This window comes from Demequina flava (assembly GCF_000975035.1).
GTDB lineage: Bacteria > Actinomycetota > Actinomycetes > Actinomycetales > Demequinaceae > Demequina > Demequina flava.
Genome location: NZ_BBRA01000001.1, coordinates 1,466,838 through 1,816,682 on the forward strand (window position 1 = coordinate 1,466,838; position 349,845 = coordinate 1,816,682).

325 protein-coding genes, 6 tRNA genes and 2 pseudogenes are annotated in these 349,845 nt (G+C 65.1%); 220 read left to right on the forward strand and 113 right to left on the reverse strand.

Features of this window, described 5'->3' with window-relative positions; genetic code table 11:
- Positions 1-1,296: pseudogene (locus tag AOP74_RS06880) on the reverse strand (hypothetical protein); the annotation flags it as partial.
- Between the two features lie 319 nt (positions 1,297-1,615).
- Positions 1,616-3,364: a hypothetical protein gene (locus tag AOP74_RS06885; RefSeq protein ID WP_061961560.1), complete on the reverse strand. Its 1,749-nt coding sequence runs from the start codon at positions 3,362-3,364 to the stop codon at positions 1,616-1,618.
- A gap of 269 nt (positions 3,365-3,633) precedes the next feature.
- Here AOP74_RS06885 and AOP74_RS06890 point away from each other — a divergent pair, with 269 nt between their 5' ends.
- Both AOP74_RS06890 and AOP74_RS06895 read left to right on the forward strand, forming a co-directional pair.
- Positions 3,634-6,495 carry an FAD-binding and (Fe-S)-binding domain-containing protein gene (locus AOP74_RS06890; RefSeq protein ID WP_061961561.1) on the forward strand — a complete coding sequence of 954 codons (2,862 nt, stop codon included), beginning with the start codon at positions 3,634-3,636 and terminating at the stop codon, positions 6,493-6,495.
- A gap of 27 nt (positions 6,496-6,522) precedes the next feature.
- On the forward strand, positions 6,523-7,023 hold the full coding sequence (locus AOP74_RS06895; protein WP_061961562.1) for a CAP domain-containing protein: 501 nt from the start codon (positions 6,523-6,525) through the stop codon (positions 7,021-7,023).
- 13 nt (positions 7,024-7,036) lie between these two features.
- Here the strand turns inward: AOP74_RS06895 and metX are convergent, their stop codons facing one another.
- Positions 7,037-8,233, reverse strand: coding sequence for a homoserine O-acetyltransferase MetX (gene metX / locus AOP74_RS06900; RefSeq protein WP_201774301.1), 1,197 nt, complete (start codon positions 8,231-8,233; stop codon positions 7,037-7,039).
- 190 nt (positions 8,234-8,423) lie between these two features.
- On the opposite strand from metX, the gene AOP74_RS06905 reads away from it, so the two are divergent.
- Positions 8,424-9,896: a C40 family peptidase gene (locus AOP74_RS06905; protein ID WP_061961563.1), complete on the forward strand. Its 1,473-nt coding sequence runs from the start codon at positions 8,424-8,426 to the stop codon at positions 9,894-9,896.
- Between the two features lie 81 nt (positions 9,897-9,977).
- Here the strand turns inward: AOP74_RS06905 and AOP74_RS06910 are convergent, their stop codons facing one another.
- On the reverse strand, positions 9,978-10,502 hold the full coding sequence (locus AOP74_RS06910) for an inorganic diphosphatase (protein ID WP_061961564.1): 525 nt from the start codon (positions 10,500-10,502) through the stop codon (positions 9,978-9,980).
- A gap of 47 nt (positions 10,503-10,549) precedes the next feature.
- Here AOP74_RS06910 and dacB point away from each other — a divergent pair, with 47 nt between their 5' ends.
- The 21 genes from dacB to AOP74_RS07015 all read left to right on the forward strand — a co-directional run bounded on the left by dacB (position 10,550) and on the right by AOP74_RS07015 (position 31,425).
- Positions 10,550-11,989, forward strand: a complete 1,440-nt coding sequence (dacB, locus tag AOP74_RS06915; protein WP_082096075.1) for a D-alanyl-D-alanine carboxypeptidase/D-alanyl-D-alanine endopeptidase — start codon at positions 10,550-10,552, stop codon at positions 11,987-11,989.
- 27 nt (positions 11,990-12,016) lie between these two features.
- Entirely contained in the window at positions 12,017-13,018 is a 1,002-nt protein-coding gene (gene tilS / locus AOP74_RS06920) for a tRNA lysidine(34) synthetase TilS (RefSeq protein ID WP_061961566.1), read from the forward strand.
- A 64-nt stretch (positions 13,019-13,082) separates the two neighbouring features.
- On the forward strand, positions 13,083-13,622 hold the full coding sequence (hpt, locus tag AOP74_RS06925) for a hypoxanthine phosphoribosyltransferase (protein WP_061961941.1): 540 nt from the start codon (positions 13,083-13,085) through the stop codon (positions 13,620-13,622).
- 244 nt (positions 13,623-13,866) lie between these two features.
- Complete coding sequence (locus AOP74_RS12055; RefSeq protein ID WP_082096078.1) at positions 13,867-14,715, forward strand: endonuclease domain-containing protein; 849 nt, start codon at positions 13,867-13,869, stop codon at positions 14,713-14,715.
- A gap of 200 nt (positions 14,716-14,915) precedes the next feature.
- Complete coding sequence (gene ftsH, locus AOP74_RS06935; protein WP_082096081.1) at positions 14,916-17,060, forward strand: ATP-dependent zinc metalloprotease FtsH; 2,145 nt, start codon at positions 14,916-14,918, stop codon at positions 17,058-17,060.
- Between the two features lie 23 nt (positions 17,061-17,083).
- Entirely contained in the window at positions 17,084-17,680 is a 597-nt protein-coding gene (gene folE / locus AOP74_RS06940; protein WP_236683790.1) for a GTP cyclohydrolase I FolE, read from the forward strand.
- Positions 17,681-17,686: 6 nt separating this feature from the next.
- On the forward strand, positions 17,687-18,541 hold the full coding sequence (gene folP / locus AOP74_RS06945; RefSeq protein WP_236683743.1) for a dihydropteroate synthase: 855 nt from the start codon (positions 17,687-17,689) through the stop codon (positions 18,539-18,541).
- A complete protein-coding gene (folK, locus tag AOP74_RS06950; RefSeq protein WP_082096084.1) occupies positions 18,538-19,560 on the forward strand; it encodes a 2-amino-4-hydroxy-6-hydroxymethyldihydropteridine diphosphokinase in 1,023 nt (340 codons plus the stop codon). Before folP ends, folK begins: the two co-directional genes overlap by 4 nt.
- 9 nt (positions 19,561-19,569) lie before the next feature.
- Complete coding sequence (locus AOP74_RS06955) at positions 19,570-20,037, forward strand: DUF3180 domain-containing protein (protein ID WP_061961570.1); 468 nt, start codon at positions 19,570-19,572, stop codon at positions 20,035-20,037.
- Between the two features lie 31 nt (positions 20,038-20,068).
- Positions 20,069-20,548: a PH domain-containing protein gene (locus AOP74_RS06960; RefSeq protein WP_061961571.1), complete on the forward strand. Its 480-nt coding sequence runs from the start codon at positions 20,069-20,071 to the stop codon at positions 20,546-20,548.
- The gene (locus AOP74_RS06965; RefSeq protein ID WP_061961572.1) at positions 20,545-22,248 is read left to right on the forward strand and encodes a PH domain-containing protein; all 1,704 of its coding nucleotides are present in this window, start codon (positions 20,545-20,547) and stop codon (positions 22,246-22,248) included. The genes AOP74_RS06960 and AOP74_RS06965 overlap by 4 nt, the downstream gene beginning before the upstream one ends.
- Complete coding sequence (locus AOP74_RS06970) at positions 22,245-23,129, forward strand: Rossmann-like and DUF2520 domain-containing protein (protein ID WP_061961573.1); 885 nt, start codon at positions 22,245-22,247, stop codon at positions 23,127-23,129. Before AOP74_RS06965 ends, AOP74_RS06970 begins: the two co-directional genes overlap by 4 nt.
- Positions 23,126-23,992, forward strand: a complete 867-nt coding sequence (gene panC, locus AOP74_RS06975) for a pantoate--beta-alanine ligase (protein ID WP_061961574.1) — start codon at positions 23,126-23,128, stop codon at positions 23,990-23,992. The genes AOP74_RS06970 and panC overlap by 4 nt, the downstream gene beginning before the upstream one ends.
- Complete coding sequence (gene panD, locus AOP74_RS06980; RefSeq protein ID WP_236683744.1) at positions 23,989-24,450, forward strand: aspartate 1-decarboxylase; 462 nt, start codon at positions 23,989-23,991, stop codon at positions 24,448-24,450. Before panC ends, panD begins: the two co-directional genes overlap by 4 nt.
- A 25-nt stretch (positions 24,451-24,475) precedes the next feature.
- On the forward strand, positions 24,476-26,170 hold the full coding sequence (locus tag AOP74_RS06985) for an L-aspartate oxidase (RefSeq protein ID WP_061961575.1): 1,695 nt from the start codon (positions 24,476-24,478) through the stop codon (positions 26,168-26,170).
- Positions 26,171-26,228: 58 nt separating this feature from the next.
- The gene (nadC, locus tag AOP74_RS06990) at positions 26,229-27,131 is read left to right on the forward strand and encodes a carboxylating nicotinate-nucleotide diphosphorylase (protein WP_061961944.1); all 903 of its coding nucleotides are present in this window, start codon (positions 26,229-26,231) and stop codon (positions 27,129-27,131) included.
- Positions 27,132-27,241: 110 nt separating this feature from the next.
- Complete coding sequence (lysS, locus tag AOP74_RS06995; protein ID WP_082096194.1) at positions 27,242-28,705, forward strand: lysine--tRNA ligase; 1,464 nt, start codon at positions 27,242-27,244, stop codon at positions 28,703-28,705.
- On the forward strand, positions 28,705-28,968 hold the full coding sequence (locus AOP74_RS07000) for a hypothetical protein (protein ID WP_061961577.1): 264 nt from the start codon (positions 28,705-28,707) through the stop codon (positions 28,966-28,968). Before lysS ends, AOP74_RS07000 begins: the two co-directional genes overlap by 1 nt.
- 132 nt (positions 28,969-29,100) lie before the next feature.
- Complete coding sequence (locus AOP74_RS07005) at positions 29,101-29,412, forward strand: histone-like nucleoid-structuring protein Lsr2 (RefSeq protein ID WP_061961578.1); 312 nt, start codon at positions 29,101-29,103, stop codon at positions 29,410-29,412.
- A 134-nt stretch (positions 29,413-29,546) separates the two neighbouring features.
- Entirely contained in the window at positions 29,547-30,620 is a 1,074-nt protein-coding gene (locus tag AOP74_RS07010) for a lactonase family protein (protein WP_061961579.1), read from the forward strand.
- 61 nt (positions 30,621-30,681) lie between these two features.
- Positions 30,682-31,425, forward strand: coding sequence for a phosphoglyceromutase (locus tag AOP74_RS07015; RefSeq protein ID WP_061961580.1), 744 nt, complete (start codon positions 30,682-30,684; stop codon positions 31,423-31,425).
- Between the two features lie 86 nt (positions 31,426-31,511).
- Here the strand turns inward: AOP74_RS07015 and phoU are convergent, their stop codons facing one another.
- Positions 31,512-32,171: a phosphate signaling complex protein PhoU gene (gene phoU / locus AOP74_RS07020; protein WP_061961581.1), complete on the reverse strand. Its 660-nt coding sequence runs from the start codon at positions 32,169-32,171 to the stop codon at positions 31,512-31,514.
- Positions 32,172-32,315: 144 nt separating this feature from the next.
- Here phoU and AOP74_RS07025 point away from each other — a divergent pair, with 144 nt between their 5' ends.
- From AOP74_RS07025 to pstB (AOP74_RS07050), 6 genes are all read left to right on the forward strand, one after another.
- The gene (locus AOP74_RS07025; RefSeq protein ID WP_082096087.1) at positions 32,316-33,440 is read left to right on the forward strand and encodes a sensor histidine kinase; all 1,125 of its coding nucleotides are present in this window, start codon (positions 32,316-32,318) and stop codon (positions 33,438-33,440) included.
- A complete protein-coding gene (locus AOP74_RS07030; RefSeq protein WP_061961583.1) occupies positions 33,437-34,132 on the forward strand; it encodes a response regulator in 696 nt (231 codons plus the stop codon). The genes AOP74_RS07025 and AOP74_RS07030 overlap by 4 nt, the downstream gene beginning before the upstream one ends.
- Before the next feature lie 159 nt (positions 34,133-34,291).
- Complete coding sequence (locus AOP74_RS07035) at positions 34,292-35,398, forward strand: phosphate ABC transporter substrate-binding protein PstS (protein ID WP_061961584.1); 1,107 nt, start codon at positions 34,292-34,294, stop codon at positions 35,396-35,398.
- An 85-nt stretch (positions 35,399-35,483) separates the two neighbouring features.
- Positions 35,484-36,491, forward strand: coding sequence for a phosphate ABC transporter permease subunit PstC (gene pstC, locus AOP74_RS07040; protein ID WP_439645058.1), 1,008 nt, complete (start codon positions 35,484-35,486; stop codon positions 36,489-36,491).
- Positions 36,491-37,447 carry a phosphate ABC transporter permease PstA gene (pstA, locus tag AOP74_RS07045; protein WP_061961585.1) on the forward strand — a complete coding sequence of 319 codons (957 nt, stop codon included), beginning with the start codon at positions 36,491-36,493 and terminating at the stop codon, positions 37,445-37,447. Before pstC (AOP74_RS07040) ends, pstA (AOP74_RS07045) begins: the two co-directional genes overlap by 1 nt.
- 23 nt (positions 37,448-37,470) lie before the next feature.
- The gene (gene pstB / locus AOP74_RS07050; protein ID WP_061961586.1) at positions 37,471-38,250 is read left to right on the forward strand and encodes a phosphate ABC transporter ATP-binding protein PstB; all 780 of its coding nucleotides are present in this window, start codon (positions 37,471-37,473) and stop codon (positions 38,248-38,250) included.
- A gap of 81 nt (positions 38,251-38,331) precedes the next feature.
- On the opposite strand, the gene AOP74_RS07055 is transcribed toward pstB (AOP74_RS07050), so the two are convergent.
- A complete protein-coding gene (locus AOP74_RS07055; RefSeq protein WP_061961587.1) occupies positions 38,332-38,802 on the reverse strand; it encodes a hypothetical protein in 471 nt (156 codons plus the stop codon).
- Positions 38,803-38,963: 161 nt separating this feature from the next.
- On the opposite strand from AOP74_RS07055, the gene AOP74_RS07060 reads away from it, so the two are divergent.
- From AOP74_RS07060 to rlmB, 5 genes are read left to right on the forward strand one after another with little or no spacing between them, the layout of a single operon-like run.
- A complete protein-coding gene (locus AOP74_RS07060; RefSeq protein ID WP_061961588.1) occupies positions 38,964-39,446 on the forward strand; it encodes a CarD family transcriptional regulator in 483 nt (160 codons plus the stop codon).
- Positions 39,443-40,105 (forward strand): 2-C-methyl-D-erythritol 4-phosphate cytidylyltransferase, encoded by a 663-nt coding sequence (ispD, locus tag AOP74_RS07065; RefSeq protein ID WP_061961589.1) that lies wholly within the window; start codon positions 39,443-39,445, stop codon positions 40,103-40,105. Before AOP74_RS07060 ends, ispD begins: the two co-directional genes overlap by 4 nt.
- Positions 40,102-40,581, forward strand: coding sequence for a 2-C-methyl-D-erythritol 2,4-cyclodiphosphate synthase (gene ispF / locus AOP74_RS07070; RefSeq protein ID WP_061961590.1), 480 nt, complete (start codon positions 40,102-40,104; stop codon positions 40,579-40,581). Before ispD ends, ispF begins: the two co-directional genes overlap by 4 nt.
- A 10-nt stretch (positions 40,582-40,591) precedes the next feature.
- On the forward strand, positions 40,592-42,007 hold the full coding sequence (gene cysS, locus AOP74_RS07075) for a cysteine--tRNA ligase (protein ID WP_061961591.1): 1,416 nt from the start codon (positions 40,592-40,594) through the stop codon (positions 42,005-42,007).
- Between the two features lie 54 nt (positions 42,008-42,061).
- On the forward strand, positions 42,062-43,024 hold the full coding sequence (rlmB, locus tag AOP74_RS07080; RefSeq protein ID WP_061961592.1) for a 23S rRNA (guanosine(2251)-2'-O)-methyltransferase RlmB: 963 nt from the start codon (positions 42,062-42,064) through the stop codon (positions 43,022-43,024).
- A 51-nt stretch (positions 43,025-43,075) separates the two neighbouring features.
- On the opposite strand, the gene AOP74_RS07085 is transcribed toward rlmB, so the two are convergent.
- Together AOP74_RS07085 and AOP74_RS07090 are read right to left on the reverse strand one after the other, a co-directional pair.
- Positions 43,076-44,380 (reverse strand): DUF4032 domain-containing protein, encoded by a 1,305-nt coding sequence (locus AOP74_RS07085; RefSeq protein WP_082096088.1) that lies wholly within the window; start codon positions 44,378-44,380, stop codon positions 43,076-43,078.
- Positions 44,381-44,487: 107 nt separating this feature from the next.
- Positions 44,488-45,639, reverse strand: a complete 1,152-nt coding sequence (locus AOP74_RS07090; protein ID WP_061961593.1) for an ABC transporter ATP-binding protein — start codon at positions 45,637-45,639, stop codon at positions 44,488-44,490.
- Between the two features lie 163 nt (positions 45,640-45,802).
- Between AOP74_RS07090 and AOP74_RS07095 the strand changes: the two genes are divergently transcribed.
- The 7 genes from AOP74_RS07095 (at position 45,803) to AOP74_RS07125 (ending at position 51,179) form a co-directional block, all read left to right on the forward strand.
- Positions 45,803-47,410 (forward strand): serine/threonine-protein kinase, encoded by a 1,608-nt coding sequence (locus AOP74_RS07095; protein ID WP_061961594.1) that lies wholly within the window; start codon positions 45,803-45,805, stop codon positions 47,408-47,410.
- Between the two features lie 116 nt (positions 47,411-47,526).
- A complete protein-coding gene (locus AOP74_RS07100; RefSeq protein ID WP_061961595.1) occupies positions 47,527-48,039 on the forward strand; it encodes a MauE/DoxX family redox-associated membrane protein in 513 nt (170 codons plus the stop codon).
- Between the two features lie 21 nt (positions 48,040-48,060).
- Positions 48,061-48,873 (forward strand): thioredoxin domain-containing protein, encoded by an 813-nt coding sequence (locus AOP74_RS07105; protein ID WP_061961596.1) that lies wholly within the window; start codon positions 48,061-48,063, stop codon positions 48,871-48,873.
- A gap of 139 nt (positions 48,874-49,012) precedes the next feature.
- A tRNA-Thr gene (locus AOP74_RS07110) sits at positions 49,013-49,085 on the forward strand.
- Between the two features lie 342 nt (positions 49,086-49,427).
- On the forward strand, positions 49,428-49,823 hold the full coding sequence (locus AOP74_RS07115) for a hypothetical protein (RefSeq protein ID WP_061961597.1): 396 nt from the start codon (positions 49,428-49,430) through the stop codon (positions 49,821-49,823).
- Positions 49,824-49,836: 13 nt separating this feature from the next.
- Entirely contained in the window at positions 49,837-50,388 is a 552-nt protein-coding gene (locus tag AOP74_RS07120) for a signal peptidase I (protein WP_061961598.1), read from the forward strand.
- Positions 50,385-51,179 carry a hypothetical protein gene (locus tag AOP74_RS07125; protein WP_061961599.1) on the forward strand — a complete coding sequence of 265 codons (795 nt, stop codon included), beginning with the start codon at positions 50,385-50,387 and terminating at the stop codon, positions 51,177-51,179. Before AOP74_RS07120 ends, AOP74_RS07125 begins: the two co-directional genes overlap by 4 nt.
- 4 nt (positions 51,180-51,183) lie before the next feature.
- Here the strand turns inward: AOP74_RS07125 and AOP74_RS07130 are convergent, their stop codons facing one another.
- Positions 51,184-51,855 carry a uracil-DNA glycosylase gene (locus AOP74_RS07130; protein ID WP_061961600.1) on the reverse strand — a complete coding sequence of 224 codons (672 nt, stop codon included), beginning with the start codon at positions 51,853-51,855 and terminating at the stop codon, positions 51,184-51,186.
- A gap of 156 nt (positions 51,856-52,011) precedes the next feature.
- Here AOP74_RS07130 and AOP74_RS07135 point away from each other — a divergent pair, with 156 nt between their 5' ends.
- The 3 genes from AOP74_RS07135 to groL all read left to right on the forward strand — a co-directional run bounded on the left by AOP74_RS07135 (position 52,012) and on the right by groL (position 54,835).
- Entirely contained in the window at positions 52,012-52,272 is a 261-nt protein-coding gene (locus AOP74_RS07135) for a DUF3263 domain-containing protein (protein WP_439645054.1), read from the forward strand.
- A 10-nt stretch (positions 52,273-52,282) separates the two neighbouring features.
- Positions 52,283-52,915 carry a LytR C-terminal domain-containing protein gene (locus AOP74_RS07140; protein WP_061961602.1) on the forward strand — a complete coding sequence of 211 codons (633 nt, stop codon included), beginning with the start codon at positions 52,283-52,285 and terminating at the stop codon, positions 52,913-52,915.
- A 294-nt stretch (positions 52,916-53,209) separates the two neighbouring features.
- Positions 53,210-54,835, forward strand: coding sequence for a chaperonin GroEL (groL, locus tag AOP74_RS07145; protein WP_061961603.1), 1,626 nt, complete (start codon positions 53,210-53,212; stop codon positions 54,833-54,835).
- Positions 54,836-54,976: 141 nt separating this feature from the next.
- On the opposite strand, the gene AOP74_RS07150 is transcribed toward groL, so the two are convergent.
- The 3 genes from AOP74_RS07150 to AOP74_RS07160 all read right to left on the reverse strand — a co-directional run bounded on the left by AOP74_RS07150 (position 54,977) and on the right by AOP74_RS07160 (position 56,392).
- Positions 54,977-55,252: a DUF4031 domain-containing protein gene (locus AOP74_RS07150; RefSeq protein WP_061961604.1), complete on the reverse strand. Its 276-nt coding sequence runs from the start codon at positions 55,250-55,252 to the stop codon at positions 54,977-54,979.
- A 24-nt stretch (positions 55,253-55,276) separates the two neighbouring features.
- Entirely contained in the window at positions 55,277-55,570 is a 294-nt protein-coding gene (locus AOP74_RS07155) for a WXG100 family type VII secretion target (protein WP_061961605.1), read from the reverse strand.
- 132 nt (positions 55,571-55,702) lie between these two features.
- Positions 55,703-56,392: an HD domain-containing protein gene (locus AOP74_RS07160; RefSeq protein ID WP_061961606.1), complete on the reverse strand. Its 690-nt coding sequence runs from the start codon at positions 56,390-56,392 to the stop codon at positions 55,703-55,705.
- Positions 56,393-56,560: 168 nt separating this feature from the next.
- On the opposite strand from AOP74_RS07160, the gene AOP74_RS07165 reads away from it, so the two are divergent.
- From AOP74_RS07165 to AOP74_RS07175, 3 genes are read left to right on the forward strand one after another with little or no spacing between them, the layout of a single operon-like run.
- Positions 56,561-56,944, forward strand: coding sequence for a cold-shock protein (locus AOP74_RS07165; RefSeq protein ID WP_061961607.1), 384 nt, complete (start codon positions 56,561-56,563; stop codon positions 56,942-56,944).
- Between the two features lie 4 nt (positions 56,945-56,948).
- Entirely contained in the window at positions 56,949-57,944 is a 996-nt protein-coding gene (locus tag AOP74_RS07170) for a DUF3027 domain-containing protein (protein WP_082096089.1), read from the forward strand.
- On the forward strand, positions 57,910-59,160 hold the full coding sequence (locus AOP74_RS07175) for an MFS transporter (protein ID WP_061961608.1): 1,251 nt from the start codon (positions 57,910-57,912) through the stop codon (positions 59,158-59,160). Before AOP74_RS07170 ends, AOP74_RS07175 begins: the two co-directional genes overlap by 35 nt.
- 24 nt (positions 59,161-59,184) lie before the next feature.
- Here the strand turns inward: AOP74_RS07175 and AOP74_RS07180 are convergent, their stop codons facing one another.
- Together AOP74_RS07180 and serC are read right to left on the reverse strand one after the other, a co-directional pair.
- A complete protein-coding gene (locus tag AOP74_RS07180) occupies positions 59,185-60,192 on the reverse strand; it encodes a CAP domain-containing protein (protein ID WP_061961609.1) in 1,008 nt (335 codons plus the stop codon).
- A complete protein-coding gene (gene serC / locus AOP74_RS07185) occupies positions 60,189-61,313 on the reverse strand; it encodes a phosphoserine transaminase (RefSeq protein ID WP_061961610.1) in 1,125 nt (374 codons plus the stop codon). The genes AOP74_RS07180 and serC overlap by 4 nt, the downstream gene beginning before the upstream one ends.
- A gap of 41 nt (positions 61,314-61,354) precedes the next feature.
- On the opposite strand from serC, the gene manA reads away from it, so the two are divergent.
- The 6 genes from manA (at position 61,355) to AOP74_RS07215 (ending at position 66,840) form a co-directional block, all read left to right on the forward strand.
- Positions 61,355-62,524 carry a mannose-6-phosphate isomerase, class I gene (manA, locus tag AOP74_RS07190; protein WP_061961611.1) on the forward strand — a complete coding sequence of 390 codons (1,170 nt, stop codon included), beginning with the start codon at positions 61,355-61,357 and terminating at the stop codon, positions 62,522-62,524.
- A gap of 9 nt (positions 62,525-62,533) precedes the next feature.
- Complete coding sequence (locus tag AOP74_RS07195) at positions 62,534-63,865, forward strand: UDP-glucose dehydrogenase family protein (protein ID WP_061961612.1); 1,332 nt, start codon at positions 62,534-62,536, stop codon at positions 63,863-63,865.
- The gene (locus AOP74_RS07200; RefSeq protein WP_061961613.1) at positions 63,862-64,560 is read left to right on the forward strand and encodes a metal-dependent transcriptional regulator; all 699 of its coding nucleotides are present in this window, start codon (positions 63,862-63,864) and stop codon (positions 64,558-64,560) included. The genes AOP74_RS07195 and AOP74_RS07200 overlap by 4 nt, the downstream gene beginning before the upstream one ends.
- 158 nt (positions 64,561-64,718) lie before the next feature.
- Positions 64,719-65,426, forward strand: coding sequence for a C40 family peptidase (locus AOP74_RS07205; protein WP_236683745.1), 708 nt, complete (start codon positions 64,719-64,721; stop codon positions 65,424-65,426).
- Positions 65,427-65,636: 210 nt separating this feature from the next.
- Complete coding sequence (locus AOP74_RS07210) at positions 65,637-66,620, forward strand: aldo/keto reductase (protein WP_061961614.1); 984 nt, start codon at positions 65,637-65,639, stop codon at positions 66,618-66,620.
- A gap of 147 nt (positions 66,621-66,767) precedes the next feature.
- A tRNA-Arg gene (locus AOP74_RS07215) sits at positions 66,768-66,840 on the forward strand.
- Positions 66,841-66,856: 16 nt separating this feature from the next.
- Here AOP74_RS07215 and AOP74_RS07220 read toward each other — a convergent pair.
- On the reverse strand, positions 66,857-67,474 hold the full coding sequence (locus tag AOP74_RS07220; protein WP_061961615.1) for a TetR/AcrR family transcriptional regulator: 618 nt from the start codon (positions 67,472-67,474) through the stop codon (positions 66,857-66,859).
- Positions 67,475-67,587: 113 nt separating this feature from the next.
- Between AOP74_RS07220 and AOP74_RS07225 the strand changes: the two genes are divergently transcribed.
- The 3 genes from AOP74_RS07225 to AOP74_RS07235 all read left to right on the forward strand — a co-directional run bounded on the left by AOP74_RS07225 (position 67,588) and on the right by AOP74_RS07235 (position 77,312).
- Positions 67,588-70,053 (forward strand): glycoside hydrolase family 3 C-terminal domain-containing protein, encoded by a 2,466-nt coding sequence (locus AOP74_RS07225; protein ID WP_082096092.1) that lies wholly within the window; start codon positions 67,588-67,590, stop codon positions 70,051-70,053.
- A gap of 3 nt (positions 70,054-70,056) precedes the next feature.
- A complete protein-coding gene (locus AOP74_RS07230) occupies positions 70,057-72,795 on the forward strand; it encodes a glycoside hydrolase family 3 protein (protein ID WP_061961616.1) in 2,739 nt (912 codons plus the stop codon).
- Between the two features lie 230 nt (positions 72,796-73,025).
- Positions 73,026-77,312 (forward strand): PDDEXK-like endonuclease domain-containing protein, encoded by a 4,287-nt coding sequence (locus AOP74_RS07235; protein WP_152649211.1) that lies wholly within the window; start codon positions 73,026-73,028, stop codon positions 77,310-77,312.
- A gap of 51 nt (positions 77,313-77,363) precedes the next feature.
- On the opposite strand, the gene AOP74_RS07240 is transcribed toward AOP74_RS07235, so the two are convergent.
- Together AOP74_RS07240 and AOP74_RS07245 are read right to left on the reverse strand one after the other, a co-directional pair.
- Positions 77,364-77,582, reverse strand: a complete 219-nt coding sequence (locus tag AOP74_RS07240; protein WP_061961618.1) for an FmdB family zinc ribbon protein — start codon at positions 77,580-77,582, stop codon at positions 77,364-77,366.
- A gap of 9 nt (positions 77,583-77,591) precedes the next feature.
- On the reverse strand, positions 77,592-78,215 hold the full coding sequence (locus tag AOP74_RS07245) for a 5-formyltetrahydrofolate cyclo-ligase (protein ID WP_236683746.1): 624 nt from the start codon (positions 78,213-78,215) through the stop codon (positions 77,592-77,594).
- Between the two features lie 110 nt (positions 78,216-78,325).
- Here AOP74_RS07245 and AOP74_RS07250 point away from each other — a divergent pair, with 110 nt between their 5' ends.
- Genes AOP74_RS07250 through AOP74_RS07260 form a run of 3 tightly spaced genes read left to right on the forward strand, consistent with a single transcriptional unit; the run spans position 78,326 to position 81,230 of the window.
- Positions 78,326-79,528, forward strand: coding sequence for a molybdopterin molybdotransferase MoeA (locus AOP74_RS07250; RefSeq protein ID WP_160297468.1), 1,203 nt, complete (start codon positions 78,326-78,328; stop codon positions 79,526-79,528).
- Positions 79,529-79,531: 3 nt separating this feature from the next.
- Positions 79,532-80,107, forward strand: a complete 576-nt coding sequence (locus AOP74_RS07255) for a GNAT family N-acetyltransferase (RefSeq protein ID WP_061961621.1) — start codon at positions 79,532-79,534, stop codon at positions 80,105-80,107.
- Between the two features lie 52 nt (positions 80,108-80,159).
- Positions 80,160-81,230 (forward strand): hypothetical protein, encoded by a 1,071-nt coding sequence (locus AOP74_RS07260; protein WP_061961622.1) that lies wholly within the window; start codon positions 80,160-80,162, stop codon positions 81,228-81,230.
- Here AOP74_RS07260 and AOP74_RS07265 read toward each other — a convergent pair.
- The 4 genes from AOP74_RS07265 to AOP74_RS07280 all read right to left on the reverse strand — a co-directional run bounded on the left by AOP74_RS07265 (position 81,227) and on the right by AOP74_RS07280 (position 85,931).
- Entirely contained in the window at positions 81,227-82,516 is a 1,290-nt protein-coding gene (locus tag AOP74_RS07265) for a glycosyltransferase family 4 protein (protein ID WP_236683747.1), read from the reverse strand. The genes AOP74_RS07260 and AOP74_RS07265 overlap by 4 nt on opposite strands.
- 3 nt (positions 82,517-82,519) lie before the next feature.
- Positions 82,520-84,721 carry a glycoside hydrolase domain-containing protein gene (locus AOP74_RS07270; protein WP_061961623.1) on the reverse strand — a complete coding sequence of 734 codons (2,202 nt, stop codon included), beginning with the start codon at positions 84,719-84,721 and terminating at the stop codon, positions 82,520-82,522.
- A gap of 192 nt (positions 84,722-84,913) precedes the next feature.
- Positions 84,914-85,543, reverse strand: a complete 630-nt coding sequence (locus tag AOP74_RS07275) for an HdeD family acid-resistance protein (protein ID WP_061961624.1) — start codon at positions 85,541-85,543, stop codon at positions 84,914-84,916.
- 112 nt (positions 85,544-85,655) lie between these two features.
- Positions 85,656-85,931 (reverse strand): hypothetical protein, encoded by a 276-nt coding sequence (locus AOP74_RS07280; RefSeq protein WP_152649212.1) that lies wholly within the window; start codon positions 85,929-85,931, stop codon positions 85,656-85,658.
- 148 nt (positions 85,932-86,079) lie between these two features.
- Here AOP74_RS07280 and AOP74_RS07285 point away from each other — a divergent pair.
- Positions 86,080-86,155 (forward strand) — tRNA-Ala (locus tag AOP74_RS07285).
- A 57-nt stretch (positions 86,156-86,212) separates the two neighbouring features.
- On the opposite strand, the gene AOP74_RS07290 is transcribed toward AOP74_RS07285, so the two are convergent.
- The 4 genes from AOP74_RS07290 to AOP74_RS07305 all read right to left on the reverse strand — a co-directional run bounded on the left by AOP74_RS07290 (position 86,213) and on the right by AOP74_RS07305 (position 93,229).
- Positions 86,213-86,569 (reverse strand): GntR family transcriptional regulator, encoded by a 357-nt coding sequence (locus AOP74_RS07290; RefSeq protein ID WP_061961626.1) that lies wholly within the window; start codon positions 86,567-86,569, stop codon positions 86,213-86,215.
- Positions 86,570-86,636: 67 nt separating this feature from the next.
- Positions 86,637-90,632: a serine hydrolase gene (locus AOP74_RS07295; RefSeq protein ID WP_061961627.1), complete on the reverse strand. Its 3,996-nt coding sequence runs from the start codon at positions 90,630-90,632 to the stop codon at positions 86,637-86,639.
- Between the two features lie 231 nt (positions 90,633-90,863).
- A complete protein-coding gene (locus tag AOP74_RS07300) occupies positions 90,864-91,532 on the reverse strand; it encodes a TetR/AcrR family transcriptional regulator (protein WP_082096094.1) in 669 nt (222 codons plus the stop codon).
- An 11-nt stretch (positions 91,533-91,543) separates the two neighbouring features.
- On the reverse strand, positions 91,544-93,229 hold the full coding sequence (locus AOP74_RS07305) for a serine hydrolase (RefSeq protein WP_061961629.1): 1,686 nt from the start codon (positions 93,227-93,229) through the stop codon (positions 91,544-91,546).
- 105 nt (positions 93,230-93,334) lie between these two features.
- On the opposite strand from AOP74_RS07305, the gene AOP74_RS07310 reads away from it, so the two are divergent.
- Together AOP74_RS07310 and AOP74_RS07315 are read left to right on the forward strand one after the other, a co-directional pair.
- A complete protein-coding gene (locus AOP74_RS07310; protein WP_061961630.1) occupies positions 93,335-94,126 on the forward strand; it encodes a transglutaminase-like domain-containing protein in 792 nt (263 codons plus the stop codon).
- 160 nt (positions 94,127-94,286) lie between these two features.
- Entirely contained in the window at positions 94,287-95,276 is a 990-nt protein-coding gene (locus AOP74_RS07315; protein WP_152649213.1) for an FKBP-type peptidyl-prolyl cis-trans isomerase, read from the forward strand.
- Positions 95,277-95,413: 137 nt separating this feature from the next.
- On the opposite strand, the gene AOP74_RS07320 is transcribed toward AOP74_RS07315, so the two are convergent.
- Together AOP74_RS07320 and ocd are read right to left on the reverse strand one after the other, a co-directional pair.
- Positions 95,414-96,649 (reverse strand): AI-2E family transporter, encoded by a 1,236-nt coding sequence (locus AOP74_RS07320; RefSeq protein ID WP_061961632.1) that lies wholly within the window; start codon positions 96,647-96,649, stop codon positions 95,414-95,416.
- An 82-nt stretch (positions 96,650-96,731) separates the two neighbouring features.
- The gene (gene ocd, locus AOP74_RS07325) at positions 96,732-97,796 is read right to left on the reverse strand and encodes an ornithine cyclodeaminase (protein WP_061961633.1); all 1,065 of its coding nucleotides are present in this window, start codon (positions 97,794-97,796) and stop codon (positions 96,732-96,734) included.
- 149 nt (positions 97,797-97,945) lie between these two features.
- Here ocd and AOP74_RS07330 point away from each other — a divergent pair, with 149 nt between their 5' ends.
- The gene (locus AOP74_RS07330) at positions 97,946-98,383 is read left to right on the forward strand and encodes an Lrp/AsnC family transcriptional regulator (protein ID WP_061961634.1); all 438 of its coding nucleotides are present in this window, start codon (positions 97,946-97,948) and stop codon (positions 98,381-98,383) included.
- Positions 98,384-98,438: 55 nt separating this feature from the next.
- Here the strand turns inward: AOP74_RS07330 and AOP74_RS07335 are convergent, their stop codons facing one another.
- Positions 98,439-98,972, reverse strand: a complete 534-nt coding sequence (locus AOP74_RS07335) for a DUF4395 domain-containing protein (RefSeq protein ID WP_061961635.1) — start codon at positions 98,970-98,972, stop codon at positions 98,439-98,441.
- A gap of 75 nt (positions 98,973-99,047) precedes the next feature.
- Here AOP74_RS07335 and AOP74_RS12485 point away from each other — a divergent pair, with 75 nt between their 5' ends.
- On the forward strand, positions 99,048-99,167 hold the full coding sequence (locus AOP74_RS12485) for a DUF8730 family Cys-rich protein (protein ID WP_500778253.1): 120 nt from the start codon (positions 99,048-99,050) through the stop codon (positions 99,165-99,167).
- Positions 99,167-99,535, forward strand: coding sequence for a rhodanese-like domain-containing protein (locus AOP74_RS07340; RefSeq protein WP_061961636.1), 369 nt, complete (start codon positions 99,167-99,169; stop codon positions 99,533-99,535). The genes AOP74_RS12485 and AOP74_RS07340 overlap by 1 nt, the downstream gene beginning before the upstream one ends.
- Here AOP74_RS07340 and AOP74_RS07345 read toward each other — a convergent pair.
- The gene (locus AOP74_RS07345) at positions 99,532-101,046 is read right to left on the reverse strand and encodes a dolichyl-phosphate-mannose--protein mannosyltransferase (protein WP_061961637.1); all 1,515 of its coding nucleotides are present in this window, start codon (positions 101,044-101,046) and stop codon (positions 99,532-99,534) included. The genes AOP74_RS07340 and AOP74_RS07345 overlap by 4 nt on opposite strands.
- Positions 101,047-101,106: 60 nt before the next feature.
- Between AOP74_RS07345 and rsmI the strand changes: the two genes are divergently transcribed.
- The 3 genes from rsmI (at position 101,107) to AOP74_RS07360 (ending at position 104,764) form a co-directional block, all read left to right on the forward strand.
- Positions 101,107-101,952 carry a 16S rRNA (cytidine(1402)-2'-O)-methyltransferase gene (gene rsmI, locus AOP74_RS07350; protein WP_061961948.1) on the forward strand — a complete coding sequence of 282 codons (846 nt, stop codon included), beginning with the start codon at positions 101,107-101,109 and terminating at the stop codon, positions 101,950-101,952.
- A 68-nt stretch (positions 101,953-102,020) separates the two neighbouring features.
- On the forward strand, positions 102,021-102,794 hold the full coding sequence (locus AOP74_RS07355; RefSeq protein WP_061961638.1) for a M15 family metallopeptidase: 774 nt from the start codon (positions 102,021-102,023) through the stop codon (positions 102,792-102,794).
- A gap of 107 nt (positions 102,795-102,901) precedes the next feature.
- The gene (locus AOP74_RS07360; protein WP_061961639.1) at positions 102,902-104,764 is read left to right on the forward strand and encodes a collagen-binding domain-containing protein; all 1,863 of its coding nucleotides are present in this window, start codon (positions 102,902-102,904) and stop codon (positions 104,762-104,764) included.
- Here AOP74_RS07360 and AOP74_RS07365 read toward each other — a convergent pair.
- Positions 104,761-106,965: a helix-turn-helix transcriptional regulator gene (locus AOP74_RS07365; RefSeq protein WP_061961640.1), complete on the reverse strand. Its 2,205-nt coding sequence runs from the start codon at positions 106,963-106,965 to the stop codon at positions 104,761-104,763. The two genes, AOP74_RS07360 and AOP74_RS07365, sit on opposite strands and share 4 nt — an antisense overlap.
- 368 nt (positions 106,966-107,333) lie before the next feature.
- Here AOP74_RS07365 and metG point away from each other — a divergent pair, with 368 nt between their 5' ends.
- The 5 genes from metG (at position 107,334) to AOP74_RS07390 (ending at position 112,744) form a co-directional block, all read left to right on the forward strand.
- Positions 107,334-109,130 carry a methionine--tRNA ligase gene (metG, locus tag AOP74_RS07370; protein ID WP_061961641.1) on the forward strand — a complete coding sequence of 599 codons (1,797 nt, stop codon included), beginning with the start codon at positions 107,334-107,336 and terminating at the stop codon, positions 109,128-109,130.
- The gene (locus AOP74_RS07375) at positions 109,127-109,963 is read left to right on the forward strand and encodes a TatD family hydrolase (protein ID WP_061961642.1); all 837 of its coding nucleotides are present in this window, start codon (positions 109,127-109,129) and stop codon (positions 109,961-109,963) included. Before metG ends, AOP74_RS07375 begins: the two co-directional genes overlap by 4 nt.
- A gap of 157 nt (positions 109,964-110,120) precedes the next feature.
- Positions 110,121-110,927 (forward strand): aggregation-promoting factor C-terminal-like domain-containing protein, encoded by an 807-nt coding sequence (locus AOP74_RS12350; RefSeq protein WP_061961643.1) that lies wholly within the window; start codon positions 110,121-110,123, stop codon positions 110,925-110,927.
- Between the two features lie 4 nt (positions 110,928-110,931).
- The gene (gene rsmA / locus AOP74_RS07385; protein WP_061961644.1) at positions 110,932-111,783 is read left to right on the forward strand and encodes a 16S rRNA (adenine(1518)-N(6)/adenine(1519)-N(6))-dimethyltransferase RsmA; all 852 of its coding nucleotides are present in this window, start codon (positions 110,932-110,934) and stop codon (positions 111,781-111,783) included.
- A gap of 34 nt (positions 111,784-111,817) precedes the next feature.
- The gene (locus AOP74_RS07390; RefSeq protein WP_061961645.1) at positions 111,818-112,744 is read left to right on the forward strand and encodes a 4-(cytidine 5'-diphospho)-2-C-methyl-D-erythritol kinase; all 927 of its coding nucleotides are present in this window, start codon (positions 111,818-111,820) and stop codon (positions 112,742-112,744) included.
- Positions 112,745-112,813: 69 nt separating this feature from the next.
- On the opposite strand, the gene mscL is transcribed toward AOP74_RS07390, so the two are convergent.
- Positions 112,814-113,194, reverse strand: coding sequence for a large conductance mechanosensitive channel protein MscL (mscL, locus tag AOP74_RS07395; protein ID WP_061961646.1), 381 nt, complete (start codon positions 113,192-113,194; stop codon positions 112,814-112,816).
- 371 nt (positions 113,195-113,565) lie between these two features.
- Between mscL and AOP74_RS07400 the strand changes: the two genes are divergently transcribed.
- From AOP74_RS07400 to AOP74_RS07420, 5 genes are all read left to right on the forward strand, one after another.
- On the forward strand, positions 113,566-114,582 hold the full coding sequence (locus AOP74_RS07400) for an aldo/keto reductase (RefSeq protein ID WP_061961647.1): 1,017 nt from the start codon (positions 113,566-113,568) through the stop codon (positions 114,580-114,582).
- The gene (locus AOP74_RS07405; protein WP_061961648.1) at positions 114,579-115,883 is read left to right on the forward strand and encodes an L-fuconate dehydratase; all 1,305 of its coding nucleotides are present in this window, start codon (positions 114,579-114,581) and stop codon (positions 115,881-115,883) included. Before AOP74_RS07400 ends, AOP74_RS07405 begins: the two co-directional genes overlap by 4 nt.
- The gene (locus AOP74_RS07410) at positions 115,880-116,779 is read left to right on the forward strand and encodes an amidohydrolase family protein (RefSeq protein WP_061961649.1); all 900 of its coding nucleotides are present in this window, start codon (positions 115,880-115,882) and stop codon (positions 116,777-116,779) included. The genes AOP74_RS07405 and AOP74_RS07410 overlap by 4 nt, the downstream gene beginning before the upstream one ends.
- A 76-nt stretch (positions 116,780-116,855) precedes the next feature.
- Positions 116,856-117,179: an L-rhamnose mutarotase gene (locus AOP74_RS07415; protein WP_061961650.1), complete on the forward strand. Its 324-nt coding sequence runs from the start codon at positions 116,856-116,858 to the stop codon at positions 117,177-117,179.
- 43 nt (positions 117,180-117,222) lie between these two features.
- A complete protein-coding gene (locus AOP74_RS07420) occupies positions 117,223-118,239 on the forward strand; it encodes a LacI family DNA-binding transcriptional regulator (protein ID WP_061961651.1) in 1,017 nt (338 codons plus the stop codon).
- A gap of 126 nt (positions 118,240-118,365) precedes the next feature.
- Here the strand turns inward: AOP74_RS07420 and AOP74_RS07425 are convergent, their stop codons facing one another.
- Positions 118,366-118,965, reverse strand: coding sequence for a TetR/AcrR family transcriptional regulator (locus AOP74_RS07425; protein WP_061961949.1), 600 nt, complete (start codon positions 118,963-118,965; stop codon positions 118,366-118,368).
- 96 nt (positions 118,966-119,061) lie between these two features.
- Here AOP74_RS07425 and AOP74_RS07430 point away from each other — a divergent pair.
- The 6 genes from AOP74_RS07430 (at position 119,062) to AOP74_RS07455 (ending at position 124,052) form a co-directional block, all read left to right on the forward strand.
- A tRNA-Gln gene (locus tag AOP74_RS07430) sits at positions 119,062-119,136 on the forward strand.
- Between the two features lie 251 nt (positions 119,137-119,387).
- On the forward strand, positions 119,388-120,236 hold the full coding sequence (locus AOP74_RS07435) for a fumarylacetoacetate hydrolase family protein (protein WP_061961951.1): 849 nt from the start codon (positions 119,388-119,390) through the stop codon (positions 120,234-120,236).
- 2 nt (positions 120,237-120,238) lie between these two features.
- Positions 120,239-120,994, forward strand: a complete 756-nt coding sequence (locus tag AOP74_RS07440) for an SDR family NAD(P)-dependent oxidoreductase (RefSeq protein ID WP_061961950.1) — start codon at positions 120,239-120,241, stop codon at positions 120,992-120,994.
- A gap of 9 nt (positions 120,995-121,003) precedes the next feature.
- Positions 121,004-122,242, forward strand: a complete 1,239-nt coding sequence (locus AOP74_RS07445; protein WP_152649214.1) for an alpha-hydroxy acid oxidase — start codon at positions 121,004-121,006, stop codon at positions 122,240-122,242.
- Positions 122,243-122,270: 28 nt separating this feature from the next.
- Positions 122,271-123,008, forward strand: a complete 738-nt coding sequence (locus AOP74_RS07450) for an IclR family transcriptional regulator (protein WP_160297469.1) — start codon at positions 122,271-122,273, stop codon at positions 123,006-123,008.
- A 96-nt stretch (positions 123,009-123,104) separates the two neighbouring features.
- Positions 123,105-124,052 carry an aldo/keto reductase gene (locus tag AOP74_RS07455; protein WP_061961653.1) on the forward strand — a complete coding sequence of 316 codons (948 nt, stop codon included), beginning with the start codon at positions 123,105-123,107 and terminating at the stop codon, positions 124,050-124,052.
- 79 nt (positions 124,053-124,131) lie between these two features.
- On the opposite strand, the gene AOP74_RS07460 is transcribed toward AOP74_RS07455, so the two are convergent.
- Complete coding sequence (locus AOP74_RS07460; RefSeq protein ID WP_082096098.1) at positions 124,132-124,878, reverse strand: FadR/GntR family transcriptional regulator; 747 nt, start codon at positions 124,876-124,878, stop codon at positions 124,132-124,134.
- Positions 124,879-124,923: 45 nt separating this feature from the next.
- On the reverse strand, positions 124,924-126,060 hold the full coding sequence (locus AOP74_RS07465) for a mandelate racemase/muconate lactonizing enzyme family protein (protein WP_061961655.1): 1,137 nt from the start codon (positions 126,058-126,060) through the stop codon (positions 124,924-124,926).
- A gap of 251 nt (positions 126,061-126,311) precedes the next feature.
- Between AOP74_RS07465 and AOP74_RS07470 the strand changes: the two genes are divergently transcribed.
- The 5 genes from AOP74_RS07470 (at position 126,312) to AOP74_RS07490 (ending at position 132,322) form a co-directional block, all read left to right on the forward strand.
- Positions 126,312-127,652 carry an ABC transporter substrate-binding protein gene (locus AOP74_RS07470; protein WP_236683748.1) on the forward strand — a complete coding sequence of 447 codons (1,341 nt, stop codon included), beginning with the start codon at positions 126,312-126,314 and terminating at the stop codon, positions 127,650-127,652.
- 12 nt (positions 127,653-127,664) lie between these two features.
- Positions 127,665-128,618, forward strand: a complete 954-nt coding sequence (locus AOP74_RS07475) for a carbohydrate ABC transporter permease (RefSeq protein WP_236683749.1) — start codon at positions 127,665-127,667, stop codon at positions 128,616-128,618.
- Complete coding sequence (locus AOP74_RS07480) at positions 128,605-129,537, forward strand: carbohydrate ABC transporter permease (RefSeq protein ID WP_236683750.1); 933 nt, start codon at positions 128,605-128,607, stop codon at positions 129,535-129,537. Before AOP74_RS07475 ends, AOP74_RS07480 begins: the two co-directional genes overlap by 14 nt.
- A 245-nt stretch (positions 129,538-129,782) precedes the next feature.
- Positions 129,783-131,345, forward strand: a complete 1,563-nt coding sequence (gene glmU, locus AOP74_RS07485; protein ID WP_082096104.1) for a bifunctional UDP-N-acetylglucosamine diphosphorylase/glucosamine-1-phosphate N-acetyltransferase GlmU — start codon at positions 129,783-129,785, stop codon at positions 131,343-131,345.
- Complete coding sequence (locus tag AOP74_RS07490) at positions 131,342-132,322, forward strand: ribose-phosphate diphosphokinase (protein WP_061961658.1); 981 nt, start codon at positions 131,342-131,344, stop codon at positions 132,320-132,322. The genes glmU and AOP74_RS07490 overlap by 4 nt, the downstream gene beginning before the upstream one ends.
- Before the next feature lie 98 nt (positions 132,323-132,420).
- On the opposite strand, the gene AOP74_RS07495 is transcribed toward AOP74_RS07490, so the two are convergent.
- A complete protein-coding gene (locus AOP74_RS07495; RefSeq protein WP_061961659.1) occupies positions 132,421-133,134 on the reverse strand; it encodes a phosphatase PAP2 family protein in 714 nt (237 codons plus the stop codon).
- A gap of 3 nt (positions 133,135-133,137) precedes the next feature.
- The gene (locus tag AOP74_RS07500) at positions 133,138-133,929 is read right to left on the reverse strand and encodes a DUF1206 domain-containing protein (RefSeq protein ID WP_160297470.1); all 792 of its coding nucleotides are present in this window, start codon (positions 133,927-133,929) and stop codon (positions 133,138-133,140) included.
- 240 nt (positions 133,930-134,169) lie between these two features.
- Between AOP74_RS07500 and AOP74_RS07505 the strand changes: the two genes are divergently transcribed.
- From AOP74_RS07505 to AOP74_RS07520, 4 genes are all read left to right on the forward strand, one after another.
- A complete protein-coding gene (locus tag AOP74_RS07505) occupies positions 134,170-134,796 on the forward strand; it encodes a 50S ribosomal protein L25/general stress protein Ctc (RefSeq protein WP_061961661.1) in 627 nt (208 codons plus the stop codon).
- A gap of 103 nt (positions 134,797-134,899) precedes the next feature.
- Positions 134,900-135,466 carry an aminoacyl-tRNA hydrolase gene (gene pth / locus AOP74_RS07510; RefSeq protein WP_061961955.1) on the forward strand — a complete coding sequence of 189 codons (567 nt, stop codon included), beginning with the start codon at positions 134,900-134,902 and terminating at the stop codon, positions 135,464-135,466.
- A 145-nt stretch (positions 135,467-135,611) separates the two neighbouring features.
- Positions 135,612-136,349: an HAD family hydrolase gene (locus AOP74_RS07515; protein WP_061961662.1), complete on the forward strand. Its 738-nt coding sequence runs from the start codon at positions 135,612-135,614 to the stop codon at positions 136,347-136,349.
- Entirely contained in the window at positions 136,349-138,904 is a 2,556-nt protein-coding gene (locus AOP74_RS07520) for a glycoside hydrolase family 65 protein (RefSeq protein ID WP_061961663.1), read from the forward strand. The genes AOP74_RS07515 and AOP74_RS07520 overlap by 1 nt, the downstream gene beginning before the upstream one ends.
- A 67-nt stretch (positions 138,905-138,971) precedes the next feature.
- Here AOP74_RS07520 and AOP74_RS07525 read toward each other — a convergent pair whose 3' ends face one another.
- The 7 genes from AOP74_RS07525 to AOP74_RS07555 form a co-directional block, all read right to left on the reverse strand.
- On the reverse strand, positions 138,972-139,706 hold the full coding sequence (locus tag AOP74_RS07525) for an amino acid ABC transporter ATP-binding protein (RefSeq protein ID WP_061961664.1): 735 nt from the start codon (positions 139,704-139,706) through the stop codon (positions 138,972-138,974).
- Positions 139,703-140,566 carry an amino acid ABC transporter permease gene (locus AOP74_RS07530; protein ID WP_061961665.1) on the reverse strand — a complete coding sequence of 288 codons (864 nt, stop codon included), beginning with the start codon at positions 140,564-140,566 and terminating at the stop codon, positions 139,703-139,705. Before AOP74_RS07530 ends, AOP74_RS07525 begins: the two co-directional genes overlap by 4 nt.
- A gap of 121 nt (positions 140,567-140,687) precedes the next feature.
- Positions 140,688-141,581, reverse strand: a complete 894-nt coding sequence (locus tag AOP74_RS07535) for an ABC transporter substrate-binding protein (RefSeq protein WP_061961666.1) — start codon at positions 141,579-141,581, stop codon at positions 140,688-140,690.
- 76 nt (positions 141,582-141,657) lie between these two features.
- Positions 141,658-142,095 carry a cupin domain-containing protein gene (locus AOP74_RS07540; protein WP_061961667.1) on the reverse strand — a complete coding sequence of 146 codons (438 nt, stop codon included), beginning with the start codon at positions 142,093-142,095 and terminating at the stop codon, positions 141,658-141,660.
- Complete coding sequence (locus tag AOP74_RS07545) at positions 142,092-143,402, reverse strand: amidohydrolase family protein (RefSeq protein ID WP_061961668.1); 1,311 nt, start codon at positions 143,400-143,402, stop codon at positions 142,092-142,094. The genes AOP74_RS07540 and AOP74_RS07545 overlap by 4 nt, the downstream gene beginning before the upstream one ends.
- Positions 143,399-144,958 carry an adenosylhomocysteinase gene (locus AOP74_RS07550; RefSeq protein WP_061961669.1) on the reverse strand — a complete coding sequence of 520 codons (1,560 nt, stop codon included), beginning with the start codon at positions 144,956-144,958 and terminating at the stop codon, positions 143,399-143,401. Before AOP74_RS07550 ends, AOP74_RS07545 begins: the two co-directional genes overlap by 4 nt.
- 10 nt (positions 144,959-144,968) lie before the next feature.
- Positions 144,969-146,507, reverse strand: coding sequence for an HNH endonuclease (locus AOP74_RS07555; protein ID WP_061961670.1), 1,539 nt, complete (start codon positions 146,505-146,507; stop codon positions 144,969-144,971).
- 208 nt (positions 146,508-146,715) lie between these two features.
- On the opposite strand from AOP74_RS07555, the gene mfd reads away from it, so the two are divergent.
- From mfd to eno, 4 genes are all read left to right on the forward strand, one after another.
- On the forward strand, positions 146,716-150,207 hold the full coding sequence (gene mfd, locus AOP74_RS07560; protein ID WP_061961671.1) for a transcription-repair coupling factor: 3,492 nt from the start codon (positions 146,716-146,718) through the stop codon (positions 150,205-150,207).
- A gap of 5 nt (positions 150,208-150,212) precedes the next feature.
- Complete coding sequence (locus AOP74_RS07565) at positions 150,213-150,836, forward strand: hypothetical protein (protein WP_061961672.1); 624 nt, start codon at positions 150,213-150,215, stop codon at positions 150,834-150,836.
- A complete protein-coding gene (locus tag AOP74_RS07570; protein ID WP_236683752.1) occupies positions 150,829-151,518 on the forward strand; it encodes a nucleoside triphosphate pyrophosphohydrolase in 690 nt (229 codons plus the stop codon). Before AOP74_RS07565 ends, AOP74_RS07570 begins: the two co-directional genes overlap by 8 nt.
- A 78-nt stretch (positions 151,519-151,596) precedes the next feature.
- On the forward strand, positions 151,597-152,880 hold the full coding sequence (gene eno / locus AOP74_RS07575; protein ID WP_061961674.1) for a phosphopyruvate hydratase: 1,284 nt from the start codon (positions 151,597-151,599) through the stop codon (positions 152,878-152,880).
- Between the two features lie 261 nt (positions 152,881-153,141).
- Here the strand turns inward: eno and AOP74_RS12355 are convergent, their stop codons facing one another.
- Complete coding sequence (locus tag AOP74_RS12355; RefSeq protein ID WP_236683753.1) at positions 153,142-153,417, reverse strand: hypothetical protein; 276 nt, start codon at positions 153,415-153,417, stop codon at positions 153,142-153,144.
- Between AOP74_RS12355 and AOP74_RS07585 the strand changes: the two genes are divergently transcribed.
- From AOP74_RS07585 to AOP74_RS07615, 7 genes are all read left to right on the forward strand, one after another.
- On the forward strand, positions 153,401-153,874 hold the full coding sequence (locus tag AOP74_RS07585; RefSeq protein ID WP_061961676.1) for an FtsB family cell division protein: 474 nt from the start codon (positions 153,401-153,403) through the stop codon (positions 153,872-153,874). The two genes, AOP74_RS12355 and AOP74_RS07585, sit on opposite strands and share 17 nt — an antisense overlap.
- The gene (locus AOP74_RS07590; RefSeq protein ID WP_061961677.1) at positions 153,871-154,386 is read left to right on the forward strand and encodes a DUF501 domain-containing protein; all 516 of its coding nucleotides are present in this window, start codon (positions 153,871-153,873) and stop codon (positions 154,384-154,386) included. Before AOP74_RS07585 ends, AOP74_RS07590 begins: the two co-directional genes overlap by 4 nt.
- The gene (locus AOP74_RS07595) at positions 154,383-155,339 is read left to right on the forward strand and encodes a Ppx/GppA phosphatase family protein (protein ID WP_061961678.1); all 957 of its coding nucleotides are present in this window, start codon (positions 154,383-154,385) and stop codon (positions 155,337-155,339) included. The genes AOP74_RS07590 and AOP74_RS07595 overlap by 4 nt, the downstream gene beginning before the upstream one ends.
- A gap of 11 nt (positions 155,340-155,350) precedes the next feature.
- Positions 155,351-155,424 (forward strand) — tRNA-Leu (locus tag AOP74_RS07600).
- A gap of 201 nt (positions 155,425-155,625) precedes the next feature.
- Complete coding sequence (locus tag AOP74_RS07605; protein WP_061961679.1) at positions 155,626-156,441, forward strand: Bax inhibitor-1/YccA family protein; 816 nt, start codon at positions 155,626-155,628, stop codon at positions 156,439-156,441.
- A 108-nt stretch (positions 156,442-156,549) separates the two neighbouring features.
- Positions 156,550-157,536 carry an acetylxylan esterase gene (locus AOP74_RS07610; RefSeq protein ID WP_061961956.1) on the forward strand — a complete coding sequence of 329 codons (987 nt, stop codon included), beginning with the start codon at positions 156,550-156,552 and terminating at the stop codon, positions 157,534-157,536.
- A gap of 24 nt (positions 157,537-157,560) precedes the next feature.
- Positions 157,561-158,931 carry a low temperature requirement protein A gene (locus AOP74_RS07615; RefSeq protein ID WP_061961680.1) on the forward strand — a complete coding sequence of 457 codons (1,371 nt, stop codon included), beginning with the start codon at positions 157,561-157,563 and terminating at the stop codon, positions 158,929-158,931.
- 50 nt (positions 158,932-158,981) lie between these two features.
- Here the strand turns inward: AOP74_RS07615 and msrA are convergent, their stop codons facing one another.
- Positions 158,982-159,635, reverse strand: coding sequence for a peptide-methionine (S)-S-oxide reductase MsrA (gene msrA / locus AOP74_RS07620; RefSeq protein WP_061961681.1), 654 nt, complete (start codon positions 159,633-159,635; stop codon positions 158,982-158,984).
- Positions 159,636-159,762: 127 nt separating this feature from the next.
- Here msrA and AOP74_RS07625 point away from each other — a divergent pair, with 127 nt between their 5' ends.
- The 3 genes from AOP74_RS07625 (at position 159,763) to AOP74_RS07635 (ending at position 163,448) form a co-directional block, all read left to right on the forward strand.
- Complete coding sequence (locus tag AOP74_RS07625) at positions 159,763-161,214, forward strand: AI-2E family transporter (RefSeq protein WP_061961682.1); 1,452 nt, start codon at positions 159,763-159,765, stop codon at positions 161,212-161,214.
- Positions 161,215-161,218: 4 nt separating this feature from the next.
- The gene (locus tag AOP74_RS07630) at positions 161,219-162,364 is read left to right on the forward strand and encodes a methyltransferase domain-containing protein (protein WP_061961683.1); all 1,146 of its coding nucleotides are present in this window, start codon (positions 161,219-161,221) and stop codon (positions 162,362-162,364) included.
- A 73-nt stretch (positions 162,365-162,437) separates the two neighbouring features.
- Positions 162,438-163,448, forward strand: a complete 1,011-nt coding sequence (locus tag AOP74_RS07635) for a polysaccharide deacetylase family protein (RefSeq protein ID WP_082096113.1) — start codon at positions 162,438-162,440, stop codon at positions 163,446-163,448.
- A 76-nt stretch (positions 163,449-163,524) separates the two neighbouring features.
- Here AOP74_RS07635 and greA read toward each other — a convergent pair whose 3' ends face one another.
- Together greA and AOP74_RS07645 are read right to left on the reverse strand one after the other, a co-directional pair.
- Positions 163,525-164,007, reverse strand: coding sequence for a transcription elongation factor GreA (gene greA / locus AOP74_RS07640; protein ID WP_061961685.1), 483 nt, complete (start codon positions 164,005-164,007; stop codon positions 163,525-163,527).
- An 82-nt stretch (positions 164,008-164,089) separates the two neighbouring features.
- The gene (locus AOP74_RS07645; RefSeq protein ID WP_061961686.1) at positions 164,090-164,494 is read right to left on the reverse strand and encodes a DUF4307 domain-containing protein; all 405 of its coding nucleotides are present in this window, start codon (positions 164,492-164,494) and stop codon (positions 164,090-164,092) included.
- 36 nt (positions 164,495-164,530) lie between these two features.
- Between AOP74_RS07645 and AOP74_RS07650 the strand changes: the two genes are divergently transcribed.
- The gene (locus tag AOP74_RS07650; RefSeq protein ID WP_061961687.1) at positions 164,531-164,803 is read left to right on the forward strand and encodes a hypothetical protein; all 273 of its coding nucleotides are present in this window, start codon (positions 164,531-164,533) and stop codon (positions 164,801-164,803) included.
- Here the strand turns inward: AOP74_RS07650 and trhA are convergent.
- A complete protein-coding gene (gene trhA / locus AOP74_RS07655; RefSeq protein ID WP_061961688.1) occupies positions 164,741-165,394 on the reverse strand; it encodes a PAQR family membrane homeostasis protein TrhA in 654 nt (217 codons plus the stop codon). The two genes, AOP74_RS07650 and trhA, sit on opposite strands and share 63 nt — an antisense overlap.
- Positions 165,395-165,469: 75 nt before the next feature.
- Here trhA and AOP74_RS07660 point away from each other — a divergent pair, with 75 nt between their 5' ends.
- Together AOP74_RS07660 and phoH2 are read left to right on the forward strand one after the other, a co-directional pair.
- Positions 165,470-166,234 (forward strand): isoprenyl transferase, encoded by a 765-nt coding sequence (locus tag AOP74_RS07660; RefSeq protein ID WP_061961689.1) that lies wholly within the window; start codon positions 165,470-165,472, stop codon positions 166,232-166,234.
- A 350-nt stretch (positions 166,235-166,584) separates the two neighbouring features.
- A complete protein-coding gene (gene phoH2 / locus AOP74_RS07665; RefSeq protein WP_061961957.1) occupies positions 166,585-167,904 on the forward strand; it encodes an RNA 5'-3' helicase PhoH2 in 1,320 nt (439 codons plus the stop codon).
- A gap of 86 nt (positions 167,905-167,990) precedes the next feature.
- Here phoH2 and AOP74_RS07670 read toward each other — a convergent pair whose 3' ends face one another.
- The 7 genes from AOP74_RS07670 to AOP74_RS07700 all read right to left on the reverse strand — a co-directional run bounded on the left by AOP74_RS07670 (position 167,991) and on the right by AOP74_RS07700 (position 174,899).
- Positions 167,991-168,830, reverse strand: coding sequence for a siderophore-interacting protein (locus AOP74_RS07670; RefSeq protein ID WP_061961690.1), 840 nt, complete (start codon positions 168,828-168,830; stop codon positions 167,991-167,993).
- Positions 168,831-168,936: 106 nt separating this feature from the next.
- Positions 168,937-170,055 (reverse strand): ABC transporter substrate-binding protein, encoded by a 1,119-nt coding sequence (locus tag AOP74_RS07675; protein WP_061961691.1) that lies wholly within the window; start codon positions 170,053-170,055, stop codon positions 168,937-168,939.
- Positions 170,056-170,088: 33 nt separating this feature from the next.
- Entirely contained in the window at positions 170,089-170,574 is a 486-nt protein-coding gene (locus tag AOP74_RS07680) for a hypothetical protein (RefSeq protein ID WP_061961692.1), read from the reverse strand.
- Complete coding sequence (locus tag AOP74_RS07685; RefSeq protein WP_061961693.1) at positions 170,571-171,365, reverse strand: ABC transporter ATP-binding protein; 795 nt, start codon at positions 171,363-171,365, stop codon at positions 170,571-170,573. The genes AOP74_RS07680 and AOP74_RS07685 overlap by 4 nt, the downstream gene beginning before the upstream one ends.
- Complete coding sequence (locus tag AOP74_RS07690) at positions 171,362-172,399, reverse strand: FecCD family ABC transporter permease (protein WP_061961694.1); 1,038 nt, start codon at positions 172,397-172,399, stop codon at positions 171,362-171,364. The genes AOP74_RS07685 and AOP74_RS07690 overlap by 4 nt, the downstream gene beginning before the upstream one ends.
- The gene (locus tag AOP74_RS07695) at positions 172,396-173,388 is read right to left on the reverse strand and encodes a FecCD family ABC transporter permease (RefSeq protein WP_061961695.1); all 993 of its coding nucleotides are present in this window, start codon (positions 173,386-173,388) and stop codon (positions 172,396-172,398) included. The genes AOP74_RS07690 and AOP74_RS07695 overlap by 4 nt, the downstream gene beginning before the upstream one ends.
- Before the next feature lie 203 nt (positions 173,389-173,591).
- Complete coding sequence (locus AOP74_RS07700; protein WP_061961696.1) at positions 173,592-174,899, reverse strand: glutamyl-tRNA reductase; 1,308 nt, start codon at positions 174,897-174,899, stop codon at positions 173,592-173,594.
- 52 nt (positions 174,900-174,951) lie between these two features.
- On the opposite strand from AOP74_RS07700, the gene hemE reads away from it, so the two are divergent.
- The 4 genes from hemE (at position 174,952) to AOP74_RS07720 (ending at position 179,335) form a co-directional block, all read left to right on the forward strand.
- Complete coding sequence (gene hemE, locus AOP74_RS07705; protein WP_061961697.1) at positions 174,952-176,043, forward strand: uroporphyrinogen decarboxylase; 1,092 nt, start codon at positions 174,952-174,954, stop codon at positions 176,041-176,043.
- A complete protein-coding gene (locus AOP74_RS07710; RefSeq protein WP_061961698.1) occupies positions 176,036-177,322 on the forward strand; it encodes a protoporphyrinogen/coproporphyrinogen oxidase in 1,287 nt (428 codons plus the stop codon). Before hemE ends, AOP74_RS07710 begins: the two co-directional genes overlap by 8 nt.
- Positions 177,323-177,461: 139 nt before the next feature.
- Positions 177,462-178,136 (forward strand): hydrogen peroxide-dependent heme synthase, encoded by a 675-nt coding sequence (gene hemQ / locus AOP74_RS07715; RefSeq protein ID WP_061961699.1) that lies wholly within the window; start codon positions 177,462-177,464, stop codon positions 178,134-178,136.
- The gene (locus AOP74_RS07720; protein ID WP_236683754.1) at positions 178,133-179,335 is read left to right on the forward strand and encodes a ferrochelatase; all 1,203 of its coding nucleotides are present in this window, start codon (positions 178,133-178,135) and stop codon (positions 179,333-179,335) included. The genes hemQ and AOP74_RS07720 overlap by 4 nt, the downstream gene beginning before the upstream one ends.
- Positions 179,336-179,389: 54 nt before the next feature.
- Here the strand turns inward: AOP74_RS07720 and AOP74_RS07725 are convergent, their stop codons facing one another.
- Both AOP74_RS07725 and AOP74_RS07730 read right to left on the reverse strand, forming a co-directional pair.
- Entirely contained in the window at positions 179,390-180,739 is a 1,350-nt protein-coding gene (locus tag AOP74_RS07725) for an LCP family protein (protein ID WP_061961701.1), read from the reverse strand.
- Positions 180,740-180,853: 114 nt separating this feature from the next.
- Entirely contained in the window at positions 180,854-181,963 is a 1,110-nt protein-coding gene (locus AOP74_RS07730) for an LCP family protein (protein WP_061961702.1), read from the reverse strand.
- Between the two features lie 118 nt (positions 181,964-182,081).
- On the opposite strand from AOP74_RS07730, the gene AOP74_RS07735 reads away from it, so the two are divergent.
- The 4 genes from AOP74_RS07735 (at position 182,082) to AOP74_RS07750 (ending at position 187,926) form a co-directional block, all read left to right on the forward strand.
- Entirely contained in the window at positions 182,082-183,068 is a 987-nt protein-coding gene (locus tag AOP74_RS07735; protein ID WP_061961958.1) for a glycosyltransferase family 2 protein, read from the forward strand.
- Between the two features lie 89 nt (positions 183,069-183,157).
- Positions 183,158-183,478, forward strand: coding sequence for a WhiB family transcriptional regulator (locus tag AOP74_RS07740; RefSeq protein WP_061961703.1), 321 nt, complete (start codon positions 183,158-183,160; stop codon positions 183,476-183,478).
- 24 nt (positions 183,479-183,502) lie between these two features.
- Positions 183,503-186,616 carry a glycosyltransferase gene (locus tag AOP74_RS07745; RefSeq protein ID WP_061961704.1) on the forward strand — a complete coding sequence of 1,038 codons (3,114 nt, stop codon included), beginning with the start codon at positions 183,503-183,505 and terminating at the stop codon, positions 186,614-186,616.
- A complete protein-coding gene (locus tag AOP74_RS07750) occupies positions 186,613-187,926 on the forward strand; it encodes a DUF5719 family protein (protein ID WP_061961705.1) in 1,314 nt (437 codons plus the stop codon). Before AOP74_RS07745 ends, AOP74_RS07750 begins: the two co-directional genes overlap by 4 nt.
- Before the next feature lie 10 nt (positions 187,927-187,936).
- Here AOP74_RS07750 and AOP74_RS07755 read toward each other — a convergent pair whose 3' ends face one another.
- Positions 187,937-188,341 carry a metallopeptidase family protein gene (locus AOP74_RS07755; RefSeq protein WP_061961706.1) on the reverse strand — a complete coding sequence of 135 codons (405 nt, stop codon included), beginning with the start codon at positions 188,339-188,341 and terminating at the stop codon, positions 187,937-187,939.
- Positions 188,342-188,415: 74 nt separating this feature from the next.
- On the opposite strand from AOP74_RS07755, the gene AOP74_RS07760 reads away from it, so the two are divergent.
- Genes AOP74_RS07760 through ahcY form a run of 4 tightly spaced genes read left to right on the forward strand, consistent with a single transcriptional unit; the run spans position 188,416 to position 192,590 of the window.
- On the forward strand, positions 188,416-188,781 hold the full coding sequence (locus AOP74_RS07760) for a DUF3499 domain-containing protein (RefSeq protein WP_061961707.1): 366 nt from the start codon (positions 188,416-188,418) through the stop codon (positions 188,779-188,781).
- A gap of 17 nt (positions 188,782-188,798) precedes the next feature.
- Entirely contained in the window at positions 188,799-190,217 is a 1,419-nt protein-coding gene (locus AOP74_RS07765; RefSeq protein WP_061961708.1) for a phosphomannomutase/phosphoglucomutase, read from the forward strand.
- A 1-nt stretch (position 190,218) separates the two neighbouring features.
- On the forward strand, positions 190,219-191,148 hold the full coding sequence (locus AOP74_RS07770; RefSeq protein ID WP_061961709.1) for a cation diffusion facilitator family transporter: 930 nt from the start codon (positions 190,219-190,221) through the stop codon (positions 191,146-191,148).
- Positions 191,145-192,590, forward strand: coding sequence for an adenosylhomocysteinase (gene ahcY, locus AOP74_RS07775; protein ID WP_061961710.1), 1,446 nt, complete (start codon positions 191,145-191,147; stop codon positions 192,588-192,590). Before AOP74_RS07770 ends, ahcY begins: the two co-directional genes overlap by 4 nt.
- Positions 192,591-192,672: 82 nt before the next feature.
- Here the strand turns inward: ahcY and AOP74_RS07780 are convergent, their stop codons facing one another.
- Entirely contained in the window at positions 192,673-193,497 is an 825-nt protein-coding gene (locus tag AOP74_RS07780) for an RDD family protein (RefSeq protein ID WP_061961711.1), read from the reverse strand.
- A 37-nt stretch (positions 193,498-193,534) separates the two neighbouring features.
- Between AOP74_RS07780 and AOP74_RS07785 the strand changes: the two genes are divergently transcribed.
- On the forward strand, positions 193,535-194,530 hold the full coding sequence (locus AOP74_RS07785) for a stage II sporulation protein M (protein WP_061961712.1): 996 nt from the start codon (positions 193,535-193,537) through the stop codon (positions 194,528-194,530).
- Between the two features lie 19 nt (positions 194,531-194,549).
- Here the strand turns inward: AOP74_RS07785 and AOP74_RS07790 are convergent, their stop codons facing one another.
- The 5 genes from AOP74_RS07790 to AOP74_RS07810 are packed head-to-tail and all read right to left on the reverse strand — an operon-like array spanning position 194,550 to position 199,909.
- The gene (locus AOP74_RS07790) at positions 194,550-195,842 is read right to left on the reverse strand and encodes a DUF58 domain-containing protein (RefSeq protein WP_061961713.1); all 1,293 of its coding nucleotides are present in this window, start codon (positions 195,840-195,842) and stop codon (positions 194,550-194,552) included.
- Positions 195,843-195,845: 3 nt separating this feature from the next.
- A complete protein-coding gene (locus AOP74_RS07795) occupies positions 195,846-196,913 on the reverse strand; it encodes an AAA family ATPase (protein WP_061961714.1) in 1,068 nt (355 codons plus the stop codon).
- A complete protein-coding gene (locus tag AOP74_RS07800; RefSeq protein ID WP_082096116.1) occupies positions 196,910-198,136 on the reverse strand; it encodes a DUF4350 domain-containing protein in 1,227 nt (408 codons plus the stop codon). The genes AOP74_RS07795 and AOP74_RS07800 overlap by 4 nt, the downstream gene beginning before the upstream one ends.
- The gene (locus AOP74_RS07805) at positions 198,133-198,798 is read right to left on the reverse strand and encodes a DUF4129 domain-containing protein (RefSeq protein ID WP_152649217.1); all 666 of its coding nucleotides are present in this window, start codon (positions 198,796-198,798) and stop codon (positions 198,133-198,135) included. Before AOP74_RS07805 ends, AOP74_RS07800 begins: the two co-directional genes overlap by 4 nt.
- Positions 198,764-199,909 (reverse strand): hypothetical protein, encoded by a 1,146-nt coding sequence (locus tag AOP74_RS07810; protein WP_061961717.1) that lies wholly within the window; start codon positions 199,907-199,909, stop codon positions 198,764-198,766. The genes AOP74_RS07805 and AOP74_RS07810 overlap by 35 nt, the downstream gene beginning before the upstream one ends.
- A 99-nt stretch (positions 199,910-200,008) precedes the next feature.
- Here AOP74_RS07810 and mtrA point away from each other — a divergent pair, with 99 nt between their 5' ends.
- The 6 genes from mtrA (at position 200,009) to secA (ending at position 208,675) form a co-directional block, all read left to right on the forward strand.
- On the forward strand, positions 200,009-200,692 hold the full coding sequence (mtrA, locus tag AOP74_RS07815; protein WP_061961718.1) for an MtrAB system response regulator MtrA: 684 nt from the start codon (positions 200,009-200,011) through the stop codon (positions 200,690-200,692).
- Positions 200,689-202,374 (forward strand): MtrAB system histidine kinase MtrB, encoded by a 1,686-nt coding sequence (mtrB, locus tag AOP74_RS07820; protein ID WP_061961719.1) that lies wholly within the window; start codon positions 200,689-200,691, stop codon positions 202,372-202,374. Before mtrA ends, mtrB begins: the two co-directional genes overlap by 4 nt.
- A gap of 8 nt (positions 202,375-202,382) precedes the next feature.
- Positions 202,383-204,086 carry an LpqB family beta-propeller domain-containing protein gene (locus AOP74_RS07825; RefSeq protein ID WP_061961720.1) on the forward strand — a complete coding sequence of 568 codons (1,704 nt, stop codon included), beginning with the start codon at positions 202,383-202,385 and terminating at the stop codon, positions 204,084-204,086.
- 107 nt (positions 204,087-204,193) lie between these two features.
- Positions 204,194-204,865 carry a ComF family protein gene (locus AOP74_RS07830; RefSeq protein WP_061961721.1) on the forward strand — a complete coding sequence of 224 codons (672 nt, stop codon included), beginning with the start codon at positions 204,194-204,196 and terminating at the stop codon, positions 204,863-204,865.
- Between the two features lie 177 nt (positions 204,866-205,042).
- A complete protein-coding gene (gene hpf, locus AOP74_RS07835) occupies positions 205,043-205,720 on the forward strand; it encodes a ribosome hibernation-promoting factor, HPF/YfiA family (protein ID WP_061961722.1) in 678 nt (225 codons plus the stop codon).
- A gap of 141 nt (positions 205,721-205,861) precedes the next feature.
- Positions 205,862-208,675: a preprotein translocase subunit SecA gene (gene secA, locus AOP74_RS07840; protein ID WP_061961723.1), complete on the forward strand. Its 2,814-nt coding sequence runs from the start codon at positions 205,862-205,864 to the stop codon at positions 208,673-208,675.
- A gap of 3 nt (positions 208,676-208,678) precedes the next feature.
- Here secA and AOP74_RS07845 read toward each other — a convergent pair whose 3' ends face one another.
- Positions 208,679-209,053 (reverse strand): Rv3235 family protein, encoded by a 375-nt coding sequence (locus AOP74_RS07845; RefSeq protein ID WP_061961724.1) that lies wholly within the window; start codon positions 209,051-209,053, stop codon positions 208,679-208,681.
- Entirely contained in the window at positions 209,050-209,721 is a 672-nt protein-coding gene (locus tag AOP74_RS07850; RefSeq protein WP_236683755.1) for a LysM peptidoglycan-binding domain-containing protein, read from the reverse strand. The genes AOP74_RS07845 and AOP74_RS07850 overlap by 4 nt, the downstream gene beginning before the upstream one ends.
- Before the next feature lie 166 nt (positions 209,722-209,887).
- Here AOP74_RS07850 and AOP74_RS07855 point away from each other — a divergent pair, with 166 nt between their 5' ends.
- Positions 209,888-210,403 (forward strand): hypothetical protein, encoded by a 516-nt coding sequence (locus AOP74_RS07855; protein WP_152649218.1) that lies wholly within the window; start codon positions 209,888-209,890, stop codon positions 210,401-210,403.
- 3 nt (positions 210,404-210,406) lie between these two features.
- Here the strand turns inward: AOP74_RS07855 and AOP74_RS07860 are convergent, their stop codons facing one another.
- Positions 210,407-210,613: a helix-turn-helix domain-containing protein gene (locus AOP74_RS07860; RefSeq protein ID WP_061961727.1), complete on the reverse strand. Its 207-nt coding sequence runs from the start codon at positions 210,611-210,613 to the stop codon at positions 210,407-210,409.
- 110 nt (positions 210,614-210,723) lie between these two features.
- Here AOP74_RS07860 and AOP74_RS07865 point away from each other — a divergent pair, with 110 nt between their 5' ends.
- The 3 genes from AOP74_RS07865 to AOP74_RS07875 are packed head-to-tail and all read left to right on the forward strand — an operon-like array spanning position 210,724 to position 213,035.
- A complete protein-coding gene (locus AOP74_RS07865) occupies positions 210,724-211,344 on the forward strand; it encodes an SAF domain-containing protein (RefSeq protein ID WP_061961728.1) in 621 nt (206 codons plus the stop codon).
- Between the two features lies 1 nt (position 211,345).
- The gene (locus AOP74_RS07870) at positions 211,346-212,590 is read left to right on the forward strand and encodes a CpaE/TadZ family protein (RefSeq protein WP_061961729.1); all 1,245 of its coding nucleotides are present in this window, start codon (positions 211,346-211,348) and stop codon (positions 212,588-212,590) included.
- Between the two features lie 4 nt (positions 212,591-212,594).
- A complete protein-coding gene (locus AOP74_RS07875) occupies positions 212,595-213,035 on the forward strand; it encodes a DUF6912 family protein (RefSeq protein ID WP_061961730.1) in 441 nt (146 codons plus the stop codon).
- Here AOP74_RS07875 and hisN read toward each other — a convergent pair.
- The 4 genes from hisN to AOP74_RS07895 are packed head-to-tail and all read right to left on the reverse strand — an operon-like array spanning position 213,019 to position 216,670.
- Positions 213,019-213,816 carry a histidinol-phosphatase gene (gene hisN / locus AOP74_RS07880; RefSeq protein ID WP_061961731.1) on the reverse strand — a complete coding sequence of 266 codons (798 nt, stop codon included), beginning with the start codon at positions 213,814-213,816 and terminating at the stop codon, positions 213,019-213,021. The two genes, AOP74_RS07875 and hisN, sit on opposite strands and share 17 nt — an antisense overlap.
- Positions 213,817-213,825: 9 nt before the next feature.
- Positions 213,826-214,848 carry a ribosome small subunit-dependent GTPase A gene (gene rsgA, locus AOP74_RS07885; protein ID WP_061961732.1) on the reverse strand — a complete coding sequence of 341 codons (1,023 nt, stop codon included), beginning with the start codon at positions 214,846-214,848 and terminating at the stop codon, positions 213,826-213,828.
- Complete coding sequence (aroA, locus tag AOP74_RS07890) at positions 214,845-216,161, reverse strand: 3-phosphoshikimate 1-carboxyvinyltransferase (protein ID WP_061961733.1); 1,317 nt, start codon at positions 216,159-216,161, stop codon at positions 214,845-214,847. The genes rsgA and aroA overlap by 4 nt, the downstream gene beginning before the upstream one ends.
- A complete protein-coding gene (locus AOP74_RS07895) occupies positions 216,158-216,670 on the reverse strand; it encodes a hypothetical protein (RefSeq protein ID WP_061961734.1) in 513 nt (170 codons plus the stop codon). Before AOP74_RS07895 ends, aroA begins: the two co-directional genes overlap by 4 nt.
- A gap of 82 nt (positions 216,671-216,752) precedes the next feature.
- Here AOP74_RS07895 and AOP74_RS07900 point away from each other — a divergent pair, with 82 nt between their 5' ends.
- On the forward strand, positions 216,753-217,412 hold the full coding sequence (locus AOP74_RS07900; protein ID WP_082096119.1) for a sigma-70 family RNA polymerase sigma factor: 660 nt from the start codon (positions 216,753-216,755) through the stop codon (positions 217,410-217,412).
- A gap of 1 nt (position 217,413) precedes the next feature.
- Positions 217,414-217,656, forward strand: coding sequence for a mycothiol system anti-sigma-R factor (rsrA, locus tag AOP74_RS07905; protein ID WP_061961735.1), 243 nt, complete (start codon positions 217,414-217,416; stop codon positions 217,654-217,656).
- A 100-nt stretch (positions 217,657-217,756) separates the two neighbouring features.
- Here rsrA and AOP74_RS12460 read toward each other — a convergent pair whose 3' ends face one another.
- A complete protein-coding gene (locus AOP74_RS12460; protein ID WP_439644680.1) occupies positions 217,757-217,831 on the reverse strand; it encodes a 50S ribosomal protein bL37 in 75 nt (24 codons plus the stop codon).
- A gap of 125 nt (positions 217,832-217,956) precedes the next feature.
- Here AOP74_RS12460 and AOP74_RS07910 point away from each other — a divergent pair, with 125 nt between their 5' ends.
- The 6 genes from AOP74_RS07910 (at position 217,957) to AOP74_RS07935 (ending at position 223,862) form a co-directional block, all read left to right on the forward strand.
- Positions 217,957-219,045 carry a type IV pilus twitching motility protein PilT gene (locus AOP74_RS07910; RefSeq protein ID WP_061961736.1) on the forward strand — a complete coding sequence of 363 codons (1,089 nt, stop codon included), beginning with the start codon at positions 217,957-217,959 and terminating at the stop codon, positions 219,043-219,045.
- Positions 219,046-219,322: 277 nt separating this feature from the next.
- A complete protein-coding gene (locus AOP74_RS07915) occupies positions 219,323-220,336 on the forward strand; it encodes a PstS family phosphate ABC transporter substrate-binding protein (protein WP_061961737.1) in 1,014 nt (337 codons plus the stop codon).
- Between the two features lie 68 nt (positions 220,337-220,404).
- Positions 220,405-221,337: a phosphate ABC transporter permease subunit PstC gene (gene pstC, locus AOP74_RS07920; RefSeq protein ID WP_236683757.1), complete on the forward strand. Its 933-nt coding sequence runs from the start codon at positions 220,405-220,407 to the stop codon at positions 221,335-221,337.
- The gene (gene pstA, locus AOP74_RS07925; protein ID WP_061961738.1) at positions 221,337-222,242 is read left to right on the forward strand and encodes a phosphate ABC transporter permease PstA; all 906 of its coding nucleotides are present in this window, start codon (positions 221,337-221,339) and stop codon (positions 222,240-222,242) included. Before pstC (AOP74_RS07920) ends, pstA (AOP74_RS07925) begins: the two co-directional genes overlap by 1 nt.
- Before the next feature lie 106 nt (positions 222,243-222,348).
- Positions 222,349-223,128, forward strand: a complete 780-nt coding sequence (gene pstB / locus AOP74_RS07930) for a phosphate ABC transporter ATP-binding protein PstB (protein WP_201774321.1) — start codon at positions 222,349-222,351, stop codon at positions 223,126-223,128.
- A 17-nt stretch (positions 223,129-223,145) separates the two neighbouring features.
- Positions 223,146-223,862, forward strand: a complete 717-nt coding sequence (locus tag AOP74_RS07935) for a winged helix-turn-helix domain-containing protein (RefSeq protein WP_160297471.1) — start codon at positions 223,146-223,148, stop codon at positions 223,860-223,862.
- Positions 223,863-223,867: 5 nt separating this feature from the next.
- Here the strand turns inward: AOP74_RS07935 and AOP74_RS07940 are convergent, their stop codons facing one another.
- The 4 genes from AOP74_RS07940 to AOP74_RS07955 form a co-directional block, all read right to left on the reverse strand.
- Complete coding sequence (locus AOP74_RS07940) at positions 223,868-224,479, reverse strand: GDSL-type esterase/lipase family protein (protein WP_061961741.1); 612 nt, start codon at positions 224,477-224,479, stop codon at positions 223,868-223,870.
- Positions 224,476-228,327 carry a multifunctional oxoglutarate decarboxylase/oxoglutarate dehydrogenase thiamine pyrophosphate-binding subunit/dihydrolipoyllysine-residue succinyltransferase subunit gene (locus AOP74_RS07945; RefSeq protein ID WP_082096198.1) on the reverse strand — a complete coding sequence of 1,284 codons (3,852 nt, stop codon included), beginning with the start codon at positions 228,325-228,327 and terminating at the stop codon, positions 224,476-224,478. Before AOP74_RS07945 ends, AOP74_RS07940 begins: the two co-directional genes overlap by 4 nt.
- A 191-nt stretch (positions 228,328-228,518) precedes the next feature.
- Positions 228,519-229,334 (reverse strand): ABC transporter permease, encoded by an 816-nt coding sequence (locus AOP74_RS07950; RefSeq protein ID WP_061961742.1) that lies wholly within the window; start codon positions 229,332-229,334, stop codon positions 228,519-228,521.
- Positions 229,331-230,233 (reverse strand): ATP-binding cassette domain-containing protein, encoded by a 903-nt coding sequence (locus AOP74_RS07955; protein ID WP_061961743.1) that lies wholly within the window; start codon positions 230,231-230,233, stop codon positions 229,331-229,333. The genes AOP74_RS07950 and AOP74_RS07955 overlap by 4 nt, the downstream gene beginning before the upstream one ends.
- 121 nt (positions 230,234-230,354) lie before the next feature.
- Here AOP74_RS07955 and AOP74_RS07960 point away from each other — a divergent pair, with 121 nt between their 5' ends.
- The 4 genes from AOP74_RS07960 to ald all read left to right on the forward strand — a co-directional run bounded on the left by AOP74_RS07960 (position 230,355) and on the right by ald (position 235,131).
- Positions 230,355-231,626: a hemolysin family protein gene (locus AOP74_RS07960; protein WP_369345495.1), complete on the forward strand. Its 1,272-nt coding sequence runs from the start codon at positions 230,355-230,357 to the stop codon at positions 231,624-231,626.
- A complete protein-coding gene (locus tag AOP74_RS07965) occupies positions 231,623-232,684 on the forward strand; it encodes a hemolysin family protein (protein ID WP_236683759.1) in 1,062 nt (353 codons plus the stop codon). Before AOP74_RS07960 ends, AOP74_RS07965 begins: the two co-directional genes overlap by 4 nt.
- 156 nt (positions 232,685-232,840) lie before the next feature.
- Entirely contained in the window at positions 232,841-233,680 is an 840-nt protein-coding gene (locus AOP74_RS07970) for a M15 family metallopeptidase (protein WP_061961745.1), read from the forward strand.
- A 356-nt stretch (positions 233,681-234,036) separates the two neighbouring features.
- A complete protein-coding gene (gene ald, locus AOP74_RS07975; protein ID WP_061961746.1) occupies positions 234,037-235,131 on the forward strand; it encodes an alanine dehydrogenase in 1,095 nt (364 codons plus the stop codon).
- Here the strand turns inward: ald and AOP74_RS07980 are convergent.
- Positions 235,055-236,002 carry a patatin-like phospholipase family protein gene (locus AOP74_RS07980; protein WP_160297472.1) on the reverse strand — a complete coding sequence of 316 codons (948 nt, stop codon included), beginning with the start codon at positions 236,000-236,002 and terminating at the stop codon, positions 235,055-235,057. The genes ald and AOP74_RS07980 overlap by 77 nt on opposite strands.
- On the opposite strand from AOP74_RS07980, the gene AOP74_RS12060 reads away from it, so the two are divergent.
- From AOP74_RS12060 to AOP74_RS07995, 3 genes are all read left to right on the forward strand, one after another.
- Positions 236,001-236,345 (forward strand): flagellar basal body-associated FliL family protein, encoded by a 345-nt coding sequence (locus AOP74_RS12060; protein ID WP_061961748.1) that lies wholly within the window; start codon positions 236,001-236,003, stop codon positions 236,343-236,345. The genes AOP74_RS07980 and AOP74_RS12060 overlap by 2 nt on opposite strands.
- A 71-nt stretch (positions 236,346-236,416) precedes the next feature.
- A complete protein-coding gene (locus AOP74_RS07990; protein WP_061961749.1) occupies positions 236,417-237,286 on the forward strand; it encodes an aldo/keto reductase in 870 nt (289 codons plus the stop codon).
- Between the two features lie 32 nt (positions 237,287-237,318).
- Positions 237,319-237,564, forward strand: a complete 246-nt coding sequence (locus AOP74_RS07995) for a hypothetical protein (RefSeq protein ID WP_152649220.1) — start codon at positions 237,319-237,321, stop codon at positions 237,562-237,564.
- A 94-nt stretch (positions 237,565-237,658) separates the two neighbouring features.
- Here AOP74_RS07995 and AOP74_RS08000 read toward each other — a convergent pair.
- Both AOP74_RS08000 and AOP74_RS08005 read right to left on the reverse strand, forming a co-directional pair.
- A tRNA-Arg gene (locus tag AOP74_RS08000) sits at positions 237,659-237,731 on the reverse strand.
- A 91-nt stretch (positions 237,732-237,822) separates the two neighbouring features.
- A complete protein-coding gene (locus AOP74_RS08005; protein WP_061961751.1) occupies positions 237,823-238,794 on the reverse strand; it encodes a LacI family DNA-binding transcriptional regulator in 972 nt (323 codons plus the stop codon).
- Positions 238,795-239,012: 218 nt separating this feature from the next.
- Between AOP74_RS08005 and eda the strand changes: the two genes are divergently transcribed.
- The 9 genes from eda to AOP74_RS08050 all read left to right on the forward strand — a co-directional run bounded on the left by eda (position 239,013) and on the right by AOP74_RS08050 (position 248,104).
- The gene (gene eda / locus AOP74_RS08010) at positions 239,013-239,702 is read left to right on the forward strand and encodes a bifunctional 4-hydroxy-2-oxoglutarate aldolase/2-dehydro-3-deoxy-phosphogluconate aldolase (protein WP_369345496.1); all 690 of its coding nucleotides are present in this window, start codon (positions 239,013-239,015) and stop codon (positions 239,700-239,702) included.
- Position 239,703: 1 nt separating this feature from the next.
- Positions 239,704-240,807: a sugar kinase gene (locus AOP74_RS08015; protein ID WP_061961752.1), complete on the forward strand. Its 1,104-nt coding sequence runs from the start codon at positions 239,704-239,706 to the stop codon at positions 240,805-240,807.
- A gap of 626 nt (positions 240,808-241,433) precedes the next feature.
- Positions 241,434-242,426 carry a LacI family DNA-binding transcriptional regulator gene (locus tag AOP74_RS08020; protein ID WP_061961753.1) on the forward strand — a complete coding sequence of 331 codons (993 nt, stop codon included), beginning with the start codon at positions 241,434-241,436 and terminating at the stop codon, positions 242,424-242,426.
- A 341-nt stretch (positions 242,427-242,767) separates the two neighbouring features.
- Complete coding sequence (locus AOP74_RS08025) at positions 242,768-244,312, forward strand: sugar ABC transporter ATP-binding protein (protein ID WP_152649221.1); 1,545 nt, start codon at positions 242,768-242,770, stop codon at positions 244,310-244,312.
- Positions 244,309-245,331 (forward strand): ABC transporter permease, encoded by a 1,023-nt coding sequence (locus tag AOP74_RS08030; RefSeq protein ID WP_082096126.1) that lies wholly within the window; start codon positions 244,309-244,311, stop codon positions 245,329-245,331. Before AOP74_RS08025 ends, AOP74_RS08030 begins: the two co-directional genes overlap by 4 nt.
- 56 nt (positions 245,332-245,387) lie before the next feature.
- Positions 245,388-246,401: an ABC transporter substrate-binding protein gene (locus AOP74_RS08035; protein WP_061961755.1), complete on the forward strand. Its 1,014-nt coding sequence runs from the start codon at positions 245,388-245,390 to the stop codon at positions 246,399-246,401.
- 149 nt (positions 246,402-246,550) lie between these two features.
- Complete coding sequence (locus AOP74_RS08040) at positions 246,551-246,874, forward strand: hypothetical protein (protein ID WP_061961756.1); 324 nt, start codon at positions 246,551-246,553, stop codon at positions 246,872-246,874.
- 4 nt (positions 246,875-246,878) lie between these two features.
- Positions 246,879-247,634: an MBL fold metallo-hydrolase gene (locus tag AOP74_RS08045; protein WP_061961757.1), complete on the forward strand. Its 756-nt coding sequence runs from the start codon at positions 246,879-246,881 to the stop codon at positions 247,632-247,634.
- A 95-nt stretch (positions 247,635-247,729) separates the two neighbouring features.
- Positions 247,730-248,104 carry an MmcQ/YjbR family DNA-binding protein gene (locus AOP74_RS08050; RefSeq protein WP_061961758.1) on the forward strand — a complete coding sequence of 125 codons (375 nt, stop codon included), beginning with the start codon at positions 247,730-247,732 and terminating at the stop codon, positions 248,102-248,104.
- Here the strand turns inward: AOP74_RS08050 and AOP74_RS08055 are convergent.
- Positions 248,101-249,123, reverse strand: coding sequence for a LacI family DNA-binding transcriptional regulator (locus AOP74_RS08055; protein ID WP_061961759.1), 1,023 nt, complete (start codon positions 249,121-249,123; stop codon positions 248,101-248,103). The genes AOP74_RS08050 and AOP74_RS08055 overlap by 4 nt on opposite strands.
- Before the next feature lie 209 nt (positions 249,124-249,332).
- Here AOP74_RS08055 and AOP74_RS08060 point away from each other — a divergent pair, with 209 nt between their 5' ends.
- The 9 genes from AOP74_RS08060 to AOP74_RS08100 all read left to right on the forward strand — a co-directional run bounded on the left by AOP74_RS08060 (position 249,333) and on the right by AOP74_RS08100 (position 259,602).
- Entirely contained in the window at positions 249,333-250,679 is a 1,347-nt protein-coding gene (locus AOP74_RS08060; protein ID WP_201774302.1) for an ABC transporter substrate-binding protein, read from the forward strand.
- Positions 250,676-251,584, forward strand: a complete 909-nt coding sequence (locus AOP74_RS08065) for a carbohydrate ABC transporter permease (RefSeq protein ID WP_061961761.1) — start codon at positions 250,676-250,678, stop codon at positions 251,582-251,584. The genes AOP74_RS08060 and AOP74_RS08065 overlap by 4 nt, the downstream gene beginning before the upstream one ends.
- The gene (locus AOP74_RS08070) at positions 251,577-252,473 is read left to right on the forward strand and encodes a carbohydrate ABC transporter permease (RefSeq protein WP_236683760.1); all 897 of its coding nucleotides are present in this window, start codon (positions 251,577-251,579) and stop codon (positions 252,471-252,473) included. Before AOP74_RS08065 ends, AOP74_RS08070 begins: the two co-directional genes overlap by 8 nt.
- A gap of 53 nt (positions 252,474-252,526) precedes the next feature.
- Complete coding sequence (locus AOP74_RS08075; RefSeq protein WP_236683761.1) at positions 252,527-254,512, forward strand: right-handed parallel beta-helix repeat-containing protein; 1,986 nt, start codon at positions 252,527-252,529, stop codon at positions 254,510-254,512.
- 116 nt (positions 254,513-254,628) lie between these two features.
- Complete coding sequence (locus AOP74_RS08080) at positions 254,629-255,876, forward strand: AGE family epimerase/isomerase (RefSeq protein ID WP_061961762.1); 1,248 nt, start codon at positions 254,629-254,631, stop codon at positions 255,874-255,876.
- Between the two features lie 56 nt (positions 255,877-255,932).
- Complete coding sequence (argS, locus tag AOP74_RS08085; protein ID WP_174435644.1) at positions 255,933-257,609, forward strand: arginine--tRNA ligase; 1,677 nt, start codon at positions 255,933-255,935, stop codon at positions 257,607-257,609.
- Positions 257,610-257,615: 6 nt separating this feature from the next.
- Positions 257,616-258,956 carry a diaminopimelate decarboxylase gene (gene lysA, locus AOP74_RS08090; protein WP_061961764.1) on the forward strand — a complete coding sequence of 447 codons (1,341 nt, stop codon included), beginning with the start codon at positions 257,616-257,618 and terminating at the stop codon, positions 258,954-258,956.
- 108 nt (positions 258,957-259,064) lie between these two features.
- Complete coding sequence (locus AOP74_RS08095; RefSeq protein WP_061961765.1) at positions 259,065-259,280, forward strand: hypothetical protein; 216 nt, start codon at positions 259,065-259,067, stop codon at positions 259,278-259,280.
- 88 nt (positions 259,281-259,368) lie between these two features.
- Complete coding sequence (locus tag AOP74_RS08100; RefSeq protein ID WP_061961766.1) at positions 259,369-259,602, forward strand: hypothetical protein; 234 nt, start codon at positions 259,369-259,371, stop codon at positions 259,600-259,602.
- Between the two features lie 93 nt (positions 259,603-259,695).
- Here the strand turns inward: AOP74_RS08100 and AOP74_RS08105 are convergent, their stop codons facing one another.
- Positions 259,696-260,250 carry an arsenate reductase/protein-tyrosine-phosphatase family protein gene (locus AOP74_RS08105; RefSeq protein ID WP_082096130.1) on the reverse strand — a complete coding sequence of 185 codons (555 nt, stop codon included), beginning with the start codon at positions 260,248-260,250 and terminating at the stop codon, positions 259,696-259,698.
- 47 nt (positions 260,251-260,297) lie between these two features.
- Positions 260,298-261,149 carry a DUF817 domain-containing protein gene (locus tag AOP74_RS08110; RefSeq protein ID WP_236683762.1) on the reverse strand — a complete coding sequence of 284 codons (852 nt, stop codon included), beginning with the start codon at positions 261,147-261,149 and terminating at the stop codon, positions 260,298-260,300.
- 66 nt (positions 261,150-261,215) lie between these two features.
- Here AOP74_RS08110 and AOP74_RS08115 point away from each other — a divergent pair, with 66 nt between their 5' ends.
- The 7 genes from AOP74_RS08115 (at position 261,216) to AOP74_RS08145 (ending at position 269,768) form a co-directional block, all read left to right on the forward strand.
- The gene (locus AOP74_RS08115; protein ID WP_061961768.1) at positions 261,216-262,502 is read left to right on the forward strand and encodes a homoserine dehydrogenase; all 1,287 of its coding nucleotides are present in this window, start codon (positions 261,216-261,218) and stop codon (positions 262,500-262,502) included.
- Positions 262,502-263,560, forward strand: a complete 1,059-nt coding sequence (gene thrC, locus AOP74_RS08120; RefSeq protein ID WP_061961769.1) for a threonine synthase — start codon at positions 262,502-262,504, stop codon at positions 263,558-263,560. Before AOP74_RS08115 ends, thrC begins: the two co-directional genes overlap by 1 nt.
- A 26-nt stretch (positions 263,561-263,586) precedes the next feature.
- On the forward strand, positions 263,587-264,489 hold the full coding sequence (thrB, locus tag AOP74_RS08125) for a homoserine kinase (RefSeq protein WP_369345497.1): 903 nt from the start codon (positions 263,587-263,589) through the stop codon (positions 264,487-264,489).
- A gap of 92 nt (positions 264,490-264,581) precedes the next feature.
- On the forward strand, positions 264,582-265,271 hold the full coding sequence (locus AOP74_RS08130; protein WP_061961771.1) for a ThuA domain-containing protein: 690 nt from the start codon (positions 264,582-264,584) through the stop codon (positions 265,269-265,271).
- Positions 265,268-265,861 (forward strand): GNAT family N-acetyltransferase, encoded by a 594-nt coding sequence (locus AOP74_RS08135; RefSeq protein ID WP_061961772.1) that lies wholly within the window; start codon positions 265,268-265,270, stop codon positions 265,859-265,861. The genes AOP74_RS08130 and AOP74_RS08135 overlap by 4 nt, the downstream gene beginning before the upstream one ends.
- A gap of 122 nt (positions 265,862-265,983) precedes the next feature.
- Positions 265,984-267,768, forward strand: a complete 1,785-nt coding sequence (locus AOP74_RS08140) for an ABC transporter ATP-binding protein (RefSeq protein WP_082096134.1) — start codon at positions 265,984-265,986, stop codon at positions 267,766-267,768.
- Complete coding sequence (locus tag AOP74_RS08145; RefSeq protein ID WP_082096135.1) at positions 267,768-269,768, forward strand: ABC transporter ATP-binding protein; 2,001 nt, start codon at positions 267,768-267,770, stop codon at positions 269,766-269,768. The genes AOP74_RS08140 and AOP74_RS08145 overlap by 1 nt, the downstream gene beginning before the upstream one ends.
- 185 nt (positions 269,769-269,953) lie before the next feature.
- Here AOP74_RS08145 and AOP74_RS08150 read toward each other — a convergent pair whose 3' ends face one another.
- Positions 269,954-271,003, reverse strand: a complete 1,050-nt coding sequence (locus tag AOP74_RS08150) for an ABC transporter permease (protein WP_061961773.1) — start codon at positions 271,001-271,003, stop codon at positions 269,954-269,956.
- Positions 271,000-272,520: a sugar ABC transporter ATP-binding protein gene (locus AOP74_RS08155; RefSeq protein ID WP_236683763.1), complete on the reverse strand. Its 1,521-nt coding sequence runs from the start codon at positions 272,518-272,520 to the stop codon at positions 271,000-271,002. Before AOP74_RS08155 ends, AOP74_RS08150 begins: the two co-directional genes overlap by 4 nt.
- A 318-nt stretch (positions 272,521-272,838) precedes the next feature.
- Here AOP74_RS08155 and AOP74_RS08160 point away from each other — a divergent pair, with 318 nt between their 5' ends.
- The 3 genes from AOP74_RS08160 (at position 272,839) to AOP74_RS08170 (ending at position 276,221) form a co-directional block, all read left to right on the forward strand.
- Positions 272,839-273,921: a substrate-binding domain-containing protein gene (locus tag AOP74_RS08160; protein ID WP_061961774.1), complete on the forward strand. Its 1,083-nt coding sequence runs from the start codon at positions 272,839-272,841 to the stop codon at positions 273,919-273,921.
- 85 nt (positions 273,922-274,006) lie between these two features.
- A complete protein-coding gene (locus AOP74_RS08165) occupies positions 274,007-275,179 on the forward strand; it encodes a Gfo/Idh/MocA family protein (protein WP_236683764.1) in 1,173 nt (390 codons plus the stop codon).
- A gap of 40 nt (positions 275,180-275,219) precedes the next feature.
- Entirely contained in the window at positions 275,220-276,221 is a 1,002-nt protein-coding gene (locus AOP74_RS08170; RefSeq protein WP_061961775.1) for a sugar phosphate isomerase/epimerase family protein, read from the forward strand.
- A gap of 158 nt (positions 276,222-276,379) precedes the next feature.
- Here AOP74_RS08170 and AOP74_RS08175 read toward each other — a convergent pair whose 3' ends face one another.
- The 5 genes from AOP74_RS08175 to AOP74_RS08190 all read right to left on the reverse strand — a co-directional run bounded on the left by AOP74_RS08175 (position 276,380) and on the right by AOP74_RS08190 (position 279,003).
- Positions 276,380-277,573 (reverse strand): ROK family transcriptional regulator, encoded by a 1,194-nt coding sequence (locus tag AOP74_RS08175; protein WP_061961776.1) that lies wholly within the window; start codon positions 277,571-277,573, stop codon positions 276,380-276,382.
- A gap of 88 nt (positions 277,574-277,661) precedes the next feature.
- Positions 277,662-277,997, reverse strand: coding sequence for a hypothetical protein (locus tag AOP74_RS08180; RefSeq protein ID WP_061961777.1), 336 nt, complete (start codon positions 277,995-277,997; stop codon positions 277,662-277,664).
- On the reverse strand, positions 277,994-278,128 hold the full coding sequence (locus tag AOP74_RS12390) for a hypothetical protein (protein WP_269078711.1): 135 nt from the start codon (positions 278,126-278,128) through the stop codon (positions 277,994-277,996). The genes AOP74_RS08180 and AOP74_RS12390 overlap by 4 nt, the downstream gene beginning before the upstream one ends.
- A 73-nt stretch (positions 278,129-278,201) precedes the next feature.
- Positions 278,202-278,558, reverse strand: coding sequence for an SHOCT domain-containing protein (locus tag AOP74_RS08185; protein WP_061961778.1), 357 nt, complete (start codon positions 278,556-278,558; stop codon positions 278,202-278,204).
- 1 nt (position 278,559) lies between these two features.
- Positions 278,560-279,003, reverse strand: a complete 444-nt coding sequence (locus AOP74_RS08190) for a DUF6325 family protein (protein WP_061961779.1) — start codon at positions 279,001-279,003, stop codon at positions 278,560-278,562.
- Between the two features lie 326 nt (positions 279,004-279,329).
- Here AOP74_RS08190 and AOP74_RS12465 point away from each other — a divergent pair.
- The 3 genes and pseudogenes from AOP74_RS12465 to rho all read left to right on the forward strand — a co-directional run.
- A pseudogene (locus tag AOP74_RS12465) lies at positions 279,330-279,578 on the forward strand (hypothetical protein); the annotation flags it as partial.
- 46 nt (positions 279,579-279,624) lie between these two features.
- Entirely contained in the window at positions 279,625-280,935 is a 1,311-nt protein-coding gene (locus AOP74_RS12360) for an MFS transporter (protein WP_061961781.1), read from the forward strand.
- 249 nt (positions 280,936-281,184) lie between these two features.
- Positions 281,185-283,167: a transcription termination factor Rho gene (rho, locus tag AOP74_RS08205; protein WP_061961782.1), complete on the forward strand. Its 1,983-nt coding sequence runs from the start codon at positions 281,185-281,187 to the stop codon at positions 283,165-283,167.
- 232 nt (positions 283,168-283,399) lie between these two features.
- Here the strand turns inward: rho and AOP74_RS08210 are convergent, their stop codons facing one another.
- A complete protein-coding gene (locus AOP74_RS08210; RefSeq protein WP_152649222.1) occupies positions 283,400-284,332 on the reverse strand; it encodes a DUF559 domain-containing protein in 933 nt (310 codons plus the stop codon).
- A gap of 336 nt (positions 284,333-284,668) precedes the next feature.
- On the opposite strand from AOP74_RS08210, the gene rpmE reads away from it, so the two are divergent.
- The 19 genes from rpmE to AOP74_RS08305 all read left to right on the forward strand — a co-directional run bounded on the left by rpmE (position 284,669) and on the right by AOP74_RS08305 (position 300,280).
- A complete protein-coding gene (gene rpmE, locus AOP74_RS08215; RefSeq protein ID WP_061961784.1) occupies positions 284,669-284,878 on the forward strand; it encodes a 50S ribosomal protein L31 in 210 nt (69 codons plus the stop codon).
- Positions 284,879-284,902: 24 nt separating this feature from the next.
- The gene (gene prfA, locus AOP74_RS08220) at positions 284,903-285,988 is read left to right on the forward strand and encodes a peptide chain release factor 1 (RefSeq protein ID WP_061961785.1); all 1,086 of its coding nucleotides are present in this window, start codon (positions 284,903-284,905) and stop codon (positions 285,986-285,988) included.
- Between the two features lie 2 nt (positions 285,989-285,990).
- Entirely contained in the window at positions 285,991-286,890 is a 900-nt protein-coding gene (gene prmC / locus AOP74_RS08225; protein WP_061961786.1) for a peptide chain release factor N(5)-glutamine methyltransferase, read from the forward strand.
- A 12-nt stretch (positions 286,891-286,902) separates the two neighbouring features.
- Complete coding sequence (locus tag AOP74_RS08230) at positions 286,903-287,568, forward strand: L-threonylcarbamoyladenylate synthase (RefSeq protein ID WP_061961787.1); 666 nt, start codon at positions 286,903-286,905, stop codon at positions 287,566-287,568.
- On the forward strand, positions 287,565-288,791 hold the full coding sequence (locus AOP74_RS08235) for an MraY family glycosyltransferase (RefSeq protein ID WP_082096139.1): 1,227 nt from the start codon (positions 287,565-287,567) through the stop codon (positions 288,789-288,791). Before AOP74_RS08230 ends, AOP74_RS08235 begins: the two co-directional genes overlap by 4 nt.
- Positions 288,788-289,198, forward strand: a complete 411-nt coding sequence (locus AOP74_RS08240) for a Cg1360 family ATP-synthase-associated protein (protein ID WP_061961788.1) — start codon at positions 288,788-288,790, stop codon at positions 289,196-289,198. The genes AOP74_RS08235 and AOP74_RS08240 overlap by 4 nt, the downstream gene beginning before the upstream one ends.
- Positions 289,199-289,290: 92 nt before the next feature.
- Positions 289,291-290,157 carry a F0F1 ATP synthase subunit A gene (atpB, locus tag AOP74_RS08245; protein WP_369345498.1) on the forward strand — a complete coding sequence of 289 codons (867 nt, stop codon included), beginning with the start codon at positions 289,291-289,293 and terminating at the stop codon, positions 290,155-290,157.
- A 64-nt stretch (positions 290,158-290,221) separates the two neighbouring features.
- The gene (gene atpE, locus AOP74_RS08250) at positions 290,222-290,452 is read left to right on the forward strand and encodes an ATP synthase F0 subunit C (protein ID WP_061961789.1); all 231 of its coding nucleotides are present in this window, start codon (positions 290,222-290,224) and stop codon (positions 290,450-290,452) included.
- 3 nt (positions 290,453-290,455) lie between these two features.
- Entirely contained in the window at positions 290,456-291,019 is a 564-nt protein-coding gene (locus AOP74_RS08255; protein ID WP_061961790.1) for a F0F1 ATP synthase subunit B, read from the forward strand.
- A gap of 5 nt (positions 291,020-291,024) precedes the next feature.
- Positions 291,025-291,837, forward strand: a complete 813-nt coding sequence (locus AOP74_RS08260; RefSeq protein WP_061961791.1) for a F0F1 ATP synthase subunit delta — start codon at positions 291,025-291,027, stop codon at positions 291,835-291,837.
- Between the two features lie 42 nt (positions 291,838-291,879).
- Complete coding sequence (atpA, locus tag AOP74_RS08265; RefSeq protein WP_061961792.1) at positions 291,880-293,514, forward strand: F0F1 ATP synthase subunit alpha; 1,635 nt, start codon at positions 291,880-291,882, stop codon at positions 293,512-293,514.
- A 6-nt stretch (positions 293,515-293,520) separates the two neighbouring features.
- Positions 293,521-294,414 (forward strand): F0F1 ATP synthase subunit gamma, encoded by an 894-nt coding sequence (locus AOP74_RS08270; protein ID WP_061961793.1) that lies wholly within the window; start codon positions 293,521-293,523, stop codon positions 294,412-294,414.
- A gap of 15 nt (positions 294,415-294,429) precedes the next feature.
- Positions 294,430-295,929, forward strand: coding sequence for a F0F1 ATP synthase subunit beta (gene atpD / locus AOP74_RS08275; RefSeq protein ID WP_061961794.1), 1,500 nt, complete (start codon positions 294,430-294,432; stop codon positions 295,927-295,929).
- 2 nt (positions 295,930-295,931) lie between these two features.
- The gene (locus tag AOP74_RS08280; protein WP_061961795.1) at positions 295,932-296,198 is read left to right on the forward strand and encodes a F0F1 ATP synthase subunit epsilon; all 267 of its coding nucleotides are present in this window, start codon (positions 295,932-295,934) and stop codon (positions 296,196-296,198) included.
- 3 nt (positions 296,199-296,201) lie between these two features.
- Positions 296,202-296,897, forward strand: a complete 696-nt coding sequence (gene nucS, locus AOP74_RS08285; protein WP_061961796.1) for an endonuclease NucS — start codon at positions 296,202-296,204, stop codon at positions 296,895-296,897.
- Positions 296,898-296,941: 44 nt separating this feature from the next.
- A complete protein-coding gene (locus tag AOP74_RS08290; RefSeq protein ID WP_061961797.1) occupies positions 296,942-298,402 on the forward strand; it encodes a glycoside hydrolase family 1 protein in 1,461 nt (486 codons plus the stop codon).
- An 86-nt stretch (positions 298,403-298,488) separates the two neighbouring features.
- The gene (locus AOP74_RS08295) at positions 298,489-298,797 is read left to right on the forward strand and encodes an Rv1322 family protein (protein WP_061961798.1); all 309 of its coding nucleotides are present in this window, start codon (positions 298,489-298,491) and stop codon (positions 298,795-298,797) included.
- Between the two features lie 32 nt (positions 298,798-298,829).
- Complete coding sequence (locus AOP74_RS08300; protein ID WP_061961971.1) at positions 298,830-299,522, forward strand: alpha/beta hydrolase; 693 nt, start codon at positions 298,830-298,832, stop codon at positions 299,520-299,522.
- Positions 299,523-299,542: 20 nt separating this feature from the next.
- The gene (locus AOP74_RS08305; RefSeq protein WP_061961799.1) at positions 299,543-300,280 is read left to right on the forward strand and encodes an alpha/beta fold hydrolase; all 738 of its coding nucleotides are present in this window, start codon (positions 299,543-299,545) and stop codon (positions 300,278-300,280) included.
- Positions 300,281-300,298: 18 nt separating this feature from the next.
- Here the strand turns inward: AOP74_RS08305 and AOP74_RS08310 are convergent, their stop codons facing one another.
- Positions 300,299-300,712, reverse strand: coding sequence for a hypothetical protein (locus tag AOP74_RS08310; RefSeq protein ID WP_061961800.1), 414 nt, complete (start codon positions 300,710-300,712; stop codon positions 300,299-300,301).
- Between the two features lie 12 nt (positions 300,713-300,724).
- Complete coding sequence (locus tag AOP74_RS08315) at positions 300,725-303,415, reverse strand: SPFH domain-containing protein (protein ID WP_061961801.1); 2,691 nt, start codon at positions 303,413-303,415, stop codon at positions 300,725-300,727.
- A gap of 143 nt (positions 303,416-303,558) precedes the next feature.
- Between AOP74_RS08315 and AOP74_RS08320 the strand changes: the two genes are divergently transcribed.
- Genes AOP74_RS08320 through AOP74_RS08330 form a run of 3 tightly spaced genes read left to right on the forward strand, consistent with a single transcriptional unit; the run spans position 303,559 to position 306,464 of the window.
- Complete coding sequence (locus AOP74_RS08320; RefSeq protein ID WP_152649223.1) at positions 303,559-304,509, forward strand: hypothetical protein; 951 nt, start codon at positions 303,559-303,561, stop codon at positions 304,507-304,509.
- Positions 304,506-305,489, forward strand: a complete 984-nt coding sequence (locus AOP74_RS08325) for a DUF8094 domain-containing protein (RefSeq protein ID WP_061961803.1) — start codon at positions 304,506-304,508, stop codon at positions 305,487-305,489. Before AOP74_RS08320 ends, AOP74_RS08325 begins: the two co-directional genes overlap by 4 nt.
- Positions 305,490-305,516: 27 nt before the next feature.
- Positions 305,517-306,464, forward strand: a complete 948-nt coding sequence (locus AOP74_RS08330) for a tetratricopeptide repeat protein (protein ID WP_061961804.1) — start codon at positions 305,517-305,519, stop codon at positions 306,462-306,464.
- A gap of 75 nt (positions 306,465-306,539) precedes the next feature.
- Here AOP74_RS08330 and glgB read toward each other — a convergent pair whose 3' ends face one another.
- The 12 genes from glgB to AOP74_RS08390 form a co-directional block, all read right to left on the reverse strand.
- Entirely contained in the window at positions 306,540-308,711 is a 2,172-nt protein-coding gene (glgB, locus tag AOP74_RS08335) for a 1,4-alpha-glucan branching protein GlgB (protein WP_061961805.1), read from the reverse strand.
- A gap of 44 nt (positions 308,712-308,755) precedes the next feature.
- Complete coding sequence (locus AOP74_RS08340; protein ID WP_061961806.1) at positions 308,756-310,753, reverse strand: alpha-1,4-glucan--maltose-1-phosphate maltosyltransferase; 1,998 nt, start codon at positions 310,751-310,753, stop codon at positions 308,756-308,758.
- 140 nt (positions 310,754-310,893) lie between these two features.
- A complete protein-coding gene (locus AOP74_RS08345; protein ID WP_152649224.1) occupies positions 310,894-311,910 on the reverse strand; it encodes a LacI family DNA-binding transcriptional regulator in 1,017 nt (338 codons plus the stop codon).
- Between the two features lie 79 nt (positions 311,911-311,989).
- Positions 311,990-314,125 (reverse strand): glycogen debranching protein GlgX, encoded by a 2,136-nt coding sequence (gene glgX, locus AOP74_RS08350; protein WP_082096140.1) that lies wholly within the window; start codon positions 314,123-314,125, stop codon positions 311,990-311,992.
- 81 nt (positions 314,126-314,206) lie between these two features.
- Positions 314,207-314,842, reverse strand: coding sequence for a DUF5701 family protein (locus AOP74_RS08355; RefSeq protein WP_061961808.1), 636 nt, complete (start codon positions 314,840-314,842; stop codon positions 314,207-314,209).
- A 109-nt stretch (positions 314,843-314,951) separates the two neighbouring features.
- A complete protein-coding gene (locus AOP74_RS08360; protein ID WP_061961809.1) occupies positions 314,952-315,473 on the reverse strand; it encodes a hypothetical protein in 522 nt (173 codons plus the stop codon).
- Between the two features lie 614 nt (positions 315,474-316,087).
- On the reverse strand, positions 316,088-316,726 hold the full coding sequence (locus AOP74_RS08365; protein ID WP_152649225.1) for a hypothetical protein: 639 nt from the start codon (positions 316,724-316,726) through the stop codon (positions 316,088-316,090).
- Positions 316,727-316,734: 8 nt separating this feature from the next.
- On the reverse strand, positions 316,735-317,037 hold the full coding sequence (locus AOP74_RS08370; RefSeq protein ID WP_152649226.1) for a hypothetical protein: 303 nt from the start codon (positions 317,035-317,037) through the stop codon (positions 316,735-316,737).
- A gap of 250 nt (positions 317,038-317,287) precedes the next feature.
- Entirely contained in the window at positions 317,288-318,418 is a 1,131-nt protein-coding gene (locus tag AOP74_RS08375) for a hypothetical protein (protein ID WP_061961812.1), read from the reverse strand.
- Positions 318,415-319,068 carry an ABC transporter ATP-binding protein gene (locus tag AOP74_RS08380; RefSeq protein ID WP_061961813.1) on the reverse strand — a complete coding sequence of 218 codons (654 nt, stop codon included), beginning with the start codon at positions 319,066-319,068 and terminating at the stop codon, positions 318,415-318,417. Before AOP74_RS08380 ends, AOP74_RS08375 begins: the two co-directional genes overlap by 4 nt.
- A complete protein-coding gene (locus tag AOP74_RS08385) occupies positions 319,059-320,087 on the reverse strand; it encodes a peptidoglycan-binding domain-containing protein (RefSeq protein WP_061961814.1) in 1,029 nt (342 codons plus the stop codon). Before AOP74_RS08385 ends, AOP74_RS08380 begins: the two co-directional genes overlap by 10 nt.
- Positions 320,088-320,102: 15 nt before the next feature.
- A complete protein-coding gene (locus AOP74_RS08390) occupies positions 320,103-320,324 on the reverse strand; it encodes a hypothetical protein (RefSeq protein ID WP_061961815.1) in 222 nt (73 codons plus the stop codon).
- A gap of 440 nt (positions 320,325-320,764) precedes the next feature.
- On the opposite strand from AOP74_RS08390, the gene AOP74_RS08395 reads away from it, so the two are divergent.
- The 3 genes from AOP74_RS08395 to AOP74_RS08405 are packed head-to-tail and all read left to right on the forward strand — an operon-like array spanning position 320,765 to position 323,470.
- Positions 320,765-321,553 (forward strand): electron transfer flavoprotein subunit beta/FixA family protein, encoded by a 789-nt coding sequence (locus AOP74_RS08395; RefSeq protein ID WP_061961816.1) that lies wholly within the window; start codon positions 320,765-320,767, stop codon positions 321,551-321,553.
- Complete coding sequence (locus AOP74_RS08400; RefSeq protein WP_061961817.1) at positions 321,550-322,500, forward strand: electron transfer flavoprotein subunit alpha/FixB family protein; 951 nt, start codon at positions 321,550-321,552, stop codon at positions 322,498-322,500. The genes AOP74_RS08395 and AOP74_RS08400 overlap by 4 nt, the downstream gene beginning before the upstream one ends.
- A gap of 10 nt (positions 322,501-322,510) precedes the next feature.
- Complete coding sequence (locus tag AOP74_RS08405; RefSeq protein WP_061961818.1) at positions 322,511-323,470, forward strand: formylglycine-generating enzyme family protein; 960 nt, start codon at positions 322,511-322,513, stop codon at positions 323,468-323,470.
- Positions 323,471-323,484: 14 nt separating this feature from the next.
- Here AOP74_RS08405 and AOP74_RS08410 read toward each other — a convergent pair whose 3' ends face one another.
- A complete protein-coding gene (locus AOP74_RS08410) occupies positions 323,485-324,309 on the reverse strand; it encodes an SDR family NAD(P)-dependent oxidoreductase (RefSeq protein ID WP_061961819.1) in 825 nt (274 codons plus the stop codon).
- 148 nt (positions 324,310-324,457) lie between these two features.
- Here AOP74_RS08410 and AOP74_RS08415 point away from each other — a divergent pair, with 148 nt between their 5' ends.
- A complete protein-coding gene (locus tag AOP74_RS08415) occupies positions 324,458-327,178 on the forward strand; it encodes an ExeM/NucH family extracellular endonuclease (protein WP_061961820.1) in 2,721 nt (906 codons plus the stop codon).
- Positions 327,179-327,242: 64 nt separating this feature from the next.
- On the opposite strand, the gene AOP74_RS08420 is transcribed toward AOP74_RS08415, so the two are convergent.
- A complete protein-coding gene (locus tag AOP74_RS08420; protein ID WP_061961821.1) occupies positions 327,243-327,659 on the reverse strand; it encodes a hypothetical protein in 417 nt (138 codons plus the stop codon).
- A 38-nt stretch (positions 327,660-327,697) separates the two neighbouring features.
- Between AOP74_RS08420 and AOP74_RS08425 the strand changes: the two genes are divergently transcribed.
- Both AOP74_RS08425 and AOP74_RS08430 read left to right on the forward strand, forming a co-directional pair.
- Entirely contained in the window at positions 327,698-328,873 is a 1,176-nt protein-coding gene (locus AOP74_RS08425; protein ID WP_061961822.1) for a cysteine desulfurase family protein, read from the forward strand.
- 25 nt (positions 328,874-328,898) lie between these two features.
- Complete coding sequence (locus AOP74_RS08430) at positions 328,899-329,492, forward strand: NAD-dependent epimerase/dehydratase family protein (RefSeq protein ID WP_061961823.1); 594 nt, start codon at positions 328,899-328,901, stop codon at positions 329,490-329,492.
- Here the strand turns inward: AOP74_RS08430 and AOP74_RS08435 are convergent.
- The gene (locus AOP74_RS08435) at positions 329,479-330,525 is read right to left on the reverse strand and encodes a S8 family serine peptidase (RefSeq protein WP_201774303.1); all 1,047 of its coding nucleotides are present in this window, start codon (positions 330,523-330,525) and stop codon (positions 329,479-329,481) included. The genes AOP74_RS08430 and AOP74_RS08435 overlap by 14 nt on opposite strands.
- A 57-nt stretch (positions 330,526-330,582) precedes the next feature.
- On the opposite strand from AOP74_RS08435, the gene AOP74_RS08440 reads away from it, so the two are divergent.
- The 10 genes from AOP74_RS08440 to AOP74_RS08485 all read left to right on the forward strand — a co-directional run bounded on the left by AOP74_RS08440 (position 330,583) and on the right by AOP74_RS08485 (position 341,275).
- Complete coding sequence (locus AOP74_RS08440; protein WP_082096141.1) at positions 330,583-331,290, forward strand: tyrosine-protein phosphatase; 708 nt, start codon at positions 330,583-330,585, stop codon at positions 331,288-331,290.
- A gap of 70 nt (positions 331,291-331,360) precedes the next feature.
- Positions 331,361-332,446 carry a tRNA 2-thiouridine(34) synthase MnmA gene (gene mnmA / locus AOP74_RS08445; protein WP_061961825.1) on the forward strand — a complete coding sequence of 362 codons (1,086 nt, stop codon included), beginning with the start codon at positions 331,361-331,363 and terminating at the stop codon, positions 332,444-332,446.
- Between the two features lie 289 nt (positions 332,447-332,735).
- Complete coding sequence (locus AOP74_RS08450; protein ID WP_236683765.1) at positions 332,736-334,091, forward strand: ABC transporter substrate-binding protein; 1,356 nt, start codon at positions 332,736-332,738, stop codon at positions 334,089-334,091.
- A gap of 95 nt (positions 334,092-334,186) precedes the next feature.
- Positions 334,187-335,137 (forward strand): carbohydrate ABC transporter permease, encoded by a 951-nt coding sequence (locus AOP74_RS08455; RefSeq protein ID WP_061961826.1) that lies wholly within the window; start codon positions 334,187-334,189, stop codon positions 335,135-335,137.
- 3 nt (positions 335,138-335,140) lie between these two features.
- Positions 335,141-335,995: a carbohydrate ABC transporter permease gene (locus tag AOP74_RS08460; protein WP_061961827.1), complete on the forward strand. Its 855-nt coding sequence runs from the start codon at positions 335,141-335,143 to the stop codon at positions 335,993-335,995.
- Between the two features lie 103 nt (positions 335,996-336,098).
- Positions 336,099-337,103 (forward strand): LacI family DNA-binding transcriptional regulator, encoded by a 1,005-nt coding sequence (locus AOP74_RS08465; RefSeq protein WP_061961828.1) that lies wholly within the window; start codon positions 336,099-336,101, stop codon positions 337,101-337,103.
- A 205-nt stretch (positions 337,104-337,308) separates the two neighbouring features.
- A complete protein-coding gene (gene mgrA, locus AOP74_RS08470) occupies positions 337,309-338,349 on the forward strand; it encodes an L-glyceraldehyde 3-phosphate reductase (RefSeq protein ID WP_061961829.1) in 1,041 nt (346 codons plus the stop codon).
- A 169-nt stretch (positions 338,350-338,518) separates the two neighbouring features.
- The gene (locus AOP74_RS08475; RefSeq protein ID WP_061961830.1) at positions 338,519-339,364 is read left to right on the forward strand and encodes a PhzF family phenazine biosynthesis protein; all 846 of its coding nucleotides are present in this window, start codon (positions 338,519-338,521) and stop codon (positions 339,362-339,364) included.
- 45 nt (positions 339,365-339,409) lie between these two features.
- Complete coding sequence (locus tag AOP74_RS08480; RefSeq protein WP_236683766.1) at positions 339,410-340,369, forward strand: diacylglycerol/lipid kinase family protein; 960 nt, start codon at positions 339,410-339,412, stop codon at positions 340,367-340,369.
- Positions 340,370-340,438: 69 nt separating this feature from the next.
- Positions 340,439-341,275, forward strand: a complete 837-nt coding sequence (locus tag AOP74_RS08485) for an aldo/keto reductase (protein ID WP_061961831.1) — start codon at positions 340,439-340,441, stop codon at positions 341,273-341,275.
- A 98-nt stretch (positions 341,276-341,373) separates the two neighbouring features.
- On the opposite strand, the gene AOP74_RS08490 is transcribed toward AOP74_RS08485, so the two are convergent.
- From AOP74_RS08490 to AOP74_RS08505, 4 genes are all read right to left on the reverse strand, one after another.
- Complete coding sequence (locus AOP74_RS08490) at positions 341,374-342,195, reverse strand: SDR family NAD(P)-dependent oxidoreductase (protein WP_061961832.1); 822 nt, start codon at positions 342,193-342,195, stop codon at positions 341,374-341,376.
- 128 nt (positions 342,196-342,323) lie between these two features.
- Complete coding sequence (gene pgi / locus AOP74_RS08495) at positions 342,324-344,003, reverse strand: glucose-6-phosphate isomerase (protein ID WP_061961976.1); 1,680 nt, start codon at positions 344,001-344,003, stop codon at positions 342,324-342,326.
- A gap of 50 nt (positions 344,004-344,053) precedes the next feature.
- Positions 344,054-344,377 (reverse strand): hypothetical protein, encoded by a 324-nt coding sequence (locus tag AOP74_RS08500; RefSeq protein WP_061961833.1) that lies wholly within the window; start codon positions 344,375-344,377, stop codon positions 344,054-344,056.
- 78 nt (positions 344,378-344,455) lie between these two features.
- Positions 344,456-344,734: a hypothetical protein gene (locus tag AOP74_RS08505; protein WP_061961834.1), complete on the reverse strand. Its 279-nt coding sequence runs from the start codon at positions 344,732-344,734 to the stop codon at positions 344,456-344,458.
- 84 nt (positions 344,735-344,818) lie between these two features.
- On the opposite strand from AOP74_RS08505, the gene AOP74_RS08510 reads away from it, so the two are divergent.
- Positions 344,819-345,364 carry a YdeI/OmpD-associated family protein gene (locus AOP74_RS08510; RefSeq protein ID WP_061961977.1) on the forward strand — a complete coding sequence of 182 codons (546 nt, stop codon included), beginning with the start codon at positions 344,819-344,821 and terminating at the stop codon, positions 345,362-345,364.
- 12 nt (positions 345,365-345,376) lie between these two features.
- Here the strand turns inward: AOP74_RS08510 and AOP74_RS08515 are convergent, their stop codons facing one another.
- Together AOP74_RS08515 and AOP74_RS08520 are read right to left on the reverse strand one after the other, a co-directional pair.
- Positions 345,377-346,336 (reverse strand): serine/threonine dehydratase, encoded by a 960-nt coding sequence (locus tag AOP74_RS08515; protein WP_061961835.1) that lies wholly within the window; start codon positions 346,334-346,336, stop codon positions 345,377-345,379.
- 14 nt (positions 346,337-346,350) lie between these two features.
- Positions 346,351-347,265 (reverse strand): M15 family metallopeptidase, encoded by a 915-nt coding sequence (locus AOP74_RS08520; RefSeq protein ID WP_061961836.1) that lies wholly within the window; start codon positions 347,263-347,265, stop codon positions 346,351-346,353.
- Between the two features lie 90 nt (positions 347,266-347,355).
- On the opposite strand from AOP74_RS08520, the gene ligA reads away from it, so the two are divergent.
- Entirely contained in the window at positions 347,356-349,449 is a 2,094-nt protein-coding gene (ligA, locus tag AOP74_RS08525; RefSeq protein WP_061961837.1) for an NAD-dependent DNA ligase LigA, read from the forward strand.
- Positions 349,450-349,845 lie beyond the last annotated feature (396 nt).

Consider the following 349,845-nt stretch of genomic DNA (forward strand, 5'->3'; position numbering starts at 1 on the left):
CTTCTTCTTGCAGATCTCGATGGTGCCTTCACAGTCGATCTTGTCGTCGTCATCGTCGTTTCCGTAGCGGAAAGCGCTGACGGGTTCGGCAGTGTCGGTTGAGCCGTGGTCGGACGTCACGACACACTCAAACTTGGGCTCCTCGCATCCGTTGTCGTAGAACGCTTGGTCCCAGTTGCGGCCGTCGAATGAGACGGAGTCGTTCTCGCTGTAGTTGACTGTCAACGGCGGGATCTTGTCGTAGTCTCGGTCGCCATCGAAGTCGATGTACCAGCGACCGTTGTTCTTCTTGAGTTCCCATTCGAGTGTGGACTGCTTGTAGTCGCCGTCCTTCTTCTTGCAGATCTCGATGGTGCCTTCACAGTCGATCTTGTCGTCGTCATCGTCGTTTCCGTAGCGGAAAGCGCTGACGGGTTCGGCAGTGTCGGTTGAGCCGTGGTCGGACGTCACGACACACTCAAACTTGGGCTCCTCGACCTTCACCTTGCAGATGATCCAGTGCGAGACGTCAGCGTTCTTCTTGCCGTCGCGATCCGGCGTCTGGTAAAGCACACCGGTTTCGGGGTTGGTGTAAAGGACGTAGCCGTTCCCACCCTTCACTGCCAGGATGAGGTACTCGTAGTCTTCCGGCGCAGGCTTGAGGAGGATTGAGTCTTTCTCCGCTGAAGGTGTGCTCTTCACGATGTCGCCGTGGCCGGTGGACCGGTCCTTGTCGTAGCAATAGAGCTCGAGGTCCGGGTACAGGTCTTCAAGGTCCCCCACCTGCACATTCCCTGAGTGGGTCGTGCCACTTCCCAATGGGTACGCGGGTGCTTCGACCTTCAGAGTCTGCGTCTCAGGTGCAGATGAGCGCTGAAGCGCGAGCTCATCCTCGCCATCGTCCTCCGTCGCGGGAACTTCGTCCTTCTGCTCGGGGGCTGGGGCCTCGGTGGTCTCCTCGACCTTGGGCGCCGGGTCGTTCTTCTCTTCCTTCGCGGGAGCCTCGTCCTTCTCGGGGGCTTCCTCCGCAGTAGTTTCTGCGACCTTAGGCTCGGGAGCCTTGGTGGTCTCTTCGACGACGGGTTCGAGCGCGTCCTCCTGAGCCGGGACAGACTTGGCTTCGTCGGCTGGCGGATCGCCGCCGTCCCCCCCGCCTTCGTCATTTTCGGCGAGCCCCTCAGCCTCGACCTCCTTGTAGAGGGACTGGAGAACCCTCATGCCGGAGTAATCTGCGGCGGTAGCGGGAACGGCCCATCCAACGATGGAAAGGGCGACCGCTGCGAACACCGCGATGATCTTGGTCTTGAGTTGCATCATTGCCTCCTCGTCGAGGCTGGTACCCCCATTGGCACCCCTCAGCGCCTCGACACACAACTCACGCTAGTGAGGTTTCTCACACTCGCAACGGGACGATGTGACAGAAGTGACAGAAGTAAACCAATGAGACGAGAGTGGTGAAAATCACACTCGCAGTTGCAGAACTGTGACCTTTGGTTATGGTATTCGCGGAATTGAGAGTAGTTGACGGGCGTTACGGGTCCCTCATCAGACATACAGAAACGCTCGGTCCCCACAGCAACGTTGCTGTGGGGACCGAGCGTTCTCGGTGCCGTGTGGGGCGGCGTTGGACGTGAAATCAGCCCGTGTACGTCACCTCGCCGCGCACGGGAACAGCGGCGGGCGCAGCGCCCGTCACGACGACGGGACCAGCGCTGAGGACGCGACTTGCCGTCACGACTTCGTCGTCGGCTTCCGGAGCGTTCGCGCAGTCAGCGGTCGCCTCGGGGTAAGCGGCTGTCACCGTGATCTCAGGGTTCACTTCAATCAGCACATCGCCGTCGCGAGTCCAGCCCCAGTTGTCGTCAGCGACCGCGGTCCACTCGTCACCGATGAGAGCCCAGCCCGGCCAGCCCGCGGGGTTGCTCTCTGAGTCCAGGGACGCGCCAGGCCAGAGCAGTTCGCCGGCCATTGTGGGCAGGTCGATGGTGAGTGGCTCGATCGGTGTGACGCCATCGGGGTAGAACTCTTCATCGGCATCAGGCAGGAACGTAATGCTCGGCAGTGCGGAGTCGTCGACCAGGCCGTTTGGGTCGTTCACCGTCACGTCGTACGTGAAATAGGGCACGTCCCCCAGGCACAGGTTCCCGATGAGGGTTCCGTCAAGGCTTGCCTCCTCGAAGATGCGTGTGGGGCAGTCCTCGCCGGTGTCCGTCTGCGTCCATTCAGACTGAACTTCTTCCGCGAACTCGTAGCCGTCGGCAGGCGTGGCGGTGGCCGTCGCGACGCCGTCGACCACATTCGTGGACCACTCGACCCCGGGGAACACGGGGGCCTGAACCGCGATGTTGTCGGGGCCGCACGGGTCCTCAAACGTGGGAGCGGGGGGCGTGACGACGCAAGTTTGCTCCGTGTCGTAGGCCGTCCATGAAGTCACCGCGTCCGCGGGGAAGGTGAACCCTTCCTGTGGCGCGACCTCAATCGTGTAGGCGCCTCCGAACACGGCGGACTGTGCCCAGTCAATGCCTTCGGCATTGGCGTCGAACTGCCAGGCGCCGTCTCCCGCGAGGCAGCCCTCTGCCCATGTGGGGGTTGGCGCCACGACAGTTTCGAGGCAGTTGTCGCCGTCGAGGTCCTCGCCGGAGGAGGCCTTGGCCTCGCCTCGCTCAAGCGACTCGTCGTCGCCCCACGTGATCTTGGCGTCGACGTCTTCGCGGGGCGTCTTGATCTCAGCCTGATCCCCGGCGGGCGCAGTGTCCTCGCCGACGGTGTTCCACTCGTCGCCGTCTTGGTACTTGAGGACAAACGGCACGTCCTGGTCGCTCGCATTTGCCACGACCCACGTGTTGCTGGAGTCGGGCTCACACGCAGGGATATAGGTCAGTGTGAGCTCGACCTCAGCGGGCTCTTCGGTGGCGGTGCCACAAGTGGGGCCACCGGTGTAGTGGAAGTACCACGCGGTGGTGATGCCGCCGTCTTCGCCGTGCGTGAGAGTGTCGTCCGCGAGTACCGCGTTGATGTCGGATGCGCGCCCCTCGTACTTATCAACCTGGTACCAGGTGCACTGCGTGAGCGTCCCAACCTGGGTGTGCGTGCCTTCGCCCACGAGCGCTTGCGGCCACATCGCCGTCTCGTGATCGTCGGCGCATGCCGGGGAGCCGTATGCGTCGTAGTTCACCCAAGGCGTTGCCGTCGGGGACGTCCATACGTCCGTGCCCTCCGCGGCATCGAACGTGGGGCATCCGGGCGCCGGGATCTCCCACGTCACCCACTGTGTTGTGTCCTCGTCGGACTGATCGTTGCCCGCGTGGGCCGCCGGTGCGGCCAACCCCACGAGCGCGAGTGCGGCGGCGCATGCGAGCGCAGCCGCGCGTGTGCGCAGTTTCATTGGTTCCTCCCACCCGAGGCTGGGCATCCCAGCGACGCCCCCTCAGCGCCTCGGCCGCCCCTGACGCTAGTGACATTTCTCACATCGTCAACTTGATTGAGTGGCAAATGTTGCCAATGTGACAGTACGGTGATGATGTGACAAAAGTCACACCAAGGCGGACGAGTTATCCACAGCGATCTCAAAAGTGACGGCGATCCGAGCCGGCGCGGCATCCTTCTCGCAGCACCGCGACAGGTCCACACGACCTGTCTCCAACAAGTGGAACAATGACGGACGTGACGATCGCGCCTGAGACCACCGACCTTGCCGCACACTTGCGCGCTGCCGTGGCTGGCGATGTCGACGACTCGCCCCGCCGCCGCGCGGAGTACTCGACGGACGCATCGAACTACCGGGTACCGCCCCAGGTAGTTGTCTTCCCGCGCGACTCCGACGACCTCATTGCAGCTCTCGCTGCCGCGAGCCAGGCCGATGCTCCCATCACCATGCGAGGTGGCGGAACCTCGGTAGCCGGCAACAGCATCGGCCCGTCTGTCGTGATTGACACGAGTCGGTACATGAACCGCGTCCTCGACATCGACGCAGAAGCCCGTACGGCCCGCGTCCAGCCCGGCCTTGTGCTCTCCGAGCTCCAGAAGGTTGCGGCGCCCCACGGCTTGCGTTTTGGCCCGGACCCGTCGACCACGACGCGCGCGACGCTGGGCGGACTGATCGGCAACAACGCTTGCGGCCCGCACGCGGTCGCCTATGGCAAGACCGCGGACAACGTCATTGCACTCGACGCCGTCACCGGAAACGGCACGCGCATCGACGCGACGCGCAAGGGCACCGCAGCAATCGACGGGCTCGACGACCTCATCCGCGCCAACCTCGCCCTGATTCGCCAGGAGTTCGGTCGCTTTGACCGGCAGGTGTCGGGCTACTCGATGCAGCACCTCTTGCCAGAACTTGGCGGCGACCTTGCGAAGTTCCTTGTCGGTACCGAGGGAACGCTCGCGACCACCCTAGAAGCGACTGTGAACCTGGTGCCGATCGCGCCGGTGCGCATCACGGTCGCGTTTGGCTATCCAGATATGCCTTCCGCGGCCGATGCCGTGATGCCGATCATGGCCCATGGGCCTCACGCGGTGGAGGGGTTGGACGCCCGCCTGGTCGAGCGCATTCGTGCGGCGAAGGGCGACTCGGCCATTCCCGACTTGCCGCCCGGGGCCGGCTGGCTCTTTGTGGAGGTCGGGGCGGACACGGAGGATGAGGCGCAGGAGATTCTCGCCAAGATTTCGGCCGATGCTGGGACTGGGTCGGTCACCGTCGTCGCCGATCCTCGTGAGGCCGCGCAGTTGTGGGCCATTCGTGCCGACGGAGCGGGGCTCGCGGGACGCAGCGTCGATAACAAGGAGTGCTGGCCGGGTTGGGAAGACGCGGCAGTGCCGCCCGAGCGCCTGGGACAGTATCTGCGCGACTTTGACGTCCTCATGGACAGCCATGGCGTGACCGGGCAGCCGTTCGGGCACTTTGGTGACGGGTGCATTCACGTGCGCCTCGACATTCCCCTGCAGGACGACGGGCGACCGATGCGCGCATTCATGGAGGACGCGGCCGCGCTCGTCACGAGCCACGGCGGGTCGCTCTCCGGCGAGCACGGCGACGGGCGTGCCCGCGGCGAGCTGCTCCACCATATGTACTCCCAGGAGGCGATCGATCTCTTTGGGCAGGTCAAGGCGCTCTTTGATCCAGGCGACGCGCTCAATCCGGGCATCATCGTGGATCCCGCGCCGCTTGACGCGGACCTGCGCCGTCCCGCCGCACCGGCGGTCCCTGCGACCGACGGTTTCGCGTTCCTGCACGACCACGGCGACATGACCGAGGCGCTGCACCGCTGCACCGGCGTCGGCAAGTGCCGCGCGGACGCGATTGGCACGGGCACCGGATTCATGTGCCCGTCCTACGCCGCGACCAAGGACGAGAAGGACGTCACGCGCGGACGCGCCCGGGTGCTGCAGGAGGCGATCAACGGGCAACTCATTGGCGGAATTGCCGCTCCGGAAGTGCGCGAGAGTCTCGATCTGTGCCTGAGCTGCAAGGCGTGCTCGACCGACTGCCCCTCCGGGATCGACATGGCCGCGTACAAGGCGGAAGCGCTTCACCGCACCTACAAAGGCAAAGTTCGGCCCGTTGCTCACTACAGCATCGGCTGGTTGCCCCGTTGGCTCAAGGTGGTCGGCATTGCCCCCCGCGTAGTCAACGCGCTCCTGAAGCCAGCCTGGATACAGCGCATCGCTGTATCGGTGGCAGGCATGGACACTCGCCGGCACCTCCCGACATTCTCTGCGACCCCGTTCCGCCGGTCCAAGGCCGCGAAGTCGCACCGTGAATCCGACGTCACCAACGTGGAGCGCCGTGTGGTGCTGTGGGCGGACTCGTTCACCGACGGGCTCGACTCCGAGATCCCCGAGGCGATCATCGCGGTCCTCGAGGACGCAGGCTTCGAGGTCGTGGTTCCCGAACAGTCGGCGTGTTGCGGCGTGACGTGGATCTCGACCGGCCAGCTGGATGCGGCGCGCAAGCACCTCGACTCGCTGCTGGGCGTGCTGGGGCCGGTCGCGGTCAACGGCATTCCGATCATTGGCATCGAGCCCTCGTGCACAGCGGTGCTACGGAGTGACCTCGTGGAGCTGCTTCCCGAGGACCCGCGAGCCCGTGCGGTCGCGGCCGGGACATTCACGTTGGCGGAGGTGCTCGCCGGGAAGGCGCAGGTCAAGCCGCGCAAGGACTGGGAAGTGCCGCGCCTCGACGACGTCACGGCGGTTGTCCAGCCGCACTGCCACCAGTACTCCGTGACCGGTTTTGGCGCCGATCGCGAGCTTCTCGCTGCCGCTGGCGCCACCGTCACCGAGACCTCCGGCTGCTGCGGTCTCGCCGGCAACTGGGGCACCGAGAAGGGGCACTACGACACGTCGGTTGCCGTCGCGGAGAACTCGTTGCTGCCCGCGCTGCGCAACGCCCCGGAAGGCAGCATCTACATCGCGGATGGCGTGAGTTGCCGTACTCAGGCAGAGGACTTGGCCGGGGAACGCGGGCTGCACCTCGCGCAGTTGCTAGCCCAGCGCATCGGGCCGATGCGCGACTGACCCAGTCGCAGACCGTACCCTGGGTGCGTGCTTGCCAAACGCATCGTCCCTGTCCTCGCTCTCGCCGTCGCCCTGAGCGGCTGCACCGTCAGTTCGTCGACGGTTCAATTGCCGCCGGCGGGGGAGTTTGAGGACGAGGTCTTCGCCGCGGTCAACGCCCTGCGCCTGGAGTCGGGCGTGGACAGGCTCGACGGATCCTCGTGCCTGGACGAGTACGCGGTGGCACGAGCGGCGCTCCTGCCCGGAGCAGTCGATGTGCCGCGCCAGGACCTGCCCGCCGACTGTGGCGACTACGACTACGCAGGCGAAAACGTGTCGCGCTCCGACCAGCTGCCCGCCGAGGTCGTCGAGACCTGGGCCGGCAACGAGGGGCAGTACCCCAACCTCATCGACCCCGCCTTCGAGGTCGCGGGCGTGGGGTGTGTGCCGGTGGCGGCGCGAGACAACACCGAAATCGCCGAGGGCGACGACGAGGTGGGCGGCATGGCCTGCTCGATGATCTTTATGGGTTACGCGCCGGACGCGTAGCCGTTCTCTGGCGTTACAGCCGGCTCTCGAACTCTGCCATGAAGGCGTTGAGCTGACCGGACTCGACCAGGAAGCCGTCGTGACCCACGGGGGAGTGGACGACCTTCACGCCGAGCGAGCCTGACATCGCCGCGTCGAGGCGCTGCGAGTTCTTCAGCGGGTAGAGCCGGTCCGAGTCCACGGCGACCACCAATGCGGGGTCCGTGTACTGCGCCAAGGCTGTCTCGACACCGCCGCGGTCCCGGCCCACGTCGTGGGACTGGATTGCCTGCGCGAGACGCATGTAAGTGTTCGCATCGAAGCGGCGCGCGAGTTTGCGTGCGTGGTGCTGGAGGTAACTCTGGATGGCGAACATGCCGCCCTTGCCCAGCGGGTCTCCGCCCTCTTGGTACTTGCGACCAAAACGCTCCTGAAGTTCGCTCTCGGAGCGGTACGTGGTGTGCGCGATCATGCGCGCGACTCCCATGCCGACGTGGGGACCGTCGTCATCGGCCGCACCGTAGTAGTCGCCGTCGCGGAACTTGGGGTCGGCGGCGATGGCTGCGAGTTGGGCCGTTGACCAGGCGATCTGGTCTGCGCTCGTGGCGGCGGTGGACCCGACGGGGGCGATCGCTCCGACGCGACCTGGCGCCATCACGGTCCACTCGATTGCGCGCATACCGCCCATGGACGGACCTGCGATGAGCCGCCAGCGGTCAATTCCCAAGTGGTCCGCGAGGCGGATCTCCGCATTGACCATGTCGCGCATCGTCACGTACGGGAAGCGGGAGCCCCACGGCTCGCCATCTTCTGGGTGGGCCGATGCCGGTCCGGTGGTTCCCTGGCATCCGCCTACGACGTTCGCCGAGACGATGTAGTGGCGGGCCGGGTCGATCGGCTTGCCCGGGCCCACCATCGCGTTCCACCAGCCGCCGGTGTGGTGGCCGGGCTCGGCGGGGCCAAAGACGTGACTGTCGCCGGTAAGTGCGTGTGCGATGTACACGGCGTTGTCGCGAGCGGCATTGAGCTCGCCCCAGGTCTCGTATGCCACGCGCACGTCCGGGAGGACTCCCATGGGGTCCGCCTCAAGCGGCAAGTCGCCGAGGTCAAAGAACAGCCTGCGACCGGGGTGATCCCCCTCGCGCCATGCAGCTGATGCGGGAATGGGCGCGCCAGGGCCAGGGCCTTGATCGGCAGCCCACGCGTCAGATTCGATGCCGTCGTCATCCATACCGAGCACCACACTAGGGCACGTTTTAGTATCGCGACACGCCGTGGCTCGCCAGCAATGCGTGTGAACAGTGTCACTTGGGGGTAGCGCAGATGCGGTGCTCGTGTTTATCATTTGACAGATGAGTCGCATGTGACACATGTGACAAAACGATGTCTGGGCGGCAACGTCCGCGATGAGAGCGAGACCGATGGCTTCTGCACTTGATGTGCGCACGCGCGCTGCGCGCATTGCCGCACCCGTAATAGTGATTGCCCTCGCTGTAGCTGCTCTGACTGCGTTCCCCACCCAGTCGGCGCGTGCCGCGGACTATCCCGGTGAGGACGAGATCTCCGCCGCCCGAGCCGCCGCGAACGATGCTGCAATGTCGGTCGCTCAGCTCGACGCCGCCGTGGCGAGCCTCGAAGACGCGTTGGCAGAAGCAGAAGTCGCCGCACTCATTGCCGCTGAGGACTACCTCGTGGCGCAAGAGGCAGCCGCGACTGCACAAGAAGAGTGGACGGCCGCCGAGGCGACAGCAAAGGCAGCTGAAGAGGAACTGGCGATTGCTCGTCGGGGCCTGGCCGGCGCCGCCATGTCGTCTTACCGCAACGCCGGCTCCATGAGTGAGCTCGAAGCCATCACGCAGTCCGACGGCTTCAATGATGTTGTCGCACGCCACGAAGCGATCGACCGTGCCAGTGCCGAGGCCGACGTGACCGTCCAGGAAGTGCGGGCAGCCGAGCTCGTTGCCGAGACCATGCGCGCCCGCGCGGAGGCCGCTGCCGACAAGGCCGCCGCCGCTGAACAGCTGGCCGAAGAGGCACTAGGTAAGGCCGAGTCCTCCCGCGCGGCCGCTGACCAAGCTGTGTCCGATGCCGCCGTGGCCCGTGGCGCGGCCATCACCCGCCTCGCCGAGATGCGCGGCGTGACTGAGCAGCTCGAGCAGGAGCGCCAGAACGGGCTCGCCGCCGAGCGCGAGGCCCAGGCCCAGGCCGCATTCGAGGCCGAGCAGGCGCAACTCGAGGCCGAGCGCGCGGAGCAGGAGTCCTCGAGCGGCGCCAGCGAGACCTCGAACACGACATCGACTCCTAAGCCGTCCACATCAGCCACGTCGACGCCCAAGCCTTCCGAGACGTCGACATCGCGCCCCACGCAGACGTCCGACCCTGAGCCCACGGAGACGTCGGAGCCAGAGCCTACGGAGACGTCCACGCCGGACCCTGAGCCCACCGAGACTCAGACCTCGGAGCCCAAGCCCACCCAGACCTCCAAGCCGGAGCCGGAGCCCGACAACGCGTGGAACTCGAGTGCCTCACAGGGCGCATCGGCTGCGGCGTGGGCGCAGACCAAGATCGGCGCCGCCTACCAGTGGGGCGGCAATGGCCCGGCGTACGACTGCTCCGGTCTGACCAGTGCCGCGTGGGGTCAAGCAGGCCACTACATCTCGCGGACCTCGCGGTCGCAGTACCAGAACGTGTCGCTAATTCCGTACTCGCAGATCCGCCCGGGCGACCTGGTGTTCTGGGGCTCGGGTAAGGACTCCTCACGGATCTACCACGTCGCGATCTACATCGGCGCAGGCCGCGTGATGGAGGCGACCGTTCCCGGCAAAACCGCCACGACGCGCTCGATGTACAACTGGGCCGTGGGCGACATGATGCCGTACGTCGGCCGCCCGTAACTTCAGACTCAACGCAAAGAGCCCCCGCACCTCATGTCAGGTGCGGGGGCTCTTCTGCGTCGACGTCGACGCTTGAGCGAATTAGTGGTTCTGCGGCGGCACCAGCGGGTTCATGTGAGCGAAGGGCGTGCCCTTGGCGCGCTCGAAGGAACCGCGGATCTCTTCCTCGGCCTCGTCGCGCGACACCCAGTGGGCGCCCTCGACGGACTTGCCGGGCTCGAGGTCCTTGTAGACCTCGAAGAAGTGCTGCACCTCAAGACGGTGGAAGTCGGAGACGTCGTCGAGCTCGCGGCGCCACGTCTGACGCTGGTCGCCCACGGGCACGCACAGCACCTTGTCATCGCCGCCGGCCTCGTCGCGCATGCGGAACATGCCGAGCGCGCGGCAACGGATCTGGCAGCCGGGGAACGTGGGTTCTTCGAGCAGCACGAGAGCGTCCAGCGGGTCGCCGTCCTCGCCGAGCGTGCCGTCAATGAAGCCGTAGTCATCGGGGTAACGCGTCGAGGTGAAGAGCATGCGGTCGAGCATGATGCGACCAGTGTGGTGGTCCACTTCGTACTTGTTTCGTGAACCCTTGGGGATCTCGATGGTGACGTCGAATTCCATAGCATTCCTAGCGTCGTTGATCAGTGTGCTGGGTACTAGTGTGGCCCATGAAGAAGGGTTCACGTGTGCGCGGAAGAATAACAGCCTCGATTGTCGTTCCGGTAGTCGTGGTCGCGGGAGTAGGCGGCTATGCCGTGGCAGACGCCTACGACGTGGTCCCTGGGTGGATCACGAACCAGCCCGTCCCGGTTGAGCCAGCCCCGTTCAAGACTGCCCAAGCTGTCACGACCGAGGCGCCCCGAGCATCGGCCGTATCCGAAATGAACGAGACCGCGCCGCTACCGGCAGCATCGGCCCTTCAATCCCTCGCGCAAGACCTTCGTGACGATGACCGCACCGGCGAGTCCACCAACGTGTCAGTGATTGATCTGCTGACTGGCGAGACCCTCGTAGACCTCGATGCGGCTGACCCTCAGGTTCCGGCGTCGACGACCAAGTTGCTGACTGGCGTTGCCGCCGTCGCGGGCCTGGGACCGGAGTTCACCATGACGACGTCGGTGGCGTGGGACGCGTCGAGCCGCACGCTCACCCTGATTGCCGGGGGAGACATGATGCTTGCGGCCGATGCTGGCCACGGCGGGACTGAGGACACACCTAACGGGTGGGCCGGCATGGCGGATCTGGCCGATGCCGTGGTTGCGGGGGTCGGTGCAGACACCTTGGAGTCGGGTCCGGTGCGCGTGACGGTGGACGATTCCGAGTTTGAGGCTCCAGCCGTCAACCCTGAGTGGCCGCAGTACGCCCTCGACCTTGGCTACGTTGCGGCGGCCAGCGGGCTCGCGGTGAACGTGGCGCGGATGACCGATGAGCACTTCGCGCCACGATTCGAAGACCCGTCGCTCGCGGCCGGTGACGTCTTCGTCGAACGGCTCGCCGAGCGCGGCGTGGAATCTGGCGATGCGACCCGAGCGAAGGTGGGGTCGGGCGCGGACGTGGTTGCCAGTGTCGAGAGCGCTCCGCTCGATCAGGTGGTGACGCTGCTGGAACAGGAGTCGGACAACACGGTCTCCGAGATCGTGTCGCTGGTGCATGCCGGCGAGATGGGCAAGCCCACGACTGCTGAGGGTGCTGCTGAGGCAACGACCGAACAGTTGGCGGGGCTCGGCGTCGATGTGACCGGGCTTGAGCTGTACGACGGGGCGGGGTTCTCTGAGAACAACCGCATCTCGCCGCTCCATCTGACCGAGACCGTCCGTGGCGCGTTTGCGAACGAAGCCACTGCTGAGGTCTTGGACTGGCTCCCCATCGCCGCGCTCGAAGGCACCCTGGACGGCAGGTTCCACGACACCGACGCCGCGGGTCAGATGCGGGCCAAGACCGGATCGCTGACGGGCGTGACGACGCTGGCCGGCGCGGTCCAGACAGCGGACGGTCGCTGGCTCGCATACGCCACCTTGCTGGACGGGATGCCCTACGGGCAGGCGCAGCCCAAGGCGGCTTTGGACGAATTTCTCATTGCTTTGGCACAATGTGGCTGTGAAGGTTGACGTGGCGCCCGGTGCGCGAGGCTGTGCATGACGGGCCCACACCCCTCTGTCGCCGCGGTGCGCAACGCGGTGCGGGAGTCCCTCGACGTCTGTGACATCGGCACCCGTATTTGGGTCGCCTGCTCTGGAGGACCTGACTCGCTCGCGCTCGCGGCCGCAGCCGGGTTCGCGGGCCGCAAAGACGGGTACCTCACCGGCGCGATCATCGTCGACCACGGCCTGCAGCCAAACTCCGCTGAAATCGCCGAGCGCGCGGCCGCACAGGTACGGCGTGCGGGCGTCCACACCGTCTTCATCGAGCGCGTCACAGTGGGTCGCGAAGGGGGCCTTGAGTCCGCCGCGCGGACCGCCCGATATCACGCACTTAACGCACGCATCGATGCCGAGGGTGGCCTCAACCCGCAACTGTTGACCGGGCACACCATGGACGACCAGGCGGAGACCGTCCTGTTGGCGCTGGCGCGCGGATCAGGCGCCCGCGCACTGTCGGGAATCCCGGCGCGGCGCGGACGCATCGTGCGCCCCTTGCTGTCTCTGCGGCGCAAGGACACCCTGGCCGCGTGTCAGGCATTGGGCTTGGACCCCTGGCACGATCCCACCAACACTGTGACCGACGGGCCCCGCCGCTCGGCGCTGCGCACGCAGGTCATGCCACAGTTGGTCGATGTCCTGGGCCCTGGCGTGGTCTCCGGCTTGGCGCGCTCGGCAGCGCTGTTGCAGGCGGACGCGGACGAACTCGATCGGCAGACGCGCTTCGCGATCGGTACGCCCGGGGCCGGCGAGAAGCAGTGGACATGCGACTCCCTCGCCGCAATGCCGGACGCGATCCGCTCGCGGATGATCAAGATGATGGCCGAAGCTCAAGGCGCCGGCCCTCTCACCGCGGCCCACGTGAGCGCGATCGATCAGCTCGTGATTGGCTACCGAGGACAGGGTGCCGTCTCGCTCCCGGGAGGCTACGAAGCCCGCCGCGAATATGGCAGGCTTGTCATCTCGCACCCCACTCAACGTTCACACGACCGGCCCTGAAGCATCGGCCCTGGTAAATACCATTACCCCGCCTGGAGGCAACACCGTGGAAGCCCAGTTCGATATGGACGACTTCACCAAGGTCATCGTCAGCGAGAACGACATCTCGCGCAAACTTGATGACATGGCCGAGCAGATTCGTCGTGACTACGCCGGTCGCGAGGTGCTGCTTGTGGGTGTGCTCAAGGGGGCCGTGATGGTGATGGCGGACCTCGCCCGCCGTTTGCCGCCGTCGTACCAAATGGACTGGATGGCGGTGTCGTCGTACGGCTCGGGCACCAAGTCCTCGGGCGTCGTGCGCATCTTGAAGGACCTCGACACCGACCTTACTGGTCGTGACGTGCTGATCGTCGAGGACATCATCGACTCCGGCATCACGCTCCACTGGCTGCTTGGAAACCTGCGTTCGCGCGGTGCCAAGTCGGTTGAGGTGGCCGCGCTCCTGCGTAAGCCTGAGGCCGTGCAGGTCGACGTTGATGTGAAGTACATCGGCTTCGACATCCCCTCCGACTTCGTGGTCGGCTACGGCCTCGACTACGCGGAGAAGTACCGCACGCTACCGTTCGTGGCCATCCTCAAGCCCCAAGTCTACGGCGGCGAGTAGTCGCTTCCCGGCGGCGGGCGCTAACCGCTCTACCGACCCCCTCCGATCGGTTTGACACAAGTGTGTGACGGCTGAGGCGCACGCGACTGGTGTGACGCACCACGCGCCACATCAGGCAATCCCTTCACACCGTTGTGTCAAAGCAACTGGATGGAGGCGTCCCCATCGCGGCTCTGAGGGGCGCTCGTCCACAACTGCCCGGCAGGATCACCCGTAGCCCCGTGCTTGCGTCCACCGTGGGCGTATGGACCCGGTTGCTGCGCTCCGTGGCTTCGGCGGAGTTGCACACCGCGCGACGCTCGAACAGCGTGGCGTTGCGGGGTCGGAACTCGCCCGTGCGCTTCAGGACCACAGGATCGAACGCCCCCATCGTGGACTATTCGTTCTCCCCGGCACTTCAGCAGAGCAAGCTCTGGCCTGCTACTTCCGTGCGCGGTTGACATGCGTGAGTGCCGCCGCCGCGTGGTCGCTTCCTCTCTTGGAGGCACCCGAGCACGTGCATCTCGAGGTCAACTCCGCTCGCGGCGGAAGGTATGCGCGCTCCGCTGTAAGGGAGGCGACCGTTGTTCACCGGTTCAGTAACCATGAGCCAGGTCCTTGGCGGGTGCCCGTACTCCGGGCGATCGACGTTGCGAGTCGATGCCTGGACCAGGTGAGCCAACTGGCGTTGGTTGACGCGGCGCTTGAGCGAGGACAGATCCAAGGCGGTGATCTGGAGCGACTTTCGATCACTCCCGCACGGACCGCCGCGTTCATTCGGGCGCAGGCAGATCCGCGAGCGGGTTCTATCGCGGAAACGTTCACAAGAACTTGCCTGCGGGATGCTGGCTTCGCTGTGCAATCTCAGGTGACGTTTCCGCGGGTGGGCCGCGTCGACTTTCTCGTCGAGGGCCGCGTCGTAGTGGAGTGCGATGGGCGGCAATACCACTCCGGTGAACGTCAGTTCCAGACGGACCGGGATAGGGATCGAGCGCTGTTGGCGCAGGGCGTTCCGGTGGTGAGGTTTACGTTTGCGGATGCTGTCTATCGCCCGGAGAAGGTCGTCGCTGAGGTGCGCAAAGTGCTCGCGGCGCTTGAGGGCGGTCGTAATTGAGCAGAACCCGATCGTTTTGACACAAGGATGTGACACGTGTGCGCTGTCGATACCAGTGGTGCGTAACACGCGCCCCAGGGGTCCCGTGCGTCACATGGTTGTGTCAAACCGATGGGGAGAGAGCCGGGAGGGGAGCAGTGCGCACGCCTTCAGCGAACGTGGGCCTCGTGCGCGCGACACTCGCGTAGGCTTCTAGCACCATGAAGAAAGCCTTCAGCCTGCGCCGAATCGTCCCACTGGTCCTGCTTGCAGTCCTGCTCGGATGGTTGATTTCCGGTCTATTCGCTCCCAGCGTTGAGCGCATCGACACCTCACAGGGCCTCGCGGTCCTCGACACCGGCTTGGTTGAACAAGCCAAGATCGTCGATGGCGATCAACGTGTCGAACTCGTCCTCAGCGAGGACTGGGTCGATGAGCTCCCCGAGGATGCCCCCGAAGAGTGGGCTGACTATCCCGCCCGCGTCGAGTTCTTCTACGTCGCACCGCAGGGCGAGGAAGTCGTCGACGCCATCTCCGCGGCAGACCCCGAGCAGGGGTACAACTCCGAGGTGCCGCAGACGTCCATCTGGACGACGATGCTCTTCACGTTCCTGCCGATTCTGCTGCTGGTGGGTCTGTTCTGGTTCCTGATGTCGTCCATGCAGGGCGGCGGCGGAAAGATGATGCAGTTCGGCAAGTCGAAGGCGTCGCTGGTGACGCCGGACACCCCGACTGTGAAGTTCGACGACGTAGCCGGTGTTGACGAGGCCGTTGACGAGCTCCGTGAGATTCAGGAGTTCCTCGAGACTCCGGACAAGTTCCAGGCCGTGGGCGCCAAGATTCCCAAGGGCGTACTGCTGTACGGCCCTCCCGGAACCGGTAAGACGCTGCTTGCCCGCGCCGTCGCTGGCGAGGCCGGCGTGCCGTTCTTCCACATCTCGGGATCCGACTTTGTTGAGATGTTCGTGGGTGTGGGCGCCAGCCGTGTGCGCGACCTCTTCGAGCAGGCCAAGAAGAATGCCCCCGCGATCATCTTTGTCGATGAGATCGACGCAGTGGGTCGCCACCGCGGCGCTGGTATGGGTGGCGGTCACGATGAGCGCGAGCAGACGCTGAACCAGATGCTCGTCGAGATGGACGGCTTCGGTGGCACCACCAACGTCATCATCATCGCCGCGACCAACCGTCCCGACATCCTTGACCCCGCGCTGCTGCGTCCTGGCCGCTTTGACCGCCAGGTTGGCGTGGACGGGCCAGACCTCAAGGGCCGCCTGAAGGTCCTCGAAGTGCACTCCAAGGGCAAGCCAATGGCGCCCGACGTCGACCTTGAAGAGTTCGCCCGTCGCACTCCCGGATTCACCGGTGCTGACCTCGCGAACGTCCTCAACGAGGCTGCGCTGCTCACTGCACGCAAGGACGCTCAACTCATCGGTCACCACGAACTTGATGAGGCGATTGACCGCGTCATTGCAGGTCCGCAAAAGCGCACGCGCGTCATGAATGACCACGACAAGACGGTCACCGCCTATCACGAGGGTGGTCACGCACTGGTGGCCGCGGCGATGAACTTCACCGACCCTGTGACGAAGGTGACGATCCTTCCTCGCGGCCGTGCGCTCGGCTACACGATGGTGATGCCGCAAGAGGACCGCTACTCCAAGACGCGTAACCAGTTGCTCGACAACCTCGCGTACGCGATGGGCGGCCGTGTTGCTGAGGAGCTCGTTTTCGGCGATCCCTCCACGGGTGCCAGCAACGACATCCAGCAGGCGACCGAGACCGCTCGCCAGATGGTGACCGAGTACGGCATGTCCACGGACATCGGCTCGGTGCGCCTGGCGAACAGCTCTGGCGAGGTATTCATGGGCCGCGACATGGGCCACGGGCGCGACTACTCGGAGTCTTCGGCTGCGATCGTTGACGCCGAGGTGCGCGGCCTCATGGACCGCGCGATGGAGGAGGCCACGAAGGCTCTCCAGGCCAACCGCGGCATCCTCGATGAGCTCGCCAAGGAACTCCTTGAAAAGGAGACGCTGGGCGAGAAAGCCCTCGCGGAGATCTTCGCGAAGGTCAAGCGCATCCCGAAGCGCAAGCACTGGGTATCCGGTGACTGGGCTCCCAAGTCCGCGCCTCGCAAGAAGCCCGTGACGGCTCCCGCGCCTCCCAAGGAAGAGCCACAGGACCTGATCGGTACTGAGGATGCTCCGGCGCCAGAGGGAGTGACGGAGAGCACGGTTTCACCAGCATCGGCCGATTCGGTTCCTTCGGAAACGCCCGATCCCGCGACCGCCGGACCGGACGCCGCATCGGACCTCCCCACCGAGCCGACGGCCGGTGACACGCCCGACGAAGGCGACAAGAAGTGACCGACCACGGCGCCCACGACCCGATCGACGCGGAACCCGTTTCCGCATCGGCCCCTGGCGTGGACCATGTTCGCGCTCGTGACGCGGTGCGTGAACTCCTCATCGCGATCGGGGAGGACCCTGACCGCGACGGGCTGAAGGACACCCCAGCTCGCGTGGCCCGTGCCTACGAGGAGTTCTTCGGCGGGCTCCAGCTGGATCCCGCGGACATCCTGAGCACCGTGTTTGAGCTCGGCCACGAGGAGATGATCCTCGTCAAGGACATCGAGCTGTACTCCATGTGCGAGCACCACCTGGTGCCCTTCCACGGCGTGGCGCACGTGGCGTACATCCCAGGCGAAGACGGCCGCATTACGGGACTCAGTAAGTTGGCTCGCTTGGTGGACATGTACGCCCGCCGGCCGCAGGTTCAGGAGCGCCTCACGACGCAGGTCGCCGACGCCCTTGTGGAACACATTGGCGCCCGCGGCGTGATCGTCGTGGTCGAGGCCGAACACCTGTGCATGTCGATGCGTGGTGTGCGCAAGCCCGGCTCACGGACCGTCACGTCAGCTGTCCGCGGCATCATGCGCGACGCCGCCACCCGCGCGGAGGCCATGAGCCTCATCGTCGGAAAGTAGGCTGCCGTGACGCTCGTCATGGGCATACTCAACGTGACCCCCGATTCCTTTAGCGACGGCGGGAACTGGGATTCGGCCGATGCCGCGATCGCCCAGGGCATCCAGCTCGCCAAGGATGGGGCTCGCCTCGTGGACGTGGGCGGGGAATCGACCCGGCCCGGGGCAGAGCGTGTCTCGCCTGAGGTGGAACTCGAGCGCGTGGTTCCGGTGGTTACGGCACTGTCCCAAGAAGGCATTGCCGTATCCGTCGACACGATGCGCGCGGCCACGGCACGCGCCGCGGTTGAGGCTGGGGCCTTGCTGGTCAACGATGTCTCCGGCGGGCTCGCAGACCCCGACATGGCTCCCACCATCGCTGGCTTGGATTGTGACTACGTCGCGATGCATTGGCGCGCGCACTCCACCCGCATGGATGCGCTGGACACCTACGACGACGTGGTCGCTGAGGTGCGCGATGAACTCGCAGCCCGCATCGAGGAACTCACGGTGGCCGGCGTCGCAGAGGACCGGATCATTCTTGACCCCGGCCTGGGCTTTTCGAAGGTTGCGGAGAGTAACTGGCCGCTCCTGGCGGACATCACGGGGTGGGCTGGAGACGCGCGCGTTCTCATCGGTGCCTCGCGCAAGCGCTTCCTGGGTGTGGCCATTACGCCCGATGAGTTTGAGCGCTTTGGTGACGACCTTCCCGCACCGGCGCCCTCGCCTCAGGAGCGCGACCACGCGACCACTGCGATCACGGCGATGTGTGCCCGAGAGGGCGTCTGGGGAGTGAGGGTCCACGATGCCCGTGCCGCCTCCGACGCAATCGCGGTCGTGGCTACTTGGCAGAACGCCCTGAACACGCAAGACTCAGGGTCATGACAGTGCACACGCGCCCGTATCTCAAGGACGGCATCGAACTCGACCAGGTTGCGGTCAAAGGCATCCGCGTCACTGGACACCACGGTGTGTTCGATCGTGAACGCGAATCCGGTCAGCTCTTCTTCGCCGACGTTGTCGTCCACGTGAACACCCGAACCGCGGGCGCTGGTGATGATCTCGCCCGCACCGTGAACTATTCAGACCTGGCAGATGCCACTGCCGACGTGCTCGCAGGCGAGCCGGTCAAACTCATCGAGGCCGTCGCAGAACGCATCGCGAGGGTTGCGCTCGAGTTCGACGGCGTCCAGTGCGTCGATGTCACGGTTCACAAGCCGCAAGCACCGTTGCACGTCGAGTTCCACGACGTGTCCGTATGCATCCGCCGCGACCTGCGCGATGGCGCGCTGTGGGCGGACAAGCGGATCGGCTCATCGGCAGGTGCATCCGACGACCCTTTTGACCCGGGCGCCGGCCCCGTGAGGGACGTGCTTGATCAGCGTCCCGCGCAGCCGGTGCCTGCCCTGATCGCGCTCGGAGGCAACCTCGGCGACGTCGAGCCCACCTTGCGCCAGGCCGTTTCCGATCTTCACCGAGTCAATGGGGTTGAGGTGCGTGCAGCATCGGCCCTGGTCCGCTCCACCCCGGAAGCGGGCCGCGAACAGCCCGACTACCTCAACGCCGTCGTTCGTCTGCACACGTCGCTTGCGCCTCGCGAACTGCTCGCCGCATGCCAGGGCATCGAGATGGTGCACGGTCGCGATCGTTCGGACCCCTCGGGCAACCGAACTCTTGACCTCGACATCGTCGAGTACAACGGTGTGGTGGCCTCGGCCCCAGATCTCACGCTGCCGCACCCTCGCGCGCATGTGCGCCCCTTTGTGCTGCTGCCATGGAGCTCGATGGAGGCAGACGCCACGCTCGCGCCCCACGGCTCGGTGGTGGACCTCGCCCGCGAGGCGGGTACGGATCGCGTGACACTCGTGCACGACCGCTGGCCCCAGCCTCCGTCGGCCACCTAGGAGCCTTCAGTGTCACCCCTGACCTGGCAGCGGCTCACTGTCGTGGGGCTAGTGTCACTTGCGCTGACCTGGCTCCTGGTGCGCATGGTCGATACGTCCGGAACTACACCACCAGTGGTGCCGTGGAGCGCTTGGCTGGTGTCGCTTGTGGCGGCCGCATGCGTGTTGTGGTTCGCGTGGCAGGTGCGCCAGTTTCTGAAGGGCAAGCGCCCCGACCTCTCGCCGCTGCGTGCCGTCCGCACCGCCATCTTCGCGCAGGCCGCGGGTTACGTGGGCGCTGTCCTTGTGGGCGGCTATGGCGGGTACGCCCTGGGCCTCCTGGACGCCTGGTCGCACGGCCCGCGCCGTGAGGTCATCATCTCCGCACTGATCGCCGCGGCTGCCGCAGCCGTGCTCATGATCGCCGGCTGGATCGGCGAGTTGTGGTGCCGTCACAGTGATGACGACGAGGACCGCTCGGAGACAAGTCCCGCTTAGAAGCTCTGCGGCCACCTGGCACACTGGTGCCATGACTTCGATCCCTGCTGATGACGCTGCCTGGACGTACGTGTCGCGCAAGCTCATCAACGCGCGGCTCATCAGCCTCGGTATTGGCTTGGCCGTCCCTGCGGTGGTGCTCCTTGTCGTGGGTGTGTTCACGTCTCCGTGGGTCTTTGCCGGCCTTGTGGCGATTGTCATTCCCGCGGTGTGGGGGAGCTGGGTCGTCGTCCGCCAGGTCACGGCCCACGCGTGGATGGAGCGTGACGAGGACCTCGTCATTAAGCGTGGCCGGATGTGGCGCGCGACGACGGTGGTTCCCTATGGCCGCATGCAATACGTCGAGGTGGAGTCGGGTCCGCTCGACCGTGCTTTCGGGATCGCAAAGGTCCAGCTTCACACCGCTTCTCCGGGGTCCGATGCCGCCATTAATGGCGTGCCGCGCGACGAGGCCGAACGCCTGCGCGACCGCCTGGCATCGCGCGGCGAGGCGCAACTGGCGGGCCTGTGAGCACGCAGTCCCCGCCGATCGTCTACCGCGCTCCGCGGGAGTGGACGCGCCTGCACCCGGTCTCACCGCTGTTGGGTGGCTGGGCCGTCTTCGGTGTGGTCGGCTCAATCTTTTTGTACAACTACGCACCTCAGTGGACCGGTGTGGACCCAGAACTCCAGGAGGGCGCTCACTGGTTGATGGGGTCGATCATCTGGGTCCTGATCCTCGCCGCCGTCATCGTGGCGATCGCGATCGGAATTGGCTTCCTGCAATGGCGCGTCAACCAGTACCGACTGTCTGACGACTCGATCGAGCAGCGCAAGGGCATCATCTTCAGGCAGCACAAGCAGGCTCGCCTTGACCGCGTCCAAGCGGTTGACGTGGTGCAGCCGCTGATGGCGCGGATCTTTGGGTTCGCGTCGCTCAAGGTCGAGGTCGCTGGAGGCGAGAACTCCGGCGTCTCGCTCGACTTTGTGCGCCTGGGTGACGCGGAGGCTATGCGCAACGAGCTGCTCGCCCTGGCCGCGGGGATGAAGCGCGCGAAGGCGGAAGGTCGCGAGGCCACCGTCGATGCGGTGGTGGCGGGGGCCGATGCCGTGGCTGAGGTGGACACCGACGGAAACGTTGGCGCGGTGCCCGCCCACGGATCGTTGCGGGACGTCGTGTCGCGGCCGGTCGGCGTGACGGAGACTCAGGCAGCGCCCGAGCGTGAGGTCTATCGCGTACCGCTCAAGCGACTGCTGATGTCGATCGTGTTGTCGTGGCCCTTTGTATGGATCATGTCCATTCCCCTCTTCGCCGGTGCGGGCGTGTTCTTCCTTAACCTTGATGTGGGCCGGGTGATCGCTTCATTCGGAACCAGTCTCTTCACCATGGTCCCCGCGCTGTTGGCCCTGTTCGGGTTCTTCTGGAACGAGCTGTCGCGAGGCTTCGGCTTCATCGCCGCGCTGTCCGAGGACGGCATCCGCCTGCGCCACGGCATGCTCGAGACCCGCCGGCAGACGGTCCCCCCAGGGCGCGTCCAGGCCGTTCAACTCCAGCAGTCGCTGCTGTGGCGGAAGAAGGACTGGTGGCGCGTCACGATCAACGTCGCCGGCTATCAGGATGACCAAGAAGCAGTGTCGACTCTCCTCCCGGTGGGTTCGCGCCAAGACGCCTTGACCGCGCTGTGGCTCGTGTTGCCCGATCTTGGCGACCCCGATCCGGCCGGCACCGTGTCGCGTGCGTTGTCAGGCACGGGTGCGGACGGCGGCTTCACCCCCTCGACGCGCCGCGCGCGGCTCTTTGACCCATGGCAGTGGAAGCACCGCGGAGTGCGGGCGACCGAGCGGGCACTTCTCATCCGCAGTGGTGCCTTGGTGCGATACGTCTACGTTGTGCCGCACGAGCGCACCCAGTCGCTCTCGCTCGAAGAGGGGCCGCTGCAGCGCAAGCGCGGCGTGGCCGACGTGCACATCCACTCCACGAACGGGCCGGTGAAACCCATCGCCAGGCATCTCGATACGGCCGATGCCGAGGCCCTGTTGGCCGCGCAGGCCCAGCGGGCAGCGGAGGGGCGCAAGCACCAAACGCCCGAGCAGTGGATGAGCGCCGTGGGCCTTGCCGCGGACGGCACGGAAGATGCCACTCCCGAGGCGGCTGCGGATCCGGTCACCGAAACGAGCCCTGCACCCAGCACCACAACACCGAGCCCCGCCACACCAAGCGAGCCCGCATGACACCCCCGGGACGTTTGAAGGTCGGCGTGATCGGCGCCGGCCGGGTGGGAGCTGTGCTGGCAGCCGCGCTACGAGCCGCCGAGCACGAGATCGTTGGCGCCACAGGCGTATCGGAAGATTCGCTGACACGCATCGACGCCCTGCTTCCAGGGGTTCCAGTGCTTGAGCCGCAAGAGGTCGTCGAGCGCGCAGACGTTGTCCTGCTCACGGTGCCGGACGATTCGATCGCTGCCGTCGCAGCCGGCCTCGCGGCCCTCGGCGTGTGGCGTCCGGGCCAGATCGCCATCCACGCGTCTGGTAGGTGGGGGACGGAGGCGCTCGCGGATGCGTCCGCGAAAGGCGTCATGACGCTCGCGATCCATCCCGCCATGACCTTTACGGGCACGTCGCTCGACCTGACACGCATGACCGGCGCGGCCTTCGCGGTCAGCGCCGCCGCCCCGGTGCTGCCGATCGCTCAGGCCCTCGTTGTGGAAATGGGCGGCGAGCCGTTCGTTCTCGACGATGCCGACCGCCCGGCCTATCACGCGGCGCTCGTCCATGGCGCGAACCACGTGGTGACGGCCGTGAGCCAGGCGGCGGGCCAGCTTGCGCGCCTCGACATCGAGCGCCCGGACCGGGTCCTGGGGCCGCTCGTCCACGCCTCCATTGACGGTGCGCTCGGGGACGCTCCTGGGGCCGTGACCACGCTGACCGGGCCCGTCGTTCGCGGCGACGCCGGCACCATCGCCGCGCACCTGGCTGCCCTGGCAGACCAACCCGAGATCCTGCAGGCCTACCGAGCCATGGCCCGCACAACGGCAGATTTGGCGCTCAGTGGCGGCCGCATCGGCCCTGCTGCCTACGCCGACGTCATCGCGACGCTTGGGGTGGACCCATGATCATCGCCCGCACAGCCGCTGAGATGGACGCGGTGCCGCGCGGCTCCCGCCGCGCCGTCGTCATGACCATGGGCGCCCTTCACGAGGGGCACCTCGCCCTGGTGCGACGGGCGCAAGAGCTCGCCGACCAGGTCGTCGTGACTGTCTTTGTGAACCCGCTGCAGTTCGACGAGCCCGAGGACTTTGAGCGCTATCCACGCGACCTTGACGCCGATTGCGCGCTGTTGGAGCCGCTTGGCGTCGATGTGGTGTTCGCCCCGTCGGAGTCCGAGATGTACCCCGGCGGCGAGCCCACCGTGTCCGTGTCCGCGGGTGTCGTTGGGCGTGTGCTTGAAGGCGCCGCGCGCCCGGGCCACTTCGATGGCGTGGTGACGGTCGTGGCCAAGCTCCTGCACCTCACCGAGCCTGACGTCGCAGTCTTTGGCGCCAAGGATGCCCAGCAGGTCATCGCGGTGCGCGCGCTGGTGCGCGACTTGAACTTCCCCGTGGAGATCGCAACGGCCGCGACTGTCCGTGACGACGACGGGCTTGCGCGGTCCTCGCGCAACGTCTTCTTGTCGCAGGCCGAGCGCGAACGCTCCTTGGTTCTGTCGCGCACGCTCTTTGAGGCACAGACATGGGCCGATGCCGGGGCCAGCGTGGACGAGGTCGTCGCCCAAGGACGGGCGGCGTTGGAATACGCGGACGGCGTGGACGTTGACTACTTCGCTGCACTCGATCCCGCGGACGCCACCGAGGCGACAGGCGACTACCGTGGAGAAGTGGTGATCGCGGTGGCAGCCCGAGTAGGCCGCACCCGCCTCATCGATAACGTGACCACGCGCATCGGCCCTCCCGATGCCGCGGAAGGAGAAACGCCGTGACCTCGTTGCAACGGCCCATGATGATGTCGAAGATCCACCGGGCGACCGTGACCCAGGCGGATCTGCACTACGTGGGTTCCATCACGATCGACGCGACTCTTCTGGAGCACGCGGACATCCTGCCGGGCCAGCAGGTCGACATCGTGGATGTCACCAATGGCGCGCGCCTGACGACCTACGCCATCCCGGGTGAGCCTGGCAGCGGACAGATCTGTATCAACGGCGCGGCAGCGCACCTGGTGAACCCGGGTGACCTTGTCATCATCATCGGGTACGGCATGCTCGCTGACGACGAGGCGCGAAAGTTTGAACCGCACGTCGTGTTCGTCGACGGTGACAACAAGATTCTGCAGGAGTGCGACGACCCCGGCTCCGTGCCCGATGGCTACGGCCTTGAGCGCTCTGGAGTCCCCGTTCACGATTTCCACGACAAGGGTTGGGACGCATTCAAGTCCTGATGCCCGGTCCCGCTAGGTTGGCTCCATGACTTCCTTCGTGAGGCGCCTTGCTGCCCCCGAGCCCGGATGGACTATCAGCGCTGACGTGATTGTCGTTGGCTCAGGGATTGCGGGACTGACCGCCGCGCTGGAACTGCGCAGCAAGGTTGACCGCGTGCTCGTGGTGACCAAGGGCATCTTGAGCTCGGGATCGACCGTGTGGGCGCAGGGCGGGATTGCCGCAGCCCTTGACCCCGAGGACACGCCTCAACAGCATTTCGACGACACCCTCACCGCCGGCGCGGGGCTGTGCTCGGAAGCATCCGTCCGGGCGCTCGTGACCGAAGGACCGGACCGAGTCCGCGACCTCGTAGGTCGCGGCGCGAACTTCGACACCGGCCCCGACGGCGGGATCACCTTGACGCGAGAGGGTGGCCATCACCGCGACCGCATCGCGCACGCTGGCGGCGACGCGACGGGCGCGGAGATCTCCCGTGCCTTAATCGCCCAGCTTGAGGCGGTTCGCAACGACCCCGGCATCGAGGTCATAGAGCACGCGATGGTCGTCGATCTCCTGACTGCTGCGCCCAACGCGGATGGACAGCCCGGACCGGTATGCGGCGTCACGCTGCACATCATCGGCGAAGGTTCGCGAGACGGTGTGGGCGCTGCCGTGGCGAAGTCGGTGATCATGGCAACCGGCGGCATCGGCCAGGTGTTCCGAGCGTCGACCAACCCCACGTCTTCGACTGGTGACGGGCTCGCGTCTGCGCTCCGTGCCGGAGCTGCTGTCGCGGACCTCGAGTTCGTCCAGTTCCACCCCACCGTGCTGTGGCAGGGCGCCGCCGCCCGCGGCCAGCAGACCCTCATCTCGGAGGCTGTGCGCGGCGAAGGTGCGTACCTTCTCAACAGCGATGGCAAGCGCTTCATGGTGGACCGCCACCCCATGGCTGAGCTCGCCCCGCGGGACGTCGTCAGTCGGGGGATTGTGGCGATGATGGATGAGGAAGACTCCGACAGCGCCTTCCTTGACTGCCGCCACCTGGGCGGCTCATACCTGCGTGAGCGCTTCCCGACCATCTGGGAACGCTTAGAGGAGCAGGGCGTCGACATGGCCCACGATCTGATCCCCGTCGCCCCCGCTCAGCACTATCACTCGGGCGGGATCCTGACGGACCTTCGTGGTCGCTCGACCCAGCCGGGCCTCTACGCCGTTGGCGAGGCCGCCTGCACCGGTGTGCACGGAGCCAACCGACTCGCATCCAACTCGCTCCTCGAAGGCTTGGTGTTCGCACATCGTGCGGCCAAGGACGCGGCGGCAACCGTCGCCGAGGGCACCGTGCGCCAGCACGACCCCGTCGAGCGCCCTGGACCATCCGCGCTCCTGCCCGCCACCGGCCGCGCGCAGGTGCAGAAGATCGCGCAGCGCGGTGCGGGCCCCATCCGCGAGAAAGCGGGCCTCACGCGCGCTGCGGAACGCCTCGCGGGCATCCGCAAGCGCTACCACCACGAGGAGGCTCCCTCAGGAGAGCCCCAGATCGCCGAGTGGGAAAGCACGAACGTCTTGGCCACGGCATCGGTCCTAGTGGAAAGCGCCCTCGAGCGTGAGGAAACGCGCGGCGGACACGTTCGCGAAGACTTCCCCGACACCGACGATGCGCGCTGGAAGGTGCGGGTGGCCGCGCACCTGGATGGCGACGGTCGGCTCGAGCTCCTCCACGCTCCCCTAGACCTGGGATAGTGCGCGGGGCGGCAGGGTGGTCCGCCAAGCGCGGACTCGTTCTACGCTAGATCCCGTGATGCATCCTGAGGATCTTGATCAGCGCCGCCCCCTGTCCGCGTCGTGGCTCGCCGGAGCCGTCGCGCAAGCCTTGGAAGAGGACCTCGGGCCAGAGCCCGGCCGCGACGTGACGACGCAATCCACCATCGGGGCCGATGCCAGGGTCACCGGCCGTATCGCCATGCGTGAGGCTGGGGTCATCGCGGGCCTGCCGGTGATCGCGGAGACGCTCACCCAAGTGGCGGACCACCTCAATCTGGCGCGCCCGGTTGTGACCTTGCTCGCCGCTGACGGTGACTCGTGCGAACCCGGCACGACGGTCGCCGAAATCGCCGGCCCCGGTCACGTGGTGCTGATCGCGGAACGCACCATGCTCAACTTCTTGTCCCGAGCATCGGGCGTTGCCACCCACACGCGGGCGTGGACCCATGCGCTCGACGGAACCACAGCATCGGTCCTCGACACCCGCAAGACCACCCCCGGACTGCGCGAACTAGAGAAGTACGCGGTGCGCTGCGGCGGGGGAGTGAACAAGCGCATCGGGCTGTACGACTGCGCGATGGTGAAGGACAACCACATTGCCGCCGCTGGCTCGGTCACGGGAGCAATCGAGGCGATTGGGGCTCGCTTCCCCGAGGTCCCCGTCCAGGTGGAGGTCGAGTCGCCGGAGCAAGCGTGGGAGGCCATCGACGCCGGCGCGCGCTTCCTCATGATCGACAACATGCCGCCCGTAGCCATGACAGACCTCGTCGCCGCCATTCGCGATTCCGAGAGCGAGACGGGCCGCGTCCGGCTGGAGGCAACCGGCGGGCTCACCCTCGACAACGCCCGCGAGGTCGCCATGACCGGCGTGGACTACATGTCGGTGGGTGCGCTGACGCACTCGAGCCCCATTATCGACCTGGGGCTCGACCTCGACTGAGCGCGCGCCGCGGCGCCACGTAGGACGTGACGTGAGGGCGGGAGCGCCCAGGTAACCTAGAAGGCGTGACTGACCAGACCCCCACGCCCGAGCAGGACATCCCCGAGCAGATGAAGGTGCGCCGCGAGAAGCGCGACCGCCTCATCGCGGCGGGCGGCCAGGCTTACCCGGTCGCTGTCGCACGCACCCACGAGATTGCCGATGTGAAGGCGGAGTACGACCGCCTCGAGACCGGCGAAGAGACGCAGGACGTCGTCGCCGTGGCCGGTCGCGTGGTGTTCATTCGCAACACAGGCAAGCTGTGCTTTGCGGCGATCCAGGACGGTGCCGGCGAGCGCCTTCAGATCATGCTGTCGCTGGCCGAGGTTGGCGAGGACTCGCTCGCGGCGTTCAAGGCCGATGTCGACTTGGGCGATCACCTCTTTGCCAAGGGCCGCGCGATTAAGTCGCGCCGTGGTGAAGTGTCCGTGTTTGCCTCGGACTGGGAAATCGCCGCCAAGGCTCTGCGCCCCCTTCCCGTGCTGCACAAGGAACTGTCCGAGGAATCACGCGTGCGCCAGCGCTATGTGGACTTGATTGCGCGCCCGGTCGCACGCGACACCGTCCGCAACCGCGCCCACGTGATGCGTTCGCTTCGCGAGTCGCTCCATTCCCGCGGATTCATCGAAATCGAAACGCCCATGTTGCAGACGCAACACGGCGGCGCGGCTGCACGCCCGTTTGTGACGCACATGAATGCGTATGACATCGACCTCTACATGCGCATCGCGCCCGAACTTTTCTTGAAGCGGGCCGTTGTCGGTGGCGTGGAAAAGGTATTCGAGATCAACCGAAATTTCCGCAATGAGGGCGCGGATTCCTCGCACTCGCCGGAGTTCTCGATGCTTGAAGCCTATGAGGCTTACGGCGACTACAACACGATGGCAGCGCTGACGCAGGACCTGATCCAAGGTGCTGCGACTGACGTTTTTGGTTCGACAACCGTGACCCTGGCTGACGGCGAGGAGTACGACCTCGGCGGCGACTGGGATGAGCTCACGATGTATGGGTCGCTGTCGGAGGCCATGGGCGAGGACGTCACCCCGCAGACCAGCGTCGAGCAACTGCTGGCGTGGTGCGACAAGGTGGACCTGTCCGTTGACCCCAAGCGCGTCAACCACGGCAAACTCGTCGAGGAACTGTGGGAGCACTACGTGGGCAACGACCTCACCGCCCCCACCTTTGTGCGCGACTTTCCCGTGGAGACCAGCCCGCTCACGCGCGACCACCGCAGCATCGACGGCATCGTTGAAAAATGGGACCTCTACGTCCGTGGCTTCGAGCTCGCCACCGCGTATTCGGAGCTCGTTGACCCTGTTATCCAGCGCGAACGCTTCGAGCAGCAGGCGCGCATGGCTGCGCAGGGCGATGATGAAGCGATGCCGCTCGACGAGGACTTCCTCACTGCCATGGAGTACGCGATGCCGCCTGCAGGCGGCATGGGCATGGGCATGGACCGCCTGCTCATGGCGCTGACGGGCCTCGGAATCCGCGAAACCATCACGTTCCCCCTCGTGAAGCCAAGCGAGGACTAATGGAGCTCTGGCAGCAAGTCGCCATTGGCGTGATTCCCTCGATCGGCGTCGCGCTGATCTTCTGGTTCGCCATGCGAGCAGTGGTGCGCGCGGACCGCAACGAGCGTGCCGCGTTGGCACAGATCGATGCTGAGGAAGCGGCTGCGACCACCGCGGATGTGGACGCTCAGCGGGCGCCGAGCAACGCCTCGGCCACCGACGCTGAAGCCGGCGGCGGGACTGCCGCGAGCGAAACCACCCCACACGCGTCCTCAGGGGCCTGAAGGGAAACCCTTTCTCGTGGAATCGGGCTCCGATTCTTCAAGGCTGAACGTTTCACCCCCCATTTGTGCCCGCATTGACTATTGAATCCCGGCGTGTGATTCTTAGGATACCCCGAGAGATAAGGAAACCCGATGGCACAGAAGGTTCAGGTTGTTCTCGTCGATGATATTGATGGCGGCGATGCTTCGCACACCATTAATTTCGCGCTTGACGGCACCAGCTACGAGATTGACGTGAATGATGCGCACGCGGCTGAACTGCGCGAGGCATTCCAGCCGTGGATTGCTGTGGCGCGCAAGACGTCGACGCGTCGAGGCGCCAGCCGCGGTCGCCGTGAGGACACGGCAAAGATCCGTGAGTGGGCCAAGAAGAACGGTTTTGACGTATCCGAGCGTGGCCGAATTTCCGCCAAGGTGCGTGAGGCCTACAACCAGGCCAACTAATTGACGCGTCGCGTTTACTGAACGCTTCGTGAGTTTCACCGTAGAAGCGACGGCTCCGGGCCTTAAGGGTTCGGGGCCGTCGTCGTACGCGCGGCTCCCTCGGTGCCCGCGCCCGTGACCTGCAGGAGAAGAAGATGAACGACACCGTGTGGTGGGGGACTTACCCGGAAGCTGGCTTGGGGACGCCGACTGGAGTGGGCGAGGGGCTGTGGCGACAGAACCCGGCCGATGCCTCACTTGCCTTAGAACTGCCGGCGCCTTCGTTCATGGTGGGTCATCCAAGCCTGCCGCTGCTCTACGCGGTCTCAGAAGAGGACGCGTCTGCCGTCCACGTGATCGACGTCGCCCATCCGGATGCGCCCCAGGTGTTGCAGTCGCTCGTGACCGGTGGCTCGTCCGCGTGCCACGTTCTGATGGCGCCCGATTCCCGCACGCTCTACATCAGCCACTACGGCTCTGGTGATCTCGCGGTGGTGCGCTTGAGCGAGGATGGCAGGCTCCTCGGTGACGGCTCCGCCCAGCGCTTCGCACACACGGGCTCCGGTCCCAATGCCGATCGGCAGGAGGCGCCTCACGCGCACTTTGCGGGCTTTGGCCCCGGCGGACACCACGTGCTGGTCGCTGACCTCGGCACCGACGAGTTGCGTCGCTACGCAATCCGCGCAGATGGCCTGCTGGACGACCACGGAATCGCCGCCACGCTTCCTGGCGGGTCCGGCCCCCGCCACTTCGTCGTCAAGGGCGAGCACCTGTATGTCGCGTGCGAGCTGACGTCGCGGGTCGCAACACTGCGATGGGACGCTTCCAGCGGCACCGCAGAGACCATCGCCGACCAGCCCGCCACGACCGTCACGCCGACGTCAGCGGACGCGAACTTCCCGTCGCACATCGTGTTGCACGACGACCTGCTGTTGGTGGGTGTGCGGGGCGCCGACGTCATCGCGCTCCACGACCTCAGTCCCGAGGGGCACGCCAACTACCGCGGTGCGGTTGATGCCGGCCACTGGCCACGCCACTTTGCGATCATTGACGACCGGTTACACGTGGGCGCCGAACGCGGCCACGAGGTCCGTACTGTGCCGCTCCCGGATGTCTTGGCGCTGGCTCCCGAAGCAGAGGTGGGCGAGGTCGCTGAACTGACGTACGCATCGGCCCCCATGCCGAGCCCGGCATTCGTCATCGCCCACCCGAATGTGACGACTGGCTGAACTCCAGCATCGGCCCCAAAGTCCCACGCGGTCGCCACCGGAACGGCGATAGGCTGAAGGCATGACCTACACACTGATCCTGCTCCGCCACGGCGAGAGCGAGTGGAACGCGAAGAACCTGTTCACCGGCTGGGTGGACGTCGAACTCAACGAGAAGGGTTGGGGCGAGGCCAAGCGCGGCGGCGAACTGCTGAAGGCTGAGGGCGTGCTGCCCGACGTCCTTCACACCTCGCTGCTGCGTCGCGCCATCATGACGGCGAACCTCGCGCTGGACGCCGCCGACCGTCACTGGATTCCCGTCAAGCGCGACTGGCGCCTCAACGAGCGCCACTACGGCGACCTCCAGGGTAAGAACAAGGCCGAGACCCTCGAGCAGTTCGGCGAGGAGCAGTTCATGACCTGGCGTCGCTCGTACGACGTGCCGCCGCCGGTCATCTCTGAGGGCAACGAGTACGGCCAGGCCGGCGACCCGCGCTACGCAGGCGAGCCTGTCCCGGAGACCGAGTGCCTCAAGGACGTCCTCGAGCGCGCGCTGCCGTACTGGGAGGGCGAGATTGTGCCCGACCTCAAGGCCGGCAAGACCGTCATGGTCGCCGCGCACGGCAACTCGCTGCGTGCGATCATCAAGCACCTCGACGGCATCGCCGACGACGACATCGTGGGTGTCAACGTGCCCACCGGTATCCCGCTGGTGTACGAACTGGACGAGGAGACTCTCAAGCCCGTGAAGGCTGGCGGAACGTACCTCGATGCAGACGCCGCAGCGGCCGCGATTCAGGCCGTCGCGAACCAGGGCAAGAAGTAAGGCTTAACGCTCGTAGTACAGCAAAGGCGCCCATCTCCTGAGTGGAGATGGGCGCCTTTGTCGTAGGGCCGATGCCGGGGTTGGGCTTAGAAGTGAGCCCGCGATCCCGTGTGGTCACCGGTCACCAAGTACACGATCTGGCGCGAGACGGCCACAGCGTGGTCGCCGAAGCGCTCGAAGAAGCGAGCCAGAAGCGCGATGTCCAGCGTCTCCTGGACGGAGCCGGTATAGCCGGACTCCAACAGGGTCTGGTACGACTTCGCGTGAAGCTGGTCGAGTTCATCGTCGTCGGACACGATGCCGGCGGCCGTGTTGAGGTCGCGGCTCTCAAGGAGTGCCACGGTCTCGTTGGCGGCGCGCTTGGCGGCCTCGGTCATCCCGCGGATGATCTCGACGTGCTCCGCGGGGATGGCGCTCCCGGGGTAGGCACGGCGTGCGGCCTCCGCGATGTGCTGAGCGAGGTCACCCATGCGCTCGAGCGACGAGGAAATGCGCAGCGACGAGATGATCGTGCGCAGGTCAAGGCCCACGGGCTGCTGCTGGGCGATGAGGAGCACGCAGCGCTCGTCGACGGTGGCTTCGAGTTCGTCGAGCTTGACGTCGTCGGCAATGACCTTCTGGGCCAGTTCGACGTTCTGCTCGAGCAGGGCCTCCGAGGCGCGGGTGATCGCGGACTCGACGTGGCGGCTCATAGTGATCAGATCGCCGGCCAATTCCGACATCTCTGCAGTGAAAAGCGTACGCATGACTCTCCTTAGGCGGTATGCATCGTCCCTAGTGTGGCACCGCTCGCGGGCCAGTACGAAAGAAAGTGCTTCCGAACCAGTAAACATCGCGTGACCAATGGGAAACATTGGGTGAACTCGTCCTCGCCTCGTTACTGTGACCACATGACCCCCGAGATGTGGCTCGCCGCAGCCATTGGTGTCGTGGTGGGTGCAACCGTCATGGCGCTCGTGTTGGCGCTCGCTAAGCGCCGCGCAAACGACGACGGTGGCGGCACCGTGATCCCTCATCGCACGCGAGAGGTGCTGTCCGCGTTGCAGTCGGGCAGCATCATTGTGCGTCGCGATCGCCGCGCAGCGTTCTCAAACCACACGGCATCGGCCCTTGGCGTCACCCGCCCGGACGGTGCCCTCCACCCCGGTGTCGCCGATCTTGCGGAGGCCGCATGGGCCGCGGAGCAGGTCGTCGAAGACGAGGTCGAAGTCAGTCGCGGCGTGCTCGGAGTGTCCACCATCGTTCACGTCCGTGTTACTCCGCTCAACGGCGACCTGGCGCTGGCGATTGCGAACGACAACACGGAAATGCGCGCCGCAGAGCAAACCCGCCGTGAGTTCGCCGTGAACGTGTCCCACGAGCTCAAGACCCCGGTGGGGGCGTTGTCGCTCTTGGCCGAGACTATCGAGGGCAACGCCGACGACACGGAGATGGTCGAGGACTTCGCCAAGAAGATCCGCAGGGAAGCGCGGCGTTTGACCAAGCTGGTCCAGGAGATCATCGAAATCTCGCGCATTCAGGGCGGCGAATCGGTCATCGACCATGAGGTTGTGCCGCTGGCTGAGGTCGTCGAAGAAGTGGTCGAGGGCGCACAAATCTCCGCCGAGGCCCGGAAGGTGACGGTGGTCGCTGATATTTCAGCTGCGCCGACCGTCATGGGTGACCACGACCTTCTTGTGATGGCCTTGCGAAACCTCGTCGACAACGCCATCAACTACTCCGATCTCGGATCGCACGTGACCGTGACGCTCTCGCGAGAACCAGACACGGACGTCGCAGTCCTCAAAGTGATCGACGCGGGAATCGGTATCTCGAAAGAGAACCAGGAACGCATCTTCGAGCGGTTCTTCCGTGCAGACCCGGCACGGTCGCGCGAAACCGGTGGAACGGGTCTGGGCCTGTCCATCGTCAAGCACGTTGTCCTGCAGCACTCCGGAGTCGTGGAGGTGTGGTCAAAGCCCACCGTCGGCTCCACCTTTACTGTTCGTCTCACCATCCACCAGGAGGAGCAATGACCGAGGCGAGAATTCTCGTCGTTGAAGACGAGGAGTCGTACCGCGACTCCCTGAAGTACCTGCTGCGACGCGAGGGATTCGACGTCCTGCTCGCAGAAAACGGCCAGCAGGGGCTCGACGCGTTCATCCGCGACGGAGCGGATGTGGTGCTCCTTGACCTCATGCTTCCGCGCATGTCCGGCACCGAGGTGTTCCGCGAGATCCGTGAGCGCTCTAACGTGCCGATCATCATGGTGACGGCCAAGGACGACCAGGTGGACAAGATCATCGGCCTCGAACTGGGAGCCGACGACTACGTCACCAAGCCGTACAGCGCTCGAGAGCTCGTGGCCCGTGTCCGCGCGGTGTTGCGTCGCCACGGCGCGGCGTCAACGGACATTCCCGATGAGCCTGAGCGCCTGACCGTGGCCGGCATCACGATGGACCCCGAGCGCTTGTCAGTGGCCCGCGGGGACGACGTCCAGAACCTCCCGCCCAAGGAGTTTGCGCTGCTGTACCTGTTGGCTCAGAACTCTGGCCGCGTGCTGCCTCGCCAGGTGATCATCGACCGCGTGTGGGGTGCTGACTACTTCGGCGACACCAAGACGCTTGATGTCCACATCAAGCGTTTGCGTGGGCGTATCGAGGCGGATCCGTCGCACCCGGTGCTCATTCAGACCGTGCGCGGAGTGGGCTACACCTTCGAGGATTAGACGCTTGTGTTGCGGGAGCGGCTCCGCTCCTGTTCACCGATTGTTCACCTGAAGTTCAGTTTTGCGATCGTATCGCGTTACCTTGGATTCCTACCTTGGTATAGCCACGGCAGCGCGCCGCGGTGGACAGTGCCGCATCGACACCTGAGGACTGATTCTGTGACGTTCAAGATCCGCGTGGGGGCCACGGCCACCGCTGCGACGGTCGCCGTGTTGCTTGCGGCCTGTACGCCAACGAACGAGGCCGCTCTAGAGGCGTCGCAAGTGGAGTCAGACCTCGCGGGAAACCTGCAGGGTGCCGGCTCTTCCGCCCAGGAGGCGGGAATGGATGCGTGGCGCGCAGCCTTCCAGAGCAACAACCCGGACGTGAACGTCGGTTACGACCCGGTCGGTTCGGGCGGCGGTATCGAACAGTTCCTCTCGGGTGCTGTTCCTTTCGCCGGTTCCGATGGGCTGCTGAGCGACGAAGAGTATGAGATCGCAGCGGACCGATGCGCTGGTGACGGCGGCGCGTACCACCTCCCGATGTACATTTCCCCGGTCGCCGTCATCTTCAACATTCCCGGCGTCGAGTCGCTGAACATGGACGCGATCACCATCGCCGAGATCTTCAACGGTGACATTTCCTCGTGGGACGACGAGGCCATCGCCGCTCAAAACGAGGGCGTGGACCTTCCCGCACAGACCATCACTGTGGTCCCACGCTCAGACAGTTCGGGCACCACCGAGAACTTCACGGACTACCTCGAGCAGGCAGCAGGCGATGCCTGGCCGCACGAGGCTTCGAAGGAGTTCCCTGCGACAGACGCCCAGCGTGTGGGTGGGGACGGTACTTCCGCGCAGATCGACCAGATTCGCTCCAGCGAGTACTCGGTGGGCTATGCGGACGCCTCGCGTTCGGGTGGCCTCGGAACTGCCGCGCTGAAGGTCGGCGACGAGTACGTCCCGTTCTCGCCTGAGGCCGCAGCGAACATCGTGGCTGCCTCGCCCGTCATGGACAACGCGAATGGTGAGAACGACCTGGCTTATGCCATTGACCGCACCACGACCGATGCATCGGCCTACCCGCTGACGCTGGTGAGTTATCACATCGTGTGCTCCGAATACACCGACCCCAACGAGCGTGAACTGCTCACTGAGTTCGAAAAGTTTGTGGCCTCAGCGGACGGTCAGAATGTCGCGGCGGCGGCCGCCGGTTCAGCCCCGTTGACTGCTGAGCTGTCCGACCGCATCACCGCCATCGTCGACGAGATTGCGTCGAACTAGTGACGCGCATGCCACGCCCCGCGACGCTCGCGGCCGATAAGGTGGGCGCAGCCGCCAGTCCAGTGATCACAGACCTAAGGGAGACCTGACCGTGACCACGACCCCGTCGTCCACCGGCTCTCAGCCGGCAGGCAACGACTACGGTACGCATCCAGGTGCGCGCGCCAACGGCATCTTCAAGGGCATGTCGACCGGTGCTGGTGTCCTCATCCTCGTCACGCTCGCAGCGGTAGCCACGTTCCTCCTGGTTGAGGCCTGGCCCGCGTTCATTGCGTCGCCCGAGGACTTGGGCCAAGAAGTGTCCTTCATCAAGCCGGAGGACGGTCAGTCGCTGATGGAGATCATCGGCTACCTGATCTACGGCACGGTGCTGATGTCGCTCATCGCACTGGTCATCGCGACGCCCATCTCCATCGGGATCGCACTGTTTATCTCGCACTATGCGCCGCGCCGGCTCGCGCAGACGCTCGGGTACCTGATCGACCTGCTGGCCGCCGTGCCTTCGGTGGTCTACGGCTTGTGGGGAGTGGCCGTCCTGGTGCCGTTCCTCAACCCGTTCTACCAATTCTTGGCGGACTACCTCGGTTTCATCCCACTGTTTGCGGCACCGGAGTCCGGCGAGATCTTCACCGGTCGCGTCGCGATGTCTGCCGGAATCGTGCTGGCCATCATGATCCTTCCGATCATCACGGCAGTCACGCGCGAGGTCTTCCTGCAGACTCCGGTCTTGCACGAAGAGGCCGCCCTCGCCATGGGAGCCACGCGGTGGGAAATGGTCAAGATGTCCGTGTTCCCCTTCGCCCGTTCCGGCATGGTCGGAGCGACGATGCTGGGCTTGGGTCGCGCGCTCGGAGAGACTATGGCGGTGCTCATGATCATCAGCCCCGGGCTCACCCTCTCGCCGTACATCCTGCAGCCCAACCAGCACAACACCGTGGCCGGTTACATCGCGCTGCAGTTCCCCGAAGCGAACGCCATGGGTGTGTCTTCCCTTGTGGCGATGGGCCTCGCGCTGTTCGTGATCACGCTGGTGGTCAACATGCTGGCGCGGTGGGTTGTCTCGCGTCGTAGCGAATTCTCGGGAGCGAACTGATGGCTACCACCACGACGACTCCATTCGGGGAGATCTCCCCCTCGCGCCGGGCAAAGGACCGCGCGATGACCACCGCGATGTATGTCGCGTTCTTGCTCGCGATCATCCCGCTGGTGTGGCTTCTCCTGACCGTTGTCGTCAACGGCATCGACCGGTTCTTCATCTCGGACACGTACCCAGACAGTGGATTCAACTTTGAGTTCCTGAACCAGTCCATGCGCGGCATCTACGGTGCTGAAGCTCCGTTCGGCGGCATCGCGCACGCAATGGTCGGCTCGCTCATGATGACGCTCGCGGCCACCATCATCTCGGTGCCGGTGGGTCTTCTCACCGCGATCTACCTTGTGGAATACGGGCACGGCGCAGTCAAGAAGGGCATCCGCTTCTTCGTTGACGTCATGACGGGCATCCCTTCGATCGTGGCCGGTCTGTTCGCCTACTCGCTGTTCGCAGTGCTCATGGGGCCAGGCACCAAGCTGGGCATCGTGGGCGCTGTCGCGCTGTCGATCCTGATGATTCCTGTGGTGGTGCGCTCCAGCGAAGAGATGCTGCAGCTGGTTCCCAACGAGCTGCGCGAGGCGTCCTACGCACTTGGCGTGCCGAAGTGGCTTACGATCACCAAGGTCGTGCTGCGCACCTCCATCGCAGGAATCACGACGGGTGTGACGCTCGCCATCGCGCGCGTGATCGGCGAGACCGCACCGCTGCTCGTGGCCGTCGGCGTCGCGGACTCCATGAACTGGAATCTCTTTGACGGCCGCATGATGTCGCTGCCCGTCTACATCATCACCGAGTACGAAAAGGGCGAGCTCCCCTGCACCACGGACACCTGTGTTGCTGACATCGCGGAGTACCGTGCTTGGGCCGCCGCGCTTGTCCTGATCGTGATCGTTATGGGCCTCAACCTTGTGGCTCGACTTGTTGCCAGATATTTCTCCCCGAAGAGCGGCCGCTAGCCGCGCCAGATCGGAGCCATGCAGTGTCAAAGCGCATCGACATCAACAACTTGAACGTCTACTACAGCCAGTTCCTGGCTGTGGAGGACGTCTCGCTGTCGATCGAGCCCAAGGCCGTCACCGCCTTTATCGGTCCGTCCGGTTGCGGTAAGTCGACCTTCCTTCGCACCCTGAACCGGATGCATGAGGTCATTCCCGGCGGCCGCGTGGAGGGTGAGGTCCTCATCGACGGCGTCGACCTTTACGGCAAGGACGTCGACCCCGTCACGGTGCGCCGCCACGTCGGGATGGTCTTCCAGCGTCCTAACCCGTTCCCGACCATGTCGATCGCGGAAAACGTGCTGGCGGGCTACCGCTTGAACAACAAGCGAGTTTCCAACTCCGACGCGGACGACCTCGTGGAGTCCTCGCTGCGCGGTGCCAACCTGTGGGACGAGGTCAAGGACCGCCTCAATAAACCTGGCTCATCGCTCTCTGGTGGTCAGCAGCAGCGCCTGTGCATTGCGCGTGCGATCGCCATCAAGCCGGACATCCTGCTGATGGACGAGCCTTGCTCGGCACTGGACCCCATTTCGACGCTGGCCATCGAGGACCTTATTACGGACCTCAAGGACCAGTACACGATCGTCATCGTGACGCACAACATGCAGCAGGCCGCGCGTGTCTCGGACACCACCGCGTTCTTCAACATCGCGGGCACCGGCAAGCCCGGCAAGCTCATCGAAATGAATGACACCACGACGATGTTCTCGACGCCGTCGGAAAAGGCCACTGAGGACTACATCTCGGGCCGCTTCGGCTAAACGCGCAGTAGCGCTGAACAGCAAAAATCCCCCTGGATCACGTCAGTGAACCAGGGGGATTTCGCTATGTAAAGACTGTGTTTAGCCGATCTCGTCGATCAAGTGGGTGTACTCCGGCAGCGTGCCATCGAGGACTGGAACGTCAGTGATGTAGGTGCCGGCGCCCTGGTCCTGGAAGACCGTCTCGACAACCAGTCCGGGCTGGACGGTCGAGGTGCCGGACACCTCAACATCGCCCTCTTCAGGACCAAGCTTGACGCTTTCGCCAGCGGGCACCTCAACGTCGGTGGTGGTCATCGCGTCGAAGGTGACAGTGACGACTGCATCCTCGGCAGAACCGTTGTGGAGCGTGCCAATCAGGGTCGCGGGGCTGTCGAGCGCTTCGGTGATGACGATGAGGTTCAGCGCCTCCACGTCACCCACGATCAGCTGCGTGCCGTCGGACGCTGCGTAGTTCTCCTGAGTCGTGATCGGGTTGACGTAGGAGCACCCTGCAAGGGCGATGGCGGCCACGGAGGCCGCGGCAATGCGGGCGGGAACGGTGTGCTTCACTGCGCTTCGAGCCTTTCGCGAGAACGGGGGTCGGGACCAGGATACTGGTCTGACGCGAATGGGCGGAACAGCGCGTCGTTACGCCCTCAATAACAATGCCCCTGTTAATGGGAATGAGCCGATGGTAGAATCGTCTCCGACACGAAGGAGCTCACTCCACCATGAACTTTGCCGTCGGCGAGACCGTCGTCTACCCGCACCACGGTGCGGCGAAGATCCAGGACATCAAGAAGCGCACCATTAAGGGCGAGGAGAAGACGTACCTCAAGCTTAAGGTCGCGCAGGGTGACCTGACCATTGAAGTCCCCGCAGAGAACGTCGACTTGGTCGGCGTCAGGGACGTCGTCGACAAGGAAGGCCTGGAAAAGGTCTTCGATGTCTTGCGTGAGCCATATGTGGAGGAGCCCACCAACTGGTCGCGTCGCTACAAGGCCAACGTCGAGAAGCTCGCTTCCGGTGACGTGATCCGCGTGGCTGAGGTTGTCCGCGACCTGTCGCGTCGCGACACCGACAAGGGCCTGTCCGCGGGTGAGAAGCGCATGCTGCACAAGGCACGCCAGATCCTCGTGAGCGAACTCGCTCTCGCCGAAAAGTGCGACGAGGATACCGCTGAAGCCCGCTTGGACGAGGTCCTCGCTTCGTGACCATCGCGGCGGTCGTGACCGCCGCGGGTTCGGGAACCCGCCTGGGGGCAAGCGTCCCTAAGGCGCTCGTCCCTGTTCAGGGGCGTCCGCTGGTGGCGTGGGCCGTCGAGACCGTCAGCCATATCGCTGACACCGTGATCGTGACGGCTCCGCGCACCCACGTGGAGGCTTTCCGCGAAGCTGTGCCATCGGCGCTAGTTGTCGTCGGTGGCGGTGAACGGCAGGAGTCCGTCGCCGCCGGTCTGGCGGCGGTCCCGGACTCCACCGAGATCGTCCTGATCCACGACGCCGCTCGTGCTTTCCAGCCCGCCCACGTCATGACCGCAGCCATCCAAGCGATCCGCGACGGCGCTGACGGTGCCGTACCCGTGGTGCCGGTCGTCGATACCTTGGTCCAAGCATCGGCCGATGGAACACTAGGCGCCACCGCTAACCGTGACGCGCTACGAGCGGTCCAAACCCCCCAAGTATTCACCCTGGCGGTGGCCCGTGCCGCCCATGCCAGTGGCATCACCGGGGCAACGGACGATGCCCAACTTGCCAGAGCCGCTGGCCTGCGAGTTGTTGAGGTCGACGGCGATGAGCGTGGCTTTAAGGTCACTCGGCCTTTGGACCTCGCGGTCGCCCTGCACATCGCGAGCCAAATGGAGGACAGATGATTCCGCGCACAGGTATTGGTGTCGACGTGCATGCCTTCGGCGGCGAAGGGACGCTCGCGCTTGCAGGTCTTGAGTGGCCAGGTGAAGCGCCGCTGTCGGGGCACTCTGACGGCGATGTCGCCGCGCACGCCGCGTGCGATGCGTTGCTAAGCGCGACGGGACTAGGTGACCTGGGCTCCAACTTTGGTACCGACCGTCCCGAGTGGGCCGGCGCAGCAGGAACGGCCCTGCTGGCTGAGACCGTGTACCGGGTCCGCGCTGCAGGGTTTGAGATCGGTAACATCGCGATTCAGGTGCTCGGCAATCGTCCCAAGCTGTCCCCACGCCGTGGCGAGGCGGAGTCCGTTTTGTCGGAAGCCGCCGGTGCCCCTGTCACGGTGTCCGCCACCACCACCGACGGACTGGGACTCACCGGTCGCGGCGAGGGAGTGGCCGCCATCGCAACGGCGCTGGTCGTGCCCGCACAAGACCGGTAGCCTGACACGCGTGACTCTGCACCTGTTTGACACCGCCACCCGCACCGAGCGCGCGTTCACGCCGCTTGAGCCCGGGAAGGTCGGAATCTACCTGTGTGGGCCTACCGTTCAGAGTTCACCCCATGTTGGCCACCTTCGTAGCGCCGTCGCCTTTGACGTGCTGCACCGCTGGCTTGAGCGCACCGGCCTTGAGGTCACCATGGTGCGCAATGTCACCGACATTGACGACAAGACTTTGGCCAAGGCGGCCGATGCTGGGGTTCCGTGGTGGGCGTGGGCCCTCCGTCACGAGCGTGAATTTCAGGCGGCGTATGCGGCCGTGGGCGTCTTGCCACCGGCAGCTGAGCCGCGCGCGACCGGGCACATCCCGGAGATTGAAGCGCTCATTGAGCGGCTCATTGAGCGTGGTCACGCGTATGAGCTGGGTGGCTCTGTTTACTTCGATGTCCGGTCGTTCGCAGAATACGGGGCGCTCACCCGCCAGGCTCTCGACGACCTGACGCCAGCCCCCGATGCTCCCGCTGACGATAAGCGCGACCCCCGTGACTTCGCCCTGTGGAAGGCCGCCAAGGAAGGCGAACCTGCCACCGCATCGTGGGACTCACCATGGGGACGAGGCCGTCCGGGCTGGCACATCGAGTGCTCGGCCATGGCGCGACGCTTCCTCGGTGATGCCTTTGACATTCACGGTGGAGGGCTGGACCTGCGCTTCCCGCACCACGAGAACGAGCAAGCCCAGTCCCACGGAGCCGGCTACGACTTCGCCAACGTGTGGATGCACTCCGCATGGGTGACGCAGTCCGGCGCCAAGATGTCGAAGTCGCTGGGTAACGGGCTGCTGGTGTCCGATGTTTTGTCGCGCTATCCGGCGGCAGCGCTGCGCCTCGCGCTCGCACAGGTGCACTACCGGTCAATGCTCGAGTACTCCGAGAAGACCATGGAGGACGCCACCGCTACGTGGGGACGCCTCGCGGGCTTTGTGCAGCGTGCTTCCGATCGGGTGGGCGCGCTGACCGTTGAACAGGTGCGCGCATCCGAGCTTCCCGAGGGCTTCGTCGAGGCCATGGAAGACGATCTCTCCGTGCCCCGTGCGCTCGCGATTGTTCACGAGACGGTGCGCTCGGGTAATGCTGCGCTGACCTCAGAGGACGACGACGCCGTTACCTCCGCGCTCCTGACAGTCCGCGCCATGCTCGATGTGCTGGGCCTCGACCCAGCCTCGGAGTGCTGGGCACGCGGAGACACCGGCGGTTCTGCGGCCATGACCGCACTGGACTCACTCGTGCGCTCCGACATTGACGCACGCGCGGCCGCTCGCGCCGCGAAGGACTGGGCGACAGCGGACGAGATCCGCGATCGCCTCGGCAAGGCCGGGATCGTGATTGAAGACGGCGCTGACGGCGCCCGCTGGTCCCTCCAGGACTGAGCACAAGTCCACCCGTGACACTGCGTCCTAGGCGCAGGCGACTACCCTTGTCTCATGGCAGGAAATTCTCAGCGCCGCGGCGCCACGCGTAAGCCCACCTCAAAGAAGGGGGCGACCACCGGCACCGGCGGTCACGGACGGCGCGCGCTCGAAGGCAAGGGCCCCACGCCCAAGGCGGACGAGCGCCCCAACCACAAGGCGTACAAGGCCAAGAAGCGAGCCGAGGCGGACGCCGCAAAACGTCCCCAGCAGCGCCGTTCGGGACCTCAGGACCGCACCTCGACGTCGCACGAGCTCGTCATTGGCCGTAACAGCGTCCTCGAGGCATTGCGCTCCGGACTCCACGGCCAGACCCTGCACGTCTACAACCGCATTGACGCCGACGACCGCATCACGGAGATCGTCTCGCTCGCGGTGCAGGAGTCCATCGAGGTGCGTGAGGTAGCCAAGGGTGCGCTCGACGCCCTCGCCGGAGGCAGCCCGCACCAGGGCGTCGCCCTCGAGGTGCCGCCTTACAAGTACGCGGCGCCAGAAGACCTTCTCGAGTCCGGTGGACGTACGCTCATCGTCGCTCTCGATGGCATCCAGGACCCACGCAACCTCGGTGCGGTGATGCGCTCCGCTGCGGCATTCAGTGCGACCGGAGTGCTCGTACCTGAGCGCCGTGCAGCGGGTGTCACCGTTGCGGCGTGGAAGGTCTCGGCTGGAGCTGCAGCACGTCTGACGGTCGCTCGCGCCACGAACCTGGTCCGCGCACTCGAGGCGTACAAGAAGGCGGGCATTTTCGTGATTGGCCTCGACGCCAACGCGGACACGATGATTGGCGAGTCGGAACTTATCGACGGGCCCCTCGTGATCGTTGCGGGTGCCGAGGGTGCTGGCCTGTCGCGCCTGGTGCGAGAAACCTGCGACCAGATCGTGTCGATCCCCATCGCCGGTGACACGGAGTCGCTCAACGCCTCCGTCGCCGCGTCGATCGCGCTGTATGAGGCGAAGCAGGCCGCGGAGCGCTCGTAGCCCGTTCGGCGCGCGGTCACACCCCGTCCTCCGCGGGACGGGGCTCTGCCGCTAGTCCTTCGGAGCGGGCTTGGTAGTACGCGGAAACGACTGCCACGCACGGATGGCGCGGGTCTCCGTTGGAGCCTCCGACTCCGCGTCCGGTAGTGCGCCAATCTCCTGACCCAGCACGGCCTCCTCATCGGGGCGCGCGGGTAGCACGTTCTTGACGTAGGACGCGGCCGCCTCGGGCATGGTGACGTTGGGCTTCTTCTTCGCGAGGAACCAGCGGTGGTCAAGGACCTCGTGGTACACCTGCGCCGGCTCGAGCTTGCGACGGAAGTCGCGGGGAACGGCACGCACGGTCGGCTCGAAGTTGCGGTCTAGCCACTCGTGCGCGGCAAGAACTTCGTCGTCTTCGCGCGCGGTGACGACCCGGAACTCATCGAGGTCGTTCAGCAAACGACGGGCCTGATTCTCTTGGACGTCCAGACCGGTGAGGCGCAACAGGCGGCGCGAGTGGTGGCCGGCGTCGACGACCTTGGGGCGGATCGAGAGTTCTCGGCCGTCTTCCGTTTGGGTCATATCGAGTTCGGCCACATCGAACCCGAGTTCGTTGAGCGCCTTGACGCGTTCCGCCAGGTGATAGCGGACGTTGTCCGTGAAGGTCTCCTTGCCCGTGAGCATCGCCCACAGTTCCTTGTAGCGTTCCTCGATGCGGTCGCCCAAGAGGAGCGGATCGACACTGTCGTCCAGTTCCTCCGCGGCTTGGAGGTCGAACATCTCGCCAATGATGTTGGTGCGGGCCAGGTCGATGTCGTAGCGGCGTTGACCCTCGGTGAGGTGCGCGTGGATATCTCCGGTTTCCGCGTCAACCAAATAGGCGGAGAACGCCTCGGCATCGCGGCGGAACAGGGCGTTGGAAAGCGAAACGTCGCCCCAATAGAAGCCCAGCAGGTGCAGGCGCACCAAGAGGACGGCCAGCGCATCGATGAGCCTGTCCATGGTGTCGTCTCGCAGCGCCTGGCTAAACAGCGCGCGGTAGGGGAGCGAGAACTGGAGGTGCTCGGTCACAAGAGCCGCCGGCAGCGGCTCGCCGACCGCATCGACACGACCGTCAACCACCGCAAACGGCACCACACACGGGGCACCCATCTTCCCAAGTTCCTTCAGCATCGTGAACTCGCGCTGCGCCATGGGACCCACGGTCTCTTTGACCGCGAGCACACGCCCACTGAATCGCACAAACCGCACCACGTGGCGCGAGATTCCTCGGGGGAGAGCGGCGAGGGTGTCCTCCGGCCATGTTTCCAGGGGGATCGACCACGGGAGGTCGAGGAGTTCAGGGCTGACCGCTCCGGTGATCTTCAAGGGCATAGTGCCATCGTAGGCGCGCTGGCTGGGGACGGGGGTCGAAGAGTGCCCGGGCACAAAAAACGAGCGGCAGCCCGGTTGCCCGGACCGCCGCTCGTCAGTGTGAAGAGTTACAGTGCCTTGTCGGTGTGCACTGCGGCCGACAGGCGGTCGCCAGAGGCCGACGAGAACACGTGCTGCTCGCCCTCGCGGATCTTGACCCACACGGTGTCACCCTTCTTGGGGACGTCGCGGGGGTCGATGCGCACGATGACCTCGGAGTCGCCAGCATCGAAGTGGATGTCAGCGGCGCCGGGAGCGTCGGAGGGAATCGAGCCGTAGACGTATGCGTCGGAGCCGAGCTCCTCGACAACGTCGACCTGGATCGCGATGGCGCCATCAGTGTTGGGCGACACGCGGTCGAGCGACTCGGGGCGGTAGCCCACGACGACGCGGTTGTTGTCCTCAGCCTTGAGGCCGGCAATGGCCTCGCGGTTCAGCGCAACCTGGCTGGTGCCGATCTGGGCGAAGTCGCCGTTGACCGCGTAGGTACCGATGTTCATGGCGGGAGAGCCGATGAACCCGGCGACGAACACGTTCGCGGGAGCGTCGTACATGTCGCGCGGGGTGCCAACCTGCTGGAGCAGACCGTCCTTGAGGACCGCGATGCGGTCACCCATGGTCAGTGCCTCAACCTGGTCGTGCGTGACGTACACGGTGGTGGTGCCCAGGCGGCGCTGCAGTGCGGCGATCTGGGTACGGGTCTGGACACGCAGCTTGGCGTCAAGGTTCGACAGCGGCTCATCCATGAGGAACACCTGGGGCTGACGCACGATGGCGCGACCCATGGCGACACGCTGACGCTGACCACCGGAGAGTGCCTTGGGCTTGCGGTCCAGGTACTCGGTGAGGTCAAGAATCTTCGCGGCGGCTTCAACGCGCTCGCGGATGTCTGACTTGTCGACCTTGGCGATCTTCAGGGCGAAGCCCATGTTGTCGGCCACTGACATGTGGGGGTACAGCGCGTAAGACTGGAACACCATTGCGATGTCGCGGTCCTTGGGCTGAACGTGCGTGACGTCGCGGTCGCCAACCCAGATGGAGCCGGCGTCGATGTCCTCGAGTCCTGCGAGCATGCGCAGGGAGGTCGACTTTCCGCAACCGGAGGGGCCGACGAGGACGAGGAATTCGCCGTCAGCGATGTCGAGTTCAAGCGAGTCAACTGCTGGGCGTTCGGTGCCCGGGTAGATTCGCGAAGCCTTGTCGTAAGTAACAGTGGCCATGAGAGGTCCCTTCACTGGCAGGTACGTGCCAGACGATCCGTGGTGAAGAGTGCCGGTGTGGTGTCCACAATGACACTGATCTCCCCAAGGTCTGGAGTGATCGACCACATCTTCTCATATCAGAAGGTCCTCATCCAACCTCCCTGGCTGTACCGTGAGTGCCATGGCTTCAGTGGTGCGCGACGTGGGCGAGGAGATCGGCGGCTACCGCATTGTCGACCAATTGGGGCGCGGCGGTTCTGGTGCGGTCTACAAGGTCCTCGACGGGGCGGGCTCGGAGGCTGCCCTTAAGCTGGTGGACTCGAGTGCGGACGCCGTCGCGGTGGAGCGTCTGGCCCGTGAAGTGCGAGCGCTCCAGTCCATCGCACACCCCGCTATTCCGGCAATTCTCGACGCAGAGCTCGACGGTGACGAGACCTTCGTGGTCTTCGAGTACATCCCCGGAGTGAGCCTGTGGGATCACATTCAAGATCACGGTCCGATGCGGGGGGACGAGTTGGCAGCGTTTGCCGACCGGACAGCATCGGCCCTTGAAGCGGTGCACGCGACCGGTGCAGTTCACCGTGACGTGACCCCCTCCAACATCATGATTTCCCCGGACGGTCCGGTGCTCATTGACTTTGGGCTGGCCCACAAGACCACTGACAACCGTCTGACGCGCGACGGCCTGGTGTCCGGCACCGCGGGGTATGTCGCGCCCGAGGTCATCGACGGGCAAGAGCCCGGTGCCGATGCCGACCGTTGGGCGTGGGCCGCCTCCGTTGCTTTCGCGATGACCGGCAAGGCTCCGTTCGGGTCTGGCACGGGCGCGATTTCTCGCACCTTGGAAACCACCGTGGTGCTGCCCGACGTTCCAGGGGCCGATGCTGTGAGGGCTGCGTTGGGGCGAAAGGTCGACGCTCGGCCCGGGCCGCGTGACGTGGTGGCCGCGCTTCGCGGCGCGACCGTGGTTCTTCCGGTCGCCGATGAGGTGCCTCCGACTGCGGTGGAAGCGGTGGCGGCGACATCGGTGATGGGGGCGACGAGCCCGGAGACGTTTGATGCCGCGGCGTTCGGCACCGAGGCTGACGACGACGGTGTCGAAGACATGGTCGTTCCCGCGTCGAGCGCTGTCGACACCGGAGCCGGTTCTCCCGCCGACGACTACGACAAGGCCGAGCCCTCAGGTGAGATCTTGCCCCGGGCTCCACGGCGCAAACTCATGATTGCCGCGATCACGGTGGCCACAGCATCGGCCGCTGCCCTTGCCCCTTTTATTGCGTTCGCCGCGATTGCAGTGACCATGATCGTGGCCCGGGCCGTGCAGCGCCGAGCGCTCGCGCTGGCCGGTGCACGGGCGCGCAAGGGGCAACGCCGCGGCGATGCCGCGCTCCACACCCTTGGCCTGCCGTGGCACCTGCTGCGTGCGGCGGGGGAGCAGTTGCCCTCGATTCTGTTGGCGGCGGCGGTCGCTCTGGGCGTGACGACTCTTGGGTGGTGGCTCGTCGACTCGCAACTCGTTGCAGGCACCAGTCCGGACGCCCAGGTGTGGGCTCAGGGCGCGGTGTTGATGGTCGGCGGAATCGCTGCTGCCGCGACCATGTGGTGGGGGCCGTGGAGCGAGTTGTCGCGCGAAGGAGCACACCGCCTGGCTGCTGGCATCGCGCCATCGCGAGGACCCATCGTCGCGTGGGTTGTGGTGTCATTCCTGTTGGTCGCGGTGGTGTGCCTTTCGGTGTACCTGCTGACCGAGCCCTGGTGGTGGCCGGCCCCGGGTGCTCCGCTTGATTAGCGCATCGACCCTGATATCCACAGTGATTGATGGGAACACCGGCGCCAGCATGTACGTTGGGGCATCAACGGCGCGCTCGCGGGAGGCGCCGCAACGTGGGTGAGGGAGTGCGATCGATGACGTTTGCGGACAGGTTCCGTGCCGTCCAGCCCTGGCTATCTTTGCTGGTGCGACTGGCTATGGCGGGGATTCTCATCTTCGCTGCGATCCCCAAACTGCAGGACATCCCGCAGTCCATCATCGCGGTGCGCGCATACCGTCTCCTGCCAGAGGAGATCGTGCCGTTTGTTGGCACCATGCTTCCCTTCGCCGAGTTGGCGCTCGCTCTGTGGCTCCTGATGGGCCTGTGGACGCGCTGGGCCGCAGGAGCATGGTTGCTGATGATGGCCGGCTTCACGTTTGGCGTCATTTGGGCCTGGTCACAGGGCCTGTCGATTGACTGCGGCTGCTTTGGCGGCGGCGGTGATGTTGAAGAAGGCGCTACGAACTATCCGATGCACTTGCTAGAGCGAGCAGGATTCATAGCCCTGGGGCTGTTCCTGTTCATCTGGCCCCGTTCCCGTTTCTCCCTGGACTCGTGGCTGGCCCCAGCGCCGGTTGCGGATGAGCCAGTCGAGATCGATAACTGACCCTGAGGTAAAGGAATCCCCATGGCCAAGAAGAAGCCACAACCAAGCAACAGCAAGGCCGCACAGGCTCGGGCAAACGCCCAGGCCCAGGTGAAGGCTGAGGAGCGCCGCACCGGCGTGATCATCGCGGCCGTGTCCGCCGTTGTCATCCTCATCTTCGGTGGAGTCGTGTGGTTCATCATTCAGTCGGGTCAGGTGCCTGGTCTGGACTCTGAAGACCTCGCAAAGCCCGCCGCTTCCGATGTCACTGGCGGCATCCCGGTCGGCACAAGCGGCGTCGTGGGAGAGGACCTGCCTGAGGACCAGCCGCGCTTGGACATCTACCTCGACTACATGTGCCCCATCTGTGGCCAGTTTGAGGACGTTAACGCGGAAGACCTCGACGCGATGCGCGAAGCAGGCGAGGTTGAGGTGTACTACCACCCCATCTCTATCCTGGACCGCTTCTCCAACGGCACCGAGTACTCGAGCCGCGCGGCCAACGCCGTCGCGACCGTCGCCGAGGAGGCGCCTAGCGCGTTCCTCGACTTCTCGAACGCCTTGTTCGAGAGCCAGCCCGCCGAGGGCACCGAAGGTCTGAGCGACGAGCAGATCTCGCAGATCGCCGTGGCCGCCGGTGTTCCTGAGGATGTTGCCGCGCAGATCGAGAACGGTGACTACCGCAAGTGGGTTATTGCCGCAACGGACCAGTCCTCGCAGGATGGTGTGCCCGGCACGCCGACGCTGCGTATCGCCGAGCCCGGTCAGAGCTTTGACGAGGGCAAGGTGCTTGAGCAGTCCGAGGTTCCTTACTTCGAGCCCGGTCAGCTGCGCACGTACATCGAGAGCTTCTAACCCTCTTCCCACACACGTGGCCCCTGGCGCATCAGCGCCGGGGGCCACGTGCGTGTGTGGGGTGCCCAGGTGGCCTGGCGGTTCCTCACCGCTGCGCGACATCGGTATCCTGGTTCACCACGGCGCCTGAGCGCCGTGTGCTGGCATGGCGCAATTGGTAGCGCACCGTACTTGTAATACGGGGGTTACGGGTTCGAGTCCCGTTGCCAGCTCTCCTCTCACTGCCGCAACCTGAGGCGGCATCGGCTTACGCCCGCGGTACCGCGGGCACCGGGCGCTGACGTTACCAAAACGTTACGAGAAGTTGTCGACGTTCAGGAACGCAGAACTAAGGCCCGGCGTTGCTGAGATGTAGGTCACGCCACGCCGGCTGTAATAAATCTCACAAAGACCGCGTCATAGTCCCCCTCGTTGGGCGTCTCAATGTGAGCCAGGCCACACTTCGCGATGCGAAATGGCCGTGACCAACCCCGCGCAGGCGTGCTCCATACTCGAGCGCGCCTGCGCACCCGAAACAACGACGTAGTCGTTAACAGAACATAAGGAAGATCAAGATGGCTGAAAACAAGATCAACGCCCGCAAGTACGCAGCCGTGGCGCTCGGCATCGTCGGCATCGCTGGCCTGTCGCTGGCTTCTGCCGCGCAGCTGACCGTCAACGAGGACTCGCCGCTGGTCGGCGTGAGCGACTCGACGGACTGCGACGACGCGGTCTTCGTTGCATACGAGACGAGCTTCGGCGCAGGCGGCTTCACGGTCGACAGCATCGAGGTGAGTGGTATCGCTTCTGCCTGTGCAGGCGAGGAGATCAACGTGTACGTGCTGAATGACGTCGACACGCAGATTGGTACAGCAACCGGCATCGCCGATGCCACTGGCGCCGTGTCCTTGACGCCAGCCGCAACGATCGACGCCGAGGCCGTGTACGAAGCCGCAGTCTCGATCAACTAAGACTCACGCACCCATGGCAAGCACGCTCGAGACGCAGGAGACCGGAGGCCCCACGGCCGTCCGGCGCTCTCGCGTGCTCAAAAGCGTGCTTGCCTGGGTGGTCGTCCTTACGCTCGCCTACTTCATCTGGCCCACGAGTCTCGGCGGCGGCACAACCGCCATCGTGGTCAACGGCCACTCGATGGAGCCCACGTATTACACCGGTGACGTGGTTGTGGCCCGCGCCGATGAGCCCGAGATCGGCGACGTGGTGATCTACACCACCGAGGACTTGGGCGACGCAAAGATCATCCACCGCATCATTGGTGGTGACGGCGTCAACGGATGGGAAATCCAGGGCGACAACAACGACTTCGTCGACCCGTTCCATCCCACCAACGAGGACGTGCTCGGCGTCGCGAAGTTCCACATCGACTCGGTCGGAACCTGGGCCACGGTGCTGCGGAGCCCGTCCGTGTGGGCAAGCTTCCTCCTGCTCGCGCTCGGCCTCGTCATGTGGCCCTCGCGTCGGTGCCCGGACCTGGAGTCAGCAGAACACCCTACGGATGCCGAGGACCGCGCATGACGCGCCTCATGTCGCTCCGCGTCGTGTTGGCCGTTGCGGCGTTCGTCGTGGCGCTGATAACGATTGGGCAGATCTCGCTTGCCTCCGCAGCCCAATTGGACGTCAATCAGTCAGGTGTCTCGACGTTCACCGCGAACGCGTGCACCGATCAAGTGATCGGGATTACGGCGTCTCAGAGCTCGTCGTCACAGACGCAATTGCAGGTCACGGGAGTGCCTACTGAATGCACAGGCACTCTGGGCACGATTGTCGTCGTGGACGCGGCCGGCACCGCGCTTGCTCAGGCTACGTGGACCAAGACTGCGGGCACCAACACAGTTTCGACGTCGTCGTTCGACACCTCACTCGTGAGCTCGGTTCTACTCCTCGCGGACGGCTGGTGGATTGACACGACGTGGACTGCGCCTGCGACTTCTGCCCCCGTGTACTGCACCAGTATCGACGCCCAGGGCCTGCCCACGGGTGCTGAATGCTCGGTGACCGAGGTTGACGACGTCGACTGGGGTAACCCTGGCACACGTCGTGGCTGGGCAAAATACGACGTTGACACAACCTCTGAGAACGCGATCTTCGTGATCGACCTGGCCGAGACGCCGTTCCCTGATTGGACTCCGACCGCCGCGCGCACTAATGGCGACTGGATCGCCGCCCCCGGATACTCGTGTGATGAATGGCCGATCGTGCGGCTTTACGCGAATCCGAACAAGGGGGGCGTGTCCACTGAGGTGTACATCGAAGTGGTGGAGAAGCAAGTCGCGATCGGGACAGCCAACAGGATCTGCCCCAACTAGGAACTTACGCACTTGTGCCCCAGGACAGCGGCTCGCCGCCTTGAGCGATGAGTTCCGCATTCACACGCGAGAACGGCCGCGAACCAAAGAACCCGCGCCGTGCACTCAGCGGACTCGGGTGCGGACTTGCGATCACTGGAACGTCGCCCAGTAGCGGCGCCAGCCGTTGAGCATCTTTGCCCCATAAGACCGCGACCAGCGGACCGCCGCGCGCAGCGAGGGTGCGGATCGCGTGGTCAGTGACCTGCTCCCAACCCATCCCGCGGTGAGACCCGGCGTCGCCCTCGCCCACGGTCAAAACCCGGTTGAGCAGCATGACCCCCTGCGCTTGCCAGGCGCTGAGGTCTCCCGAAGCCAACGCTTCACCGGTGTCGTCACGCAGCTCGCGAGCAATATTCGTCAGTGACCGCGGCATCGGCCGGTCTGTGGCGACCGAAAAGCTCAAGCCCACTGCATCCCCGGGCGTTGGGTACGGATCCTGTCCGACTATCAGCACGCGCACATCGTCCACCGGCGTCTCGAAGGCGCGCATTACCGCATCTGGATGCGGGAGCCACGGCCGTCCAGCCTGAGTCTCGAGGTCAAGGCGGGCCTCGATTGCGGTCAGCGTCCCTGCTACCGGTTCCAGGGCATCGGCCCATGACGTGTGACAGTGGTCGCGCCAAGTTTTGCTCATCTCGCCCACTGTAGTGAGGGCCGATGCTGTGGTCGCGGCCCGTAGGTCTCAGGCGGTGCGGCTGAATGACATCGCTGTAGTTCCCGATTACGCTGGGGCACACAGGCCGGACGGCACGTGACAACAGCGGAGGTGACTATGGAGAGTGCGACGCACATGCGCGAGCTCACCGACCGCGACCGTGCCATCCTGCGCTTTGAACGTCAATGGTGGTCTCTCGCGGGGGCCAAAGAGGATGCCATCCGCACGCAATTCTCTCTGAGCGCCACGCAGTACTACCAGGTGCTCGGGTCGTTGCTGGATCAGCAAGCTGCCTTGGAGTTTGACCCCATGCTGGTGAAGCGGCTGCGCCGGATGCGCGCGGCAAGGCAACAAGGCCGTTCAACGCGCGCATGGAATGCGCCGCACGCAGGTTAGGGTGTGACCCGTGGCGAAGGATGCGCAAGTGTATGAGCCGGACGAGTTCGACGAACTCGCCGCACAGACGGGACCCGTCGGCGTGCATCGCGCGCCCCGCCCGTGGTGGAGCAAAGTCCTGCCGCCGCTGTTCGCATTCCTGATCGCTGGCGCAGTCGCCTACCTGATCGCGTTCCTGCTGTGGAACAGCGGCAGTGGAGATGATGACGCGTCGCCGACTGCGACCGTCACGGCATCGCCTGAGCCCAGCGAGAGTGTCTCCCCATCGGCCACGCCGTCGGTGACTCCTTCCGAGAGCGCGTCGCCGCCTCCCTCGCCGAGCCCCACACCAACTGAGACGGAAGAGCCCGAGCCCGTCATCCTTTACGACGCTCAGGTCCACGTCCGCAATGGTTCGGGCATTCAGGGCCTGGCAGGTGGAGAGGCCGCAGAGCTCGAAGCGGCTGGCTACACGAACCTTGCCGCGAACAACATCTCGTCGACGTTGATCCCCGGTGGCGTGAACACCGTGACGTACTCGGACGACTCCTTCGCCGACACCGCACAGGATGTCGCGGACGTCCTTGGCATTGATGCAGTCGAGGGCGGCGGCACCCCGGGCGGCGCTGAGATCGAAGTGCTGCTCGCCTCCGACCCGGGCTAACCCCACGCTTACTCCACGCATCGCGCCATTTGTGAGGGCCGATGCTGGGGTTCAGACATCCGCATGGCCGGCGGCAAGTGCGCCCGCGGCGAACATGAGTGAACATCACGCAACATCGGTTTGCACTCGGCAGGGGAGAGTGCCAGAATCTCATTAGCACTCCCTATCCGAGAGTGCTAAAAAGTTCGGCTTCGCAGTCGAGGTGACCGGTCGTTTCGTGACGTGAACGATTCGATCGGCGCCGTCCGTCGCGGGCGGCTCGAAGCCACCATCATCGAAAGAGGAACTATACCCATGGCAAAGCAGATTGCCTTCGATGAGGAGGCCCGTCGCGGCATGGAGCGGGGCATGAATGCTCTCGCTGACGCCGTCAAGGTCACCCTCGGCCCCAAGGGCCGCAACGTCGTGCTCGAAAAGAAGTGGGGCGCACCCACGATCACCAACGATGGTGTTTCCATCGCCAAGGAGATCGAGCTCTCCGAGCCTTACGAGAAGATCGGCGCAGAGCTGGTCAAGGAAGTTGCCAAGAAGACGGATGACGTCGCTGGCGACGGCACCACCACCGCAACCGTTCTGGCCCAGGCACTCGTGCGTGAGGGCCTGCGCAACGTCTCGGCTGGCGCCAACCCGATCGCTCTGAAGAAGGGCATCGAGAAGGCTGTCGCAGTCGTCACCGAGCAGCTCCTCGCCTCCGCCAAGGAGATCGAGACCAAGGAGCAGATCGCTGCTACCGCAGGCATCTCCGCTGGCGACCCCGCCATCGGTGAGCTCATCGCCGAGGCGATGGACAAGGTCGGCAAGGAAGGCGTCATCACCGTCGAGGAGGCTTACCAGTTCGGTCTGGAGCTGGAGCTCACCGAGGGTATGCGCTTCGACAAGGGCTACCTGAACCCCTACTTCGTCACCGACGCTGAGCGCCAGGAAGCAGTCCTCGAGGACTCCTACGTGCTCCTCGTTGAGTCGAAGATCTCCTCGCTCAAGGACCTCCTGCCCCTGCTTGAGAAGATCATGCAGGCTGGCAAGCCTCTGACGATCGTTGCCGAGGACGTGGACGGCGAAGCCCTCGCGGCTCTCGTGGTCAACAAGCTGCGCGGCAACCTCAAGGTTGTGGCAGTCAAGGCTCCCGGCTTTGGCGACCGTCGCAAGGCGATGCTGCAGGACATGGCCGTCCTCACCGGTGGCCAGGTCATCTCCGAGGCTGTTGGCCTGTCGCTCGAGACCGCTGGTCTCGAACTGCTCGGCCAGGCTCGCAAGGTCGTCGTCACCAAGGACGAGACCACCATCGTTGATGGCGCTGGAACCGAGGACCAGGTCGAGGGTCGCGTGAACCAGATTCGCGCCGAGATCGAGAACTCGGACTCGGACTACGACCGCGAGAAGCTCCAGGAGCGCCTCGCCAAGCTCGCAGGTGGCGTTGCCGTCATTAAGGCGGGCGCGGCCACCGAGGTCGAGCTCAAGGAGCGCAAGCACCGCATCGAGGACGCAGTCCGCAACGCGAAGGCTGCTGTGGAAGAGGGAATCGTCGCCGGTGGTGGCGTGGCTCTCATCCAGGCCGGCACCGCTGGTCTGCCCTCGCTCGAGCTCGTTGGTGACGAGGCCACTGGCGCTCGCATCGTCGAGTTCGCGATCACCGCGCCGCTGCGCCAGATCGCCGTCAACGCTGGCCTCGAAGGCGGCGTTGTCGTGGAGAAGGTCAAGGGTCTGCCTGTCGGTCACGGCCTCAACGCCGCAACTGGCGAGTACGAGGACCTGCTGGCCGCTGGCGTCAACGACCCGGTGAAGGTCACGCGCTCCGCGCTGCAGAACGCTGCGTCCATCGCGGGTCTGTTCCTGACGACCGAGGTCGTCGTCGCGGACATTCCCGAGCCCGAGCCGGCTATGCCGGCCGGTGGCGGCGACATGGGCGGCATGGGCTTCTAAGTCCACGCCGCGCGTCACCGCACGCGCTAGCTACACACGAAGGCCCCCAGGAATTTCCTGGGGGCCTTCGTGCATGTCCGGTGAAGGGCCGATGCTGGCTGGCGGTGGTCGGTATTGCTCGCCAAGCCGTGTGTGCGAGGACTACGAGGCGGCGTGGCGCTGCGCGCTCGTCACTCGCAACCCAGAAGCACGCAGCCGCATGACCAGTTCCCGGCCGTCGACCAGCACAGCGCCCTGAGCGATCAGCGCCGGGTGCATATCCTCCGGCACGTCGTAGTGGTCGAGGTCGAACGCGCGCTCAGGCAAACCTGCGGTCCGGGCGAAGGCGTGTAGCTCGTCAAGGCTGAGATCCGAGACCATGTGTCCCCACACCCGGCCATGTCGCGGCCACAGAGGCGGGTCGATCAGGATCGTCATCTGGCGAGGATACGTCAGCGCGCGCTAACTACCGCTAAACAGGCGCGCGGCCGCGTCCTCTGCACCGGCGTAGTGTTCGGCGGCCTGATTGAGGGCAGTCGACAGCGACTCGAGCGCAATTTCGACCTGCGCCTGCGCAGCGCGCCATTGGTCGAGTACTCCCGCGAAGGCCGTTGCGGCACCGCCTTGCCACGTCCCTTCGAGGGATGTGAGGTGAACCATCATGGCGGTGACTTCGGTGCGAATGACGTCGCCTGAGGCGTGTGCCTGGGTTGCGGCGGTGGCGACCTGGTTCGCGTCGACGTTGTACTGCGTCATCGTTGTCTCCCAACGTGAGTAGAGGTGAAGTGCACCTCGACGCTAGAAGGGGTGACCGCAGCATCGGCCCGTCGGGAAAGGAACTGGGGAGAAACGACCGGAACACGTGCCCTGGGGACAGGGCTGCGGGCCTTATGCGGCCTGAACTGCCGCGATGTCGCGCTTGAGGCGGGTGAGTTCTGCGGTTACGTTCTCGCGTGCTTGGCGCTCCCAGCCGCGGGCCAACGGCGACACATAGATGTGGTCGCGGGCCATGAGCCGCTCAAGGATGCGCTGACGAGTCTCCAGGTACTCGAGGTCGCCGACGTGCGCATACTCGTCGCGCACTTGGCGAATGTAGGTGCGATAACGCTGAGGCTCGGTTGCCAGGATCGCGAGGTCCGCATCCGAGAGCACCGCAGCGTCTGAATCGGAGCCTACGGGGCTGTGGCGTTCGAGGCCCTGGACGAGCGCGACGACAGTCTCGACGGCTTTCTCCGGTACTCGCAGGCGCGTCAGCTCTTCGCGCGCATACTCTGCGCTTGCTGCTTCATTCTCGCCCGGGTGGCGGACGGAGGCCGCACGCTCGGCAGCATCGAAGATTGCTCCGTGGTACCAGGCTGCGAGTCGGACGAGGTGAGGGCGAGCCGCCTCTTGCTGGAGCTCGTCGACGCGCTGCAAAAGGTCAATCAAGTGACTGATGCTGTGAAAACGGCGGTCGGGAGCTGTCCAACGCTCAATGAGATGGTCGGCGGCACCAGCGATGAGCACGGGCTCGACACTTGCACCTGCGGCTACTGCACTGCGCTGAAAGGCAGGCACCAGCCACTGGGGAACCGGCACGTCGCCACCTCACTTCGGGGACCTAGGGAAGTCGTGCTTCTTCCAGTGTCCTCCCTTAGCGGCCGTGGAGGCAAACTGCCGTGATCAGGCTCGCCGAACGTGTCAGGGCAGGCGGTTAGACTGGAGGGGCGTCGAACAAGCGACGCACTGAGATTCAGCGAGGTAGATGTGCCCACCGGTCGTGTGAAGTTCTTTGACACAGACAAGGGTTTCGGCTTCATCGCCGGCGATGACGGCGCCGAAGTCTTCCTTCACGCCTCGGCGTTGCCCGAAGGCGTGACGTCGCCCCGCAATGGCGCGCGCGTCGAGTACTCGGTTGCCGACGGCCGCCGTGGTCCTTCCGCCCTCTCCGTCACCCTGCTTGACCCGGTCAAGACCGTGTCGCAGGGGCTGCGCAAGAAGCCCGACGAGATGACGGTCATCGTCGAAGACCTCATCAAGATGCTCGACGGTGTCTCAAACTCGCTACGCAAGGGGCACTACCCCGACGCCGCGCGCGGACAGAAGGTCGCTTCTGTGCTGCGCGCCGTCGCCGATCAACTGGAGGCGTAAGCCCATGCCGATGGATGCTGTGCTGGACAAGGCCGTCGACGTCGCGCGTCAGACCGCGATCGAGGTAGCCGATGGCGAGGAGTGGGTTGGCGACCACCTCGGGACGGTTCGCATTGAAGACCGCCTGATCACTCACCAGTTCGCGTGCACGATGCCCGGCTACCGCGGATGGGTTTGGGCCGTAACTGTGTCGCGTGCTCCCCGGGGTCGCGAAGCCGCAATCTGCGAGGCGCACTTGGTGCCTGCCGATGACGCGCTGCTTGCGCCGGCGTGGATTCCTTGGGCCGACCGCATCCGCCCGGGCGACCTCGAGCCGTCGATGGTCATGCCCAAGATCGAGGAAGACCCGCGTCTTGAGCCCGGTTACGAAGCTCATGGTGAGGACGAGGACGCTGCTGAGATTTGGGAACTGGGTTTGGGCCGCGAGCGTGTGCTCGCGCCGCTCGGGCGGGACTCCGCCGCTAAGCGGTGGTACCGCGGCTCGCACGGCCCCAGTGCCTCGAGCGCCGTGGCCTCGACGTCGCCGTGCTCAACCTGCGCTTTTTTTGTGCCGCTGACCGGGTCCATGCGCACCACCTTCGGGGCATGCGCAAACGAGTGGTCGCCATCGGACGGCACTGTCGTTTCCGTTGACCACGGATGTGGAGCACACTCCCAGACTGATGTGGAGCGCCAAAGCACTCGCTGGCCGGATACCGAGCCCGTCTTCGACACCGACGCCGTGACGTCAATGGACATGGCCACGCCTGACCCTGTCGAGGAGCCCGAGCCCGAGCCCGCAGCGCAGGCTGAGTCCACGCCCGAGCCCGAGGACAAGGCGGGCTCCCCTGAGGAGCCCGAGGCAGCTGAGGCGAAGGATGCGCCGGCAGAGGAGACCCAGGCGCCTAAGGGCGAGGAGGCTCCCGAAGCAGTCAAGGCCGGCGCCGGCCCGCAGGGCGACCATATCGAGCCTCCCGTGGTGGCCGATGCCGCAGCCTCAGCTGAGGATCACGCTGGCTGACACCGGTCGCGATGTGCCCACACGCAAGCAACGAGTGTGGGTGATCGCGCGCGGGACGTACATCCCTGCCTTCCTCGCGGAGATCGGCCTGGGTGCCATGCTTCCGCTGTTTGCACTTTCCGTGGTCGCACTCGACCATTCCGCGGCCTGGGCGGCCGCTGTCGTCATGCTCTACTCGGTCGGTCGGATGATCGGCTCGTCCATGGGTGGCCGCCTCACCACAAGCCTTGGGTGTGCTCGCGCAGCGATGGTGGGTCTCGCGGGTCTCGCCGCAGGCGCAATCGTGTGCTGGCTGTCGACGGACTTCGTCGCGCTCGTGGCCGGTGTCATGCTGGCCGGCGCGGGCCACGCCGCCTATCACGTCGCCCGTCAGGGACAGCTCTCCGAAACCGTTCCGACTCACTATCGCGCTAGGGCCCTCACCTCACTTGCTGGCACGTGGAGGATCTCGCACTTCATAGGGCCGCTGATCGGTGCGGGCGTCATCGCAGTGTGGGGTCTGTCGGCTGCGTATGCGTTCGCGGCCCTGACGGTCGTGGTCGGCATGGCAGCACTGTGGGCATCGCCGGGCTGGCATTCACGGGCGAGCGCCGAACCCCGGCCACACGCCTCCATCAAGGACGTCGTCCGCGCCAACACGCGTGTGCTCGCGACTCTCGGCATGGCAGTCATGCTGACAGGGGCTGTGCGCACCGTCCGGGTCGCGGCTATCCCGTTGTGGGCCGAGCACGTCGGTGCCTCGGATTCGACCGTGTCCTTAATCTTCGCGCTGTCGGCGGGCGTGGACATGCTGCTGTTCTACCCGGCGGGCATTGTCGCGGACCGGTGGGGACGTGCATGGACCGCCGTGCCCTCGACCATGCTCATCGCGCTTGGACTGATCGCCCTGCCGTTCACGGAGACGGTCGCGGGCGTCGCTGTCGCCGCCATGGTGCTGGGTCTGGGCAACGGGTGGGGGTCGGGCATCCTGATGACGCTCGGCAACGACGTGGCACCGAAGGTGGGGCGCGACGCATTCATCGGCGTGTGGATGATCCTTCAAGACCTAGGCGGCGTGATTGGTCCCGCCGCAGTGAGCGCCCTCGTGGCGGTCTCATTGCCGTGGAGCCTGTGGATTATTGGCGGAGTAGGCGTGGCGACCTCTGGGGCGCTAGCGGCGTGGATTCCGCCGCGGCCCGTTGAGGAAGCCGGTAAGTCAACGTCGAGTACGCCGTAGCCCGCCAAGGTGCGGGCGACGCGCCTACTGGAAGTTAGCGGTCGAGTACCAGGTGGTGCCGTCGTCCGTGGAGGCCATCCCTGCGCCCATGACTGAATATGCAGGGTTGAGCATATTCATGCAGTGTCCGTAAGACTTCACCCATCCCGAGTGCGCAGTGGCCGCGGCAGCCCCCTGGGACTGGCCAGCGGAGCTGTAACTCACTGCGACATTTTCACCGCCCGCGGGGCGCGACGGGTTGTGGGCAAGGGCGTCAATGGTCGCGTCTGTCGCGGAGTCCTTCGCGGCCATCGACTGCGACCAGGACTGCGCGGCGCTCGCGAGAGAGCCGGACCACGACAACCCCCGGATTCCCAGACGGGCGCGCTCTGCATTGGCGGCGGACAGGAGCCCTTGGGCGCTCGAGGCGCCTGTGGATACGGACGGGGAGGCGCAAAAATCGGCTGGGGTCTGCTTCGCGGGCGCCGGCGCGGGCTTGCTCGGCGTGTCAGTGCCGCCCGACGACGTCCCGCCGGACTGGGCAGACCCGCCCGACGACCCCGAACCGCTTCCCGAAGAAGAAGGAGAGCCTGTAGAGCCGCCGTGACTACCAGAGACTTCGGGCGCTGGCGCGACCGGCTCGGGTGAGGGCTCCGGCGGCAGCGACACCGTGACATCTGGAGTCTTGGCCGCGAAATCGACGGAACCCGTCTGTGCTTCAAGAGGCTCAATGACGGGGGCTTGCGAGGGCCTAACGGAACCGCCTGCGGACTCGCCTTGGGCGGCACTCCCGGAGGCGCTGCCCGCCTGATCCCCATCGCCGCTCCCTGGAGACGATGGCTCCGGCTGAACCCCAGCATCGGCCGGACTCACAACACCGGCCTGCTCAAGGCTCAAGCCTTGCGCGGCGGCGGGCGAAGGCGAAGCGTCTGTCCACCACAGACCCGCAGCGGCGCCGGTCGTGGCGACCACTGCAACCGGGATGGCGGCTAACAGGAGAATTACGAGCGGGGTGCGGCGAGTGGCTGCGGGCTTCTCCTGCGATCCGGTCATGTGGCCAGGTTCTCCATCACGTAGTCGATGCTGCGGGTCAGTGCTGTGACGTCATCGGGATCCACGGCGGGGAACAGTCCCACCCGAATCTGGTTCCGTCCAAGCTTGCGATATGGATCAATATCGACCACGCCTTGAGCCCGCAGTGCGGACGTGATGGCGCTGGCATCGATGGACTCGTCCACATCGATGGTGGCGACAACGCGCGAGCGGTACTCGGTTTCAGTCACGAAGGCCTGAACGCGTGGTGACTGCGCGGCCCATTCGTAGATGCGGCGCGAAGACTCGTCGGTGCGGCTCGTGACGAAATCCATGCCGCCGCCGTCGAGCATCCACTCGAGCTGGGCGCGCATCATCACCAGAGGCGCTAGCGCCGGGGTGTTGTAGGTCTGGTCCTTGCGTGAGTTGTCGACGGCAGTCTGCAGGTTGAGCGTCGCTGGGATGTAGCGGCCGGAGCTCGTGACGCGCGCGATGCGGTCGATGGCTGCGTGGGAGACGAGCGCGAACCAGATGCCACCGTCGGCGCCGAAGCTCTTCTGTGGCGCAAAGTAATAGACGTCCGTCTCGCGGGGGTCCAGGAAGAGGCCACCTGCGGCGGACGTGCCATCGACCACCGTGAGCGCCTCTTGGATTCCCTGGGGACGGCGAACGGGCGCCATGGCACCCGTCGAGGTCTCGTTGTGGGGCCACGCGTAGACGTCGACTCCATCGCGGGCCTCGGGCAGTGCGACGGATCCGGCCGACGCTTCACGCACCTCCGATTCCTCGAGGTGAGGAGCACTTGCGGTTACCTGGGCAAACTTGGAGCCGAACTCTCCGAAGGTGCAGTGCTGAGCCTTGGACTCGACGAGCGAAAATGCTGCTGCGTCCCAGAAGGACGTGGACCCGCCGTTGCCGAGAATGACCTCGTAGCCATCCGGGAGTGAGTAGAGCTCGGCAACCATGCGTCGCACGTCGCCCACGAGCGACCGCACAGGCATCTGACGGTGTGACGTGCCAAGGATGTGCGGCTGCGCGTCCACAACTGCCTGGACCTGGGCGTCGCGCACCTTGGACGGACCGGAACCGAAACGGCCGTCGCGGGGCAAAAGTTCAGCGGGAATCGTGAGATCGCTCGACATGGGTTCAGCGTACTGGGAGCGCACCTGGCAGACTTGCGCCTGTGCATCTGATCAGCCCCGTCCTTCGCGACTACGCGTGGGGGACCCACGAGGACATCCCGCAGCTGCTGGGAGTCAAGCCCCCAGGCGGTCCGGTCGCTGAGGCTTGGTGGGGTGCGCACACGTCAGCCCCGTCGGGCTCGGTGGGACGCGAATCCGTTGCCTTGGACGAGCTGATCGCTCGTGATGAAGAGGCAATGCTCGGTCATGAAGCGTCGAAGCGGTGGGGCGCTCGGCTCCCGTATCTGCTGAAGATCCTTGCGATCGACAAGCCGTTGTCGCTGCAAGTCCACCCCACACTCGCGCAGGCCCGTCACGGTTTTGCGCTCGAGCAGCGGGGGACAGGCGGCCTGCCGCATCAGTTCGTCGACCCGTTCCATAAGCCGGAGATGGTCGTCGCGGTGACGCCGATGGTGGTCCTCGCGGGAGTGCGCGAGGTCGCGGACACTGCCGCAGACTTGCGAGCGCTCGGTACCAGCCGCGCCGCTGGACTCGCATCAGCACTGGAGAACGAGGGCGAGGTCCGGGACTTCATTCGCGGCGCGCTCACTGGGGGCGTGGACGATGAAACTCTTACAGCGCTCGCGGAATTAGGGGGCGCGGCAGAGCCGGGAAGCTCGTTGGCTGCTGCGGCAAACGCCCTGAGCCACTTCCCAGGTGACCCGGGAGCAATTGTCGCTCTGGGAATGAACTGCGTGCAGTTGGCGCCCGGCGACGCCGTTTTTGTTGGCGCCGGTGTGCTCCACTCGTACCAATCGGGCATGGGCCTTGAAATCATGGCCAACTCCGACAACGTGGTGCGCGCAGGGCTCACGCCCAAGCAGGTCAACGTTCCACTCCTGTTGAAACTGCTCGACCCTAAGCCTTGTGCTCCGCAGGTGCCGGTAGTGCGTGCCGATGGTGCCGCGCGGCATCTGGTGACCACTGCGGAGGAGTTTGCGCTCACGATTGTCAACGACGGCAAGGTGGCGGTCGCACCCGCGCCTCGGATCGTCCTGTGCTTTCGGGGAACCGCCACGCTTCAGGTCGGTGAGCACACGCTCCACCTGGAGCGCGGGCAGGCGGCGTTCGTGCCACATTCCGATGGTGATCTGACGGTTGCGGCCGACGGGGGCGCCGTGATCGCGCGCACCCCGATGGAAGGTGAACGGCCGTTAACGCACCCGCACTAGGGTGGCGATATGAGCGAACGCATTGCCGTTTTCGGCACCGGATACTTGGGCGCTACCCATGCTGCGGGCATGGCCGAACTTGGCCATGAGGTCATTGGCGTCGATATCGACCCAGACAAGATCGCACGCCTGTCGCGCGGCGAGGTGCCGTTCTATGAGCCGCACCTTCCCGAACTGCTGCGCAAGCACGTCGACTCCGGTCGCCTTCGCTTCACCACCGACGTGGAGACGGCTGCTGAGTTCGCCGATGTCTTCTTCATTGGAGTTGGCACACCCCAGGTGAGCGGCGGGTACGCCGCAGACGTCTCGCAGGTGGAGTCCGTCATCGAGACGCTTGGACCCCTGCTGACCCGCCCGGCGGTCATTCTTGGCAAGTCCACTGTCCCCGTCGGTACCGCCGAGCGTCTCGCGCAGCGCGTGCGCGATGTCGCACCAGCGGGCTCCGACGTCGACCTGGGTTGGAACCCCGAGTTCTTGCGCGAGGGATTCGCGGTGAAGGACACGCTTCAGCCAGACCGCTTGGTCCTGGGAGTCGACCGCGCGCGCCCTGGCCGCATCGAGGAAGTCGCTCGCCGTGTCTACGCCGCCATGCTCGAGCGCGACACGCCTTTCCTCGTCACTGACTATGCGACGTCGGAACTGGTGAAGGTGAGTGCCAACGCGTTCCTTGCCACCAAGATCTCTTTCATTAACGCCATCGCAGAGGTATGCGAAGCCACGGGCGCGGATGTGCGGGACCTGGCCGATGCCATCGGTCACGATGAGCGCATCGGCCGGAAGTTCCTGGGAGCAGGGCTGGGCTTTGGTGGCGGGTGCCTTCCGAAGGACATCCGCGCGTTCCAGGCGCGCGCCAACGAACTGGGCGTCGACCAGGCACTCGCATTCCTGCGTGAGGTCGACGGCGTGAACCTGCGCCGGCGTGAGCACGCTGTGACGCTCGCGGAGCGCTTGGTGGGAGGCCTGGACGGCGTGCGCATCGCGGTCCTCGGCGCGGCTTTCAAGCCCGATAGCGACGACATTCGGGATTCGCCGGCGCTTGACGTGGCCGGGACGCTTCACCTGCGGGGTGCCGAGGTAGTCGTTCACGACCCCGAGGCGAACGAGAACGCTGCGAAGATTTGGCCCACGTTGAATTACGTCGACGACCCGCTCGAGGCGTGCCGCAAGGCGGAACTCGTCATCGTGGCAACGGAGTGGAAGCAGTTCCGCGCGCTGAACCCGTCAGACCTCAAGAGTATTGTGGCGACACCGCGCGTGATCGATGGGCGTAACTGCCTTCCATCCCAAGAGTGGATCGACGCGGGCTGGGAGTATCGAGGAATGGGGCGTCTAGCCGGATGAGTGACCTGATCGACACCACGGAGATGTATCTGCGGACCATCTACGAGTTGATTGAAGACGGTGTGGTGCCCATGCGGGCACGTATCGCTGAGCAACTCGACCACTCCGGGCCAACGGTGTCGCAAACGGTCGCACGCATGGAGCGCGACGGCCTCGTCGTCCTTGCTCCCGACCGTCACCTGGAACTCACGGACCATGGCCGCGAGCTCGCGATGCGGGTCATGCGCAAGCACCGCCTGGCCGAGCTGCTCCTGACAGATGTCATTGGTCTCGACCTCCCCTATGTGCACGACGAAGCCTGCCGGTGGGAGCACGTCATGAGCGACCGCGTTGAGCGGCGCTTGGTCGAGATGCTCGGAGACCCGACCCGGTCGCCCTATGGCAACCCCATCCCGGGTTTGGATGAGCTCGGCATGCGTGTCGCACCGACAGCAGAAGGCGAAATTTCGCTCGAAACGGCCGCACACCAAAATTTGGGACAAATATTACTTACGAGGATCGGCGAGGGTCCGCAGGCCGCCGAGGGGTTCCTCGATGAAGCCGTGCGATTTGGACTCGTGCCAGGAGCGACGGTTGCGGTCGAGGAGGGGTCCCAGGGGGTGACTGTCACCGTCGCCGGGGACACCTTGGAGCTCACTGATGTGGCCGCGAGGCACATCTTTGGAGTTTCCGACTTGGCGAATCGTCACGATTAGGTAACATGGTTCACTAGTAACCAGAGGAATTGACCTCGTCAGGTCCCTGTTGGATGGCACTCGGAGTTCCCTCCGGGACAGCAGGAAGGCCAGGAACAACGACGCGCCATGAGATTTACGACGCGCGGAAGGAACACAGCATCTTGAGGTATGGATACATGCGCGCTAAGACGCGTGCCGTGGCAGCTACAGCTGGCGCCGCACTTGTCGTAGTGCCCCTCACGGGAGCCGCTGCGGCCGCTCTCGTCACACAGGACGTCACCACTACTCCCGCCAACAACTCGGCCACCGCCGAGCTGCTCGAGGAGACCGCCGCCGCGGCAGACATCGCGGCCACCGTGACCGCCGCGGATGATGCTGACTACAGCGTTGACACCCCGGATGTGGAGTACTCGGCTAACCCCGAGCCCGTCGTCACCCCTGACCCCGTAGAGACCACGTCGAACTCGACGTCGACCTCCACCTCGTCAGAGTCGACTTCCACGTCGAACTCGACGCGCACCGTGTCGAACTCGGCATCGGTGTCGGCAGCGATCTCCGGATCCGCCGTTATCGCTGAGGCTTCCAAGTACGTAGGCGTGCCCTACGTCTCGGGTGGCTCGTCGCCGTCCGGCTTCGACTGCTCGGGCTTTACCTCGTACGTCTACGGCCAGCTCGGCATTTCGCTGCCCCGCTCGTCCGGTGCGTACTACAACGTCGGCACCGTCGTGTCGAGCCCGCAGCCTGGCGACATCATCGTCACGCCGGGTCACGTCGGCATCTACGCCGGACCGAACCTGCAGATTGACGCGCCGCGCCCCGGCAAGTCGATCCAGTTCCGTTCGATCTGGCAGTCGAACCCCACGTACGTTCGCGTGACCGGCTAAGCGCCACTCACGTTTCACCGCGGCCGCCGCTCCCCTCGGGGAGCGGCGGCCGTTGTCGTTTCCAGGGGCTGCCAGCCTAGGTTCGATGTTCCTAGCCGGGCCGATGCTCGGTCAAGCCGGGCAGCCGAGGCGCAGCCTGGCGTCGGGATCCCTCACGGGCGGCTGCGAAACGATTCGAAGTTGAAGCGCGGCGACGGTTAGAGTGAACTCATGCGTAGCAACGATGTGAGCCGTCTGGGCCGTTCCGTATCCGCTATTGGCCAGGGGTGTTGGCAGCTCGGGGGTGACTGGGCCGAGGTCGGAGACGACACCGCCCAGGAGGTCCTCCACGCCGCGGCGGACTCTGGCGTCACGTTCTTTGACACGGCCGATGTGTACGGCACCGGTCGCTCCGAGCGGGCCGTTGGCGCGTTCTTGGCGGACCGCAAGGACGCCGGCATCATGGTGGCGACCAAAATGGGCCGCCTCGCCGATCCCCACGTGCCCGAGGCCTACAACCTCGACAACTACCGTCGCTGGACTGACAGCTCGCGCGAGAACCTCGGCGTTGAGACTCTCGACCTGGTGCAGTTGCACTGCCCGCCCACCGCGGCCTTCGACATTCCGCAGATGTACGACGACCTGCGCACGCTCGTGGCCGAGGGGCGCATCGCGAAGTGGGGCGTGTCCGTCGAGACGACCGACGAGGCCATGCGTGCGCTCGAGGAGCCTGACCTGGCGACCATCCAGATCATCCTTAACGTCTTCCGTCGCAAGCCCCTGGACCGTGTCCTGCCCGCTGCCAATGCGGCAGGCGTCGGCATTATTGCCCGCGTGCCCCTGGCATCGGGCCTGTTGTCCGGAAAGTACGACGAGCACACGACGTTTGCGCCCGAGGACCACCGCACGTGGAACCGTGACGGTTCCAAAATGGAGATTGGCGAGACCTTCGCAGGTGTTCCGTTCGAGGTTGGCGTTGAGGCTGCCCGCGAGGTCGCCGCAGTGACTCCCGAGGGTTGGACTACGGCTCAGCTCTCGCTGGCGTGGATCATCGCCGTGGGCGCCGCCACCGTGATCCCTGGCGCGTCGCGCCCGCAGCAGGCGCGCGACAACGCCGCAGCCGGATCTCTCCCGGGTCTCGACGAGGCCACGCTGGCCGAACTCAAGCGCATCTACGACGAGCGGATTGCGCAGCACGTCGCTCACCGTTGGTGATCTCCAGAGACGACTGAAGAAGTGCCTGGTGCGAGGTTTCCCCCTCTCCTCGCTCAGGCCTCCCGGGGCTCCGTGTGCGCGCGTGCGGTCGATGGCGGCGTATGAGCGCATACGGAGCCAATGCGGGTACCCTTATCGGTGCCCCCAGCGCCTGTAGCTCAGGGGATAGAGCACCGCTCTCCTAAAGCGGGTGTCGGCAGTTCGAATCTGCCCAGGCGCACCGACTCTCCGGTGGACTACTGATCGAGCCGGAACGCCTCGCGCAGCATTGCGCGCACATGCCCAGGGATGTCCAGCTCGCCTGGGTGGAGCCCGTTGTAGAGCTGCATCCCGTCCCAGGTGGCGATGATGAGCGCAGCGCGCTCGTCGGGGTCCATCGGGTCAACCGGCGCGTCGCCCTCACTCGCCTGGCGGCGGATCGTGAAGGCGATCAAGGTCTTGAGAAGCTCGTGTCGTTGCTGCATGGACTCGCGGGCGGGATGCCCGTCTGTCGCGGCCTCCGCAGACAGGAGGGATAGCAGCTGCATGAGCCCAGGTGCGTCTTCATTGCGTCGCGCGGTGTCGACGATCGCGTCGGCGACAAACTCGACGGTGATTTCGCCGGGCAGCTCCTGGGGCATGCTGCGCTTGTCGTGCCACTCGATCACGGCCAGCAGCAGCGCAGTCTTATTGCCGAAGTGGTGCAGCAGCGTTGAGTGGTCGACGCCGGCCTCGCGCGCGATGGCCCGCAGGGACGTGCCGTGGAAGCCCGTGACGGCGAACGCCTCGGCCGCGCTTTCGACGATGGATTGCTTTGTGGCGCGCCCCGTCGCATAGCCGCTGCTGCGCGGTGAATCTACTGTGTCCTCCGCCATCCGGCCCTCCCGGTTGTGGTCTCGATCACAAAATTTCCACCAAGTGGTGGAGGTCTGTTATCGTCGTCTGACATTTCCACCACCCGGTGGAACTTGAGCCTAGGGTACGGCTGATGGACACCGCAGACAACCGACGACGCTTGACCAGCGAGATGACGCTGACGCAAAAGGCGTCACTGATGTCGGGCGCGAACTTCTGGAACACGGAGTCGCTCGATCAGCCGCGCGTGCCCTCGATCATGCTCACCGATGGGCCTCACGGTCTGCGCAAGCAGGGCGGCGCCGCCGACCACCTCGGACTGAATGCCTCCCTGCCTGCGACGTGCTTTCCCACCGCCGCGGGCATTGCCAACACGTGGGACCTCACACTCGCGCAGCGCATCGGCGAGGCCCTCGGTGCCGAGGCCGCCGCAGAAGAGGTGGGCGTCCTCCTCGGACCCGGTCTCAACATCAAGCGCAACCCGCTCGCGGGCCGCAACTTCGAGTACTTCTCCGAGGACCCCTACCTCTCTGGAGCGCTCGCGGCGGCGATGATTCGCGGTATCCAGTCGCAGGGCGTGGGAGCCAGCGCCAAGCACTTCGCGGTGAACGCTCAGGAGACGCATCGCATGTCGATTGACGAGGTCGTCGATGAGCGCGCGCTTCACGAGATTCACCTCGAGGGCTTCCGCATCGCCGTGATAGAGGGCGAGCCCTGGACTGTCATGAGCTCGTACAACAAGGTCAACGGCACCTATGCGAACGAGCACCGCGAACTCCTCGATGACATCCTGCGTCAGCAGTGGGGATTCGATGGCCTGGTGGTCACCGATTGGGGCGGCAACAACGACCGCCTTGCGGGGCTCGTCGCCGGCAATGCGCTCGAGATGCCGTCGGCCGATGGAGTGACGGATCAGGAGATCGTCGCCGCGATCGAGGCCGGCGACCTCAACGAGTCTGTGCTCGACCAGCGCGTTGATGAGGTCTTGACCCTCGCCGCCCGAGTCGGCGCGACGAGCCCGATGGCAGACGCCGCGCAACGGGCCATGCACGACCGCCACCACGAACTCGCCGTCGAAGCCGCCCGCCGCAGCGCAGTCCTCTTGCGCAACGACAACGCCGCCTTGCCGCTCGGCGTCGAGTCCGGTCGCATCGCGGTCATCGGCGACTTTGCCGAGACGCCCCGCTACCAAGGCGCAGGCAGCTCGCTCGTGAAGCCCACCCGCGTCGACAGCCCCCTTGAGTCGCTGCGCGCGACGGACCTCGACATTGTTGGCTTCGAGCCCGGCTTCAGCCGCCGCGACGGCAGGTCGACGACGAAGCGCCGCCGCGCGCTTGATCTGGCTCGCAAGGCCGACACCGTGCTCGTCTTTCTCGGGCTCGACGAGTCCGCGGAGGCCGAGGGCGTGGATCGCGCGCACATGCGCCTGGCCGCCAACCAGCTCGACCTTGTCAACGACCTCCTCGCCCTCAACACTCGGATCGTTGTCGTGCTCGCCGGCGGCGCGCCCGTCGAGCTGCCCTTCGCAGATGACGTTGACGCAATCCTTCACGGTTACCTGGGCGGGCAGGGTGGCGGACGCGCGATCGCCGATCTGCTTACAGGTGCGGCGAACCCCGGCGGAAGACTCGCCGAGTCCTACCCGCTGACCTACGACGACGTCCCGTCCGCGGCTCACTTCGCAGAGTTTGAGGCGACGGCAGAGCACCGCGAGTCGATCTACGTGGGCTACCGGTACTACGACAAGGTCGGCGCACCCGTGCGCTACCCGTTCGGCCACGGGCTGAGTTACACCCAATTCGAGTACAGCGACTTCCGGGCCGATGCTCGGGTTGCTGCGATCAAGGTCCGCAACAGTGGATACCTGGCTGGGACTGAGGTGGTCCAGTTGTACGTCGAGGCGCCAGACAAGGCCGAGGGTGAGATTCGCGCGGCGCGCGAGCTCGCGGGCTTCGCCACGGTCACGCTCGAGCAGGGGGAGAGCGCCACCGTCGAGATTCCGTTGCGCGAGCACGCCTTCAGCGTCTACGACACGCAAGAGCGCCAGTGGCGCACGGTGGGCGGGACGTACACCGTGCTGGCCGGGGCCTCCTCGCGCGACATCCTCCTGGCCGCGGCCCTACACATCGATGGCCAGCCTTTGCCCCAGGTGGAGCGCGCCCTCGCTCCCTACGCCACGGGCCACGTTGCAGACGTCACCCCCGGCCAGTTTGGGGACCTGCTGGGCCGCCCCCTGCCGCCCCGCGATTGGTCGCGCAGCGAACCACTCACGCGCGCCAGCATCATCGCCCAGTGCCAAGGCCGCGGCGGCTTTGCCTCCGTCCTGCACGGCGGGGTCACAGCATCGGCCCGGGTCCTCATGGCGCTTGGGCGCGTCAATGCCGCCAACAACACGCACTTCGTGCTCGATCTGCCGTTCCGTTCGGTCGCACGCATGAGTGCCGGTCGCATGGATGACGCGATGCTCGATGGTCTTCTCACCATGGTCGATGGCTCGTTCTGGCGAGGCTCCCGCGACCTGCTTTCTTCATGGCGTGCCCACCGACGGCGTGCACGCACCGTTCACCACCATCACCACCCAGTACCAAAGGAGGGCTGACCGATGGCATCCCGTAAGGAAATCAAGGCAGACGCCGTTGAATCGGCCGCTGCCGCACGCGAGGCGAAGAAGGCTCGCAAGGCCGAACTGGCTGCCATGGAGCCCGAGGCGCGCAAGGCCGCCAAGGCTTCTGACAAGGCCGCGGCGAAGGACGCCAAGAAGCAGGTCAAGGCAGACCGCAAGGAAGCACGAGCATCGATGACCCGCGCCGAGCGCCGCGAGGACAAGCGCCGCGCCCGCATCAACCGCAAGGTGGCGCACCGTCGTCGCCGCGCAATCGGCTGGGGTATCACCGGCGCCGCAGTGATCGGCATCGTCGCGCTCGCCGCACCGTATGCCGGCGATGTCATGCGGCTCACGTCCCTTCGCCTCGACACCGACACCGAGGCCGGCGTGGCAGCACGTGAGGACGCCGCCGTGGTCGCGGAGAGCGTGTCTGACGAGGGAATTGTGTTGCTCAAGAACGACGGCGCCCTGCCGCTGGCTGAGCCGTCTTTGAACGTCTTCAGTTTCGCGTCCTTCAACGTGAAGCTCGGCGGCGGTGGCTCGGGCGGATCGAACACCGGCGAGGCCCCAGGGCTCTACGACGCCCTCGAAGACCAGGGCATCGCTTACAACACGGAACTGAAGTCCACGATGGAGGACGCTGGCGCGGAGGAGAGCAGCGGTTCGTCGAACGCGTTCGTGCAGATAGCCGGCGCGTTCTTGGGCGGATCCGAGGACGAGCCCGCCCCGGACTACCTCACTGACGACGTCATGGCACAGGCCAAGGAATACGGCGACACCGCGCTCGTAGTGATCGGCAGTGCAGGAACTGAAGGGTCAGACATGACCGCCGAGGACCTGCGCCTGTCCGACAATCAGCGCGCGCTGTTCGACACCGTGACGGACACGTTTGGCGACGTCATCGTGGTCGTCAACGCAGGCAACCAGCTCGAACTCGGCTTCATCGATGAGTACGAGGAGATCACCGGAGCCGTCTGGATCGGAACCCCTGGACCGCGTGGCAACGTGTCACTGGCCAAGGTTCTCGACGGGGACGTGAACCCCTCGGGTCACCTCACGGACACCTATGCGTACGACGTCTCCTCGGCGCCTGCGACCGAGACCTTCGGCGACTTCACGTACGACAACGTCAACCGCGGCTTCCTCAACTACAACGAGGGCATCTACGTGGGCTACCGCTACTACGAGACCCGTTACGTCGATGATGAAGCCGGTTACAACGCGGCCGTGCAGTACCCCTTCGGATATGGATTGAGCTACACGGACTTCACATGGGAAGCCGCTGAGCCCGTCATCACCGAGGACAGCGTGTCCGTCGATGTCACCGTGACCAATGACGGTGACGTGGCCGGCAAGGACGTGGTCCAGGTCTACTACTCGGCTCCCTACACGCCCGGTGGCATCGAGAAGTCCGCGATTGAGCTCGCGGGATACGCCAAGACCGGAAGCCTGGAACCAGGGGCCTCCGAGACCGTGACCGTCGAGTACGACGTGCGCGACATGGCGTCGTGGGACTCCAGCCAGGGCGCTTACGCTCTGGACGCCGGAGACTACGAGATCTCGGTCAGCACGGACGTGCACTCGCCCGTGACACAGTCAAGCCACACCGTGGACGCAACCGTGGTTTACGCCACCGATGCCGACACCGGAACCACTTACGAGAACCGCTTCGAGTACGCCGAAGGTGACCTCACCTACCTGTCGCGCAACGACTGGTCCGGCACGTACCCGACGATGGACGGCGCTGACTTCACGGCATCGGACGAGGTCCTGGCCCGCATGGACCCGGAGTTTGAGCCCACCGCGGGCGAGGGTCCCACGACCGAGGCGGACAACGGGCTCGTGCTCGCCGACCTCAAGGGCCTCGACTTCGAAGACCCGCAGTGGGACGCCTTCCTCGACCAGATGACGATTGACGAGCAGATCGAGATCTTCTCGACTGGCGCCTACCTGACCCCCGAGATCGAGCGTCTGGGCATTCCGTCGATCGTCATGCTCGACAGTCCCGCAGGACTGAACTCGCTGTTCAGCCCGCTCGAGGCCGCCGCGTACCCCACGGAGATCGTCATCGCATCGACGTGGAACGACGACCTCGCATTCGCTGTGGGTGAGTCGGTGGGCACCGAGGCCAACGCTTACGGCGTGCAGGGCTGGTACGCCCCCGGCATGAACCTGCACCGTTCGCCTTATGGCGGCCGCGACTTCGAGTACTACTCGGAGGACCCGGTCATCTCCGGTCGCATGGCAGCAGGCATGGTCAACGGCGCCGAGTCCAAGGACGTCCTGACGTTCATCAAGCACTTCGCGCTTAACGAGCAGGAAGTCAACGCCCGCACCGGTCTCAACGTGTTCGCCTCTGAGCAGGCCATGCGTGAGCTGTACTTCAAGCCCTTCGAGATCGCCGTGAAGGACTCGAACCCGACCGGCGCAATGAGCTCCTTCATCAACATTGGTGGCTCGTGGGCCGGCGGTAACGAGCAGCTCCTGCAGGAACTGCTACGCGGCGAGTGGGGCTTCGAGGGCGTCGTCTCGACGGACGCCGTGCTGGGTGGCTGGATGGACCCCGCGCTCGCGGCCCGTTACGGCAACGACCTGATGCTGGCGCCCTTCGCGAGCGGCTCGGTCAAGAACACCAAGGCCGCGTACGACGAGGACCCAGTCGGAATGGCCATCGGCCTGCGCGACCGCGTCCACTCAGCGCTCTACGCGGTGACGCTCACGGACGCAGTGAACTAGCAATACCGGCCGATGCTGGGGTGGGTTCCGTACGGAAGCCACCCCAGCATCGGCCCGTCCCGGGTTTCTCGATCCGGGAGTTGACGCGGCGCCATACGGTGCCCCACAATTCGTAGCGGTGCGTGTCGGCTGTACAAGTCGGCGCGCACTGTTGTCGTTTCAGGGGGCCGCGGGCGGGCGTCACGGCGTGGTGGGACCGTCTGAGTGTCGGGCATGGGTACCGTAGGACAGTGGTGGACTACATCGGGCGTTCCCTAGTGGCGGACGCGCTTCAAGAGTGGCGAGAGCAGCTTCAGGCTCGCGCCACCGTGTCCCCGTTGCGGGACGTCGTTGCGACGCAATCTGACCTCATCGATTTGAGGCACTCGCACCCCTCCGGACTCGCGCAGTTGTTTGCGGCGAGGCCCACCGCGCTGACATCGCTCGTGCGCGACGACTCGATCAGCCACGACGCCCTCGTCAAGGGCCGCGCCATCATCACCGAGGCCGAACGCGTCAAGGCCGCCACCGGGGCATGGACCGCCGCCATGGCCGTGGGAACCGCGTGCTGGCGCGAGGCCAACCGCGATGTCGAGATGCCCGTTCTCCTGCGTGCCGTCGAACTGGACCGCTATCGCGAACGCGACCTGCACATCACGCTTCGCGATGAGATCTGGGTGAACCCCGTGATCGTGTCCCTGTTGCGCGAGCGCGCCGCCCAGGAAGGCTGGGACGCCGCTCCCGTGCTTCCCAAGATCACCCCGGGTCGCGACTTTGATCCTCGCCCGCTGTGGGACGCGATCGGCGAGCGCAAGGACCTCTTGGGTGAGACGCTTGAGATCCGCAACCGGCTCATCTTGGGCGCATACGACGATCCCGAGCAGCGACTCCTCGACGACCTGGACGACCTCGATGCGGTCATCTCCGCCTCGCCCATCTTGGCCGCGGCAGCGGGCGACCGGGATGCGCTCGCGACTCTCGGCGAGCCGCTGCCGGCCTTTCCCCGTGGTGACCGTGACCCGTTCGGTGAGCGCGGCGTAGGCAATCTCGACGACGGCACATTCGCCGCACTGGATTTGATCGCGACAGGCCGGGATGTGTTCCTTCAGGCTCCCCCTGGGGCCGATGCTGTGGGCATTGCGGCGGCAATCGGTGCCGATGGTGCGGCCTCAGGCCGCACCGTGGCGATCGTGGGTGGTCAGGACGAGGCGCTCAAGGCCGTCGGCCGCCGCATGGCGGACCTGGGTGCGGGCGACATTGTCGTGGACGGCACTGAGGCGGCGTGGAACATGCGAGCGCGCTCGCGGCTGCTCGAGGCCATCACGATGGGCACTCCGCAAGTGGATGACCAGGCGCTGCGGACCTCTGGCGAGGCGCTTGTGCGTGCCCGCTCGGCGCTCCACCGTCGCTTTGACGCTCTTCACCGCACGTACCGGCCGTGGGGCGTCAGCGCCTTCGAGGCCGTGCAGGCGATTGTGCGCATCACCACCGCCACTCCGGCGCCGCAGACCACGACCAGGCTCGGCTCGGACGCCGGTGGAGTTGTCGTCGACCATGGCTTCGCATCCGTGTCAGCAGCGATCGCGCGCGCACTCGCTCCGAGCGAGACCGATGAGGACAAGGTCGAGAAAGAAGCCGAAGCGGCCGCGGCCAGCCCCGTCGATGGCGATGTGGAGCCTTGGTGGACCGGCCATGCCGATCCGGAGGACGGACCTCGACTCGATGAGGCGCTCTCGTCCTTCCTGGGCCGCACGCTTCCCAAACTGCGGTCCGAGGCCGCGATCGCCGCGCATGAAACCGGCGTCGATGAGGCTCCTAGCTTTGAGGTGTGGGCTGACCAGGTCTCGATGTTTGCCGACCTGCGCCAGATTCTCGAGATCTTCTCGCCGGCCGTGTTCCACCGCAGCCTGCACGACCTCGTCTCCGCCACCGCCCCGCATGGGTCCTCCCGCCACGTCGACCTGCCGCGTCGTGACCGCCGCGCGCTCGTTCGCCGCGCCGTTGAGCTCCTACGTCCTGGACGTGGAAAGGAGACTCTCCACGAGGACTTGGTACGTGCACACGAACTCGCGTTGCGCTGGCGCTCGCATTGCTCCGCAGGTGGGTGGCCAGTGGTGCCGGATGACTACGACATCTTCATCGACCGAGTCGAGCGCGGCCAGCACGAGTGGGACGCGATCTCAGGTGTCGTCACCGCCATCACCGACATTGACGACCTGGTCGAACACCCGTGGGACGAGCTCGCAGAGCGTCTGGACCGGCTCGCGCTTGGCGTGCCCGGCTCGCTCGAGTCCTCGGAAGTCACCGACGTTGATGTTGATGTCGAAGCCGGCGGGTTCGCGGCACTGGTGGCAGACCTGCGTGAGCGCGGTGCGAGCGGTGCGCAGATTCGCCGCGACCTCGAGTTCGCCTGGTGGGCGGCCGCGTTCGACGCGATTGTTGCCACCGACCCCTCGCTCACCGAGTACGGAGCTATCGGCACCGCGGTCGAGGAGTTCCGCAACCGTGACGCGGAGTTCTCTGCCGCGCGCATTGGCCCGCTGATGCGTGCCGCCGCGGAGCGCCGCCGAAGCGCGATTGCCCGTCACCCGGACATGGCACGCGACCTCTTCGCTGCACTTGTCGAGGGCCGAGATGCCTCGTACCAGGAACTTTGGCGCGACTTTGCGCCGTTGGTGACGGCGCTACGTCCTGTCGTCCTGGCCAAGGCGGAGCAAGTCTCGCACCTTGCGCCGCCGTCGCTGTCGATTGATGTGGCCATCGTGGTCGCCGGTGAATCGCTGGCGCTCGCGGAGTTGGTGCCGACGCTGGCACGCGCCAAGCAGGTCGTGGTGGTGGGCGATGCCCACGCAGCCACTCGCTCGGCTGTTGCCGGCCTGGCGACGCTCCTGCCGCAAGTCACCGTTCACGCCACCGGTCAGCCGCGCGATCCACGCGTCAGCGCTTTGCTCAGCGACGTCGCCTACGGACGTGCGCTCCCGACGCAGCCCGCTGCGGGTGGTCAGGGCCGCCTCGTCGTGAACTCCGTGGAGGCGTCTGGCGATCCGCGCGAGGGTGTGGACGTCGTGGACACCACCGCGGCGGAAGTGCGCGCGGTTGCCGACTATGTCGAGGCGCAGTTCAAGTCTGATGTGCACCGCTCGCGCGTGGTGATCGCTGGTTCGTTGGCGCATGCCGACGTGGTTCGCTCGGAACTGGAGGCCCGGTCCGCGCGGCTCGCAGCGGCGGTTTCGGTCGAGGCGATGGGTGAGGCGGCTGGATTCCGCTGCGACGAAGCGATTCTCACGGTGGGCTTTGCTCCTGATGCCGACGGAGTCGCTCCAAGCCACCTCGGCGCGCTCTCCGAGCCCTGGGGTAGGGAAGCACTCGTCCAGGCGCTGGTCGCCTCCCGCTGCGACGTCACTGTCTTCACTGCACTGACAGATGAGAACCTCGCTGCAGTTGCGGGAGACGAGCACACCACGCCCGGTGTCGACGACCTGCGCGAACTCCTGCGCGCCGCAGAGACCGATCCGGTTACCCCCGAGCGTCCCGAGCCCGCGCCCAGCGATTGGCTTCTCGCTGATGTCGCTCAGCGCCTCCGCCACGAGGGCTACCCGGTCCACGTGCGCTATGGCAAGTCCGCTGACGCCATCCCGATGGTCGTGGGAGGCAAGAAGAACCCGGAGTTTGCGGTCGCGATTGTGACCGATGAGGCATCGACGGCCGGCTCTGTGTCGCTGCGCGACCGGGTGCGTTGGCAGCGTTCTCAGTTGGAGAAGCTCGGCTGGGTCGTGGTGCCCCTGTGGACGCTTGATGTCTTCATGGACCCGGACTCGGCGGCAGCGCAGGTGCGCGCGGCACTGCCGGAGAACGCGCCCGACCCCGTCATCGTGCAGGACAGTTTCGAGTTTGATGTCGCCGAGGTCGACGCGCCGCAGGTGTTCAACTTGGAGGACGAAGCGCCGCTGCGCCCCGAACCCGAGCCCATGACGCTGGGGCTGTCCACGATCATGGTGGAGTCGGCGATCGATGCCGCGTCGGCGCCGAAGTTCTCGGATGAAGAAGGGGCCGATGCTGCGGTTACCTCCGCGCTTGAGCCCGAGGCGCGTGAGACGGAACCGGCCGATGCTGTGGTGATCGAAGATACGGTCGAGCCTGAGCCTGAGCCTGAGCCAGTCCCGTCCCCGCCCGCCAACGAGCTGGTGATCGAGGAGATCGAACTGGACCTGCAGTTCCCCGACCCGGACCAGGAAGCGCCTGAGGCCGCTCCGAGCGCCGGCACACCTGACAGCCCCGACACCCCGGCCCCCGCCGAGCCTGAAGACGTCGATACGGAGGAGTCCGCGCAGGACAAGGACGCGGGCGAACACGAAGACACCCCTGAGGAAGCTTCCGATGACACCGCGTCGACGGCGACGTCAGAGGCGTCGTCGAAAGGCGCAGACCGGCCGCTGATCCCGACGCGTGCTTGGGAAGACGAGGACGCCGGTTGGGGCGATGGCTACTCGGGGTCGCGCGAAGACGACATCCTGAGGGAGAAGCCGCCGCACTGGTAAGCACTGGAGGCGCCGCGAGCGCATCCCAGCGCCACCGCCCAGCGGGTGTGGCTACTTCTTGGAGTCGCTTGAACTCGATGAGGACTTCGCGGCAGCGCGTGAGTCCGTGCGGTAGAAGCCCGAGCCCTTAAACGTCACGCCGACTGTGCCGAAGACACGGCGGAGTTCACCAGAGCAAACAGGGCAGGCGACGAGCGCGTCGTCGTGAATCGACTGCACCTCGTCAAAGCGGTGGTCGCAGGCGCGACAGGCATACGAGTACGTGGGCATGCGCGTATTCTACGCGGGAAGTGAGGTGATGCCTTGCGGCGTGATCACGGCGTTGACCGGGCGGTCGTGCGGCTCGCGAGGAAGCACTGTCCCGTCGGAGTGAAACTCCGAGGTGAATGTCAGCGCCACGACGGGGGCATCGGGCCGTGCGTAAGTCAATGCGCGGTCATACCAACCGCCGCCCTGGCCTAGGCGGGTGCCCACCAGGTCCACGGCCAACGCGGGCACCACCACGACATCGGCCTGCTCCAATGCCTCACTGGGAAGGAAGTTGCCCGAAGGCTCGGGCGGGCGCCCGGGGGCACGCTCAATCAGATCGTCGGCGCCGTTGTATTCGCCCCAGCCGCGCTGCAGGCCATCGCCCAGGCAAGGGATGAGGACGCGGACACCGCGGTCGTGCAGCGCGGAGATGAGGGGCAAGGTTCCGGGCTCGTGGGGTCGCGAGGCGTAGACCGACACGCACTGGGCGTTGTCGACGGACGGTAGTTGCAGCACCTGATCCCGGAGGGCCTCGGCGAGCTCTTCGTTGCGCCTGATGGAGCGGTGGGCGCGTGCCTTACGGACTGATGCCCGAAGGTGCGCCTTGGCATCTTCAGGCGCCTGTGCTCTGGCATGGCTCGACTGCGAGGTCATGCCTTCCATTGTGGCAGTAAATCGTGAACGGATTGTGACACGCGCCTCACATTGTGGACGGTGGTGTGGCTCGCTTGCCTCGCTCACCCAGACCCAGGACAATGCGAACCGTGACCGTCCACAGCCTCGCCGACTATAAGCGTGTTGTGCACGCTGCGCTCGGCCGTAACCCCGTCCTCGATGTTTTGATCGCCGATGCCGTTGGCGGCACGCTTGCCGAGGACGTCGTGGCCATGCGCGACATCCCTGAGATTCCTGTGGCGGCATGCGATGGCTACGCGGTGACCGCGACGGATGTTGCTGGAGGGCCCAGCTTGGTGGTCTCCCACGACGTGTCGTTTGACGACCGTTCTCCCCGCACGCACGTGCCCGGAACGGCGGCGCGCGTTCCTTCTGGTGCACCGCTTCCGCGTGGGGCCGATGCCGTGGTCCCGTCCGATCACACCGACGGGGGTGTGGCGCGGGTCGCGATTACGGGTGAGGTGGTCGCCGGGCAGTACGTGCGGGGCGCGGGATCCGATGTGCGAGCCGGAGAGATGCTTGTGTCCGCCGGGACCCGCTTGGGTGCCCGGCAGGTGGCAGCTGCCGCCGGCCTTGGGCGTCCACGCCTCAAGGTGCACCCGGTGCCGCGGGTCGTCATCGTGGCCGTGGGAGACGAACTGATCGATCCTGGCGCGCGCCGTCCTGGCGGAGGCGTACCGGACGCGGACTCGCACCTCATGGCGGGCTTGGTTCGCGACGCCGGCGCACAGGCCTTCCGTGTGGGCCCGGTCCCCGATGATCCGCTGCGACTGCGTGCGGCGCTCGAGGATCAACTGGTCAGGGCCGATGTTCTGCTCACCACCGGCGGCCTGTCCCAGGGGACACGGGACACAGTTGCTTCCGTGATGCGGCGCTTGGGCGAGTTCGACGTCGCAGACGTTGCCTTGAACCCGGGCAAGCGCCTGGGACTGGGGTCGATTGACATTGGCACGCGCCACATTCCCGTGGTGTCGCTGCCCGGATCGCCCGCCGCAGCTGCGGTGGCGTTCGAGGCCGTCGTCCGGCCTGCACTGCGTGACATGTGCGGTTTCCACCAGCGCGAGCGCGACGCGCTCGTCGCGACGGTGGGGCAGGGCTGGAGCACTCTCGAGGGGTCTGTCAATGCAGTGCCGGTGACTCTGACTCGCACCGATGAGGGCCGAATCGCGGTGCCCCTGGACGACGGTCAGCTGTCCCTGGCGTCTCTGGCACAGGCCGATGCTCTGGCCTGGACCGGCCCAGACACCACCGAGGTGGAACCCGGCATGCGCGTGCACTGCTCGCGGTGGTGACCGATGCGTCTGACCACACTCAAGCGCGGCCCCATCAGTGTGCGGCCGCTGCGCCGGTCAGATGAGAATGCGTGGCTCGATCTGCGAGCACGCAATAGGTCGTGGCTAAAGCCGTGGGAGGCCACCAACCCGCCAGGGTCCCCGCCCGTGACCGCGAGCTTCGCGTCGGTAGTGCGCCGCGACCGGCGCCAATGGCGTGACGACAGTGGCTATCCGGCGGTGGTCGAGGTCGACAAGAAGTTGGTCGCGCGCGTGACCATTTTTGGAATCCAGTGGGGAGCGGAGCGAGGCGGTTCGATCGGCTACTGGATCGATCGCGACTACGCCGGTCGCGGGATTGTCCCCACTGCTGTGGCCATGTTGTCGACCATGGCGTTTGACCGCGGACTCCATCGGCTCGAGATCGCCGTGCGCCCAGAAAACGCAAAGTCGATCGCGGTAGCGGACAAATTGGGCTTTTCGGACGAAGGTCTCAGGCGCTCGTATCTGTACATCGATGGGGCCTGGCGGGACCACCGAATCTTCGCTCGGACTCAAGGTGCACCGCGCATTGGCCGATATTGGGAGGAACAGAACTGACACGCCGCGCGCCTGCCGCTGTGAACGGCTTGGCGGCCGTACCGTCGTGCCCATGGTGCCACTCGGACTGCTCGCGATCATCGCGCTCGGCCTCGTTGTCGCCTATGTCCTGCCACAACGCATCAAAGAGCGTGGCGACTATGCCCTCGTGCGTACAGAGGACCGCTACAGCGCGCAAATGCGTGTTGTGAAGTCCTCCGCTGAGCGTCTAGAGAAGTTTGCATCGCGGCCGTCGACCGATTCTGGCTCGGTGCCGCTGCTCAAGACCGGTGCCACACGGGCCGAGCGGATTTCGGAGCGCACGGAGACCCAGTCGCGTCCTGTCGGACCGCTCGATCAGGCAGCCGTCTATGCCCAGCGTGAGCGCCTTCGTGTGCGCCGCGACCGTGCCCGCGTTCTCGCTGAGCGTTCGGCGCAGGCCCGCCGCCGCATTGTCGTGTCCGGCGGTGCTCTGGTGATCGCGCTGGTTGCATGGGGTTTTGTTGCTTTCGCAGGAGCCTCGGCCCTTGTGGGCGCCGTCGCCATTGCAGGATTTGTGGGCATCGTCGGTGCCGGAGCGCGCGCAGCCTCTGCGCAGCGCAAGGCTGACGAGCGCCTCATGCTGATTGCCCGTGAAGTGGAAGCTGCTGCAACGGCCACTCAGGCCCTGCGAGTCGTGTCGCGCGAGCGTGCTGCCGGCCACGAGGCCCAGCCCTCCGATGTGGCCACGCAGGCCATCCGCGTCATTACGACCGAAGACTTGGCTCCTCTCGCGGCTCCCGCGCCCGAGCCTAAGGCGGAGTTGGGTGAGCAGGTCGCTCAGGCTCCGTCGGTGGAAGAGTCCGCCGCATGGTCGCCCCGCGAAATGCCCGCGCCGTCCTACACCTTGAAGTCCACCGTGCGTCAGCGTGAGGCGCGTCCCATCTCAACCGAGGACTACGACGCCGCCATGGCGCGTGCCAAGCGTTGGGGACAGCAGCGAGACGAGTCGGCCACGGCAGCAACGTCGTCCACTGGAGCCGCGACCTCAGGTGGAACCGCCGGCACCGTTGCCTCATCCGTGGTGGATGGCGAGCAGCCTGAAGCCGCGACGACGACGGCCGCGCTGGATGCAATCCTCGCTCGCCGCCGACGCGCTGGCTAACTCGCGATCTCGGTGCTGAGCGCCACTCGCGCCATCAAGGCATCGAACACTCGCTCGCGGTCGCACATCATCGCGTAGTCCCGCGCTCGCCGCCGGTGAGAGGCGAGTTGGGTGGCACTCATCCCGAGGATCGCCTCGTCGAGGGCACCAGCGATCGCGCGAGGAGCATCGGTCGGCACCAACATCGCCGTCGACCCGACTGCCTCGGGGATCCCGCCTGTCGCACATGTGATCACGGGCCCGCCTCCGGCCAGCATCTCTTCGACGAGCGCGATCCCGAAGGTCTCCGTGAATTCCGGGCGGGGCTTGGACGGCAACACGTATGCCGAACACGCGGACATCAGGTGCGGCTTTTCCTCATCGCCGACGTCGTCGAGGAAGCGGATGCGCGGTGCCGCCGGGGACGCAGCCGCATACTTGCGTAGCGCCGCCGCGTCAGGGCCGCGCCCCGCGATCACGAGTTCTTGGCTGTGCTGGGACATGGATGCCGCAAAGCCATCGATGAGGTCGTCGACGCCCTTGGCGGTGCCGAGCCGGGACAGGAACAGCACGTAGCCGTCTGCGCTGAGGTCTCGCGCGGACAAGACCCGTGCCGTCTCCTCGGGGTCGAGCTCCAAGTAGGCGGTGGTGTCGATCGCGGGATACGAGATTCCCACGCGCGCCTCGCACTGGGCCGCGAAGGTGGTGCCGTGGCGCGCATCGATGGCCGCGGCCGCCTCGACAATGACCTCCTTGGTGTACTGCGACACCGCCACACAGTGGTCTTGGCTCAGGTAGCTTGCGAGAACGTGGGCCGCCGCGCCAAAGCGATCCTCCTCGACGCACGCGCGCACAACGTCGGTGACGTCTGACCCCACTGCCTCCGCGATGGTCGTGACGTTCACCGGCAACCCCGTGCGGCGTGCCGCGTCCACGGCATCGGCCACGGCGATCGTGTGAGGGGACAGGTAGAGCGAGAGGCACACGGTGGGAACGCCGTCGGTGAACAGTTCAATGAGACGTCCCGTGAGTCCCGCGAGGTAGCGCCCATCGGGGATCTTGTATCCACCCACGGGGTCCGGCCGCTCAACGGTGATCCCAGGGGAGTACGGCATCACCGTGTCGAGGGGTTTCAGAGGTAGTCCGGTCTCCTCGAGGCGGTCCAGCGGCCACGTGACGATGCGCACGTCCGTGAAGCCGCGAGTGAGGGCGACTTCGGCGAGATTGCGTGCCTCGCCGGAGTGACCACAAATGACGGGATCGGCGCGCACCACAATGACGAGGCGGCGGTCAGGGGTAGCCATCATGATTCAACCTCCAGTAGGTGGGTTCCACGACGGGGGCCGATGCTCGGTCCCCCAGTCGCTGGGCTCCGGTCCCAGCGAGAAATGTAGGCGGCCGCCCTCGGCGACCTGGGCGGCGGTGAGCCACGCGCCTTCCAGCGGGCGTCCGTTGAAGCTCGCGCCCTGGACGTACTGCACCGGCCCGCCGTGAGCGGGTTCGGCGAACCCAGACGTGTCGACGCTGAGCATGCCGCCGGCGACCGCGATCGTCGCGTAGTGGAATGACGGCGGGTGCAGCAGGAACAGCGACTGGCCCGCGACAGGGAACAGCCCCAAGGAGGCCCACACGTACCAACTGGACAGTCCGCCGGAGTCATCGTTGCCTGGAAGCCCGCCGCGGCCCGTTCCGAATTGCTGCTGGACGATCGCGTGGACGACTTCCGCAGTCCTGTCAGGCCGCCCCGCGTAGTGATAAGCCCACGGAGCATCCATGTCGGGCTCGTTGTTGAGACCCTCAAACCGCCCCAGTGCGTACCCGGCTGCCATCTCCTCAGCGCCGGGCCTCAACCCCGGCTGAACCACGGCATCGGCCCCAAACCCAAAGAAGTGATCCAGCTGGGCGACGAAGTCCTCGTCTGAGCCGGTGAGCGCAATGCGGCTTTCCATGTCGTGCATGAGGCGGAACGAATAGTTGGCGCGGCTGCCCTCGTAGAACGCGGACTCGACCAGCATCCCGTCCGCACCGAACGCCCGCGGCCACCGCTGCGACAAGTCCTCAAGTTCCGCCGCCAGGTGATCGTCGCCCACGAGCCTCGCCACATGCGCGGTACTCCAGTAGCCGTGAGCGAGATCGAGGGTATGGCTGATGGGATGCGCGACGCCGTGTTGCAGGTAGTCCTCGCCGTAGGTGCGGCGCAGGTCGGCGGTCAGGTGCACGAGCGCCCATTCCCAGTCGATGCCGGCCACACCCAATTGCGCGAGGTCCGCGAGGAAGGTGTGGGCGAGCGCGCTGCCTTGGCGCCCAAACCTGTCCGAACCTCGCGCCATGCGGTAGCCGATGGGGAAGTTGCCCTCTTGTTCGCAGATGGTCAGGAGCGCATTGGCCAGTTCCACTGCCCGCTCAGGAGCCACGGTCGTGAGCAACGGCAGCTGCGTGCGGTAGATGTCCCACATCGTCGAGATGTCGAACGCCCACGGCCCCTTGGAGGGCCAGAACGGGCTCTCATCCTTCGCGAAGGACGGCTTGATAAACGAGTGATACATCGACGTTGCAAACACCTCATGGCGCTCGCGGTTGTCGGTGTCGACGCGGATGGTGCCCAGGATTTCTTTCCACGCCTCCCGCGTCGCCCCAACTCGACGATCGAACGCGGGGCCGGCCGCAGCATCGTCCCTTTCCAGGTTTTTGCGCGCCTGCTCAACTCCCCGCAGGGAGAACCCCATGCGGATCTCGATTTCCTGGCCCTCCTCCGTAGGGCCGGCCCACATGAACCCGAAGGGGCGCAAGGTGGTTGGTCGAATGTGGTCAAAGGCGAGGGAGGAACCGCCGGGCATCAGGCGCCTGTCGTACCAAAGCAGCTGCCGCCAGGTCTCAACGTCGCACTCGATGTGGACGGCGAGCGGGGCGCCCTCGACGACGATCTCGCCTTGGACAACCCCGGGCTCCACCGTTTCAAGGTGCGCTCGTAGCGGGACAGTGGCGCCGTAGGGGATCGCGAGGCCGCCCATCGACATGTCGACAACGACCCGGGCATCGCGGTGCTGGGGGAACGTGTAGCGATGCACCGCACTCTTGGGGCCTACCGTGAGTTCCGCGGTGATTCCCGAGTCGAGTGTGGCGCGGTACCAGCCGGGGGTCGCCTCTTCATCGCTGAGGCGCCACGTGCGGCCGAGCTCATCGAGAGAGTCGAGCATGGGCGTGACGCGCATGTAGTTGTAGTACTTGCGGATCGCGCCCGTGCCGGATTGCTGGAAGTGCGTGAAGCCGGAGGCCACGAGATCGTCATGGATGGTGTCAGGTACGCCTTCGGTGGACAGGTCGTAGCGTCCGTAGCCGGTGGGGTAGCCGCCCGAGTACGCGCACGCACTGACCATCCCGAGCGGGTGCGTGGCTCCGGGGTGCGTGTTGCCGATGAGCGGTTTGGGCGCCCACCATGTGGCGGCCAGGCCCGTGGGCGCGGGCAGGTCTGTCGGCTCCGCGCCAATGAACGGGTCCACGGATTCGAGCATGAGCGCCCCTTTCGGGCGGCAGAGACCTGTCGCCATCTACGTCACTGACGTTAGGCCGCGCCGGTTCCGGCGCCGTTGCCGGAATGCGTCGAATGTGTGAACTCTGCCGTTGCGCTACCTCGGGAAAGCAAAAAGGAGGGCCGATGCCCCGGTTGCCCGGAGCATCGGCCCTCCTGTGAAGAGCGTGAAGACTTAGCCGTTAATGACCTGGTGCTCGTTCTCGGAGCCGGCGGTCGGCAGGTTCTTGCCCAGGACGAATGCCTGGACGATGCCCACGATGCCGAGCAGCAGGATCGTGATGCCGGTCATGATGACCAACGCGAGCGCGCTCCAGGTGGGGACCGCGATGAGGACGATGCCCGCGATGATCGCGATCGCGCCGCGCACATAAGCCATGGTCGATGCGGATGAGCGTCCCGCCTGGGCCAGGGTCGCTACGCCTTCAATGACCCAGCCGATGCCGATGAGGATCACGACCATGACCGTGAGGACCTCGGTGGAGGTCGTGAGGTTCTTCAGCATGACCACGCCGCCCAGCAGCAGGAAGATACCGATGATGATGTTGAGGATGCGTGAGCCGGAGGAGACGTCGCGGCTGAAGATGCCGACGGAGATGCGCACGGCTCCTGTGATCGCGAAGAAGATTCCCGCGAAAACTGCCAGCACACCTAGCGACTTACCCGGCCATACGAGCAGTGCGATACCGATCAGCACGCCGATGATGCCCATCACGCCCATCATGACGCGGGCTGCGTTGACGGCCTTGCGCGTCATGGTTTCCGGGTCGAATCCCAGGTCATCGGGAAAGCGGGGCTGGGTCATGGTTCCTCCTGTGAAGTGAAAGCGTCATGGTCATCGTATCGGTGCCGCGTCGAGTGTCTTGTGAGGCGCTCTAAAGCCCGTTGATCCCGTTTAGCAGGAGCGTGACGCCCGACTACGCGGACAACACCAATGAGGCTGCGTGCACCGTGGCGGGCTTGAGTGCGCGGGTGATGGGCTTGGCGAGCAGAAGGCCGATCGCGAGGAACGGGATCATGGAGACGCTCTCGACGAGGTCGATCCCGAATTGCCTGGGCGCTGTGCCGCCGGGTGAGGCCAGCAGTGTGATGATCGACGCCACGGACGTCACGGCGAAGAACGCTGACATGGTGGCGTGCATGCGGTCGACATCGTCTGGCCGGTAGGCGACGGCCACCGGCGGGCCGGGCAAGGCGGCGATGGGGCTGAGCGCTCCGTCAAGGGCGCCAGCATTCCATGACCGGAGCGTTCGCGACCGATGGCGCGGTGTCTGAGGGCCGATGTTTGGGGCGCGCAGAGTTTTCGTGCGCGCCTAGCGCGGTGGTATTCTCAGGGGTCTTGGGGCTGTGGCGCAGTTGGTAGCGCGTCTCGTTCGCAATGAGAAGGTCAGGGGTTCGATTCCCCTCAGCTCCACCATCTGAAGGCCGTTCCGCGAGGAGCGGCCTTCGTGCTTTTTGAGGTGCGCCATCGCGCTTATGTGCGCAGAGCGGCCCGGATGGCGTCAAGCGCCTCGTCGTCGCTGAGACCGAGCTTGCGGACCTGGTGAACGTAGCTCAGAGCAGCCGCCTGAGCCGCCTTCTCTCGAGGATCACCGTGCGGAGACACAATTGTTCCGTTGCGGCCACGAGTCTCGACCACGCCCTGAGACTCGAGTTCGCGGTACGCCCGTGCAACTGTGTTCGCGGCGACGCCTAGATCCTGAGCAAGCGCGCGAACCGGTGGCAACCGAGTGCCCGGCGTCAGCGTTCCTGATGCCACAGCATCACGAACCTGAACGCGGATCTGCTCGTATGGCGGAATCGTTGACTCCGCGTCGACTGTCACGACCATCCTGCGAGAATACTGCGCGTGGGTCGGGTAACTCGGCCGGGCCTTGCGCTGCTGTTGGAGGCGTGCGTCACTTCCCGTGGTACTTCTCAGTCAAACACTTCCCGGTCAGGTCCTCTTCGTGCCACTCGATATTCGTGGTCTTGCGCAGACCGTGGCAGCCCATCTCTATCTCTGTCTTGCCCACGTAGAAGTCGTGCTTGTCCAAGCCAAACGAACACGACGAGGTCCACGCTGTGGTGCAGGACGGATCTGGAGTTGCCAGCACCTTGTCAGACATCTTTCGTGGCACGCCCCAGCCCCAACTGGTCTCAATCTTGCTGAGCGCCTTGTCTGTGGGCCACGCCAAGTACACCTTAAGGTCGCCCGTCCAGTAGATCGCGTCTCGGTGAGGGTTGTAGTTGCTGGTGCAGTCGGCGCGGGGCCACCACCCCCCGGCGATGCAGCTCCACGTTGTGGTCACCTTGGGGAGGATCACTGAGTACGTGTAGAGGTCAGCCTCGCGCTGGAGCGATGACCGGTACGTGGTGGCCTTGGCGATAGGCATCTCCCAGAACTGGGAGGTGATGTTGTGCGAGGCGGCCATCATGACGGAGTAGTGCTGAAGTTTGTATGACAGCGCCGCGTCGTGGGCAGTCGAGGCTTGCACGAAGGTGTTAGCGAGATCCTTTGCCACGTCGACGGCGGCGGTGTCATACGTGGTGTCGTCGACCTCGTGCTTCATGAACGACGACACGACGCCCGTCGCGGACCGGGCGCCGCTAAGATAACCAGCGCGTTCGAGGCCCTGGACCGTGGCTGTGACAGTTTGAAGCCCTTCTTCTGCGAACTTCTCTACGGCGAGTGTCACGGCCCCGTTTCCTAGGGTCGCGACTGTGAGGGCACCCTCGATAACTCCGTCAATGAGGTCGACAGTGTCATTGTGAGCCTGGTACGTGGCGCGTTCGGTGTTTCTGATCTCCTGAATGACTGCCTGGCCGAGCCCGGCGCTGGTGGAAAAGGCCGTCAGCATTTCGTTCTTGATGAGAGTCTCGTAGTCGGTGAGCGCTTGGGCGGCGTTGAACTCTTCGATCAATGCATGGCGGACGTCGTCAAACACCTCTTCGCCGCTGCCGGCAGCCGCCGGGACATCCCGGAAACGGAGGTTTTGCAGTGCCGTGATGTCGTGGTTGTGGAGGTGAGTATCGACAAAGCGGTTGCGGAGGTCGGTGGTGCCATGCTGGCTCACGTGAAGCGAGATTGCCTCGTAAGCGACCTGCTCCGCGGGTGACCAGGCGGGGGCGGCTGCGTGCGCGGAGACGTACTTAGTGCCGTCGTGCTCGAGGATGCGCACCCCAGTCTCATGCATTGTGATCATCAGGTCGTTACCGGTGTCTGCGGCCCAGGTCCGGCTCAGTGGCCAAGCAGAGCCTCTGAAGTTGGTACCCACACCAGTGTCGGTGAGTGTCGACGGAACGGCGTCTCGGGCGAGATCGAGGTGGGCGATCGTGGTGGACAGTTCGTCGCGAAAAGTGGCTGCGATCAGTGAGACCACTCCGTTGCCGTTCAGGTCGGCGAACCTAATGTGCCCGGGTTGAACAGCGATGGGTGTTGTCGTGACCCAGTGCCGCTCATTCCCGGTGGGCGACGATGCGGCTGTTTGGATGACAGCGAATGCCGAGCCGAGCCGTGGGCCTTCGTGAAGGTGAACGACGTACTCGTCGATGCCGTCTCCATTGAGGTCGCGGGCGTAGGTGGCGTTGACCAGGCCGCGCGCGACAGTGGTGGCGGGAATCGACCCGACCGACGTCAGGCCATGCTCTCGCCAGGTTTCTCCACTTTCGAGTTCAAAGGACACAAGCCTGTCGTAGGCGGATGCGACCAGGCGATCCATTCCGCTCACGTGCGACACGGCGAACGTGCCGTGAATACCGCCGGTGGGCGGGGTCGTAAAGTTGTGCTTTGACACCGCGTGGCTCTTGCTCCACTGGACGCGCGTGCTGTGCTCGCCGTCGAGCACGAGGTACTCATCCGTTCCATCGCCGTCAAAGTCGCCGGCGTACATGGTGCCGGACTGGTGATAGGCAGCGGTGTCGACCGCGTGAATCTTCATGGTCTGCGATGCCGGATCCCAGTCGATGAGCTTGATCGTTCCCGGGGCTTTGGGGCTGCGCCCCGCGAGTTCGTCGCGCCCATCGCCGTCGAAGTCGCCTACCCGTAGAGATCCAATGCCGTCGGTAGTGCGCCCAGTAATCCAGCCCTGCGTCGTCACGTCTCCGACGGATGTTTCCTCGCCAAACAGTCCAAAGAAGGCGTGCATGTCGAACGGTGTGAACTGGCCACACTCGGCGCCGTCCTCGGTGCATTGGTCGGACATCGGACGGTAGCTCCAGATCTCGCTGTACGCGGCACCGACGCCAAAGATCTCGGGCCACCCGTCACCGTCGAAGTCCACCAGTTGGATCTGGCCGGATACGTCTGGGGCGTCCTCTGAGTATGGGTAACCGGCGTCCTCGCCCCACGCGGGTAGTGAGGTATGGCCGCAACCTGGGTCGCTCACGACGCAATTGAGGAGCTCGTCGGCATCCGGGGCGAGTCGACTGTAGGTGCCATTGGCGATCTCCTCATTCTTGAAGATCAGGCTGTCGGCAGCGTTGGAACCGGACCCAAGGGTCATGGTGGGGGTGTCGGTCGCTGGGAGTACGGTGACGGTAGCCTCCGGTGCGGCATCCTCGCCGCTCGGCTCGTCGTGCTTCGCTGGCAGGGTTGTGTCTGACGGCTGTTGTGCGCCTTGGGCTTCTGGGGCAGTGGCGCTTTCCGGGGAGAGGGTGCCCGCCGGGAGCTCTCGCACTTCCTGGATTCCCCGGCCAGGGAGGGCGGCGGCGACATCGAGCCCGTCGTACAGCGCGGCGATGATGGCAGATGCGACAGTACTCGCTGGGGCGCTGCCGTCACGAGAGTCGGAGTTCGCTGTGACGACGATCGTGGTGTCCGTCTCGGGGTCCGTTGCGAGGAAGGTACTGAATCCTGCGACCGTGCCGCTGTGGCCAATCAACGGCCCGTACGTTGCGAGTGCGAGACCGTAGTGCGTGTTGGGCATTGACCGAGCGACGTCCTCGGCACCATCGAGGCGCGCTGCTGCGACGTCCGGGCTCAGAAGCGAGCCGTCCGCGAGCGCCTGCGACAGCGTGGCGAGGTCCGCGGTCGTCGACACCAATGATCCGCTGCCCCACCATGCGGACGCGCTCAGTTCGCTCCAGTCCGTGACGCCGTCGCTGCCGAGCGCCGCCGGGTGAGGCTGAGGTAGGGCGTACTCGTCGGCAGCGGGCTGGACAGTGTTCTGTAGCCCCAATGGCTCGGCGATCCGCTCCGCGACGAGGTCGGTGAGGCTCTCTCCGGAAGCGTCCTCAGCGATCAGAGCGAGGAGTAGAGCGTTTGTGGCTGAGTAATCGAAGAGCGCGGTGGTATCTGCGGGCAGTTCTAGGGCCGATGCGGCGAGGGCTACGGGATCGCGTGTTTCCGTGGGCTGTGCCGCGAGGTCGGAGGTGAAGGTCGGGGAGTCCGTGTAGTCGCCCAGGCCTGTGCGCATCCGCAGGAGATCCTCAACGGTGAGGTCTCCGAGTGCGTTGGCGTCAAGGGACGTCAGCAGATCGTCGACTCGCGTGTCGAGTGTCAAAGCGTTCTCGTCGATCAGTTGCAAGACGATCGTGCCGACAACGGCTGCCGTGGGGGCGCCGGCGCGGACGTGATCCGCTGCAGTAAGGGGCGCGCCGTCATCGGGGGAGCGGGAGCCGGCCGTTGCGGTCCACGACTCGCCGTCGCGTTCCACCGTGGCGAGGACGCCGACGCCGTTCACTGTGTTGACCGCCGCATCAAGCGCGTCCTGGACCTCGGTGTCAGTCACGGATGACGCTACGGCGATGTTGTCAGGGGCGTCCGCGGCGCTAGTCGACTCGTCCACGCTTGGCGCGCTGATGCACCCGGCGAGCAGGAGTGCGATGGCCGCAGTGGCCGTGGCGAGTGGCCTCCGGTGCGAGCTCCGTGTCGGGCTCTGGGCACTCAGATGCTTCTTGGCGGGCCGGCTCATCTGCAACTCCTCGTTGTCGAAAGATGCGCGAATTTCGCCGATGCAAGGGCTCAGCGAGTCAACTGTCGTCGAGAATAGCATAAGTGGATGAATCTTCTCGGTTAGTGAAGAAGGGGCTCGATGCCAGGGGCTTCAGGGCGCTCCGGTACTCAGAAAACGGGTCCACAATGGTGTTCAACGCCGGTGAACTGGACGCGGTGGTGCGCCCTTCGGTGCCTCGGAGGGGCGCGCCTACTGACCTTCGTCGAGTCGTCCGGAAGACGGGGACTCGACAGCAAGCGCCTGGAGCCGTGTCATGTCCTCGATCGCGACGTCTCCTAGATCGCCCCACAGCTGGGCTTCGGCCCTGAGGCCCGCAACCGCGATTCGCAACTGACGCGCGCTCATCGCAGTCCGCACAGGTTCGGGTAGGACGGTCAAGACGCCCAACTGGCTCATGAGCGACACGAGATCGACGCTGGTGACGTCCAGCCGTAGCGTGCCTTCGTCTTGGGCGCGTGCAACGTGTGCATTCAGCAGTGGCTCAAGCTCGGCGCCGGCGGTATTGGAGGGGTCAATGCGGGCCATGCGACGCGCTGCGGCCGGGAAAATCGGGTGAGCATTGTTGGTTGCAACCGCCCGTTCCAGGTAGCCCACGACGCCACTCCAGCCATCGGGGGCGTCTTCGAGTTGATCGAAGATCGCGATGAACGCGTCGTGTGCGCGCACGTGAATTGCGCGCACGACGTCGTCGTGCGACGGAAAGCGTCTGTATGTCGTTGCGACTCCCAGATCGGCCTCGTGAGCGAGCTCATTCAACGAGAATTCGAGGCCGCTGACCTCAAACAGACGCTCGGCGGCGTCGAGCAATTGATGGCGGCTTCGCGCAATTTCGGGCCGCGGTGCTCTGGTCGACGACATGATGGTTGAGCCTAACCCTGCCCGGGAGAGGCGTCGTCCGCGCGCTCCCACGTTCCGAGGGCGTGCGTGTCGAAGGTGTCTAGGCGAACGGACGTTACTGTCCCTGAGGAATTGACGGCAAAGGTCGCACTTGCCAGTGACCCGTCGGGAGCGTTCTCGTTGCGAGGCGCATAGGCGAAGGTGACGCCGTCCCATGGCAGCAACGTGGACTCCGTGACTGCATCTGGTCCCAGCGCGACGATGTACTCGTCGGACCGCCGAGACACGATGAGGTCGCCGTAGTAGGGGTTCGTGTACCGACCTGTGAGGTCCGCCGTAGGTGGCGGGTCTGCATCAGGGGGCCGAACTTGGCCCACGAGGTCGCCCACCGCCTCAGTGAGCTCCGCCGTGGCTTCGCGCATCGTTGGCACCCAGTCACGCGTCACGTCTCCGAACTGAAGGATGTCCACGAACGCCGAGTTAATGGCCTCCGGCACGCCTATGGGGGCACCGTTGGTGAGGGTCACAATGGCAACGTCGAGCGAGGGAACGAACTGCACGTTGGTGGCGGCTCCTAGTTCGAACCCACCGGAATGCGATAGGAGTGTCCGGCCGCTTGGGAGGGTGTCGACGTTGAAGCCGTACCCGTACAGGGGAGTTCTCCACAGCGGCGGTGCAGGCGACCGCACGACATGTCCCGACATGGCGGTTGTCACGGAACTGTTCCTGTCGTCGTCGCTGCCGCCAGCAGCTGATTCGAGAATCATGCCCATCCATGTGGCAATGTCGGCCACCGTCGAGGACACGCCTCCGGCTGGCGACTGGGAGGTGGGGTCACGCTCAGATCCCGTGACGAACTCACCTTCAACGATGCTGTGGAGCATTGCACGGTTGTCGTGCTCCATGAAGTCGCTGTAGACGCTCGATGAACCCGTCATATCGAGCGGGGCAAACACGAGGTCGTTCATGACGTCCTCCCACGCCTGGTCGCGCGCCGCAGCAACGGCTTGGGCCCCAAGAGTGAGTCCGTAGTTCGAATACCGGTAGCCCGTGCGGAGCCCCTCGAGCGGGTGAGCGGCCAGTCGCGTGAAGATTTCCTGGGCTTCGTACCCAATGTCCTCCAGATCGTCGCCAAGGCCGGTCGGGATTCCGGTCTGGTGGCTAAAGGCGTCCGCTATCGTGGCGCGCTCGGTCGTGAAGGGGTCTGACAGCGAGAAGGTCGGCAGAAGGTCCGCGATGCGGCTGTCCCACGACAGGCGCGGATCCTCGTCAATGGCCAGAGCCACGGCGGTTGCCGACAGGGGCTTCGACATCGATGCGACCTGAAAGACGGTATCCGGGGTCACGGGTTGGCCCGTGGTGACGTCGCGGACCCCGAAGCCCTCGCTGAATACCGTCCTATCGTCGTGCACGACGGCGACGGCTGCGCCCGGGACTCCCGTCCCCTCGAGCGCATTTGTCACGAGCCCGGGTAGATGGGACAAGGCGGAGTCCAGCATGACGTCGGCCGGCTCGGGCTGCGCTACGACGTCTCCGGGCGGCGCCTCAGCGTGGTCGATCTGGACGGGTGTCGACGGGGCGGAGGTGCAGCCCGCGATTGCCAGGGCAACGGTGACGCCCGCGATGCCAGCTTTGAGCAGGGAGCGAGACTGCGGTTGCGTCGACACATGCCCATCCTGGGTCTTCGTAGCGGGTGCGCGACGCGTCGAGGTGGCCATGGCGTACCTCCAAGTGATGTGGATAAAATCTACCAGAATAGGTCGGCTCTCAGGGATTGTCCGTTTGCTCCGCCCCAGGCCGTTCCCAGGTGTGATGATGAGGTCATGAGACGCGACGTGCAGTGTGCCCTGACGCTTGAAGCGGCCGGAGAGGCCGAGGTGGTTCTAGCCGTCTCCGTCGCTGGCGGCTACGACGTGGACGAACAGCTCCGCGTGACGCACGACGGCTACAACGTCGACGTCGAGGAACTCATCGACGCCCACGGAACCCGCCTGCACACTTTCTCCGCGCAGGAGGGGACTATCGAGGTGACCTATCGCGCTCGGGTGAACGGCACGCCTGAGCCCGCCACAGCATCGGCCCTTGATGCCGTGCGATACCTGCGACCTAGCCGCTATTGCGAATCGGACACGCTGCATCCGGTCGCGGTGGCAGAGGGCGGTGGCCGTGAGGGACACGATCTGGTCCGCCACATTGCGTCGTGGGTGGGCACCCAGTTGGCGTACGTGTCGGGCTCGTCGCGACCAACGGACGGCGCCGTTGCGACGATGCTTGCGCGCCAAGGCGTGTGCCGAGACTTTGCGCACCTGGTGGTTGCGTTGTTGCGGTCCCTCGATGTTCCAGCGCGTGTGGCCGCGGTCTACGCGCCTGGTCTTGACCCGATGGACTTCCATGCCGTGGCGGAAGCGCTCATCGACGGCCAGTGGTGGGTCGTGGATGCGACCACACTCGCGCCGCGCCAGTCATTGGTGAGGATTGCCACCGGGCGCGACGCGGCGGACACGGCCTTCCTCACCACCATCGGCGAGCCGGTCGATCTTGTGTCGATGGAGGTTGGCGCCGTCGTCGACGAGCTTCCGCGGGACACGGAGGATGCGCGCGTCCTGCTGCGCTGAGTCCGTGGTGACCGCTCCGGGCCATTCCTGACAGAATGCTAGGAGTCTGCCGCACCGGGAACTCTTTGCGTTCCCCATCGGTTGTTCGACTATGACCGAAGCCGGCCATGCGCGCCGGCCCACACCCACCCTCGTGTGAGGGAACACAAGGAGTCATCCTTTGAGGACCACTCGTAAGACTGCCGCCGTGGCCATTGCAGCGATTGCTGCGCTGGGTCTCACGGCCTGCTCATCTGACGCCGACGGCGACGCGGAAGCAACCGTGGAGCCCACGAGCTCGACCTCCGCGAGTGTCGACACTGTCGCGGAGCCCACGGAAGCTGACATCGCTGCACTCGAGTCCATCACGTGGACCGAGGGCGAGGACGGCATCCCCGTGCTCGAGTTCGAGACTCCGCTTGAGGTGTCGACGACGCTCAGCCGCGTTGAGACCGAGGGCGACGGCGAAACGCTTGAAGACGGCATGTACGTCAACCTCAACTACATCGGCTACGACGGTGAGACCGGCGAGGTCGCCTACGACACGTACTCCGTTGGTGGCGCTCAGTCCTATCAGCTGTCGGAGACCACCGTGGCCCCGTCGCTGTATGACGCGCTGATCGGGCAGGCCGTTGGCTCGCAGATCATCTTGGGCGAGTCCTTCGAGACGACGGACGAAGAGACCGGCGAGGCCGTCGAACTGTCGTCCTTCACCGCGCTCACTGTGGAGTCCATCACGACTCCGCTGGAGCAGGCCGAGGGCGAAGCCGTTGACCCCGTCGATGGGCTGCCCGTCGTGACCCTTGACGACTCTGGCGTTCCCAGCATCGAGATCCCCGACGCCGATGCTCCCACCGAACTTGTCGCACAGCCCCTCATCGAGGGCGAAGGCGAGACGGTGACAACCGAGAACACATTGATCGTGAACTACACCGGTTGGCTGTGGGAAGACGGCACCGAGTTCGACTCATCGTGGACCCGCGGCGAGCCCGCGCAGTTCGCACTCACTGGTGTGATCTCCGGCTGGACCGAGGGTCTTGCTGGTCAGACCGTGGGTAGCCAGGTCCTTCTGGTTGTGCCGCCCGAGATGGGCTACGGCTCAGAGGGCACGGACACCATCCCCGCTGACTCGACGCTCGTGTTCGTCGTGGACATCCTCGCGGCGCTGTAACGCTCCGCGCTTCACGCGCAACGGCCCCGGTCGCCACCTTCACGGGTGGTGACCGGGGCCGTTGTGCTTGAGTCTCGCGGTATGGGTCTCAGTAGGACACGGCAGCCATATCCGCGCGCAGATGTGACGCCAGGTGCCTACTGGGAGGAGGAAGGCGAGGTTGAGTCGGGTGCGTTGGAACCGTCCGGGTCGGCGTCCTTCGCGGCGTCCTTGCGGGCAGCGACCGATTCGAGCTCGGCGACGACGTCGTACGTGCGACCGGTGTTCTTCGCAATCGACGTGATGAGCGCCGCGACCGGCAGCGCCATGAAGGCACCCATGGGCCCGGCGATCGCGCCACCGGCCATCGCGCCACCGAAGGCGACCGCACCGTTGAGCTCCATCGTCTTGGAGGACAGACGCGGGTTGAGAATGTAGTTCTCGATCTGCTGGTAGACGATCACGTAGGCGACCAGGATCAGGGTGGGTACGAAGCCCTCGACCGCCAGCATGACGAGCGACGGCACGATTGCGCCAAGGTAGGTACCGATGAACGGGATGAACTCGGATACGAATCCCATAAACAGCGCCATCGGGAGCGCGTACACCAGCGGCATCCCGACCAAGATCATCGTGAAGAACGCGCCGGTGCCGCAGATCATCATCAGCAGCAGGCGCGAGTAGAAGTAGCCGCCGGTCTGCTCGATTGAGGTGCGGGCGACCCAGCTGACGACCTGCTGACGCTCCGGGGGCATGCGGCGCATGATGGTGCGCAGCAGGCGGGGGAAGTCCGCAGCGAAGTAGAATGTGAACGTGAGGATCGTGAAGACGTCGAAGACGAGTCCAAGGCCGGAACTGACGATGCCGAGGACGTTGTCGCCCCACGTCTGAACGGCCTTGAGGAGCGGCGCCGTGGCCTCTTCAGCGGCTTCCTGGTCGACAACGTCGCCGCCAAAGTAGTCATACGCCCACGAGTTGAGGTTGGCGACCCACTCATTAAAGTGCGCACCCACGGCGGAGGCGAACTGCACGATCGCGGGGATCAGGAACGCCACCATCAAGATCACGGCGACCATCGCAGCCAGGAAGATGATGCCGACGGCGGCTCCGCGCGGCATCTTGAACCGACGCGTCAGGTATTCGACTCCCGGGATGATCGCCAGTGCGAAGAACAGGGAGATGACCAGCACGCCCATGAGGTGGCGCAGCTCGAGGAAGATCGAGGCTGCCATGACCGCGACGGCCACCACCACGATGAACTTCCAGGAACTGGTCCACACAAAGCGGTTCGCCCACGACGGCGGCGAGCCCGGCCGGTGCTCGTCCTTCACGGTTTGAGCGGCTTGGGCGACCTCGGTGGGCACCTGGGGTGTCGGTGAATTGTCGGCGTGCATGGCCCCATCGTGCCAGGAGAGGGCCGCTGCCGGAATACCTCGGGCACCAGCCCTCTCCTGGGGGAGGGGTCAGATGGGCAAATCAGGCCGCGTGGATGCGTCCCACAGTTGGTTCGGCGAACGATGCCTCGGTCGAGGTCGCGATCATGCCAAACAGGTCGCGTGGGTCATCGGGAGAGGCGACCAGATCAATCTGGCCTGCATACGCAGTGCCTTCCACGGCATCGGCCACGTGCGCCAAGGCCGTCAGGTCCTCGAGTGCGAAGCCCACGGAATCGAACACCGTGATCTCGGCACTGTTGCGGCGACCAGGGGCCTCACCGGTGATGACACGCCACATCTCGGTGACTGGGAAGTTGGCGGGCACGTGCTGGATCTCGCCCTCGATGCGGGTCTGCGGCTCGTACTCGACGAAGACGCTCGCCCGGTCAAGGATGGCCGTGTCGAGCTCGGTCTTTCCTGGGCAGTCTCCACCGATTGCGTTGAGGTGCATGCCTGGCTTGACCCAAGCATCGGCCACAATCTGAGCCAGCGCCTTGTCGGCGGTCGCCGTGGTGATGACGTCTGCACCGCGGCACGCGTCCTCGGCGCTCGTGGCGCGGTAGATCGTGAAGCCCTGGGGCACCAGGTTGCGCTCGATCTTGTCCATCGCTGCGGGGTCGGTGTCCCAGATGCGCAGTGAGGAGATGCCGAGCGCAGAGCGCATGCCCATGGCCTGGAACTCGCTCTGCGAGCCGTTGCCGATGAGCGCCATGACCTGAGAGTCGGGGCGCGCGAGGCGTTTGGCAACCATCGCGGAGGTCGCAGCGGTGCGCAACGCAGTCAGCAGCGTCATTTCTGCGATCAAGAGCGGGTAGCCGGTGTGAACGTCGGCGTAGGCGCCAAACGCGGTGACCGTCTGCAGGCCGCGCGCCGGGTTGGCGGGGTGACCGTTGACGTATTTGAAGCCGTAGCGATCAGCATCGGCAATCGGCATGAGTTCAATCACGCCGATGGGGGAGTGCGCGGCGATTCGTTCGACCTTGTCGAACTGGGGCCAGCGCGCATAGTCCGCCTCGAGGCGGGCCGCTATGTCGGCAATGATGCGCTCGGCTCCGGTGTCGCGGATCCAGGCGGTCATTCGGGGAACGTCGACAAGCATGACCATGGTGTTGCTCCTTCTCGTGTCGGTGGGTCACCTCCTTATTCAAGGGTGGCAGGGATCTGGAGCATTTACCTGGCCTTTGGCGCGTGAATCATGCGAGTATTAGCAGGATCACGCTGGAAACGAGCGCACTGCGCAAGTAGGATGCACGCATGGACGCATTGGACCGCAAGTTGATTGATCTACTACGTGACGATGGGCGCGCACCGTACGCGGACCTGGGGGAACGCATTGGGCTGTCCGCCTCAGCGGTCAAGCGCCGGGTGGACCGGATGGTCGCGGACGGCGTCATCCGGGGCTTCACAGTGATGACTGACCCGGAGGCCGTGGGGCATTCCACGGAGGCGTACATCGAGTTGTTCTGCCGCGGCATCGTGGGTCCCAACGAGCTCACCAAGATCCTCGAGGACATCCCAGAAGTGATCGAGGCGACCACAGTGACGGGTCAGGCCGATGCCCTGGTCACCTTGCGGGCGAAAGATACTCAGGACCTGGAGCGTGCCCTTGAACGCGTGCGCTCGCCTGGTCAGGTGGACTCGACACGGTCCGCCATTGTGTTGTCGAGGCTGATCGAGCGCCGCGCGCACTAAGGCCCAAGCTTCGGCGTCACTTTTGGGGGTGGCGCGCGGGCTGGACCGCGCGCTGCTAGCGGTGAGTGGGCGGTGTGTAGTTGCAGGTGTCGCCGGAGCAGCGCTGTGGTTTATGACGTGAGAAGCGCTGCGACAGCGCACATCCCACGCACACGCCGAATGCGGCCTCCACATGCAGGAGCGTGAGGCAGGCGGCACAAATCGCTTGAGCAATCGCCGCAGGGAGTCCCAGCCACCCCAGTGCGAGGCAACCGGCCATGCCCATGCCGAGCCCAATGGACCACGCAAGTTGCTTGGGGTGGGCGTCGACCCACTCTGGACGTTGGCGCCGGGTGAGGAGCGATCCAAGCCACAGGGAGGGTGTGTAGCTGGTGCCCACAAACAGGCGGAGCATCATCTCGGAGGCGAAGAGGATGCCGAATAGTCGCATGAACTGCAGGTCGCCCGTAATGGCGCCGTAGAACCAGGCGGGGAACCCCAGCAGAAAGAGAATCCCGGCAGATGCGCGCACCGCGCGCTCGTTAATGACAGGGGTGTCGATTCCGGCGACGAATGTGCCGATGACGGGGCGCGAGTTGGCGTCTGACATGGAAGAATAATACCCTGGGGGGTATCCAAGGGGCGACGAGACAGCGTCGCCCGCGATTCGAGAAGGAGTAAGAATATGTGTGCACGAGTGACGTGTGGTGTGTGTGGAAAGGCGACGTGGGCGGGATGTGGTCAGCACATTGACGAAGCACTCGCAGGTGTGCCGACCGACCAACGATGCGACGGTAGCCACTGATGCGTACGCGCAGTCTGAAGGTGCTCGGGGCTGGTGTGGGGGCCGCAGTTCTCGTCGCCCTTGGCGGCTGCTCGCCCTCACCTGAGCCGGTCGATGTCACGAAGGACGCCGTGATCGTCGATGTCCGTACGCCCGCAGAGTTCGCGGCGGGTCACCTCGAGGGAGCCGTCAACCTCAATCTTGAATCACCCGATTTTGAGCACCAGGTGGCCGCGCTTGATGGCACGGAAGAGTACATCGTGTACTGCCAATCGGGGAACCGGTCGAGTCAAGCATTCTCTGTCATGGAGGCGCAGGGCCTCGAAGTCATGGACGCTGGCGGAATAGCCCAGGCCGAGGAGTCCACCGGTCTTGACGTTGTGAACTAGACCCAGCTTGGCAGCCACATGTGCATCTGCCAGTACTCGAATGGAATGGGTTCACCGGTCCACACCGGGTAGAAGAATCCCGCCAAGATGAGCACCAGGCCTATATACACGGCACAGATGATCGCGCCTGGCTTCCACCACTTGCCCCTGCGGTGGTCGGGTTGCGCCAGACGTTTCATGGCCCACACGACCATCAGCACCAGGAAGGGCGCCATCGTGACCGTATAGAAGGTGAAGATGGTGCGGTGCGCGAACGGTAGCCACGGCAGCCATGCGGCCAGGTAGCCGGTGGTGACGGTCAGCGCGAGCATGTCGCGATGGCGGAAGATGCGCCACAGGGCGTAGAGCAGCACCGCGGCTCCAACCCACCAGATGAGCGGGTGGCCGATTCCGTGGATGGCGGAGATGCAGCGCTCCGCTCCGCAGTCCACGTCGGTGACGTCCTCGAAGTAGAACGCGGTAGGACGGATCTGTAGCGGCCATCCCCACGGGTTCGACTCGTAGTTGTGGGGGGAGTCCAGGCCGCGATGGAACTCGAGCATTTGCTCGTGATAGTGGACCAGCGAGTTGAGCGAATCCGGCAGCCACGTGAGTCCTTCGCCGGGATTGTTCTCAGCCCAGTGGCGTCCCCACGAGTTCTCGGACCGGAACCACGGAATCCACGAGGCGAGATACACCAGCGGCACGACGATGATGGTCGCGAAAAACGCCGGGATGGCACGCACGAAGCCGCCAGCAAACCAGTTTTCCCAGCCGCACTTTTTGCGGTCGTACCAGTCCCAAATAACGGACAGCACCAGGAAGGCCGCCGCGAAGTACAGGCCGTTCCACTTCACCGAGACGGACAGCCCGAACGTGGCGATGGCAGCCAGACGCCACCAGCGAATACCAAGATTGGGGCCTTGTCCGGGTATCAGCGAACCTGGGCCGAGGCCCAGCCGTTCTCGGTCGAACGCGGCTGCGGCAAGCAGGCGTCGGTGTGCAGACGTGCGGTCGATGACCAGGAGCCCCATGGCCGCGACGATGAAGAACGTGAGGAAGATGTCCAGCAGTGCGGTGCGGGACAGCACGACGTGTTCGCCCTCGACAGCCAGGAATAGGCCTGCGACACCACCCCACAGCGTGGACCGCAGGAGGTGGCGCGCGATGAACGCGATCATGATTACTGTGGCGACGCCCACCACGGCGGCCATGAAGCGCCAGCCGTAGGGCGTGGGGCCAAACATTTGGATGCCCCAGCCGATCATCAGCTTGCCGAGGTTGGGGTGGACCACGTAGTCGGCCTCGGCGCTCAGCTGCGACAGATCGCCATTGGCGAAGTCCTGGTTTTCGCCACCCCATTCACCCTCGTAGCCCATGGTGACCAGGGAGTATGCGCCACGGGCATAGAAGACCTCATCAAAGACGAGTGCCTGGGGGTAGCCGAGCGAACCAAAGCGCATGATCGCGGCGACAACGCCCACGATTGATGCCATGAGGGCCACGCGCCATCGCCACACGAATTCGATCACAAGGGGAGCCTAGTGGGTGGCGATCACAGGGTCACAGAGGCGCTGTGCCACGCTGGTGGCATGACCGGACGCCTCACCCTCGCTGCGACCCCCATTGGGAACGTGGGCGACGCTTCCGCGCGTCTGCGTGAGGCACTCGAGCAAGCCGACTTGATTGCGGCCGAGGACACCCGCCGCGTGAAGGACCTGGCTCGGCGCCTGGACCTCACCATCACGGCGGAAACAATCGCGGTCCACGACCACAATGAGCGCGACCGTGCCGCGGATCTGGTTGACCGTGCCGCAGGGGGTTCGTGGGTGGTGCTGGTGTCCGATGCTGGGATGCCCACCGTGTCCGACCCCGGCTTTCGCGTGGTCGAGGCCGCCACAGCTGCGGGCGTGGAGGTTGACGTTCTGCCGGGCCCGTCCGCGGTGCTGACGGCGCTCGCATTGTCCGGCCTGCCCACCGATCGGTTCTGCTTTGAGGGGTTCCTGCCGCGTAAAGAAGGGGAGAAGGCCAGTGCGCTCGCGGCCCTCACCGCCGAACCGCGCACCATGGTGTTCTTCGAGGCGCCGCACCGTCTTGCCGCGACGCTGACTGCCATGGCGCAGGCGTGGGGTGGCAATCGCGCGGCGGCCGTGTCGCGGGAACTGACGAAGACCTATGAGCAGACCAAGCGCGGGGGACTTGCGGACTTGGCGCAGTGGGCCACCGACGAGTCGCCGCGCGGGGAGATCGTCATCACCGTTGCCGGACGCCCTGCCGAGGCGCCCACGCTCGAGACGCTCGTCGCCGAGGTTCTCAGCCGCGTCGAGTCGGGCGAGCGCGCCAAGGACGCCGTCGCCGATCTCGCGACAACCAGCGGCGTGCCGCGCCGTGAACTGTATTCGGCGGTTCTTGCCGCGCGAGGTGGAACGGGCAAATGAGGCGTCGCGGGCCCGCCCATGCCGCCCAGCCGTTGCGCCGGTCCCCATGGACCAGCGCATTCGCGGGGGTGTTGGGCATCAGCACGGTACTCGGCGCACTGGCCTTCAACCCGGCCCTCGCCGCGAGCCCTGTCGCCACCCTCGCCCCGGCCGCCGCCCTCGGCGCAACGGGCAAGACACCAGGTGACGACAGCATCGGCCCTATTGAAGCCCCCGATGCGACCTACGAGGCCGGGCCTGCTCCCGAGGTCAGCTACGACCCCTGGAGTCAGCACTCGATCGACGACCCCACCTCGATCTGGGTGGTCGTGAACAAGGCGCGCCCACTCGACCCCATCGACTACGTTCCCGGCGACCTCGAGACGGTTTCTGGAGCACAGCTTACGCCTGAGGCGGCCGATGCCATGGTGGCAATGCGAGAAGCGGCGGCCGATGCCGGGGCTGGGTTCTCGCTATCCAACGGTTACCGCCCCTATAGCGAGCAGCGTTACATCTACAACGGTTACGTTGCGGACTTGGGGCAGACCTTGGCGGACCGCGGCTCACTCCGTCCGGGCTATTCGGAGCACCAGACAGGGCTCTCCGCCGACGCCTATCAGTCGTCGACGTGCCGCATTCAGGCCTGCTTTGGGAGTGAGGCGGCGGGGGAGTGGCTGGCGGAGCATGGCCACGAGTTCGGCTACATCCTGCGCTACCCCGAAGGCAAGGACGACATCACGGGGATTCGCTACGAGCCGTGGCATGTGCGCTACGTCGGTGTGGATTTGGCGAGCGCCTTGGTGGAGTCGGAGCAGACCATGGAGGAGTTCTTTGGACTCGAGGCGGCACTCACATACCGCTGACTTGTCTTGCTCCCGAGTGTGACATTTTTCACCCCCGCTTTCACCCGTGGGTGATCTCATCCTCGCGTTCTCATGGTGTGACCCCATCTGAGGAACTGAGGAGAAAAATGTCTGTGCGTACCCCGGCAGGACGCGCTGCTGCGGTTACCGCCGCAAGCGTTGTGGCCACCGCTCTAGTGACGATCGCCGCGCCCCAGGCCGCCGCCGAGACCGAGGGGCCCTTGACAGGGGCGTCCCAATTCACCATCGTGTCGGAGACCGATGTGGTGCTGGCCAACCATGAGATCGAGGGGTCCATCGCGGCTGGTGGAAACCTTATCGCGGGCGCAGCGGCATACAACGTGGTGCACCGAGCTGCCGGGAGCGGTGACTACACGCTCCCAATGCTCGATGGTGAGTACGTGCGAGTCGTAGCAGGTGGCACCTTCGACCGCGAGTCGTCGACGGGTTCGATTCGTATTAGTCCACAGGAAAGCGATCCCGCCAAGCGTGGTCAGGTCCGTCTGGGCTCCCTCGACGGACTCGAGGTCGCCGCGCGAGGCGATGGCGTATGTGTACGTGAAGTCGGTGACGATGGTTGCCCGTTTGGAGACCGCGTGCTTGAGCAAAGTGCTACTCCGCAGAGCCTTGGCTCGGTCGAGGACGCAGATGCATACGGCACGCTGATCGACGCTGGCGCGTGGGACACATTTGCCCAGTGGTCTGAAGCGTTGGCGAACGGCGCGCTCGCAGGCGCGGCATCTATTGACTTGCCCGCGGTTGCGCATCCGATGAATGGGGTTCCCCTCACTCTTGTCTCCGGTGCTGCCAACGTGCTGGATGTTGACGCAGCACAACTGCCGTCGACCGGGTGGAAGGTGCGATTCGATGGTGCCGCGCCTTCCACCCACACTCCACTGGTGATCAATGTGCATGTGGACGCTGGTGAGACGGTACATCTCCCGACAGAAGCGATCGGCGCCTACCCTCAGTCGAGCGCTCACAACGAGTTCGCTAGTTACATCCTGTGGAATTTGGTGACCGAACCGGGGGCAACGGTACGCGTCAACTCGCCGGGAATCGTCCCCGGTTCGATCCTTGCGCCAGAAGCGACGGTCATCACCGGACCTCAGAAAACTCTGATCGAAGGTCAGATAGTCGCACGACGCGTCGAGTTGCGGAATGACGGTGAGATCCACCACTACGAGTTTGCCGGGGTGCTTTCCCGAGCGCCCGTGGAGATTTCCGGCAGTGCAGACGACATTGCGGTAGACGACGAAAGTCAGGTAGTCGTCGACGCGCCGGCTGGGGAACAGAGCGTCCAGACGCCGGAGGCCCCGAGTGCTGAGCCGGTAGCTTCGGCAACCCCCGAGCAAGTGGTGTCCCCGAACCCTGAGCCAGTCGTGTCGGTGAGCCCTTTGCCCATCGATAACGTGAATGCGGCGCCCACCGCGCCTGCCGAGATTCCTAACCCTGTCGCAGATGCTACTCCCGCACTTGGACCGGTCGTTGAGATCGTGGAGGAGAGCGTCGCGCAGTCTCCCTTGTTGCCGGAGATCGTGGACGTGGTGGCCGATGGCGTTGATTTTGGTCCGGTTGACTCTGACCCGGTGCCTGCCGAAACCGCTCCGGACCCAACCCAAGCCGTGACCGAGGAGAATTTCCCCGCCCACGTAATCGAGGACATCGTCGCAGTCATTGACCAGACTCCCGCTGCCGACCAACTTGTTGAGGACGTGGCGTCGGAGATTAGTGATGTGGTCGCCCTTGCCAGCGAGACCCCGGGCGTCACGCAGGAGTCTGTTGACTCCGTAGTGACTGCGGAAGTCGCCGCCCAGGTCTCAAGTGCAGTGGTAGCTCGAGCCCGTGCGGCCGGTGAGAGCCAGCCAAGGCTCGCGGCGACCGGGGGAGTCGTTGACTGGCGCGTTGGTGCGGTCTTACTTCTTGTGCTTGCAGGAATAACGATGGTGCGACGCGCGCGCCGCACCTAAGAGGAGTGCCGCACGAGGCCGAGTTCGCGCGCGCGGACGACGGCCTCGTGTCGACCACTCACCCCCAGCTTTCGATACACCGCTCGCACTTGAGAGCGGACCGTATTGAGTGAAACGTGTCGGCGTCGCGCGATCTCCTTCAATTCGAGGCCGGTAGCTAGGTGCCGGAGGACATCGCGCTCAGTGCGACTCAATGTGGTGGACTGCTGCTTGCGCGCCCGCGACGCGAGAGGATAGAGACTGTTGGCCCGTGCGAGCACTGCGCTCTCTTGCCCCGGCAATTGCGTGGCGGTTTCCAACACGGCGTTGCGTTCGCCGCCGCTCAAAAGGAGCCAAGGGGTCGTTGTTCCGAATGCCATCGAAGTGCGAGCCGCCTCTGACACCGCCTGTAGCGAGGCGTCCGGGTCTTCAGCTGCGGCATAGGCCACCGCGGTCACGAGTTCGCGACCCATCAGAGTGCGTGCGTCGGTCGGCACTCCGGCGACGTCGAGGGCCGCGAGAGCCGCGTGTGGCCGCCCTACTGAAAGTAAGTACCGCGCCTGCGTGAGGGCTACCACTGGCTGATGGTGGAGTGAGCGAGCTTCCTCAATCAGGTCCTCGGCGAGGTGACGGTTTCCCGCGCCGAGGGCCACCAGAGCCCGAGCCCCCGCCAGGCGTGCCCTCCAGTATGGCGAGGGCTCCACGAAAGCGTTTGCCTCCCACCGATCGATAGCAGTCGTGGCGGGCAGGGTGCCGGGAAAACGTGCCGCCTCGGCCAGAAGGAGCGCTTCCGCGCACACCGGCCACAGTTCGGAACGTCCAATACGCGCGCTCTCGTGTGCCAACAACGCGAGTGCGGCGGCTGGTTCCCCGGTCTCGGTCAACACGAAGGCGCGTGCCGCGGTGCGGGTGACTCGCGTCTGTTGCAGGAGGCGCTCAGGTTTCCCGTCGTCCAACCCCGCGGCGTCAAGAGCCTCGCGCGCGTGCCGGATTTCTCCCCTTAAGGCCTGGAGCGCGGCGAGGTCAGTGCGCATTTCGTTGCTACGCACCACCCCCGCAGTGTGAATGCCAGCGGTGAGAAACGCCGTCGCATCGTCGAGTTGGCCTACGATAAACATGGTTGTTGCCGCTTGTTGGAGATACGCCGCTCTCAAGTGAGAGGGCAGGTCCCCCTCGCCTCCCTCATCGATGGAACGAGATGCCACGATGTGAGCACTCATGACCGCCTCGGTCGACTCTCCGAGCATCCGCTGGGCGACGAGAGACACTGCGTCACCCTCGAAACGGAGTGCGGGCGCAGCCGTTTTTGCTCGGGCTCCCGCGTCGACCGCGATGCGCAACCACGCCCGCCCATCGGTGCGTCCACCGGGTTGGCTTCCGCGCGCGAGAGCCATGACGAGGCACAGCACCGGACGGCGTGACAGTTCGCCAGTCGAAAAACGCTCGAGAAGCTCCACCGTACGGTCGGCACGCTCAATAATTTCAACGCCCGCGCGCGCGAGGACTCCGTCAGCCATCGCGTCGACGTCTCGTAGCTTCGCCGCCGCAGCCAGTGCTTCGACAGCGTCGCCGTGCTCGCGCGACCAGGCGAGCATGCGTTCGAGCAGAGCCCTGTGTGTTGAGTCATCGCCGGGGCTCAGCCGCCGCAGGATTGTCTCGACAAACGGCAACACAGTGATGGCCTCACCGCGGGCCTCGTCAACGGTGATCATGCCGGCTGCACTAGCGTGCCGGAGGACGCGCTCCGCCTCGTCGCCGCCTAAGAGTGTGCTGGCCAGCGGTACGGAAGGACGCTCGGCGATCAGGAGCGCACTGAGCGCCTCGACATCGGGAACGAGGTCGCTCAACTCCTCACGGTGTGCTGTCAAGGCAATGTCGATGCCTTCCGCGGCCCAGCCGCTCGCGACTGTCGGGTTGACCTTCGCCAGGTCTATTCCTCGGCGGACGGCCGCAGCCACGATCGCGCGCGTGCCAAGAGGATGACCGCCGCTGATGCGTTGGACGAGTTCGGCGCCCGAGGCTGCGAGACCTGCACGCCTCAGCGATTCTCGTGTCTCGTCCTCCGTGAACAGCAACTGTGAGGCAGAGACGTAGGCGACCTCAGTTTCGAGGTCGAGTGCGGCACGAAGATCGCGTCCGTCCCGGGTCGTGATGATGAGTTGGTCAACCGCGTCGAGAGCCTCCCTCACGGTGAGGTCACCAGCGGGTACTGCGTCCACCACGGCGACACGATGAGTGGCCCTGGAATCCTGCGAGGATGGCGCTGGGCTCCAGTGGGTCTGTTGCCAGGACACCTCAGCGCCTGTTTCCTCCAAGTGATGAGCAAACTGCCGAGCTAGAACCGTCTTTCCCCACCCGAGGGGTGCACATACGATGACGGCGCGGGCAGAGGTGGCGATGCTCGCGAGTATCCGTGATCGCGGCACTTCCCACCGAGGTCCGCCGAACCCAGATGGGACAGCAGGTTCCTCCCGAGGGAGACGCCGGGGGCTACTCATTGGCCCATCGTGTCACGCCCGACAGCGTGGGCGCTCCAGCGCAGGCTGTTGACACGTTCGCGGCAGTTTAGGGCTTCACTAGGATGGAGCCCATGTCACACATCCTCTCTGCTGTCGCTTGGCCGTACGCCAACGGACCCCGCCACATTGGTCACGTTGCCGGATTCGGCGTCCCCTCGGACGTCTTCAGCCGCTACATGCGCATGGAGGGCCACGATGTGCTGATGGTGTCGGGCACCGATGAGCACGGCACCCCGATCCTCGTTCAGGCAGACCAGGAGGGCGTGAGCCCCCAGGAACTCGCCGACCGCTACAACCGCGTCATCGTTGAAGACCTCGTGTCGCTTGGCCTCAGCTACGACCTGTTCACGCGCACCACCACGGGCAACCACTACAAGGTGGCCCAGGCGCTGTTCAAGGCCGTGCACGCCAATGGCTACATGATCGAGCAGACCACCCGCGGCGCCATCTCGCCGTCCACCGGGCGGACCTTGCCCGACCGCTACATCGAGGGCACCTGTCCCATCTGTGACTCCGACGGCGCTCGCGGTGACCAGTGCGACAACTGCGGCAACCAGCTGGACGCCGCGGAGCTGAAGAACCCCGTCAGCCGCATCAACGGCGAGACCCCCAAGTTCGTCGAGACGGAGCACTTCTTCCTCGACCTGCCCTCGCTCGCTCAGCCCCTGACCGACTGGCTGGGCGCTCGCCAGGGCTGGCGTCCTAACGTGCTGAACTTCTCGCTCAACCTCCTGGACGATGTCCGTCCGCGCGCGATGACCCGCGACATCGATTGGGGAATCCCCGTCCCGCTCGATGGCTGGTCCTCAAACTCCAACAAGCGGCTCTACGTGTGGTTCGACGCCGTGATCGGTTACCTTTCCGCCTCGATCGAGTGGGCACGGCGCGAAGGCGACCCCGACGCGTGGCGCCAGTGGTGGAACGACCCCGAGACCCTGTCCTACTACTTCATGGGCAAGGACAACATCACTTTCCACTCGCAGATCTGGCCCGGCGAACTGCTTGCCGCCAACGGTCGCGGCACCAAGGGTGGCAACCTCAGTGAGTTCGGCGACTTGCAGCTTCCTACCGAGGTCGTCTCCAGCGAGTTCCTCACGATGGAAAGCGCCAAGTTCTCCTCCAGCCGCGGTCACGTGATCTACGTGCGCGACATGCTGGCTCGCTACCAGCCCGACGCCCTGCGCTACTTCATCGCGACCGCAGGTCCCGAGTCGCATGACAGCGACTTCACCTGGCAGGAGTTCAAGAACCGCACCAACAACGAGCTGGTCGCTGGCTGGGGCAACCTGGTCAACCGCACCGCCACGCTGCTGCACAAGAACGTGGGCGAGATCCCCGAGCTCACCGATCTTCAGGACATTGACCGGGATGCGCTGACGCACTCGGAGGGCTCCTTCGCGAAGGTCGGTGAGTTGATTGGCTCGCACCGTCAGCGCGCCGCGATCGCCGAGACCATGAAGGTCGTGGCAGAGGCCAACAAGTACCTCGCCGATACCGCCCCGTGGAAGCTCAAGAACGAGAACCCCGAGCGCATGAAGACCGTGCTGGGCGTGGCCGCTCAGCTGGTGTCCGACGCCAACACGCTCATGGCGCCGTTCCTGCCGCACAGCTCGCAGAAGGTCCACGAGGCCCTGGGCGGCACCGGCACCTTCGCCCCCATGCCGCAGATGAATGAGGTCGCTGACCTCGATCTCGAGGACCGTCACTACCCCGTGATTCAGGGTGATTACAAGGCCGTCGCCAACACGTGGGCGCGCAAGCCCCTCGTGGCCGGAACCCCGGTTGCTCAGCCCTCGCCGATCTTCACCAAGCTCGATGATTCCATCGTCGAGGAGGAGCTCGAGCGCATGCGGGGCGACGGCGAGTGAGTCGCACCGGCCAGTGGCCGCCGGTACCGGAGGCTCTTCCCGCACCGATCGTCGACAACCACTGCCACTTGGAGTATCCGGCCGGCGACGAGCCGCGCTCAGTCGAGCAGCGTCTGGCGGACGCTGCCGCCGCCGGCGTTACGCGTGTGGTCCAGGTGGGCTGTGAGGTTGAGTCGGCACTGTGGACGGCCGATGCCGTAGCTCAGTATCCGCAGATGGTCGGGGGAGTGGCGATTCACCCCAATGAGGCTGCCGTCCTCGCTGCCAAGGGCGAGTATGACGACGCCTTCGCGACCATTGCGGATCTTGCGCGGGGTGACCGCATCCGTGTGGTTTCGGAGACCGGACTGGACTTCTTCCGCACCGGACCCGAAGGTCGCGACGCCCAGATGCAGGCGTTCCGCGATCACATCGCGCTGGCTAAAGAGCTGGACTTGCCCATGCAGATCCACGATCGCGATGCCCACTCCGAGGTGGTCGAGGTCTTGGAGCGCGAGGGCGCGCCAGAGCGCACGGTCTTCCACTGCTTCTCTGGAGACGCGGGGCTAGCGAAGCTCGCGGCTCAGCGCGGCTGGTACCTGTCCTTTGCGGGCACCGTGACGTTCAAGAACGCGGGCGGGCTGCGTGCAGCGCTCGCGGTCACGCCGCTGGATCACGTGCTCGTGGAGACGGATTCACCCTTCCTTACGCCGCATCCGCACCGCGGCACTCCTAACCATCCGGCACTCGCCGCACTCACCGCGAGGACCGTCGCGGACGTCCTTGACGAGGATCTGACGCGCGTGTGTGAGGCAATCAACTCGACCTCCGAGTCCCTCTACGGCCCCTGGTAAACCGCCGTACGGGAACAAACCCAAGCATCGGCCCGTTGGTCGCCCTAGGACTTTTGACTAGCGCAATCCCTAGATGCTGTGAGATAAAGGACCAGTCGCCGTTACGGTTTCGTTACTCAGATGGCACCACCGTCAACGGCAGGAAAGGACCACACACGTGAGCTACAGCCGTACTTCCCCTGCGCCCGGTGGGCGCCGTGAGTCGCGCACCAAGACCCGTTTTCGCCGCCGCACAGTTGTGACTGTTGGCGCCGGAGTCGCGCTGACCGCATTCGCCGTCGGTTCGTTTGCATCCGTGGGCGTGAACGCCTTCGCGACGCCGAGCAAGACCGAGGCCGCCGTTGTCGCCAACGAGACGCTGGCCCCCATTGAGGCCGCCGCAACTGACATCCAGGTCGTCACCCAGACCGAGGAACTGACTCTTGACCACGGTTCCGTCAAGGAAGATGACCCCAACTCCGACGAGGGCACCGAGAAGGTCGTCACCGAAGGAGAGCCCGGCACCGCGCTGGTGTCCTACGAGGTCACGCTGAAAGATGGCGTCGAGGTCGAGCGCTCCGAGGGTATGACCGTCGTCGTCGACGAGCCAGTCGATGAGGTCGTCGCCATCGGTACCAAGACTGAGCCCGTCGCCCCCGCGATTCCGCGTGGTGTCTCTAACGCCGGCACCAACCGCGCAATCGGCCAGGAGATGGCCGCAGCCCGCGGTTGGAGCGGTGACCAGTGGAGCTGCCTGAACGCGCTGTGGACCAAGGAATCCAACTGGAACTCCAACGCCCACAACTCATCCTCGGGCGCACACGGCATCCCGCAGTCGCTTCCTGGCTCCAAGATGGCCTCGCACGGCGCTGACTGGGCCACGAACCCTGCTACCCAGATCAGCTGGGGCCTGTCCTACATCTCCGGTCGCTACGGCACGCCGTGCGCCGCGTGGGGTCACTCGCAGAGCGTCGGCTGGTACTAAACGCGTGGCCGAACTCCTCGGCCCGTCGGACATCCGCACACTCGCGGAGTCCCTCGGTACCTCGCCCACCAAGAAGTGGGGCCAGAACTTCGTCGTTGATGCGGGGACGGTGCGTCGCATCGTCCGCATTGCTGGCGTGGGTTCTGACGACCACGTTGTCGAGGTGGGGCCCGGCCTTGGGTCGCTGACGCTCGCGTTGCTGGAAAGTGGTGCGGCGGTCACGGCTGTCGAGATCGATCCCAAGCTCGCTGCGGCTCTTCCCGAGACTGTCGCCTCGCGCGCGCCCGACGAGTCCTCGCGGATGTCGGTGGTGCATGGTGATGCCCTCCGGGTGGATTCGCTGGACACTGCGCCCACCGCTTTGGTGGCGAACCTGCCGTACAACGTGTCCGTCCCGGTGATCCTGCACTTCCTTGAGACGTTCCCCACGCTTGAGCGCGTGCTGGTGATGGTGCAAGCGGAGGTCGCTGACCGACTCGCTGCCGGCCCAGGCTCGCGCACGTATGGCATCCCCTCGGTCAAGGCGCGCTGGTACTGCGACGTCCGCCGTGCGGGGGACGTGAAGCGCAACGTGTTTTGGCCCGTTCCGCGCGTGGACTCCGCTCTGGTGCTCATGGAGCGTCGTGCCATCCCGACGACGACCGCCTCTCGCGAGGAGGTCTTCGCTGTGATCGACGCCGCCTTTGCGCAGCGCCGCAAGGGCTTGCGTGGCGCGCTGTCGGGCATTGCCGGGTCCGCCGCGGCGGCTGAGGAGGCCCTCACGAGCGTTGGCATCGCGCCGCTGACTCGTGGCGAGCAGCTCGAGATCGGCGACTTCGTGCGCATCGCCGAGGCGCTGAACTCCGCCTCCCAGTAGTCGCTATCGCGCTCGTTCTGGAAGAGTAAACGCCATGAGCCGATCCGTCACCGTACGTGCGCCCGGCAAGATCAATCTGCAACTCGCAGTGGGTCCCGTGGGCGACGACGGCTATCACCCCCTTGCAACGGTCTTTCAGGCCGTCGATCTGTACGAGACCGTCACGGCAACTGACCGCGAGGACGACGAGATCACGGTGACCGTCGAGGCGCCGCGCACCCTCGGCATCGACCCTGCCTCCGTGCCCACCGACGCCAGTAATCTTGCGGTCAAGGCCGCGCTTGCGCTGCGGGAGTCCTATGGGCTCGACCTTGGTGTCGATCTGCACATCGTGAAGGGCGTACCTGTGGCTGGCGGAATGGCCGGGGGGAGCGCCGATGCTGCGGCCGCCTTGGTTGCCTGCGCGGAAGCGTGGGGCGCTGCTGTGTCGCGGACCGAGTTGGACGAGATTGCCGCCGGACTGGGCGCCGACGTGCCGTTCTCGCTGCACGGGCACACCGCTGTGGGGTTGGGGCGCGGAAGCGACCTGTCGCCGGCCATGTCGCGAGGGCAGTTTCACTGGGTACTCGCGACGCAAAGCGACGGACTGTCGACTCCCGCTGTGTATGGGCGCTTCGATGACCAGGTCGCGGGTGGCGCCGTTGTGGATGACGATCCGCGCATCAGCGAGGAACTCATGGGCGCGCTGATGTCGGGCGACCCGCGGCGCGTGGGTGCGGCGCTATCCAACGACTTGCAGGCGGCGGCGCTGAACCTCGCGCCACACCTCACGCGCGTCATGGATGCTGCTCGCGAGGCCGAGGCGCTGGGCGTGATTGTGTCGGGCTCTGGCCCCACGGTCGCGGCACTGGCGCGGTCGCGTCAGCATGCGCTCGCAATTGCGGCTCACATCGGTGCCGAGGATGTGGCGCACACGGTGCTCACTGCGAGCGGCCCCGCGCCAGGCGCGACCATTCTCTAATTCCGTCAGGAGTGCATGGGCCCGCTGAGCGCACTGCTGAGCGGGCCCACGCACTACTAAGAGACGGGGTTACTTCTTGAGGGAGTCGCGGATCTCCATGAGGAGCTCGACCTCGGTCGGTCCGTCTTCTTCCACGACCTCGTCGCCCTTCTTGCGGCGCTCCGCCATCTTGTTCATGGGAACCACCACGAAGAAGTAGATCGCCAGCGCGATGGTGATGAACTTGAACAGCGCGTCCAGAATGAGGCCGATGCTGAACACGGCGCTATTGATCTCGAACGTCATGACCTGCGTGAGGTCGCGCTCGCCAAAGATCATGGCGATGATCGGCGTGAGCAACCCGTCGACCACAGCCGTGATGACAGCTGCGAACGCGGTGCCGATAACGATGCCGACGGCGAGATCTACGACATTGCCGCGGGTGATGAAATCTTTAAAGCCCTGAATCATGGTGATCCTTCACAGAGTGGATGAGACACCTGTGAGGATATTGCACGGTGAGACTCCGCGCCCGGGGAAACCCCAGCATCGGCCCTGGGAAGTTCGCAGCTTTACGAGTGCGAACGACGCGACCTCGCATCGCACCGTGGCCGGATTGCCTCATTGCGGAGATCCTGCAGCCTACGTGCGGTGCTGGACTGACTTGCGTCAAACTACGCTCGAACCTAGCATGGTCAAACGATTGTTCGCGTGGATTGTGGCAATGTCGCCGCGGTCCGGACACAAGGGAGCGTCACTCACGGATGCCTGGTCTCAACCCGCCTATGAAACGCCCATGCCGCCTCGATCCGAGCCCGTTCCTTGACTAGAGAGGGCAAACGATGACGTCAACGCCACTTTTCCCCACGCGCAGCGTGCGCGGGCTCACCATGACCGAACTTGGTCTGGGTGCAGCGCAATTGGGGAACCTGTACCGCGAGACCACGGACCGCGAAGCTGCTGACACGGTGCAGGTCGCGTGGGATTCGGGCATCCGTATGTTCGATACCGCGCCGCACTATGGGCTCGGACTCTCCGAAAAGCGGCTCGGCGCATTGCTTCGCGACCATCCCCGCGACGAATACCTACTTTCCACCAAGGTGGGTCGCCTCCTGGAGCCAACGCCTGAGTCAGTATCCGCCCAAGATGACGGCGGCTTTGCCGTTCCTGCCTGGGCGCGTCGCGAGTTGGACTACAGCCGCGATGGTGTGCTCCGTTCGATCGAGGAATCGCTGGAGCGGCTAGGCACCGACCGCATCGATATCGCCTACTTGCACGACCCTGATGTTTCTGGCCAGTTCGATCTCGCGTGTTCGGAGGGAATCGGCGCGCTTATCGAACTGCGCGACCAGGGCGTATTGCGTGCAGTCGGCGGCGGAATGAACGATGCTGCGCCTCTTGCCGAACTGGTCCGGAGAGCTGATGTCGATCTCGTCATGTGCGCGGGGCGCCTGACGTTGCTTGACCAGAGCGCGCTCGATGATCTCGCCCCGCTCGCGCTCGAGCGCGGGGTGGGCATTGTGGCAGCCGGGGTGTACAACGCGGGACTGCTCAGCCGCCCGTGGCCCCCATCGGATGCCATGTACGACTACGAGCCCGCGAGTGTTGAGCTGATCGAGCGTGCACGTCGCATCGCAACGCACTGCGAGAGCCACGGAGTGACGCTTCCAGACGTCGCGATTGCGTACAGCCTGAGCCACACAGCCGTGTGTTGCGCCGTCATCGGTGCCCGCGGTCAGAGTCAAACGCAGTCCACGGTGGACCGCTACAACACCCAAGTGCCGCCGGAACTTTGGGATGACCTCGTCGCCGATGAACTCATCCCACCATTTGCAACTCATTCGAAAGGCCGTTCATGACCACCATTACACGCGTGACCGCACACGACGTCCGGTTCCCCACCTCGCTCGACCAGGACGGGTCCGACGCGATGAATAAGGACGCCGACTACTCAGCTGCTTATGTGGTTCTGCACACTGACGATCCGGACATCGCGGGGTACGGCTTTACGTTTACGATTGGCCGCGGAAACGACCTGTGCGCTGAAGCGGCACGCCAACGCGGAGCGGCCCTCGTCGGCCGCGATGTTGACGAGCTCGTTGCGGACCTCGGCGCGGTCTACCGCGAGTTGTCTTCTGACTCGCAGATGCGTTGGTTGGGGCCCGAAAAGGGCGTGGTGCACCTCGCGATGGCTGCTGTCATGAATGCAGTGTGGGATCTCGCTGCACGTCGCGCTGGGCTTCCGCTATGGAAGCTCTTGAGCACCATGACCCCCGAACAACTCGTTGACGCCACGGACATGCGTTATCTATCCGATGCCCTCACGCGTGACGAAGCGATTGAGATCTTGCGGGAGAAGCAGGATGGCAGGGAACGTCGTATTGAGGAACTCGCGCAGCGTGGTGGATACCCCTGTTACACCACCAGCGCTGGCTGGCTGGGTTACACCGATGACAAGATGCGCACGCTCCTCAAGGAGGCAGTCGACGCGGGCTACCGGCATGTCAAACTCAAGGTTGGCGCAGATCGCGACGAAGACATTCGCCGATTGCAGATCACCCGCGAAGTTGTTGGCTGGGACGTTGACGTGATGATCGATGCCAACCAGGTGTGGGATGTGCCAGAAGCGATTGAGTGGGTAAACGCCCTGGCAGAGTTCAAGCCCTTGTGGATTGAGGAGCCGACCAGTCCCGATGACGTATTGGGCCACGCGCGTGTCCGCAAGGAGGTTGCGCCGGTCAAGGTGGCCACGGGCGAGCACGGCATGAATCGGGTGCTCTTCAAGCAGATGTTCCAAGCGGAAGCTATCGATTTCTGCCAGTTGGACTCGGCGAGGCTTGCAAGCGTCAACGAGATCCTGAGCGTGTACCTCATGGCCAGCAAATTTGGTGTTCCCGTGTGCCCGCACGCCGGTGGCGTCGGGCTGTGTGAACTTGTCCAACACTTGTCCATCTTCGATTATGTGTGTGTCTCGGGCACCCTTGAGGACCGTGTGACTGAGTACGTGGACCACCTTCACGAGCACTTCGTGGACCCGTGCATTGTCGAGTCCGGTCACTACCGGCTTCCAAGCCAGCCGGGATATAGCGCTCAAATGTTTGATGCGTCAGTTGCCGAATACGAGTACCCGGACGGTAGTTACTGGAAGGGCGCACGGTGACCTTTCCCGTCATTGACTCCCACCAGCATGTGTGGGATCCCGCGCGGGCAGAGTACGCCTGGCTGGACGAGTCTCTCGCGCCGATCAACCGCGCGATTGGCTTAGACGAGCTACTCCCGGAACTTCGTTCGTGCGGCGTGACGCACACCGTGCAAGTGCAGTCAGCGGATAACTCCCAAGACACCGAGGTGATGCGGGAGTCTGCCTCCGCACACCCAGAGGTCGTCGTGGGAATAGTGGGGTACGGGCCACTCGAACGCCCTGACGAGCTAGCGGCCATCCTGGATCAATGGGGCCGTGATAGCCGGATGGTTGGCTTGCGCTCACTGATCCACAACCAGCCCGATCCAGACTGGCTATTGCGAGACGACGTGGGGGAGGGGCTGGCACTACTGGAGTCAGCCGGGTTGGCCCTTGACGTCGTGGCTGAGCTGCCGCGCCACCTCGAGTTGGTGCCGATTCTGTCGCAGCGGTATCCCCGTCTGCGCATGGTGATCGACCACCTCGCCAAGCCGCCCATCGGGCTAGGTGTCCGCGAGCCATGGTGGACTGCGATCGAGGTTGCGGCCCAGAATCCACTTGTCACCGCGAAGGTGAGTGGACTGTACTCGGCCACGGACAACATGGGCTCGTGGACGACGGACGCTGTGAGGCCATTCTTCGATCGGGCCGTGGAGTTGTTTGGGGCCGACCGGCTCATGTACGGCGGAGATTGGCCCATCTCCCAACTCGCGGGTGGCTATACCCGGGTGTGGGATGGGCTTGCTCCCTTGTTCGGAGAACTCACGGACTCCGAGCGCGAACAGGTGCTTGGAGGCACGGCAGCCCGCTTCTACCGGATTGATCCCGCGCGGCTTGGTGCGTTTTCGGATGACTCTGCCGGAGGTCACCGGTGACGGGTGAGGGCCCTCTCGCGGCACTTCCGCTAGGTTTCCGTCGTGACGAGAAGTCTCTATCGAGTGAGGTAGTGAAGTGAAGCGCGTTGCACAGGTGATCGGCATTCCTAGAGAAAACTGGGAGGAGTACGAGCGCTACCACGCTGCCGTGTGGCCCGCAGTTCTCGATCGCATCGAAAGGTCGAACATTCGTAACTACTCGATCTTCCGGCATGGCGATCTGTTGTTCTCCTACTACGAGTACGTGGGAGACGACTACGAGGCAGACATGAAGGCGATTGCGGATGACCCGGAGACTCAACGGTGGTGGAGTATCCAAGAGCCGCTCCAACGGCCCCTTCCCGGGCGTGAGGACGGGGAGTGGTGGTCCGCCATACGTGAGGTCTTCCATGTCGACTGACGTTCGCGCGCCTACGCCGTGCACCCGCCGCTAGGCTCAAGTCGTGGCGACTCTGAGTGATATCGCGCGCCTAGCAGGGGTCTCGGTGTCTGCGGTGTCCCGGGTGCTGAGTGACGCGGAAGGCACACGAGTGAGCGCCGATACACGGGCGCGTATTCACCAGATCGCCGACGATTTGGGGTACCGACCCAACTTCGCCGCACGCGCACTGAAGTTCCAACGCACCTCTGTTCTCGCTTGTATCGTGCCCGATCTCACGAACGCGATGTTTACCGAACTCCTACGAGGAATCGAGTCTGCGGCTAGCGCGCACGGCTTCACCGTTTTACTCTCTCGCGCGGAGGCTATCCCCGAACTGGACGCGACGCTCGCGACGCTACTGGGCGAAGGTCGAGTCGACGGAGTGATAGTGCAGACCCCTGACTCCGTTGATCCCGCTTCGCTCAGCGCCCTGTCCGACGAGAAACTGCCGGTCGTGTTCGTCAACACTGTGCACCCGCAGCACGTGGGGTCCGTCATCTTGGAGGACGCTCAAGCATCCGCCGCCGCAACCCGGCATCTGATAGGCCTAGGGCACTCCCGTATCGGCTTCATTGGGGGGCTTCCTGCGGCCGGATCAGCTCGTCGCAGGCTGGCTGGATTCAAGGAAGAAATGGTCGAGGCGGGCCTGCCCACAGATGCTTCAACTATCACGGACCTTGGCTATCGGTACGTTGACGGGGCGCGCGCCCTAACTGAAGTCATGGCCGTTTCTGAGCCTCCTACAGGTGTTGTGGTCGCAAACGTCAACGCCGCCATGGGACTGCTCGTCGAGGCACGACGCGTGGGCGTTCGTGTGCCCACGCAATTGTCAGTGGCATGTATTCACGATTCGTGGACGGCCGAAACCACGTGGCCGCCCCTCACCACGGTGCGAATGCCGTTGTTTGAAATGGGGACTGCTGCCGTGGCAAGCGTCTTGGAGCGTATTCAGAACGGCACGAGCCGCGACTACGTGGTGGACTCACCTGTGCCTCAGCTTGTTGCGCGAGAGTCGTCGGCGGCTCCCGGGCCTCGTTAGGCACCGGACACAGTTCGTTGGGGCCGGCTTGCGTATGAGCGCAGTCATGGGGCCGGAGCCCGCTGGGAGGTGGCCAGACTTAACCGCGAGGTGACGTGCCAGAGACTGCGGTCGACGCCGTGACCGTTAGTCGACGGGAGGCATGACGGGGTCACGCTCGAAGTTGCTGAGGCCGTTCCATGCGAGGTTGACCATGTGAGCGGCGACTTCGTCCTTGCTGGGCTCGCGTACTTCTGCCCAGTGCTGGCCAGCGAGGGCCACCATTCCGACGAGCATCTGCGAATAGATCGGCGCGGTGTCTGGGTGGAGCCCGCGCTTGGAGAACTGGTGCGCGAGGAGGTGCTCGACCTGGTTCGCGACATCGCCAATGAGCGATGAGAAGGTTCCAGATGCCTGGGCGACGGGGGAGTCGCGCACCAGAATCCGGAATCCGTCGGGAGAAGACTCGATGTAGTCGAGGAGCGCGCGCGTGGCACGTTCGACTAGTTGGCGCGGGTGGCCTCGCTCGGCCAGCGACCCGGTGAGTGCGCCGAGCAGGGCCTCGACTTCGCGGTCAACGACGACCGCGTAGAGACCTTCCTTGCCGCCGAAGTGTTCGTACACGACCGGCTTCGACACGTCCGCGCGGCTCGCGATCTCCTCGACTGAGGTACCCTCGAACCCGCGCTCAGCGAAGAGTCCGCGACCGACTAGGAGCAGTTGCTCACGGCGGTCGCGAGCGGTCATGCGGGCGCGCGGAGTCTTGCGGGGTTCGACGGTCACGTACCTAGTGTGCCGCGAATCCTGGCAGACTGGTCACTTGACTGCCCGGAAGTGACGCATTCCGCCCTGGTGTAACGGCAGCACGCAGGCCTTTGGAGCCTTGCAGTACAGGTTCGAATCCTGTGGGCGGAGCCACCTGGAGATGGCCGTCTCCCGTCACGTCAAACGTCGCGCCCGGCGTCAGGCGCCTTCGCGCGGCCATGTGGCCGTGGTCACCCAACTAGTGAAGTCTCCCTCGACTCTGGTGTGATGCCGGGGCCACTGCGACCATCGATGCGCGCTCGAGCCGTTCCAACTAACGGACCACTGTTCCATCTAGCGGAATCTCGTGGCACACTATGAGAAGTTCGTGTCAACGCAGATCGACAGAAATGGGAGACGGCGCAATGAGGTTCGCACGCTTTGGTGATGTAGGCGGAGAAGTCCCGGCAGTAGTCGTAGGTGACGAGGTGTTTGATATCTCGGGCTTGACGTCCGACATCGATGGAGAATTCCTCGTTCGCGATGGGTTTGCAACAGTTGCCGCTGCGGTCGCAGCAGGCTCGCTCTCGGCACTGGACGTCAGCGCCAGCCGCATTGGATCTCCGATCGCACGGCCCGGAAAGATCGTGTGCATTGGTCTGAACTACAGCGATCACGCGGCCGAGACCGGCGCAGCGCTCCCGCAAGAGCCCGTGGTGTTCATGAAGGACCCGTCCACGATGGTGGGGCCCTTCGACGAGGTCCTCATTCCTCGCAAGTCTGTCAAGACCGACTGGGAAGTCGAATTGGGTGTCGTCATTGGTCGAACCGCGCGCTACATCGGAGACGATGAGGACCCGCTGTCCTATGTCGCTGGATACGCGGTTTCACACGATGTCTCTGAGCGCGAGTTCCAGCTCGAGCGCGGCGGCCAGTGGGACAAGGGCAAGAGCTGCGAGACGTTCAACCCATTCGGCCCCTACCTGGTGACTCCGGATGAGGTTCCTGACCCGCAGAGGCTGGGTCTGCGTCTTGCCGTCAACGGGCAGCAGCACCAGAATGGCTCGACCTCCAACATGATCTTCGACGTGTCGACTGTGGTGCGCTACCTCAGCCAGTTCATGGTTCTTCACCCAGGGGACGTGATCAACACAGGCACACCTGCCGGTGTCGCGCTCGGTATCGAGGGCAACCCCTACCTGCGTGACGGGGACGTCGTCGAGCTTGAGATCGACGGACTGGGCAGTGCTCGTCAGACGATGAAGCAGGCGTGACCATGTCAAGCGAATTTGAAGGTCTTGTTGCCGTCGTCACCGGCGGCGCGTCGGGGATCGGGCTCGCCACGGCACATGAACTCGCGAGCCGCGGAGCGTCTATCGCTGTTCTGGATGTGAATCCGGCCGTCGATGAACCGTGGCTCGCGGTCGAGGCAGACGTGACCGACACCGAGTCAGTCACGGCAGCGATCGAAACAGTCGCGAACGAGCTCGGCGGCGTAGACATTCTCATCAACAACGCAGGCATCGGTGCTGTGGGATCCGTCGAAGGGCTCGACGATGCCCAGTGGGCGCGTGTGTTTGACGTGAATGTCACTGGAATGGCACGGGTGACATCGGCTGCGCTGCCGTGGTTGCGCCAGTCGTCACATGCTGCAGTCGTCAACACCTGCTCGATCGCGGCGATGAATGGGCTTCCCGATCGCGCTCTCTACAGCGCGTCTAAGGGAGCGGTCATGTCGCTGACCCTGGCGATGGCGACCGATCACGTGCGCGAAGGTATCCGGGTGAACTGTGTCAGCCCAGGCACCGTGTCGACTCCGTGGATTGGTCGGCTTCTTGAGCAGGCTGACGACCCTGTTGCCGAACGCGCGGCACTCGATGCTCGCCAGGCGACGGGCAAGATGGTCGAGCCCGAAGAGGTCGCGCGTGCGATCGCGTATCTCGCGAGCCCGCTGTCGGTTTCGACCGCCGGAACCATCTTGGATGTCGACGGCGGCGTCACGCGCCTGCGCATGCGCCCCGCGAAGGACTGAGGAGCTCTCATGAGGTTGGAGCGTCGTGTGCCGCGGCCGGCGGATCTTGCGCCGTTGATGAGTTTTAAGAAGTTTGAGCGTGACGGTCGTGCGCGTCGTCTTGCGAAGGCTCACACCATCGGTGACCTACGTTCGATTGCGAAACGTCGCACTCCGCAGGGAGCGTTCGACTACACCGATGGCGCTGCCGAGGCGGAACTGTCGTTGGCGCGGGCGCGTCAGGCGTTCTTGGATATCGAGTTCCATCCCGCGATCCTGCGCGACGTGTCTGCCGTGGATACGTCTGTGGAGATTGCTGGTGGGTCCTCCGCGCTTCCGTTTGCGATCGCACCGACTGGGTTTACCCGCATGATGCACTCCGAAGGCGAACGCGCGGGTGCGTCCGCGGCACGCAGCGCGGGGATTCCGTTCTCGCTATCCACCGTCGGCACCACGTCTCCTGAGGGTGTGGCGGAGATGAGTCCTGATGGTCGCAACTGGTTCCAGCTGTATATGCAAAAAGACCGCGACAAGTCCATGGACCTCGTCAACCGCGCAGCCCAATCAGGCTTCGACACGCTTCTGGTGACTGTGGATGTTCCCGTTGCTGGGGCACGCTTGCGCGACTCCTACAACGGCTTCACGATCCCTCCCCAGCTCACTCCTAAGACGGTGCTGAATGCGATTCCGCGCCCGGAGTGGTGGATCAACTTCCTCACCACCGAACCGTTGACGTTCGCATCGCTGTCGGAGTGGGACGGCACCATCGGGGAACTCCTGGACGCACTGTTCGACCCGACCATCACGTTCGAGGACCTGGAGTGGATTCGCGATCAGTGGCCCGGGCAGGTGTTCGTCAAGGGCATCCAGACCGTCGCCGACGCTCGCAAAGTCACCGATCTAGGCGTGGACGGGATCGTGCTGTCCAACCACGGCGGACGCCAACTGGACCGTGCCCCCATCCCCTTCCACCTGCTCCCAGAGGTGCGCAAGGACCTGGGACCGGACGCGCAGATCATTGTGGACACCGGCATCATGTCCGGAGCCGACATCGTCGCGGCCCTGGCCATGGGTGCCGACTTCACCATGATCGGCCGCGCCTACCTGTATGGACTCATGGCAGGAGGACGCGAAGGAGTCGACCGCACCATCGCGATCCTGCGCCAAGAAATCGTGCGCACCATGAAACTCCTCGGCGTCGCCTCAATCAACGAACTCAACCCCGACCACGTCACCCAACTCCAACGCCTTACCCCACGGGGTCGCTAACATGATCGACAGCTCAGGCGGGGCACCCATGAGCGCGGCCGAGAAGACCCTGGTCGTTCTCGAGGCTGCGGTCGGGGCTTCCCGATTCTCTGCGATTGTGGAAGCGACTGAACTTCCGAAGGCGACCGTGCATCGGCTCCTCGGAGAGTTGATTGAACGGGGATTCTTGGTCGCGACTGCTGCGGGCCCGTACCTCCCAGGCCCCACCTTCCTTAACTTGGCAGGCAGGGCCCTCGAGCGAGTAGACATCTCGGCTCTCGCGACCGCACATATTGACGAATTAGCGGAGGCGACGGGCTGTGCCGTTCACCTGGGAGTCCTGAGCGGCGACGAGGTGATCTACATCGCCCGGCGCGACTCTGACAAGCCGTACCGCATGCCCTCGCGCGTGGGCTCCGCGATGCCGCTGCACACCACAGCCATCGGTAAGGCCCTGCTCACCGACTACGACGACATTGCGCTCCGTGCTTATGCGGAACGTTGCCGCCTCACGCCCCGGACGCCGGTCACAATTACCACCCTCGATGCGCTCGCTCGTGAACTTCGCACGTCTCGTGAGCGGGGGTTCACCACGGAGCGCGAGGAAAACGTCCCCGGAGTGACCTGCCTCGCAGCACCGATTCGTGATCACACAGGCGCCGTCAACTATGCGATCTCGCTCTCGACGCTTGCGATCGAGCACAGTCCCGAAGCGCTCGATGAGCTTGCGCCTCACGTCAAGCGAGCAGCGGAGAAGATTTCCGTCGAGTTGGGAAGCCGCCCCTGAGCACGACGGCGCGCGATGTAGCGCACGCGATATGACGGGTGCCGGTGAGCACACAACAGCACTGGTTGCCGGGGCTGAATGCGGAGGAAGTGTGAGATGAAAAGTCGTGAACTTGGCACGACGGGGATCCGCGTGCCTGAACTCAGCTTGGGCGCCGCTCCCTTCGGTGACGTCTATGGCGACACCACGCCTGAGCAACTCGATGACGCTATGGCGGCAGCCCTCACTGCGGGCATGAACCTGATCGACACGTCGCCCTACTACGGTGATACTCGCTCCGAATCGGCGCTGGGCCGCTGTCTTCGAGGCGTAGCCCGCGAGGACTACGTTCTCGCCACCAAATGCGGTCGGCAAGCAGCGGGATGGGATTTCTCTGAAGACGCGATCCGCCGCTCGATTGATGCTTCCCTGGAGCGACTCGGTACCGATCGCCTCGACATCGTCCAGTGTCACGACATCGAAGAAGGCGACATCCGCCAGGTTCGCGACGAGGCGATTCCTGTACTGAGAGACCTCCAGGAGCAGGGTGTGATTGGTGCCTTCGGCGTCACGGGTTACACGCTTGATCTCCTTGAGCAGGTTGCGGTCGAGGAGCAGGTCGGTTCAGTGATGGCGTACTGCACCTATACATTGCAGGACCGCCGCCTGCTCGACGTGGCTGGGCGGCTACGGGAGCGGGGCATCGGTGTCTTCAATGCTTCGCCACTACACATGGGCATTCTGACGGAAAAGGGTGCTCCGGAGTGGAACCCCGCCCACGTAGGCGCTCGTGAAGCCTCCCGCCGTGTGGTGGAACTGTGTCGAGAGGCGGGAACGCGGATCGAGACCGTGGCGTTGCAGTTCGCGCTGGATGTCGCTGAGGACGCAGGTATTTCCACAACTGTGGTGGGGACGGCCAGCGCCGCGAACGTCGATCGCAATGTCGCTGTCGTGGGTTCTGTAGCGGACCGCGCGCTGCTTGAAGCGATTCGCGAAGCGTTCGGTTCCTGGCTGAACGTCGGCTGGGATGTGCCTGCAACCCAGGTGTCGGGCTCGCGCCCGTAGCGCGTAGGGGAGGGCCGATGCTGGGGTTACCCGAGCATCGGCCAAAGACGAGACCTTGTGAAGGCCCGCGAAAACCTGACTAAGCGTCGTTGATGGGGCGCCGGCGAGCCCAGGAGACCTCAATGTGAGTGCGCATAGCTTGGCCAGCTGCCTGCGCGTCGCGCGCGACGACCGCGTCGTACACCGCGCGGTGCTCCGCGATGGTGTGGTGGTGAGCGAACAGCGTCTGATTCCGCTTGAATCGGTCCGAGTTCATCGCGCCCTCCATGAGTGCACGCGTGACGTTTTCTGCGAGGAAGTTGCCCGAGCGGTGCATGATGAAACGGTGGAATGCGCGGTCGGCCTCGCCGAAGGCTTCCACGTCACCGCGGGTGTCCTCCATCGCCTTGAGGTGTGCCGCCAGCGCTTCCACGTCCTCGTCGGTAGCCTGCGCCGCCATCGATGCGGACATCATGGACTCGGTGGCCGCGCGAAGCTCGGAGAAGTTGTCGAGGATGCCGGTCGCCGTGTCGTGTTCGATCAGCACGTCAAGGACGATGGGGTCCAGGACGTTCCACGCCGTACGTTCGCGGATCTCTGTTCCGCGGCCCTGGACCGCGCGCAGGAGGCCCTTCTCCTCGAGACGCTTGACGGACTCGCGAACGACCGTGCGCGAGACGCCAAAGTGATCTGTGAGGTACTGCTCAGGCGGCAGGCTCTCGCCGGGTTGCATCTGGCCGGACACGATGGTCGCGACGATCTCACGCACCACAGCAGTGCCGAGCCGGTCCGTCCTGCGGCGCGGCGGCGTAGCCGGGGGAGTCGACTGCGAATCAAGCGATGTCATCGTTGAACCTTTTCACACCTGGGGATACCTGGGAACTGTATCGGACTACAGCAGTTGACGGCCCGCGCGCGCGGCGCGAACGTGTGGCCCGTTGTGAACGCCCCACTCTTCTGGCTCAACTGCGGACCCCTGGATTTGAACTTCATCCACGGTGAGTCCCGCCCCGGGAGCCTCCCCGAGCACAATTCCGCCATCGGCGACCTCTTCATCCACCGTGATTCCGAAGGGCTGGCCCAGGTGCTGGACCTCGGCGGCCATGTGGTTCGGCACGGCAGCAGCCGCATGCGCCACGGAAGGATTGGCGGTAAGTCCCACGGGTGACACCGGCAGGTGGTGGAAGTGTGCGGCGGCTGCGACGCGCAGGAAGTGCGTGATGCCCCAGTTGGCGCCCGCCTGCACGATGTCGACGGCATCGCTATCGATCAGCGGCGTGAACTGCTCAAGGCCGGTAAGGTTCTCGCCGCTGGCAACAGCAGACTTCAGCGTGGAACTGAGGCGAGCAAGTCCCGTGTAGTCCCAGCGCCGAAGAGGCTCTTCAATCCACGCGAGGTCAACTTCATCGAGGATGCGATCCATGTAGCGGATTGCTTCTTTCAGGTTCCACGACTCGTTGGCGTCGAGCATGAGCGCCGGAGTGTTGCAGTTGCGTTGGAGCGCATCGGACAAGATCCCGAGACGGCGAACGTCGTCGGTGCTTGACGTGCCGCCCTTGAGCTTCCCGCCCGTGAAGCCGCGTTCCGCGAAGTCCATATAGAGGTGGTGGAGCTCCTCATCGGTCAGCCCGTAGTCGAGCCCAGACGCGTAGCCGGGAACCAGGCGGTCCTCCGCGCCAAGCAGTCGCCAGAGCGGTTCACCCGCTGCCTTGGCCTTGATGTCCCATAGTGCGGTGTCGAGGGTTCCGATGGTTCCAAAAACTGCGCCCTGATGGCCCGCCTTGAACGTGTGCGCGAGCATGCTGTCGTACAGCGCCGCGACCGCGCGCGGGTCGCGCCCCTCGATCGCGGGAAAGACGGACTCGATGAGGGCCACTGAGCCGAGAGAGATGCCTTCGATTCCCTCGTCGGTCTCGACGATCACCACGTCGGTGGGAGTCTTTCCCGAGGTGATAATGCCATTGACGTCCCCGATGGGCCGTCCCCAGTCGCGGACGGTGGTCAGGTGACGGTACCCAGTGATCTTCACGTAGGGCCCCTTTCAGTTTCGGCTTCGCCATTGATTCCGACGTACAGAGAGATGATACATCACATGACATGGATGCGTCACTGCGGGTGGAATGGCCGTTTTGTGCGGGAAATCGAAGGTCACTACTTGGTAACGGCGTGTGACAAGTCCTAAGTCGTATGATGTAATGGCATCACCGTCACGGCAGTCCCCGCGGCGAGTCGTCAACGAAGTCGACATATGGAGGAAGACACATGACCACCATCCACAGCATGGCAAAGCGCCGTACGGGCGTTCTGCTGGCCGCTACGGGAATGAGCGCGCTCGTCCTGGCCGGATGTTCTGATTCCGCAGAGTCCGAGGACACTGCCTTTGGTTTCCCCGCTGCCGAGCAGGACGCTGAATCACCCATCACTGTGTGGGTCGACGCTTCCCGCGAGGGCATCGCCCAGGCATTTGCGGATGACAACCCGGACCTGACCGTCAACGTCGAGACCTACGACGGAAACGCCGGAGGCTCAGACACTTTCCGCACCAAGATCGCGTCGTTCGACCAGTCTGGCGAGGGATGGCCCGATGTGGTCTTCTCGTCGCAGACCAACGACACCTCGTGGGCCGGCACGGAACTCAACGGGAACCAGGCATACGCTGCGGTCCTCAACGAGGGCCTCATGGACCAGGAGTACCTCGACGGGTTCACCGAGGGCGCTCTTGACCCCATGACCGTCGACGGCAAGGTCTACGGAGTTCGTAACGACCTCGCACCTGTCGTGACCTACTACGACCAGACCCTCATGGATGAGTTCGGCTACGAGGTTCCGACCACGTGGGAGGAGTACCTCGAGCTCGGTGAACGTCTCGCTGAGGAGCACCCGGGCTACATTCTTGGCTCGGTGGGCGACTCGTTCGTTGGAACGTTTGTCTACTACTTCGGTGCGCAGGCACCTATCTTCCAGGTCGAGGGCAACACCTTCACCTCGGACTTCTCCGACGACTACTCGGTGCGCATGACCGAACTGATCGACACCCTTGTCGACAACGGCACGCTCGTCGACGAGTCCGTGTTCTCTGCGGAGTTCCTCGAGCAGTACGCAGGCAAGATCGTGGCAATGCCCGGACCGGCCTGGTACACCGGAGCTCTCTTCGAGAACCCCGACTCCCTGGCCTATGAGGCAGGCACGCTTGGCGTGGCCAACCCGCTCTACTGGGAAGGCGACGACGAGGTCACCGGTAACGTCGGCGGTGGTGTCTGGTACGGATCCAGCCACTCCACCAACCTCGACGCTGTCGCGAGCTTCCTTGAGTACGTCACGGCCTCGGATGCTGCTCTCGAGTACGCAGGCGGCCTGCCCGCGTACCAGTCGGTTGCAGACTCCTGGCTCGAGACCCAGTCGGAGTCCGGCTTCTACGGCGGCGACTTCGCTGGCGCGATGACCAAGGCTGCAGGCTCGATCTGGAGCGGATGGGGCTACCCCTCCTTCAGTGCTGAGACCGCATATGCCAACATCGTGGTCCCGGCACTGGCCGCAGGCGAGCCTGTCTCGTCAGTGACCGACGCCTGGCAAGAGGAATACCTGAACCAGGCACAGGTTCAGGGCTACGACGCCCCCTAACTGGAGTCAACGTTGACCACCACCGCAACCCCTGTGGCTGAGCGCTCCGGCGCTCGGCCGCAGGGGAGTACCCCCAAGTCCCGCAAGCGTCCTGTCAGCGAGACAACCCGCCAGCAGGCGCGCATGGGCCGAGTCTTCATCAGCCTCTATACGGCGCTCCTGGTCGTGTTTGGCCTCGCACCCGCGCTGTACGCGTTGGTGCTGGCATTCACGGATGAGGCCGGATTCGCTGGATTCGACAACTTCATCGGGATCTTCAACGACTACCGCTTCTGGCCCGCCGTCACGAATGTGGCGTCGTTCCTGGCGCTGTGGCTCGTGGTCCAGACGGTCTTTGTGGTCCTGCTGGCGCTGATCGTCCACCAGATTTCCGTGCGGTGGATCGGCGCGGTGGCGCGTTTCGTCTATTACATTCCGGGCGCTTTTGCCGGAGCGGCCTCCGTCATGGTGTGGCTGTTCCTGCTCGACCCCGCCGTCAGCCCCGTCTCTGGGCTGCTGACATCCATGGGCTTCGACAGCTTTGTTCAGACGGTCGAGCAGGGCAACCTGCCGTGGATCTTCATGATCATCGCGTTCTGGACGGGCGCCGGCCAGTGGATCGTCATCATGTACGGCGCACTCAATGGCATCAACCCCGAGGTCATCGAGGCTGCGCGCGTCGACGGTGCGGGCATCTTCCACACCGCAGTGAAGGTTCAGATCCCGCTGCTCAAGAAGTGGATCGCCTACATGGCAGTGATGTGCCTGGCAGCCGGCGCACAGCTATTTGTCGAGCCTCGTGTCTTGTCTCAGGCTTCCAAGGGCGTGGTTCCCGAGGACTACTCGCTCAACCAGCTCGTCTATCTCTACGCCTTCCGACAGGGCGACTATCACGGCTCCGCAGCGCTCTCGATCATGCTGCTCGTGGTTTCGCTTCTGCTCGCATCGGTCTTCGTCTTCAAGGGAGGACTCTTTGACCGCGACTGACACCGCCGTCCGTAGCGCTCGAGCCAATGGCTGGGCGCGAGCAAAGCAGCTCGGACCGCGCGAATGGCTGACCCGGATCTTCTTCCTGGCCGTGGCGATCTTCTTCGCCCTGTTCTTCCTTGTCCCGATTGCATGGCTGCTCTTGGCTCCCACCAAGACTCAGCGCGAACTCCTCCTTGAGGATCCGTTCAGCGTCGGAACGTGGGACACCCTCGTGGCGAACTTCGAGTCTCTCTCGGCCTACCAAAACGGCATCATCTGGGAGTCGATCGGCAACTCGGCGCTGTACGCCGGTGGAGCGCTCATCATCACCTTGGTGGCGTCCATTCCCGCGGGCTACGCGCTGGCTCTGATCGACTTCAAGGGTCGTGCGCTGCTGTTGACCACCACGCTCGTCGTGATGCTGATTCCCAATACCGCGCTCGTGTTGCCGGTCTTCTTGGAGATGAGCGCGCTGGGCCTGGTCGGCACCGCGTGGTCGGTGATTCTGCCGTTCTCGTTCTTCCCGTTCGGGGTGTACCTCACGTACATCTACTTCTCGACAACTGTGTCAAAGGACCTCCTCAACGCCGCGCGCATCGATGGCGCAGGGGAGTTCAAGGTGTTCTGGTTGGTCGCCATGCCACTGGCGAAGCCCGTCATCGCGCTTGTCGGGTTCTTCTCGCTGGTGCAGAACTGGAACAACTACTTCCTGCCCTTCTTCATGGTCAACGGGCGCGACTACCCGGTTCAGGTGCGCATCACAGAGATGCTCGCCAACGTGCCTGCCTTTAACCCCACGTCCTCGTCGTCCGTGGTGGTGGAGTTCCCGGTCTTGGCGCTTGCGACCTTGCTGTCCGTGACTCCCGTCCTGCTGGTGTTCTTGTTCTCGCAGCGGTTCTTGGTGTCCGGAATGACAGCTGGTGGCCTCAAGGGGTGATCTCCCGCAGTGACCACTGTCGTGTCCGGTGTGCGTTGTCCTCTCCTCACAACGAACCGGTCACGAGCCGACGCGCCGCACACAGTGCCCTCTACGGGCGCAGTGGGCGCCGCGTCGTTGTCGTCTCTGGTGGGATGACTTGCGATGGGTTCGCGTGATCCGGGCCGATGCTGGGGACGCGTGAGGCCTCGCACGGCAGGTAGAGTGGTCCTCACCAACCAACGCAGCCACGTGAAGGGGGTCCGGTGAGTCGGATTCGACCCGCCGCCGTGATGATTCTCGCGGCCGGGGCAGGCACTCGGATGAAGTCCGCCACCCCAAAGGTGTTGCACCCCATTGCAGGGCGCTCCCTCGTGGGGCACGCTCTCACCGCCGCCGCGCAACTTGACCCTGAACGGATCGTTGTTGTGGTGCGGCATGAGAAGGAGCGCGTCGCGGCGCATATCCACGAGATTGCGCCCAACGCTCTGCTGGCTGACCAGGACGAGATCCCTGGGACCGGCCGCGCCGTCTACTGCGGACTTTCCGCTCTCGATGCCACCGCTGTGGCCGCTCAGGTTGCTGCAGGCGCCGTCGGCGATACCGCGGTGCTCGACACTCAGGTTGAAGGCGCGATCGTCGTCACCAGCGGCGACGTGCCGCTCGTTGACGCCGAGCTCCTCGGTCAGTTGCTGGACGCCCACGCAAACGCAGGCGCAGCCGTCACCGTACTGAGCGCACAGGTCGACGACCCCACCGGCTACGGGCGCATCGTCCGCGACGCCGGCAGCGGCGAGGTTGTCGAGATCGTTGAGCACAAGGACGCTTCGCAAGAGCAGCGTGAGATCGACGAGATTAACTCCGGCATCTACGTGTTCGACGCAGCGGCCCTGCGCGGCGCAGTCGCACAGCTCGACCAGAACAACGCTCAGGGCGAGATGTACCTGCCGGACGTCATCGCGATCGCGCGCCGCGAGGGTGGTCGTATCCACCCCTTCATCGCGCCGGACGCCGGCTCGGTCGAGGGAGTGAACGACCGCGTTCAACTCGCCCAGCTGGGTCGCATTATGAACGACCGCATCGTCGAACACTGGATGCGCGAGGGCGTGACGGTGGTCGACCCCACCACCACGTGGATCGACGCGGACGTCCACCTTGCTCCCGACGTGACGATCCTTCCGGGCACTCAGCTTCACGGCGAAACGCAGATCGCGTCCGGCGCCACGGTTGGCCCCGACACCACGCTCACCGACGTGCAGGTGGGGGCAGGCGCCTCCGTCATCCGTACCCACGGCTCGAAGTCCATCATTGATGAAGATGCGACTGTCGGGCCTTTTTCGTATCTACGCCCCGGTACGCACCTCGGAGCGGACGGCAAGATCGGCGCCTTCGTCGAAACGAAGAACGCTTCGATCGGTGCCCACTCCAAGGTGCCGCACCTCAGCTACGTAGGCGATGCGAGCATCGGCGAATATTCCAACATCGGTGCCGCCACCATCTTCGTCAACTTCGATGGAGTGGACAAGCACCACTCCACGATCGGAAGCCACGCTCGCATTGGCTCCGACAACTCTCTAATCGCGCCCGTCAACATTGGTGACGGCGCATACACGGGCGCGGGCGCGGTAATCCGCCGCGATGTGCCCGCCGGCGCCCTGGGACGCAACAGTTCGCCCCAGCAGGTCGTTGAAGGATGGGTGCTGAAGCGCCGTCCTGGCACCCCCTCAGCCGCAGCAGCGCACGAGGCGCTGCGCAGTAACGATGATGGTTTGTCGGAGGGTGCTCGTGCAGAGCGCGCTGCCGCCAATGAGACCGAAGGAGAGTCATGAGCTCAGAGATCTCGCACGCGAGCGAGAAGCGGATGGTCCTGGCCGGAGGCCGGGCACACCCGGAGCTCGCGCAGGCGGTAGCCGAGGAAATGGGGATCGAACTGCTCCCCACGACCGCATATACCTTCGCCAATGGCGAGTTGTATGTGCGTTTCGGTGAGTCGGTGCGTGGAGCGGACGCCTTCGTCCTGCAGTCCCACGCGGCCCCGATCAACGAGTCGATCATGGAGCAGCTCATCATGGTGGACGCCCTCAAGCGGGCCTCCGCCAAGCGCGTCACCGTGATCATGCCTTGCTACGGCTACGCACGCCAGGACAAGAAGCACAAGGGCCGCGAGCCCATCTCCGCGCGCCTGATGGCGGACCTGTTCAAGACCGCTGGCGCCGACCGCATCATGTCCGTTGACCTGCACACGTCGCAGATCCAGGGCTTCTTCGACGGCCCCGTGGACCACCTGTGGGCCATGCCGCTGCTCGCGCAGTACGTGCGTACCCGCGTCGCTCCGGACAACCTGACGATTGTCTCGCCCGACGCCGGTCGCGTCCGCCTTGCGGATCAGTGGTCCGACTACCTTGGCGCCCCGCTGGCCATTATTCACAAGCGTCGCGACCCCTCGGTGCCAAACCAGGTCAAGGTCCACGAGCTCGTCGGTGAAGTTGAAGGCCGCACGTGTGTGCTGGTCGACGACATGATCGACACCGGCGGCACCATCGTGCAGGCCGCTGAGGCGCTGTTCGAGAACGGTGCAAAGGACGTCATCGTGACCTCGACGCACGGACTTCTGTCCGGGCCCGCGGTCGAGCGCCTGCGCGACTCCGGCGTCACCGAGGTCGTCATCACCGACACCTTGCCTATCGACGACGAAAAGCGCTTCGACAAGCTCACGGTGCTGTCGATCGCCCCGCTGCTGGCCCGCGCCATCCGCGAGGTCTTCGACGACGGTTCGGTCACGAGCCTGTTCCAGGGCAACGTTTAGCGAGAACTTTGGGCGGCCGGTGAGCCGCCGTACGGTGAGGGCCGATGCTTGGGGTTACCCAAGCATCGGCCCTTTCGCTCTGCCTGTGGTGAGGCTCGCTACGTGATTGACGGAGCGCTGTCAGTGGCGCCCACCACGCGTTCGGCCGATTCGCGCAAGGGGATCCAGTTCCAGGCGATCAGCGCACACGTGGTGCCGACGACGAACCCTGCGATGACATCGGTCGGGTGGTGCATGCCGCGGTACACCCGCGACAGCCCAACGCCGAGCGGCGCGGCGACGCACACGATCTGGACCGAGACGCGAAGTCCCGTGTGACGAATGCGCGTGGCGCACAACGCGACGGCGATGTAGACGGCCGTCGATGCGCCGGTGTGGCCACTCGGGAAGCTCGACGTGGGGGGAGCGTGGTCGAGCTGCTCGACTTCGGGGCGCGATCGGCCCACGACCAGCGAGGCCGTGAGAAAGACCAGTGCCTCGACGCCGAGCGCGATGGCAGGAACGACAGCAAGCCACCACTGGCGTGACTGCCACCATATGAAGGCGACGATGACCAGACACGTCGCCATGAGGACTTGGGTGTTTCCGAGTTCGGAGACAACCGTGGTGATGCCGTTAAGCGAATCTGTGCGGATATCGACGACGGACTCATTGATAGCCGACTCGTCGATTCCGATGACGTCGACGAGCAGATAGCCCGTGCCTACGACCGCGACCCACAGGATCGCGGCAGGGAAGAGGACGCGACGCACAAGGCCGCGACCCACTTCAGAGCGTGTGGGCGCAACTGTTCCAGGACCTGGTCCGATCATGGGTCACATCCGGGCGTAGCGGGCGCGGATGAAGGAGTACAGCCCGTAGGCCGCGAATCCCACACCGACGACTGCGACGATGATCTGGCCTCCGGGGAGGTCAAGAAGGCTCTTGATGGCGCCGTCGAGTCCCTCTGCGTCATCGGGGTCCGCGGTCACCGCTGAGTAGGTGAAGAGGACGCCCACGACGGACAGGGCGATGCCCTTGGCGACGTAGCCGGTGGTGCCGAGTCCGTGGACCATGCGGGTCGAGCCGCTGGGCACGCTCTTGAGGTCCTCCATGTACTTTTTGCGCAGGCCCTTCACGACGTGGAACACGCCAGCGACGAGGATGCCGATTCCAATCGCGCCCACGATGAACTGGCCGCCGGGCCAACCCAGCACCTTGGCGACGATGCCCTGCGCCTGCGAGTCGCCGCCGCCGCTCGAGGAGCCCATGGCGATGGACGCGGACGTGAACGCGAGGACGAGGTAGACACCCGCCTTGGCGAGCGCCTTGACGCGGTCTTTCGCGCTGTCGTGCGACCGCAGGCCGTCGGCGAGCTGCCACAGGCCAAGTGCTGCGAAAGCAATCACGGCCACCCACAGGATGATCATTCCGAAGCTGTTGTCGCTGAGGCTTGAGAGCGCTTGGCTCGAACTGGCCTCTTCGCCTCCTGAACTGAAAGCGATCTGCGCGATGAGGAAGCCGAGCATCAGGTGGAGAACTCCGGAGACGGCATACCCAGCGCGGGCACCCTTCTCCCAGACGTCTCCTGTATTGCCCTGCTTCATGGACGATGCAGATGTACTCATGCTTACTGTCAACCGCTCTTGGTGTGGGCTCATTCCCCGCCGCGGTGTGGTTGTGGACTGCAGGCGCTGGTTTTCCAGGCAGTTTGTTGCGGGGAAACGGGCGGCGCGACCGTCGGGTAGACTGGCGGGGTTCCATGGCGAGGCTGGACCTTCAAGGTGCTGGCGTTATCGACACGGCGGTGTGATGTTTGATGCCTGCCTTGCCTGGCTCCACATACCGAATCTCTCAAGGAGAAGCCCATGGCTGACAAGCTCAAGCTCGCCGCTCAGACCCGTACCGACTTCGGGAAGGGCGCGGCACGCCGCACCCGTATGGCCGACCTCATCCCCGCCGTTCTTTACGGCCACGGTGAGGCACCCGCACACCTTACTCTTCCCGGCCACGACACCATGATGGCGCTGAAGAACCCCAACGCCCTGCTCACCATCGTGATCGATGGCGAAGAGGACCAGCTCGCCGTCGCCAAGGACGTGCAGCGCAACCCCATCAAGCGCACCATCGACCACGTTGACCTGCTCATCGTGAAGAAGGGCGAGAAGATCACCGTCGACGTGCCCGTTCACGTCGAGGGCGAGTCCGCACCCGGAACCATCCACGTGCTCGAGAACTCGTCGCTGCAGATCCTGGCCGAGGCCACGCACCTGCCCGAGTACCTCACCGTCGACATCGAGGGTATGGAAGAGGGCGACAAGAAGCTCGCTTCCGACCTCGAGCTGCCCAAGGGCTCCGAGCTGGCCGGCGACCCCGAGCAGCTCATCATCCACATCTCCGTGCCGCGCACCGCTGCTGAGGATGAGCCCGAGACCGCTGAGGCTGCTGCCGAGGGCGAAGCCACTGAGGCAGAGGGCGAAAGCGACGACAACTAAGTCGCACCCTCTCTTTCACAACGCGCCCGTCACCGATGGTGGCGGGCGCGTTGCGTTTCGCGGGACACTAAGGGCTAACGAAAGGGACTGACACGTGAGCGCATTGATCGTGGGGCTGGGAAATCCAGGCGACGAGTACGCGGGTACCCGCCACAACATCGGCCAGATGGTCGCCGACGAGTTGGCCTCCCGTTCGGGCACGGCGCTTGGCGTCCACAGGAAGACCCGCACGCGCGCCGCGACTGTCCGGATTGGCGGCGGCCCCGCGACCGTGGCGGTGCCTATGTCCTACATGAACGTCTCCGGCGGCCCGGTGTCGGCGCTCGCGAAGTATCAGTCCGTTGAGCCGCAGGACGTCATCGTGGTCCACGACGATCTCGACATCCCCTTTGGCGCCGTCAAGCTCAAGCGTGGTGGCGGCTCCGGTGGCCACAACGGTCTGAAGGACATCACCAAGGCCCTTGGAGGTCCCGATTATGTGCGTGTGCGCGTGGGAGTAGGGCGCCCGCCGGGCCGCATGGAGGCGGCCGCGTTTGTGCTTAAGCCATTCTCGGCGGCCGAGCGTAAAGAGCTAGATCTGTTGATCTCGCTCGCGGCCGATGCTGCCGAGGCCGTCGTCGTCGACGGGCTTGAGTCGGCGCAGCAGGAGTTCCACTCGCCGCGTGCGTGAGCGGCGGCCGCGCGTTTCCGCCGTGTAAATCTCTGCCCGGGAATGGACAACCCCCCTGGGTGCGTCACTACTATCGAAACGGTAGTGCCGTAGACGACCGCGTCTGCGTTCCGTCCGTGCCCGTCCCCCAATCTAGGGAGCCAGCATGACCGCTCAGTGGACCATTCCTCCAGCCTCCAGCCGCACGTACGGTGCCGCACTGTTTGATCTCGATGGGGTGCTGACTCCCACGGCCGAGGTGCACATGAAGGCCTGGGCCGCCATGTTCACCGAGTACTTCACGCGTCACGGCATCACGCCGGCCTATACCGACCATGACTACTACGCCTACGTCGACGGCAAGCCGCGTTACGACGGAGTCGACGCTTGCCTGCGCTCTCGCGGCGTTGAACTGCCCTGGGGCGACCCGAGCGACGCGCCAGGCGCGGAGACCGTGTGCGGTATCGGCAACGTGAAGAACGACGCGTTCATGGCAGTGCTGAATGCAGAGGGTGTGGCGCCGTATCCGGGGTCCGCGCGCTTGGTGCAGCACTTGCGGTCGATCGGCGTGCCAGTCGCGGTCGTGTCGAGTTCACGCAACGCGCCGCAGGTTCTTGCCGCCGCGGGCCTCGCGCCCCAGTTCGAGGTTGTCGTGGACGGCAACACCGTGGCGACCGAGGGGATTGCCGGAAAGCCCGCGCCAGACATGTTTGAGCTGGCAGCCAAGCGCCTAGGAGTCGCTACGGCCGATGCTGTGGTCATCGAAGATGCTCACTCCGGTGTGCAGGCCGGTGCAGCAGGCGACTTTGCTCTCGTGGTCGGGGTAGACCGGGGCGCAGGAGCGCAGGCGCTGCTCGACAGCGGCGCTGAGATCGTAGTGAACGACCTTGAGGAGCTGATGTGATGAAGGCCGCCCAGCCACGCGGATTCGACGAGTTGCACCCCGACTACATGGACCGGCTCCGTTTTCCGGTGGATCCGTGGCGCCTGGTGGAGACGGAGTTCTCGAAGGACGACCTCGGTGTCACCGAGACGCTGTTCGCCGTCGCCAACGGCTACTTGGGGCTACGTGGCAACGTCGAGGACGGGCACGATGCCCACGCCCATGGAACGTTCATCAACGGCTTCCACGAGACGTGGGACATCCGGCACGCGGAAGAGGCCTACGGCTTCGCCCGCACCGGACAAACAATCGCCAATGTGCCGGACTCCAAGATCATCCGCCTGTACGTCAACGACGAGCCGCTGTTGCTGTCGACGGCAGACCTGATCGAATACGAGCGCGTCCTCGACATGCGCGAGGGCATCCTCACCCGCGAGCTTTTGTGGCGCACGCCATCCGGAAACCGTGTGCGGGTGCGCTCACAGCGCATGGTGTCGTTCTCGCAGCGTCACCTCGCCGTGATGACGTACGAGGTCGAGCTGCTCGACAAGGCCGCGCCCATCGCCGTCTCTTCGCAGCTGCTTAACCGCCAGGCAGGACTCGACGAGTACCGCGCGACGCCGGTCCGCGAAGGCATGGCGGACCCCCGCAAGGCGAACAACCTCGAGGACCGCGTCCTGGAGCCGCGCATCCAGCACGCCGACGATGGCCGCGTGGTCCTTGGGTACAAGGCCGCGAATTCTGGGATGACTCTCGCTGCTGCGATGGAGCACACCATTGACTTCGACGGTGAGTACGACCGGGTGGACGAGGTAGACCCGGACTACGCCAAGCACGTCTTCCGTGCGCGTGCCGAACCAGGTCAGGTCTTCACGCTGACCAAGGTCGTCAGCTATCACACGTCCCGCCTGGTGCCCCCGCGCGAGCTCGCGGACCGCTGCCACCGCACCCTAGACCGCGTCCGGCAAGAGGGTGTCGAGAAGCAGTTCGAGCAGCAGCGCGAGTGGATGAAGGACTTCTGGAACCGCTCGGACGTCGAGATCGAGGGTCACGACGACACGCAGCAGGCGGTGAGGTGGAATCTGTTCCAGCTCGCCCAGGCTGCTGCCCGTGGGGACGGCTTTGGGGTTCCCGCGAAGGGGCTCACTGGTTCTGGTTACGGCGGTCACTACTTCTGGGACTCCGAGGTTTACGTGATGCCGTTCTTCACGTACACCTCACCGATCATCGCTCGCAACGCGCTGCGCTATCGCTACCAGATGCTCCCCGCGGCACGCCGCCGCGCGGGCGAACTCGCCCAGCACGGCGCTCTCTATCCGTGGCGCACCATCAACGGCGAGGAAGCATCGGCCTACTACGCCGCGGGCACCGCGCAGTATCACATCGATGCAGACATCTCTTATGCGATCGACAAGTACGTGCGCGCCACCGGGGACGACGAGTTCCTGGCTCGCAACGGCATCGACATCCTGGTCGAAACCGCGCGTATGTGGGCGGACCTGGGCTTTTGGCGCAAAGTCGAAGGCAAGGGCGAGTCGTTCCGCATCCACGGCGTGACCGGTCCAGACGAGTACACGACTGTCGTGAACGACAATCTGTACACGAACGTCATGGCGCGGTTTAACCTGCGCTGTGCAGCATCGGCCGTGCACAAACTTCGGGACCGCTGGCCCGAGCAGCACGACAAGATGATGGCGCGCCTGAACCTCACGAGCGATGAGGTGGATGAATGGACTCGCGCGGCCGATGGCATGGCCGTGCTGTGGGATGACCTTCTCGGGATTCACCCGCAAGACGCACTCTTCAACGAGCGCGAGGTGTGGGATCTGGCGAACACGCCACCGGAGCAGCGTCCGCTGCTGCTGCACTTCCACCCGCTGGTGATCTACCGCTTCCAGGTCTTGAAGCAGGCCGACGTTGTCCTCGCGCTGTTCCTGCAAGGTGAGCACTTCACGCCCGAAGAGAAGCGCAAGGACTTCGAGTACTACGACCCGATCACGACGGGCGACTCGACGCTCTCCGGCGTTGTGCAGTCGATCATCGCGGCCGAGGTTGGCTATCACGAGCTTGCGCTCAAGTACTTCTGGGACAGCCTCTACGTTGACCTGGGCGATCTGCACGCGAATGCCTCGGACGGCGTGCACACCGCGTCCACGGGCGGCGTGTGGTCATCCCTGGTTTACGGCTTTGGTGGCTTCCGCGATTACGGCGACGTGTTGCGGTTCGACCCGCGGCTGCCCGAGGACTGGCAGTCGCTGACCTTCCGCCTCACGCAGCGCGGCACGCGCGTCAAGGTGACGGTGCGTGAGGCGTCGATCTCGTTCACCATCGAGGAAGGGCCTGGTCTCACCGTGGACGTCCGCGGCGAGCGCCACAGCCTCACGCAGTTGTCCGAGCTCGAGGTGCCACTCGACGGCCAGGGGGAGCGCATCCCCGGCGAGCCCGATGCCGCGGCCTTCCACGGCACCGTGCGCGCAGACGGCACGGTCATTACGCCGTCGTTGCCTTCTTCCGTGACGGAGACCACCGAGATGGAACTTCCGGAAGAGAATCAGCTACGCACCGAGGGAAGCTAGCGCGGGATCCGCGTCGCGCGGTGTGCAGTGTGCGCACTGTGCGACGCGGAAGCGCCAGCCTCCGCGGTTAGTGGTGCGTGACGCGTGCCAGGAACTCGCGAGTCTCCGGCTGCTGTGGGTTGTCGAAGATGTCCTTGGGCGACCCTGCCTCGAGAATGCGCCCGCCGTGCATGAATACGACACGGTCGGCGACTTCGCGGGCGAAGGCCATCTCGTGGGTGGCCATGAGGATCGTTGAACCGGTGTCCTTGAGACCGCGAACCAGGTCCAGGACCTCGCCGACCAGCATGGGGTCCAGCGCGGACGTGATCTCGTCCAGCAGCAAGAGCTCGGGGTTGGTCAGGATTGCGCGCACAATCGCGACGCGTTGCTGCTGACCACCGGAGAGGCGATCGGGATAGTCGCGGAGCTTGTCGCCCAGGCCAAACTTCGCGAGCAACTCGGCCGCGCGCTCACGGGCGGCGGCGGGATTCTCGCCGTGCACCTTGCGGGCCGCCAGCGTGACGTTATCGATGACGCGCATGTGCGGGAACAGGTTGAACTGCTGGAACACGACGCCGATGCGCGCGCGGACCTTGTCCATGTCGACGCCGGGGTCGGAGATGTCGTCTCCGGACAGGATGAGCTGCCCGTCGTCGATGCGCTCAATGAGGTTGATGGTGCGCAGCAAGGTGGACTTGCCGGAGCCGGAGGCCCCGATCAGCACCACGACATCGTGCTCTTCAAGCGTGAGGTCCACGCCCTTCAGCACGGTGTTGTCGCCGAACGCCTTCCACACATCGCGAACCTCGAGGACGCTCACACCACACCGCCGATCTGCTCGCGCTTGTTCATTCGGGCTGCGACGTAGTCGGTGAGACGCGTCAGCGGAAGCGAGATCGCGATAAAGAGCATCGCGGCCACCACATACGGCGTGAAGTTGTAGGTGGTTGCGGCGTCGATCTGGGCGGCACGAATGGCGTCAACGGCACCCAGCACCGAGATGAGCCCCACATCCTTCTGCATCGACACAAAGTCGTTCATGAGCGCGGGGATCACCTTGCGCACACCCTGCGGGATGACGACCATACGGAGGGTCTTGCCGTGGGTGAGGCCAAGGGAGCGGGCGGCGACGCGCTGCGAGGGGTTGACGGCCTCCATGCCGGCGCGCAGGACCTCGGCGACGTATGCGGAGTAGCACAGGCCGATGGCAATGGTTCCCCAGACGGCCGCGCTCAGCGGCGGGAAGATCCCAAGGGCCGGAATACCAAAGCCAACCAAGTACAGGACGATCAGGACCGGGACACCGCGGAAGAGGTCCACGTAGATCGTCGCGAGCATGCGCAGCGGGAAAAACACCGGGCCGCGCAGCGAGCGGACAATGGCGAGCGTGGTGCCGAAGATGGCGACACCGATGCCGGCGAAGAAGAGGGCCTGGATGTTGAGCCACAGGCCCTTGAGAATGTCGGGGAAGCTTTCCTTACCGATTTCCCAGTTGAAGAAACTCTCCTTGACCGCTTCCCAACCAGGGGTGTTGACGACGAGGAGGGTCGCGACGGTGGCGAAGATGAGGGTGGATCCTGCGGCAATGCCGACGGAGCGCCACGTGGAACGCTTCCGGTAGGCCCGCCGTTCGAGCTCAAGCAGGCTCGGCTCATGCGCTGTGGGCGTTCCGTCGCTCATCAATCAGCCTTTACGTGTGCGGTGGCGGTCGGTTCGCACCAGAGTAGTGCGAACCGACCGCCCAGCACGGGTTAGTCGATCCCGCGAGCGGCAGGATCGGCGTGGGCTCAGGGCCCGAGAGTTAGTTCAGGACCGGAACGTCGACGGCGTCGGACAGCCACTCTGTCTCGAGGGCAGCAAGGGTGCCGTCCTCAGCCAGGACGGCCACAGCAGCCGAGACGGACTCGGTGTTGGGGGAGTCCTTGGGAAGCACGAAGGCGAACTCGTCGCCATCGCCCTCGGAGGGGAACTGACCAATGATCTCGCCGTTGTCGAGCACAGCGGCCGACAGGTAGAAGGCGGAGGGCAGGTCCGTGATGAACGCCTCGATCTGGCCCGAGGAGAACGCAGCGACGGTGTCCTCTGCCGAGTTGAACACAGCGAGGTCGTCTTCACCGATGTACTCGGCGGCGATGTTGTAACTGGTCGTGCCCGAAGGAACGCCGATGCGGTAGCCGGCGAGGTCAGCGATCGCAGTGGCCGAGGCGAGCTCGGAGTCAGCGTCCGCGACGATGGCCTGCGAGGTCGTGTAGTACGGCGAGGAGAAGTCGACGGCGTTGCGGCGCTCTTCGGTGATCGAGAACTGCTGGATGTTCATGTCCCAGTTCTTCGCACCAGGAGCGATCGCGGTCTCGAAGGAGGTGCGCACCCACTCGACGTCTTCTGCGGCGTAGCCGAGCTCGTTGGCGACGGCGTATGCCACTGCCGACTCGAAACCCTCACCGTTGCTGGGGTCGTCCTCGAGCATCCACGGGTCGTAGGCGGGCTCGCCGGTCGCGATGGTCAGCTTGCCTTCGGTGACCGTCTCCAGCGATGCCGACTCCATGGCTTCGGTGGTGGCGGCAGCGGAGGTGGACTCGGACGACTCGGGGGTCGACGAGGTCTCAGTGTCGGACGACGACGAGCAGCCGGCCAGTGCCAGCGCGGAAAGCGCGACGGCGGTGATGCCGGCGCGGCTCAGGGTGCGAACAGTCATGCGGACTCCAGATTTATCTGTGAGAGATGGGAATCGGAGCGGGGTCGCCATTGATCGCTCCCGTGCGGGGGCCATTCTACGTTGACTCGGCTAGTGCCCAGTCTGCGAAGTCAAAACCGGGGCTCACGACGCAACTGACGAGCACTTCCTGCTCGCCGCCGAGGTCTGCCGCCTGCCACACACCCGCCGGAACCACGGCCATCGGAACATGCCCAGCTGCCAGGTCTGGGCCCAAACGCACGGTGGTCACGGCATCGGCCGGACTGTCCCCATCGCCACCAAAGTGAAGCTCGAGCGTGCCGGGCCCGTGCCACAGCCACAGTTCATCGGATGTGACGACGTGCCAGGCCGAACGCTCGCCCGGTGTCAGCAGGTAGTGGATGCACGTCGCGGCGGGGCGGATGCCACCGGCGGTGTCGACGGGCACGGTTCCCGTCCACATGCGCTTGAACCAGCCGCCCTCAGGGTGCGGTTCCAGGTCAAGGGCCGATGCCGTGGCCGGGGTCTCGCTCACGACGTCACCCCGGTCTCGCTGCGGAAGCGCTCGGTGGTGTGGCGGACGCGGCCGGCGGTGACGGTTGCGGCGGCACGCCCATCGCCGGTCTCGGTCAGCGCCATGATGGTGTCCTCGACGGATGTCACGGGCACGTCGAAAAATGCGAGGTCGGCCATGGCGCCCACCGCGAGATAGCCGGTGCGGCGCGGGCCCTCATCAATACCCATCGCGTGTGCGCCACCTAGCGTGGCCGCGGTCAGCAGTCGTTCGCCGAGGTCATCGTGCGAGTAGCCCTGGCTGCGCGCGATGCGCATGAGAGTGGCGATCTCGCCCATGGGGTCCAGCGACGGCGATGAGGACAGTGAGTCCGTGCCGATGGCGATGGGGCTGCCCTCCCGCAGATACGCGGCGACGGGGGGATTGTCGAGGCCGATGATCTCGTTCGACCGCGCGCACAGCGCCACTGTGGTGCCGCGGGCACGCAAAATGGCGCGGTCGCGTGCAGACATGTAGACGCCGTGGGCCACGTGGCAGTCGGGTCCGAGCACGCCGAGGTGGTCGACGTAGTCCGTCGCCGAGGTACCGAATCCGGCCTGACGAAGTTCCCTCAGGCTGCCCAGTCCCTGCGACTGCCAGGGGCCCAGATGCTCGGCCTCGAACTCTCGCTCAATGCCGGACTCGCCGAGGTGAATGTGGATGCGGCGGCCGCGCTCGCGGACGATGTCGGGAATCTCCAGCAGCGGCACGATCTCAAGCGAGTACGGCGCGTGGGGGCTAAGCCCGGATCCGGGGCGGTCGGGCATGGAGTCCAGCGCGGCCTCGACCTCGGCGCGGCCGTGCTCGCGCCAGTCGTCGTTGCTCCAGTCGATGACTTCCCAGTACGCGATGCCTGCGAGCCCCGCATCGTGCAGCGCGGTGGCGGCCTCGGGGTCGGTGACGATGTCCGCGGCGGCCGTGACGCCTGCGGTGATCATCTGCTGAGCGCCGTCGGCTGCTGCGGCGGCCCAGTCGTGACCGCGCTGGTAGACGGGATTGAAGCCGGTGACCCAGTCCTCAAAGCCGTTGTAAATGCGAGAGGCGACCTCGGCCATGCCGGTGTACTGCAGGTGCGTGTGGGCATTGACGAGCCCTGGCATGAGCACGCCGGGCCAGCGCACATGGTTGACGGGCAGGCCGCGCTCCTCAAGCGACGCCTCGACCCACGCGCGCTCGCCAACATGCAGGATGCGCTCTCCGCGCACTGCGATGGCTCCGTCCAGAATCGGTGGGGCGGTGATGGGCAGCACTAGGTCCGCCGAATACAGCGTGACGGGGAACGTGCTCATGAAGACTCCTTGGTGCGGACAGGGTTGTCGGAAGTGTGAGTGCGGCCGGCGGCGTAGCGCGGCGATCGCCAGTCGGTTTCGGGGGCCGATGCTGGGTTACTTCGAGGCTCAAGCGTCACCCCACGTACGCGCGCGGCGGTTGCGGCGACGTGGTCGACGGCGGCTTGGCTCAGCGGGTGAACGCCAACGCCAGGACGGGAATCGACAACCTCTGCGATTGCCGCGAGCTGGGTGGCGAACGACAGATCCATGATCTCGATGGGATTGCCCTCTGCGGCAGTGACATTGATGCAGCCGCCGCGATCCAGGATCAGGGTGCCGGTGGTGGTGCGCTCGACGTGTGGGACGGTGGCGCCAGCGCCAGCGCCACCGCCACCGCCATCGACATCGCGCACGGGTCCGAGCTCTCCATCCCACGAGATCTCGCCGGGAACTCCGCCCGCGACGGCAACGGCTGCCGCCCGGTCAACGAGCTCCGGACCCACCGTTCCCCGCCACCCCGTAGCCGAGACGACGAGTGCCCCGGCGCCCAGAGCATCGGCCGGCCCCACTTCGTAGCCATCGTGGAGGGCGAGTAGCGCCCGGGCGGGATCGATCTCGCTGACGCGAACCTCAGCGCCGAGAGCCCTCAGGTGAGCAGCAACGCCAACTCCCACGGGTCCGTAGCCGATCACGACCGCCGGCTGATCGCGGACGCTCACTCCAGCGGCATCGAGGAGATCGGCGATGGCGAGGACGCAACTCTGGCCGGTGCCGTAGCGGTTGTCGAAGCCGGTCTTCGTGATGGCGTCGTTGACGGCCACCACGCCGGTGCCGAGCAGTCCGGCCGCGTGCATCGTGCGCAGCGGCGTTAATCCGCTCGTCGTCTCTTCGGTCGCGCCGATCCAGCGCTTGACCTGGTCCGGACGCTCCTCGTGTGCCAGGCGCGTCACGTGCGAGCCATCGTCGACCAGTACGTCGAATCCCCGGTCGATGAAGCGCAGCGCAGCCTCGCGTTCCTGGGCGGGCGTGAAGTCTGGATCGGCGTCGACGGGCACGCCGCGGTCCCGGAGCGCTTGTGCGACGGCGGGGTCGGTCTCGTCGGGATGTGCGTAGACCGCGACATCGGCACCTGCGCTCGCGAGCAAGAGTGCGAGGTTCGCGGTCTTGGGCTCGAGCGTCATCGAGACGCCGATCGAAAGCCCGCTCACGGTGCCTCGCGCGGCGAATTCTGCGGCGATCGCGGTCGACACGGGCATGTGAGCGGCCGCAAAGTCGAGGCGCCCGGCTGCGTCGCCACGATGCCCCGTTGCGTGCCCGCCTAGTGTGATGGCACCCGACGCGACGTCAAAGGCCACAATCTCGGACGCGTCATCGTCGCCACGTGAGTCGTTGCTGGGCGGGCCGTCGGGAATGCCGGCCGCCACTCGCGCACCCATGGCCACCAGCATCGCCCGGAGCGCATCTGCGACTGGACCCGAACCTTCGACGCGCATCGGTCGGCCCGCAATGAGCAGATTGGTGTCGGAGGCGAAGCGGCGCAGCAGCCGCTCCGCTTCGGCGCGCGCGTCGGTCATGCCGACAAGTCTAGGTTCTGGCGCTCGCGTGCAATGCGGCACCGGCGGGTACAACGCCGCGCGCTTCGGCTTCCCATTGTCGGATGAGCTCGTCATCCCGGAATTCTCGATCGCGGACCCACTGGTCCCATTGATCCTGGCTCAAGACACACTGGTCCCCATCGTCGAGGTCAACGCGTCTCATCATCGGCTCCCAGCCGCCAATGTCGATAGCGCTGATTCCACCTTCAATTGGCTCCCCACGAGGATCCGCCGCGGGGGGCGGAATGAACGTCACGGATGTTGCTGTCGCGACAATTTCCCAGCCATATCGATGGATGTCGTGATGGCACCGGGTGCAGAGCATGACTCCGTTGTCGAGATTCGATCCGCCTCCGTGAGACCACCACGAGATGTGATGTGCCTCGCAGTGTTCTGGCGGGGCGTGGCACTTCGCGCAGCCACCATCGCGCTCGAGCAGTGCAACTCGCTGAGCACGCGTGAACATTCGTACCTCGCGCCCAAGGTCCAGCACTTCGCTGTCGCCGCCCAAGACTTCCGGGATCACTCCGGCATCGCCAGCCAGGCGGCGGAGCTCGGACACGGAGACAGGCGTATCGATTCCGTCCACTGTGCCGACACCGCCGGGCCGCGACAGGTCGGCAACATCCATGCGCACCACGATTGAAGTGCGAATCCCCGAGCGGTCCATCTGGGTGCAGCCGAGCGCGTGGCGCGCCAGCCCACTGAGTGCGTCGGCGCGCATCTGTCCCACCGTGCGCGTATCCGCTTCGGCGGGATCCTGGTTGCGGCGGATGCGGAAGTCGCGAGTCACAGTCTGTTCAATGGCGGTCAGAATTGGCGCTGCACTCACTGCATCCATCTGACCGTGGAATCGGACCATGCCATTGTGGTCCTCCTTCCATGCGAAGTACCTCTCCGCGTGCTGCTGACGCTCGCGCTTCTCGCGTCCCACGCGGTCAATCCGCGCCGCAGCCTTCGCGACCAGCCTGCGGACCTCATCCGCGGTGAGCCCACGTGCCTTGTCGACAAGAGTGGATTCGAGGTCTACGAGGTCCTGCGCGGGTAACAGGTCCGTGACACGGTTGAGTGCCCCCACGATGTACCCCGCGGCATCCGAAGACAGCTCACCGGCGACCGATGCCGCAGCCACGCGCGGATACTTGGGTCGCGAGACCGGCTCGGCAGTGAGCGTGCCTGATTGACCGGGCGCGGGCACGGGCGCGACCGGAGTGGGAGTGAACGCATCGCCTGCGTCAATGACCCGCTTCGCGCGCGGCACTGTGCCGCCGGACCGCTTCGCAATCATCTTTCCCGCGTCGCCGAAGCCTTCGCGGCGCGCCAAGCCGCCATCCCGATCGTTAGGTGCCGATAGCCGCGCGATCTGGCCCGCGATCCGCGCGCTCAGCGCACCGGCGGCACGTTCCAAAGTCATCGCCGCTTCGTGAACGTCGAGAATCTGCTCGCGCGAGAGGCTCTCGGAATCGCGCGCGGCGAGCTCGCTCACAAGGGAGCACAGTTGCGCGATTTCCTTCGCCTCGATTGCCATAGAAACACTCAACCATAGGAGTCTGACACGGAAGCGATCCACGGCAAACCCCCAGGTATTTCAGGGGTCGACGTAGCCCCAGGCGCTGGAAACCTAAGAGCACCGCCCCCGCAGCATCGGCCCGCCCCACGCGGCGCGAAGGAAGCCCGCAACACGATGTCACCGCTCGTCCGTAGACTGGTCACGCCGGAGATTCCGGTCTATTGGCATGCCTGGAGACAGTGTGAACCAGCCCCTCAGCGCCCTGCTGCAACACCTGACCCTGCCCTCACTCAACGAGGGCGGGCACCTGGTGGCACCTCCAGCGGCAGCGCCAGCAATCGTGGGCGCAGCGCAGTCCGATGGCCCGCTCCTGGTCGTGACCGCCTCCGGTGGTGACGCCGACACCTTCGCCGCCGCCCTTAGCGCCTTCCGCGACCCCGCCACCATCTCCGTCCTGCCCGCATGGGAGACCCTCCCTCACGAGCGCCTCAGCCCGCGCTCGGACACCGTCGCCCGCCGCCTCGCGACTCTGCGCCGCCTCGCGCACCCCGAGATCGTCAAGGAAGAGGCAGGACTCCCGCCGCTTGAAGTCGTCGTCGCACCCATCCGCGCGCTCCTCCAACCACTGGTGGCAGGGCTTGCGGACCTCGAACCGGTGCACGTCGCGGTAGGGGAGAGCCACGACCTCACGGAACTCACAGAGAAGCTCGCAGGCGCCGCCTACACGCGCGTGGACATGGTGGAGCGCCGCGGCGAGTTCGCAGTCCGAGGCGGCATCGTCGACGTCTTCGCTCCCACGGACCCGCACCCGGTGCGCATCGAGTTCTTTGGCGACGAGGTGGACGCCATTCGCTCCTTCTCGATCGCGGACCAGCGCTCGCTTGAGTCAGTTAACCGACTATGGGCGCCGCCGTGCCGCGAACTCCTGCTCACCGAGGACGTCCGCACGCGCGCCGCCTCCCTCACCGAGCAAGTGCCTGCTGCCGCCGACATGCTCACCCGCATTGCGGACGGGCACGCGGTCGAGGGCATGGAGTCCCTCATTCCGCTCCTCGTCGATCGCCTTCAGGCGCTTCCGGAAGTACTCCCGCGCGACACCCGCGTCATCCTCATCGAGCCCGAGCGCCTCGCCCGCCGCGCGGAGGACCTCTCGCGCACCGCGGACGAATTCCTCGCCGCCGCCTGGGTCTCGGCCGCGGCCGGTGCCGATTCACCGCTCGAGCCCACCGAGGGGTCCTTCCTCACGCTGGAGCAGCTGCAAACTTCCGCTGAGGAGCGCGGCCTCGCCGTCACGACGGTCGGTCCCTTTGGTGGGGCCGATGCTGAAGTCACCTCCCTGCGAGACCTGGAGGACCACCGGGGTCGCCTTCGCGAGGCGCTCGCCTTGCTGAAGGCTCGCCTGGGTGAGGGATGGAACGTCGTGGTGACGGCTGCGGGAACTGGATCCGCGCATCGGCTCCAAGAACAACTCGCGGAAGCGGACATCCCGGCCCGCGTGCAGGAAAACTACGACCCCGTCGCGGGCGTCGTCTCGGTGGTCCCACAAATCACCGGCGCCGGCTTCTCGGCGGAGCCAGACCAGGTCCTTGTCATGCATGAGGCCGACCTGACCGGCCGCGCAGCCGTCGCAGCCGGCCCCAAGGTCAAGGTCCCAAGCCGCCGCCGCAACGCCGTCGACCCACTGCAGCTGCGCACGGGTGACTTCGTGGTCCACGAGGCCCACGGCGTCGGCCGGTTTGTCGAGCTCACCAAGCGCCAGGTCCGCGGAATCGAACGCGAGTACCTCGTCATCGAGTACGCGCCATCCAAGCGCAACGGCCCCGCCGACCGGCTGTCTGTCCCCACGGACCAGCTCGACCAGGTCACCAAGTACGTCGGGGGAGAGGCGCCCAGCGTCAACAAGATGGGCGGCTCGGACTGGGCCAAGACCAAGACGCGCGCCCGCAAGGCGGTCAAGGAGATCGCGGCGGAACTCATCCGCCTGTACTCCGCGCGCATGGCCACCACGGGTCGCGAGTTCTCGCAGGACACCCCATGGCAGCGCGAGCTCGAGGAGTCCTTCCCGTTCGTCGAGACCCCGGACCAGTTGTCCACGATCGACGAGGTCAAGGGCGACATGGAGCGCTCGGTGCCCATGGATCGCCTGGTGTGTGGCGATGTGGGCTTCGGCAAAACCGAGATCGCGGTGCGCGCAGCCTTCAAGGCCATTCAGGACGGCACCCAGGTCGCGGTGCTGTGCCCCACGACCCTGCTGGTCAAGCAGCACGTCGACACCTTCACGGAGCGGTTCGCGCAGTTCCCCGTCGCTGTCAAGGCACTGTCGCGCTTCCAGAGCGACAAGGAAGCCAAGGAGATCATCGCGGGCCTGTCTGACGGCTCCGTCGACCTGGTCATCGGCACCCACCGCCTCATCACCGGCTCCGTCCGCTTCAAGCAGCTGGGCCTTGTGATCGTGGATGAGGAGCAGCGCTTTGGCGTTGAGCACAAGGAAACCCTCAAGGCCATGCGCACGGACGTCGACGTCCTCGCGATGTCCGCCACCCCCATCCCGCGCACGCTGGAGATGGCCGTGACAGGCATTCGCGAAATGTCGACCCTCGCGACCCCGCCGGAGGAGCGCCACCCGATCCTCACGTACGTAGGACCTCAGGAAAACCCGCAGGTCTCGGCCGCGATCCGCCGCGAACTCCTGCGCGACGGCCAGGTCTTCTACATCCACAACTCGGTCAAGACCATCAATAGCGAGGCACGCCGCCTTAGCGAGCTCGTCCCCGAGGCGCGCATCGCCGTCGCCCACGGCCAGATGAGCGAGAAGCAGCTCGAGCAGGTCATTGTCGATTACTACGACAAGCAGTATGACGTCTTGGTCTGCACCACGATCGTCGAGACCGGCCTGGACATCTCCAACGCCAACACCCTGATCGTGGAGCGCGCGGACAAATTTGGCCTCAGCCAACTCCACCAGCTCCGCGGACGTGTGGGCCGTGGCCGCGAACGCGCTTACGCGTACTTCCTCTACCCACCGGACCGCACCCTCACGGAGACCGCACACGACCGCCTGCAGACCATCGCCGCGAACACCGACCTGGGCGCCGGTATGGCCGTTGCCATGAAGGACCTCGAGATTCGCGGCGCTGGAAACCTGCTGGGCGGGGAGCAGTCCGGACACATCGAGGGCGTGGGCTTTGACCTCTATATCCGCATGGTGGGAGAGGCTGTCGCGTCGTTCCGCGGCGAAGGCGAAGAAGAGCGCGCGCCCATGACGATCGATTTGCCGATCGACGCCCACATCCCGACGCAGTACATCGAGCATGAACGACTGCGCCTCGAGGCATACCGCAAGATCGCCCAGGCGGGCTCGGCCGAGGAACTCGACACCGTCGCAGAGGAACTGCGCGACCGTTACGGCAACCTGCCCGAGCCCGTCGACAACCTCTTCCACGTGGCCCGCCTGCGCACCGAAATCCGCGAGACCGGCATCACTGACGTGGTCGCGCAGGGCAAGTTCGTCCGCTTCAGCCCGCTCGAACTTCCCGACTCCGCCGCGATGCGCATCAACCGCCTCTACCCGGGCTCGCTTATCAAGCCGGCCGTCCGCCAGGTGCTGATTCCGGCCCCCATGACCGCTCGCATCGGCGGCAAACCAGTCGAGGGCGTCGAGGTTCTGGACTGGGTGCGACAGGTCATCACGGCCACCTCCGTGGCCCCAGTAGGATGAGTGCCATGACGTTCCCCCGACGACGACGTGCCGCTGTCGGCGCCCTGGCGGGCTCCGCGATTGTTCTTACCGGTTGCACCGTGCCTGGACAGGACGGCGCCGCCTCTTCCGCGATCGAGTACGACTCCACCACGATCTCCAACGAGCGTGTGTCTGAGCTCTATGACGCGTGGACCCAAGAGGGCCACGTGAACATCACTCGCCGCGGTGTCATCACTCTTGAGGTGATGCGGGAGCCGATGCTCGAGAACGTTGACGCTCTCGGCATTGGGTATTCGCGCGATTTCGTCGAGGGGCTGGGCGAAGAGCTCAAGGCGACCGAGGGCGTCGAGGGAGCACCGAGCGAAGACCTCATCGACGGACTCGAGGCCGCGTACCTCCTTGGCGCGTTTGCCCTACTCGATCAGACCGGCGAACAGCTCAGCACCATGGCCGCTGATCTGACGGAAAACTCCGTGTCCTCGCCGCGCACCGGCGACTTCTCGGAGCCGGAACTGGTCAACACTCTCAACCTTGTCGCACCCGCAGCGACCAACCGCCTGAACTCCGGCGACCGCCTGTGGCTGACTGAGTTCACCGGCGTCAACGCCTTCGTGGAGCCCGACGAGGACTGGATCGCCAGTGAGTGATGGCCTCACCCGACTGGTAGAGGTTATGGACCGGCTACGGTCCCCTGGCGGTTGTCCCTGGGACGCCGAACAGACGCACGAAACGCTGATCAAGCACGCCCTCGAAGAGGCCTATGAACTGGCCGAGGCGGTCGAATCAGGCACCCGCGCGGACATGCGTGAGGAACTCGGAGACGTCCTCCTGCAGGTGGTCTTCCACTCTCGCGTCGCGCAGGAACACCCCAGCGACCCCTTCGACATCGACGATGTCGCCAATGGCGTCGCGGACAAGTTGATGGAGCGCCACCCCCATGTTTTCCCCGATGAATCGGGGCAACGGGCCGATGCTGGCTCGGCTGCCGAGGTCCACGCCCGGTGGGAGAAGATCAAGAAGGAAACCAAGGGCCGTGAGTCCGTCATGGACGGGATTCCGGTCGACCAGCCCGCGTTGCAGCGGGCACAGAAGGTGATCAGCCGGGCGAGCAAGGCCGGGCTGCAGGTGCAAGACGAAGCCGGAGTCGATATCGGTCACCAGCTTCTCGACCTGGTTGCACGTGCCCAGGCCGAGGGCGTTGACGCCGAAGGTGCACTCCGCAAAGCCGTACGAAACTACGAAGCCGCGGCCCGCGAGGCAGAGCGCGAGGCGACCGCAGCATCGGCCGTCACCCCAGCATCGGCCGCCACCGAAGGTTCACCCACGTAGGACGTTTGTCAGGGCGCACCCCGTGTGTGCCATCGCTAGACTCACGAAGAGAACACCACACACAACTGAAGGAGCATCATGGCCAGCATTGAGGCTATTGGAGCACGCGAGATTCTTGACTCGCGCGGAAACCCCACCGTTGAGGTCGAGGTCGCGCTGGAGGACGGAACGTTCGCGCGCGCTGCGGTCCCCTCGGGCGCATCGACCGGAGCCTTCGAGGCCGTCGAGCGTCGCGACGGCGACAAGAGCCGTTACCTGGGCAAGGGTGTCGAGGAGGCCGTGGACGCGGTCATCGACGACATCGCACCCGAGATCGTCGGACTCGACGCCACCGAGCAGCGCCTGATCGACCAGACCATGCTCGAGCTCGACGGCACCGACAACAAGGGCAAGCTGGGCGCGAACGCCATTCTCGGTGTCTCGCTGGCCGTGGCGAAGGCCGCTGCTGACTCGGCTGACCTCGCACTGTTCCGCTACATCGGCGGTCCCAACGCGCACCTGCTGCCCGTGCCGATGATGAACATCCTCAACGGTGGATCGCACGCCGACTCCAACGTTGACATCCAGGAGTTCATGATCGCTCCCGTGGGTGCCCCCACCTTCCGTGAGGCCTACCGCTACGGCGCAGAGGTCTACCACGCACTGAAGAGCGTGCTCAAGGAGCGCGGCCTGGCCACCGGCCTGGGCGACGAGGGTGGCTTTGCCCCCAACCTTGAGTCGAACCGTGCAGCCCTGGACCTGATCCTGGTCGCCATCGAGAAGGCCGGCCTCAAGCCCGGCGAAGATGTCGCACTTGCGCTCGACGTTGCTGCCACCGAGTTCTACGAAGACGGTGTCTACAACTGGGAAGGCGGCAAGAAGACCGCCGAGGAGATGACGGAGTTCTACGCCGAGCTCGTCGACGCGTACCCGCTGGTCTCGATCGAAGACCCGCTGGACGAGGACGACTGGGAGGGCTGGACCACCCTGACCGCTCGCATCGGCGACAAGACGCAGATCGTCGGCGACGACCTGTTCGTCACCAACCCCACCCGCCTGCAGCGCGGCATCGACGAGAAGTCGGCCAACTCGCTGCTCGTGAAGCTCAACCAGATCGGCTCGCTCACCGAGACCATCGACGCTGTGTCGCTCGCGACCCGCGCTGGCTTCACCTCGATGGTGTCGCACCGTTCGGGCGAGACCGAGGACGTCACCATTGCGGACCTCGTGGTGGCCCTCAACACCGGCCAGATCAAGACCGGTGCTCCCGCACGTGGCGAGCGCATCGCTAAATACAACCAGCTGCTGCGCATCGAAGAAGAGCTGGACGACGCCGCGAAGTACGCCGGCAAGTCCGCGTTCCCGCGTAGCTACTCGCTGTAACGCCTGACCCGCAGGACCGGCCCTCGCGGCTGGACCTGTCAACGCAACAGGGCCGTATCCCTTTGGGGGTGCGGCCCTGTCGCGTTTCTGGGGGCGGTCTGGTGTTGAGTCTGCCGCGTTCGCTTGCCGCCGCGCCTCCTTGCCTCGCCGGCGCACCGCCGTCCCTCGCCGCCGCACCGCGCCCGAAATGGAGCACCGGCCGCCATGTTTGGGCGTGGATGGCGGCCAGCGCTCCATTGCGGCGGCCTGACGTGACGACAATCACACGACTCGCGGCGGGGCGCTGAGCAAACCGTGTGCCGCGTGCTGGGAGAATGAGCCGGTGAGTTCTCCCCGTCGCCCTGGTACGCATCGCGCCTCGTCGCGCCCTGCCAGCGACGCCAAGCGCAGGAGTGGCTCGACCTCGTCTACGAGCCGCAGTTCGCGCGGCACGGCTCGCGGCGGGTCCACCGGGCCCGGTCGTTCCACGCCGGCGGCTCCCAAGATCGACGCGTCGAGCCCGCAGGGTTCGTTCGCCAGCATGTTGACGTGGCGCACGGCCGTCATTGTCGGCGTATTGATCCTCGCCTTCGCGGTGGTGGCGCCGGCCGTCCGCGCCTACCTTGACCAGCAAGCCATGCTTGAGGGTTTGAGGGCCGATGCCGAGGTCGCCCAGGCGGAAGTCGATGACTTGAATGCCGAGGTCGCCCGTTGGGACGACCCCGCGTATTTGGTTGCGCAGGCTCGCGAGCGGCTTTACTACGTGTTCCCGGGGGAGACCCCGTACCGCGTCCTGGACCCCGAGGTCATCGAGGACCCCGCGCTACAGGCGGAAGCGGAAGCGCGCGAAACCGCCGCGGACCCCCTGCGTCCCTGGTACGACACCCTGTGGGAGTCGATGACCGACGGGGCTGAGGAAGCCGCGAATGTCGTGGAGTCCGAGGACGCGGAAACTTCTCCCAGCGCGGACAGCGACGAAAACGAGCGTCTGACCGACGTAGACTTCGGAGGGTGACAAGCCCCGACGTGACCGACGCCGACATTGCCGCCCTGCGCTCCCAGTTGGGCCGTGAACCGCGAGGCGTGGTCGCCATTGCCGCCCGCTGCGTGTGTGGAAAGCCCACTGTGGTGCACACCGCACCGCGCTTGCCGGATGGCACACCCTTTCCCACCCAGTACTACTTGACCCACCCTGAGGCCGTGTCGGCAGTGTCGACGCTTGAGGCCAATGGCGTCATGAAAGAGATGACCGAGAAGCTGGGCGAGGACGAGGAACTGGCCGCCGCCTACCGCGCCGCCCATGAGCGCTACCTCGAGGAGCGCTACGCCCTTGAGGATGTCCCCGAGATTCACGGCATTAGCGCCGGTGGAATGCCCGACCGCGTGAAATGCCTCCATGTCTTGGTAGGCCATTCGTTGGCCGCCGGCCCTGGAGTGAACCCGCTGGGGGATGAGGCCCTTGAGCGCATCTCGCATGCGTGGACCCCTGACCGTTGCACCTGCCCGAGTGTGGAGGAGACCGAATGACCCGCGTCGCTGCCGTTGATTGCGGCACAAACTCGATCCGCCTGCTGATTGCTGACGTCGCCGCAGATGGCACGTCGCTAACCGATGTCGTGCGCCTCATGAAGGTCGTGCGCTTGGGCCAGGGCGTGGACCGCACTGGTCAGTTTGCGCCAGAAGCGCTCGAGCGCACCCTCGAGGCAACCGCGGAGTACGCGGCCCTGTGCCGTGAGCACGAGGTGGAGTCGATCCGCTTCGTCGCCACGTCCGCGACCCGTGACGCGTCGAACCGCGACGAGTTCATCGCGGGTGTCAAGGAGCGCCTGGGCGTTGAGCCCGAGGTGATCTCCGGGGAAGAGGAAGCGGCACTGAGTTTTCGCGGCGCTGTGTCGGTCGTCGCCGATGACCTGGTTCCGCCGTACCTGGTCGTTGACCTTGGCGGCGGTTCAACTGAGCTGGTTCTCGGCGAGAACGGTCCCGCCGGCGCTCACTCCATGAATGTGGGCTGCGTGCGCATGACTGAGCGCCACCTGCAGTCCGATCCGCCCACCGCGGCAGAGATTGACGGCGCAGTGGCCGATGTGAAGGCCGCGCTGGACGCCGCGATGGCGGACGTCCCCGTCGCCCAGACCCGCACGCTCGTGGGACTTGCAGGCACCATCACCACCGTGACGGCGAACGCCCTCGACCTTCCCGAGTACGACCGCGAAGAGATCAACGGCGCGCGCCTCAGCGTCGACGAGGCGATCGAGTCTTGCGACCAGCTCCTTGCCGCGACTCGCTCGGACCGGGAAGCAATGCCGTTCATGCATCCTGGCCGCGTTGACGTCATTGGCGCTGGTGCGCTCGTGTGGCGCGAGGTCATTCGCCGTGTGCAGGCTGAGGTGAGCGCAGCGGGTGGCACACTTGACGAGGTCATCACCAGCGAGCACGACATCTTGGACGGCATCGCGTTCTCCGCAGCCGCCCGGGCCTGACTCGAGCTCCAGCCCCCGTAGCCCAACTGGCAGAGGCAGCCGACTTAAAATCGGCCCAGTGCGGGTTCGAACCCCGCCGGGGGCACCCTTCCGCGCTCGCTCGGCGCCACCTCAGTACTCCAGCACCACCAGAGCACCTCAGCAGTGCATCAGCCCGTCCGATCGGCGGGATCGTTGCGGTCCTCCCGAACGTTCACGCCCTGAGCGAATCCACCCTGAGAAGGATGCCAAGTGGGCGCATGCGACTTGTATGCTGAGGCAGACTTCATTCCATTCGAGGAGGACCATGTCCAGCCCCGTATTTAGCGGTTCCAATAGCGCGTTCAAGCCTGGCGCCACGATCAACCCTGACGGATCATCGGTCACGGCCGCCGATCTCAACCAGCAGTTCAACGCGCCGTCCGCGACCCCGATGGACACCGGCCGCATGGGCTACGAGGGCGTCATCTCGAAGACGGCGATGATGATCATCCTCGCCTTCCTGTGCGCAGCCCCCGGCTACATGTTCTTCTCCTTCGCAGGACTGATGATCTCCGGTATCGCCGGAATGGTCCTCGGCCTGGTGCTGGCATTCAAGAAGACCACGCCCCCCGTGATGGCGATCATCTACGCGGGCGTCGAGGGTTACTTCCTTGGATCGCTGTCGCAGTACGTGGAGACCGCATTCGACGCCCCTGGCGCAGGCCTACAGGCTCTGCTCGCCACCGGCGTGACGTTCGCGGTCTGCCTCACGCTGTACCGCTCCGGCAAGATTCGCTACACGCCCAAGATGCAGAAGTTCCTCATCATTGGCGGTATCTCTTACCTGCTGTTCTCGCTGGTTAACGTGGGCCTCATGCTTTTCGGCGCAACCGACTCCCCGTGGGGCGTCCGCTCTGAGTACGAGATCATGGGCCTCCCACTGGGCGTGTTCATCGGCGCATTCGCCGTGATCCTCGCCTGCGTGTCACTGATCGCCGACTTCGACTTCATCGAGAACGGTGTCAAGCGAGGCCTTCCCGCCCGCTACGAGTGGACCGCAGCTTTTGGCCTGGTCGTGACGCTCGTGTGGATGTACACCGAGTTCCTGCGCATCATCGCCCTCCTTCAAGGTCGCGACTGACAACCAGTTCTACTTTCCACAAGGGCCCCGCAGCGTCTTCGCTGCGGGGCCCTTGTCGTTGTAGCGTGTCCTGCGACCGCTGTTCACGCTCTGACACACGAGGCGATGATGCCCCAGTTCGACCTTCCGCTGTCCGACCTCGAGACCTACAGGCCCGATGTTCGCGAGCCCGAGTACTTCGACGAGTTCTGGCGCCAAACACTCGCGCAGGCTCGTAGCCTCGACTCCGATGTGATGCTTGCCGATGCCGGGTGGAATCTTCCCCAGGTAGCCATCCGCGATGTGATCTTCCCGGGGTTCGACGGTCAGCCCATTCGCGGCTGGTACTCGCGGCCACGGGGCGCGAGCGACCCGCTGCCGTGCATCGTTGAGATCGCGGGATATGGGGGCGGCCGCGGGCACGCGCTCGAGCGCACATTCTGGGCCACCGCCGGGTTTGCGCACTTCTTCCTCGACACGCGTGGACAGGGCTCGGCATGGGGCAACGGCGGCGACACCCCCGACCCCGTGGGTACCGGTCCGAGCTCCCCGGGCTTCATGACGCGAGGCATCGAGGACCCGGTCGAGTATTACTACCGCCGCGTCTACACCGACGCCGTGCGGGCGGTGGACGCTGCCCGGTCGCTCCCAGGGGTCGACGAGTCACGCGTGATCTTCTCTGGCGCGTCCCAGGGCGGCGGCGTCGCACTCGCGGTCGCAGGCCTGGCCGAAGGGCTCGCGGGAGTCATGGCGGATGTCCCGTTCCTGTGCCACTTTGAGCGAGCACTCGAGATCACGGACGAGTTCCCCTACGGCGAGATCGTGCGCTACCTCTCGGTCCAGCGCCCTGACCGCTCCAAGGTCCTCGAGACGCTGTCCTACTTTGACGGTGTCAACCACGCCAAGCGGGCGACCGCGCCACTCCTGAGTTCAGTGGCGCTGCGCGACCAGGTGTGCCCGCCATCCACGGGCTACGCCGCCTTCAACTGGTACGGCGCCCACGCCGCAACTACACCTCCCAAGCACATGGACGTGTGGCCGGACAACGGTCACGAGGGTGGCGCCGTGCACCAGCTCGCGCGTCAACTCCAGTTCGCGCGCTCTATCGTGGGCTAGTACCGCGACCTGTGGAGGTGCTGGGTGACAAGTCCTGAGGGCACTGCCAACGGCGATCCTGAACCCGATCCCAGCATCGGTTCACCGGATACAGCAGAGGATGCCCCCGAGGACCCCGCGTTCGGCGCGAGGCACGCGACCTGGCCGGAGCTCTTCTTCGATCTCGTGGTGGTCGCGGGCGCCGGCCTCCTCGCGCACCTGCTCGAGGCCGGGCATGGCTGGCAGAGCATGTGGCTCTTTGCAGTTGCCTTTGGCGCCTTTTGGATGATTTGGACGTGCTTCACGGCGTACGGCAACATCCGTGGCGATCAAGCACGGCTTCCGACATTCCTCCTAGGGATGATCGTGCTCTCCGTCATGGTCGCGTCCGTACCCCAGATTCACGGTGACCACGCCGAGGCCTTCGCGATCGCATACATCGTGGGGCGCGTCGCGGCCGCACGTCCCTGGCATGGTGCAGCGGTCGTGGTCGACCTTCCGGTCATCCAAGCGGCCACGGGCGTCCTGCCGTGGATTGTGTCGCTGTGGGTCGATGGCGAAGCCAAGTACATCCTGTGGACCGTGGGGCTCACGATCGACCTCATTCAGCTCCTGCGACGTCCAGCCAACAAGTCCATCGAGGGTGCCCAGCGCCGGCTCGATCGCTACACCGCGCGGATCGAACGCCAAGAAGAGCAGTTCGAAGAGCGGCTCGAGGGTTTGGAGCGCGAGCGAGGCGCATGGGTCCGGGAACACCCCCGCGTAGTCACGCGCCGAGAGCAGATCGATCGACGAGTTCGAGACCTGCCGTCCTCGATCGTCGCGCTGCGAGCCGATGGCGAGCATTTGTCCGAGCGGTTCGGACTGTTCACGCTCATCCTGCTCGGCGAGGGGCTCATCCAGGTAGTGACGGCGGCGTCTGAAACGGACTGGGACGCCGCACTCGCCGTGGCATGGCTCGGTGGATTCACGCTGATCGTGGCGCTATGGACAGTCGCCGTGAACCACGGCAGCGCTGGCGTCGCTCTCCTACCAGAGGGAGCGATCCCAGTGCGTCTGCAGTGGATTGCGCACCTCGTGACGTCCCTGTGCCTGGTCGCGATGTCGGCGGTTCTGGGCGAAGTGGTCGCTGAACCCACGGCAGGTCTTGATCCCAAGTTTGGCGCGATCCTCGCGGGTGCGCTCGCGGTTTACCTCCTCGGCGCAGCGGCGACACATGGCATAGTCGCGCGACGCACCGGAGGCCGCTTGGCACGTCGCCGCTCACGCCTGCTCGCCATCGCGGGACTCGCCGGACCGCTCGTCGTGTGGCTGGGCCATGACGCGCTCGCAGCGTGGGCACTGGTGTGGGTGATGGCGGTGACCGTCCTCGTGTGTGCGATCACGAACCAGCGTTGGGTGGCAAGCCAGAAATAGGAAAGGGCCGATGCCAGGGTTACCCCAGCATCGGCCCGTCGCCTTGAGATCTACGCGTCGGCGTAGCTCACCTGGCAGAAGCCGTGGTTGCAGTAGCCGCCCGGGTTCTTGTGCAGGTATCCCTGGTGGTAGTCCTCGGCGTAGTAGAAGATTCCGTCGCCTGCGAACTGCGCGCGCTCGATCTGCGTGGTGATCTTTCCGAAGCCCTTCTCGTCGAGGGCCCCCTGGTACCGGTCGCGGGAGGCCTCGGCTGCGTGGAGCTGGGCATCCTCGGTCGCGAAGATCGCGCTCCGGTATTGCGTACCGATGTCCCCGCCCTGGCGGTTGAGCGTTGTGGGGTCGTGGTTCTCCCAGAACGCGGCGAGCAGGGTCTCGACGTCGACCTTGGTGGGGTCGTAGACCACTTGCACGGCCTCGGCGTGACCGGTCTTAGCGGTGCACGTCTCTTCGTACGTGGGGTTCTTGGTCCAGCCGCCCATGTAGCCGGCAGCGGTCGAGTACACGCCCTCCGTCTGCCAGAACACGCGTTCGGTGCCCCAGAAACAGCCCATTGCGAAGTAGATGACCTCAAGGCCCTCTGGCCACGGGCCAACCAAGGGCGTGCCGAGAACCGTGTGGCGGTTCGTGACCTCGATTGGCTGCTCGTGGCCTGGAAGGGCCTCGTCTGGCGCAATCATGTGTTGCTTATCGAATCCGAAGATCATGGTGCCTCCTTATGATCAGGCTCAACGCTGGCGCGGGCCCGTCTGTTCCTGCCCCTAGTGTGGCGCGGTTGCGCGCCTTCGGCGAGCATCATTCCTGTGTGTACCTCCTGCGCGTTAGGCTCACCCCATGGCCGAACCCAAGTTGGCACCTGCAGATACGCCACCGCCGAGTAATTCTCACGCTGACGCAGACGCGCGCGTGCCGTTCACTTTGCGTGTGACGGCGGCGTGGGCGTGGCGCCTCATCATTGTCGGCATCGTGGTCGGCGGATTCTTCTGGGTCTTCACGGCGCTACCCACTCTCTTCATTCCGCTCATCATCGCGCTCCTGATTGCCGCACCGCTCGAGCGGGTTGTGTACTACCTCAATCGCATCGGAATTCCGCGTGGATTGGGCGCCTTCTTTACGTTGCTTGGCTTGCTGGGAATCGTCGGCTTCCTGCTTGGCGCGGCGTCGACCTCGATCATCGCCGGCTTCGACGACTTGCGCGTGGCTGCCGTCGAGGGCTTCGAGACGTTCATGGATTGGCTCTCGGAGGGCCCCCTCGGGATCAACCAGGAGCAGATCGATAACGTCGTGGGCCAGGCGCAAAGCTGGCTGACGGACAACGCCAGCGGTGTTGCCTCGGGCGCACTGGGTGCCGCGGCCACCATCGGCGGCTTGCTTGCCGGAGCCGTGATCGCGCTGATCTCGATGTTCTTCTTCCTGCGTGACGGTCGCAACCTGTGGCTGTGGTCGGTAAAGGCACTGCCCGATACCGTTGAGGAGCGCGTGGACACCGCCGGCCTGCACGCATGGAGCACCCTGCGCCGTTACACGCAGACCACAGTCTTTGTGGCGTTCGTCGATGCCGTCGGTATTGGTCTTGCAGCGTGGATCCTTGGTGTGCCGCTCGCATTCCCGATCGCCATCCTGGTCTTCCTGTTCTCCTTCATCCCGATGTTCGGCGCCACGCTGTCTGGTGCGATCGCGTCCCTGGTGGCGCTGGTCGACGGCGGTTGGACCACCGCCCTGCTGATGTTGGGCGCGGTGCTGCTTGTTCAGCAGCTCGAGGGCAACGTCCTGTACCCGTGGCTGTTCGGCAAGGCGCTGTCGCTGCACCCGCTCGTGGTGCTGCTGACGATCACCGCCGGAACCCTGACGCTCGGCCTGGTGGGTGCGATCATCGCCGTGCCGATCGTGTCCTTCATCTACGCCTTCACGCGCGGCTTGAGCGCGACGTACAAACCGGATGAAGAGTCCGTGCCGCCCATCACGTCGCAAGTGCCGGTTTTTGCCGAACGTTCCCGAGACGCCGTGCGGCGCGCTCGCGAGAAGATGACGCGGACCGGTGAGATTCGCGTCCGCCAACACGACACCATGTCCAACGGCGATGCCCCCGAGCCCTCCGAGGCGACAGCGGCAACCGAGGCCGCTCAGCGCAGCGGTGCCGCTGGCACGAACGAGATCGGGGAACCTCGCCCCACGACCGGCACAATCCGGATCCGTGGCAAGCGTCACGACTCGGCCAACCCTGACGCCCCGGACGCAGGCGGGTCCGACAGCGGCAGCAACGACGAGGACCAGCCGCCGCGCTAGAGCCATGCAATGCGACTACTGGGATGCGGGCCGGTGCCGGTCATGCTCCCTGATCGAGACCCCGTACGCCACGCAACTGGCTGACAAGGTCGCGCGGGCCCACGCGGCCCTCGACGACCATGCCCCTGGCGCACGGTGGCACGACCCGTGCGCCAGCGCCGAGTCTGAGTTTCGCAACAAGGCCAAGATGGTCGTTGCCGGAACGGCCGATGCGCCGACGCTTGGGATCCTTGACGAGGCCGGGGCGGGAATCGATCTTCGCGAGTGCGGCCTCTACCCGCCCGCGATTACCGACCTGTTGCCGCTCCTTGCGACGTTCATCACCCGAGTGCGCTGGCAGCCCTACGACGTCCCCACGCGGTCGGGAGAGGTGAAATACGTGCTGGTCACGGCATCGGCCGACGGAACTGCCATGGTGCGCTTTGTCGCCAGGTCCACCGAGGCGGGAACCCGTGTGCGCAAGCACCTGCCGTGGTTGCTGGAGCGGGCGCGGAGTATCCAGGTCGTGACGCTGAATGTCCTGCCGGAGCATCGCGCGGTCCTCGAAGGGGAACGCGAGATTGTGCTCACAGACGCGGAATCGCTGACGATGCCCATGGGGGATGTCGAACTCCACCTGGGCCCACGCGCCTTCTTTCAGACCAACACGGCGGTGGCGCGCCAGCTGTACGGCCAGGTGACGGCGTGGATCGACGCTGCGGCACCAGGCTCGCTATGGGACCTGTATTGCGGCGTGGGCGGCTTCGCATTGCATTGCGCGGCGCCGGGCCGGGCGGTCGTGGGAATCGAGATCTCTGCGCCGGCGATTGAGGCCGCCGAGCGATCTCGGGATGAGGCGCACGCGCGCGGTGTGGCGGGGATGGGTGACGTGCGATTTGCAGCGGCCGATGCTGTGGCCTGGGCTAGCGCTCAGGCAAGCGGCGCCGAGGCGATCGTGGTCAATCCACCGCGGCGAGGCTTGGGGGCGGGGCTCTCGGAGTGGCTCAATGGGTCGGGGGCGCAGACGATTGTGTACTCCAGTTGTCACCTGCCGACCCTGGCCGCTGACCTTGCACTTATGCCCGATTACAGGGTGACGGATGTGCGGGTTTTCGACATGTTCCCGCACACCGCGCACATGGAGATTGCGGTGGCTCTTCAGCGGTTGTGACGGGCGGTCATGTGGGCCCTTCGCGCTCAGGTAACGTATCTGCGTTCACTTCACAGCTCAAGGGTTTTACGACATGACAGCACGATGGCTTCGCGGGGCCGCAGGCATGAGCCTGGCACTCGTCGTGACGGCGGGGAGTCTGGCGTTTGCGGACGCGACGGAGACCACCGAGTCGGTGACGTTGGCCGCAGCCACAACTGTCGCGACGGGCCCCGCAGTCGAGGTCTCACGCGAGTATGGCGCGAGGCTGCCCATCCGGGTCGTCGAAGCTGGCGTGTCCTCTACGGGAGCCGTTGTGCTCGCCCCGTCGCGGGTGTTCGGGGATGCTGCGTCGAGAGCCCGCGATGCGCTCGCACCCGCGGACCTATCGGTCGCCGCGACGAGGGCGTTGGTCGCCTCCGCGCCGGCCGCCCAGTCCGCGGCTCCCGTGTCGCTGCCGGAGCCCCCACCTGAGCCCAACACCGCCGGGCCTTCGGTCGACTGCACCGCCGAGAAGTGCATTGCCCTCACCTTCGATGACGGCCCGGTACCCGAGACCGCGGACCTCTTGGACCTCCTTGCGGACAAGGGCGCACGCGCCACCTTCTTTGTGCTCGGCACCCGCGTCGATGACTACCCGGAGATTGTGGAGCGGATGGCAGCCGAGGGGCATGCGGTCGGAAATCACACCATGGGCCACCCGCGGCTTCCGTCGCTGGGCAAGAAGCCCGTGAGCTCTGAACTGTCCCGCACAAGCGACCGCATCGAGGACGTCACCGGCGAGCGTCCCGCCCTGATGCGTCCGCCGTACGGGGCAACTAACGGAACTGTCGCCGCCGTCGCCAAGGACCTGGGGATGGCGCAGATTCTGTGGAGCGTGGATCCTCAGGATTGGAAGGATCGGCACGCGGAGGTCATCGCTGATCGCGTCGCGAAGCAGGCCACGAACGGCGCCATTGTGCTGTCCCACGACCTGTACGCGTCCACGCGTGACGCATACGAAGAAATCATCGACGAGCTCCTCGCAGACGGGTATGCCCTCGTGACGATCCCCGAACTCCTTGGAGACGTGTCACCGGGTAAGACCTACTCGCGCCAGGAGTAAGGAGCCGCACCCCTCGACACACCACGGCCCGCCGGGCAGTGAGTGCCGGGCGGGCCGTGGTCGGTCGCGAAAGTGGTCAGCCGTTGAAGGGCTCCACCTTGATGACCTTGACAGTGATGTCGTTGCCGTTGGGGGCGGTGTAACTCGTAGAGTCGCCCTCGGTCTTGCCCATTAGGGCCTCTCCCAGAGGCGACTGCGCTGAGAACACGTCGATGTCCGTGCCGCCAGCAACCTCGCGGGAGCCAACGAGGAAGCGCATTTCGCGGCCAGCGACCTCAGCGGTGACAACGGTGCCCGAGGTGATCGAGCTCGTCTCATTGGCTTCGCCAACGGTCGCGTTTTCCAGGATGTGGCGCAACTGCTCGATGCGCGCTTCCTGCTTTGCCTGCTCCTCGCGGGCGGCGTGGTAGCCACCGTTTTCCTTGAGGTCGCCTTCCTGGCGGCGCTCATCGATCTCCTTGGCGATGGCGGCGCGGCCCTCTCCAACGAGGTGGTCATACTCGGCCTTCAGGCGGTCGAATGCCTCCTGGGTCAGCCAGGTGCCGGTCGTCTCGGTCACGAGATCCTCCTTTGTGGACGTGACTGGCCAGGATAACAACAGGTGTCGGTAAACGGAAAGACTGCCGGGCCGATGCCGGGGTTTACTCGACGATGGCGCAGTAGTTGACCTCGGCGGTCGTTGCTTCTTCCACCGTGGTGATGGGAAGCGTGATGCGCTGGGTGCGGCCATCGTCGGGGTCGACGGTGTGCGACGCGATGCCCACCTCCGCGAAGCTCGTGGTCATGGCGCGCACCACGCATTCGACGGGCTCGTCGGCGTAGACGTGGACGTCAAACGTGATCTCCGCCTCAGTGGGGGATTGGATGTCGTAACCCACCGTCTTCCAGCGCGCATCCTGGTCCGCCTGGCCGAGCGCGAACCACGCCGTCACCGCGGTCAAGGCCGCAAGCCCAGCGATCACCCATGCCCAGCCGGCCTTTGAGAGCCGGGGAGTGGCGCCCGAGGTCTCTTCCTCGATGGGCTGCTGGTGCTGTGCATCGCTCATGATGAGGCAGGATAGTTCACTACGAGGAGGCTCATTGTGACCAGTTTTGCCGGAGGACCCGGGTTCGCAGCGTTTGTGGCGACATTCCTGCTGGTAGGTGCCGCGATCGTACTTTTCCTGTCGCTGTCCAAGCACCTACGCAAGGTGCGCACCCACCCTCCACACGAGTCCGCTGCGGTGGATGCCGGCGCGGACGGTGCGGTTCAGGCGATGGAATCTGAAGGCTCGGCCGGATCGATGCTTGAGTCAGACGTTGAAGACCACAAGGGTGATGGCGGCGAAGTGGCACAGGAACCCCGCGATCGTTAACGCGTGAAAGATCTCGTGGAACCCGAAGTACTTGGTTGATCCGCGAGGCCACTTGAAGCCGTAGATCACTGCGCCCACGGTGTAGCACAGGCCGCCGATGATAATCAGGGTGACGACCGCGGCTCCACCCGCTTGGTAGAACGGGCCAATGAAGCCCACGGCCACCCATCCCAGAGCCACGTAGAGCGGGACGTAGAGCCATCTCGGTGCACTCAGCCAGAAGATGCGCAACAGCATGCCGACCAAAGCGCCAGTCCACACCACGATGAGCACGATGGTGCGCGTGGTGCCGTCGAGCAGCAGCACGGTCAGCGGCGTGTAGGTACCCGCAATGATGAGGAAGATGTTGGCGTGGTCCATGCGCCGCAGAACTGCGGTGGCCTTAGGTGACCAGTTGCCGCGGTGGTAGACCGCCGAGGTGCCGAAGAGTTGCACTGCGGTGAGCGTGAAGATCGCCGTAGAGATGCGGCCTTCGAGCGTGGGGGCGAACACTACGAGCACCATGCCGGCGACTAGAGCGAGGGGCGCGGCCCCCAAGTGAAGCCATCCACGCAGCAGCGGCTTAGCCGGGTCGGGGAGGTTCTCTGCCATAAACCTACGATACCGTAGGTTATCCCGTCGGGGTACCGTAGTCCCAGCCGGATTCGCCGATGGAGAGGACAGCACGTGGGCCTGCGCGATCTGCTGTATCGCAAGTATGAACGCGACATTGAGCGGGATCTGCGTAGCGACGGAAACGTCCCACGTCACATTGGCGTCATTCTCGATGGAAACCGCCGCTGGGCAAAGCAGTCGGGCATATCGGCCGCTGACGGCCACCGTCGCGGAGCTGACAAGATTTCCGACCTCCTTGAATGGTCCTCCGATGCCGGAGTCGAGGTCGTGACGCTGTGGATGCTCTCCACCGATAACCTCTCACGCCCGCCAGAAGAGCTCGAACCCCTGCTCGACATCATCTGCACCGCGACCGAGCGCCTAGCCGCGGACGGCCGCTGGCGCATTCAGCACGTGGGGTCGTCGGAACTGCTGCCGCGAGAGACCGCGGACCGCCTGGAGGCGGCGGTGAAGACTTCTGAGGCCAACACCGGTTTGCACGTGAACGTGGCGGTTGGCTACGGAGGCCGCCACGAGATCGCCGATGCCGTGCGTGCCTACCTGCGCGAAGGCGATGTCGCGGGCAAGTCGCTTGAGGACCTGGCGTCCACGTTCTCTGTCGAGCACATCGGCGCGCACCTGTACACAAAGGGCCAGCCGGATCCTGACCTGCTCATCCGGACATCGGGCGAGCAGCGGCTATCCGGCTTCCTCCTGTGGCAGTCCGCACACACCGAGTTCTACTTCTGCGATGCCTACTGGCCGGACTTCCGTCACGTGGACTTCTTGCGCGCATTGCGTGCCTACTCCCAGCGCGAGCGCAGACTAGGCCGCTGAGGCGAGAGCCCAGCCGCAGCATCGGCCCTCAGCCAGCCCCAGCATCGTCCCTGCCCCAGTAGGGGGTTTGGGTCACTTTTGGGCGAAATGTGACTCAAACCCCCTACTGAAGCGCGCCCCCCGTACCCCCGCGCCCGGGCGTGTGACGAACAGATGAAATGTGGCGTGTCGCGCTCGACACACCCGTAGGCAGGCGTAGCGTCACACACGTGGGAAACCAACTCACCTGCACTGTCCAAGTGCGGGAATGACATCGATCGCCGTGGAGCGATCGGCGCTCCGCGGCCTGACCCCGGGAGCGCTACGTGACCACGATCGAGACTGACACCACCCCCTCCATCAACGCTGAGATGAAGACCGAGCTCCGCACCTTTGTGTTGGACACCTCCGTCCTCCTCTCGGATCCACGAGCGCTGAAGCGCTTCGCCGAACACAGCGTCGTGCTCCCGGTGGTGGTGATCACGGAGTTGGAGGCCAAGCGCCACCACCCCGAGTTGGGATACTTTGCCCGCTCGGCGCTGAGGATGCTCGACGAGATGCGCGTCAAGCACGGCAAACTCGACGAACCCGTACCCGCGAATGAGACCGGCGGCACGCTCCGCGTCGAGCTCAATCACACGGACCAGTCGGTGCTACCCAGTGGCTTCCGCCTGGGCGACAACGACACCCGCATCCTGACGGTCGCAGCCAACCTCAAGGCAGAGGGACACCAGGTCGTCGTGGTCTCGAAGGACCTGCCGATGCGCGTGAAGGCGTCCGCGCTGGGTATCGAGGCCGAGGAGTACAAGGCGGAACTCGCTGTTGACTCTGGCTGGACCGGAATGCGAGAGATTCAGCTCGCCGACGAGAAGATGTCGGAGCTGTACGACGCCGAGCGCTTGCCTGCGCTTGAAGCGGCGGAATGCGGCGAGGACCTCGCCACCCTTCCCGTCCACACCGGACTGGTCATTCAGTCCCCGCGCGGCTCGGCGCTTGGTCGCGTCGATGACCGTGGCGGTGTGCGACTGGTCCGCGGCGACCAGGAGGTTTTCGGAGTCCACGGGCGCTCGGCGGAGCAGCGCATCGCGATCGACCTGCTGCTCGATGAGACGGTCGGGATCGTGTCCATGGGTGGCCGGGCCGGAACCGGCAAGAGCGCCCTGGCGCTGTGCGCGGGCCTGGAAGCAGTCATGGAGCGCCGTCAGCACAAGAAGATCATGGTCTTCCGCCCGCTGTACGCCGTGGGCGGCCAGGACCTGGGCTACCTGCCCGGTTCCGAGACCGAGAAGATGAACCCCTGGGCTCAGGCGGTCTTCGACACGCTCGGCGCAATGGTGTCCTCAGAGGTTGTTGAGGAGGTCATGGCCCGCGGAATGCTCGAGGTCCTGCCGCTGACTCACATCCGCGGCCGCTCGCTCCACGACGCCTTCGTGATTGTGGACGAGGCGCAGTCGCTCGAGCGCAACGTGCTGCTGACGATGCTGAGCCGCATTGGCCAGGACTCGCGCGTCATCCTCACGCACGATGTTGCCCAGCGCGACAACCTGCGCGTGGGACGCCACGACGGCATCGCCGCGGTGATCGAGGCGCTCAAGGGCCACGACCTCTTCGCCCACGTCACTCTGGAGCGCTCGGAGCGTTCCGCGGTCGCCGCGCTGGTGACCGACATGCTCGAGAGGCTCGACCTGTAGCACCCCGCCTGAGCCACGTACAAAGGCGAGGGCCGATGCCAGCGTTACCGCGGCATTGGCCCTCGCCTTTTGTCTTGTGCTGCTGGTTACAGCCCCACCTCTTGCAGGAAGGGCTCGAGCTCGATCCAGTTGACCTCATCGGGACGGGACTCGTCCCAGATTTCCGCGTAGCGGGCCTGCTGCTCGGGCGTCATGGCGAGCCACTTCTTGAGGCGTTCTTCCTGGTTGAAATGCCAGTAGCCGACGATCCGGTAGAAGCTGTGGTGACGCATCCAGTAGGTGCGGATGTGCTTGCGTGCGGCGCGCGAGGCGCTGGTCTCACACGCGACCCAGATGTAGGTGTCGTCGCTGGGCTCGTCGAGGCTCTCCATGCGCGCCACGATCTCGCACAGGGCCCGGCCGTTGCCGGCCACGACCCAGGTGACGTCAACGTCTGCGGCGGAAGCCAGCTCGATCTCATCGGCGGCGTCGAGCACCTCGATGAACACCTGAAATGACTCGTCCTCCGAGGCTTCCTCGAGGATGCGCGCCACTGCAGGGATGCCGGTCGCGTCGGCGAACAGCATGCGCTTGGTGGTGCCCTCGGGTGGACCGTAGTAGCCGCGGGCGCCGCTCACCGCGACAACCTGGCCCACCTGACAGTCGCGCGCCCAGGACGCACCCAGGCCATGACCGTGCGTGACCACGTCGACCAGCATGGTCTGCGCTGCCGGATCCCAGCGGCGGATCGTGTAGTGCCGGGCGATGACGTGATCGTCCTCCCAGCCGTCCGCAGCATCGGGGCCGGGAATGTGGATGTGGACAAACTCATCGGGTTTGCCGGTGCTTTCCCACTCGCGCAAGGAGTCGCCGGCGAGGGTGACGCGGCGGAGGTTGGGTGACAGGTCACGGGCGTCAACGACGCTCACGCGGTACGAGTCGGTCATGGTCACTCCTTCACTGCTGGGGGGAGGGCCGATGCTGTGGTTGCCGGAGCGGGGCATCGATCCCTTGGGCGGGAGGCGCCGAGCGAAGCCGGCGCCTCCCAAGTGGTTAGGAACCTGCGGTGGCGTCGGCGTACTCGACGACCTCGGTGGCGGGGTCGCCATCGAGAGCCTGCTCGAGCATCGGCACGAACGCCGCAAGCGAGTACTCAATTGCCGAGGGGGAGTTCGCGAAGAAAGCGCCCTCGAGGGTCGGGTCGGTGAGCCAGACGTTGCCGCCGGTCTCCGTGGTGTTCAGCGAGTCGAACAGCGGCAGCTCCTGGAGGGAATCCACTGCGCTCGGGTCAGTGGCGACCTGCCACACGACCGAGTCGAGGTCGCCCAGGACGTCGAGCTGCTCGGCGCTGATCTGCAGCCATGCCTCATCGGCGCCCTCGATCGAGGAGGTGTTGAGGCCGAGGTTCGCGAGGAACTGGTTGCGGGTGTCGTTGGCCGCGTACACGTACGCCTGGCCCTCGTAGTAACCGCCGACCTGCGAGGTGAGGCCTTCCCACTCGGGGTGCGCTTCGCGGACCTCGGTGAACTGTGCGTCGATGTCGGCGATGATCTCTTCGGCCTTGTCGGTGGTGCCGGTGGCCTGCGCGAGGAGGGTGAGCTCGTCGGCCAGGGACACGCCCCACTCGACGGTCTCGTTGCCCTCGGAGTCCGTTGCAGGACGGGTCACCACAGGGGCGATGCCGGACAGCAGGTCGTACTCTTCCTGCGTCATGGTGTGGCCCGGGTAGGTCGCGACGATCAGGTCGGGGGAGAAGGCCGCGATAGCTTCGGCGTCATAGGTGGTTGCGCCGGGCTCGAAGGTCTCGGGCTCAGCGCCAGCTGCGATGCGGTCCTCTTCGGCCCAGGGGCCGGTGCCGTTGTCGTAGCCCTGCCAGGAGACAGGCACGGCGACCGGGGCGACGCCCAGCGCGTAGAGGTACTCGTGCTCGTGAGAGCCGAGCGTCACGATGCTCTGTGGCTCGGACTCGATGGTGACCTCACCCATGGTGGTGTCAAGAGTCACGGGGAAGCCTGCCGACTCGGAAGCCTCTGCTTCGTCAGTGGCGGCGGCGGTGGCTTCTGCGGACTCTTCAGTCTCGGACGAGTCCGACGACGAGCATGCCGCGAGGGTGAGTGCGGCAACCGCGGTCATCGACACGGCGGCCAGGCGGCGCGAGGTGCGCAGCTTCATGGGGTTCTCCTTGAGTAGTGGGGTCTTGAAGGGTCAGGACGAATGGGTGGTGAGCACGAGGTGCTCGACGAGGCAGGCTCCGTAGGCCGCGGTGGCGGCCTCATCGAGCTGCTGGGAGGTGTGGGTGCCGGACTGATCGCGCAGTGCGACGACGGAGAGCCCGAGGTCTGCGTCATCGCGCACCAGAGCCTGGAGGGGGGCCGCAGTGTGCCCCGACGCGCGCAGGCAGGCGACGGTGGGTTTGGCGGGCATGGGCGAGACGAACCAGCGCACACCGTCGCGGTGCGCAAAGCCGGTGGTGGGGTCGATGCCGTCGACCATGAGTGCGCGGGCGAAGTCTTCACTGCGGGCATGGTGTTCGAGGACGAGCTCGCGGAACGCATCCGAGCACAGGTGGGCGTCCTCGTGCGCGCCGACCACGATGGCGTCGCCGTCGACCGTTGTGACGCGCGCGACCAGGCCGGGGACAGCGGCCACGAGGGCGGCGGCGGAACGCAACTGAGGGGACGTGACGCTCATTTGGTGCCTCCTGGACCGTGGGCGGGGACGACGATGGGCGTGCCGGTCACGGGGTCCGGGAGCACGCGCGCATCGAGGTGGAAGACGTCGCGGATGAGGTCCTCGGTGAAGACCTCGGTGGGGTCGCCTGCCGCGGCGACTTCGCCGTCGCTCATGGCGATGACGTGGTGCGCGTAGCGGGCCGCTTGGTGCAGGTCGTGGACCACCATGACGATAGTGCGGGCCTGACGCTGGTTGAGCCGGTGCAGGAGGTCGAGGACCTCGTACTGGTGAGAGATGTCCAGGTACGTGGTGGGCTCATCCAGGAGCATGAGCGGCGTGTCCTGTGCGAGGGACATCGCGATCCACGCGCGCTGGCGCTGTCCGCCGGAGAGCTCGTCGACCACTGAGTCTTGAATCGACGTGAGGTTCGTCGAGTGCAGGGCACTGAGGACAGCCGTCTCATCCGTGCTGGACCATGGGCGCAGCACCTTCTGATGGGGCGTGCGGCCGCGAGCGACGAGTTCTTTGACCGTGATGCCAGCGGGCGCGTTGGGTGCCTGGGGAAGGAGGCCGATGCGGCGGGCGACTTCGCGGGTACCCACCGTGTGGATGTTGACGCCATCGAGGATGACGGACCCGGACGTGGGCGGCAGCAGCCGGACGAGGGCCCGCAGGAGCGTCGACTTGCCACAGCCGTTGGGGCCCACGATCGCGGTGATCTTGCCGTCAGGGACGGAGACGTTGACGCCGCGGACGATGGGCTGGTCGCCGTAGCCAATGAAGGCTTGCTTGGCCTCGAGTCTGCTCATGAGGGACCTCCTCTGGATGCGCGCCACACCAGCCACAGCAGGTACGGGGCGCCAATGGCGGCGGTGAAGATACCCACGGGGAATTGCAGATCGGCGGGCATCAGTTGGGACATTTGGTCGGCGACGAGGAGCAACAGTGCTCCCATGAGCGCCGATGGGATGAGGGTGACGCCAGCGCTGCGCGTGAGGCGTAGTGCTAGTGCTGGGGCGACGAGTGCAATGAATCCGATGGGGCCGGTGACGGCGGTCGCGGCCGCGGCGAGCAACACCGAACTGACGGCGAGAATCGCACGCGATGCGGTCACGGGGATACCAAGGGCGCGGGCGGTGTCCTCGCCCATCTCCATGGTCCTCAGCGCGCGGCCGTTCCACAGGATGATCGGAACGAGCACGGCGAGCACTGTGGCGGAGACAGTGACGTGCGTCCACGTCCGCCCGGTGGTGGAACCGACGAGCCATCCCAGCGCGGTGCCGGCGTCGTGGACGTCCATGCGGGTGAGCAGGTACTGCGTGGTGGACTGGGCGACAAAGCCGATGCCGATTCCCGCGAGGATGAGCCGGAGCGGAACAATGCCGCGGCGCCACGACAGCGCCAAGATGATGGCCGCCGTCACGAGCGCACCCACGGTGGCGCCGGCGGCGATGATCCACAGCGACGTGGTCGCGACCAAGAACATCGTGAGAATGGCGCCGGTGCCAGCGCCCATCGTGATGCCGATGAAGTCGGGGGACGCGAGGGGGTTACGGGTCAGCGATTGCAGGATCGCGCCGGACAGCCCGAGCGTGGCGCCCACGAGGATTGCGGTGAACGCACGCGGCGCACGCACCTGGCCCACGATGAAGTCGCCAGGGGAGCCAACGGGGATCCCGACCGCTGCCTTAAGGGAGTCGATGACGGTGATGTCCGCCTTGCCGACCGACAGCGCAAAGAGGAAGACTCCGAAGAGCGCGGCGGTCATGACGAGGCCGACCACGAAGGTCCGGCGGTGCGTCGTGATGCCGAGGGCGCCCATGCGAAGGGTCTTGGTGGTCACAGCTCCACCACCTTCATGCGGCGGGCCATGAGCGCGAAGATCAGTCCACCGATGAACGCGGTCGTAATGCCGACGCCAATTTCGGAGGGGCGCGCGACGACGCGACCGATGACGTCACAGACTAGAACGAGCGCGGCACCGCCAAGTCCGCTCACGACGAGCAGCCACGGCAAGGAAGCGCCAACCAGGGCGCGGGCGAGATGTGGCACGGCGAGTCCGACGAAGACGATGGGCCCGGCAGCCGCCGTGGCAGATGCGGCGAGCAGTGTGACCACGACGATGATGATGGCGCGAATGACGGAGATGTTGATGCCGAGGGCGCGAGCGGCGTCTTCGCCAAGTCCGACGGCCTGCAGTTGGCGGGACACCAGCAGCGCCACGGCCACCGCAATGACGACGATGGGGACCAAAGTTGCGACGTCTTCGCTTTGACGTCCCGTGAGTGAGCCCGCAACCCATAGGCGGTACTGGTCGAGGGTGGCGTCGTCGACGAGGAGAACGGCGTTGATGATCGACGTGATCAGGGCGGTCAGCGCAACACCGGCGAGCGCCAGGCGCACGGGCGCGCCGGCTGCCGCACCACGAGCGCCGATGGCGTAGACGAGGGCAGCCGCGATTCCGGCGCCCACGAACGCGAGCGGCACCTGTGCCGCGAAGCCGGTGAGGCCTGCGGTCAGACCAATCACGACCGCGAGCGAAGCGCCCGCATTGATGCCGAGCAGACCCGGGTCTGCAAAGGGGTTGCGCGTGAGCGCCTGCATGAGCGCGCCAGCAATGCCGAGTGCGGCACCGGCGATGATCCCGATGACGGTTCGCGAGACGCGCAGATCGCGCACGATCAACTGCTCGGGGTCGTCCGGGTTGAAGTCGACGAGCGACTGCCACACCGTGGCCAGGTCGATGGTGCGGGAGCCGATGGCGAGCGAGAGCGCGATGGCGACGGCCAACACCGCGGCGGCGGCAATCGCGATCAGGGCGCGCCGAGGCATCGTGCTCCAATGTCAGTGGTTGTGGCGCACGTCAAGGTGCGCGGTGAGGCTCACCTAACCTAAACCACGAGAGGGCATTAAAGCAACGTCGACGTCAGGTTAATCGACAGGGCCGGTGGCGCTCGTCGCTCACGCGCGAGCTGGTACCAGCGGGGTTGTGCCAGGAGGGCCGATGCTCCGGTCGCGGATGCAGTCCGCGAACGTCAGGCGGTGCCGTGGGAGGTTGGCCAAGGGGAGTCGATCTCGTCTGCCGGGCAGGCGTCCTGCGGCATGTCCACGTCGATGCCGTAAAGCGCGCGGATTGCTCCCAGGTAGCGGTCTTCCTCGCCAGCCTGGGCAAGCTCACGCGCACGCACCGTAGGCGTGTGGAGCAACGTCTTGGCAAAGCGGCGCAGGGACTGTTCCACGGCATCGGCCTCAGCGACTGCTGCTTCGGAGGACCCGGCTGCCGGGCGCACGCGCCCCAGTTCCTTTTCGAGAATCCCGAAGACGTGCTCGCGCAGGGCGACCACTGCGGGATCGAGGGTGCGGGCGCTCTCCCCGTCGCCAAACCGGGCAACTGCGTGCGCGACGATGGCGCGTGCCGCCTCGATGGAGGACACCGACTCCTCAGGAGCTTGCGTTCCCACGGACTCGAGGTTGATGACGTGCACGCCGCGCATTTGCTCGACGCCGGGCGCTACATCGCGGTGAAGCGCAAGGTCCACGAGCGTGAGGTCGCGGGTGGCGTCGCCGCGTGCGGAGGACACCATGGTGGGGGTGAGGACGATCGACTCGCCGCCGGAACATGCGAGCACCACGTCGACGGAGCCGAGCGCTTCGCGGAGTCCTTCACCGTCGAGCGACTCAATGCCGTGACGGGCACCGAACTCGGCGCCGCGACCGGACGGCGAATACACGCCAACAATGTCGACACCGCGCGCCAGGAGCGAGCCCACGCCCGTCTCGGCAAGTGCGCCGGTGCCAATGACGAGCGCCTTGGCGCCGTTCCAGTTCACTGTCGCGCTGGCGAGGTCGAAGGCCACCGACACGACTGAGCGCCCAGAGGTACCCAGTCCGGTAGACGACGCGACGACACGGGATGTGCGCAACGCCGACTGGAACAGCCGGTCCAGACGCGGGGAGACATGCTGGCCGGCCTGCGCGTCGATGTGTGCGCGCCGCACCTGGCCGGAAATCTCGCGTTCTCCCACGACCATGGACTCGAGGCCCGTCGCGACGGACATGAGGTGGTGGACGGCGTCATCGCCTTCGTAAGTGGCAAGCGCCTGGGCGATCGCGTCGCGGTCCAAAGACGTGGTTTCGACGAGCGCATCGATCACCGCTTGGCGGCCCGCATCGGCGTCATCCGCTTCGAGGTACACCTCGAAGCGGTTGCACGTGGGCAGAACCACGGCACCGCTGATGGGGGATGTGCCCTCCACGATCGCGCTTCCCAACGACTCTGAACCAACACTGAGTTGCTCCAGGACGGTGAGATCGCGGTTGTGGTGACTGGCGACGAGTGACATCAATACCACCCCTCTATTCTGACATGCGCGCGGTTCAAGGCAGAATCGATGTATGACCGGTTCGTCACTTCCGTCCACCCACCCCCTCGCCTCGGGCACCACAGCCGCCTCTGCGCTGATCGCAGCCTTGCGCGGCGAGCAGCCGTCTCACCGTCCGGTGTGGTTTATGCGCCAGGCCGGCCGGTCGCTGCCGGAGTACCTCGAGGTGCGCGAGGGCACCACCATGCTGGAGTCGTGTCTTACCCCGGCGCTCGCGGCGGAAATCACGATGCAGCCGGTCCGTCGCTACGGCGTTGACGCGGCGATCTTCTTCTCCGACATCGTGGTGCCGATGCGGATCGCGGGTGTGGGCGTCGAGATTGAGCCTGGGGTTGGACCCGTCTTTGACCGGCCCATCCGTTCTATGGCCGATGTCGAAGCACTTCCAGCACTCGGTGACACCGGCGATGGGGGAGCCTTTGACCAGGGCCTGGAGCCTATCCGTGAGGCCGTGCAGCTCACCGTCGCGCAGTTGGGCGAGACGCCACTCATTGGCTTTGCCGGTGCACCCTTCACCCTGGCCGCGTACATGGTGCAGGGCCGCCCCTCGCGCGACCACATGGCCGCCCGGGAGTTGATGTGGGCGCAGCCCGAGGTGTGGGAGGCACTCGTCTCCTGGACCTCACGCGCGGCAGGCCTGTTCCTGCGCGCGCAGGTGTTGGCCGGTGCCTCCGCGGTGCAGTTGTTCGACTCGTGGGCTGGCTCCCTGTCGGAGGCAACCTACGTCGAGAAGTGTGCAGGCGGGTCCCGTGCGGCGCTCATGGCCGTGGCTGACCTCGACGTGCCGCGCATTCACTTTGCCGCCAATGCCGGCCACTTGCTCGACCCCATGGGTGCCGCGGGTGCGACGGCGCTGGGCGTCGACTACCGGACTCCCTTGGACCAGGCCGTCCGCGCCACGGGAGGACGGTTCCCGCTGCAGGGCAACATCGACCCCGCAATGCTCGGCGCGCCCGCGGACGCCCTGGAACGACACGTACAGCAGGTCCTTGATCGAGGCAGCGAGGCGCCCGGTCACGTCGTCAACCTTGGCCACGGGATGCCGCCGCACGCGGACCCGGCAGTGGTAAAGCGCGTCGTGGAGCAGGTGCACGAGCGTGGCTGAGCGCCGCAATTGGCTCGTGATCGGCGCGGGCCCGGCGGGTCTGCTTGCCGCACGCCGCCTGGCGAAGGCCGGTCACGACGTGCGCATCCTCGAAGCAGAGGACGAGCCAGGCGGCCGGGTTTCGCGTATCCGCGTCGACGGGCTCGACATGGACGCCGGCGCCGAGTCTTTCGCGACCCGTGGCGGTTACGTCGAGGAACTAGCGCGGGAGCTGGGCCTGGGCGAACGGCTGGTGACGCCGGCGGGCGGGCCTGCGTGGATTGTCAGTGAAGAGCGGTCGTTTGCGATGCCGAAGGCCGGTTGGCTCGGCGTGCCGACGTCGTCGCTTGCCCCGGACGTGATCAAGGCTCTGGGCTTGTCCGGCGCGTTGCGTGCCGCCGTCGAGCGCTTCATGCCTCCGGAGGACGTCGCTCCCGATGACTCCTTGGGCAAGGTTGCCCGGCGCCGCCTCGGCGACGCCGCGGTGGACCGACTCATCCAGCCGGTCGTGAGCGGGATCTTCTCCCGTCCGGTCGATGACCTGCGGATCGATGCCGCGGCGTCGGGATTCGCCGCCGAGGTCTCCGAGATGGGGCTCGTGCGAGCGGCCGCGCATCGCAGGTCGGTTGCCCCAGCGGGTTCCGCAGTGATGGGTATCGACGGCGGGATCTTCGTGCTCACCCAGGCACTTGCGGCCGATGCCCGGGCTCACGGGGTGCGGATCGAGACCGAGCAGGTGGTCACCGCGCTCACCCGGAAGGATTCGCAGTGGGAGGTCTACACCGAGACCGAAAAGTGGAGTGCGGACGAGGTTGTCGTCGCAGCGCCCCGACCGGTTGCTGCAGCCCTGGTGCCGCAACTTGAGCGAGCTCCCGATAAGCAGGTTGCGCTGGTGACATTGTCGCTTGACGCTCCCGAGCTCGATTCGCAGCCGCGTGGGTCCGGCGTCCTGGCCGTGGGAGATGTGACGCGCGCTAAGGCGCTCACGCATGCCAACGCGAAATGGGCGTGGGTGGCGCGCGAGGCTCCCACGCGCAACCTGGTGCGCCTGTCCTACAACGTCAGTTCTCGCGAGGACCTCAGCGGGTACGCGGTGGCCGATGCCTCGCGGCTGCTGGGCGTGAAGCTCCACGACAAGCAGGTGCGGGACCTCGTGCAGGTGACGTGGCACGACGCCGCTCCCACACGCGCAGGCGACCGTGAACCGGCGCCCGGTCTGCACCTCGTCGGAGCGGCGGCAGGCTTCTCGGGGCTGGCGGCGATCGTGGACGACGACGCGCGCTCGACGTTGGGCGAGTGATTCCGGGCATTTCCACCCGGGACCAAAGTCCCACACGTGACCCGCTTCACGGGGCTGAACCCCAGCATCGGCCCTGCTGGCAAGGTGAATTCGCGGTGTGCGATTTCCGCCGCGCGCCGCTGCGGGTGACAATGGAGACATGAGCGATCAGCCGCATGGATTCACCCTGTTCTCCGTCCTCGATGGTTTCCTGGATGCTCCCGATGAGGAGCTCGCAGAAGTCGTCGAACACTTTGATGCAGCAGTTGAAGAATTGACCGAGCATGACGTGGTCCTGCGCGGCATCTACGACGTCTCTGGCATGCGTGCCGACGGCACCGTCATGCTGTGGCTCCACGGCCCCGACCTCGCCGACCTGCAGCTCGCACTGCGTGAGCTCCGCGCGACGGAACTGCTCGCCGACACCAAGCTGACGTGGTCTGCCGCCGGCGTCCACCGTCCTGCGGAATTCAACAAGGCTCACGTGCCGGGCTTCCTGCGGGGCGAGCGCGCCCGCGACTGGATGACCGTCTACCCGTTTGTGCGCTCGTACGACTGGTACCTGCTGCCCGAAGCGGAGCGCTCCGCGATGTTGCGCGACCACGGCATGAAGGGCGCCGCCTACAAGGGCGTCGTTGCGAATACCGTCAGCGCCTTCGCCCTGGGTGACTACGAATGGCTCCTGCCCATGGAAGCTGACGACGTGCTCGACCTCGTCGACATGATGCGAGCCCTGCGCGACACCGAAGCGCGCCGCCACGTCCGCGAAGAAGTGCCGTTCTACACGGGCCGGAGGATTGAGACCGCGGAGGCTGTGGAGGTGCTGGCATCGTGACCGACGCACAGCCCACGCTGGCCGCCGCGCAGCGCGCACTCGACGCCGAGACCTATGACTGCATCCTGCTTGCCGGCTTTGGCGGGCCAGAGGGACAAGACGACGTCATCCCGTACCTGCGCAACGTCACGCGCGGCCGCGGAGTGCCCGATGAGCGCCTCGAAGAGGTCGCCCACCACTATCGCCACTTTGGTGGCATTAGCCCCATCAATCAGCAGAACCGCGACCTCAAGACAGCACTGGAGACCGAGATCGCCAAGCGCGGCCTCGAGCTCCCGGTGTACTGGGGAAATCGCTTCTGGGCCCCGTACTTCGCGGATGTGCTCAAGGAACTTCACGCCGATGGCCACCGCAAGGTGCTCGTCCTCGTCACCACCGCCTTCTCGTCGTACTCGGGCTGCCGCGCCTACCGCGAAGACCTCGCGACGGCCCTTGACGAGACCGGCCTGACCGATGACCTGCGGCTGGACAAGGTGCGGCAGTACTTCGATCACCCTGGCTTCGTGAAGCCCAACATCGATGCAGTCCGGTCGGGGCTGCGCGAACTCCAAGTCGCAGGCAAGAGCGAGAACGCGCACGTTATGTTCGCGACGCACTCGATTCCCTCTGTGGCTGCCGACGGCTCCGGACCTCGCGAGACACGCCCCGATGGCACGCCCGTTCCCACCGATGGCGGTGACGAGTGGTACGCCGGCGGCGGTTGGTACGTCGAGCAGCAGCGCGCGGTTTCTGCGCTCGTGATGGATGCCGTCGCCGACGAGTTCCCTGATGTGCCCTGGACCCTCGTGTTCCAGTCACGCTCCGGTGACCCCCGCACGCCGTGGCTCGAGCCCGACATCAACGACGCGATCAACGCACTCGACGACTCCGTCTCCGGCCTTGTCGTGTCGCCCATCGGCTTTGTGTCTGACCACATGGAAGTCGCCTGGGATCTCGACAACGAGGCACTGGAGACCTGCGAGGAGCGCGGCCTGGCTATGGTGCGCGTTCCCACGGTGGGTGTTGACCCGCAGTTTGTGTCGGGCCTGATTGACCTGGTCGAGGAGCGCCACGTTGTCGACGGTGGACAGCCGCGTCAGCGCGAAGCGCTCACCGACATTGGACCGTGGCAGGACGTGTGCCCCGCGGACTGCTGTCTGACACGTAGCCCCAAGGCCACTATTGCTTCAGCCGCAGCCGACGGGGGAGTGGGCGCCTAAGGTAACCCGGGCATCGGCCCTCGTCCTGATTCTCAGGCGCGGGGTCGATGTCACCTACTGAATTGCCACCATGCAGTCGGCGAGGATCTCGCTGTCTGCGTCGGTGTTGAGGCCGCTCATCTCAGCGGAGTCGGTGACCATCGACTCGGTCTCCGTCGCGGACACTGGTGTGAGCGCGGGGGACGGCGTCGCGGCCGTCACGACATTGCTCACTTCGTGTGCGGTGTCGGAGGACTGGGCCTGGGGATCGTCAGCCATGGTGTCCCCGGTTCCCGTGCTGGGGCTCGGCGACGCGGAGGGCTCCACGCCAGTCACGACGGTGAGGGGCTCGTCATTGGCGAGCTGCTCCCACATCTCGGTCGCGGCGGGCTCGTCCCACAGCACGTCACCGGAGCCGTCGCCTGCGTAGCGCCACGGCACGGTCACGAAGTTTAGGTTGGCTGCATCAAAGCTGCGCAGCGAGTTCGCAAAGCCCACCAGGTTGTCGATCTTTCCCAGCTGCGCGTCCATTGAGACGGACTCGGCGCCCGCCTTGAGGAGCTGCGTGAGCTTGGGCAGGTCGGTGAGCACGTTGCTGTTCAAGGTCTTGGTCGCAAGATTGGTGAGCAGTTCTTGCTGGCGGTCAATGCGCGACAAGTCGGAACCGTCCCCGCCCAGTCCAGTACCGGTGCGGGCACGGGCAAACGCCAGTGCGGTCTCGCCGTCCAGAACCTGCGGTCCGGCGGCGAGCTCGAGGTTGGCCTTTGGCGAGCTCATGTCCTGCTCGATGCACATCGGCACGCCGTCCATGGCGTCCACCATGTCTTCGAAGCCTGCGAAGTCGACCATCACGAAGTGGCCGTTGGTGTCGACGCCAGTGAGGTCGTTGATGGTACGCATCACGCACGCGGCAGCCTCGCCGCGGTCGCCGTTGATGCCGCCGTTGGCAAGCGCCACGTTGAACTTGGCGGTCCAGCCCTTGACGGTGGAACCGTCGTACAGCTGGCAGTCGGAGATCTGGACGCGCGAGTCGCGGGGGATCGACACCACGTCGATGCGCTCGCGGTCGGCGGAGACGTGCAGAACCATCGTGGTGTCGCCGCGCATGCCGTCCGCGACATCGCCGCCGATGTCGGCGTTCTCGTCGTTGCGCTCGTCGGTTCCGATGAGGACGATGTTCACGGCTTGATCGGCCGCGAAGTCAGTGGGTACGTAGGCCTCTTCGACCGTGCCTTCTGTGCCGCTGGCCAGTTCCGCAACGTCGTAGCGGTCGATGGCGTTCTGGGTGTTGGCCCAGTACGCGGAGCCGAAGACCAGGCCGAAGCCGGCCACGGCAGTCACTGTGGAGAGGAAACCAACGAGGAACCCGCGGCTGGGCTTACGCGCTCCGTGACGGGCGCGCGACCGAGTGGTGCGAGTGCTCAAGTGGATCCTCCTGTGGCGCGCTTCACGCGCTGACGATAGTTCTCGCGTCGGTAACGCCCCAGCGCACGCGACTGTTCCCCGCGCGGACCAGCCCGAACGAGTTAGGTGGCCATTCTACTCGGTGCTCGGAGCGGGAGTCGGTGTCGCATCCCACTCCGAGGTCGCATCGCCGTCAGCGTCCAACGTAAGAGGAGTATCGGCACGAATCTCGCTAAACATGACCTCAGCATCGTCTGTGGCCACCACATTCAGGCGGTCCTCGGTGTACTCCCACGGCACAGTGGCAAACGTGATGTCGTCCTCGCTCAATCCCCGCAAGCTGTACGCGAGCGACAGGATGAAGTCCGTCTGGCCAAGTTCAGGGTCGGTGGTGAGGGACTCCGAGGCCGCCTTGAGGAAGTGGGTCAGAGCGGCAGCATCGGTGAGCAGGTTCTGCTCGAACACCGTGTGCACGATCGCCTCGAGGAGCTGCTGTTGGCGCTCGATGCGCTGCAAGTCGCTGCCGGACACGTCGCCCACCTCAGCCGTGCGCAGGCGGGCGTATCCCAGCGCCTCTTCGCCGTTGAGGGTTTGCCATCCGGGCTCCAGGTCGACGCCGGCCTTTTCCGACACGATGCGCTCGGGAACGTACATCTCCACGCCGCCCAGGGCATCGACCATGTCCTCGAAGCCCGCGAAGTCGATCACGGCCCAGTGGTCGATCGGGATCTGAGCCGTTTGCTGCACGGTGTTGATGGTGCATGCGGCGGCCTCAGCGACGTTGCCCTCGCGGCCGCCGTTTGAGAACGCCACGTTGAAGTCGCCGTAGCCGCCCGCGACCACGGTTCCGTCCAGGAGGGTGCAGTCCGGGATCTCGACCTGCATGTCGCGCGGAATCGACACCATGTCCACGCGTGAGCGGTCGCCGGCGATGTGGGCAACGATGGTGGCGTCGGAGCGCATTCCGTCCGCGACATCGCCACCAATGACCGCGTTCTCCCCGTCGCGCACATCGGAGCCGATGAGCAAGACATTCATTGCGCCGGTGTCGGCGATCTCCACATCGATCTCGGGCACGAGCGGATTGACGTCGTGAGTGGTGATCGAGCCTTCGATTTGCGCGCTCACGGTGGTGGCGTACACCACGCCGAACCCAGTCACTGCGGCGATGGCGACCAGGATGATCATGAACACGCGCCCGGAGGCGGTCCGTGTAGCATGCCTGGTGGGATGCGCTGCGGTCATCGTCCCTCCTGCGACCGTGAATGAGGTGGTGTCTAGCGAGTCTAGACGGGCCCCGCGGGTGAAGCAGTGGAGAGGGTCGATGCTGGCTCCAGCGGGTGCCTCGGTTACAGTCACTGGGGTGAAAGACCTGCCGCAGTTGCCCCCGCGCGTGCCCGTGAGTGTGGTTGTCCCCGTCCTGAACGAGGCCGACCACCTTGCCGACGCTGTCGCCGCCATCCTGCGCACCGGCTACGACGGTGAGATGGAAGTGGTGTTGGCTGTGGGCCCGTCGGAGGACGGCACGGAGCGCATCGCGGCCGATCTGGCCGATGACCCGCACGTGACGGTCGTCGACAATCCTTCGGGCAAGACGCCCGATGGTCTCAATGCCGCGATCCGAGCCGCGCGCCACGACGTCATCGTCCGCATGGACGGCCACGCACAGATGCCTCGCGGCTATGTGGCCGCCGCGGTGGACGCGCTGCGTGAGACCGGAGCGGCAAACGTCGGTGGACGCATGGTGCCGGCGGGAACCACGCCATTCCAAAGTGCCGTCGCGGTGGCAATGTCCTCTGCGTGGGGCCTGGGTGGTGCTGGACACCGTCAAGGTGGCGTGGCTGGGCGCACGGAGTCTGTCTATCTGGGGAGCTTCCGGCGCGAGGCGATCGAGGACGTCGGGATGTACGACCCTCACTTTGTGCGCGCGCAGGACTGGGAACTGAACTTTCGGCTACGTACCGCCGGCTACACCGTCTGGTTTGTGCCGGCGATGCAGGTCCCGTACAGCCCACGACCCACGTGGAAGACGCTCGCGCGCCAGTTCTTCTTGACCGGAAAGTGGCGCCGCGAGGTCATTCGGCGATATCCCGAGACAAGATCTCTCAGATATCTTGCAGCGCCCGCCGCTACCGTCGCCGTGGCTCTTGGAATCATGATGGGCGTGCTCGGATTGGTGTCCGGAAGTGTCATCTTGCTGGCCGGATGGGCCCTTCCACTTGTGTATCTGGCAGGGGTGTTGTTCGCATCTGTGACACTGGTGCCGCGCACCGGATGGAAGGGCTTTGTTCGCATGCCTGTGGTCCTAGCGACCATGCATCTTGCCTGGGGACTGGGATTCCTTCGGTGATCGCGCTACTCTCGACTTGACGGGCAAGGATGACAACGGTGTAATTCTTGTCAGGCAGACACATCTGCCGCGGTGATCGGAGGATGCCTATGTGGAATATCTACGAAGGCTCAGTGCCCTCTGACGCAGGTCAGCCGTCGCCGACGCTCGCGTCGGTCGTTGACATCTTTGATGGTGTTGACGATGACGGCCCACTGGGATGGCAGGAGCGCGCACTGTGCGCTCAGACGGACCCCGAAGCCTTTTTTCCCGAGAAGGGCGGCTCGACGCGTGAGGCCAAGAAGGTCTGCGCATCGTGCGAGGTGCGGTCTGAGTGCTTGGACTACGCGCTCGAGAACGATGAGCGCTTCGGCATCTGGGGAGGATTGTCGGAGCGCGAGCGGCGCAAGCTTAAGCGTCGCGCTGTCTAACCAGTAGGACTGCGTGGGAAGGGCATGAGTCCAGCGCGCCTCGCTGTGCGCGCGGTCGTGGTCAGTGACGGGCTCCAAGCCCGCCTCGCCGCAGTGCTCAATTCCGTTGTCGCTCAAGACCCCGCACCCGACTCCATCGATTTGGTGATGGTGGGCGGAGCTGCCGCCCCCGAGAACCTGCCGTCCCCGGCCATCACGGTTCATCACTCAGACGCTCCTGACTTTTCCCGCGCCGTTGACGCTGCGATCTCGCAGTACCCGGCCGCGCCCGGAGAACTGCTGTGGTTGCTTCACGACGACTCCGCGCCACTTCCCGGGGCCCTCGGCCTTCAGCTCGCCACCGCTCGCAAGCGCCATCGCGCCGGCGTGATCGGTGCCAGCCAGGTGCAATGGGACGACCCCACCCGGCTGATCGGGATGGGGGCCACCATGACTCGTTGGGGCGCGCGGCGACTCAACCTCGTAGAAGAGGGAGACGTCGATCAAGGGCAGTACGACGATCTCGATGATGTCCTGTCCGTATCCATGGCCGGCGCGCTCGTGCGCCGGGAGCTGTGGGACGAGCTCGGCGGTCTCGACCCCGCGTATCGCGGTTGGTCGGACAGCGCGGACTTCTGCCGTCGGGCCTGGCGCGCTCAGTGGGACGTCGTTGTGGTTCCACGAGCGAAGGTTCGGCACGCCCAGCACCGACTGCACGGTGTGCGCGGCGGTCACGCAAGCCGGGTGTCGACCTACAGCGCCCGGCGTGCATCGGAGTGGTTCCAAGCGCTGGTGCATGGCCCGTGGTTGATGATCCTCCCGCTCGTGCTGGGGTCGGTGGTGTCCTCGCTGGGCCGGGTATTGCTGCGTATCGCGCAAAACGATCCTCGTATGGCGGCGGCCGATGCTTTGGTGCCGTTTCGCGTGTTGGCGACACTTCATCGCGTGCCCGGGGCGCGCATGCGAGTCCGCCGAGCAGGCTTGCGGGGCGCCGCCGCCCGCGCGATTGAGCGTCCGTTGCTGGCGAGTCCGCGGCAGGTGCGTCATGAGACGCGGTCTCGCGAGTGGGGCGCCTACGAGAGCTGGCGTGCCGCGTCCACACCGCCAGAACTCATTCGCGCGGAACTGGCGACCGCCGCGCGCCGGCGCCGTTCAACGCTGATCCTCGTCGCCGTCGTTGCCGCAGCCGTTTCCGTGATGCGGCATCCGGATTGGTTCGCGGGCGCTGTGACGGGACGCATGCTCGCCTCCGACGCCCTCGGGATCACAGACTTGGGTTGGCACGACTTGTGGCAGCGCGGTCTCAGCGGGTGGACTGAGCAGGCGCTCGGCGCCCCTTCCATCGACGGTGGCTTGTCGCTTGTGCTGTTGCCGTTGGCGTTCTTCCCCGGCGGGCTTGCCGTTGGGCTCGTGGTGGTCATGGGTCTTGCTCCTTTGTGGGCGGCACTTGGCGCGTGGGCCGCGACGGGAACGCTGACCCGGTCCCGCACCGTGCGCGCGCTGTCTGCCCTGGTATACGCACTAGCGCCAGTTGCGGTCATCGCTGGGGACGACGGTCGCGTAGCCGCCGTGCTGGTGCACCTGGCACTGCCATGGGTCGTCTTTGGTGTGATGCGTGGAGGCGGCTGGCACGCCGGTGAGCGCATTGGCGAAGGCGACGAGTTCCCCGAGCGTCCCACCGCGTCTCCGAGCGCGGCGGCAGGGGCTGCGGTTGCACTGACGGTCGTCGTGATTGCCGCCCCCCTGATGGTGATCCCCGTCGTCGTCGGCTGCGCCTTGCTTGGCGCGCTCGCCCGGTCAGTGCGTAAGCGCATGTGGGCGATGGCTCTTCCCCCGCTCGCAGTGGCGCTCCCTGGACTGTTCGCGGTCATCGCGCAAGGAACCGTCACAGCTGACGCCTGGAGTGTGCTCGCTCGCGAGCCGGGGCCATCCCTGAACTCTGCGGCCTCCCCCCTCGACCTGTTGCTGTCCGCGGCGGCTACCGCCGCGCCGGAGTGGCTGACGTGGACGTCGATGCTCGTCGTACCGGTGGCCCTCGGAGCCGCCGCAATCGCCACCGTCGTAGGCCGCCGCTGGGTGCTGTCGTCCGTGGGGGTTGCCGTCGCGATTGTCGGCGTTGCCATTGCGCAACTGTCCGCGTCGACGGTGGTGTCGCCCGATGACGGACTCGGTACCGGAGCCGCCAACGGCTGGGCGGGGCCCGGCCTCTCCGTGACGCTGATGGGCGTACTGATCACGGTCGCGGGTGCCTCCCGCGGTTGGTGGGACCGCGGCGAAGGCCGCGCACGCACGGCGACCCGCACGGTGCAGATCGTGGCGGCATCGGCTGTCGGCGTGATCGTGGCAGGACACGGCATCGCCGTCGCCTGGCCCACGAGCGATCGCGATGGCGTGAGCTCGGTCTCGACGGACGTCATCCCGCTTGTGGCCGCCCTCGAACTCGACCAGCCCACTCGGCAGCGCGTTCTCGTGTTGTCGGACTCGGGAGACGCCATCACCGGCACGGTGATGTCGACCGACGGAACTGAGGTCCTGAGCACCGCGGGCGAGCTCGTGGGCGACGGCCGGCCCGCAGCGCGGACGACGGGCACGCCGGTCGTCACCGTCGCGGCGCTCAACGAGGCCGTCGCGGGAGTCATTGGCGGCGCCGAGGGTGCGCCGGATGACCTCGCTGAGTGGGGCATTGGCGTCATCGTTGCCGCCCCAGGTGCGGAGCGTGCTGCCAGCGCGCTCGCCCAATCCGACGCGCTGCAACTATTGGGATCCTCGGACCGCGGAACGACATGGAAGGTCGCGCGTTCCGAGTCCGATGCCCCGGTCGCGCGCATGTGGGTCGAGGCTGACGGAGCCGTGAGCGTGGTCCCGATGGGGCGTACCGGAGGCGAGCTCGACCTCGAGGCGCCGGTGACCGGCACTGTCGTGATGGCAGCATCGGCCGACGAGAAGTGGCACGCCACGCTCAACGGAGCCGCACTGGAGCGCGTCGAAGACCCATTGGGACGTGTGGCCTTCGCAGTCGACGGTGAAGGGACCCTTGTCGTCACCTACGACGACGCCATGCACACCGCGTGGTGGTGGGCCGGACTCATTGCACTCGCATGGGCATTGCTGGGTTCCATCCCGCTACCGACACGACTCTTTAGGGAGGCCCGCGCATGAAGTGGACCGCGGCTATCCCCGTTGCACTCGCGGCCGTCGCCGTCGTGGGGGTGTCGGTCATCGACCTCCCGTCTACCGAGTCCGGCCCTGATCCGGTCGCCACGACGCTCGCCGTCAGCCCCTCGGACCAGCCTGCCGTCTGTCCCGGCCCGCTCGAGATTCCCGTCGGAGAAGTCGCCAGCGGCGACAGCGACCTCGACTCCGGATCTGAAGACCGCGCCCTGTCGGTCTCTCCTGAGCCATCGGAAGACATCGGCGAGGGCAGTGCCGTCGACGCCACCGTGGCCACGTCGCTAGAGCGAGTGGGTACCGGTGACATCGCGTCCCTCGCGGGACTGACCTGCGCTCCGCCGCGCCAGGACCAGTGGATCGTTGCCGGATCGACGGCGCTGGGTTCCAGCGCTCGGGCAGTGCTGGCCAACCCCTCCGCCGCAACCGTCCGGGTGTCGATCACCCTGTACGGACCGGTCAGCCTTGATGGCCAGGAGTCGTTCACGACCGTGGTGGGTCCGCACTCCCAAGTCTCCGTGCTCGTCGAGAGCATCGAGCCAGAGATGCCGACACTAGCGATGCGCATCCAGGCAGGCGGTGTGGGAATCACTGCCGCGTTGCAGGACTCACGCCTGGACGGATTTACCGCCGCGGGTAGCGACTGGGCCACGGCATCGGCCTTCGGAACAGAACTCGCCGTTCCCGTGGCGGGGCCATCCGATGCCGACGCTCCCGCCGCGCTACGCCTCGTCGCGCCCGAGGACGCCTCCGTGAGCCTCGCGATGGTCGACGAAGATGGTCGCCGCGAGTGGCTCGACGGCGAGACGCTCAATCTCGAGGCCGGACTTGTCACGGACGTCACCATCCCGGCCGGTGACGCGGGCGCCGTCTTCGTCTCGTCGGACGTGCCAGTGGCAGCGGCAACGATCGCGAGGACCGTCTACGACATCGAGGACTCGGACCTGAGCGCCGGAGATCTGGCCTGGGTTCCCGCTCAGTCCGTCGGCGACGCGACCGAGCGTGCGGTCGTGGCTCCCGACGGGGACCTCACTGTGGTGGCTGCGAGCGCGACGTCGGACCGGCTGGTGCTCACTGATCAGTCGGGCGCCACCGTCCTTGATGAGCGCGTGTTCGCGGACTCAGCGGCCGTCTTCCCTCTGGATGTGCCGGCGGGCACCCAGGTGACCAGCGCATCGGCCGTCACCTGGGCCGTGTCCGTTCGGGACGGAGGCTTCATGACTGCCCTCACCCCACGGGCGCTTGAACGCCTCCCGCAGGAGGTCACGCTCGAGGCCGGCCCCTACGCAGGAACGCCCTAGCCGGGACGGCTCAAGCGCCGGACCCGTACTCCGGGTCAATCTCTTCGGGCGTGCGCCCCACGAGGTGCGCGAGGTTCTCTGCAATGACGTCGCGAACCCATGCCTCCAGCTCGGCGCCCTCGGCCCGCTGCTCCATGGGGCGGCGGTACAGCACGATGCGGGCTGGATGGCCCATATCCGCGGGAAACAGCCGCGCGAGCGGCACCCCGTCCTCCCACGGCGTGGGGTCGGATGGCGGTACGTCCTCGGTGCCGAACTCCAACTTGCCCCAGGCTCGGCCCCAGCTCGGCTCAAGGCGTTCGACGGCTCCCCGGACGGCGTCGTCGAAGACGTCTGAACGGGAGCGCCACGCGGGTGCGTCATAGGGCAGGAGGGGAGCCCTCAGTCCATGTCCATGACGGTCGCGTCGCACCATGAATGTGAGGCTACCGCGTGGGGTCCGGCGCGCCTGCGCCACACGCGCCTAGGCGAGGAGGTACCGTCCGAGTCGTGAAGTCTTCCCGTCAGTGCTCCCGCACCAGCTGCGCCTCACCGGCCGCGGCGACCCTCACGTATGTCTATGAGGACTCCACGGTGGTGGTGGGCCAGATGGCTGCGCAGGCCGAGCCGCATAGTTACGATTTGTGCGCCGATCACGCCGAGCGGTTCACGGCTCCGCGCGGCTGGGACGTCGTCCACATTCACCAAGACCTCGTTGACCCCGGGCCAAGCCCGGACGATCTCGACGCGTTGGCGCGCGCCGTGCGTGAGGCCGGGCGCCCGCCGGCACCGCTGGCCCCCCAGCCCCCGACTGCGGCTCCCGTTGCGTCGGAGCCGCGTCGTGGTCACCTCCGTGTGGTGTCCGGCGACGCCTGACCGGCTAGCCTGGGTGCGTGAACGACGCACCTGACCTGTCCGGCCTGATCAAGGCATACGACGTCCGCGGGATCGTGGGCGACAATCTCACGCACGAGGTTGCGACGGCCATTGGCGCCGCATTCGCCGATGCTGTGGTGCTTCCCGATGGTGAGTCGCAGGTCGTCATTGGTCACGACATGCGTGATTCGGGGCCGGGCTTGGCACAGGCGATTGCCGCGGGCCTGAACGCGCGCGGCGTCGACGTGGTGTCGATCGGGCTGTGCTCTACAGACGGTCTCTACCACGCCTCCGGAGTCCTCGATCTGCCAGGCGTGATGGTCACCGCCTCGCATAACCCGGCCGCCTACAACGGCATGAAGATGTGCCGCTCACGGGCGCGAGCAGTGGGGGAGAACTCGGGTCTCGGCGAGGTTCGTTCGCTCGCCTCCCGCTACCTCGCTGACGGAGTGCCGCAGGCCGATGCCGTGGGCGCCTTCAGCGAGCGCGACACCGTGGGCGACTACGCCAGTTTTCTGCGCTCGCTCGTACCGCTTGAAAATGTTCGGCCCCTCAAGGTCGTCGTCGACGCCGCCAACGCGATGGGCGGCTACACCGTGCCCGCCGTCTTGGGCAACGCAGCGGGGCTTGAGGCGCTCCCGCTCGAGATCGTGCCGCTGTACTTCGAGCTGGACGGTACGTTCCCCAACCACGAGGCCAACCCGCTTGATCCCGCGAACCTCGTCGACCTGCAGGCCGCCGTGCGCGAACATGGCGCCGACATCGGCCTCGCCTTCGACGGCGACGCAGATCGCTGCTTCGCTGTGGACGAGCGTGGCGAGGTGGTCCCAGCATCGGCCATCACCGCCTTGGTGGGCCTGCGCGAAACTGCACGCGAACGCGAAGCCGGGCGCCAGGCGACGGTGATTCACAACCTGATCTCCTCTCGCGCGGTGCCCGAGCAGCTCGAAGCGGCAGGCGCGATTCCGGCGCGCTCGCGGGTCGGCCACTCGTTCATCAAGGCGCAGATGGCAGAGCTGAACGCGGTCTTTGGCGGCGAGCACTCGGCGCACTTCTACTTCCGCGACTTCTTCTATGCGGACTCCGGCATGCTGGCCGCGATGCACGTCCTCGCCGCTCTCGGAGCGCAGGACAAGCCCCTGAGCGAACTCCTTGCGATCCACGACCCGTACACGGCTAGTGGTGAAATCAACTCGACCGTGGCGGATGCCGCTGCGGCGACGCAGCGCGTGCGGGAAACCTTCGCAGGCGACGGCGTGGCAGTCGACGAGATGGACGGGCTGACGCTGAGCCACTGGGACAGCGAGCCGCGCTGGTGGGCCAACGTCCGTGCCTCCAACACCGAGCCGCTGCTGAGGCTCAATGTCGAAGCTGCCGACCCCGAGGTGATGGAGCGCCAGCGAGATGCGCTGCTGGCCGTGATTCGCGAGGCCTGACATGTCTGCGGAGGGCGGCACTAAAGCCATCCTGGCGGCACTCAGCGCCAACCTCGGTATTGGCGTCACCAAGTTCGGTGCGTGGGCCCTCACGGGGGCGTCCTCGATGCTGGCCGAGGCCATCCACTCGGTCGTCGACTCCGGAAACCAGTTTCTGCTGCTGGTGGGCAAACGCGCGGCGACGCGCGCCGCCGATGACACCCACCCCTTTGGCTACGCCCGCAACCGCTACTACTACGCGTTCCTGGTCGCCGTCATGCTGTTCTCGCTCGGTGGACTGTTTTCCCTGTACGAGGCGTGGGAGAAGTGGCACGACCCCGAGCCCATCGATTCATGGGCATGGGTGCCCCTCGTGGTCTTGCTCATGGCGATGGTGCTTGAAGGACTGTCACTTCGCACGGCGATCCGCGAAGCTAACCAGAACCGGGGAAATCTTGGCTGGTTCACGTATATCCGTCGCTCCCGTTCACCTGAGATTCCCGTGATCTTGCTTGAAGACAGCGCCGCGCTCGTGGGCCTCGTGTTCGCCTTCTTCGGTGTCTCCATGACGCTGATCACAGGCGACGGTCTGTGGGACGCCGTCGGCACCGCGATGATTGGCCTGCTCCTCATCACGAATGCCATCATTCTGGCTCGCGAAACGAAGTCGCTCCTCATGGGGGAGTCGGTGACGCGCGAGGACCTCGCGCAGATTCGCGACGCCTTCGCCCAGTCGCGGCTGACCGATATCATCCACCTGCGCACAATGCACTTGGGTCCCGATGACGTGATGATCGCCGCCAAGGTGGGCGTCGCGGAGCACAGCACCATCGAGACCATTGCGGCAGACATCGACGATGTCGAGGCGCGGATCCGCTCCGCCGTTCCCGCCGCACGCCTGATATTTATCGAACCCGACCTCAGACACGCCATCAAGGAGATCCCCGAGTGACACAGCTCGACTACGTCATTGCCGACCTCGCCCTCGCAGAGACCGGCCGCCACCAAATCCGCTTGGCGGAAATTGAGATGCCGGGCCTCACGGGCCTGCGCAGCGAGTTCGCCGACGCGCAGCCTCTCAAGGGCGCCCGCATCGCTGGGTCGCTGCACATGACCACGCAGACCGCGGTGCTCATCGAGACGCTGACCGCGCTGGGCGCCGAGGTCCGCTGGGCATCGTGCAACATCTTCTCCACGCAGGACGATGCCGCTGCTGCGATCGTCGTAGGCGAGGGTACCTACTCCGCTCCCGCCGGGGTGCCGGTGTTCGCCATTAAGGGCGAGAGCATCGACGACTACTGGGAGTACACCAACAAGATCCTCACGTGGGAGGGCCACGACGGCCCCACGATCATCCTCGACGACGGCGGCGACGCCACTCTGCTTGTCCACGAGGGCGTCAAGGCTGAGAAGTCCGGCTCCGTTCCCGCTCCGGTGGACGAGGACGACCCGTCCTACAACGTCGAGGTCGAGGGGATGCGCAAGATCATCCGTCGCTCCCTGGCAGTAGACCCCACGCGCTTCACCCGCATGGCTGCCGGAATCGTCGGCGTCAGCGAGGAGACCACCACCGGCGTTCACCGCCTGGACCAGATGCACGCCCGCGGAGACCTGCTGTTCCCCGCGATCAACGTCAACGACTCGGTCACCAAGTCCAAGTTCGACAACCGCTACGGCATTCGTCACTCACTGCCCGACGGCATCAACCGCGCCACGGACGTCCTCATGGGCGGCAAGGTGGCCTTCGTCGCCGGTTACGGCGACGTGGGCAAGGGAGCCGCCGAGGCCCTACGCGGCCAGGGCGCGCGCGTCGTGGTCTCCGAAATTGACCCCATCTGCGCGCTTCAGGCGGTCATGGACGGCTACGAGGTCGCCCGCATCGAGGACGTCGTCGAGCGCGCCGACTTCTTCATCACGACGACTGGCAACAAGGACATCATTCGCGTTGACCACATGGCCGCGATGAAGGACAAGGCCATCGTCGGCAACGTGGGCCACTTCGACAACGAGATTGATATGGCGGGCCTGGCTCGCTCGGGCGCCAAGCACCAGCCCATCAAGCCACAGGTCGACGAGTGGACGTTCGCGGACGGTCACAGCGTCATCATCCTGTCCGAGGGACGGCTGCTGAACCTCGGCAACGCCACCGGCCACCCGTCGTTCGTGATGTCGACCTCGTTCGCGAACCAGGTGCTCGCGCAGATCGAGCTGTGGAACAACCTCGACGCGTATCAGCTCGGCGTGCACCGTCTGCCCAAGGTGCTCGACGAAAAGGTCGCGCGCACCCACCTCGACGCGCTCGGCGTGAAGCTGTCAGAGCTCACTGAGGACCAGGCCGACTACCTCGGAATCCCACAGCACGGACCCTTCAAGGCCGATCACTACCGCTACTAAGCCACGCTCCTGGGTGACCTCGCGGAAGAGGTCGCCCAGGCATCGGCCCGATGCGTCGGTTGCCTCACCAGGAGGGTGAGGCCTAGGCGTCAGGCAGGCCGTACGGCAGGGTGCTGACGCGCTGGTCTTCGCGCGCGATGCGCCCTTGGCGGCGTTGCTCGATGACGAACTCGCGTGCGCCGCGCTCGGCGAGCACGGCTGCGATGACGTACTCCGGGTGCGCATCCGCCGGGGGAGCCGGCGACACGTACTCGCGAAGACTCGCGAACAACTCGTTGCCGAGCCGGGCGCGGGCGTCGGGGCGCAATCCGGGTGCTCGAGCGATGAACGTGCGGCAGGTGAGTGCCAAGCCGTCTGGTAGGCGGCGGATGTCCGCGGCGTTGGCCCACGGCGCCAGCTGGGCCGGCATCTGAATCGGGGGCAACGGCTTGGGGGCCCCTCGGACACGCATTGAGTAGGTGCCGGCGAGCATGTCGCCCAGCCGCTTGCCGCGTGCCGAGAGCGTGGAGGTCGTAATCGCGATCACGCCCAGCGTCATGTAGACCTCGGCGATTGCCGTGAACGCCCGGATAAACGAGTGGCGGAAGGAGGCCGGGCCGCCGTCGTCACGCACGATCCGCAGGCCCACCGCGATGCGTCCCACAGAGGAACCGCGCGACAGCGTCTCCACGAGAGCGGGGATTAGCACAAGGCAGATGACGAGCAAGCCGATGACGACGGCGCCCTGGGCCGCGCTGTTCAGTGCGCCGCCGATGGTGTTGAGGACCGCGCCCATGAGCGAGAACGTGAAGAGTCCGTAGACCAGCGCATCGAGTCCGCCGGAGAGCATACGGAGCGTGACGGGAGCGGCGGCCGTGTCGATTGCGACACCTTCGCCAATGAGAATCTCGTCGTCGTCCACAGTCATGCCCCCTAAGTCGGCTCGTCTATGGCATCGTAGCGGCGTGGATGTCGACTCCTTTTCCCGAGCCCGCGATGCGCGGTGGGCCCGCCTGCGTGCGCTGTCGAAGCAACGGAAACTGACAGGGGCGGAGGCCGACGAGTTCACTCGCCTCTACCAAGCTACGGCTGCAGACTTGGCCGCAGTGAAGTCGGCCGCGCCTGACCCTGGCTTGATTGCGCGCCTGTCCATCCTGCTGTCCTCGGCACGCGTGTGGCTCACGGGTGCTCACACGAGTTCCACCGGCACCATCCGGCATTTCGCCACGATCACGTTGCCGGCGGCGATGTTCCGCGTCCGGTGGTGGGGGATCGGCGTCACGCTCGCTGTGGTGCTGGGCTCGGCGATCTGCGCATGGTGGATGCTGTCCAACCCTGAGGCGATGGCCCTGGCCGGCCCTCCCGAGCAGCGCGCGCAGATGGCGCAGTTTGAGTACGCGAACTATTACGTGGAGTACGACTCAACGTCGTTCGCGGCGCGGGTGTGGACCAATAACTGGTTCATTGCCGCGCAGTGCATCGCGCTGGGCATCACAGGTTTCTATCCGGCGTACCTGATGTACAACACAATTCTCCAACTGGGTGCGGGCGCCGCAATCATGACGGAGGCCGGGTTGCTGCCGGTCTTCCTGCAGCTCATCAGCCCGCACGGCCTGCTTGAGCTCTCTGCGGTCTTCGTCGCTGCGGGCACGGGGTTGCGGTTGTTTTGGACGATGCTCGCGCCGGGCGGACGCAAACGCGGGACAGCATTGGCTCAAGAGGGCAGGGCTGCCTTCGCCGTGGCGATTGGGCTGGCCGTCGTCCTGTTGATTTCAGGGCTGATCGAGGGCTACATCACCGGTTCGGGGATCCCGTGGGCGGTGAAGGTCGCGATCGGAGTCATCGCGTGCGCGGCGTTCTGGATCTACATCTTCGTCTTTGGCCGCCACGCCGTGTCGACCGGGGCTACGGGAGACTCCGACGGGGACTTTGCCACTGCGAAGGTGGACGTCGCCGCTTAAGTCACCGAAGCATCGGCCCTTAGAGCCGGCCTGATGCCTTGAGCGCGAGGTAGCGGTCAGCCACGTCCGGCGCCAGATCGTCTGGCGCGGCTGACAGGACCTCCGCACCAATCTGACGCAAGCGGTTCGTCACGGCTTCGCGCTCAAGCGATGCGCGGCCAGCCGCAGCGGCGCCATACAGCGCAGCGGTGTCCTCGCGGTCGGTCAGCATCGCCGACTCGACGGGGTCCTCGACAGAGGCCACCAACACCACGTGCCGCGCACTCAAAGCCTCGACCGCTTCCACGAGGCCGGAGTCGACCGAGGTTGAATCCACGGCGGTCAGCAGCACCACGAGCGCCCGCTGGCTTGTCCGCTCCTGCACCAGGCGCACCACGGCCGGCCAATCCGGCTCCACGAGCGAGGGGTCCACCGTGGCAAGCGCCTCGGCAAGCTGGGGCATGACGGCCGGGCCACTGACCCCGAGGGCGCGGGCGCGTTCGGTGCGATCGAAGGCCGAGACCTGCACGCGGTCCCCCGCGCGGGTGGCGAGCGCCGTGAGGAGTAGGGCGCCTTCCATTGCGGAGTCGAGGCGTGGGGCGTCGCCCACGCGCACCGCGCTGGTGCGACCGGTCTCGAGAATGGTCACGACCCTGCGGTCGCGCTCGGGGCGGAACGTGCGCACCATGACGTCCGCGCGGCGCGCACTGGCACGCCAATCGATTGTGCGGACGTCGTCACCGACCACGTATTCGCGCAGCGAGTCGAACTCGCTACCGGCGCCCTTGATCTGGATGGCGGTTTCACCATCGAGCTCGCGCAATCGAGCCACGCGCGAGGGCAGGTGGCGGCGCGACGCAAACTCCGGCAGCACCCGCACCATGCCCGGCAGGTCGAGAGAGCGCTGGCGACCGGCGAGCCGCAGCGGCCCTTCCGTGCGAATCGTCACGCGGTCGGCACGGCGGTCTCCTCGGCGAGTCGGCCGCAAGACGGTGGTGATGCGGGTGGACGCCCCCTTTGCCAACGTGAGCCGGTGCCGGTCGTTGGTGGCTCCGGCAGAGGGCTGCCACGCGTCGCGCACCGCACCGCGGATTCGTCGGTTGGACAGGTTGGCGATGTCGACTACGGACGACGTGCTCTCGGTCAGCCGCACCGAGCCCACGGGTCGCCGGCGCAGTCCCACCTTCGTGGGCGACGGCGCCATCCAGACGTCGATCAGGGCGATCACGAGCACCGTGATGACCCACACCCACGCGAACGTGCGGGTGTGCACCCACAGCGCCGGGATTGCACCCAGCGCCGTTGCCAGCACCGTCCAACCTGTGATGTACATGGCTCAGCGGGGGACGGGAACGGCGGCCAGGACGGAGGACAGGATAGAAGTCGCGTTGACGCCTTCGAGCTCGGCCTCTGGACGCAGCTGAATGCGGTGCGCGAGCGTCCAGTGCGCGAGGGTCTTGACGTCATCCGGTGTGACGAAGGTGCCGCCACGCATCCACGCCCACGCACGGGAGGTGTTCATGAGCGCGGTCGCACCACGCGGCGAAGCTCCCACGGCGACAGATGCGGACTCGCGCGTCGCGCGGCACACGTCGACGATGTACGCCGCGACCTCGTCGGACACAGCAACGCCTTGGGCGGCCTGGCGGGCCTTCTCAAGGTCCCCCGAGCCTGCCACCGCGTTCACCCCCGCGGCGGCCAGGTCCCGTGGGCTGAACCCCTGGGCGTGGCGGCGGACAATGTCAACCTCGGCGTCGCGCGCAGGGAGGTCGACGGGCAACTTCAGCAGGAAGCGGTCCAGTTGCGCCTCGGGCAGCGGGTAGGTGCCCGCGTATTCGATGGGGTTCTGCGTCGCGATCACGAGGAACGGATCGGGCAGTTCGCGTGCCTCGCCGTCAACAGTCACCTGGCGCTCTTCCATGGCCTCCAGTAGCGCCGACTGCGTCTTGGGGGGCGTGCGGTTGATCTCGTCCGCGAGCATGAGGTTCGTGAAGATGGGGCCCTCGCGGAAGGAGAACGCGGCCGTGCGCGCATCGTAGATCAGTGATCCGGTCACATCGCCCGGCATGAGGTCCGGCGTGAACTGCACGCGCGAGAAGTCGAGGTCAAGCGACCGCCCCAGGGTGCGGACCATCAGGGTCTTCGCGACACCCGGCACACCCTCGAGGAGGACGTGTCCGCGGCAAAGGAGAGCAATGATCAGGCCGGTGACAATCTGATCCTGACCCACGACGGCGCGTGAGACTTCGGTGCGGACACGGCCAAGTGCGTCGCGAGCATCGACGGCCTGTGGCGACGGGGAGTCGCTGACGGGGGCCGATGCTGGGGGCGTCTGGGCAGCCGTGGTCGCCTGGGTCTGGGCGTCATTGCCGTTCGGGACAGTGGGCTCGGGGGTCTCGGTCACGGTCGGTGAACCTCGCTTTCCAGGGAGTCGAGCTCCTTGATCATGGTCATCATGTCAGTGGACTTTTGTGGCAGTGGGCCGGCCAAGAGCCGGGCGACGTCCTCGCGGCGGCGTCCGGTGGCCCGGTGGATGGCGTCGATGAGGGCATCGGCGTTCCCCGAGCGGGGCACCCCGAGGCGGCGGCCGATGCGTGTTGCAGTTTGCGCTCGCAGCGCCGCGCAGGCGTGGGGAACGTCTCCGGCGCGGCGGTACAGACGGGCGCGACCGCGCACAGCTTCCGCTGCGGGGACGATCACGGGCAGTGGCTCTGGGACGAGGCGCCCGAACCGGCGGCCCTGCCACAGGCCGGCCACGAGCACGGTGAGGAAGGCCATAAAGACGAGCGGGCCAAACCACGGCGGGAGGGCATCGGGCGAGACCTCGAAGTCCTCGGGCGCCTCACCGTCGCCTGCCCACGTGGGCAGGGAGAGGTCGTACAGGTTGCCGACGTACCAGACGATGGATGGCTGATGACCGAGGGCTCGTAGCGTGAGCGCCGCGTGGCCTTGTTCTGCAAGATGGGCGTTGGTGACGATGTCCGTCGAGGCGATGACGCGGACCGTGCGGTCGCCGTCGTTCGCAGTGACGTAGGCGCTGTAACCGTCGGGGGTCGTGAAGCAGGTTTCCACACCGCTGCCGCCCGCATCGGCGATAGCGCCCACGGACACCGTCACTTCCTGGGCCGCCTGCGCATCCGGATCGGAGCACCCTGCTGCGATGGCGGTCGGTTCGACGTAGTCTCCACCGCTGTCCGTGCCGAGCCCGGCCACTTGCGACACAGCGCGCGAGGAACCCAGGAACACGATGTCACCGGGGTAGTCGAGGATCGCTTCGACCTGATCACGCCCAAGGAAGTCGGGGGAAGCGATGACGAGGGTCGTCGAATCCGCTGCGGCGGTTGACGTGGCGGCGAGGGTGCTGACGTAGCGCACGTTCACGCCCTGGTCCCCGAGGATCTGAGCGGCCGCCCGCGCGCCTTCCGGCCCCGCGTTATAAGGCGACAACGCCGTCGTGTCCTCGGGCTCGTTGCCCCACACCAGCAGGGTGACGGCGATGATGAGGAGCACGACCGCCGCTGTGATGAGGGGATGCTGCCGCACCTGGGCCGCGGCTCCTGGGCGCACCTGCGCGGACGTGTACTCCGGGGAACTGCCCGTTGGCGATGCGGTCGAAGTCGCGGTCATGCGCCCACCGCCGTGACGCGCGCGGCTCGGGCTAGGTGCGAGTCAGCCTCGCGTGCGCGCAACCATGCGGCTTCCGTGAGCCCTCCGGTGCTGTAGCGCACGGTGTCGAAGTCAGCGCCCACGGTGACCGCAACTGCGCCGTCGACCGTCGCGCGAGCGATGGCCTCGGCTGCCTCGTGGGCGGTCATGCCTTCGGACAGGTCGATGATTCCGCGTTCGTGGGCACCGCGGGCGATTGCGCGGAACATCTCCATGACGGCGGTATCCCAGTCGGCACGGGCGGCGGCTTGTTGGGCGGCCTCCCGCATCTGGTTTGCGCTGCGTGCATCGTCGGGGTCCAGCGCCGCGCCAGCGGCCGAGCGGCGGCTGCGCTGCAGCGGTCCCATCACGAGCCATACGATCAGGGCAACCACGCCCGCTGCGAGCACGATCCCGATCAGGACCGCCATGGGCGGCATGCCTGCGGTCACACCGTCAGTGAAGGACAGCAGCTCCTCGAGCCAGGCGTAGAAGCGGTCGAGCAAGGACGGGCCCTGCTCGGCGTACTCCGGCTTTGCTAGCTCATCCTCTGCCCACCGGCTGGCTTCATCAGCGTCGGGATCGACGGGAATGCTCAGGCGCATTGACTCAATACCGTTGCGCGGCGCGCGCCTCAGCGGCACGTGCCAAGTCCATGTCGAAGCCTTCGTGGCGCATGCGCACGTCGATGTAGATCAGCGTGTAGACGGAACCGAGGTAGGCGTACGTGATGGCGGTGGCGAGTGTGTAGATCACCCCGAACAGCAACATGATGCCGATGATCGCGACCAGTTCAGACTCTGGGAGCGCGAACGCCAGGAACATGAAGCCGAACTGCCCGATGGACTGAAGGATGGACGTCGCGATACCGATCAACAGCGCGCCCACAAACACGATCAGCAGCGACCACCAGATCCGGCCGCGCATGAGTCCGGGCAGTCGCTTGAGCGCAGTGGCCATCGACACGTTCTCGAGAACGATGATCGCGCGGGCAACTCCCTGCGCGACCGTGACAGCAAGGCCTACGGGGATCAGCGCTAGCAGGAGTGCGATACCGATGGCCACTCCAAGGCCGCCGAGGGTGCTGTCTCCCGCCAAGAGCAAGAGGAATGGTGACATCGCGACCAGCATGGCCAACACGACGAGGGCGCCCATCAGGAAGAACAGTCCGATCAGTGAGCCCAGGCGGCGCCGCACGAGCGGCCACGCCTGTCCCATGGAGAGCTTCTCGCCGAGCACCGCGCGGGCGACACCCGGGGCAATGAATGCCGTCGACAACACGTCGGTTGCGAGCGCCGCGACAAGAGCGATGACACCCAGAACGATCGTGCCGCCAGTGAAAGTGCCCGTCGCCGTGGGGTCCAGGACGCCCAACGTGGAGCTCGAGAACATTGACCACATCATCGCGGCCAACAGGGCCATGGAGATGAGGCTGAACAAGACCGGGGCGCCAATCACCGTGGCGCGGGCGAACCGCATTGCCTTGAATGGCACGGCGAGAAAGTCGCCAAAGGACAGCGGACGCAGCGGGATAATTCCAGGCTGCCAGGACCGGTAGGTGGGGATGGCGGGCTGCTGCGGCGCTCCATATTGCGGGGCTCCGGCCGATGCTGGCGCGGCTGCGGTGCCAGGCGCCGGTGACGTAGGGGGAGCAGTGGGCGGAGCGTTCCACGCGGGTGTGTCACCACTCGATGGTTGCTGTGGCGCCGCCCCTGGCCACTGCGGTGACGTATCGCCGCGGTGTTGCTCCGTCATGTGCCCTCCTTGAATGCCGTGCGGCCCCATCCTGCCATGCCGCGCACGCTCAGCGTCTGGTTCCACAGTGACGCGCCCTGAGCATGGCAAGATGACTGTATGACGGCGCGCATCCTGGTGGTCGATGATGATCCTGCAGTCGCGGAGATGACGGGAATCGTCCTTCGCGGAGACGGCTTTGACCCTGTGTTCTGTGATCACGGGGATCAAGCTGTGCAGGCATACCGAGACTCGAACCCTGACGTGATCTTGCTCGACCTCATGCTGCCCGGACGTTCGGGCATCGACATCTGCCGGGAGATCCGTGCCGAGTCTGGCGTACCGATCATCATGCTGACCGCGAAGTCAGACACTGTGGACGTCGTGCTGGGCCTCGAGTCTGGGGCCGACGACTACATTCCTAAGCCATTCAAGCCACGTGAACTGATTGCACGCGTGCGTGCTCGTCTGCGTCGCAACGACAATGCCGTGCCGGCCACGGTCCGCATAGGGGACCTCGAGATCGACGTCACCGGCCACCGCGTGACTCGCGATGGCGCCGTCATTCCTCTCACCCCGCTCGAGTTCGATGTCCTGGTGACCCTGGCGCGTGCGCCAGGGCAGGTCTTCACTCGCGAGGTGCTCTTGGAAGATGTGTGGGGCTACCGTCACGCGGCGGACACCCGCCTCGTGAATGTCCACATTCAGCGCCTGCGCGCCAAGATCGAGCAGGACCCCGAGCACCCCGAGATCATTCAGACGGTGCGTGGAGTGGGGTATAAAGCAGGCGCGCATCAGTCGTGACTGAGGCCACCCGATCTGTTGCGGGCGCCATCGTCGCCCCGCTGCGGTCGGCGGCACGGCGCTGGTCACGCTCCCTTTCCCTACGCATCATCACGTCGACTCTTGTTGTCGGCATCGGTGCGGTCCTCGCGCTGGGCGCCTATGTCACAAGCGAGATTCGTGACGGACTTGTCGATGACCGAGTCGAGCGGGTCCTGTCAGAGAGTGCCCGTGACGCGACGATCGCGCAGCAGCGCGCGGAAACGACGACCGCGGCCAACCCCGCGGAGATGCAGACGTTCGTCTACGAGCTGCTGATCGAGTTGAGCACCCTGGGCGGCGACAACCGTGGTCTCGTGATGATGCGTAGCCCCGACAACACGTCGTCGGTGCCGCTGACGGTCGGTGAGTCCTCGACTGACCTGCGTTTTGCCGTGTCCCCAGAGATGCGTGAGGCCGTCGACAGCGGTGTCGCACAACCGTGGCAGTTTGTGGAACTGCCAGGTACGGACACTCCTGGCATTGTCGTGGGCTCGAGTCTGGACCTCGGTATTGCTGGTCCGTACGAGTTGTATTTCGTGTACTCGATGGCCGACGAACAAGCCACACTCGAACTCATCCAGCGCGTCCTCGCTCTCGGTGGCGTGGTCCTGGTCTTGCTAGTACTGGCCATGACCTGGTTTGTCACGACACAGGCAGTGCGACCGGTGCGTCGCGCGTCCCGCGTGGCCGCCCGCCTGGCGGAGGGACGCCTGAGCGAACGCATGACTGTGCGCGGCCACGACGAGATGGCCACGCTCGCCCAGACGTTCAACGAGATGGCGGAATCGCTCCAGCGCCAGATCACCCGGATGGAACGCATGTCGCGCTTGCAACGCCGGTTTGTATCCGACGTCTCCCATGAACTGCGCACGCCACTGACCACCATCCGCATGGCATCGGACGTCCTGTACGACTCACGTGCAGACTTCCCGCCTGCGGTGGCGCGCTCTTCGGAGTTGCTCAGCGCGCAGCTCGACCGCTTCGAGGCGCTGTTGGCGGACTTGCTCGAGATCTCCCGCATCGACGCGGGCTCGGCCCAGCTTGAATTCGAGTCGATGGACGTGGCCGACCTGGTGCGTGATGAAGTCGAGGCGATGCTTCCGGTGGCTGCGGATATGGGCGTGCCCATCAGGCTGAGGATCGCAGAGGGTGCACACACCGCGTCGATTGATCGCCCGCGTGTGGGCCGCATTGTGCGCAATCTGTTGTCGAACGCCGTCGAACACGCTCAGGACACCCGGGTCGACGTCTCCGTGCGCTCGGACCGGCGTTCCACTGCGGTCGTAGTCCGGGACTTTGGCGTAGGGCTCACCCCGCAACAGGTGGACCGCGTCTTTGATCGATTCTGGCGGGCTGACTCTGCGCGAGCGCGCACGCTCGGCGGAACGGGGCTCGGCCTGTCGATTGCTCTCGAGGATGCGCAGCTGCATGGCGGTGAACTGGAAGTGTGGGGATCGCCGGGCCAGGGAGCGAGTTTCCGGCTCTTGCTGCCGCGCACTCACGAGGGGATCGGCACAAACCAGCCGCTGCCGCTGGTCATGCGCCAAGGAGCCTTCGAGGAGGTGGGTCCCGAAGTGGACTTCATTGCGGCAGGCTTTGACAACGAAGTGATGGCGCCCGAGCACGAAGCAACGACCCGCAACGAGGACGGTGACGAATGAGGCGAACAATGTCAGTCGTCGCAACAGCCGCATTGCTGTCGCTGACAGCATGCGCGTCCATTCCCTCAGAGGGGCCGGTCGCGGAGGGCAACGGTGACGTCGAACCCGTCGAGCCGTTCGAGCCCATCGTCCAGGGCCCCGCTCCGCAGGATGATCCAGCCGCGATCGTGACCGGATTCCTGACGGCCTCGGCGGGAGGCGTCGCAACCGACTTCTCGATCGCACGAGAGTTCCTGACCTCAGAGGCGGCCGCGAGTTGGGACCCGAGCGCCCAGGTCACGGTCTATGACTCCGGTTCCGTTGCTCCCGAGTTCGACGAGGGCGCGGGCACCGTCACGTATGAGGTGCCCCTGGGGTCGACAGTCGATGACTCCGGCCGGCTCGTGGACGCCACCGAGGGAGAAGTCGCCCAGCTTGAGTTCTCGATTGTCGAGGAGAACGGCCAGTGGCGCATCGCCGAGCTCGCCGACGGCGTCGTCATCTCCGAGGCGAACTTCGACAGTTTCTACCGCCCGGTGCCGCTCACATTTGCGACGCCCGACCTGTCGACCGCAGCGTATGAGCTGCGGTGGCTACCCGACAACTTCGCAGCCACGGCCGCCGCGCGCGAACTCATCGAAGGGCCGTCCGGATGGTTGGCCGATGCCGTGGAGACCGGCTTCCCGGCGACAGCAGCGCTCGCGGTGGAGTCCGTCGTCGTGACCGACGGAGTCGCGACCGTCGACCTCACGGCCCAGTCGGCGGGGACGCTGACGGAACGTGCGCTCGCGGATGAGCAACTGACCTTGACCCTGACCACCCTGCCCGATGTCACCGAAGTGGACGTGCGCATTGGCGGACTTCCCATCGCGGACGATGTGGAAGTGACCCTGGAGTCGCCGCCCATCCCCGACCGCTATGCGGCGATCGTGACGGATGGACGTTTGGGGCTGTGGGACGGCACCGATGTCAGGGTCACGCCCGCAGAGATTGGGCTCTTGCCCGAGGGCGCCAACGGAGTCGCGCGCGACTATTCGGGCGCACAGGCCGCCTACGTCGCCAATGACGGCGTGTATCTCACGAACGCGTTGTCGGGCGGCTGGGACGGGCTCATCGATCCCTCCGCAACCGACGGCGCGACGGGAACCATTGAGGCCACCTTGGCCGTGGCGTCGGCCGATGCTGTGGATCCCAGTTTTGATCCGTATGGCCACCTGTGGGTCGCCTCACGGTTAGGCGGTCCGTTGACCATCGCGGTCAGCGGCGGCGAATCCGTGGAGCTTGGAGATCAGTGGTTGGCGGGCCGGGCGATCAATGCGATGGCCCTGTCGCGAAGCGGAACCATGATTGCCGTGCAGTCACGTTCGGGAGGTCAGCCCATCCTCGAGGTGGCGGCCGTTGTGCGGGACGAAAGCGGCGTGCCTATTGCGTTGGGTGAACCCATCGCAGTGGGCGCCGGTGTGGGCTCGGGAATTGAGATCACGTGGCTTGACGACCTGTCATTCGCGGTTCTGGGCGAAGCGGTCGAGGGCACCGCATCGCCGCTATGGACTGTCGGCGTGGGCGGCGAGACGTCCACGCTTGCCGCCGTGCGCGAGGCCACCGGGCTGTCGGCCCGTACCGGTGTGACATCCCTGGTGGCCACTGGCGCTGACGGCACCGTCGAAGAGCGCTCGGGAACCTCGTGGACCGTGGCCCTCGAAGGGGTATCCGACCTGGCCTACGCGGGGTAGTTCGTAGCCTGCTTGCCCTCGTCCCCAGGTGGGCGCGAAGGCCCCGTTACTCGAGCATCGGCCCGTATCAATAGCCCGCGCCTGCTCCCTTGGTATTCGCTGGTGCTATGGACCGTTCTCCGTGGTGGCTGCCTCACCCGTTGGCGCGTGCGGGGCGAGATCTTGCGCGCTGCCTCGTGCCCGTCGAGTGCGCTGGCTGTGGCGCCTTCGACGAGCGAATCTGCGACGAGTGCGCCGCCCCATGGTGGGAGGCGCCGTTGCGGTGCGAAGAGGACGCGCCGCGCTTGATGGTCGACAACGGGGCCCTGCTTCCGGTGTGGGCGATCGTGCCGCTGACAGGCGAGCAACACGAGGCGGTTGCCGCGTGGAAGGACGGCGGGCGGCGCGATCTCGACGCCTTCTTCGCCGATGCTATGGGCCGCCAAGCGCGCACCCTTGGGCTCGACCGTGTCGCGGTGGTTCCGGTGCCGTCGCGGCCAGGATCGGTGCGTCGGCGCGGGGCTGACCTGACAGGCCGGCTCGCGACTGCGGCTGCGCGTGCGGGCGGAATGCCGATGGTGCGTGCGCTCACGGTGGGCCGGGGTGAGTCGCGAGGCGCGTCTGCTAGGCAGCGTTGGCGTTCCACGCAGGGCGCCGTCCAGGTGCGTCGCTCACCGGCCCACGACGTCATATTGGTCGACGACGTGATCACGACGGGAGCGACACTCGCGGCGTGTGTCTTGGCTCTACGCGAACGCCACGTGCGGGTGGTGGGGGCGTTGGTGTTGGCATGTGCCTAAGGTCCTCGCGCGATCACTCATCGCGGGCTAGGGTGGGAGCAGTCGGCACGACAACGTGCCGCACCTTCGAGTCAGGGAGGTGATGCCTGCAGGCGCGGAAGGCGCCGCCGCGAGATCACCCCAGGCTGGGCGGAGACAGACCCCCCAGCCCACATTGCACTGCGAAGGAGCTTCATCATGGACATCGCCGTTGTCGGACGCCACACTAAGGTCTCTGAAGAATTGCGCACGACCATCTTCGAACGTATGGAGAAGGTCGAAGAAATGGCCCCCCGCATGAACCGTGCTGAAGTCCACGTCGTCCATGAGCGCAATCCGCACCTGTCTGGCAACCGTGAACGCGTCGAGATCACGCTCCACGGACCCGGCGGAATTCTGCGTGCAGAGGCCGACGCTGACGATCGCATGATTGCCCTCGAGCGCGCACAGGTGCGCATCCTCGAGCAACTGCGCAAGCGCCGTGAGCGCCACTCCAAGCGTCACAACCACAAGCCCTCGCTTCACGAAGTCGTGTCGTCGGACCTCGCCAGCTTGGAGTCCGCGCCGTCGGCTCCTGAACCCGACCCTCTGGAGTCTGTCCAGGAGTGGGAGGGTGCACCCGAGGGCCACACCCGCGAAGTGGCAATCGACGACACCCCCATCGTGATCCGTTCAAAGACTCACTCCGGGGCGCCCATGTCGGTGTCCGACGCGATCGATCAGATGGAATTGGTCGGCCACGACTTCTACCTCTTCCACGACGAGGAGTCTGACCTCCCGTCCGCCGTCTACCGCCGCCGCGGTTGGACCTACGGCGTCATCCACCTCGAAACCGATTCTGCTGCCGCGCCCGTGCTCGACAGCGCTCAGGTCTAGCAACCCCGGCCGCACGCCGGAGCCATCGCCGGCGTGCGGCCCGCGGGGGCCTTTGCGCCCTCAGCGAGACGCGGATAGCCGGGCTGGCTCTAGCGCCTACGATGGGATGCGGATCTGACTGAAGACTTGAGGAGTCATTACGTGTCTGTCATCGACCGCATCGTCCGGACAGGCGAGGGACGCATCCTTCGCCGCCTTAACAAGGTGGTCACTCTCACCAATGCGCTGGAGAGTGCCTACGAGGAGATGACGGATGAGGAGCTTCGCGGCCTCACCGACGAGTTCAAGGAGCGCGTCGAGCAGGGCGAGTCCCTCGAGTCGCTCATGCCAGAGGCCTTCGCCGCGGTTCGCGAAGCGTCGCGCCGCACGCTCGGCATGCGTCACTTCGACGTCCAGATCATGGGTGGAGCCGCCCTCCACGGCGGCGACATCGCCGAGATGAAGACCGGTGAAGGTAAGACCCTGGTCGCCACCCTCCCCGCCTACCTCAACGCGCTTGAGGACAAGGGCGTCCATATCGTTACGGTCAACGACTACTTGGCCTCGTACCAGTCAGAACTGATGGGACGCGTGTTCCGCTTCCTTGGCCTCGAGACCGGTTGCATCCTGTCCGGCATGGCCGCCGAGGACCGCCGCAAGCAGTACGCAGCGGACATCACCTACGGCACTAACAATGAGTTCGGCTTTGACCACCTGCGCGACAACATGGCCCTGGATCCCGGTCAGCTCGTGCACCGCGGCTACAACTACGCGATCGTCGATGAGGTCGACTCGATCCTCATTGATGAGGCGCGTACCCCGCTGATCATCTCGGGCCCCGCATCCGCTGACCACGGTCGCTGGTACACGGAGTTCTCACGTATTGCTCGTGACCTGGTGGTCGACGAGGACTATGAGGTCGAAGAGAAGAAGCGCACCGTCGGCATGCTCGAGCCCGGAATCGAGAAGGTTGAGGCCGCGCTCGGCATTGAGAACCTCTACGAGCCCGAGAACACGCCGCTGATCGGCTTCCTGAACAACGCGGTGAAGGCGAAGGAACTGTTCCGCCGCGACCGCGACTACGTGGTCCAGGACGGCGACGTCGACATCGTCGATGAGCACACCGGTCGTCTGTTGAAGGGACGCCGCTACTCGGAAGGCCTGCACCAGGCCATCGAGGCGAAAGAGGGCGTGCAGATCAAGGCCGAAAACCAGACCTACGCCTCGATCACGCTCCAGAACTACTTCCGCCAGTACAACAAGCTGGCAGGTATGACCGGTACGGCACAGACGGAAGCCGCCGAGCTCAACAGCACCTACGGCATGGGCGTTGTGCCAATCCCGACGAACAAGCCTATGGTGCGCGCCGACAAGGCTGATCTCCTGTACAAGACGGAGCAGGCCAAGTTTGACGCCGTCATCGCGGACATCCTTGAGCGCAACGAGAACGGCCAGCCAGTGCTGGTCGGCACCGTGTCCGTCGAGAAGTCCGAGCGCCTGTCCAAGGAGCTGCGCAAGCGCGGAATCAAGCACTCGGTGCTGAACGCGAAGCAGCACGCCCAAGAGGCTGAAGTTGTCGCTGAGGCCGGTCGTAAGGGCGCGGTGACGGTCGCGACGAACATGGCGGGCCGCGGTACAGACATCATGCTGGGCGGTAACCCCGAGTTCCGTGCGGTGCAGGAGATGAACGCCCGCGGAATTGACCCGCAGGAGAATCCCGAGGACTACGAGCGCGTGTGGAACGAAGTTCTGCAGCAGGCGCAGGACGATGTCGGCACGGAGCACGACGAGGTCCTCGAAGCCGGCGGTCTGTACGTGCTGGGCACCGAGCGCCACGAGTCGCGCCGCATCGACAATCAGCTGCGTGGACGTTCCGGTCGCCAGGGCGACCCGGGTGAGTCGCGGTTCTACCTGTCCCTTGAGGACGACCTGATGCGCATGTTCCAGTCGGGACTTGCGGCAAACATGATGAACTCGTCGGCGATCCCCGACGACATGCCCATCGAGTCGAAGGTCCTCACGCGCGGTGTCCGCAGCGCTCAGGCACAGCTCGAGGGCCGCAACGCCGAAATCCGCAAGAACATCCTCAAGTACGACGACGTGATGAGCTCGCAGCGCACCGTCGTGTACGGCGAGCGCCGCCGGGTGCTCGACGGCGAGGACTTCGGAACGCAGGTGCCGATCTTCATCGAGGATGTCGTGGGTGCTTACGTGCGCTCGACCACCCAGGTCGGCAACCCCGACGAGTGGGATCTCGAGGCCCTGTGGAAGGACCTTCGCACGATCTACCCGGTCTCCCTGACCGAGGAAGAGATTATCGAGGAAGTGGGCGGGATCGACCGCCTCACGACCGGCTTCCTGGAGCGTGAGCTCATCGCTGACGCCAAGGTGCAGTACGACGCGGTCGAGGAGCGCCTCGGCGAGGAGATTACTCGCAAGGCTGAGCGCCAGGTCGTGCTCCAGGTTCTCGACGCCAAGTGGCGTGAGCACCTCTACGAGATGGACTACCTCAAGGAAGGCATCGGCCTGCGGTCGATGGGCCAGCGCGACCCTCTCACTGAGTACCAGCGCGAGGGGTATCAACTCTTCCAGGCAATGCTCGATGGCGTGAAGGAGCAGTCACTTCAGGTGCTGTACCGCGTCGAGAAGCGCGAGCCGGCGCAGCAAACCGCACCTGTGACGGCGGATTCCGCGGCCAAGACCGCCGCCGCCGCCGCTCCGGCCCAGCAGCAGCACCGCCGCTCCGTGTCGACCGCCACTGGTACTCCCGGCGCGATGATGCAGTCCCAGATGGGAGCTCTCACCTACTCGGGTCCGTCCGAGGATGGTTCTGCCACGGTGAAGAAGCCCGCCGGTGGTGGTGCGACGAAGGCCGCCGACGACGGCACAACGTTCCCCGGCACTGCCAAGAACGCCCCGTGCCCCTGTGGCTCCGGCAAGAAGTACAAGATGTGCCACGGGAAGAACGAGGACTAACGCCTAGAGGACGTCGATGGCGGTGGTGAGCCACCGCTGGTGCACCACTTCAAGGCGCATCGCGACCGCACGGCTTCGTCCGGCGACGTCCACCACGAGCGCGACCTCTGCGGCGCCATTGCTGACCCGTTCCACGCGGGCGCGGCGAACGTGGGCGGTGACCGGCGGCCGGCCGGCTCGACGGGTGAGCGAACGCTGGCGTTCAAGTCTCCGGCGCAGCTGAGGCTCAAGCCAGCGATTGACTGCCGACAGTTCGGATCCGCCCAGGACTGACTCTGTGACGGCCTTGGCGACCGTGCACGCGAGCGCTGCCGGGTTGCCTAGATTGCGCGCAGGTGTGCGGACGTACGGCGTCGCGGTGACGGGGACTGCGCTCATGACTGCCACTCCTTCGGGATGGTGAGTTCGGTGCCTGCGTGGATGAGGTCAGGGTTCTTTCCCACCGCGTCTTTGTTGGCTGCGTGAAGATCCGGCCACGATTGGGCGATCTGGGCAGGCGTGGCGTCTTGTGGAAGCGCCTGCGCCGTGATGTCCCACAGGGTGTCGCCTGTCTCGACTGTGACGGTCTCGTCGGTTGTCGGCGCGGGCGACTCGGTGGGTGCTGTGTCGGGCGCGCCCGATGTCGAGGCGGGGATTGTGTGAGGGGATTCGCGTCGCGAGTCAGCGCCCGCATCCGTCTGCGGACCCGTCTCAACCTGCGTGCTCGCCACGGGCGTCGATAGCCAGCCGGCCGATGCTGGGTCTGCCTCCGTCGTAGCCATCGCTGGGGCGGCTGCTGTTCCCGCGACGGCCGCGCCAAGCGCTGTGGCCACGATGCGTCGCCACAGCGGCGGTGCCCACCGTGACCCCAGTCCGCGTGCGCGGGCCGAGCCGGCTCGCAGTGCCATCGAGACCGCGGACCATGTCAGCGACGATCCGACCGCGACCCCTGTGGCGCACGCGGCAAGCAGGACGACGTCGCTCAGCGTCGGCTGCTCAGTGGAGATGGCGTGCCAGAGGTGCAATGCGGCCCACGCCAGCGCGGTGGTGAGTGCTGGGACTGACAAGACGGCCATTGCGGCACATATTCGGACTGGCCAGGCTTGCGATATTTGAGGATTCATAGCGTTCTTCTTTCTGCTTTGATGCTGTTTGATGACACTAGATCTATACGAATGTTCCCCCGCTGTCCAAAGATGGGCGCGCTTCTGTGGACAGCGCTAGCGTGTGCGCATGCGATGGGAGCAGCTATTTGCCGACCTCGAGTCTCAGGCGCGAGCCAGTGAAACCGAGCAATGGCGGGGTGAGGTGCGCGACCGGGCACGCGCCGCGCGAGCGGAGGTCACGTTCGGGTCGCGCCTGTTGGCGACCGTCGGGTCACCCGTCACCGTCATGTGCAGTGACGGTGAACGGATCAGCGGTGTGCTCCTGGACGCGGCGTCCCAGTGGATGCTGGTTTCAGCAGAGGGCGGGCGGGAGCACGTGATTCCCGTGGCCGCTGTCGACATGTGTCGCGGGCTTGCCGCGCAGGCCGCGCACGCAGGCATTGTTGACCGCAGGCTGACGTTCGCGAGTGCGTTGCGTGGAATCGCGCGGGACCGATCGCGAGTGCAGGTGTCGGTGCGCTCGGGGGTGGTTCAGGGGGTGCTGGCGGGCGTTGGCCAGGACGTGTGCGAGGTGCGCAGCGACGACGGTGAACTCGTGAGTATCCCGCTGTCGTCGATTCAGCGCTGCACGACGGTGGGGTGAGGCTCAGGCTTCCTCGTGGGCCTTGGCCTTGGAAGCATCGTATTGACGCTGGATGTACGACTCGAGTTCGGCCGCTTCGATGCGCCAAATACCGCGGCCGCCGACCTGAATTGCCGGAAGGTCGCCGCTACGCACCAGGGAGTAGGCCTGCTGCGAGGAGATGTTGAGAATCTCCTGAACGTCTTCGAGCTTCAAGAACCGTGGTGACATGTCGTCATTGTCGCACGCAGATGTGACGTCTTGCCCTTATCCACAGGGGGTTGTCGTGCTTTGCGATGCGGTGCATGCTAGCGATGCGCACACGCAATACACAGGGGGCAATGATGGCTGACGACCATGCCGTGGCGGGACGGCTCAAGAGACCAAGTTGGTCGGATCCGCGCTTGTTGGTCGGCTTATTGCTGATCGCCATCGCGGTTGTCGCCGTCGGTCTCACGGTGAAGGCCACGGATGACTCCGTCTCGTATTACGCCGCGCGCGACACGCTCACGCCGGGCACAGTGCTGAGCGAGAGTTCCGTCGACGTGGCCCAAGGCCGTGTACCTGGCGAAGCGTACGTCGCCGTTGAGGGGTCTGAGCCGTGGGGGATGGTGGTCTCGCGCACCGTCGCGGCGGGGGAGCTGGTCCCACACGGCGCTCTTGTGGAGGCGGCCGATGCTGACGTGCGCCCCATTGCTGTCGTCACGGGAGTGCCGTTGGCCGAGGGCATCGAACCAGGATCGATTGTGGACGTCTGGGTGAGCAAGGAGAGCGACGACGAGCGCGCGACTGTCGTGATCGCCGAGGGCCTGACTGTCGCCGCGGTCGACCGCGGAGATGGGGCGTTTGCCACGAGGGAAGACACCGTCCATGTGGCGGTTCCCACCGCGGATGTGGGCGCCTTCCTAGGCGCCGTTTCTGGGGGCGGCACGATCGCCGTCGTTGGCTTGGGGAGTCGCTGACATGGCCGCGACCGCTGTCCTGATGGCCGTGCGGACGCGCGCAGAGACGGCACTTGCCGCCGCGATTGATGCGCACCCGGGGTTGGCGGTGGCCGCACGGTGCGCAGACTTGGCAGAAGCCGCCGCTGCCGCCGAGGCGGGTGTGGGTGCGCTGGTGTTGATCTCCGAGCAGCCACATCTGACGCGCGACGTGGTGGCAGACCTTCGTCACTGGGTGAGCATTGTCGGCATCGCCGAGTCACCAGATGCGGCGGCGCGTCTGCGCCTCCTGGGAGTGACCGACGTCATCACCACTCCCGAGCCATCTGCATGCGCGTCACACCTCGCTGCAGTGGCGTCCGCCGCTCCGCCGATCCCGCCAGCACGGGAGGTGTCGGTAGCAGATGGCGCTCAGCCCACACGCGGCCGGGTCCTGACCGTGTGGGGCCCCACCGGCGCACCAGGCCGCACCACGGTCGCCTTGAACCTGGCCGCGGCACTCGCGCACCGCGGCCACTCCACAGTCGTCATCGATGCCGACACGTATGGAGGTGCCATCTCGCAGGCCTGCGGGCTCCTCGACGAGGCACCCGGACTCGCGGGGCTTGCGAGGGCGGCGCGCTCGGGAGCAGTGAGCGATGCCGACGTGTATGCGCATGCAACCCCGATCGCACCGAACCTCCAGGCGCTCACAGGCATAAGCCGGCCGCAGAGGTGGCATGAACTTCCGGCCGCTGCGCTCGACGTGGTCTGGGAGGCGGCGGGCCGATGCTTCGATTGGGTCGTGATCGATGCTGGGTTTGGAATCGAGCACGATGAAGAGCTGACGTATGACACGCATGCTCCTCAGCGCAATGGTGCAACCTTGAGCGCGTTGGTAGCTGCGGACCGCGTTGTGGCAGTGGGGACAGCGGAGCCGCTTGGCGTGCAGCGCCTCATCCACGGACTGGAGATGCTCGAGTCCCACAACGCGGATCCCATGGTCGTCATGAATCGCGTTCGTGCGGATGTCGCGGGACCCCAGCCGCAACAAGCGCTCGCGGATGCGTTGACACGGTTCGCTGGCGTTGACCGGGCGTGGATGCTTCCGTGGGACGCCAAAGCGGCTGATTCCGCCACGTTGGCCGGGCAACTGGTGAGAGAGCTCTCGCCGCGCTCGCGTCTAGCAAAGGCCTTCGACGCTCTCGCGAGCGCGGTCGAGACAGAAGTGACTACACCGCCGTCGGCGCGCACACCCGCCGCTGATGCCTCTGTGCTGACACACTGAAGTCATGCGCGTGTACATCCCAGCCTCGTTCGACGATCTCGACGGTTGCCTCCGCGGCGACCTGACCGCCGAGCGCGCGTATGCAGTCACGGGGAGGTTGCTCGAAATCTCCTCGCTGGCTGATGAAGAAGAACTCGCGGAGCAGGTGCGCGACGAAGCGGCGTACGCCTCACTGCAGGACAACCTCGCCCCAGTTCGCGTCGTCCTGGTCGCCGACTGCTCGCGGGCAGAGGTCCGTGAACTGTCGGGAGATCACCCCGCTGCCGTGTCTGTCACCGGAAAGATTGCTTCCGAAGACGTCGTGTGCGCGTTTGTTGACGAACTTGCTGCTGCAGAGGATGCGGCGGCGGCACTCGGCGGCAATGAGGTTGCGGCTGAGTCTTTGGCGCAGCGCGACGTCCTGTGGTGGGACGTCAGCGAGTTCGCCGCTATTCCGCGCCCGTAGTCAGCGCGCGCAAGGCCTCGGAGTGCAGGTGCCCATTCGAGGCAATCGCATCGCCACCGAACGGCCCTGGCTCGCCGGCGAGCGAAGTGAATACTCCGCCGGCTTCGGTCACGATGGGCACAAGAGCGGCCATATCGTGCAGCGCAAGTTCAGGCTCGCAGGCTAGGTCCACCGCTCCCTCAGCCACCATCATGTAGCTCCAGAAGTCTCCAAAGGCGCGCGTGCGCCACAGTGATCGCGTCAGGTCCACGAACGCCGGCAACAGGCCGCGTTCTTCCCAGCCGCTGAGGGACGAGTACGACAGCGACGCCTGTTCAAGCTTGTTCACGGAGGACACGTGAAGCCGTGTGGCCTCGCGGGTGTTGAATCCAAGCCATGCTCCGTCGCCTTGCGCCGCGAACCAGCGTCGTTGCAGGGCAGGCGCACTCACGACGCCGACCACGGGCTCCCCATCGACGACGAGAGCGATCAACGTGGCCCACACAGGAACGTTGCGAATATAATTCTTGGTGCCGTCGATCGGATCCACGACCCACTGTCGCCGAGCGTCACCCACGCTGCCGTACTCCTCGCCAAGCACAGCATCGGCCGGACGTTCCTCCGCCAACATGTCACGAACGAGCCGTTCCGCCGCGCGATCAATCGCGGTGACGGGAGTGTCGTCTGGCTTGGTCTCGACCGTGAGGTTCTCCGACCCGAAGTTCCTGAGCGTGAGGGAGTCGACGGCGGCGGCGATGGTGAGCGCGAGCGCGAGGTCGTCGGCGTAAAGACTGGAAGTCATGGGGCCAGGCTAGTAGGTGGCGTCGGCCTCGGCTCGCGTTGCGAGCAAGCGCCGAATCGACTCGACTCGCGCGCGTTGAGCGTCGGTGTGTGCCCATGCATCCAGTTCACAGCCCGCTTCTGGGGACTCATGTGTGCACCCACGAGGACAACGCTCGGCTGCGGCCTCCGCAACATCCGGGAACGCCGCGATGAAGTGATCGGGATCGACGTGGGCCAGCCCGAAGGTCCGCACACCCGGTGTGTCGATGATGCGCCCGCCGTCGGGCAGGTCGAGTGCAATGGCCGACGTGGAGGTGTGCCGTCCACGCCCGGTGACGTCGTTCACGTGGCCAATGGCGCGATGGGCATCGGGAACCAGAGCATTGACGAGGGTCGACTTGCCGACGCCGGAGTACCCCACGAGCACGCTTTCGCGGTCGACCAGCAGGTCACGCAGCGGGCCGATGCCGTCGATACGTTGGGTGCCCTCGGGCTCCGTGTGCATCGTGGTCACCAGGACCGTAACTCCGAGCGGTTCGTACGCCGCACGCAGTTCGTCTGCGGATCCGAGGTCGCCCTTGGTGAGAATCAGGATGGCGTCCATGCCCGCGTCGAGAGCCGCGACGAGGCAGCGGTCCACCATGCGCGGATTGGGGGCGGGATCCGCCAAAGCTGTGACGATGCCGAGCTGGTGCGCATTGGCGACAACGACGCGCTCGGTGGGGTCGGTGTCATCGGCGGTGCGGCGTAGCTCGGTGGTGCGGGGGCTGCGCCTGACGATCCGCGCGAGCGTGCCGTCGGCCCCGGTGACATCCCCCACGAGGGCGACCCGGTCGCCCACGACGAGCCCGCGTCGTCCTAGCTCACGAGCTTTGACGGCGGTGACGGGAGTCTCGTCGTCAAGGACGGTCGAGAAGCGGCCGCGGTCGACGCCGACGACGGTGCCGGGGATCGCGTCCTCGTGCTTGGGCCGGCGCTTGGATCGCGGGCGCGAACCCTTGCCCGGCCGCACCTTGGCGTCGGATTCGTCGTAGCGGCTCCAGTCGCTCACGCGCTGAGCATGTCCTTCCACATCTGCGGGAAGTCCGGCATGGTCTTCGCCGTGGTGCCGACGTGCACGATGTCGATGTCGTCGACCACCAAGCCGATGATCGCCGCAAACGTCGCCATGCGGTGGTCGTGATAGCTCTCCATGGCAGCGCCGCTGAGGCCGCCGACCGGAAGGCCGTCAAACTTCAAGGAGTCGTCGGTTGCGAGGCAGCGGCCGCCGATGCGGTCGACCTCAGTCGAGATCGCCTTCAAACGGTCAGTCTCGTGGCCTCGCAGGTGCCCGATGCCCGACAGGACAGATGGCGATGAGGCAAGCGCGCATAGGGCCGCAATCGTGGGCGTGATCTCGCCAGCAGGGGAGAGGTCGGCATCGATGCCCTCGATGCCACCATTGACGACGCCGGGCGCGGTGACAGACAGCACATCGCCATCCAGCGTGCAGGTCGCGCCCATCGACTCGAGGATGTCAGGGAACAGCGCTCCAGGTTGCGTGGTCGACGCGGGCCAGCCCGGGATCCGTACCGTTCCACCGGCGACCAGGGCAGCGGCAATGAAGGGACCGGCGTTGGACAGATCTGGCTCGACCCGGACGTCCCCCAAGGAGATCGCGCCCGGGTGCACCACCCAGGTGCGCTCGTCGGGCTGGTCCACCCGCACGCCCGCGTCGCGGAGCGTGGCGCATGTCATGTCGATGTGGGGCAGGCTCGGGAGGGTTTCGCCCGTGTGGCGCACCGTGAGACCTTCGGGAAGCCGCGGCGCGACGATGAGCAAGGCGGTCACGAACTGCGAACTTGCCGACGAGTCGACGTCCACGGAGGTGGGAATCGCGGTGGGGGGAGTCACGGTGAAGGGCAGGGTCCCGCGCCCGTCGTCGTCGACACCGGCACCCAAAGCGCGCAGCGCGTCGAGGAGGGGACCCATGGGCCGCACCCGGGCCTCGGCGTCGCCATCGAAGGTGACCGGAGCATCGGCTAGCAACACCAGCGGCGGTACAAACCGCATGACGGTGCCCGCGAGCCCAGTGAAGACGTGTCCGCCGCCGCGAATCGGCCCAGGAGTGACGACCCACTGAGGACCGGAGTCATCGATTTCGATGCCCAGCTCGCGCAGGGCCGCGATCATGAGGTCGCTGTCGCGCGAGCGGAGGCCACCGCGGATGGTGACCGGAGCATCGGCCATCGCTGCCAGCGGCAGAAAACGGTTTGTCAGGGACTTAGAGCCAGGAACGTCAACCGTGGCGTCAATTGGTCCTGCTGCGCGCGGGGCCCGCCAGACTTCGCCGGGACCGGTTCCGTGTGGAGGCTGAGGCGTCACTTCTTGGACGCCGTGACGGCGGCGCCGCGACGAGTCTTCTTTGCTTCGACAGTGGTCTTGCCGGCCTTCTTTTCCTTCGCCTTGGCCTTCTTGGCTTTGGCCTTCTCCTTGCGACGCGGGTTGTGGCCAGCCGTCGCAGCGAGCAGGGTTCCGCCCAAGAGGGAGACGTTGCGCAGGAAGAACTCAGTCTCCTGCTCCTTCTTCTCCTCGTCCTTTTCCAGCCAGAAGGGACGGCCTGCGACGACAGTCGCGGCGGTCAGGCCCGCGAGCACCAGTCCGGCGGTACGCGGGGTGCGGGACAGTGCAAGGACCGATGCCGCGGCCACCGTGGCCACACCGTGCCACTTCACGAGGTCCGTGGTGGAGACACCTTCGATGCCGGCTTCGGCCATGGCAGGCTCCACGACGGGCGCGGCGCGCTCGGCACGCTTCTCGGGCTCAAGATACGACTGCACACCTCCGTAGACGAACCACGTGGCGAGCAGGGGGCGGGCGAGTACTCGGAGCATGAACTCAACCTACCAAGTCCAACGGGTGGTCGTCAGGTCCTGATGTGGGAATGTGCGCCAATAGTTGCGCGTTCAACCTCACATGACGACAGTGACAGCGGTACGGAGCGCGTCCGCGCAGTCCCGCGGACGTGAAGTAGGCTCAGTGCGCATGAGCACAGAGGACCTGGATTTCGAGGCTGAGGCGCTGTCGTATATGGATCAGCTCTTCGCCGCGGCATTGCGCATGACGCGCAATGGTGCAGATGCGGAGGACCTCGTCCAGGAGACGTACGCCAAGGCATTCAAGGCGCAAGACAAGTTCACGCCGGGCACAAACCTCAAGGCGTGGCTGTACCGGATTCAGACCAACGCCTTCATCAACACCTATCGCAAGAAGCAGCGGGAGCCCAAGCGCTCCGATGCGGAGCAGGTTGAGGACTGGCAGCTTGCTGCCGCTGCGGAGCACACCAGCTCTGGTCTGGCCTCCGCTGAGCAGCAGGCTCTTGACGGTATTGGTGACACGGAAGTCAAGACGGCTCTCGCCGAGCTTCCCGACGACTTCCGCATGGCTGTGTATCTGTCAGACGTTGAAGGGTTTGCCTACAAGGAGATCGCCGAAATCATGGACACGCCTGTCGGCACCGTGATGTCGCGACTACACCGAGGCAGAAAGTTACTGCGAGACAAGCTTGCGGATTATGGAGCGGAGCGTGGATTTAGCGACAAGCGCGCCGCCAGTACTACAGGTAAGGAGGTGTGACATGGCTGGAGCAGATTGCAGCGACGCGCTTGACCGCCTCTTCGAGTACATCGATGAAGAACTACCCGAAGAAGAGGTTCAGCGCATCGGCGCTCACCTGAAGTCATGTCCGCCATGCGAGGCAGAGCACCAGATCAAGGAAAAGATCAAGGCGCTTACAGCTCGCACGGGTGGCGAGAAGGCTCCCGAGGAACTGCGTATTCGCGTCCTCGAGTCCCTTCGCGCTGTCCGACAGGACGGCTAGCGGCACTGGGGGTACGGCCGTCCCCACAGCATCGGCCCTAGAAACGACAAAAGCCCGCATCGGTCACACCGATGCGGGCTTTCCCCTGTGCGGGGGCGTCTCAGGCGTTGGGACGCTTGCCGTGGTTTGCGGCGCCCTTGGCGCGCGCCTTGCGCTTGCGGCCTCGCTTGCTCATCGGCTTCCCCTTTCTTGAACAGGTGACATCGTGACCCCCTATCTTCCCACACTCATGTTCCTGCCTAGGTCCAGGGGCGCTACGCTCACCTCAAGACACGCCCGCTAAGTGCCGATGGAGTTTCCGTGAGCGAACAGCCAGTTTCAGTCATCCCGTTCCTGCACGCCCTCGCGAGCACCGGCGGCTCCGACCTTCACTGCAAGGTTGGCTCGGCGCCGCGCGTGCGCGTTGACGGACGTTTGCGCAAGCTCCAGGTGCCGCCGCTGACACCGGCCGACACCCGCAACATGGTCGCGCAGGTGCTCCCCGAGGACCTGGTTGCGCAGTTTCGTGACACACATGAGGCCGACTTCGCCTTCTCCTTGTCCGGCGTGGGCCGCTTCCGCGTCAACGCGTACGTGGCGCGCGGCACTGACTGCCTGGTCTTCCGCCGAGTCGCAGTGGGCGCACAGCCCTGGGAAGACCTAGGCCTTCCACAGGTGATCGCCGACCTCGCACTTGAGCCGCGCGGCCTGGTGCTGGTGACCGGCCCGACCGGATCGGGAAAGACAACCACGCTGGCGTCGATGGTGGACCTCATCAACACGTACCGCGAGGTCAACATCATCACGATCGAGGACCCCATCGAGGTTCTCCACCAGGACAAGAAGGCAATCATCTCCCAGCGCGAGGTGCGCTCGGACACCCTGGACTTCACCAACGCACTGCGTGGCGCGATGCGTCAGGACCCCGACGTCATCATGGTCGGCGAGATGCGCGACATCGAGACAGTGCGCGCCGCGCTCTCCGCCGCAGAGACCGGCCACCTCGTGCTCGCGACGCTCCACACCGTGGACGCGCAGGACACAATCAACCGCATCGTCGACTTCTTCACGCCGCACGAGCAGAGCCAGGTGCGATCGACGTTGGCCCAGACCCTGCGCGGCATCGTGTCGCAGCGACTGGTCCGCAAGGCCGATGGCTCGGGCCGTACACTCGCCGCGGAGGTCATGGTCAACCACGGCCGCACCGCTGAGGCGATTGTTGAACCCGCCAGCCAGCCGCCCATCACTGACCTCATTGCCGAGGGCGAGTACTACAAGATGCAGACCTTCGACCAGCACCTCTTCGCGCTCGTGCGCGACGGTGTGGTCGCGGTGGACGATGCTGTCGCCATCTCTTCGCGTCCGCATGACCTCACGGTGACGCTGAAGAATGCCGGTGTGATCGCCTAGGTCCCGGCTGCGCGCCATTACGGGCGCGCACGGATCTGTTTACCTTTTCGTCACCTAAGGGTGGCAATTGGGATGTTCCCCTGCCTCAATGGCAACCCTCTGACACGCCATTGACCCCAAGATCACGCACGGCCTGAGCAGGGATTTCAATGTTTCAGGTGACGGCCACCTTCCGTTCACCAATAGTTTGTTTGGGCTCAATACGCTCGCTTTCGTTCGGTGCAAAGCCGATACGTATCCCCTCTGCGGTGCACAAGCGCCGACGAAAGGACCGAGAGTGACCATCAAGTTTCAGAAGTTCGCCCCTGCAGGAGCCCTCGCAGTTTCCGCTGCCCTCCTGCTCGCCGCATGCGGCAGCTCCTCCGACGATGCCTCGAGCGCCGAGGAGACCACGACCGAAAGCACCGCCGCTGCGAGCGCAGAAGGTGGCGACGCGGGCCTGACCGGCACCATCGCCGCTGACGGCTCGTCGACGGTTGCACCTCTGACCGAGGCTGCAGCAGACGCCTACCGCGACGTTCAGCCTGAGGTTCAGGTCACCGTCGCAACCTCCGGTACCGGTGGTGGCTTCGCTGCATTCTGTGCAGACGAGACCGACATCTCCGACGCTTCGCGTCCGATCAAGGACGAAGAAGCAGCCGAGTGCGCAGCTGCAGGTGTTGAGTTCACCGAGATCATCATCGCCAACGACGGTCTGTCCGTTGTGGTTAACCCCGAGAACGACTGGGCACAGTGCCTGACCGTCGAGCAGCTGCACACCATCTGGTCGCCTGAGTCCGAGGGCGAAGTCATGTCCTGGTCGGACGTCGACTCTTCGTTCCCCGACGAGCCCCTTACCCTCTACGGTGCCGGCACTGACTCGGGTACCTTCGACTACTTCACCGACGTCATCAACGGTGAAGAGGGCGCAAGCCGCACCGACTACAGCCCCTCGGAAGACGACAACGTCACCATCCAGGGTGTGTCCGGTGAGCTCGGTGGCCTCGGCTACTTCGGCCTCAGCTACCTCGAGGAGAACCCCGACATCATCAAGGGTGTCGAGATCGACGGCGGCGAAGGCTGCGTCTACCCCTCGACCGAGACCGTTCAGGACGGTTCTTACTCGCCGCTGGGACGCCCGCTGTTCATCTACGTGAACAACGCGAACTACGCCGAGAAGCCTGAGCTCCAGGACTTCATCGACTACTACGTCAGCAACTCTGGCGAGATCGCACAGTCGGCACTCTTCGTGCCGCTGACCGACGACCAGATCGAGACCGCTGAGTCGGAGCTCGCTTCGCTCGTCGGCTAGTCCGTCATTGCTGGGGGCGGCCTCGATTGAGGCCGCCCCCAGTTCGACTGTGTAAGGCGGTCATTCCCTTGACATCAGCACCTGCCACGACTGAAGTGGCGCACCTCGACCTCACGCGCAAACCGCGCCCGTGGGACACCGCAGCCCGCGCGATCTTCCGCGTCGCTGCCGCGCTGACCATTGCCATCACGCTCGGCATCTTGGTCGCGCTGATTGTTCCCTCTATCGAATTTTTCTCGGAAGTGCCGATCAACGAGTTCCTCTTCGGAACCCGCTGGGCACCCCGTTTCGCCGACGCCTCCTTCGGCGTGGTCCCGCTGGTTACGGCCACTGCATGGACCACCGTCATCGCGTTGTTCTTCGCGATCCCCCTTGGCCTCGGTGCCGCAATCTTCATGTCGGAGTTCGCACACAAGCGCACCCGCAAGATCCTCAAGCCTGTTCTCGAGGTCCTCGCAGGTATTCCGACCGTCGTGTACGGATACTTCGCAGTTCAGTTCATTCAGGCCACCGTCTTTCGTGACTGGCTCAACCTCGACACGGGGTCGTTCTCAGTCCTCTCCGCTGGCTTTGTCATGGGCATCATGATCATTCCCACGATCGCCTCCATCAGTGAGGACGCGATGTCCGCAGTGCCGAACAGCCTGCGCCAGGGTTCGGCCGCACTGGGAGCTAACCGCCGCCAGACGTCCCTCAAGGTCGTCTTTCCCGCCGCACTGTCGGGCATCATCGCCGCCATCGTGCTCGGAATTTCCCGCGCCGTGGGCGAGACCATGATCGTGGCGCTCGCAGCTGGACAACAGGCGCGCATCGTTGGCGGGCCGCTTGAAGCTGGTCAGACCATGACGGGCTTCATCGCCAACGCGGCGCTTGGAGACTCGCGCGTGGGCTCACTTGAATACAACACACTCTTCGCGGTTGGTCTATTGCTGTTCCTGATCACGCTGCTGATCAACATGATCAGTATCTGGATCGTCCGCCGCTTCCGGGAGGCCTACTAATGTCGCCGAAGTCCATGCAGGAGGCGGTTCACAAGACCGTCCGTGGCCGCGCCAAGGGTGGCGAGAGCAGCCCTAAGTCGATCGTCTTCCTCATCATCTTGTGGCTCGCGATTCTGTTTGCCCTTGTCTTCCTTGCCGTGCTGATCGTCACCACCATCGTGGATGGCTGGAACCGACTGGACTCGCGCCTGTTCACGGAGTACCCCGCCTCGGATCCTGAAGAAGCAGGTGCACGCCCCGCAATCCTCGGCTCGCTGTGGGTCATTGGAACGACTGCCGTCATGACGATCCCCCTGGGCGTCGCGGCTGCCATCCACATGGAGGAGTTCGCGAACCGTCACCACTGGTTCAGCCGCTTGATCGAGGTCAATGTGCAGAACCTCGCGGCAATTCCCGCCGTGATCTACGGCATGCTGACGCTGGGCGCTATGGGGCTCATGGGAGTCTCCAACAAGAACCAGGTGTGGGTCGGAGCATTGGCTTTGTCCATGCTGATCCTCCCGGTCGTGATTATCGCGACTCGCGAGTCGCTGCGAGCTGTGCCCGCGGAGATTCGCCAGGGCTCACTCGCCGTCGGTGCGACTCCACTGCAGACGGTGTGGCGCAACACGCTTCCCGCCGCGGTGCCTGGCATCGCCACGGGATCGATCCTCGCCCTGTCACGTGCACTCGGAGAGGCTGCGCCACTGCTGCTCCTTGGCGGGCTCGTATTCCTGAGCTTCGACCCCAACGGCATCACCAGTGGCTACACCACGATGCCCATTCAGATCTTCAACTGGACCTCACGTCCACAGGCTGGGTTCCACGAACTCGCCGCAGCCGCCAGCGTGTTGTTGCTGGTCATGCTCCTGGCGATGAACGCCCTGGCCATCGTTATCCGTAACCGTTACCAGAAGCGCTGGTAGCCCAGAAAGGTTCAATGTGAACGCCTCAACTGACAACGCCCGGGCCAGCCAGACCGTTGGCTCCACGAACACGATTGTTCACGGCTCCGCACTGCCTTCGCTCGAAGTGCCGGTCATTGACTGCGACTCGGTGAGCATCTTCTACGACGATTTCCGTGCCGTCCACGATGTGAACTTTGGTTGCAAGCGCAACGAGATCACCGCGCTGATTGGCCCCTCGGGTTGCGGTAAGTCCACGGTGCTGCGCTCGTTCAACCGCATGAACGACCTCATTGAGGGCGCCCGCGTCGAGGGCTCCATCACCTATCACGGTGAGGACATCTACGGGCCGGACGTGGACGCGATCGAGGTTCGCCGCCGCATCGGAATGGTGTTCCAGAAGCCCAACCCGTTCCCGAAGTCGATCTACGACAACATCGCCTATGGCCCGCGCGTCAACGGCATGAAGGTCGAGTCGATGGACGACCTGGTCGAGGAGGCGCTCACGAAGGCCGCTCTGTGGGACGAGGTCAAGGACAAGCTGAAGCAGTCGGCCTTCGGACTCTCCGGTGGTCAGCAGCAGCGTCTGTGCATCGCGCGCACGATTGCAGTCCAGCCCGAGGTCATCCTGATGGACGAGCCTTGCTCGGCCCTGGACCCGATCGCAACCCTGCGTATCGAGGACCTCATGCAGGAGCTGCGCAAGGACTACACGATCGTGATCGTCACGCACAACATGCAGCAGGCAGCTCGTGTTGCCGACCGCACGGCATTCTTCACGGCAGAAGCCAGTGACACCACCGGCGACCGCACCGGCGTCCTGGTCGAGTTCGGAGACACCGCCACGATCTTCGAGTCCCCTCACGACAAGCGCACCGAGGACTACATCAGCGGACGCTTTGGATGATCGCGGGGGCTACCCGCGTGCAGTGGCCTGCCACTGTGGTGGCCCTCGGTATTGACCGCAAGACTCACCTTCGCGGGCGTCACGCAGAGTTTCTCCACCATGGCGTGGCCGTCAAGTATGCGGACTCTGGAGTCGATGCACTGGTGCAGTTGGGCCGTGAGCCGCAGGTCACTGCGGTCTTGATTGGGCCCGGTTGCGCCGATGCGGACATCGACCAACTCGTCGAGGTGATGAGCGGGATTGGCAACACTCCCGTGGTCGTGGCCGTGTCACGCCAGGCGAGCGAGTTGCCCGCGAGCTCGCGTGCGGGGGATGTGGAGTCGCTACTCCTGCCCGTCAGCCCGCAGCGCCTGGCGCAAGCAGTCGCTGCTGTGCACCACAGCGCTGGAGAGGTTCGCGACGTGCACCGGGCGGCGGGCATCACGATTGATCGCGATGCCTGCGTGGCGGTGTGGCACGGTGAGCGCATCCGCCTGAGCCCGGCTTTGCTTGAGATGCTGACGTACCTAGCTGACGCGTACCCAAGGGTCGTCAGCGCGGAGGAACTTGCGTCCGAATGCCGGTCCTCGGGTGAGCCCACCTCCGCCGCGCGCGTTCGCGTTGGAATTGGTCGCCTCCGGGAGGCGTTCCGGGCGGCCGCGATTGATGCGGACGTGCCCGTTGTGACCGTCCGCGGCTCGGGCTATACGCTTGCTGCGGTGCGAGAAGACACGTCGGTCTCCGCGGGCAACTGAGGCCGTTAGCCCCGATCGCCGGCGGCAGGGTCAAGGCCCAGCCAGTCGTGCCACGTTGAGTGCAGCACGAGCCACGCCATGAGGCCATAGCCGGCCTGCTGCGGCACATCGCCCCCGGTGGAAGCCATGTCGGTGGCCCACTGATCATGGCGAGCGAGCGGGCCGTACATGTCAATGAACGGAACCGCACGGCGTGCGGCCGCCTCGTCACACAGCGCCGCATACTCGGCGACAGCCTGAGCATCACTTGCGGTGACGGGCGGGGGCCCGGCCACCATGGTGGTGAAGCCTAGGGCCGATGCTCGGTCCAGGGTGTTTGCCAGGTGCAGTCGCGTCATGGTCGGGGACACGCCCTTGGCGACGTCGTGCCGGCCAATGGCGAACAGCACGTAGTTTTCGGCTTCCTTCAGCCCGTCTGGGCCAACGCGGCGCAGTGCTTCCTCATCCCAGCGGCTCGACAGCTCAGCCGTGGTCTCGCCGGGAACGGCGAGCGTGTGGAAGCGTAGATTCCTTCCCAGCGGCAACGTGCGTGCGGCCACGCGACCCGCCCAGCCCAGGGCCTTGGGGTCGCCGTGGCCGGCTACGAGTTCGTCGCCAACGAAGAAGATGTTCTTCATCGGTTGAACGCCCGCTGCACCAGTTCAGCCTGCTCTTCCTTGTGGCGCGAGCTGAGGCCCGATGCCGGGGATGCAGATGCAGGTCGCGTGACACCGCGAACTTCGCGTCCGATGACGTGGGGGAGTGCGTGCGCCAGGTAGCTCCATGCACCCTGGTTGCGTGGCTCTTCCTGGACCCACACCACTTCAGCGTTGCCGAACGGTTCGAGCGCACCGTTGAGGGCGTCCGCGTCCACTGGGTAGAGCTGCTCAAGGCGGAGGATCGCCGTCGAGGTGTCGCCGGTCTTCTCGCGTTCGGCTGCCAGGTCGTAGTAGACCTTGCCAGCGCACACGAGGACGCGGTCGACTCCGGCTGGGTCGATCGGATCGGCAACGACCGGCTCGAATGTTCCGGTCGTGAAGTCTTCGACACTTGACTGGGCCGCACGCAGGCGGAGCATCGACTTGGGGGTGAAGACCACCATGGGGCGGCGCGGCCGGTCGTAGGCCTGGCGACGCAGCAGGTGGAAGTAACTGGCCGGGGTCGACGGCATGGCCGCGATCATGTTGTCCTCGGCACACATCTGCAGGAAGCGCTCGACGCGCGCAGACGAGTGGTCGGGGCCCTGGCCCTCATAGCCGTGGGGCAGGAGCAGGACGACTGATGACGACTGTCCCCACTTCTGCTCAGAAGAGGAGATGAACTCGTCGATGATGGTCTGCGCGCCATTGACGAAGTCGCCAAACTGCGCTTCCCACAGCACCAGGGCGTCGGGACGTTCCACGGAGTAGCCGTACTCGAAGCCGAGGCAGGCGTACTCGCTGAGCGAGGAGTCGATGAGGTGCATGCGTGCCTGATCGGAGTTCAGGTACAGCAGCGGCGTCCACTCGGCGCCGGTGGCGCGGTCGTGGAATACGGCGTGGCGCTGGACGAAGGTGCCGCGGCGGGCATCCTGACCGGCCAAGCGCACGGGGGTGCCCTCCTGGAGCAACGATCCGAACGCGAGCAGTTCGCCGTAGCCCCAGTCGATCCCGCCTTCACGGCTCATGAGCTCGCGACGCTCCAACAGCTTGGCGAGCTTGGAGTGAACAGCGAAGCCTTCGGGAGGACGGGTGTGGGCGCGACCAATGCGTTCCACCTGGCTCTTCGACACGGCTGTCTGCCAGCCGACCATGACGCCGGCGTCGGAAGACTGGCTCGAGGGCAGTTCCAGACCGGAGATGTTCTCGGTGTCCGTGCCCTGGAAGCCTTCGCGGGTTTCGAGGAAGACGCGCTCGAGCTGAGCGAGGTAGTCCTGAGACACCGACTCTGCTTCCTCTGTCGTGATGTCGCCACGGCGGATGAGGGCCTCGGTGTACAGGTGACGGACCGAACGCTTGGCCTCGATGAGGTCGTACATGCGCGGCTGGGTCATCGAGGGGTCGTCACCCTCGTTGTGACCGCGGCGGCGGTAGCAGACCATGTCAATGATGACGTCGCGGCCGAACTGCTCGCGGTACTCGAAAGCCAAGCGCGCGGTGCGTGCACAGGCCTCGGGGTCGTCGCCGTTCACGTGGAAAATCGGGATCTGGTAGCCCTTGGCGATGTCCGTGCAGTAGCGCGTGGAACGCGAGTCACCGGGGCCGGTGGTGAAGCCCACCTGGTTGTTGATGATGACGTGGACGGTTCCGCCGGTCTTGTAGCCGCGCAGGCCCGACAGGTTCAGAGTCTCCATGACGATGCCCTGGCCCGCGAATGCCGCGTCACCGTGGACGAGGATCGGCAGGACGGGGTAGCCGTCGGTGGCGGGGTCGGCGCCCAGAGCGTCGAGCTTGGCGCGCACGATTCCCTCAAGGACCGGGTTAACGGCCTCGAGGTGCGAGGGGTTCGCAGCGAGGTACACATCCGTGGTCGCGCCGGACTCCGCAGTGAAGACGCCCTCGGTACCGAGGTGGTACTTCACATCGCCGGAGCCCTGAACCGATCCTGGAATGGCCGTGCCGTCGAACTCGGAAAAGATCTGCGAGTACGACTTACCGGCAAGGTTTGCGAGCACGTTGAGGCGTCCGCGGTGCGCCATACCGATGCAGACCTCTTGGATGCCGGACTCGGCGGCCGAGGACATGACGGCATCCAGCAGCGGAATCAGGGACTCGCCGCCTTCGAGCGAGAAGCGCTTCTGGCCCACGTACTTGGTCTGGAGGAAGGCCTCGAATGCCTCAGCGGCGTTCAGGCGGCGCAGGATCCGCAGGTGCTCTTCGCGGGTGGGCTTCGTGTAGTCCACCTCGAGACGCTCCTGGAGCCAGGCGCGCTGCTTGCGGTCCGCGATGTGCATGTACTCGACACCCACGGTGCGGCAGTAGGCATCGCGCAGACGGCCAAGGACCTCGCGCATCTTCCACTTGTCGCGCCCGCCGAACTCGGCGGTGGCGTAGACCCGGTCGAGGTCCCACAGGGTGAGGCCGTGCGTCTGCACGTCGAGGTCAGGGTGCTTGCGCAGGCGCGTGGACAGGGGGTCCACGTCTGCCATGAGGTGGCCGCGCGAGCGGTAGGAGTGAATGAGTTCTGCGATGCGGGCGGGCTTTGCGGCCTCCGCTGCCTCATTGGTCGCGGCGTCCTGAACCCAGCGCACGGGCTCGTAGGGCACACGCAGCGCCACGAACACGCGGTCGTAGAAACCGTCCAGTCCCAGGAGCTTGCGGTGCACCAGCGCGAGGAACTCGCCGGACTGGGCGCCCTGGATGACGCGGTGGTCGTAGGTCGACGTGAGCGTCATGACCTTGGAGACGCCGAGGCGGGCCACGGTCTCAGAGGACGCGCCCTGGTACTCAGCGGGGTAATCCATCGCGCCCACGCCAATGATCGAGCCCTGGCCCTGCATCAGGCGCGGCACGGAGTGGACCGTACCGATGGTGCCCGGGTTGGTGAGCGTGATCGTGGTGTCTTTGAAGTCGCTCGCCTGCAGTGCGCCGGTGCGGGCACGCTTGACGACGTCCTCGTAGGCGGACCAGAACGACGCGAAGTTCATGTCGTCGGCGCCCTTGATGTTGGGCACCAGAAGCTGACGAGAGCCGTCGTCCTTTGCGAGGTCAATGGCCAGACCGAAGTTGACCTGCTCGGGCGTGCGGACCGCGGGCTTGCCCTCGTCCTGCGCGTACGCAACGTTCATGGCTGGCAACTGAGCCAGCGCCTCGACGATTGCGTAGCCGATGAGGTGGGTGAAGCTCACCTTGCCGCCACGGGTGCGCGTCAGGTGATTGTTGATCACCGTGCGGTTGTCCATGATTAGCTTCGCGGGGATAGTCCGGACCGAGGTGGCCGTGGGGACCTCAAGGCTGGCCTCCATGTTGGAGACCACGCGGGCTGCGGGGCCGCGAAGGCGTGTCACGCCGTGCTCGACGTCCTTGGCAGCGAGCGCCTGGTGATCGTCCTTCTGAAGGTATGCCGCGGTGGGGGCCTGCGCAGTCGCGATGGGCTGCGTAGGTGCCTGCTCGCCGTCAGCGGCAGACTCCTTGGCCGATACGTCGGGCGGCGTGGGTGCAGACGCCGCGTCAGCGGGATCCGGGGTGGGGGCCTCGGCTATAGGCGAGGGCTCGGACGAGGCGGCCTTCTTCGGGGCAATCCCCGCGGGAGCGGAAGGTGCGGCCGGAGCGGAAGCCGCGCCAGCATCGGCCGGACGTACCTGTGAAGCCGACACGTCAGTGGAGGCTGGCGTGATGTTGGGTGGCGCCGGGCGGTGGCTCGTTTCGTGGGAGCCCGGGCTAGGGGCCGAGTCCTCGACTTGAGCTTGGGGTTCGTCGCTCGTTGAGGAGGGAGCCGGGTCCGCTTGCTGGCCGCTACGCAGGAGCGATGCCACAGTGGGAGCCCCTTCGTTACGGTTTACGGTCATGCGGTCGGCGTCAGATGCGCTGGTGTCGGTGGACACGTCGAGGCCGCTCACTTTCTTGGCGCCAGTGCGTCAGATACGTCAGTGTTTCTTCCGTCTTCAAGAGTAGACGCTCCGAGGTGCCGATTGGGACGTCCGCGCAAGGTTTTGCCGAGGTCTTGCGCACCTTGGTGAAGGCATTGCCCTACCTTTGGCTAACCCACGTCGCGGCGGGTCATTCGCAACCAACCGATGACCCCAGCGATAAGTCCGTACGCCAGCAAAACTGCGAATCCAGCCCACGGAGCGAGCAGATTACCGGCTTCCATGGCCGAGTAGAAGCTTGCCCCGACCATCGCATCGCCAGCGGCGCCCGGCAGGTATGCGGCAACGCCCTGCAACGGCTCGATGAGGCCCAATGCCAGGCGAAGGATCGGCTCCGCCAACTGGGTCCAGCCCACGAGCAGGACGATCACCATCACCTGATTCGGGATCGCCGCGCCGAGGCCCACACCCACGACGGCCCACACCGCGAGCGCAACAACGCCCATGGCGATCGAGCCCCACATGGATGCGCTCGTGAGGAATGTGGCGCTGTCGGTGAGCGCCAGGCCAGCGCCGCCCACGACCACGCCGGCACTCATTGCAAGAACGCCGTAGAGCAACCCAAAGGGAACGATTGCGATCAGCTTCGCGGCGATCAGACGGCCACGGCGCGGATCCATCAGCAACGTGGTGTCGATGGTGCGGTGGCGGTACTCCGAGGTCAGGCTGAGCGCCCCGAGCACGGCGGGGAAGACGTATCCGAAGGAGACCGGCAGGCTGTAGACCATCGTTGCCAACATCTCGGGGTCCATGCCTGACGCGTCTGGCTGATCTGCACCCGTGGCGCCGAGTTCCTCCGCGAACGCGAAGCTGAACACGATGACGGCAACCATGAAGATGACGCCCAGCGCGAGCGACAGTGCCAGGACCCACCACAGGCGGGTCGTGAGGAGCTTGCGCACCTCTGCGCGGATCGCGGCGCTCATGCGGCAACCTCCTGGGAAGTGAGGCGGAGGAAGACGGTCTCGAGGCTCTCCCGCGAGTCCTCGAGACCGTGAACTTCAAGCCCATCCGCAAAGGCTGCGGCGCCCACCTGCGCGGCGGTCGCGCCGGTGATGCGCGCATGGGTGGGGTCGGTCAGGTTTGCGGAGCCAGGGAAACGGTCCGTAAGGAAGGACGCGAGCCGGTCGGCGTGGGGGCTGGCGAGGGTGACGGAGGCATCGGTCATGCCGCGCAAGTCGGAAATGGATGAGGCGTGGCGCAGTGCGCCGCCCGCGACAATCACGACATCGTCCACCGTGAGCTCAACTTCGCTGAGCAGGTGGGAGCTGAGCAGCACGGTTCCACCATTTGCCGCGAACGCACGCAAGAACGCGCGGAGCCACTGAACCCCCGCCGGGTCCAAACCGTTGGCGGACTCGTCGAGGATCAAGACTCGTGGGTTGCCCAGCAGTGCCGTTGCCAGCCCCAGCCTTTGCTTCATGCCCATCGAGAACCCGCCTACTCGGCGACCCGCAGCGTCACTGAGGCCTACGAGTTCCAAGACCTCCGAGCATCGGCCCTCCTCAACGCCCGCTTGCGACGAGTACACCTTGAGGTGATCGCGAGCGGTGCGGCCCGGGTGGAAGGCGCCTTCGAAGTGGGCTCCGACCCACTGCGCCGGCCGGTCGAGCTGAGCGTAGGGGCGCCCATCGATCAGCGCTGCGCCGGAGGTCGGCTCGACGAGTCCGACCAAGGCGCGCAGGGTCGTCGACTTGCCGGCCCCGTTGGGCCCCAAGAACCCGGTCACGCGTCCGGGCTGCGCCGTAAACGTGAGGTCGTCCACTGCCGTAATCGCGCCAAACTTCTTGGTGAGCGAGCGGATCTCAATCGCGGGGGCGTCCATCCGAGTCCTTTCGTAACCGTAGGGGCCTGCCCGATGCTATCCGGCGTCGCTATGCTGGCCACACTATGGACGACGATCGGCGTCGCGGATGCTGACCGCGTGGCTCTTGGTAGGAGCCGGCGTGGTGTTGACCGCCGGCACAGCAATCTTTGTCGCGTCCGAATTCTCGCTGGTAGCGCTCGACCCCGCTCACGTCGATGACAAAGGTAAGCGCGGCAAGCGCGTCGTGCGTGCTCTCAAGCGACTGTCCACGCAACTCTCTGGTGCTCAGGTCGGGATCACGCTGACCACGATTCTGCTCGGCTACACCGCCCAGCCCGCGATCGTCGAACTGCTGAGCATCCCGCTGGAATCGACCGCACTGGGCCGCTCGGCGGTGGGCGTGATAGCCGGCATCACATCGCTCATTCTTGTCAACGCGTTCTCGATGGTCTTTGGCGAACTCGTGCCCAAGAACGCCGCGCTCGCGGACCCCATGCGCACGGCCCGGATCGCGGCGCCGCTCAACATGGCGTTCACGTCTGCACTCGGCCCGGTCATCACTGTTCTCAACAAGACCGCGAACGCGATTCTGCGCGCCTTTGGAATCGAGCCGCGCGAGGAACTGTCAGGAGGACGGTCTCCGCAGGAACTCGCAGCGCTGGTCCGCCGGTCGGCTGAGGCAGGCACACTCGACCCCTCGACCGCCTTGCTGCTGAAGAACACCATTGATCTTGATGCGCTCACGGCGATCGACGTCATGACCGACCGCACTCGCCTTCATTCCCTTGGCGGCTCCGATAGCGCCGCAGACGTGCTGATGCTCGCGCGTGCGACGGGGCACTCCCGTTTCCCGGTGATTGGTGACGGGCTTGATGACGTGATTGGGCTTGTGCACCTGCGTGCGGCGATCTCCGTGCCGTTCTTGGACCGCGAGTCGACGACCGTCGAGCAGTTGATGGCTGGTGCGCCACGCGTCCCGGAGACGCTGTCCATGCGACCGCTGCTGCTGGAGTTGCGCGGACACGGCATGCAGTGCGCGATCGTCGAGGACGAGTACGGCGGCACCGCGGGCCTGGTGACTCTCGAGGATGTCGTGGAAGAGCTGGTGGGAGAGGTCGCCGATGAGCACGACCCTCGCCGCACGGATTCCCACCGGATGCCCACGGGTGCCTGGGTGGTCCCCGGCGAACTGCGTCCTGACGAGGTCATGGAGGTCGCTGGCCTCGAGATCCCCGAGTCTCCCGCGTACGAGACCCTGGGCGGTTTCGTGATGGCGCGCCTGGGCCGGGTGGCTCGCGTGGGCGACACCGTGGAGACGGCCGATGTTCGGGTCAGGATTGAGCGGATGGCCGGCAGGCGCATTGACCGGGTCCGGCTCGAAGACGTCGCGAGTCGAGGTGAGTCCTCGTGAGCGGGTCGATGGTGGTGCTCGTGGTGGGGTTGCTCCTCGCCAACGCGTTCTTTGTGGGCGCGGAGTTCGCTGTGATCTCTGCGCGGCGCAGCTCGATCGAACCGCGGGCGGAGGCAGGGTCGCGCTCTGCCAAGACGGTCCTGTGGGCCATGGAGAACGTGTCCGACATGCTGGCGTGCGCCCAGCTGGGCATCACCGTGTGTTCGGTGTCGCTCGGTGTGGTGGCGGAACCAGCGCTGGCCCATGCCTTGGAAGGGCCGATGCAGGCGTGGGGGATGCCGGAAGGCGCGGCCCACGTTGTGGCCATGATCATTGCGCTCGTCATCATCGTGGGGCTTCACGTGGTCGTAGGGGAGATGGTGCCCAAGAACGCGGCAGTCTCGACTCCGGACCGCGCGGCGCTGCTGTTGGGGCCGCCGCTGGTGTGGCTGTCCAAGGTCCTGCACCCCATCATCGTGGCGCTGAACTGGCTCGCCAATGGTGTGCTGCGGATGGGCGGGATCGAGCCGCGGGACGAAGTCACAAGCGCCTTCACCGCCGATGAGGTTCACTCCATTGTTGAGCGCTCCTCCGAGGAGGGCACGCTGCACGATGCCGAGGGTCTCCTGGCGGGCGCTATCGAGTTTTCCGACCGCACGGCGGGCGAAGTGATGATCCCCGTTGACGAGGTCCAGTCCCTGGCCCCCGGCGCGAGCGTTGAGGGCGTCGAGGCGATGGTGGCGGAGACTGGCTTCTCCCGGTTGCCGGTGCGTGGCGACGGCGGATTCGTGGGCTATCTCCACATGAAGGACACGCTTTTCGCGCGGCCCGGCGAGCGTGAAGAACCCATCCAGGAGTGGCGCGTCCGAGCATTGCCCCAGGTAGCAGCCGATGACCAAGTGGAGTCGGTGCTGGCCACCATGAGGCAGACGGGGGCCCACATCGCGGTTGTTCGTGACGACGAGAACGAGCTTGGCCTGATCCACCTCGAGGACATTATCGAGATCTTGGTGGGCGAGGTCCGGGACGCGATGGCGCGCGAGGAAACGACGGAACCTGCCGGTGGTGCTGAGCGTTAGGTGGAAAACGCCTGCCTGTCGGATCGTTTCGACACTGTGACAAAGGCGTCATCCCCAGGGGTAGCCAAATAGGTAACGGTTTGGTTAAACTCGTGGCTATCTTGGACCGGGTGGGGCGGTCGAGAACGATGGCAATCGAAAAGTACGGAGGCTCGTGTGAGCAAGCATGCTGGCGCGTCCGCGACGCACCATCAGTCGCGACGCACCCGTCGTATTGAGGCCACCGAAGTCACACAAGTCAGGACCACCCACCGTCGTCGCAAGTTCCTCGCACGCTCGTCCGTGCTTGCAGGTTTTGCGCTCACAATGATCGTTTACCCAGCAGTCGGCACCATCTCGCCGTATGCCGGAGCGACCGAGCCCACCGAGAACGTCGCAGTGGCCGCGAGTGGTGAGGCTTCCACCTCATCGCGCGTCATCATCGGTACCCAGAGCCTCGAAGAGCGTCAGCTGCCGTTGCCAGAAGTTGACGGCAATGGCGCGGCGCTCGCTGTCTCCGGCACCTACTCTGCATCGCCCTACTTGCCCGACTGCAACCCGTCTGACGGCGCTGAGGGCTACAACGGCCAGCTCACCGCGGACTCGCTGTGCGACGTCAACGGCGCGGAACTGCGCAACGATGCCGCCGTAGCGCTCGCAGAACTCAACGCAGCGTACAAGCTCGAGTTTGGCCGCGACCTGTGCGTCGGCAACGGCTACCGCAGCCTCTCGCAGCAGTACGCCACGAAGGCCAGCCGCGGCTACCTCGCCGCAACACCCGGCAAGTCGGTGCACGGCTGGGGCCTCGCGATCGACCTGTGCGGAAGCGACGACACCGGCTACTCCAAGGCGTGGCTTGAGGCCAACGGCCGCACCTGGGGCTGGGTCAACCCATCCTGGGCTAAGTCCAGCAAGTGGGAGCCGTGGCACTGGGAGTACGAGCCCGGCACAGACGCCCTGGGCGTGTACGGCGAGAACTACTGGAACAGCAAGCCGTACCTCAACACGCGCGACTAGCGCGCCTCAGACAACACACACGAAGGGCCGCATCCCAGACGGGGTGCGGCCCTTTGTCGTTGTCGGGTGCTTCGGTTCGTTGAGTTCGTCGCCCGCCCCCAGAGCGCCGCGCCCGCCGCACACTCGCAGGCCCCCACCCCAGTAGGGCTCTAGCGTCACTTTTCTCCAAGAATGTGACCCAGATGCCCTACTGGAACGCGGGAGGGGAGTATTCAACGTGCGGGGTTGCACACGGCCACGGGCGTGTCGGTCGCGGCTACCAGGCGCGACAACGCATCATTTGGCACGCTGGTGTTACCGGGCGTCATTTACCACCCTTGGAATGTGCGCCGGCTCGACTCACGAGGAGGTGGGGCATGCGAATCGGCGTCCCCAGGGAAGTAAAGAGCAACGAGACACGTGTCGCCCTGACTGCTGAGGCGGTCAAGGAATTGACCGATGCTGGCCATCAGGTGGCAATTCAGGTGGGCGCAGGCGCGTCGGCCGGGATCCCAGACGCGGACTTTGCCGCAGTGGGCGCCCAGTTGGTGCCCGACGCGGCCTCTGCGTGGGGCGCGGACCTTGTGCTCAAGGTGAAGGAGCCCCAGCCCAGCGAGTTCGACCTGCTGAGTGACTCGATCCTCTTCACATTCCTGCACCTCGCCGCGAACGAGCCACTTGCCACCGCGCTGTGCAAAGCGGGCACGACGGCGATTTCCTACGACACCGTTCAGACAGATGACGGTGCACTGCCCATCCTCACTCCCATGAGCGCGATCGCTGGCGCGGTGGGAGCGCTCGAGGGCGCGCACCACCTCCTCAGCCCCTACGGTGGCCGCGGACTCCTCCTTGCGGGGGCGCCAGGGGTGCCACCTGCGCGTGTTGTGGTCATTGGCGCCGGGGTCGCGGGCACCGCGGCGTTGGAGAGAGTGATCGATGCGGGGGCCGATGCTGTTGTGATGGATATCGCGACCGACCGGTTGGCAGCGCTCGAGGAGCGGTTCGGAGACGCGGTCACAACAGTTGAGTCGACACCGCAAGCCGTGGGGGAGCAGGTGGCACAGGCGGACGTGGTGATTGGCGCCGTGCTGGTGCCGGGACGTCCCGCGCCCGTCGTGGTGACGCATGCGATGATCGAGTCGATGAAGCCCGGATCCGTGCTGGTCGACATCGCGATCGATCAAGGCGGGTGCGTCGAGGACTCGCGTCCCACGACGCACCGGGACCCGGTCTTCGAGGTCAGTGGCTCACAGCTGTACTGCGTCGCCAACATGCCCGCGGCAGTGGGATCGACTGCGACCCAGGCGCTCGTGCATGCCTCGCTTCCGTACGTGAAGGGGCTGGCCGATCACGGTGCGGCCGCACTGGATGCTGATCCAGTGCTCATGCGCGGTCTCAATGCCGATGCAGGAAAGATCCGAAACCGTGCCGTTCATGAGGCATTTCCACACCTTCCGGCTGATCTGGCGTGATGTCGAGCGTAGGCGCCTCCGATGACTCAAGCTCCTCGGGCGTGGGCTGCGGCGGTTCCGGACGTTCGTTCACGACTGGGTAGTCCGAGAACTCCCACTCGGCCGCCTCGCGCCCTAGTCTCACCATGGTCTGCAGGTCTCGTACCTGCCACTGGGAACGATTGGCGAGCTTGGGGCTGAGCACGGTGACGTCCGAGCGGATCTCGTATTCATGGACGTCGAAGCTCGTTTCAAATCCAGGCAGGTCCCATTCGGGCGCGACCCTGACCGCGATGACATGTTCGGCACCGAGCCCAAGTGCCGCCTCAATCGGGAGGTTTTGGACGAGTCCGCCGTCAAGGAGCTGCCGGCCCTCGATCTCGACGGGACGGAAGACCCCCGGAACGGCGATCGACGCCGCCACCGCTGCGGACAGCGAGCCGTGATCCACGACGACGGCCTCACGGGAGTCAGTATCCGTCGCGACCGCCGCGAAGCGAATCGGAAGGTCTTCGATCTGAACATCTCCGCCGGTGACGTTGCGGATCCGCTGGTGAAGCGCATCGGCCGTCAAGAGCCCTAAGCCAGGCTTGGGAGTCCACGTGCCAAACGTCGACCAGCCCCAGCGCAGGATGCGCCGTTCGAGGTCATGTGGGTCGATTCCGAGCGCGGTGGCGCCGCCGGCAATCGAACCGGCAGAGGTGCCCACGATGATGCTGGGAACAATTGCCCGCTCGTGAAGCACCTGGAGGACGCCCACATGCGCGGCACCCAAGGCCCCGCCGCCACCCAGTGCCAGCCCCACACGGGGCGAATATCGCAAGTCTTCGACAGTCTCCATGCCGCCATCGTAGGGAACCTTCCCCGTGAGCGCCCGTAGTCTGTCAGGCATGACTGAAGTTTCTGGGAACGGGGAGGCTCCGCGCAGTTGGGGGCCGCTGCTCGGCGCGTTCGCTGTCGCACTCGTGGTGATCATTGGCGCGATCCTGTGGTTCTTCCTCGGTTCGGACGTTTCCACGGTGGAACAGGACGCGATCGCAGTGTGCGAGGAGATGGCCGTTGAGGCCGGGCTGCCGGAGATCGCCAGGGGCGACGTATCTGGGCCCGATGAAGACGGTGTGATCTCGATCGCATGGGAGTTCGACGACGGCACCTTCGGCGGGTGCGATGCGCAGCAACTCGACGACGGCGGCTTCGACGCGGAGCTGGTCGGAGACGCCGTACAAGACCTGTAGCATTCCGCGGGTTTGAGCAATGGGCCGCCGCCGGGTACGTTCGCATGAGAGAAAATGCGTGAGGAGCGGCCATGGAGCAGCGTCAGCTGGGCAAGCGGACAGTCGGAGCGATCGGACTAGGCGGCATGCCCATGTCGATCGAGGGCCGGCCAGATGAGGCCCGGTCAATCGCCACGATCCACGCCGCGCTCGACGCCGGTGTCACTCTGATCGATACCGCCGACGCTTATCACCAGCACCCCGGTGAGGCCGGCCACAACGAGGCGCTCATCGCCCGCGCACTCGTCAGCTACCCGCACCACAAGTCCGAGGTCCTCGTCGCCTCTAAGGCTGGTCACGTCCGGCCCGGCGACGGAACGTGGGCCATCAACGGCGACCCCGCCTACCTCAAGCAAGCTGCCAAGGCCACGGCGCAGCGCTTGGGCCGCGACAGCATCGGCCTGCATCAATTCCACCGCCCCGACCCTCGCGTTCCTTACGCGGACTCCGTGGGCGCCTTCGCTGAACTCCTCGACGAGGGAGTCATCGAGATGGCGGGTGTCTCCAACGCGAACGTGGAGCAGATTCGCGAGGCGCACGACGTCCTCGGCGGCCGCCTGACCTCGGTCCAAAACCAGTTCTCGCCAGCGTTCGTTTCGAGCTACGACGAGCTCGAGTTGTGCGGCGAACTTGGCGTGGCGTTCATCCCGTGGAGCCCGCTGGGCGGAATCGGCAAGGCCGGAGACGTGGGCACGCGGTTCCTGCCGTTCCAGCATGTGGCCGATGCTCGGGGTATCTCAGCGCAGCAGGTCGTGTTGGCTTGGGAGTTGGGTTTGGGCGATCACGTCATCCCGATTCCCGGAGCATCGCGTCCCAGCTCAATTCTTGACTCCGCGGGTGCGAGCGAGATCACGCTCACGGATGACGAGATGGAGCAGTTGCGTCCCACGTTGGACGCGTAGCGCGGTCTTCCTCGTAGTGTCAGACTGTCGCCATGAACCCTTCACGCCTGGTGATCACCATGACCCGCACGGCAGGCCTGGCGATGCTCAACCACGGCATCGTCTCTCTCGCACAGTCGGGGGAAGATCCTCAGTTCTCGGGCAAGCGGCGCTTGCTCGATAAGGGAGTGCGGCGCGTGCTGGGCGATGTGGTCGATACCCCGGGCTTCGCAGCGGCGGAAGCGCTCGCGGGTGCCGTGCTCGTCGTGGTGATTCCGAAGTTGATCAAGCGCGGATAGTCCTGCGCGATCGGGAGTCTGCCTGCCCGACAACGCTGAGGGGATCCACACCTTTCAGTGTGCCCCTCAGCGTATGTGTCGCGAGCATGCAACGTGCCCCCGACAGGAATCGAACCTGCGACCTTCGGTACCGGAAACCGGCGCTCTATCCGCTGAGCTACGGGGGCAATGCGGGCGGACCCGCGAGGGTCAAGGTTACCAGCAGCCAAGGGGCGCGCCGTGCTTGCGAATCGGGTGCAAGCTGGGCCGGCCTGAGTGCTAGGAAATAGGTGCTGGCCCGCTTGAATCGCGAACCACGAGATCGACGGGCAGGCGCAACTGCTGGTGTTCGGCCGTGCCTGCGCGCACCTGCGACAGAAGCGAGGTGGCCTCCTGGCCTGCACGCGTCAGCGGAATCGCCACCGTTGTGAGCTGCGGCTCGACGTAGGTCGCGGCGCTGATGTCGTCGAATCCCACCACGGAGACGTCCGTAGGGATGCTCAGTCCGCGTGCACGCAGTCGAGACGAGACGCCGAGCGCGAGAAGGTCGTTGTAGCAAAGGATCGCGGTCGACCCTGTGGCGAGCGCGAGGTCCGCCGCGGCGACGCCACCTTGGTAGAGCGGGCGATGCGGGCCCACGTCGGAGACCTCGATATCGCTTGCGTCTGCCAGCGCGAGGCGTCGTTGTGCGTCTGACCATGAGGCGGCGGGTCCGCCGACGTAGGCGACGCTCTTGTGGCCGAGCGCTCTCAGGTGACGCAGCGCCTGCGATACTCCGCTGCCGGAGTCAAATGTCACCGACGCCAGCTCGTCAACCTCGCGGTTCACCAGGACGACTGGTCCGGAGTCGGCGCACTCTCGGATCTCATCGTCGGTCATTCTGGGTGAGCACAGAATGAGGCCCTCGACGCTCGGCTGGAGGTCACGCACCATCGCGCGCTCAGCACGGGGATCCTCATCCGTGTCGGCCACAAGCACGGCGTATCCGTCACGGCGCGCGCCCTCTTGCACGCCTTTGGCGATAGCCGCGAATGATGGGTTAGCGAGGTCCGGTAGGACAAGACCAAAGTGCTGGTGTCGGCCAGAGGCCAATGCCTGCGCGGACCGGTTGGGTTGGTATCCCAGATCGGCAACGGCGTCCTCGACGCGTTGGCGCTTGGCCGGGGAAACGCTGTCGGGCGCGCTGAGTGCGCGGGAAGCTGTCGCGGCGGAGACTCCGGCTGCGCGTGCCACATCTCGCAACGTCGTCACAGGAACCTCCCGGAGTGTCTAAGTACGCTGCGTGAATGCGGTTTCACGGCCACGGCTCAGCGATCTGACCCAGCCGTGGGCAAGATTCTAGCGCGCTTTCGGCGTCTGCGGGCAGGGCCCACTTGCCTGAAAGGCGGGTACGTGGGACAGTGGAGACCAGCGCATGAAAGCGCATTCATTTGTTTCAATGGTGAGACGGTCAACTCGGACAAGGAGTCGTGGTGGAAGCAATCAACGGTGAGGGTTCAGCCACAACGAGGGATGCAGACGGGAGCGGGCGCGGGGTTCACGAGGCCCTGGGCGTGCACCGTCTGGTGCCCGTCGTGGTGCTCGACGACGCGAAGGATGCGGGCGGCCTGGCCGATGCTTTGGTCGCCGGGGGGCTTCCGGTCGCCGAAGTGACCTTCCGCACGGCCGCAGCGGCCGACGCTATTGCTGCCATGTCCGCGCGGGGCGACATGCTGGTGGGGGCGGGTACGGTGCTGAACGCCGCTCAGGTTGACGCCGCGGTGGATGCTGGTGCGTCCTACGTGGTGTCGCCGGGCCTGTCGCGAGCGGTGGTGGAGCGCTGCCACGAGCGCGGTGTGCTCGCGTTGCCCGGTGCCGTGACGGCGTCCGAGGTCATGGCCGCACTCGAGCTGGGCGTCACCACGGTGAAGTTCTTCCCGGCTGGAACCTCCGGCGGTGCGCCAGCCCTGAAGGCCCTTGCCGCCCCCTTTGGTGACGTGACATTTGTACCTACCGGCGGCATCGGCCCTAAGAACCTGCACGAGTACCTGTCCATCCCGGCTGTTCACGCCGTTGGCGGCTCGTGGATGGTGCCCAGGGACCCGGTGCGAAGTGGAAAGTTCGATGAAGTGCAGTCGCTCGTGGCCGAGGCCGTGGCGCTGCTAGGTAAGGAGGCCTGAGATGTCTGTTCTGAACGTCAAGAGCGCGGCGCAGTGCCGCTTTGACGCGGTGTCGCTGGGCGAGGTCATGCTGCGCCTGGATCCGGGTGAGGGGCGCATTCGCACTGCGCGGTCCTTCACGGCGTGGGAGGGCGGCGGTGAGTACAACGTCTCGCGTGGGCTGTCCCGTGCCTTCGGGTACCGCACCGGGATCGTGACCGCGCTCGCGGACAACGAGGTAGGCCACCTGGTCGAGAACCTCATCCTTGCCGGCGGCGTCGACACATCCAACCTGGTGTGGAAGGACTACGACGGCATCGGTCGTGGCGTGCGCAACGGTTTGAACTTCACCGAGCGCGGTTTCGGTGTGCGCGGAGCGGTGGGCGTGTCCGATCGTGGTCACACGGCTGCGTCGCAGCTGACCGCCGAGGACGTGGACTTTGACCACCTCTTTGGCGAGCTGGGTGTTCGGTGGCTGCACACTGGCGGCATCTACGCCGCTCTGTCTGACACGGCCGCGGAGACCGTGATTGCCGCCGTCGAGGCAGCTCACCGTCACGGAACCGTCGTGTCCTACGACCTCAACTACCGTCCGTCGCTGTGGAAGGCGATCGGCGGAATCGAGAAGGCGCAGGAGGTCAACCGGGCCATCGCTCCGCACGTGGATGTGATGATCGGTAACGAGGAGGACTTCACGGCATCACTCGGTTTCGAGGTTCCCGGCGTTGATGAGTCGCTTGCAGAGTTGGACGTGTCTGGTTTCGCCTCGATGATCGAGACTGCTGCGGAGGCGTTCCCGAACTTCCAGGTGATCGCGACGACGATGCGCGGCGTGAAGACCGCCACCGTCAACGACTGGGGAGCGCTGGCCTGGTCGCGCGACACCGGCGTGGTGCGTTCCACTCAGCGCGATGGGCTCGAGATTCTCGACCGCGTGGGTGGGGGAGACTCCTTCGCTTCCGGCCTGGTCCACGGAATCCTCGAAGGCGAGACCCTTCAGCGTGCCGTCGACCTTGGCGCCGCGCACGGCGCTCTCGCGATGACGACCCCTGGCGACACCACCATGGCCACCAAGGCCGAGGTGCACAAGCTTGCTGCAGGTGGGGGCGCGCGCGTCGACCGTTAGCAGCAAACGAAAACAAGCCCGCCCGTCCCTGGGCTGTGTGTGGACCAGGGGCAGGTGGGCTTGTTGCTGTCTGGTGGCTGCGGTGCGCGCGCTCCGGTGGCCGGCCCGATGCTCGTGCCCTTTGCGCGCTCCCATGCGCACTCGTGTGCGCTAGCAGGTGCCCAGTGCTCTATCAGGCCATTTTTGGACACTGAGGACCTGCTGGGCCGCGCGAAACGCGCGGACCCTAGATGGATACTCGGCAGCTGTCCTTGTGCCCGGCTTGCCTGGCAAAGGTGGAGTCCCCAGCAACTTCCATCCCCGATCAGGTCGGTACGTCAGCCGCGCCACAGCATCGGCTCTACTGCAGTGGAGCTCCTACTCAAGGAGCGCGAACTCGAGGCGGGCGCTACTCGTGAGCACGTCGTGTTCCAGCCCGAACTCGTCATGCGGCGCTCGTCCAAGCTGACTGCCTAACTGTCCCGCCTCGACCGTCCCGCGCGAGGCCGTAGCGGCATGGCTGGGATTCGCTAAACCGTCTCGATTGGGTACAGTGAAAATCGATTCCTGGGGGCCTTGCCATGGGTTTGCGAGGCGGCCCCTAGGATGTACCTGCTGGCAACGACGCACGCGTGAGGGGTTTTCGTATGGTGAAGATAGTGGACGTCGCGCGTGCGGCTGGCGTCGCACCTTCCACGGTGTCTCGAGCGCTCAACGGCGACCCTACGGTGACGCAGGAATACCTCGACCGTGTTCGTGAAGCCGCGGAAGCCCTGGGGTATCGCCCTAATCGCGTCGCGCGCAGTTTGCGCCGGCAATCCACCGATGTGGTTGCCCTGATCATCCCTGACGTGGGCAACAACTTCTGCACTGCAATCACGCGCGGAGTCGAGGACGTCGCTCGGGAGGCGGGGCTGTCGGTCTTGCTATGCAATTCAGACGAGGACTCCGCCAAGGAGGCGATGTATCTCGACATCGCGGAGGCACAGCGCGTCGCAGGCGTGGTGATCGCCCCACACAGTCAAGACGCCGATGTCTCCCTCGTGGTTGACAGTGGGATTCCCGTCGTGGCGATCGACCGTCATCTCGGCGACAAGGTGGACTCCATTACCACTGACTCTCGCACCGGCGCCCGGGAAGCCACCGCACATTTGTTGGAGGCTGGCTGGGAAAGGCCTGGCTGCTGCGGGGGCCCGCGGGATATTGAGACCGCGTGGTGGCGTGCCGATGGCTATCGCGACGCAGTTGAGGAGGCGGGGGTGCCCGCAACCATCGCGCACGGGACCTACGACCGCGAGGGTGGTGCGGCTGCGGCTGCGGAACTTCTTGACGGCCACCCTGAGCTTGACTCGCTGTTCATTTCCAACGAGCAGATGGCTCTGGGAGTACTGGCTGAACTGGGGCGGCGGGGGTTGCGCCCGGGGGTTGACATGGGCGTCCTGACGTTCGATGACACACCGTGGGCGCCGCTCATGGCACCGCCGATGTCGGTCGTGGAACAACCCGCATACGAGATTGGGGCCCGTGCCGCCCGCCTGCTGACAGACCGCATCCGTGGCGACGTGAGTGGAACACCGTGCCACGAGGTCCTGCCGACGCGGTTGGTCGTGCGCGAGAGTTCACGCCGCGCGACTCGGTGATCTACGCACACTGGGAACGCGGCGACGAAGCAGCCGTGGTGACTCACGCTTGAGTTCGCTACCCAAGCCAACGGCAAGGAATTTTGCCTCAAAGGGCAGAGTGTCCCTGCGCCCACGATCGCCCAGCTCATGCGTTCCTTGTGCGGCATTCCAGTTTGTGTTCGGGTCGAATACTCGGGCATAGCTGCGCGTGCCATAGGTCACAACCGCGTTACGAAGATCTCGCATCGTGAAGTCTCACTTGACACGGTCAAGATTGCTTCCCTATGGTGCGATGAATCGATTTCTTGGATCGCTTCGACGCGGTCCGTCCCCAGGATCGAACTCAATGAGGAGTACGGATGTCAACGACGACACCAATGAACGGCGCGCGTGAAGATCATGCACCACTATTGGCTGTTCGAGGTGCCAGCAAGGCCTTCCCCGGCGTTCAAGCTTTGGGCAATGTCGACCTCACCGTGAAGCACGGCGAAGTGCTCGCGTTGGTTGGTGAAAACGGCGCAGGCAAGTCCACGCTCATGAAATTGCTGTCCGGTATCTACACGCCGGACACCGGAAAGTTTGAACTCAACGGCGAAGCCTTCGAGCCGTCCTCGCCCAAGCATGCGCAGGAACTCGGAATCAGCATCATTCACCAGGAACTGAACCTGATGCCTGACCTCACCGTCGCGGAGAACATCTTCATTGGTCGCGAGCCGCGCCGAGCAGGATTCGTGCTCTCGGACAAGGAGCTGCGCACCCAGACTGTTGAACTCCTCCAGCGGTTGGACTTGAAACTCAATCCCGATGCACTTGTGGGGTCGCTGTCGGTCGCACAGCAACAGATGGTGGAGATCGCGAAGGCCCTCAGCTACGACGCCAAAGTCCTGATCATGGACGAGCCGACGGCGGCGTTGAACGACGCTGAGGTTGCGACGCTGTTTGACCTCATCCGCCGCTTCATCAGCCCCGAGACCGGCGTGATCTACATCTCCCACCGCCTCCCTGAACTGCCTCAGATCGCGGACTCGATCGCTGTGTTGCGGGATGGTGAGAACGCCGGTGCCGCCTCGATGGCTGAGACATCGAACTCTCAGATCGTGGCGCTCATGGTGGGACGGGAGATCAAGGTCGAGCAGCGTCCGCAGCCGCCTGCCAAGGTGGGTGACGTCGCGCTGCGCGTCGACGGTCTGAGCACCGCGACGCTGCTAAAGGACATCTCGTTTGAGGCCAGGCGCGGCGAGATTCTCGGCTTCTCCGGCCTCATGGGCGCAGGTCGCACCGAGCTGGCTAGAGCCATCATCGGTGCAGATCCCATGACCAGCGGAACGATCGAGGTCAACGGCACCGCCAAGCGGATCCCGAACCCGGCTACGGCAGCCGACCTCGGCATCGGCTATCTGTCTGAAGACCGCAAGGGCCTCGGTGTGCTGGTCGAGCGTGATGTGCGCGAGAACATCGCGTTACCGTCGCTTAAGTGGTTCACTCGCGGGCCCGTGGTCGACATGCGGCGCATGGACAAGGCGGCTCGCGAGCACGTTGAGGCGCTCCGCATCAAGACGCCGTCGACGACGCAGGTTGTGCGCAACCTCTCGGGCGGAAACCAGCAAAAGATCGCGATCGCGAAGTGGCTCGAACACCACAGCGACATCCTTATCTTTGATGAGCCCACACGCGGAATCGACGTTGGCGCCAAAGAAGAAATCTATGGCTTGTTGCAACAGCTCGCAGATGAGGGCAAAGCCATCATCGTCATTTCATCCGACCTTCCCGAACTCATCAGACTTGCTCACCGCATCGCGGTGATGGCTGACGGCCGCCTGACCGCGACCGTACCTAACGAAGACGCAACCCAGGAGACACTCATGGAATACGCGACCCACGCGACCACTGAGGCGGTGGCATGATGACGCAGACCGCAACGAAGAACGATCAGGCATCTTCCACGGAACCCTCGCGATTCGATCACCTCAAGCAGTCAGCGCGGGGCTCGATCCAGCAACTGCTCGCCTTCGCGAGCCTCATTGTGATCATCGCGGTGTTCTCGTTCCTGAGCCCTCACTTCCTGACCGCGAACAACCTGATCAGCATTCTGACCGCCGCAACGGTGACCGGCATCCTGGCGCTCGGCACGACGTTCGTGATCATCACCGGTGGTATTGACCTGTCCATCGGAACCGGCATGATCCTGTGCGGCGTCATGACGGGTGTGTTCCTCACCTACTGGGGCTGGCCCATCTGGCTCGGTGTGCTTGCCGCAATCGCCTTTGGAGCGTTGATCGGATTCATCAACGGCATCAACGTGTCGATTCTCGGGATCCCCCCGTTTATCGCCACTTTGGGCATGATGCTGATCGCTTCCGGACTGTCGCTGGTGATCTCTGGGACCCGCCCCATCTACTTCAATGACACGCCAGCCTTCGGCGACATCATGAACCTGCCGATCATCCCTGGCACGCGCTTCCCGCTAGGCGTCGCATTCTTTATTGCGGCGATGGTGGTGGCGTGGTTCCTGCTGTCCAAGACGGTCCTCGGTCGTTACACCTTCTCCATTGGTAGCAACGAGGCCGCCACTCAGTTGTCCGGAGTGAACGTGCGCAAGTGGAAGGTCATCATCTACACGGTATCCGGTCTCTTCGTCGGACTGGCTGGCGTGTTGGCCGCATCGCGACTGAGTTCGGCACAGCCCACCGGTGGCCTTGGCCTCGAGCTTGAGGCGATTGCCGCCGTCGTGATCGGTGGAACCTCGCTCGCGGGCGGTAAGGGATCCATCATCGGAACGGTCGTGGGTGCGCTCATCATGGCGGTGCTCACCAACGGCCTGCGCATCATTTCCGTCCCACAGGAGTGGCAGTCCGTCGCAGTCGGCATCGTCATTCTTGCAGCGGTCTATGTCGACATGCTGCGTCGCCGCAAGGCCGCATAACGCGCACTGAACCTCAACTTTCACCCCATATTTACACCCATTGCAAAGGAGCAATAATGAAGAAGAATCACCTCACAGGATTCGCTGCCGGTGTGGCCGCGATGTCGTTCGCGCTCGTCGGTTGCTCATCCTCGGATGAAGGTAGCGACGACACGATGAGTGCCGAGGCGGACTCAAGCGCTGCGACCAGCGAAGAGATGCCATACGTCGCGATCGTCTCGAAGGGCTTCCAGCACCAGTTCTGGCAGGCCGTGAACGCAGGCGCAGACCAGGCCGCCGAGGAGTTCGGCGTGGAAATCACGTTCGAAGGCCCCGACACCGAAGCTGACGTCGACCAGCAGATCCAGATGCTGCAGACCGCCCTTGACCGCGACCCCGACGCCATCGGCTTTGCCGCGCTTGACTCGCAGGCCGCTGGGCCGCTGCTCGAGCAGGCACAGTCATCGGATATCCCCGTGGTGGCGTTCGACTCCGGTGTCGACAGCGACATCCCGGTGACGACCGCATCGACTGACAACAAGGCTGCTGCAGCCGAAGCCGCCAAGCAGATGGTGGAAGCCATTGGCGGAGAGGGTGAAGTCGCCCTGATCGTTCACGACCAGACCAGCGTCACCGGTGTGGACCGTCGCGATGGCTTCATCGAGTACATCGAGCAGAACGCTCCCGATGTCGAGATCGTTGACACCCAGTACGGCGGCGGTGACCAGGCAGAGTCTGCTGACCTCGCCAAGGCGATCATCAGCGCAAACCCGGAGCTCGACGGAATCTACGGTTCGAATGAGGGCTCCGCGATCGGTGTTGTCCAGGCCGTCAAGGAGCTCGCGCTCCCGGCTGACCAGCTGATCGTCGTCGGCTTTGACTCCGGTCAGGCTCAGATGGACGCCATCCGTGACGGTTCCATGTACGGCGCCATCACGCAGAACCCCGTCGGAATCGGCTACGAGACTGTGAAGGCAGCAGTTGAGGCGATGAATGGTGAGACCCTTCCCTCCACGATCGACACCGGCTTCTACTGGTACAACGCTGACAACATCGACGACCCAGAGATTGCTGCGGTCCTCTACGAATAAGAAGCGTCAGGGGCACGGTTGGGGCTCCTGATAGTTCCGTTCACCAATGGCGGGTGCGCTACTCCTCTCGGGGCGCACCCGCCATTGCTGTGTCTGGACACGGCTCGAGCGCAGTTGTGAGACGCCTCACCGGCGGTAAGGTCCGAGTTATGAGACGGACGTGGCTGGTTCCCATTGCAGTTGCGCTTGCGGCTTGTGGCTCGCCGTTGCCGGAGTCGGACCCGGAAGCGGTGGGGACGGCCGATGCTGTGGCTGCCCAGGACGGCGACGTCGCCATCTCGTTTGTGCCGGACGTGGGCTACGAGTACTTCGAGGGCACCACGTTTGTCGTAGGTGACGAGGTTCCGGTCGGCGGGAGCGCCAAGGCCGCGAGCGACATCGAGGCCGGCGACGCAATCGCGGTGTGGACCGATGTATGCGCCGAGTCCTTCCCGGTCCAATGCGTGGTGACAGCCGTCGAGGTGCTTGACTGAGTGCATGGACAACCCTGTTGCTTTGACCCTCATCGGCGGACCCACTGTCGTCATCGAATACGCCGGTCAGCGCCTCCTGACTGACCCCACGTTCGACCCGCCGGGGGAGTATGGCAATCTCGCCAAGACCGCCGGCCCGGCGGTGGACCCGCAGGACCTGTGGCCGCTGGACGCGGTGCTCCTCAGCCACGATGAGCACGACGACAATCTCGACATCGCCGGCCGCGCGATCCTCACCGAGGTCCAGCAAGTGCTGACGACTCCGAGTGGCGCTCAGCGCCTTGGGCGCGCGATGGGCCTTGAGGCGTGGGAGAGCACCGACTTGCTGGGCGGCGGCGAGACCATCACGGTGACGGCGGTGCCCGCGCAACACGGTCCTGACGACGTTGCCCCGCACCTCGGGGACGTCACCGGCTTCGTCCTAGAGGCGCCTGGCCACCCCACCGTCTACATCTCCGGCGACAACTCAGAGGTGAGTGTCGTCGAGCAGGTCGCACAGCGTTTCCCGGATGTCGCGCTTGCGCTGGTATTTGCCGGCGCCGCCCGTATTGACCGGCTTGGCGATGCCCTGCTGACGGTCGATGCGGAACGCACGGCCAGCATCGGCTCCCTGTGGCCTGAGGCGGCCCTGGTTCCCGTGCACGTCGAGGACTGGGCGCACTTCTCGCAGCCGCGCGAGGACTTCGTGGCGTGGTTCACGGACCATGACCAGGCCGATCGCCTCACGCTCGTGGAGCGCGGAGAGCGGATCGAGCTGTAGAGCCGGACCCCAGCAGGTGCCCAGTGCCCAAATGGGCCAGTTTTGGGCATTCAGCACCTGCTGCGCGGCAGGAGGGATGGTTTAGCGTGACAGGCATGACGACGATGCCGGATGTAGACCCATGGATCCTCGAAACGCTTGAGGCCTTACCGGGCACGGATGTGGTGCCGCATCCCGACTGGGGGTCCCAAACCCTGCAGGTCGCCGGCAAGCACTTCGGGCGCGTGGGGACTGACTCCGGCGGGCGGCCAATACTGACGCTCAAGGGCGACCCGGACGACAACGCTGCTCTTGTGCAGGAGTACGAAGGCATCAATCCCGGCTACTACGCCAACAAGCGGCTGTGGGTGTCCATAGCGCTTGACGACGACTGCATACCGCGGCTGGTCTCCCGCGAGGCGCTGTTGGGTGCTTACGAGATCGTCAAGGCCGCGCTGCCCAAGTACGTGCAGGCTGAGCTGGGTCTCTAGGCGGTTGAAGCAGGCGGCGCGGTGGAGTCGCGCACGATGAGCTCTGTTGCCAACTCCAGTCGCTTGCTCGACAGAGGTTCGTTCCCGATCGACTGCAGCAGAAGTCGCGCAGCAGTGGCACCGATCTCGTCGAACGGCTGCCGGACAGTTGTGAGGTGGGGGGCCGCGGAAATGGCCTGCATGCTGTCGTCGAATCCCACAACGGATAGTTCCGAAGGAACACGAATGCCCTTGAGGTGCGCGATATCCAATACACCGAGCGCTTCAAGGTCATTGGACGCGAAGATCGCAGTTGGGGCTTCAGGCATATCCAAGAGCTTGCGGCCCGCAACCTGGCCGTCCTCGAACAGGAAGTTTCCCGGCTGGTCATAGGTGCCGGGTACTTCGATGCCTGCCTCCCGCAGCGCGTGGTAGTAACCGGCACGGCGCGCATCCGCGCACTCGCTCGCCCTTCCGCCAATGAACGCGATGCGTTCGTGGCCAAGGTCGATCAGGTGCTTCGTCGCTGCGTATCCGCCAGTAAAACTGTTCACGCCCACTGACGGAATCCCGTCGGCCGGCGTGTTGACGGGGTCAATGACCACAAGTGGGATGTGCGCGTCGCTGAGCGCCTCTTGCTGTTCCTTGTCAAGACGGGACGTGACCAGGATGACTCCAAGGTGGTCTGCGCTCACAAGCGCCTGGGACCATTCCCCCTCGGACCGGCTGGGAGTGAGTTTTGTCACCACGTGAACGCCCGCATGCTGAGCGTGTTCGAGGACTCCGCGAAGGAGCGCGAGGTTGTTGGCGTTGTCGAGTGCGTCAAAGGCAACCACGATGGTGCGTTGGGAAGAGGTTGCGGGTGCGGTGCGTGGGACGTAGTCGTGTTCACGCAAGATTGCGGAGATTCTCGCTCGAGTTTCGGGGCTGACGTCCGCGCGGCCCTTGACGACCTTCGACACGGTAGGCACCGAGACGCCCGCTTGGTCCGCAATGTCTTTGAGTGTCGGGCGGCGCTTCTCTGTGGCCTCTGACGTCATTGTGAATGCCCCCTTGCTCTCCCTTACGGAAGGTACTGGCAACGTTACGAATCGGCCACGACCTTGTGGACTTCGCCCGCTGCGCTTGACAGGTTCTTGCTACACGTCGTACATTGCGAACAACGTTGCGCAAACTTGCGAAGACTTTTCGAAAGATCGCTCGGCGTTCTAACTCGAGATCACGATGATGTGAGGAGCAGTACATGTTCATGAAGGGCAAACGAACCCTTGGCCTGGTGGCAGCAACGAGCGGACTCGCGCTGACGCTGGCAGCCTGCGGAAGCAGCGGCGACAGTGACGAGACTGACAGCAGCGCAACGGCTGGTGGCGGTAGCGAAGCCAGCGCTGGATCCGCGACCATCTGGGTCACAGCAGGCACCGACTCAGTCCTTGAGGCGTCGATCGCTGACTGGAACTCCGCCGGCAACGGCGAACTCGAGATGCAGGTCTTCGAGAACGACCCCTACAAGCAGAAGCTCCGCACTGCGGTGAGCGCTGGCGAAGGACCCGCCATCTTCTCAGGTTGGGGCGGCGGCGGTCTGGCCGAATATGTCAACGAAGGCGCTGTCGAGTCGCTTCAAGCGGCACTTGACGCCGAGCCTGAGCTGCGTGACCGCATCTTCCCAGCCGTCCTATCTGGTGGCACCGTCGACGGCGAGATCTATGGTGTCCCCCTCAACGGCGTTCAGCCGGTGGTCTTCTACATCAACCAGCCGGTCCTGGATGACGCAGGCGTGGCTGTGCCCACGACGTGGGATGAACTCATGGCAGCCGTCCCCGTCCTACAGGAAGCGGGCGTCGCGCCGGTCTCCATCGGTGGCGCGAGCAAGTGGCCCTACCTGATGTGGATCGCGTACCTTACGGACCGCGTCGGCGGCCCCGAGGTCTTCGACGCTGTTGTCGCCGGTGAGCCTGACGCGTGGATGGACCCCGCGATCATCGAGGCCGCAAGCATGATTCAGGACCTCGTGGAAGCCGGCGGATTCGTCGACGGCTTCTCGGCAGTTGACGCGAACCAGGGCGCAGCCGAAGCGCTCGTTTACACCGGCAAGGCGGCTATGCAGCTGCAGGGCGCCTGGGCATATTCCGGCACCTACCTGACTGCCGCTGAAGACTTCGTGACTTCCGGTGACATGACCTGGTCGACCTTCCCTGCGGTTGAGGGAGGCGCAGGCGATGCCTCCAACGTGACCGGCAACCTGTCGTCGTACTTCTCGATCACCGCTGACTCCACGGACGAGGAAAAGGCTACTGCGACTGACTGGCTGCTCCACGGTGTGATGTCGGATGATTACATCGATGACCTGATGGACACCGGGGCCGTTCCTCCGATCTCGGGCCTTGAGGACAAGCTCGCCGAGACTTCTGCGCCTGAGTGGAACGAGTTCGTCTACTCCAGCGCCGAGGACGCCGGCAACTTCCAGCTCTCGTGGGATCAGGCGCTCGACGCGGTCCAGGCAGACGCACTGCTCAACAACCTTGAGAAGGTCTTCCTCCTGGAAATCACGCCTGAGGAGTTCGCTGCCAACCTCAATGAGGTGGCTCAGCAGGGATGACAGTCCTCGCAACCCGGCGGGCCGCCGCGAAGAAGTACCGCGTCGGCCCGCCGGCCTCCCTGAGTGTTCCCGCACTGGTGATGTTCGGGTTCTTTGCCATCGTTCCGCTGTTCATTGCGCTGGGGCTGAGTTTCACAAAGTGGAACGGTCTCGGCACCCCGGAATGGGTCGGCCTCGACAACTGGGCGACGGTCGTCACGGACTCCTCGATCGCACACTCGATCTGGCTGACCGTCGGCTTGATGGTGCTGTCGTGGATCATCCAGACCCCGATCTCCATGTTGTTGGGTGTGTTCCTCGCGGGACGTGAGCGCTATCGAGAGATCCTCGCGGTCATCTACTTTGTGCCGTTGCTTCTGTCGTCGGCCGCCATCGCGATTGCCTGGCGCAACCTCCTGGATCCCAACTTCGGGCTCTTCTCGAGTGGTGCGATTCCGTTCCTCGACCAGAACTGGTTGGGCGACCCCAACCTCGCCTTCATCACGGTGACTTTGATCATCGCGTGGCAGTTCATCCCGTTCCACACGTTGCTTTACCAAGGTGGAGCACGGCAGATCTCTCAGTCGATGTATGAGGCAGCTGCGCTGGACGGCGCTGGCCGCGTGCGCCAGTTCTTCTCGATCACGGTTCCGCAGATGAAGTACACGATCGTGACCTCGTCGATGCTGATGTTGGTGGGTGCGCTCACGTACTTCGACGTCATCTGGATCTTGACTCAGGGTGGACCCGGCGACGCAACGCGCATCCTGCCGCTGGCGATGTACCAAACCGGATTCGTGGCCAACCAGATGGGCCTTGCCTCAGCCATCGCGGTCGTTCTTGCCGTCGTCGGCATGACCCTGTCACTGACCATTACACGATTGTCAGGCTTCTCCCGCATGGAGAGCCAGGCGGAAGGTGAGTGACGGCATGGCCGACACCAAGACTCGGAAGTCTTCCTCCGTAAAGATCATTCGCAGCCAGCCGGCCCGGGTGACTCGCAAGAAGCCCAATGTGGCGGGCGGGATCCTGTCGTTTGTGTGGCTCGCGATCGTCGCGATCCCGTTGTACTGGCTCGTCTTGACAAGCTTCAGGACCCAGGCGACGTTCTTCACCGACAAGCCGTTGGCGTTTCCTTCTGACCCCACGCTCGACAACTACGCGCTGGTGCTGGAGAACGACTTCTGGCGATACCTTGCCAACTCCGCGATCGTGACGGTCTTTGCAACAGCCCTGATTGTCGCGTGTGGGTTCCTGGCGGCATATGCGATCGCCCGCAACGGACAGGGAATCTCGAAGGCGACATTCAGCGTCCTGCTGCTGGGCCTCGCCATTCCGTTGCAGGCCACCATCATCCCGATCTACCTGTTGATCGTGGAGATGGGCCTGTACGACAGCCTCATCGCCATCATTTTGCCGTCCGCGGCGTTTGGATTGCCGATTGCGGTGCTCATCCTCGTGAACTTCCTGCGCGATATCCCGCGCTCGCTGTTTGAGGCGGCGCGGATCGATGGCGCGAGTGAGTGGAAGGCCATGTTGTCAGTGGCACTTCCGTTGGCGCGTCCGGCGATCGTCACGGTAGCGATCTACAGCGGCCTGAACGTGTGGAACGGATTCCTGTTCCCCCTGATCTTGACGCAGAGCGAAGACAAGCGGGTCCTTCCGCTCGCGCTCACCACGTACCAGGGCCTGTTCACGATCAACGTTCCCGCGGTGGTTGCAGCGGTGGTGTTGTCGAGTCTCCCGGTGATCGCGCTGTACATCCTTGGTCGCCGCCAGCTGCTCGCAGGTATGACCGCCGGCTTCGGCAAGTAGCGGGTCTTAAGGCGACCTGACATCTTCTAATCATTGACCTTTTGAAAGGAGCCATGGAACTTATGGCCACTGAACTGCACGTATCAAAGAGCGGGTCCGACCGTGCCGATGGCTCTGCGGACGCACCCTTCCTCACCATCAATCACGCCGCGGCGGTTGCGATGCCGGGGGACACCGTCATTGTTCACGAAGGTGTCTATCGCGAGTGGGTACGCCCCCAGCGTGCTGGGCTGAGTGAGACCCGGCGGATCACCTACACCGCTGCGCGCGGCGAGCGTGTCGCTATCAAGGGTTCCGAAGTGGTGACCGACTGGGAGCCCGTGGGAGAGGGGGCTTGGAAGGTATCGGTCCCCAATGCGCTCTTTGGCGAGTTCAACCCTTTCAACGAAGAGGTCATTGGAGACTGGGCCCTGTATCCGACTCAAGACTCACCTCACCGTCATCTCGGCGATGTCTATGTCAACGGCGCGAGCCTCTACGAAGCGGATGTCCTGGACGATGTACTGCATCCGACGGCCCGCGACACGACAGTGGACGGCTGGTCCGGAGTTGCGGTGACGCGGCCAGAGGCTGGTAGCACGGGTCGGTTCTGGTTCGCCGAGGTCGGTGACGACGAGACCGTAGTGTGGGCAAACTTTGGAGAAGTGGACCCAAACAGCGAACTCACCGAGATCAACGTTCGCCGCTCGGTCTTTTCACCCGTCGAGCACCACATGGATTACATCACCGTCCGCGGATTTGAGCTCGCGCAGTCAGCGTCGCCTTGGGCGCCGCCTACGGCGGACCAGCCCGGCTTAATTGGGCCTAATTGGGCAAAGGGCTGGGTCATCGAGGATAACGAGATTCACGATGCGAAGTGTGTCGGGATCTCGTTGGGGAAGGAAGGGTCCACTGGGCATCACTTCTTCACTGAGCGTGGCGACAAGCCCGGCTACCTCTACCAAATCGAGACGGTATTTCAGGCAATCCGGATTGGCTGGGACCGCGAGAGCATCGGTTCACACATCGTTCGCCGCAACCACATCTTCGACTGTGGGCAGGCCGGCGTCGTTGGGCATATGGGTTGCGCATTCTCGACGATCTCCGACAACCACATTGAACGGATTGCCCTCAAGCGAGAGTTCTTCGGTCACGAAATTGGCGGAATCAAGTTCCATGCTGCACTCGACACTGTGATCGAGCACAACCGCATCAACGACTGCACCTTGGGCGTATGGCTCGACTGGCAAACTCAGGGCACGCGGATGTCCCGCAACGTTCTGTACCGCAACACCCGCGATGTGTTCATTGAGGTCTCCCACGGTCCGCACCTCATCGACCACAACATCTTTGGGTCCGCTGCTGCGCTCGAGGTTGTCAGCCAGGGTGGCGCTTACATCAATAACTTGATCGCCGGTGCCGTCCGACTGGAGCCCGTCATGGAGAGGCCCACGCCCTATCACGTGCCTCACAGCACCCAGGTGGCGGGCTTTGCTGCCATCACCGGTGGCGACGACCGCTTTATCGCGAACATCTTCCTCGCAGGATCCCTAGAAGACGCCTACACGCCAGGCACGTCGCAGTTCGAACAGGCAAGCTTTGGAACGTCGGGTTACGACGCAATGGATCCGAGTTGGGAAGTGTTCATGGCGGCAATCGACCTCGAAGCCAGCGACCATGAGCGCTACCACGGCATCGCGCGCCCGGTCCAAATCGAGCGCAACGTCTACGCAGCTCGCGCACAGGCCTATCGGCACGAGACAGATCCCATCGCTCTGGACGGCGACTCGATGCTCGGCTTTGCGATCGAGGAGAATGGAGACGAGGTTTACCTCAAGCTCGAGCTCCCCGCGGGCTTCGCGGCATCGCGGCAAGCTGTGATCTCGGGTCCTGACCTGCGTCCTGCCTACTACCCGTCGGCAGATTTCGAGAACCCTGATGGATCGACCGTGGTTTTGGACACTGACCTGATCGGGACGCACAAGACTGGCGTCAACGACAATCCTGCGGGCCCCCTCGCCGGATTGACAGAAGGAGTTCAGCAACACCGAATCTGGTAGTGAGTTCAACAGTAGGACCGCGAAAACCCGGCGCCAGGCCGGTGGAGGAGACATGCGCGACAACCTCCCCGTCCTGGCCCGCGGTACTCGTGCCGCGCTTTGTATGAGGAGAAGTCATGACCCACGTTCCCGGTAGTCCTAGCTATCTTGCGTTGCAGCGCTCTGAACTCCTGAACTGGGTGCCGAAGGCACGCACCGAGCAGGGCTTCGGGTACCTGACCACTGATGGCAGCGTTGATGCAGATCGAGGCAGTGAACTGTGGATCACCTGCCGGATGACGCACGTCGCCGCGCTCGGGCTCTTGGCCGGCGAGCACGATCACCCCGGCGATGTGAGTCGGGACGCGCTCCTCGGCGCTGCAGCTCACGGCGTCGCATCGCTCAAGGGCGCATTTCACGACGACGCCCATGGCGGGTGGTTCGCCTCTGTCAACGACAGCGGTCCTGTTGTCACCACCAAGCAGGCATACGGGCACGCATTCGTCGTTCTGGCCGCAAGCTCAGCAACCGCGGCCGGCATCGAGGGGGCACAGAGCCTTCTCACAGACGCGCTCGCGGTCTCCGAGGCGCGGTTCTGGGATGAGGACCAGGGGCTGTCCCTCGAGGAATGGGACGCGCAGTGGTCGGTCCTGGACCCCTACCGCGGCGTCAACGCCAACATGCACACAGTGGAGGCGTACCTCGCCGCCGGTGACGTGACCGGCGACCACATCTGGCATGAACGTGCCGGCCGCATCGCAGCCCGCGTCGCGGACTGGGCTCGCGACAATCAGTGGCGCATCCCTGAGCACTTCGACGAGCAGTGGCGTCCGCTCCTGGAGCTCAACCGCGATCAGCCCGCGCACCCGTTCCGCCCCTACGGGGCAACGGTGGGGCACGGTCTGGAGTGGGCGCGCCTCTTGGTTGCGGTGTCGCTGACTTTGAGGGCCGATGCTCCAGAAGGTTTGCGCGATGCTGCAGTTGCGCTCTACGTGCGTGCCGTCGCGGACGGTTGGGATGTCGACGGTGCTCTGGGCTTTGTGTACACCACCGATTGGGACGGCGTTCCCGTCGTGCGCGAGCGGATGCACTGGGTGCTCGCCGAAGCCACGGCCACGGCGTCCGTGCTCCACGCGCTCACGGGCGACCCGGCCTATCGGGACGCCGAACGTGAGTGGTGGGCGTATGCCGACGCGCACCTCATCGACCACGAGCGGGGCTCGTGGCATCACGAGCTCGACCCAGAAAACCGGCCCGCGGGCACTGTGTGGCCGGGCAAGCCAGACGTCTACCACGCCTACCAGGCAGTGGTCTTGCCAGAGCTTCCGACGGTGCCGTCTTTCGCCACCGCCTTGAAGCTCAAAGGTGGGCTCGGCTCACGCTGACCCCAGCATCGGCTCGATGCGGCACGCCCCACCTCACACGCCGATAGACTGCCATGGTGACTCCTGAGGAACTTGCCGCACAGATCCGCGCCGCTCTGCTTGAGGGCATCGACGACTCCGACTTCCAGCTGTCCCCGTTTGACGTGCCTGAGGACCTGCGCGTCGAGCGTCCGCGCCAGCGTGAGCACGGTGATTGGGCGACCAACATCGCGATGCAGCTCGCCAAGAAGGCCGGCACCAACCCGCGTGAGTTTGCCGACACCCTTGTCGAGCGCCTTGTCGACATCGACGGCATCGACTCGGCTGAGGTCGCCGGGCCTGGCTTCATTAACATTCGCCTGGCCAAGGGTGCTGCGGGTGAGCTTGCCCGCGGCATCGTCGACTACGGCGAGGACTACGGCCGCGGCGAGTCGCTGACGGGCAAGACCGTCAATATCGAGTTTGTCTCCGCCAACCCCACCGGCCCCATCCACCTCGGCGGCACCCGCTGGGCAGCGGTCGGAGACTCCCTGGCCCGCCTCATGGAGTTCCATGGCGCCAACGTGGTGCGTGAGTACTACTTCAACGACCACGGCTCGCAGATCGACAACTTCGCCGCCTCGCTGTACGCAGTCGTGGCGGGGGAGGACACCCCCGAGAACGGCTACGGCGGCCAGTACATCCAGGACATCGCGAACGAGGTCATGATCGAGGCGATGGAGAACGCGGACCCCGATCCGCTTGAGCTCCCGCGAGATGAGGCCATCGAATTCTTCCGTCTGCGTGGCGTGCGCCTGATGTTCAACGAGATCAAGGAATCGCTCGTCAACTTCGGCGTCGAGTTCGATGTCTTCTTCCACGAGGACGAGCTCCACAAGACCGGCAAGGTCGACCACGCGCTCAAGGAACTCAAGAAGTCCGGTGCGCTGTACGAGTCCGAGGGAGCCTGGTGGCTGCGTAGCACCGAGCACGGCGACGACAAGGACCGCGTCGTCATCAAGTCGGACGGAAACGCCGCGTACATCGCTGGCGACATCGCGTACATTCGCGACAAGGCTGAGCGTGGCGCTGACCTCTGCATCTACCTGCTGGGCGCCGACCACCACGGCTACATCGCTCGCCTCAAGGCTGCCGCAGCGGCGCTGGGCTATGCGCCCGAGATCGTCGAGGTCATCATCGGCCAGATGGTGAACCTCGTGAAGGATGGCGCCCCAGTGCGCATGTCCAAGCGCGCCGGCAACGTCGTGACGATGGAGGACCTGGTGGACGCCGTCGGCGTTGACGCCGCCCGCTATTCACTCACCCGCTCCAGCGCAGACAGCACCATCGACATCGACCTCGACCTGCTGTCGTCGTCGACCAACGCGAACCCCGTGTTCTACGTCCAGTACGCGCACGCACGTGCCTCGTCGGTGGCGCGCAACGCCGCCGAGTACGGCATCAACCGCGAGGACGGCTTCGACGCCAGCCTGCTCGAGCACGAGTGGGAAGCGAAGCTTCTTGGCGTGCTCGGCGAGTTCCCACGTGCCGTGACCCAGGCAGTCGAGTTCCGTGAGCAGCACCGCATCGCCCGCTACCTCGAAGAGCTGGCCGGCGTCTATCACGGCTGGTACGACCGCACGCGCGTGACGCCTCAGGGCGACGAGGAGATCACTGATCTTCACCGCACGCGCCTGTGGCTCAACGATGCCGTGCGCCAGGTCTTCCAGAACGGACTGGCCCTGCTCGGAGTCTCCGCGCCCGAGAGGATGTAACAACCCATGACGACGACTCCCTGGTCCCAGACCGTGGAGCGTGGCTCCGACGGTGCCCTGTCAGTGGCAGGTATCGATGTGCGAGACCTCGCCGCCGAACACGGAACCCCGCTCTATGTGGTCGACGAGCTCGACTTCCGAGCCCGAGCATCGGCCTTCCGCGACCACTTCGGCGCAGCCTTCCAGCGCCACGGCGCGCAGATGGACGTGTTCTACGCGTCTAAGGCGTTCCTGTCGTCGCAGGTCGCCGGCTGGATGCATGAGGACGGGCTGTCCATCGACGTGGCGAGCCTCGGGGAGCTCGAGGTCGCGCTGCGTGGCGGCATGCCCGCGGACCGCATCGGGCTGCACGGCAACAACAAGCAGATCGACGAGCTGACCCGGGCGCTCGAGGTGGGTGTGGGCCGCATCATCGTCGACTCCTTCACTGAGATCGACGTCATCAATGAGTTAGCGGAATCACTTGGAGTGCAGGCGCCGGTCCTGGTGCGCGTCACGACAGGTGTGCACGCGGGCGGTCACGAGTACATCGCGACCAGCCACGAGGACCAGAAGTTTGGGCTGTCACTGGCGACCGGCGCCGCGCTCGAAGCCCTGCACGCGTGCCACGACGCGCCTCACCTCAACTTGCTCGGCATCCATACCCACATCGGCAGCCAGATCCTGTCGATAGATGCCTTCCGCGAGTCCGCAGACCGCATGCTGAGGCTACGCGCCCAGTTCACTGAGGCCACCGGCGCGGACCTGCCAGAGGTTGACCTGGGCGGTGGCTACGCGATTGCGTACACGCCGGGTGCAGAGGCCTTGGATCCAGCCGATGCTGCGGTTGCCATTGCAGACGCCGTCGCCTCGGTTATGGGGGACCACGACGGCGACTGGCCCCACTTCTCGATCGAGCCCGGTCGCGCGATTGCCGGCCCTGCTGGCATGTCGTTGTACTCCGTCGGAGTCGTCAAGCAGGTGTCCCTCGACGACGGCGGCACACGTCAGTACGTCGCCGTTGACGGCGGCATGAGCGATAACCCGCGCACCATCATGTACGGCGCTGAGTACTCCGCAGCGATTGCTTCGCGTGAGTCGGCGGCGCCGGCCGCGCTGTCGCGCGTGGTGGGTAAGCACTGCGAGTCCGGCGACATCATCGTCCGCGACGTGGAGCTCCCGGGAGACATCGCGCGCGGCGACTTGCTGGCTGTTCCCGCGACCGGAGCGTACGGCCGCTCGATGGCCTCGAACTACAACAACGCCCTACGTCCCGCGGTGGTGGCGGTCAAGGACGGACAGTCGCGACTCCTCGTGCGTCGCGACACCATCGCCGACCTTCTCGACTGGGACGTCGCCTCCCATTAGCGGTGCGAGTCGCCGTCTCGGCGGCTCGGAACAATGTGACCCTTCCCTCTGTTGACGTGACTGACACGCACAGGCGGTTTGACCGCCGTCGAGGGAAGGAGACATCTCATGTCACACACCGAAGACAAGCAAACGCGTGAAGGCACCGACGCGCTTAAGGAAATTGCCGAGGAGGTCGTGGCCGAACGCGAGAGCGGCCGCACGGTAACCGTGCCAGACGATGACACCCCAGCCGACGACGCTGAGACGCGCGAGGACCACGTTGAGGATGATCCCCGGTTTGTGGGGCTCACCACGCCAGCGGACAACTCCCGCCGCGACTGACCCCAAGTTCCTGAGAACTATCTGAGGGAGCCTCCCGCGTTCCACTAGTACGGGCGCTTCCGGCGCTCGCCAGTGGAAGGAGACCACCATGTCAGAGACTCACCACGAAGGAACCGAGGCCCTCAAGCATCTCGCGGACGAGATCGAGGCCGAGCGCAGTTCAGGCGAGCACACTCCGTTCGATGCCCAGGACGAAAGCGACAAACTCGAGACCGACGAGGACCGGGACGTCCTCGAGCAGGACGAGGTCGACTCAGATGATCCGCACCGCCCCGACGGTGGCGACTCTGGCTCGGTCCCGCCGCTCGCGGTAGGACACTGATCCCTCGTCACACATAGTTGTACCGGGCCAAGGCGTCCGGACTAGGTACACCCCTCAGCACCTAGTCCGGGCGCCGTTCCCATGTCTGGGTGCTTAACGGTCCGCGAGCCCAGCCCACTCGGTCAGGACATCGATGTCGTCTACGATCTCGTCCATGACGCGGTCGAACGTCTCCTGATCGTGTCCCCAGGGGTCATCGAGGCTGCGAAGGGGAGCAGGCTGCTCAAGCCGCGCGTGATCGAGCGTTGCTGCCATCGCCTCAAGCCGAGCCTCGGGCGTGGCCCCAACCGGAGCATCGGCCCGGCCCGCCAATTCCACCGCTTCCTTGAGGCCAAATACGTGAGGCGCCCGCTCTCCCCACTCTTGCTCGATCCAGCCCGCATGTTGCTGCGTCGCGACGAGGACGAGGTCGGCACGCGACAGGATTCCGTAGTCCAACTGCGTGGGCCGGTGCCGCGGGATGGTGAGGCCGTGGCGTACTGCTGCGGCGCGGATGGGTTGAGGGGCGTCAAGCCCGATCTCGGCGTAGATGCCGGCGCTATTCACCTCCGCAGCCACGCCCCACCGGTCGCGTGCGTAGTAGTGCATCGCGGGGGAGCGGCAGATGTTGCCGGTGCAGACCATTGTGACTCGCGCTTGAGAACTCATATCCCCACGACCCTAGAACATTGGGGCGGGCCCGTGCCAGGGCCGGGTCAGGGTGTCCGGGTCACGCTTGCGTGGTCGCCGGGGTGGCCGTAGAGGCGCCCCTCGTATTGCTTGAGGGTGGCGATGATGACGAAGCTGAGCGTCACCAGCAGCGCCCACGAGCCGAGTTTGCCCATGTGGACTGCCTGCCAGAAGGACTCTTGGTCCGGGTATTGCCACGCGCCCAGGAAGGTCCCCATGTTTTCCGCGATCCACAGGAAGAACGCGATCAGCACGAACGCGAGCGCCAGCGGCATGCGCAGTCGCAGATCTTTCACCGTGTAGTGGACCCAGGTGCGCCACATGACCGCGACAAAGAGCGCGGCGATGATCCACCGGAGGTCCCAGACCCAGTGGTGCATAAAGAAGTTGAGGTAGGCGGCAACCGCCAGAATCGTCAGCGGCACCGCGCGGTAACCAGTGACGCGCAGGTCAAAGCGCCGCCACGCCTGGCAGATGTACGAGCCCACCGCGGCATACATGAAGCCCGAGTACAGGGGCACGCCCGCGATCATCAGTGTGCCCTCGTCCGGATATGTCCACGATCCTGCCTGAACCTTGAAAATCTCCATGATCAAACCGAGGAGGTGGAACAGCAGCACCACGCCGACCTCGCGCAGCGTCTCCATCCCGGTCGCCCACATGACAACGGTGATGGCGATCCCGGCGATCAGTAGGGCGTCGTAGCGCGGGATGGGTAGCTCGACATAGTCCGTGACCGCCATGGCAATAAACAGTCCGATTGCGAAGGTCAGCGAGATGAGATTGGTGATCGCGAAGGCCCACAGCAGCGACCAGATCCTGCGAAAGCGAGCCCACAGCGTGGAGGGGGCCGATGCCGTGGTCGGGTTGGTCGTCACAGGTGTCACTGTCGCATGAAGGAGGGCCGATGCTGTGAAGGCTAGGGCTCCGATAGAGTAAGCGCCGTGTCCAGCCCCAACAGCCCCGTGAAAATCGCCATCCTCGGATGTGGGACCGTCGGCACCCAAGTGGTCCGGCTCCTCACCGAGCAGCAGACCGACCTCAGCGCCCGCGTAGGCGCCGATGTCGAGATCGCTGGCGTGTATGTCCGCGACACCTCTGTCACTCGAGACGCCGTGGTCCCCACGGATGCGCTCACGAGTGACTCTGAGGCGCTCATCGACTCCGCCGATGTCGTGGTCGAACTCATGGGTGGGCTGGAGCCCGCGCGCAGCATGATTCTGCGCGCCCTCACCGCGGGCAAGGCCGTGGTGACGGCGAACAAGGCGCTGCTCGCGACGCACGGCGCTGAACTGTACGAAGCCGCCGATGCCGCGGGCACCGACCTCTACTTCGAGGCCGCCGTCGCGGGAGCGATCCCACTGGTGCGCCCCGTGCGTGAGTCGCTCGCCGGCGACACTGTCACGCGCATTCTGGGCATCGTGAACGGCACCACCAACTATGTGCTCGACGAGATGACGACCAAGGGCCTCGACTACAGCGAGGTTGTCGCCGAGGCGCAGCGTCTGGGTTACGCCGAGGCGGACCCCACCGCAGACGTGGGCGGCCACGACGCCGCAGCAAAGGCAGCCATCCTGGCTTCTCTCGCGTTCCACCAGCGCGTGGCGATGGACGATGTCTACTGCGAGGGCATCACCGAGATCACCGCGGACGACATCGCGGCAGCAGCGGAGACGAACCACGTCATCAAGCTGCTGGCGATCGCGGAGCAGACCGAGTCCGGTGTGTCTGTCCGTGTTTACCCGGCGCTGCTTCCCAACACCCACCCCCTTGCCTCCGTGCGCGGTGCGTTCAATGCCGTGTTCGTCGAGGCCGAGGCCGCCGGTGAACTCATGTTCTACGGCCAGGGTGCCGGTGGGGCTCCCACAGCATCGGCCGTCTTGGGAGACATCGTCTCTGTCGCCCGTCACGTCGCCGGCGGAGGCCGCGGCCCCCGCGAGTCGAATTACGCGAGCCGCGACCTGCTGCCTATCGACGGTGCGCACACGCGCTACGCGGTGCGCATGAGCGTCTTTGACCAGCCTGGCGTACTGTCCCGGGTGGCAGAGGTTTTCGCTAGCCACGGCGTGGGCATCGGCTCTGTCCTGCAGGTCCCGGACGCCGAGCGCGCCTCACTCATCATCTCGACGCACCGCGCTCAGGAGTCTGCGCTGCGTGCCACGGTTGACGAGGTCCGCGACATGGACGCTGTCGGAGAAGTGCTGTCTGTCCTGAGGATTGAGGGAGAGTAATGGCTCACGTGTGGCGCGGCATTGTTCGCGAATACCTGGACCGCTTGCCGTTCGATGAGGGCGACCGCATCGTCTCGCTGGGAGAGGGCGGCACTCCGCTCGTCCACGCCGCCTCGATCTCCGAGGAGGTGGGCGCGAACGTCTACGTCAAGTACGAGGGCATGAACCCCACGGGTTCCTTCAAGGACCGCGGCATGACCTCGGCCATCACGCAGGTCGTCAAGGACGGCGACCACACGGTCGTATGCGCCTCGACCGGCAATACGTCGGCCTCCGCGGCCGCCTATGCCGCCCACGCGGGCCTCAACTGCGTCGTCATGATTCCCGAGGGCAAGATCGCGGCCGGCAAGATGGCGCAGGCAATCGTGCACGGCGCCAAGCTGGTCCAGGTCGACGGCAACTTCGACGAGTGCCTCGACATTGTGCGCACGCTGTCGGAGGACTACCCGGTCGCGCTCGTGAACTCGGTGAACCCGTACCGCCTCCAGGGACAAAAGACTGCGGCGTTCGAGATCGTCGACCAGCTTGGCGACGCTCCCGACATTCACATGCTTCCCGTCGGCAACGCCGGCAACATCTCCGCGTACTGGATGGGCTTCCAGGAGTACGCGGAGGCGGGCATCGCCACGCGCACTCCGCGCATTTGGGGTGTGCAGGCCGAGGGCGCCGCGCCGTTCGTGCACGGCGGCCCCATCAAGGACCCCGAGACCGTCGCAACCGCGATCCGCATCGGCAAGCCAGCCTCGTGGGACAAGGCCATCGCCGCTCGCGATGAGTCCGGCGGCTGGATCCGCGCCGTCTCCGACGCGCAGATCCTCAATGCCCAGGCGCGTTTGGCCGCCGACGTCGGCGTCTTTGTTGAGCCGGCCTCAGCCGCGCCCATTGCGGGACTGCTCGCAGCATCGGCCCTCGGAGAAGTACCCCAAGGCGCCACGATTACCTGCACCGTCACCGGTAACGGGCTGAAGGACACCGCCACGGCCCTCGCGGGTCGCGATGTCAACCCTGAGGTCATCCCCGTGGACGTCGCAGCGGCAGCGAAGGCATTGGGTCTGTAACCATGCGTCTAGGCGCTGACCATGTGATGGTGACCGTTCCCGCGACTGCGGGAAACATCGGTCCGGGTTTCGATTCGTTGGGTCTGGCCCTGGGGCTGGTCGACGAGATCGAGGTGCGAGCCGTCGCGTCAGCCGACGTCACGTTGTCGATCGAGGGCGAGGGTGCGGAGACGCTTCCCCGCGATGAGTCGCACCTGGTGGTGCGCGCGCTACGTGCCGCGCTCGACCACGTCGGCGCCTCGCAGACCGGCCTAGAAATTCGTGCGAACAACCGGATCCCCCACGGCCGCGGTCTCGGTTCCTCGGCAGCCGCGGTCGTGGCAGGAATCTCCGCAGCCCGTGGCCTGATCGCTGAACCCGAGGCGCTGTCGCCAGAGGTCGCTCTCGAGATCGCCACCGGCTTTGAAGGCCACCCCGACAACGCCGCCCCCGCCATCTGGGGTGGGACGACGGTCGCGTGGATGGACGGCGCGTTGCCTCACGCCGTCACCCTGCAGACGGCAGCAGACCTCGAAACCGCGGTGCTGGTGCCTGGATCCGTCTTGCCCACCAAGCAGGCGCGGTCGGTGCTGCCCGCTCAGGTTCCGCACAAGGACGCGGCATTCAACGTGGGCCGGGCAGCGCTCCTGGTGAGTGCTCTTGCCGGTCACAACGACCAGCTCTTTGCTGCCACCGAGGACCGCCTGCACCAGAACTACCGAGCCGACGTCATGCCCGCCGCTATGGAGATGCTGTCGCATCTTCGCGAACAGGGCCTGGCTACCGTTGTCTCGGGAGCCGGGCCCTCTGTCTTGGTGCTGGGGCGCGATCTCGCAGCGGCCGGACTCGGTGACGGAATGCCCCAGTGGGCACGCGGAATCGGCGGCGAAAACTGGCGCATCGTGCACTCAGTCAAGCCGGTTCCCGGTGCGACGACACGTCGTGTGTGACGACTCCATCACATTCCAGCAAACAGCCCTGGTGCGGCCCTAGAACGCGGCTATCATTGGGCCCAAGCTCGCATCGAGGCGAAGGGACGCGCATGAGCAGGCTTTGCTTGATTGTCCGTGGCGGTTGGCCAGGACATGATCCGGTGGCTTCCACCGAGAAGTTCATACCCGTGCTGGAAAACTTGGGATTCAGTCTTGACATTGAGGACACCCCTGAGGTGTATGCCGACGCCTCCGCGATGGCGCGCTACGACCTCATCGTGCAGTCCGTCACCATGGGATCCGCGACCGTCGATGAAGTTGCCGGCCTGCGCGCAGCCGTTGCTGCCGGAGCAGGTTTGACCGGATGGCACGGCGGCCTCATTGACTCGTATCGCAACTCTGCCGAGTACTTGCACCTCACCGGCGCCCAGTTCGCCGCACACCCGCCCGCAGGCGTGGACCGTGGGCGTACCGACGTTGAGCCGTACCGGAGCTACACCGTCACCCCCACGGCGGAGGGTGCTCAGCACCCCATCACGTCCGGGATGGAAGCCTTTGACATCACGACGGAGCACTACTGGGTCCTGACCGACCCCCACAACCGCGTCCTCCTGACCTCGGTGCTCAGCCCCGATGCCGAGGATGAGTGGGACGAGCCCGTCACCATGCCCGTGGCATGGACGCGCCAGTGGGGCAAGGGCCGCATCTTCGCCACGACCTTGGGGCACACGCTTGACGTGCTCGACCGGCCGGACGTTCACGGTCTCATCGAGCGTGGATTGGACTGGGCTGCTCGGTGACGATTCGTCACGCGACTGCAGATGACCGTGACGCAATTGCGCGGATCTGCCTGCTGACAGGCGCCGCAGGTTCCGACGCCACTGGCGTCTATGGGGACGATGCCGCACTTGCCGATGTCTATGCGCTCCCGTATCTCGATGGTCCGGGCGGCTTCGCCTTGGTGTGGGACGAGGGCGCCGGAGCGGTGGGTTACTGCCTGGGGACGTCGGATACGGACGCGTTCCAGGAATGGTTTAGTGCGACCTGGTGGCCCAGCGTCGCCGACTCCCACCCGCTGCGCACCGAAGCCGACGAGACGTTGCTGCGCGCAGCGACTGATGCCGAGCGCATGACGACGCCGCTGACGGAGGACTATCCCGCTCACCTTCACATTGACCTGCTGCCCCAGGCGCAAGGCCGCGGGGCCGGTCGCCAACTGATCGAGGCCGCGGTAGAGCTCCTGCGTGACCGCGGCAGCGCGGGCGTGCACCTGGGGGTCGACCCCGCGAACGAAGGCGCGCTGGCGTTCTATCCGCGTGTGGGCTTCTCCGCGGTTCCCGATGCCCCGGGTGTGATGTTCGCACGGGCCATCCCAGCATCGGCCGGCTAAAGAGGTCTTCACTGTCAGCGGATACGTCCGCCAATGTCAGCCCTGGGTATTAGTGTGAAACGGTCGGGCGGCCAAAGCGGCCCGCGTGCGCCGTGAGGCGCCCCAGAGGTGTGAGGAGACCCATGACCGCGTTGGCGGATCACGAGCAAAGCACGGCCCGCGAGCCCCGCGAAGGAACGCTGTGGGGGCTTCTCGTCGCATCGATGAAGCCGTACTGGCAGCCGCTGCTCGGCGTCGTGTTGTTTCAGCTGGGCTCGTCCATAGCGAACCTCTACCTGCCGAGCCTGAACGCCGACATCATCGATAACGGCGTCGCCACGGGGGACATCGATCACATCTGGAGTGTGGGCGGCATCATGCTGCTGCTGTCCTTTGTACAGATCGCTTGCGCCATCGCTGCCGTGTACTTCGGTGCGAAGGTTGCCATGGCCGTGGGCCGTGACCTGCGTGGGCAGATCTTCGCGCGAGTAGGAACGTACTCCGAGGCCGAGGTGCAGCGCTTTGGTGCCCCCAGCCTGATCACCCGCTCCACGAACGACGTGCAGCAGGTGCAAATGCTCGTGCTGATGAGTTGCACGCTGCTCGTGACAGCACCATTCATGGCCATTGGTGGCGTCTTCATGGCGCTGCACCAAGACGTGGCGCTCGCGGGAATTCTCGCGATCGCAATCCCCGTCCTGCTCATCGCGGTGATCCTCATCATTTGGCGCATGGTGCCGCACTTCCAGCGCATGCAGAAGCGCATCGACGTCATCAACCGGGTCATGCGCGAACAGCTCACGGGTATTCGGGTGGTGCGTGCCTTTGTGCGCGAGCCGCAGGAGCGCGACCGCTTTGCCGATGCCAACGCCGCGGTAACCGAGTCCGCCTACAAGGCCGGGCGCCTGATGGCCGCCATGTTCCCGATCGTCATGCTCGTGATGAACATCTCGTCGGTAGCCGTGCTGTGGTTTGGCGCCGAGCGCGTGGAGAACGGTCAGATGGAGGTTGGTGCGCTGACCGCATTCCTGACCTACATCATTCAGATTCTCATGGCCGTGATGATGGCGACGTTCCTGTTCGTCCTGGTACCGCGCGCGGCGGTGTCCGCAGACCGCATCAGCGAGGTGCTCGATACGGAGACGTCCGTGCACGAGTCGGAGGAGCCAGCGAGCACGCGCGTCACTGCAGGCACGGTCGAGTTCGACGATGTGAGCTTCGCTTATCCGGGCGCCGAGGAGCCCGTGCTCAAGCACATTTCCTTCACTGCCACGCCAGGCACCACGACCGCGATCATTGGCTCGACAGGCGCGGGCAAGTCCACGCTGGTGGGGCTGGTACCGCGGTTGTATGACGCGACGAGCGGCGCCGTAAAGGTCGATGGCGTCGATGTGCGTGAGACCGCAATGGAGCCGCTGTGGGCGCGCATGGGCTTGGTGCCGCAGCGTCCCTATCTGTTCTCAGGGACCGTGGCCTCGAACCTGCGCTACGGCGCCGAGGACGCGACCGAGGAAGAGCTGTGGGAAGCGCTTCGCGTGGCACAAGGTGACGACTTCGTCGCGGCTATGCCGGACGGCCTCGACAGCCCTATCGCACAAGGCGGAACCACCGTCTCTGGTGGTCAGCGCCAACGCCTGTCGATCGCTCGCGCGCTGGTGCGCAAGCCGCAGGTGCTCCTGTTCGACGACTCCTTCAGCGCGCTCGACACGGCTACCGATGCGCGTCTGCGCGCGGCGCTCGGCGAGGCTGCAACTGATGCGACGGTGATCGTGGTCGCCCAACGTGTCTCAAGCATTGTGGAGGCAGACCAAATCCTCGTGCTCGAGGACGGCGAGATCATCGCTCGCGGAACGCACGACGAGCTCCTGAAGACGTCGGAGACGTACCAAGAGATTGTCAGTACCCAGCTACGGGTGGAGGAGGCGTGATGAGCGAGCAGAAGACGTCCTCGACCGCCACCGCGCCACGGCCTCGCCCCGGCGGCGGTCCGGGCCACGGCCCCGCGGCTGCCATGCCTGCAGAGAAGGCGATGAACTTTGGGCCATCGCTCAAGCGGCTCTTCGGCCAGCTTGCCCCGGACCGGTGGTGGGTCTACCTCGTCATCGCGCTAGGAGCCGCGTCGGTCGCGCTGTCGGTCATCGGCCCCAAGATTCTCGGAAACGCCACGACCGTCATCTTCGAAGGGTTCGTGACCGGAACAGGAATCGACTTCGGGGAGCTCCACCGCACCTTGTGGATGGTCGTCGTCATCTACGTCTTCTCAGGCATCCTTGCGCTCGCGCAAGGCTGGATCCTCAACGCTGTGACGCAGCGCACGGTCTACCGTCTCCGCCAGCGAGTGGAAGAGAAGGTGCACCGCTTGCCGCTCAGCTACTTCGACCGGCACACACGCGGCGAACTGCTCAGCCGCGTCACCAACGACATCGATAACGTCTCGCAGACCCTTCAGCAGACGCTGAGCCAGCTCTTCACCTCCGTGCTCACGGTGATCGGTGTGCTGGTGATGATGGTGTGGATCTCGCCGCTGCTCGCGTTGATCGCGGTGGTGTCGATTCCGCTCACGCTCCTGATCGTCGCGCAGGTCGCCAAGCGGTCCCAGGTGAAGTTCGTGGCGCAGTGGAAGCACACGGGCGAACTCAACGGCCAGATCGAAGAGACCTACACCGGCCACTCACTGGTCAAGGTGTTTGGTCGTCAGGCCAAGACTCAAAGCGAGTTCGACGCCAAGAACGAGGAGCTCTACCAAGCGAGCTTTGGCGCACAATTCATCTCCGGCATCATCATGCCCGCGGCGATGTTCGTGGGAAACCTGGTCTACGTCGCGGTCGCGGTCGTCGGTGGGGTCATGGTCGCCGGGGGGTCGCTCCCCATCGGAGATGTGCAGGCCTTCATCCAGTACTCGCGTCAGTTCCAGCAGCCGCTGAGCCAGTTGGGCTCAATGTTCAACCTGCTGCAGTCGGGAGTCGCAAGCGCGGAACGCGTCTTCGAGTTCGTCGACGCGGACGACCAGAGCGAGGACCACGAGCCAGCGGAGACTCCCGAGCACTTCCAGGGCCGGCTTCAGTTTGAGGACGTGCGCTTCTCCTATGAGGAAGACAAGCCGCTCATCACGGGGTTGTCGCTCACGGCGGAGCCCGGCAAGACTGTCGCGATCGTTGGCCCTACCGGTGCGGGCAAGACCACGTTGGTCAACCTCATCATGCGCTTCTATGAACTCGATGGCGGTCGCATCACCCTCGACGGAACCAACATTGCGCACATGACGCGTGACGATCTGCGCTCGCGCACCGGCATGGTGCTCCAGGACGCGTGGCTGTTCGGCGGGACCATCCGCGACAACATCGCCTACGGCCGTCCCGACGCGACCGAAGAGGAGATCCTCGACGCAGCGCGGGCCGCCTACGTTGACCGCTTTGTGCACTCGCTGCCAGACGGCTACGACACGGTCATTGATGACGACGCCACGAACGTCTCGGTAGGTGAGCGACAGCTGATCACCATTGCGCGCGCCTTCGTCGCCCGTCCCAGTGTCCTCATCCTCGACGAGGCTACGAGTTCTGTCGACACCCGTACAGAGCTGCTTGTCCAGCACGCGATGGAGGACCTTCGCAAGGACCGCACCAGCTTTGTGATTGCGCACCGACTGTCCACGATTCGTGACGCCGACCTGATCCTGGTGATGGAACACGGAGACATCGTCGAGCAGGGCACTCACGAACAACTGGTCGCCGCCAAGGGTGCGTACGCGCACCTGTACGAGGCGCAGTTCGCGGCCCCGATCGACGAGGTCGAGGAACCGCCAGCTTCAACGGGTGCCGTGCCCGCAATGACGGCCGATGCCGCAATGGGCGGTGTGGGCGCAATGCCGATGGAGGGCACTACCGAGAGCGAAGACGAGCCACCGTTCGAAGGGGAGCCGCGCAGCTGACGAGTCCGTAGACAACGGGGTCGGGCGTGGATTGCGCCTTCTTGCTCGACCCGGGGCTCAAGGACGCTTCAATGGATCCTCTTGCGAAGCTTGGGAAGCTTCCGACTCGTAGCCCGTCGTAGACGCGACGAAGGCCCCCGATCCAAGGACAAGAGAGCGGGGGCCTTCGTACGCTGGTTGCCGGGCTACGGCGAACTAGATGAGCCCTCGCGGTTCGCGAAGCGCTGCTGGAGCATCACGGCGACCACGATGATGACGCCCTTGGCCACGAGCTGGACCGACGTCGACAGGTTGTTCTGCGTGAAGACGTTGGTGAGGGTAGCGAACAGCAGCACACCGAGCACGGTGCCGCCGATCGTTCCGCGTCCACCGATCAGCAGGGTTCCACCGACCACGACCGCGGCGATCGCATCCAGCTCGTAGAGCAGGCCGTGCGTCGACGTTCCGGCAGTGGTGCGCGACAGCATCATCGTGGCGGCGATTCCGGCACACGCACCCGCGATCATGTACAGGTACACGGTGTGGCGACGGACGTTCACACCGGCGAGACGAGCAGCCGTGGCGTTTCCACCGATGGCAACCGTGCGGCGACCGAAGGTGGTGCGGTTCAGCAGGAACCAGCCGGCCAGCGCTACGAGGACAAAGATCCACACGACCCACGAAACCCCGAGGAAGTCGCTGCGGAAGAAGTCCAAGAAGCCGTCGTTGGTGACGATCTGCGTCTGGCGCTGGGAGATGAGCTCTGCGAGTCCGCGGGCTGCCACCAGCATCGCCAGGGTGGCCATGAAGGCCACCACCTTGCCGTACGCGATGATGAAGCCGTTGGTCAGCCCCGCCAGGACACCGACGGCGATGGCCACAAACACCATCAACGGCCAGAATCCCTCTGCTGCGGTTTGGATAGCACCGACCGAGGCAACAACCGAGGACAGGCCCAGAACCGAACCGACGGACAGGTCGATGCCGCCGGCCGTGATGACGAAGGTGACACCAATCGACAGCACGCCGATGATCGACGCGAGGCGCGCGATCACCAGGAAGTTGTCGTAGTTCATGAAGTTCTCGCCCGCAGTGGCGGCACCGATGACGATAAGAACCGCAAGGGCGATGATCAGGCCGATGTTGCGGCCGGCTGAAGAGTGCAGCATCCGCTTCATTGTGCTCTGCTGGGCTCCATCGCCCGTGGGTTGCTCAGCGGTCACCGGGGACGCTGGGGTGGTGGTCTGCTCGCTCACGCGGCACTTCCCTTCATGACGAGGTCGAGCACACCGTGCTCGTCGATCTCGGAGGTGGGTCTTTCATCAAGGACACGGCCATCGGCCAAAACAAGAACGCGGTCAGCAAGGCCGAGCACCTCGTCGATCTCCGAGGAGACGACAAGAATTGCGGTGCCGGCTTCAGCCAACTTGCGAATGAGTGCGTAAATCTCGACGCGGGCGCCCACGTCCACACCGCGGGTGGGCTCGTCGAGCAGCAATACGTTGGTGCCGTGGATGAGCCAGCGCGCCAGCATGATCTTCTGCTGATTACCGCCTGACAGCGTGCGGGTGATGCGGTTGGGCTCTGCGGGACGCAGTTCCAGGTCGATCATCTGCTGCGCAGTGGCCTCACGCTCGGCGGCTTCATCGAGGAGGGGGCCCTTGGCGAAACGCGCGAACGTCGACAGGGTGGCGTTGCGATAGATCGGCTCTTCGAGGAGCAGCCCTTGGCTCTTGCGCTCTTCAGGCGCCAGACCCATGTCTGCGTTGACGGCTTGCTTCACGGAGCCGGGGCGCAAGACGGCACCGTTAACGCGCACCTTGCCATGCGTTGACTTGCGGTGACCCGCGATCGTTTCCATGATCTCGGAGCGTCCGGAGCCGACGAGGCCGGCGATGCCGACCACCTCGCCTGCACGGATGTTGAGCGAGACGTCTGAAAACTTGCCCGCCAGCGCGAGGTCTTCGACCTCGAGCACCACGGGAGCGTCGGCTGCGATGCCCGGACGCTCGGGGAACACGTTCTCTACGTCACGGCCGGTCATCAGGGAGATGAGTTCGCGCGTGGGCGTCTCGGACACTGCGAGGTTCGATGCGACCGACTTGCCGTCCTTGAGCACGGTGATGCGGTCGCCGATGCGTTCGATCTCCTCGAGGCGGTGCGAGATGTAGATGACTGCGATGCCCTGCCGAGTGAGTTCCTCAACCACGCGGAAGAGGTTGTCGACCTCTTCGGTATCCAGCACGGCTGACGGCTCATCCATAATCATCAGCTGAATGTCGTGCGACAGCGCGCGGGCCATCGACACAATCTGCTGATTGGCGGGGGAGAGGGTTCCCACCTCGCGGGTGGGTGACAGCTGGGGGTGACCCAGCCTCTCCATCAACGCGCGCGTGGTCTTGTTCGCCTCGCGTCGGTTGAGGATGCCGCCCGTCGCCTTCTCGTGGCCGAGGAAGATGTTCTCCGCGATCGACAGGCCGTCGACAACGTCGAGCTCCTGATACATCGTGGCGATGCCCAACTCGAGCGCTGCAACGGGATTGTCAATAGTGACCTTCTTGCCATTCCAACGAATATCGCCTTCGTCGGGCTGATGTGCCCCTGAGAGGGTCTTAATAAGAGTGGACTTGCCAGCACCGTTCTGCCCTAGAACGCAGTGCACCTCCCCCGGGCGTACGTCGAGAGTGACACCCTGCAGCGCACGGGTGCTTCCAAATGTCTTGATGAGGCCCCGGACCTCTAGAAGTGACTCGGGGTGGTCGTCTTTGATCACGTAGCGAACATAACACGTCCCCCATATGTCGCCGCAAGGCGTATCTGAGTGAATCTGAGAGTCGCGAGGCACGTAGGGGAGCCCGTGAAATAAGGGTTTACCTCCCCGTTTGCGCCCCGTTCCCAGGCCGGACCAGTATCGGCCGTTGCCAAACTGTTATGACGATTAACGAACAAAAGTTGCCCGAGAGTTGCGGAATGGTGTTAGCGTGACGCTTGTCAGTGTGGACATCACGAGACCCTGTGAGAGCGATCTTCGGGGCCCTGAGTGAGCCGCATCGCTGGCAAAGACGACAGTGATCCACATCAGGAGGAAGCCATGAACGCACCCCGCTCCACACGCAGGAGGATGCTCGCAGCTGGTACGGCGGCCATCGCCACCGTAGCCCTGCTCACCGCCTGCAGCTCCGACAGCGACGACAGCTCGGAGGAGAGCACCGACAGCACCACCACCGAGGCCATGGAAGACGACACCGACTCGGGAGACTCCGGCGCCGTCGAGTCCGGCGAGACCGTTGTCATCGGCTTCTCGGGCCCCGCAGCCGACCACGGCTGGTTGGGTGCCATTAACTCGGCCGCTATCGCAGAGGCTGAGTCCTACGACGACGTCGACCTGCGCGTTGCTGAGGGAACCAACGACGCTGCACTGCAGATCAGCCAGGTGGAGACGTTCGTCAACGACGGCGTCGACGTCATCGTGCTGCTGCCTACCGATGGTGCCGCACTGACCGAGGCTGCTCTTGGCGCCATGGAGGCGGGCGTGCCCGTCATCAACGTGGACCGCGAGTTCTCCTCGACCGACGCAGCCCGCGTCACCGTCCTGGGCGACAACTACGGCATGGGCGTGTCCGCCGGTCGTTACATCTGCGAGAACGTCGACGACCCGTCGTCGGCCATCGTTGGTGAGATCGCCGGTATCGACTCGCTCCCGCTCACGCAGGACCGTACCGAGGGCTTCAACCACGCGCTCGAAGAGTGCGGCATCACCGTTGCAGCTCGCGTCGCCGCGGACTTCACCATTGCAGGTGGCCAGGAAGTGACGGCCCAGCTGCTGTCGGCGAACCCCGAGTTCGACGCCATCTGGAACCACGATGACGACCAGGGCATTGGCGTCCTGGCAGCCATCGATGAGGCTGGCCGCGACGAGTTCTTCATGGTTGGCGGCGCTGGTTCGCTGAACGCTATGGAGGACATCCAGGCAGGTGACACCGTCCTCCAGGCGACCGTCATTTACCCCTCGACCCAGGCTGCGGACGGCATCTCGCTCGCCCGCCTGCTCGCACAGGGTGGCGACATGGAGAGCCTCGTTTCGCCCGGAATCCCCACCCGCGTGGTGCTGGACGCTCCGGTCGTGACGGCTGACAACGTCGACCAGTACATCGAGTACGGCTTCGAGTCCTAAGAAGCGGTAAGGCCGGGGCGCGTGCAAGCGCGCCCCGGCCCTTCCGGTAGCGACAGATTCGAATCTCGACGAAAGAGTGCTCAGCATGACGACAACAGCACGCGTGGCGATGATCGGCAACGGCTTCATGGGGGCAACGCACTCCCAGGGCTGGCGCGTAGCGCCGCGCTTTTTTGACCTCCCCCTCCAGCCCGAAATGGCTGTCATGGTGGGACGCAACCCCGACAAGAACGCTCAGCTCGCCGACAAGTGGGGCTGGGCTGAAGCAAGCGAAGACTTTGAAGCCACGATCAATCGCGACGACATCGACATCGTCGACATCGTGACCCCCGGCGATTTGCACTGCGACATGGCCATCGCGGCTCTCGAAGCAGGCAAGCACGTCCTGTGCGAAAAGCCACTAGCCAACACCGTTGACGAGGCCCGCCGCATGGCAGCCGCCGCAGCAACTGCTGCAGACAAGGGTGTCTACGCGATGGTGGGCTTCACCTACCGCCGTGTCCCCGCCGCAACGTTCGCGCGTGACCTCGTCGCCCGCGGAGCTGTCGGCACCATCCGTCAGGTTCGCGCGCAGTACCTTCAGGACTGGCTCTCCGACCCTCAGGCACCGCTCACGTGGCGCCTGGACAAGTCAAAGGCCGGCTCCGGCTCGCTGGGCGACATCGGTGCACACGCCGTTGACCTCGCGCAGTACATCACCGGTCACTCCCTGACCGACGTCTCCGGCGTCATGGAGACGTTCGTTAAAGAACGTCCCACGATGGGCGAGGGGCAGGGCCTTTCCGGCTCCGCTGGTGAGGGCACTGGACCCGTGACCGTTGACGACTTTGCCGCTTTCACTGGCCGCTTCGACTCCGGAGCTTTGGGACTGTTCGAGGCCACGCGCTTCGCGACCGGTCGCAAGAACATGCTCCAGGTCGAGGTTTCCGGCGACAAGGGATCGATCTTGTTCAACCTCGAGGACATGAACGCCGTGCAGTACTACGACGCGACTGCGCCTTCGAACGAGCAGGGTTTCCGCCGCATCTACGTCACCGAGGCGGACCACCCCTACATGGCTGCGTGGTGGCCCCCCGGCCACATGATCGGCTACGAGCACGGCTTCGCTCACCAGGCAAAGGACCTCGTCGAGGCCATTGCGTCAGGTCAGCAGCCGCGCCCGTCGTTCGAGGACGGCTACCAGGTCCAGCGTGTACTCGACGCAGTCGAGCGCTCCGCAGGAGCTGGCAGCGCCTGGACGCCGACGGCCGCCAACTAACAATTCGTCCCCACAAACGCGACTTACGAGAGGAAACGCAATGGCGCGACAGATTTCCCTATTCACCGGCCAGTGGGCCGACCTGCCCTTGGAGGAAGTGGCCTCACTCGCCTCCGGCTGGGGCTATGACGGCCTCGAGCTGGCCTGCTGGGGCGACCACCTCGACGTCACCCGCTGGGACGACGCCGAGTACGTCCAGGGCCGCCTCGACCTGATGGCCAAGCACGGCCTCAGCATCGTGGCGATCTCTAACCACCTCACCGGGCAGGCGGTGTGCGATGACCCCATCGACCGCCGTCACCAGGAGATCCTGGCGCCTGAGGTGTGGGGCGACGGTGACCCCGAAGGCGTGCGCCAGCGCGCTGCCGAGGTCATCAAGGACACCGCACGCATGGCATCCAAGTTGGGTGTCAAGACCGTGGTGGGCTTCACCGGCTCCTCCATCTGGAAGACCCTCGCGATGTTCCCGCCCGTTCCGGACGACATGATCGAGGCTGGCTACCAGGACTTCGCTGACCGCTGGAACCCGATCATGGACGTCTTCGAGGAAGTGGGAGTGCGCTTCGCACTCGAGGTCCACCCCTCGGAGATCGCCTACGACTACTGGACCGCTAAGCGCACGCTTGAGGCCATTGGTCACCGCGAGTCCTTCGGCCTCAACTGGGACCCCAGCCACATGGTGTGGCAGGACCTGGACCCGGTGAGCTTCCTGTGGGACTTCCAGGACCGGATCTACCACGTGCACTGCAAGGACACCAAGAAGCGTCTCAACGGCCGCAACGGTCGCTTGGGCTCGCACCTTGCCTGGGCAGACCCGCGTCGTGGCTGGGACTTCATCTCCACCGGCCACGGCGATGTGCCGTGGGAGGACGCCTTCCGCATGCTGAACGCCATTCAGTACGACGGACCGCTCTCCGTTGAGTGGGAGGACGCCGGAATGGATCGACTCGTCGGTGCACCCGAGGGTCTCGAATTCGTGCGTCGACTCGCATTCGACGCGCCAGATGCGGCATTCGACTCCGCTTTCAGTTCCAAGGACTGAACGCCGCAACCACAGCATCGGCCCGTTCCCCCTCACCCCTGGGGAGCGGGCCGATGCTGTGTCTGGGGTCCGTACGCCCGCATCCAGGCGTGTGGTTGCGCTCTGAGGAGCGGCAGTGAGCGTCTGGGGCGCCGTGCGAGCGTGGCGTTGACGCGGGGCTAGAGCGCGACGTCGCGGATGAGCGCTTCGACGCTGTCGACGGACAGCGCGTGCTGGATGGCCATTGAGCAGGCTCCAGCAACAGCGGCCTTGTCGCCGCCGCGGGTCTTGACGATCTGCAGGCTGCCGGTCGCCAGGGGAGTGGAGCGCGTGTAGATCACTTCGCGCGCTCCCGCAAGGAGGTGATCGCCAGCTGCCGCGATGGGGCCGCCCAGGACAATGACCGCTGGATTGGTCAGGCTGACCGCGGTGGTGAGGACCTGGCCGATGAGGCGGCCGGCCTCGCGCACTTCCCGGACTGCTTGGATGTTGCCGCCCAGGACTGCGGCAATGACGTCCTGCGGTGTGTCCACGTCGACGCCGGCCTCGCGCAGGTGTGCGGCGATCGCTGGGCCGGCAGCAACGGCTTCAAGGCAGCCGACCGAGCCGCAGCGGCATTGCACATCTTCTTTGCCGGGCACAAAGACGTGGCCGATGTCTCCGGCGATGCCCTGTGCGCCGCGGTGGACGCGGCCCCCGGTGAAGAGGCCTGCGCCAATTCCAGTGGAGACCTTCACGAACAACATGTCGTCGACGTCGGGCCAGTGCTCATTGCGCTCACCCATGGCCATGACGTTGACGTCGTTGTCCACAAGTGCGGGGACACCGAATGCTTCAGTCAGGCAGCCGGGCACGTCGAAGCGGTCCCAGCCAGGCATGATCGGCGGGTCGACGGGACGGCCTGTGGCGTGTTCGACGGGACCGGGGAGGCCCACGCCAATCGCGCGCAGGAAGGTGTCGCTCGTGTGCTCCTTGACCATTGCAGTTCCGGCCTCGATGACCCATCCGAGGACGGCCTCGGGGCCGTCGGCCACGGGGAGCGACTCCCAGGTGTCGACCAGGAGTTCGCCGCGCAGGTCGGAAATGCCGATGTGCGCGTGTGTGGCGCCAATGTCGACGCCAAGCACTCCGTGACGGGTGCCGTCAAAAGCAAACTGACGTGAGGGCCTGCCACCTGTCGACGCGGCGTGAGCCACGGACTGGATGAGCCCAGCAGTGAGCAGCGCGTCAACACGCGCGGCAACAGTTGACCGGGCCAGACCGGTCAAAGTGGCCAGTTCCGAGCGGGTTCGCGGCTTGCCGTCGCGCAGGATCTGGAAGATCTCCGACTGGGCGGAGCCCGACAAGGTCTCCTGTCCCCGGGGATCAATCATGCGTTGATGCTACCGGAAAAGGCGCTTAAGGGCCCACATCTCGAACGACTTTTGCTCGGTCGTCGGCAAAAGTGATTCCGTGACGGGACTAGTCGAATGAGGGTGGCTCGTGATTTCGATCCTGAGTCTTACCGCGGTGACGTGGGCGGCGCAGGGAGCGCTCGCGCTCGCGCCGCTCAGTCTCGCGCTTCTTTTTGAGCTGATGCGCCGCGCGGCGGGGCTGCGGAATGGTGACGTGGAACAGAGGCCCCATCAGGCGCACCCCGAGCGTCACCGCGATCGCGGCCACCACGACCCACCACTCGGGAAGGTATGCGTCGGTCACCGTGTAGGTAAATGCGCCCGCAAGACCCGCGACGGCGTTGGGTGGACCGACGTACATGATGGAAGACGGGCGGCCTAGGAGCACGTCCGCAGTGATCACGCCGCCGCCAAGGTGAAGACCCCGACAAGGTCGGTGTGCTCGTCTTCACCGGCAGGGATCGTGCCGACAAGGGCGCCGACGAAAACCGCGACCAGGTTGATCGCGAGCGGTACCGCTAGTCCCTCGGGCATGCGCCCCAGCCTCAAGAAAAACGGTAGGTGAGGGCCGATGTTGGGGTGACCCGGGCATCGGCCCTCACCGTGGTCAACCGAGCAACTTCGCCTTGGCTGCCGAGAACTCTGCATCCGAGAGAATGCCGGCTGCCTTCATGTCGGCGAGCTTGCCGAGCTGTGCCATGAGGTCGTCGCCACCACCGGCGGCGGGGGGTGCTGCCGGTGCGGGAGCGGCGGCCTGCTGGGCCTGGATCTGCGCGAGTTGCTGCTCATGCGCCTGAATCTGAGCCTGGCGCTGCTGCTCTTCGTACTGCGCCTGCTGCTGTGACTGTGCGCGGCCGGACTGGCGACGCGCCACGTTGCCCGAGACGGCGGTGGCCGTGCCCGAGATGACGGCGGTGCGTGCCATCGTGCCGATCAGTCCTGGACGTCCTACGCGACGTGGCATGTCAGTTCTCCTCGCTCTCGAGTGCCGCGATCTCCTCGAGCACTTCCTGCACCACCGGTCCGGGAACGCGGATGGTGTCGATCAGTTCGCCGCCCGCGGCACCGATGGCGTCGCGCAAAGGCTTCATCCACGTGTGCTCGAAGACCAGCATTGCCGCTGCACCGCCGACGGGGAGCTCTGCGGCGAGTTCTTCCACGTCCTCTTCGGACACGAGGCCCTCGACGCGGTCGAGGACGTCCGCCAAGCGGGAAGCCTCGTTGTCCTCGCCAACCTGGTCCAGTTCCACGTACTCGACGCCGTCTTCGCTGTCGCGGCGTACGAAGACTCCGTCAATGATGGAGATCGTGCCGGCCTCGACCAGCGTGTTCAACTGCGAGACGATCTCGCCATTGAACTTGCCGTTCTCAAAGCCGATCACCGCGATCTCGATGGGTCCCAATGTCATGGGCCACACGTCCTCTCGTCGTTGCGCGCGAGGCCAGCGGTGGCCCCGTCACTTCGAAGGCTATTGCTCGCCTGTGACAGCGGCAAACGCACACTCGGACGGCGTCGACATTTCAGCCCGAACGTGAATGCGAGGTTTCCGCAGGATCGGGGACGATGCCGGCGCCAGGCTGGCCGAATCACCAGGTCGTTGGCCTGTGCCGAAGAGCTCACGGGGCCGCGCTTTTCAGCAATTCCCGCCGTCAGGCAGGGCGTGAGCCCGCAGGAGGAAACGTGACTGACACTGCATCGGCGGTGAAAGAGAAGTTCACGGCCAAGCAATGGTTGATGCTGCTCGGCTGTGGCGTTGGGTTCGCGATCACTGGCTCAGACCCGGCGATCTTCTCCGCGAGTATCTCGGATATCCGTAGCGACCTCGAGTTCAGCGGATCTCGGACTTCCTTCATTGCATCCCTCATGACTCTCATGCTCGCCGCCACAATCCTGGGCGCAGGCGTGCTCGGCGACATCATGGGCAAGAAGCGGATGTTCATCATCGGTGCGCTGGTCACAGCAGTCGGTAAGGTCGGCGTGGCGCTTGCGCCGGACTTCGCGATGCTGGTGATTGCCCGGACGGTCGTGGGTGTGGGGGTTCGCCTTCCTGCTCGGCCTGTCACTCACAATCGTCAACTTATCGTTTCCACCCGAGCAGCGCCCCCGCGGCATCGGCATGTACTTGGCAGTGTCCTTCGCCTCGTGTGCGCCTATGCCCGCGATCGCTGGATTGGCGTCGACCTGGGCAGGATGGCGCATCGGCTTCCTGGTCTTCGCAGGTTTTGCCCTGTTGACCGCGTTCATGGCGTGGCGCTTCTTCGACACCATCCCCAAGGCGGCCGGGCGTCGTCTCGATGTACCCGGCATTCTCATCGCGGCCATCACGCTCGTCGGGCTTGTCTTCGGCTTCTCGAAGCTTCAGGACGGCATCAACGCTGGTTCGCTGATTCCGCTTGGCCTTGGAGTTGTGGGCGCGATCGTCTTCATTGCTGTGGAACGTCGCGTCGAGCAGCCCGCTCTGGACCTTTGCCTGTTCACGCGTAAGCCTTTCAACGCCGGTGTGGTCGGCGGCGCTGTCTTCAACTTCTTCAATGGCGGCTTCACGCTGTTGGTGTCGTACTACCTGGTGGTGGTTGAGGGACGCTCCGCAGCGATTGTCGGGCTGTTGTTCATCCCGGCGGCGGTCCTGCAGGCATTCGCCGCCAACTGGGCTGGTCGGTCGACCGTGATTCGCGGCAGCCGCAAGACGATGATGATCGGCCTCAGCGTGCTGACGCTCACCGCGCTGATCTTTGCGGCCCTGCAGGTGGATTCGCCGCTGTGCATGGTCGTGGTTGCCTTCATCACACTGTCCGTGGGTAACGCGTTGTCGCAAACGCCTGAGGCAAACCTCATGATGGGTTTTGCTCCCCGGGAACTCGGTGGGTCGATCGCGGGCGTGAAGTCCGGCCTGGGCCAGACGTTCTACTCGCTTGGTCCCGTGGTGTTCACCCTGGTGGGCACGCTGTTCCTGCGTGGGCTCGCCAGCGATGACCTCGAGGCCTCGGGATACACCGCAGACGAGGTGAAGGATGCCCTCGAAGCGTCACAAAACACCTCGTCGTCGCCGTCCGCACGTGGCTCGTTGGTTCTCGACCCCGACCAGGCCGCTGTGGTGACCGAAGCAATCAGGGAACCGTTCGCGCAAGCGCTCCAACTCACCAGCTTGGTGATGGTGCTGGTGCCAGTCGTGGCGCTGATTCTTGTGCACTGGCTCCTGCCCAAGCGCCTCCCCGGCGTCGACGAGCCGCTGGACGCCGAGGACCCCAAGGCATCCCAGGGTGACGACGTGCACGCAGACACTGCTTTGGCCGACGGCCCTGACACTGCTTCCGCGCCTGAGGATTCACGCGGTTTATAGGGCTAGGACCCCCCGTGCGCCGGGGGCACAGCGCGTGTTGGCCGGGGGCACAGCGCGTGTTGAGGGCCGTTCGATTGCGGTGGTAGGGTGGTCTTGCTTCCCCCGGTCGGCATCAGGGCCCCGGCGGATAGCAATCCCTAGGCTCTCAGGCGTCCGCGGACGATGGCGTACGCGCATACCCCGGCGCCTTTGACGGGATTCTCGCACTCGATCAAGAGCCACCCTGGCTCGTGCGAGGGAAGGATCAGCGTGACCGACACCACCGCGGCCGCAGCAGACAACAGCGCGGCTCTCAGCGCCATGAAACTGCCGCAACTCCAGGCTCTCGCGTCCGAATTGGGCGTCTCGGGCGTGAAGAAGATGCGCAAGGGCGACCTTATTCAGGCTATTCAGAATGGCGGTGTTGCGCCTGCAAAGGCTGCACCCGCCTCCAACAACAAGGGCGACGCACCTGCAAAGGAAGCGCCCGCAAAGGACAAGCAGCCTGCCGACGCAGGTTCGAGCGACGCCCCGGCGGCACAGGCTGACAAGCCTGCTCGCCAGAACACGCGCGCTTCGAAGTCCGACGCACCTGCCAACGATGCCCCGGCCGGGGATGCTGCTCAGCAGGGCGGCGCTCGCAAGGGCGGAAACTCTCAGCAAGGCGGCAACGCACAGCAGGGCGGGAAGAACGGCGACAACGGCGCCGGAGGCGACCGCTCTGACCGTGCCCGTCGTGCGGCTGAAGCAGTTCAGCTCGCCAGCGGCGGCAAGGACGGCGACAGCGCGGGCGACAAGTCCGACGGCGGCAAGAGCGACCAGCAGCGCGGCGACCGCAAGAACGCGGACCAGCAGCGTGGCGATAAGGGCGGCGACCAGCAGCGCTCTCAGAACAACGACCGCGGCGAGGGCAACAACAACGACCGCAACCGCAACAACAACGACCGCAATAACAACGATGACGATGACCGTGGTGGTCGTCGCCGCCGTGGCCGTGGCCGTGGGCGCGGACGCAACCGCGACGAGCGCGGAGACAACAGCAACAACAACGCCGGCGGCGGACGCCAGGACGAGGACGAGGTTCGCGAGGACGAGGAGCTCTCTCCCGTCGGCGGCATCGTCGATGTCCTCGACAACTACGCCTTCATCCGCACCACCGGCTACCTCGCCGGCAAGACTGATGTCTACGTGTCGATGAACCAGGTCCGCAAGTACGGTCTGCGCAAGGGTGACGCTGTCACCGGTGCCGTCCGTCCTCCGCGTCCGGGTGAGCGTGGCCAGCGTCAGAAGTTCAACGCGCTTGCCCGCATCGACACCGTCAACGGTGTCACTCCTGAAGAGGCGCGCAGCCGCAAGGAGTTCTCCGACCTCACGCCTCTGTACCCGCAGGAGCGCCTCCACCTGGAGACTGAGCCCCGTCACATCACCAACCGGGTCATCGACATTGTCGCCCCGATCGGTAAGGGGCAGCGCGGCCTGATTGTCTCGCCTCCCAAGGCCGGTAAGACTCTCGTGATGCAGTCGATCGCCAACGCGATCAGCGCGAACAACCCTGAGGTTCACCTCATGGTCGTGCTCGTGGACGAGCGTCCCGAGGAAGTGACGGACTTCCAGCGTTCGGTCAAGGGTGAGGTCATCGCCTCGACTTTCGACCGTCCCGCAGGCGACCACACGCAGGTAGCCGAGCTCGCCATTGAGCGCGCCAAGCGTCTCGTGGAACTGGGTCAGGACGTTGTGGTGCTGCTCGACGGCATCACCCGCCTGGGCCGTGCTTATAACCTTGCTGCCCCAGCATCGGGCCGTATCCTCTCCGGTGGTGTGGACTCCGCAGCGCTGTACCCGCCCAAGAAGTTCTTTGGTGCCGCACGCAACATCGAGCACGGTGGCTCGCTCACCATTCTCGCGACCGCGCTTGTGGACACCGGCTCCAAGATGGACGAGGTCATCTTCGAGGAGTTCAAGGGCACCGGCAACATGGAGCTGCGCCTGTCGCGTCAGCTCGCAGACCGCCGCATCTTCCCTGCAGTCGACGTCAACTCGTCCGGTACGCGCCGCGAGGAAATCCTCGTCACCAACGAAGAACTCAAGGTCATGTGGAAGCTTCGCCGCGTGCTGTCCGCGCTTGAGCCCGTCGCTGCGACCGAGCTGCTCCTGGGCAAGCTCAAGGAGAACAAGACCAACGCCGAGTTCCTCATGCAGGTGATGAAGACCACGCCTGGTAAGGACGACGACAACGAGCTGACCAGCAAGTAGTCGCTCGCTTCACGGCACGCAGGAGCCCCGGGACCATCGCAAGGTGGGACCGGGGCTTTCCTGCGTTCCGGGCTCGCACTGCCGTCCGCGCCCGTCCGCGCCCGCCCGCGCCCCTGGTGCGCACCCCCCGGGTGCCCTCGCCCCACCCGTGCTTCCGCCTCCTCGCCCGCGCGCCGCGCCCCCGATGCGCGCTGGCAGGGCCTGAGTGCCCAAATACGGCCGTTTTGGGCATTCAGGACCTGCCAGGAGGCGAGAACCGGCCCGCAACAGTCTTGAGCACCCGTTCGCGGCACCACTCCGGTCGGTTCACGACGTCGCGCCACCCGAAGCCCAACACGGCGTACCCGGCGGCGGTCAGATTGGTGCGGCGCTCGCGATCTGCATCACGCGCGGCTCGTGTCGAGTGATAGCGATCGCCATCCAACTCGACTGCGACCATGGCCCTGCGATGCAGCATGTCGGGTCTCAACCGGCGCGTGGGCAACGTGACGGATGCCTGCCATTCAAACTCGCGGAAGCGTGCATCGGCGAAGGTCTCGTGCTTCGCGCGCACCTCAAGGGGAGACGTAGCGCCCTCCCCAAACCAAGCCAGAATGCGGCCGAGGTCTCGCCTCCCGCTCACCCGCGGCGTCCGCTCGAGCTCGCCGTGCAGTTGCTTCCAGGTACACACGCGGGTCCAGAGCGCCTCCCAGAGAATGGGGCGACGAGCCGCAGGCGCCGCATACCTCCACGCATCGAGGAGCGCACGCGCGGGCGCCACACATCGCACGCCGCACGGTGCGGTCGCGAGTGTGACTCGGCCTGTCTGACGCACGCGAACCCAATTCGGTGCAGTGAGCCGGTGACCGTCGGGGACGACGAGGTCGTACGTTGTGGGCGGGGGCAGACTCGGCGCGTGGAGATGCAGCGCCGCAACACCCGTGACGTAGCCGCGCGGTTGCCACAGGGTTAGCGCTTCGCCCAAGACGACAGGATCGGTCGCGTGCGTGGTCCCGCAGTACACGCCGGTGAGCAGTCGTGTCACGGTCTCGGCTCTGATCCCCGCATCGAGTTGCCGCCGCGACCAGTGACGAAGGAGCTCCTCCCGCGTAAAGGAGTGGGCGTTGGCCGCGACGAAGTCCGGGAGCGAGCCAGAGACCGGTGTGAGGTCGGTGAGTATTCGCACCTCGCCAGCCAACCGCAGCCGGACCCGCGATACTGGGTCCCGTGCCAATCTGTGGATGAGGCGCGTGCTCTGAGCAGGTGTTGAGTGCCCAAAAGGGCTTGTTTTGGGCACTAGCGACCTGCCAGCGCGCAGGGGAGAGGTTGCGTAGGCCGTAGGCGCGCAGGGGAGGGGCGGCGGAGGGCCGATGCTGCGGGCACCCCGGAGCGGCGAACCGGCAGGTAGTCACGGCGACAGTTGGTAGGCCCTTGACGACCGTGGCACAATAGAACGCTGGCCGTCCGGTTCACCGACCACGAAATCCGTGCAAGGACCCGGAGGCACCTCTAAAGGGAGATCATGAAGAAGGACATCCACCCCGAGTACGTGGCCACCACTGTCACGTGCACCTGCGGTAACACGTTCGAGACCAACTCGACGGTCAAGAGCGGCGCTGTTCACGTCGAGGTCTGCTCGGCTTGCCACCCGTTCTACACGGGCAAGCAGAAGATCATGGACACCGGTGGTCGCGTCGCGCGCTTCGAAAAGCGCTACGGCAACAAGAAGTAACGCCGGAAATACACGTACGACGACGTGGCCGAAGCCTTCGCAGCTGTCCAGCCTCTGCTGGACGAGTATTCCGACATCGAGCGCCAGCTCGCCGACCCCGCAGTCCACGCTGACACGGGACGTTCGCGCACGCTGGGCCGTCGGTTCGCGGAGCTCGGTCGCGTCGTCGCCGCACATCGTGCCTGGGCCGCGGCCCACGACGATCTCGAAGCGGCTCAGGAGATGGCTGAGGCCGATCCCGACTTCGCCGACGAGATCCCCGCGCTCCAGAAGGTGGCCGACGAGGCCACAGAGGAACTTCGACAGATCCTCATTCCCCGCGACCCTGACGACGCCCGCGACGTGATCATGGAGATCAAGTCCGGCGAGGGCGGCGAGGAATCCGCGCTATTCGCTGGCGACTTGCTCAAGATGTACCTCAAGTACGCGGAATCCAAGGGCTGGAAGGCAGAGATTCTCGAAGCCACCGAGACGGACATGGGCGGCTTTAAGGACATCTCCGTCGCCATGAAGTACAAGGGCAACCCTGAGCCGGAAGACGGCGTTTGGGCGCACCTGAAGTACGAGGGCGGCGTGCACCGCGTCCAGCGCGTGCCTGCCACTGAGTCGCAGGGCCGCATCCACACGTCAGCCGCGGGCGTGCTCGTGTACCCCGAGGCGGAGACCGTCGAGGACGTCGAGCTGGACATGAACGAGGTCCGCGTCGACGTTTACCGTTCATCGGGGCCTGGCGGACAATCGGTCAACACGACGGACTCGGCCGTGCGCCTGACGCACATCCCCACGGGCATCGTGGTGAGTTGCCAGAACGAGAAGAGCCAGCTCCAGAACAAGGAGTCGGCGATGCGCATTCTGCGTGCCCGCCTGCTCGCGGCGCAGAAGGAAGCCGCGGAGGCAGAGGCCCAGGACATGCGCAAGTCTCAGGTGCGCACCGTGGACCGTTCCGAGCGCATCCGTACCTACAACTACCCCGAGAACCGGATCGCGGATCACCGCACCGGTTACAAGGCCTACAACCTGGACCACGTCCTGGCGGGAGATCTTCAGCCCGTCGTGCAGTCGGCGATTGACGCTGACGAGGCTGCGCGACTGGCCGCGCACGAGGACTAGAGGTGCCTACCGTTGGCGCGCGCCTGCGCGAAATCTCGCAACGCCTTGGGGCTGCCGGAGTTCCGTCTCCCCAGGCCGATGCCGTGGCACTGATGGCGCATACGTTCGGCTGGGAGCCGGGAGACGTGCGTACCGCGGCCGCCCGCGACGATGTGTGGCCAGAGGATGACCCCCTGGACTTGGACCGCCTTGAGGCGCGTGTCACCAGGCGTGAAGCGCGCGAGCCGCTCCAACACATTCTCGGCACCGCATACTTCCGCGACCTGACCTTGCAGGTGGGCTCGGGCGTTTTCGTGCCTCGACCGGAAACTGAAACCGTCGCCCAGCACGCGATTGATGCGGCGCGGGCAGCCAAGCCTGGCCGCGACGGCTTCGTGCGCGTCATCGATCTTTGCGCGGGTTCTGGCGCGATTGGGCTGTCGGTTGCGGCAGAGGTTACCCACGCCAAGGTGACCCTCGTCGAGGCATCCGAGGCCGCGACGGTGTATCTACGCCTCAACGCCCGTATGCAGCCGGCAGAGGTGCGCGAGCGTGTGAGCATCCAGATGGCCGACGCCCGCCGCTGCCTGCACCTCTTCGAACGCTGCGCAGACGTGGTCGTCACCAACCCTCCGTACATCCCGCCGGACGCCGTGCCGCGCGACCCTGAGGTCCGCGACTATGACCCGCCTGAGGCGCTCTTTGGCCTGGGAGAGGACGGCTTGGACGTCCCACGTGCGATCGTCGACGAGGCGGCCCGCCTGTTGGCCGTGGGCGGTGTGCTGATCATGGAGCACGCCGATGTTCAGGGCGAGGCTCTCCGCGACTACGCCGACCGTTCAGAGTTCTGGACCGGACCGCGCACCGAGCAAGACCTGACCGGTCGCGACCGTTGCCTCATCGTCACACGCGACGGGGTCTGACAGACTAGCCCTGTGATTCTTGCCTGCTCTGACCCCGCTACATGGGGTCCCAGTCTCGACGCCGCTGTCGACGCCGTCAGCCGTGGCGCAGTCATTGTTTTGCCCACAGACACCGTTTACGGCGTTGGCGCCGATGCTTTTAGGGCCGATGCTGTGGCGGCAGTTCTCGCGGCGAAGGGCCGCGGGCGGCAGATGCCGCCGCCAGTGTTGATTCCTGACATCCGTACGGTTGCCGGCCTTGGCATGGATGTACCCGCGACGGCCACTGCGCTCATGGAAGAGCTGTGGCCGGGGGCACTGACCGTCATCGTGCACGCTCAGCCTTCCCTCGCGTGGGACCTCGGTGACACGCATGGCACGGTGGCGTTGCGCATGCCCGACCACCCCGCTGCGCTGGCTCTGCTGAAGCGCACGGGTCCGCTCGCTGTCACGAGCGCCAACAAGACCGGACAGCCTGCGGCGACCACAGCATCGGCGGCCCAAGAGCAGTTGGGCGAGTCCGTGGCGGTGTACCTCGATGGGGGAGATAGCCCCTTGGGAACCGCTTCGACCATCGTGGACGCGACCGACCCCGCTGGTTTGCGCGTGGTGCGCGATGGGGGAGTGAGTCGTGATCGCTTGGTTGAGATCGTAGGCGCTGAGGCCTTCGCTCCCGAGGCTCAGGAGACCGACGGGTGAAGGTCTACCTCACCCTGCTGGTGATCGCGGCGCTGGTGACATACGCCGCGACCCCGGCGATGAGGCACTTCGCATTCCGGGTTGGAGCTGTGACGGCCGTGCGCGAGCGGGACGTTCACCGCAAGCCCACGGCGAGGCTGGGCGGTATTGCCATCTTCTTGGGACTCGCGGCCGGGATCGCGATCGCAGCAAACATTCCGTTCCTATCACCGGTGTTCGAGTCCAGTCCTGCGGCCTGGGGAGTGCTCGCTGGCGCGGCAATGGTGTGCGCGCTCGGCATGGCCGATGACATCTGGGACCTGGACTGGATGGCCAAGCTAGCAGGGCAGATACTTGCGGCCTTGGTCATGGCGTGGTCTGGCGTGCAGCTGGTCACCGTCCCGATTGCGGGGCTGACGATCGGAAGTTCTTATCTGTCCCTGGCCGCGACCGTCATTGTGGTGGTCGTCGCGATGAACGCGGTGAACTTTGTCGATGGTCTTGATGGTCTTGCCGCAGGGCTGATTGCAATCGGCGGCGCCGCGTTCCTGACATACACGTATGTGCTGGCGCGCGAGGCATCGCCTGGGGATTACTCGTCACTGGCGTCGGTGATTCTCGCGGTCCTGGTCGGTGCGTGCTTGGGATTTCTGCCGCACAACATGCATCCGGCCCGCATCTTCATGGGCGACTCGGGATCGATGGTGCTCGGCCTTACCATTGCTGGTGCCGCGATCATCGTGACGGGGCAGATCGACCCTTCCGTTGTCTCGCAGCGCGTCTCAGTCCCCGCTTTCATCCCCATTGTGTTGCCGCTCATGGTGGTGGCGATCCCTCTGCTCGACATGACCCTGGCCGTCGTGCGCCGCACTCTCAAGGGCAAGAGCCCCTTTATGCCCGATGCCCACCATCTGCACCACGTGTTGCTGAGAGCAGGGCATTCACATCGCTGGGCAGTCTTCGTTCTGTATCTGTGGACCGCACTGTTGTCGTTCGGCACGGTGTCTCTGGTCTTTCTCCCGCTGGCATGGTCGTTGTTCCTCATGGGCGGCGGGCTCATCTTTGTGCTGTTCTTCACCTTCTCTCCTGCCGTGAGGCGGCGCTTCTCGGGGTACTATCGTGCGGCCGGTCGCAGTGCAAAACCACTTCAACGTCTCACCCCTGAGGGGCATGCGCGAGACGACGCCGGGGTGGAGGACGAACCGGTCGACGTCACGACCCCAACGCCCAGGAGCAGTGAATGACCGAGGAATCCCGCACCTACCGCCGCGCTCTGCGGTTCACGGTGATCGGCATCATCGCCCTCGCGATTATCGCTGTTCCCGTCGGTCTCATCGTTGGTGGCGGCTCGGGCCTTGTCGCTGCGGAGGTCGGCGTCGCAATTGCCGCGCTTGCCGGTCTCACGACGCAGGGCGCCATGGTTCTCGCTCACGATAAGCCCGCGCACATGCTCGGTGCCTACGTGGGCGGATCCTTCTTGGCAAAAATGCTCATCATCATCGTCGCCTTGCTTGTTTTGCAGGGCATCGAGGGCTTCCACAAGGGCCTGTTCGCAGGCTTCATGCTTGTAGGAGTCCTTGGAACCCTTGCAATCGACTTCTGGGTGATCCGCAAAGCGCGCATCCCTTACGTCGAAGGCGGTTCGAACTAGTCCCTCAGATGCGTTAGGATTCCTACGCATCACGGTCCCCGGCGTGCACGGCACATTCCGCCCGCGCGTGCTACAACACCAGGAGAATCTCTGTGGCGAATCTAGCCCTGGGCGCGGCAACGACGGCCGCGGCCGAGCTTGCAGCCGATGACAGCTCGTCGACCGGCTTCTTCGGATGGCTCTTTAGCTCTGACGGCTTCCACGCACCGACCGTGGGCGAGTTCTACCCTCCGGCTTTGCTGTTCGAAGGCACCATCTTCGAGTTCAACCGCATCGAACTGGCGCGCGTCATTGCCGCTGCCGTTCTGATCCTGCTGGTGTGGCTCGTCGTCCGTAAGGCCAAGCTCATTCCAGGGCGTGGCCAGGGCGTGTTCGAGATGCTCCTCGACTTTGTTCGCGTGCAGATCGTCGAACAGATCATGACTCAGGAGAACGCCAAGCGATTCCTGCCGTTCCTCACGACGCTCTTCTTAGCGATCTTCGCCTTCAACATCACAGGCGTCATACCGTTTATCAATATGGCTGGTACATCCCTGATCGGCCTGCCGATCGTGATGGCCATCTGGGTGTACTTCCTGTACCTCGGCGTGGGTGTGAAGACGCACGGACTCGGCGGCTACCTCAAGACCAGCCTGTTCCCCGCGGGAGTTCCCAAGGGCATCTACATCCTGCTCACTCCCATTGAGTTCTTGCAGGTCTTCATCTTGCGCCCGGCCACGTTGGCACTGCGACTCGCAGCCAACATGATGGCGGGTCACCTCTTGCTGGTGCTGTGCTTCGCAGCAACCCAGTACTTCTTCTTCGAAGCTGCCGGTGCCATGAAGGCAATGAGCACCGTCACCTTCGCGGCAGGTTTCGCCTTCACGCTCTTCGAGATCTTCGTCGCAGCGCTGCAGGCATATGTGTTCGTCATGCTGTCGTCCGTGTACATCAACATGGCGATTGAGGAAGAGCACTAAACACTCAACCCCCACCCAAAGGGTGCGTCGCCAGACAGGTGGCGCACATAAGGAAGGAAACACAGTGGACGTCACCACTCTCGCGGAGGTCTCGGGCAACGTCGCGACCATCGGTTACGGCCTCGCGGCCACCGGTCCCGGCATCGGTCTGGGAATCCTGATCGGTAAGACCATTGAGGGCATGTCCCGCCAGCCTGAGGTCGCCGGCCAGCTGCGCGCCACCATGTTCATTGGTGTTGCGTTCGTCGAGGTTCTTGCGCTGCTCGGTCTGGTCACCGGCTTCCTCTTCACCTAAGCCATGACCTCACTCAGCCAAGTGGTCATCGCAGCAGAGGAGACTACACAGAACCCTCTGGTGCCGGCCCCGTACGACATCCTGTGGTCGACGATCATCTTCGTGATCATCGTCGTCGTGTTCATGAAGTACCTCCTGCCCAAAATGCAGGTCGTTCTCGACGAGCGCGCCGACAAGATCGAAGGTGGTCTGAAGAAGGCCGAGGAGGCACAGGCCGAGGCAGCGGCGGCGCTCGAGGAGTACACCGCACAGCTGACTGAGGCCCGCGCTGAGGCAGCACGCATCCGTGAGGACGCGCGCTCCGAAGCAAGCCAAATCGTGACCGACAGCCACTCGCGGGCCGCCGACGACGCCAAGCGCATCGTCGAGACGGCTCACAAGCAGGTCGAGGCCGAGCGTCAGCAAGCAGTTGTATCGCTGCGAACCGAGGTCGGCAGCCTTGCCGCCGAGCTCGCATCGCGCATCGTGGGTGAGTCCCTCACCGACGACGCTCGTCAGCAGCGCATCATCGACGGCTTCCTCGATGACCTCGACGCCCAGGTCAGCCAGCAGAAGGCGGAGGGATAGCGCCAATGCGCGGAACCAGTAAGGCCTCGCACGACGCAGTGTTGCGGGGATTCGACCCCGTAGCCACCGCGGCCGGCGAGGACGGGATCACGATCGCACAGCACCTCTTCATGGTGGTGGATGCGCTCGACACGTCGGGCTCGCTGCGTCGGGCCATGACCGACCCCGCCCGTCCGGGCACGGACAAGGCTTCACTGGTCGCGCAGCTGTTCGGCTCGCTCGATCAGCGTGCAGTGGACACCGTTAAGGAGTTCGCGGAGGCACGTTGGTCGGAGGAGCAGGACCTCGCTGAGTCCATTGAGGACGCTGGCGAGATGGCGCTGTTTGCCTACTCGGATAATGCAGGCACGCTGCAGCGCGTCGAAGACGAGCTGTTCCGTGTTGAGCGCATTCTTGAGGGAAACCGCGACCTATTGACGGCGATGAGCAATCGCTCGGCAACCAAGGACCAGCGCCTTGGCCTGCTCGAGGACACCCTCGGTGGCAAGTTGCACCCCACGACAGCAGCTCTTCTTGAGCGAGTCGTTGGAGTGCCGCGTGCACGTCGCCTGGTGCCAGCGATCAAATTGCTCCTAGAGCAGGCGGCTCAGCGCCGCGGGCGCACAGTCGCATCCGTGACGGCAGCTACCGAACTCTCGGCAGCGCAGCGTGAGCGGCTCGCCTCCATCCTGGCCAAGGCCTACGGCCGCGAGATCCAGATCAACGTCGCTGTGGACCCCGAGGTCCTGGGCGGCATCCGAGTTCAGGTCGGCTCTGAAGTGGTGGACGGCACCATCTTCAACAAGCTCGACGACGCACGACGACGACTCGTCGGCTAGCACAGACGACCGCCGCATACGCGGCAGTGACAGGAGAGAAACATGGCTGAGTTGACGATCAGTCCCGACGAGATTCGGGCTGCCCTCGACAACTATGTGAAGTCGTACGAGCCTTCCGGCGTCGTGCGTGAAGAGGTGGGTCGTGTGACCCTGGCCGCCGACGGCATTGCAAATGTCGAAGGTTTGCCCGGCTGCATGGCGAACGAGCTGCTGCGTTTTGAAGACGGCACGCTCGGCCTCGCACTGAACCTTGACGTCCGCGAAATCGGTGTCGTGGTGCTTGGTGAATTCACCGGTATCGAAGAGGGCCAGAAGGTGCACCGCACCGGCGAGGTCTTGTCCGTGCCCGTGGGTGACGGCTACCTCGGCCGCGTTGTTGACCCGCTGGGTAACGCAATTGACGGCCTGGGCGAGATCGAGACCGACGGCCGCCGTGCGCTGGAGCTCCAGGCTCCTGGCGTGATGGCGCGTAAGTCTGTTCACGAACCGCTGCAGACTGGTCTGAAGTCGATTGACGCGATGATCCCGATCGGCCGTGGCCAGCGACAGCTGATCATTGGTGACCGCCAGACGGGTAAGACCGCTATCGCGATCGACACGATTCTTAACCAGAAGGAAAACTGGGAGTCGGGCGACCCCGAGAAGCAGGTCCGTTGCATCTACGTTGCAGTCGGCCAGAAGGGTTCGACCATCGCCTCCGTGCGTGGCGCCCTCGAAGAGGGTGGAGCACTCGAGTACACGACGATCGTCGCGGCTCCTGCATCCGACCCTGCCGGCTTCAAGTACCTCGCTCCCTACACGGGTTCCGCGATCGGTCAGCACTGGATGTACCAGGGCAAGCATGTCCTGATCATCTTCGATGACCTGTCCAAGCAGGCTGAGGCCTACCGTGCTGTGTCGCTGCTGCTGCGCCGTCCGCCGGGCCGTGAGGCTTACCCCGGCGACGTCTTCTACTTGCACTCGCGTCTGCTCGAGCGTTGCGCGAAGCTGTCGGACGAGATGGGCGCTGGATCGATGACCGGTCTGCCGGTTATTGAGACCAAGGCCAACGACGTCTCCGCCTTCATTCCGACCAACGTGATTTCGATCACCGACGGTCAGATCTTCCTCCAGTCGGACCTGTTCAACGCGAACCAGCGCCCCGCTATCGACGTCGGTATTTCAGTGTCGCGTGTGGGTGGTGCGGCTCAGGTCAAGGCCATGAAGAAGGTCTCCGGAACCTTGAAGATCGACCTGGCGCAGTACCGCTCTCTCGAAGCCTTCGCGATGTTCGCGTCCGACCTTGACGCAGCTTCGCGCCAGCAGCTCACCCGTGGTGCGCGTCTGATGGAGTTGCTCAAGCAGGCCCAGTACACGCCGTACCCCGTCGAGGAGCAGGTCGTATCGATCTGGGCCGGAACCAAGGGCAAGCTCGACAAGATCCCGGTGACCGATGTCCTGCGCTTTGAGCGCGAGATGATCGACCACCTGCGCCGCGGTACCGACGTGCTCTCCGAGATCGCCGACACCGGCAAGCTCTCGGATGAGGCCGAGGAGACGCTGCACAAGGAGATCGACGACTTCGTGTCGACCTTCCTCGAGACTGAAGGCACCGAGCTCACCACGGATGCTTCCATCGAGGGTGGCGGTGAAGCTTCCGAAGAGCAGGAGCAGATCGTCGCAAAGAAGAAGAAGTAGGCACTGATGGGTGGACAGCAGCGCGTTTACCGGCAGCGGATCCGGTCAACGCAGTCGCTTAAGAAGATCTTCCGTGCGATGGAGCTGATTGCAGCTTCGCGCATCGGTAAGGCTCGCGACCGCGTGACCGCCGCTGGGCCGTACTCGCACGCCATCACACGTGCCATTAGTGCCGTCGCGACGCACTCCAAGGTGGACCACCCGCTCACCTCGGAGCGCACCGACACCGACCGCGTGGCCGTACTTGTCATCACCGCTGACCGCGGTATGGCGGGTGCGTACTCGGCCAACGTGCTTCGCGAGACTGAGCGTCTCACCGAGCGTCTGACCAAGCGTGGAAAGACCGTGGTGCCTTACGGACTCGGTCGCCGCGCCGTCGGATACTTCAAGTTCCGCAAGCGTGAGTTGGGCGGCGAGTGGACCGGTGAGTCCGACTCTCCAACCTTCGACACGGCCAAGGAAGTCGCGAACGAGTTGTACCGCGCCTTCCGCGCACCCGTCGAAGAAGGCGGCGTGTCGGAACTGCGGATCGTCTACACGCACTTCAGCTCCATGGTGTCGCAGGAACCTCGCGTCATCCGCCTGCTTCCCCTCGCAGTTGTTGAGGGAGTTGCTGAGCCCGGCGATGATGTTGAACCGCTGTACGAGTTCGAGCCCGGTGCCGAGGAAGTTCTCGACGCTTTGCTCCCTCGCTACATCGAGTCCCGCATCAACGCCTGCATGCTGCAAGCAGCAGCCTCCGAGCTGGCCAACCGCCAGCGCGCGATGAACACGGCAGTCAGCAACGCCGAGGACATCATTCGTCAGTACACCCGGCTCGCCAACTCGGCGCGCCAGGCCGAGATCACACAGGAAATCAGCGAGATTGTCTCGGGCGCCGACGCGCTCGGGGCCTCGTGACCGGAAGGCATACTCATGACTCCCACCGCTAAGACCGACGCTGAGAAGGCGCCGGCAAACACGAACGACGAGGCCAACAAGCCCGTCATCGGTCGTGTCGCACGCGTCATCGGCCCGGTCGTCGACATCGAGTTCCCCGCGGACGCGATCCCCGACGTCTACCACGCGCTTGAGGTCGACATCGACCTGACCGCGCAGGGCGAAGACGAGGGCATCCTCCACATGACGCTCGAGGTTGCACAGCACCTCGGTGACAGCATGGTGCGTGCCGTGGCACTGAAGCCGACTGACGGCCTCGTCCGTGGCGCACAGGTACGCGACACCGGCGCTCCCATCTCCGTCCCCGTGGGCGATGTCACCAAGGGCCACGTGTTCAACGTGACCGGTGAGATTCTCAACGGCACCGAGGGCGAGACCATCGAGATCAACGAGCGGTGGCCCATCCACCGCAAGCCCCCGGCCTTCGACCAGCTCGAGTCCAAGACTCAGATGTTCGAGACCGGCATTAAGTCGATCGACCTCCTTACGCCCTACGTGCAGGGTGGAAAGATTGGTCTGTTCGGTGGTGCCGGTGTCGGTAAGACCGTTCTGATCCAGGAAATGATTTACCGCGTGGCGAACAACCACGACGGTGTGTCGGTGTTCGCTGGTGTTGGTGAGCGTACCCGTGAGGGCAACGACCTCATCGAGGAGATGACCGAGTCTGGCGTTATCAAGCAGACCGCACTGGTCTTCGGCCAGATGGATGAGCCGCCGGGCACGCGTCTTCGTGTCGCGCTGTCTGCTCTGACGATGGCGGAGTACTTCCGCGACGTGCAGAAGCAGGACGTGCTGCTGTTCATCGACAACATCTTCCGCTTCACTCAGGCTGGTTCCGAGGTGTCGACCCTGCTGGGCCGCATGCCTTCGGCCGTGGGCTACCAGCCCACCCTGGCTGACGAGATGGGTCAGCTCCAGGAGCGCATTACGTCGACCCGTGGTCACTCTATTACGTCGCTGCAGGCTATCTACGTCCCGGCTGACGACTACACCGACCCCGCCCCGGCCACGACGTTCGCCCACTTGGACGCCACGACCGAGCTGTCGCGTGAGATTGCTTCGCGCGGTCTGTACCCGGCAATCGACCCACTGACGTCGACCTCGCGCATTCTTGACCCGCGTTACGTCGGTGCTCAGCACTACTCGGTCGCATCGGACGTCAAGGCGATCCTCCAGCGCAACAAGGAACTCCAGGACATCATCGCGATTCTGGGTGTCGACGAGCTGTCCGAAGAGGACAAGATCATCGTTGCCCGTGCGCGTAAGATCCAGCAGTTCCTGTCGCAGAACACCTACATGGCCAAGCAGTTCACCGGTGTTGAGGGCTCGACGGTTCCGCTGTCAGAGACCATCGACGCATTCGGTGGAATCGTGGACGGCAAGTACGACCACATCGCTGAGCAGGCGTTCTTCAACATCGGTGGTCTTGAGGACCTCGACAAGTCGTGGAACAAGATCCAGAAGGAGATCGGCTAACCATGGCCGACGCTCTAACTGTCGACATCGTCGCCCCGGACCACACAGTGTGGTCCGGGACGGCGAGCCGCGTGATTGCTCCCTCGGTTGAGGGCGAGATTGGTTTGCTCGCGAACCACGAGCCCGTCCTGTCGATCTTGAAGGCCGGGACCGTCAAGGTCACGAGCGAGTCCGGTCGCCAGGAGTTTCCTGTGACCGGCGGCTTCGTCTCCTTCGACCACAACACCATCACGATCGTTGCGGACTCCGTCGTCACCGACGAGGACTAGTTCGTGCGCGTCGTCATTGCGCGCTGCGCCGCCCGGTATTCCGGGCGGCTCAGCGCGCATTTGCCGTTGGCGACCAGGGCGATCATGCTCAAGGCCGACGGCTCAGTGTTGCTTCACTCCGATGGCGGCTCATACAAGCCGCTGAACTGGATGAGCCCCCCGTGCACCACGCGCGATGCCGAACCTTCACAAGCCCAGGTCGAGGCTGGCGTCACTCAGGTCTGGACCGTCCAGCACGACAAGACCGATGATCGCCTCGAGATTGAGATCTACGAGGTGCTCGCCGACACGGAGCACGACCTCGGCGTTGACCCGGGGCTGATCAAGGACGGCGTCGAGGCTCACCTGCAGGAACTGCTTGCAGAGCAGATTGCGATTTTGGGGGAGGGGCACACCCTCGTCCGGCGCGAATACATGACGGCCATTGGGCCCGTCGACATTCTCGCCAAGTCTCCCGCGGGCGGATCAGTCGCCGTCGAGATCAAGCGTCGCGGCGAGATCGATGGCGTCGAGCAGCTGACCCGCTACCTCGAGCTCATGAACCGCGACCCGCTGCTCAGTCCCGTCGAGGGCGTCTTTGCGGCCCAAGAGATCAAGCCTCAGGCGCGCGTGCTAGCGCAGGACCGGGGCATTCGGTGCGTTCTTCTCGACTATGACGCCATGCGCGGCGCAGAGGACCCCAGCACGCGACTCTTCTGACCAAGCGGTAGAAAAAGCCGAAACGTTTCGTTTACACTGGTGGCATGACAAAGAAGCCATCTACCTTCCCCGAGGATTTCCTGTTCGGCGCGGCCACCGCGTCCTACCAGATCGAAGGCGGCGCCCACGAAGGCGGCCGCGGCACCTCAATCTGGGACACCTTCTGCGCCACTCCTGGCATGGTCACCAATGGCGACAACGGCGACGTTGCGTGCGACCACTTCCACCGCTGGGAGGAAGACGTCGACATGATGGTCGAGATGGGCCTGCAGGCCTACCGCTTCTCGATCGCGTGGCCCCGCGTGCAGCCGACCGGCACCGGCGAGTTCAACGAAGAGGGCATCGCTTTCTACCGCAACCTCATCGCGCGCCTGAAAAAGGAAGGCATCAAGCCCCTCATCACGCTCTACCACTGGGACCTCCCGCAGGAACTCCAGGACAAGGGCGGCTGGGTGAACCGCGAGATCGTGGACGACTTCGTGACCTACGCGGTCCGCATGTACGAGGAGTTCGCCGACGACGTCGACATGTGGGTCACCTTCAACGAGCCCTGGGTTGCGTCCTTCGTCGGCTACGGCGCAGGAGCCCACGCACCCGGCCACACGGACCCCGTCGAGGCGTTGACCGCGGCACACCACCTGAACCTGGCCCACGCCCGTGCGTACCGCGCCATGAAGGCCATCAACGACGCGCCGCAGATTGGGTACGTCAACAACTGCCACACCCCCCGCCCCTGGGACCCTTCTAATCCCAAGGACCTCGCAGCATCGGCCCACATCGATGCCCTGGCCAACACCATGTTCCACCAGCCGTTTATTCAGGGCGGCTACCCCGAGGTGCTGCGTCCCAACACGGCGCAGCTGACGGACTGGGGCTTCGTGCACGATGGCGACGAGGACGAGATGAAGGGCGCCGTGGACTGGTTTGGTGTCAACTACTACGCCTCGCACCTGGTGCGCCACAACCCGAACAAGGGCAAGGCTGAGTCTGACGTCGCCACGCTCGCGGACGGCCACAAGGCCGGAGCGGGAACGGCCTGGCCGGGCGACGAAGAGATCGAGTTCATGCCTCCGGTGGGCGAGCTCACCGCGATGGGGTGGAACGTCGACCCCTCCGCGCTGACCGCGCACATTCTGAAGATTCACCGCGAGACCGGCAAGCCCATCTACGTCACCGAGAACGGCTCCGCCTGGGACGACGTCGTGGACGAGGACGGACGCGTGCGCGACATCAACCGCACCCGCTACGCCCACGGTCACATTGGCGCCGTGCTCGATGCGATCCACGAGGGCGCGGACGTCCGCGGCTACATGGCGTGGTCCCTCATGGACAACTTTGAATGGGCCCAGGGCTACAACAAGCGCTTCGGCATTGTGCGAGTCGACTACGACACCCTTGAGCGCCGCTGGAAGGACTCGGCCTACTGGTACGTCGAGTTGCTGCGCCGTCGTTCGCTGCCTCCCGTCGACGCCGACCTCGCGCCGACCCCTCCGCGTACCTTCTAGCGCCGATACGGCACTGAAAGGCGTCGGTCTCCACGCGGAGGCCGGCGCCTTTTTGTGCACTGGCTGACGCACGTAGACTCTCAGGTATGCCGAAGTCCCGCCGATCGCGCAAGCGCCCGTACGGCCAGCCGCATGAGGAGTTGGACGTCGAGCGACTGGCAGGATCGGTGGGCGGGCGTCGGGAAACCGGGCCCGGTGGCGAGGAATTCATCGTCGCCGTGCCGCGTCCCAGCGAGAAGACGTACATCTGCCCGGGATGCCACCAGGAGATTGCCCCGTTCGCGGCGCACCTGGTCGCCTGGGCCGCTGACGGCCTGTTTGGGGCCGATGCTGCGGCCAGGGATCGCCGGCACTGGCACACCCGTTGTTGGAACACCTTTGGGAGGACTGCGTGAGCGACGCGACAAGCGGAGACGAGATTCGGTCGATGACGGTGCTGCCCGCACTGCGCGAGGAGATCGTGCTGCGCACCGACGATGGGCTTGAACTCGTGGGCGAGCTCGCTCTGCCCGAGGGACGGCCCGCGAAGGCCACCTTGATCACCCTGCACCCGCTGCCGACGCACGGCGGCTTCATGGACTCTCACATCTACCGCAAGGCGGCGTGGCGACTCCCGGAGCTCGCGGACGTCGCGGTGCTGCGCTTCAACACCCGGGGCACGTCGTCGCCACGCGGCACCAGTGACGGGCAGTTTGAGGAGGGAATTGGGGAGGCAGCCGATGTTCGGGCCGCCGTGGACTTCGCCGTCGCCCGCGGATTGCCGAACCGCTGGATTGTGGGTTGGTCGTTCGGCACCGAGTTGGCGCTCAAGTACGGCGCACCGCTCGACGTCGAGGGAGCCATCTTGCTGTCGCCTCCGCTTCATCGCGCGGACGAGGACGACATGCGCACCTGGGCCGACAGCGGCAAACCGGTGACCGCCCTGGTCCCCGAACTCGACGATTTCCTGCAACCGGATGAGGCCCGCGAGCGCTTCACTCCACTCACCCAACTCGATCTTGTTGCCGTTGACGGCGCGAAACACCTGTGGGTTGGGGAGAAGTACGTCAGACTGGTGCTGGACCGGATCGTCGAGCAGGTTGCTCCCGACCGCGCTCCGTTGCCCACGCACGTCCCGTAGGTTCCGCAAGGAGGCGCCCCATGTCCGCCCCAATAGTCTTCCTCAACGCTTTCCCTGTCGACCGCGCGCAGTGGGAGGGTCTCCTGGCCGTCCTCGGCCCCGATGTCCGCGGTGACGTGATTACGTTCGACATGCCGGGCATCGGCCAGATGCCGCTCACGGACGAAGACCCCAGCCTGGAACTCATTGCCGATGCGGCAGTCCTAGCGATGCGCGAAGCGACCGGTGAGGACGCCGCGATCTGGGTGGGCTGTTCCATGGGTGGCTACGTAGCCATGGCCGTGGCCGAGCGTCACCCCGATGCCGTGGCCGGGCTTGGCCTGATCGCCACAAAGTCGGTGGCGGACACGGAAGAGGGCAAGGCCAAGCGGCTCAGCATCGCTGACGCTCACACGGGCGCTCCCGGCGCAACGGACCCGCGCGCCATGGCCGAGCCACTGGTAGGCCTGGAAGGTCCTCAGCGCGAGGAGCTCGTTGACTGGGTCAGCGCGAACATTGCGCGCCATGGCGGCGACGGCATCGCTTGGGGGCAGCGCGCGATGGCGGACCGGCCCGACCGCACCGAGGTCCTGCGCAATGTCGACGGACCTGCGGTCGTGATCGCGGGAGAAAACGACGGCATCGTGGCGCGTGCAGACATCGACACCATGGCTGAGGCCCTCGGCGTGACGCCTATCGTGATCGAGGGAGTCGGACACCTGGCTGGTCTGGAAGCACCGGAGGCCGTCGCAGAGGCCCTCGCGCCACTGCTGCGTTAAGACCTTACGGGCGGGCCGTCACTGCTGGCCCCACGTGGTGCCGCCAGCAAGCCGCTTGGCCAAAGCATCGGCCATAGGCATTGACTCGCCGTCGCGACCGCCCTTGCCCACTTCCAGCGGCGGGGGAGAAGGCTCGAGCGTCACTCCGCTGAACCGACCCTTGAGCGACTTCGGAGCGCTCAGGATGTAGAACTTGCCATCGGTGCCGACCCCAATGGCGCGATCACGCTTGAGGTACCAGCCGCGCACATTGGTGCGATAGCGGGTCTTCCCGTCGTATGAGCGCGCCGACAGGTCGGTAGGCTCGATTCCCGCTGCGTTGGCGTCGTCGACAAACTGAGCGACGAGGGCCTCCGCCTGCCTGGATTGTGCGGCCTGAGCGCGTTCGAGCGCCTCCGCCCTGCGCACCCTGGCGTCGCTCGACTCGGACATCAGCGGAGCCGATTAGTTCGTCGAACTTGCGGGTTCTTCGGCATCCGCTTCCGCGGCCTCGTGCTCATCCTTCAACGCGGTTGCCTTCGCCAGGCCAGCGACGGGATCCGCGCTCAGTAGACCGCGCAGGTCGTCGAGGTATGAGGTGATCGACTCGCGCTGACGGTTGAGCTCGTCCACCTCCTGCTGGGCGTTGGTGCGCTCGCGCTCGGCGTCGGAGACGGCCTCGGAGATGATGGCCTCTGCGTGCTCGCGCGACTCCGACACAATCTCGTCGGCGTTGGTGCGGGCGTTGCTGAGCAGCGTCTGCGAGTGGACCTCGGCGTCGCGGCGGACGGCATCGGCACGCTCGAGGGCATCGGACAGGCGCTCCTCGGCCTCATCGGCACGCACGCGCGCATCCTCGACCATTGCGGCCGTTTCCGCCTTGGCTTCTTCGTGACGTGCCGTGAGCTCCTGCTCGGCCGCCTCGCGACGCTGCGCGATCTCGATCTGCAGGTCCTCGCGAGAGCGGCGTGCCTCCTCGTGGGCGGCCTCCGCGTCCTGGTGACCCTCTGCGCGTGCCTTGTCGGCGTCGCGCTGCGCAGTGGTGACGATGTGGTTCGCCTCTTGGCGTGCGGCTGCGACGCGCTCTTCCGCGTCATCGGTCGCAACCTGCGCGGTCTTGGCCGCATCACGGTCCGCGCCTTCGCGAGTCGACACCGCGTAGGCATCAGCTTCACGGCGTGCGGTCTCGGAGTACGTATCGGCATCGCCGCGGGTCGTGGCGTCGTAGTCGTCGGCCTCCAGACGGGCCTGTGCGGCGTCGTCGTCGGCTGCAGTACGAGTCGCGGAAGCGTAGTTGTCGGCGTCCTTGCGGGCGGCCTGGTCGTAGAGGTCCGCGTCCTTACGCACCTGGCGCGAGGCGGTCTCTGCTGCTTCCTTGGTGGCAACCGCGTAGTCGTCGGCATCCTTGCGCGTGGTCGCCGAGTACTCGTCAGCGTCCGCCTGGGTGGCTGCCTTGTAGTCGTCAGCCTCCGCACGCGTTGCCTCGGAGTACGCGTCTGCCTGCTCGCGCGTCGTCGTTTCGTATCCGTCAGCCTCCGCGATGGTGACACGGCGGTACTCGTCGGCCTCGGAGCGCTGCGCCTCGTCGTAAGCGTCGGCTTCCTGGCGGACCTCGTCGGCGTCGGCATCGGCCTGGGCGCGAGTCTCGCTGCCGTAGGTGTCGGCGGCGGTCCTGGTTTGGTCGGAGTACGTGTCGGCGTCCGCACGCGTCTCCGTGGCGTACTGGTCCGCCTCGCCCTGCGTCGCTGCCTTGTAGTCGTCGGCTTCGGACCGCGTCGCGGCCGAGTAGTCATCAGCGTCGGAGCGGGTATGTGCCGCGTACTCGTCTGCAGCCACCTGAGTCGTGGTCTTGTACTCGTCCGCCTCGTTCTGGGTGGCGTTGCGGTAGTCGTCGGCCTCGGTGCGCGTGGCCTGGTCGTACTCATCGGCCGATGCTCGGGTCGCGGTGTCGTACTCGTCCGCAGCGGAGCGGGTGGTGCGGTCATAGTCGTCAGCTTCACGCTCGACCTGGGCGCGGTGCTCTGCAGCGGCGGCATGGGCCGCAGCAAGCGCTGCGTCGCCCTCGTTGCGCAGGCGCGTCGCGTACTCGTCGGCGCCAGCCTCGGTTGTCGCCTTGTAGTTATCGGCCTCGGAGCGCGTTTCGTGCGCGTAGTCCTCGGCGTCGGCGCGGGCAGCCTCGTCGTACTCGTCGGTGTCAGCTCGCAGCGAGTCAACCTCGCGCTGTGCCTCTGCACGGAGGTCGCGGACCTCGGCATCGGCTTCGCGGCGGGCAACTTCAATGTCGCGATGTGACTGAGTCAGGAACTGCTGCGCCTCGTTCCGCATGTTCGCTGCGTCGGAATCGGCGGAGATGCGAATGTCTGAGGCCTCGGCATCAGCCGCCGCACGCGCGTCCTGAGCCTCACCGTGCAGGCGCTTGGCTTCGAGCCGCGCCTCCTCGAGGGCCTTCTCTGCGTCCTCACGCAGGCTCGCCGACTCATCCTTGGCGGCGACAATCGCGGCCTCAGCCTCGGCCCGAGCCGCTTCAACGGCCTCGGTCGCTTCGCGCTGGGCGTTTACGCGTAGTTCTGTGGTCTCACGCTCGGCGGTTGCGCGCAGGGTGTGGACCTCGCGGTCGGCCCCGGCCTTGAGTTCGGCGATTTCGGAGTCGATGCCGGCCTTGACGCGCTCGGCGTCGCGGCGCGCGCGCTCGACGGTCTCGGCCGCCTGGCGCTCCGCGGCCTCGCGGGTGCCGCCTGCCTCCGACTCTGCAGCGGTGCGAATCTCTTCTGCCTCGCGACGGCTCTGAGCGAGAATCTCGGCCACTTCGTTGTCCGCACGTGCCCGGAGCTGCTGCGCTGCCACGTTGGCACGAGCGACAGTGTCCTGCGCGTGGGTATTGGCGCGCTGGACAACGTCAGAGGACTGCTCCTCGGCGGAACGCAGAAGTTGCTCGACGCGGGCACCCAGCCCCTTGTAGGTAGGCTGCTCCGCCTCGCGGAGTGACTTCTGGGCGTCCTCGAGCGCGCCGCGCGTGGACGCGGACTCTTGCTGCGCCTGCTGAGCGGCTTCCCGTGCCTCCTTGAGGGAGTCCTCAAGTCGCGCCACGTGTGCGGCAACCGCTTCACGGTCGTAGCCGCGCATCGCGACGGGGAAAGCCAAGTTCTCTTCCGGCATCTCATCTCCTCTATACGCGGTAGGGGTGAATACGCGCGTAGTCGACCTCCAGAGTAGTGGCCCGAAACGTGACCGACAAAGTGGTGAAGTGGGCCAAACGCCAGAAGTCTCCTAAAGTGAAGACAGAACCCAAGGAGGAACGAGTGACTTTAAGGACGGCTGCCCTCGCAGCAGGAGTACTGGGAGTGCTTCTGCTGATCGCGGGCCTGATTGCCGACGCGCAGCGGCCACCGCGTGATGTGCTGGCTACTGCCGATGTCGACACGCCTGTCGTGGTCTACTCGCCAGCAATGGTCGAGTTCGCCGCTCAGTCGCGGCTGGGAGTCACCGGCGAGGGCGACATCGTCGCTCTCACGGCACGCCCAGCGGACGCCGACGCGTGGCTGGCTGAGCACGAGGCCACGGAGGTCACAGGACTTCCCCAGTGGGAGACACTGTCGACCACCGCGTACGAAGCGGTTGAGCCGGAACCGACCGCGAGCCCTTCGGCATCGCCGTCTGCCTCGGCGAGCGCCTCTGAAGAGCCCAGCCCATCGCCGTCACCGTCTGGTGATGACGAGGCGGCTGAGGACGCGGAGCCTGTCGATATTTTGGCTGAGACCTCTGCGGACCACTGGCGCGAGCAGTGGAACGGTGTTGACCGTGTGGCCGTCTCCGCCGCAGATGTTCCTGTCGGAGAGACGCTGATTATCGCCAGTCGCGACGGCTCGCCGTTGACGCAGACCGACATGCGCCTGTCGCGTGAGGTCAACGACGGCTGGATCACGCCGCTGATTTGGTGGGGTGCCGGCCTTACCCTCGTTGGTCTGATCGCCCTGATCTTCCGTTTCATCGACACGCGCCCGGTCCAGGCAAAGCTCGAGGCGCGGCGCGCTTCGCGTGGGGCCGATGCTGACGAGACCAGCGAGCCTGGCTCCCGTCGCGCTCGCCGTGAGAACGGCGAACTCTTGCCCGACGCATCGCTTGATGAAGAGCCGGCGTCGCCGAGCTCTGCGACGTCGACCGAATCCGCTAAGTCGACCGATTCCGCCGCATCGGCGGAGACCCCACCATCACCAGAACGGTCCCCCGAGGACGAAGGAGGCCGCTCATGAACGCACGTTTCGTTGCCGGGGTAACCGGCGCATCGGCCCTACTTCTGCTCACCGGTTGTGTCGCGGAGGTTCCTGCCCCCGTCACGGAGAACCCGGAACTGCCGCTCAAGGCCGCTGTGCTGGAACCGCAGTCGGATCGCATCGCTGAGGAAACTCACGCCGAGCTTGAGGCGGCGGACAGCGAGGACGACGCTGAGCTGCTCACCGATCGCGTGGGCGGACCAGCAGTGACAATCCGCGACGCGCAATACACGCTTGAGGACGATGGTGACGGGCCGTCGCCCGACGACTTGCCGCAAGCGACCCAGGCCGTCTACACGGTGGGCGCGGAGGGCTGGCCACGCACCATGGCCGCCGTGACCGAACCCGCAGGCGAAGACTCCACGCCCGTTGTCATGATGTGGGTGCAAGAGAGCATCGACGATGACTATCAGTTGCGACAGTGGTCACACATGATTCCCGGTGCCGCCATCCCCGCGATGAACGGCACGACTGAGGGCGCACAGCAACTCACGGTCAGCGCCGAGGGCCTGCAGATGACTCCCGAGGAAGCGATTGACAACTACCTCGAGTTGCTGCGCGAGGGAACGGACTCGGAGTTCGAGGAGACCTTTGCCCCCGACTCCTACCGTGATCAACTCTTCGCAGCTCGCGAGACGCTCACCGATGCGGCCTCTGAAGCCGACGGTGAGTACGAGGACTCGATCGAGGGCGACCTCGACAACACCTTCGTCATGAGCACTGCCGAAGGCGGCGCGCTGGTCTTCACGCCACTGACCGTCGAGTCGTCCTTCTCGGTCGACGACGGCATCGTGGAGATCTCCGACGCCCAGCAGTCGCTCGTGGATGGCGATATCGAAGAGGTGGCCGTGTACGACTACCTGGATACCCTCGTGATGTACATCCCGGCTGCGGACTCTGAGGACCAGCCCGCGGTCGTGGCTGCTGACCACAACCTCATCAGCATCTCTGCTGGCTGACCCCGAACCCCCGATTTTCGAGGAACGATGACTGCACAGAACCCTGAGGTGCCCCTGCGCGGCGCGCCTGACCTTTCCCAACTCGCAGCGGCCGCGAAGGCTGCCCAGGAGCCCGCCCCAACTGAGGGTGCGGCCCCAACTGCCGGAGCATCGGCCGTCTCCGTGGTGGAGGTGACTGACGCCAACCTCAACGACTTGGCACAGACCTCCTCCGAGGTCCCGATCGTCATCGTGTTCCTGTCGTCGGCCTCGCCGGCGTCCAAGGAACTTGTTGACCGCATGCGCGGGCTGCTTGCTCGCTACGACGGTCGACTGCTCCTGGGTCAGTGCGACATCGACAAGAACGGTCAGATCGCTCAGGCGCTGCAGATCAGCGCCGTGCCTACGACGTTGGCCCTCATCGCAGCACGTCCCGCGCCGCTGTTCCAGGGCGCTCCCGACGACGAGCAGATCACCGGCGTGCTTGACCAGGTGCTCGAGATCGCGGCTCAGAACGGCGTGACTGGTCGGGCCGCGACTTCCGACAATGCCGAGCCCGAGGCGGAGCCGGAGCCAGAGCCGCTGCCTCCGCTGCACCAGGAGGCCTACGACGCCATCGAACGCGAGGACTATGCGGCCGCGATCGACGCGTATGAGCGCGCTTTGAAGGAAAACCCCAAGGACGCCGACGCGAAGGCGGGTCGCTCACAGGTGGCCCTCATGGAGCGCACCAAGGATGCCGACCTGGCCGCGGTGCGCAAGGCCGCTGCGGATGCGCCTGGCGACCTCGACGCTCAGATGGCCGTGGCAGACATGGACATCCTTGGTGGTCAGGTTGAGGATGCCTTTGTGCGCCTCATTGATGCTGTGAAGACGGCGCCGAGCGAGGACCGCGAGAAGATTCGTGTGCGCCTTGTCGAGCTGTTCGACGTTGTGGGCGTCGCTGATCCCCGCGTGGCTGAGGCGCGTCGCGCGCTCTCCACAGCCCTCTTCTAAACCCAAGCACGAGAAAGAGCCCGCCGGCGATCCGTAGAGATCGCCGCCGGGCTCTTTTCTTTTGTGCTGAGAGGACTAGTCGCGGTGGGGGCGGAAGAAGACCGCACCGAGCGGGGGCAGGCGCACGATTGCCGACTGCTCCCAGTCGCCGACGCGTCGCGCCTGCGACTCGACCTGGCCCAGGTTGCCCACTCCAGATCCGCCGTACAGCTCCGAGTCGGTGTTGAGAATCTCGTCCCAGACGCCGCCCGAGGGCAGCCCTAGCCGGTAGTTCTCGTGGGGAACTCCCGCGAAGTTGATCGCAACGGCCACAGGCTCGCCGCGCGAGTCCCACCGCAGGAACGTGAGGACGTTGCGGTCAGAGTCGTCCGCGTCGATCCACGTGAAGCCCTGCGGGTCGGAATCGCGCTCCCACAAGGCGGGCACGTCGAGGTACATCGCGTTGAGGTCCCGTACGAGGTCCTTGAGGCCCGCGTGCAGTGGGTCATCGAGGTGCCACCAGTCCAGGGAACGTCCCTCGGACCACTCCGCCTCCTGGCCAATCTCGCAGCCCATGAACAGCAACTGCTTGCCAGGATGCGCCCACTGGTACGCCAGCAGCGACCGGAGGCCGGCCACCTTTTGCCAGTGGTCGCCGGGCATGCGGTCCATGAGCGAGCCCTTGCCGTGCACCACCTCGTCGTGACTGAGGGGCAGCATGAACTGCTCGGAGAAGGCATACATCAGGGAGAACGTTGCGCTGTGGTGGTGGTAAGACCGGTTGATGGTCTCCTCGCCCAAGTACCGCAGGGTGTCGTTCATCCAGCCCATGTTCCACTTGAGGCCAAAGCCCAGACCGCCCGCTGACGTGGGCTGGGTGACGCCCGGCCACGCTGTGGACTCCTCGGCGATCATGACAATGCCAGGGTTGGTGCGGTACGCCGTGGCGTTGGCCTCTTGGAGGAAGGCGATGGCGTCGAGGTTTTCGCGGCCACCGTGCACGTTGGGACGCCACTGACCTGCCTGGCGCGAATAGTCGAGGTAGAGCATCGAGGCCACGGCGTCGACGCGCAGTCCGTCAATGTGGAACTCATCGAGCCAGTACACGGCGTTCGCCACGAGGAAGTTGCGGACCTCGGGGCGGCCAAAGTCAAAGATGTACGTGCCCCAGTCGGGCTGTTCACCTCGCAGTGGGTCCGGGTGCTCGTACAGCGGCGTGCCATCGAAGCGGCCAAGCGCCCACTCGTCCTTGGGGAAGTGGCCCGGAACCCAGTCCAGAATCACACCGATGCCGGCTTGGTGGAGCGTGTCGATGAGATGGCGGAGCTCGTCGGGTGTGCCGAAGCGCGCCGTGGGGGAGTAGTAGCCGGAGACTTGGTATCCCCAGGAACCGCCGAACGGGTGTTCCATGACAGGCATGAACTCCACGTGCGTGAAGTTCATCTCCTTGACGTAGTTGACCAACTCCGTGGCCATGTCGCGGTACCCGAGCCCTTGCTTCCAGGACCCAAGGTGGATTTCGTAGACGCTCATGGGCGCGCGGTGCGCTTCGGTTTGGGCACGCCGAGTGATCCAGCGGTCGTCATTCCAGGAGTACGTGGAATTGGTGACGACGGATGCGGTCTGTGGCGGGACCTCCGCGCGGCGAGCCATGGGGTCGGCCTTCTGCCGCCACGTGCCGTCCTTGCCGAGGATCTCAAACTTGTAGCGCGTGCCATCGCCGATGTCGGGGACAAACAGCTCCCAGACACCGGAGGCGCCCAGCGAGCGCATTGCGTGGCCGGAACCTTGCCAGTGATTGAAGTCACCGACCAGGCGGATTGCGCGGGCGTTGGGGGCCCATACCGCGAACGATGTTCCGGTGACATCGCCCAAGACAGAGGCGTACGTCTGCACATTGGCACCAAGCACGGCCCACAGGCGCTCGTGGCGACCCTCGCGGATCAGATGGAGGTCCAGTTCACCCAGGCTCGGCATGAAGCGGTAGGGGTCGTCTTGCCTCGCCTCCTCGCCGTCATAGGTGACGAGAACGCGGTAGTCGGGAGCGGTTTCACCGGGGATGTCAGCGCGCCAGACGCCTTCATGCTCGTGCTCCGCAGCGAACGTGCCGTCCAGGGTCTCGATCCGCACGCTCGTTGCGAGCGGCCGGAGCACCCGGATGGTCTGTCCATCGACACCGGCGTGCGGTCCCAGGACGGCGTGTGGCTCGTGATGGGTTCCTGCCGCGATCTCGGCAAGCACTCCCGGATCGAAGTCCTTGGCTGCCATGCGCTACCGCCTCTCGATTGGTGTGTGGGGGTGCTGAGTGTGAGTCATGGAATCCGCACCTGCGCGACGTGCGCCATAGTGTCTGCGGGATCCAACTTCACGTAAAACTCCTTGCCCCAGGTAAAGGTCTGTTCGGTGAGTGCGTCATCCACGACCATACGGGCATCGTCGGTCAGGTCGATCGACTCCATGTCGAGGCGAATGATTGCGTCGTGTACCTCGTGGGGCGCGAAGCTGACAACCACGAGCACGGTGTCCGCCTTGCCCGTCGGTGATTCCTCGGCAGGCACGTGTCTCGAGTAGGCCAGGATCTGCGGGTTTGACGAAGTGTGCACCGTGAGTCCGCGCAGGCGGCGTAGTGACACGTGACGCTTGCGGGCGGCATTGACCTTGGTGATCACGTCCTTGACGCCGAGTGCCTCTGCCCGCGACCAGTCGCGTTGCTTGAACTCGTACTTCTCGTTGTCGATCTGCTCTTCTACGCCTGGCCGCGGAACGTTCTCCACGAGTTCGTAGCCGGTGTAGATCCCGTATGACGGGGCTCCCGTACCTGCGAGGACGGCACGGGCTTGATAGAGCGGCGCGCCCCCGGCCTGCATGTCCGGCGTGAGGATGTCGTGCGTGGTGGGCCAGAAGTTGGGGCGCATGTAGTAGCTGGATTCGCCCGAGACCTCCTCGAGGTACTCACCCATTTCCTCTGCGGTGGGGCGCCATGTGAAGTACGTGTAGGACTGGTGGAAGCCGATGCGCGCGAGAGTGTGCATCATGGCGGGCCTGGTGAAGGCTTCCGACAAGAAGATGACCTCGGGATGGGTCCGGGCGACGTCCGCGAGCAGTCGCTCCCAGAACGTCAACGGTTTGGTGTGGGGATTGTCAACGCGGAACAGCGTGACGCCCGCATCGATCCACACCTGGACAACTTCGCGTACGGCTTGGTAGACACCTTCGGGGTCGTTGTCGAAGTTCAGCGGATAGATGTCCTGATACTTCTTGGGAGGGTTCTCGGCGTAAGCGATCGTGCCATCGAGGCGCGTCGTGAACCACTCTGGGTGCTCAGTGACCCACGGGTGGTCTGGCGAGCACTGCAGCGCGAGATCAAGCGCCACCTCGAGCCCGTTGTCAGCTGCAGCCTTCACGAACGACTTGAACTGCCGCATCGTCCCAAGTTCCGGGTGGATCGCGTCGTGGCCGCCCTCCGCGGCGCCGATGGCATACGGGCTTCCGGGGTCGGTGGGCTCGGCCTGAAGCGAGTTGTTGCGGCCCTTGCGGTGGGTGAGGCCGATGGGGTGGATCGGCGTGAGGTACACGACGTCGAAGCCCATCTCGGCGATCGCTGGCAGGCGCTTCGCGGCGGTTGTGAACGTGCCCGTCTTCCACTCGCCGGTGCGCTTGCTGAGCTTGGCGCCCTCCGACCTGGGGAAGATCTCGTACCAGGCGCTGACCAGGGCCTTTTCTCGCTGGACCAGCAGGGGATACTCGCGTGAGGGGGTGACCCACTCACGCAATGGACGCTCCGTGAGTTCTTCCTTGACGTCGTCGCTGATCGCAGGCGCGAGGCGTCGCTCGGGCGGAAGCTTGACGTTCTTGAGGGCCGCGACAGCCGCATTCAGGAGGTCCTTGCGTGCGGCCTTGCGGCGCACAGCGAGGGCGCGCGTCAGGACGTCGACGCCTTCGTCCAGCATGAGTTGCACATCCACGCCGGCGGCGACCTTCAGCTCGGCGGCATGTGCCCACGTGGCGTACGGGTCAGACCACGCCTCGACCCTGAAGGTGTGCATGCCTTCGAGGTACGGGATGTAGGTGGTTTCGTATTGCGCGTTGCCGAAGTCCTTGAGGGGCATCGGGACGCTGTCGCGCTTGCCGTCGGGGCGTGTCACGACGACTGTGGCGCCCTCGGAATCGTGTCCTTCGCGAAAGATCGTGGCCCAAATGGGCACCGCTTCACCGACTACGGCGCGGGCAGCCCAGCGTCCCTCTTCGAGGGAGGGCCCCACGCCCACCACTGGAATGCGTCCGACCGACAATTCTCCTGGGAAGGCCATACGTCGAACCTACAGTGAACAGCGCTCGCTGTGTAGCCGCGACTCGGGTCAATTACGCGCTCGCGGCAGGTAAATGCCGTGTTCCGCGTCCGCGGTGAGGGTGGAGACGGGCCAATGCTGGGTGAGGGTCGAGCGCAGAGCTATGCGCTGGCGCGGACCACCAGCGAGGCGGGCAGAGTGACCGAGTCCGCTTCACGGCCAGAAGATGCAGCGAGCACCAGTTCCACCATCGCGGCGGAGATGTCGTCGAAGGGCTGGTGCATAGTCGTCATGGGCGGTTCGAAGTTGGCGGCGAGCCCGGAGTCATCGAACCCGACTACCGCTACATCCTCGGGCACGCGCTTGCCCCGTTCTCGCAACTCCACAATGGCACCTGCCGCCATCCGGTCGGAGGCAGCGAACACGGCGTCGACGTCAGGTGCGCGATCGAGCAAGCGCGCCATGGCCTCCCGCCCAGATTCGCGCGAGAAGTCGCCCGCCTCTTCTAGGTCTGGGTCGTGGAGCTTTCCCAGGGCGTCGCGGTAACCGACGCGGCGGAATCGTCCACCGGGCGTGTCCTCGGGACCCGTGATGTGCGCGATTCGAGTGCGGCCCAGGGACCTCAAGTGTTCCGTGGCGATACGCGCGGAGCCCACTTCATCAACGGAAACCGTCGGGACCTGGTCTTCGTGTCCGAGGGGGATGCCGCAGGCCACCGTCGGCACGCCGGTCTCGATGAGGGTGTCGATGAGCGGGTCTGCCTCGTGAGACGAGATAAGCAGCACGCCATCGACGTGCCCTGCTCCCACGAACTGAGCCACGTTGGCGCGCTCTGCTTCACTGCCGGCCACCAGCAGCACGAGCGTCTTGCCCTTCTTCGCAAGCGCTTCCGCGGCTCCGCGCAACAGGATCGCGAACGTGGGGTCCGCAACCAGCAAGTGTTGCGGCTCGGTGAGGAGGAAAGCGATCGAGTCCGCGCGGCCGGTGGCGAGCGAGCGGGCGTGGTGATTGGCGTGGTAGCCCGTGGCCTGCATTGCGGCCTCGACCTTCTCGCGCGCATCGGGCGAAACCCAGTGGCCGCCGTTCAGTACGCGCGAGACCGTGCCGCGGGAGACTCCTGCGGTCGCCGCGACGTCGCGGATGGTCGGTTTGCGTTTCGCGGGGCTGGTCACGGTCACAGACTCTATCGCCGCGCGTGAAGGGAAGAGTCGATGCTTGGGTGGGGTCCGCTCAGACCTCACCCAAGCATCGGCCCTGTTAACGAGACAGGTAGACCTGGGTCGTCAGTTCCTCGATCGACTGCTTATCGCCGGGCTGGAACGTCTCGACGGGAATGCCGACAGGGGAGTCCCAGGCCGAGTCCCACACCAACTCCCAGGCGCCGCCTTCGTCTGCGGGGATCGTGATCTCGACCGCGTCGCGGCTGCCGTTGATGACGATGAGAGCATCGGCCTCGCCCTCTTCCGACAGGGAGCGCATGAACTGAACCACGCGCGTGCCGGGGTCTTCCCACCACTCCTCGGACTCGGGCTCGCCGTCCGCCGTGAACCAAGCGGAGTCAGCGCGCGGCCGGTCGTCGTCGGGGTTGATGTCGTGGCCCTCGTAGAACTCCGACGGCCGCAGCACACGGTTCTCGCGGCGTAGTGCGATGAGGTGTTGAACGCTCACGCGTAGATCCGCCTGCCACGGCGCAAGCTGCCAGTCCAGCCAGGAGATCTCGTTGTCTTGGCAGTAGGCGTTGTTATTGCCGTGTTGGGTGTTGCCGAACTCGTCTCCCGCGAGCACCATGGGCGTTCCCGCGCTCAGCAGGACAGAACCGAGCAGGTTCCGCATGGACCGACGGCGGAACATGTTGACTTCCACCTCGTCGGTGTGGCCCTCGATGCCGTGGTTCCACGACCGGTTATTGTCCGTGCCGTCCCGGTTGTCTTCGCCATTGGCCTCGTTGTGCTTGCCGTTGTAGGCGGTGAGATCGTGAAGCGTGAAGCCGTCGTGGCACGTCACGAAGTTGACCGATGCGATGGGCCCGCGCATCAGCGGCGGATCGGTGTGGCCGAACAGGTCGGCAGAGCCAGCCAGGCGCGTCGCGAGCTCGGGTGCGGTGGGGTGGTTGCGTCCGCCGCGCGCAGAGTCGCGGAGCCAAAACGTGCGCATTTTGTCGCGGAAGCGGTCGTTCCATTCGGCCATGGGCGCGGGGAAGTTTCCGACCTGCCAGCCGCCCATGCCCACATCCCAGGGTTCCGCAATGAGCTTGGTGCCGCCCACGAGCGAGTCCATCGTGGCCGCGACCAGGAAGGGGTGGCGCGTGGAGAATCCGTGACCCGTGCGGCCCAGCGTCGCCGCGAGGTCAAAGCGGAAGCCATCGACGCCGACTTCCTGCGTCCAGTACCGCAACGAGTCCATCGCCATCTGGACCACGCGTGAGTTTTGGAAATCGAGGGTGTTGCCAGTACCTGTGGTGTCGTCGTAGTGGCCGGGAGAGTTGGGCTGGCTGCGGTAGTACCCCTGGTTGTCCAGTCCACGCCAGGACAGGACGCGGTCGCCCCAGCCAGCCTCGGCCGTGTGGTTGTAGACCACGTCGAGGATGACTTCGAGTCCGGCCTGGTGAAGCAGGTCGACCATTCCGACGAACTCATCCAGCACACCCTGCGCACCCTTGGACCGCGCTTCCTCAGTCGCGTAGGGAGAGTGGGGCGCGAAGAAGCCCATCGTCGAGTATCCCCAGTAGTTGCTGAGGCCCGCTTGGTCCAGGTGCGGCTCGGACGCGAACGCGTGAACCGGCAGAAGTTCCACGGTCGTGACGCCAAGATTCGTCAGGTATTCGATCGACGCGGGGTGAGCGAGTCCGGCGTATGTACCGCGGAGGTGCTTGGGGATGTCCTGCATCTGCTGGGTGAAGCCCTTGACGTGCAGTTCGTAAATGACGGTGTCCGCCCACGGAATGCGCGGGTGAGGCGTCTGCCACGACCCGCCGGGCTCTGCCGTCACCACGGACTTCGGTACCAAGGGAGCGGTGTCGGCCTCATCGCGGTTCGACAGCAGCGCGTGAGCGGAGTCGTCGGTCATCGGAACGAGGTCGCCCTCAAGGCCCCGGGCGTAAGGGTCAATGAGCAGCTTGTTCGAGTTGTAGCGGTGCCCCTTCTTGGGCGCCCAGGGTCCGTCGGCGCGGAAGCCGTAGCGCTGGCCCTCGCCAATGCCCGGAACGAACGCATGCCACACGCCCGCAGTGGGGCCGTGCAGCGCGACGCGGGTCTCGTTGTCCTCGTTGTCGAACAGGCACAGGTCGACCGCGGTCGCATTACCTGCGTAGACGCCGACGACTGCACCGCCGTCCACGGTGTGCACGCCAAGGCGGTGGGGAGTAGGGGAAGGGACGACTCCATCAATGGTCATGTGTCTATTGTGCCGATCTTGTAAGTTCTGACCAGGGGCAATGTGAGCGTTTCGCTTGCCGCTGGCGATTGAATCGAAGTGTCAGGCAGCCACACGCTGCGACGCGGATGCGATGCCAAGCCACGAGTGCGGGACCTTGTCGAAGCACCAGCCCAACTTGGGTGCCTTCTGCGAAATCCAGATCGCAGGCACGCGCTTGTCGCCACGCGTGGAACCCGCGAGCATGAAGCAGTGGTTCTTCTTGAGGAACTGTGGATGCGCGGCCATGATCGACAAGCCCTCTGCGATTGTGAGGGGTGTGCGCTCGCGGTCCGCGATCTGAGTGGTGGCGTCCAGGGGTGCCGCGTCGCGGAACTCGTCGCCGCGCTGCACATTCACAAGGAGATAGGCCGATGCTTGGGGCACGTCGAGCTCGGGCCGGTCGCCGTAGGGGGTCAGGCCTTCATCGCCGTGGTTGCGGTCCAGAATGCCCTCCGCGGTGGAGCCGGGAAGGCGCATGAGTGGCACGCGCACTGCGGGGTCGATCAGGCTGTCTGCGACCACGGCGATGTAGGGAACAACGCCGTCGTCCGGAAATGCGTCCTGCGGAAGTTGGCTTGCCGTGGCCCGCAGCGGTGCGAAGAGGTCGCGGAACGCCGTCTCATCAAAGCCCGCGAGGCCATTAAGGTCATTGGCAATAAAGGCATCTACCTGGGAATCGAGGAGAAGGTCGGACACGTGCGACTCCAATCGCTAGGCGGCTCAGGCCTAACGCTTCGCGCGTGCGCGACGTTCCCGAGGTGTGCGGGGGCGGAAACCCGCAGCTGGCTGGGTGCGCGAGGTGCCGCTACAGGGCGCCCGTCGTACGCAGGCAGTCCACTTCACCACGCGTCGCGCTCGCCACGTCGCCTGCTTGCGCGGAGAGTTCGATTCCGGTGGCATCCGGTTCCGTCTCGTATCCCGCGTCCTCGAGGCAAGCACGGAGTTCGTCGGCGATGCTCTCGACGTACTGCTCACGTGCCACCTGGACGGAGGGTTGCAGTTGATAGACCTTGTCGACCCACGCGCTGTGCAGGAGCTCGCAGTCGTTTGCGGCGGCGTCGTGCTCAGGTCCCCATGAACCCACAACGCTGACGGAGTAGCCAGGAATGACGACCCCGTCGCGACCCGTGGACTCGACGACTTCTCCGTTCAGGCCTGCGATGTTAAAGCACTCGACGGTCGCTTCGACGGCGGCACGGGCAGACTCGACTGGCATTTCGCCACGTTCCTGAGCCTCGGTGAGTAGGGCGACTTGGGATTGTGCCGCCCCGCTCGATTGGGCATCTTCTAGTGCCTCGTCGACAAGATTATCGAATGTGCCGTCCACTCCACTGTCCTCCTGAGTGGCACACCCCGCGAGCGCTGCTATTCCGATTGCGCACGCCACGAACGACGGCACAATCGGCGTTCGCGTTACTGGTCTCCCGCAGGCGTCATGACAGCCCATTTGCGCCGCCTCATCAGTAACGCAGTCTCACTGCGTCACAAACGTACGCAGAAACAGACACATAGCCGCCGTGAACGCTGCTGTTCCATTTGAAACTAGTCCATCCAGTTGACCCGTGTTCGGTCCACCGACCAGAGAGGGCGAGATGGTAATCGTCTTTGTCTCCATAGGCGTACGCAGACCGATGCCCATAACTTAGGTGTCCCCACGTTGCGTTGAGGTATATCGATCCATCGCTTGCGTAAAGCGGCGATGTGGTGTGGTAGGCACTTGCTGGCGTCGCAATTGTCGTCGCTCCCGCAAGCGCAATTGCTGTGGCAATCCCAACTTTTTGGAGCGTGGCCCTGTAGTTCATATCTCCCCCGAGATGAATTGCAAGTCTATAGTTGGTCGGCGTCTGACACGCTAGCACGCGTTGCGCAATTGCGAACCTTCGGGAATTGGGCTTGAGGCTTCACTTAGGCCTGTGCCGCGCGGGCTTGCTCGCGAAGAATCTACAAGCCGTCGATGCCGACAGCTCCCAAGCAGTCAAAGCCGTCCTGTTCGGCGCCCATGTGCTCCAGTGCAAGTGTGGCTAGATCCCAGCCGTCTGAGTTGTCGTCGGTTTCTACGCCATTCTCACTCAAACACTCGCGCAGCTCTTCTTCTTTCGACTGCACGAATCCGACTAGCAGTTCGCGGGCTCGCGGTTGCTGCTGATATGCGGCGCTTAGCCAGTACGACTCGCTCTCTTCACAGGTTCGGATCAATTCCCAACCTGTCTTTGTGTCAATCTCGTCGCCGTGCGAGGCGCGGTACATCGGGATCTCCAGCCCCGACGCACGCGTCTCATCTACGATGGAGGCGGCCAAGCCCGCCTCCGTCATGCATTCGACGGCTCTTTGGATAGCTGCGCGCATTGTCTCGTAGGGCACTTCGCCCGCTTCCTGGGCCTCACGTAGATTGCTAATTTGAGTCTCACTGGCCCCGCCCGATTCCGCCTCCTCGAGATACGACTCCAATCGCTGCGAGTATGACTGTCCCTCTGCAGTTGGATCCTCGAGAGGGTTTCCCTCTGCGCAACCCGCTGTGGCCAATACTGCCGACATCACAATCAGGGCCGGGATCGCTGAATGCCCAACGGAAGTACCCATTGAACGGCCTACCACTCTGAGTAGTGGGAAGAGATTCGCGTGGTCGTAATGCTCACGACATCATCGTTAATCGCTGGACCCTGATAGACGGTCTGGCCATTTTGCGTCCAACGGACGGTGACACGGAGGTCTGCCCAGTCCGAGTGCTTGGTGAAGGCCCTCATTGCCGATTGGCCCGAAAGGGAGTATTGGCCGTGGTTAGTGCTGCCATGCCAGTGAGACTTCTCGTAGTTCCATGTGTGTGAGCCCGCGTGTGCAGGGCCAGCGAGTGCTACGGTGACGAATCCGGCCGTGATTAGAGTGGCAATCATTTTGCGCATTTCATTTCCTCCCCTGGAGTATCTGCAATTCTCGTAGATTCTCTAGCGGCATGACCGTATCGCTGCTCATATTGAGTGTCAAGGGAGGTTCTCCGTGATAGGTGCGCGTATGCGCGTTAATGCCATGGTTCCGGCGCCCCGGAGTCACTTTTTCAGCGACAGCTGGACGAACGGCAAGCATCGCGAGAATCTCTCGGACGCGTTCGCATTGCGCGTTCGGCCGTGAAATATTGGCCCGTTCCTACCGGTCCTTCAAGGCATTCAAGAGCGTCCCGGTCGGTTTGAGGGCGACCGTGATGACGATGAGGGTCGCGCCGACGAGGGTGAGTGCGGTGTGGGCGCTGACGATGGTGAGGGCGGGGTTGGTGCGGGCACCCAAGGCGAGCGCTCCGGTAATGCCGAGTGCCCAGCCGGCGGCGGCGCCGGCAAGAGCGAGAAGGGCCCATTCACTGAACTGCATGGTCAGACGTGCGGGGGTGCGGACTCCGAAGGTGGCGTAGATGGCGGTGTGGGAGCGGCGGAACCACTGGACGAGTGCCCACATGAGTCCGAGCGCGAGGGCCGACGCTATCCACAGCCACCGCAGGGGGCGGTCTTCGTAGGCGGTGGCGTAGTCGACGGTGAATTCGTTGGAGTAGAGGCGGTCGGCGGCGACGGCGGAGCGGCCGTCGTAGGCGAGGGCTCCGGGCAGGATGTCTCCGACTGCTTGGTGGCGTGCGGCGTCGGTGGCGACGTAGCACACGTCCGCGGTGTCTCCCAGGAGGGATGGCACCAGCAGTGCGCCATCGAATTCGTCGCCCATGGGTGCGGTATCCGCGACGCGTGAGGAGACCAGGCCCGTGCGTGCGCTGGGTGTCGAGTCAGTGGCTTGCCGGATGACTTCTATGGTCTCGTCGTCCAGGACGCCGGTGCGCTCGCTGAAACCAGTGGACAGGATCGCAATGCCGCGAGGGTCCCCATCAACGCCGAGGAATGGCAGCGACCCTGAGGTCGCGGAGTATACGCTGGCACGTCCGCCTGGGACCGAGGCGAGTGCACCGGTGGCGCCGGAGCGTTCCAGGGCAAAAGACGCCTCGACGCCGTCGTAGCTCGCCAGGGATTCACACACGGACGTGGGGATGGGGAGTTGGTCGCCGTCCACGGTGGCGCCGGTGACGACGTAGACGTGCCCACCGGCGTCGATCCAGTCCTGTTCTGCTTCCATGAGCCGGGTCACGCCCAGGGCATCCGCAATGGCGGGGGCGGCAATCAGCCATGTGGTGGCGATGACGACGATCGCGGATGTCCACCGTCCGGTGCGTGCCGTGGCGTGGCCCTCTCGGGCAGCCAGCGATAGGGGCCAGGTTCGCCGACGAGAAGAGGCGGGGCTCATACGCGCGCACCCGAGTGGCCCACGATGCGTCCGTCGCGCAGTTCCAGCACCAGGTCGCACCGCTGCGCAACCGCCGGGTCGTGGGTGACGATGACCACGGTCCGTTGGCCGTGCGCGCCGATCATGGCTTCCAGCACGCTCGCCGAGGTCGTGGCATCGAGCTGCCCGGTGGGTTCGTCAGCCAGGATGATGGGCCTGTGTGAGGCCATTGCACGGGCGATCGCCACGCGTTGAGCCTCGCCACCGGACAGGATCCGCGCTGGCTCGTCCTCACGGCCGGCGAGCCCCACCTGGGCGAGGTAGTCGCGCGCCCTGGCCCGAGCATCGGCCCTGCTGGCGCCATCGGAGTAGGCACCAATCATGACGTTGTCTGCCGCGCTACGGTCGGGCAGCAGTGACACGGTTTGCAACACCCATGATGCGGTGTCGGCAAGCGAGTGCTCCGCTCCCTCAGCGTCAACGGCCTGAATGCTGCCCGATTGCAACGGCAACAGGTGCCCCATGAGGGACAGTAGCGTCGTCTTACCTGATCCTGACGGGCCAATGATCGCCGCCGACGCGCCGTCAGGGATGTCAAACGTGACCTGAGACAGGACTTCGTGGTCGCCGCTCGGGTACGTGAATGAGATCTCGCGCGCCGTTAGCCGCATGCGATGTCCTCCCGGACCTCCCGGGGATTCAGCAACAGCGGCTCACCCGCCAGCGAAAGGTCAACATCCACTGTGCCCAAGGTGCCCCCCAGCGGTGTGATCGGGACCGCGTCGCCAGTAAGGTCGGGGAAGACGCAGGTGCGGCCAGCATCATCGGTCACCACAGCCGGTGCCGGAACCGATGCGACCTCCGTAGGTGTTGCCAAGCGCGTGATCCCCACTCCTTCACCCAGGTCTCCCAGCGCGTCTGCGATGAGCGCAACCGACTCAGGCGCGGTGACGTAGCCGGAACCGGCCTCGTAGTCGACAACCGCGCCGCCCACGTCCAACACCAGCGGACCGTCTGCGCTCATGGTCGGTGGCTCGGTCACCTCGATCGCGCTCATCGACGCCCTGGTGCTGAATACCGCGGTGCCGGGGGAGACGCTGTCGCCCACAGCGACGCTCATCTCGTCGACGGTCGCGCTCGAGGGGCCAGTCCACACCACCGCAGCACGCGACATAACCGTGTTGTTCTTGCCATAGCCGTGTTCTTCGTTGAACTCCTTGATCGCTTGCTCGGTGACATAGCCCGCATCGCCGTCGGCCTCGCCCTCGAGATACCCCAAGTCAATGAGAAGTTGCTGGGCGATAGCCACGTCCGTGCCGTCATTACCGCGCGATACGTCCCTAAACAAGGGCGCATCCGCCGCGTACGCAAACACCTCAGCGGCATCCACAACCATCAAAAGGTCGCCGTGGGAAACGTTACTTCCGGCCGATGCGTGCATAGCCGTGACGGTCCCACTCGCCTGGGTTGTGGGGGACAGGGCGGTGGCGTATTGAACCTTGACACTCACGTTGGTTTCACCCGAGCGCTGCGCAGTCTCCACCGTCCCCGCCAGCGGTGCTGCCGGAGTGGCCGCCTGGAGCGGCGACTCCTCCGACGCCGCAAACACCCACACTCCGGCAGCTAACAGCGGGGCCCCAATTGCAGCGACCAACGCCACGGTCACACCAGTTGAACGAAAACGAGTCATAGTGAAGTGAATCTCCTAGTAGCTGCCAACGCCGGCCTCCGCCATGCAATCTACCTGCTGCTCCGATCGCAGGAAGAGTTCTTGTGAGGGTCCCACGAAGTCCATAAAGTTGTCAGCGTTGTCGTCGAAATCGACGTCCTCCCGCCTGAGGCATTCCTTGATCGCGGGCAACAGAGGCGCATACTGCTGTGCCGTTGCTCCGAGCGACGAGTCGTGAGTGCGCCTTGCGCCTCTCATGCCGAGCCTGCGCGTGCGTTCTGTTGTGAATCGGGACGGTAGGCATGGCAGTGCAGCGCCAGGGCGTGCCTTGGCTGGTTGCTCACCGCCGGATGCGCTGGCTAACTGAGGTAGCGCATCCGTTGTCATTGCGCTTCGCCCACACGCCGCTCGCAATCTGGCCCGTGAACCAACGCCGATCGACACTGTGACTGCCGGAGTACGCGAGATAGCCATTGGTCGCGCAACCTTGGTGCGGCTGCTGCAGTGAGGGCCCCTGGCGAGCATCGGCCCGAACTTCCTCATGTCATTCCGGTTCTCTTCATTGGTTCCGGAAGGGTCCGTTGTCAGGACAATACCGATCGTTGGTAGGTTTCAATGACCCACATTTGTACGGGCACAGCGGGACATGGGCGCGACTCCGCCTAGGGCTGAGAGCAGACCGCGCTAGGCTGACACCCATGCGAATTCTGGTCACGGTCAAGCACACCCCCGACCTCCAATCCCAGCGTTCTTTCACCGACGGTCGCGTCACGCGCTCGGCGGAAGACGGCACCATGAACGAGCTCGACGAGAACGCCGTTGAGGCAGCTCTCCAGCTCGTCGAGGCCGCTGGCGAGGGAGAGGTCTACGCCCTCACCGTTGGTGGGCCCGATGCTGTGGCGGCGGTCCGTAAGGCCCTGCAGCTGGGCGTCAACCACGCTCTGCATGTCTCCGACGAGGCGATCGCCGGCTCGGACGTCTTCGGAACCGCAAAGGTGATCGCGGCTGCCGTGCGCAAGGTGCACGAGGAGGCCCCGCTGGACCTCGTCATCACCGGTATGGCGGCCCTGGACGGCCTGACCTCGATGCTGCCGACCGCGCTCGCGGCGGAACTCGACTGGTCCCAGTTGACCCTGGCATCGGCCCTCTCCGTCAGCGACGGCGAGGCGACCATTGAGCGCCACCTGGCTGATGCCCACGAGACACTCGCGGCGCCACTGCCCGCCGTCGTCTCTGTGACGGATGAGGCCAACAAGCCGCGCTTCCCCAACTTCAAACTCATCATGGCCGCGCGCAAGGCGCCGGTGACCGTGTGGACGCTCGGCGACCTGGGTCTTGACCCCGCGGAGGTGGGGGCAGGAGCCTCACGCACCACGGTGGTGGACGCTTCGCCGCGCCCGCCGCGTGCCGACCGCGTCAAGGTCACCGACACCGGCGACGCCGGCACGCAACTCGCAGACTTCCTCATCGAGAAGGGACTGGCATGACGACCGTCGCAGTACTCATTGACCACCGCGACGGCGCTGTCACCCGGCCCGCGCTTGAGGCGCTCACGCTCGCCCGCTCGCTCGGCACTCCCGTGGCCGTGTGGCTGGGGGAGACCCCTAGCGCCGATGCCGCGGACCAGCTGGGCGAGTACGGCGCCAGCGAGGTGCGCGTCGTCGATGCGGCCGATGCTCGGGTCGCCTCCCGCGCCGCGGTCGCCGTGGGAGCGGCGTCCGAGGACGCCGACGCCGTGATCATGATTTCGACGTTCGTCACCAAGGAGGTGGCGACGCGTCTTGCGCTCGCGACCGGAGCCGGCGTCGTGGTTGACGCCGCGGGTGCCGAGCTCGTCGACGGCAAGGTCGAGACCTTCCAGACTGTGTTTGCCGCCACGTGGGACGTGCGCACCCGGATCAATGCCGACAAGGCGATCGTGGGCGTGCGCCCCAACACCACGCAGGCCACCCCGGCCGAGTCCGCCGGGGCTGCGACGGTCGTCGAGGTGTCCGTGGACCTTCCCGAGACGCGCGAGCGCGTGGTGGCGGTGGAGCCCGTCGAGCAGAGCGACAGCGCGCCCCTGGCAGAGGCTCCGGTTGTCGTGTCCGGTGGACGCGGCACCAACGGCGACTACTCGCTCGTGAGCGACCTGGCCGAGGTGCTGGGTGGTGCCGTGGGAGCTTCCCGCGACGCCACCGACGAGGGCTGGATCAGCCACGAGCACATGGTGGGCCAGACCGGCACCACCGTGACGCCCGCGCTGTATGTCGCGTGCGGCATTTCCGGTGCGGTGCACCACCGTGGCGGCATGCAGGCCTCGGGCACCATCGTGTCGATCAACATGGACCCGGACGCCCCCATCTTCGAGATCTCCGACTTCGGTGTCGTGGGCAATCTCTTCGACGTCATCCCACAGGCGATTGAGCGCATCAAGGAACACCGCGCCAGCTAGCGGGAACCTCATGGATGCATGCTGCGCGCCCGGCCGCGAAGGTGGAGAAGGCCACGAGCACTCGGGGCCTCAGCCCATCTCGCTAGGCCTCGGCGCAGGGTCCGCTGGTGTATCCGCAGGGGCGCACGAGTGGTGTGAGATCCCCGGTGGCACGTTTGCGATGGGGACGGAAGATCCTCAGGGCTACGGCGCCGACGGTGAGGGTCCCATCCACCAGGTGACGTTGCCGTCCTTCCAGATTTCCGCCACCACGGTGACGAACGCGCAGTTCGCGCGCTTTGTCGAGGCGACCGGGCACCAGACCACGGCCGAGCAGTTCGGCTCGTCGTTCGTTTTCGCGGGGCTCTTGCCTGACGACTTCCCGCCCACCCCCGCAGTCGCGGAGGTGCCCTGGTGGCGAGACGTCCAGGGCGCATTCTGGAATAGCCCGTTTGGCCCCGGGTCCTCGATTGACGACATGGGCGACCACCCTGTGGTGCACGTGAGCTGGTTCGACGCCCAGGCCTACGCGCAGTGGGCTGGCGTCTCGTTGCCCACCGAGGCGCAGTGGGAGCGAGCCGCTCGCGGCGGACGTGAGGGCCACCACTTCCCGTGGGGCGACGAGCGCGAGCCCGGCGGTCAGCACCGCATGAATGTGTTCCAGGGACAGTTCCCGGGCAACGACACCGGTGACGACGGCTTCATCGGCACCTGCCCCGTGAAGTCTTTTCCCGCCAACGACTTTGGCCTCTACGAGCCCACCGGAAACGTGTGGGAGTGGTGCGCCGACTGGTTCTCGCCGAACTACTACCGCGAGTCACTGAAGCTTGACCCGCGGGGTCCGGCGGCTGGGCAGGCGCGCGTCACTCGCGGCGGTTCATTCCTGTGCCACGACTCCTATTGCTGGCGTTACCGCACTGACTCGCGCAGCCAGAACACGCCTGACTCCTCGGCCAGCAACGTCGGGTTCCGCGTCGTCGCGATGTCTTAGCCCGCGCCAGTGCGCTAGGCGCGGATGTCGATCGACAACCCCAGTTGCTCCCACTGCTGAACCTCGTCCGCGAGAGCCTTCGCCTTCGCGGCACCTTGGGTGAGCGCGTGCCGTCCGGCCAGCAAGTGCAGCGGCGGAGCCTCAAGGTCCGCGATCTGGAGCAGTACTCGCGCGAGCGCGTGAGGGTCGCCGGGTTGGTTGCCGGGGAGGCGGTCGATCCGCTCCCAATACGGCTCCATGACCTCCGCGTAGTCCGGGTGAATGTCGCGCACCTTCGCGCCTGAGGGAATCCACTGCGACAGGACAGGTCCCGGCTCAATGACCGACACCCGAATGCCCAGGTGCGCGACCTCCTTGGCGAGCGACTCCATGAAGCCTGAGATTGCCCACTTCGACGCGCAGTAGTAGCCCATGCCCGCAGAGCCGCGCACCCCAGCAATCGACGAGATGGTGATGATGTGCCCGGCTCGCTGCTCGCGCAGGTGCGGCAGCAATGCCGTGGTGACGTCAGCGGAACCCCAGAAATTCGTGTCCATCACAGCCCGAGCATCGGCCGGATTGGACTCCTCAATGGTTGAGAAGTACCCGATTCCCGCGTTGTTGACGAGAACGTCGATGGGGCCGTGCGCGATGGCGGTGGCGACCGCGGCGTCGATGCTTTCGCGGTCGGTGACGTCCAGCGGCACGGCGACGACGGTGTCCGGATACTGCGCCACAAGGTCATCGAGGGTGTCGGTGTTGCGGGCGGTCGCGATGACGGTGTCGCCATCGGCAGCAGCCGCTTCCGCCGCTGCCCGGCCGATGCCGGTTGAGCAGCCGGTGATGAACCAGGTAGCCATGGGGTCTCCTTCGTCGTAGCTTCCTCTCAGCCTAGGGGCCGCGTCACGGAATCGTCACGGCACGTTCATGGCGATTTGTCCGTTTCGCCGCGAATCTGAGAGCCAACGCGGTTAGCGTGGAAGGACCTCAACTACCAGGGAGTTTTCTATGCGTGTGGTGACCAGTGCTGTGACAATGGCGTCGCTGTTGGGGGTGGGCGCACTCGTCGCGGCCCCCGCCAGCGCTGCTGATGGCACGGCCTTTTCCGAAGACCTGATTGTCTCCGAGTACGTCGAAGGATCCGGCTTCAACAAGGCCATTGAGATCTACAACGGCACCGATTCAGAGGTGGATCTGACTGCCTACGCAATCGAGCCGTACCAGAACGGCGTGACGAGCCCCTCGTCCAGCATCGATCTGACTGGGACGCTCGCCGCCGGCGACGTGTACGTCCTCGCGAGTTCGACAACCTCCAGCACCAATGACGTCGCTGCGCTCGCGGACCAGACCACCGGCTCCGTCCAGTGGAACGGCGATGACGCGGTCACGCTCGTGAAGGACGGCGCGATCATCGACACGCTGGGCGTCGTTGGGGAGCGGCCGTCATGGGGTCAGAACGTGACGCTACGGCGTGATGCCGACGTCTGCGAGGGAGCCACGACCTATGACGCATCCCAGTGGGAGTCGCTCGCGTCGAACACCGTGGACGGACTCGGCACTCACGAGTCGGTGTGCGGGCCCGAGGGGACGACGGACCCGGGTGACGGCGGAGATGGCGGCGATGGGGGTGATGGCGGAGACGGCGGCGACGCAACGCAGCTGCCGATCGGAACCGTCCAGGGCACGACCGACACCTCCGAGTACGTCGGCCAGGACGTGACAGTGGAAGGTGTCGTTGTCGCTGACTACGAAGGCGACTCGGCCGCCGGCGCGCTGCGCGGTTTCTACGTGCAGAGCCGCGATGGCGAGCACGACGATGACCCCGCCACCTCCGAGGCGATCTTCGTCTTCAACGCGGGCGCCAATGAAGTCGCGCTGGGCGATGAGGTCTCGGTGACCGGTGAGGTCTCCGAGTACCAGGGCCAGACTCAGATGAGTTTCGCGACCGTCACAAACGTAGGAACGGGCGCTTCGGTCACGCCGACGGACGTGACACTCCCGTTCCCCGACGCGGACTACGCGGAGCGCTACGAAGGCATGTTCGTCACGTTCCCCGACGAGCTCACCGTGACGGAGATGTACCTGCTGGGACGCTTCAACGAGGTCTCGGTGTCGGGTATCGGCAAGCTCGATCAGCCCACCGCGGTCGTTGAGCCAGGGGCCGAGGCTGCCGAGCTGCAGGCAAGCAACGACCTCGCGCGCATCAAGGTCGACGACGCGCTGAACCTCCAAAACGCCGACCCGATGGGACGTGGCGGTGCACCCCTTAGTGCGGACAACACGCTCCGCGGCGGCGACACGGTCATCGACCTCACCGGTGTGATGACGTACACCTGGGCCGGCAACTCCGCATCGGGCAACGCGTGGCGTGTGCGCCCGCAGAGCGCCGACGCTCCCACGCCCGATTTCCAGGCCAGCAACAGCCGCCCCACGGAGGCCCCTGCCGTCGGCGGATCACTCCAGGTCGCCAGCTTCAACGTGCTCAACTTCTTCACCACGATCGACGGCTCAGGCCAGATCTGCGGACCTGAGGGCAACAAGCAGTACTGCCGCGGCGCTGACACCGCCGAGGAGCTCGAGCGTCAGACCACCAAGCTGGTGGCCGCGCTGTCCGAGCTCGACGCTGACGTTGTCGGGATCATGGAGATGGAGAACACCCCCGGCGCTGAGCCGCTTGCAGTGCTTGCCGACGCGATGAACACCGCCACCGGCACCACGACGTGGACCTACGTCGACTCCGGGGTCATCGGGACCGACGTGATCCGCGTGGGACTCCTGTACGACTCTGCTGCTGTGGCCGAGGCCGGCGACTTCGCGGTGCTGGACTCCAGTGTCGACGAGCGCTTTGACGACGACCGCAACCGCCCCTCACTGGCCCAGACCTTCGAGGAGGTGGCAACGGGGGAGACCTTCACCGCAGTCGCCAACCACTGGAAGTCCAAGGGCAGCTGCGCGGACAGTGGCCCCGACTCCGACCTGGGCGATGGCGCAGCCTGCTGGAACGAGACCCGCCGCCTGGGTGCCGAGGCCCTCGTGGACTGGCTCGACACCTCACCCACCGGTGTGGTGGACGAGGACGTCATCATCATGGGCGACCTGAACTCCTACGCCCAGGAAGACCCCATCGACGTACTGCGCGATGCAGGCTACGTGGACCTCGCTCAGGACTACTCCTACGTGTTCGACGGCCAGTGGGGCTCTCTCGACTACGCGTTTGGCTCCGCATCGATGGTGGAGCAGGTGAGCGACGCCGCGCACATGCACATCAACGCCGACGAACCGGGCGTGCTCGACTACAACACCGACTTCAAGTCGGCCGCGCAGATCGAGAGCCTGTACGCACCTGACATGTACCGCACGTCAGACCACGACCCCGTTCTGATTGGGCTGGACCTGTTCACTCCGGAGCCCACCTGCTCGGTGTCCTATGACATCAACGGTCAGTGGCCCGGCGGGTTCATCTCGCAGTTGTGGATCACCAACACGGGGGATGAGGCCATCAGCGGCTGGGAGTTGGGCTTCGACTTCGGCGCCGGTGAGGCCGTGACCAACGGCTGGGCTGGAACCTGGAACCAGGATGGCTCCGCGGTGACAGTCGATTCGATGCACTGGAACGGCGCCATCAAGCCCGGCCGGTCCGTGACCATCGGCTTCGTCGGAAGCTCCCCCGACGGCGCAGTTGACGTCTCCGAGTTCACCCTGAACGGTGAAGCCTGCTCGGCTGGCTAACGCGACCCTTAAGGGAGGGCCGATGCTGTGGTCGCCACGGCATCGGCCCTTTCTATGTCCGGGGTTAGGCTTCGTCGGTGCCGAAGATCGGGTCGTTCTCGCCGCCGTACCCAGCGTTACCGATGACCGTGTAGCCCTGTGCGGAGTGTGCGGTGCTGTAGCGCTGATAGAACGTCAGGGCCTGCTCCTCAGAGCGGTCTTGAGCGATCACCCACACGGCGTCAAAGCGACCGTCGTCGAGCGTGACGAAGCCGTCGAAGCACAACGCGATCCGTGCCGCCTCCGACTCGCCGGCGTGGTCGTGTGCGGTCGCCACGCTGGCCTCGAGCGTCCCGGCATCAAAGCGCGTCACGCTGCGCTTGCCTTCGGAATCTTCCTCCACAGTGAAGGGGATCACGGGGCCGTTCTCAGCGGACGCAGCACCGTGATCGAGGGCCATCAAAGCCAGCTGATGAAGCTCGGGCGAACCAGGTATTTCCATGCCACCACGCTAATGGCCGTTCCGTACACTTGCGACGCATGGACACCCACTACCTCGATCACGCGGCCACGACGCCCATGACTGAGGCCGCCGCGCGTGAACAAGCGCGGTTGGCAGGGCTCGTGGGCAACCCTTCGGCCTCGCATGCGGCTGGTCGCAAGGCGCGATCGGTGGTTGACGATGCGCGGGAGCGGCTGGCATCCGCCGTGGATGCTGCGCCGTCGGAGATTGTGTGGACCTCTGGCGGGACGGAGGCTGACAACCTCGCGATCAAGGGCCTGTTCTGGGACCGCCACGACGGGGATCCGGCGCGCACCCGCATTCTTGTCTCCGCAGTCGAACACCACGCCGTCCTCGAGCCAGCCGAATGGCTAGCCGCTCACCACGGCGCGGAACTCGTGCTCATTCCGGTCGACCGCGCCGGAGTGGTCGATGTGGAGTGGCTGCGTAGTGAGCTCGCTGAGAAATCCGAGCGCACCGCACTGATCTCTGTGATGTGGGCCAACAATGAGATCGGCACAATCCAGCCGGTCGCGCAGATCGCCGCGCTCGCGGCCGACCACGCAATTCCGATGCACACCGACGCCGTTCAGGCCGTGGGCCATGTGCCGGTGTCTTTTTCCGACAGCGGCGTCACTGCACTGTCGCTCAGTGCCCACAAGGCCGGGGGACCGGTGGGCGTGGGCGCACTTGTGGTGCGCCGTGACGTGCGCATGACGCCCGTCTCGCACGGCGGGGGACAGGAGCGCCAGGTGCGCTCTGGCACGTTGGATGCCGCGGGGTTTGCTGCGGGATCAGTCGCGATTGCAGACGCTGTGGCGGAGGTTGAGGACGAGGCCGCACGGTTGCGGGCGCTTCAGGCCGATGCCGTGGCCAGGATCCGTGGGGCCGTTCCCGATGTGACGCTCACCGGGGCGCCGCTGGGACCGGGACGGCTTCCGGGCAATATTCACCTGTGCTTTCCCGGCGCCGACCCCGACGCGCTGATGTTCATGCTCGACAGTCATGGGATTCAGTCGTCCACCGGCGCGGCCTGCTCGGCGGGAGTCCACCAGTCTTCGCATGTACTGATGGCGATGGGCTATTCGCCCGCCGACGCAGCCTCGACGATGCGGTTCTCCCTGGGGCACACCACCACGGCCGCGGACATCGACGCCCTGCTCGCCGTACTTCCCGAGGCCGTGGAACGAGCGCGACGCATCCCGCGCGGTTAGTTCACGCGGCCACTAGCGTGGGCGCATGCGCATTGTGCTTGCTGGTGCCTCCGGCGTGATCGGGTCGCGACTGATTCCGCTTCTGCAAGATGGCGGCCACGAGGTGATTGGGCTGACACGCACCGCCGCGCACGTTGACGGGATTAATGCGGCGGGCGCCACCGGTATCCAGGTCGACATCCTGGATGCTGACGCCGTGCGTGCGGTCGTAAGCAAGCATCGGCCGGACCTCGTCATGCACCAGGTGACTGACCTGCCAGATTCCAAACTGGCGCTGCTGTTCAAGGTGCGCGCGCTGGGGCGGATTCGCACCATCGGCACGGACAATCTGGTGGCCGCGGCCACGGCTGTCGACGCGCGCGTCGTCGCCCAGTCGGTCGCGTTCTCGCTACCGCGCCAGGCCCAGCGAGCCATCGACTACCTGGAAGCCGCGGTTCTTGGAGTGCACGGACAAGTCGTGCGCTACGGTCAGTTCTATGGGCCCGGTACGTGGGCCGAGCGGGCGCCGTCAGGCCCCGACGTGGTGCACGTCGACGCCGCGGCACAGGCGACCGCGCGCCTCATCGACGAGCCCGGTGGCGTCGTCGAAGTCCGCGATAGCGGGATTACCCGTCCGTAAGGCCCTGCGCGACGGCCTCGTTGAGTGCCGCGGCGATGTCCACGATGCCGGCGTCGAGCCGCTCGGACTCCCAGTGGTTGATCGCCGTGTCCGTCAGAAGCCCAAAGACCTGATCGTGGGGCACGCCCGCGGACAGGAGTAGCGCGACCGATCCCGCGACCAGCGGCGACGCCATCGAGGTTCCGGACAGGGTCTCGTAGCCGTCGGATCCTTCCGCAAAGATCGTGGTGGGGTAGGTCGGCACTGAGGAGACAATGCGCGATCCGGGGGCAGATACCGCGCGGAAGTCGCCGGAGTTCGTGTAGATCGCGGGCAGTTCTAGCTCGTTCGAGGCGTTGACAACCAACACCTCGGTGTCGAGCTGGTACTGCTGTCCCACCTCTGCGGAGTTGCCTGACGCGGCGACGACGAGCACGCCCGCCTCGAAGGCCGCGGAAATCGAGTCGTTGATGACGCCACCCTTCTCGATGCGACCGAGCAGCCCGGTCTCGTCCAGCGAGAGATTGATAACGTCAGCGTCGTTCTCGACGGCCCAGTCGATTGCGGCGGCGATGTCCTCATTGCCACCCGCGCCGGAGGCGTCCAGCACGCGCAGGGGCATGATCTTGGCGTTCGGGGCGGCACCGATGATCCCCTTGTCATTCGCGGCTGCGGCGGCGATTCCGGCGACGTGGGTGCCGTGACCGTTCTCGTCCTTGGGGTCGTCATCATCATCGACGAAGTCGTAGCCGTCGACGCTGTGGTGGCGCAGATCGGGGTGCGTGGTGTCGACGCCTGTATCGACGACGGCGATCACGATGTCCTCGCCGGTGTAGCCCTGTGACCAGACCTCGGGGATCCGGATCGCGTCGAGACTCCACTGCTCATCGCGCAGGGGGTCCTTCGCGGTGGTTGGGTCGCTCGGGGACGAGCAAGCTACGGAGGTGAGCACGATGCCAGCGGTCAGGACGGTGGCGATGAGGGGACGGCGCATGGCACCGGATTCTTCCAGGTTGTACGCGTCGGCGCCATCCTCGCGAGCACGTTCCCGCACGAGGCACGAGGTTGTCGCGCGCTAGGGTGAGTGCCACCGCGTGAAGGGGAGCAATTCATGACCACAGAGGGTTCGTGCCTGGCCAATGTGAGGGATATGGCCGATGCCGCGCCGGGCCTGCGTGCTGGCGTTTATTACCGCTCAGACGCGCCGGCTGAAGGCGATAGCGCGCCCGAAGGCCTCAATCCGTGGCCGCCGGCAACAGTGCTTGACCTGCGCGGTGCACAGGAAAAGGGCCGCCCTCACGGGCTCGCCGCCGAGAGTCGCATCGTGGATCTCGAGATCTTGGATGAGGCCAATCTCACGGGAGAGCAGGCACGGGCCACACTTGAGTCGCTCGAGGCGCTCTACCTCCACATGACCGAGGGAGCCGCCGCGCGGGCCTTGGTCTCCGCGGTTCATGAACTCGCTTCCGACGAACTACCAGTGCTGTTCCACTGTTCCGTAGGCAAGGACCGCACCGGCGTCTTGGCCGCGCTGGTTCTGTCGCTTCTGGGGGTAGATCGCGAACGCATCGTGGCTGACTATTGCGCCACGGGTCCGCACATGGAAGCCGTCATCGCGCGCATGATGCGCGGCCTGTCCACCGAGTTCGCTCAGGCGGCCTTGAGTTCCGTTCCGCCCGAGGTGTTCGCGGCGCCGGCGCACGCCATCGAGGTCGTGCTCGATCGCTGGGAAGGCGCAGGCGGCACTCACGCCTGGTACCTCGACAACGGAGGCGACGAGGACACCCTCGCCACGCTCAAGGCGCGTTTGCTCGCGTAGCTGGACCCCGGCATCGGCCCGCTACAAGACGCGTACCATGGATGGGCAATCAATCTGAAAGGTCCTCATCATGCGCGTGCTCGCTGCCCTGTCCGGCGGAGTTGACTCTGCCGTCGCCGCTGCGCGCGCCGTCGAGGCCGGGCACGATGTTGTCGGTGTCCACATGGCGCTGAGCCGCAATCGCGATCAATTCCGGTCTGGCTCTCGCGGGTGCTGCTCGATCGAGGACAGCAACGACGCTCGCCGCGCGGCCGACAAGCTCGGTATCCCGTACTACGTATGGGACCTCTCCGACGAGTTTCACGACACCGTCGTGAAGGACTTCCTGTCCGAATACGCCGCTGGCCGCACTCCTAATCCGTGCGTGCGCTGCAACGAGCACATCAAGTTCGACACCTTGCTTGAGCGTGCGGCGGCGCTGGACTTTGATGCGGTTGCGACCGGTCACTACGCACGCATCGAGATTCGCGACGATGGCGTGCGTGAACTGCACCGCGCTCGCGACCCCCTCAAGGATCAGTCGTACGTGCTGGCGGTCATGGGGCCTGAGAAGGTCGCGCAGTCGATGTTCCCGCTCGGGGACATGGCGTCCAAGGCAGAGGTGCGTGCGGAGGCCGCGGCCCGGGGCCTTGGAGTGTCGAATAAGCCCGACTCCTACGACATCTGCTTTGTCGCGGACGGTGACACCAAGGGCTTCCTCCAGCGCGAGCTAGGGGAGAAGCCCGGCGAGATTCAGGATGAGTCCGGCTCCGTGGTCGGTTCGCACGACGGCGCGTACGCGTACACAGTGGGCCAGCGCAAGGGGCTCGGAATCGGGCGCCCGGCTCCGGATGGGGCGCCGCGCTATGTCACCGGCGTCGACACCCAGCGCAATGTCGTCACCGTGGGCCCTGAGACGCTGCTGTCGGTATCCACCCTGGTAGGGGATGAGTCTGTTTGGCTCGCACCGGACGTCCCGGCGGACATACCCACGCAATGTGAGGCTCAGGTGCGTGCTCACGGCGCGACCACGCCTGGCACGGTGGTGCGCTCCGGAGACCGCTTGATGGTCGAGCTCGACACGCCGATGCGCGGGGTCGCAGCGGGGCAGTCGCTCGTCGTTTACGACGGCACGCGTGTGCTGGGCCAGGCGACGCTCGCCGCCCGCGACGTCTAAGCACGCGCTCTCTTTTGGGTCCGATTGCGGGCCTTCCTCCCTGTGTTGACGATCCGCGCTGGCGGGTGCCTTCATCGCGCATGAGGGCGGGTGAATCGCATGACGCCCACGAAATGATCACGAAACATCACGGTTCGTAACGGTTCGATATCGAAACGTTTCTATGACTGGTTTTGCGTTGACATCCACATTTCTCGGTCGTAGCGTGAAACCAGCTCGTGAAAGCGCTCTCACCGTTGGAGAGAGCGCTCTCGCCGGGCCCGACAACCCTTCTCACAAAGGAGTGAACGTGAGCTTCACACGACGCAAGAAGGTGCTCAGCGCAGCAGCTGGCACCGCGATCTTCGCCCTCACCATGGCGGCATGCTCGTCAGACGACGGCGACACCACCGACGAGAGCACCGGCGGCGCAACCGCCGAGGCCTCGGATGAGGCAGAGGGAAGCGGCGACCCAGTCTCGCTGACCCTCGCGACCTTCAACACGCCCGGCTTCTCCAACGCGGAGAACGACGCTGAGTACGAGTACGACCTCATCGAGGAGTACATGGAGCTCAACCCGAACGTCACCATCACCTACGACCGCAAGGCCGAGTCCGGTGACGCCCGCGAGAACTTCTTCACCAAGCTTGGCCCCGGCGGCCTCGCTGACGTGGAAATGGTTGAGGTCGACTGGATGCCCGAGGTTATGCAGTACTCGGACCTCCTCACGGACATGTCCAGCGCAGACGTTGAAGGCCGTTGGGTCGACTACGTCGAGGCTGGCGCCACCGACGCCGACGGCCGCCTCATCGGCTACGGCACCGACACCGGCCCGCAGGGTGTTTGCTACCGCGCCTCGCTGTTCGAGGAGGCTGGCCTTCCCAGCAGCCCCGACGAGGTTGCTGCGCTGCTGGACGGTGACTGGGACAACTTCTTCGCAGTCGGTGACGACTACGTTGAGGGCTCCGGCGGCGCCGCGTTCTTCGACTCGGCTTCGGGTATCTGGCAGGGCATGACCAACCAGCTCGACGTGGCCTACGAAGACCCCGAGTCCGGCGAGGTCATCGCACTGGACAACGCCGAGGTCAAGGCCAACTACGACCAGCTGATGGCCGCGTCCGCGACGCAGTCCTCGCACTTCGGTCAGTGGACTGAAGACTGGTTCGCTGGTCTGTCCAACGGCGCGTACGCCACGATGCTGTGCCCGCCGTGGATGCTCGGTGTGATCGAGGGCAACGCGACCGAGACCGACGACTGGAACCTCGCGAACGTTTACCCCAACGGTGGCGGTAACTGGGGCGGTTCCTGGTTGACCGTTCCCGGCAACGGCGAGAACATCGAGGCTGCAACGGCTCTGGCCGAGTGGCTGACCGCTCCCGAGCAGCAGGCTAAGGCATTCGCCAACGCCGGCACCTACCCCTCGCAGGTCGCTGCATACGACGACCCGGCTGTGACCGGCGCCGTCAACGCGTTCTTCAACGACGCACCTATCGGTGAAATCTTCGCCGACCGCGCCCAGGCTGTTGTGCCTTCGCCCTACAAGGGTGAGTACTACTTCCAGGTCAACGACGCCATCAACAACGCACTCACCCGCGTTGAAGACGGCACCGACGACCCGGCAGCCTCGTGGGACAAGGCAGTCTCCGACATCGAGTCGATTGGCTAAAGCCGCTTAAGTGAGGCCCGGGCCGCCTTCCGCAAGGGAGGCGGCCCGGGTTCACCACCCCCACACTCGGCAACTCAGTCGTTAGAAGGAACCTCATGGCATCCACGGAACTCACCAAGTCTCGGGCTGACTCAGTTTGGCGTCAGCGCCTCAGCAGGTGGGACGTCAAGGCGTCGCCTTACCTGTACATCGCGCCGTTCTTCGTCGTCTTCACCATCTTTGGGCTCTTCCCCATCATCTATACAGCGGTCATTTCGCTGATGGATTGGGACACGATCCGCAACTCCGGTGAGTACATCGGACTCGGAAACTTCGAGTACGTGCTCAATGACCGCAAGTTCTGGGTTTCCCTGCGCAACACCTTCTCGATCTTCATCCTGTCGTCGATCCCACAGTTGATCATCGCGACATTCATTGCAGCAATGCTTGACCACCACCTCAAGGCGCGCACATTCTGGCGCATGGGCGTGCTGGTTCCTTACGTCATGATGCCCGTCGCCGTTGCGCTGATCTTCTCGCAGCTCTACGCAGACTCGTACGGTCTGATCAACCACTGGCTAGGCCTGGTGGGAATTGATCCCGTGCAGTGGCACAAGGACGTGATTCCTTCCCACGTCGCGATTGCCTCGATGGTGAACTTCAGGTGGATCGGTTACAACACGCTGATCTTGCTTGCGGCGATGCAGGCAATTCCACGTGAGCTTTATGAGGCCGCCGCGCTCGACGGCGCTGGCAAGGCCCGCCGCTTCTTCTCGGTGACGCTGCCGCAGATCCGCCCCACCTTCATCTTCGTGATTATCACCTCCACCATCGGTGGACTGCAGATCTTCGATGAGCCGCGGATGTTCGACTCCGCTGGTAACGGTGGCGCTGACCAGCAGTGGCTCACGATCACCATGTACATGTACAACACCGGTTGGGGAGAGCTGAACTTCGGTCGCGCCTCCGCCATTGCCTGGCTGTTGTTCCTCATCATCCTCGTGTTCGGTTTGCTCAACTTCTACCTGACACGAAAGTTCATCTCTTCCGACAAGGGCGGGGAATAAGACATGGCTATGTTCAAGCGCACCTCGATGGTGCATCTCAACCGGCCCACCTGGTTCACCTACACCGCACTCGCGGTGGTGCTCCTCGCTTCGTTCTTCCCGTTCTACTGGTCGTTCCTGATCGGTTCGGGAGACGCCACCACGGTTCGCGACCCCAACATGTCGTGGCTGCCTGGCGGCAACTTCATCGACAATGCGATGACGGTGATTCAGAACCCGGCCGTGAACTTCTGGAAGGCACTGTGGAACTCGATCATCGTGTCCACCACGGTGTCGATCTCGACAGTTGTCCTGTCCACGTTGGCCGGATTCGCATTCGCCAAGCTCCGCTTCAAGGGCAATGGCCCGCTGTTTGTCGCAGTGATTGCGACCATGGCCGTCCCCGTCCAGCTGGGAATCGTCCCGCTGTACATCCTGATGGCGGAGTTTGGTTGGACCGGTTCGCTCGGTGCAGTGATTCTGCCCGCGCTGGTGACTGCGTTCGGTGTGTTCTGGATGACGCAGTATCTGCAACAGTCGCTCCCGACGGAACTTATCGAGGCCGCTAGGGTCGATGGGTGCAACATGCTCCGTACCTTCTGGAACGTCGCAATACCCGCCGCACGCCCGGCAGCCGCAATGCTGTTCCTGTTCACCTTCGTGACCGCGTGGAACAACTTCCTGTGGCCGCTAATTGTGCTCGACCAGTCCAACCCCACGCTGCCCGTAGCGCTGTCGCTGCTGCAGGCGAACTACTTCGTGGACTACTCCCTGGTGCTCGCCGGCGCTCTGCTGGCTACCGTGCCGCTGCTGATCATGTTCATCTTCACTGGACGTCAGCTCGTGGCAGGCATCATGGCTGGTGCCGTCAAGGGATAGCACCTTGACTCCCATCGCTAGTGCCGGTCCAACGGAGGGCCGGCGCGACGGCAGCATCACCGCTGCCTCGCGCCGGACCTCCGGCCGGACCAAGGCCTCGCAGATGCGGCCTACGGCTCCCACCTTGGAGGCCGTGGCGGCGATGGCTGGGGTATCCCGCGCAACAGTGTCTCGCGTGGTGAATGGATCTCCGACCGTTAATCCCGCGAGTCGGGACGCGGTCCAAGCGGCAATCGCTGAGCTGGGCTACGTGCCCAACCGAGCCGCCCGCTCGCTTGCCTCGCAGCAGTCTCATGCGATCGCGCTCGTCGTGCCCGAAGACACGACTCGGTTCTTCGGCGATGTCTACTTCGCATCGATCGTGGGCGGCATCAACCGCCGCCTCGAGCAGTCGGATTATCTTCTCAACTTGATGATCGCCTCGAAGGGCCCCGAGGCGAAGATGCTGCGTTACCTCGCCGGCGGCGTCGTCGATGGCGTGGCCGTCGTGTCGCACCACACGTCAGACGTGTTTGTTCGCGAGATCGGTGACATGCTGCCCATGGTGATCGGTGGCCGGCCCGCGCTCGATGGGCTTAGCGGCTACATCGTGGACGTCGACAACGTGGCAGGTGCCGCCACCGCAACGCGTCATCTCATCGAAGCCGGTCGTACCAAGATCGCCACCATCACCGGTCCCATGACGATGCAAAGTGGCATGGACCGCCTGGAAGGGTGGAACCAAGCGCTGAGCGAGGCCGGCCTTGAGCCAGGTCCCGTTGTCCACGGCGATTACACAATGCTTAGCGGGACTCGTGCGGCTCGTGAACTGCTCGCCGCCGGCGCCGAGTTCGATGGCGTGTTCATCGCCTCGGACCTCATGGCCTCTGGCGCTCAGCCTATCTTCCTGGAACGTGGCATAAGCGTCCCCGACGATCTCGCGATGGTGGGCTACGACGACTCACCGAGCGCCCAAGTCTGCGAAGTCCCGCTCACCACAATCCGCCAGCCTTCAGAGGCCATGGGGGAGGAGATGGCGGACATCCTGCTCGCCGTCCTGGCAGGCGACGAGACCAAGCCGCGCGAGACAGAACTCCCTACCAAGCTAGTCATCCGCGACTCCGCCTGACCACGCAAACCCCCGCCCCCATTTTCCCCTGGACGTACATACACGGCGGGCTTTCGGCGTCCCCGCGCTCCTGGCCGTACTTCTTCGGTGACGGAACCACGGCATCGGGCCGATGCGGAAGCCGCTTCCACCAGGCATAGTGGACTGGGTAGGCGCCCCGGTGGGGCCGCCGGATCCATCCGTGACAACTCGCGAAGGACATCTCATGACGTACGTTGCCGACCCTGCTCGCTACGACGGTTCGATGCAGTACCGACGGACCGGCCGCTCCGGGCTCGACTTGCCCGTCCTGAGCCTGGGGCTGTGGCACAACTTTGGCGATGACGTGCCGATCCAGCGTCAGCGCGACATTGTTCGCCGCGCCTTTGATCTTGGCGTCACGCACTTTGACCTCGCCAACAACTATGGCCCGCCCTACGGCGCTTCAGAGGTCAACTTTGGCCGGATCATGCAGGAGGACTTGGCGCCCTACCGCGACGAAATCGTGGTGTCGACCAAAGCGGGATGGGACATGTGGCCAGGTCCGTACGGGCAGGGCGGTGGCGGTCGCAAGTACGTGACCGCAAGCCTCGATCAGTCACTGACGCGCCTGGGTCTCGACTACGTCGACATCTTTTACTCACATCGCTTTGACTCCACCACGCCTCTCGAGGAAACCGCGACAGCCTTGGACGCCGCAGTGCGGGCGGGGAAGGCGCTGTACGTTGGAATCTCGTCGTACGACGCGGACCGGACCCGTGAGATGGCTGCGCTCTTGCGGGATCTCGGGACGCCGCTGCTCATTCACCAGCCGAGCTACAACATGCTCAATCGATGGGTCGAGAATGAGGGCCTACTCGACGCTGCGGACGAGGTCGGGGCCGGTGTGATTGCCTTCACCGCTCTGGCCCAAGGCATGCTGACCGACAAGTACTTGGGCGGGGTCCCCGATGACTCGCGAGCCGCGGCGGGCAAGTCTTTGAACCCGGACTGGCTCACCGACGAGGTGGTGGAGCGTCTCCGTGGCCTGAACGATATTGCGGCCGCGCGCGGGCAGTCACTGGCACAGATGGCGCTCGCGTGGACGCTGCGCGACCCGCGGCTGACCTCGATCGTGATGGGAGCGTCCTCGGTCAGTCAACTCGAATCCAATGTTGGCGCGCTGACCGCAATGGACTTCACAGATTCCGAGCTCTCCGCGATTGACGAGCTCGCCGTGGACGCCGGGATCGACATCTGGGCCGGTGCCCGCAAGGGCCAGCTCTAACCCCTTCCCCCTGGCCGTACATACACGGCGGGTTTTTGAAGGTCGAGCGCTCGTGGCCGTACATTTTCGGCGGTTATCGCAAATAATAATGACCAGGGCCGCGGCGCGTAAGCACTCAGGTGCCGCTTCGCACTGGAGTGGACGCTGCGCCCTCCAATAGAGTCGGCCCATGACACCGCGCCCTTTCCGTCAAGTCGACGTCTTCGGCACAGATCCGTACACCGGTAATCCCGTGGCGGTTGTGCTCGGGGCGGACGGGCTCACGACCCAGGAAATGGCGCGCATCTCCGCGTGGACCAACCTTTCGGAGTGCACCTTCGTGCTCGACCCGACGGAGCCGGGCGCTGACTACCGGGTGCGCATCTTCTCCCTCACCAACGAGCTTCCGTTCGCTGGCCACCCCACCCTTGGCACTGCCCGCGCTTGGCTGGATGCCAGAGGAGTGTCGCAGACGCCAGGCACGGTCGTCCAGGAGTGCGGAGCCGGCCTGGTGCCGGTGCGTGTCGACGGCGACAACCTCGCCTTCGCCGCGCCACCCCGCATCCGCTCCGGCCCCGTCGCGACGGAGGAGCTGGCTGCGGCGTGCGCGCTCCTCAACATCGACCCGAGCACCGTGGTGGACGCCGCCTGGGCCGACAACGGTCCCGGGTGGATTGCACTGTGGCTGGGCAACGTCGACGAGGTGCTTGCAGTCAGCCCCGACGGCGCACCTCAGCCGGGCCTGCGCATGGTGGGGATCGCCGCCCGCCACGATGCCGCCGGCCCCGCGGATGTCGAGGTACGGACCTTCTTCAACGACACCGATGGACCCCTGCGCGAAGACCCCATCACCGGAAGCTTCAATGCCTCGCTCGCTCAGTGGCTCCTCGAGAGCGACCGGCTGTGCGCGCCTTACACCGCACGCCAAGGGACGATGCTGGGTAGAGCTGGACACGTCACAATCACCGCGGAGGGTGGGGACGTGTGGGTCGGGGGCTGGACGCACGTCGCCATCACGGGTGAGATCGATACGTAAGGCAACAACAGCATCGGCCCGCCTCGGTGTGCTTATGCTGAGCCTGTGAATACCACCGTGCATGTCGGAATCGTCGTCAATCCGTCGAAGACCAGCAAGGACAGCATTGAGGACGCGCTCGCGTCCCTTGATTCCGAAGGTGACGAGCCTCGAATCACCTGGTACGAAACCAGCGTGGACGACCCTGGCCACGGCATGGCGCAAGAAGCGCTGGATGCGGGCGCGACCGTTGTGATCGCCGCCGGCGGCGATGGCACGGTTCGCGCAGTGGCTGGCTGCCTTGCGGAAAACGGCTCGGATGCCTCGCTCGCCGTGGTTCCGCTTGGCACCGGGAACCTCCTCGCGCGCAATCTCGAGATCCCCGTGGGTGATCTCGCGGCGGCACTCGAGGTCGCGTTGCATGGTCACACGAGATCAATCGACGTGGGCTGGGCGATGGGGGCGATCGAAGCCACCGAGCACAGGTACGCCTTCACCGTCATGGCTGGTGTCGGTATCGACGCGCACATGATCACTGAGACCAACGAGGATCTGAAGGACAAAGTGGGCTGGCTTGCCTACGTGGAGTCTCTGGGGCGGGCCTTTTCCGAGAGCGATGTGGTTGAGGTCGACTTTGCGATCGACGGCGCTGCGTCCTCGAACACCAGCGCGCACACCCTGATCGTCGGAAACTGCGGCACCCTCACCGGCGGCGTGACCCTGCTTCCAGACGCAGTGCCGGACGACGGCGAACTCGATTTGCTGGTGCTGAGCGCAGATGGTGTGGGCGGATGGCTCGACACGATGCGTTCCATGGTGTGGGACAACGGTGTGAAGCGCATGGTGATGGGGCAGGATGAGGCGGAAAGTAGCGAGTCTGTCGAACACCAGCGCGTGAGCGAGGTGGCGGTCTCTCTGGGCGAGCCGCGAGTCCTCGAACTCGATGGCGATGACGTCGGCGAGTGTGCCGAGGTGGCGTTCTCCATCCAGCCAGGCGCGATCACGGTGCGGGTCCCGCACAACTGACGGCGCCCCGCGGCTTGAGCTCTTGAGCCAGGCACGGAATCACATGCGCCCCCGGGACGTTCTCTCACTATGACTGATTCAGTGACGCTCAACGACGGCACGACCATCCCGCAGCTCGGCTTCGGAACGTATCTGGTGGACCCCAAGGATGCGGTCGAGACCGTTGGCACCGCAATCGACGTGGGCTACCGGCACATCGACACGGCTCAGGGCTATCGCAACGAGGCGGAGGTCGGCGAGGCGATCGCGAACTCAGGCATCGCCCGTGATGAGTTCTACGTCACGTCCAAGCTGACCAACAGCAACCACTTGCGCGATGACGTTCTGCGTAGTTTCGACGAGACGCTCGAGAAGTTGCGCCTGGACCGCCTCGACTTGTTCCTGATCCACTGGCCCCTTCCGACCCGCTACGACGGCGACTTTGTGTCCACCTGGAAGGCCATGCTCGAACTGCTCGAGGACGGCCGCCTCAGCTCCGTGGGTGTGTCCAACTTCCAGCCGGACCACCTTGAGCAGATCATGGATGCCACCGGCGTTGCTCCGGTCGTCAACCAGATCGAGGTTCACCCGTACTTCCGCAACGAATCCGCCCGCATCGCTTCCCACGAGCACGCGATCGCGGTGGAGGCATGGGGCCCACTGGGTCAGGGTGCTGTCTTGAATGACGAGACAATCGCGGAGATCGCCCGGGATGTTGACCGTGCTCCCTCACAGGTCATCCTGCGCTGGCACCTGCAGCGCGGCGACATCATCTTCCCCAAGTCCATGCGCCGCGAGCGTATGGAGGAAAACATGGGGCTCTTCGACTTTGGCCTCACGGAGGAGCAGATCGCCCGTATCGACGCTCTCGACCAGGGTGCTAATGGCCGCCAGGGCCCCGACCCTGACACTTTCGACATGGTCTAAACAGCATCGGGCCGATGCCCGAGTTGCCTTGAATAGATAAGGGACCCAGCCGTGTGGCTGGGTCCCTTATCTGTGTTGCGGCGAGTGCTCGCGAATGGTTAGGCGGGAGCGAGGAGTTGCTCGCTGCGGTCCCACAGCGCACTGGCCAACTCTGGGTCATCAGCCCGGTCGTGGAGCTTCCCGGGGGCGTTCTTGGCGTAGTACCCGCCGCGCTCCCAGGTGACGCCGGGTTCGCCATCGGCGAGCCACGTGAGGCGCGAGGCCCCCGCGTCGACGCCCTCGAAGAGCTTGCTGAACAGCGAGTGGTACGCGAAACGGAATGGCCCCGAGCCCTCTGAGGCGAAGTTTGTCGCGATGGCCCCGGGGTGAAAGGACACCGCGGAGAGGCCCTGGTCGCGGTAGCGCCGGTCCAGTTCCTTGGTGAAGAGAACATTGGCAAGTTTGGCGTCGCCATAGGACTTCTGTGCGGACCACTTGCGCTTGTTTGAGAGGTCGTCGACGTCGATGTTTCCCCACGCGCGGTGGGCGATGCTCGACGTCTGGATCACCGACGCGTTGGACTCAATGAGCCGGTCCATGACGAGCGTCGTCAACAGGAATGGCGCCAAGTGATTGACCTGCATGGTGAGGTCGTGGTGGTCCTCCGTGAATTTCTGCGTGAAGGTTCCGCCGGCGTTATTCGCAAGGACGTCGATGCGGGGATACGCGTCCAGCAGTTCCTGTGCCAACGTCCGCACCTGGTCGAGGTGGGCGAAGTCAGCGACGTGGAAGGGAACGCCCAGGTCGGTGGCGACTTCTTGAGTCTTCTCCGGGGAGCGGCCCACGACGACGACGTTGTGGCCGATGTCGGTCAGCTGCCGAGCGGCGCCAGCGCCGATTCCGTCGCTGGCTCCGGTGATCACGATGGTCTTGGTTGTCACGAATGTGCCTCCTGGGCTGTCGATTGGTCCGGCCAGTTCAACGAAACTTCACGGCCAGAAAGCCAACGCGCCCCTTTCCCCGCCGAGTATGTACGGCCAGGGGAGAAGGGGCGCGTTGGTGACGGTTGTTACGAGCGGTGCGCGCGGTAGTAGGCGATGAGTGCCTGCGTCGAGGCGTCCTGACCGTTCAGCGCGTCGTCGTCGCCCTCAATGGCGGGGGCGATCTCGAGCGCGAGCTTCTTGCCCAGTTCCACGCCCCACTGATCGAAGGAGTTGATACCCCAGATCACACCCTGCGTGAAGGTGATGTGCTCGTACAGGCCGATGAGCTGGCCGAGCACCTGAGGGGTCAGCGACGGCGCAAAAATCGACGTGGTGGGCCGGTTGCCTGCGAAGGTGCGTGCAGCGACCAGGGCCCCCGTGGTGCCCTCAGCCTCGACCTCTTCAGCGGTCTTGCCGAAGGCGAGCGCCTTGGTCTGCGCGAGGAAGTTCGCCAAGAAGAGGCTGTGGACGTCCTGATCGCCGTCCTTCAAGTCGTACGCAGGGTTCACCACGGAAATGAAGTCCGCGGGGATGAGCTTGGTGCCCTGGTGGATCAGCTGGTAGAACGCGTGCTGGCCGTTGGTGCCGGGCTCGCCCCAGAAGACCTCGCCGGTCTCGGTCGTGACAGGAGAGCCGTCCCAACGCACGGACTTGCCGTTGGACTCCATGGTGAGCTGCTGGAGATACGCCGGGAAACGGTGCAGTTGCTGCGCATACGGCAGTACGGCGTGCGACTGCGCGCCCAGGAAGTTCACGTACCAAACGTTCAGCAGCCCCATGAGGACCGGGACGTTCTCCTCGAGGGGAGTCTCCGCGACGTGACGGTCCACGGAATGGAAGCCGTCGAGTAGGTCGCCAAAGACGTCCGGTCCCAGGGTGATCGCCAACGACAGTCCAATAGCGGAGTCCACGCTGTAGCGGCCGCCCACCCAGTCCCAGAACCCGAATGCATTGGTGGTGTCGATCCCGAAGTCCGCGACCTTGTCCAAAGCGGTGGAGACGGCGACGAAGTGGTGCGCGACGGCCTCGGACTTGGCGTCGTCTGATGCGACGTCGACGCCTGCCTGCGAGAGCTTCTCCCACAGCCAGGTGCGTGCCAGGCGTGCATTGGTGAGCGTCTCGAGCGTGGTGAACGTCTTGGACGCCACGATGAACAGCGTGGTCTCGGGGTCGAGTCCCTTGAGCTTTTGGCCCATGTCTGTGGGGTCGATGTTCGAGACAAAGCGTGCGCTGATGCCGGCGGTCGCGTAGGGCTCGAGCGCCTCGTAGACCATGACAGGCCCCAGGTCGGAGCCGCCGATGCCGATGTTGACAACCGTCTCGACGCGCTTGCCGGTGATGCCGGACCATTCACCCGAGCGCACACGCTCGGCAAATGCGGAAACCTTGCCCAAAACTTCCTGGACGTCGCCATCGATGTCCTGGCCGTCAACGGTCAACGAAGGCTCCGCGTCGGCCGGACGTCGCAACGCAGTGTGCAGAACGGCGCGGTCCTCCGTGGTGTTGATGTGCTCGCCCGCGAGCATCGCCTTGTAGCGCTCGGCGACGCCGGTCTCCTCGGCAAGTTTCACGAGCGAGGAGAGGATGTCGTCCGTCACGAGGTTCTTGGACAGATCAACGTGCAGGTCCGCCATGGGGAATGACAGTCGCTCGACGCGACCAGCATCGGCTGCAAACCAGCCGCGGAGATCAGGGGCGAATCCGTCCTTGTGAGCGGTGAGCTCGGCCCAGGCGGAGGTGGTCGTGGGATCGATCGGTGCAGTCACAGAGACCACGTTAGTCCCCTCGCGCACCTGCGTCTCTAGGACCTTGGGGATTAAGTGGCGGGAACCGCCAAATTCTCAGTTGTGACCGCGCGGGTGGTCGCGTCGACATCGAGCGCCGAACGTCCCCACGCCACCAGATCCGCCCGCGCGCCAACGCGAATGCCGCGACGCGCTGCTCCGCCGGTGGCGCTCACAGCGTCGGCCAAGACAAGCACCTCAGTGTCGTTCAGCGTGATGTCGCTAGCAGCATCGAACTCGTCATTGAAGGCAGCGATGTCGACAATGACGTCGCCGGCCACCGCGACCGCCGCGGGCCGCAGGTCTCCGTCAATCAGCGCGAAGGGGGCGCGTACTACAAGGCTCATCAGCGTCATAGTCGACACCATAGAGACGTGGTGTTGCCGGTGTGTGACGACTTTGTACCAAGTTGGGAACGCCGCCCTCACGTGCTGCTAGGCAGGCCCGAACGTCTGGCGAATCTGCTGCTTCCAGTCACTGTCCGCAAGTCCTGCGCGGTCGAGGAGGTCGCGCCAATCTTCGGAGGCGTGCTCGATGGCATCGTCGAACATCGCAGCATTGCCACGGGAGGCGATCGAGACCGCCGCGTGGACACGCTCGGGGTCCGTATGACCCTCGATCGTGAGCCGCTCCAGCGCACTGACCATCCGTGACGATGACGGCCCAAACTGCTCCACCACGCGCTCGCGGACGCGATCACTCACAAGTGCCATGCGCAGGATCCTCTCACGCCGGCGACGAGGCGCTGCGCCAGTGTCAGTGGGGTCTGTGATGATGGGCGCGTGGACCTAGAAGAGATGACCGTGGCTGATGAGCGCGCGTGGCACGAGTGGCTCGTCGCCAATGACAGCTCCAGTAACGGCGTGTGGCTGGTGCTTGCCAAAAAGGGCGTCACGGAGCCCACTTCGCTCACCTATGCACAGGCACTCGATGAGGCGCTGTGTAGCGGGTGGATCGACGGGCAGCGGCGCTCCCGGGATGCGACGACCTTCATGCAGCGCTTCACTCCGCGCCGTCCCCGGTCCCTATGGTCGCGTCGCAATGTCGAGCACATTGCGCGCCTGAGGGAAGCTGGCCGCGTGCGATCAGGTGGAGAACGTCAAGTGGCCTTGGCCCAAGAAGACGGGCGGTGGGAGCGGGCATACGCGGGATCAGCCGATGCCGTGGTTCCCGATGACCTGGCACAAGCCTTGGCAGCGGTGCCGGGCGCGACAGAGCGCTTCGCGGCGCAATCCGCTCAGGACCGCTTTCTCGCGATTGCTCAACTGACGACCGCGGTAAAGCCGGAGACCCGCACCCGCCGCATGCACCGGCTCATCGACAAGCTCATGAGCGCTGGCTAGACGACTGCTCGGCTAACTCTCGGACCGAGAAGCCTGAGCGCCAAGCCCCGGCACCACGACATTCGCACCGCACAACACCACGCCGATGCGCGCGCCAGGCTCAGGCTTCCATCGACCAGTGTGCAGCGCGGCAAACGGTGCGGCCACGCCGGGCTCGACCACCACACGCAACAATCGCCACAGCCGGGCCTGTGCATCCAGCACCTCATCGTCGGTGACGACGATCGACTCAGCGTGGGCTCCACTCAGTGCGGCCCATGGAGTATCGCCAATGCGCCGTGCCCCCAGGTGGTCTGCAGCCACACCGCTGACCGGCACGGTGACCGGCGCGCCAGCCTCGACCGCCGCTGCGTATGAAGCGGTGCCAACGGTTTCGCACCCCACGATCGGGATCCGGTCCCCGCACCACGCGGCCGCGCCTCCGGCAAGTCCGCCACCGCCGACGGCGAGCATCATGGCATCGAGGTGGCCAGCATCGGCCTCAAACTCACGGGCAACCGTGGCCGCACCGGCCATCACGATCGGGTCATCGAAGGCTGCAATCGAGGTCGCGTCGTGCTCTGCGAGGTACTCAGCCGCAGCATCGGCCGCATCGCCGTAGGTGAGGCCGATGCTGTGAACGTTGGCCTCCAAACTCACCAAGCGCTCGACCTTGGCGGGGTTGGCCGTTGTGGGGACAAAGATGTGCGCGTCATGGCCGAAGCGGTGGGCCGCGTAGGCCACAGCTGCGCCGTGGTTGCCACCGGATGCGGCGACCACGCCCGCGTCGGATACCGGCTGAGTGGCGACGTAGTGCACGGCACCGCGTGCCTTGAATGCGCCAGTGACTTGCAGATACTCGAGTTTGAAGACGAGCGTCGCGTCGATGCCAAGGGTGTCGCCGGGGACCTCGATGATCGGCGTGCGGCGCACGTGTGGCGCAATCGCGGCTGCGGCCGCTTCGATCTGTGTGGCAGTAGGAACAGTGCTCATGTTCCCAGTGTGACTTACCCGCCGTTGGCGGAGAAGTGCATCCAGTCCTCGCGGCCTTCCCAATGGCCGCCCCACGCCCAGCCGATCTCCTCGAACGCGTCGTACACCACCGACGGGTCGTGAATCATGCCCGGACGGTCCCACCCGCGATCCAGGTAGGCCTCGGACAGTTCGGGGAACAGGGCATCGCCCTTAATAAAGGGATTGTGGAAGGGGTTGATGTCAACGGCGAGCCCGGAGGCGTGCTCGGACCAGTAGTCCTCCGCCGCGACCACGCGCCTGCACGTGAAGGAAGAGGTGATGTTGTGGTCGCCAGTCGTGGGGGACAGGTGTTCCTCGAGCGAGATCACCCTCATCTCCTCGATGGGGAACTGGGATGCGAAGACTTTCTCGAAGGCGCCCGCGACATCCTCTGCATGGTCAGCGCTGATGATCATTTCCCCGGTGTGGACTTCGCCATCGAATCCCCAGAACGGCATGACGATGTACGCCAGTTCGTTCATGGGCGTGGGGCAGCCTTCAACCCACGATGAGCGCTCCGCGACGTCCGCGGGAACGGGACCAATCTCCGCGAACCACTCCTCGCCGTCGGGGGCGGGGAGCCATTCGCGTGGCTCGAACTGCCGATCCCGTAGCTCTTCAGGGGTGTCTGTTTGCACTCCGAGGTCGTAGTCACCAATCTCGAGTGGGATCTGACCTAGCCAGAGTGGGCGTGCAAACGCGTCATCTTCACCGTGGCTGTGGGCATGATCAGCCTCGGCCGAGGGCGATGGTGAGGAGGTGGGCTCCGGAGAAGCGGTGATCGTTGTGGTGGCAGTGGTGCGCACAGTGACTGCGGGAGCGGGGTCCGAGCCGCTCCAAGCGCACCCCGCCAGACCAACAGCGCCGGCCACGGCGCCCACCGTCACGATCCAATTCTGCTTAAGCATGGGCCCACCCTAGTGAGCACAGCCGACACGATCCATGCCGACGTCACCCAAGCATCGGCCCGTGTCGGTGACTCATGGTGAGATAGGACCGTGAGTGAGACGACTGACCCCCGCGCCCGTCACCAGGAACTCGTCCAAGAGATCGAGGAGCACCGCGCCCGCTACTACGGCGATGACGCGCCCACGATCTCCGACGCTGCCTATGACGCGCTTGAGCGTGAGTTGCACGATCTCGAGGATGCCCACCCGGAGCTCGCTGAGCCCGACTCGCCCACCCAGACGGTTGGGGCCGCCCGTGGCGAGACCGGCTTCGCCTCGGTGCAACACCGCGAACGCATGATGAGCCTCGACAACGCCTTCTCTATTGAGGACGTGGAAGCGTGGTTCGCGCGCCTGGAACGCGAAGTGGGCACTCAAGAGGTGGTGTGCGAGCCCAAGATCGACGGGCTTTCAATCTCATTGACATATGAGAACGGGCAGTTGGTGCGCGGGGTGACGCGTGGCGACGGCACTACAGGTGAGGACGTGACCGCGAACGTGCGCACCATGTCCGACATCCCTGAGACCCTCAGCGGCGATCACATTCCCGACATCGTCGAGATCCGGGGCGAGGTCTACCTGCCCTTGGCGGCGTTCGAAGAACTCAATGCCCGGCTTCTCGAACAGGGCAAGCCGCCGTATGCCAACCCGCGCAACACGGCCGCCGGTTCCCTACGCCAAAAGGACCCAGAGGTGACCGCGACACGACCCCTGGCCGTGACGACCTATGCCTTGGGTGCGCTCGAGTGGGGACAGGCAGGGGCCGATGCCAGGGCTGAGACCCAGGCCGGCATCTATTCCGTACTGGCCGGGTGGGGATTGCCGGTGAGTGAGCACACGCGCACCTTGAGTGGCGTTGAGGCCATTGAAAGGTTCCTTGCGGAACTCGAGGACAAGCGGCATTCGATGGTCCACGAGATCGACGGCGCCGTTCTCAAGGTGAACTCGCGTGTGGTCCAGGGGCAGTTGGGCTCGACGAGTCGCGCACCGCGGTGGGCGGTGGCGTACAAGTTCCCACCTGAGGAAGTCCACACCAAGCTTGAAGACATCCGCGTTGATGTTGGGCGGACTGGTCGTGTCACCCCGTACGGCGTGATGACCCCGGTCACCGTTGCAGGGTCGACCGTCACTTACGCGACCCTGCACAACCGCCACGAGGTCAAGCGCAAGGGCGTCAAGATCGGCGACACGGTCGTGCTGCGCAAGGCCGGCGACGTGATCCCCGAAATCGTGGGGCCGGTCGTTGCTGCCCGCACTGGAGACGAGCAGGACTGGGAGATGCCGCAGGGTTGCCCTTCATGCGGCACCGAGCTCGTTGAACAAAAAGAGGGAGACAAGGACCTGCGCTGTCCCAACTCTCAGAATTGCCCGGCGCAGATCATCGACCGCATTGCCTTCATCGGATCGCGCGGAGCGCTCGACGTCGAAGTCCTGGGGGAGAAGGCCGCTGCCGCCTTGGTCGACGCAGGTGTGCTGAGCAATGAAGCCGGGTTGTTCTCGTTGACGGAGGCTGACTTGGCTCGCGTCCCCCTCTTCACGTTGGAGTCCGACTCTAAGAAGGACGGCATCGAACGCAAGGCCGGGGACGTCTCCACCAATGGCTTGCGGCTGCTCGAAAACCTTGAGTCCGCGAAGCGACAGCCACTGTGGCGCGTCATTGTCTCCCTCAGCATGCGCCACGTGGGGCCCACGGCTTCGCGCGCGCTCGCGACGGCCTTTGGATCACTGCCGAGCATTCGCGAGGCGACCGAGGCGCAGTTGGCGGATGTGGATGGGGTGGGCCCCACCATTGCTGCCTCTGTCACGCGCTGGTTCGACGTCGCGTGGCACCAAGACATCGTCGATCAATGGGCGGCAGCCGGAGTGCGCATGGAGGATGAACGGGACTCGACGGTCGGGCGCACCTTGGAAGGCCTGACGATTGTCGCTACCGGCTCGCTTGAACAATTCACCCGCGACTCCGTCAAGGAAGCGATCATCTCGCGCGGGGGCAAGGCCTCTGGCTCGGTATCCAAGAAGACTGACTACGTGGTTGCCGGAGCCAACGCAGGATCCAAGGCAGACAAAGCGGAGCAACTCGGCGTGCCGATCCTGTCCGAAGTTCAGTTCGTGGAGCTCCTTGAGAGGGGTCCACAGCAAGACTGACCACGGCAGATGCTCCAACGGCGAACGGGGACTGTTCGCGCTACCACATCCGGAGCTGAGAAAGTGCCGAAAAAAACTTGAAACAATTTTTGAGCGGACCCGGTCATATTGAGGCCAACGGGACACCTCACCCAGGGATTTACCAGGCACTACGGTCGAGATGTGGGCGCCGTGAGGGCGATTTGACTTGGGTGTTCATATGGCCGTAATGTTCTTCTCGCTGCCAAGGACGGAAGCGCCGCGGAAGACCAAGCACTTGGTCCCAGCGGCACCTCTAGACAGCTCACTCAGCCAACTGATGCAGACGCTAAAGCGCCTGCGCCAGAGTGCTGCAGTGGGTCGAGTCAGACACTGACAACTCGCCGACAAGGCGATTTGACAAGGTCAGGTTCGAGC

Excerpts from the sequence above, each read along its gene's own strand:
- AOP74_RS06885 (WP_061961560.1), bottom strand. The coding sequence starts at position 3,364 with ATGAAACTGCGCACACGCGCGGCTGCGCTCGCATGCGCCGCCGCACTC.
- AOP74_RS06890 (WP_061961561.1), top strand. The coding sequence starts at position 3,634 with ATGACGGACGTGACGATCGCGCCTGAGACCACCGACCTTGCCGCACAC.
- metX (WP_201774301.1), bottom strand. The coding sequence starts at position 8,233 with ATGGATGACGACGGCATCGAATCTGACGCGTGGGCTGCCGATCAAGGC.
- AOP74_RS06905 (WP_061961563.1), top strand. The coding sequence starts at position 8,424 with ATGGCTTCTGCACTTGATGTGCGCACGCGCGCTGCGCGCATTGCCGCA.
- AOP74_RS06910 (WP_061961564.1), bottom strand. The coding sequence starts at position 10,502 with ATGGAATTCGACGTCACCATCGAGATCCCCAAGGGTTCACGAAACAAG.
- dacB (WP_082096075.1), top strand. The coding sequence starts at position 10,550 with ATGAAGAAGGGTTCACGTGTGCGCGGAAGAATAACAGCCTCGATTGTC.
- tilS (WP_061961566.1), top strand. The coding sequence starts at position 12,017 with ATGACGGGCCCACACCCCTCTGTCGCCGCGGTGCGCAACGCGGTGCGG.
- hpt (WP_061961941.1), top strand. The coding sequence starts at position 13,083 with ATGGACGACTTCACCAAGGTCATCGTCAGCGAGAACGACATCTCGCGC.
- AOP74_RS12055 (WP_082096078.1), top strand. The coding sequence starts at position 13,867 with ATGGACCCGGTTGCTGCGCTCCGTGGCTTCGGCGGAGTTGCACACCGC.
- ftsH (WP_082096081.1), top strand. The coding sequence starts at position 14,916 with ATGAAGAAAGCCTTCAGCCTGCGCCGAATCGTCCCACTGGTCCTGCTT.
- folK (WP_082096084.1), top strand. The coding sequence starts at position 18,538 with ATGACAGTGCACACGCGCCCGTATCTCAAGGACGGCATCGAACTCGAC.
- AOP74_RS06960 (WP_061961571.1), top strand. The coding sequence starts at position 20,069 with ATGACTTCGATCCCTGCTGATGACGCTGCCTGGACGTACGTGTCGCGC.
- AOP74_RS06970 (WP_061961573.1), top strand. The coding sequence starts at position 22,245 with ATGACACCCCCGGGACGTTTGAAGGTCGGCGTGATCGGCGCCGGCCGG.
- panC (WP_061961574.1), top strand. The coding sequence starts at position 23,126 with ATGATCATCGCCCGCACAGCCGCTGAGATGGACGCGGTGCCGCGCGGC.
- AOP74_RS06985 (WP_061961575.1), top strand. The coding sequence starts at position 24,476 with ATGACTTCCTTCGTGAGGCGCCTTGCTGCCCCCGAGCCCGGATGGACT.
- nadC (WP_061961944.1), top strand. The coding sequence starts at position 26,229 with ATGCATCCTGAGGATCTTGATCAGCGCCGCCCCCTGTCCGCGTCGTGG.
- lysS (WP_082096194.1), top strand. The coding sequence starts at position 27,242 with ATGAAGGTGCGCCGCGAGAAGCGCGACCGCCTCATCGCGGCGGGCGGC.
- AOP74_RS07000 (WP_061961577.1), top strand. The coding sequence starts at position 28,705 with ATGGAGCTCTGGCAGCAAGTCGCCATTGGCGTGATTCCCTCGATCGGC.
- AOP74_RS07005 (WP_061961578.1), top strand. The coding sequence starts at position 29,101 with ATGGCACAGAAGGTTCAGGTTGTTCTCGTCGATGATATTGATGGCGGC.
- AOP74_RS07010 (WP_061961579.1), top strand. The coding sequence starts at position 29,547 with ATGAACGACACCGTGTGGTGGGGGACTTACCCGGAAGCTGGCTTGGGG.
- AOP74_RS07015 (WP_061961580.1), top strand. The coding sequence starts at position 30,682 with ATGACCTACACACTGATCCTGCTCCGCCACGGCGAGAGCGAGTGGAAC.
- phoU (WP_061961581.1), bottom strand. The coding sequence starts at position 32,171 with ATGCGTACGCTTTTCACTGCAGAGATGTCGGAATTGGCCGGCGATCTG.
- AOP74_RS07025 (WP_082096087.1), top strand. The coding sequence starts at position 32,316 with ATGACCCCCGAGATGTGGCTCGCCGCAGCCATTGGTGTCGTGGTGGGT.
- AOP74_RS07030 (WP_061961583.1), top strand. The coding sequence starts at position 33,437 with ATGACCGAGGCGAGAATTCTCGTCGTTGAAGACGAGGAGTCGTACCGC.
- pstA (WP_061961585.1), top strand. The coding sequence starts at position 36,491 with ATGGCTACCACCACGACGACTCCATTCGGGGAGATCTCCCCCTCGCGC.
- AOP74_RS07060 (WP_061961588.1), top strand. The coding sequence starts at position 38,964 with ATGAACTTTGCCGTCGGCGAGACCGTCGTCTACCCGCACCACGGTGCG.
- ispF (WP_061961590.1), top strand. The coding sequence starts at position 40,102 with ATGATTCCGCGCACAGGTATTGGTGTCGACGTGCATGCCTTCGGCGGC.
- rlmB (WP_061961592.1), top strand. The coding sequence starts at position 42,062 with ATGGCAGGAAATTCTCAGCGCCGCGGCGCCACGCGTAAGCCCACCTCA.
- AOP74_RS07085 (WP_082096088.1), bottom strand. The coding sequence starts at position 44,380 with ATGCCCTTGAAGATCACCGGAGCGGTCAGCCCTGAACTCCTCGACCTC.
- AOP74_RS07090 (WP_061961593.1), bottom strand. The coding sequence starts at position 45,639 with ATGGCCACTGTTACTTACGACAAGGCTTCGCGAATCTACCCGGGCACC.
- AOP74_RS07095 (WP_061961594.1), top strand. The coding sequence starts at position 45,803 with ATGGCTTCAGTGGTGCGCGACGTGGGCGAGGAGATCGGCGGCTACCGC.
- AOP74_RS07100 (WP_061961595.1), top strand. The coding sequence starts at position 47,527 with ATGACGTTTGCGGACAGGTTCCGTGCCGTCCAGCCCTGGCTATCTTTG.
- AOP74_RS07105 (WP_061961596.1), top strand. The coding sequence starts at position 48,061 with ATGGCCAAGAAGAAGCCACAACCAAGCAACAGCAAGGCCGCACAGGCT.
- AOP74_RS07115 (WP_061961597.1), top strand. The coding sequence starts at position 49,428 with ATGGCTGAAAACAAGATCAACGCCCGCAAGTACGCAGCCGTGGCGCTC.
- AOP74_RS07120 (WP_061961598.1), top strand. The coding sequence starts at position 49,837 with ATGGCAAGCACGCTCGAGACGCAGGAGACCGGAGGCCCCACGGCCGTC.
- AOP74_RS07125 (WP_061961599.1), top strand. The coding sequence starts at position 50,385 with ATGACGCGCCTCATGTCGCTCCGCGTCGTGTTGGCCGTTGCGGCGTTC.
- AOP74_RS07130 (WP_061961600.1), bottom strand. The coding sequence starts at position 51,855 with ATGAGCAAAACTTGGCGCGACCACTGTCACACGTCATGGGCCGATGCC.
- AOP74_RS07135 (WP_439645054.1), top strand. The coding sequence starts at position 52,012 with ATGCGCGAGCTCACCGACCGCGACCGTGCCATCCTGCGCTTTGAACGT.
- groL (WP_061961603.1), top strand. The coding sequence starts at position 53,210 with ATGGCAAAGCAGATTGCCTTCGATGAGGAGGCCCGTCGCGGCATGGAG.
- AOP74_RS07150 (WP_061961604.1), bottom strand. The coding sequence starts at position 55,252 with ATGACGATCCTGATCGACCCGCCTCTGTGGCCGCGACATGGCCGGGTG.
- AOP74_RS07155 (WP_061961605.1), bottom strand. The coding sequence starts at position 55,570 with ATGACGCAGTACAACGTCGACGCGAACCAGGTCGCCACCGCCGCAACC.
- AOP74_RS07170 (WP_082096089.1), top strand. The coding sequence starts at position 56,949 with ATGCCGATGGATGCTGTGCTGGACAAGGCCGTCGACGTCGCGCGTCAG.
- AOP74_RS07175 (WP_061961608.1), top strand. The coding sequence starts at position 57,910 with ATGCCGCAGCCTCAGCTGAGGATCACGCTGGCTGACACCGGTCGCGAT.
- AOP74_RS07180 (WP_061961609.1), bottom strand. The coding sequence starts at position 60,192 with ATGACCGGATCGCAGGAGAAGCCCGCAGCCACTCGCCGCACCCCGCTC.
- serC (WP_061961610.1), bottom strand. The coding sequence starts at position 61,313 with ATGTCGAGCGATCTCACGATTCCCGCTGAACTTTTGCCCCGCGACGGC.
- AOP74_RS07195 (WP_061961612.1), top strand. The coding sequence starts at position 62,534 with ATGAGCGAACGCATTGCCGTTTTCGGCACCGGATACTTGGGCGCTACC.
- AOP74_RS07200 (WP_061961613.1), top strand. The coding sequence starts at position 63,862 with ATGAGTGACCTGATCGACACCACGGAGATGTATCTGCGGACCATCTAC.
- AOP74_RS07205 (WP_236683745.1), top strand. The coding sequence starts at position 64,719 with ATGCGCGCTAAGACGCGTGCCGTGGCAGCTACAGCTGGCGCCGCACTT.
- AOP74_RS07210 (WP_061961614.1), top strand. The coding sequence starts at position 65,637 with ATGCGTAGCAACGATGTGAGCCGTCTGGGCCGTTCCGTATCCGCTATT.
- AOP74_RS07220 (WP_061961615.1), bottom strand. The coding sequence starts at position 67,474 with ATGGCGGAGGACACAGTAGATTCACCGCGCAGCAGCGGCTATGCGACG.
- AOP74_RS07225 (WP_082096092.1), top strand. The coding sequence starts at position 67,588 with ATGGACACCGCAGACAACCGACGACGCTTGACCAGCGAGATGACGCTG.
- AOP74_RS07230 (WP_061961616.1), top strand. The coding sequence starts at position 70,057 with ATGGCATCCCGTAAGGAAATCAAGGCAGACGCCGTTGAATCGGCCGCT.
- AOP74_RS07240 (WP_061961618.1), bottom strand. The coding sequence starts at position 77,582 with ATGCCCACGTACTCGTATGCCTGTCGCGCCTGCGACCACCGCTTTGAC.
- AOP74_RS07245 (WP_236683746.1), bottom strand. The coding sequence starts at position 78,215 with ATGACCTCGCAGTCGAGCCATGCCAGAGCACAGGCGCCTGAAGATGCC.
- AOP74_RS07255 (WP_061961621.1), top strand. The coding sequence starts at position 79,532 with ATGCGTCTGACCACACTCAAGCGCGGCCCCATCAGTGTGCGGCCGCTG.
- AOP74_RS07260 (WP_061961622.1), top strand. The coding sequence starts at position 80,160 with ATGGTGCCACTCGGACTGCTCGCGATCATCGCGCTCGGCCTCGTTGTC.
- AOP74_RS07265 (WP_236683747.1), bottom strand. The coding sequence starts at position 82,516 with ATGATGGCTACCCCTGACCGCCGCCTCGTCATTGTGGTGCGCGCCGAT.
- AOP74_RS07270 (WP_061961623.1), bottom strand. The coding sequence starts at position 84,721 with ATGCTCGAATCCGTGGACCCGTTCATTGGCGCGGAGCCGACAGACCTG.
- AOP74_RS07275 (WP_061961624.1), bottom strand. The coding sequence starts at position 85,543 with ATGACCCAGCCCCGCTTTCCCGATGACCTGGGATTCGACCCGGAAACC.
- AOP74_RS07290 (WP_061961626.1), bottom strand. The coding sequence starts at position 86,569 with ATGGTCGTGACAGTCGACGCGGAGTCAACGATTCCGCCATACGAGCAG.
- AOP74_RS07295 (WP_061961627.1), bottom strand. The coding sequence starts at position 90,632 with ATGAGCCGGCCCGCCAAGAAGCATCTGAGTGCCCAGAGCCCGACACGG.
- AOP74_RS07300 (WP_082096094.1), bottom strand. The coding sequence starts at position 91,532 with ATGTCGTCGACCAGAGCACCGCGGCCCGAAATTGCGCGAAGCCGCCAT.
- AOP74_RS07305 (WP_061961629.1), bottom strand. The coding sequence starts at position 93,229 with ATGGCCACCTCGACGCGTCGCGCACCCGCTACGAAGACCCAGGATGGG.
- AOP74_RS07310 (WP_061961630.1), top strand. The coding sequence starts at position 93,335 with ATGAGACGCGACGTGCAGTGTGCCCTGACGCTTGAAGCGGCCGGAGAG.
- AOP74_RS07320 (WP_061961632.1), bottom strand. The coding sequence starts at position 96,649 with ATGCACGCCGACAATTCACCGACACCCCAGGTGCCCACCGAGGTCGCC.
- ocd (WP_061961633.1), bottom strand. The coding sequence starts at position 97,796 with ATGGTCATGCTTGTCGACGTTCCCCGAATGACCGCCTGGATCCGCGAC.
- AOP74_RS07330 (WP_061961634.1), top strand. The coding sequence starts at position 97,946 with ATGGACGCATTGGACCGCAAGTTGATTGATCTACTACGTGACGATGGG.
- AOP74_RS07335 (WP_061961635.1), bottom strand. The coding sequence starts at position 98,972 with ATGTCAGACGCCAACTCGCGCCCCGTCATCGGCACATTCGTCGCCGGA.
- AOP74_RS12485 (WP_500778253.1), top strand. The coding sequence starts at position 99,048 with ATGTGTGCACGAGTGACGTGTGGTGTGTGTGGAAAGGCGACGTGGGCG.
- AOP74_RS07340 (WP_061961636.1), top strand. The coding sequence starts at position 99,167 with ATGCGTACGCGCAGTCTGAAGGTGCTCGGGGCTGGTGTGGGGGCCGCA.
- rsmI (WP_061961948.1), top strand. The coding sequence starts at position 101,107 with ATGACCGGACGCCTCACCCTCGCTGCGACCCCCATTGGGAACGTGGGC.
- AOP74_RS07360 (WP_061961639.1), top strand. The coding sequence starts at position 102,902 with ATGTCTGTGCGTACCCCGGCAGGACGCGCTGCTGCGGTTACCGCCGCA.
- metG (WP_061961641.1), top strand. The coding sequence starts at position 107,334 with ATGTCACACATCCTCTCTGCTGTCGCTTGGCCGTACGCCAACGGACCC.
- AOP74_RS07390 (WP_061961645.1), top strand. The coding sequence starts at position 111,818 with ATGAGCCGATCCGTCACCGTACGTGCGCCCGGCAAGATCAATCTGCAA.
- mscL (WP_061961646.1), bottom strand. The coding sequence starts at position 113,194 with ATGATTCAGGGCTTTAAAGATTTCATCACCCGCGGCAATGTCGTAGAT.
- AOP74_RS07400 (WP_061961647.1), top strand. The coding sequence starts at position 113,566 with ATGACGTCAACGCCACTTTTCCCCACGCGCAGCGTGCGCGGGCTCACC.
- AOP74_RS07405 (WP_061961648.1), top strand. The coding sequence starts at position 114,579 with ATGACCACCATTACACGCGTGACCGCACACGACGTCCGGTTCCCCACC.
- AOP74_RS07425 (WP_061961949.1), bottom strand. The coding sequence starts at position 118,965 with ATGACCGCTCGCGACCGCCGTGAGCAACTGCTCCTAGTCGGTCGCGGA.
- AOP74_RS07435 (WP_061961951.1), top strand. The coding sequence starts at position 119,388 with ATGAGGTTCGCACGCTTTGGTGATGTAGGCGGAGAAGTCCCGGCAGTA.
- AOP74_RS07440 (WP_061961950.1), top strand. The coding sequence starts at position 120,239 with ATGTCAAGCGAATTTGAAGGTCTTGTTGCCGTCGTCACCGGCGGCGCG.
- AOP74_RS07445 (WP_152649214.1), top strand. The coding sequence starts at position 121,004 with ATGAGGTTGGAGCGTCGTGTGCCGCGGCCGGCGGATCTTGCGCCGTTG.
- AOP74_RS07450 (WP_160297469.1), top strand. The coding sequence starts at position 122,271 with ATGAGCGCGGCCGAGAAGACCCTGGTCGTTCTCGAGGCTGCGGTCGGG.
- AOP74_RS07455 (WP_061961653.1), top strand. The coding sequence starts at position 123,105 with ATGAAAAGTCGTGAACTTGGCACGACGGGGATCCGCGTGCCTGAACTC.
- AOP74_RS07460 (WP_082096098.1), bottom strand. The coding sequence starts at position 124,878 with ATGACATCGCTTGATTCGCAGTCGACTCCCCCGGCTACGCCGCCGCGC.
- AOP74_RS07470 (WP_236683748.1), top strand. The coding sequence starts at position 126,312 with ATGGCAAAGCGCCGTACGGGCGTTCTGCTGGCCGCTACGGGAATGAGC.
- AOP74_RS07490 (WP_061961658.1), top strand. The coding sequence starts at position 131,342 with ATGAGCTCAGAGATCTCGCACGCGAGCGAGAAGCGGATGGTCCTGGCC.
- AOP74_RS07495 (WP_061961659.1), bottom strand. The coding sequence starts at position 133,134 with ATGATCGGACCAGGTCCTGGAACAGTTGCGCCCACACGCTCTGAAGTG.
- AOP74_RS07500 (WP_160297470.1), bottom strand. The coding sequence starts at position 133,929 with ATGAGTACATCTGCATCGTCCATGAAGCAGGGCAATACAGGAGACGTC.
- AOP74_RS07505 (WP_061961661.1), top strand. The coding sequence starts at position 134,170 with ATGGCTGACAAGCTCAAGCTCGCCGCTCAGACCCGTACCGACTTCGGG.
- AOP74_RS07515 (WP_061961662.1), top strand. The coding sequence starts at position 135,612 with ATGACCGCTCAGTGGACCATTCCTCCAGCCTCCAGCCGCACGTACGGT.
- AOP74_RS07520 (WP_061961663.1), top strand. The coding sequence starts at position 136,349 with ATGAAGGCCGCCCAGCCACGCGGATTCGACGAGTTGCACCCCGACTAC.
- AOP74_RS07530 (WP_061961665.1), bottom strand. The coding sequence starts at position 140,566 with ATGAGCGACGGAACGCCCACAGCGCATGAGCCGAGCCTGCTTGAGCTC.
- AOP74_RS07535 (WP_061961666.1), bottom strand. The coding sequence starts at position 141,581 with ATGACTGTTCGCACCCTGAGCCGCGCCGGCATCACCGCCGTCGCGCTT.
- AOP74_RS07545 (WP_061961668.1), bottom strand. The coding sequence starts at position 143,402 with ATGAGCACGTTCCCCGTCACGCTGTATTCGGCGGACCTAGTGCTGCCC.
- AOP74_RS07550 (WP_061961669.1), bottom strand. The coding sequence starts at position 144,958 with ATGACCGACGCGCGCGCCGAAGCGGAGCGGCTGCTGCGCCGCTTCGCC.
- AOP74_RS07555 (WP_061961670.1), bottom strand. The coding sequence starts at position 146,507 with ATGGCAATCGAGGCGAAGGAAATCGCGCAACTGTGCTCCCTTGTGAGC.
- mfd (WP_061961671.1), top strand. The coding sequence starts at position 146,716 with ATGCCTGGAGACAGTGTGAACCAGCCCCTCAGCGCCCTGCTGCAACAC.
- AOP74_RS07565 (WP_061961672.1), top strand. The coding sequence starts at position 150,213 with ATGACGTTCCCCCGACGACGACGTGCCGCTGTCGGCGCCCTGGCGGGC.
- eno (WP_061961674.1), top strand. The coding sequence starts at position 151,597 with ATGGCCAGCATTGAGGCTATTGGAGCACGCGAGATTCTTGACTCGCGC.
- AOP74_RS07585 (WP_061961676.1), top strand. The coding sequence starts at position 153,401 with ATGTTGACGTGGCGCACGGCCGTCATTGTCGGCGTATTGATCCTCGCC.
- AOP74_RS07595 (WP_061961678.1), top strand. The coding sequence starts at position 154,383 with ATGACCCGCGTCGCTGCCGTTGATTGCGGCACAAACTCGATCCGCCTG.
- AOP74_RS07605 (WP_061961679.1), top strand. The coding sequence starts at position 155,626 with ATGTCCAGCCCCGTATTTAGCGGTTCCAATAGCGCGTTCAAGCCTGGC.
- AOP74_RS07610 (WP_061961956.1), top strand. The coding sequence starts at position 156,550 with ATGCCCCAGTTCGACCTTCCGCTGTCCGACCTCGAGACCTACAGGCCC.
- msrA (WP_061961681.1), bottom strand. The coding sequence starts at position 159,635 with ATGATCTTCGGATTCGATAAGCAACACATGATTGCGCCAGACGAGGCC.
- AOP74_RS07625 (WP_061961682.1), top strand. The coding sequence starts at position 159,763 with ATGGCCGAACCCAAGTTGGCACCTGCAGATACGCCACCGCCGAGTAAT.
- AOP74_RS07630 (WP_061961683.1), top strand. The coding sequence starts at position 161,219 with ATGCAATGCGACTACTGGGATGCGGGCCGGTGCCGGTCATGCTCCCTG.
- AOP74_RS07635 (WP_082096113.1), top strand. The coding sequence starts at position 162,438 with ATGACAGCACGATGGCTTCGCGGGGCCGCAGGCATGAGCCTGGCACTC.
- AOP74_RS07645 (WP_061961686.1), bottom strand. The coding sequence starts at position 164,494 with ATGAGCGATGCACAGCACCAGCAGCCCATCGAGGAAGAGACCTCGGGC.
- trhA (WP_061961688.1), bottom strand. The coding sequence starts at position 165,394 with ATGGCAGAGAACCTCCCCGACCCGGCTAAGCCGCTGCTGCGTGGATGG.
- phoH2 (WP_061961957.1), top strand. The coding sequence starts at position 166,585 with ATGAAGACCGAGCTCCGCACCTTTGTGTTGGACACCTCCGTCCTCCTC.
- AOP74_RS07670 (WP_061961690.1), bottom strand. The coding sequence starts at position 168,830 with ATGACCGACTCGTACCGCGTGAGCGTCGTTGACGCCCGTGACCTGTCA.
- AOP74_RS07675 (WP_061961691.1), bottom strand. The coding sequence starts at position 170,055 with ATGAAGCTGCGCACCTCGCGCCGCCTGGCCGCCGTGTCGATGACCGCG.
- AOP74_RS07680 (WP_061961692.1), bottom strand. The coding sequence starts at position 170,574 with ATGAGCGTCACGTCCCCTCAGTTGCGTTCCGCCGCCGCCCTCGTGGCC.
- AOP74_RS07685 (WP_061961693.1), bottom strand. The coding sequence starts at position 171,365 with ATGAGCAGACTCGAGGCCAAGCAAGCCTTCATTGGCTACGGCGACCAG.
- AOP74_RS07695 (WP_061961695.1), bottom strand. The coding sequence starts at position 173,388 with ATGCCTCGGCGCGCCCTGATCGCGATTGCCGCCGCCGCGGTGTTGGCC.
- AOP74_RS07700 (WP_061961696.1), bottom strand. The coding sequence starts at position 174,899 with ATGTCACTCGTCGCCAGTCACCACAACCGCGATCTCACCGTCCTGGAG.
- hemE (WP_061961697.1), top strand. The coding sequence starts at position 174,952 with ATGACCGGTTCGTCACTTCCGTCCACCCACCCCCTCGCCTCGGGCACC.
- hemQ (WP_061961699.1), top strand. The coding sequence starts at position 177,462 with ATGAGCGATCAGCCGCATGGATTCACCCTGTTCTCCGTCCTCGATGGT.
- AOP74_RS07730 (WP_061961702.1), bottom strand. The coding sequence starts at position 181,963 with ATGACCGCAGCGCATCCCACCAGGCATGCTACACGGACCGCCTCCGGG.
- AOP74_RS07740 (WP_061961703.1), top strand. The coding sequence starts at position 183,158 with ATGTGGAATATCTACGAAGGCTCAGTGCCCTCTGACGCAGGTCAGCCG.
- AOP74_RS07745 (WP_061961704.1), top strand. The coding sequence starts at position 183,503 with ATGAGTCCAGCGCGCCTCGCTGTGCGCGCGGTCGTGGTCAGTGACGGG.
- AOP74_RS07750 (WP_061961705.1), top strand. The coding sequence starts at position 186,613 with ATGAAGTGGACCGCGGCTATCCCCGTTGCACTCGCGGCCGTCGCCGTC.
- AOP74_RS07755 (WP_061961706.1), bottom strand. The coding sequence starts at position 188,341 with ATGGTGCGACGCGACCGTCATGGACATGGACTGAGGGCTCCCCTCCTG.
- AOP74_RS07770 (WP_061961709.1), top strand. The coding sequence starts at position 190,219 with ATGTCTGCGGAGGGCGGCACTAAAGCCATCCTGGCGGCACTCAGCGCC.
- AOP74_RS07780 (WP_061961711.1), bottom strand. The coding sequence starts at position 193,497 with ATGACTGTGGACGACGACGAGATTCTCATTGGCGAAGGTGTCGCAATC.
- AOP74_RS07790 (WP_061961713.1), bottom strand. The coding sequence starts at position 195,842 with ATGTACATCACAGGTTGGACGGTGCTGGCAACGGCGCTGGGTGCAATC.
- AOP74_RS07800 (WP_082096116.1), bottom strand. The coding sequence starts at position 198,136 with ATGACCGCGACTTCGACCGCATCGCCAACGGGCAGTTCCCCGGAGTAC.
- AOP74_RS07810 (WP_061961717.1), bottom strand. The coding sequence starts at position 199,909 with ATGACGGAGCAACACCGCGGCGATACGTCACCGCAGTGGCCAGGGGCG.
- mtrA (WP_061961718.1), top strand. The coding sequence starts at position 200,009 with ATGACGGCGCGCATCCTGGTGGTCGATGATGATCCTGCAGTCGCGGAG.
- AOP74_RS07825 (WP_061961720.1), top strand. The coding sequence starts at position 202,383 with ATGTCAGTCGTCGCAACAGCCGCATTGCTGTCGCTGACAGCATGCGCG.
- AOP74_RS07830 (WP_061961721.1), top strand. The coding sequence starts at position 204,194 with ATGGACCGTTCTCCGTGGTGGCTGCCTCACCCGTTGGCGCGTGCGGGG.
- hpf (WP_061961722.1), top strand. The coding sequence starts at position 205,043 with ATGGACATCGCCGTTGTCGGACGCCACACTAAGGTCTCTGAAGAATTG.
- AOP74_RS07845 (WP_061961724.1), bottom strand. The coding sequence starts at position 209,053 with ATGAGCGCAGTCCCCGTCACCGCGACGCCGTACGTCCGCACACCTGCG.
- AOP74_RS07855 (WP_152649218.1), top strand. The coding sequence starts at position 209,888 with ATGCGATGGGAGCAGCTATTTGCCGACCTCGAGTCTCAGGCGCGAGCC.
- AOP74_RS07860 (WP_061961727.1), bottom strand. The coding sequence starts at position 210,613 with ATGTCACCACGGTTCTTGAAGCTCGAAGACGTTCAGGAGATTCTCAAC.
- AOP74_RS07865 (WP_061961728.1), top strand. The coding sequence starts at position 210,724 with ATGATGGCTGACGACCATGCCGTGGCGGGACGGCTCAAGAGACCAAGT.
- AOP74_RS07870 (WP_061961729.1), top strand. The coding sequence starts at position 211,346 with ATGGCCGCGACCGCTGTCCTGATGGCCGTGCGGACGCGCGCAGAGACG.
- AOP74_RS07875 (WP_061961730.1), top strand. The coding sequence starts at position 212,595 with ATGCGCGTGTACATCCCAGCCTCGTTCGACGATCTCGACGGTTGCCTC.
- hisN (WP_061961731.1), bottom strand. The coding sequence starts at position 213,816 with ATGACTTCCAGTCTTTACGCCGACGACCTCGCGCTCGCGCTCACCATC.
- AOP74_RS07895 (WP_061961734.1), bottom strand. The coding sequence starts at position 216,670 with ATGCTCCGAGTACTCGCCCGCCCCCTGCTCGCCACGTGGTTCGTCTAC.
- AOP74_RS07900 (WP_082096119.1), top strand. The coding sequence starts at position 216,753 with ATGACGACAGTGACAGCGGTACGGAGCGCGTCCGCGCAGTCCCGCGGA.
- rsrA (WP_061961735.1), top strand. The coding sequence starts at position 217,414 with ATGGCTGGAGCAGATTGCAGCGACGCGCTTGACCGCCTCTTCGAGTAC.
- pstA (WP_061961738.1), top strand. The coding sequence starts at position 221,337 with ATGTCGCCGAAGTCCATGCAGGAGGCGGTTCACAAGACCGTCCGTGGC.
- AOP74_RS07940 (WP_061961741.1), bottom strand. The coding sequence starts at position 224,479 with ATGAAGAACATCTTCTTCGTTGGCGACGAACTCGTAGCCGGCCACGGC.
- AOP74_RS07945 (WP_082096198.1), bottom strand. The coding sequence starts at position 228,327 with ATGACCGTAAACCGTAACGAAGGGGCTCCCACTGTGGCATCGCTCCTG.
- AOP74_RS07950 (WP_061961742.1), bottom strand. The coding sequence starts at position 229,334 with ATGAGCGCCGCGATCCGCGCAGAGGTGCGCAAGCTCCTCACGACCCGC.
- AOP74_RS07955 (WP_061961743.1), bottom strand. The coding sequence starts at position 230,233 with ATGGACGCCCCCGCGATTGAGATCCGCTCGCTCACCAAGAAGTTTGGC.
- ald (WP_061961746.1), top strand. The coding sequence starts at position 234,037 with ATGCGAATCGGCGTCCCCAGGGAAGTAAAGAGCAACGAGACACGTGTC.
- AOP74_RS12060 (WP_061961748.1), top strand. The coding sequence starts at position 236,001 with ATGACTGAAGTTTCTGGGAACGGGGAGGCTCCGCGCAGTTGGGGGCCG.
- AOP74_RS07980 (WP_160297472.1), bottom strand. The coding sequence starts at position 236,002 with ATGCCTGACAGACTACGGGCGCTCACGGGGAAGGTTCCCTACGATGGC.
- AOP74_RS07990 (WP_061961749.1), top strand. The coding sequence starts at position 236,417 with ATGGAGCAGCGTCAGCTGGGCAAGCGGACAGTCGGAGCGATCGGACTA.
- AOP74_RS07995 (WP_152649220.1), top strand. The coding sequence starts at position 237,319 with ATGAACCCTTCACGCCTGGTGATCACCATGACCCGCACGGCAGGCCTG.
- AOP74_RS08015 (WP_061961752.1), top strand. The coding sequence starts at position 239,704 with ATGTCTGTTCTGAACGTCAAGAGCGCGGCGCAGTGCCGCTTTGACGCG.
- AOP74_RS08020 (WP_061961753.1), top strand. The coding sequence starts at position 241,434 with ATGGTGAAGATAGTGGACGTCGCGCGTGCGGCTGGCGTCGCACCTTCC.
- AOP74_RS08025 (WP_152649221.1), top strand. The coding sequence starts at position 242,768 with ATGTCAACGACGACACCAATGAACGGCGCGCGTGAAGATCATGCACCA.
- AOP74_RS08030 (WP_082096126.1), top strand. The coding sequence starts at position 244,309 with ATGATGACGCAGACCGCAACGAAGAACGATCAGGCATCTTCCACGGAA.
- AOP74_RS08035 (WP_061961755.1), top strand. The coding sequence starts at position 245,388 with ATGAAGAAGAATCACCTCACAGGATTCGCTGCCGGTGTGGCCGCGATG.
- AOP74_RS08040 (WP_061961756.1), top strand. The coding sequence starts at position 246,551 with ATGAGACGGACGTGGCTGGTTCCCATTGCAGTTGCGCTTGCGGCTTGT.
- AOP74_RS08045 (WP_061961757.1), top strand. The coding sequence starts at position 246,879 with ATGGACAACCCTGTTGCTTTGACCCTCATCGGCGGACCCACTGTCGTC.
- AOP74_RS08050 (WP_061961758.1), top strand. The coding sequence starts at position 247,730 with ATGACGACGATGCCGGATGTAGACCCATGGATCCTCGAAACGCTTGAG.
- AOP74_RS08055 (WP_061961759.1), bottom strand. The coding sequence starts at position 249,123 with ATGACGTCAGAGGCCACAGAGAAGCGCCGCCCGACACTCAAAGACATT.
- AOP74_RS08060 (WP_201774302.1), top strand. The coding sequence starts at position 249,333 with ATGAAGGGCAAACGAACCCTTGGCCTGGTGGCAGCAACGAGCGGACTC.
- AOP74_RS08065 (WP_061961761.1), top strand. The coding sequence starts at position 250,676 with ATGACAGTCCTCGCAACCCGGCGGGCCGCCGCGAAGAAGTACCGCGTC.
- AOP74_RS08075 (WP_236683761.1), top strand. The coding sequence starts at position 252,527 with ATGGAACTTATGGCCACTGAACTGCACGTATCAAAGAGCGGGTCCGAC.
- AOP74_RS08080 (WP_061961762.1), top strand. The coding sequence starts at position 254,629 with ATGACCCACGTTCCCGGTAGTCCTAGCTATCTTGCGTTGCAGCGCTCT.
- lysA (WP_061961764.1), top strand. The coding sequence starts at position 257,616 with ATGACGACGACTCCCTGGTCCCAGACCGTGGAGCGTGGCTCCGACGGT.
- AOP74_RS08095 (WP_061961765.1), top strand. The coding sequence starts at position 259,065 with ATGTCACACACCGAAGACAAGCAAACGCGTGAAGGCACCGACGCGCTT.
- AOP74_RS08100 (WP_061961766.1), top strand. The coding sequence starts at position 259,369 with ATGTCAGAGACTCACCACGAAGGAACCGAGGCCCTCAAGCATCTCGCG.
- AOP74_RS08105 (WP_082096130.1), bottom strand. The coding sequence starts at position 260,250 with ATGAGTTCTCAAGCGCGAGTCACAATGGTCTGCACCGGCAACATCTGC.
- thrC (WP_061961769.1), top strand. The coding sequence starts at position 262,502 with ATGGCTCACGTGTGGCGCGGCATTGTTCGCGAATACCTGGACCGCTTG.
- thrB (WP_369345497.1), top strand. The coding sequence starts at position 263,587 with ATGGTGACCGTTCCCGCGACTGCGGGAAACATCGGTCCGGGTTTCGAT.
- AOP74_RS08130 (WP_061961771.1), top strand. The coding sequence starts at position 264,582 with ATGAGCAGGCTTTGCTTGATTGTCCGTGGCGGTTGGCCAGGACATGAT.
- AOP74_RS08140 (WP_082096134.1), top strand. The coding sequence starts at position 265,984 with ATGACCGCGTTGGCGGATCACGAGCAAAGCACGGCCCGCGAGCCCCGC.
- AOP74_RS08145 (WP_082096135.1), top strand. The coding sequence starts at position 267,768 with ATGAGCGAGCAGAAGACGTCCTCGACCGCCACCGCGCCACGGCCTCGC.
- AOP74_RS08160 (WP_061961774.1), top strand. The coding sequence starts at position 272,839 with ATGAACGCACCCCGCTCCACACGCAGGAGGATGCTCGCAGCTGGTACG.
- AOP74_RS08165 (WP_236683764.1), top strand. The coding sequence starts at position 274,007 with ATGACGACAACAGCACGCGTGGCGATGATCGGCAACGGCTTCATGGGG.
- AOP74_RS08170 (WP_061961775.1), top strand. The coding sequence starts at position 275,220 with ATGGCGCGACAGATTTCCCTATTCACCGGCCAGTGGGCCGACCTGCCC.
- AOP74_RS08175 (WP_061961776.1), bottom strand. The coding sequence starts at position 277,573 with ATGATTGATCCCCGGGGACAGGAGACCTTGTCGGGCTCCGCCCAGTCG.
- AOP74_RS12390 (WP_269078711.1), bottom strand. The coding sequence starts at position 278,128 with ATGCCCGAGGGACTAGCGGTACCGCTCGCGATCAACCTGGTCGCGGTT.
- AOP74_RS08185 (WP_061961778.1), bottom strand. The coding sequence starts at position 278,558 with ATGCCACGTCGCGTAGGACGTCCAGGACTGATCGGCACGATGGCACGC.
- AOP74_RS08190 (WP_061961779.1), bottom strand. The coding sequence starts at position 279,003 with ATGACATTGGGACCCATCGAGATCGCGGTGATCGGCTTTGAGAACGGC.
- rpmE (WP_061961784.1), top strand. The coding sequence starts at position 284,669 with ATGAAGAAGGACATCCACCCCGAGTACGTGGCCACCACTGTCACGTGC.
- AOP74_RS08240 (WP_061961788.1), top strand. The coding sequence starts at position 288,788 with ATGACCGAGGAATCCCGCACCTACCGCCGCGCTCTGCGGTTCACGGTG.
- AOP74_RS08255 (WP_061961790.1), top strand. The coding sequence starts at position 290,456 with ATGACCTCACTCAGCCAAGTGGTCATCGCAGCAGAGGAGACTACACAG.
- AOP74_RS08260 (WP_061961791.1), top strand. The coding sequence starts at position 291,025 with ATGCGCGGAACCAGTAAGGCCTCGCACGACGCAGTGTTGCGGGGATTC.
- atpA (WP_061961792.1), top strand. The coding sequence starts at position 291,880 with ATGGCTGAGTTGACGATCAGTCCCGACGAGATTCGGGCTGCCCTCGAC.
- AOP74_RS08270 (WP_061961793.1), top strand. The coding sequence starts at position 293,521 with ATGGGTGGACAGCAGCGCGTTTACCGGCAGCGGATCCGGTCAACGCAG.
- atpD (WP_061961794.1), top strand. The coding sequence starts at position 294,430 with ATGACTCCCACCGCTAAGACCGACGCTGAGAAGGCGCCGGCAAACACG.
- AOP74_RS08280 (WP_061961795.1), top strand. The coding sequence starts at position 295,932 with ATGGCCGACGCTCTAACTGTCGACATCGTCGCCCCGGACCACACAGTG.
- AOP74_RS08290 (WP_061961797.1), top strand. The coding sequence starts at position 296,942 with ATGACAAAGAAGCCATCTACCTTCCCCGAGGATTTCCTGTTCGGCGCG.
- AOP74_RS08295 (WP_061961798.1), top strand. The coding sequence starts at position 298,489 with ATGCCGAAGTCCCGCCGATCGCGCAAGCGCCCGTACGGCCAGCCGCAT.
- AOP74_RS08300 (WP_061961971.1), top strand. The coding sequence starts at position 298,830 with ATGACGGTGCTGCCCGCACTGCGCGAGGAGATCGTGCTGCGCACCGAC.
- AOP74_RS08305 (WP_061961799.1), top strand. The coding sequence starts at position 299,543 with ATGTCCGCCCCAATAGTCTTCCTCAACGCTTTCCCTGTCGACCGCGCG.
- AOP74_RS08310 (WP_061961800.1), bottom strand. The coding sequence starts at position 300,712 with ATGTCCGAGTCGAGCGACGCCAGGGTGCGCAGGGCGGAGGCGCTCGAA.
- AOP74_RS08315 (WP_061961801.1), bottom strand. The coding sequence starts at position 303,415 with ATGCCGGAAGAGAACTTGGCTTTCCCCGTCGCGATGCGCGGCTACGAC.
- AOP74_RS08325 (WP_061961803.1), top strand. The coding sequence starts at position 304,506 with ATGAACGCACGTTTCGTTGCCGGGGTAACCGGCGCATCGGCCCTACTT.
- AOP74_RS08330 (WP_061961804.1), top strand. The coding sequence starts at position 305,517 with ATGACTGCACAGAACCCTGAGGTGCCCCTGCGCGGCGCGCCTGACCTT.
- glgB (WP_061961805.1), bottom strand. The coding sequence starts at position 308,711 with ATGGCAGCCAAGGACTTCGATCCGGGAGTGCTTGCCGAGATCGCGGCA.
- AOP74_RS08340 (WP_061961806.1), bottom strand. The coding sequence starts at position 310,753 with ATGGCCTTCCCAGGAGAATTGTCGGTCGGACGCATTCCAGTGGTGGGC.
- glgX (WP_082096140.1), bottom strand. The coding sequence starts at position 314,125 with ATGACCATTGATGGAGTCGTCCCTTCCCCTACTCCCCACCGCCTTGGC.
- AOP74_RS08365 (WP_152649225.1), bottom strand. The coding sequence starts at position 316,726 with ATGGGTACTTCCGTTGGGCATTCAGCGATCCCGGCCCTGATTGTGATG.
- AOP74_RS08370 (WP_152649226.1), bottom strand. The coding sequence starts at position 317,037 with ATGATTGCCACTCTAATCACGGCCGGATTCGTCACCGTAGCACTCGCT.
- AOP74_RS08375 (WP_061961812.1), bottom strand. The coding sequence starts at position 318,418 with ATGAGCCCCGCCTCTTCTCGTCGGCGAACCTGGCCCCTATCGCTGGCT.
- AOP74_RS08380 (WP_061961813.1), bottom strand. The coding sequence starts at position 319,068 with ATGCGGCTAACGGCGCGCGAGATCTCATTCACGTACCCGAGCGGCGAC.
- AOP74_RS08385 (WP_061961814.1), bottom strand. The coding sequence starts at position 320,087 with ATGACTCGTTTTCGTTCAACTGGTGTGACCGTGGCGTTGGTCGCTGCA.
- AOP74_RS08390 (WP_061961815.1), bottom strand. The coding sequence starts at position 320,324 with ATGAGAGGCGCAAGGCGCACTCACGACTCGTCGCTCGGAGCAACGGCA.
- AOP74_RS08395 (WP_061961816.1), top strand. The coding sequence starts at position 320,765 with ATGCGAATTCTGGTCACGGTCAAGCACACCCCCGACCTCCAATCCCAG.
- AOP74_RS08400 (WP_061961817.1), top strand. The coding sequence starts at position 321,550 with ATGACGACCGTCGCAGTACTCATTGACCACCGCGACGGCGCTGTCACC.
- AOP74_RS08405 (WP_061961818.1), top strand. The coding sequence starts at position 322,511 with ATGGATGCATGCTGCGCGCCCGGCCGCGAAGGTGGAGAAGGCCACGAG.
- AOP74_RS08410 (WP_061961819.1), bottom strand. The coding sequence starts at position 324,309 with ATGGCTACCTGGTTCATCACCGGCTGCTCAACCGGCATCGGCCGGGCA.
- AOP74_RS08415 (WP_061961820.1), top strand. The coding sequence starts at position 324,458 with ATGCGTGTGGTGACCAGTGCTGTGACAATGGCGTCGCTGTTGGGGGTG.
- AOP74_RS08420 (WP_061961821.1), bottom strand. The coding sequence starts at position 327,659 with ATGGAAATACCTGGTTCGCCCGAGCTTCATCAGCTGGCTTTGATGGCC.
- AOP74_RS08425 (WP_061961822.1), top strand. The coding sequence starts at position 327,698 with ATGGACACCCACTACCTCGATCACGCGGCCACGACGCCCATGACTGAG.
- AOP74_RS08430 (WP_061961823.1), top strand. The coding sequence starts at position 328,899 with ATGCGCATTGTGCTTGCTGGTGCCTCCGGCGTGATCGGGTCGCGACTG.
- AOP74_RS08440 (WP_082096141.1), top strand. The coding sequence starts at position 330,583 with ATGACCACAGAGGGTTCGTGCCTGGCCAATGTGAGGGATATGGCCGAT.
- mnmA (WP_061961825.1), top strand. The coding sequence starts at position 331,361 with ATGCGCGTGCTCGCTGCCCTGTCCGGCGGAGTTGACTCTGCCGTCGCC.
- AOP74_RS08455 (WP_061961826.1), top strand. The coding sequence starts at position 334,187 with ATGGCATCCACGGAACTCACCAAGTCTCGGGCTGACTCAGTTTGGCGT.
- AOP74_RS08460 (WP_061961827.1), top strand. The coding sequence starts at position 335,141 with ATGGCTATGTTCAAGCGCACCTCGATGGTGCATCTCAACCGGCCCACC.
- AOP74_RS08465 (WP_061961828.1), top strand. The coding sequence starts at position 336,099 with ATGCGGCCTACGGCTCCCACCTTGGAGGCCGTGGCGGCGATGGCTGGG.
- mgrA (WP_061961829.1), top strand. The coding sequence starts at position 337,309 with ATGACGTACGTTGCCGACCCTGCTCGCTACGACGGTTCGATGCAGTAC.
- AOP74_RS08475 (WP_061961830.1), top strand. The coding sequence starts at position 338,519 with ATGACACCGCGCCCTTTCCGTCAAGTCGACGTCTTCGGCACAGATCCG.
- AOP74_RS08485 (WP_061961831.1), top strand. The coding sequence starts at position 340,439 with ATGACTGATTCAGTGACGCTCAACGACGGCACGACCATCCCGCAGCTC.
- AOP74_RS08500 (WP_061961833.1), bottom strand. The coding sequence starts at position 344,377 with ATGACGCTGATGAGCCTTGTAGTACGCGCCCCCTTCGCGCTGATTGAC.
- AOP74_RS08505 (WP_061961834.1), bottom strand. The coding sequence starts at position 344,734 with ATGGCACTTGTGAGTGATCGCGTCCGCGAGCGCGTGGTGGAGCAGTTT.
- AOP74_RS08510 (WP_061961977.1), top strand. The coding sequence starts at position 344,819 with ATGACCGTGGCTGATGAGCGCGCGTGGCACGAGTGGCTCGTCGCCAAT.
- AOP74_RS08515 (WP_061961835.1), bottom strand. The coding sequence starts at position 346,336 with ATGAGCACTGTTCCTACTGCCACACAGATCGAAGCGGCCGCAGCCGCG.
- AOP74_RS08520 (WP_061961836.1), bottom strand. The coding sequence starts at position 347,265 with ATGCTTAAGCAGAATTGGATCGTGACGGTGGGCGCCGTGGCCGGCGCT.